425 protein-coding genes, 4 tRNA genes, 3 pseudogenes and 1 riboswitch (2 of these 433 cut by a window edge) are annotated in these 454,921 nt (G+C 59.3%); of the genes and pseudogenes, 251 read left to right on the forward strand and 181 right to left on the reverse strand.

All coding sequences use genetic code 11. From position 1 onward, the window contains the following. On the reverse strand, positions 1–1,358 hold the 5' portion of the coding sequence (locus AB4N44_RS22700) for a glucan biosynthesis protein D (protein ID WP_460107409.1). 271 nt of this gene lie to the left of the window's left edge; the window shows 1,358 of its 1,629 coding nt (coding positions 1–1,358); it begins with the start codon at positions 1,356–1,358; the stop codon falls past the left edge of the window. Positions 1,359–1,761: 403 nt separating this feature from the next. On the opposite strand from AB4N44_RS22700, the gene AB4N44_RS22705 reads away from it, so the two are divergent. Then, positions 1,762–1,947 (forward strand): hypothetical protein, encoded by a 186-nt coding sequence (locus AB4N44_RS22705; RefSeq protein ID WP_102357616.1) that lies wholly within the window; start codon positions 1,762–1,764, stop codon positions 1,945–1,947. On the opposite strand, the gene AB4N44_RS22710 is transcribed toward AB4N44_RS22705, so the two are convergent. After that, complete coding sequence (locus AB4N44_RS22710; RefSeq protein WP_455807367.1) at positions 1,944–2,150, reverse strand: hypothetical protein; 207 nt, start codon at positions 2,148–2,150, stop codon at positions 1,944–1,946. The two genes, AB4N44_RS22705 and AB4N44_RS22710, sit on opposite strands and share 4 nt — an antisense overlap. A gap of 76 nt (positions 2,151–2,226) precedes the next feature. After that, the gene (locus tag AB4N44_RS22715) at positions 2,227–2,748 is read right to left on the reverse strand and encodes a BRO-N domain-containing protein (RefSeq protein ID WP_460107406.1); all 522 of its coding nucleotides are present in this window, start codon (positions 2,746–2,748) and stop codon (positions 2,227–2,229) included. Between the two features lie 345 nt (positions 2,749–3,093). Here AB4N44_RS22715 and AB4N44_RS22720 point away from each other — a divergent pair, with 345 nt between their 5' ends. Together AB4N44_RS22720 and AB4N44_RS22725 are read left to right on the forward strand one after the other, a co-directional pair. Further along, a complete protein-coding gene (locus AB4N44_RS22720; protein WP_064120575.1) occupies positions 3,094–3,675 on the forward strand; it encodes a ComF family protein in 582 nt (193 codons plus the stop codon). Positions 3,676–3,680: 5 nt separating this feature from the next. Next, the gene (locus AB4N44_RS22725; protein ID WP_460107403.1) at positions 3,681–4,238 is read left to right on the forward strand and encodes a hypothetical protein; all 558 of its coding nucleotides are present in this window, start codon (positions 3,681–3,683) and stop codon (positions 4,236–4,238) included. Positions 4,239–4,391: 153 nt separating this feature from the next. On the opposite strand, the gene AB4N44_RS22730 is transcribed toward AB4N44_RS22725, so the two are convergent. From AB4N44_RS22730 to AB4N44_RS22760, 7 genes are all read right to left on the reverse strand, one after another. Continuing rightward, entirely contained in the window at positions 4,392–5,816 is a 1,425-nt protein-coding gene (locus AB4N44_RS22730) for a gamma-aminobutyraldehyde dehydrogenase (protein WP_160038453.1), read from the reverse strand. 167 nt (positions 5,817–5,983) lie between these two features. Next, on the reverse strand, positions 5,984–6,811 hold the full coding sequence (locus tag AB4N44_RS22735; RefSeq protein WP_460107400.1) for an ABC transporter permease: 828 nt from the start codon (positions 6,809–6,811) through the stop codon (positions 5,984–5,986). Next, entirely contained in the window at positions 6,801–7,721 is a 921-nt protein-coding gene (locus AB4N44_RS22740; RefSeq protein WP_007908947.1) for an ABC transporter permease, read from the reverse strand. Before AB4N44_RS22740 ends, AB4N44_RS22735 begins: the two co-directional genes overlap by 11 nt. A gap of 16 nt (positions 7,722–7,737) precedes the next feature. Then, the gene (locus AB4N44_RS22745; RefSeq protein ID WP_150749474.1) at positions 7,738–8,775 is read right to left on the reverse strand and encodes an ABC transporter ATP-binding protein; all 1,038 of its coding nucleotides are present in this window, start codon (positions 8,773–8,775) and stop codon (positions 7,738–7,740) included. Positions 8,776–8,957: 182 nt separating this feature from the next. Next, on the reverse strand, positions 8,958–10,109 hold the full coding sequence (gene ydcS / locus AB4N44_RS22750; RefSeq protein ID WP_460107396.1) for a putative ABC transporter substrate-binding protein YdcS: 1,152 nt from the start codon (positions 10,107–10,109) through the stop codon (positions 8,958–8,960). Positions 10,110–10,192: 83 nt separating this feature from the next. Next, positions 10,193–11,650, reverse strand: a complete 1,458-nt coding sequence (locus AB4N44_RS22755) for a gamma-aminobutyraldehyde dehydrogenase (protein WP_150749650.1) — start codon at positions 11,648–11,650, stop codon at positions 10,193–10,195. A 131-nt stretch (positions 11,651–11,781) separates the two neighbouring features. After that, positions 11,782–12,696, reverse strand: coding sequence for a LysR family transcriptional regulator (locus AB4N44_RS22760; protein ID WP_160038459.1), 915 nt, complete (start codon positions 12,694–12,696; stop codon positions 11,782–11,784). Positions 12,697–12,872: 176 nt separating this feature from the next. Between AB4N44_RS22760 and AB4N44_RS22765 the strand changes: the two genes are divergently transcribed. From AB4N44_RS22765 to AB4N44_RS22835, 15 genes and pseudogenes are all read left to right on the forward strand, one after another. Next, positions 12,873–13,595 (forward strand): tellurite resistance TerB family protein, encoded by a 723-nt coding sequence (locus AB4N44_RS22765; protein ID WP_460107394.1) that lies wholly within the window; start codon positions 12,873–12,875, stop codon positions 13,593–13,595. Positions 13,596–13,888: 293 nt separating this feature from the next. Beyond that, a complete protein-coding gene (locus AB4N44_RS22770; protein ID WP_460107391.1) occupies positions 13,889–15,511 on the forward strand; it encodes a methyl-accepting chemotaxis protein in 1,623 nt (540 codons plus the stop codon). Then, complete coding sequence (locus AB4N44_RS22775) at positions 15,511–16,047, forward strand: chemotaxis protein CheW (protein ID WP_150775855.1); 537 nt, start codon at positions 15,511–15,513, stop codon at positions 16,045–16,047. Before AB4N44_RS22770 ends, AB4N44_RS22775 begins: the two co-directional genes overlap by 1 nt. Beyond that, a complete protein-coding gene (locus tag AB4N44_RS22780; protein ID WP_150775856.1) occupies positions 16,044–17,315 on the forward strand; it encodes a CheR family methyltransferase in 1,272 nt (423 codons plus the stop codon). Before AB4N44_RS22775 ends, AB4N44_RS22780 begins: the two co-directional genes overlap by 4 nt. Then, positions 17,312–17,995, forward strand: coding sequence for a chemotaxis protein CheW (locus AB4N44_RS22785; protein ID WP_150749471.1), 684 nt, complete (start codon positions 17,312–17,314; stop codon positions 17,993–17,995). Before AB4N44_RS22780 ends, AB4N44_RS22785 begins: the two co-directional genes overlap by 4 nt. Further along, positions 17,992–20,280, forward strand: a complete 2,289-nt coding sequence (locus tag AB4N44_RS22790; RefSeq protein ID WP_460107388.1) for a response regulator — start codon at positions 17,992–17,994, stop codon at positions 20,278–20,280. The genes AB4N44_RS22785 and AB4N44_RS22790 overlap by 4 nt, the downstream gene beginning before the upstream one ends. Next, entirely contained in the window at positions 20,277–21,287 is a 1,011-nt protein-coding gene (gene cheB / locus AB4N44_RS22795; protein ID WP_150749469.1) for a chemotaxis response regulator protein-glutamate methylesterase, read from the forward strand. Before AB4N44_RS22790 ends, cheB begins: the two co-directional genes overlap by 4 nt. Before the next feature lie 48 nt (positions 21,288–21,335). Beyond that, entirely contained in the window at positions 21,336–22,337 is a 1,002-nt protein-coding gene (locus AB4N44_RS22800; protein WP_150749468.1) for a response regulator, read from the forward strand. A gap of 568 nt (positions 22,338–22,905) precedes the next feature. After that, positions 22,906–24,001, forward strand: a protein-coding gene (prfB, locus tag AB4N44_RS22805) for a peptide chain release factor 2 (RefSeq protein ID WP_105707287.1) whose coding sequence is annotated in 2 segments (ribosomal slippage) — positions 22,906–22,977 and positions 22,979–24,001 — 1,095 coding nt in all. Because the reading frame shifts where the segments join, the coding sequence is not laid out codon by codon here. A gap of 113 nt (positions 24,002–24,114) precedes the next feature. Then, complete coding sequence (gene lysS, locus AB4N44_RS22810) at positions 24,115–25,617, forward strand: lysine--tRNA ligase (protein ID WP_122591277.1); 1,503 nt, start codon at positions 24,115–24,117, stop codon at positions 25,615–25,617. 105 nt (positions 25,618–25,722) lie between these two features. Beyond that, positions 25,723–26,436 carry a TetR/AcrR family transcriptional regulator gene (locus tag AB4N44_RS22815; RefSeq protein ID WP_127925976.1) on the forward strand — a complete coding sequence of 238 codons (714 nt, stop codon included), beginning with the start codon at positions 25,723–25,725 and terminating at the stop codon, positions 26,434–26,436. 156 nt (positions 26,437–26,592) lie between these two features. After that, a complete protein-coding gene (locus AB4N44_RS22820; RefSeq protein WP_150749467.1) occupies positions 26,593–27,147 on the forward strand; it encodes a hypothetical protein in 555 nt (184 codons plus the stop codon). Positions 27,148–27,180: 33 nt separating this feature from the next. Then, on the forward strand, positions 27,181–28,458 hold the full coding sequence (locus tag AB4N44_RS22825; RefSeq protein ID WP_127925978.1) for a flavohemoglobin expression-modulating QEGLA motif protein: 1,278 nt from the start codon (positions 27,181–27,183) through the stop codon (positions 28,456–28,458). Between the two features lie 165 nt (positions 28,459–28,623). Then, positions 28,624–29,528 (forward strand): annotated as a pseudogene (locus tag AB4N44_RS22830) (alpha/beta hydrolase). Beyond that, positions 29,525–29,854, forward strand: a complete 330-nt coding sequence (locus tag AB4N44_RS22835; protein ID WP_460107385.1) for a hypothetical protein — start codon at positions 29,525–29,527, stop codon at positions 29,852–29,854. The pseudogene AB4N44_RS22830 and the gene AB4N44_RS22835 overlap by 4 nt, the downstream one beginning before the upstream one ends. A gap of 346 nt (positions 29,855–30,200) precedes the next feature. On the opposite strand, the gene AB4N44_RS22840 is transcribed toward AB4N44_RS22835, so the two are convergent. The 3 genes from AB4N44_RS22840 to AB4N44_RS22850 all read right to left on the reverse strand — a co-directional run bounded on the left by AB4N44_RS22840 (position 30,201) and on the right by AB4N44_RS22850 (position 32,171). After that, positions 30,201–30,989, reverse strand: coding sequence for an OmpA family protein (locus AB4N44_RS22840; RefSeq protein WP_038357819.1), 789 nt, complete (start codon positions 30,987–30,989; stop codon positions 30,201–30,203). A 55-nt stretch (positions 30,990–31,044) separates the two neighbouring features. Further along, the gene (locus AB4N44_RS22845) at positions 31,045–31,449 is read right to left on the reverse strand and encodes a DUF4398 domain-containing protein (protein WP_034154861.1); all 405 of its coding nucleotides are present in this window, start codon (positions 31,447–31,449) and stop codon (positions 31,045–31,047) included. A 377-nt stretch (positions 31,450–31,826) separates the two neighbouring features. Continuing rightward, positions 31,827–32,171: a hypothetical protein gene (locus AB4N44_RS22850; RefSeq protein WP_008078374.1), complete on the reverse strand. Its 345-nt coding sequence runs from the start codon at positions 32,169–32,171 to the stop codon at positions 31,827–31,829. A 213-nt stretch (positions 32,172–32,384) separates the two neighbouring features. Between AB4N44_RS22850 and ppc the strand changes: the two genes are divergently transcribed. The 7 genes from ppc (at position 32,385) to AB4N44_RS22885 (ending at position 39,711) form a co-directional block, all read left to right on the forward strand. After that, a complete protein-coding gene (gene ppc, locus AB4N44_RS22855) occupies positions 32,385–35,015 on the forward strand; it encodes a phosphoenolpyruvate carboxylase (protein ID WP_150749465.1) in 2,631 nt (876 codons plus the stop codon). A gap of 300 nt (positions 35,016–35,315) precedes the next feature. Further along, a complete protein-coding gene (gene adk, locus AB4N44_RS22860; protein WP_034154864.1) occupies positions 35,316–35,966 on the forward strand; it encodes an adenylate kinase in 651 nt (216 codons plus the stop codon). 93 nt (positions 35,967–36,059) lie between these two features. Further along, a complete protein-coding gene (gene tsaB / locus AB4N44_RS22865; RefSeq protein ID WP_460107380.1) occupies positions 36,060–36,734 on the forward strand; it encodes a tRNA (adenosine(37)-N6)-threonylcarbamoyltransferase complex dimerization subunit type 1 TsaB in 675 nt (224 codons plus the stop codon). 256 nt (positions 36,735–36,990) lie between these two features. Continuing rightward, a complete protein-coding gene (locus AB4N44_RS22870) occupies positions 36,991–37,302 on the forward strand; it encodes a hypothetical protein (RefSeq protein ID WP_460107378.1) in 312 nt (103 codons plus the stop codon). Beyond that, on the forward strand, positions 37,302–38,162 hold the full coding sequence (locus AB4N44_RS22875) for a DUF72 domain-containing protein (RefSeq protein ID WP_460107375.1): 861 nt from the start codon (positions 37,302–37,304) through the stop codon (positions 38,160–38,162). The genes AB4N44_RS22870 and AB4N44_RS22875 overlap by 1 nt, the downstream gene beginning before the upstream one ends. Positions 38,163–38,194: 32 nt before the next feature. Beyond that, positions 38,195–39,016, forward strand: coding sequence for an isocitrate lyase/PEP mutase family protein (locus AB4N44_RS22880; protein ID WP_460107373.1), 822 nt, complete (start codon positions 38,195–38,197; stop codon positions 39,014–39,016). A 2-nt stretch (positions 39,017–39,018) separates the two neighbouring features. Further along, entirely contained in the window at positions 39,019–39,711 is a 693-nt protein-coding gene (locus tag AB4N44_RS22885) for an extensin-like domain-containing protein (RefSeq protein WP_316917731.1), read from the forward strand. Positions 39,712–39,714: 3 nt separating this feature from the next. On the opposite strand, the gene AB4N44_RS22890 is transcribed toward AB4N44_RS22885, so the two are convergent. Continuing rightward, positions 39,715–40,335: an energy transducer TonB gene (locus AB4N44_RS22890; protein ID WP_460107370.1), complete on the reverse strand. Its 621-nt coding sequence runs from the start codon at positions 40,333–40,335 to the stop codon at positions 39,715–39,717. A 92-nt stretch (positions 40,336–40,427) separates the two neighbouring features. On the opposite strand from AB4N44_RS22890, the gene AB4N44_RS22895 reads away from it, so the two are divergent. Beyond that, positions 40,428–41,210, forward strand: coding sequence for a class I SAM-dependent methyltransferase (locus tag AB4N44_RS22895; protein ID WP_460107369.1), 783 nt, complete (start codon positions 40,428–40,430; stop codon positions 41,208–41,210). A gap of 105 nt (positions 41,211–41,315) precedes the next feature. Here the strand turns inward: AB4N44_RS22895 and AB4N44_RS22900 are convergent, their stop codons facing one another. After that, the gene (locus AB4N44_RS22900; protein ID WP_460107367.1) at positions 41,316–41,951 is read right to left on the reverse strand and encodes a TetR/AcrR family transcriptional regulator; all 636 of its coding nucleotides are present in this window, start codon (positions 41,949–41,951) and stop codon (positions 41,316–41,318) included. A gap of 94 nt (positions 41,952–42,045) precedes the next feature. On the opposite strand from AB4N44_RS22900, the gene AB4N44_RS22905 reads away from it, so the two are divergent. The 3 genes from AB4N44_RS22905 (at position 42,046) to AB4N44_RS22915 (ending at position 47,599) form a co-directional block, all read left to right on the forward strand. Further along, positions 42,046–43,146, forward strand: coding sequence for an efflux RND transporter periplasmic adaptor subunit (locus AB4N44_RS22905; RefSeq protein ID WP_123594900.1), 1,101 nt, complete (start codon positions 42,046–42,048; stop codon positions 43,144–43,146). A gap of 6 nt (positions 43,147–43,152) precedes the next feature. Beyond that, a complete protein-coding gene (locus tag AB4N44_RS22910) occupies positions 43,153–46,221 on the forward strand; it encodes an efflux RND transporter permease subunit (protein WP_127925990.1) in 3,069 nt (1,022 codons plus the stop codon). A 1,120-nt stretch (positions 46,222–47,341) separates the two neighbouring features. Continuing rightward, positions 47,342–47,599: a DUF6124 family protein gene (locus tag AB4N44_RS22915; protein ID WP_160038485.1), complete on the forward strand. Its 258-nt coding sequence runs from the start codon at positions 47,342–47,344 to the stop codon at positions 47,597–47,599. Positions 47,600–47,659: 60 nt separating this feature from the next. On the opposite strand, the gene AB4N44_RS22920 is transcribed toward AB4N44_RS22915, so the two are convergent. The 3 genes from AB4N44_RS22920 to plsB all read right to left on the reverse strand — a co-directional run bounded on the left by AB4N44_RS22920 (position 47,660) and on the right by plsB (position 51,408). Next, complete coding sequence (locus AB4N44_RS22920; RefSeq protein WP_150749455.1) at positions 47,660–48,349, reverse strand: DUF4197 domain-containing protein; 690 nt, start codon at positions 48,347–48,349, stop codon at positions 47,660–47,662. 40 nt (positions 48,350–48,389) lie between these two features. Continuing rightward, positions 48,390–48,788: a YbaY family lipoprotein gene (locus AB4N44_RS22925; protein WP_460107363.1), complete on the reverse strand. Its 399-nt coding sequence runs from the start codon at positions 48,786–48,788 to the stop codon at positions 48,390–48,392. A 118-nt stretch (positions 48,789–48,906) separates the two neighbouring features. After that, positions 48,907–51,408, reverse strand: a complete 2,502-nt coding sequence (gene plsB / locus AB4N44_RS22930) for a glycerol-3-phosphate 1-O-acyltransferase PlsB (protein WP_150749452.1) — start codon at positions 51,406–51,408, stop codon at positions 48,907–48,909. 238 nt (positions 51,409–51,646) lie between these two features. Here plsB and AB4N44_RS22935 point away from each other — a divergent pair, with 238 nt between their 5' ends. Continuing rightward, positions 51,647–51,856, forward strand: a complete 210-nt coding sequence (locus AB4N44_RS22935; protein ID WP_007908870.1) for a cold-shock protein — start codon at positions 51,647–51,649, stop codon at positions 51,854–51,856. Positions 51,857–51,995: 139 nt separating this feature from the next. Here the strand turns inward: AB4N44_RS22935 and AB4N44_RS22940 are convergent, their stop codons facing one another. From AB4N44_RS22940 to AB4N44_RS22955, 4 genes are all read right to left on the reverse strand, one after another. Next, positions 51,996–52,373 carry a hypothetical protein gene (locus AB4N44_RS22940; protein WP_127925994.1) on the reverse strand — a complete coding sequence of 126 codons (378 nt, stop codon included), beginning with the start codon at positions 52,371–52,373 and terminating at the stop codon, positions 51,996–51,998. 75 nt (positions 52,374–52,448) lie between these two features. Next, a complete protein-coding gene (locus AB4N44_RS22945) occupies positions 52,449–53,258 on the reverse strand; it encodes a putative RNA methyltransferase (protein WP_127925995.1) in 810 nt (269 codons plus the stop codon). Beyond that, the gene (gene dapE / locus AB4N44_RS22950; protein WP_095050390.1) at positions 53,258–54,409 is read right to left on the reverse strand and encodes a succinyl-diaminopimelate desuccinylase; all 1,152 of its coding nucleotides are present in this window, start codon (positions 54,407–54,409) and stop codon (positions 53,258–53,260) included. Before dapE ends, AB4N44_RS22945 begins: the two co-directional genes overlap by 1 nt. 239 nt (positions 54,410–54,648) lie before the next feature. Beyond that, the gene (locus AB4N44_RS22955; RefSeq protein ID WP_460107358.1) at positions 54,649–57,240 is read right to left on the reverse strand and encodes a glycosyltransferase; all 2,592 of its coding nucleotides are present in this window, start codon (positions 57,238–57,240) and stop codon (positions 54,649–54,651) included. 213 nt (positions 57,241–57,453) lie between these two features. Between AB4N44_RS22955 and tcdA the strand changes: the two genes are divergently transcribed. After that, complete coding sequence (tcdA, locus tag AB4N44_RS22960; protein ID WP_127925998.1) at positions 57,454–58,272, forward strand: tRNA cyclic N6-threonylcarbamoyladenosine(37) synthase TcdA; 819 nt, start codon at positions 57,454–57,456, stop codon at positions 58,270–58,272. 119 nt (positions 58,273–58,391) lie between these two features. Here the strand turns inward: tcdA and AB4N44_RS22965 are convergent, their stop codons facing one another. From AB4N44_RS22965 to AB4N44_RS22980, 4 genes are all read right to left on the reverse strand, one after another. After that, positions 58,392–58,796 (reverse strand): SufE family protein, encoded by a 405-nt coding sequence (locus AB4N44_RS22965; protein ID WP_127925999.1) that lies wholly within the window; start codon positions 58,794–58,796, stop codon positions 58,392–58,394. Beyond that, complete coding sequence (locus AB4N44_RS22970) at positions 58,793–59,998, reverse strand: aminotransferase class V-fold PLP-dependent enzyme (protein WP_160038496.1); 1,206 nt, start codon at positions 59,996–59,998, stop codon at positions 58,793–58,795. Before AB4N44_RS22970 ends, AB4N44_RS22965 begins: the two co-directional genes overlap by 4 nt. 128 nt (positions 59,999–60,126) lie before the next feature. After that, on the reverse strand, positions 60,127–61,161 hold the full coding sequence (gene dapD, locus AB4N44_RS22975) for a 2,3,4,5-tetrahydropyridine-2,6-dicarboxylate N-succinyltransferase (protein ID WP_160038498.1): 1,035 nt from the start codon (positions 61,159–61,161) through the stop codon (positions 60,127–60,129). A 33-nt stretch (positions 61,162–61,194) separates the two neighbouring features. Then, positions 61,195–61,503 (reverse strand): arsenate reductase, encoded by a 309-nt coding sequence (locus AB4N44_RS22980; protein WP_042607053.1) that lies wholly within the window; start codon positions 61,501–61,503, stop codon positions 61,195–61,197. Positions 61,504–61,851: 348 nt separating this feature from the next. Between AB4N44_RS22980 and AB4N44_RS22985 the strand changes: the two genes are divergently transcribed. Next, entirely contained in the window at positions 61,852–63,483 is a 1,632-nt protein-coding gene (locus tag AB4N44_RS22985; RefSeq protein ID WP_116028742.1) for a Na+/H+ antiporter, read from the forward strand. Between the two features lie 46 nt (positions 63,484–63,529). Here the strand turns inward: AB4N44_RS22985 and dapC are convergent, their stop codons facing one another. Genes dapC through map form a run of 3 tightly spaced genes read right to left on the reverse strand, consistent with a single transcriptional unit; the run spans position 63,530 to position 68,299 of the window. Continuing rightward, a complete protein-coding gene (gene dapC / locus AB4N44_RS22990; protein WP_460107354.1) occupies positions 63,530–64,729 on the reverse strand; it encodes a succinyldiaminopimelate transaminase in 1,200 nt (399 codons plus the stop codon). Between the two features lie 43 nt (positions 64,730–64,772). Next, complete coding sequence (locus AB4N44_RS22995; RefSeq protein ID WP_116028744.1) at positions 64,773–67,475, reverse strand: [protein-PII] uridylyltransferase; 2,703 nt, start codon at positions 67,473–67,475, stop codon at positions 64,773–64,775. A 41-nt stretch (positions 67,476–67,516) separates the two neighbouring features. Next, positions 67,517–68,299, reverse strand: a complete 783-nt coding sequence (map, locus tag AB4N44_RS23000) for a type I methionyl aminopeptidase (protein WP_150650247.1) — start codon at positions 68,297–68,299, stop codon at positions 67,517–67,519. A gap of 373 nt (positions 68,300–68,672) precedes the next feature. On the opposite strand from map, the gene rpsB reads away from it, so the two are divergent. From rpsB to ispD, 23 genes are all read left to right on the forward strand, one after another. Then, entirely contained in the window at positions 68,673–69,410 is a 738-nt protein-coding gene (gene rpsB, locus AB4N44_RS23005) for a 30S ribosomal protein S2 (protein WP_003222119.1), read from the forward strand. 190 nt (positions 69,411–69,600) lie between these two features. Then, entirely contained in the window at positions 69,601–70,464 is an 864-nt protein-coding gene (gene tsf / locus AB4N44_RS23010; protein WP_150749445.1) for a translation elongation factor Ts, read from the forward strand. A gap of 208 nt (positions 70,465–70,672) precedes the next feature. Next, a complete protein-coding gene (gene pyrH, locus AB4N44_RS23015) occupies positions 70,673–71,416 on the forward strand; it encodes a UMP kinase (RefSeq protein ID WP_003222124.1) in 744 nt (247 codons plus the stop codon). Next, entirely contained in the window at positions 71,413–71,970 is a 558-nt protein-coding gene (frr, locus tag AB4N44_RS23020; protein WP_007908855.1) for a ribosome recycling factor, read from the forward strand. Before pyrH ends, frr begins: the two co-directional genes overlap by 4 nt. A gap of 14 nt (positions 71,971–71,984) precedes the next feature. Next, positions 71,985–72,740: a polyprenyl diphosphate synthase gene (uppS, locus tag AB4N44_RS23025; protein WP_127926008.1), complete on the forward strand. Its 756-nt coding sequence runs from the start codon at positions 71,985–71,987 to the stop codon at positions 72,738–72,740. Then, positions 72,740–73,546 carry a phosphatidate cytidylyltransferase gene (locus tag AB4N44_RS23030; protein ID WP_160038504.1) on the forward strand — a complete coding sequence of 269 codons (807 nt, stop codon included), beginning with the start codon at positions 72,740–72,742 and terminating at the stop codon, positions 73,544–73,546. Before uppS ends, AB4N44_RS23030 begins: the two co-directional genes overlap by 1 nt. Then, a complete protein-coding gene (gene ispC / locus AB4N44_RS23035; protein WP_127926010.1) occupies positions 73,543–74,733 on the forward strand; it encodes a 1-deoxy-D-xylulose-5-phosphate reductoisomerase in 1,191 nt (396 codons plus the stop codon). The genes AB4N44_RS23030 and ispC overlap by 4 nt, the downstream gene beginning before the upstream one ends. Before the next feature lie 54 nt (positions 74,734–74,787). Next, a complete protein-coding gene (gene rseP, locus AB4N44_RS23040) occupies positions 74,788–76,140 on the forward strand; it encodes a sigma E protease regulator RseP (protein ID WP_127926011.1) in 1,353 nt (450 codons plus the stop codon). Between the two features lie 74 nt (positions 76,141–76,214). Continuing rightward, on the forward strand, positions 76,215–78,590 hold the full coding sequence (bamA, locus tag AB4N44_RS23045; RefSeq protein ID WP_127926012.1) for an outer membrane protein assembly factor BamA: 2,376 nt from the start codon (positions 76,215–76,217) through the stop codon (positions 78,588–78,590). 45 nt (positions 78,591–78,635) lie between these two features. After that, positions 78,636–79,139, forward strand: a complete 504-nt coding sequence (locus AB4N44_RS23050) for an OmpH/Skp family outer membrane protein (RefSeq protein ID WP_007908849.1) — start codon at positions 78,636–78,638, stop codon at positions 79,137–79,139. Between the two features lie 3 nt (positions 79,140–79,142). Further along, the gene (gene lpxD / locus AB4N44_RS23055; RefSeq protein ID WP_127926013.1) at positions 79,143–80,198 is read left to right on the forward strand and encodes a UDP-3-O-(3-hydroxymyristoyl)glucosamine N-acyltransferase; all 1,056 of its coding nucleotides are present in this window, start codon (positions 79,143–79,145) and stop codon (positions 80,196–80,198) included. Between the two features lie 106 nt (positions 80,199–80,304). Then, positions 80,305–80,745: a 3-hydroxyacyl-ACP dehydratase FabZ gene (gene fabZ, locus AB4N44_RS23060; protein WP_003222142.1), complete on the forward strand. Its 441-nt coding sequence runs from the start codon at positions 80,305–80,307 to the stop codon at positions 80,743–80,745. After that, positions 80,742–81,518 carry an acyl-ACP--UDP-N-acetylglucosamine O-acyltransferase gene (gene lpxA / locus AB4N44_RS23065; protein ID WP_038357910.1) on the forward strand — a complete coding sequence of 259 codons (777 nt, stop codon included), beginning with the start codon at positions 80,742–80,744 and terminating at the stop codon, positions 81,516–81,518. The genes fabZ and lpxA overlap by 4 nt, the downstream gene beginning before the upstream one ends. Before the next feature lie 2 nt (positions 81,519–81,520). Then, the gene (lpxB, locus tag AB4N44_RS23070; protein ID WP_316917738.1) at positions 81,521–82,651 is read left to right on the forward strand and encodes a lipid-A-disaccharide synthase; all 1,131 of its coding nucleotides are present in this window, start codon (positions 81,521–81,523) and stop codon (positions 82,649–82,651) included. 11 nt (positions 82,652–82,662) lie between these two features. Continuing rightward, positions 82,663–83,289: a ribonuclease HII gene (rnhB, locus tag AB4N44_RS23075; RefSeq protein WP_127930358.1), complete on the forward strand. Its 627-nt coding sequence runs from the start codon at positions 82,663–82,665 to the stop codon at positions 83,287–83,289. Between the two features lie 76 nt (positions 83,290–83,365). After that, entirely contained in the window at positions 83,366–86,887 is a 3,522-nt protein-coding gene (dnaE, locus tag AB4N44_RS23080; protein WP_127926016.1) for a DNA polymerase III subunit alpha, read from the forward strand. Between the two features lie 139 nt (positions 86,888–87,026). Continuing rightward, on the forward strand, positions 87,027–87,974 hold the full coding sequence (locus AB4N44_RS23085; RefSeq protein ID WP_127926017.1) for an acetyl-CoA carboxylase carboxyltransferase subunit alpha: 948 nt from the start codon (positions 87,027–87,029) through the stop codon (positions 87,972–87,974). A gap of 132 nt (positions 87,975–88,106) precedes the next feature. Further along, positions 88,107–89,435 (forward strand): tRNA lysidine(34) synthetase TilS, encoded by a 1,329-nt coding sequence (gene tilS / locus AB4N44_RS23090; RefSeq protein WP_460107346.1) that lies wholly within the window; start codon positions 88,107–88,109, stop codon positions 89,433–89,435. 274 nt (positions 89,436–89,709) lie between these two features. Beyond that, a complete protein-coding gene (locus AB4N44_RS23095; protein WP_150749439.1) occupies positions 89,710–91,341 on the forward strand; it encodes a CTP synthase in 1,632 nt (543 codons plus the stop codon). A gap of 5 nt (positions 91,342–91,346) precedes the next feature. Then, the gene (gene kdsA, locus AB4N44_RS23100) at positions 91,347–92,192 is read left to right on the forward strand and encodes a 3-deoxy-8-phosphooctulonate synthase (RefSeq protein WP_016985082.1); all 846 of its coding nucleotides are present in this window, start codon (positions 91,347–91,349) and stop codon (positions 92,190–92,192) included. 157 nt (positions 92,193–92,349) lie between these two features. Next, the gene (gene eno / locus AB4N44_RS23105) at positions 92,350–93,639 is read left to right on the forward strand and encodes a phosphopyruvate hydratase (RefSeq protein WP_042557893.1); all 1,290 of its coding nucleotides are present in this window, start codon (positions 92,350–92,352) and stop codon (positions 93,637–93,639) included. A 171-nt stretch (positions 93,640–93,810) separates the two neighbouring features. After that, on the forward strand, positions 93,811–94,089 hold the full coding sequence (gene ftsB / locus AB4N44_RS23110; RefSeq protein ID WP_007908838.1) for a cell division protein FtsB: 279 nt from the start codon (positions 93,811–93,813) through the stop codon (positions 94,087–94,089). Beyond that, the gene (gene ispD, locus AB4N44_RS23115) at positions 94,086–94,793 is read left to right on the forward strand and encodes a 2-C-methyl-D-erythritol 4-phosphate cytidylyltransferase (RefSeq protein ID WP_127926019.1); all 708 of its coding nucleotides are present in this window, start codon (positions 94,086–94,088) and stop codon (positions 94,791–94,793) included. Before ftsB ends, ispD begins: the two co-directional genes overlap by 4 nt. Before the next feature lie 143 nt (positions 94,794–94,936). Here ispD and AB4N44_RS23120 read toward each other — a convergent pair whose 3' ends face one another. Next, positions 94,937–95,833, reverse strand: a complete 897-nt coding sequence (locus tag AB4N44_RS23120; RefSeq protein WP_127926020.1) for a LysR family transcriptional regulator — start codon at positions 95,831–95,833, stop codon at positions 94,937–94,939. A gap of 116 nt (positions 95,834–95,949) precedes the next feature. On the opposite strand from AB4N44_RS23120, the gene AB4N44_RS23125 reads away from it, so the two are divergent. From AB4N44_RS23125 to rpoS, 8 genes are all read left to right on the forward strand, one after another. Further along, a complete protein-coding gene (locus AB4N44_RS23125; protein WP_007908835.1) occupies positions 95,950–97,062 on the forward strand; it encodes an S-(hydroxymethyl)glutathione dehydrogenase/class III alcohol dehydrogenase in 1,113 nt (370 codons plus the stop codon). A 90-nt stretch (positions 97,063–97,152) separates the two neighbouring features. Beyond that, a complete protein-coding gene (fghA, locus tag AB4N44_RS23130) occupies positions 97,153–98,004 on the forward strand; it encodes an S-formylglutathione hydrolase (RefSeq protein WP_174245100.1) in 852 nt (283 codons plus the stop codon). 44 nt (positions 98,005–98,048) lie between these two features. Then, a complete protein-coding gene (gene ispF, locus AB4N44_RS23135; RefSeq protein WP_034149878.1) occupies positions 98,049–98,522 on the forward strand; it encodes a 2-C-methyl-D-erythritol 2,4-cyclodiphosphate synthase in 474 nt (157 codons plus the stop codon). Continuing rightward, positions 98,519–99,577, forward strand: coding sequence for a tRNA pseudouridine(13) synthase TruD (gene truD / locus AB4N44_RS23140; protein WP_127926022.1), 1,059 nt, complete (start codon positions 98,519–98,521; stop codon positions 99,575–99,577). The genes ispF and truD overlap by 4 nt, the downstream gene beginning before the upstream one ends. Continuing rightward, positions 99,565–100,314: a 5'/3'-nucleotidase SurE gene (gene surE / locus AB4N44_RS23145; protein ID WP_007908831.1), complete on the forward strand. Its 750-nt coding sequence runs from the start codon at positions 99,565–99,567 to the stop codon at positions 100,312–100,314. The genes truD and surE overlap by 13 nt, the downstream gene beginning before the upstream one ends. Positions 100,315–100,355: 41 nt before the next feature. Further along, positions 100,356–100,991, forward strand: a complete 636-nt coding sequence (locus AB4N44_RS23150) for a protein-L-isoaspartate(D-aspartate) O-methyltransferase (RefSeq protein ID WP_172828219.1) — start codon at positions 100,356–100,358, stop codon at positions 100,989–100,991. A gap of 212 nt (positions 100,992–101,203) precedes the next feature. Beyond that, positions 101,204–102,073, forward strand: coding sequence for a peptidoglycan DD-metalloendopeptidase family protein (locus AB4N44_RS23155; protein WP_016985074.1), 870 nt, complete (start codon positions 101,204–101,206; stop codon positions 102,071–102,073). A 106-nt stretch (positions 102,074–102,179) separates the two neighbouring features. Then, on the forward strand, positions 102,180–103,187 hold the full coding sequence (rpoS, locus tag AB4N44_RS23160) for an RNA polymerase sigma factor RpoS (RefSeq protein ID WP_007908828.1): 1,008 nt from the start codon (positions 102,180–102,182) through the stop codon (positions 103,185–103,187). A 510-nt stretch (positions 103,188–103,697) separates the two neighbouring features. Here rpoS and fdxA read toward each other — a convergent pair. Then, the gene (gene fdxA / locus AB4N44_RS23165; RefSeq protein WP_007908827.1) at positions 103,698–104,021 is read right to left on the reverse strand and encodes a ferredoxin FdxA; all 324 of its coding nucleotides are present in this window, start codon (positions 104,019–104,021) and stop codon (positions 103,698–103,700) included. 163 nt (positions 104,022–104,184) lie between these two features. After that, positions 104,185–106,755 carry a DNA mismatch repair protein MutS gene (gene mutS, locus AB4N44_RS23170; protein WP_455807564.1) on the reverse strand — a complete coding sequence of 857 codons (2,571 nt, stop codon included), beginning with the start codon at positions 106,753–106,755 and terminating at the stop codon, positions 104,185–104,187. Positions 106,756–107,007: 252 nt separating this feature from the next. Here mutS and AB4N44_RS23175 point away from each other — a divergent pair, with 252 nt between their 5' ends. From AB4N44_RS23175 to recX, 52 genes are all read left to right on the forward strand, one after another. Then, complete coding sequence (locus AB4N44_RS23175) at positions 107,008–107,757, forward strand: winged helix-turn-helix domain-containing protein (RefSeq protein WP_460107342.1); 750 nt, start codon at positions 107,008–107,010, stop codon at positions 107,755–107,757. Further along, on the forward strand, positions 107,724–108,215 hold the full coding sequence (locus tag AB4N44_RS23180; RefSeq protein WP_460107340.1) for a hypothetical protein: 492 nt from the start codon (positions 107,724–107,726) through the stop codon (positions 108,213–108,215). The genes AB4N44_RS23175 and AB4N44_RS23180 overlap by 34 nt, the downstream gene beginning before the upstream one ends. Positions 108,216–108,775: 560 nt before the next feature. Continuing rightward, positions 108,776–109,156, forward strand: a complete 381-nt coding sequence (locus tag AB4N44_RS23185) for a DUF1090 domain-containing protein (RefSeq protein ID WP_127926027.1) — start codon at positions 108,776–108,778, stop codon at positions 109,154–109,156. Beyond that, on the forward strand, positions 109,149–109,394 hold the full coding sequence (locus AB4N44_RS23190) for a hypothetical protein (protein ID WP_158013173.1): 246 nt from the start codon (positions 109,149–109,151) through the stop codon (positions 109,392–109,394). Before AB4N44_RS23185 ends, AB4N44_RS23190 begins: the two co-directional genes overlap by 8 nt. Positions 109,395–109,458: 64 nt before the next feature. Further along, positions 109,459–110,193 carry an XRE family transcriptional regulator gene (locus tag AB4N44_RS23195; RefSeq protein WP_007908821.1) on the forward strand — a complete coding sequence of 245 codons (735 nt, stop codon included), beginning with the start codon at positions 109,459–109,461 and terminating at the stop codon, positions 110,191–110,193. Between the two features lie 514 nt (positions 110,194–110,707). Beyond that, positions 110,708–111,124, forward strand: a complete 417-nt coding sequence (locus AB4N44_RS23200; RefSeq protein WP_127926029.1) for a tail fiber assembly protein — start codon at positions 110,708–110,710, stop codon at positions 111,122–111,124. A gap of 164 nt (positions 111,125–111,288) precedes the next feature. Then, the gene (locus AB4N44_RS23205) at positions 111,289–111,672 is read left to right on the forward strand and encodes a tail fiber assembly protein (protein WP_158013174.1); all 384 of its coding nucleotides are present in this window, start codon (positions 111,289–111,291) and stop codon (positions 111,670–111,672) included. Between the two features lie 143 nt (positions 111,673–111,815). After that, complete coding sequence (locus AB4N44_RS23210) at positions 111,816–112,163, forward strand: phage holin family protein (protein WP_127926031.1); 348 nt, start codon at positions 111,816–111,818, stop codon at positions 112,161–112,163. 24 nt (positions 112,164–112,187) lie between these two features. Beyond that, a complete protein-coding gene (locus AB4N44_RS23215) occupies positions 112,188–112,379 on the forward strand; it encodes a hypothetical protein (protein ID WP_127926032.1) in 192 nt (63 codons plus the stop codon). Positions 112,380–112,470: 91 nt separating this feature from the next. Next, positions 112,471–112,962, forward strand: a complete 492-nt coding sequence (locus tag AB4N44_RS23220; protein ID WP_127926033.1) for a phage tail tube protein — start codon at positions 112,471–112,473, stop codon at positions 112,960–112,962. An 8-nt stretch (positions 112,963–112,970) separates the two neighbouring features. Further along, a complete protein-coding gene (locus AB4N44_RS23225) occupies positions 112,971–113,321 on the forward strand; it encodes a phage tail assembly chaperone family protein, TAC (protein WP_127926034.1) in 351 nt (116 codons plus the stop codon). A 29-nt stretch (positions 113,322–113,350) separates the two neighbouring features. Next, a complete protein-coding gene (locus AB4N44_RS23230; RefSeq protein ID WP_127926035.1) occupies positions 113,351–113,605 on the forward strand; it encodes a hypothetical protein in 255 nt (84 codons plus the stop codon). 80 nt (positions 113,606–113,685) lie between these two features. Next, complete coding sequence (locus AB4N44_RS23235) at positions 113,686–114,888, forward strand: phage tail tape measure protein (protein WP_238786330.1); 1,203 nt, start codon at positions 113,686–113,688, stop codon at positions 114,886–114,888. 37 nt (positions 114,889–114,925) lie between these two features. Beyond that, a complete protein-coding gene (locus AB4N44_RS23240; protein WP_127926037.1) occupies positions 114,926–115,264 on the forward strand; it encodes a phage tail protein in 339 nt (112 codons plus the stop codon). Between the two features lie 66 nt (positions 115,265–115,330). Continuing rightward, positions 115,331–116,014, forward strand: a complete 684-nt coding sequence (locus tag AB4N44_RS23245; protein WP_127926038.1) for a phage minor tail protein L — start codon at positions 115,331–115,333, stop codon at positions 116,012–116,014. A gap of 2 nt (positions 116,015–116,016) precedes the next feature. Continuing rightward, the gene (locus AB4N44_RS23250; protein WP_127926039.1) at positions 116,017–116,820 is read left to right on the forward strand and encodes a C40 family peptidase; all 804 of its coding nucleotides are present in this window, start codon (positions 116,017–116,019) and stop codon (positions 116,818–116,820) included. A gap of 27 nt (positions 116,821–116,847) precedes the next feature. Next, positions 116,848–117,453 (forward strand): tail assembly protein, encoded by a 606-nt coding sequence (locus AB4N44_RS23255; RefSeq protein WP_127926040.1) that lies wholly within the window; start codon positions 116,848–116,850, stop codon positions 117,451–117,453. 30 nt (positions 117,454–117,483) lie between these two features. Beyond that, positions 117,484–118,089: a tail assembly protein gene (locus AB4N44_RS23260; protein WP_127926041.1), complete on the forward strand. Its 606-nt coding sequence runs from the start codon at positions 117,484–117,486 to the stop codon at positions 118,087–118,089. A gap of 68 nt (positions 118,090–118,157) precedes the next feature. Then, positions 118,158–121,730 carry a TipJ family phage tail tip protein gene (locus AB4N44_RS23265; protein ID WP_460107331.1) on the forward strand — a complete coding sequence of 1,191 codons (3,573 nt, stop codon included), beginning with the start codon at positions 118,158–118,160 and terminating at the stop codon, positions 121,728–121,730. Positions 121,731–121,738: 8 nt separating this feature from the next. Beyond that, a complete protein-coding gene (locus tag AB4N44_RS23270; RefSeq protein WP_460107328.1) occupies positions 121,739–122,119 on the forward strand; it encodes a hypothetical protein in 381 nt (126 codons plus the stop codon). Then, entirely contained in the window at positions 122,119–122,844 is a 726-nt protein-coding gene (locus AB4N44_RS23275; protein ID WP_460107326.1) for a hypothetical protein, read from the forward strand. Before AB4N44_RS23270 ends, AB4N44_RS23275 begins: the two co-directional genes overlap by 1 nt. 18 nt (positions 122,845–122,862) lie before the next feature. Beyond that, positions 122,863–123,990 carry a phage tail protein gene (locus AB4N44_RS23280; RefSeq protein WP_224794565.1) on the forward strand — a complete coding sequence of 376 codons (1,128 nt, stop codon included), beginning with the start codon at positions 122,863–122,865 and terminating at the stop codon, positions 123,988–123,990. Then, positions 123,990–124,307: a hypothetical protein gene (locus AB4N44_RS23285; protein WP_127926045.1), complete on the forward strand. Its 318-nt coding sequence runs from the start codon at positions 123,990–123,992 to the stop codon at positions 124,305–124,307. Before AB4N44_RS23280 ends, AB4N44_RS23285 begins: the two co-directional genes overlap by 1 nt. Next, a complete protein-coding gene (locus AB4N44_RS23290; protein WP_150749425.1) occupies positions 124,304–124,660 on the forward strand; it encodes a phage tail protein in 357 nt (118 codons plus the stop codon). The genes AB4N44_RS23285 and AB4N44_RS23290 overlap by 4 nt, the downstream gene beginning before the upstream one ends. A 90-nt stretch (positions 124,661–124,750) precedes the next feature. Further along, positions 124,751–125,719, forward strand: coding sequence for a hypothetical protein (locus AB4N44_RS23295; RefSeq protein ID WP_160038528.1), 969 nt, complete (start codon positions 124,751–124,753; stop codon positions 125,717–125,719). Between the two features lie 96 nt (positions 125,720–125,815). Continuing rightward, on the forward strand, positions 125,816–126,400 hold the full coding sequence (locus tag AB4N44_RS23300) for a phage tail terminator protein (protein WP_150749424.1): 585 nt from the start codon (positions 125,816–125,818) through the stop codon (positions 126,398–126,400). Then, positions 126,397–126,576 carry a DUF2635 domain-containing protein gene (locus AB4N44_RS23305; RefSeq protein ID WP_034154909.1) on the forward strand — a complete coding sequence of 60 codons (180 nt, stop codon included), beginning with the start codon at positions 126,397–126,399 and terminating at the stop codon, positions 126,574–126,576. Before AB4N44_RS23300 ends, AB4N44_RS23305 begins: the two co-directional genes overlap by 4 nt. After that, entirely contained in the window at positions 126,576–128,072 is a 1,497-nt protein-coding gene (locus tag AB4N44_RS23310; RefSeq protein WP_150774131.1) for a phage tail sheath subtilisin-like domain-containing protein, read from the forward strand. Before AB4N44_RS23305 ends, AB4N44_RS23310 begins: the two co-directional genes overlap by 1 nt. A gap of 67 nt (positions 128,073–128,139) precedes the next feature. Next, entirely contained in the window at positions 128,140–128,487 is a 348-nt protein-coding gene (locus tag AB4N44_RS23315) for a phage tail tube protein (protein WP_007908779.1), read from the forward strand. Next, positions 128,484–128,780: a phage tail assembly protein gene (locus AB4N44_RS23320; RefSeq protein ID WP_007908778.1), complete on the forward strand. Its 297-nt coding sequence runs from the start codon at positions 128,484–128,486 to the stop codon at positions 128,778–128,780. The genes AB4N44_RS23315 and AB4N44_RS23320 overlap by 4 nt, the downstream gene beginning before the upstream one ends. Before the next feature lie 130 nt (positions 128,781–128,910). Next, positions 128,911–130,896: a phage tail tape measure protein gene (locus tag AB4N44_RS23325; RefSeq protein ID WP_160038532.1), complete on the forward strand. Its 1,986-nt coding sequence runs from the start codon at positions 128,911–128,913 to the stop codon at positions 130,894–130,896. Further along, positions 130,883–132,118 carry a DNA circularization protein gene (locus AB4N44_RS23330; protein ID WP_150749421.1) on the forward strand — a complete coding sequence of 412 codons (1,236 nt, stop codon included), beginning with the start codon at positions 130,883–130,885 and terminating at the stop codon, positions 132,116–132,118. The genes AB4N44_RS23325 and AB4N44_RS23330 overlap by 14 nt, the downstream gene beginning before the upstream one ends. Positions 132,119–132,121: 3 nt before the next feature. Next, entirely contained in the window at positions 132,122–133,165 is a 1,044-nt protein-coding gene (locus tag AB4N44_RS23335) for a phage baseplate assembly protein (protein ID WP_127926052.1), read from the forward strand. Between the two features lie 141 nt (positions 133,166–133,306). Beyond that, entirely contained in the window at positions 133,307–133,816 is a 510-nt protein-coding gene (locus tag AB4N44_RS23340; protein WP_127926053.1) for a phage baseplate assembly protein V, read from the forward strand. Then, on the forward strand, positions 133,816–134,214 hold the full coding sequence (locus AB4N44_RS23345) for a phage GP46 family protein (RefSeq protein WP_016985043.1): 399 nt from the start codon (positions 133,816–133,818) through the stop codon (positions 134,212–134,214). Before AB4N44_RS23340 ends, AB4N44_RS23345 begins: the two co-directional genes overlap by 1 nt. Beyond that, positions 134,204–135,247, forward strand: a complete 1,044-nt coding sequence (locus AB4N44_RS23350; RefSeq protein WP_127926055.1) for a baseplate J/gp47 family protein — start codon at positions 134,204–134,206, stop codon at positions 135,245–135,247. Before AB4N44_RS23345 ends, AB4N44_RS23350 begins: the two co-directional genes overlap by 11 nt. Beyond that, positions 135,235–135,834 carry a YmfQ family protein gene (locus AB4N44_RS23355; RefSeq protein ID WP_460107318.1) on the forward strand — a complete coding sequence of 200 codons (600 nt, stop codon included), beginning with the start codon at positions 135,235–135,237 and terminating at the stop codon, positions 135,832–135,834. Before AB4N44_RS23350 ends, AB4N44_RS23355 begins: the two co-directional genes overlap by 13 nt. Positions 135,835–135,848: 14 nt before the next feature. Beyond that, a complete protein-coding gene (locus tag AB4N44_RS23360) occupies positions 135,849–136,580 on the forward strand; it encodes a hypothetical protein (protein ID WP_455807555.1) in 732 nt (243 codons plus the stop codon). A 1-nt stretch (position 136,581) separates the two neighbouring features. Continuing rightward, positions 136,582–137,007, forward strand: a complete 426-nt coding sequence (locus AB4N44_RS23365) for a phage tail assembly chaperone (RefSeq protein WP_127926058.1) — start codon at positions 136,582–136,584, stop codon at positions 137,005–137,007. A 57-nt stretch (positions 137,008–137,064) separates the two neighbouring features. Next, on the forward strand, positions 137,065–138,144 hold the full coding sequence (locus AB4N44_RS23370; RefSeq protein ID WP_150749420.1) for a phage tail protein: 1,080 nt from the start codon (positions 137,065–137,067) through the stop codon (positions 138,142–138,144). Positions 138,145–138,151: 7 nt separating this feature from the next. Then, positions 138,152–138,718, forward strand: a complete 567-nt coding sequence (locus AB4N44_RS23375) for a tail fiber assembly protein (RefSeq protein WP_150749419.1) — start codon at positions 138,152–138,154, stop codon at positions 138,716–138,718. A 22-nt stretch (positions 138,719–138,740) separates the two neighbouring features. After that, positions 138,741–139,667, forward strand: coding sequence for a glycine-rich domain-containing protein (locus AB4N44_RS23380; RefSeq protein ID WP_127926061.1), 927 nt, complete (start codon positions 138,741–138,743; stop codon positions 139,665–139,667). After that, positions 139,667–140,134, forward strand: coding sequence for a phage tail assembly chaperone (locus AB4N44_RS23385; protein ID WP_127926062.1), 468 nt, complete (start codon positions 139,667–139,669; stop codon positions 140,132–140,134). The genes AB4N44_RS23380 and AB4N44_RS23385 overlap by 1 nt, the downstream gene beginning before the upstream one ends. A 40-nt stretch (positions 140,135–140,174) precedes the next feature. After that, positions 140,175–141,095, forward strand: coding sequence for a gp53-like domain-containing protein (locus tag AB4N44_RS23390; protein ID WP_460107313.1), 921 nt, complete (start codon positions 140,175–140,177; stop codon positions 141,093–141,095). Between the two features lie 2 nt (positions 141,096–141,097). Next, positions 141,098–141,538: a phage tail assembly chaperone gene (locus tag AB4N44_RS23395; protein WP_127926064.1), complete on the forward strand. Its 441-nt coding sequence runs from the start codon at positions 141,098–141,100 to the stop codon at positions 141,536–141,538. 9 nt (positions 141,539–141,547) lie between these two features. Further along, positions 141,548–142,708: a glycine-rich domain-containing protein gene (locus tag AB4N44_RS23400; RefSeq protein ID WP_460107310.1), complete on the forward strand. Its 1,161-nt coding sequence runs from the start codon at positions 141,548–141,550 to the stop codon at positions 142,706–142,708. Further along, positions 142,708–142,962, forward strand: coding sequence for a hypothetical protein (locus tag AB4N44_RS23405; protein ID WP_150749416.1), 255 nt, complete (start codon positions 142,708–142,710; stop codon positions 142,960–142,962). Before AB4N44_RS23400 ends, AB4N44_RS23405 begins: the two co-directional genes overlap by 1 nt. 37 nt (positions 142,963–142,999) lie before the next feature. Next, entirely contained in the window at positions 143,000–143,566 is a 567-nt protein-coding gene (locus AB4N44_RS23410) for a glycoside hydrolase family 19 protein (RefSeq protein WP_460107308.1), read from the forward strand. Beyond that, complete coding sequence (locus AB4N44_RS23415) at positions 143,545–144,063, forward strand: lysis system i-spanin subunit Rz (RefSeq protein WP_127926068.1); 519 nt, start codon at positions 143,545–143,547, stop codon at positions 144,061–144,063. The genes AB4N44_RS23410 and AB4N44_RS23415 overlap by 22 nt, the downstream gene beginning before the upstream one ends. Before the next feature lie 67 nt (positions 144,064–144,130). After that, positions 144,131–144,631 (forward strand): CinA family protein, encoded by a 501-nt coding sequence (locus tag AB4N44_RS23420; protein WP_127926069.1) that lies wholly within the window; start codon positions 144,131–144,133, stop codon positions 144,629–144,631. An 83-nt stretch (positions 144,632–144,714) separates the two neighbouring features. After that, positions 144,715–145,770, forward strand: coding sequence for a recombinase RecA (gene recA, locus AB4N44_RS23425; RefSeq protein ID WP_127926070.1), 1,056 nt, complete (start codon positions 144,715–144,717; stop codon positions 145,768–145,770). An 8-nt stretch (positions 145,771–145,778) separates the two neighbouring features. Then, the gene (recX, locus tag AB4N44_RS23430) at positions 145,779–146,249 is read left to right on the forward strand and encodes a recombination regulator RecX (protein WP_460107305.1); all 471 of its coding nucleotides are present in this window, start codon (positions 145,779–145,781) and stop codon (positions 146,247–146,249) included. Between the two features lie 54 nt (positions 146,250–146,303). Here the strand turns inward: recX and AB4N44_RS23435 are convergent, their stop codons facing one another. Continuing rightward, positions 146,304–147,422, reverse strand: a complete 1,119-nt coding sequence (locus AB4N44_RS23435) for an LOG family protein (protein ID WP_460107303.1) — start codon at positions 147,420–147,422, stop codon at positions 146,304–146,306. 351 nt (positions 147,423–147,773) lie between these two features. On the opposite strand from AB4N44_RS23435, the gene AB4N44_RS23440 reads away from it, so the two are divergent. Continuing rightward, on the forward strand, positions 147,774–147,968 hold the full coding sequence (locus AB4N44_RS23440; protein ID WP_034154934.1) for a hypothetical protein: 195 nt from the start codon (positions 147,774–147,776) through the stop codon (positions 147,966–147,968). Here AB4N44_RS23440 and AB4N44_RS23445 read toward each other — a convergent pair whose 3' ends face one another. Next, positions 147,969–148,394 carry a PA3611 family quorum-sensing-regulated virulence factor gene (locus tag AB4N44_RS23445; protein ID WP_008077172.1) on the reverse strand — a complete coding sequence of 142 codons (426 nt, stop codon included), beginning with the start codon at positions 148,392–148,394 and terminating at the stop codon, positions 147,969–147,971. Positions 148,395–148,583: 189 nt separating this feature from the next. Here AB4N44_RS23445 and AB4N44_RS23450 point away from each other — a divergent pair, with 189 nt between their 5' ends. The 3 genes from AB4N44_RS23450 (at position 148,584) to AB4N44_RS23460 (ending at position 150,641) form a co-directional block, all read left to right on the forward strand. After that, positions 148,584–149,330 (forward strand): tRNA-uridine aminocarboxypropyltransferase, encoded by a 747-nt coding sequence (locus tag AB4N44_RS23450; RefSeq protein ID WP_150749412.1) that lies wholly within the window; start codon positions 148,584–148,586, stop codon positions 149,328–149,330. Between the two features lie 223 nt (positions 149,331–149,553). Continuing rightward, positions 149,554–150,204: a response regulator transcription factor ErdR gene (gene erdR, locus AB4N44_RS23455; protein ID WP_077571373.1), complete on the forward strand. Its 651-nt coding sequence runs from the start codon at positions 149,554–149,556 to the stop codon at positions 150,202–150,204. 74 nt (positions 150,205–150,278) lie between these two features. After that, the gene (locus tag AB4N44_RS23460; protein ID WP_042557932.1) at positions 150,279–150,641 is read left to right on the forward strand and encodes a diacylglycerol kinase; all 363 of its coding nucleotides are present in this window, start codon (positions 150,279–150,281) and stop codon (positions 150,639–150,641) included. Here AB4N44_RS23460 and AB4N44_RS23465 read toward each other — a convergent pair. After that, positions 150,638–151,564: a LysR family transcriptional regulator gene (locus tag AB4N44_RS23465; RefSeq protein WP_034154937.1), complete on the reverse strand. Its 927-nt coding sequence runs from the start codon at positions 151,562–151,564 to the stop codon at positions 150,638–150,640. The two genes, AB4N44_RS23460 and AB4N44_RS23465, sit on opposite strands and share 4 nt — an antisense overlap. Before the next feature lie 133 nt (positions 151,565–151,697). On the opposite strand from AB4N44_RS23465, the gene fpr reads away from it, so the two are divergent. After that, entirely contained in the window at positions 151,698–152,477 is a 780-nt protein-coding gene (gene fpr, locus AB4N44_RS23470; RefSeq protein ID WP_007908723.1) for a ferredoxin-NADP reductase, read from the forward strand. 110 nt (positions 152,478–152,587) lie between these two features. On the opposite strand, the gene tsaA is transcribed toward fpr, so the two are convergent. The 6 genes from tsaA to rimO all read right to left on the reverse strand — a co-directional run bounded on the left by tsaA (position 152,588) and on the right by rimO (position 158,160). After that, on the reverse strand, positions 152,588–153,286 hold the full coding sequence (tsaA, locus tag AB4N44_RS23475; protein ID WP_174245045.1) for a tRNA (N6-threonylcarbamoyladenosine(37)-N6)-methyltransferase TrmO: 699 nt from the start codon (positions 153,284–153,286) through the stop codon (positions 152,588–152,590). Positions 153,287–153,454: 168 nt separating this feature from the next. Beyond that, positions 153,455–154,225: an SDR family oxidoreductase gene (locus tag AB4N44_RS23480; protein ID WP_127926074.1), complete on the reverse strand. Its 771-nt coding sequence runs from the start codon at positions 154,223–154,225 to the stop codon at positions 153,455–153,457. Positions 154,226–154,354: 129 nt separating this feature from the next. Then, positions 154,355–154,825: a YehS family protein gene (locus AB4N44_RS23485; RefSeq protein ID WP_064393114.1), complete on the reverse strand. Its 471-nt coding sequence runs from the start codon at positions 154,823–154,825 to the stop codon at positions 154,355–154,357. Between the two features lie 72 nt (positions 154,826–154,897). After that, positions 154,898–155,608 (reverse strand): rRNA pseudouridine synthase, encoded by a 711-nt coding sequence (locus AB4N44_RS23490; protein WP_460107296.1) that lies wholly within the window; start codon positions 155,606–155,608, stop codon positions 154,898–154,900. A gap of 191 nt (positions 155,609–155,799) precedes the next feature. Further along, complete coding sequence (locus AB4N44_RS23495; RefSeq protein ID WP_127926076.1) at positions 155,800–156,273, reverse strand: GNAT family N-acetyltransferase; 474 nt, start codon at positions 156,271–156,273, stop codon at positions 155,800–155,802. Positions 156,274–156,822: 549 nt separating this feature from the next. Then, a complete protein-coding gene (gene rimO / locus AB4N44_RS23500) occupies positions 156,823–158,160 on the reverse strand; it encodes a 30S ribosomal protein S12 methylthiotransferase RimO (protein ID WP_460107292.1) in 1,338 nt (445 codons plus the stop codon). A gap of 349 nt (positions 158,161–158,509) precedes the next feature. Here rimO and AB4N44_RS23505 point away from each other — a divergent pair, with 349 nt between their 5' ends. After that, positions 158,510–160,351, forward strand: coding sequence for a potassium transporter Kup (locus AB4N44_RS23505; RefSeq protein ID WP_371857960.1), 1,842 nt, complete (start codon positions 158,510–158,512; stop codon positions 160,349–160,351). 184 nt (positions 160,352–160,535) lie between these two features. Here AB4N44_RS23505 and AB4N44_RS23510 read toward each other — a convergent pair whose 3' ends face one another. Continuing rightward, positions 160,536–160,859 carry a DUF3077 domain-containing protein gene (locus AB4N44_RS23510; RefSeq protein WP_160038558.1) on the reverse strand — a complete coding sequence of 108 codons (324 nt, stop codon included), beginning with the start codon at positions 160,857–160,859 and terminating at the stop codon, positions 160,536–160,538. 403 nt (positions 160,860–161,262) lie between these two features. Here AB4N44_RS23510 and AB4N44_RS23515 point away from each other — a divergent pair, with 403 nt between their 5' ends. Next, positions 161,263–161,409 (forward strand): hypothetical protein, encoded by a 147-nt coding sequence (locus AB4N44_RS23515; RefSeq protein WP_397482947.1) that lies wholly within the window; start codon positions 161,263–161,265, stop codon positions 161,407–161,409. A gap of 198 nt (positions 161,410–161,607) precedes the next feature. On the opposite strand, the gene AB4N44_RS23520 is transcribed toward AB4N44_RS23515, so the two are convergent. The 4 genes from AB4N44_RS23520 to AB4N44_RS23535 form a co-directional block, all read right to left on the reverse strand. Continuing rightward, positions 161,608–162,903, reverse strand: a complete 1,296-nt coding sequence (locus tag AB4N44_RS23520; protein WP_127926078.1) for a virulence factor family protein — start codon at positions 162,901–162,903, stop codon at positions 161,608–161,610. Continuing rightward, entirely contained in the window at positions 162,903–165,542 is a 2,640-nt protein-coding gene (gene mprF, locus AB4N44_RS23525) for a bifunctional lysylphosphatidylglycerol flippase/synthetase MprF (protein WP_460107289.1), read from the reverse strand. Before mprF ends, AB4N44_RS23520 begins: the two co-directional genes overlap by 1 nt. A gap of 279 nt (positions 165,543–165,821) precedes the next feature. Continuing rightward, positions 165,822–165,898: transfer RNA gene (locus AB4N44_RS23530), tRNA-Met, on the reverse strand. A 221-nt stretch (positions 165,899–166,119) separates the two neighbouring features. Next, a tRNA-Met gene (locus tag AB4N44_RS23535) sits at positions 166,120–166,196 on the reverse strand. Between the two features lie 280 nt (positions 166,197–166,476). Here AB4N44_RS23535 and dinB point away from each other — a divergent pair. After that, complete coding sequence (gene dinB / locus AB4N44_RS23540; protein WP_150749402.1) at positions 166,477–167,538, forward strand: DNA polymerase IV; 1,062 nt, start codon at positions 166,477–166,479, stop codon at positions 167,536–167,538. A 102-nt stretch (positions 167,539–167,640) separates the two neighbouring features. Here dinB and AB4N44_RS23545 read toward each other — a convergent pair whose 3' ends face one another. The 4 genes from AB4N44_RS23545 to AB4N44_RS23560 all read right to left on the reverse strand — a co-directional run bounded on the left by AB4N44_RS23545 (position 167,641) and on the right by AB4N44_RS23560 (position 172,413). Continuing rightward, complete coding sequence (locus AB4N44_RS23545) at positions 167,641–168,594, reverse strand: hypothetical protein (RefSeq protein WP_460107286.1); 954 nt, start codon at positions 168,592–168,594, stop codon at positions 167,641–167,643. Between the two features lie 17 nt (positions 168,595–168,611). After that, positions 168,612–170,327, reverse strand: coding sequence for a proline--tRNA ligase (locus AB4N44_RS23550; RefSeq protein WP_007918631.1), 1,716 nt, complete (start codon positions 170,325–170,327; stop codon positions 168,612–168,614). Positions 170,328–170,456: 129 nt separating this feature from the next. Further along, complete coding sequence (locus AB4N44_RS23555) at positions 170,457–172,016, reverse strand: AmpG family muropeptide MFS transporter (RefSeq protein ID WP_150651372.1); 1,560 nt, start codon at positions 172,014–172,016, stop codon at positions 170,457–170,459. Positions 172,017–172,059: 43 nt separating this feature from the next. Continuing rightward, positions 172,060–172,413: an MGMT family protein gene (locus AB4N44_RS23560; protein ID WP_460158131.1), complete on the reverse strand. Its 354-nt coding sequence runs from the start codon at positions 172,411–172,413 to the stop codon at positions 172,060–172,062. Between the two features lie 161 nt (positions 172,414–172,574). Between AB4N44_RS23560 and AB4N44_RS23565 the strand changes: the two genes are divergently transcribed. Then, a complete protein-coding gene (locus tag AB4N44_RS23565; protein WP_127926081.1) occupies positions 172,575–173,582 on the forward strand; it encodes a DUF481 domain-containing protein in 1,008 nt (335 codons plus the stop codon). 115 nt (positions 173,583–173,697) lie between these two features. Here the strand turns inward: AB4N44_RS23565 and AB4N44_RS23570 are convergent, their stop codons facing one another. Beyond that, positions 173,698–173,907: a cold-shock protein gene (locus AB4N44_RS23570; RefSeq protein WP_002554837.1), complete on the reverse strand. Its 210-nt coding sequence runs from the start codon at positions 173,905–173,907 to the stop codon at positions 173,698–173,700. A gap of 354 nt (positions 173,908–174,261) precedes the next feature. Between AB4N44_RS23570 and dcd the strand changes: the two genes are divergently transcribed. Together dcd and AB4N44_RS23580 are read left to right on the forward strand one after the other, a co-directional pair. Beyond that, positions 174,262–174,828: a dCTP deaminase gene (gene dcd, locus AB4N44_RS23575; protein WP_007918616.1), complete on the forward strand. Its 567-nt coding sequence runs from the start codon at positions 174,262–174,264 to the stop codon at positions 174,826–174,828. Between the two features lie 107 nt (positions 174,829–174,935). Then, positions 174,936–175,145, forward strand: a complete 210-nt coding sequence (locus AB4N44_RS23580; protein WP_007918615.1) for a hypothetical protein — start codon at positions 174,936–174,938, stop codon at positions 175,143–175,145. 46 nt (positions 175,146–175,191) lie between these two features. Here the strand turns inward: AB4N44_RS23580 and pdeM are convergent, their stop codons facing one another. The 11 genes from pdeM to AB4N44_RS23635 form a co-directional block, all read right to left on the reverse strand. Beyond that, positions 175,192–175,848: a ligase-associated DNA damage response endonuclease PdeM gene (gene pdeM, locus AB4N44_RS23585; protein ID WP_460107283.1), complete on the reverse strand. Its 657-nt coding sequence runs from the start codon at positions 175,846–175,848 to the stop codon at positions 175,192–175,194. Next, positions 175,845–178,334 carry a ligase-associated DNA damage response DEXH box helicase gene (locus AB4N44_RS23590; RefSeq protein ID WP_460107280.1) on the reverse strand — a complete coding sequence of 830 codons (2,490 nt, stop codon included), beginning with the start codon at positions 178,332–178,334 and terminating at the stop codon, positions 175,845–175,847. Before AB4N44_RS23590 ends, pdeM begins: the two co-directional genes overlap by 4 nt. Before the next feature lie 193 nt (positions 178,335–178,527). Next, positions 178,528–179,292 carry an ABC transporter ATP-binding protein gene (locus AB4N44_RS23595; protein WP_034154958.1) on the reverse strand — a complete coding sequence of 255 codons (765 nt, stop codon included), beginning with the start codon at positions 179,290–179,292 and terminating at the stop codon, positions 178,528–178,530. 13 nt (positions 179,293–179,305) lie between these two features. Continuing rightward, on the reverse strand, positions 179,306–180,424 hold the full coding sequence (locus AB4N44_RS23600; RefSeq protein ID WP_150749396.1) for a succinylglutamate desuccinylase/aspartoacylase family protein: 1,119 nt from the start codon (positions 180,422–180,424) through the stop codon (positions 179,306–179,308). Positions 180,425–180,452: 28 nt separating this feature from the next. Next, on the reverse strand, positions 180,453–181,163 hold the full coding sequence (locus tag AB4N44_RS23605; RefSeq protein WP_016986412.1) for an ABC transporter permease: 711 nt from the start codon (positions 181,161–181,163) through the stop codon (positions 180,453–180,455). Further along, a complete protein-coding gene (locus AB4N44_RS23610; protein WP_150749395.1) occupies positions 181,160–181,888 on the reverse strand; it encodes an ABC transporter permease in 729 nt (242 codons plus the stop codon). Before AB4N44_RS23610 ends, AB4N44_RS23605 begins: the two co-directional genes overlap by 4 nt. A 56-nt stretch (positions 181,889–181,944) precedes the next feature. Further along, positions 181,945–182,727 carry a transporter substrate-binding domain-containing protein gene (locus AB4N44_RS23615; RefSeq protein ID WP_007918608.1) on the reverse strand — a complete coding sequence of 261 codons (783 nt, stop codon included), beginning with the start codon at positions 182,725–182,727 and terminating at the stop codon, positions 181,945–181,947. A gap of 325 nt (positions 182,728–183,052) precedes the next feature. After that, positions 183,053–184,741: an ATP-dependent DNA ligase gene (locus AB4N44_RS23620; RefSeq protein ID WP_460107277.1), complete on the reverse strand. Its 1,689-nt coding sequence runs from the start codon at positions 184,739–184,741 to the stop codon at positions 183,053–183,055. Continuing rightward, positions 184,738–185,772, reverse strand: a complete 1,035-nt coding sequence (locus tag AB4N44_RS23625) for a ligase-associated DNA damage response exonuclease (protein WP_460107275.1) — start codon at positions 185,770–185,772, stop codon at positions 184,738–184,740. Before AB4N44_RS23625 ends, AB4N44_RS23620 begins: the two co-directional genes overlap by 4 nt. 768 nt (positions 185,773–186,540) lie before the next feature. Beyond that, positions 186,541–188,991, reverse strand: a complete 2,451-nt coding sequence (locus AB4N44_RS23630) for a penicillin acylase family protein (protein ID WP_460107272.1) — start codon at positions 188,989–188,991, stop codon at positions 186,541–186,543. Positions 188,992–189,192: 201 nt separating this feature from the next. Further along, on the reverse strand, positions 189,193–189,837 hold the full coding sequence (locus AB4N44_RS23635; RefSeq protein ID WP_127926091.1) for a glutathione binding-like protein: 645 nt from the start codon (positions 189,835–189,837) through the stop codon (positions 189,193–189,195). Positions 189,838–189,983: 146 nt separating this feature from the next. Here AB4N44_RS23635 and AB4N44_RS23640 point away from each other — a divergent pair, with 146 nt between their 5' ends. Next, positions 189,984–190,541 (forward strand): cysteine hydrolase family protein, encoded by a 558-nt coding sequence (locus tag AB4N44_RS23640; protein ID WP_455805322.1) that lies wholly within the window; start codon positions 189,984–189,986, stop codon positions 190,539–190,541. Between the two features lie 155 nt (positions 190,542–190,696). On the opposite strand, the gene AB4N44_RS23645 is transcribed toward AB4N44_RS23640, so the two are convergent. From AB4N44_RS23645 to AB4N44_RS23665, 5 genes are all read right to left on the reverse strand, one after another. Next, positions 190,697–190,900: an SEC-C metal-binding domain-containing protein gene (locus AB4N44_RS23645; RefSeq protein ID WP_034154967.1), complete on the reverse strand. Its 204-nt coding sequence runs from the start codon at positions 190,898–190,900 to the stop codon at positions 190,697–190,699. Continuing rightward, positions 190,897–191,391, reverse strand: coding sequence for an LEA/WHy family protein (locus AB4N44_RS23650; RefSeq protein ID WP_127926092.1), 495 nt, complete (start codon positions 191,389–191,391; stop codon positions 190,897–190,899). Before AB4N44_RS23650 ends, AB4N44_RS23645 begins: the two co-directional genes overlap by 4 nt. A gap of 311 nt (positions 191,392–191,702) precedes the next feature. Then, positions 191,703–192,761 (reverse strand): IS110 family RNA-guided transposase, encoded by a 1,059-nt coding sequence (locus AB4N44_RS23655; RefSeq protein WP_150774724.1) that lies wholly within the window; start codon positions 192,759–192,761, stop codon positions 191,703–191,705. A 177-nt stretch (positions 192,762–192,938) separates the two neighbouring features. Beyond that, positions 192,939–193,415 carry a YchJ family protein gene (locus tag AB4N44_RS23660; protein ID WP_127926093.1) on the reverse strand — a complete coding sequence of 159 codons (477 nt, stop codon included), beginning with the start codon at positions 193,413–193,415 and terminating at the stop codon, positions 192,939–192,941. 4 nt (positions 193,416–193,419) lie between these two features. Beyond that, a complete protein-coding gene (locus AB4N44_RS23665; RefSeq protein WP_150749387.1) occupies positions 193,420–193,917 on the reverse strand; it encodes a DUF6231 family protein in 498 nt (165 codons plus the stop codon). A 199-nt stretch (positions 193,918–194,116) separates the two neighbouring features. Here AB4N44_RS23665 and AB4N44_RS23670 point away from each other — a divergent pair, with 199 nt between their 5' ends. From AB4N44_RS23670 to AB4N44_RS23685, 4 genes are all read left to right on the forward strand, one after another. Continuing rightward, a complete protein-coding gene (locus AB4N44_RS23670; protein ID WP_095119209.1) occupies positions 194,117–194,812 on the forward strand; it encodes an OmpA family protein in 696 nt (231 codons plus the stop codon). A gap of 91 nt (positions 194,813–194,903) precedes the next feature. Then, positions 194,904–195,626, forward strand: a complete 723-nt coding sequence (locus AB4N44_RS23675; protein WP_460107267.1) for an OmpA family protein — start codon at positions 194,904–194,906, stop codon at positions 195,624–195,626. Between the two features lie 163 nt (positions 195,627–195,789). Continuing rightward, positions 195,790–196,071 carry a DUF1145 domain-containing protein gene (locus AB4N44_RS23680; protein WP_038358130.1) on the forward strand — a complete coding sequence of 94 codons (282 nt, stop codon included), beginning with the start codon at positions 195,790–195,792 and terminating at the stop codon, positions 196,069–196,071. After that, positions 196,064–196,822, forward strand: coding sequence for a collagen-like protein (locus AB4N44_RS23685; RefSeq protein WP_150749385.1), 759 nt, complete (start codon positions 196,064–196,066; stop codon positions 196,820–196,822). The genes AB4N44_RS23680 and AB4N44_RS23685 overlap by 8 nt, the downstream gene beginning before the upstream one ends. Positions 196,823–196,929: 107 nt before the next feature. Here AB4N44_RS23685 and AB4N44_RS23690 read toward each other — a convergent pair whose 3' ends face one another. Further along, entirely contained in the window at positions 196,930–197,388 is a 459-nt protein-coding gene (locus AB4N44_RS23690) for a CopD family protein (RefSeq protein ID WP_127926097.1), read from the reverse strand. A 99-nt stretch (positions 197,389–197,487) separates the two neighbouring features. Here AB4N44_RS23690 and dinG point away from each other — a divergent pair, with 99 nt between their 5' ends. The 5 genes from dinG (at position 197,488) to pdxH (ending at position 205,436) form a co-directional block, all read left to right on the forward strand. Then, on the forward strand, positions 197,488–199,632 hold the full coding sequence (dinG, locus tag AB4N44_RS23695; protein ID WP_038358136.1) for an ATP-dependent DNA helicase DinG: 2,145 nt from the start codon (positions 197,488–197,490) through the stop codon (positions 199,630–199,632). A gap of 95 nt (positions 199,633–199,727) precedes the next feature. Continuing rightward, positions 199,728–202,208 (forward strand): beta-galactosidase, encoded by a 2,481-nt coding sequence (locus AB4N44_RS23700; RefSeq protein ID WP_460107264.1) that lies wholly within the window; start codon positions 199,728–199,730, stop codon positions 202,206–202,208. A gap of 190 nt (positions 202,209–202,398) precedes the next feature. Beyond that, entirely contained in the window at positions 202,399–203,544 is a 1,146-nt protein-coding gene (locus AB4N44_RS23705) for a serine hydrolase domain-containing protein (RefSeq protein ID WP_127926099.1), read from the forward strand. A 113-nt stretch (positions 203,545–203,657) separates the two neighbouring features. After that, complete coding sequence (locus AB4N44_RS23710) at positions 203,658–204,764, forward strand: OmpA family protein (RefSeq protein ID WP_460107261.1); 1,107 nt, start codon at positions 203,658–203,660, stop codon at positions 204,762–204,764. Between the two features lie 24 nt (positions 204,765–204,788). Continuing rightward, positions 204,789–205,436, forward strand: a complete 648-nt coding sequence (pdxH, locus tag AB4N44_RS23715; protein WP_127926101.1) for a pyridoxamine 5'-phosphate oxidase — start codon at positions 204,789–204,791, stop codon at positions 205,434–205,436. A gap of 5 nt (positions 205,437–205,441) precedes the next feature. Here the strand turns inward: pdxH and AB4N44_RS23720 are convergent, their stop codons facing one another. Then, on the reverse strand, positions 205,442–205,678 hold the full coding sequence (locus AB4N44_RS23720) for a hypothetical protein (protein ID WP_150749381.1): 237 nt from the start codon (positions 205,676–205,678) through the stop codon (positions 205,442–205,444). A gap of 180 nt (positions 205,679–205,858) precedes the next feature. Here AB4N44_RS23720 and AB4N44_RS23725 point away from each other — a divergent pair, with 180 nt between their 5' ends. After that, positions 205,859–206,323, forward strand: a complete 465-nt coding sequence (locus AB4N44_RS23725; RefSeq protein WP_007918566.1) for an outer membrane lipoprotein — start codon at positions 205,859–205,861, stop codon at positions 206,321–206,323. A gap of 61 nt (positions 206,324–206,384) precedes the next feature. Here AB4N44_RS23725 and AB4N44_RS23730 read toward each other — a convergent pair whose 3' ends face one another. From AB4N44_RS23730 to nhaA, 3 genes are all read right to left on the reverse strand, one after another. Then, positions 206,385–206,639 (reverse strand): colicin E3-like toxin immunity protein, encoded by a 255-nt coding sequence (locus AB4N44_RS23730; protein ID WP_127926103.1) that lies wholly within the window; start codon positions 206,637–206,639, stop codon positions 206,385–206,387. Between the two features lie 7 nt (positions 206,640–206,646). Then, positions 206,647–207,867 carry an S-type pyocin domain-containing protein gene (locus AB4N44_RS23735; RefSeq protein ID WP_460107258.1) on the reverse strand — a complete coding sequence of 407 codons (1,221 nt, stop codon included), beginning with the start codon at positions 207,865–207,867 and terminating at the stop codon, positions 206,647–206,649. 160 nt (positions 207,868–208,027) lie between these two features. Beyond that, positions 208,028–209,218 (reverse strand): Na+/H+ antiporter NhaA, encoded by a 1,191-nt coding sequence (gene nhaA / locus AB4N44_RS23740; RefSeq protein WP_150775288.1) that lies wholly within the window; start codon positions 209,216–209,218, stop codon positions 208,028–208,030. A gap of 251 nt (positions 209,219–209,469) precedes the next feature. Here nhaA and AB4N44_RS23745 point away from each other — a divergent pair, with 251 nt between their 5' ends. After that, entirely contained in the window at positions 209,470–210,564 is a 1,095-nt protein-coding gene (locus tag AB4N44_RS23745) for a PLP-dependent cysteine synthase family protein (RefSeq protein WP_150775289.1), read from the forward strand. A 115-nt stretch (positions 210,565–210,679) separates the two neighbouring features. On the opposite strand, the gene AB4N44_RS23750 is transcribed toward AB4N44_RS23745, so the two are convergent. The 3 genes from AB4N44_RS23750 to AB4N44_RS23760 all read right to left on the reverse strand — a co-directional run bounded on the left by AB4N44_RS23750 (position 210,680) and on the right by AB4N44_RS23760 (position 213,703). After that, on the reverse strand, positions 210,680–212,293 hold the full coding sequence (locus AB4N44_RS23750) for an NAD(P)/FAD-dependent oxidoreductase (RefSeq protein WP_150749377.1): 1,614 nt from the start codon (positions 212,291–212,293) through the stop codon (positions 210,680–210,682). A 97-nt stretch (positions 212,294–212,390) separates the two neighbouring features. Then, a complete protein-coding gene (locus AB4N44_RS23755) occupies positions 212,391–213,044 on the reverse strand; it encodes a COG3650 family protein (protein WP_150749376.1) in 654 nt (217 codons plus the stop codon). Between the two features lie 59 nt (positions 213,045–213,103). Continuing rightward, a complete protein-coding gene (locus AB4N44_RS23760; protein WP_127926109.1) occupies positions 213,104–213,703 on the reverse strand; it encodes a short chain dehydrogenase in 600 nt (199 codons plus the stop codon). A gap of 104 nt (positions 213,704–213,807) precedes the next feature. On the opposite strand from AB4N44_RS23760, the gene AB4N44_RS23765 reads away from it, so the two are divergent. Next, entirely contained in the window at positions 213,808–214,737 is a 930-nt protein-coding gene (locus tag AB4N44_RS23765; protein ID WP_127926110.1) for a LysR family transcriptional regulator, read from the forward strand. A 94-nt stretch (positions 214,738–214,831) separates the two neighbouring features. On the opposite strand, the gene AB4N44_RS23770 is transcribed toward AB4N44_RS23765, so the two are convergent. The 9 genes from AB4N44_RS23770 to AB4N44_RS23810 all read right to left on the reverse strand — a co-directional run bounded on the left by AB4N44_RS23770 (position 214,832) and on the right by AB4N44_RS23810 (position 222,572). Next, positions 214,832–215,308 carry a DoxX family protein gene (locus tag AB4N44_RS23770; RefSeq protein ID WP_460107253.1) on the reverse strand — a complete coding sequence of 159 codons (477 nt, stop codon included), beginning with the start codon at positions 215,306–215,308 and terminating at the stop codon, positions 214,832–214,834. Then, positions 215,305–216,063, reverse strand: coding sequence for an HvfC/BufC N-terminal domain-containing protein (locus AB4N44_RS23775; protein WP_316917768.1), 759 nt, complete (start codon positions 216,061–216,063; stop codon positions 215,305–215,307). Before AB4N44_RS23775 ends, AB4N44_RS23770 begins: the two co-directional genes overlap by 4 nt. Then, positions 216,060–216,947, reverse strand: a complete 888-nt coding sequence (gene bufB / locus AB4N44_RS23780; RefSeq protein WP_460107251.1) for an MNIO family bufferin maturase — start codon at positions 216,945–216,947, stop codon at positions 216,060–216,062. Before bufB ends, AB4N44_RS23775 begins: the two co-directional genes overlap by 4 nt. 25 nt (positions 216,948–216,972) lie before the next feature. Continuing rightward, positions 216,973–217,278, reverse strand: coding sequence for a BufA1 family periplasmic bufferin-type metallophore (locus AB4N44_RS23785; RefSeq protein WP_127926114.1), 306 nt, complete (start codon positions 217,276–217,278; stop codon positions 216,973–216,975). A gap of 292 nt (positions 217,279–217,570) precedes the next feature. After that, positions 217,571–218,272, reverse strand: a complete 702-nt coding sequence (locus AB4N44_RS23790; RefSeq protein WP_003222380.1) for an ABC transporter ATP-binding protein — start codon at positions 218,270–218,272, stop codon at positions 217,571–217,573. After that, positions 218,273–219,040, reverse strand: a complete 768-nt coding sequence (gene livG, locus AB4N44_RS23795; RefSeq protein ID WP_041478028.1) for a high-affinity branched-chain amino acid ABC transporter ATP-binding protein LivG — start codon at positions 219,038–219,040, stop codon at positions 218,273–218,275. Continuing rightward, positions 219,037–220,293, reverse strand: a complete 1,257-nt coding sequence (locus AB4N44_RS23800) for a high-affinity branched-chain amino acid ABC transporter permease LivM (RefSeq protein WP_038358181.1) — start codon at positions 220,291–220,293, stop codon at positions 219,037–219,039. Before AB4N44_RS23800 ends, livG begins: the two co-directional genes overlap by 4 nt. Further along, positions 220,290–221,213, reverse strand: a complete 924-nt coding sequence (livH, locus tag AB4N44_RS23805) for a high-affinity branched-chain amino acid ABC transporter permease LivH (RefSeq protein WP_007918526.1) — start codon at positions 221,211–221,213, stop codon at positions 220,290–220,292. Before livH ends, AB4N44_RS23800 begins: the two co-directional genes overlap by 4 nt. A gap of 231 nt (positions 221,214–221,444) precedes the next feature. Further along, positions 221,445–222,572, reverse strand: a complete 1,128-nt coding sequence (locus AB4N44_RS23810) for a branched-chain amino acid ABC transporter substrate-binding protein (RefSeq protein ID WP_077571420.1) — start codon at positions 222,570–222,572, stop codon at positions 221,445–221,447. Positions 222,573–222,924: 352 nt separating this feature from the next. Here AB4N44_RS23810 and AB4N44_RS23815 point away from each other — a divergent pair, with 352 nt between their 5' ends. Then, on the forward strand, positions 222,925–223,245 hold the full coding sequence (locus AB4N44_RS23815; protein WP_460107246.1) for a DUF2288 domain-containing protein: 321 nt from the start codon (positions 222,925–222,927) through the stop codon (positions 223,243–223,245). Between the two features lie 279 nt (positions 223,246–223,524). Here AB4N44_RS23815 and AB4N44_RS23820 read toward each other — a convergent pair whose 3' ends face one another. Next, entirely contained in the window at positions 223,525–225,723 is a 2,199-nt protein-coding gene (locus AB4N44_RS23820; RefSeq protein WP_007918508.1) for a hypothetical protein, read from the reverse strand. A 196-nt stretch (positions 225,724–225,919) separates the two neighbouring features. Between AB4N44_RS23820 and AB4N44_RS23825 the strand changes: the two genes are divergently transcribed. After that, entirely contained in the window at positions 225,920–226,816 is an 897-nt protein-coding gene (locus tag AB4N44_RS23825; RefSeq protein WP_460107243.1) for an NAD(P)-dependent oxidoreductase, read from the forward strand. On the opposite strand, the gene AB4N44_RS23830 is transcribed toward AB4N44_RS23825, so the two are convergent. Continuing rightward, a complete protein-coding gene (locus AB4N44_RS23830) occupies positions 226,707–228,989 on the reverse strand; it encodes a putative bifunctional diguanylate cyclase/phosphodiesterase (protein ID WP_460107242.1) in 2,283 nt (760 codons plus the stop codon). The genes AB4N44_RS23825 and AB4N44_RS23830 overlap by 110 nt on opposite strands. Before the next feature lie 149 nt (positions 228,990–229,138). Continuing rightward, complete coding sequence (locus tag AB4N44_RS23835) at positions 229,139–229,507, reverse strand: YkgJ family cysteine cluster protein (protein WP_034155003.1); 369 nt, start codon at positions 229,505–229,507, stop codon at positions 229,139–229,141. Between the two features lie 301 nt (positions 229,508–229,808). On the opposite strand from AB4N44_RS23835, the gene AB4N44_RS23840 reads away from it, so the two are divergent. Next, a complete protein-coding gene (locus AB4N44_RS23840) occupies positions 229,809–231,158 on the forward strand; it encodes a spinster family MFS transporter (RefSeq protein WP_160038593.1) in 1,350 nt (449 codons plus the stop codon). 185 nt (positions 231,159–231,343) lie between these two features. On the opposite strand, the gene rapA is transcribed toward AB4N44_RS23840, so the two are convergent. After that, entirely contained in the window at positions 231,344–234,190 is a 2,847-nt protein-coding gene (gene rapA, locus AB4N44_RS23845; RefSeq protein ID WP_127926121.1) for an RNA polymerase-associated protein RapA, read from the reverse strand. A gap of 242 nt (positions 234,191–234,432) precedes the next feature. On the opposite strand from rapA, the gene AB4N44_RS23850 reads away from it, so the two are divergent. The 3 genes from AB4N44_RS23850 (at position 234,433) to ccoM (ending at position 235,292) form a co-directional block, all read left to right on the forward strand. Further along, on the forward strand, positions 234,433–234,774 hold the full coding sequence (locus AB4N44_RS23850; protein ID WP_077571425.1) for an aspartate-semialdehyde dehydrogenase: 342 nt from the start codon (positions 234,433–234,435) through the stop codon (positions 234,772–234,774). A 97-nt stretch (positions 234,775–234,871) separates the two neighbouring features. Next, positions 234,872–235,033 (forward strand): hypothetical protein, encoded by a 162-nt coding sequence (locus AB4N44_RS23855; protein ID WP_095119184.1) that lies wholly within the window; start codon positions 234,872–234,874, stop codon positions 235,031–235,033. 145 nt (positions 235,034–235,178) lie between these two features. Then, the gene (gene ccoM, locus AB4N44_RS23860; RefSeq protein WP_003222396.1) at positions 235,179–235,292 is read left to right on the forward strand and encodes a cytochrome c oxidase subunit CcoM; all 114 of its coding nucleotides are present in this window, start codon (positions 235,179–235,181) and stop codon (positions 235,290–235,292) included. Positions 235,293–236,306: 1,014 nt separating this feature from the next. Here the strand turns inward: ccoM and AB4N44_RS23865 are convergent. Together AB4N44_RS23865 and AB4N44_RS23870 are read right to left on the reverse strand one after the other, a co-directional pair. Continuing rightward, positions 236,307–237,782 carry an inorganic phosphate transporter gene (locus AB4N44_RS23865; RefSeq protein ID WP_034153067.1) on the reverse strand — a complete coding sequence of 492 codons (1,476 nt, stop codon included), beginning with the start codon at positions 237,780–237,782 and terminating at the stop codon, positions 236,307–236,309. Positions 237,783–238,156: 374 nt separating this feature from the next. Beyond that, positions 238,157–238,357 (reverse strand): hypothetical protein, encoded by a 201-nt coding sequence (locus AB4N44_RS23870; protein WP_127926122.1) that lies wholly within the window; start codon positions 238,355–238,357, stop codon positions 238,157–238,159. A gap of 651 nt (positions 238,358–239,008) precedes the next feature. Here AB4N44_RS23870 and pcaR point away from each other — a divergent pair. The 11 genes from pcaR (at position 239,009) to pcaC (ending at position 250,016) form a co-directional block, all read left to right on the forward strand. Further along, the gene (gene pcaR / locus AB4N44_RS23875; protein WP_007917109.1) at positions 239,009–239,851 is read left to right on the forward strand and encodes a pca regulon transcriptional regulator PcaR; all 843 of its coding nucleotides are present in this window, start codon (positions 239,009–239,011) and stop codon (positions 239,849–239,851) included. A 294-nt stretch (positions 239,852–240,145) separates the two neighbouring features. Further along, positions 240,146–241,492, forward strand: a complete 1,347-nt coding sequence (locus tag AB4N44_RS23880) for a 4-hydroxybenzoate transporter PcaK (protein ID WP_160038595.1) — start codon at positions 240,146–240,148, stop codon at positions 241,490–241,492. A 272-nt stretch (positions 241,493–241,764) separates the two neighbouring features. After that, positions 241,765–242,622, forward strand: a complete 858-nt coding sequence (locus AB4N44_RS23885; protein ID WP_099758203.1) for a CoA transferase subunit A — start codon at positions 241,765–241,767, stop codon at positions 242,620–242,622. Beyond that, positions 242,622–243,401, forward strand: a complete 780-nt coding sequence (locus AB4N44_RS23890) for a CoA-transferase subunit beta (RefSeq protein ID WP_064393051.1) — start codon at positions 242,622–242,624, stop codon at positions 243,399–243,401. The genes AB4N44_RS23885 and AB4N44_RS23890 overlap by 1 nt, the downstream gene beginning before the upstream one ends. Beyond that, positions 243,398–244,603, forward strand: a complete 1,206-nt coding sequence (gene pcaF, locus AB4N44_RS23895) for a 3-oxoadipyl-CoA thiolase (RefSeq protein ID WP_460107237.1) — start codon at positions 243,398–243,400, stop codon at positions 244,601–244,603. The genes AB4N44_RS23890 and pcaF overlap by 4 nt, the downstream gene beginning before the upstream one ends. Positions 244,604–244,639: 36 nt before the next feature. Further along, a complete protein-coding gene (gene pcaH, locus AB4N44_RS23900; RefSeq protein WP_008080089.1) occupies positions 244,640–245,344 on the forward strand; it encodes a protocatechuate 3,4-dioxygenase subunit beta in 705 nt (234 codons plus the stop codon). 1 nt (position 245,345) lies between these two features. Continuing rightward, complete coding sequence (gene pcaG, locus AB4N44_RS23905) at positions 245,346–245,912, forward strand: protocatechuate 3,4-dioxygenase subunit alpha (protein WP_095119179.1); 567 nt, start codon at positions 245,346–245,348, stop codon at positions 245,910–245,912. 187 nt (positions 245,913–246,099) lie between these two features. Next, a complete protein-coding gene (locus tag AB4N44_RS23910; RefSeq protein ID WP_122845035.1) occupies positions 246,100–247,398 on the forward strand; it encodes an MFS family transporter in 1,299 nt (432 codons plus the stop codon). A gap of 46 nt (positions 247,399–247,444) precedes the next feature. Continuing rightward, positions 247,445–248,809 (forward strand): 3-carboxy-cis,cis-muconate cycloisomerase, encoded by a 1,365-nt coding sequence (locus tag AB4N44_RS23915; RefSeq protein ID WP_460107234.1) that lies wholly within the window; start codon positions 247,445–247,447, stop codon positions 248,807–248,809. A gap of 12 nt (positions 248,810–248,821) precedes the next feature. Continuing rightward, entirely contained in the window at positions 248,822–249,613 is a 792-nt protein-coding gene (gene pcaD / locus AB4N44_RS23920) for a 3-oxoadipate enol-lactonase (RefSeq protein WP_150775304.1), read from the forward strand. Between the two features lie 10 nt (positions 249,614–249,623). Continuing rightward, positions 249,624–250,016: a 4-carboxymuconolactone decarboxylase gene (gene pcaC / locus AB4N44_RS23925; protein ID WP_025110738.1), complete on the forward strand. Its 393-nt coding sequence runs from the start codon at positions 249,624–249,626 to the stop codon at positions 250,014–250,016. 122 nt (positions 250,017–250,138) lie between these two features. Here the strand turns inward: pcaC and AB4N44_RS23930 are convergent, their stop codons facing one another. The 5 genes from AB4N44_RS23930 to AB4N44_RS23950 all read right to left on the reverse strand — a co-directional run bounded on the left by AB4N44_RS23930 (position 250,139) and on the right by AB4N44_RS23950 (position 258,663). Further along, the gene (locus tag AB4N44_RS23930; RefSeq protein ID WP_460107231.1) at positions 250,139–250,942 is read right to left on the reverse strand and encodes a methyltransferase domain-containing protein; all 804 of its coding nucleotides are present in this window, start codon (positions 250,940–250,942) and stop codon (positions 250,139–250,141) included. A gap of 279 nt (positions 250,943–251,221) precedes the next feature. Next, positions 251,222–252,481, reverse strand: a complete 1,260-nt coding sequence (locus AB4N44_RS23935) for an OprD family porin (protein ID WP_150749359.1) — start codon at positions 252,479–252,481, stop codon at positions 251,222–251,224. Between the two features lie 414 nt (positions 252,482–252,895). Continuing rightward, the gene (gene emhC / locus AB4N44_RS23940) at positions 252,896–254,356 is read right to left on the reverse strand and encodes an efflux RND transporter outer membrane subunit EmhC (RefSeq protein ID WP_460107228.1); all 1,461 of its coding nucleotides are present in this window, start codon (positions 254,354–254,356) and stop codon (positions 252,896–252,898) included. Further along, on the reverse strand, positions 254,353–257,502 hold the full coding sequence (gene emhB / locus AB4N44_RS23945; protein WP_127926134.1) for an efflux RND transporter permease subunit EmhB: 3,150 nt from the start codon (positions 257,500–257,502) through the stop codon (positions 254,353–254,355). The genes emhC and emhB overlap by 4 nt, the downstream gene beginning before the upstream one ends. Positions 257,503–257,505: 3 nt before the next feature. Beyond that, on the reverse strand, positions 257,506–258,663 hold the full coding sequence (locus tag AB4N44_RS23950) for an efflux RND transporter periplasmic adaptor subunit (protein WP_150749358.1): 1,158 nt from the start codon (positions 258,661–258,663) through the stop codon (positions 257,506–257,508). A gap of 266 nt (positions 258,664–258,929) precedes the next feature. On the opposite strand from AB4N44_RS23950, the gene emhR reads away from it, so the two are divergent. After that, positions 258,930–259,562 (forward strand): efflux system transcriptional repressor EmhR, encoded by a 633-nt coding sequence (gene emhR / locus AB4N44_RS23955; protein ID WP_007917080.1) that lies wholly within the window; start codon positions 258,930–258,932, stop codon positions 259,560–259,562. A 386-nt stretch (positions 259,563–259,948) separates the two neighbouring features. Here emhR and AB4N44_RS23960 read toward each other — a convergent pair whose 3' ends face one another. Genes AB4N44_RS23960 through AB4N44_RS23970 form a run of 3 tightly spaced genes read right to left on the reverse strand, consistent with a single transcriptional unit; the run spans position 259,949 to position 262,530 of the window. Beyond that, the gene (locus tag AB4N44_RS23960; RefSeq protein WP_460107223.1) at positions 259,949–260,998 is read right to left on the reverse strand and encodes an alkene reductase; all 1,050 of its coding nucleotides are present in this window, start codon (positions 260,996–260,998) and stop codon (positions 259,949–259,951) included. Positions 260,999–261,026: 28 nt separating this feature from the next. Next, entirely contained in the window at positions 261,027–262,193 is a 1,167-nt protein-coding gene (locus tag AB4N44_RS23965; protein WP_460107221.1) for an MFS transporter, read from the reverse strand. A gap of 34 nt (positions 262,194–262,227) precedes the next feature. Further along, on the reverse strand, positions 262,228–262,530 hold the full coding sequence (locus AB4N44_RS23970) for an ArsR/SmtB family transcription factor (RefSeq protein ID WP_007917068.1): 303 nt from the start codon (positions 262,528–262,530) through the stop codon (positions 262,228–262,230). A gap of 170 nt (positions 262,531–262,700) precedes the next feature. On the opposite strand from AB4N44_RS23970, the gene AB4N44_RS23975 reads away from it, so the two are divergent. Further along, on the forward strand, positions 262,701–263,285 hold the full coding sequence (locus AB4N44_RS23975) for an acyl carrier protein phosphodiesterase (RefSeq protein WP_150749355.1): 585 nt from the start codon (positions 262,701–262,703) through the stop codon (positions 263,283–263,285). Positions 263,286–263,392: 107 nt separating this feature from the next. Here AB4N44_RS23975 and AB4N44_RS23980 read toward each other — a convergent pair whose 3' ends face one another. Then, the gene (locus tag AB4N44_RS23980) at positions 263,393–264,187 is read right to left on the reverse strand and encodes a lysophospholipid acyltransferase family protein (RefSeq protein ID WP_127926139.1); all 795 of its coding nucleotides are present in this window, start codon (positions 264,185–264,187) and stop codon (positions 263,393–263,395) included. Then, the gene (gene olsB, locus AB4N44_RS23985; RefSeq protein ID WP_016982801.1) at positions 264,187–264,942 is read right to left on the reverse strand and encodes an L-ornithine N(alpha)-acyltransferase; all 756 of its coding nucleotides are present in this window, start codon (positions 264,940–264,942) and stop codon (positions 264,187–264,189) included. Before olsB ends, AB4N44_RS23980 begins: the two co-directional genes overlap by 1 nt. 153 nt (positions 264,943–265,095) lie before the next feature. Between olsB and AB4N44_RS23990 the strand changes: the two genes are divergently transcribed. The 5 genes from AB4N44_RS23990 (at position 265,096) to AB4N44_RS24010 (ending at position 269,400) form a co-directional block, all read left to right on the forward strand. Next, positions 265,096–265,974, forward strand: a complete 879-nt coding sequence (locus tag AB4N44_RS23990; protein WP_460107219.1) for an acyl-CoA dehydrogenase middle domain-containing protein — start codon at positions 265,096–265,098, stop codon at positions 265,972–265,974. Between the two features lie 167 nt (positions 265,975–266,141). Then, positions 266,142–267,215 (forward strand): serine hydrolase domain-containing protein, encoded by a 1,074-nt coding sequence (locus AB4N44_RS23995; protein WP_460107216.1) that lies wholly within the window; start codon positions 266,142–266,144, stop codon positions 267,213–267,215. After that, positions 267,212–267,508, forward strand: a complete 297-nt coding sequence (locus AB4N44_RS24000) for an amidase (RefSeq protein ID WP_460107213.1) — start codon at positions 267,212–267,214, stop codon at positions 267,506–267,508. The genes AB4N44_RS23995 and AB4N44_RS24000 overlap by 4 nt, the downstream gene beginning before the upstream one ends. Before the next feature lie 142 nt (positions 267,509–267,650). Continuing rightward, the gene (locus AB4N44_RS24005) at positions 267,651–268,241 is read left to right on the forward strand and encodes a YceI family protein (protein WP_316917780.1); all 591 of its coding nucleotides are present in this window, start codon (positions 267,651–267,653) and stop codon (positions 268,239–268,241) included. A gap of 1 nt (position 268,242) precedes the next feature. Continuing rightward, positions 268,243–269,400, forward strand: a complete 1,158-nt coding sequence (locus AB4N44_RS24010) for a phospholipase D-like domain-containing protein (protein WP_127926144.1) — start codon at positions 268,243–268,245, stop codon at positions 269,398–269,400. Between the two features lie 140 nt (positions 269,401–269,540). Here AB4N44_RS24010 and bglX read toward each other — a convergent pair whose 3' ends face one another. Continuing rightward, a complete protein-coding gene (gene bglX / locus AB4N44_RS24015) occupies positions 269,541–271,832 on the reverse strand; it encodes a beta-glucosidase BglX (protein ID WP_455805305.1) in 2,292 nt (763 codons plus the stop codon). A gap of 261 nt (positions 271,833–272,093) precedes the next feature. Between bglX and AB4N44_RS24020 the strand changes: the two genes are divergently transcribed. The 4 genes from AB4N44_RS24020 to AB4N44_RS24035 all read left to right on the forward strand — a co-directional run bounded on the left by AB4N44_RS24020 (position 272,094) and on the right by AB4N44_RS24035 (position 275,655). Next, on the forward strand, positions 272,094–272,702 hold the full coding sequence (locus tag AB4N44_RS24020) for a LemA family protein (RefSeq protein ID WP_095119162.1): 609 nt from the start codon (positions 272,094–272,096) through the stop codon (positions 272,700–272,702). 13 nt (positions 272,703–272,715) lie between these two features. Then, complete coding sequence (locus AB4N44_RS24025; protein ID WP_460107210.1) at positions 272,716–273,471, forward strand: TPM domain-containing protein; 756 nt, start codon at positions 272,716–272,718, stop codon at positions 273,469–273,471. 33 nt (positions 273,472–273,504) lie between these two features. Next, positions 273,505–274,122, forward strand: a complete 618-nt coding sequence (locus tag AB4N44_RS24030) for a TPM domain-containing protein (protein ID WP_127926147.1) — start codon at positions 273,505–273,507, stop codon at positions 274,120–274,122. Positions 274,123–274,437: 315 nt separating this feature from the next. Beyond that, complete coding sequence (locus AB4N44_RS24035; RefSeq protein ID WP_460107208.1) at positions 274,438–275,655, forward strand: class I SAM-dependent methyltransferase; 1,218 nt, start codon at positions 274,438–274,440, stop codon at positions 275,653–275,655. A gap of 66 nt (positions 275,656–275,721) precedes the next feature. On the opposite strand, the gene AB4N44_RS24040 is transcribed toward AB4N44_RS24035, so the two are convergent. Beyond that, complete coding sequence (locus AB4N44_RS24040; protein WP_460107206.1) at positions 275,722–276,627, reverse strand: DMT family transporter; 906 nt, start codon at positions 276,625–276,627, stop codon at positions 275,722–275,724. Between the two features lie 279 nt (positions 276,628–276,906). Between AB4N44_RS24040 and AB4N44_RS24045 the strand changes: the two genes are divergently transcribed. From AB4N44_RS24045 to AB4N44_RS24055, 3 genes are all read left to right on the forward strand, one after another. Next, a complete protein-coding gene (locus AB4N44_RS24045; protein WP_095049176.1) occupies positions 276,907–277,488 on the forward strand; it encodes a DJ-1/PfpI family protein in 582 nt (193 codons plus the stop codon). 13 nt (positions 277,489–277,501) lie between these two features. Beyond that, on the forward strand, positions 277,502–277,807 hold the full coding sequence (locus tag AB4N44_RS24050) for a ribbon-helix-helix domain-containing protein (RefSeq protein ID WP_160038619.1): 306 nt from the start codon (positions 277,502–277,504) through the stop codon (positions 277,805–277,807). A 183-nt stretch (positions 277,808–277,990) separates the two neighbouring features. Then, positions 277,991–278,335: a YegP family protein gene (locus AB4N44_RS24055; RefSeq protein WP_102900217.1), complete on the forward strand. Its 345-nt coding sequence runs from the start codon at positions 277,991–277,993 to the stop codon at positions 278,333–278,335. 144 nt (positions 278,336–278,479) lie between these two features. On the opposite strand, the gene AB4N44_RS24060 is transcribed toward AB4N44_RS24055, so the two are convergent. Together AB4N44_RS24060 and AB4N44_RS24065 are read right to left on the reverse strand one after the other, a co-directional pair. Then, positions 278,480–279,361: a dihydrodipicolinate synthase family protein gene (locus tag AB4N44_RS24060; RefSeq protein WP_160038621.1), complete on the reverse strand. Its 882-nt coding sequence runs from the start codon at positions 279,359–279,361 to the stop codon at positions 278,480–278,482. Between the two features lie 22 nt (positions 279,362–279,383). Continuing rightward, complete coding sequence (locus tag AB4N44_RS24065) at positions 279,384–280,166, reverse strand: aldolase (RefSeq protein WP_007911518.1); 783 nt, start codon at positions 280,164–280,166, stop codon at positions 279,384–279,386. Between the two features lie 105 nt (positions 280,167–280,271). Between AB4N44_RS24065 and AB4N44_RS24070 the strand changes: the two genes are divergently transcribed. After that, positions 280,272–280,814: a helix-turn-helix domain-containing protein gene (locus AB4N44_RS24070; protein ID WP_102900220.1), complete on the forward strand. Its 543-nt coding sequence runs from the start codon at positions 280,272–280,274 to the stop codon at positions 280,812–280,814. A 100-nt stretch (positions 280,815–280,914) separates the two neighbouring features. Here the strand turns inward: AB4N44_RS24070 and AB4N44_RS24075 are convergent, their stop codons facing one another. Next, on the reverse strand, positions 280,915–281,934 hold the full coding sequence (locus tag AB4N44_RS24075) for a DUF4917 family protein (RefSeq protein ID WP_460107201.1): 1,020 nt from the start codon (positions 281,932–281,934) through the stop codon (positions 280,915–280,917). Positions 281,935–282,090: 156 nt separating this feature from the next. Between AB4N44_RS24075 and yiaY the strand changes: the two genes are divergently transcribed. Then, the gene (yiaY, locus tag AB4N44_RS24080) at positions 282,091–283,239 is read left to right on the forward strand and encodes an L-threonine dehydrogenase (RefSeq protein ID WP_160038625.1); all 1,149 of its coding nucleotides are present in this window, start codon (positions 282,091–282,093) and stop codon (positions 283,237–283,239) included. Between the two features lie 28 nt (positions 283,240–283,267). Here the strand turns inward: yiaY and AB4N44_RS24085 are convergent, their stop codons facing one another. After that, positions 283,268–283,903, reverse strand: a complete 636-nt coding sequence (locus AB4N44_RS24085; protein ID WP_460107199.1) for a hypothetical protein — start codon at positions 283,901–283,903, stop codon at positions 283,268–283,270. A 218-nt stretch (positions 283,904–284,121) separates the two neighbouring features. Here AB4N44_RS24085 and AB4N44_RS24090 point away from each other — a divergent pair, with 218 nt between their 5' ends. Next, positions 284,122–285,399: an NHL repeat-containing protein gene (locus AB4N44_RS24090; protein ID WP_460107197.1), complete on the forward strand. Its 1,278-nt coding sequence runs from the start codon at positions 284,122–284,124 to the stop codon at positions 285,397–285,399. An 83-nt stretch (positions 285,400–285,482) separates the two neighbouring features. Further along, positions 285,483–286,394: a LysR family transcriptional regulator gene (locus tag AB4N44_RS24095; RefSeq protein WP_127926159.1), complete on the forward strand. Its 912-nt coding sequence runs from the start codon at positions 285,483–285,485 to the stop codon at positions 286,392–286,394. A 42-nt stretch (positions 286,395–286,436) separates the two neighbouring features. On the opposite strand, the gene AB4N44_RS24100 is transcribed toward AB4N44_RS24095, so the two are convergent. Together AB4N44_RS24100 and AB4N44_RS24105 are read right to left on the reverse strand one after the other, a co-directional pair. Next, positions 286,437–287,603: an MFS transporter gene (locus AB4N44_RS24100; protein ID WP_150749339.1), complete on the reverse strand. Its 1,167-nt coding sequence runs from the start codon at positions 287,601–287,603 to the stop codon at positions 286,437–286,439. 15 nt (positions 287,604–287,618) lie between these two features. After that, positions 287,619–288,854 carry an aminotransferase class I/II-fold pyridoxal phosphate-dependent enzyme gene (locus AB4N44_RS24105; protein WP_238786331.1) on the reverse strand — a complete coding sequence of 412 codons (1,236 nt, stop codon included), beginning with the start codon at positions 288,852–288,854 and terminating at the stop codon, positions 287,619–287,621. Between the two features lie 377 nt (positions 288,855–289,231). Between AB4N44_RS24105 and AB4N44_RS24110 the strand changes: the two genes are divergently transcribed. The 10 genes from AB4N44_RS24110 (at position 289,232) to AB4N44_RS24155 (ending at position 298,076) form a co-directional block, all read left to right on the forward strand. After that, positions 289,232–290,425 carry a CaiB/BaiF CoA transferase family protein gene (locus AB4N44_RS24110; RefSeq protein ID WP_150773841.1) on the forward strand — a complete coding sequence of 398 codons (1,194 nt, stop codon included), beginning with the start codon at positions 289,232–289,234 and terminating at the stop codon, positions 290,423–290,425. Beyond that, positions 290,422–291,348 (forward strand): hydroxymethylglutaryl-CoA lyase, encoded by a 927-nt coding sequence (locus AB4N44_RS24115; RefSeq protein WP_460107193.1) that lies wholly within the window; start codon positions 290,422–290,424, stop codon positions 291,346–291,348. Before AB4N44_RS24110 ends, AB4N44_RS24115 begins: the two co-directional genes overlap by 4 nt. A gap of 172 nt (positions 291,349–291,520) precedes the next feature. Next, positions 291,521–292,852 (forward strand): MFS transporter, encoded by a 1,332-nt coding sequence (locus AB4N44_RS24120; RefSeq protein ID WP_460107190.1) that lies wholly within the window; start codon positions 291,521–291,523, stop codon positions 292,850–292,852. A gap of 333 nt (positions 292,853–293,185) precedes the next feature. Then, positions 293,186–293,920, forward strand: a complete 735-nt coding sequence (locus tag AB4N44_RS24125) for a PA3715 family protein (RefSeq protein ID WP_460107187.1) — start codon at positions 293,186–293,188, stop codon at positions 293,918–293,920. Between the two features lie 29 nt (positions 293,921–293,949). Beyond that, positions 293,950–294,675 (forward strand): PA3715 family protein, encoded by a 726-nt coding sequence (locus AB4N44_RS24130; RefSeq protein WP_460107185.1) that lies wholly within the window; start codon positions 293,950–293,952, stop codon positions 294,673–294,675. Positions 294,676–294,679: 4 nt separating this feature from the next. Beyond that, a complete protein-coding gene (gene fos, locus AB4N44_RS24135; protein ID WP_460158132.1) occupies positions 294,680–295,096 on the forward strand; it encodes a fosfomycin resistance glutathione transferase in 417 nt (138 codons plus the stop codon). 60 nt (positions 295,097–295,156) lie between these two features. Continuing rightward, the gene (locus tag AB4N44_RS24140; RefSeq protein WP_460107181.1) at positions 295,157–295,795 is read left to right on the forward strand and encodes a LysE family translocator; all 639 of its coding nucleotides are present in this window, start codon (positions 295,157–295,159) and stop codon (positions 295,793–295,795) included. A 79-nt stretch (positions 295,796–295,874) separates the two neighbouring features. Beyond that, positions 295,875–297,224, forward strand: a complete 1,350-nt coding sequence (locus AB4N44_RS24145; protein ID WP_460107179.1) for a sensor domain-containing protein — start codon at positions 295,875–295,877, stop codon at positions 297,222–297,224. 116 nt (positions 297,225–297,340) lie between these two features. Continuing rightward, positions 297,341–297,496 carry a KGG domain-containing protein gene (locus AB4N44_RS24150; protein ID WP_007911485.1) on the forward strand — a complete coding sequence of 52 codons (156 nt, stop codon included), beginning with the start codon at positions 297,341–297,343 and terminating at the stop codon, positions 297,494–297,496. Positions 297,497–297,572: 76 nt separating this feature from the next. Next, positions 297,573–298,076 carry a DUF4142 domain-containing protein gene (locus AB4N44_RS24155; RefSeq protein ID WP_150749331.1) on the forward strand — a complete coding sequence of 168 codons (504 nt, stop codon included), beginning with the start codon at positions 297,573–297,575 and terminating at the stop codon, positions 298,074–298,076. 87 nt (positions 298,077–298,163) lie between these two features. On the opposite strand, the gene AB4N44_RS24160 is transcribed toward AB4N44_RS24155, so the two are convergent. The 3 genes from AB4N44_RS24160 to AB4N44_RS24170 all read right to left on the reverse strand — a co-directional run bounded on the left by AB4N44_RS24160 (position 298,164) and on the right by AB4N44_RS24170 (position 299,864). Further along, entirely contained in the window at positions 298,164–298,574 is a 411-nt protein-coding gene (locus AB4N44_RS24160) for a low affinity iron permease family protein (protein WP_102900234.1), read from the reverse strand. A 121-nt stretch (positions 298,575–298,695) separates the two neighbouring features. Continuing rightward, complete coding sequence (locus tag AB4N44_RS24165) at positions 298,696–299,235, reverse strand: AidA/PixA family protein (protein WP_460107176.1); 540 nt, start codon at positions 299,233–299,235, stop codon at positions 298,696–298,698. A 125-nt stretch (positions 299,236–299,360) separates the two neighbouring features. After that, positions 299,361–299,864: an inclusion body family protein gene (locus tag AB4N44_RS24170; RefSeq protein WP_016982769.1), complete on the reverse strand. Its 504-nt coding sequence runs from the start codon at positions 299,862–299,864 to the stop codon at positions 299,361–299,363. Between the two features lie 379 nt (positions 299,865–300,243). On the opposite strand from AB4N44_RS24170, the gene tam reads away from it, so the two are divergent. Next, positions 300,244–301,014, forward strand: a complete 771-nt coding sequence (gene tam, locus AB4N44_RS24175; RefSeq protein ID WP_460107174.1) for a trans-aconitate 2-methyltransferase — start codon at positions 300,244–300,246, stop codon at positions 301,012–301,014. A gap of 236 nt (positions 301,015–301,250) precedes the next feature. On the opposite strand, the gene AB4N44_RS24180 is transcribed toward tam, so the two are convergent. Beyond that, positions 301,251–301,979 (reverse strand): class I SAM-dependent methyltransferase, encoded by a 729-nt coding sequence (locus AB4N44_RS24180; RefSeq protein WP_460107171.1) that lies wholly within the window; start codon positions 301,977–301,979, stop codon positions 301,251–301,253. Between the two features lie 572 nt (positions 301,980–302,551). Between AB4N44_RS24180 and AB4N44_RS24185 the strand changes: the two genes are divergently transcribed. Beyond that, complete coding sequence (locus tag AB4N44_RS24185) at positions 302,552–302,914, forward strand: DUF6124 family protein (protein ID WP_460107169.1); 363 nt, start codon at positions 302,552–302,554, stop codon at positions 302,912–302,914. 76 nt (positions 302,915–302,990) lie between these two features. On the opposite strand, the gene AB4N44_RS24190 is transcribed toward AB4N44_RS24185, so the two are convergent. The 4 genes from AB4N44_RS24190 to AB4N44_RS24205 all read right to left on the reverse strand — a co-directional run bounded on the left by AB4N44_RS24190 (position 302,991) and on the right by AB4N44_RS24205 (position 305,327). Continuing rightward, positions 302,991–304,250 (reverse strand): type II toxin-antitoxin system HipA family toxin, encoded by a 1,260-nt coding sequence (locus AB4N44_RS24190; RefSeq protein WP_460107166.1) that lies wholly within the window; start codon positions 304,248–304,250, stop codon positions 302,991–302,993. Next, positions 304,243–304,560: a helix-turn-helix domain-containing protein gene (locus AB4N44_RS24195; protein ID WP_460107164.1), complete on the reverse strand. Its 318-nt coding sequence runs from the start codon at positions 304,558–304,560 to the stop codon at positions 304,243–304,245. Before AB4N44_RS24195 ends, AB4N44_RS24190 begins: the two co-directional genes overlap by 8 nt. A 143-nt stretch (positions 304,561–304,703) precedes the next feature. Further along, positions 304,704–305,111 carry a type II toxin-antitoxin system HicB family antitoxin gene (locus tag AB4N44_RS24200; RefSeq protein WP_102900240.1) on the reverse strand — a complete coding sequence of 136 codons (408 nt, stop codon included), beginning with the start codon at positions 305,109–305,111 and terminating at the stop codon, positions 304,704–304,706. Positions 305,112–305,147: 36 nt separating this feature from the next. Next, positions 305,148–305,327: a type II toxin-antitoxin system HicA family toxin gene (locus AB4N44_RS24205; protein ID WP_095049193.1), complete on the reverse strand. Its 180-nt coding sequence runs from the start codon at positions 305,325–305,327 to the stop codon at positions 305,148–305,150. A gap of 362 nt (positions 305,328–305,689) precedes the next feature. Between AB4N44_RS24205 and AB4N44_RS24210 the strand changes: the two genes are divergently transcribed. Then, the gene (locus AB4N44_RS24210) at positions 305,690–306,208 is read left to right on the forward strand and encodes a BRCT domain-containing protein (protein ID WP_127926176.1); all 519 of its coding nucleotides are present in this window, start codon (positions 305,690–305,692) and stop codon (positions 306,206–306,208) included. Between the two features lie 452 nt (positions 306,209–306,660). Here AB4N44_RS24210 and AB4N44_RS24215 read toward each other — a convergent pair. From AB4N44_RS24215 to AB4N44_RS24270, 12 genes and pseudogenes are all read right to left on the reverse strand, one after another. After that, positions 306,661–306,734: transfer RNA gene (locus tag AB4N44_RS24215), tRNA-Gly, on the reverse strand. Positions 306,735–306,892: 158 nt separating this feature from the next. Continuing rightward, entirely contained in the window at positions 306,893–307,777 is an 885-nt protein-coding gene (locus AB4N44_RS24220; RefSeq protein ID WP_064119706.1) for an alpha/beta fold hydrolase, read from the reverse strand. A gap of 316 nt (positions 307,778–308,093) precedes the next feature. Beyond that, the gene (locus tag AB4N44_RS24225; RefSeq protein WP_460107159.1) at positions 308,094–308,786 is read right to left on the reverse strand and encodes a pseudouridine synthase; all 693 of its coding nucleotides are present in this window, start codon (positions 308,784–308,786) and stop codon (positions 308,094–308,096) included. A 33-nt stretch (positions 308,787–308,819) separates the two neighbouring features. Then, positions 308,820–309,050, reverse strand: a complete 231-nt coding sequence (locus tag AB4N44_RS24230) for a cysteine-rich CWC family protein (protein ID WP_127926178.1) — start codon at positions 309,048–309,050, stop codon at positions 308,820–308,822. After that, complete coding sequence (locus AB4N44_RS24235; protein WP_460107157.1) at positions 309,043–310,530, reverse strand: sensor domain-containing diguanylate cyclase; 1,488 nt, start codon at positions 310,528–310,530, stop codon at positions 309,043–309,045. Before AB4N44_RS24235 ends, AB4N44_RS24230 begins: the two co-directional genes overlap by 8 nt. Before the next feature lie 384 nt (positions 310,531–310,914). Beyond that, complete coding sequence (gene atzF, locus AB4N44_RS24240) at positions 310,915–312,687, reverse strand: allophanate hydrolase (protein WP_460107155.1); 1,773 nt, start codon at positions 312,685–312,687, stop codon at positions 310,915–310,917. Between the two features lie 24 nt (positions 312,688–312,711). Continuing rightward, entirely contained in the window at positions 312,712–316,344 is a 3,633-nt protein-coding gene (gene uca / locus AB4N44_RS24245) for an urea carboxylase (RefSeq protein ID WP_460107154.1), read from the reverse strand. Positions 316,345–316,622: 278 nt separating this feature from the next. Then, positions 316,623–317,264, reverse strand: a complete 642-nt coding sequence (locus AB4N44_RS24250) for an urea amidolyase associated protein UAAP2 (RefSeq protein ID WP_460107152.1) — start codon at positions 317,262–317,264, stop codon at positions 316,623–316,625. A gap of 11 nt (positions 317,265–317,275) precedes the next feature. Continuing rightward, the gene (locus tag AB4N44_RS24255) at positions 317,276–318,001 is read right to left on the reverse strand and encodes an urea amidolyase associated protein UAAP1 (RefSeq protein WP_316918368.1); all 726 of its coding nucleotides are present in this window, start codon (positions 317,999–318,001) and stop codon (positions 317,276–317,278) included. A gap of 25 nt (positions 318,002–318,026) precedes the next feature. Beyond that, positions 318,027–318,815: an ABC transporter ATP-binding protein gene (locus tag AB4N44_RS24260; protein ID WP_460107150.1), complete on the reverse strand. Its 789-nt coding sequence runs from the start codon at positions 318,813–318,815 to the stop codon at positions 318,027–318,029. Positions 318,816–318,824: 9 nt separating this feature from the next. Continuing rightward, positions 318,825–319,628 (reverse strand): annotated as a pseudogene (locus AB4N44_RS24265) (ABC transporter permease); the annotation flags it as partial. A gap of 18 nt (positions 319,629–319,646) precedes the next feature. Next, positions 319,647–320,714: a putative urea ABC transporter substrate-binding protein gene (locus AB4N44_RS24270; protein ID WP_460107148.1), complete on the reverse strand. Its 1,068-nt coding sequence runs from the start codon at positions 320,712–320,714 to the stop codon at positions 319,647–319,649. A gap of 63 nt (positions 320,715–320,777) precedes the next feature. Further along, positions 320,778–320,878, reverse strand: a riboswitch (guanidine-I (ykkC/yxkD leader). Between the two features lie 166 nt (positions 320,879–321,044). Between AB4N44_RS24270 and AB4N44_RS24275 the strand changes: the two genes are divergently transcribed. Beyond that, complete coding sequence (locus tag AB4N44_RS24275; RefSeq protein ID WP_127926186.1) at positions 321,045–321,263, forward strand: hypothetical protein; 219 nt, start codon at positions 321,045–321,047, stop codon at positions 321,261–321,263. Between the two features lie 57 nt (positions 321,264–321,320). Continuing rightward, positions 321,321–321,728 carry a hypothetical protein gene (locus AB4N44_RS24280; RefSeq protein WP_460107145.1) on the forward strand — a complete coding sequence of 136 codons (408 nt, stop codon included), beginning with the start codon at positions 321,321–321,323 and terminating at the stop codon, positions 321,726–321,728. A 54-nt stretch (positions 321,729–321,782) separates the two neighbouring features. On the opposite strand, the gene AB4N44_RS24285 is transcribed toward AB4N44_RS24280, so the two are convergent. Further along, positions 321,783–322,895 (reverse strand): enoyl-CoA hydratase/isomerase family protein, encoded by a 1,113-nt coding sequence (locus AB4N44_RS24285; RefSeq protein ID WP_460107144.1) that lies wholly within the window; start codon positions 322,893–322,895, stop codon positions 321,783–321,785. Between the two features lie 132 nt (positions 322,896–323,027). On the opposite strand from AB4N44_RS24285, the gene ung reads away from it, so the two are divergent. Then, positions 323,028–323,720, forward strand: a complete 693-nt coding sequence (gene ung / locus AB4N44_RS24290; protein WP_007911441.1) for a uracil-DNA glycosylase — start codon at positions 323,028–323,030, stop codon at positions 323,718–323,720. A 119-nt stretch (positions 323,721–323,839) separates the two neighbouring features. On the opposite strand, the gene AB4N44_RS24295 is transcribed toward ung, so the two are convergent. Genes AB4N44_RS24295 through AB4N44_RS24315 form a run of 5 tightly spaced genes read right to left on the reverse strand, consistent with a single transcriptional unit; the run spans position 323,840 to position 329,221 of the window. After that, entirely contained in the window at positions 323,840–324,874 is a 1,035-nt protein-coding gene (locus AB4N44_RS24295) for an AbrB family transcriptional regulator (RefSeq protein ID WP_038358335.1), read from the reverse strand. Next, positions 324,867–326,381, reverse strand: a complete 1,515-nt coding sequence (locus tag AB4N44_RS24300; protein WP_007911435.1) for a tripartite tricarboxylate transporter permease — start codon at positions 326,379–326,381, stop codon at positions 324,867–324,869. The genes AB4N44_RS24295 and AB4N44_RS24300 overlap by 8 nt, the downstream gene beginning before the upstream one ends. Before the next feature lies 1 nt (position 326,382). Then, positions 326,383–326,841 carry a tripartite tricarboxylate transporter TctB family protein gene (locus tag AB4N44_RS24305; protein ID WP_007911434.1) on the reverse strand — a complete coding sequence of 153 codons (459 nt, stop codon included), beginning with the start codon at positions 326,839–326,841 and terminating at the stop codon, positions 326,383–326,385. A gap of 56 nt (positions 326,842–326,897) precedes the next feature. Then, positions 326,898–327,875, reverse strand: coding sequence for a Bug family tripartite tricarboxylate transporter substrate binding protein (locus AB4N44_RS24310; RefSeq protein WP_034153137.1), 978 nt, complete (start codon positions 327,873–327,875; stop codon positions 326,898–326,900). Between the two features lie 53 nt (positions 327,876–327,928). Continuing rightward, on the reverse strand, positions 327,929–329,221 hold the full coding sequence (locus tag AB4N44_RS24315; protein WP_127926190.1) for an OprD family porin: 1,293 nt from the start codon (positions 329,219–329,221) through the stop codon (positions 327,929–327,931). A gap of 236 nt (positions 329,222–329,457) precedes the next feature. Between AB4N44_RS24315 and AB4N44_RS24320 the strand changes: the two genes are divergently transcribed. Continuing rightward, entirely contained in the window at positions 329,458–330,129 is a 672-nt protein-coding gene (locus tag AB4N44_RS24320; RefSeq protein ID WP_102900255.1) for a response regulator, read from the forward strand. Then, on the forward strand, positions 330,122–331,507 hold the full coding sequence (locus AB4N44_RS24325; RefSeq protein ID WP_460107141.1) for a sensor histidine kinase: 1,386 nt from the start codon (positions 330,122–330,124) through the stop codon (positions 331,505–331,507). Before AB4N44_RS24320 ends, AB4N44_RS24325 begins: the two co-directional genes overlap by 8 nt. 149 nt (positions 331,508–331,656) lie before the next feature. Here the strand turns inward: AB4N44_RS24325 and AB4N44_RS24330 are convergent, their stop codons facing one another. Together AB4N44_RS24330 and ygfZ are read right to left on the reverse strand one after the other, a co-directional pair. Then, complete coding sequence (locus AB4N44_RS24330; RefSeq protein ID WP_064388478.1) at positions 331,657–332,478, reverse strand: HDOD domain-containing protein; 822 nt, start codon at positions 332,476–332,478, stop codon at positions 331,657–331,659. A 35-nt stretch (positions 332,479–332,513) separates the two neighbouring features. Next, on the reverse strand, positions 332,514–333,455 hold the full coding sequence (ygfZ, locus tag AB4N44_RS24335) for a CAF17-like 4Fe-4S cluster assembly/insertion protein YgfZ (RefSeq protein WP_460107139.1): 942 nt from the start codon (positions 333,453–333,455) through the stop codon (positions 332,514–332,516). Between the two features lie 150 nt (positions 333,456–333,605). Between ygfZ and AB4N44_RS24340 the strand changes: the two genes are divergently transcribed. Beyond that, the gene (locus AB4N44_RS24340) at positions 333,606–333,860 is read left to right on the forward strand and encodes an FAD assembly factor SdhE (protein WP_007911418.1); all 255 of its coding nucleotides are present in this window, start codon (positions 333,606–333,608) and stop codon (positions 333,858–333,860) included. Then, positions 333,844–334,296 (forward strand): protein YgfX, encoded by a 453-nt coding sequence (locus AB4N44_RS24345; protein WP_127926192.1) that lies wholly within the window; start codon positions 333,844–333,846, stop codon positions 334,294–334,296. Before AB4N44_RS24340 ends, AB4N44_RS24345 begins: the two co-directional genes overlap by 17 nt. On the opposite strand, the gene nadB is transcribed toward AB4N44_RS24345, so the two are convergent. Further along, the gene (gene nadB, locus AB4N44_RS24350) at positions 334,265–335,881 is read right to left on the reverse strand and encodes an L-aspartate oxidase (protein WP_460107136.1); all 1,617 of its coding nucleotides are present in this window, start codon (positions 335,879–335,881) and stop codon (positions 334,265–334,267) included. The genes AB4N44_RS24345 and nadB overlap by 32 nt on opposite strands. A gap of 559 nt (positions 335,882–336,440) precedes the next feature. Between nadB and rpoE the strand changes: the two genes are divergently transcribed. From rpoE to AB4N44_RS24370, 4 genes and pseudogenes are all read left to right on the forward strand, one after another. Beyond that, positions 336,441–337,022 (forward strand): RNA polymerase sigma factor RpoE, encoded by a 582-nt coding sequence (rpoE, locus tag AB4N44_RS24355; protein WP_003172477.1) that lies wholly within the window; start codon positions 336,441–336,443, stop codon positions 337,020–337,022. A 30-nt stretch (positions 337,023–337,052) separates the two neighbouring features. Next, positions 337,053–337,640: a sigma-E factor negative regulatory protein gene (locus tag AB4N44_RS24360; RefSeq protein ID WP_034153146.1), complete on the forward strand. Its 588-nt coding sequence runs from the start codon at positions 337,053–337,055 to the stop codon at positions 337,638–337,640. Positions 337,641–337,648: 8 nt separating this feature from the next. Then, positions 337,649–338,614 carry a MucB/RseB C-terminal domain-containing protein gene (locus tag AB4N44_RS24365; RefSeq protein ID WP_127926194.1) on the forward strand — a complete coding sequence of 322 codons (966 nt, stop codon included), beginning with the start codon at positions 337,649–337,651 and terminating at the stop codon, positions 338,612–338,614. 210 nt (positions 338,615–338,824) lie between these two features. Continuing rightward, positions 338,825–340,257: pseudogene (locus AB4N44_RS24370) on the forward strand (DegQ family serine endoprotease). A gap of 81 nt (positions 340,258–340,338) precedes the next feature. On the opposite strand, the gene AB4N44_RS24375 reads toward AB4N44_RS24370, so the two are convergent. Then, complete coding sequence (locus AB4N44_RS24375; RefSeq protein WP_007911401.1) at positions 340,339–341,772, reverse strand: M48 family metalloprotease; 1,434 nt, start codon at positions 341,770–341,772, stop codon at positions 340,339–340,341. 98 nt (positions 341,773–341,870) lie between these two features. On the opposite strand from AB4N44_RS24375, the gene AB4N44_RS24380 reads away from it, so the two are divergent. Next, positions 341,871–342,110, forward strand: coding sequence for a sulfurtransferase TusA family protein (locus AB4N44_RS24380; RefSeq protein ID WP_038358357.1), 240 nt, complete (start codon positions 341,871–341,873; stop codon positions 342,108–342,110). 31 nt (positions 342,111–342,141) lie between these two features. After that, positions 342,142–343,212 carry an AI-2E family transporter gene (locus AB4N44_RS24385; protein ID WP_150651474.1) on the forward strand — a complete coding sequence of 357 codons (1,071 nt, stop codon included), beginning with the start codon at positions 342,142–342,144 and terminating at the stop codon, positions 343,210–343,212. 131 nt (positions 343,213–343,343) lie between these two features. Here the strand turns inward: AB4N44_RS24385 and AB4N44_RS24390 are convergent, their stop codons facing one another. Both AB4N44_RS24390 and AB4N44_RS24395 read right to left on the reverse strand, forming a co-directional pair. Next, positions 343,344–343,817, reverse strand: coding sequence for a peroxiredoxin (locus tag AB4N44_RS24390; RefSeq protein WP_007911395.1), 474 nt, complete (start codon positions 343,815–343,817; stop codon positions 343,344–343,346). A gap of 10 nt (positions 343,818–343,827) precedes the next feature. Next, positions 343,828–344,388, reverse strand: a complete 561-nt coding sequence (locus AB4N44_RS24395; protein ID WP_038358363.1) for a glycine cleavage system transcriptional repressor — start codon at positions 344,386–344,388, stop codon at positions 343,828–343,830. 330 nt (positions 344,389–344,718) lie between these two features. Here AB4N44_RS24395 and dapA point away from each other — a divergent pair, with 330 nt between their 5' ends. From dapA to AB4N44_RS24420, 5 genes are all read left to right on the forward strand, one after another. Continuing rightward, positions 344,719–345,597, forward strand: coding sequence for a 4-hydroxy-tetrahydrodipicolinate synthase (gene dapA, locus AB4N44_RS24400; protein ID WP_127926200.1), 879 nt, complete (start codon positions 344,719–344,721; stop codon positions 345,595–345,597). Positions 345,598–345,614: 17 nt separating this feature from the next. Continuing rightward, entirely contained in the window at positions 345,615–346,730 is a 1,116-nt protein-coding gene (gene bamC, locus AB4N44_RS24405; protein WP_034153155.1) for an outer membrane protein assembly factor BamC, read from the forward strand. Positions 346,731–346,736: 6 nt separating this feature from the next. Further along, entirely contained in the window at positions 346,737–347,498 is a 762-nt protein-coding gene (locus tag AB4N44_RS24410) for an MBL fold metallo-hydrolase (RefSeq protein ID WP_095119104.1), read from the forward strand. A gap of 28 nt (positions 347,499–347,526) precedes the next feature. Beyond that, the gene (purC, locus tag AB4N44_RS24415; RefSeq protein ID WP_008077821.1) at positions 347,527–348,240 is read left to right on the forward strand and encodes a phosphoribosylaminoimidazolesuccinocarboxamide synthase; all 714 of its coding nucleotides are present in this window, start codon (positions 347,527–347,529) and stop codon (positions 348,238–348,240) included. A gap of 83 nt (positions 348,241–348,323) precedes the next feature. Further along, positions 348,324–348,413 (forward strand) — tRNA-Ser (locus AB4N44_RS24420). Between the two features lie 226 nt (positions 348,414–348,639). On the opposite strand, the gene AB4N44_RS24425 is transcribed toward AB4N44_RS24420, so the two are convergent. Beyond that, positions 348,640–348,831: a YegP family protein gene (locus AB4N44_RS24425; protein ID WP_016984684.1), complete on the reverse strand. Its 192-nt coding sequence runs from the start codon at positions 348,829–348,831 to the stop codon at positions 348,640–348,642. Between the two features lie 278 nt (positions 348,832–349,109). On the opposite strand from AB4N44_RS24425, the gene AB4N44_RS24430 reads away from it, so the two are divergent. The 6 genes from AB4N44_RS24430 to AB4N44_RS24455 all read left to right on the forward strand — a co-directional run bounded on the left by AB4N44_RS24430 (position 349,110) and on the right by AB4N44_RS24455 (position 354,790). Continuing rightward, the gene (locus AB4N44_RS24430) at positions 349,110–350,075 is read left to right on the forward strand and encodes a glycosyltransferase family 2 protein (protein WP_127926201.1); all 966 of its coding nucleotides are present in this window, start codon (positions 349,110–349,112) and stop codon (positions 350,073–350,075) included. A gap of 3 nt (positions 350,076–350,078) precedes the next feature. Continuing rightward, positions 350,079–350,789 (forward strand): class I SAM-dependent methyltransferase, encoded by a 711-nt coding sequence (locus AB4N44_RS24435; protein ID WP_127926202.1) that lies wholly within the window; start codon positions 350,079–350,081, stop codon positions 350,787–350,789. Beyond that, positions 350,786–351,172: a GtrA family protein gene (locus AB4N44_RS24440; protein ID WP_127926203.1), complete on the forward strand. Its 387-nt coding sequence runs from the start codon at positions 350,786–350,788 to the stop codon at positions 351,170–351,172. The genes AB4N44_RS24435 and AB4N44_RS24440 overlap by 4 nt, the downstream gene beginning before the upstream one ends. Beyond that, a complete protein-coding gene (locus AB4N44_RS24445; protein WP_160038676.1) occupies positions 351,169–353,265 on the forward strand; it encodes a DUF6311 domain-containing protein in 2,097 nt (698 codons plus the stop codon). The genes AB4N44_RS24440 and AB4N44_RS24445 overlap by 4 nt, the downstream gene beginning before the upstream one ends. Before the next feature lie 73 nt (positions 353,266–353,338). Further along, complete coding sequence (locus tag AB4N44_RS24450) at positions 353,339–354,259, forward strand: LysR substrate-binding domain-containing protein (RefSeq protein ID WP_007911372.1); 921 nt, start codon at positions 353,339–353,341, stop codon at positions 354,257–354,259. Between the two features lie 165 nt (positions 354,260–354,424). Further along, positions 354,425–354,790 (forward strand): 5-carboxymethyl-2-hydroxymuconate Delta-isomerase, encoded by a 366-nt coding sequence (locus tag AB4N44_RS24455; protein WP_127926205.1) that lies wholly within the window; start codon positions 354,425–354,427, stop codon positions 354,788–354,790. Positions 354,791–354,793: 3 nt separating this feature from the next. Here AB4N44_RS24455 and AB4N44_RS24460 read toward each other — a convergent pair whose 3' ends face one another. Together AB4N44_RS24460 and AB4N44_RS24465 are read right to left on the reverse strand one after the other, a co-directional pair. Continuing rightward, positions 354,794–355,729, reverse strand: a complete 936-nt coding sequence (locus AB4N44_RS24460) for a LysR family transcriptional regulator (protein ID WP_127926206.1) — start codon at positions 355,727–355,729, stop codon at positions 354,794–354,796. 182 nt (positions 355,730–355,911) lie between these two features. Then, positions 355,912–357,099 carry a cyanate transporter gene (locus AB4N44_RS24465; RefSeq protein WP_460107131.1) on the reverse strand — a complete coding sequence of 396 codons (1,188 nt, stop codon included), beginning with the start codon at positions 357,097–357,099 and terminating at the stop codon, positions 355,912–355,914. Between the two features lie 414 nt (positions 357,100–357,513). Here AB4N44_RS24465 and AB4N44_RS24470 point away from each other — a divergent pair, with 414 nt between their 5' ends. From AB4N44_RS24470 to AB4N44_RS24485, 4 genes are all read left to right on the forward strand, one after another. After that, positions 357,514–359,163, forward strand: a complete 1,650-nt coding sequence (locus AB4N44_RS24470) for a phosphoethanolamine transferase (RefSeq protein WP_150773820.1) — start codon at positions 357,514–357,516, stop codon at positions 359,161–359,163. A gap of 163 nt (positions 359,164–359,326) precedes the next feature. Further along, a complete protein-coding gene (rnd, locus tag AB4N44_RS24475) occupies positions 359,327–360,460 on the forward strand; it encodes a ribonuclease D (protein ID WP_077571546.1) in 1,134 nt (377 codons plus the stop codon). Beyond that, entirely contained in the window at positions 360,457–360,750 is a 294-nt protein-coding gene (locus AB4N44_RS24480; protein WP_007911350.1) for a YcgL domain-containing protein, read from the forward strand. The genes rnd and AB4N44_RS24480 overlap by 4 nt, the downstream gene beginning before the upstream one ends. Positions 360,751–360,854: 104 nt before the next feature. Then, positions 360,855–361,787 carry a D-2-hydroxyacid dehydrogenase gene (locus AB4N44_RS24485; protein ID WP_127926209.1) on the forward strand — a complete coding sequence of 311 codons (933 nt, stop codon included), beginning with the start codon at positions 360,855–360,857 and terminating at the stop codon, positions 361,785–361,787. Positions 361,788–361,928: 141 nt separating this feature from the next. Here the strand turns inward: AB4N44_RS24485 and AB4N44_RS24490 are convergent, their stop codons facing one another. Then, positions 361,929–362,522 carry a nitroreductase family protein gene (locus AB4N44_RS24490; RefSeq protein WP_116028869.1) on the reverse strand — a complete coding sequence of 198 codons (594 nt, stop codon included), beginning with the start codon at positions 362,520–362,522 and terminating at the stop codon, positions 361,929–361,931. Positions 362,523–362,802: 280 nt separating this feature from the next. Between AB4N44_RS24490 and AB4N44_RS24495 the strand changes: the two genes are divergently transcribed. Both AB4N44_RS24495 and AB4N44_RS24500 read left to right on the forward strand, forming a co-directional pair. Then, positions 362,803–363,252 (forward strand): YcgN family cysteine cluster protein, encoded by a 450-nt coding sequence (locus AB4N44_RS24495; RefSeq protein ID WP_122608869.1) that lies wholly within the window; start codon positions 362,803–362,805, stop codon positions 363,250–363,252. A 35-nt stretch (positions 363,253–363,287) separates the two neighbouring features. Then, complete coding sequence (locus tag AB4N44_RS24500) at positions 363,288–364,517, forward strand: hypothetical protein (protein WP_460107128.1); 1,230 nt, start codon at positions 363,288–363,290, stop codon at positions 364,515–364,517. Positions 364,518–364,620: 103 nt separating this feature from the next. On the opposite strand, the gene AB4N44_RS24505 is transcribed toward AB4N44_RS24500, so the two are convergent. The 4 genes from AB4N44_RS24505 to AB4N44_RS24520 form a co-directional block, all read right to left on the reverse strand. Beyond that, positions 364,621–364,998 (reverse strand): YgaP family membrane protein, encoded by a 378-nt coding sequence (locus AB4N44_RS24505; protein ID WP_127926211.1) that lies wholly within the window; start codon positions 364,996–364,998, stop codon positions 364,621–364,623. 81 nt (positions 364,999–365,079) lie between these two features. After that, complete coding sequence (locus AB4N44_RS24510) at positions 365,080–365,550, reverse strand: RNA methyltransferase (protein WP_007911337.1); 471 nt, start codon at positions 365,548–365,550, stop codon at positions 365,080–365,082. Between the two features lie 132 nt (positions 365,551–365,682). Continuing rightward, positions 365,683–366,054 carry a YajD family HNH nuclease gene (locus AB4N44_RS24515; RefSeq protein WP_007911336.1) on the reverse strand — a complete coding sequence of 124 codons (372 nt, stop codon included), beginning with the start codon at positions 366,052–366,054 and terminating at the stop codon, positions 365,683–365,685. Between the two features lie 48 nt (positions 366,055–366,102). Beyond that, positions 366,103–366,789, reverse strand: coding sequence for a spermidine synthase (locus AB4N44_RS24520; RefSeq protein WP_007911335.1), 687 nt, complete (start codon positions 366,787–366,789; stop codon positions 366,103–366,105). Positions 366,790–366,869: 80 nt separating this feature from the next. Here AB4N44_RS24520 and AB4N44_RS24525 point away from each other — a divergent pair, with 80 nt between their 5' ends. Further along, positions 366,870–367,154 (forward strand): hypothetical protein, encoded by a 285-nt coding sequence (locus tag AB4N44_RS24525; protein WP_316917809.1) that lies wholly within the window; start codon positions 366,870–366,872, stop codon positions 367,152–367,154. Here AB4N44_RS24525 and AB4N44_RS24530 read toward each other — a convergent pair. Continuing rightward, complete coding sequence (locus AB4N44_RS24530; RefSeq protein WP_034153174.1) at positions 367,151–367,624, reverse strand: cyclic nucleotide-binding domain-containing protein; 474 nt, start codon at positions 367,622–367,624, stop codon at positions 367,151–367,153. The two genes, AB4N44_RS24525 and AB4N44_RS24530, sit on opposite strands and share 4 nt — an antisense overlap. A gap of 202 nt (positions 367,625–367,826) precedes the next feature. Next, the gene (locus tag AB4N44_RS24535) at positions 367,827–369,881 is read right to left on the reverse strand and encodes a S9 family peptidase (RefSeq protein WP_127926213.1); all 2,055 of its coding nucleotides are present in this window, start codon (positions 369,879–369,881) and stop codon (positions 367,827–367,829) included. Positions 369,882–370,107: 226 nt separating this feature from the next. Between AB4N44_RS24535 and AB4N44_RS24540 the strand changes: the two genes are divergently transcribed. From AB4N44_RS24540 to AB4N44_RS24550, 3 genes are read left to right on the forward strand one after another with little or no spacing between them, the layout of a single operon-like run. Continuing rightward, positions 370,108–370,605 (forward strand): MFS transporter, encoded by a 498-nt coding sequence (locus tag AB4N44_RS24540; protein WP_455805278.1) that lies wholly within the window; start codon positions 370,108–370,110, stop codon positions 370,603–370,605. Positions 370,606–370,620: 15 nt separating this feature from the next. Next, the gene (locus AB4N44_RS24545; RefSeq protein ID WP_007911322.1) at positions 370,621–371,397 is read left to right on the forward strand and encodes a class II glutamine amidotransferase; all 777 of its coding nucleotides are present in this window, start codon (positions 370,621–370,623) and stop codon (positions 371,395–371,397) included. A gap of 12 nt (positions 371,398–371,409) precedes the next feature. Next, positions 371,410–371,952, forward strand: coding sequence for a DUF2937 family protein (locus AB4N44_RS24550; protein ID WP_034153178.1), 543 nt, complete (start codon positions 371,410–371,412; stop codon positions 371,950–371,952). 109 nt (positions 371,953–372,061) lie between these two features. Here AB4N44_RS24550 and AB4N44_RS24555 read toward each other — a convergent pair whose 3' ends face one another. Further along, a complete protein-coding gene (locus tag AB4N44_RS24555) occupies positions 372,062–372,973 on the reverse strand; it encodes a LysR family transcriptional regulator (protein ID WP_127926215.1) in 912 nt (303 codons plus the stop codon). A gap of 159 nt (positions 372,974–373,132) precedes the next feature. Here AB4N44_RS24555 and AB4N44_RS24560 point away from each other — a divergent pair, with 159 nt between their 5' ends. The 5 genes from AB4N44_RS24560 to AB4N44_RS24580 all read left to right on the forward strand — a co-directional run bounded on the left by AB4N44_RS24560 (position 373,133) and on the right by AB4N44_RS24580 (position 377,510). Continuing rightward, on the forward strand, positions 373,133–374,419 hold the full coding sequence (locus AB4N44_RS24560; RefSeq protein WP_127926216.1) for an MFS transporter: 1,287 nt from the start codon (positions 373,133–373,135) through the stop codon (positions 374,417–374,419). A 62-nt stretch (positions 374,420–374,481) separates the two neighbouring features. Then, positions 374,482–375,234: a 5-oxoprolinase subunit PxpA gene (locus tag AB4N44_RS24565; RefSeq protein WP_127926217.1), complete on the forward strand. Its 753-nt coding sequence runs from the start codon at positions 374,482–374,484 to the stop codon at positions 375,232–375,234. Next, a complete protein-coding gene (locus tag AB4N44_RS24570; RefSeq protein WP_150749308.1) occupies positions 375,231–375,935 on the forward strand; it encodes a 5-oxoprolinase subunit B family protein in 705 nt (234 codons plus the stop codon). Before AB4N44_RS24565 ends, AB4N44_RS24570 begins: the two co-directional genes overlap by 4 nt. Beyond that, a complete protein-coding gene (locus AB4N44_RS24575) occupies positions 375,932–376,849 on the forward strand; it encodes a 5-oxoprolinase subunit C family protein (RefSeq protein WP_160038692.1) in 918 nt (305 codons plus the stop codon). The genes AB4N44_RS24570 and AB4N44_RS24575 overlap by 4 nt, the downstream gene beginning before the upstream one ends. 118 nt (positions 376,850–376,967) lie before the next feature. After that, a complete protein-coding gene (locus AB4N44_RS24580) occupies positions 376,968–377,510 on the forward strand; it encodes a hypothetical protein (RefSeq protein WP_460107123.1) in 543 nt (180 codons plus the stop codon). Positions 377,511–377,551: 41 nt separating this feature from the next. Here AB4N44_RS24580 and AB4N44_RS24585 read toward each other — a convergent pair whose 3' ends face one another. Both AB4N44_RS24585 and AB4N44_RS24590 read right to left on the reverse strand, forming a co-directional pair. Next, positions 377,552–378,730 (reverse strand): vWA domain-containing protein, encoded by a 1,179-nt coding sequence (locus tag AB4N44_RS24585; RefSeq protein ID WP_064388394.1) that lies wholly within the window; start codon positions 378,728–378,730, stop codon positions 377,552–377,554. 12 nt (positions 378,731–378,742) lie between these two features. Continuing rightward, positions 378,743–379,588 carry an AAA family ATPase gene (locus AB4N44_RS24590; protein WP_127926221.1) on the reverse strand — a complete coding sequence of 282 codons (846 nt, stop codon included), beginning with the start codon at positions 379,586–379,588 and terminating at the stop codon, positions 378,743–378,745. Positions 379,589–379,877: 289 nt separating this feature from the next. Here AB4N44_RS24590 and AB4N44_RS24595 point away from each other — a divergent pair, with 289 nt between their 5' ends. Continuing rightward, on the forward strand, positions 379,878–380,174 hold the full coding sequence (locus AB4N44_RS24595; protein ID WP_238704383.1) for a DUF2442 domain-containing protein: 297 nt from the start codon (positions 379,878–379,880) through the stop codon (positions 380,172–380,174). Here the strand turns inward: AB4N44_RS24595 and AB4N44_RS24600 are convergent. Further along, complete coding sequence (locus tag AB4N44_RS24600; RefSeq protein ID WP_127926223.1) at positions 380,134–381,210, reverse strand: DUF748 domain-containing protein; 1,077 nt, start codon at positions 381,208–381,210, stop codon at positions 380,134–380,136. The genes AB4N44_RS24595 and AB4N44_RS24600 overlap by 41 nt on opposite strands. A 128-nt stretch (positions 381,211–381,338) precedes the next feature. Between AB4N44_RS24600 and cysK the strand changes: the two genes are divergently transcribed. Continuing rightward, the gene (gene cysK, locus AB4N44_RS24605) at positions 381,339–382,313 is read left to right on the forward strand and encodes a cysteine synthase A (RefSeq protein WP_127926224.1); all 975 of its coding nucleotides are present in this window, start codon (positions 381,339–381,341) and stop codon (positions 382,311–382,313) included. Positions 382,314–382,497: 184 nt separating this feature from the next. Continuing rightward, positions 382,498–383,436 (forward strand): aspartyl/asparaginyl beta-hydroxylase domain-containing protein, encoded by a 939-nt coding sequence (locus AB4N44_RS24610; protein ID WP_127926225.1) that lies wholly within the window; start codon positions 382,498–382,500, stop codon positions 383,434–383,436. 273 nt (positions 383,437–383,709) lie between these two features. Here the strand turns inward: AB4N44_RS24610 and AB4N44_RS24615 are convergent, their stop codons facing one another. Further along, on the reverse strand, positions 383,710–384,243 hold the full coding sequence (locus tag AB4N44_RS24615) for a hypothetical protein (protein WP_316918369.1): 534 nt from the start codon (positions 384,241–384,243) through the stop codon (positions 383,710–383,712). Positions 384,244–384,691: 448 nt separating this feature from the next. On the opposite strand from AB4N44_RS24615, the gene AB4N44_RS24620 reads away from it, so the two are divergent. Continuing rightward, positions 384,692–385,555, forward strand: coding sequence for a DMT family transporter (locus tag AB4N44_RS24620; RefSeq protein WP_460107120.1), 864 nt, complete (start codon positions 384,692–384,694; stop codon positions 385,553–385,555). A 121-nt stretch (positions 385,556–385,676) separates the two neighbouring features. Here the strand turns inward: AB4N44_RS24620 and AB4N44_RS24625 are convergent, their stop codons facing one another. After that, entirely contained in the window at positions 385,677–386,585 is a 909-nt protein-coding gene (locus AB4N44_RS24625) for a DMT family transporter (protein WP_127926229.1), read from the reverse strand. Between the two features lie 85 nt (positions 386,586–386,670). Next, positions 386,671–388,296 (reverse strand): methyl-accepting chemotaxis protein, encoded by a 1,626-nt coding sequence (locus AB4N44_RS24630; protein ID WP_460158133.1) that lies wholly within the window; start codon positions 388,294–388,296, stop codon positions 386,671–386,673. 397 nt (positions 388,297–388,693) lie between these two features. Between AB4N44_RS24630 and aceK the strand changes: the two genes are divergently transcribed. From aceK to AB4N44_RS24655, 5 genes are all read left to right on the forward strand, one after another. Next, entirely contained in the window at positions 388,694–390,415 is a 1,722-nt protein-coding gene (gene aceK, locus AB4N44_RS24635; protein ID WP_127926231.1) for a bifunctional isocitrate dehydrogenase kinase/phosphatase, read from the forward strand. A 269-nt stretch (positions 390,416–390,684) separates the two neighbouring features. After that, positions 390,685–394,596, forward strand: coding sequence for an ATP-dependent RNA helicase HrpA (gene hrpA, locus AB4N44_RS24640; RefSeq protein WP_460107118.1), 3,912 nt, complete (start codon positions 390,685–390,687; stop codon positions 394,594–394,596). 328 nt (positions 394,597–394,924) lie between these two features. Beyond that, a complete protein-coding gene (locus AB4N44_RS24645) occupies positions 394,925–396,046 on the forward strand; it encodes a beta-ketoacyl-ACP synthase III (RefSeq protein WP_460107116.1) in 1,122 nt (373 codons plus the stop codon). A 137-nt stretch (positions 396,047–396,183) separates the two neighbouring features. Next, the gene (locus AB4N44_RS24650; RefSeq protein ID WP_127926234.1) at positions 396,184–396,795 is read left to right on the forward strand and encodes an RNA polymerase sigma factor; all 612 of its coding nucleotides are present in this window, start codon (positions 396,184–396,186) and stop codon (positions 396,793–396,795) included. After that, the gene (locus tag AB4N44_RS24655; protein ID WP_095119072.1) at positions 396,789–397,028 is read left to right on the forward strand and encodes an anti-sigma factor family protein; all 240 of its coding nucleotides are present in this window, start codon (positions 396,789–396,791) and stop codon (positions 397,026–397,028) included. Before AB4N44_RS24650 ends, AB4N44_RS24655 begins: the two co-directional genes overlap by 7 nt. 180 nt (positions 397,029–397,208) lie before the next feature. Here AB4N44_RS24655 and AB4N44_RS24660 read toward each other — a convergent pair whose 3' ends face one another. Then, positions 397,209–398,531: a putative porin gene (locus AB4N44_RS24660; RefSeq protein ID WP_460107113.1), complete on the reverse strand. Its 1,323-nt coding sequence runs from the start codon at positions 398,529–398,531 to the stop codon at positions 397,209–397,211. Positions 398,532–398,813: 282 nt separating this feature from the next. On the opposite strand from AB4N44_RS24660, the gene AB4N44_RS24665 reads away from it, so the two are divergent. Continuing rightward, a complete protein-coding gene (locus tag AB4N44_RS24665) occupies positions 398,814–399,938 on the forward strand; it encodes a GNAT family N-acetyltransferase (RefSeq protein ID WP_460107111.1) in 1,125 nt (374 codons plus the stop codon). A 126-nt stretch (positions 399,939–400,064) separates the two neighbouring features. On the opposite strand, the gene aqpZ is transcribed toward AB4N44_RS24665, so the two are convergent. The 5 genes from aqpZ to AB4N44_RS24690 form a co-directional block, all read right to left on the reverse strand. Continuing rightward, a complete protein-coding gene (gene aqpZ, locus AB4N44_RS24670) occupies positions 400,065–400,760 on the reverse strand; it encodes an aquaporin Z (RefSeq protein WP_127926238.1) in 696 nt (231 codons plus the stop codon). Positions 400,761–401,069: 309 nt separating this feature from the next. Next, positions 401,070–402,902, reverse strand: a complete 1,833-nt coding sequence (locus AB4N44_RS24675) for an ABC transporter ATP-binding protein (protein WP_038358471.1) — start codon at positions 402,900–402,902, stop codon at positions 401,070–401,072. Positions 402,903–402,990: 88 nt separating this feature from the next. Then, the gene (locus AB4N44_RS24680) at positions 402,991–403,548 is read right to left on the reverse strand and encodes a peptidylprolyl isomerase (protein ID WP_150773800.1); all 558 of its coding nucleotides are present in this window, start codon (positions 403,546–403,548) and stop codon (positions 402,991–402,993) included. A gap of 3 nt (positions 403,549–403,551) precedes the next feature. Then, positions 403,552–404,355: an alpha/beta fold hydrolase gene (locus AB4N44_RS24685; RefSeq protein WP_460107109.1), complete on the reverse strand. Its 804-nt coding sequence runs from the start codon at positions 404,353–404,355 to the stop codon at positions 403,552–403,554. Positions 404,356–404,369: 14 nt separating this feature from the next. After that, positions 404,370–405,293 (reverse strand): LysR family transcriptional regulator, encoded by a 924-nt coding sequence (locus AB4N44_RS24690; protein WP_007914443.1) that lies wholly within the window; start codon positions 405,291–405,293, stop codon positions 404,370–404,372. A 49-nt stretch (positions 405,294–405,342) separates the two neighbouring features. Here AB4N44_RS24690 and AB4N44_RS24695 point away from each other — a divergent pair, with 49 nt between their 5' ends. The 3 genes from AB4N44_RS24695 (at position 405,343) to AB4N44_RS24705 (ending at position 407,701) form a co-directional block, all read left to right on the forward strand. Continuing rightward, positions 405,343–405,657 carry a 3-phosphoglycerate kinase gene (locus AB4N44_RS24695; RefSeq protein WP_460107107.1) on the forward strand — a complete coding sequence of 105 codons (315 nt, stop codon included), beginning with the start codon at positions 405,343–405,345 and terminating at the stop codon, positions 405,655–405,657. 231 nt (positions 405,658–405,888) lie between these two features. Then, positions 405,889–406,488 (forward strand): FMN-dependent NADH-azoreductase, encoded by a 600-nt coding sequence (locus AB4N44_RS24700; RefSeq protein WP_150749298.1) that lies wholly within the window; start codon positions 405,889–405,891, stop codon positions 406,486–406,488. A gap of 346 nt (positions 406,489–406,834) precedes the next feature. Further along, on the forward strand, positions 406,835–407,701 hold the full coding sequence (locus AB4N44_RS24705) for a carboxylate/amino acid/amine transporter (RefSeq protein WP_460107105.1): 867 nt from the start codon (positions 406,835–406,837) through the stop codon (positions 407,699–407,701). 123 nt (positions 407,702–407,824) lie between these two features. On the opposite strand, the gene AB4N44_RS24710 is transcribed toward AB4N44_RS24705, so the two are convergent. Further along, positions 407,825–409,123 (reverse strand): mechanosensitive ion channel family protein, encoded by a 1,299-nt coding sequence (locus tag AB4N44_RS24710; RefSeq protein WP_150749297.1) that lies wholly within the window; start codon positions 409,121–409,123, stop codon positions 407,825–407,827. A gap of 191 nt (positions 409,124–409,314) precedes the next feature. On the opposite strand from AB4N44_RS24710, the gene AB4N44_RS24715 reads away from it, so the two are divergent. Further along, positions 409,315–410,655, forward strand: a complete 1,341-nt coding sequence (locus AB4N44_RS24715; protein ID WP_007914470.1) for a DEAD/DEAH box helicase — start codon at positions 409,315–409,317, stop codon at positions 410,653–410,655. Positions 410,656–410,707: 52 nt separating this feature from the next. Here AB4N44_RS24715 and AB4N44_RS24720 read toward each other — a convergent pair whose 3' ends face one another. From AB4N44_RS24720 to AB4N44_RS24730, 3 genes are all read right to left on the reverse strand, one after another. Then, the gene (locus AB4N44_RS24720) at positions 410,708–411,307 is read right to left on the reverse strand and encodes a hypothetical protein (RefSeq protein WP_127926243.1); all 600 of its coding nucleotides are present in this window, start codon (positions 411,305–411,307) and stop codon (positions 410,708–410,710) included. 12 nt (positions 411,308–411,319) lie between these two features. Further along, positions 411,320–411,916 (reverse strand): papain-like cysteine protease family protein, encoded by a 597-nt coding sequence (locus AB4N44_RS24725; RefSeq protein WP_460107102.1) that lies wholly within the window; start codon positions 411,914–411,916, stop codon positions 411,320–411,322. Positions 411,917–412,177: 261 nt separating this feature from the next. Beyond that, the gene (locus AB4N44_RS24730; protein ID WP_460107100.1) at positions 412,178–412,453 is read right to left on the reverse strand and encodes a hypothetical protein; all 276 of its coding nucleotides are present in this window, start codon (positions 412,451–412,453) and stop codon (positions 412,178–412,180) included. A gap of 436 nt (positions 412,454–412,889) precedes the next feature. Here AB4N44_RS24730 and AB4N44_RS24735 point away from each other — a divergent pair, with 436 nt between their 5' ends. Then, on the forward strand, positions 412,890–423,689 hold the full coding sequence (locus AB4N44_RS24735; protein WP_316917820.1) for a two-partner secretion domain-containing protein: 10,800 nt from the start codon (positions 412,890–412,892) through the stop codon (positions 423,687–423,689). 76 nt (positions 423,690–423,765) lie between these two features. Here the strand turns inward: AB4N44_RS24735 and AB4N44_RS24740 are convergent, their stop codons facing one another. Then, complete coding sequence (locus AB4N44_RS24740) at positions 423,766–424,500, reverse strand: DUF899 domain-containing protein (protein WP_460107098.1); 735 nt, start codon at positions 424,498–424,500, stop codon at positions 423,766–423,768. 176 nt (positions 424,501–424,676) lie between these two features. Here AB4N44_RS24740 and AB4N44_RS24745 point away from each other — a divergent pair, with 176 nt between their 5' ends. Next, positions 424,677–425,069: a hypothetical protein gene (locus tag AB4N44_RS24745; RefSeq protein ID WP_034153215.1), complete on the forward strand. Its 393-nt coding sequence runs from the start codon at positions 424,677–424,679 to the stop codon at positions 425,067–425,069. A 122-nt stretch (positions 425,070–425,191) separates the two neighbouring features. Here AB4N44_RS24745 and AB4N44_RS24750 read toward each other — a convergent pair whose 3' ends face one another. The 3 genes from AB4N44_RS24750 to AB4N44_RS24760 all read right to left on the reverse strand — a co-directional run bounded on the left by AB4N44_RS24750 (position 425,192) and on the right by AB4N44_RS24760 (position 427,252). Further along, positions 425,192–426,061 carry a DUF6279 family lipoprotein gene (locus AB4N44_RS24750; protein ID WP_150749292.1) on the reverse strand — a complete coding sequence of 290 codons (870 nt, stop codon included), beginning with the start codon at positions 426,059–426,061 and terminating at the stop codon, positions 425,192–425,194. 78 nt (positions 426,062–426,139) lie between these two features. Further along, a complete protein-coding gene (locus tag AB4N44_RS24755) occupies positions 426,140–426,856 on the reverse strand; it encodes a TorF family putative porin (protein WP_460107097.1) in 717 nt (238 codons plus the stop codon). Positions 426,857–427,063: 207 nt separating this feature from the next. Continuing rightward, positions 427,064–427,252: a hypothetical protein gene (locus AB4N44_RS24760; protein WP_016985943.1), complete on the reverse strand. Its 189-nt coding sequence runs from the start codon at positions 427,250–427,252 to the stop codon at positions 427,064–427,066. A 340-nt stretch (positions 427,253–427,592) separates the two neighbouring features. On the opposite strand from AB4N44_RS24760, the gene AB4N44_RS24765 reads away from it, so the two are divergent. From AB4N44_RS24765 to AB4N44_RS24775, 3 genes are all read left to right on the forward strand, one after another. Then, the gene (locus AB4N44_RS24765) at positions 427,593–428,429 is read left to right on the forward strand and encodes a CvfB family protein (protein ID WP_160038715.1); all 837 of its coding nucleotides are present in this window, start codon (positions 427,593–427,595) and stop codon (positions 428,427–428,429) included. Positions 428,430–428,475: 46 nt separating this feature from the next. Continuing rightward, complete coding sequence (locus AB4N44_RS24770) at positions 428,476–428,880, forward strand: DUF2177 family protein (RefSeq protein ID WP_455805260.1); 405 nt, start codon at positions 428,476–428,478, stop codon at positions 428,878–428,880. Positions 428,881–429,120: 240 nt separating this feature from the next. Continuing rightward, positions 429,121–430,053: a DMT family transporter gene (locus AB4N44_RS24775; RefSeq protein WP_150749647.1), complete on the forward strand. Its 933-nt coding sequence runs from the start codon at positions 429,121–429,123 to the stop codon at positions 430,051–430,053. Here the strand turns inward: AB4N44_RS24775 and AB4N44_RS24780 are convergent. Next, on the reverse strand, positions 429,998–431,179 hold the full coding sequence (locus AB4N44_RS24780; RefSeq protein ID WP_460107094.1) for an MFS transporter: 1,182 nt from the start codon (positions 431,177–431,179) through the stop codon (positions 429,998–430,000). The genes AB4N44_RS24775 and AB4N44_RS24780 overlap by 56 nt on opposite strands. A gap of 104 nt (positions 431,180–431,283) precedes the next feature. Here AB4N44_RS24780 and ptrR point away from each other — a divergent pair, with 104 nt between their 5' ends. Together ptrR and AB4N44_RS24790 are read left to right on the forward strand one after the other, a co-directional pair. After that, on the forward strand, positions 431,284–432,177 hold the full coding sequence (ptrR, locus tag AB4N44_RS24785; RefSeq protein ID WP_460107092.1) for a putrescine utilization regulator PtrR: 894 nt from the start codon (positions 431,284–431,286) through the stop codon (positions 432,175–432,177). Between the two features lie 142 nt (positions 432,178–432,319). Continuing rightward, the gene (locus AB4N44_RS24790; RefSeq protein ID WP_007914492.1) at positions 432,320–432,448 is read left to right on the forward strand and encodes a PA1414 family protein; all 129 of its coding nucleotides are present in this window, start codon (positions 432,320–432,322) and stop codon (positions 432,446–432,448) included. Between the two features lie 105 nt (positions 432,449–432,553). On the opposite strand, the gene AB4N44_RS24795 is transcribed toward AB4N44_RS24790, so the two are convergent. The 6 genes from AB4N44_RS24795 to speB form a co-directional block, all read right to left on the reverse strand. Next, entirely contained in the window at positions 432,554–432,802 is a 249-nt protein-coding gene (locus AB4N44_RS24795) for a phosphopantetheine-containing protein (RefSeq protein WP_034153223.1), read from the reverse strand. A 42-nt stretch (positions 432,803–432,844) separates the two neighbouring features. Beyond that, positions 432,845–433,570, reverse strand: coding sequence for an MBL fold metallo-hydrolase (locus AB4N44_RS24800; RefSeq protein WP_460107090.1), 726 nt, complete (start codon positions 433,568–433,570; stop codon positions 432,845–432,847). 85 nt (positions 433,571–433,655) lie between these two features. Further along, complete coding sequence (locus AB4N44_RS24805) at positions 433,656–435,035, reverse strand: sodium:solute symporter family protein (RefSeq protein WP_127926257.1); 1,380 nt, start codon at positions 435,033–435,035, stop codon at positions 433,656–433,658. 153 nt (positions 435,036–435,188) lie between these two features. Continuing rightward, a complete protein-coding gene (locus tag AB4N44_RS24810) occupies positions 435,189–436,691 on the reverse strand; it encodes a purine-cytosine permease family protein (protein ID WP_460107088.1) in 1,503 nt (500 codons plus the stop codon). A gap of 56 nt (positions 436,692–436,747) precedes the next feature. Next, positions 436,748–437,170, reverse strand: coding sequence for a YybH family protein (locus AB4N44_RS24815; RefSeq protein WP_460107086.1), 423 nt, complete (start codon positions 437,168–437,170; stop codon positions 436,748–436,750). Positions 437,171–437,180: 10 nt separating this feature from the next. Continuing rightward, positions 437,181–438,131: an agmatinase gene (gene speB / locus AB4N44_RS24820; protein WP_003222717.1), complete on the reverse strand. Its 951-nt coding sequence runs from the start codon at positions 438,129–438,131 to the stop codon at positions 437,181–437,183. 395 nt (positions 438,132–438,526) lie between these two features. On the opposite strand from speB, the gene AB4N44_RS24825 reads away from it, so the two are divergent. Together AB4N44_RS24825 and AB4N44_RS24830 are read left to right on the forward strand one after the other, a co-directional pair. After that, positions 438,527–439,420 carry a LysR family transcriptional regulator gene (locus AB4N44_RS24825; RefSeq protein ID WP_007956593.1) on the forward strand — a complete coding sequence of 298 codons (894 nt, stop codon included), beginning with the start codon at positions 438,527–438,529 and terminating at the stop codon, positions 439,418–439,420. A gap of 18 nt (positions 439,421–439,438) precedes the next feature. Next, entirely contained in the window at positions 439,439–440,035 is a 597-nt protein-coding gene (locus AB4N44_RS24830) for a tRNA-uridine aminocarboxypropyltransferase (RefSeq protein WP_460107084.1), read from the forward strand. A gap of 114 nt (positions 440,036–440,149) precedes the next feature. Here AB4N44_RS24830 and AB4N44_RS24835 read toward each other — a convergent pair whose 3' ends face one another. The 3 genes from AB4N44_RS24835 to AB4N44_RS24845 form a co-directional block, all read right to left on the reverse strand. After that, complete coding sequence (locus tag AB4N44_RS24835) at positions 440,150–441,511, reverse strand: HlyD family type I secretion periplasmic adaptor subunit (RefSeq protein WP_150773789.1); 1,362 nt, start codon at positions 441,509–441,511, stop codon at positions 440,150–440,152. 10 nt (positions 441,512–441,521) lie between these two features. Then, positions 441,522–443,681: a type I secretion system permease/ATPase gene (locus tag AB4N44_RS24840; protein ID WP_460107082.1), complete on the reverse strand. Its 2,160-nt coding sequence runs from the start codon at positions 443,679–443,681 to the stop codon at positions 441,522–441,524. A gap of 157 nt (positions 443,682–443,838) precedes the next feature. Continuing rightward, positions 443,839–445,197: a TolC family outer membrane protein gene (locus AB4N44_RS24845; RefSeq protein ID WP_064388304.1), complete on the reverse strand. Its 1,359-nt coding sequence runs from the start codon at positions 445,195–445,197 to the stop codon at positions 443,839–443,841. Between the two features lie 532 nt (positions 445,198–445,729). On the opposite strand from AB4N44_RS24845, the gene AB4N44_RS24850 reads away from it, so the two are divergent. Next, the gene (locus tag AB4N44_RS24850) at positions 445,730–454,342 is read left to right on the forward strand and encodes a retention module-containing protein (protein ID WP_460107080.1); all 8,613 of its coding nucleotides are present in this window, start codon (positions 445,730–445,732) and stop codon (positions 454,340–454,342) included. Between the two features lie 464 nt (positions 454,343–454,806). After that, positions 454,807–454,921 carry the 5' portion of a hypothetical protein gene (locus AB4N44_RS24855; RefSeq protein ID WP_238704384.1) on the forward strand. 1,922 nt of this gene lie beyond the right edge of the window, so the window shows 115 of its 2,037 coding nt (coding positions 1–115); it begins with the start codon at positions 454,807–454,809; the stop codon falls past the right edge of the window.

Raw genomic sequence — 454,921 nt, forward strand, 5'->3', positions numbered from 1 at the left:
ACGGCAAAACGGCGCGCCCACACCGGCGGATAGTGCTCGCCCGGTGCCCAGCCTTCGGTGAATCCGCCCATGCCGGAACGGGTCGCGTGCACCCGTGCCAACGGCGTACCCACTGGCGGCAATGCGCTCCAGTAGAGCTTGTAGCCATAGTTCAGCGAATCCCCGGCAGCGACCGGTTTTTTCGGGGTCCAGAACGCCACAATGTTATCGAGGGTCTCGCCGGTGGTAGGGATTTCCAGCAGATCGATCGAGCCTTCGCCCCACGCGGTGGTCGGTTCTACCCACAGGCTCGGGCGCTTGCTGTACCAGTCGACGGTGTCCTGGTAGTTGGCGAACTCGTGGTCGGTCTGCACCAGACCGAAACCTTTCGGATCGGTATCGGCAAACGCGTTGAACTGCAAGGTCGCCGGGTTGTTCAGTGGACGGCAGATCCACTCGCCGTTGCCGCGCCACATGGCCAGGCGATCCGAGTCGTGGATTTGCGGATGGATGGTGTCGCACATGCGGCGTTCGTGGTTGCCGCAGCTGAACATGCTGGTCATCGGCGAGATGCCCAGTTGCTCGATCGCGGTGCGCGCGTTGATGTGCGCATCGATCTCCATCACCACGCGCTCGGCCTGGCAATCGATGTCGAAGCGGTAAGCACCGGTCGCGCTCGGCGAGTCGAGCAGGGCATAGACCACAAAACGCGTGGCGTTCTTGTCCGGGGTCTCGAACCAGAACTTGGTGAAGTCAGGGAATTCTTCGCGTTTCTTCGCATAAGTGTCGATCGCCAGACCGCGAGCGGAGAGGCCATATTGGCCAGTCGCATCCACCGCACGGAAATAGCTGGCGCCGAGGAACGACACCACGTCATGGCGATCCAGTTCCGGTGCCTTGAACAGCTTGAAGCCGGCAAAACCCAGATCGCCCTTGAGTTGCTGGGTGTCGACCGAAGTGTTCTCGTAGTTGAACAGCGTCGGGCGGAAATGCACTTCGCGTGCAGTGCGGGTCTTCGGGTCGACGCTGTACATGCGCACCGGCTGGCGGAAACCCATGCCGACGTGGAAGAACTGCACGTCGAGCTGGCCTTTGTTTTCCTTCCACAACGAATGGTCGCCGTCGTAACGGATCGCATTGAAATTCTGCGGAGTCATGGTCGCCAGCGTCGGCGGCAGCACCTGTTTAGTGTCCTGATAGGCGCTGCCAGCGAGCTGCTTGGCCTGGCGCTTGAGCGCCTCGAAATCGAACGCCTGCGCCTCGCCATCAGCGGCGCCGCCACTGGCCGCCCACGCGCGGGTAGCCAGCAGGCCAGTGGCCGAAAGACCGGTGTAAGCCGCAATGGCCATGGACGCTTTGAGCAAATTCCTGCGGTGCATAAATACAACCTGTCGTGTGCAATCCCGCGCCGTTCCTGGCACGTGCTGGATCAGAAATAACGGTTCGGACATGCCTTCGGCCAAACGCAACGGACTATAAACAGATACCCGCTAGCTTAAACCGTTCGCTCGCAATGCAAAATTCGTTGATTCACTGCGCGAGTGTGTCAATGAAACAAGACATGTCGGTTAAAAGTCTTACGGTACTTTCTGATTTACACGGCATATCTGCTTTTCTCGACTAATTACTCTAAAAACCGCTTTTCAGCGCCGAATTAATTTCTATTCTATGGGCATGACCGGTGCGACCCATCTGACCGGTAGGGCACACGGCGCTGCTGTAAGGGGCAGGGCGATGTGGTGTTTAAGCAATTCTTTGCAGTATTAGAGAAGGACATCGTCCATGGCAAAAATCCAAGGCATCACCGACATGTTGGGCATCTTTCCTTGCCTGGGCAGCGGCCGCAGAAGACGTCGGCTCAGCTCTGACGAACTGAAACTGGTGGAGCGCTATCGAGAGCTTTCGGAAAGTGACAGGATCGCGATGCGGTATCTGGTGGATGCGATGCGGAGTGTTTCGCGGTTTTAACGCTGGGGTAGGCACCGTGAAAACCATTTGGCTTTTACGGTGGCCAGATCAATCAATTTGCCTGCGTCGGCATCGGCGATGCCGACGGCAATGGCTTTCTGAAGCTCGGTATCGTCGTTTAGTTTCAGGTAAGAGATCGCAAAGCTTTCATCACAAGAAATGATTTCCTCAATCTGAGGAGATTTGAGAACAGTTCTACTCATCTGAATTCAATTCGCTAGAGGTGGACATGCTAAACCTGTGGCGAGGGAGCTAGCTTCCTCGCCACAGGTTTTTTGTTTATGAGCCTTGGCTGCAAATGCCCAGAACCGGATACGGCCGTTGGCCGTGCATCAACTCCGGCACATCCCGCCATTTGACCCACGCCTGCTGTTGCCAGTGCAGCAGCGGCACGGTGACGCCCGCCCAATGCATCGAGCTCAGGCTCGGGTGGTTTTCCACAGGGCTTGATTGGGTTTCGCGCAGCATCGGGATGACTTCATGGCTCAACCATTGGCGCAGGTGACGGTTTTCCGGAACGAAGTGATGGACGAGCAGGGCGAACAGGCCGGACTCGCTGACCATCGCGCAATCGATGATTTCGCCGTCCCGACGCAGAAGGACATGGCGACGCTGGTCGGGATCGAGTTTCAGGGTGAGACGTTCGTTTAGCGGATAGCCCATCAAGCGACCGAGATCCTGAACACAGAACCAGGCTTCGTGGTCTTGCATGAAGGCGTGGAGGAAACGGTTGTGGCGGGTGAAGATGGTGGGGGTGAAGAAAGCAGAGGTTTCAGAAGGAATTTGTACGTGGTTAGGCATTTGTCGACTCCAATATCGAGAATAGAGCCGCCACTCAAATGAGCGCGGTTGCGCCATGTTGATTTTCTTCCGGCTTCGACACCGGGCCGCTGATTTCGCTGCCGAGAGAAAGCCTATCGGCTAGCAACCTACGACGCCAAGTCGGCTATATCGATACCTTCTGTAGGAAAGAGGATTTATCTCTGAGGGTCGTATCTGTAGGAAATGCCTGTTTTTGCACAGGTGCCAGCGAGCCCGCCCCTCACCAGTGTTTTTTCCGTTATTTGTTTGAATCTTGCGCATCGTTGCAGATGCCGGCCCGTCGTTTTAGGGCTCAAAGGATTGTGACGAATAAAGGAGAATTCAATGAAGGTGTCTCTCAAGCAGATCAACGGCCCTTGGGATCAGGGCTGGGTGCTGGACAAACACATGGTAAGTAGTACCTTTCTTGGCAACGATGATCGCGGACACCCATGCTTCGATAATCAGCGCACAGAGATTGGCGAGGCGACCTACCAGCTCAAATACCAGAAGGATTGGACTCAGGTCAGTCCACTTGCCCAGGCAGTAGCGACAAATGTGTTCCCAAAATTGAATCAGGTCGGGTTTGTAGTGCCTATGCCCGCTTCAAATATTCGTCAGCGACAACCGGTAACTGAAGTTGCCCTGGCGTTGGGACGAATTATCGGTCGGCCGGTTTTCACGGATTTGCTTCGAAAAGCGACCACGGGAAAGTCGCTCAAGGATTTACATTCCAAAGCCGACAAGGTTGCCGCGATTGGAGACAGTTTCACTGTCAATGATGAAATCACCACCGATGGATGCTGGAATGTTTTGGTTGTAGATGATTTGTTTGATAGCGGAGCGTCGATGGACGCGGCCTGCGCTGTTCTGCGTAAATATCCGAAAGTAGGGAAAATTTACGTCGCAGCGCTAACTTGGAAGTGAATTCAATGACCACTGTATTTATTGCTGGCTCTATCAACATCAAGAACCTTGATCCGAAGGTTAAAGAGCGCATCAATAACATCGTAGCGTCAGATTTTGAGGTGGTCGTTGGGGATGCTGGGGGCGCCGATACCTCCATTCAGGAGTACTTGCTGACGCTTGAACGATCCAGAACCACGGTGTTCTGCAGTGGCTCGGCACCGAGGAACAACCTAGGGCACTGGCCCGCCAGAACAGTCGAGTCCAAACATTCGAAAGGGTCGAGAGCTTTCTTCACCGAGAAAGACGTCGTCATGGCCGAAGCAGCCGACTACGGTTTGATGATCTGGGACGCAAAGAGCACCGGCACGCTCAGCAACGTCATTGAGTTGTTGTCGAGAAAGAAGAAGACGCTTGTTTTCGTCAACAAGGAAAAGGAATTCAAAGTGGTCGGAGACGTCAGTCAGCTCGAAGAGTTGATTGCATTCATGTCCGATCACGCCAAGCAAAAAGCCAATGAAAAAATCAAATTGTTCGACCGTATTTCCTTGCTGAAGCACGATCAGGCAGAGCTTTCTTTTTGATGGTTTTTCTCGGCTTTCCTGAACCCCGGCACCTTGTCGGTGCCGAGGTCAAAAACTCTTAGCGACTCACCTTCCAGGCATCCCCAGCCGGCGCCTTGCCATGGTCATACGGCTTGCCAATCCACATATAAACCAGGCCTGCTGGCGATGCTTTTAGTGCTTGAACATCACATGCCGAACCGTGGTGTAGTCCTCCAGCCCATACATGGACATGTCTTTCCCGTAGCCGGACAATTTCTGACCGCCATGGGGCATTTCGCTGACGAGCATGAAGTGCGTGTTCACCCACGTGCAGCCGTACTGCAAACGCGCCGACATGCGATGCGCGCGTCCTACATCCGCTGTCCACACCGAGGACGCGAGTCCGTAGTCCGAATCGTTGGCCCATTCCAGTGCCTGCGCTTCATCGGTGAACTTGGTCACGGAAACCACCGGCCCAAACACTTCGCGGCGGACGATCTCGTCGTCCTGCTGGGCATCGGCCAGCACGGTCGGCTCGAAGAAGAAACCATTGCCATCAACAGCCTTACCACCAGTGATCAAACGAATGTGCGACTGCGCCACAGCACGCTCGACAAACCCGGCAACGCGGTCGCGATGTTGCGCGGTGATCAACGGCCCCAGTTCAGTCGACGGATCATCCTGCAAGCCATACTTGATACTGCTGACCGCCGCGCCAAGCTTCTCGACAAACTTGTCGTAGATGCCTTGCTGCGCATAGATCCGGCACGCGGCAGTGCAATCCTGCCCGGCGTTGTAGAAACCGAAGGTACGAATGCCCTCAACCGCCGCATCGATATCCGCGTCGTCGAAGATGATTACCGGCGCCTTGCCGCCCAGTTCCATGTGCATGCGTTTGACGCTGTCGGCGGTGCTGGAAATGATGTTGGCGCCCGTGGCGATGGAGCCGGTCAGCGAAACCATGCGCACTTTCGGATGCGTGACCAACGGACTGCCGACGGTAGGACCGCGACCAAATACCAGATTGAGAACACCAGCCGGGAAGATTTCCGACGCCAGTTCGGCCAGACGCAACGCAGTCAGCGGCGTTTGTTCCGACGGCTTGAGCACCACGGTATTACCGGCAGCCAGCGCCGGGGCGATTTTCCAGGCGACCATCATCAGCGGGTAGTTCCATGGCGCGATGGAAGCGATCACGCCGACCGGGTCGCGACGGATCATTGAGGTGTGGCCGGGCAGGTATTCGCCAGCGGCCGAGCCGCTCATGCAACGGCTGGCGCCGGCGAAGAAGCGGAACACGTCGGCAATCGCCGGGATCTCGTCGTTGAGCGCGGCGCTGTAGGGTTTGCCGCAGTTGTCGGATTCCAGTTTGGCCAGTTCTTCGCCGTGGACCTCGATGGCATCGGCGAGTTTGAGCAGCAGCAACGAACGGTCTTTCGGCGCGGTTTGCGACCACTCGGCGAAGGCGTTGTCGGCGGCGCGCACGGCGGCATCGACTTGGGCTTCAGTGGCTTCGTTGATTTCTACCAGGACTTCGCCAAGTGAAGGGTTGAGCACCGGTTGCGCGGGGCCTTCGCCGTTGACCAGTTGGCCGTTGATCAAGAGTTTGGTTTGCATGGGTTTGTCCTCACTAACACTTTTATTGTTCTGCCGAAACCGGATTAAAACTGTGGGAGCGAGCCTGCTCGCGAAAGCGGTGTATCAGTCGACATCGATGTTGGATGTGACGGCCTCTTCGCGAGCAGGCTCGCTCCCACAGGGGATTTTTGGTGTTTGTTAGATATTTATTTACCGCCGCTGCCGGCGACGCTCTCGCCGCCACGCGTCAGGTAATACGCGCCAAGGATCGGCAGCATCGTCACCATCATCACCAGCATCGCGACGACGTTGGTCACCGGCACATCCCGTGGCCGGCTCAGTTGGTTGAGCAGCCACAACGGCAACGTGCGTTCATGCCCGGCGGTAAACGTGGTGACGATGATCTCGTCGAACGACAGCGCAAACGCCAACATGCCGCCGGCGAGCAACGCCGAGCTGAGATTCGGCAGGATGATGTAGCGAAAGGTCTGCCAGCCATCGGCGCCGAGATCCATCGAGGCCTCGATCAAACTGTGCGAAGTGCGGCGCAGGCGAGCGATGACGTTGTTGTAGACGATCACCACGCAAAAGGTCGCGTGACCGACGATGATGGTGAACATCCCCGGCTCGATTCCCAGTGTCTTGAACGTCGCCAGCAGCGCGATCCCGGTGATGATCCCCGGCAACGCAATCGGCAAAATCAGCATCAGCGAAATGCCCTGTTTGCCGAAGAAGTCGCGGCGATACAGCGCTGCCGAAGCCAGCGTGCCGAGCACCATCGCAATCAACGTGGCGATGGCTGCGATCTGCAGTGAAAGCTTGATCGAATCCAAAACATCCGGCCGCGAAAACGCCACGCTGAACCAATGAAGCGTGAAGCCCTTCGGCGGAAAGCTGAACGCGGCTTCCTCGGTGTTGAAGGCGTAAAGGAAGATGATCAGGATCGGGAAGTGCAGAAACACCAGCCCGCCCCAGGCCGCGATTTTCAAACCTAGAGAGGCTTTCTCCCCCTGCTTTTCTGAATTAGAGCGCATCGAAGGCCCCCAGTCGTTTGACGATGGACAGGTAAACCGCGATCAACACAATCGGCACCAACGTAAACGCCGCCGCCATCGGCATATTGCCGATCGCACCTTGCTGCGCGTACACCATGCTGCCGACAAAGTAGCCCGGCGGCCCGACCAGTTGCGGCACGATGAAGTCGCCCAAGGTCAGCGAAAAAGTGAAGATCGAACCGGCGGCAATGCCCGGAATCGACAGCGGCAAAATCACCTGCATAAAGGTCTGACGCGGCTTGGCACCAAGGTCGGCGGAGGCCTGCAACAGCGACGGCGGCAGACGTTCCAGCGAAGCCTGAATCGGCAAAATCATGAACGGCAGCCAGATGTACACAAACACCATGAACCGCCCCAGGTGCGAGGTCGACAAGGTGCTGCCGCCCACCCCGGGAATCCCCAGAATGAACTGCAACACCGGTTCCAATCCCAGGTGCTGCACGAACCACTGCGCCACGCCGCCCTTGGCCAGCAGCAACGTCCACGCATAGGCCTTGACGATGTAACTGGCCCACATCGGCATCATCACCGCGATGTAGAAAAACGCCTTGGTCTTGCCCGTGGTGTAGCGCGCCATGTAGTAGGCAATCGGAAACGCGACGATGGCGCTGGCAATCGACACAACGATGGCCATGCTCAGTGTGCGCAGGATGATGTCGAAGTTCGACGGCTGAAACAGCGCGGCAAAATTCGCCAGGGTCAGGTCAGGCGTGACCGCCATGGTGAAGTCGTCAAAGGTGTAGAAACCCTGCCACAACAGCACCAGCAGCGAGCCGAGATAAATCGCGCCAAACCACAGCAGTGGTGGAACCAGCAGCATCGACAGATACAGGTTCGGCTTGCGATAGAGCAGGTTGGAAAACCGGCGCAATGGCGGCGATGCAGTCATCGCGAGTGTGCTCATGTCACACCCCGCTCGCCACGGTGTCGTGCAACGGAATCATCGCTTCCCGCGCCCAACGCGCGCTCAGGCGCTGGCCGGTCTGATGCTGCGCGCTGCTGTCGATCCATTGATTGTTGGCGTGGCTGATGTTGAGGGTCTGGCCGTTTTCCAGCTTCAATTCATAGCGCGTGGCGCTGCCCTGGTACTGAATGTCGTGGAGCAATCCGCTGACTTCGATCTCGTGGCTGGCCAGCGGGCCTTCGGCAAACCGCACGTGTTCCGGGCGGATTGAAAACGGCTGCGGATGGCCGCTGATTTCACGGGCCAGATCGCCGCGAATCACGTTCGAGGTGCCGACGAATTCAGCGACAAACGTGGTGGTCGGTTTCATGTACAGATTGCGTGGTGTGTCGACTTGTTCGATGCGGCCCTTGTTGAATACGGCGACGCGATCGGACATCGACAGCGCTTCGGTTTGATCGTGGGTGACGAAGATGAAAGTGATGCCGAGCTGGCGTTGCAGCTTTTTCAGTTCGCTTTGCATTTGCTCGCGCAATTTCAGGTCGAGTGCGCCTAAAGGTTCATCGAGCAACAGCACGCGCGGGCGATTGACCAAGGCGCGGGCAAGGGCGACACGCTGGCGCTGACCTCCGGACAATTGCACCGGTTTGCGTGCGCCGTAACCGCCGAGGGCGACCATGTCCAAGGCTTCTTCGGCACGTTTGTGACGTTCGGTTTTGCCGACGCCTTTGACCTTCAAACCGTAGGCGACGTTGTCGAGGACGTTCATGTGCGGGAACAGTGCGTAATCCTGAAACACCGTGTTGACGTCACGTTGATACGGCGGCAAACCGGCCGCTTCAGCACCGTGAATGCGGATCGAGCCGGCGCTCGGTTGTTCGAACCCGGCGATCAGGCGCAGGCAGGTGGTTTTGCCCGAGCCGGATGGGCCGAGCATGGAAAAGAACTCGCCGTCCTCGATATCGATGGAAACCCGGTCAACGGCCTTCACTTCGCCGAACTGCCGGGAAACGTTGGTGAACTGGACTGCAAGCGTCATGGTGCGGTGCTCCAAAAAGGCGAAGGCCGTCGCAGCGGCCCTGCCTGGACTTCTGAAAAATCTGAAACGTTTTACGGTTTGCTTAGCTCACACATTCGGCGGACGAGATGCGATCCGCTTTTAGCTCCCTCTCCCCCAGGGGGGCGAGGGGGAAAGGGAGCTAGACCGAGGTGCTCCCGGGCTTAGCGGCCACCCATGATCGCGATGTAGTCCTGAGTCCAGCGGCTATACGGCACGAACTTGCCGCCTTCAGCCTGCGGGGTTTTCCAGAAGGCGATCTTGTCGAACTGGTCGAAACCGTTGGTCTTGCAACCTTCAGCGCCAAGCAATTCGCTCTCTTTACACGCCGCGGGAACGGCTGGCAACGAACCAAACCAAGCCGCCACATCACCCTGGACTTTCGGCTTCAGCGACCAGTCCATCCACTTGTACGCGCAGTTCGGGTGCTTGGCCTCGGCGTGCAACATGGTGGTATCAGCCCAACCCGTGGCGCCTTCTTTCGGAATGGTCGACGCGATCGGCTGCTTCTCGTTCATCAAACCGTTGACCTGATACGGCCATGCGCTCGACGCCACTACGCCTTCGTTTTTGAAGTCGCTCATCTGCACCGTGGTGTCGTGCCAGTAGCGATGGATCAGCGGCTGCTGCGCGCGCAACAGATCGAGCACGGCTTTGTACTGATCTTCAGTGAGTTGGTACGGGTCTTTGATGCCCAGTTCAGGCTTGGTCGATTTCAGATAGAGCGCCGCGTCGGCGATGTAGATCGGGCCGTCATAGGCCTGCACACGACCCTTGTTCGGCTTGCCGTCGGGCAGATCCTGCGCGGCGAACACCACGCTCCAACTGGTCGGTGCGGTCTTGAATACGTTGGTGTTGTACATCAGCACGTTCGGGCCCCACTGGTACGGGGTGCCGTAAGTCTGCTGGTTGACCACGTACCACGGCGCATCTTTGAGGCGCGGGTCGAGGGTGTTCCAGTTCGGGATCAGCGCGGTGTTGATCGGTTGCACACGCTTGCCGACGATCAACCGCAGCGACGCATCGCCCGACGCGGTGACCAGGTCATAACCGCCCTTGGCCATCAGGCTGACCATTTCGTCGGAGGTTGCAGCGGTCTTCACATTGACCTTGCAGCCGGTTTCTTTTTCGAAACCGGTGACCCAGTCGTAAGCCTTGTCGCTCTCGCCACGTTCGATGTAACCCGGCCACGCAACGATATCCAGCTGACCTTCGCCAGCGCCGACAGCCTTAAGCGGCTCGGCAGCTTGCAGGCTGGCGCTGGCCAGCAGGGCCGTGGTGATTGCACTGAGCAATGCGGTCTTGTGCACGAACATGGTTGAACCCTCTTCTTTAAATTATGGTCGGGGCAGTTGTGAACGCGGTGAAGCATGCCGTTGACGGCTTGTTATTAGCGTAGTCAGAGATGCTGGCCGTGGCGGGCCATGATGTGCCGCACCACGCTGTAGTCCTGCAGCGAATCACTGGATAAGTCTTTGCCGTAACCCGAACGTTTCAGACCGCCGTGGGGCATTTCGCTGACCAGCATGAAATGACTGTTGATCCACGTGCAGCCGTACTGCAAGCGCGCGGCGACTTGCATCGCCTTGTCCAGGTTCTGTGTCCAAACAGATGAGGCGAGGCCGTATTCGGAGTCGTTGGCCCAGTCGACGGCTTGCGCGAGTTCGTCAAAACGGGTCACGGTGACCACCGGGCCGAACACTTCGCGCTGAACGATTTCGTCGCTCTGTTTGCAACCGGCGAGCAACGTCGGTTGATAGTAGAAACCGGCGCCGGAATGCACCGCCGCACCGGTCACGCGTTCAATGTGCGGCTGACCGAGGGCGCGCTCGACGAAACTGGCGACGCGGTCGCGCTGGCGGGTGCTGATCAGCGGGCCGATCTCGTTGTCAGCGTCGCGTTTGCCGGCGAAGCGCAGGCTGCTGACGGCGGCGCCGAGTTCGGCGACCAGCTTGTCGTGAATCCCGGCCTGCGCGTAGATCCGGCACGCGGCGGTGCAGTCCTGCCCAGCGTTGTAGTAACCGTAAGTGCGCACGCCCTCGACCACAGCCTGGATGTCGGCGTCATTGCAGACGATCACCGGGGCTTTGCCACCGAGTTCGAGGTGCGTGCGTTTCAGGGTTTTCGCCGCGGCTTGCAGGATTTTCTGGCCGGTGACGATATCGCCGGTCAGCGAGACCATGCGCACTTTCCCGTGGCCGACCAAATGACTGCCAACGCCTTCGCCGCCACCGCAGATGATGTTGATCACCCCGCGCGGGAGGATTTCGGCCAGCGCTGGCGCCAGGGCGAGGATCGACAGAGGTGTGTGTTCGGACGGTTTGAACACCAGCGTGTTGCCGGCGGCGAGGGCCGGGGCGATTTTCCACGCGGCCATCATGATTGGGTAATTCCACGGTGCGATCGAGGCGACCACGCCAATCGGATCGCGACGGACCATGCTGGTGTAGCCCGGCAGGTACTCGCCGCTGAGCTGACCGGTCTGGCAACGCACGGCGCCGGCGAAGAAACGGAACACATCGACAGTCGCCGTCAGATCGTCCTGACGCGCCAGGTGCAAAGGCTTGCCGCAGTTCAGCGATTCGAGGCGGGCGAGGTGGTCGGCGTGTTTTTCGACGGCGTTGGCGATGTCGAGCAGCAGGTTCGAACGTTGCTGCGGCGTGGTGCGGGACCACTCGGCAAAGGCTCGGTGGGCAGCGAGGATGGCGGCTTCGACTTGCTCGGTGCTCGCCTCGGCGATGTGCGTAAGAATTTCACCGGTCGCCGGGTTGAGAATCGGCTCGACAAAACCTTCCCCAGCGACCAGTTCGCCATCGATCAACAACGCGGTACACATCGGGGTCTGCGCGCCAGCCATTTTCCGCGATCTCTTTTCTTGTGTGGCCATTGTTGCTCCCTGATATCGGGAGCCGACCGTCTTATAGATGCAGCAAGACTAGTGCGCGGCTCCGAGGTCGACAAATTCTAAATACTGAAGGCAGCATTCGATTAAATAGATGGCTTGCGTCCGCCGTGGGGTTGTTCGCGGGCCACGGTCAGGAAGGGGTCGACAAGAGCGGGGCGCGCAGTGCCACGGCGCCAGGCCAGGCCAACGTCCAGCGTCTGGTTGAGGTCGGCGATGGGCCGCGCTTCGATGATGTCGCCTTCCAGTGACCAGGGGCGATAAGTCATGTCCGGCTGAATCGACACGCCCAAACCGGCGGCGACCAGACTTCGCACGGCCTCGGTGGACGCGGTTCTCAGGGTTATTTTTGGTTGCAGCCCGACGCCGCGCCACAAGCGTTGGGCATTGCGATCCATTTCATCGACGTTGAGTTGAATCAACGGTTCGCGGGAGACGTCGGCGAGGTTGATGCTGTCGTGCTCCAGCAGTGGATGCTGGGCCGGGAGCCACAAACGGTGCGGTGAGTGGGTCAGTACTTCAGTCTGCAAAGCGTGGCGATCTTCGAGGTTGGAGAGGATCAACACGCCGACATCGATCTCGCCACTGACCAGCAAATGCTCGATGTAAGGGCGCTCGTCTTCCATCACGCGGATTTCGACGTTGGGGTAGGCACGTTGAAACCGGGTAAGCAAATCTGCCAGGTAATAACCGGCGACCAGACTGGTCACGCCGACGATCAACTGCCCGGCGACCTGATCGGTGCTCTGTTGCAGGCTGCGCTTGGCGTTGTCCACGGTCGCCAGAATCAGGTGCGCTTGGCGTAGGAATTGATGACCTTGGTGTGTCAGCGTCATGCCCTTGGCGTGGCGGCTGAACAGGCTGACGCCGATTTCCTCCTCCAGTTGCTGGATCGCCAGGGTCAGGGTCGATTGGGAAATGAATGCAGTTTGCGCGGCGGCGGAGATTGAACCGGTCTCGGCCACGGCGATGAAGTGACGGATCTGACGCAGGGTCATCATGAGAAGGGTACCCAGTGGGCGGTTTTTATAGATTGGCCTGAGTGTATATCTATTTTCACGAAGGGCCGCTGCGGGGCAAGCAACATCTGGAAGCACACTCGCAGGTCGGACAGGGGCACTTTCGAACTAGGCTGAGGGCCTTATAGATCCGGATAACCCCTGTTTGGAGGCGGAACATGAACACCCGTGGATTGCTCGATCAACTGCTCAAGTCCGGCCAGGATCTGTTGCAGAACAAGGCTGGCGGAACGCAGAACAAACCGGCTGCCGGAGGCCTGGGCGGTTTGCTCGGCGGCGCTTCAGGCTCCAGTGGCCTCGGCAGTCTGCTGTCAGGTGCAGGTGGCGGTGCATTGGCGGCTGGCGCGATGGGTCTGCTGCTCGGTAACAAGAAAGTGCGCAAGGTCGGCGGTAAAGTCGCGATTTATGGCGGCCTCGCGGCGTTGGGAGTGCTGGCTTACAAGGCTTATGGCAACTACAACGCGCAAAAAGGCACCGCCCCACAAATTGAACCGCAGACCCTCGACCGCTTGCCACCGGCGCAGGCCGAACAACACAGTCAGGCCATTCTCAAAGCGCTAGTCGCCGCTGCCAAAGCTGACGGCCACATTGACGACCGTGAACGTCAACTGATCGAAGGCGAATTCACCAAGCTCGATAACGATCAGGAGCTACAGCACTGGCTGCACGCGGAACTCAACAAACCTCTCGACCCGACTGACGTGGCCCGGGCTGCGAGCACGCCGGAGATGGCAGCGGAGATGTACATCGCCAGTGTGATGTTGGTGGACGAGGAAAACTTTATGGAGAAGTCATATCTGGATGAACTGGCGCGCCAGTTGAAGCTGGAGCCGGGTTTGAAGGTGGAGTTGGAGAAGCAGGTGCGCATTGCATCGGCGTAAACCCGGCTGACCCCCTTCGCGAGCAAGCTCGCTCCCACAGGGCATTGCGTTCCAATGTGGGAGCGAGCTTGCTCGCGAAGGCATTTTCCGCCGCACAGCGACAGCAATGACCACTCCATCGCCCCTTTTTGCCATTACCCCACTGGCACGCCCACCCGCAATTGTCGGACATTCCCACCCCAGAGCCCTCCCGCAAATCACTGCGGACAGGCCCGAGGGTCAAAAGCGTCTTATAAATGAAACACCGCCCTCGGCTATACTCCCCGCATTTCGATCAGGCACGAGGAATCACTGTGAAGAACTGGACGTTGCGCCAACGCATTTTGGCGAGCTTTGCGGTGATTATCGCCATTATGTTGCTGATGGTCGTCGTCTCTTATTCGCGACTGTTGAAGATTGAAACCAGTGAAAACAGCGTGCGCGATGACGCGATTCCCGGCGTCTATTACAGCTCGATGATCCGTGGCGCCTGGGTCGACAGCTATCTGCAGACCCAAGAATTGCTCGGGCTCAAGGAAGGCGAGGGGATTTCCAGCGAGGACGCAGCGGACTTTAAGGCGTTCGAGGCGCGTTTGCAGGAGCAGATGGCCAACTATCGCAAGACCATGGCGACCGACGAGGATCGTGTCGAGTTCGCCGCGTTCGAGAAGTATCACGACGCCTACATCCAGATTCAGGATGCCGTGCTGGATCTGCACAAACGCAACCTGGAAGCGGACGCGGTCAGGATGTTCCACGACAAGCTCACGCCTGCCTGGTATTCCGGGCGCATGAAGCTCAACGACATCATCGGCGAAAACAAGACAGTCGCCGATCAGGCCATGAACAATATCGACGATGCCGTGGCCGCAGCCAAAGTCAGCATGTTCATTTCCCTGTTGGTCGCTGTCCTCGCCGCTGGCCTGTGCGGTCTGTTGCTGATGCGCGCAATCATGGCGCCGATGAACCGCATTGTGCAGATCCTCGAAACCATGCGCACCGGTGACCTCAGTTCGCGTCTGAACCTCGATCGCAAGGACGAATTCGGCGCCGTCGAAACCGGCTTCAACGACATGATGACCGAGCTGACCGCGCTGGTGTCGCAAGCCCAGCGCTCCTCGGTGCAGGTGACCACTTCGGTGACCGAGATCGCCGCGACCTCCAAGCAACAGCAAGCCACCGCCACCGAAACCGCAGCGACCACCACCGAAATCGGCGCGACCTCCCGTGAGATTGCGGCCACGTCGCGCGATCTGGTGCGAACAATGACTGAAGTCTCCACCGCCGCCGATCAGGCTTCGGTGCTCGCCGGCTCGGGCCAGCAAGGCTTGGCGCGCATGGAAGACACCATGCATTCGGTGATGGGCGCGGCCGATCTGGTCAACGCCAAACTGGCGATCCTCAATGAGAAGGCCGGCAACATCAACCAGGTGGTGGTGACCATCGTCAAGGTTGCCGACCAGACCAACCTGTTGTCGCTCAACGCGGCGATTGAAGCCGAGAAGGCCGGTGAATACGGTCGCGGTTTTGCTGTGGTCGCCACCGAAGTGCGACGTCTGGCGGATCAGACCGCTGTCGCCACTTACGACATCGAGCAGATGGTGCGCGAAATCCAGTCGGCGGTGTCTGCCGGGGTGATGGGCATGGACAAGTTCTCTGAAGAAGTGCGCCGTGGCATGTCCGAAGTGCAGCAAGTCGGCGAACAGCTGTCGCAGATCATCCATCAAGTGCAGGCACTGGCGCCGCGGGTGTTGATGGTCAACGAGGGCATGCAGGCTCAGGCCACCGGCGCCGAGCAGATCAACCATGCGTTGGTGCAGTTGGGTGACGCCAGCAGCCAGACCGTCGAGTCGCTGCGTCAGGCCAGTTTCGCCATAGACGAACTGAGCCAGGTGGCCGTCGGGCTGCGCAGCGGCGTTTCGCGATTCAAAGTCTGATGAGCGACATCATCGCCAAACGCAGCGCCGCGCAGGTGGCGAAGCCGGCGTTGTTCCTGCTGTTTCGCATCGGCAGCGAGCGTTACGCCCTGCGCGCCACCGAAGTGGCGGAGGTGCTGCCGCGTCTGCCGTTGAAGCCGATCGCGCGGGCGCCACAGTGGGTGGCCGGCGTGTTCGCCTATCGCGGCGCGGTAGTTCCGGTAATTGACCTCAGCGCATTGACCTTCGGCCATCCCGCCGAAGCGCGCACCAGTACGCGGCTGGTGCTGGTGAATTACCAGCCTGATGAGTCGCAACCGGCGCAATGGCTCGGACTGATTCTCGAACAGGCTACCGACACGCTGCGCTGCCATCCTCATGAGTTTGCGCCCTACGGCCTCGACAACCGCGAGGCGCCCTACCTCGGCCCGGTTCGCGAAGATGCTCAGGGGTTGGTGCAGTGGGTACGGGTCAATGACCTGCTTGATGATGCCGTGCGCCGTTTGCTGTTCCCCGATCCGCCGCTGAGTCCGGCGCAGCTTGAGGCGCAGGCATGAATAGCGATCAGCGCTTTTTCGACTTTCTCAAGGAACGCATCGGTCTCGATGTCACCTCGGTCGGCCCGGCGATCATCGAGCGCGCCGTGCGTCAGCGCACGACGCTCTCGCAAGCGGCGCATGCCGATGAGTATTGGCTGTTGCTGCAAGGCTCGCGGGAAGAACAGCAAGCGCTGATCGAGGCGGTGATCGTCCCGGAAACCTGGTTTTTCCGCTATCCGGAATCCTTCGCGACGCTGGGCAAGCTGGCGCGTAAACGCCTTGGCGAACTGAACAATATGCGTGCGCTGCGCATCCTCAGTTTGCCGTGTTCCACGGGCGAAGAACCCTATTCGATTGCCATGGCCTTGCTCGATGCCGGGCTCAAGCCGCATCAGTTCAAGGTCGACGGCATGGATGTCAGCCCGCTGTCGGTGGACAAGGCTCGACGTGCGTTGTACGGCAAGAATTCGTTTCGCGGCCAGGATCTGGACTATCGCGAACGGCATTTCACGCCTGAGCAGGACGGTCATCGGGTCAACGAGAATGTGCGTGAGCAAGTGCGTCTGCAGGTCGGCAATGTGCTCGATCCAACGCTGTTGGCCAGTGAGCCGGCGTTCGATTTCGTGTTCTGCCGCAATCTCTTGATCTACTTCGATCAGCCGACCCAGAAGCAGGTGTTCGAAGTGCTCAAACGCCTGACTCATGTCGATGGCGTGCTGTTTATCGGTCCGGCCGAGGGCAGTCTGCTCGGGCGTTTGGGCATGCGTTCGATCGGCATCCCGCAATCCTTTGCCTTCAGCCGCCACAGCGACCCGCACCCCGAGCCGTTGCCGACGCCTAAACCCGTCACATTGCCTGTCAGCCTACCGCCGCGCAGCACACCGCCAGCGGTGGTGCGCCAGCGACCGTTTGCCTCCGTGACGCCTTTGCCTGTTTCCGGCAAAGCGAGCAACCCGGACGCAGCGACCTTGCTGGCCAATATCGCCGCGCTGGCCAACGAAGGCAAAAGCGCCGAAGCCCGGGCTGCCTGCGAACAGTATCTGCGCAGTCATGAACCGGTGGCTCAGGTGTTTTACTGGCTCGGCTTGCTCAGCGATGTCGCTGGCCTGACGCTGGAAGCCCAAGGTTTCTACCGCAAGGCGCTGTATCTCGAACCGCAACATCCCGAAGCGTTGATGCACCTGGCCGCGTTGCTGCAGGCTCAGGGCGACAGTGTCGGAGCCAGACGATTGCAGGAGCGCGCCGCCCGCAGTGGCCGCACCGCTGACAGTGAGCGTAACCGATGATCCCGTCCGACACCTTGAACGTCACCCACGAAGACGCCCGGGCCATCGATGATTGCTGGAATCGCATCGGCATCCATGGCGACAAGTCCTGTCCGCTGCTGGACGAGCACATTCATTGCCGCAATTGCTCGGTGTATTCCGCCGCTGCCACGCGTCTGCTCGATCGATATGCGTTGCAGCAGGACGAGCGCGATCCGGTGGCCACGGCCGTTGAAACGGACGTGAAAACCCGTTCGCTGTTGATGTTCCGTCTCGGCGAAGAATGGCTGGGGCTGGCGACACGCAGCCTCGTTGAAGTCGCGCCGCTGCAGGCGATTCACTCGTTGCCGCACCAGCGCTCGCGAGCCTTGCTTGGCGTGGCGAATGTGCGCGGCGCGCTGGTGGCGTGTCTGTCACTGGTCGAACTGCTCGATCTGGATGGCAGCGTTACGCCGACCACCAGCGGGCGAATCATGCCGCGTATGTTGATCATCGCCGCCCATGGCGGGCCAGTCGTGGTGCCGGTGGACGAGGTCGACGGTATTCATGCCATCGACGAGCGAATCCTCGACGCTGCATCGCAGTCCGGCGCGCAAACCAGTGCCAGATACACCCGTGGCGTTCTGCAATATCGCGGTCGCAGCCTGCGTTGGCTGGATGAAGAACAGCTGTTGTCCGCCGTGACCCGGAGCCTCACATGACCCCCGAGCAAATGCGCGACGCCTCCTTGCTGGAGCTGTTCAGCCTCGAAGCCGAAGCCCAGACCCAGGTGCTCAGCGCCGGGCTGCTGGCGCTGGAGCGTAATCCGACCCAGGCCGATCAACTGGAATCGTGCATGCGTGCGGCGCACTCGCTCAAAGGTGCGGCGCGAATCGTCGGCATCGACAGCGGCGTCAGCGTTGCTCATGTGATGGAAGATTGCCTGGTCAGCGCGCAGGAAGGGCGCTTGCTGCTGCGTCCCGAACATATCGATGCGTTGCTGCAGGGCACCGATTTGCTGATGCGCGTTGCTACCCCGACGAATGCACCGCAGCCGAGTGACATCGACGTTTACGTGGCGTTGATGGCCGGTTTGCTCGATCCAGCGACGCCGCCAGCAACGCTGATTGCACCGCCGATGGCCGAGTTGCAACTTCAAGCGCCGGCGGTCTTTGAACCCGCGCCAGCTCCGATCATGGACGCGCCGGTCGAATCCTCCGAATCGGCGCCACGCAAAAACAAACGCACCACCGAAGGTGGCGAGCGGGTGCTGCGGGTCACCGCCGAACGTCTGAACAGCCTGCTCGATCTGTCGAGCAAATCGCTGGTGGAAACCCAGCGCCTCAAGCCGCATCTGGCGACCATGCAACGCCTCAAGCGCATGCAGAACAACGGCCTTCGCGCGTTGGAAAACCTCAACGTGCACCTCAAGGAACACGCGCTGAGTCTGGAGGCGCTGGAAGCCTTGGAAGACGCGCGGCGTTTGCTCGCCGAATCCCAGCAACTGCTGAGCGAGAAAAACGCCGAACTCGACGAATTCGCCTGGCAGGCCAGTCAACGTGCGCAGGTGCTCTACGACACCGCGTTGGCCTGCCGCATGCGGCCCTTCGCCGATGTCCTGACCGGTCAAGTGCGCATGGTGCGGGATCTGGGTCGCAGCCTTGGCAAACAGGTACGCCTGGAGATCGAAGGCGAGAAAACCCAGGTCGACCGCGACGTGCTGGAGAAACTCGAAGCACCGCTGACGCATTTGCTGCGCAACGCTGTCGATCACGGCATCGAAACCCCTGAGCAGCGTCTGCTTAAAGGCAAATCAGAAGAGGGCCTGATCCGCCTGCGCGCCTCGCATCAGGCTGGTCTGCTGGTGCTGGAACTGAGCGATGACGGCAACGGTGTCGATCTGGAAAAAGTCCGCCGCAGCATCGTCGAACGGCAGTTATCCCCAGCTGAAACCGCCGCGCAGTTGAGCGAAGAAGAACTGCTGACCTTCCTGTTCCTGCCCGGCTTCAGCCTGCGCGACACGGTCACTGAAGTGTCCGGGCGCGGCGTCGGCCTCGATGCCGTTCAGCATATGGTTCGTCAGTTGCGCGGTGCGGTGGTGTTGGAGCAGGCGGCGGGCGAGGGCAGTCGCTTTCATCTGGAAGTGCCGCTCACCTTGTCGGTGGTGCGCAGCCTGGTCGTCGAAGTCGGCGAAGAGGCGTATGCCTTCCCACTGGCGCACATCGAGCGCATGTGTGATCTGGCCCCGGAAGACATCGTGCAGGTCGAAGGCCGTCAGCATTTCTGGCACGAAGGCCAGCACGTCGGGCTGGTCGCGGCCAGCCAGTTGCTCAATCGTCCGGCCAGTCAGAACAGCGGCGAAACCCTTAAAGTCGTGGTGATTCGCGAGCGCGATGCAGTTTACGGCGTTGCCGTCGAACGCTTCATCGGCGAGCGCACCCTGGTGGTCTTGCCACTCGATGAGCGTCTGGGCAAAGTGCAGGACATCTCCGCGGGGGCGTTGCTCGACGACGGCTCGGTGGTGCTGATCGTCGATGTCGAAGACATGCTGCGTTCGGTGGACAAACTGCTCAATACCGGGCGCCTTGAGCGCATCGCCCGCCACGGCAATCAGGCTGCTGAGGCCGCGCGTAAACGGGTGCTGGTGGTCGACGATTCGCTGACCGTGCGCGAGTTGCAACGCAAACTGCTGCTCAATCGCGGCTACGACGTCGCGGTGGCGGTGGACGGTATGGACGGGTGGAACGCGCTGCGTTCAGAGGACTTCGATTTGCTGATCACCGACATCGATATGCCGCGCATGGACGGCATCGAGCTGGTCACATTGCTGCGTCGCGACAACCGTCTGCAATCGCTGCCGGTGATGGTCGTGTCGTACAAGGATCGCGAAGAGGATCGCCGCCGTGGACTCGATGCCGGGGCGGACTATTATTTAGCCAAAGCCAGTTTTCATGACGACGCCCTGCTCGACGCAGTGGTCGAGCTCATCGGAGGAGCGCGCGCATGAAGATCGCAATCGTCAACGATATGCCCATGGCGGTCGAGGCGTTGCGCCGAGCGCTGGCCTTCGAGCCGGCGCATCAAGTGCTCTGGGTCGCCAGAAATGGCGCCGAGGCAGTGCAACTGTGCGCTGAAAACACCCCGGATCTGATTCTGATGGACCTGATCATGCCGGTGATGGACGGCGTCGAAGCCACTCGCCGGATCATGGCCGAAAGCCCGTGCGCCATCGTTATCGTGACCGTTGACCGTCAACAGAACGTGCACCGTGTCTTCGAAGCCATGGGTCACGGCGCGCTGGACGTGGTCGATACTCCGGCCCTCGGCGTCGGTGATGCTCGGGAAGCAGCAGCGCCTTTGTTGCGCAAAATTCTCAATATTGGCTGGCTGATCGGCGATAAGCCGCAACGTTCGCGGCCGGCGCCGACGGCTCAGCGCAGCTCTGCCTCATGTAAGCGGCTGGTGGCGATCGGCTCATCGGCAGGTGGGCCAGCGGCGCTGGAGGTGTTGCTCAAGGGCTTGCCGAAGGATTTCTCGGCGGCGATCGTACTGGTGCAGCATGTCGACCAGGTGTTTGCTGCCGGCATGGCCGAATGGCTGGCCAGCGCCAGCGGCCTCGATGTCAGGCTCGCCCGCGAAGGCGAACCGCCACAGGCCGGCGCGGTGTTGCTGGCGGGCACCAATCACCATATTCGCTTATTGAAGAACGGCACGCTGGCCTACACCGCCGAGCCGGTCAACGAGATCTACCGACCCTCGATCGACGTGTTTTTCGAGAGTGTTGCCAGCTATTGGAATGGCGACGCGATCGGGGTTTTATTGACCGGGATGGGACGTGACGGCGCGCAAGGGCTTAAGCTCATGCGCCAACAGGGTTATCTGACCATCGCGCAGGATCAGCAAAGCAGTGCGGTGTATGGCATGCCCAAGGCCGCTGCGGCCATTGATGCCGCCGTAGAAATACGTCCACTGGAAAGAATAGCGCCACGATTGCAGGAGATTTTCCCCAAATGATCAGGTCAATCCGCAATCCTGGCCCCCGCAGTACTCAGGTGACCGCCCATGAATGACTTACAGATCGACGACATTAAAACCGACGAAAACGCCGCCATGGTGTTGTTGGTGGACGATCAGGCGATGATCGGCGAAGCCGTGCGCCGTGGGCTGTCGAATCAGGAAAATATCGACTTCCACTTCTGCTCCGACCCGCAGCAGGCCATTGCCCAGGCGGTGCGGATCAAACCGACGGTGATCCTGCAGGACCTGGTGATGCCCGGCCTTGATGGCCTGAGCCTGGTGCGCGAATACCGCAATCACCCGGCGACCAAGGACATCCCGATCATCGTCCTGTCGACCAAGGAAGACCCGCTGATCAAAAGCGCGGCGTTTTCCGCCGGGGCCAACGATTATCTGGTGAAACTGCCAGACACCATCGAACTGGTGGCGCGCATCCGCTATCACTCGCGGTCTTACATGACGTTGTTGCAGCGCGATGCCGCGTACCGCGCGCTGCGGGTCAGTCAGCAGCAGTTGCTCGACACCAATCTGGTGCTGCAACGCTTGATGAACTCCGATGGCTTGACCGGGCTGTCCAATCGCCGCCATTTCGACGAGTACCTGGAACTGGAGTGGCGCCGCTCGTTGCGCGATCAGAGTCAGTTGTCGCTGCTGATGATCGACGTCGATTACTTCAAGTCCTACAACGACAGCTTTGGTCACGTTGAAGGCGATGAAGCGCTGCGCAAGGTCGCCACGGCGATCCGCGAGGCCAGCGCACGACCGTCGGATCTGCCGGCGCGTTATGGCGGTGAGGAATTTGTGCTGGTGCTGCCGAACACCTCGCCGGGCGGCGCGCGGCTGGTGGCCGAGAAGCTACGGCAGACCGTGGCGTCGCTGAAGATTCCGCACAATACCCCCGGGGAGGGCGCGAGCCTGACCATCAGCATCGGTCTGGCGACCATGGTGCCGCAGGCGGGCAGTGATTGCCGGTTGCTGATTTCGGCGGCGGATCGTGGCCTGTATCTGGCCAAGAACAGTGGGCGTAATCAGGTCGGCATCGAGTAACGGGCGGCCCTCACCCCAGCCCTCTCCCGGAGGGAGAGGGGGCCGACCGAGGTGTCTGGCGCTGTACATCGACCTGATCGACCGAGTCGATCATGGATCTTCAAGCTTGGCGATTCCGGATTCGGCATAACCATTTCAAGTCGGCGTACCTCTCGAATATCCCCCAATCAGTCCCCTCTACCTCTGGGAGAGGGTTAGGGTGAGGGCAGGCCCACACGCCAATTTCCGCCTGAAAGCCTTGGCGATCATGGATTCGGCAAAGTCCTTTCACGTCGGCGTATCTCCCGAACATCCACCGATCGGTCCCCTCTACCTCTGGGAGAGGGTGAGGGCAGGCCCATACGCCAATTTCCGCCTGAAAGCCTTGGCGATCTTGGATTCGGCAAAGCCCTTTCACGTCGGCGTACCTCCCGAACATCCCCCAATCAATCCCCTCTACCTCTGGGAGAGGGTTAGGGTGAGGGCAAAGGCTTTAATGATCCCCACACCCGCCAGACGGGCTGCCGTCACAGCCTGATTACGTTATACTCGCCGGCTTTCAAAAGTTCGCCAACGAGTGCTGCCCGTCATGGAAATCAACCCGATCCTGAACACCATCAAGGACCTGTCCGAGCGCTCCGAAACTATTCGGGGGTATCTTTGACTACGATCAAAAGCATGAGCGTCTGACCGAAGTCAATCGCGAGCTTGAAGATCCGAGCGTCTGGAACAAACCTGAATACGCCCAGGAACTGGGTCGCGAGCGCGCTGCGCTGGCACAGATCGTCGACACCCTCGATGAACTGAACGCCGGTCTGGCCGATTGCCGCGACCTGCTGGACATGGCCGTCGAAGAAAACGACGAAGGCGCAGTGGGCGATGTCGTCGCCGAGCTGGCCCGTCTCGAGGAAAATCTGGCCAAGCTGGAATTCCGCCGCATGTTCAGCCATGAAATGGACCCGAACAACGCGTACCTGGACATCCAGGCCGGTTCCGGCGGCACTGAAGCCCAGGACTGGGCCAACATCCTGCTGCGCATGTACCTGCGCTGGGCGGACAAACGCGGTTTCGATGCCACCATCATGGAACTGTCCGCCGGTGAAGTCGCCGGTATCAAAGGTGCGACTGTGCATATCAAGGGCGAATACGCCTTTGGCTGGCTGCGTACCGAGATCGGCGTACACCGTCTGGTGCGCAAGAGCCCGTTCGACTCCGGCAACCGTCGTCACACTTCGTTCTCCGCGGTTTTCGTTTCGCCAGAGATTGACGACAAGGTGGAAATCGAAATCAACCCGGCAGACCTGCGGATCGACACCTATCGTTCCTCCGGTGCCGGTGGTCAGCACGTAAACACCACAGACTCGGCTGTACGTATCACCCACGTACCGACCAACACCGTGGTCAGCTGCCAGAACGAACGTTCCCAGCACGCCAACAAGGACACCGCCATGAAAATGCTGCGGGCCAAGTTGTACGAGCAGGAAATGCAGAAACGCAACGCCGCGTCGCAAGCGCTGGAAGACACCAAGTCGGACATCGGCTGGGGTCACCAGATTCGCTCGTACGTGCTCGATGCGTCGCGGATCAAGGATCTGCGCACCAACATCGAACGCAGCGACTGCGACAAGGTACTCGACGGCGACATCGACGAATACCTGTATGCCAGCCTGAAATCCGGGCTGTAAAAGACGCAATACAGCATCGGCTGATTCAACCCGATCCCTGTAGGAGCCAGCCTGCTGGCGATCCCCGGGCCGCAACGCCCGGGGGCAACGAACCTGATGGAATATCTAAAGACATGAGCGACCAACAACTCGACCCGCAAGCCCTGCAACAGGAAGAAAACTCCCTGATCGCCCTGCGCAAGGAAAAGCTGGCTGCCGAGCGCGCCAAGGGCAACGCCTTCCCGAACGACTTCCGCCGCGACAACTACTGCGATGCCTTGCAGAAACAGTACGCGGACAAGACCAAGGAAGAGCTGGCCGAGGCTGCAATTCCGGTCAAGGTTGCCGGTCGCATCATGCTCAACCGTGGCTCGTTCATGGTGATCCAGGACATGACCGGTCGCATCCAGGTCTACGTCAACCGTAAAACCCTGTCGGAAGACACCCTGGCCGCGGTGAAAACCTGGGACATGGGCGACATCATCGCCGCTGAAGGCACCCTGGCGCGTTCCGGCAAGGGCGACCTGTACGTTGAGATGACCAGCGTGCGTCTGCTGACCAAATCGCTGCGTCCGCTGCCGGACAAGCACCACGGCCTGACCGACACCGAACAGCGCTACCGCCAGCGCTACGTTGACCTGATCGTCAACGAAGAAGTGCGTCAGACCTTCCGCGTCCGTTCGCAAGTGATCGCGCACATCCGCAGCTTCCTGATGAAGCGCGACTTCCTCGAAGTCGAAACGCCGATGCTGCAGACCATTCCGGGCGGCGCCGCGGCCAAACCGTTCGAAACCCACCACAACGCGCTGGACATGGAAATGTTCCTGCGTATCGCGCCAGAGTTGTACCTGAAGCGCCTGGTGGTCGGTGGTTTTGAAAAGGTCTTCGAGATCAACCGCAACTTCCGTAACGAAGGCGTTTCGACTCGTCACAACCCAGAATTCACCATGTTGGAGTTCTACCAAGCGTACGCCGACTACGAAGACAACATGGACCTGACCGAAGAACTGTTCCGTGAGCTGGCGCAGTTGGTACTGGGCAGCACCGACGTGCCGTACGGCGACAAGGTGTTCCACTTCGGCGAGCCGTTCGTACGCCTGTCGGTGTTCGACTCGATCCTCAAGTACAACCCTGAGCTGACCGCCGATGATCTGAACGACATCGACAAGGCGCGCGCCATCGCCAAGAAGGCCGGCGCCAAGGTGCTGGGCTTCGAAGGTCTGGGCAAACTGCAGGTGATGATTTTCGAAGAACTGGTCGAGCACAAGCTGGAACAGCCGCACTTCATTACCCAGTACCCGTTCGAAGTGTCGCCACTGGCACGTCGCAACGACGACAACCCGAACGTCACCGACCGCTTCGAGCTGTTCATCGGTGGCCGTGAAATCGCCAACGCCTACTCCGAGTTGAACGACGCGGAAGACCAGGCCGAGCGCTTCATGGCGCAGGTGGCCGACAAGGACGCCGGCGACGATGAAGCCATGCACTACGACGCCGACTTCGTGCGCGCGCTGGAGTACGGCATGCCGCCAACGGCCGGTGAAGGCATCGGCATCGATCGTCTGGTGATGTTGTTGACCAACTCGCCGTCGATCCGCGATGTGATCCTGTTCCCGCACATGCGACCGCAAGCGTAAACGTTTCAGTTAAAAAGCCGCCTAAAACAGGCGGCTTTTTATTGCCTGTCTGGTACAAATGTATCAATTGGTTAATTTTGCAATAGCAGAGGAAGTTCTGTCGTGATGGGTGCAATAGCTCAAGAGGGTGCAGCGGGTATCGCCACTGCGGTCGCTGAAAGTGTTCAGTACCAGGGTCGCAAGGCCAGCCGACAGGGCAGTGAGCAGCGTCGACAGGACATTCTCGACGCGGCGATGCGCATTGTCGTGCGTGACGGCGTGCGTGCCGTGCGCCACCGCGCAGTGGCCGCCGAGGCCGGCGTGCCGTTGTCGGCGACCACCTACTACTTCAAGGACATCGACGACCTGCTCACCGATACCTTCGCCCAATATGTCGAGCGCAGTGCGGCGTACATGGCCAAGTTGTGGGTCAACAACGAAGGTTTGCTGCGCGAGATGGTGGTCAGCGGTGACGGCAGCCCGGAGTCGCGTTCGCAACTGGCCGACGACATTGCGCGGTTGATGGCGGATTATGTACACCGTCAATTGCTTAACCGTCGCGAGCATTTGATGGCCGAGCAGGCGTTTCGCCAGGAAGCGCTGCTCAATCCGCGTCTGGCAATTCTGGTGCGCTCGCATCAGCAGATTCTGTTGCAGGGCACCTGCCAGTTGTTTCAGGTATTGGGCTCGCGTGAACCGCAGCAAGATGCCAAGGTGTTGACGGCGATTATCGGACGGATGGAATATCAGGGCCTGCTCAACGACGCCGAGCCTTTGGCCGAAGAGGACATGCTCGGCATTCTGACGCGCTACATGCACCTGGTGCTCGCGTCGGTGTAATCCGCTGTTGCTTCACTCTGTGGGAGCGAGCCTGCTCGCGAATGCGGTCTGACATTCAACATCTCTGTTGCCTGACACACCGCTTTCGCGAGCAGGCTCGCTCCCACAGGTTCAGTGGTGTATTCAAGGGCGGCGAATGTTCATAGGGAGTTCTGAATGAAAGCCTGGCGTGGTGTGCTGATCGCCTTGTCGTTCCTGCTGCTCAGTGGCTGTCTGGTGACGTTCAAGGAACCGCTGGCCGCCAGTGACCCGGCGCCCAAGGGCTTGCTCGGCAAATGGTCGAGCACCAATGCCTGGGGCGAGCCGATGAACCTTGAGCTGACGCGCCTGGGCAATGACCGCTATCAGGCCGTCACCTACTTCAAGGCCAAGCCCCGTGAACGCGAAGCCTATCCGTTCACCGTGTCGCGCCATGGCAACCGCTGGTATCTGTCGGCGAAAGTCCCGGCGCGGTTTGGCGGCCACTACACCATCGCCGGTTTCGAACTCACCGATAAACACGAACTGGTGGTTTATAACCTCGACCTCGAGCAGATCAACCAGGCGATCAAACAAAAAGCCCTCGACGGTCAGGCCTTCCAGACCGACGATGGCGACGGCGTGCATGTCGACAGTAACCTCGACAAGGTCTTTGCTTACCTCGACGATCCGGCCAATTCCGATGTCTTTGTCGAAGCCGTGCGCTACCAGCGCCAGGCCCGCGCCCAATAATTCACTACGTCAGGTTTTCTACAGGAGTTTCGGGTGGACGATTACCAGCAGTCGATACGCATATTGTCCGACCGCATTGTGCTGGCGCAGACACCGATCCGTGTGCTCGACGCGGTCAAGTGGGACGAGAACATCCGCAAGGGCTTCCTCAAGGCCAAAGGCAAGGAAATGCCGGCGGTGGATCGTGACTATTACCTCAATCGGCCGCTGAGTTTCGATTCGAGCAAGGTCAAACTGGAATTCCAGAACATCGAGCGTGACATCACCCGTCAGCTCGGCCAGTTCAACCCGGTCGGGCAGATCATGCGGCGCATGTGCAAGGAATACCGCATGGTGGTGCGCATGCTCGAAGCGCGCGGCACCGAGGATTTCGGGTTGATCTCGCAAGAGCTGTACGGCGCTGCGTCCGATGCCTTCCACGCCGGTGACCCGACGCTGGCCGACCTCGGCCTGATGATGTCTGACTATCTGAACAATATCGACGGCCGTGGCGACCTCAAGGACGAACCGAAAACCCTCACCGCCAAAGACGCCGTGCACTTGCTGCAAACCCGTCTGAACAAGGTGTTCGGCGAGGCCGAGGAAACCATTCGCGTATTCGAGTCCGACGGCATCGTCGCCGACGCAGCGGCCGGTGCGGATTACATCAAGATCCGTACCGACGCGATGTTCAACGATCGCGACGTGCGTGCGCTGGAAGTCCACGAGGGTCTGGTCCACGTCGGCACCACGCTCAATGGTCTCAATCAGCCGATCTGCACCTTCCTCTCCAAAGGCCCGCCCTCGTCGACGGTGACTCAGGAAGGCCTGGCGATCCTGATGGAAATCATCACTTTTGCCTCCTACCCGAGTCGTCTGCGCAAACTGACCAACCGCACCCGCGCGATTCACATGGTCGAGGAGGGAGCGGACTTCCTGCAGGTGTTCGAGTTCTTCCGCGAACAGGGTTTCGAGATGGCCGAAAGCTACGGCAACGCCAGCCGGGTTTTCCGTGGATCGACGCCGACCGGTCTGCCATTTACCAAAGACTTGTCCTATCTCAAGGGCTTTATCATGGTTTACAACTACATTCAGTTGGCTGTGCGTAAAGGCAAGCTTGAGCAGATTCCGTTGTTGTTCTGCGGCAAGACCACGCTGGAAGACATGCGGACCTTGCGCCAGTTGGTGGATGAAGGATTGGTAGTGCCACCGAAGTATCTGCCGGACCAGTTCCGCGATTTGAATGCGTTGTCGGCGTGGATGTGCTTCTCCAACTTCCTCAACCATTTGAGCCTGGACCGGATCGAAGCGGATTACTCCAATATCCTTTGAGCAACTGATATTCCCTGTGGGAGCGAGCCTGCTCGCGAATGCGATTTCACATTCAACATTAATGTTGGCTGACACACCGCTTTCGCGAGCAGGCTCGCTCCCACAGGGTTCTTTATTGCCACAATTATTGTGTTCCAACCCGAATTTTTTGCGAGGTTTCACCGGATGAGAATCCTCGGCATCATCTGCCTGCTATTGACCCTCGGCGGTTGCAGCTCTTTGTTGTTCTACCCCGAGCCGGGCCAGATTTTCACCCCGGAAAAAGCCAAACTCGAATACCGCACCGTCACGCTGGTCACGGCTGACGGGTTGAAGCTCAACGCCTGGTGGCTGCCGGCCAAACCCGGTGTCGAGGTCAAGGGCACCGTCCTGCACCTGCACGGCAACGGCGGTAATCTGCCGATGCACCTCGGTGGCAGTTGGTGGCTGCCGAAAAATGGCTATCAAGTGCTGTTGGTGGACTATCGCGGCTATGGCTTGTCCGAGGGCGAGCCGAGTTTGCCGGCGATCTATCAGGACATCGATGCCGCGTTCGCCTGGTTGGACAAAGCGCCCGAGGTCAAAGGCAAGCCGCTGATTCTTCTCGGTCAGAGCCTCGGTGGTTCGATGGCCGTGCATTGGCTGGTGCAGCATCCCGAGCGACAGAAACAGCTCAAGGCTTTGGTGCTCGACGGCGTGCCCGCCAGCTATCGCAGCGTCGGCCAATACGCCCTCAGTACCTCGTGGCTGACCTGGCCATTTCAGGTGCCGCTGTCGTGGCTGGTGCCGGACGGCGACAGCGCGATCAACTCGATGCCGCAGCTCAACGGCGTGCCGAAACTGATTTTCCACAGCATCGACGATCCGCTGGTACCACTTTCCAACGGCATCCGCCTGTATCAGGCTGCGCCGCCACCGCGCGTGCTGCAACTGACTCGCGGCGGTCATGTGCAGACCTTCGGCGATCCGGTGTGGCGTCAGGTCATGCTGCGCTACCTCGACGATCCCGAGCACTTCAACGGCCTGCGCCGTCTCGGCGAAATCCCCAATTACCCGACCCCCCGAATTCTGAAAACGAGAGTCCGCAATGACTGAAGAACGTAACGCCATCCCGCTGATCATCACCGGTATTTGCAGCATCCTCGGCACCGTCGGGGTGCTGTGGTACTACGGCTACCTGCACTTTGCCAAACCCGAGGATGCGTTGTTGCTCAATGAATTCACCATGCTCAAGACCGTGCCGGGCGAAGACTACAAAGTCTCGCTCACCCCGGCGCCGCAAGTGGCGCAGTGCATTGATGGCGTGCTGGTGTTGTTCGATACCGAGCAGAAAGGTTTGACCGGTGTGCTGATTAACGCTCAGAAAAAAGCCGTGCGCTGCATGGGCGAAGAGACCCCGCAGAAGCTGCAAGAGTGATTCTGCAGGTTCAGCCCTCACCCTAACCCTCTCCCAGAGGGAGAGGGGACTGACCGAGGTGTTCTTTCGCTATACGCCGACCTGATCCATCGTGTCGAACACAAATTCTGAAAGCACTACGAATCGGCTCCCTCTCCCTCGGGAGAGGGCTGGGGTGAGGGGCTGCTATTTCAGCCCGCACAAAAAAGCCCAGCCTGATCCATCGTGTCGAACACAAATTCTGAAAGCACTACAAATCGGCTCCCTCTCCCTCGGGAGAGGGCTGGGGTGAGGGGCCGCGATTTCAGCGCCACAAAAAAGCCCCGCCTGATCACTCAGACGGGGCTTTTGCGTTACAGCCTGAAGCTTAGTTCGAGCTGACTGCCGAACGTGGCATCACTGGCTGGTTGTCGTTGGAAATGGTCACTTCCACACGACGGTTCATCGCACGGCCGGAAACACTGCCGTTCTCGGCAACCGGGTATTCCTTGCCATAGCCTTGGGTGACGATACGCGCTGGATCAACGCCCATTTTCACCAGCGCGGTGCGCACGGAGTTGGCGCGACGCTCGGACAGCGACTGATTGTGGCTGGCAGTACCGGTGCTGTCGGTGTAGCCCTCGACGATCACTTTGCGATCCGGGTTTTCCTGAAGGAATTGCGCCAGTTTGTTGATGTTCACCAGACCGCTGGATTTCAGGTCGGCACGGTCAGTGGCGAACAGCACGTCACCGAAAGTCACCAGCGTACCGCGATCGGTCTGCTTGGCGTTCAGGCTGTCCTGCAGCTGTTTGATCTGCTGATCACGCGCATCCAGACGCGCCTGGGCACGTTGGGCTGCAGCATTCTTCAGATTGTTTTCAGCGGTGCGCAGGGCGATGGTCTGCTTGGCCACTTCCACGCGCTGGTTGGTCAGGTAGGCCAGTTGGTCAACCTTGGCCGCGTCTTGCTTGTCCAGATAAGCCTTGTCGGCCTTGTCCAGGTAGTCGCTGGCGTCTTTGGTTTCCAGTGCTGCGACTTTGCTCGCCTGTGGGTTGGCTTGCAGGCCGGCGTAGTTGGTGCGCGCCTGTTCCAGGTTCGGGTTCGGCGGGGTAGAGCAGGCAGCCAGAGCGACGCTTGCGGCCAGAAGAGCGGGGATCATCAGTTGCTTACGCATAATTTGTCGTCCTTTCTATCGATAAAAGTTTCAGCGTTGCTATCGGGATGCGCGCTTACTGCACGGTGCGCTGACTTTCCTGACGCAGTTCCTGAACACCTTTCTGGGAATCCTTCACAGCCTGTTCGGCTTTTGCCGCCTGAGCCTTGCGTTCGGCGACGCGAGCGTCCCACTCGGCTTGCTCGGACAGGGTGCGCGCTTCGTCATACTTCTTGTCGTGCATGGCGATTTCGGCTTGTTTCAGTTTGTCCTGCGCCTGCTTCATCTCAACCGCAGCGAACTCGGTACCGCCGGCGCTGACAGCGCTGTTCACGGCCGATTGGGTCACGGCGTATTGCTCGGTCGGTGGGTTACCGGCGCAACCGGCCAGCACGAAGCTGGTGCCGATGGCCAGAGCCGCCAGTTTCAGACCGCGCAGGTGGGTAAACGAGGTTTGGTTTTTCATGGTCTTCAACTCCATTAGGCATCTCCTGAAAACATCTGAATCCATCCTGGTCGAGGAGCCGCAAGCGACGTGTGAAAGCGCGTTTTTGAAACGCTCGTTCCAGGCGTGGTTACAGGTTCCGACCGGCGGGATTTTTCAAAAGTTCAGAAAAGATGGCCTATCGCCAAAAAATATTTTGACCGAATGGACAAGGCTCTAAAGCGGGAACTTTGGCGGCAGAGAGTGGTACGCGCGGGGTTTCAAGACGCCGAAAGCACATCGATTTTCAGCTTGAAATACCATCCCTGTAGGAGTGAGCCAGCTCGCGATGGCGTTGTATCAGACAACAAAAATGTTGAATGAAAAACTGCTATCGCGAGCAGGCTCACTCCTACAGTTTGATCTAGGTTGTGTCAGTGTTTTTGCTTGCCGGCAGCCGCCGAGAGGTCATGCAAATGCCGGCGCGACAACGCCAGAAACCGCGGCGTCGGCCCAACATCCTCATACAACGGATCACCTTCCTCATCGGTCGCCACCACCGTCGAACCCTTCACATACGGCAGGCTCGCTTCAAACTCTTCAAGGGCTGCGCCAATCAGTTCGCCGAGCAGCTCTTCGGCATGCCGTTTGGGGTACATCTCGGCAATCGCTGCCAGTCGCGCAGCCGCTTCAACGTCCAGGTGAATCGTGTAGCCAGTGTCGGTCAGGCGACCTTTGGCGTTTTCTTCCCAATGCTGGGCGAGTTCACGAATTTTCATGATGACCTCATTTCGCGCCTGCTCATGGCAGGCCTGGGTGTGTGTCCGGCAGCGTCGGCGGCAAGCCGTTGTACGGCTTACTGTTGAGACTAGCTTTCGCCCGCAAGGTTTAACGTCCCTTCGTCGGCTGCTTGTAAGAAGCGGCGTAGAGCGGCACTCTCTAGGTCATGCACTCGTTTCTAAGCCGTCCGGATTACTGCTGGGGAATTGCTGATGACCGATATTGATGCACGCTTGCGCGAAGACGTTCACCTGCTCGGAGAGCTGTTGGGCAACACCATTCGAGACCAGTACGGCGAGGCCTTCCTCGACAAGATCGAGCAGATTCGCAAGGGCGCCAAGGCCGATCGCCGGGGCTCGATGGATGCTGAACTGAGCGCCAGCCTCAATCAATTGAGCGAAGACGAATTGCTCCCGGTGGCGAGGGCGTTCAACCAGTTTCTCAATCTGGCGAACATCGCCGAGCAATATCAGTTGATCCATCGCCGCGAAGAATCGCAGCCGGCGCCGTTCGAATCCCGTGTGCTGCCGGAATTGCTCGCGCGTTTGCGCAATGAAGGCCACAGCGCCGAATCCCTGGCGAGGCAATTGTCGCGACTGGAAATTGAATTGGTGCTGACCGCGCACCCGACCGAAGTGGCGCGGCGCACGCTGATCCAGAAGTACGACGCGATCGCCGGGCAACTCGCTGCGCAGGATCATCGCGACCTGACCAGCGCCGAACGCGAACAGATTCAAAACACCCTGCAACGGCTGATTGCCGAAGCCTGGCACACCGAAGAAATCCGCCGCACGCGCCCGACGCCGGTCGACGAAGCCAAGTGGGGCTTCGCGGTGATCGAGCATTCGCTGTGGCAGGCGATCCCCAACCATATGCGCAAGGCCGACAAGGCCTTGCATGAAGCGACCGGCCTGCGTCTGCCACTGGAAGCGGCGCCGATTCGCTTCGCTTCGTGGATGGGCGGCGACCGTGATGGCAACCCCAACGTCACCGCCGCGGTGACTCGCGAAGTGCTACTGCTGGCGCGCTGGATGGCCGCCGATTTGTACCTGCGCGATGTCGATCATCTTGCGGCTGAACTGTCGATGCAGCAGGCCAGCGATGCCCTCAAAGCCAAGGCTGGCGACAGCGCCGAACCGTATCGTGCGGTGCTCAAACAACTGCGCGAACGCCTGCGCGCGACGCGCAACTGGGCACACGCCGCGCTGACCGCACCGACGCCAGCGCCGTCTGATGTGCTGAGCAACAACCGTGATCTGCTCGATCCGCTGGAGCTGTGCTTCAACTCGCTGCACGAGTGTGGCATGGGTGTGATCGCCGATGGCCCGCTGCTTGATTGTCTGCGTCGGGCGGTGACATTCGGCTTGTTCCTCGTGCGTCTGGATGTGCGTCAGGACTCGTCGCGCCACAGCTCGGCGATGACCGAAATCACTGATTACCTCGGCCTCGGCCGCTACGAAGACTGGGACGAAGAGCAGCGCATCGCTTTCCTCACCCGCGAACTGAGCAACCGTCGGCCATTGCTGCCGGCGCACTTCAAGCCTTCTGCTGATACCGCTGAAGTACTCAACACCTGCAAGGAAATCGCCGCCGCGCCGGGTGCGTCGCTCGGCTCCTACGTGATCTCCATGGCCGGCGCTGCTTCCGATGTGCTTGCCGTGCAACTGCTGCTCAAAGAGTCCGGCGTGTTGCGGCCGATGCGCGTGGTGCCGCTGTTCGAAACCCTCGCCGACCTCGACAACGCCGGGCCGGTGATGGAGCGCTTGTTGCTGCTGCCGGGCTACCGTGCACGGCTGCAAGGTCCGCAGGAAGTGATGATCGGCTATTCCGACTCGGCCAAGGACGCCGGCACCACCGCAGCGGCTTGGGCGCAATATCGCGCGCAGGAACGTTTGGTGGAAATCTGCCGCGAGCAGCAAGTCGAATTGTTGTTGTTCCATGGTCGCGGCGGCACTGTTGGTCGTGGCGGTGGCCCGGCGCACGCGGCGATTCTGTCGCAGCCGCCGGGATCGGTGGCGGGGCGTTTCCGCACCACCGAGCAGGGCGAAATGATTCGATTCAAATTCGGCCTGCCAGATATCGCCGAACAAAACCTCAATCTGTATCTGGCGGCGGTGCTTGAAGCGACTTTGCTGCCGCCACCGCCGCCAACGCCTGAGTGGCGCCATCTGATGGATGAGTTGGCGGCTGACGGTGTCAGTGCTTATCGCCAGGTCGTGCGGGAAAATCCGCAATTCGTCGAGTACTTCCGCCAGTCCACGCCGGAGCAGGAACTGGGGCGTTTACCGCTCGGTAGTCGCCCGGCCAAGCGTCGCGCGGGCGGCATAGAAAGTCTGCGAGCGATCCCGTGGATTTTTGGCTGGACGCAAACGCGGTTGATGCTGCCAGCGTGGCTGGGTTGGGAGTCGGCGCTGAGCAAAGCACTGGAGCGCGGCGAAGGCGAATTGCTCGGGCAGATGCGTGAACAATGGCCGTTCTTCCGCACTCGTATCGACATGCTCGAAATGGTCTTGGCCAAGGCTGATGCGGATATCGCATTGTCCTACGATCAGCGTCTGGTCGAGCCGGACTTGCTGCCGTTGGGCGCGCAATTACGCGACCTATTGTCGCAGGCGTGTGCGGTGGTGCTCGGCCTGACTGGCCAGTCGCAGCTGCTGGCACATAGCCCTGACACCCTCGAATTCATCCGTTTGCGCAACACCTACCTCGACCCGCTGCATCTTTTGCAGGCCGAATTGCTGGCCCGCTCGCGGCAACAGGAGGTCGAGCAGGGCAGCCCGGTGGAACAGGCATTGCTGGTGTCTGTGGCGGGGATTGCCGCCGGTTTGCGAAATACCGGCTAACGTTTTTGTCGTGGCGTGCGGCATCGGCAACAAACGCCGGATGCCGCTTTGCCTCTCGGCGCAAAGTGCCGCCAGGCGACAGTTAATGATGGGGTTGCGACTTGGGTTACCGCGTCGCAAGGTCGCGGGGGGCTTCGGTTTCTCCGACTTTTGGCGTCTTGTGTGGGCGCAGCCTGCTGTGTATCTTGATCAGCCTTTGGCCGTTTGTGCGGCCACGACCCGTATTTTCAGGATTCGTCCCAAGCGGCGAATCCTTTGTTTTGTAAAAGCTTTTTATAAAAAAATTGAGGAGCACATCTAATGCGCGTCATTCTGCTGGGAGCTCCCGGGGCCGGTAAAGGTACTCAGGCTAAGTTCATCACCGAAAAATTCGGCATTCCACAAATTTCCACCGGCGACATGCTGCGTGCAGCGGTCAAGGCCGGTACTCCACTGGGCGTTCAAGCCAAGAGCATCATGGATGCCGGCGGTCTGGTGTCGGATGACCTGATCATCGCACTGGTTCAGGACCGTATCGCTCAGCCAGACTGCGCCAACGGCTTCCTGTTCGACGGCTTCCCGCGCACCATTCCGCAGGCTGAAGCCCTGGTGACTGCCGGTGTTGAGCTGGATGCCGTGGTTGAAATCGCTGTTGAAGACGAAGAAATCGTTCAACGCATCGCCGGTCGTCGTGTTCACGAAGCCAGCGGCCGCGTTTACCACATCGTCTACAACCCGCCGAAAATCGCTGGCAAAGACGACATCACCGGCGAAGAACTGGTACAGCGCAAGGACGACACTGAAGAAACCGTGCGTCATCGCCTGTCGGTCTACCATTCGCAGACCAAGCCGCTGGTGGAGTTCTATCAGAACCTGTCCGCGAAAAACGCTGGCAAGCCGAAGTACAGCCACATCCCGGGCGTTGGTTCGGTCGATGCGATCACCGCCAAGGTGCTGGCCGCGCTGAGCTGAAAAGTCTGAACCGCAGCATCATCCACGGCCCGCTTGCGGGCCGTAGTTGTTTATACTGACGCACTTTTTCCCACCCCTGTTTTGGAAACATCGATGAGCACCTTGCTGGCCCTGGACACCGCGACTGAAGCTTGCTCCGTTGCTTTGCTGCATGACGGCAAGGTCACGAGCCATTACGAGGTGATCCCGCGCCTGCACGCGCAGAAGCTGCTGCCGATGATCCAGCAACTGCTGGCTGACGCAGGCACCACGTTGCAGGCGGTCGATGCGATTGCCTTCGGTCGCGGGCCGGGTGCATTCACCGGGGTGCGTATTGCCATTGGTGTGGTGCAAGGTTTGGCGTTTGCGCTGGATCGTCCGGTGTTGCCGGTGTCCAACCTCGCAGTGCTGGCGCAGCGAGCGTTGCGTGAACATGGCGTGAGCCAGGTCGCGGCGGCCATCGATGCGCGGATGGATGAAGTGTATTGGGGCTGCTACCGCGAGACGGCAGGGGAGATGCGTCTGGTGGGCGCCGAAGCGGTGCTGCCGCCGGAAGTCGCGGCGCTGCCGGCCGATGCCAGTGGCGAGTGGTTCGGTGCCGGCACCGGTTGGGGTTATGCCGAGCGGATCGCGATCAATCTGAGCGGCTCGGATGCAGGCATGTTGCCCCACGCCGAGGATCTGCTGACTCTGGCGCGCTTCGCTTGGGAGCGTGGCGAATCGATTCCGGCGGACGACGCGCAACCGGTTTACCTGCGCGACAAAGTAGCCACCCCGAAAGCCCGCTGATTCACCACTTTACCTGTGGGAGCGAGCTTGCTCGCGAAGGCGTCGGGTCAGCCTATATCAATGTTGAATGTGCTGAACTCTTCGCGAGCAAGCTCGCTCCCACAGGGAATTAAGTCGCCCGCGAATCCGCCAATCGTCAGTTTCTAACCCCTCGTTTTAAACCTTTTGCGCTTTATGTGTTCTAGTTATCACTCGGCGATTTGCTAAGTCGGTCAGGTGCCGCTAAATTGCCATCATCGATACCGAGCATGAAATTATGCGTATAGACGGCCTTTCCTCTCAGTCCTACCCCATCAAGCGCAAGCCTCGTAAAGGCAATGCGGCGCTGGATGAGTCCGTCGACGATATCGACGGCGAGCTGGAATTTCCGACTGAAGAGCAAATGGCTGCCCGCGCTGCTGCCAAAGGCGCCGCGCAACGCCTGAGCAATCTGCCCGCCCGTCAACAAGACATGATTTACCACCGTGCGATGAAAAAGAGCGTAGCCATGGCCCTGGCCAGCTACCTGAGCACCGCCGGTTTTGTCGATTGGGATGCAGACGTGCTGGGCCTCGATCTGTACATCTGATGGATCTGCCTTACTACCTCGGTTGCCCGTCCTGGAGCGAAAATGCCTGGCGCGAGTATCTGTACCCGGTAGACGCCAAAACCGCCGATTTCCTCGGTCTCTATTCGCAAGTGTTCAACGCCGTTGAAGGCAACACGACCTTCTACGCCAGCCCGTCGCCGGCCACCGTGCAGCGTTGGGCCGAGGTGATGCCCGAACACTTTCGCTTCACCGCCAAATTTCCCGGCGACATCAGCCACAGCGGTGATCTGCGCGAGCAACTGACCGCCGCCGATACCTTCCTGCAATTACTCAAACCCCTCGGCCAGCGTGTCTCGCCGCTGTGGTTGCAACTGTCGAAAAGCTTTACGCCGCATCGCGTGCCGGAACTGGCAGCGTTCATTGATGCGCTGGATTGCCCGTTGGCGGTGGAAGTGCGGCATGAACAGTTCTTCGCCAAGGGCGAGAGCGAACGCCTGCTGAATCGCCTGCTGCTGGATCGTGGTGTCGAGCGCATTTGCCTTGATCCGCGTGCGCTGTTCAGCTGCCTGTCGACCGAGTCTTCGGTGATTCACGCGCAATCGAAAAAGCCGCGAGTGCCGACACGCCCGGCGGCATTTACGCAATTTCCGCAGGTGCGCTTCATTGGCCATCCAGAGCTTGAGGCCAACGACCCGTTTCTGCTGCCGTGGGTGGCTAAAATCGCCGAGTGGATCGAAGAGGGGCGCACGCCGTATATCTTCCTGCACACCGCCGACAACCTGTTGGCGGCAAAACTGGCGCAACGTTTTCACGCACAACTGATGCAACGTTTGCCTGGCCTGCCGGCCCTGCCTGAGCTATACAGAGAACCCGCTGCGGAGCAACTTGGCCTGCTCTGAGGCGGATTTTTTTCCTGCCCTGGAGCCTGCCGATGGATGCCCAAGCCCTTAAAGCACACGCCTTCAAAGCCCTGCATGAACGTCCGGGGATTTTCGTCATTCCCAATCCGTGGGATGCGGGGTCGGCGAAAATGCTCGCCAGTCTCGGCTATCAGGCCTTGGCAACGACCAGCGCCGGTTATGCGTTTTCCCAGGGCAAGGCCGATGGTGCGTTGAGTCTCGACGAGACCCTGGCCAATGTCCGCGCGATTGTCGCGGCCACCGATTTGCCGGTGGCGGTGGATCTGGAAAACGGTTTTGCCGATGACCCGGCCGAGGCTGCAAAAAGCCTGATTCGCGCAGCAGAGTCGGGTGCGGTCGGTGGTTCGATCGAAGACGCCACGGGCCGCGCGGAGGCGCCGATCTATTGTTTCGAACACGCCGTGGCGCGCATCGAAGCCGCTGTTGCTGCGGTGCGCACGCTACCATTTCCCTTCATCCTCACCGCGCGTGCGGAAAACTATCTGCACGGCAATCCCGACATCAACGACACCATCCGCCGCTTGCAGGCCTTCGCCGAAGCAGGCGCCGACGTGCTGTACGCGCCAGGGTTGCGCAACGCCGAAGAAGTGCTGGCGGTGGTGCGCGCGGTGGCGCCGAAACCGGTCAATGTGCTGATGTCCGGCGGTTTGAAACTGACCGTGCAGGAGCTGGAGGAAATGGGCGTGCGCCGCATCAGTACTGGTTCGGCGCTGGCGTTGGCGGCGTTCGGCGAATTTTTTCGCGCCGCTGAAGAGATCCAGCAATCGGGCACGTTCGGCTTTACCTCGCAGTCGATGCCGTACGCCAAGGCCAATCAGTTCTTCAAGGGTTGAGCATGGGGCGATGGATTGCGCTAAGCGTCCTGTTGATCATCGGCGGCGCGTTGATCAGTGTCTGGCGCGGTTGGCTGGATGTGCCGCCAGAATGGAATCCATGGGCGCCGCTGGATGTGCAAGCCGCGCCCAACTGGCTGACCGGTTACAAGCTGATGCGCTTGCGCAGTGATCCTGAGCTCTGCGCCCAGGCGTTAAGCAGTTCCGATCTGCGCGTCACACCTCAATCCGACAGCCCCGACGCCAAGTGCCCACTGATCGGCGCATTACGCGTGCAGGGCGGTGAGGTGGCGCTGAGCAGCAGTTTCCTCGCCAGTTGCCCATTGGCGGTCGCCTACGCGATGTTCGAGCACCATTCGCTGCAACCCGCCGCACAGTCGGTTTACGGTCAGAAAGTCGCGCGAGTCGATCACCTCGGCAGCTTCGCCTGTCGCAATGTCTACAACCGCGAAAGCGGGGCGCTCAGCCGTCACGCCAGCGCCGATGCATTGGACATCGCCGGTTTTCGTCTGGCCGACGGTCGCAGTATCAGCGTGCTCAAGGATTGGCCGAAGCAAAATCAGGACGCGCAGTTTCTCCGTCAGGTGCGCGACGGTGCCTGCGAGGCGTTCAGCGTGGTGTTGAGTCCGGATTACAACGCCGCCCATCGCAATCACTTTCATGTCGATGTCGGGCGCTGGAGCGTGTGTCGCTGAGCGTTAAGCGGCGAGGCGCAGGTTCTGCAGAACGATCGGACGTGCCCAGCCGTTATCGAAGTCCAGCGCTTTCTGTTGCTCGACGATTTCTTCCGGCGGGAACGGCGGGTAAGGCTTTTGCAGCAGATCCAGATCGAACTCGGCAATCGGCAGGTACAGCGGTTTCTTCTGCGGTGCCGGGCCTGGCTCTGGTGTCGGCTGGCCATTGTTGATCACCACCGGACGCACCCAGCTGCTGTCGAAATCCTGTTGCTCTTGCTGAGCCTTGAGTTCTTCAGGTGGGAAAGGAGGGCATGGCTTGTCCAGCAGGTCCATTTCGAATTCGGCGATCGGCAGGAACAATGGCTCCGGCGGACGCACTTCAGTTTCGACCACATCGCACTCACGCTGACTGACGATGTGCGCGTGCAACTCGCTGCCGATAGTCGGCTCTTCCGGGCTGCTCAGGTCAACTGGCGGAAACGTACCGCAGGCAGGCACCACTTCACTCGTCTGTTCGGCCATCGCCTGGGCAAAGAAATCCTGCCACAGGTGACTGACGCCGCTCAGTGCTTGAGTGTTGTGACGGCTAAAGTCGCCATGGGGCGAGATGTAGCCAATCGATGTGGGAAGAATGCCTGACATTTTTTTCGGTTGACGCTCAGCTCTGGCAAAATGCGCGTTGAATGAGTTATCGGCGGTTTTTGCCGGTCCTTGAATTTTTGAGCGTGTTTTCCATGATTGAGCAACCCGCGGCCTGCCGCATCCATGTTCAGGCCCTCGGCCCGACGTTTGAAGCGCAAGCCGAGCAGTGGGCCGAGCGTCTGGGCCTGCCGCTTGAAGTGGCGGACGGCGAATTTGCCTTGCAGGTCGGCGAGCTGGGTTTGCAGCTGCAACAGCTCGGCCCGGACGCACCGGGGCCGGTGCGCGTCGACTTCGTTGAGGGCGGCGCGGCGCATCGGCGTTTATACGGGGGCGGCAGCGGGCAGATGATCGCCAAGGCTGTCGGCATTGCTCAAGGCGTGCGCCCGCGTGTGCTGGATGCCACGGCGGGGTTGGGCAAGGATGCGTTTGTGCTGGCCAGCCTCGGATGCGAAATGAGCCTGATCGAGCGCCAGCCATTGATTGGTGCGCTGCTGGAGGACGGTCTGGCGCGCGCGGCGGAAGATTTCGACGTGGCCCCGATCGTGGCGCGAATGAAATTGCTCAAGGGCAATTCCATCGAAGTCATGCAGAACTGGGAAGGTGAGCCGCCGCAGGTGATTTATCTCGACCCGATGTTTCCGCATCGCGAGAAGACCGCGCTGGTGAAGAAGGAAATGCGTCTGTTCCGGCCGCTGGTGGGCGATGATCCGGATGCGCCGGCGTTGTTGCAGGCGGCGCTGACCTTGGCGACGCACCGGGTAGTGGTCAAGCGACCGCGCAAGGCGCCGTGCATTGAGGGGCCGAAGCCGAGTCATGCGCTGGATGGCAAATCGAGCCGCTATGACATCTATCCGAAGAAAGCGCTAAAACCCTAAGACCGAGTCGCTGCTATTCGCGAGCAGGCTCGCTCCCACCTTGGAATGCATTTCAACTGTGGGAGCGAGCCTGCTCGCGAAGGCGTCCCCCCAGACACCACAGAATCAGGGGCGATAGGCGCGCATAAACAAAGCCACCACTTCCTCGATATGGCTCTCTGCAGCCTCTTCGCTCAACGGCTCCCCACAGCCATACAACAGCCGGAAATTTCCCGCACCCTTGATCAGGCAAAAGAAATGCTCGGCGGCATTGCGCGGCAGATCGATGCTCAGCACGCCCGTCTCGTGGATGCGCGTCAAAAGCCGCTCCATGCCCTGCACCATGCGCTGCGGGCCGGCCTCGAAGAAGATCAGTGACAGCTTCGGGTCCTGACTGCCCAGCGCCATGATCAAGCGGTGCAAGTTCACCGATTCATCGCTGTTGATCAGGTGATGAAAGCCTCGCGCAATGTTCAGCAACACATTTTCCACGGCGATGCCTTCAGGCAATTCGAAGAACAGTGGCGGTAATTGCTCTTCGCATTTGGCCACCACGGCGGCGGAGAACAGCGTCTCCTTGTCGTTGAAATGGCTGTAGACCGTCAGCTTCGACACGCCGGCCTCGCTGGCGACCGCGTCCATGCTGGTGTTGGCGTAGCCATGACTCAGAAACAGAATTTTCGCCGCGTCGAGGATGGCCTGGCGCTTGGCCAGATCCTTGGGGCGGCCCGGACCGTTTGGAGTTGAAAGATTGTTCGACATTCTTCGCTTTTAATACTGGACTGGTGAGTTTGCTATTAATACCATACCCGCCAGTATAATTATTCCAAGCACCATTAGCGAAAGGTCCGTCACCATGTTCCGCCATGCGTTGTCCCTCGCGTTGCCAGTGAGTCTGGCGTTCCTTTTGTCAGCGTGTGGTCAGGAAGAGGCGACGCAAGTCACCGTGCGACCGGCCATGGTGGTGCAGCCAGAGCCTTCGGCGCAGGCGATGGAAAGTTATCCGGGCGAGGTTCGCGCTCGCTACGAACCCGATCTGGCCTTCCGCATTGGCGGCAAAGTCAGCCGACGACTGGTCGATGAGGGCCAGCGGGTGAAGGCTGATCAGCCACTCGCCGAGCTCGATCCGCAGGACGTGCGCCTGCAACTGGAAGCCACCCGCGCCCAGGTCGCCGCCGCCGAAGCCAATCTCAATCTGGTGCGTGCCGAGCGCGATCGCTACAAGACCCTGATGGATCGGCAGATGGTCAGCCGCTCGGCTTACGACAATGCCGAAAATCTTTACCGCTCCGGTGAAGCCCGCCTCAAACAAATCAAAGCCGAATTCAACGTATCGACCAATCAGGCCAGTTACGCCGTGCTGCGTGCGCCGCAGGATGGCGTGGTGGCCAAGCGTTCGGTCGAGGTGGGGCAGGTGGTTGCCGCCGGGCAAACCGTATTCACCTTGGCCACTGATGGCGAGCGCGAAGTGTTGATCAGCCTGCCGGAGCAGAGCTTCGGGCGCTTCAAGGTCGGTCAGCCAGTGACGGTTGAATTGTGGACGCAGCAAAACCAGCGATTTGCCGGGCAGATCCGCGAACTGTCGCCCGCCGCCGATCCACGCTCACGCACCTTTGCTGCACGTATTTCCTTCACCGGCGGCAAAGTCCCGGCCGAACTGGGCCAGAGTGCCCGGGTGTTCGTGCAATCGGCTGACAGCGTTTCCCTGTCGGTGCCGCTTTCGGCACTCACCGCGGAAAACGGCGCGACCTACGTGTGGGTCGTCAACGGCAACAACACCTTGAAGAAAACCCCGGTGCGCATCGGTCCGTTCGGCGAGAAAAGCGTACCGGTGCTCGAAGGCTTGAACGCCAGCGACTGGGTGGTGGCCGCCGGTGTGCATGTGTTGCTTGAAGGGCAGCAGGTGCGTCCGGTGGATCGCTCCAACCGTGTGGTCAATCTGGCGGACAAGGAGTAAGCCCCGATGCGCTTCAACCTTTCCGAATGGGCGCTGCGTAATCGCCAGATCGTACTGTTCCTGATGCTTTTGCTGGCCATCGTTGGTGCGTTGTCCTACACCAAGCTCGGCCAGAGTGAAGACCCGCCGTTCACCTTCAAGGCCATGGTGATTCAAACCCGCTGGCCGGGGGCGACCGCGCAGGAAGTCTCGCGGCAGGTCACCGAACGCATCGAAAAGAAACTGATGGAAACCGGTGAGTACGAACGCATTGTGTCGTTCTCGCGCCCCGGTGAATCCCAGGTGACATTCATTGCCCGCGACTCGATGCACTCCAAGGAAATTCCCGACCTCTGGTATCAGGTGCGCAAGAAGGTCAGTGATATTCGCCAGACCTTGCCGCCGGACATACAGGGGCCGTTCTTCAACGATGAATTCGGTACCACGTTCGGCAATATCTATGCGCTGACCGGCGACGGTTTCGATTACGCGGTGCTCAAGGATTACGCCGACCGTATCCAGATCCAGCTGCAACGGGTCAAGGATGTTGGCAAGGTTGACCTGCTTGGTTTGCAGGATGAGAAAATCTGGGTCGAGCTGTCCAACGTCAAACTGGCAACGCTCGGCTTGCCGCTGGCGGCGGTGCAACAAGCGCTGCAAGAGCAGAACGCGGTGTCGACCGCGGGGTTCTTTGAAACCGGTAGCGAGCGTTTGCAACTACGAGTCTCAGGGAATTTTCAGACGGTCGAGGAGATAAAAAACTTCCCGATCCGCGTCGGTGATCGTACGTTCCGCATCTCCGATGTCGCCGATGTGCGTCGCGGGTTCAACGATCCACCGGCGCCGCGCATGCGCTTCATGGGCGAAGACGCGATTGGTCTGGCGGTAGCGATGAAGGATGGCGGCGACATTCTGGTGCTGGGTAAAGCGCTGGAAGGCGAGTTCTCGCGCATCCAGAAAAACCTCCCGGCCGGTATGCAATTGCGCAAGGTTTCCGATCAACCGGCGGCGGTGAAAACCGGGGTCGGCGAGTTTGTTCAGGTACTGGTCGAAGCGCTGGCGATTGTCTTGCTGGTGAGCTTCTTCTCCCTCGGCGTGCGCACCGGCATGGTGGTGGCGCTGACCATTCCGCTGGTGCTGGCGATGACTTTCGCCTGCATGTATTACCTCGGCATCGGCCTGCACAAGATCTCCCTTGGCGCGTTGGTGTTGGCGCTTGGCTTGTTGGTGGACGACGCGATCATCGCCGTGGAAATGATGGCGATCAAAATGGAGCAGGGCTTTGATCGCATCCGCGCGGCGAGTTATGCCTGGACCAGCACCGCGTTCCCGATGCTCACCGGCACATTGATCACTGCCGCCGGGTTTCTGCCGATTGCCACGGCGCAGTCCGGCACTGGCGAATACACCCGCTCGATCTTCCAGGTTGTCACAATTGCGCTGCTCGCTTCGTGGGTGGCGGCGGTGATGTTTGTGCCGTATCTGGGGGAAAAACTCCTGCCGGATCTGGCGAAAATTCATGCGGCCAAACATGGCACTGGCGACGGTCAGCCGGATCCGTATGGCACGCCGTTCTATCAGCGGGTCCGGCGTTTGGTGGAGTGGTGCGTGGCGCATCGCAAGACCGTAATCGTGCTGACGGTGGGGCTGTTTATCGCCTCGGTGATGTTGTTCCGTTTCGTCCCGCAGCAGTTCTTCCCGGCCTCCAATCGACTGGAGTTGATGGTCGATCTGAAATTGGCTGAAGGCGCGTCGCTGGCCAATACCACCGGTGAGGTGAAACGGCTGGAGGCGATGCTCAAGGATCATGCGGGCATCGACAATTATGTGGCCTATGTTGGCACCGGTTCGCCGCGTTTCTACCTGCCGCTGGATCAGCAGTTGCCGGCGGCGAGCTTCGCGCAGTTTGTGGTGTTGGCGAAAACCATCGAAGAGCGTGAGGCGCTGCGCAGATGGTTGATCGAAACGCTTAACGAGCAATTTCCTGCATTGCGTTCGCGGGTTACACGCTTGGAAAACGGTCCGCCGGTTGGCTATCCGGTGCAGTTCCGCGTCACCGGCGAACACATCGAAGAGGTCCGCGCGTTGGCGCGCAAAGTGGCGGCCAAGGTTCGCGAGAATCCGCATGTGGTCAATGTGCATCTGGATTGGGAAGAGCCGAGCAAGGTTGTTTACCTGAATATCGATCAGGATCGCGCCCGGGCGTTGGGTGTGAGCACGGCCAATCTGGCGAAATTCCTGCAGAGTTCGTTGACCGGGTCGAGTGTCAGTCAGTATCGCGAAGACAACGAATTGATCGAGATTCTGCTGCGCGGCACGGTGCATGAGCGCACTGAATTGTCGTTGTTGCCGAGTCTGGCGGTGCCGACGGATAACGGCCGCAGCGTGGCGTTGTCGCAGATTGCTACCCTTGAATATGGCTTTGAGGAGGGGATTATCTGGCACCGCAATCGTCTGCCGAACGTGACCGTGCGGGCGGATATTTATGGCAAGGAACAGCCGGCGACGCTGGTGAAGCAGATCATGCCGACGCTGGATTCGATTCGCGCCGAGTTGCCCGATGGTTATCTGTTGGATGTCGGCGGCACGGTGGAGGATTCCGAGCGTGGGCAGAAGTCGGTGAATGCCGGGGTGCCGATGTTTATTGTCGTGGTGCTGACGTTACTGATGGTGCAGTTGCGCAGTTTTTCGCGCACGGCGATGGTGTTTTTGACGGCGCCGTTGGGGTTGATCGGGGTGGTGCTGTTTTTGATGGTGTTCCGCCAGCCGTTCGGGTTTGTGGCGATGTTGGGGACGATTGCGTTGTCGGGGATGATCATGCGCAATTCGGTAATTCTGGTGGATCAGATTGAGCAGGATATCAAGTCCGGGCTTAAGCCTTGGCAGGCGATTATCGAGGCTACGGTTCGACGCTTCAGGCCGATTGTGTTGACGGCGTTGGCGGCGGTGCTGGCGATGATTCCGTTGTCGCGGAGTGTGTTTTTCGGGCCGATGGCGGTGGCGATCATGGGGGGGTTGATTGTTGCGACCGCGTTGACGCTGTTGTTTTTGCCGGCGTTGTATGCGGCTTGGTTCAGGGTTCGGCGCGAGGCTTGATCCTTTGTTTGACGTGGCGGCCTTCGGGCCGACCATGTTCTTGGGGTTTTGGGTGAATATCCGTTTTTGTGGGTGCTGCCGCTGGCGGTTTCGCTTTTACAGCGAGTCCCTTTGGCAAACGCCCCAAAGGAACCAAAGGTCTGTGCCCTGACGTTCGGCCCGCTCGCTGGGGCTCGGGGTTCCTTCGCTCCGGGATCGATCCGGGGGCATCGCCTACGGTTTGCTTCGCTGCACCTCCTTTCGATGTGTTCGACTTCGTCGAACGGTCGCTGCGCTCCCCCCCCGGATCAATCCCTCCACTCAGCCTGCCGACGGGCTTCCAGATCAAGATCAAAAGCTGCAGCCGAGCTAACGCTCATCCTGTTGAGTGGTGAGGAGCAGAAGCGATCTGCTCTTGCTCTTTTGTGGGAGCGAGCCAGCTCGCGAAGGCGGCCTGATAGCCGACCTGTTTTTTGCAGATGTACGCAATCCAACTGTAGGAGTGAGCCTGCTCGCGATGAGGTCCTGACAGCCGCCCAATCTCTACCGGCATACACCCAATCCAATTGTGGGAGCTGGCTTGCCAGCGATGGCGGCCTGACAGCCGACCTGTTTTCTGCAGGTGTACTCAATCCAACTGTAGGAGTGAGCCTGCTCGCGAAGGCGGCCTGACAGCCGACCTGTTTTCTGCAGGTGTACTCAATTCAACTGTGGGAGCGAGCCTGCTCGCGAAGGCGGCCTGACAGCCGACCCGTTTTTTGCAGGTGTACTCCATTTAACTGTAGGAGTGACCCTGCTGGCGATGACGATCGGACAGGCAAAATTGTTTAACCGTGTTGCGAAAATACAGAACCTTCCCACAAGGTTTTCAGGTTGTCCGTCGGAAGCGCGATCTCTAGGCTAGGTCTGTCGCTGCAAAAATCAGCGACCGGGTTTCGCAGCCCGGTTAAACTTCAGACGCACAGCGTCCACCATCCGAAAGCGGGCGCTTTTTTATGCCTGTGTCATGGCGGTTGTGCGCGGGATACCTTCGGGTATGCCGGGTGCCTGAAGTCCCGGTCTGCGAACCTGCGTACAGCTGCCACCTAACTTTCGTTTCGCAGCGAACGGTGGCGGCTCCACTACTTCAGGAGATTTCGCCATGTTCAAAACCACACCCAATCCCCCCAAACCCGTCAGCCATCCCAGCACAATTTTTACCGTCCTTCCCGAAGTCGATTCCGAAACATTACTCGCTCACGCCTGTGAAACCCTGGCCTCAGCCAACATCATGGCCAGCGAACTGGCGTTCACCCTGAATGGCCCGACGTGTAGTCAGCTTCTGGGTATTCAGCAGATGATTTCCCTCGCTGAGCTGTCGGTGAATCGCGTCCTCGATCAAGTCGATCCGCAAAACTGACGCCCACAAAAAAGCCCGCTGAACCGGTAAAGGTCAGCGGGCTTTTTGTCGTTCAGCACATTACAACGTGCCGAACACCTTCTTCGCCAGACTGGTCGCCGCTGCGGCCGGGTTCTGGCGGATGGTTTCTTCCTGTTTGCCGATCATCTCGAACAGGCCGTTGAGCGCTTGCTCGGTGACGTAGTTTTCAACGTTGGCGCTCTTCGCGTCTACCACACCAAACGTCGCGGCCTGGCCGGCGAAGGCGTTGTACTTCTGCGCCACGCCAACCTTGTCGGTCGCTTGTTTGACGATCGGCAGGAACTTGGCGCGGATCTGTTCGCGGCTGGATTTGTCGAGGTATTGCGTGGCCGAGTCCTTGCCGCCACTGAGGATGCCTTTGGCGTCTTCCACGCTCATTTTCTTCACGGCATCGACGAGGATTGGCTGGGCCTGAGTCACCGCACTTTCGGCAGCCTTGTTCATGGCAGTTTCCAGTTCTTCAACCTGGGCGCCCATGCCGAAGGCTTTCATTTTGCTCGCGGCTTTGCCGAGTTTGCCCGGCAGTTCGATCTTCACGTCGGGGTTGTTGCTGAAACCGCCGGGTGTGCCGAGTTGTTTGACGGCGATTTGCGCACCCTGGGTCAGGGCATCCTTGAGGCCGCCGGTCGCGTCTTTTTGCGACAGGTCACTCAGCGACAAAGCCATGGCGCTGGCGGAGATCATCAGGCCTGCACACAGGCCGGCGAAGCGAAGGGTAGGGCGGAACATGGCGGCTTCCTTGTTGCGGAAAAGGGCTGCGGAAAATGAATTAACGAACGGCGTCGACGCGAATTTTCAGCGGCTGCGGGTCGTTGCCGTCGAGTTGCACGGCGTGGTTTTCGGTGGTGATGAATATCAGTTCGCCGTTGACTTCAATGCGCGCGCTGACCGAGTAACGATGGCCGGGTTTGACCTGCGCCGGATCGTAGCTCAAGTGGAAGGGCAGCGGCACCTGGCCTATGACCGGGCCTTTCTGCTCGTCCAGCACCACGGCTGGCGCATCGGCCAGCGAAACGTCCTGCAGGCTGACGCTGAGGGTCGCGCTCGGTGGCAGGGCGATGCGCTGCAGGTAGAACACTTCACCGTCGAGGCTGACCTTGCCGGCAGGTGTGGTCGATTGGCAGGCGCTGAGCAGTGTGGCGGCGGCGAGCAGGGTGAGTTTTTTCATCGGACGTTCTCCTTTTCAATGTGGGAGCGAGCCTGCTCGCGAAAGCGGTTTAGCATTCAACATTTCAGTTGTCTGACACTCCGCCTTCGCGAGCAGGCTCGCTCCCACAGGGTTTGCATCAGGTCTCGGGTTGGGCGACGACCTGATCGGCAGCATCTTCACTGCGATGCAGTGCAACCTGGCGGATCGACAAACGAATCTCCGCCGGCAACACGCGCTTGGCCGCACCTTCGGCGAGTTCGCCAAGCAGTTCGTGGTAACTCAGTTTGCCGGCCTCGTCGCGACGCAGCACGTCGAGGTCGAGCATCGTCTGGATGAAGTGACGGAACAGGCTCTTGTCGAAGAACTCCGGCGCATTCAGACCGTGGAGGATCGACAGGCGCTGGGCCATGACCGTGCAGAGATCTTCCAGCTCTTCGGCGCTGACGGTGTTCTGGCCGCTGTTGAGCAGCAAGGACACGGTCATGTAGAAGCGCTGCAAGGTCTGGGCGATGCTCTTCGACAGCAGCGTCAGCAATACGAAATGCCGCGAACTTGGCGCCGGACGCAGGTAGACGTCCTTCTCGAAGCGCAGCAGGCCTTGCTCGACGAATGCTTCCAGCCACTGATCAACCACACCGTCCAACTCATCCAGCGTCCAGCGAATGAACAGTTCCGATTGCAGGTACGGATACAACGCGCGGGTGTAGCGCAGGATCTGTTCGCGACTCATACGCGAAGCGCTCTGGAAGAAGCTCGCCAGCAGCGCAGGCAACGCGAAGATGTGCAGCACGTTGTTGCGGTAGTAGGTCATCAGGACGGCGTTCTGCTCGTCCAGATAGAGAATCTTGCCCAGCGCATCGTTCTGCTCGGCGAGCAGGTCCATGTCCTTCACATGCTCGATCAGCGCACGACCATCGCCTTCCGGAAGCGTGGTGTGCGGCGAATACGGGACTTTGCGCAGCAGCGCCAGGTACAGATCCAGTACCCGTGCCATGGCGCGATCGTCCAGCGCCAGACGTGTGGTCGACAGCAGCGCCAGCGCGACAAGATTGACCGGGTTGATCGCCGCCGCTTCGTTCAAATGCTGCGCGACTTTCTCGCCAAGGCGATTGGTGGTTTCGTTGAGCCACGCCGGCTTGTACTGTGGGCCGAGTTCCTGCTGGCGCCAGTCCGGTTGCTCGGCATCAAGGAATTCCGCCAGTTTGATCGGCTCGCCGAAGTTCACCGCGACCTGACCGAAGCGCTGCTTGAGCGCACCGATGACTTTGAAAATGTCGAAGATCGATTCTTTCTTCTTGCTCGCGCCGCGCAGTTCGCCGAGGTAGGTGCGACCTTCCAGCACGCGCTCATAACCGATGTACACCGGCACAAACACGATCGGCATCCGCGACGAACGCAGGAAGCTGCGCAGGGTGATGGCGAGCATGCCGGTTTTCGGTTGCAGCATGCGCCCGGTGCGCGAGCGCCCACCCTCAACGAAGTACTCGACCGGGAAACCTTTGGTGAACAGGGTGTGCAGGTATTCGTTGAACACCGAGGTGTACAGCGGATTGCCCTTGAATGTGCGACGCATGAAGAACGCGCCGCCGCGACGGAGCAGGCTGCCGATCACCGGCATGTTCAGGTTGATCCCGGCGGCGATGTGCGGCGGGGTCAGGCCGTTGCGGAACAGCAGATACGACAGCAGCAAATAGTCGATGTGGCTGCGGTGGCACGGCACGTAGATCACTTCGTGACCCTGCGCGACTTTCTGCACGCCTTCAATGTGGTTGACCTTGATGCCGTCGTAGATCTTGTTCCAGAACCAGCTCAGCACCACTTCCAGAAAGCGGATCGCGGTGTAGGTGTAGTCCGAGGCGATCTCGTTGCCGTAACGCAGGGCCTGGGCCTTGGCTTTCTCCGCGGAGATGTTTTCGCGCTCGGCTTCGTCGAGGATCGCTTGCTTGACCAGTGGCTGGTTGAGCAGACCTTTGACCAGGTTGCGACGGTGGGAAATGTCCGGGCCGATGACCGCTGCTTTCAGATTGCGGAAATGCACGCGCAGGATACGCTGGGCCATGCGCACGGTGCGTTCATGGCCCTTGTTGTGCTCGATCAGCTCGCGCAGGTGAATCGGCGCCGAGAATTGCACGCGGGTTTTACGTCCGAGAACAATGATGCTCAACAGACGACGCAGGCGCCCGGTGACGGCCCAGCTGTCGGCGAACAACAGCTTCCACGGACTGTTTTCGCTGTCCGGCGATTGGCCCCAGAACACGCTGACCGGAATGATCTGCGCATCTTCAGCAGCGTTCTGCGTCAGTGCGCTGACCAGGCGAGTCAGGGTTGGCGGCGCGCCGCGTTTGTCCTGGCGACCGAGCCAGTCTGGGTCCGGCGTCAGGTAGAAAAACGCCGCCGGTTCGATCAGCGAACCCACCGACACCGGCAGCACCGGACGCGGCAGGCCGGCCTTGGTGCACTCGGTGTCGAGCACGGCCAGATCGGTCAGCGAAGGGTTTTGCAGGACGTAGAACACCGGACGACTGCGGTCGAGGTTGAGGGTGAACGACGACTGGTTGATCGTCTCCGAGCGAACCCAGAGGTACAACAGTCGGCGCAGGGTGCCAAACACAAGACGGCGGAACGGGGAACGGGTCATACGGCTTCTGCGTGAGTGGATAAAACCGAGCATTTGCTCGGGAGGTCGACAGTTTGCCGTATTCATCGAAAATCGGCAAAAAAGCGGCGAAGTAATCTCCTGTTGAGAGTTTTCGCGCCTGTCATATACTCGGCGGTCTGTCGCCGGGGCCCTTTTATGGACGTCGGACGCAGGCTGACGTTCCGCAAAGGCTTTCCTGCGAAAAGCCTGTTCAATAATAAAAAAGGAGTACGAACAGATGGCAACACGTGAAACCGGCAACGTGAAGTGGTTCAACGACGCCAAAGGCTACGGCTTTATCCAGCGCGAAGACGGGGTGGACGTGTTCGTGCACTACCGCGCGATTCGCGGCGAAGGGCATCGGTCGCTGACTGAAGGCCAGCAGGTCGAGTACGCGGTGATTACCGGCGAGAAGGGTTTGCAGGCTGAAGACGTTGTAGGCCTGTAATACAACTCTTCAGAACGCCAAAAACCACTGTGGGAGCGAGCCTGCTCGCGAATGCGTAGTGTCAGTCGATATGAATGGTGACTGATACACCGCATTCGCGAGCAGGCTCGCTCCCACATGGGATCTATGTTGCCTGTTGTTACGCGGTTTTCCAGGTGATTTCTTCTTCACCGTCTTCGCTGATGCGCATCCAGCGATCCGCCGTTTCCTCACCTTCTTCTTCAACCCACGTGCCCGGCGCGCAACGCACTTCCACGTTCAGCGCAGCGAATGCGGCGCGGGCGCAGGCGATGTCGTCGTCCCATGGCGTCTGGTCGCTTTCCAGGTACAGGCTGTTCCATTTGCCCACGGCTTTCGGCAGCCAGGTCACCGGCACGTTGCCGGCCTTGCACTTCCAGGTCTGGCCTTTCTGAACCCAGTCGGTGCACGGGCCCAGCGCGGCGCCCAGCCAGGCCGAAATGGCCTTGTGGTCGACGTCGGCGTCTTTCAGGTAAATCTCGATATCCGGTTGGCGCATGGATGTCCTCACTGCGGGTCTGAAAAATCCATTCGCGGATTTAGCCGGCCCCGGGCACTCGCCCGAGACCAAAAGTTATTGAAGAACGAAATAATCGTAGCGCATCGACACAGTGGTCTCGAACGGCTCGGCCTGTTCGATCACCGCCGCACGACGCTCGGCACTGGCGCGCCAGCCGTGGGGCGTCATCGCCAACAGGTTGGCGCGATCCTCGGGCTTGTCCAGCGTCAGCTTGAATTCCAGGGTTTCACTGTGCGCCAGCGCCATGCCTTCCGGCACCAGGGCCAGATGCTTGTCGTCGGTGTACTCGCGCACTTCGTCGTACAGGCGTTCGCGCAACTCCATCAGGTGGCCGCTGGTCGGGCCGACTTTCATCAGACCGCCGCCGACACTGAGCAAGCGCTTGGCCTCTTCCCAATCCAAAGGACTGAAAACACTGGCGAGAAACTGGCAACTGCCCGACGCCAACGGCACGCGGGCCATGCTGGCGATCAACCAAGTAATCGCCGGATTACGCTTGCAGGCGCGTTTGACCGCTTCGCGGGAGATGTCCAGTGCGTAGCCATCCGCGTGCGGCAAGGCCTCGGCGATCTGCGCGGTGTAATAACCCTCGCCACAGCCGATGTCGACCCAGCGATCCGGCGCATAACTCGCTGCCAGTTCGGCCAGACGCTTGGCCACCGGCGCGTAATGTCCGGCGTTCAGGAAGTCACGGCGCGCTTCGACCATGGCCTGGTTGTCGCCAGGATCACGGCTGTTTTTGTGCTGCACCGGCAGCAGGTTGAGGTAACCCTGTCGCGCACGGTCGAAACGATGGCCGGCGGGGCAGACCACGCCGTTATCCACCGCATTCAGCGGTTCACTGCAGATGGGGCAAGCGAGCATCAGGCGAGCAACTTGATCAGGGTCTGGTAGTAGATTTCGGTCAGCACATCGAGATCTGCTGCCAGCACGCGTTCGTTGACCTGGTGAATGGTCGCGTTGACCGGGCCCAGTTCAACCACCTGCGTACCCATGGTCGCGATGAAACGGCCATCGGAGGTGCCGCCGCTGGTCGACGCCTTGGTCTCGCGGCCGGTGATGTCCTTGATGCTCGCCGACACCGCGTCGAGCAGCGCGCCAGGTTCGGTGAGGAACGGCAGACCGGACAGCGCCCAGTCGATGTGCCAGTCCAGATCATGCTTGTCGAGAATGTCAGCCACGCGCTTCTGCAGGCCTTCAACGGTCGATTCGGTGGAGAAACGGAAGTTGAACACCGCCACCAGATCGCCCGGAATCACGTTGGTCGCGCCGGTGCCGGAGTTGACGTTGGAAATCTGGAAACTGGTTGGCGGGAAGAAATCGTTACCGTGATCCCAGTGCTCGGCGGCCAGTTCGGCCAGCGCCGGAGCGGCGAGGTGGATCGGATTCTTTGCCAAGTGTGGATAGGCGACGTGACCCTGAATGCCTTTGACCGTGAGCTTGGCACCCAGCGAGCCGCGACGACCGTTTTTCACCACGTCGCCAACCAGTGTGGTGCTCGACGGTTCGCCGACGATGCACCAGTCCAGACGCTCGTTGCGCGCGGCCAAGCGCTCGACCACTGCTTTGGTGCCGTGGTGCGCCGGGCCTTCTTCGTCGCTGGTGATCAGGAACGCGACCTTGCCCTTGTGGTTCGGGTAATCGGCGACGAAACGCTCAGCGGCGACGGTCATCGACGCCAGGCTCCCTTTCATGTCCGCCGCGCCACGGCCGCAGAGCATGCCGTGTTCGTCGATCAGTGCGTTGAACGGGTCGATCTGCCACGCGGTGACCGGGCCGGTCGGCACCACGTCGGTGTGGCCGGCGAAGCACAGTACCGGGCCGTCGTTGTTGCCGTGGGTCGCCCAGAAGTTATCCACATCTTCGATGCGCATCGGCTCGAGGCTGAAACCGGCATCGCCCAGGCGCTGCATCATCTGCTTCTGGCAATCGGCGTCGACCGGCGTCACGGACGGACGGCGGATCAGGTCGATGGCGAGTTGGAGGGTCGGCGAAAGGTCGGCGTGGGCCGTCATGGAAAACTCCGGGATCATGAATTTGAGCGAGGGCCACTGTGGGAGAGAGCCTGCTCGCGAATGCGTTGTGTCAGTCAACATAGTTGGTGATTGTTACAACGCCTTCGCGAGCAGGCTCGCTCCCACAGGGGATAGGGTTCGGTCAATCAGACCGGTTATCACGCCAAGCCCCGCAAAATGGCGGTTATCTTAAAGCAAAACGGCGACCATTGGCCGCCGTTTAGTGCATCGATGAGGATTTAGACGACCGGCGCCGGCTCAGGCTTGGCTGCAGGTTTTGGCAGCGACGACAGGAACGCCATGATCAGCGCCGCCAGATACGGCAGCGACTGCACCAGCAACATCACCACCCAGAAACGCATGTCGTTGCTCGGCATGCCGTTGACCAGGTAGATCCCCAGCGCCGCGCCCCACAACAACAGCATGATGAACAGCTCTTCCCGCGCTTCGGAAATCGCCACCCAGAAGCCATGGTTGTCGGCGTTTTTCGGCGTGCGGAAGAACGGAATGCTGCTGGTGAAGAAGCCATACAGCACCGCTTTGGCGATGGTGTGCGACAACGCCAGCCCGGCCAGTGCCGCGCAGAAGGCATCTTTCAGGTTCACGCCGACGGCGCGACGGTAGAGGAAGATGATCTTGCCGACCTTGAACACGAACAACGCCAGAGGCGGGATTGCGAAGATCAGCAGTGGCGGATCGACCCGCTGCGGCACGATGATCATCGCCGCCGACCACAACAGCGCGCCGACGGTGAAGAAGATGTTCATGCCGTCCGCGACCCACGGCAACCAGCCCGCGAGGAAGTGATAGCGCTGGCCACGGGTCAGCTCGGTGTCCTTGCCGCGCAACAGGCTGCCGGTGTGACGCTTGATGATCTGAATCGCACCGTAAGCCCAGCGGAAACGCTGTTTCTTGAAGTCGATAAACGTATCCGGCATCAGACCCTTGCCGTAGCTGTCGTGGTAATACGCCGCCGACAGGCCTTTTTCGAACACGCGCAGGCCGAGTTCGGCGTCTTCACAGATGCACCAGTCGGCCCAACCCAATTCTTCCAGCACCGAACGGCGGGTCATGGTCATGGTGCCGTGCTGAATGATCGCGTCACGGTCGTTACGGGTGACCATGCCGATGTGGAAGAAACCTTTGTATTCGGCGTAGCAGAGCTTCTTGAAGGTGCTTTCGTTCTGGTCGCGATAATCCTGCGGCGACTGCACCACGGCGATTTTCGGGTCGGCGAAGTGCGGCACCATGTGCTTGAGCCAGTTCGGGTGCACGCAGTAATCGGAGTCGATCACGGCGATCACTTCGGCGTCCTTGGCGGTGTGCGGAATCAGGTAGTTCAGCGCGCCGCCCTTGAAACCGGCCAGCGGCGAGACGTGGAAGAACTTGAAGCGCGGGCCGAGGGTTGCGCAGTAGTCACGCACCGGTTCCCACACCGCCGGATCCTTGGTGTTGTTGTCGATGATCAGGACTTCGTAGTCTGGATAATCGAGGGCGGCGAGGGCGTCGAGGGTCTGTTTGACCATCTCCGGCGGCTCGTTGTAGCACGGCACGTGGATCGACACTTTCGGGCGATAGCTGGAGTCGCCCTCGACCGGCAGGAATTCGCGCCGACGCTTGTGAATCCACACCGCCTCGGCCAATTCATGCGCTTCGGTGAGCAGGACGATAAATACGCCGAGCGCACCCAGCGCCAAGAGGAATCCGACCGTCAAACTGAACCACGTGCTGTATTGCAGGCTGTAGTCGTAGCCGATCCACACCAGTACCGAACCGCAAAGGAAGGCGATGAAGGTCAGGAAGATCCGCCCACGCTGACGCAGGGCCGAGCCGTCGATCATCAGCAAGGTCAGCGACAACAGCGCCAGCACCACCGAACCGATCGCCAGCACGCGCCATTGCGGGATCGCGACCACCGGGCCTTCGAAGTTGAATTTCTGCTGACGCGCGGCGTTGAACACGCCCCAGTAGGCGCCGACCGAACCTTCGTCACTGGCCTTCCACGGCTGGTCGAAGGCTTCGATCACGAAGTAGTTGAAGCCTTGGCGGTTGAGCTTGTTGACCAAGGTCCGCAGGTAGATCGCCTGATCCGCCGGCGACGCATCGGCGCCGCCACGCATGCGGCCGTTGCTCGGCCAGCCGACCTCGGAGAGTAGCAGCGGTTTTTTCGGGAACAGCTTTTTCAGATCGCGGGCACGGTCGAACACGAACTGGCCGGCCTTGTCGACCGGGATGAATTCCCAGTAAGGCAGAACGTGCGCAGCGATCAGGTCAACGTGCTTGGCCAGTTCCGGGTGTTCTTCCCAGACGTGCCATTGCTCGGACGTGGTCACCGGCACTTTCACCGCAGCGCGCACGCGATCGAGCAATACGCTCAGCTCTTGGGCGGTGATTTCCTTACGGAAAATCGCTTCGTTACCGACCACCACACGAACCACGCTGCGCGAAGTGTTGGCCAGTTCGATGGCGCGGGTGATTTCCCGTTCGTTGCGTTCCTGGTCGGGGCTGATCCAGATCCCCAGGGTCACGCGCAGGCCGAATTCCTCAGCCAGTTTCGGGATGTCTTGCAGCGAGCCGTCGACCGAGTAGATACGGATGTTGTCCGTCAGCTTGCTCATGATCTCCAGATCACGGCGCATTTCGTCGTCAGACGGATACTGATCCTTCTGCGGGAATTGTCCTTGCTGGAACGGCGAATAGGAGAAACCGGAGATCTGCTCCGGCCAGTTCGGCGCGGAAACCGGGCGATTGATCAGCGCCCAGAAACCGGTGAACAGGGCAGCGATTGCCAGAACCACCACCAGGTTGAGTCCAAATTTACGCGATGACATAGCTATTTCGGGTTCCAAAGGCTGTGGAACGAAGGATCGGTCGGCTAGACGCCCGAGGGGCGCGCATCCTACACCGGCAGTTCACAAGTCGTACATCAGACAGGGAAATGCCCGACATTGGGCAGCCGACTTTGACTTAAGTTCTTACACTTGTAGCTGATGTTTAGAACTTGTCGCCGCGTAGCCCTATAATGCGCGCCGGTTTTTGGGGTAATGGTCATGAGTACAGAAGATCCGCGGTTTGCAGGCATCGCCCGTTTGTATGGCATTGAAGGCCTGGAGCGCCTGCGCGCGGCCCATGTGGCGATTGTCGGCGTCGGTGGCGTCGGTTCCTGGGCGGCGGAAGCCATGGCCCGCTGTGGCGTCGGCGAGATTTCGCTGTTCGACCTCGATGACGTCTGCGTCAGCAACGCCAACCGCCAGTTGCACGCGCTGGACAGCACCGTCGGCAAACCCAAGGTCGAGGTGATGGCCGAGCGTCTGCGCGGGATCAACCCGGATTGCACCGTGCACGCCGTGGCGGATTTCGTTACTCGCGAGACCATGGCTGAATACATCACGCCGAACATTGATTGCGTGATCGACTGCATCGACGCGGTCAACGCCAAGGCTGCGCTGATCGCCTGGTGCAAACGCCGCAAGATCCAGATCATCACCACGGGTGGCGCGGGCGGGCAGATTGATCCGACGCTGATTCAGGTGTGCGATCTCAACCGCACGTTCAACGACCCGTTGGCGTCGAAAGTGCGCTCGACGTTGCGGCGTGATTATGGCTTTTCGCGCACCGTGACCCGGCATTACAGCGTGCCGTGCGTGTTTTCCACGGAGCAACTGCGTTATCCGAAACCGGATGGCAGCATTTGTTTGCAGAAGAGCTTTGTCGGCGATGGCGTGAAGCTCGACTGCGCCGGTGGGTTTGGCGCGGTGATGATGGTCACGGCAACGTTCGGCATGGTCGCGGCGACCAAGGCAGTGGACAAGATTGTCGCGGGGGTTCGGCGTCCGGCTGACCGGGTCAAATCTGACGCCTGACCGGTTGATCGTTCCCACGCTCCGCGTGGTAATGCAGCCCGGGACGCTCCGCGTCCCATCCAGAGCCGAACGCGGAGCGTCCGTTGAGGCATTCCCACGCAGAGCGTGGGAACGATCAGTCAGCGAGCCAGCTCATTCATCCGCTGGAGCACGGCATTGAGGCCATTGCTGCGCGATGGCGATAGCTGACGCGAAAGGCCTAGCTGATTGAACCAGTCCGGCAAATCAACCTGCTGCAATTCAGCCGCCGACAACCCGTTAACCCGTAACAGCAACAACGCCACCAACCCGCGAATCATCCGCGCATCGCTGCTGGCGCTGAACTGCCAGTGACCGTCGTGCAACGCCCCAACCAGCCACACCTGACTCTCACAGCCATGCACTCGGTTGGCATCGCACTTGTCGGCGTCACTCAACGGCGGCAGACGATCACCAAACTGCATCAGCAACCGCGCCCGCTGTTCCCAGCCGGCTGCGTTCTGAAAAATGTGCAGCGCTTCAGCCGCCGCGACCGGCAAACTCATCGCAACAACTCCAGCGCCTGATCCAGCGCCTCAAAGAAGCGCTCCAGATCCTCGGAGTCGTTGTACAGCGCCAGCGACACCCGAATCGCTCCGGCCAACTCGAAGCTTTTCAGCAGCGGCATCGCGCAGTGATGCCCGGCGCGCACGGCGATTCCTTGCTCGGTCAGCAAGTGCGCCAGATCAGCGTTATGCACACCCTCGACAACAAAACTCGCCAGTGCCAGTTGCGGCTTGCCGAGCAGACGGATGCCGTTACGAGCGGCGAGTCCACGCAGCAGATAGTCATGCAGCGCCGCTTCATGGGCCGACACCGCGTCCTGATCCAGATCGGCCAGATAATCGAGCGTTGCGCCGAGGCCGATCACACTGGCAATCGGCGGCGTGCCCGCTTCAAAACCCAGCGGCGCAGGGCGGAAACGCGCGTCGTGATAGTTGGCTTCCAGGACCATCTCGCCACCGAACTGCCACGGTTTCAGTTGCTCAAGTGCTGCGTTGCGCCCGAACAATACGCCGAGGCCATCGGGGCCATACAGTTTGTGGCTGGAAAACACATAGAAGTCGCAACCCAGCGCCTGCACGTCATGCCGACCATGCACCACGCCTTGCGCGCCATCGACTACAGTCAGCGCGTTCTGCGCCTTGGCCATGCCCAGCAAGGCCGGCAATGGCTGCCATGCACCGAGCACGTTGGATAACTGACTGACTGCCAGCAAACGCGTGCGCGGGCCGATCAAATGTACCGCGGCAGCAAGGTCGATCAGACCGTCGGCATCCAGCGGCAGGATCACCAGTTTCAGGTTGCGACGTTGCGCCAGTTGCTGCCACGGCAGCAGGTTGGCGTGATGCTCCAGGGCGCTGATGACAATTTCATCGCCCGGGTGGAAAAGATGTTCCAGGCCATAAGCCAGGAGATTCAGCGCACTGGTGGCGCCGTGGGTAAAGATGATCTGCCCGCTGTCACCGACATTGAGCCACTGGGCGACCTTGAGCCGACTGTCTTCGAACGCCTGCGTCGCGTGAGCGCCGGGCAGGTGTTGCGCACGATGCACATTGGCTGCGCCATTGGCGTAGTAATGCGTCAACGCGTCGAGCAGGGCTTGGGGTTTTTGCGTGGTGGCGGCGTTGTCCAGATAAGTCTGGTCTTGCCGTTGCAGCGCGGCGATGGCCGGAAAATCGGCACGCCACGGGGAGGGAATCATCATCTGTTCAGCCCTGTGAACTTGGGCGGGTGTACACAAAACACTGTGGGAGCGAGCTTGCTCGCGAAGCTTCTAGCGTTTTCAAGGACGCCTTCGCGAGCAAGCTCGCTCCCACACAGTGCCTGCGACACTTAGTTGTGAGCGTGCAGCGCTTCGTTCAGTTCGATCGCCGATTTGTGGGTTTTGCACTCCACAGCACCGGTTTCCGAATTGCGACGGAACAGCAGATCAGTCTGACCGGCCAGCTCGCGCGCCTTCACAACCTTGACCAGGTTGTTGTTTTCGTCGAGCAGGGCAACCTTGGTGCCAGCGGTCACGTACAGGCCCGATTCAACGGTGTTGCGGTCACCCAACGGGAAACCGATACCGGCGTTGGCGCCGATCAGGCAGCCTTCGCCAACCTTGATCACGATGTTGCCGCCGCCCGACAGGGTGCCCATGGTCGAGCAACCGCCGCCCAGGTCCGAACCCTTGCCGACGAACACTCCAGCGGAAACGCGGCCTTCGATCATGCCCGGGCCTTCGGTGCCAGCGTTGAAGTTGATGAAACCTTCGTGCATCACGGTGGTGCCTTCACCGACGTAAGCGCCCAGACGAAGACGCGCGGCGTCAGCGATACGCACGCCAGCCGGAACCACGTAGTCGGTCATTTTCGGGAACTTGTCCACCGAGAACACTTCCAGCAGCTCGCCACGCAGGCGGGCTTCCAGTTGCATTTCCGCCAGTTCGCTCAGGTCGATTGCACCCTGGCTGGTCCACGCTACGTTTGGCAGCAGCGGGAAAATACCGGCCAGGCTCACGCCGTGTGGCTTGACCAGACGGTGCGACAGCAGGTGCAGCTTCAGATACGCCTCAGGCGTCGAGGTCAGCTGTGCGTCTTCGGCCAGCAGGGTGGCGACCAGCGGCTTGTGGCTTTCAGCCAGACGGGTCAGCAGCTTGCCTTGCACGGCGTCGATGCCTTTCACGGCTTCAGCCAGTTGTGCAGCCTGGGCGGTGGTGAAAGTGATGGCCTGGTTGCCTTCGGTGTAACCGAGGATTGGCGCAACTGCCGCGACCAGTTCGGCCGAAGGGTTGAGCAGTGGCTGTGCGTAGAACACTTCCAGCCACGCGCCTTGACGGTTCTGAGTGCCGACACCAAAGGCGATGCTGAACAGGGAATTGGACATGTAAATACACCTCTACAAAGAGTGACGGGCTGCTTACTTCAGAGCGGCCGCGTAGATATCTGGCTTGAAGCCAATCAGGGTTCGGTCACCGAGATCGAGCACCGGGCGCTTGATCATCGAGGGTTGAGCGAGCATCAGTTCGATGGCTTTCGACTGGTCGAGATCGGCTTTGCGTTCGTCGTCGAGTTTGCGAAAGGTCGTGCCTGCGCGGTTCAACACCGTTTGCCAGCCGTGTTCGTCACACCATTGGGTCAGGTGTTCACGGTCGATGCCGGCGGTTTTGTAATCGTGAAAGTCGTAGCTGACAGCGTGTTCATCGAGCCAGGTGCGCGCCTTCTTCATGGTGTCGCAGGCTTTGATGCCGAAAAGGCGCAACGTTTTACTTGAAACGGTCAAGGAATCGCCCCCTTTACAGGTGCTGGAGAAAAAATGGTGTCGGATTATGCCATGACCAAACGGTTTCGCGGCGCCCGGCTTCATTTGGCAATGCAAACCCCTGTGGGAGCGAGCCTGCTCGCGAAGGGGCCATATCAGGCGACATCGATATTGAATGATCCACCTTATTCGCGAGCAGGCTCGCTCCCACATTGGTACGGCGTGTCCGCGTGCGACATAGGTGCAACGGTCAGACACAGCCTAAGCGGCTAATATGGCAGTTCAACGCTGTCGATTGTCTGAGATTTCCGCTTTATGCAAACTGCTTATACCGTCCTGATCCTGCTGATGCTGGTCAGCGTTTCGCGTCTGGTCGGACGGGTCATCCCGCTGCCGCTGCCTCTGGTGCAAATCGCCGCTGGCGCCTTGCTCGCCTGGCCGACCCTCGGTCTGCACGTGGCCCTTGATCCCGAATTGTTCCTGTTTCTGTTCCTGCCGCCATTGTTGTTCTCCGACGGCTGGCGCATGCCCAAGCGCGAGTTCTGGCACTTGCGCGGACCGATCCTGACCCTGGCAGTCGGGCTGGTGCTGTTCACCGTGGTCGGCGCCGGCTACTTCATTCATTGGTTATTGCCGTCAATTCCGTTACCGGTAGCCTTTGCCCTCGCGGCGGTTTTGTCGCCCACCGACGCCGTGGCGGTGTCGGCCATTTCACAAAACCGCTTGCCGACCCCGCTGATGCATATATTGCAGGGCGAGGCGCTGATGAACGATGCCTCGGGTCTGGTGACCTTCAAGTTCGCCCTGGTGGCGGCCATCACGGGCGTGTTCTCGCTGACCAACGCCAGCCTGACCTTTGTCGTGGTGGCGCTCGGCGGGTTGGCGGTCGGTGTGGCCTTGAGCTGGCTGGTCGGGCGCTTGCGGGCGTGGATGATCGCCCGTGGCTGGGATGACCCGGCTACCCATGTGGTGTTCATGTTGCTGTTGCCGTTCGCGGCCTATGTGCTGGCGGAACGGCTTGGTGTGTCGGGCATTCTCTCGGCCGTGGCGGCGGGGATGATGCAGAGCTGGCTAGATCTGCTGCCTCGGCAGACCAGCACTCGACTGCTTAATCGCAGCGTCTGGTCGCTGCTGGAGTTCGCATTCAACGGCTTGATCTTCCTCCTGCTTGGCCTGCAATTGCCGGACATCATCAAAGCTGTGGTCAGCCATGAACCGACGCTCTGGCCAACGTTGTTCTATCGCTGCCTCGATGTCGTGGCGATTTTCTTCGCGCTGGTATTACTGCGGTTTATCTGGGTGCAAAGCATCTGGCGATTATCGGTGCTGCTGCGCCGTTTGCGTGGCAAGGGCGAGCTGACGCAAGTCCCGACCGCGCGCTCCTGCTGGCTGCTGACCGTCGGCGGTGTGCGCGGTGCGGTGACGCTGGCCGGTGTGATGTCAGTACCGATGTTGATGGGGGCTGATGCGTTTCCCGAGCGTGATCTGCTGATTTTCATCGCTGCCGGAGTGATTCTGCTGTCGCTGGTTTCGGCCTGTATCGCGCTGCCTCTGCTGTTGCGCGGCATCGAAAAAAGCCCGGACGACAAACGCCGCCAGGAAGTGCGTGATGCCTGGCGCAAAACCGCAGAAGCGGCGATTCATGCGCTGGAGACCGAGGAAACCACCCCGCAGGACGCCGCTCAGGCTGCGCTGTCGGCCGAGTTGAAGGCGCGGATCATGTCCGAGTATCGCCATCAGCTCGATGTCTTCAACGACTCCGCCGAAGCGCAGGCCTTGGCGTTCCAGATGGATCTGCTCGAGCGTCGCATGCGCCTGAAAGCGCTCAGGGCACAGCGCCTGGAACTGTATAGCCTCAGTCGACATCACCAGATCGGTGATGACGTCCTCAGAGAAGTGTTGGCCGATCTGGATTTGAGCGAAGCCAATCTGGGGAAGGTCAAGTAACTCATCGGGATGCCCGCACAAAATTCCATGTGCGGGCTCTTGATGATTACTTCTGGCGAGTGATGAAGGCGCGAATCCGTTCAGCGGCTTCGACACATTCTGCCAGCGGCGCAACCAGCGCCATGCGCACGCGGCCAGCCCCCGGGTTGACGCCATCGACGTCACGGGACAGGTAAGAACCCGGCACCACGGTCACGTGCTCCTGCTCGAACAGATCGCGGCAGAACGCGGCGTCGTCGCCTTGCACGTTCGGCCACAGATAGAAACTGCCATCCGGGCGCTGCACGTCCATCACCGGGCTGAGGATTTCCAGCACCGCATCGAATTTTTCGCGATACAGCGCACGGTTGGCGCGCACATGCACTTCGTCATTCCACGCCGCCACGCTGGCCAGCTGCGTTTGGACCGGCATCGCGCAGCCGTGGTAGGTGCGATACAGCAGGAAGCCTTTGAGAATGTCGGCATCGCCGGCAACAAAACCCGAGCGCAGGCCCGGCAGGTTGGAGCGCTTGGACAGGCTGTGGAACACCACGCAACGCTTGAAGTCCTTGCGGCCGAGTTCGACACACGCAGTGAGCAGGCCCGGCGGCGGGGTTTGCTCATCGAAGTACAACTCGCTGTAGCACTCGTCGGCGGCGATCACGAAATCGTACTCGTCGGCCAGGGCGATCAGCTTTTTCAGGGTATCAACCGGGATCAGTGCGCCGGTCGGGTTGCCTGGCGAGCAGAGGAAGAGGATCTGGCAGCGTTTCCAGATATCTGGCGAAACCGCATCGAAATCCGGGTTGAAGCCGTTCTCGTCGAGGCACGGCAGGTAATGCGGCTTGGCCCCGGCAAGGAATGCGGCGCCTTCGTAGATCTGGTAGAACGGATTCGGACTGACCACCAGTGCGTCGTCGCCACGGTTGACCACGGTCTGGGTGAACGCGAACAGGGCTTCACGGGTGCCATTGACCGGCAGCACGTTGCGCGCCGGGTCGATCCAGCCGCTCGGCACGCCGAAACGACGCTCGCACCAGCCGGCGATGGCTTCGCGCAGGGCCGGGATGCCGAGGGTGGTCGGGTACACGGCCATCTGATCCAGACTGTTGGCCAGAGCCTCGGCGACAAAGCTTGGCGAACGGTGTTTCGGCTCGCCGATCGACAGAGCGATCGGGCGTTTGTCCGGGTTCGGGGTCACGGTGCCGAGCAGGGCGCGGAGCTTTTCGAACGGGTACGGCTGGAGCTGGTTCAGAGCATTGTTCATTGGGGCAGGGTCTCTCGCAAAGCCATTTGAATCCGGGGCGCCATCAGATACTGATGCGCGACAGTTTGATATCGGGTTCCTGATTGACGCTCAGTTGCTCAACGATCGCATCCTGCAAACGGCTGCACAGCAGCGGGTCGGACAACGGTTGGTTGTGGGCGTCGGTGATGAAGAACACGTCTTCCACCCGCTCGCCGAGTGTCGCGATCTTGGCGTTCTGCAGCGACAGGTCGAACTCGAGGAAAATCCCGCCGATCCGCGCCAGCAGGCCCGGGCGATCGGGCGCGGTCAATTCCAGCACGGTCACCGGACGCTGCGCATCATTATGAATCGTCACCTGCGGCGCAAAGGCGAAATGCTTGAGCTGGCGCGGCACGCGGCGCTGAATGATCGTCGGATAGTCGTCCGGATTGCGCAGGGCTTCGGTCAGGCCTTCGCGGATCTGTTTGACCCGCGTCGGGTTGTCGCCGATGGATTCGCCTTCGTTATCGAGCACGATGTAGGTGTCGAGGGTGAACTGGCTGCTCGAGGTGATGACCCGGGCGTCGTGAATGTTCAGGTTGAGCTGATCCATGGCGGCCACGGTCACCGCGAAGAAATCATGCTGGTCCGGTGCATAAATGAAGATCTGCGTGCCACCCTCGAACTCGCGTTGGGTGGTTTCCTTGATCAGCACCAGCGGCCCGCCATCGACGGGTTGCTGGAGGATCGCGTCGCTGTGCCAGGCCACGTCACCGGCGGTATGGCGCAGGAAATAGTCATCGCCCAACTGCGCCCACAACTGCTCGACATCGTCCGGATCGGTGCCGCCGCGCACCAGAATATCCAGTGCGGCGCTTTGGGTCTGGCGGATCTGCTCTTCGCGATCCACCGGGTTTTCCAAGCCGCGACGCAGCGCGCGTTTGGTCTCGGTGTAGAGCTGACGCAACAGGCTGGCGCGCCACGAGTTCCACAGCGTCGGGTTGGTCGCGTTGATGTCGGCCACGGTCAGCACGTAGAGATAGTCGAGACGGGTTTCATCGCCGACAGCCAGGGCAAAGTCGTGGATCACTTGCGGGTCGGACAAATCCTTGCGCTGAGCGGTGGTCGACATCACCAGATGGTTCTGCACCAGCCAGACGATCAGGCGGCTGTCCCACACCGGCAACTGATGGCGCTGGCAGAACGCCTCGGCATCGACCGCGCCGATCTCCGAGTGATCGCCATGCCGGCCTTTACCGATGTCGTGGTACAGGCCCGCCATGTAGATCAGTTCGGGCTTGGGCAGCTTGGCCATCAGCTTGGCGGCCAGCGGGAATTTCTCCGAGACCTGGGTGTACTGCAATTTGCGCAGGTGCTTGATCAGGTTCAGCGTGTGCGCATCGACCGTGTAGATGTGAAACAGATCGTGCTGCATCTGCCCGACGATAAAACCGAACTCCGGCAGATAACGCCCGAGAATGCCGTAACGGTTCATCCGGCGCAGGTTGCGGTGGATGCCGATCTTGCACTTGAACAGTTCAATGAACAGGCTGGTGTTGCGAATATCGTTGCGGAAGTTGTCGTCGATCAGGTGACGGTGCTCGCGCAGCAGACGAATGGTGTCGGCGCGCACGCCTTTGATTTCTGGCTGCTGAGCCATCAGCACGAAAATCTCCAGCATGGCGAACGGCGTGCGGCGGAACACGTTGTCGTTGCGTGCCTCGATATAGCCGTCGTGGAGCTGGAAGCGCGAGTTGATCGGCTGCGGCGGCGCTTCGTCTTCCGGCGCGAGGATCACTTCCTCGAAATGCTGGATGATCAGGTCGCTGAGCTGGGCGATGCTCATCACTACGCGGAAATACTGTTGCATGAAGTTTTCGACGGCCTGTTTGGCGTCGTCGCCTTCAAAACCCAGTAGTCCGGCGATGGTGCGCTGGTGGTCGAACAGCAAGCGGTCTTCGGAGCGGCCGGCGAGCATGTGCAGGGCGTAGCGAACCTTCCAGAGAAATTCCTGAGAGGAGGCGAGCAGGGCGTTTTCACTCTCGACCAGGAAACCTTCGCCGGCGAGGGCGCGCAGGTTCAGGGTGCCGTATTGGCGACGCGCAACCCAGAGAATCGTCTGAATATCCCGCAGTCCGCCGGGCGAGCCTTTGACGTTGGGTTCCAGGTTGTATTCGGTGTCGTTGTATTTGTGGTGGCGGGCTTTTTGTTCGGCACGCTTGGCCAGGAAGAACTCCTTGGCCGGCCACATGTGTGCGGTGCTGGTGACGTCGAGCATGCGTTGGCGCAGACGCTCGGGGCCGCAGATGGTGCGGCTTTCCATCAGGTTGGTGACCACGGTCAGGTCGGCGCGGGCCTCTTCGGCGCATTCATCGACCGAGCGCACGCTCTGACCGACTTCCAGGCCAATGTCCCACAACAGCGTCAGAAAACGCTCGATGGAGTCGCGGAAGACCTCGTGATCGGCGCTGTCCAGCAGGATCAGCAGATCGATATCGGAATAAGGGTGCAGCTCACCGCGACCATAACCGCCGACCGCGACCAGTGCGATGTCGGCGTCTTCACTCCAGTTGAACTGCTCCCAGGCCTTTTGCAGGATGTTGTCGACGAACCAGGCACGGTCTTCGATCAGCCGGCGAATGTCGCGACCCTGGCGAAAACGCGTGTCGAGCACCTCGCGAGCCTGGCGGATCGCCTTCTTGAACGCCGCGATAGGACTCGCTTTGAGAGCCAGTTCGGCCTGGAACTGACCGCGGTCGAAGAGTTCGGGATCCACCTGCGGCATCGATTGGCATTCCTTCTATAAGGCTGGGAGCGTTGTGTGGATCAGGCCGAGATGCGCGGGATGGTGTCGTCGGCGCGCAGGGTGAAGATCTCGTAGCCAGTGTCGGTCACCAGCAGGGTGTGCTCCCACTGTGCTGACAGCTTGCGATCCTTGGTGATCGCGGTCCAGCCGTCGCCCAGTACTTTGGTGTCGGCCTTGCCCTGGTTGATCATTGGCTCGATGGTGAAGGTCATGCCGGCCTTCAGTTCCATGCCGGTGCCGGCGCGGCCGTAGTGGAGGATCTGCGGCTCTTCGTGGAAAACCTTGCCGATGCCGTGACCACAGAACTCGCGAACCACCGAGAAGCCGTTCTTCTCGGCGTGCTTCTGGATCACTTCGCCGATGTCGCCGAGGCGGCAGCCGGGTTTGACGATCTCGATCGCCTTGTACATGCATTCCTGGGTAATCTGCGACAGGCGTTCGGCCCAGACGGGTACTTCGCCGACATGGAACATGCGGCTGGTATCGCCGTGGTAACCGTCCTTGATCACGGTCACGTCAATGTTCAGGGTGTCGCCGTTTTTCAGCGGCTTGTCATTCGGAATGCCGTGGCAGACCACGTGGTTGATCGAAGTGCAGATCGACTTCGGATAACCCTTGTAATTGAGCGGGGCAGGGATGGCGTGCTGCACATTGACGATGTAGTCGTGGCAGATCTGGTTCAGCTCATCGGTGGTGACGCCCGGTTTGACATGTTCGGCAATCATTTCCAGCACATCGGCGGCCAGTTTGCCGGCGACACGCATGCCAGCGATGTCCTCGGGGGTTTTGAGGTTGACGGTCATACAGGCTCTCTCTGCGCTCGGCGGCGCTTGCTGATACGAATAGGGCGGCAGGTGATCGTTTTGCGACCCTGAAAAACGCGATTCTAACAGACGCACGGCGCAATTCAGCGCCCGCGTGCATCGCTTCTCTCTATACAATGGTGCGTTCGGGGCCGATTCCAACGGGGCTGCGCCCATGTCCTTGGTGCGAATACAGATTCCGGGTTCCGTTTCGGCGCACCCTGTGGTATAAAATGCGCCGCTTTCCGGGGATACCCCGAAAAGCTTAAATCCACACACGTGTCGACACGATGACCTGGGTGCTTTTGGCTTTATGCCACTGGTTGGTCATTGGGATACGTGGAGGCCAAACCCGACTTATTAAGGAACTATCATGTCCCAAGTCAATATGCGCGATATGCTGAAGGCCGGTGTGCACTTCGGTCACCAAACCCGTTACTGGAATCCGAAAATGGGTAAGTACATTTTCGGCGCGCGTAACAAGATTCACATCATCAACCTTGAAAAAACCCTGCCAATGTTCAACGAAGCTCTGACTTTCGTAGAGCGTCTGGCCCAGGGCAAAAACAAGATTCTGTTCGTCGGCACCAAGCGTTCCGCTGGCAAGATCGTTGCTGAAGAAGCAGCACGTTGCGGTTCGCCGTACGTCGATCACCGCTGGTTGGGCGGCATGCTGACCAACTTCAAAACCATTCGTGCTTCGATCAAGCGTCTGCGTGACCTTGAAGTTCAAGCCGAAGACGGTACTTTCGCCAAGCTGACCAAGAAAGAAGCGCTGATGCGCTCCCGTGACCTGGAAAAGCTGGATCGTTCGCTGGGCGGCATCAAGGACATGGGCGGTCTGCCTGACGCACTGTTCGTGATCGACGTTGACCACGAGCGCATCGCGATCACCGAAGCCAACAAGCTGGGCATCCCGGTAATCGGCGTTGTCGACACCAACAGCAGCCCGGAAGGCGTTGACTACATCATCCCAGGCAACGATGACGCAATCCGCGCTATCCAGCTGTACATGGGTTCGATGGCTGACGCAGTTATCCGTGGTCGCAACAATGTTGCTGGCGGTACTGTTGAATTCGCAGCTGAAGAAACTCAGGCTGCAGCTGAGTAATTGACGCCCTGGCGTTGACTCAGTAAGCAAAAAGGGGGCTTGGCCCCCTTTTTGCCACCTCGAAAACCATTTGTCGGCGCCCACGGCACTGTTTGTAATGTGCGGCAGCTAACAAGGGTGGTTCGGGAAGAATTGAACGCCCGTTCGATCGGGTGGAATGGTTGAAAACCTATCCAAGAGGAATTTGAAAATGGCAGCAATTACTGCAGCGTTGGTTAAAGAACTGCGCGAGCGTACCGGCGAAGGCATGATGGACTGCAAGAAAGCCCTGGAAAAGGCTGACGGCGACATCGAAAAAGCCATTGATGACATGCGTGCTTCGGGCGCGATCAAGGCTGCGAAGAAGGCTGGCAACGTTGCCGCTGAAGGCGCAATCGCAATCAAGGACGACGGTAAAGCTGCCGTTATCCTGGAAGTGAACTCGCAGACCGACTTCCTGGCTCTGCAAGACGACTTCAAGAACTTCGTTGCTGCCAGCGTTGAAAAAGCTTTCGCTGACAAGCTGACCGACGCTGCTCCACTGATCGCTTCGCAAGAAGCCGCTCGTGAAGCACTGGTTGCCAAAGTAGGCGAGAACGTCAACATCCGTCGTCTGGCCCGTATCGAAGGTGACGTTGTAGGTTCGTACCTGCACGGCAACAAGATCGGTGTTGTTGTGGCTCTGAAAGGCGGTGACGTCGAGCTGGCCAAAGACATCGCGATGCACGTAGCGGCAAGCAACCCTGAGTTCCTGCTGCCATCGGAAGTTTCGGCTGAAGCGATCGAGCGCGAAAAAGCTGTGTTCCTGCAGCTGAACGAAGAAAAAATCAAAGGCAAGCCAGAAAACATTGTTGAAAATATGGTCAAAGGCCGTATCAGCAAGTTCCTGGCTGAAGCGAGCCTGGTTGAGCAGGCGTTCGTCAAGAACCCTGAAATCAAGGTTGGCGAACTGGCCAAGAAAGCCGGTGCTGAAATCGTTTCCTTCACTTACTACAAAGTAGGCGAAGGCATCGAGAAGCCGGTCGACAACTTCGCTGAAGAAGTTGCTGCCCAGCTGGCTGCCGCCAAGCAATAAGACGGTTTTTCAACTGTCGCCCGAAAGAGGCTGCCCGCTTACGCGCGCAGCCTCTTTTCAGATGGGGTTGCCAATTTTTATTGGTTTCCACTTGGAACTGACTTACAAAGCCATGTTCCGATGGCGCTGAAGCAGCGCCAAGCTAGAGTGAACGCCAGCTGTAAACAGCTCGCAAAGAATTTTAAATACGCCGCAGGAGAGATTCGCAATGGCTCAGCAGGGCAGTGGTTATCAGGCTCGCTATAAACGCATTCTACTCAAGCTTAGCGGCGAGGCCCTGATGGGCTCGGAAGAGTTCGGGATCGATCCAAAAGTGCTGGATCGCATGGCGCTGGAAGTCGGCCAACTGGTCGGTATCGGCGTACAGGTCGGTCTGGTGATCGGCGGTGGCAACCTGTTCCGCGGCGAAGCCTTGAGCAAAGCCGGTATGGATCGGGTTACAGGCGACCACATGGGCATGCTGGCCACTGTGATGAACGCTCTGGCCATGCGCGATGCGCTGGAACGTGCCAACATCTCGGCCATCGTGATGTCGGCGATTTCCATGGTGGGTGTGACCGATCACTACGATCGCCGCAAAGCCATGCGTCACCTGAACTCCAAAGACGTCGTGATCTTCGCTGCCGGTACCGGCAACCCGTTCTTCACCACGGATTCGGCAGCCTGCCTGCGCGCAATCGAAATCGATGCCGACGTCGTGCTGAAAGCGACCAAGGTCGATGGCGTCTACACCGCTGACCCGTTCAAAGACCCGCATGCCGAGAAGTTCGATCATCTGACTTATGATGAAGTACTGGATCGCAAGCTGGGCGTGATGGATCTGACCGCTATCTGCCTGTGCCGCGACCACAAGATGCCGTTGCGCGTATTCAACATGAACAAGCCCGGTGCCCTGCTGAACATCGTCCATGGCGGCGCTGAAGGCACCCTGATCGAGGAAGGTCAACAATGATCAACGAAATCAAGAAAGACGCTCAAGAGCGCATGCAGAAATCCCTGGACTCTCTGGCTCACGCTTTTGGTCAGATTCGTACCGGCAAGGCTCACCCAAGCATTCTGGGTAGCGTGATGGTGCCGTACTACGGCGCAGACACCTCCATCACTCAAGTGGCCAACATCACTGTAAAAGACTCGCGCACCCTGCAAGTCGTCGCCTTCGAGCGCAATATGCTCGCAGCGGTCGACAAGGCAATCCAGAGCGCTGGCCTGAACCTCAATCCGACCAACCTGGGCGAATTGTTGCTGATCTCCATGCCTGCCCTGACTGAAGAAACCCGCAAGGGCTTCACCAAGCAGGCGCGCAGTGCCGCCGAAGACGCGCGTGTTGCTGTGCGCAACATTCGTCGTGACGCCTTGGGCGAGCTGAAGAAACTGGTCAAGGACAAAGAAATCAGCGAAGACGAAGAGCGTCGTGCCGCTGCCGATATTCAGAAACTCACCGACAAGGCTGAAGCTGATATCGACACGGCTACCAAGCAAAAAGAAGCGGATCTGATGGCCGTATAAGGTTCGAGCTTTTAATGGACAAGACCAAGCAGACTGCGCCGTCCGCGGTGCCGCGCCATGTCGCGATCATCATGGATGGCAACAATCGCTGGGCGAAAAAACGCTTTATGCCGGGTGTCGCCGGGCATAAAGCGGGCGTGGATGCTGTGCGTGCCGTGATCGAGGTGTGTGCTGAGGCCAAGGTCGAAGTGCTCACCCTGTTCGCGTTTTCCAGTGAGAACTGGCAGCGCCCGGCCGATGAAGTCAGTGCCTTGATGGATCTGTTCTTCAAGGCATTGCGTCGAGAGGCCAAGCGCCTCAACGACAACAACATCAGCCTGCGCATCATTGGCGATCGTTCGCGCTTCCACCCTGAGCTTCAGGCGGCGATGCGCGAAGCCGAGGCCATGACCGCCGGCTCCAACCGCTTCATTCTGCAGATCGCCGCCAATTACGGCGGTCAGTGGGATATCGCCCAAGCGGCTCAGCGTCTGGCGCGTGAAGTTCAGGCCGGACACCTGCGTCCGGAAGACATCACCCCGGATCTGCTGCAAACCTGTCTGGCGACCGGCGATCTGCCATTGCCCGACTTGTGCATCCGCACCGGTGGCGAGCACCGCATCAGCAACTTCCTGCTGTGGCAACTGGCCTACGCCGAGTTGTACTTCTCCGACCTGTTCTGGCCGGACTTCAAACACGATGCCATGCGTACTGCGCTGGCCGATTTCGCTTCGCGTCAGCGTCGCTTCGGCAAAACGAGCGAACAGATCGAAGCTGGAGCCCGGGTTTAATGCTTAAACAACGAATCATCACTGCGCTGATCCTGCTGCCGGTTGCCTTGTGCGGGTTTTTCCTGCTCGAAGGCTCCGGTTTTGCGCTGTTCATCGGTCTGGTCGTGAGCCTGGGGGCTTGGGAGTGGGCGCGTCTGGCTGGCTTCGCCGCACAGTCGTTCCGTGTCGGCTATGCCGCTGTCGTTGCGCTGATGTTGTTCGTCATGTACGTGCTGCCGGGCCTCGCCCCTTGGGTGTTGGGCGCTTCGGTGTTGTGGTGGGCAGTGGCAACGTACCTGGTGCTGACGTATCCGCGTTCGAGCGAGCGCTGGTCCACGGCGGCCACCAAACTGGTGATCGGCCTGCTGATTCTGCTGCCGGCCTGGCAAGGTCTGGTACAGATCAAGCAGTACCCGCTGGGTAACTGGCTGATCATGGCGGTGATGGTGCTGGTTTGGGGCGCCGATATCGGTGCCTATTTCTCTGGTCGAAAATTCGGCAAGCGCAAGCTGGCCCCGCAAGTCAGTCCGGGTAAAAGCTGGGAAGGCGTCTACGGTGGTCTGGCGCTGAGTTTGCTGATTACAGCGATTGTCGGTCTCGTGCGTGACTGGACCGTCGCCGAGCTGCTTAAAGGCTTGATTGGCGCTGCGCTGATCGTCTTCATCTCCGTTGTCGGCGACCTGACCGAAAGCATGTTCAAGCGTCAGTCCGGCATCAAGGACAGCAGTAATCTGCTGCCCGGTCATGGTGGGGTGCTTGATCGTATCGACAGTCTGACAGCGGCAATCCCGGTGTTTGCAGTGCTACTGTGGATGGCGGCACCGTGAGTCGTCCTCAACAGATTACCGTTCTCGGTGCGACGGGCTCGATCGGTCTGAGCACGCTGGATGTCATTGCCCGACATCCTGAGCGTTATCAGGTGTTCGCGTTGAGTGGTTTCACACGTCTCAGTGAGCTTTTCGCCTTGTGCGTGCGCCACGTGCCGCAATTTGCCGTGGTTCCCGAGGCTGCTGCCGCGCGTGGCTTGCAGGACGATTTGCGTGCCGCCGGTTTGCCGACCCGTGTGCTGGTGGGGGAGGAGGGCCTGTGCCAGGTCGCTGCTGCTCCGGAAGTCGATGCGGTGATGGCTGCGATCGTCGGTGCAGCAGGTTTGCGTCCGACCCTGGCGGCTGTCGAAGCTGGCAAGAAGATTCTCCTGGCCAATAAAGAGGCGCTGGTGATGTCCGGCGCCTTGTTCATGCAGGCGGTGCGCAAGAGCGGTTCGGTGTTGTTGCCGATCGACAGTGAGCACAACGCGATTTTCCAGTGCATGCCACAGGATTTTGCCCGTGGATTGAGCTCGGTAGGTGTTCGTCGGATTTTGCTCACAGCCTCTGGCGGCCCGTTCCGACAGACGCCGATGAGTGAGTTGGCGCATGTTTCACCTGACCAGGCGTGTGCGCACCCGAACTGGTCCATGGGGCGCAAGATTTCGGTCGATTCGGCCAGCATGATGAATAAGGGGCTCGAGCTGATCGAGGCCTGTTGGTTGTTTGATGCCAAGCCGTCGCAGGTCGAGGTAGTGATTCACCCGCAGAGCGTCATTCACTCGCTGGTCGATTATGTCGATGGCTCGGTGCTGGCGCAGTTGGGTAATCCCGACATGCGTACGCCGATCGCCAACGCCCTGGCCTGGCCGGAGCGCATTGATTCGGGCGTGGCACCGCTGGATCTGTTTGCTGTCGCGCGTCTGGACTTCGAAGCGCCGGATGAAGAGCGCTTCCCTTGTCTGCGTCTGGCACGGCAAGCTGCCGAGGCTGGCAACAGTGCGCCGGCGATGCTCAATGCGGCCAACGAAGTGGCGGTGGCAGCGTTTCTCGACGGACGGGTCCGTTACCTGGAAATCGCGAGTATCATCGAGGAGGTCTTGAGCCTCGAGCCGGTCGTTGCACTGACAGATCTCGATGCCGTGTTTACGGCTGATGCCAAGGCGCGAGCTCTGGCTGAGCAATGGTTGAAGCGTCACGATCGATAGAATTTGCAACACAATGGCTACACGCGACACTGAACAGGATTGCGGAGAAAGTAGATGAGCGCGCTCTATATGATTGCCGGCACCCTGATCGCCTTGGGTGTGCTGGTCACCTTTCACGAATTCGGCCACTTCTGGGTCGCGCGTCGCTGTGGCGTCAAGGTTCTGCGTTTCTCCGTAGGCTTCGGCATGCCGCTGCTGCGCTGGCACGACAAGCAGGGCACTGAGTTTGTGGTCGCGGCGATACCGCTGGGCGGCTACGTCAAGATGCTCGATGAGCGCGAAGGCGAAGTGCCGGTCGATCAGCTTGATCAGTCGTTCAACCGCAAATCCGTGCGTCAGCGTATCGCTATTGTTGCGGCCGGCCCGATTGCCAACTTCCTGTTGGCGTTGGTGTTCTTCTGGGTCTTGGCCATGCTCGGCAGCGAGCAGGTGCGCCCGGTCATCGGTGCGGTTGAATCCGGCAGTATCGCTGCCAGTGCCGGTTTGAGTGCAGGTGAGGAAATTGTCGCGGTCGATGGTGAACCGACTTCCGGTTGGGCGGCGGTCAATCTGCAATTGGTCCGACGCCTTGGCGAAAGCGGTTCTCTGCAATTGCTGGTGCGTGAACAGGGTTCTACTGCGGATTCGCCGCGTGAGCTGAAGCTGGATAACTGGCTCAAAGGCGCTGATGAGCCGGATCCGATCCGCTCGCTGGGTATCCGTCCATGGCGCCCGGCTTTGCCGCCGGTGCTCGCCGAGCTCGATCCGAAAGGCCCGGCCCAGGCGGCTGGCCTGAAGACCGGTGACCGCCTGTTGGCTCTCGATGGTCAGGCGCTGAATGACTGGCAGCAAGTGGTCGACACCGTTCGTACGCGTCCTGATACCAAAATCATGCTGCGCATCGAGCGCGACAGTGCTCAAATCGACGTCCCGGTGACGCTGGCGGCGCGCGGTGAAAGCAAATCGCCAAGCGGTTATCTGGGGGCGGGCGTAAAAGCTGTCGACTGGCCGCCGGAGATGATTCGCGAGGTCAGTTACGGGCCTCTGGCTGCGATTGGCGAGGGTGCCCGTCGTACTTGGACCATGAGCATTCTGACGCTCGATTCGCTAAAGAAAATGCTGTTCGGCGAGCTCTCGGTAAAAAACTTGAGTGGACCGATAACCATTGCTAAAGTGGCGGGCGCTTCTGCCCAGTCGGGCGTCGCTGATTTCCTGAATTTCCTTGCTTATCTGAGTATTAGCCTGGGCGTTCTGAATTTGCTGCCCATTCCTGTACTGGATGGGGGGCATTTGTTGTTTTATCTGATCGAGTGGGCGCGTGGTCGTCCCTTGTCGGATCGGGTGCAAGGTTGGGGGATACAGATCGGTATCAGTTTGGTGGTCGGGGTGATGTTGCTTGCTCTGGTCAACGATCTGGGTCGACTGTAACGCTTCGCTGAATTGCGAATCTGCCGCATTTTGCGGCAGTTTGTTTATTGCCAGTTGGAATAAGAAAGGACTTCATGAAACGTCTGCTGCTAACTGCGGTTCTCACCGTATTGATGATCGCCGAAGTTCACGCCGAGTCCTTCACTATCTCTGATATTCGCGTCAATGGCCTCCAGCGGGTCTCCGCGGGTAGCGTTTTTGGTGCCTTGCCGTTGAACGTCGGTGAGCAGGCGGATGATCGTCGCCTGGTGGAATCCACTCGTGCGTTGTTCAAAACCGGTTTCTTTCAAGATATCCAGCTGGGTCGCGAAGGCAACGTTCTGGTCATCACGGTCGTCGAACGTCCGTCGGTCGCCAGTATCGAGATCGAAGGCAACAAGGCGATCTCCACTGAAGACTTGATGAAAGGTCTCAAACAATCCGGTCTGGCCGAAGGCGAGATCTTCCAGCGCGCCACCCTTGAAGGTGTGCGTAACGAACTGCAGCGTCAGTACGTCGCGCAAGGTCGCTACTCGGCTACGGTCGATACCGAAGTGGTCTCGCAACCGCGTAACCGCGTTGGTCTGAAAGTGAAGATCAACGAAGGTACCGTTGCCGCCATTCAGCACATCAACGTGGTGGGCAACACGGTTTTCCCCGAGGAAGACCTGACCGACCTGTTCGAACTGAAAACCACCAACTGGCTGTCGTTCTTCAAGAACGACGACAAGTACGCCCGTGAAAAGCTTTCCGGTGACCTGGAACGTCTGCGTTCCTACTATCTGGACCGTGGCTATATCAACATGGATATCGCTTCGACCCAGGTGTCCATCACCCCGGACAAGAAGCACGTCTACATCACTGTCAACGTCACCGAAGGCGAGAAATACACCGTTCGTGACGTCAAGCTCAGCGGTGACCTGAAAGTTCCTGAAGATCAGGTCAAGTCCCTGCTGCTGGTGCAGAAAGGCCAGGTGTTCTCGCGCAAGCTGATGACCACCACATCCGAGCTGATCACCCGCCGTCTGGGTAACGAGGGGTACACCTTCGCCAACGTCAACGGCGTACCGCAGCCGCATGATGATGACCACACCGTCGACATCCTGTTTGCTGTTGATCCGGGCAAGCGTGCCTATGTCAACCGCATCAACTTCCGTGGCAACACCAAGTCCGAGGACGAAGTGCTGCGTCGTGAAATGCGTCAGATGGAAGGTGGCTGGGCTTCGACCTACCTGATCGACCAATCCAAGACTCGTCTTGAGCGTCTGGGCTTCTTCAAGGAAGTCAACGTTGAAACCCCGGCTGTGCCAGGTGTCGACGACCAGGTTGACGTGAACTATGCCGTTGAAGAACAGGCTTCCGGTTCGATTACCGCCAGTGTCGGTTTCGCCCAGAGTGCCGGTCTGATCCTCGGTGGTTCGATCACCCAGAACAACTTCCTCGGTACTGGTAACCGCGTCAGCATCGGCCTGACCCGCAGCGAATATCAGAGCCGCTACAACTTCGGCTACGTTGACCCGTACTGGACCGCCGATGGCGTGAGCCTGGGTTACAACGCGTTCTATCGCACCACTGACTACAAAGACCTCGACGTCGATGTAGCAAGCTATGCGGTAGACAGCCTGGGTGCCGGCGTCAACGTTGGCTACCCGATCAGCGAAACTTCGCGTCTGACCTTTGGCCTGTCGGTTCAACAGGACGAGATCAAGACCGGTACCTACACCGTTGACGAGATTTTCGACTTCGTTAACAAGGAGGGCGACAAGTACCTGAACTTCAAGGCGTCGGCCGGCTGGTCCGAGTCCACCCTGAACAAAGGCGTACTGCCGACCCGTGGCCGTTCCCAGAGCCTGACCCTGGAAACCACCGTGCCGGGCAGCGACCTGTCGTTCTACAAGCTTGATTATCGCGGTCAGCTATTCCAGCCGATCAGCGAGAACTACACCCTGCGCCTGCATACCGAGCTGGGTTATGGCGACGGCTACGGTGGAACCGACGGCTTGCCGTTCTATGAAAACTACTATGCTGGTGGTTTCAACTCGGTTCGTGGCTTCAAGGACAGCACCCTCGGTCCACGCAGTACGCCGAGCCGTGGTACCAACCCGGGCACGCTTGCTGACCCCGACCAGGATCCGCTGCCGTTCGGTGGTAACGTCCTGATCCAGGGTGGTGTCGAGGTTCTGTTCCCGCTGCCATTCGTGAAAGATCAGCGCTCCTTGCGTACTTCGGTATTCTGGGACGTGGGTAACGTATTTGACTCGCAGTGCAAGGACACTACCAATGCGAACGGCTCGACGTCGAACACCAAGTGCAACGACATCAGCCTGAGCAACATGGCCAGTTCCGTCGGTGTGGGTGTGACCTGGGTCACCGCACTGGGTCCTCTGAGCTTCGCGTTGGCCATGCCGATCAAGAAGCCGGATGAGGCTGAAACTCAAGTGTTCCAATTCTCCCTCGGCCAGACGTTCTAAGCGTCTGACCCAAGATAACGACAATGGATTTTGTAGGAGTGCATCGTGCGTAAGTTGACTCAATTGGTTCTCCTGGCCTCCTTGATGGTGGCAGGCCCGGCATTTGCCGACATGAAAATCGCTGTTCTGAACTATCAGATGGCCTTGCTCGAATCCGACGCAGCGAAGAAGTACGCCGTGGATGCCGAGAAGAAGTTCGGTCCGCAACTGACCAAGCTGAAAACCCTGGAAAGCAGCGCCAAGGGTATTCAGGACCGTCTGATGGCCGGTGGCGACAAAATGCAGCAAGGTGAACGTGAGCGTCTGGAGCTGGAATTCAAGCAAAAGGCCCGTGACTTCCAGTTCCAGTCCAAGGAACTGAACGAAGCCAAAGCTGTTGCCGACCGCGAAATGCTCAAGCAACTGAAGCCGAAACTGGATAGCGCAGTGGAAGAAGTCATCAAGAAAGGTGGTTTTGACCTGGTGTTCGAGCGTGGCGCAGTGATTGATGTCAAACCACAGTACGACATCACGCGCCAGGTTATCGAGCGCATGAATCAGCTGAAGTAACCCATGACCGTGACTATCAAGCTCGGCCAGTTGGCCGAGTTCCTCGGCGCCACCCTGCGTGGCGACCCTGAGAAGCAAATTACTGGGCTAGCCACTTTGCAAGAGGCTGGCCCAGCTCAGTTGAGCTTTCTGGCAAACCCTCAATATCGCAAATACCTGGCAGGCTCGCAGGCAGCAGCACTGCTGCTCAAAGAGGCCGATGCCGAGGGTTTTGCCGGTAATGCGTTGGTGGTGCCTGATCCTTATCTGGCTTACGCACGCATCTCACACTTGTTCGATCCCAAGCCAAAAGCCACTGCGGGTATCCATCCTTCGGCGGTCATTGCGGCGGACGCAGTGGTTGATCCAACCGCCAGCGTCGGTCCTTTCGTGGTGATCGAGGCCGGCGCGCGGATCGGTGCGCAAGTGACACTGGGCGCGCATTGCGTCATCGGTGCACGTAGCGAAATCGGTGAGGGCGGCTGGCTCGCTCCACGCGTGACGCTGTATCACGATGTACGCATCGGCAAGCGCGTAGTGATTCAGTCCGGTGCCGTGCTTGGTGGTGAAGGCTTCGGCTTCGCCAACGAAAAAGGTATCTGGCAGAAGATCGCTCAGATCGGTGGCGTGGCCATCGGCGACGATGTCGAGATTGGCGTGAATACCGCCATCGACCGTGGCGCTCTGGCCGATACCGTAATCGGTAATGGCGTGAAGCTCGACAACCAGATCCAGATTGCCCACAACGTTCAGGTCGGTGATCACACCGCGATGGCAGCGTGCGTCGGGATCTCCGGCAGCACCAAAATCGGCAAGCATTGCATGCTCGCCGGCGGTGTCGGGCTGGTCGGCCACATTGATATTTGCGACAACGTTTTCCTGACCGGGATGACCATGGTGACCCACTCGATTACCGAGCCGGGTGCCTATTCTTCCGGCACAGCCATGCAACCGGCGGCCGAATGGCGCAAAAGCGCGGCCCGCATTCGTCAGCTCGATGATATCGCGCGGCGTTTGAAACAGCTGGAAAAGCGCGTAGGGGAAGTGACCCCTGACGGCAATGCTTCATCAGATGGCTGATACCATTTCCATATCAAGTGTGCACAGCCGCTAGACTGCCTCCTTGATTTGCTAGAGGAGTGCGCGTCAGTCGCGCTCCCAATCTTTACATAGGCTTCCCCCCGAAATGATGGACATCAACGAGATTCGCGAATACCTGCCTCACCGTTACCCGTTCCTGCTGGTGGACCGGGTGGTGGAACTGGACACTGAAGGCAAGCGCATTCGCGCCTACAAGAATGTCAGCATCAATGAGCCGTTCTTCAATGGTCACTTCCCTGCGCATCCAATCATGCCGGGCGTGCTGATCATCGAAGCGATGGCTCAGGCTGCCGGGATCCTCGGTTTCAAAATGCTTGATGTGAAGCCTGCCGACGGCACGCTTTACTACTTCGTCGGTTCCGACAAGCTGCGCTTCCGTCAGCCTGTGTTGCCGGGCGATCAGCTGATCCTCGAAGCCAAGTTCATCAGTTGCAAGCGCCAGATCTGGAAGTTCGAATGCCAGGCTTCGGTCGATGGCAAGCCGGTCTGCTCGGCTGAAATCATCTGTGCGGAACGCAAGCTATGAGTTTGATTGACCCTCGCGCAATCATCGATCCGTCGGCCGTTCTGGCTGACGGCGTCGAGGTCGGCCCGTGGTCGATCATCGGCGCAGGTGTGGAAATCGGCGAGGGTACCGTGATTGGGCCGCATGTAATCCTCAAAGGCCCGACCCGCATCGGCAAGCACAATCGCATCTACCAGTTTTCCTCGGTAGGCGAAGACACGCCCGATCTGAAGTACAAAGGCGAAGAAACCCGCCTGGTGATCGGTGACCACAATGTCATCCGTGAAGGCGTGACCATTCACCGTGGCACCGTGCAAGACCGTTCGGAGACCACGCTGGGCGATCACAACCTGATCATGGCCTATGCCCACATCGGGCATGACAGCGTCATCGGCAATCACTGCATTCTGGTCAACAACACAGCGTTGGCCGGGCATGTACATGTGGATGACTGGGCGATCCTTTCCGGATTCACCCTGGTTCACCAGTATTGCCACATCGGCGCTCACAGCTTTTCCGGTATGGGCACGGCGATCGGCAAGGACGTTCCGGCGTTCGTCACCGTGTTCGGCAATCCCGCAGAAGCGCGCAGCATGAACTTCGAAGGCATGCGCCGTCGCGGTTTCAGCGAAGACGCGATTCATACCCTGCGTCGCGCTTACAAAACCGTCTATCGCCAAGGCCTGACGGTTGAGCAGGCGCTGGCCGAACTGGCTGAACCTGCTGCGCAGTACCCGGAAGTGGCAATATTCCGCGACTCCATCCAGTCGTCGACTCGCGGCATCACGCGCTGATCATGGCCAATCTGCGTATTGCGCTGGTGGCGGGTGAAGCTTCCGGTGACATTCTCGGCGCCGGTCTGATGCGCGCCCTCAAGGCACAGCATCCGGCGGTCGAGTTCATCGGCGTCGGCGGGCCGTTGATGCAGGCTGAAGGCCTGACTTCGTACTTTCCCATGGAGCGTCTGTCGGTGATGGGGCTGGTGGAAGTCCTTGGTCGCCTGCGCGAGTTGCTCAAGCGCCGCAAGGATCTGATCGTCACGCTGATCGCCGAGAAGCCGGACGTATTCATCGGTATCGATGCACCGGACTTCAATCTCAACATTGAATTGAAGCTGCGTCAGGCCGGGATCAAAACTGTGCATTACGTCAGCCCTTCGGTGTGGGCATGGCGGCAGAAGCGTGTACTGAAGATTCGCGAAGGTTGCGATCTGATGCTGACGCTGTTGCCATTCGAAGCCAAATTTTACGAAGAGAAAGGCGTACCGGTACGGTTCGTCGGCCACACGCTGGCCGATACCATCCCACTGGAAGCTGATCGCGCTGCGGCCCGTGCCGAACTGGGCTTGCCCGACGGCCCGCTGGTGGCGCTGATGCCCGGCAGCCGTGGCGGTGAAGTGTCCCGCCTCGGCGCGCTGTTCCTCGATACTGCCGAACGTCTACGTGCGATGCGCCCGGGTTTGCGCTTTGTCATTCCGTGCGCCAATGCGGAACGCCGCGCGCAGCTTGAAGAGCTGCTCGCTGGCCGGGATCTGCCGGTGACCCTGCTCGATGGCAAGTCTCACCTGGCCTTGGCGGCGTGCAACGCCGTGCTTATCGCCTCCGGCACCGCCACCCTCGAAGCGCTGTTGTATAAGCGGCCGATGGTGGTGGCTTATCGCTTGGCGCCGCTGACGTTCTGGATCCTCAAACGCATGGTCAAGAGCCCGTACGTGTCCTTGCCGAATCTGCTGGCCCAGCGTCTGCTGGTCCCGGAATTGTTGCAGGATGATGCGACGGTCGAAGCGCTGGCCCAGACGCTGTCGCCGTTGATCGACGGTGGCGAAGAACAAACACGCGGTTTCGACGAGATCCATCGCACGCTGCGGCTGGATGCCTCCAATCAGGCGGCGGACGCCGTCCTTAACCTGATCGGTCAGACACGATGAGCAAGACAAGCATGCAGATGGGCCTGGATTTCACCCTGGTCGCCGAAGTCGACGAACTGGTCGCCGGCGTCGATGAAGTCGGTCGCGGCCCGTTGTGCGGTGCCGTGGTCACGGCAGCGGTGATCCTCGATCCGAACCGCCCGATTCTCGGGCTTAACGATTCGAAGAAGCTCACCGAAGCCAAGCGCGAAAAGCTCTACGACGAAATCATCGAGAAATCCCTGAGCTGGTGCATCGCCCGCGCCGAAGTCGAAGAAATCGACGAGCTGAACATTCTCCACGCGACCATGCTGGCCATGCAGCGCGCGGTCGCCGGCCTGCACATTCAGCCGAAACTGGCGATGATCGACGGCAACCGCTGCCCGCAGTTGCCGATGCGCGCCGAAGCGGTGGTGCAGGGCGACGGCAAGGTGCCGGCGATTGCTGCTGCGTCGATTCTCGCTAAAGTCAGTCGCGACCGCGAAATGGCTGCTTTCGAATTGATCTACCCGGGTTACGGCATCGGCGGCCATAAAGGCTACCCGACGCCCGTTCATCTGGAAGCCTTGGTACGTCTCGGCCCGACGCCGATTCACCGACGCTCGTTCGCCCCGGTGCGTCAGGCTTATGAAGCGCTCGAAGGCCTGACACAGGTTTAGTCGCAAGGCTGATGTTTTGTTCGAGGCCCGGTACAATCCGGGCCTTGTTGTCTCTATGTAACTGGACAGGATCACTATGCCGGCTTCATTCGTTCATCTACGCCTGCACACTGAATACTCGCTGGTCGACGGGCTGGTGCGGATCAAGCCACTGGTCAAGGCGCTGACCGGCATGAACATGCCTGCCGTCGCGGTCACCGACCAGAACAACATGTGTTCCCTGGTCAAATTCTATAAAAACACCATGGGCGCAGGCATCAAGCCGATCTGCGGCGCCGACCTGTGGTTGTCGAACAAAGACCCGGATGCACCGCTGAGCCGGCTCAGCCTGTTGGTGATGAACGCCAAGGGTTATCGCAACCTCACCGAGTTGATCTCGCGCGGCTTCATCGAAGGCCAGCGCAACGGCATGATCATCGTCGAACGCGAGTGGGTCGCCGAAGCCAACGAAGGCCTGATCATGCTGTCCGCCGCCAAAGAAGGCGAGATCGGCATGGCCATGATCGGCGGCAACCCCGCTGAGGCCGAAGCCTTGGCGCGCGAGTGGATGGCGGTGTTCCCGGATCGTTTCTATCTGGAAATCCAGCGCACCAACCGTCCCAACGATGAAGAGCAATTGCACGGCGCCGTTGCCCTCGCCGACAAGCTCGGCGCGCCGCTGGTGGCGACCAACGATGTGCGCTTCATCAAGCAGGAAGACTTCGCCGCCCATGAAACCCGCGTGTGCATCGGTGAGGGCCGCGCCCTCGACGATCCGCGGCGTTCGAAGAATTACAGCGATCAGCAATACCTGAAAAGCGCCGAGGAAATGATCGAGCTGTTCAGCGATATTCCCGACGCGATTGAAAATACCGTCGAGATCGCCAAGCGCTGCAATATCGAAGTGAAGCTGGGCACTCACTTCCTGCCCAACTTCCCGATCCCCGATGGCATGACCATCGATGAATATTTCCGCAAGGTGTCCTTCGACGGTCTCGAAGAGCGCCTGTCGGTGCTGCTGCCCAAGGACACCACCGAAGACTACGAAGCCAAGCGTCAGGTCTATGTCGATCGGCTGAATTTCGAGCTGGATATCATCATCCAGATGGGCTTCCCCGGTTACTTCCTGATCGTGATGGACTTTATCCAGTGGGCCAAGAACAACGGCGTGCCGGTAGGTCCTGGCCGTGGATCGGGTGCCGGGTCGCTGGTGGCTTACGTGCAGAAGATCACCGACCTCGACCCGTTGGAATACGACCTGCTGTTCGAACGTTTCCTTAATCCGGAACGGGTATCCATGCCCGACTTCGACGTCGACTTCTGCATGGACGGTCGTGACCGGGTGATCGACTATGTGGCCGAGAAATACGGCCGCAACGCGGTAAGCCAGATCATCACCTTCGGTTCCATGGCCGCAAAAGCGGTGGTGCGTGACGTGGCGCGGGTGCAGGGCAAGTCCTACGGCCTGGCGGATCGTCTGTCGAAGATGATTCCGTTCGAAGTCGGCATGACCCTGGAAAAAGCCTACGAGCAGGAAGAAATCCTCCGTGACTTCATCAAGGTCGATGAAGAAGCGGCAGAAATCTGGGAGATGGCGCGCAAGCTTGAGGGCGTCGTGCGTAACGTCGGTAAACACGCCGGTGGTGTGGTTATTGCCCCGACCAAGCTGACTGACTTCTCGCCGATCTATTGCGACGAGGCCGGCGACGGCCTGGTTACCCAGTTCGACAAGGATGACGTCGAAGCCGCCGGCCTGGTGAAGTTCGACTTCCTTGGTCTGCGGACCCTGACGATCATCGACTGGGCGCTGAAAACCATCAACCGCGACCGCGCCAAGGTCAACGAGCCGCCGCTGGATATCGCGTTTATCCCGCTGGACGACAAACCGACGTACTCGTTGTTGCAGAAAGCTGAAACCACTGCGGTGTTCCAGCTTGAATCGCGCGGCATGAAAGAGCTGATCAAAAAGCTCAAGCCCGACTGCCTGGAAGACTTGATCGCACTGGTGGCCCTGTTCCGTCCGGGCCCGCTGCAGTCCGGCATGGTGGACGACTTCATCAACCGTAAGCACGGTCGCGCTGAATTGGCGTATCCGCACTCGGATTATCAGTACGAAGGCCTCAAGCCAGTATTGGCACCGACTTACGGCATCATCCTGTATCAGGAACAGGTGATGCAGATTGCTCAGGTCATGGCCGGTTACACCCTCGGCGGTGCGGACATGCTCCGTCGTGCCATGGGTAAGAAAAAGCCGGAAGAGATGGCCAAGCAGCGCGGCGGTTTCATTGAGGGTTGCGCGACCAACAATATCGACGCCGACCTTGCCGGTAACATCTTTGACCTGGTAGAAAAATTCGCCGGTTACGGCTTCAACAAATCCCACTCCGCCGCTTACGGTCTGGTGTCGTACCAAACGGCATGGCTGAAAGCCCACTACCCGGCGCCATTCATGGCCGCGGTACTCTCGGCGGATATGCACAACACCGACAAGGTCGTGACCTTGATCGAAGAAATTCGCACCATGAAGCTGCGTCTCGACGCGCCGGATGTGAATACTTCGGAGTTCAAGTTCACGGTGAACGACGATGGCCGCATCGTGTATGGCCTCGGCGCGATCAAAGGCGTTGGTGAGGGTCCTGTTGAGGCGATTACCGAAGCGCGTCAGGAAGGTCCGTTCAAGGATCTGTTCGACTTCTGCGCGCGGGTCGACCTCAAGCGCATCAACAAACGCACGCTGGACGGTCTGATCCGCAGCGGTGCGCTGGATCGTCTGGGCCCGTACTTCCACGACGAGCAAAAGGCTTATCAAGCCAACATCGACCGTAACCGCGCCGTGCTGCTGGCGGCGATGGAAGAGGCGATCAAGGCTGCCGAACAGACCGCCCGCACCCACGACAGCGGCCACGCCGACCTGTTTGGCGGGTTGTTCGTCGAGGCGGATGCCGACGTTTACGCGTCCCATCGCAAGGCCAAGGAGCTGACCCTCAAGGAGCGTCTCAAGGGTGAGAAAGACACCTTGGGCCTGTACCTGACCGGTCACCCGATCGACGAATACGAAGGCGAGATCCGCCGTTTCGCCCGTCAGCGCATCATCGACCTGAAACCGGCCCGGGATACACAAACCGTGGCGGGGATGATCATTGCCCTGCGGGTGATGAAGAACAAGAAGGGCGACAAGATGGGTTTCATCACCCTCGACGACCGCTCGGGGCGGATCGAGGCGTCGCTGTTCGCCGATGCGTTCCATTCTGCGCAGTCGTTGTTGCAGACCGACGCGATGGTCGTGGTCGAGGGCGAAGTCAGCAACGATGACTTCTCCGGCGGCCTGCGCCTGCGGGTCAAACGCGTGATGAGCATGGAAGATGCGCGCACCAACCTCGCCGAGAGCCTGCGCCTGAAGCTGCAAACCCAGGATCTGAAAGGCGATCAGCTACGCTGGTTGGGTGATTTGCTCAAGCGTCATCGCGGCGCGTGCCCGATTACCATGGAGTACACCAGCCCGGATGCGAAGACCTTGCTGCAGTTTGGCGAGACGTGGCGGATCGACCCGGCAGATGCCTTGATTCAGGCTCTGCGTGACCAGTTCGGGCGAGACAACGTCTTCCTCCAATACCGTTGACCGGCGAGTGCCATTACTGCGCTTGCCCGCAACCTGAATTTTTAATCTCGACCTCAGCGCGCCTCTCCCTTAAGGTAGGGCGCGAATAGACAACCGGCCGGCCCAAGCTCATTTGGGACACGACCCAAGACGGACGCCTATGAACCCGAATTTTCTAGATTTCGAACAGCCGATCGCCGACCTGCAAGCCAAGATCGAAGAGTTGCGCTTGGTCGGTAATGACAATTCGCTGAATATCGGCGATGAGATCTCCCGCCTGCAGGACAAGAGCAAGACGCTGACCGAAGACATCTTCGGCAAGCTGACCAGCTGGCAGATCGCACGCCTGGCGCGTCACCCGAAACGCCCCTATACCCTCGACTACATCCAGCACATCTTCACCGAGTTCGACGAACTGCACGGCGACCGTCACTTCTCTGACGACGCCGCCATCGTTGGCGGCATCGCCCGTCTGGACGATCAGCCGGTGATGATCATCGGTCACCAGAAAGGCCGTGAAGTGCGCGAGAAGGTTCGCCGCAACTTCGGCATGCCGCGTCCGGAAGGCTACCGCAAGGCTTGCCGTCTGATGGAGATGGCCGAGCGTTTCAAGATGCCGATCCTGACCTTCATCGACACCCCGGGTGCCTACCCAGGTATCGACGCTGAAGAGCGTAACCAGAGCGAGGCAATTGCCTGGAACCTGCGCGTGATGTCGCGTCTTAAGACCCCGATCATTGCCACCGTTATCGGTGAAGGCGGTTCTGGCGGTGCATTGGCGATCGGCGTCTGCGACCAACTGAACATGCTGCAGTATTCGACCTACGCGGTGATCTCGCCGGAAGGTTGCGCTTCGATTCTGTGGAAAACCGCAGAAAAAGCGCCGGATGCTGCTGAAGCGATGGGTATCACCGCCGAGCGTCTGAAAGGTCTGGGCATCGTCGATAAAGTTATCGGCGAGCCTCTGGGCGGCGCACACCGTGATCCGGCTGCCGCCGCTGCATCGATCCGTGCCGAGCTGAGCTCGCAACTGGCGATGCTGAAGAAGTTCGATAACGAAGCGCTGTTGAAGCGCCGTTATGATCGACTGATGAGCTACGGTCTCTAAGTCGAACGCAATACCTCTGTAGGAGTGAGCCTGCTCGCGATGAGGGCGTAACATTCAACCAATGTGTTGGCTGTCACACCGCTATCGCGAGCAGGCTCACTCCTACATTTGTTTTGGGGCAAAGAGTTAAATATGGGTCAGTCCATGATTGATTTGCCTTCCCGGCTGTTGCTCAACCTTGAGCCTTGGCGCAATGCCGCTCATTGGCGCATCGCGTTATCCGGTGGTCTCGATTCCACCGTCCTGCTGCATCTGCTTGCCTCTCTGGCAAAATCTGAATCCCTCCCTGCGCTAGGCGCCATCCATATCCATCACGGCCTTCAGGCTGCGGCTGATGCGTGGCCACAACACTGCCAGTCTGTCTGCGATGCGCTGGGGGTGCCGTTGCTGATTGAGCGGGTGAGGGTGCAACCGGGCGCGAGTCTGGAGCGGGCGGCGCGGAATGCGCGATACGCCGTGTTCAGTGCGCTGACGCAAGCCAATGACGTGTTGCTCACTGGCCAGCATCGTGATGATCAAGCGGAAACGCTGTTGTTTCGATTCATGCGTGGTGCGGGTGTGCGCGGATTGGCGGGGATGCCCAAGCAGCGACCAGTCGGGCAGGGCACACTGATTCGTCCGTTACTGGATGTCTCTCGTTCCGAGCTGGAAGCGTATGCGCAGGCTCATCACTTGAACTGGATCGAAGACCCATCGAATCAGGATCGGCAGTTCTCGCGCAACTACTTGCGCCATCAAGTCATGCCGCTGCTGACCGGGCGCTGGCCGCAAGCGCAGGTGAGCATGGCCCGCAGCGCCGCGCATCTGCGTGAAGCGCAGGGCTTGCTCGATGAGCTGGCGCAGATTGATCTGGCGCAGGCGGCAACCGCCCATGATTTCCAATGGCTGGGATTGCCGTCGCTGGCGTTCGCGCCGCTGGCGGCGTTGTCTGCCGCCCGCCAGCGAAACGCCCTCAGTCACTGGCTCGAACCGCTGACGCGCCTGCCGGACACCGACCATTGGTCGGGTTGGACGGATCTCTGCGATGCCGCCCCTGATGCCTCACCGATCTGGCGTCTGGCCGATGGCGAGTTGCACCGCAGTGCCGGTCGTCTGTGGTGGCTCAGCGGTGACTGGCTACGCACGCCGGTGATCGGCTGCGAGTGGCAGAGCCCCGCGTCAGCGCTACGCTTGGGCGATAACGGACGTGTCATGTTCAGCGGGCAAACTCCCGTCGGGCCTTTGCAGATTCGCTATCGGCAGGGCGGCGAAGTCATGCATCTGGCAGATCGCGGCCACCGCGATCTCAAGCGCCTGCTCAATGAGCGCGCGGTGCCGGGCTTCGTCCGTGGCAGATTGCCGCTGCTGTTTCGCGGCGATGAATTGCTCGCGGTGGCGAACCTGCCGGGACTTGATGGTCATGTGCAGGACGGCTGGAAATTGCATTGGCTGCCAACAGACGAAGATCAAGGTTTGAGCTGAAAGGAGCATTCCGGTAGACTACGCTCCCTTCTTGATACAACTTCTGTGGATTCGCCTGAATTGCAGGAGTTGCCGATTACCAAGCAGTCTTTGCTGGGCGATTCCAAAAAATGTGTAGCGAGCAACGTACCGGTGTTTCACCTGCCGGTCTGTCCCAACGCGGCGGTTTTTTTGAAAGGTGCACTGTGATTAATGCAGGTGATCGGGGGCTTCGGCCTTCCTTCGCTTTCCCCGGCGGCTCGTACCGCTTTAACGCAGACTTCTAGGGTTTTTCATGACGCGCTACATATTCGTCACGGGCGGTGTTGTTTCTTCATTGGGGAAAGGCATTGCATCGGCTTCATTGGCGGCCATCCTGGAGGCGCGGGGACTTAAGGTCACCATGCTGAAGCTGGACCCGTACATCAACGTCGACCCGGGCACCATGAGCCCGTTCCAGCACGGTGAAGTGTTCGTCACCCACGACGGCGCCGAGACCGACCTGGACCTGGGCCACTACGAGCGGTTCATCCGCACGACCATGACCCAGAACAACAACTTCACCACTGGCCGTGTCTACGAGCACGTGCTGCGCAAAGAGCGCCGTGGTGACTACCTGGGTGCAACCATCCAGGTGATCCCGCACATCACCGACGAAATCAAGCGCCGCATCATCAAGGGTGCCGGTGACGCTGACGTGGCAATGGTCGAGATCGGTGGCACCGTCGGTGACATCGAGTCGCAACCGTTCCTCGAGGCCATCCGTCAACTGCGTTTCGAAATCGGCGCCAAGCGCGCGATGCTGATGCACTTGACACTGGTGCCGTACATCGCCACTGCCGGCGAAACCAAAACCAAACCAACTCAGCACTCGGTAAAAGAGTTGCGTTCGATCGGCCTGCAGCCGGACGTGCTGGTGTGCCGTTCCGATCACCCGATCGACATTTCGTCGCGTCGCAAGATCGCCCAGTTCACCAACGTTGAAGAGCGCGCGGTGATCGCTCTGGAAGACGCCGACACCATCTACAAGATCCCGGGCATCCTGCACTCGCAGGGTCTGGACGATTTTGTTGTCGAGCGTTTCGGCCTGCAATGCGGCAGCGCTGATCTGTCCGAGTGGGAAGCAGTGGTTGACGCCAAGCTGAACCCGGAACACGAAGTGACCATCGCCATGGTCGGCAAATACATGGAGCTGCTGGACGCCTACAAGTCGCTGATCGAAGCGATGAGTCATGCCGGCATCAGCAACCGCACCAAGGTCAACCTGCGTTACATCGATTCCGAAGACATCGAAAACCAGGGCACTGCGCTGCTCGAAGGTGTCGACGCGATCCTCGTACCGGGCGGCTTCGGTCTGCGCGGCGTGGAAGGCAAGATCACTGCCGTTCAGTACGCACGTGAAAACAAGGTTCCTTACCTGGGTATCTGCCTAGGTATGCAAGTGGCGGTGATCGAGTTCGCTCGTAACGTCATGGGCTGGAAAGACGCCAACTCCACCGAGTTCGACCGCGCCAGCGGCCATCCGGTTGTCGGTCTGATCACCGAGTGGGAAGACGCAACCGGTGCCGTTGAAGTGCGTACCGAATCGTCCGACCTGGGCGGCACCATGCGTCTCGGCGCACAGGAATGCCTGCTTGAAGCCGGCTCCAAGGTGCACGACTGCTACGGCAAGGACGTGATTGTTGAACGTCACCGTCACCGTTATGAAGTGAACAACAACCTGTTGCCACAAATCATCGAAGCCGGCCTGAAGATTTCCGGTCGCTCCGCTGACGCGGCATTGGTTGAAGTGGTTGAAGCTCCGGATCATCCATGGTTCGTCGCTTGCCAGTTCCACCCTGAGTTCACCTCCACACCACGTGATGGCCACCCGCTGTTCAGCGGCTTCGTCAAAGCAGCGTTGGCTCAACACCAGAAGAAGGCGTAACCCCGATGGCACAGAAGATCATCCGCGTCGGCGACATCGAGATTGCCAACGACAAACCCATGGTGCTGTTCGGCGGCATGAACGTGCTGGAAAGCCGTGACATGGCCATGCAGGTTTGCGAGGAGTACGTGAAGGTCACCGAAAAACTCGGTATCCCTTACGTGTTCAAGGCCAGCTTCGACAAGGCCAACCGTTCTTCTGTGACCTCCTATCGTGGTCCTGGCCTGGAAGAGGGCATGCGCATCTTCCAGGACATCAAACAAGCCTTCGGCGTACCGATCATCACCGACGTCCACGAGCCTGATCAGGCCGCGGTCGTCGCTGAGGTCTGCGACATCATTCAACTGCCGGCCTTCCTGTCGCGCCAGACCGATCTGGTCGTCGCGATGGCCAAGACCAATGCAGTGATCAACATCAAGAAAGCCCAGTTCCTCGCGCCTCAGGAGATGAAACACATTCTGAACAAGTGCGTGGAAGCGGGTAACGATCAATTGATCCTCTGCGAGCGTGGTTCGAGCTTCGGCTACAACAACCTCGTGGTCGACATGCTCGGCTTCGGCATCATGAAGCAGTTCGAGTACCCGGTATTCTTCGACGTGACCCACGCGCTGCAGATGCCGGGTGGTCGTGCCGACTCCGCGGGCGGTCGCCGTGCACAGGTTCTGGATCTGGCCAAGGCGGGCATGAGCCAGTCGCTGGCGGGTCTGTTCCTCGAAGCGCATCCGGATCCGGACAACGCCAAATGCGACGGCCCTTGCGCCTTGCGTCTGGACAAACTGGAGCCATTTCTGGCCCAGCTCAAAGCTTTGGACGAACTGGTGAAGAGTTTTCCGACGGTAGAAACCGCGTAAGACTCAATTCTCCGGTAAAGTACCGCACGATTTGTCGCTCATGCCCTCGGGCATGAGCGTTATCGTCTGCAAGTCTGCCCGCTGCACACCCCTTGCCGACGGTAAAAAGATTTCCTCTAGCTGCGTCGTTTTCGTCAACTTTGGAGTGTTTACAACAATGGCAAAAATCGTCGACATCAAAGGTCGTGAAGTTCTCGACTCCCGTGGCAATCCCACCGTGGAAGCGGACGTGCTTCTCGACAACGGCATCATCGGCAGCGCGTGCGCGCCGTCCGGTGCATCCACTGGCTCGCGTGAAGCGCTCGAGCTGCGTGATGGCGACAAGAGCCGTTACCTGGGCAAGGGCGTGCTCAAAGCGGTAGCCAACATCAACGGTCCGATTCGCGATCTGCTGCTGGGCACCGACCCAAGCGACCAGAAAGCCCTGGATCACGCGATGATCAAGCTCGACGGTACCGAAAACAAGGCAACCCTGGGCGCCAACGCCATCCTCGCCGTGTCCTTGGCTGCGGCCAAGGCGGCTGCACAGGATCAGGACCTGCCGCTGTACGCACACATCGCCAACCTCAACGGCACGCCGGGTGTTTACTCGATGCCGGTGCCGATGATGAACATCATCAACGGTGGCGAGCACGCCGATAACAACGTCGACATCCAGGAATTCATGGTGCAGCCGGTTGGCGCCAAGTCGTTCTCGGAAGGTCTGCGCATGGGCACCGAGATTTTCCATCACTTGAAAGCTGTGCTGAAGGCCCGTGGCCTGAGCACTGCCGTTGGCGACGAAGGCGGTTTCGCACCGAACCTGGCGTCCAACGAAGACGCGCTGAAAGTGATCTCCGAAGCGGTGGCCAACGCCGGTTACAAGCTGGGCACCGACGTGACCCTGGCCCTGGACTGCGCGGCCAGCGAATTCTACGAAGACGGCAAGTACAACCTGTCCGGCGAAGGCCAGGTGTTCACCGCTGAAGGTTTCGCTGATTACCTGAAAGGTCTGACCGAACGTTATCCGATCATCTCGATCGAAGACGGTCTGGACGAGTCCGACTGGGCTGGCTGGAAAATCCTCACTGACAAGATCGGCGAGAAGGTTCAACTGGTAGGCGACGACCTGTTCGTCACCAACACCAAGATCCTGAAAGAGGGCATCGACAAAAAGATCGCCAACTCGATCCTGATCAAGTTCAACCAGATCGGCACCCTGACCGAAACCCTGGAAGCCATCCAGATGGCCAAGGCTGCCGGTTACACCGCAGTGATCTCGCACCGTTCGGGCGAAACCGAAGATTCGACCATTGCCGACCTGGCTGTGGGCACTTCGGCTGGCCAGATCAAGACCGGTTCGCTGTGCCGTTCCGACCGCGTTTCCAAGTACAACCAACTGCTGCGTATCGAAGAGCAGTTGAATGGCAAGGCCAAGTACAACGGTCGCAGCGAGTTCCGCGGCTAAGTACGAATCGATGGAAGGACACCGGATTGTGTCGAAAAAGTCGTGACAGCGATGGATTTGCCACTAATCTGATGCCTTAACAGCACAAGCCTGGGTCTTCCAGGCTTCGTGCTATCAGATGCTTCAAAGTTTTGGCGTGGCTGTCTTTTTTCACTGGATACCTGATATTCGATGCGCAGTCCTTACTGGTTGTTTCTCGTTTTGCTCTTGCTACTGGCCGGTCTGCAGTACCGCCTGTGGGTGGGCAATGGCAGTCTGGCGCAGGTCGCCGAGCTGAATCAGCAGATTGCTGATCAACACGCCGAGAACGAAGGTTTGCTGGAGCGCAACCGAGTGATGGACGCTGAAGTCAGCGAGTTGAAAAAGGGCATGGAGACCGTTGAAGAACGGGCTCGTCACGAACTGGGCATGGTCAAGGACGGCGAAACCCTTTACCAGTTGGCCCAATGATCAATTCCCTGCCGGCCTTCTGGGCCGTGATTCCTGCCGCGGGTGTCGGTGCCCGAATGGCCGCGGACCGTCCCAAGCAATACCTGCAACTGGGCGGACGCACAATTCTCGAACACAGCCTCGGCTGTTTCCTCGATCACCCAAGCCTTAAAGGGCTGGTGGTCAGTCTTGCGGTTGATGATCCTTACTGGCCGAACCTGGCGTGCGTCAGCGATCCGCGTATTCAGCGGGTTGAGGGCGGGGCCGAGCGTTCCGGCTCGGTGCTCAATGCCTTGCTGCACCTGCATGCGCAGGGTGCTGATGATGAGGATTGGGTGCTGGTGCACGATGCGGCACGGCCCAATCTGAGTCGCGATGATCTCGACAAGTTACTGGATGAACTGGCGGATGATCCGGTGGGCGGTTTGCTCGCCGTCCCTGCGCGCGACACGTTGAAGCGCGTCGACAAGCACGGTCGTGTGGTGGAAACCGTCGATCGCAGCGTGATCTGGCAGGCGTATACGCCGCAGATGTTCCGCCTCGGTGCGTTGCATCGGGCGTTGGCGGACAGTCTGGTGGCGGATGCGGTGATTACCGATGAAGCTTCGGCAATGGAGTGGGCGGGGCTGAAGCCGCGTCTGATTGAGGGGCGGGCGGATAACCTCAAGGTGACCCGGCCGGAAGATCTCGAATGGTTGCGTCAGCGTTGGGCGAATCGCCGCTGATTGCTGTGTTGCCTGTTGAATCGCCATCGCGAGCAGGCTCACTCCCACCTTTGAATAACGCCGAACACGAATTTTGTATCCACTGGAGATCCCCTGTGGGAGCGAGCCTGCTCGCGAAAGCGATAGTTCAGGCAACCCATCACTCAGCTTCGATACTCCGGCCGCTCAGCCAATCCTTCCTTTAGAAAATCCACCAACTTGCGCACCTTCGGCGACAGATGCCGCTGTTGCGGGTACAGCGCCCACACCGCCGTATTCGGCGGCTGGTGCGCCTCCAGCAACGAAATCAACGCACCGCTGTGCAGATGCTCCAGCACGTAATAGTCCGGTAGCTGACACAACCCCACGCCTTGAAGCGCCGCATCCAGCACCGCTTGCCCACTGTTGCAACGCCAGTTTCCCTGCACCCGCTGGGAAAATTCCCGCCCGTTTTGCTCAAGCTGCCAGATGTCTGAGCTGCCGATGAGGCAGTTATGGCGAGACAGTTCCGACAGGCTGTGTGGGCGGCCATACCGTTCAACGTAGGACGGAGAGGCGCAGAGATACATGCGTCGTGGCGCCAGCCGGGCGGCGACCAGGCGCGAGTCCTGCAACCGACCCAGGCGAATCGCCAGATCCAGCCCTTCATGCACCAGATCAAGTTGGCGATTGCTCAATTCGATATCGATGCGCAGCTGCGGATACAGCCCCATGAACCGCGTCACCAACGGCACGATAAACCGCTCGCCGTAGGCGACGGCGCAGGTCATGCGCAGCATCCCTTTTGGTTCGCTGGTCAGATCGCCGACAGCGCGCAATGCTTCCTCGCGACCATCCTGCAAGCGTTGGCAATGTTGCAGAAAGGTCTGCCCGGCCTCGGTCAGTGTCACGCGACGGGTACTGCGATAAAGCAGCCGCGTCTGCAAGCGCTCTTCCAGTCGTACGATTTGTCGACTGACGTGAGAGGAAGAAACCCCAAGACGTTCGGCAGCGGCGGTGAACTGGCTGCATTCGGCAACGGCAACAAATTCGTCGATGCCTTCCCAGCGGTTTTCGGACATTCGATTATCCCTGTACGGCAATAATATTTTGCATTTGTCCGGATTATTAATCAGTTGGCGCTGAACTACACTGGCTGTCTGGTTTTTTTATTCAATGGATTCACTGGAGAGTCAGCATGATCAAGTCGCGCGCCGCCGTTGCCTTCGAGGCCAAGAAGCCGCTGGAAATCGTAGAAGTCGATGTCGCCATGCCCAAGGCCGGTGAAGTATTGCTGCGCGTAGTCGCTTCCGGTGTTTGCCACACTGACGCTTACACCCTGTCCGGTGCAGATCCGGAAGGTATCTTCCCGTCGATCCTCGGCCACGAAGGTGGCGCCATCGTTGAAGCTATCGGCGAGGGCGTGACTTCGGTTGCCGTTGGCGATCACGTCATTCCGCTGTACACCCCCGAATGCGGCCAGTGCAAATTCTGCAAGTCGGGCAAGACCAACCTGTGTCAGGCAATTCGCGCCACTCAGGGCAAAGGTTTGATGCCGGATGGCACTTCGCGTTTCTCCTACAAGGGCGAAACGATTTTCCACTACATGGGCACTTCGACGTTCTCGGAATACACCGTGTTGCCGGAAATCTCCGTGGCCAAGATCTCCAAGGATGCGCCACTGGAAAAGGTTTGCCTGCTGGGTTGCGGCGTCACCACCGGCATCGGTGCAGTGCTCAATACCGCCAAGGTCAAACCGGGTGACACCGTGGCCATCTTCGGTCTGGGTGGCATTGGTCTGTCTGCGGTGATCGGTGCCGTGAAAGCCAAGGCTGCACGCATCATCGCCATCGACATCAACCCGGCCAAGTTCGAGATCGCCAAGCAACTCGGTGCAACCGACTGTGTGAATCCGAAAGATTTCGATCGTCCGATCCAGGAAGTGATCGTCGACATGACCGATGGCGGTGTCGACTTCTCCTTCGAGTGCATCGGCAACGTGCAACTGATGCGCGCCGCCCTTGAGTGCTGCCACAAAGGCTGGGGCGAGTCGGTAATCATCGGTGTTGCCGGTGCTGGCCAGGAAATCGCGACCCGTCCATTCCAGTTGGTGACCGGTCGCGTCTGGCGCGGTTCGGCATTCGGCGGCGTGCGCGGTCGTACCGAGTTGCCAAGCTACGTCGATATGGCTCAGAGCGGTGAAATCCCGCTGGATACTTTCATCACCCACACCATGGGTCTGGAAGACATCAACAAGGCCTTCGACCTGATGCACGAAGGCAAGAGCATCCGTACCGTCATTCATTTCTAAAAGCAGCCCCAAGTTACAAGCTTCAAGCTGCAAGCAAAGGCGCTTTTGCCTTTTCTTGAAGCTCGAAGCTTGCCACTTGCAGCTGGGAGAATCCCCATGAGTCTGGAAAACATCTCCTGTCAGAAGAGTTTCGGCGGTTGGCACAAACGCTATCGCCATCGCTCCGACGTGCTCGGCTGCGACATGGTGTTCGCCGTCTACTTGCCACCGCAAGCAGAGCAGGGCGGCAAGTTGCCGGTGCTGTATTGGCTGTCGGGCCTGACCTGCACCGATGAAAACTTCATGCAGAAGGCCGGCGCGATGCGCATGGCTGCTGAACTGGGTTTGATCATTGTTGCGCCGGACACCAGTCCGCGTGGCGCCGATGTCCCGGGTGATCCGGACGGCGCATGGGATTTCGGCCTCGGCGCCGGGTTCTATCTGAATGCCACGCAAGAGCCCTGGTCGCGGCACTATCGGATGCATGACTATGTCGTGCAGGAGTTGCCTTCACTGGTTGAAGCGCATTTCCCGGCATCGGACAAGCGCAGCATCAGTGGCCACTCCATGGGCGGCCACGGTGCGTTGGTCTGCGCGTTGCGCAATCCGGGGCGGTACCAATCGGTGTCGGCGTTCTCGCCGATCAATAACCCGATGGATTGCCCATGGGGCCAAAAAGCATTTTCCCGCTACCTGGGCGAAGACCGTTCGAAATGGAAAGAGTGGGATGCTTGTGCGCTGATCGCCGAGGCGGATGAAAAACTGCCGCTGCTGGTCGATCAAGGCGATCGCGATGACTTCCTCGCTACCCAGCTCAAACCTGAAGCCTTGCAACAAGCGGCAAAACAAGCGGGCCATCCGCTGACATTGCGCCTGCAACCGGGCTACGACCACAGCTATTTCTTCATCTCAAGCTTTATAGACGACCACTTGCAGCATCACGCACGCGCTCTGCGCGGTTAATGCGGGTAGAATCACGCCCTGACAAAAATCGGGGCGTTTTTTTTATGCGTATTGGCCACGGCTATGATGTGCACCGTTTCGCTGAAGGCGATTTCATTACTCTGGGCGGCGTGCGCATTGCACACAGCTTCGGGCTGCTCGCTCATTCCGACGGTGACGTCCTGCTGCACGCCTTGAGCGATGCCTTGCTCGGCGCCGCTGCGCTGGGTGATATCGGCAAGCATTTCCCGGACACCGACCCGCAATTCAAGGGCGCCGACAGCCGTGCGCTGCTGCGTCATGTGGTCGCGCTGATCCATGCCAAAGGCTGGAAAGTCGGCAACGTCGATAACACCATCGTTGCCCAGGCGCCGAAAATGGCCCCGCATATCGAATCGATGCGCGCGTTGATCGCGGCGGATCTACAAGTTGAGTTGGATCAAGTGAACGTGAAAGCTACCACCACCGAAAAGCTTGGCTTTGTCGGTCGCGAAGAAGGCATCGCCGTGCACTCCGTTGCCTTGTTGCTGCGCGCATGAATGAACTGCAATTGCTCGGCCCGCGGGCCTATGGCGAACCCCTCGGCACCGCTGTACTGAAAGCCATCGCTGAAGATTTTCAGGTCGATGAAGTGCTCGACATCCCGTTCAGCGGCGATGGCGAACACCTGTGGATCTGGGTTGAAAAGCGTGGCCTCAACACTGAGGAAGCCGCACGGCGTATTGCCAAGGCTGCCGGCGTGCCGTTGCGTACCGTCAGCTATGCCGGTCTCAAGGATCGTCAGGCGCTGACCCGCCAGTGGTTCAGCGTGCAATTGCCGGGCAAGGCCGATCCGGATCTGACAGCGGCGGAAAACGATACGCTGAAGATCCTCAAGACCACCCGCCACAAGCGCAAGCTGCAACGTGGCGCGCATTCGGCCAACGGTTTCACTTTGCGCCTGACTCAGTTCGCTGGCGACAAAGACGCGATCGAGCAGCGCCTGCAACTGATCGCTAAACAAGGTATTCCCAATTATTTCGGTGCCCAGCGTTTCGGCCATGACGGCGGTAACGTCGTCGATGCGCGTTCGTGGGCGGCACGCAAGGCCTTGCCGGAGCAACGCAATGTGCGTTCGCGGCTGCTCTCGACCGCGCGCAGTTTTCTGTTCAACAAGGTGCTGGCGGCGCGTGTTGCCGATGGCACCTGGCAAAAAGCCCAAGTCGGCGATCTGCTGGCCTTCACTGACAGTCGCAGTTTTTTCCCTGCCGGTGAAGCTGAGTGCAGCGATCCGCGTCTGGCTATTCTTGATCTGCATCCGACCGGCCCGCAGTGGGGCGAAGGTGACTCGCCGACCGCAGGGGCTGTCCATGATCTGGAGCAGGGGATTGCCGCTGGTGAAGCGGATCTGCGCGATTGGTTGATCAACGCCGGCATGAGCCACGAACGTCGCATCCTGCGGCTGCCCATTGGCGGGTTGACGTGGCATTATCCCCAGCCTGACATTCTGCAACTGGAATTCGTCCTCCCGGCCGGATGCTTCGCCACCGTATTGGTGCGCGAGCTCGTTGATCTGGTGCCGGTGGGGCAGACGGACAGCCCATGCGTATTCTGATTTCTAACGACGATGGGGTAACCGCACCCGGTCTCGCCGCGCTTTATGCTGCGCTGGCGGATTACACCGAGTGCGTGGTTATCGCCCCGGAGCAGGACAAAAGCGGCGCCAGCAGTTCGCTGACGCTCGACCGTCCGCTGCACCCGCAATACCTGGCCAACGGCTTTATCAGCCTCAACGGCACACCGACCGACTGCGTGCACCTGGGCCTCAATGGCTTGCTGGAGCGCGAGGCGGACATGGTGGTCTCCGGGATCAACCTCGGTGCCAACCTGGGTGATGACGTGTTGTATTCCGGCACCGTCGCGGCAGCGCTCGAAGGGCGCTTCCTCGAGCGTCCCTCGTTTGCCTTTTCGCTGGTCTCGCGGCAGGTGGATAATCTGCCGACGGCGGCGTACTTTGCGCGCAAACTGGTCGAGGCCCATGCCGGGCTCGATCTGCCGCCGCGCACGGTACTCAACGTGAACATTCCCAATCTGCCCATCGATCACATTCGTGGCATCCAGCTGACCCGTCTCGGCCATCGCGCCCGGGCGGCGGCGCCGATGAAAGTGGTCGACCCGCGTGGCAAGGCCGGTTACTGGATTGCCGCTGCCGGCGATGCCGAAGATGGCGGCCCGGGGACTGATTTTCATGCGGTGATGCAGGGCTATGTTTCCATCACTCCGTTGCAGCTCGATCGCACCTTCAACGATGCGTTCAGAAGCCTCGACGGCTGGCTGGAGGGACTGCGCTGATGGCCCGTGAACACGAAGACCGACTGCGCAGCGGTATCGGCATGACCTCCCAGCGTACCCGCGAGCGGCTGATCCAGCGCTTGTATGAGGAGGGCGTGTCCAACGCCAAGGTGCTGGAAGTGATTCGGCGTACGCCGCGCCACCTGTTCGTCGACGAGGCGCTGGCACATCGCGCTTACGAGGATACGGCGCTGCCGATCGGCAATAACCAGACGATTTCCCAGCCTTATATGGTGGCGCGCATGAGCGAGCTGCTGCTGGAGGCGGGGCCGCTGGATAAGGTGCTGGAGATTGGCACTGGTTCCGGTTACCAGACCGCTGTGTTGTCGCAACTGGTCGAGCGAGTGTTCTCGGTCGAGCGCATCAAGGTCCTGCAGGACCGGGCCAAGGAACGTCTGGTTGAACTGAACCTGCGCAACGTGGTGTTCCGCTGGGGCGATGGCTGGGAAGGCTGGCCGGCGCTGGCACCGTATAACGGCATTATCGTCACGGCCGTGGCCACCGATGTACCGCAAGCCTTGCTCGATCAACTGGCTCCGGGCGGGCGCATGGTGATCCCGGTGGGCTCGGGAGAAGTGCAGCAATTGATGCTGATCGTGCGTGAGGAAAACGGCTTTTCCCGGCATGTTCTGGGCGCCGTTCGTTTCGTGCCGTTGCTTAATGGGCCACTGGCCTGAGCATTTGTTTGCGTGCGCTGAATTCCTTTCGTTCGCCTGTGTCTTACTCCGGCAGCGATGGTTTAAACGCAGCAGATTGTCAACTTGCAAACGTGTGCGCGAAGCGATTTCGCTTCATTAAAGGTAAAGCCGATCCGGCCCGTTATACTGGCGACACCTCATGCCGGAATCCGGCATTTCACATTTTTCAGCCACCACAAAGGGAGCGGCGGGTGAGTCTCACAGTCATTGCGCAGCGTATGGGTAACACGAGCTTTCAGCGCCTGGTGACTGGCCTTGTCTTGAGCACCTTGCTGGTCGGTTGCTCCAGCACCAAATCGAGCAATGTCCGGGTGGTCGATCGCAACAATGCGGTGGCCCAGCGTCCTACCGTGACGACCGGACAGTATGTAGTCCGTCCGGGCGATACGATGTTTTCGATCGCGTTTCGCTACGGTTGGGACTACAAAGCCCTCGCGGCCCGGAACAATATTCCTACGCCGTATACGATCCATCCGGGTCAGACAATTCGCTTTGATGGCCGCACCGGTTCAACGCCGACGGCGGTGGTGAGCAACAGCAGTTCTTCGCCTTCTTCGTCGAGTAAAACCACGGTAATCCGGCGCCAGGCAAATGGCACGACAACCACCACAACCACCGGTTCTACGGGGGCTGTACCGTCCGTCGCCAGCAAACCGGCCCCCGCGCCACTGCCTCCAGCGGGCCCGGCCCCGACCGGCTGGGGATGGCCATCTAATGGCATTCTGATTGGAAAATTCTCTTCAAACGGTAGTTTGAATAAAGGAATTGATATCGCCGGAGATTTGGGACAGCCTGTTTTAGCTGCGTCTGATGGGACGGTGGTATACGCCGGGAGTGGCTTAAGGGGCTACGGCGAATTAGTCATCATCAAACACAGCGAAACCTACGTCAGTGCCTACGGACATAACCGCAGGCTGTTGGTTCGGGAGGGACAGCAGGTCAAGGTCGGACAGACAATTGCCGAAATGGGGTCAACGGGTACAGACCGGGTGAAACTGCATTTTGAGATTCGCCGCCAAGGTAAACCTGTAGATCCACTGCAGTTCCTGCCAAGACGTTGATTTGTAAGCCAGCCTGTTCCGTCGCGTAGAGGGGACAGGCTCCAGCGCTGCCAAGGATAAAGGCGTCGCTTGAGCTTGGGGTCGAACTCACCAAAGGACTATAACAATGGCTCTCAGTAAAGAAGTGCCGGAGTTTGACATCGACGATGAGGTTCTCCTTATGGAGACCGGCATCGATTCGGATTCGATGTCGAATGATGAAGGGGCTGCTCCACCTTCCGTTCGTTCCAAATCCAAACACTCCGCTTCACTTAAACAACATAAGTACATCGATTACACGCGGGCACTTGATGCCACGCAGTTGTATCTCAACGAAATCGGCTTTTCCCCATTGCTCTCCCCGGAGGAAGAAGTTCATTTTGCGCGCTTGTCGCAAAGTGGCGATCCGGCCGGGCGCAAGCGCATGATTGAAAGTAACCTGCGGCTGGTGGTCAAAATCGCCCGGCGTTACGTCAATCGGGGGTTGTCGCTGCTGGATCTGATCGAAGAGGGCAACCTCGGACTGATCCGGGCGGTGGAAAAGTTCGATCCCGAGCGCGGCTTCCGCTTCTCGACCTACGCGACCTGGTGGATTCGTCAAACCATCGAGCGCGCGATCATGAATCAGACCCGGACCATCCGGTTGCCGATTCATGTGGTCAAGGAACTCAACGTGTACCTGCGGGCTGCACGGGAGCTGACGCAAAAGCTCGACCACGAACCTTCACCCGAAGAGATCGCCAACCTGCTGGAAAAACCGGTGGGCGAGGTCAAGCGCATGCTTGGTCTGAACGAGCGGGTTTCTTCGGTCGACGTCTCGCTGGGTCCGGATTCGGATAAAACCCTGCTGGACACCCTCACCGATGATCGTCCGACTGATCCTTGTGAACTGCTGCAGGATGACGACCTGTCGCAGAGCATCGATCAATGGCTGTCTGAGCTGACCGACAAGCAGCGCGAAGTGGTTGTACGCCGCTTCGGCCTGCGCGGTCACGAGAGCAGTACGCTGGAAGATGTAGGCCTGGAGATCGGCCTGACCCGGGAACGGGTGCGGCAGATTCAGGTGGAAGGCCTCAAGCGCCTTCGGGAAATCCTGGAGAAGAATGGCCTGTCGAGCGAGTCGCTGTTCCAGTAAGCGCCTCAAACGCCCGCCCGCAAAAGCCCCGACTGGTTCGGGGTTTTTTGTTGGCCTGGATTTGTTGGCAATCCATGTCCACCCTGCTCATTGCCAGACGTACGGTTGGCTATTCCATCGTTTGTAGTCTCGCGGTGTAAGCCTTGGCTTACTCTTTCGTAAGTGTTCACTATCTTTACACCGCGGCAGACGTCGATTGCTCTAAATAATTCTGTTTAACTTGTTGATTTGTATATATATTTTTTAATGTGAAGTGCTTATTACAGCGCTTTTCCGCTCCGAGGGCCGATTGCTCTTGTCAGGGAACTCTCTAGTATCTGGGGTGTGTCGACGGACAGACACGCCCTTCAAGGATGAGGGGAACGGACATCGCAGGACGCGATTCATCAGGACGATGAAAAGGAATACAGGGAATAGGGAAAAAATGTGGGCGGGTCATACCGCCCCTTTTTTTGCCTGCAGAAAAGCAAAAAGGCCCGCAAGGGGCCTTTTATTCGAGCGCGTGACAGATCAGCGTTCGAGGTCTTTGATCTTGCCTTTGACGCCATCCCACTCTTCGGCATCCGGCAGCGATTCTTTCTTCTCGGTGATGTTCGGCCAGATTTCAGCCAGCTCAACGTTGAGTTGAATGAATTCCTGCATCTCTTCCGGAACTTCGTCCTCGGAGAAAATGGCTACGGCCGGGCATTCCGGTTCGCACAGGGCGCAATCGATGCACTCATCCGGGTGAATCACCAGGAAGTTCGGGCCTTCGTAAAAGCAGTCCACCGGACAGACTTCTACGCAGTCGGTGTACTTGCACTTGATGCAGTTGTCGGTGACGACGAAGGTCATTTCTAATTTTCTCCTCAGGCGGCGGCAGCGTTGCCCCTTCACGGTTGGGGTCGCCAGGTTCGGGAGCGATACCTGCTGGCCAGGCTATTAGCCAGCAGCATCCCAAACCGCGCGAGATTCTAACAGCTTGAAGCCGTTTGCGTTATATCCGCTTCTTCAGTACTTATATCCGGTTCTTCAGTGCATAGAGCATTTCGAGTGCACGACGCGGGGTCATGTCATCGATATCCAGCTTGGCCAGCTCATCCAGTACCGGATGCGGCAGGCTGGCGAACATGTCGCTCTGCTGCGGTGTTGCTGGTTTGCCCTTGGCAGACGGCTTCGGCGTCTCGTGGGGCAACGCAGTGTCTTCCAGTCGGCTCAGGTGTTCGCGTGCACGCACGATTACTTCGCTGGGAACACCGGCCAGTTGCGCCACCGCCAGACCGTAACTCTGGCTGGCCGGCCCCGGTAGTACGTGGTGCAGGAACACGATGCGTTCATTGTGCTCTGTAGCATTGAGATGCACGTTGGCCACTAGTGGCTCGGCTTCTGGCAATACGGTCAATTCAAAGTAGTGCGTGGCGAACAGAGTATAGGCACGCAGATGGGCCAGACGCTCGGCCGCGGCCCATGCCAGCGACAGACCGTCGAAGGTGCTGGTGCCGCGACCGACTTCGTCCATCAGCACCAGACTGCGCTCGGTGGCGTTGTGCAGGATGTTGGCGGTTTCGCTCATCTCGACCATGAAGGTCGAACGGCCACCGGCCAGGTCATCGCTGGAGCCGATTCGGGTGAAGATACGGTCGACCAGCGACAGTTCGCAACTGGCCGCCGGTACGAAGCTGCCGATATGCGCCAGCAGCACGATCAACGCGGTTTGACGCATGTAGGTGGATTTACCGCCCATGTTCGGGCCGGTGATCACCAGCATGCGCGTGTTGTCGTCCAGGCTCAGGTCGTTGGCCACGAACGGCGTGGTCAGCACTTGCTCAACCACCGGGTGACGACCCTGGGTTATACGCATGCACGGCTCACTGACAAAGCGCGGGCAGTTCAGGTCGAGGTTCAGCGCACGCTCGGCGAGGTTGCTCAACACGTCGAGTTCGGCCAGCGCGCCGGCGGTGTCCTGCAGCGGTGGCAACTGGCTGATGAGGTCTTCCAGCAGTGCCTCGTAGAGCATTTTCTCGCGGGCGAGGGCACGGCTCTTGGCCGACAGCGCCTTGTCTTCGAATTCTTTCAGCTCAGGCGTGATGAAACGCTCGGCGCCTTTGAGGGTTTGCCGACGGATGTAGTCCGCCGGCGCCGACTCGGCCTGTTTGCTCGGCAACTCGATGAAGTAGCCATGAATGCGGTTGTAGCCGACTTTCAAGTGGCTCAGGCCAGTGCGGGCTTTCTCGCGGGCTTCGAGATCGATGAGGAACTGGCCGGCGTTTTCGCTCAGCGATTGCAGCTCGTCGAGTTCGCTGTCATAGCCGGTTTTCAACACGCCACCGTCGCGGATCACCGCTGGCGGGTTATCGATAATGGCTTTTTCCAGCAGTGCCGCCAGTTCCGGGTAAGTGCTGGTGGTGGTCGCCAGACCTTGCAGGTGCGGCGCTTCCAGATCGGTCATCGCCACTTGCAGTTCAGGCAGGGCGCCAAGGGCGTCACGCAGCCGTGCGAGGTCACGAGGACGGGCATTGCGCAGGCCGATCCGCGCGAGAATGCGCTCGATGTCGCCGATTTCCTTGAGCTGCGGTTGCAGCTTTTCGAAACGGTAGCGATCGAGCAGGCAAGTGATCGAGGTCTGTCGCGCCAGCAGCACGGTCAGATCGCGCAACGGGCGATTCAGCCAGCGAGTCAGCAAACGGCTGCCCATTGCGGTCTGGCAGCGATCGACCACCGATTGCAGGGTGTTGTCGCGGCCACCGGCCAGGTTGGTGTCAAGTTCAAGATTGCGGCGGCTCGCGCCGTCGAGTACCACCGTGTCGTCGAGTCGTTCGTGACGCAAACTGCGCAAGTGGGGCAGGGCGGTGCGCTGGGTTTCCTTGGCGTAGGCCAACAGGCAACCGGCGGCGCCGATGGCCAGGGTCAGGTTCTCGCAGCCAAAGCCCTTCAGGTCTTGGGTGGAGAATTGCTGGCAAAGGCTTTTCAGTGCTGAGTCGCGCTCGAAATCCCACGGCGCACGGCGACTGACGCCACGGCGTTTTTCCGCAGGAAGATCCCTCGGCCAATCGTCCGGGATCAGCAATTCCACCGGGTTGATCCGCTCCAGTTCCGCCAGCAGATTTTCCCAGCCTTTGATTTCCGACACGCTGAAACTGCCGCTGGTGATGTCCAGCACGGCCAGACCGAACAGACGCTCGTCACCCAGCAGCGCAGCGATCAGGTTGTCGCGGCGCTCATCGAGCAGCGCCTCATCACTGACCGTGCCCGGCGTGAGGATCCGTACGACCTGACGCTCCACCGGGCCTTTGCTGGTCGCCGGGTCGCCGACCTGTTCGCAGATCACCACCGACTCGCCAAGCTTGACCAGTTTTGCCAGATAGCCTTCCGCCGCATGGTAAGGAATGCCACACATCGGAATCGCCTGCCCCGCCGACTGCCCACGCGCGGTCAGGGTGATGTCGAGCAACTTGGCCGCCTTCTTCGCGTCTTCGTAGAAGATCTCGTAGAAGTCGCCCATGCGGTAGAACATCAGCTGATCCGGGTGCTGATTCTTCAGGCGCCAGTACTGCTGCATCATCGGGGTGTGGGAGGACAGGTCTGAAATGGCTTTATTCATCAGGGGTTTAGCTATACCGGAAAAAGTGACAAGACAAAAAACGGGGTCGTTCGCATCTACGAAATGGCGAGTGTTTGCCAGCGATGCGGCCCGAGGGTTGATTCAGTGGGGCTGAGTATGAAGTTTTTTTGAGGTGGATGCAGCAACCCGCCGCCGCTCGGGTTGGCATTGTGTCCTATAGTGCCGAAAAGCTATCGAATGATCGGAGTTCGTGGGTTGAAGGTCAGTTGAGGAAGCAGCGTGGAACAGTCTGAAGGCATTGGCTCAGGATTGACACCGAGCGATGGCTACTACGATGCAGAAAAAATGTCCCTCACTCGGGCGCAGCGATCAGTCTGTCTGGGCAGCAATGAAAGTGATCTGTTGTTGGCATTGATCGCCGGAGTTACCGATAAGGAACAGCTCATCTCGCGGGTCTGGGGTGAGCGCGGGCTGGTGATTTCCGACAGCAGTTACTACAAGACCCTGCACTTGCTTCGCGCGCACCTCGCTGACGTCGGTTTGCCACGGGACAGTCTCAAGACCTTGCCGCGCCGAGGCGTGGTGCTGTTGTGTGAAATCAGGCTGGTCAGCGCTACTGTCGCCGAGACTGAATCCCCGCCTGCGCCAGTAGCCCGTGATGAGCAGGCTTGCATTACCGTTACGAAGTCGTCGCGCCGCTACTGGCGCTTTCTTCTGCCCGTAGTCGTCGCATCGGCAATTGCACTTCCACTGTTTTACGCTTACTTGATCTTTAAGAAGCCCGCCGATCTGGAAGAGTGGAAACTCGTCTGGCAGGAAGGCGATGCGAGGTTATATGTGGAAGAAAGTGAAAGGATGTCCAAGGACGAAATTGTAAAAGCGCTCAGCGAATTCGAACCGCCCATTGTGTTGTCCGATACGAACTTCTATGTGCGAAAGCCGCTCTCCCAGTTGTTGATCAAGTGCGTAAAACCTGAAAGTAAGGGGGAGGCCATATGCGTGAATTATCAGCTCGTTGGAAAAAAATAATCGCACTCTCGGCTATCTCTTCGGTGTTGATTTTCGGTGTATTGGTTGTTCGGTATTTCTATTTGATCAATCGCGACATTCCGCGTGCACCGTGTTTTGCTTCCATCGATTTTGTGCATACCCATGATCACAAAGTTCGCTGGCATGGCGTCGGTGATATGACGATCGACCCGAAAGAAGGCGCCCTTTATGTTTATTACCTGGTGAAAACACCAGAGGGCAAAGTCTATACCTATGATCGAAAGTTCAACATTGCCCTCACTCATCTTGACACTTCCAGGTTCTTGTTCAAGACGCGATCGGTTGTAAAGTTTGACGCCGATACTGCAGAAGATGAACTGCCGTTCATGGAAAGAGGCTTTCAAGGCGGAATGGTGACGTTTAATTACTTCTCTGATGCCGAGTACTACTACAACATCAATAACCTGATCAACGGCGTCTGCCACGTCCCGCGTTAGCGAAAAATCCGCTGGCGCAAGGCCCCGGAGCGACTAAGTAAGACTGAGTAAGATGCCAGTAAGGCCGTGATGGTCCTGCGTTGTTAATGTGATTCGAGTCAGGCCAATAGCCTCTGCGACTGTAACGGAGAGTCAGCGCAGTGCGGCTGTTGTTATTGCCTGCAAGCATTCGACGACGTTTAGGATATTGAGGGGGCTTTATAAATGCTCTGGTTTTGCGTGCGTAATCATCATGGGGTTCAGGCTCCGGCATGGAAACGATCCATTGCTATTAATAAAGAGGGCACTGTATTCGTTGCAGCAGCGATTGCTGGAAAAGAAAAAGACGTGAGTATTTCCACATTATCTGATCGCACGCCGGTGTTGCTGTGTTTTGATCATGTTTACGTACCCGTGGCGTGGCTGGTCAAACACTTTCCAATATGTAAGGCGCTCTGTCGCGATATGGTGTCGGCAGCCTTGTTCGGCCTACAGAGAATATTGAGATGCCGTGATGCCTGGAGTCGCGTCAGCTATTTCTGCAACCGTTCGGGTGAGAATAGTTACTTGGGGTATGTCTCATGAGGCCAAGTCTGTTTTGCAGTCTGTCTCTGGCCGTCAGTTGCGTTTTAATCATTGATCGTTCATTCGCCGACGCGCGTCAAAGTTGCGCGCCGCGCCGTGCTGAACTTGTCCGACAAATAGAGCGCGCCAACGCAGCGGATAATGTTTATCGCAAGGCCGGCCTGGAGCAGGCGCTGGCCAATGTCGAGCGTTACTGTCGCGAACCTTCGGTAGAGGATGACCACGAAAAAGCCATCCAGAAAGCCGAAGCTGAAATTCGGCGCAGACAAAACCATCTGAAAGCGGCGCGTCAGTACGGTGATGTGAAAGTCATCAAGAAGCAAGAAGCCAGGCTCGAACGGGCCCAGGTAAAACTGCAACGGCTTGTGAATGAGTAAGCGCCAGTTCGGCTGTGAACCAACCTCTGTATCAGTGACCACCGGAAATTCGATGATGAAAAACGCACTTGTCTTTGCTTCACTTTTTACCTCTGCCATTTTGCTCTCCGGTTGCACCGCCACCGATTGGGTACACGCTGCTGGTGGAATCCTCGGCGCCAAAGACGACTACGACAAAAAAGCCCGAAACGATCGGCTCAAGCGAGCGAATGCGGCGGCACGTCGAACCAAATACTGATTTATGCATAAGTTATGCAAATCAGCATTTGTCTTCGCGTGTAACTTCAAGCACTATGCGCGTTATGCAAAAACGCAACGTAGCCTCCGTCTTAAGAGCACTGCTCGACCAGCACGGGATCTCCCCCACGGAGCTCCACCGTCGCACCGGCGTGCCTCAATCCACTCTCTCGCGGATTCTCAGCGGGAAGATCGTCGATCCCTCGGATAAACACATTTCGAAGATCGCCGAGTACTTCGCCGTGAGCACCGATCAATTGCGCGGGCGCGCAGATGTCGCCCCGTCGGCCGGTGCCGCGCGCGATGACGTACACGCGGAACTCAAGGACATAATGCTGTGGGACGACGATACGCCTGTCGATGATGACGAAGTATCGGTGCCGTTCCTTCGCGAGGTTGAATTGGCTGCTGGATCAGGAAGATTCGTCATCGAAGAGAGCGAGCGCTCTAGCCTGCGCTTCGGCAAGCGCAGCCTGCGTCATAACGGTGTGCAGTTCGACCAGGCCAAATGCGTGACCGTACGTGGCAACAGCATGTTGCCGGTGTTGCGTGATGGCGCCACCGTCGGTGTGAATGCGGGCAAGTGCGGCATCGGTGACATCATTGATGGCGACCTGTACGCGATCAATCACAACGGCCAATTGCGCGTGAAGCAGCTTTACCGCTTGCCTACCGGCATTCGTCTGCGCAGCTTCAATCGCGATGAACATCCGGACGAGGACTACAGCTTCCAGGAAATCCAGGAAGAGCAGATTGTCATCCTCGGTCATGTCTTCTGGTGGGGCATGTACGCCCGCTAACCCGACCCTCTCCAGAAAAACCCGTCCATTGGCGGGTTTTTTTTCGCCTGAATGAAACCGTCAAGCCCTTGAGTTGCGGGGCTTTCATGCATTTCAGCATTTCTTGCGCATAAATAAATGCATTTACGCATTGACTGTATATGCATGCATGCATATTCTTGCCACCAAGCCGCTCGACAAAGCGGCTGGCAAGAAAGCTCTTTAGTTCCACAAGAACAGGCAGCGATGAACCGGCCTCAACGGTTCAGAGGGTTGGCAACTGACCCGGGTGTGCAGCGTAAAGCACCAGAAGCAGTTATCCGGCGGGCAGGGACCGCGGTCGGAAAAACAATTTGAATGGACTCGTACCGCGCCAGTAGCGCCGAAAAGTCAGCTTCCTTCTTGAACACAGGATTTGAAGGAAGGCGAAGGAGCGCATTACTGAAAAGCCCGGTGCATCACCGGGCTTTTTGGAATGCCTGCCTGGGCAGAAACTGAAAGGCCGGAACGTCGGCAATCAATAAGGATGATGGATATGAAGAAGTACGTACGCGTCGTTGCCGGCAAAGTCGACAACATTTTTGAAACCGCTAACCCGATCACCGATGAGTTTCCGGCGGATCAAGTCTGGGTGGATGTCAGTGCACTGCCAAAGATCGATTATTCCTGGAATGCGGTAAACACCGACGGCGTCTGGACATTTACCGACAGCGATATGTGGGGCCAGCCGTCCTTGCTGGCTATGCAATTGCGTAACGCAAGAACAAATCGTCTCGATAAAGCCAATACCACGCTGGCGACGTCGGCCCTGGTGCAAAAGGTTGAGCTGGGGCTGGCCACGCCGGCAGAGGAAGCCGCGCTACTGGAATACAAGCAGTTCTTCATCGCGCTGAGCAACGTCAACAAACAGCCGGGCTACCCGCTGACTGTTACCTGGCCTGAAGTTCCATAAACGGCATTTGCTGCGCCGATACCGAACTTCGCAGTGCATTGCTGAAAAGCCCGATATTTACTCAGCGCGTAAAGCCAACATTCGCGATGAGTACCCGCAGGAGAAACTATGAACCGCTATGCCTTTGTTCGATTCAATTATTCGAAACCCTTCAACAAAGTTCTGTGATCGTGGACGCCGTGGAGAAACCCACGGCCATGCCAGTGGAAGCAAAGTTGTCCAATGGTTATTGGGTGGATATCACCACAAACTCGACCGTCCAGGTGGGATGGAAGGGTACCACCACCAATTACGTCGATTGGGAATTCAGTGAACCCTCCTATCAAGAACTCGAAAAGGATGTGGCGCAGGAAGCGCTGGAGCTTCTGTCTGCAGCAGGGCAATGGTTGATGCTCAATTCGCTGCATTACAAGGTGGACATTGGTGTCGCCACGCCTGAAGAACAAGCGCTGTTGCTCGCTTACAAACAGTACTGCGTGGGTCTCAGCGACATGAAGAAACAATCCGGCTATCCGTCCAACGTCAACTGGCCGGTAGCTCCTTTCTGATTCGGTCATTACCGTTACACCCTCTATAGAGAGTGCATTACTGAAAAGCCCGGCCCGACGCCGGGCTTTTTGGAATGCCTACCTCAAGAGAACTCGATTGATTCCAACACACATCACTCACCCAATACTTCCGGAGGCGTGAAATGACAAACGAGCAACAAGCGTTGGCAGACATGCCTATCTGGCTGGTCATCCTCCTTGCCGTCGTCGGCGGGGTGTCCGGCGAAATGTGGCGCGCCGACAAGGAGGGCGCTCGTGGCTGGCCGCTGTTACGGCGTCTGGCCCTGCGCTCCGGCGCCTGCATGATCTGCGGCGTGTCGGCGATCATGCTGCTGTATGCCGCCGGCATGTCGATCTGGGCTGCCGGCGCGTTCGGTTGCCTCACCGCAATGGCCGGGGCCGACGTGGCCATCGGTCTGTACGAGCGCTGGGCGGCCAAGCGCATCGGCGTCTGCGAAGTCCCGCCGCGCGATTCGCCGACCGATCCATGATTCCCGCAAAGAGAAACGCTGAATATGAATGACGAAGATCTGGCCGCAATCAATCGATTGGTTGCGGCGCTGCAAATCCAGTCCGACAGTCAGACGGCATTGAGTGCCTCCATTCGATTGTTGGCGCAAAGCAATCAGGCACTGGTCGATTTGATAAAGAGCCGAGAACCGGATCCCAACGCACCGCCCTATCTGGACGGTACACCTGCACCCTGACTGAACGCCGCTCGCAACGCCGAGACAGGTCCATCCGAGTAATACCCTCAACCCCGCTATTGCGGGTTTTTTGTTCAATGGAGAACGCCAGATGTCGATTCTTACCCAAGGTACTCAAATTTTCGCCCTTGTTCCGCCAGCCGCAGGCACCGGCCCTTACACCGTACTGGAAATCGAGCACGCTACTTCGTTCGATCCGGGCGGTGCCCCTGCAGAACAGATTGAAGACACCAGTCTCAACGCTGAAGAGCGCACCTATAAAAAAGGTCTGCGCACACCTGGTACCGCCAGCCTCGGCCTCAACGCCGACCCGACCAACGCCAGCCATATCCGTCTGCATCAATTGTCGGAAGCCGACGGTGATACCGGCATCAAATGGGTTGTGGGCTGGTCTGACGGCAAAGGTGTTGCGCCAACGGTGAATGCTCAGGGCAATGACTTCGAATTGCCAGCCACCCGTACCTGGTTCGCCTTCGACGGTTATGTGTCGGACTTCCCGTTCAACTTTGCACTCAATGCCGTCGTCACCACTACCGTCACTATTCAGCGTACCGGTGGGTCCGCCTGGATCAAGAAAGCCTGAGATCAGCCATGAACCTCAAACAACTGAAAGCCAAGGGCGGCATCGTCGACGGTCAGCCGATCAAAAAAGAAGTGAGTTGGACTCATCTCGATAGTCAATCGGGCAAGGAAGTCACTGACACTTTCACGTTGCACATTCGCCGACAGTCGTTCGGCGTGATTGAGCGACTGTTCGCCCAAGGTGAAAACGAACAGAGCCGGAACGCGAGTTACATTGCGGCGTCGGTCTCGTTGGGAGCCGAAGGCGCGGAAGCACTTTCCTACGACGACGCCTACAACCTCGAACCTTCGTTAGGGTTTCTGTTGCTCAACGCAGTCAATGAGGTGAATGGCACAGGCGGTAGCGCAGTAAAAAACTGACTGCCGCCGATGAGTTCTGGCACGAGTTGGTGCTGAACGGAGTCGGCGGCCGCACGATTGCCGAAGCCAAGGAACGTATGACCTACCAGGAAGCCCTGGCATGGGGTCGATACATTGATCGATATGGATCGCTTCATACCGGTAGGCGGCTGGAAGCGGGTAGCGCAATGGTTGCGCTACAGACTCACCGGCTGGGCGGCGGTCTGGCGGAACTGCTGGACTTCATGCCTCATGAGCAGCGTCAGGGGCTTTCCCTCGAGCGTGCGATTGAGCAATGGCAATAGCCAGAAATTTATATGACCCGTTTCGGCGGGTTTTTTCATAGCCCGGAGAAACGCACATGGCAGTTACTTCCTCTGCAGGTTTGACGCCGAACCTCGACGGCCTTGAACAAGCCTGGACTCAGGCGTCACGTATCACCGAACAAAAGCTGCGTCAGATGCAAAAGCAGATCGAGGATGCCGCAAAGAAAATCGGCGTAACGCTGCATGCGTCGGCCAACTCGATTGCGCAAGCGAACATCGCTACTTACGTCGACGTTCAGGAGCAAGCCAGTCAGCAAGTCAACTATTCAAACGACTTCGACAAGTTGCGGCGCGATGGCTCGCTGGCTGCCGCACTCGTTGGAATGGGCTCACGAGAAAGTGATCGTGCGAAAGCGTTGAGTGAAATCGACCAGAAATATGCAGTCTCGCGAAAAGCGCTGGATACTCCTGTGTCTGGAGGTGTTGCGCCTCAAGACAGCGCCGACTACGGCACTCGACTGGCGGCGTTGAAGTCCGAGCACGACTCAATGACTCTTCAGGTTCAAAGCAACTATGAGTCGATGACCGAGGCTCAGGGCAATTGGATCAACGGGGCCACTTCGGCCTGGGATGATTACCTGACCAGCTCCAACAATGTTGCAGCTAAATCCAAGGCAGTGTTTACCAATGCGTTCAACACCATGGGCGATGCGGTTTCGACATTTGCGCTGACAGGCAAGTTTTCGTTTTCCGATTTTGCCAAATCGGTGCTTGGAGACATGGCCAAGCTGGCCGCTCAAACAGCGATGTCCAAAGGTCTGAGTTCGTTGTTCGGTCTGGTCGGAACGGCGGCGACGTCGCTGTTTGGTGGTGGCAGCGCACCTGGGGTGACGACCGCCAGAGTAGGGGCGGACACCACCATCTTCAACCCGGCTTTATCGCTTGGGTCGGATTTCAGATACACCGGATTCGCCAAGGGTGGTGCCTTTACAAGCGGCGTTGCTACGGGGCCGATCCTGGCGCCGATGGCCATGTTTGGCGAAGCAGGACCGGAAGCCATCATGCCGCTCAGCCGCGGTTCCGATGGTTCCCTCGGCGTGCAAGTGCAGGGTGGTGCGCTGGGCAGTACCAGCAGCCATCAAGTGGTGATTCAGCAAACAATCAATGTGGGTGACAGTTCAGGTGGTGGCGCAGCGGGCGACATTAATTCGCAAACCGTCGCCAAGGCCTACGCCGGTGCAGCCAAACAGGGCGCCGCCGAACAGATTGCTCGTGACCTTAAACCGGGTGGGCAGATCTGGTCCGCCATCAACGGCCGCTGACGATCAGCGGCTGCAATCACTCACGCCCGGAGAAAACATGAGCACGGAAACATTCAGCTGGCTTCCAAAAGTAGAGCCTGTCGGCAATGTCGAGTTTCGCCTCAAGTCGGCGAAGTTTGGTGACGGCTATCAACAAGTGGCCGCAGACGGTATCAACAACAAATCACAATCCTGGCCGTTGACCTTCGTCGGTGACGAGGCGCGGATCAAATCCATTGTGCAGTTTCTTGATCGTCATGCTGGAGCCGCGCCTTTTTACTGGGCGGCACCGCTGAGCGAGCCGGCCCTCTATCGCTGCAAAGGTTATCAACCGACTCCGATGGGAGCAGGTCTCTTCACTTTGGTAGCCACCTTTGAGCAGGCATTTCACCCGTAAATCGGGATACGCCTGACGCGAAAACCACCCTGCCTTGTGCGGGGTTTTCTTTGCCCGGAGATTCAAATGTCCATTACTGCAGATATCCAGGCGCTGGAACCGGGCGCCTGGGTCGAGCTGTTTGAACTCGATGCCACCAGCCTCGGCGCCGAGCTATACCGCTTCCACGGCTATCCACAGCAAGCCTCGATCTTCTGGCAAGGCCTCGAGTATTCACCATGGCCCATTCAGGCCGAAGGCTTTGAAATGACCGGGCAGGCCACACAGCCGACTCCATCGCTTTCGGTCGGTAACGTCGGTGGTTTTATCACTGCTCTGGTGTTGTATTTCGATGATCTGGTCGGGGCGCGGCTGATCCGTCATCGAACGTTGGGCAAGTACCTCGATGGTCAGCCTGAAGCCGATCCCGAAGAAGAACTGCCTCCAGATGTCTGGTACATCGAGCGCAAGGTCAGTGAAGACAGTGAAGTGGTGAAGTTCGAACTCGCGAGTGCACTGGACTTCAATGGCGTACAACTGCCGCGTCGACAAATCGTTGCCAATGTCTGCTGGTGGCTCAGTTGTGGCGGTTATCGCGGTCCGTACTGCGGCTACAACGGCGGTCCTGTGGCGGATGCCAATGACGTGATCGTCAGCGATGCGGCCAAGGACAAGTGCGGTGGACGCCTGAGCAGCTGCAAGCTGCGTTTTGGCGAAAACAATCCACTGCCCTACGGCTCGTTTCCGGCCGCAGGTCTGATTCGGAGCTGATCATGAACAAGACCACGCTGGCCGCCATCGAGCGTCATGCCATTGCGCAGTATCCCGACGAATGCTGCGGTTTGCTGATTCGCGACGGACGCAGACAACGTTATGTGCCGTGCCGCAATACTGCGACGACGCCCAGTGAACACTTTCGTCTGGCACCACAAGACTACGCAGCGGCCGAGGAGTGCGGCGAGATCATCGCCGTCGTTCACAGCCATCCTGATTATCCCGCGACGGCCAGTGAGGCAGACCGGGTCTCTTGTGAAGCCTCTGGGTTACCGTGGCACATTCTCGAAGTGCGCAAGGATGATGAAGGGCAAGTTCACAAGGGTGAACTGGTCACCATCACACCCAGTGGATATCTGGCGCCCTTGATTGGGCGCGCATTCGTCCACGGTGTACATGATTGCCTGAGCATCATTCTTGACTATTACCGAAGGGAAATGGGTATCGAACTCGGTGACTATGACCGCGAGGACGGCTGGTGGGACAAGGGCGCAAATCTCTATCTGGAGAACCTGCCCGCCGCTGGTTTTGAACAGGTCAGCCAATTGCAGCAGGGCGATATCGTGCTGATGCAAATTCGTTCGCCGGTGCCCAACCATGCCGCCATTTATCTTGAAGATGGCGTACTCAAGACTGATCCCGATCGCTTCCCCGCGCCGGGTTCAATCCTGCATCACCTTTATGGGCGAGACAGCCGGCGCGATACCTATGGCGGATACTGGACAGAAGTGACAGTGAGCTGTTGGCGGCATCAATCGAAAATTTCGCATCACCAGCCCCCTGACTCAATGACTGAAACCTGACTGGAGGTCTTCTCCTGGAGCTGTGAAATGCATCAGCAAAAACTTAGGACTATTCGCCTTTATGGCACCTTGGGTGCCAGCTTTGGTCGCGTGCACCGGCTGGCTGTGAACAACGCCGCGGAAGCCATTCATGCCTTGTGCATTCTCGTTCCGGGATTTGAGCGCTTTCTGATGGAGTCCAGGGACCGGGGGCTTACGTACTCTGTTTTCCTGGGGCGCGACAACATTGGCCATGACCGGCTCAAAGCGCCAAGTGGCACGATGGATATTCGTATTGCGCCAGTGGTTATTGGCAGCAAGCGAGCGGGCTCATTGCAGACGGTTGTCGGGGTCGTATTGATCGCCGCAGCAACATTTTTCACCGGTGGTTTTGCAGGCATTGCCGCTGGCGGTACCTGGGGCGCAGTGGGGTCTGTAGGGATATCCATGGTGATTGGTGGCGTCATGCAGATGCTTTCTCCACAAGCCAAAGGCCTGGGCACCCAGGACGGTCCTGCCAACCGAGCCAGCTACAGTTTCAACGGCCCCACCAATACCAGTGCTCAAGGCAACCCTGTGGGTCTGCTTTACGGCCAGGCCATTGTCGGCAGCGCAGTGATCAGTGCCGGGATCTACGCGCAGGATCAACTGTAGCGAGCGGCTTTTTCACTGCCGGAGAAAACTATGGCAATGCAAACAGATCAACAAAAAATTCAGACGGTCCTGTTATCCGGATCCCTTGCACGATTGTTTGGGCGCAAGCATCGCGTGACAACTTCCGGCGGGTTTCGGGATGTCATGGGCTACTTCAAGCAATTCCCCGGTTTCGAAAGGTATATGAACGAAAGCGCTGGCAAAGGGCTCCGGTTTGCGCTGTTCAATGGTCGAGAAAATCTTTCGCAAGATGAACTGGGTAAGCCAACCGGCAAAGAGGTGCTGCGAATTGTGCCAGTCATCGCAGGGTCAAAGCGCGCAGGCTCACTGCAGACCATTGTCGGCAGCGTGATGATTGCCGCCGCTTTCGTTCTGTCATTTACGCCATTCGCCGGTGCTTCACCTTTTCTGTACCAAATGGGAACCGCCATGGTGATCGGTGGCGTTTTGCAAATGCTGTCCCCCCAAGCCAAAGGACTGGGGGCTCAGGACAGCCCCGCCAATCGCGCCAGTTACAGCTTCAACGGCCCGGTCAACACCAGCGCCCAAGGTAACCCGGTCGGTCTGCTGTATGGCCAGTTGGTCGTCGGCAGTTCCGTGATCAGCGCTGGTATCTACGCGCAGGATCAACTCTAGCGTTCGATCTTTTATTGACGTCCACCCAACCCGCCCTGTGCGGGTTTTATTTCGCCTGAAGGAAAGCCATGACTGACCTCATTCTCGCTGGCAGCAAAGGTGGCGGCGCCAAGCCGCGCCCCTCCGTGGAGGCGCCAGACAGCCTGCAAAGCACGGCTTACGCTCGTATCCTCGATCTCGTCAGCGAAGGCGAGATTGTCGGTCTGAAAAATGATTCCCGCTCGGTGTTTCTGGATGAAACACCGCTGGCCAACGACGACGGCAGCCTGAACTTCAATGGTGTCACGCTGGATGTTCGTACCGGTAGCCAGGATCAGGCACATATCCCCGGTTTTCCCGCGGTGGAAAACGAGACGGTCGCAGCGGTCGAGCTGCGTAGTGATCAACCGTGGACCAAGGCCTTTACCAACCTGCAACTGTCGGCTGTGCGGATTCGTCTGGCGGTGGCGCGACTGGCGCAGACCAATACCAGCAACGGCGACACTAACGGTTATACAGTCAAATACGCGATCGATCTGGCCACCGATGGCGGTGCCTTCGTCGAGGTACTGGCGTCCGCGTTCAGTGGCAAAACCACCACCAAGTACGAGCGATCGCACCGCATCGATCTGCCCGCGGCCAAAAGCGGTTGGACCGTGCGAGTGCGCCGTTTGACCCCTAACTCCACCAGCGGCGCCATTGCCGACACCACCAGTGTCGAATCGAGTACGGAGGTAATTGACGCCAAGCTGCGCTATCCCGGCTCGGCGATCATCGGTTTGCAATTCGACGCCTCCCAGTTCCAGTCGATACCGTCGCGTTCCTTTGAATTGCTGGGACGGATCATTCGGGTGCCGAGCAACTACGACCCGCAGAGCCGCACGTACAACGGCATTTGGGACGGTACGTTCAAATCGGCCTGGACCGACAACCCGGCGTGGATTTACTACGACCTGCTGCTGCATCCGCGTTATGGCCTGGGCCATTTGCTCAATGCCGGTCAGGTCGATAAATGGGAGCTGTACCGCATCGGTCAGTATTGCGATCAGCCTGTCTCCGACGGAAAGGGCGGGACTGAACCGCGCTTCACCTGCAACCTGTATCTGTCGGTGCGTGCCGATGCCCTGAAGGTTTTGCAGGATCTGGCTACCACGTTTCGTGGCATGTCGTATTGGGGGGCGGGTTCGGTCATGGCGGTGGCCGACATGCCGGAAGACCCGGTGTACACCTACTCCAACGGCAACGTCATTGGCGGCAAGTTCGTCTATGGCGGGTCGGCGAAAAAGACCCGTTTCAGCGTGGCGCTGGTCAGTTGGAATGATCCGACGGACTTCTACCGGCAGAAGGTTCAATACGTCGATGATGCTGAGGGTGTCGCTCGCTATGGTGTACAGCAGACTGAGATCACCGCTACCGGTTGCACGTCTCAGGCCCAGGCCCAGCGCATCGGTAAATGGGCACTGCTGACCAATCGCCTGGAAACTGAAAGTGTCACTTTCTCCGTCGGTCTGGACGGGACGCTCGCGCGTCCGGGACAAATTATCCGCGTGGCTGACAACGATCGTGCCGGCAGACGGATTGGTGGCCGCCTGCGTGGTGCAACACTCGATACGCTGACCCTGGATGCCCACGTGACCGCCGAAGCTGGCGATACGCTCACCCTGGTCATGCCGACCGGTAAAGCCGTTTCCCGCGTGATCAAGTCAGTGAGCATCAGCGACCAGGCTCAACGTGTGATCCTGGCTCAGCCCTTGAGCGAGTTGCCACCGGCACAGTCGATGTGGGCCATTGATTCCGCTTCCCTGGCCGCACAGCAATTTCGCGTGTTGTCGATTGCTGAAGACTTCACCGACACTGAAATCAAGTACAGCATCAGTGCAGTCAAACATGTGCCGAGCAAGTACGGCGCGATCGACAACGGCTCCCGTATCGAACGCCCCCCTGTCACGGTCATACCGCCAGGCGTTCAGGCGCCACCGACTTCAGTCACGATCAGTAATAACCACTTCGTCGATCAGGGCAGTGCAGTCGGTGTGATGACCATCGAGTGGGCGCGCCCGGCCAACGCCATTGCATATGAAGTTTACTGGCGCAAGAACGACAGCGAATGGGTGTTTGCCGGTCGAACCGGTGGTTCGTCGATGGAGGTACGCGGCATTTATGCCGGGCGTTACGTGGCCAAAGTGCGAGCCATCAACGCGCTGGACATCGGTTCGATCTATGCGACTTCGGTGGAAACGCAACTGTCCGGGAAAACCACGCCACCGCCTTCAGTGACTTTCCTCAAGGCTGACAGCCTGCTGTTCGGTATCGGCCTGAAATGGGAGTTTCCCGAGGGCGCCGAGGACACACAGCGAACAGAGGTCTGGTATGGGCCGACGCCAAACATTGAGACGGCTACCAAGCTGACGGATCTGGCGTATCCGCAAAGTGATTACACGATGCAGAGCCTGCTGGCAGGCACGTCGTTCTTCTTCTGGGCGAGACTGGTTGACCGCACGGGCAATATCGGGCCGTGGTATCCGACCGGTAATGGCGTGCTGGGGCAGGCCAGTTCGGAGGCTGGACCGATTCTTGACCTGCTCGCTGGCAAAGTTTCGCAGACGGAATTGGGCAAAGACCTGCTCACCGAGATCGAGAAAATTCCGGGATTGCAGAATCAGATTGATTCGCTGGATGAAGCTTACGACTCGGCCAAGACCTATGCGAAATACGCAATTGTTCGTCTTGGCGATCGTCTGTATCAGGCCAAAGGGCCAGTGCCGATCAACCTGCCGCCACCGAATGCCGAGTATTGGGTCGATGTAGGGCAAACGGTCGAGACTGCCACTGGACTGGTTCAACAAGTCGAGACCAACACCGCCGATATCAGCAAGATCGATGGCACGGTAACGGCTCAAGCCGCGGCATTCCAGGCGTTACGAGCATCCTCCCGGGACGACAACGGGGAAGGTGAACTGGCAGATGCCCTCAAAGGGTGGACCAGTACGGCAGCCATCGCTACGGAAAGCAGTGTCCGGGCTTCGCAGAACGAAGCCACTGTCCAACGCGTTTCTACACTGGAAACAAGCATTGGAGATAACGCGGCAAGTATCCAGTCGCTCGAGAAGGTTGTAACAACCAATAGCTCGGCCACGGCGACGAAGCTTGAACAGTTGAACGTGTCCGTTGGGCAAAACACTGCAGCCGTTCAGCAAGCCTCAAGTGCCATTGCCGATACCAATGGCAAGTTATCGACGATGTGGTCGGTGAAGATGGATACGACGGCGGGTGGCCAAAAATATGCTGCGTCGTTTGGTTTGGGGCTGCAGGTCGATCCTTCTGGCGTTTCGTCACAATTTGTCGTGCGCGCCGATACGTTTATGTTATTGAATCTGGCCAACGGAAAACCGGTATCGCCTTTTACCGTGACCGGCGGTCAAACCTTTATTAATGATGCCTTTATCCAAAATGGCTCGATTAATATGTTGAAAATTGGCGATAGCTTGCAGTCGGATAATTATTATCCGGGGACATCTGGGTGGAGGCTGACCAAATCCGGTGGCTTTGAAATAAACAGCAGCGTAGTCGGGCAGGGACGAGTCATCATGACTAACAGGTCGCTACGGGTGTTTGATGCCAATAATGTCAAGCGCGTACAACTTGGAGATCTGAGTGAATGAGCTTCGGGATGACGGTATTTGATGCCAATGGTGTACAAACGTTGGGTATGGAAGATTTTACGATTGAAAAGCTGGCGCAGATGAACTTGCCCGCCGCGCGCAAGATGGGAAATGGCATCAGGTCTGATTATATTGTGATGGACGTTCCAGGGTATAACCCGACTACTTGTTTTGTTGTGATTACACCGCGGGTTTATGCTGGGTATAGTCAACCAGGTTATCCGGATATGTGGGGGTATGTACCTACCTATAAGGACCTGGGTGGGACACAGATCGGTATTTTTACATACGTGAACAGGCGGCGACCTACCGGCTATCACAATAACTACGTTGACGAGTGGACCGAGCATACAGTCGAGTGCGTGGTCGAAGTCGTGAGGGTTTTGTAATGGCGGATTACGGACTTTCAGTGACGAATACGTATGGCGCTGTTGTTATCTCCAGCACCTATAAAGTGATGGTGTTTTCCGAGCGTGGCAGTTTCAGAATACAGTCCAGGTATACCGATCGCGAAGGCAGCGGCGCTGTTGCGTTCGTGAAACCGATCCTGACACAGGAGGCTCCACAAGTTTTTTTCAGACATGTAAATGGGTTTCATACATCTCTCGGTGTTTATATAACCATGTTGGGAGGACCCGGGAACTGGACGGGTTTTCTGGTGACATCAGCAGTGCGTAATGGGAGTAATTTACAGAACTATTTGATGGAGTATGTCATCTGTAAGTTTTCCGATCAGCCCAGTCCGCAACGGTATGGCATGAATATCTTTGATGCCCAAGGCCAAATCGTATTTTCTTCCGAAGACAGAGTTGTTCGCTATCACAAGTTTGCCAAGTCATGGTCTCTGGTAGTAGGTGACTATGTAGATACATACAAAAGCAACCTTGTCATCGAAGCGGATGATTTCGTGTGTGTTTCGAGTATTGATCGTGGTGTCACGTGGTTTGCTGATGGTTTTGGTTTTGTAGGTATGAGCTTGCTGGATAACAATGTTCCTGTACTGAATGTTACCGCACAAAGGGCGGGCGGCGGATACTGGTATTACCAAGGCACAAATGGAACTTGCTTCGGAATCCCGGTGTGCAAGTTTCCATCGTCTAGATATTACAACTAGCCAACTGAGGAGATCGGTATGCCATGGAGCAAGACCGGAAGAGTAAGCGTCACAAATAATTCCAATTCAGTTATCGGGGTCGGGACATCCTTTATCGTTAATGGACGTGTAGGGGATGCGTTCAGAGGCCCTGATGGCAGTTGGTATGAAGTCACCAACATTGCCAGCGATACGGCCATGTCGATTTCGCCGAACTATCAGGGCGTGACTGACGGAGCAGGCGGGTATGCATTGGCGCCGCTGCAAGGCTACGTAAAAGAGTCAGCTGATACGTTGCGGGCTTTGGTCAACACCTACGGTACCAAGCTTGCGGCATTGGGGGCCACCGCTAACTTCGACGTGCTGCCTGTCTCGAAAGGCGGGACTGGCGGCGTGTCTCCGGCCGCAGCTCGCGCTGCTCTGGAGCTGGGCAGTGCCGCTTCAGCCACCCTTCAAACCACTTACAGCGACGCCACGGCAGGCCGCGTGATGCAGGTCGGAGCATTTGGGATCGGCGGTGACGCCCCGGTCTACAACGGCAACATCGACGACACCGCGGCTGTTCCGGCGGGGCGCTGTTTTGTCATTAACACCGCCACGGGCGTGAAACCGACGGGATCGTCCTACGGTTTGATGGACACCATCAAATACGTCGGTCAGCCGGTTCATCAGGCCTGGCACGAAGTCAACGGCACCGCAGGCGGTGGCACTTTACGCACTTGGGAGCGAGATCAATACGGCACGGGGGTTTTCGGCCCCTGGCGCATGGTTTATCGGCAGAACAACATCCTCGGCGTCGTTTCAGGGGCAGGAGCCCCCACGGGAGCGATCATCGAGAGGGGTGCCAACGGCAACGGTGAATACACCAAGTTTGCAGATGGCACCCTTGTTTGCTGGAGAGTTATCCCCACCAACTCAACCGGCACGTACGCCGTGGGCGCTCTGTTCGGTAGTGATGCCTATGCTCCCGGCCCGTTTCCCTCGGCTTATGCATCGGTGCCTACAGTCACGTCGGGGGCCACAGGGGCTGTACACGCGGACTGCATTTTCGCCAGTGCCTGGATTCCCCCAGCGCTTAACAATTGGGGAGGGTGGCGTGCTATGGCAACCACGAACGTAGCCGCGGCTGCCCAAATTAACCTGATCGCCATCGGGAGGTGGTACTGATGAATATTGTTTTGTCTCCACAGCGTAGAGAGGATTCTCTGGCGCTTTACAAATCGGGTGACGTGCTCACCATCAACGGTGAAGCGTTCGATTTCTCGCTGCTCTGCGACGGCGATACGTTGCCACAAGGCGCGATCAAATCTGAATGGTTCGTGGGTGACGTTACTCGCGAGCAGGGGCAACTGACGCTTCATCTGTTGTTGCCGATTCCCGCCCATTACAGCCAGGCGCAAGCATTTCCCGAGGACCTGATCGATATTCCCGAAGGTGACGTGGCATTGCCACAGCCTTTGCCGCAAGCGGAGGTTGAAGTATGAACATCGACTGGTCGCAATTGATCACCAAAGCCATGAAAGAGGCAGCGGCTGCCGCAGCACGATTGACCGAAGCTCAAGCACTGCTCAAGAGCAAAAACGAGGTGGCTGCAGCGCAGGTCGCTCGCATTCAGGATCGGATCGACACCCTCGGTTACGGCATCGATCTGGGGGAGGCGACGTCTGAGGATGAGGCGGAACAGCAAGCACTGCTTGCCAACCTGAAACAGTGGAAAGCCTACAAGTTCAGCTTGGGCAAAGTGAGCACACAAGCTGCCTGGCCCGTGGCGCCAGAGTGGCCTGTCCAGCCCGATGTTCCGGTAATTGTGGTTGATCCGGTGCTGCCGCCGGGCTGACTGGCTTTCTGACAGCTACCTGATCGAGATCGTCTTGAACACCCATACCGCCGAGTGCGGTTTTTTTTCGCTTAAAAAAAGGACTGCACCATGCCATGGCTTAGAACAGGTTCGGTCAACGTCAGCAACAACTCGCCTGCAGTCATCGGTGTCGACGTTGATTTCGTCACCAACGTCCGGGTGGGCGATGCCTTCGTCGGACCTGATGGACGACAATATGAAGTCAGCAATATCGCCAGTCCGGTCTTGTTGTCGATCACCCCGGCTTACCAAGGCGCAACGGCAAACGACGCGTCCTATTCGATCATGCCGGTGCAGGGGTATCCCAAAGCACTGGCTGATGCATTCAACAACCTTAACGTTCAGTACGGCCCGAAGCTGGCAGCACTAGGTGATGCGAGTGGTTTCGATGTCCTGCCGCTGCGAAATGGCGGCACCGGAGGAACGGATCTTGTTTCTGCTCGCCAGGGCCTTGGCCTGGGTGCAGTCGCAACCGACACCATTGTGCCCATCGTACGTGGTGGCACCGGTGCGACGGATGCCGCGTCGGCGCGCCAGGCGCTTGGACTCGGTGCTGTGGCAACGGACGCTGTTGTACCGGTGGCACGAGGTGGCACGGGTGGCAACTCCCCGGCAACCGCTCGGTCGGGTCTCGGACTGGGCAGTGCCGCCGTTGCCGCGTTGGTCGGAGCGGTCAGCCAGGACAAAGGCGTTCCAACCGGAGCCGTCATTGAGCGCGGCGCCAATGCCAACGGTGAATACGTCAAGTTTGCCGACGGCACGTTGATTTGCACCCTCTGCAACACGGGCGGCGTAGTGTTTAACAACCCGTCCAACATGGGCTTCAACTGGTCTTATCCGATGCCCTTCGTGACGCTGGGATTTGTCATTGGGAATCTGGTTGGAGTATTGGGTGTGACAAGGGCGGTGACCAGCGTCAGCGCCTACAGCAGAGGGCTCGGTTTTGCCAGCATCTGCGCTTTCAGCCTTGGTCAGTTCGTACAAGGTGACGAGCTAATAGTCTCGTTTGACTGCTTCGCCATCGGCCGGTGGTTCTAAGCAAAACCCAGACTGAAAACTGCGGGCTGGGGTTCCTCGTTAAATCGGGTTGAGTACAGGCGCTGACCTGCGACCGCCCCCACTCGGTACTTCCTCATGAAAATGACCCCTCTGGTCACGCAATTGCGTGCTCAGTGCCCGACGCTGGGCAATCGGATCGCAGTAGGCATTGATGTTACGGCATTGCAAGCCGATGCCTCGCTGCAAACCCCGTGCGCCAGCATCACACCCCTGGCCGATCTGGCCAGCAACAGCACCACCCAAAACCTCACCACCCAACCGATCCGCGACCGCTTCGAAATCGTCCTGGCGCTTGACGCCACCGACGCTACAAAAGCGCTGGATCTGTTGCACGACCTGCGCGCCGAACTGTGGCGTGCGCTGGTGGGGTTCAAGCCCGATTCCGACTACAGCGCCATCGTCTACGACGGCGGCGAACTGGTCTCGATCAACAGCAGCCGCGCCTTTTACCGGCTGCGCTTTTTTGCCGAGTTCCAGCTCGGTCGCAATCTGCCGAGTCAGCCTGCGGAGAGTTGGCACGAACGCGAACTGGACGGTTTGTCGTCCTTTACCGGGGCCACCGTGCGGGTCGATGCGATCGATCCGGCCGACCCCAACCTGAAACGCCCGGGCCCTGATGGGCGCGTGGAAATGACTTTCTCTGCAGAGGTAACCCCATGAGCAATCGCATCACCGTACTGCCGGCCGCTGGCCGCGTCGTACCTGACCCGGAGGCCGGCGATCTGCTGCCGCTGGAAGGCCGTGAAGTGCTGGACAGCGCCTGGTGGCGCCGACGTCTGGCCGACGGCGATATCACCCTCAAAACCGCACCAGCCAAACAAAAGGGAGCCAAATAATGGCGATCGGATTCAGCAACATCCCCGCGGACATTCGTGTACCGCTGTTCTATGCCGAAATGGACAACTCGGCCGCCAATAGCGCGAGCTCGACCCTGCGTCGTTTGATCGTCGCTCAGGTCAACGACAACATTGCCCCGACCGAAGTCGGCAAACTGGTGCTGGTCTCCAGCGTTGCGCTGGCCAAGAGCATCGGCGGCCAAGGCTCGATGCTCGCCTCGATGTACGAGACCTTCCGCAAGGCTGACCCGATCGGTGAGATCTGGTGCCTGCCGCTGCACAATACCGAAGGCGCGATCGCCAAAGGCGTGCTGACCCTGACCGGCACCGCGACCCAGGCTGGCGTGTTGAATCTGTATGTCGGCGGCGTGCGTGTGCAAGCCACCGTGGTCAACGGTGCCACCGCTGCCCAAGCGGCCACCGCACTGGCGCAGAAAATCAACGCCACCGCCGACCTGCCGGTCAGCGCTGCCGCTGCCGAAGGTGTGGTCACCCTGAACGCCAAATGGACTGGCGACAGCGGCAACGACATCAGCCTGCAATTCAACCGCCTGGGCAAGAGCAACGGCGAAGAAACCCCGGCCGGCCTGACCTCGGCGATCACCGCCATGACCGGTGGCGCCGGTGTGCCGGATCAGGTCGCGGCGATTGCCGCACTGGGCGACGAGCCGTTCGAGTTCATCGCACTGCCATGGTCGGATCTGTCGACGCTCAATACCTGGCAAGCGGTCATGGATGACAGCACCGGTCGCTGGTCGTGGGCCAAGCAACTGTTTGGTCACGTCTACAGTGCCAAGCGCGGCACTGTCGGCACTCTGGTTGCTGCCGGCCAGGCACGCAACGACCAGCACATGACCATTCAGGCGCTGGAGCCGGGCGTTCCGCAACCGTTCTGGGTGCAAGCCGCCGCACTGGCTGCACGCACGGCGGTGTTCATCTCTGCCGACGCCAGCCGTCCGACTCAGAGCGGCAGCCTGCCGGGTGTCGATCCGGCACCGGCCAGCGAACGCTTCACGCTGACCGAGCGTCAGTCGCTGCTCAACTACGGCATCGCCACCGCGTACTACGAAGGCGGCTACGTGCGTATCCAGCGCTCGATCACCACCTACCAGAAAAACGCTTACGGTCAGGCCGACAACTCCTACCTGGACAGCGAAACCATGCACCAGTCGGCGTTCATCGTGCGCCGTCTGCAAAGCGTGATCACCAGCAAGTACGGCCGCCACAAACTGGCCTCCGACGGCACCCGTTTCGGCGCCGGCCAGCCAATCGTGACGCCTGCGACCATTCGCGGTGAGCTGATCGCCCAGTACGCCAAGCTCGAACTGGAAGGCCACGTCGAGAACGCCGAGCTGTTCGCCGAGCACCTGATCGTCGAGCGCGACGTGCAGGACCCGAGCCGTGTGAACGTGCTGTTCCCACCGGATTACATCAACGGTCTGCGCGTGTTCGCACTGCTCAACCAGTTCCGTCTGCAGTACGACGACGCGGCTTGATAGCCGCGTTTGACGGCAAGTTTTCAGCCCACCTCGCGTGGGCTTTTTTATTCAAGGGAGTAACACCATGGGTCAACTGATTGCAGGCACCTGCTACGTCAAAGTCGACGGCGCACAACTGACCATCAATGGCGGCTGCGAAGCCCCGCTGATGGCGGTCAAACGCGAAACCGTCGTACCCGGTTTCTACAAGGAAACCGATATTGCGCCGTCGTTCAAAGTGACCGCGCTGCACACCGCCGACTTCCCGCTGAAGAAGCTGATTGAAGGCACCGACATCACCGTCACCTGCGAATTCAGCAACGGCAAAGTCTACGTACTGGCCGGCGCTTATCTGGTTGAAGAGCCAGTTTCCAAGGGCGATGACGCCACCATCGAACTGAAATTCGAAGGCATCAAGGGGACCTGGCAATGAGCGGCGCCGTGAAGCTTCAGGTTGCGATCGAAGCTCACGGCGAGCCCCTGACCGAACTCGTCCTGCGCCGTCCGACGGTGCAGGAGGTGCGAGCGATCAAGGCGCTGCCGTACAAGATCGACAAGAGCGAAGAAGTCAGCCTCGACATGGACGTGGCGGCCAAATACATCGCCGTATGCGCCGGCATTCCGCCGTCGTCGGTCAACCAGCTGGATCTGGCTGACCTCAATGCGCTGAGCTGGGCCGTTGCGAGTTTTTTCATGAGTGCGGCGTCGGCGCCATCACCGACCTGATCGCCGTCGCCTATGACCTGGCCTGGTTCTGGAAGGTTGACCCCGAACAGATGATGGCCAGGCCACTGGATGTGCTCCGCGAATCGCTGGAGCACGCGCAACGGATCAATGCGATGCAGCAGGTGCAGTGATGGCGAATACGAATTTGAGCCTGATTCCGCAGACCTTTCCTGTCACGGTCAACATGCTCGTGGTGCTCAAGGGCGCCGAGAAGATGGAAGCCGAAATGAAAGGGCTGCGCGGCAAGGTCGCAGCATTCAAGAAAAGCATGGAAGACAGCGGCCTCGAGCCGCTGGACGTCGCCGGGTTCATCTCCGAAGGTGGCTTGCTCAAGCCGTTTCAGGACGGCATCAAGAAAGCCATCGAGGCGCAGGATGCGCTGGCGAAAAAGGTCGCGGCGAACAAAGGCCTGAAACTGCCGAAAGTGGTGCAGGGGGAAACCTCGGCCAACCTGGCAAAGTTCAACGAAGCGCTGGACAAGATCTCGTTGAACATTGGCAATGCGTTGTTGCCAGCGGTGAACGGTATCGTTACCGCAATCACGCCGGTGATCACCTCGATTGGCCAGTTTGTGGCGAACAATCCTTCTCTTGTCGAAGGGCTGGCGGCGGCAGCCGTCGCGTTCACGGTAGTCACCGTGGGTGCGATGGGGCTGGTCGGTGTATTGGGCATTCTGACGTCACCGATCGGTTTGATTGCCGCCGCGATTGCGGCCGCGGTGGCGATTATCGTGATCGGCGCGCGCTTGATCAGCAACAACTGGGGGGCGATCTCGGGCTTCTTCAGCCGGACCTGGCAATCGATCAGCGATGCGACCCGTCGCGGCATCGACGACGTGCGCAAAGGCTGGGATGAGATGGTCGCGGATGGCAGGCAACAGTTCGAGTCGATGCGTGCCACAGCTTCGCAGAAGTGGCAGGAGATGCGCGCTGACGCTATCGCTGGTGCCAGCCGTCTGGCGGCAGGAGCGTCCGAACGTCTGCACGCATTCGGCGCGTCCATCGAGCAGACCTGGGATTCTGCTCGCAGCTCCGTCGGCGCTTACTGGGACAGTGCAGCTGCCAGCACTGCGGCTGGATTGCAAAGCCTCAAGGCCCGGTTGTACACCTCGCCACTGGAGAAGATGAGCGCACTCTGGGACTCGGCCGATGAGTCCGTCACCGGTTACTGGAATCGTAGCTATGCAGCGACGCAGTCCGGTTGGGAATCGGTCAAGTCGACGTTTGACGGCACGCTGACAGCAAAAATGTCAGGCGCATGGGATGCCGCACAAAGCGCGGTCTTCACGGCCATCGACGATATGAGCAACAGGGTTGCAACCGGTTGGTCGAACATCACATCGCTGTTCGACGGCACGCTGGCAACCAACATGTCGACGGTCTGGGGTTCTGCGCAAAGCACGGTTTTCGATGCGGTTGGCAGCATGCACAGCATTGCGGCGAGTGGTTGGGAGCAACTCAAATCGACGTTCGCCTGGTCTCCGACCGCGATGGTCGAAAGCGCCTGGCAACCCTTGGCACCGGTTTTTTCAGCGCTGTGGGACGTTCTTCGCGCGGGTGCCCAGCCATTGAAGAGCGAGTTTCAGAACTTGTTCGGCAACGCTCCCGTGGAAGCGGTCATGGCGAAATGGAATGGCGTCACGGAATATTTTTCCGGTTTGTGGGCAACGCTGAACACCGACGCACAATCGGTGAAAGCAACCTTGGGTGATCTGTTCAGTCAGTCGCCGCTGGAATCCATCCAGGAGAAGTGGCAGCCCGTTCTCGTCTGGTTCGGTGATATGTCGACAAGACTCCAAGGTATTTTCGCACAGGTCAAAGAACTGCTCGGCGGCAATGTCTCCGGGTTCTTCGCCACGATCACCGGCACCAGCGCTGCGGTGCCTGCCGGGGCGCCAGGAATGAGCAGCACACTGCCGCAAACCTCTGGCGCGCTGATTCAACAAAGTGCAATCAACAACCGCACGCAGCTCGAAGGCGGCCTGACCGTACGCTTCGAAAATGCGCCGGCCGGGTTGCGCACCGATCAACCACAAAGCAATCAACCGGGCCTGGCGCTGTCTTCGCGCATCGGCTATCGCTCGTTGTCGATGGGAGGTTCCAATGAACTGGCGTGACCGTTTGTTGCCGGCATCCTTTCGCGGTGTCGGGTTTTGGATCGATCAGGCGAAAACCCCGGTCGGTCGCAAAGGCCAGTTGCACGAGTATCCGCAACGTGACCTGCCGTATTTCGAGGATCTCGGCCAGCAGGCGAGGATTCACGATGTCACCGCATTCATCATCGGCGCGGATTGCCTGGAACAGCGCGACAAGCTGCTCAAGGCATTGGAGGCGGGCAGTGGTGAACTGGTGCATCCGTGGCTCGGGCGCCTGCAAGTCAAGGTCGGCGAATGCGACATGACCCACACCCGCCAGGACGGCGGGTTGGTGACCTTTACGCTGAAGTTCTATCCAGACCAACCGTTGCCGTTCCCGACTGCCACCGTCAGCACACAGAAAGTGTTGCTGGCCAAGGCCGACACGCTGTTGGGGTCTGCGGTGGCGCGTTTCGAACAGGCGATGACCTTGATCAAGGCTGCGCGGATCGGCATCGCCAATCTGCGCAACAGTCTGACCGGAGTCTATGAGGTGATCAAAGAGCAGCTCAAACCGCTGATCGAGCAGTACCGGCAGATCACCGAACTGGTCAAGGCAGTGAAGGAGTTGCCCAAGGAGGTGGCGGCTGAGTTCAAAGGTTTGCTCGGCGATATCAAGGAGCTCAAGGAATTCGCGAAGGAGGGCTACCGTGGCGTGATTGCCGACGTGTCCCAACAACTCGAAGCGATTCGCAAGGCGGATGCGCCGAAGATCACCACCGGCAAGGACACCAACGCCGCGGCGCAAGCCATGGCCGATCTGGTCCAGGACACGCTGATCGTAAAAGCGGCGCAGTGGATCGCATCCATGCCGGTGGCCACCAAACCGGTGAAATTGCCGTCGACACCTTCCGTCGATCAGCAGGCGAACCAGCCGATCAATCGTCCGGACGTGCCCGCCATCGATGATGTGCAGGCGATTCAGAAGACGCTGATCGAGACCCTGAATCTGGTGAAGACCAAGGCCGGCCCTGCGCACCACCAACTGATCAGTGATCTGCAGGATGCGGCGGTCGCGCACCTCAAGTCGGTCGCATCGTCCGGTGTGCGCCTGGTGACTAAAACCATCCAGGAAAGCGCTCCGGCGGTGGTAGTGGCCTACAAGTATCTGGGCGATGCCACACGGGTCACTGAAATCACCCAGCGCAACGGGATGAACCATCCAGGTTTCTCGCCCAACGATGTGAAAGTCTCCGGGGAGTGAACCATGAGCGAAATGGACAATCGCGTCACGCTGACGGTCAACAACATGGAATACGGCGGCTGGAAAAGCGTGGAAATCACCGCTGATCTGGAGCGCCAGTTTCGCACCTTCAAACTCGACATCACCTGGCAATGGCCGGGGCAGACTGTCGCCAAACCGATCAAGCCCGGTGACCCGTGCGAAGTGCGAATCGGCAAGGATCTGCTGCTCACCGGTTACGTGTTCAAAGCCCCGATCAGGTATGACGGGCGGCAGATCAGCCTGACTATCGAGGGCAGTTCCAAGACTCAGGACCTGGTCGATTGCGCCGCCAGAAACCAGCCGAACCAGTGGCAGGAGCAACCCCTGTTGAGCATCGTTCAGGCGCTGGCGATGGAGTACGGGCTGATGGTGGTCAATGAAATCCCCGAGACTGCAAGGCTGACCAAGCACACGATCGTGCCGGGTGAAACGGTGTTCCAGTCGATCGACCGGTTGCTCTCGTTGCTGCGGGTGTTTTCCACCGATGACGAACAGGGCCGGCTGGTGCTGGCCAAACCCGGCAGCGGTGGTCGGGCCAGCGATGCGCTGGAACTGGGCAAGAATATTTTGTCCGCCAGCGCGTCGATGGATTACAGCCAGGTGTTCTCCGAATACCGGGTGATCGGCCAGCAAAAAGGTTCGGATACCAAAAGCGGCGCGGCAGCCAGCGAAGTCGAATCCACAGCGGCGGACCTGACCTTCAAGCGTCGGCGCACCACGGTGATCAACGAGGGCACGCAACTGACCTTTGAGTTGGCGCAGCAGCGTGCCCAATGGGAAAGCGCGACCCGCATGGGCCGAGCGCAGACCACCACTTATCAGGTGCAGGGCTGGCGTCAGTCCAACGGCGATTTGTGGCGCCACAACACGCTGGTGCGGGTCAAGGATCCGGTGCTGGAGTTTGACGGCGACATGCTGATTTCCAAAGTCACTTATTCGCTGTCGGCACAAGGCTCGGTGACCACACTGCAAGTGGCGCCGCCGCATACCTTCGATCCTGATCCAACACCCCCGAAAAAAACCTGAGCCTGACTCCGGACCCTGTGGGAGCGAGCCTGCTCGCGAAAGCGCTGGCAGCTTCAACATCACATTGCCTGACCCAGCGCATTCGCGAGCAGGCTCGCTCCCACAGTGGATCGCGTGATGCCTACCTCTTGAGGACAATTCATGAGCCTACTGACACGCCTGCTGGCGCGCGGCACTGTCGTGCTCGCCAATTCGGCATCCAAGCTGCAATCGCTGCAAATGCGCCTCACCGCCGGTGAAGTGAACGACGATCTCGAACACTTCGAACCCTACGGTTTTACCAGCCATCCGTTGGCCGGCGCCGAAGGTGTCGTCACCTTCATCGGCGGCGACCGTTCCCACGCCATCGCTCTGGTCATCGCCGACCGCCGCTATCGCCTGCAATCGCTGGCGTCGGGCGAAGTGGCGATCTACACCGACGAGGGCGACAGGATTCACTTCAAGCGCGGGCGGATCATCGATATCGAAACCGCCACGCTGAACATCCGCGCCAGCAGCGCGGTGAACTTCGATACGCCAGTGATCAACCAGACCGGCAAGATCGTGTCCACCGGTGATCAGTTGGCCGGCGGCATCAGCCAGATCAAACACGTGCACGTCGGTGTGCAGGCCGGCAGCGGCCAGACCGGCGCGCCGGCAGGAGGCAAGTGATGCTGATCAGCCCGAACCTCCACGCTGCACTGACCCGCTCTGTACTGATCAGCCTGTTCACCTGGCGCCGCGCCGCCGATGACGACGCCCTCGACGACGACGAACGTTTCGGCTGGTGGGGCGACACCTTTCCCACCGTCGCCGACGATCGCATCGGTTCGCGGCTGTGGCTGTTGCGCCGGGTCAAGCTGACTCGACAAACGCAGATGGACGCCGAGTTCTACGCCCGCGAAGCCTTGCAGTGGCTGATCGACGACGGCCACTGCAGCGCCATCGACATCATCAGCGAACGCCTCGACGCCCAGCGCCTGAACCTGCGCACGGTCCTGACTCTGGCCGACGGCGAACGTCTGGACATCAACCCCGATAACAGTTGGCAGGTGATCTATGCCGTTTGAAACCCCTTCGCTGCCGGTGCTGATCAAGCGCACCCAAAGCGACCTGGCCGGCGATTCGCTGCGCCAGTCCGATGCGCAAGTGCTGGCCCGTACCCTCGGTGGTGCGGCTTATGGTCTGTACGGTTATCTCGACTGGATTGCCGAGCAGATTCTGCCGGACAAGGCCGATGAGTCGACCTTGGAACGCATTGCCGCTCTGCGTCTGAACCAACCGCGCAAACCCGCGCAAGTGGCCACCGGCAGCGTCAGTTTCACCGCCACTGCCGGCGCGGTGCTCGATGCCGATACGCTGCTGCAAACCAATGACGGCCGCACCTACAAAGTCACCGCCGCGCGCACCACCGTCAATGGCAGCAACACCACCACGATCGCCGCGCTGGATGCCGGCAGTCTGGGCAATGCCGACGCCGGGCTGGCGCTGACACCGGTGCAGCCGATTGCCGGTGTGATCGGCAACAGTTTTGTGGTGCTGGCGCCGGGACTCAGCGGCGGTGTGGCGCGGGAAAGTCTGGAGTCGCTGCGTTCGCGGGTGATCCGTTCCTACCGCGTGATTCCCCATGGTGGCTCGGCCAGTGACTACGAAACCTGGGCGCTGGAAGTGCCCGGCGTAACGCGCGCCTGGTGCCGTGGTGGCTTCCTCGGCCCAGGCACCGTCGGCGTGTACATCATGCGTGACGACGATCCGCAACCGGTGCCGAACGACGAGCAACTCGCCGAGGTGCAAGCCTATATCGAACCGTTGCGTCCGGTGACGGCTGAAGTGCATGTGCGTCCGCCGATTCAGGTGCCCGTGACCTATCGCCTGAAGTTGACCCCCGACACCAGCGCCGTACGCGCGGCGGTCGAAACCCAATTGCGCGACTTGCACAACCGTGAGGCTGACCTCGGCGAGGATCTGCTGATCAGCCATATTCGCGAAGCGATCAGCAGCGCAGCGGGTGAAACCGACCACGTACTGACGGCCCCCGTCGCCAACGTTTCGGCCAACGACAGCGAACTGCTGACCTTCGGAGGTTGCGTATGGGGGGCATAAGAACCGCCGCGCAATATCAGGCGCAACTGCGCGCCTTGCTACCCAGTGGCCCGGCATGGGATCCGGAGCGCGTGCCGGAGCTGGAAGAAGTGCTGCAAGGCGTCGCCGTCGAACTGGCACGCCTCGATGCGCGTGCTGCCGACCTGCTCAACGAAATGGACCCGGCCGGCGTCAGCGAACTGGTGCCGGATTGGGAGCGGGTGATGAACCTGCCCGACCCGTGCCTGGGCGCGACGCCGCTGTTCGACGACCGCCGCCTCGCCGTACGCCGGCGCTTGCTCGCGGTCGGCAGCCAGGCCGTCGGCTACTACCTCGACATCGCCAAAAGCCAGGGCTACCCCAACGCCACCATCACCGAACTCGAAGCCCCGCGCATGGGCCGTTCGCGTTTCGGCTCGGCGCACTGGGGCACGTGGGAGGCGCAGTTCATGTGGACGCTTAACACCGGCGGGCGCGTGTTGCTCGGTCGGCGTTTCGGCGCGAGCTATTGGGGTGAACGTTTCGGCGTCAACCCGGGTTCGGCGCTGGAATGCCTGATCCACCGCAGTGCCCCGGCGCACACCAAGGTGCACATCAATTATGACTAGGGAGGAATGACGGGATGGATTATCCGAAAAGTGTGCCCAGTTCGGGGCTGGTGAATGGCAAGTTTGTTGATGAAAACCCATTGATGGGCACGCCGGGATCGCTGATTCCGGCGCGGTGGGGCAACAGCGTCACCGATGAAATCATCAACGCGATCACTGCTGCCGGGCTCGTCCCCGACGAGGGCGACAGTACGCAACTCAGAGCGGCGATTTCGGCAATTGTCGAAAAGAACAAACGTGATTCTCTGGCAACCAAGGATGAAGCAGAGGCGGGCACAAGCAGCAGTCGCCTGATGACCCCGCAGCGGGTGTTTCAAGCGATCGAAAAGAAAGTGGTGCAAGCCACGGAAGCTGTTTTTGGCTGGGCGCGGATCGCGACTCAAGCCCAGGTCAACGCAGGGACTGATGACACCACCATCGTCACACCGAAAAAGCTCTGGTTTGGTGTTTCCTACAGCATTGGCGCGAACGGCTATATCGCTTTTCCGAGCTGGCTGGGCGGCTTCATGATCCAGTGGGTCGTGATCACCATCGCTACAGATAAAACCTATGTTGCAAAACCCTGGCCGGTGGCTTTCAAGACCCAGTGCGCCGCTACCTGGGCAAGTTACTCGCACAGCGGCAACGCACCCTTTTTCGATATCGTCACTCCACCTTTGGTGACCTACTTTGATCCCAGCCAGGTTCAAGTCTTGAGCAATTCCGGTGGCTCCGGTTTTGTCACTGTCCTGGGGGTGGGGAACTGACATGAAACGTTTCTATAGCCGCACCACCGGCAACACCTATTTGTCGGGTTATCACACCAGCCTTCCGGACGATGCCGTTGAAATCGACGAGGCGCGTTATGAGTCGGTCATCGCAAACCCAGTAGCGGGTACCGAGCGATCTCATGACGATCACGGTCTGCCGATCCTGGTCGAGTTGACAGCTCTTTCTGATGAGCAAACTTCGGCCGAAGCCAAGGCGTGGCGCGATCAGGAATTCAACCGGGTTGCCTGGTTGCGCGATCGCCACCGTGACGAAGTGGAGCTGATGAAGGCCACCACGCTGTCCGACGCTGAATACCTGACGCTGCTGACTTACCTGCAGGCGCTGCGCAAGTGGCCCCAGGCGAAGAAATTTCCCGCCAAACGCTCTCGACCGAAAAAGCCTGCCTGGATGACTGCCGAGTGACTGGATGCTGCGTTGTCGGCATCGCCCATCAATGTTCCAGGTATAGGAAAACCAATTATGGATTATCCAAAAAGCGTCCCCAGCGTCGGTCTGGTCGATGGCCGCTTCGTCGATGAAAACCCGGTGGCGGGTACGCCGGGGTCGTTGATTCCGGCGGTGTGGGGCAACAGTGTGACTCAGGAAATTCTGAGTGTGATTACAGGGGGTGGGTTGGTGGCCTCAGAGGCGGACACCACTCAGTTGTTCAAGGCGATTCAGTCGATTGTCGGCAACGCCAGCCCGATGCGTTCGGTGATTACTCGGGTTGGAGCGTCCAGGTCATTGACCACCGATGAGTTGGGCTTGGTTCTGATCGATGCCGGGGCCAGCGCCTTGACCGTCAGTTTGCCTCCAGCCAATACCAGCCTTGGGGTGCGTGACGTCATTATGCGGCGTGTCGATAACAGCGGTAACCGCTTGGTCGTGAGAAGTGCAAGCGGCGATGCGATCAAGTTTCACACCCACCTGAATGCTTCGGGTTATCCGTTTCTCGTATTGATGGGAGCCGGTGACTGGTGGCACTTGCGCAGTGACACAGCGGGTAATTGGTGGCCGATCGGTCGTCTGGACGGTTCGTCACTCGGGTGCGTAGCCTTCGAGACCACTCTGGCTGTGCTGCCCGGTGGCTATGCCGCATTGAATGGTTCCGTACTGAATCGCTCGGAATGGCCGTGGCTCTGGGACCACGCGCAGCAGTCGGGCATGTTGCGTTCCGAGGCGGATCGTGGCGGTGCGTGGACGCCTGGAGACGGCGCCACGACTTTTCGCCTGCCAGAAGCCCGTGGTGAATTCTTGCGCGTCCTGGCCGAAGGCGGTTTGGTCGATACCGGTCGTGCGGCGGGATCCTGGCAAAAAGGCTCGTTGGTTCAGGGGGACAACGGCGTCGCCGACAATATTTTGTTTGCGACAAACATCATTTCCCAGAAAGCCCAGCTGGGTTTCGATATGGGCAACTACGCCGATTACGCCGGCGCCACCGTCAAATACATCACACCTGCTGCGCCGATTACGCCAATCGCCGATTCAGAACTGCTGAACCACGGCGGTATCACGCGTCCTCGAAATATTGCTTATCCGGGTCGAATCAAACTTGTCTGAGGTGCTCATGTTTAATTATCTGATTGATCATCTGGGCTGTTTGACCGGCCCTGTCGAGTTTGATGTCACCCCCGGTCTTGGTGTTCAGCTGCCGAGTAATGCCGTTCAACTTTCATTCGAGCTGCCATCGCCCGAAAGCGGGCGAGTATGGGCACTGGTTAACAATGTTCCTCGAGAGCTGACAGACCGGCGCGGTGTGGTTTACCGCAAAAACGATGGAGTCAGGCAAATATGGACCGAGCTGGGAGAGTTGCCAGACACCCTGACCGCACAGCCGTGGCCAGGGGAGTTCCATGTCTGGCGCGACAACGCCTGGGTACAGGATGAGCAGGCTCGCTTGGTGAGCGTAAGACAGCAATGCCTCGATCAGCGCGACGTACTGCTACGCGATGCCGTACTGCGCATCGCACCCCTGCAATACGCCGAAGACATTGGCGATGCCAGCCATGACGAACAACTGCTGCTGATCGAGTGGAAGCTCTACAGCGTCGAGCTGAACCGCATCGAAAAACAGGCCGGTTTCCCCGATGAAATTACCTGGCCGGTCGCACCCGGCGCAACCGTAGCCAACTGATTTCAGCACAGGAAGCAGTGCAATGGATTATCCAAAAACTATCCCCGGCGTGGGACTGGTCAACGGCGGCTTCGTCGATGAAAACCCGCTCGCCGGAACACCGGGATCGTTGATTCCGGCGGCGTGGGGCAACAGTGTCACGCAGGAAATTCTCAACGCGATCAAGGCCGCCGGATTGACACCGGATGAAGCCAGAACCGATCAGCTGGCCAGCGCAATCGGTGCACTGGTCGACTTCAGCAAACTGAAAAATACCCCAACCACGTTGGCCGGTTATGGCATCACCGATGCGGTGGGGCGGTTGCTGGCAGTCAGGCAGTTCGAATCCGTCGGTATCACGCTTTACAAACCCCATCCCCGAGCGAAACGCATACGTGTGCGCTTGGTCGGCGCGGGTGGTTCCGGTGGTGGCTGTGAACCTGTCCCCGCCAATAATCACCGTATTGGTGGTGGCGGTGGTTCCGGCGCCTATGCGGAGAGTCTCTACGACGTGACCGCGCAAATGCTGGCTGGCGTGCCTGTGTCTTTGGGGGCGGGCGGCGCTGCAGTCAATACGACCGGGATGACCGGGGGCGGTGCTTCCTTCGGCACCTATATGAGCGCCGCTGGCGGTGCAGGCGGGCAAATCCTTTCATTCCCGGTGACAGCAACGACGGTCGGTTTCGTCATGGGCGGTGCTGGCGGTCAAATCGTCACGGGTGGTGGTCTTGCCAACGCTCGTGGCAGCCCTGGTGAGTTCGCGATGTACAACTTCAATTGGGGTGTCGTTTCCGGCGCTGGGGCTGCCAGCCCGTTTGACGGTGGTGGCACACGTGTAGGCGTCAATGGAAATGGCATCTCCGGCGGGCGAGGCTCCGGTGGCAGCGGATCCTGTTCGGTCAATGCGTCCGCTTCAGTCGTCAGCGGCGCCGGCGGCCACGCCTTCTGTGAAATCTGGGAGTACGAGTAATGGCCGTTTATGCACGGATCGAGAATGGCGTGGTCGTCGAGCGGATCGACACCGGTGACTACGCAATCAGCCAACTGTTTGCGCCGTCTTTTGTGGCGTCGATGGTGCGAGTTCCGGATGGTCAGGCGGTCGAAATCGGCGCGCCGATCAGTGAGTTGCCGACAGCTGCCGACCCACTGCCCGCGCAGCAAAGTCCGGTGATCCTCCTGGCGCCGGTTGCTGCAGATCAAACGCCTGCGGCAGCGGAACGTAGCTGGCGTCAGGCATCCCTTTCAGCGACCGAATGGCTGGTCACTCGCCATCGCGATGAGCAGGAACTGGGGCGTGGAACCTTGCTCAAGGCTGCGCAATACCTGGAACTGCTCGAGTACCGACAAGCGCTGCGCGACTGGCCTGATTCCAGCCATTTTCCGGGAGTGGTTTCCCGGCCGTCAGTGCCGCTTTGGCTGGCCAGCGCGATTGGCTAAGGCCTGCGCGCCCACTGTATTTCAATCAAGGAGATGAACATTGGACTATCCCAAGAGTGTGCCCAGTGTCGGACTGGTCAACGGCCAGTTTGTCGATGAGGACCCCATTGCCGGAAAACCCGGTTCGCTGATCCCGGCGACATGGGGCAACAGCGTCACGCAAGAAATTCTCAACGTTGTTCAGGCGGCGGGCATGGCGCCGAACGAATCGTCGAACAATCAGTTGCTGGCGGCGTTGCGCAGTCCGGCATTGTTCATGACGGCCCCGCAGTTTGATGGTGGACGCTCGGCAGCAACGTCCGAGTTTGTGCAACGGGCGCTAGGCAGTTATGCCAGTGCTCGCGGTATATATGCGGCCACGCAACTGACCCCGGCCGATGTCGGCTGCTCTATTGGCCTGGGCGGCAACGCGACGTATACCGTGACGCTTCCGGATGCTGCTGCGGTGCCGAGCGGCGCCACGATCAGCCTGCATTGCCGTAACAGTGCGCCCGTCACGGTGGCCAGTAAAACCGGTGCGCAGATCAGCCCGCAAGGGGCTTATCTGGCGTCGATTGTTTTGAACAATGGTGAGAGTGCGAACTTTGTCAGAGAGTCTGGAGTGTGGGTGGTGTATGGCACCGCTGCGCTCAAGTACTCCGTCAATTACGCCGCACAGTTCGCCACAGCGGGATATCAAAAGTTTCCCAGCGGTTTGATCCTGCAGTGGGTAACGGGGGGCTCCGATGCGAATGGCAACATGACGGTGTCGTTGCCGATCAGGTTTCCCAATGCTGTCCTCGGAGGTGTTGCCAATGAAGGCTATCCGGCAGGTTGGGGGAGCTCCAACGTCACCGTTTGGGCATTTGACGGCGCGAACTCCACGACAACGACAGTGGTGGCTCGGGTCCGAAGTGTCCAGGCTTCAAGTGTCAAGGTTGATTCGGGCATTTCGGGTCGCATTCTGGTTTGGGGGTACTGACCATGACTATTTATTTCTATGCGCAAAGCCTCGGTTTTGACCGGGTCGAAAGCGCACTTCCCGAACTGCCTGAAGGGGCGGTGGAAATCACCCAGGCGCAATACTCCGAACTGTTTGCCGGCCAGGCGAGCGGCAAAATCATCAGCGCCAGTGCCAGTGGTCAGCCCGTTTTGACCGACCCCGTCGTTTCTCCTGAAACGCTTGCCAGCCACGAGCGCGCATGGCGCAACCGCGTTCTGCAAAACACCCAGTGGCTGGTGTTTCGTGATGCCGAAGAACTGGAAGTGGGCGAGGGTACGACTTTGCGCTCCGAGGAATTCAAACAACTATTGGCGTATCGGCAGGCACTGCGTGATTGGCCGATTGATCCGGACTTCCCGAATTTACTTTCCCGACCAGTTGAGCCTGACTGGCTGGAAGGCTTGCTTCGGACAGCCAGTTGAGGAACTAACGTGGACTATCCAAAAAGCGTTCCCAGCGTCGGGCTGGTGAATGGCAAATTCGTCAATGAAGACGCCGTCGCGGGATTGCCCGGATCGTTGATCCCGGCGACCTGGGGTAACGTTGTCACCGATGAATTGTTGAACGTCGTCAGATCTGCGGGTCTTGAACCCAATGAAACCGATGCGACGCAGCTGTTGCAGGCGCTGAAAAAAATCAGTCAGGCCGGTGAAGACAAGCATGCAATCGATATCGGCGCCGCCAATCTGTACATGGCCAACTACGTGCCGGCCATCAGTACGTTGAAGGACGGTCTGGCGCTGCGCTTTACTGCTGGTAATGCCAACACTGGAGCGAGCACATTCGCGCCGAATGGCTTGCTGCCCAAGCCGTTATTGAGCCTTGGGCTGAGTGCGTTGCGGCCAGAGGAGATTGTCGCCAGCAGCCTGTGTTCGGTGATGTACAGCGCTGCACTGGACAGTTGGGTGCTGGTGTATGCCAGCGGCGGTAATGCTGTAAGCGGCCGGTTGTTGGGAGTGAAGACGTTTACCGCATCCGGTACCTATGAGCCGACAACCGGGATGAAGCATGTTCTGGTCAAGGTGGTGGCCGGCGGTGGCGGAAGTGCGGGAGTCGGTGCGACCACAACCTCCCAGTATGCAACCGTGGGTGGCGGCGCATCCGGAAGTTATGCTGAAGCATGGCTGTCTTCCGACACGATTGGTTCTCGTCAGATCGTCACGGTGGGGGCTGGCGGAAGTGCGGGACTGGCAGCGGCGAATGCCGGAGGTGGTGGTACCAGTTCTTTCGGTTCGCTGGTTTCTGCTGCCGGTGGTGGAGGGTCGCCGTGGATTGGATTTGTCGCGAATCAGGGCATGGGGCTTTATACCGGAGGCTATCCCGGTCAGACGGCCAGTGGAGGCAACATCGTCAATAGCGCGGGAAATGCAGGCGCCCCCGGGATATCTGTCAACGGCTCGACCCTTGCTGGGCACGGTGGCAGCTCGCCGTTGGGTGGAGGCGGTTTTGGCAACAGCGCAGCAGGCTCTCTGGCCGCACCAGGTTCCGGTTTCGGTTCCGGTGCGGGAGGAGTCGCCAACGCCCCCAATCAACCTGGCAGACCAGGTGGCACAGGTGCTTCAGGCGCCGTGATCATCTACGAGTACGCCTGATGAAAACCTACGCACGCATCACCCACAACACCGTGGTCGAACTGTTCTCGACCAACGGAAACATGGCCGAAATGTTTCATCCGGATCTGCTCTGGGTCGACATCACAGAAATCACTCCGGCACCGCAAATCGACTGGACTGCCAATTTCGGCACACTCGGTTGGATGTTCACATCCCCCGAAGAACTTGCGCCGGACAACTCACTGAAAACTCTGGCAAGAAAATGGTTCACAGGTGTTGGTCGTCAATCGTGATTCAATCGGAGGCAATATCCAGGGAGGATCAAGCATTATGCAAATAACTGAAGACAACCTTATCGACATCATGCCCAACGCCCGCTCCCAAGCGGGCGTTTTTGTTTCTGCGCTCAACAGTGCCATGGCTCGCCGCCATATCGACTCGCCCAAACGTATTGCTGCGTTCCTTGCACAAGTCGGCCATGAGTCGGGGCAGTTGCGCTATGTGCGCGAACTGGGCAACAACCAATACCTGAGCAAATACGACACCGGTACGTTGGCCTTGCGTTTGGGCAATACACCGGAGGCCGATGGCGACGGGCAAAAATACCGAGGGCGCGGGTTGATCCAGATTACTGGCCGTTCAAATTATCGCCAGTGCAGCCTCGGTCTGTTCGGCGATGAGCGTCTGCTGTCGTTGCCCGAGCTGCTCGAGCAACCGCAATGGGCGGCCGAGTCCGCGGCATGGTTCTGGGAGCAGAACGGCTTGAATGAACTGGCCGATCGCGATCAGTTCAACAGCATCACCCGGCGCATCAACGGCGGGTTGAACGGGTTGCAGGACCGCCTGGAAATCTGGGCGCGGGCGAGGGCGGTGCTATGCCAATCCCTTGGCGAATGATCGGCATCCTGATGCTGGCCGCTGGTGCTTTTGCCGCGGCCTGGCAGTTTCAGGACTGGCGCTACGGCCGGCAATTGGCGGAGCAGGCACGGTTAAACGCCGAAGTCCTCAATCAACAGAATGTTGCTGCTGCCTCAGCGCAACAGGCTGAGCAGGATAAACGCCTGGCGCTGGAGCAACGACTCGCCGCCAGTGAACAAACCCACTACCGAGCGCTGAGCGATGCCCAACGTGATCAGGATCGCCTGCGCGATCGTCTTGCCACTGCTGATGTGCGCCTGTCAGTCCTTCTCGACGCCAGCGACGTTGCCCCAGGCTGCAACATGCCAGCCACCGCCGGCCCCGGCGGCGTGGATCATGCAGCCGTACGCGCCCGACTTGACCCGGCGCATGCTCAACGAATTATCGCCATCACCGACACCGGCGACCGTGGACTGATTGCCTTGCAGGCATGCCAGGCCTATGTCAGAGCGCTGGCGCCTGAACATTTTGAATGAGTCTGTGTATTGAAAGCGCAACCGGCTCGTGTACGGTGGAGGCATTCCACACGATCCGGAGCATTCCGTGAAAGAGATCACTCAACTGGCCGCCGAACTGGGCCGACGTCTGCAACTGCTCAATGCCCACGTCACCACCGCTGAGTCGTGTACCGGTGGCGGGATTGCCGAAGCCATCACACGGATTCCCGGCAGTTCGGCGTGGTTCGAGGCGGGCTATGTGACGTATTCCAACCGGCAGAAAACCCAGCAACTGAATGTGCCGGCCGAGTTGTTCGAAACGGTGGGCGCGGTCAGTCGCGAGGTGGTCGAGGCGATGGTGCGTGGTGCCCAGGACAAAAGCCTGGCGCGATTTGCCGTGGCTGTCAGCGGTGTGGCCGGGCCGGACGGTGGTTCACCGAACAAACCGGTCGGCACTGTATGGCTGGCGTGGGGTGTTGGCGAAACGGTCACCAGTGAAGTTCAGCACTTTCCCGGTAACCGCGATGATGTCCGCCGACAAACGGTGAAGGCCGCGCTAGAGGGGCTCCTGCGACTAGCGGCACGAGAAATCGAAAATCAGGGGTAGGCGATCCGCGAACGCTGTGGAATAATACTGGCTACTTATACAGGTGTTGGCCGTCAGGCCTTATTGATTACGTGAGGACTTTAATGGACGACAACAAGAAGAAAGCCTTGGCTGCGGCCCTGGGTCAGATCGAACGTCAATTCGGCAAGGGTGCCGTAATGCGTATGGGCGATCAGGACCGTCAGGCGATCCCGGCTATCTCGACTGGCTCTCTGGGTCTGGACATCGCGCTCGGCATTGGCGGCCTGCCAAAAGGCCGTATCGTTGAAATCTACGGTCCGGAATCTTCCGGTAAAACCACACTGACGCTGTCCGTGATCGCCCAGGCCCAGAAAGCCGGCGCGACCTGCGCATTCGTCGACGCCGAACACGCCCTCGACCCTGAGTACGCCGGCAAGCTGGGCGTCAACGTCGACGACCTGCTGGTTTCCCAGCCGGACACCGGCGAACAGGCGCTGGAAATCACCGACATGCTGGTGCGCTCCAACGCCGTTGACGTGATCATCGTCGACTCCGTGGCGGCACTGGTACCGAAGGCTGAAATCGAAGGCGAAATGGGTGACATGCACGTGGGCCTGCAAGCCCGTCTGATGTCCCAGGCGCTGCGTAAAATCACCGGTAACATCAAGAACGCCAACTGCCTGGTAATCTTCATCAACCAGATCCGCATGAAGATCGGCGTGATGTTCGGCAGCCCGGAAACCACCACCGGTGGTAACGCGCTGAAGTTCTACGCCTCGGTTCGTCTCGACATCCGCCGTACCGGCGCGGTGAAGGAAGGCGACGAAGTGGTCGGCAGCGAAACCCGCGTCAAGGTTGTGAAGAACAAGGTCGCTTCGCCGTTCCGTCAGGCCGAGTTCCAGATTCTTTACGGCAAAGGCATCTACCTCAACGGCGAGATGATCGACCTGGGGGTGCTGCACGGTTTCGTCGAGAAGTCCGGCGCCTGGTACGCTTACGAAGGCACCAAGATCGGTCAGGGCAAGGCCAACTCGGCCAAGTTCCTGGCAGACAACCCGGAAGTCGCCGCGAAGCTCGAGAAACAACTGCGTGACAAGCTACTGACTCCTGCGGTGATCGACTCCAAGGCTTCTGCAGTCAAAGAGACTGAAGACGACCTGGCCGACGCTGATATCTGATTGCAGCGATGACCACCGCCGTACTCGATACCCTCGTCGCTGTGCGGCGAACCGCCATGGACCTGCTCGCACGCCGCGAGCACGGTCGAGTCGAGCTGACGCGCAAACTGCGTCAGCGCGGCGCTGAGGCGGAGATGATCGATACAGCCCTCGACCGTTTAACGGAAGAGGGGCTGCTTTCCGAAGCCCGTTACCTTGAAAGCTTTGTTTCCTACCGTGCCCGTTCCGGCTACGGCCCTCTGCGGATTCGCGAAGAGCTGAGCCAGCGCGGTTTGCAACGTGCCGATATCGAACTCGCCCTGCGCGAAAGCGGTATCAGTTGGCAGGAACAACTTCAGGACACCTGGCGGCGTAAGTTCTCCGGACATTTACCGATTGATGCGAAGGAACGGGCCAAGCAAGGTCGGTTCCTGGCCTATCGGGGGTTCTCGATGGAGATGATCAACCGCTTGTTCAGCGGTCGAGGGATGGACGATTAAACTGCTTCAATAAAAACGGCCCGCTATGAAAATAGCGGGCCGTTTTTTTTGCCCTCATATTACCTTGGAGGGTTCGCGCGAACGTTGCGCTGTTTGCGGTTTTGAATGAGCCCAGTTTTCCGGCAGATTGATGTAGTCGATCAACTCCCTCAGACGCCCATGAGTGCGGGCATTGAAGGCAAAGGCCAGTCGCACCAGATGGCTGTACTGCGCTTCATCCTGCTCCTCACCGCTGTAGGCGTGTTGATGAAACTGGTCGCTCAGGCACAAATCCGCGAAGGCATCTTGCATATGTTCCAGCGCTTGATCGCTGAGCTTGTGATGCATGCGGATCACGAATTGCCGCTTGAGCCAACGGCTGGAGTGGAAGTTGCTGTAGAACTGGTTGATCTGATCCACCGCCTCTTCGACGGTGTAAACCAGTCGCATCAGTTTCATGTCGGTAGGCAGGATGTAGTGGTTGGCCTCCAATTGCTGGCGGATGAAGTCCATCGCGCCTTGCCAGAATGTGCCGCCCGGCGCATCCAGCAGCACCACCGGCACCAATGGACTTTTGCCGGTCTGGATCAAAGTCAGCACTTCCAATGCTTCATCTAACGTGCCGAAACCGCCGGGGCACAACACCAGTGCGTCAGCCTCTTTGACGAAGAACAGCTTGCGCGTGAAGAAAAAATGGAAAGGCAGCAGATTACCGGTGCCATCGACAGTGGGGTTGGCATGTTGTTCGAAGGGCAGGGTGATGTTGAAGCCGAGGCTATGATCGCGGCCGGCACCTTCATGGGCGGCGGCCATGATGCCGCCCCCGGCGCCAGTGATGACCATCATCCCCGAGCGGGTCAACGCCGCGCCGAGTTCACGGGCCATGGCATATAGAGGATGTTCGACTGGTGTCCGCGCCGAGCCGAACACCGTGACTTTACGTCGGCCCTTGAATTGTTCCAGCACCCGGAATGCCTGCTCCAGTTCGCGCAGGGCTTGCAGGGTGATCTTGGCGTTCCAGCGGTTGTGGTCTTCCTGAGCCATGCGCAGCACGGTCAGAATCATGTCGCGGTAGATCGGAATGTTCGGGCTGTTGGGGGAAACACGGTTGAGTTGTTCTTCGACCTTACTGATGAGGTCGGGGCCGCTTTCCTGAAAATGACGACTCAAGAGGTCATTCGGTTGATAAGGCATTCAACGTCTCCTTCTGCACAGAGCGGTTGGCCCTGACGAGCGGCGTCAGTGCCGCGCTGCAAAAAACACACGATCGACAGTTCCTTTCCTGCCGTTGAAAAGTGATCGGGAATACTCTGAATCTAGACCCTTGCGCGCAATCGCGCTGACTTGATCATTGCGCTGCAAGGTTTTGGCTGGCAACCGTTTATTGATTTTCCGCCCGTTCCGTCACCGCTCGTCCGAACGTGCGCCGAGCGGCAATCCCTCTGATTAACTAACTCACAGGCGCCGTACGACAGCTTTGCGTCAACAAACGTACGCAAGGTGCACGCGATTCAAGGATTTGCGGGTGGCAAGGAGGCGGGGCACATGGCCAGAGTGATTCTGGAGATCGATACGCAGCTGTATCGAATGTTGAAGGCATCAGCCGAGACCAATCATCTCAGTCTCGAAGAAGAGTGCTGCCGGCGGTTGGCGGGCGGCGAGCGCCGTTCGCACTATTTACAGGCCTTGCTGGCCGAACTGCGCGCCGAGGATGAACAGCGGCGCGCCAATTCTCGATGATTACTTCTTCTTCGCCGGCCCGGCTTTCGGGCAATCCGATTCCTGGTAGCTGGCGGAGCCGATCGCTTTGTTGGTTTTCACTTCCGTGAAGTCGTAACGCATGATCGCGCCCTTGGCCATCAGCTTGCGAAACGACGGGTTGTTGCACACCGAAGCGCCCAACTGGAAATACACGGCTTTAGGATCAGCGCGCATCTTGTCGGCGTGGCTCTTCTGCACGCTCAGGTGGTTGATCAACTGCGTGCCTTCAACGGTGAAGCCCTGATCAAGAATGTCTTCACTGATGGCGCGTGGCGTGCCGACGCTGCTCTGGGCGGCGACGTTGCGCAGCTCGCGGTTCAGATTCTGCTCACTCAGGGAGGCAGCCTGAGCGGTGAAGGACGACGCCAGCAGAATGGCAGCGGTGGGAACGATAAGGCGCAGCATGAAACTCTCCTGGTTCAGTGACTGGTGGTTCGACCAGCCACGTGACTGTGCGTTCAGTGGCGGCGAATTATAGGGGAGCCGGTCGGGAGGGTACAGGCTTGTGCCCGTCGCTCTGGTAAACTGCCGGCCTTTATTGCCCTGCCGAGTGTTGTTCGTGTCGAGTTTTCCTGCTTTTCGGCGTTATCCGCGATGAATCATGCCCCCAACGCCGTCGCTCGTCTGCGTGACCAGCGTGAAGATGAAGGCATCAAGCCGATTCAGGCCCGTGGCTTTCGCTCTGAGCGTTGCCGCGACTGCCGGGTGATCATCAGCCATTGCCTGTGCGCCTGGCGGCCGAGTGTCGAAACGCGTTCGGGCGTGTGTCTGATCATGACCGGCAAGGAAGTGTTCAAACCGAGCAACACCGGTTGGCTGATTGCCGATGTCGTGCGCGATAACCATGCGTTTATCTGGTCGCGCACCGAGCCCGATCTGCAGATGCTGGCGCTGCTCAACGATCCGCAGTGGCAGCCATACCTGGTGTTTCCTGGCGAATACGTCGAGCCATCGCGCGTGACCAACACCGTCGCGATCGATAGCAGCAAACGTCCGCTGTTCATTTTGCTCGATGCGACCTGGACCGAAGCGCGGAAGATTTTCCGCAAGAGCCCGTATTTCGATCGCTTGCCGATCTTGAGTCTGTTACCCGACAAACTTTCGCGCTACCGCTTGCGTCGTTCGACCCGCAGCGAGCACTTGTGCACTGCCGAAGTCGCCGCGTTGTGTCTGGAACTGGCCGGTGACAGCGACGCCGCCTCTGCGCTGGACGCCTATTTCGACGTGTTCAGCCAGCATTACCTCGGCGCCAAACAGCAGGTCGACATGAATGAGTCCACTCCTGCTCACGCCGAGTTGCTGCCCTATATACGAAAGCCGCAGCCGGAGTTGGCCCAATAGTGGCCCATACTGTGCACAACGGCGGCCGTGCGGCTTGACCACCCAGTCTGCGCTGGGCATGCTTGGCGCCGATTGGGGTGCGGCCAAGGTTTGAAACGCCGTGTTTGCTGTTGATTGGCGTTGAACGTGCCCCTGTGGATATCGCCGCCAAGCGGTATCTTGAGTTGCTTTGGCCAGACCGGAATGCACCGCGTCTGCCATCAAAAACAGGATCATTTGAAAAATGGCCACATACGACATCCTGATTGCCGATGATCACCCTCTGTTTCGTAGCGCCCTGCATCAAGCGGTGACGCTGGGCCTCGGCCCTGATGTACGCTTGGTCGAAGTAGCAAGCATCGCCGAACTGGAAACCCGCCTGACCGAAAAAGCCGACTGGGATCTGGTCCTGCTGGACCTGAATATGCCCGGCGCTTTCGGATTTTCCGGATTGGTCATGCTACGCGGACAGTATCCGCAGATTCCGGTGGTGATGGTCTCGGCGCAGGAAGAAGCGTCGGTAATGGTCAAGTCCCGTGAGTTTGGCGCCAGTGGCTTCATTCCCAAGTCCAGCGACCTCAGCGTGATTCAGCAAGCGGTGCGCAAAGTACTCGATGGCGATGTCTTCTGGCCGCCGCAAGCGTTTGAAGCGGTCGCCGTTTCCGACGAAGCCAAAGCTGCCAGCGATGGCCTTGCCAGCCTGACGCCGCAGCAGTTCCGCGTGTTGACCATGGTCTGCGAAGGCCTGCTGAACAAGCAGATTGCTTATGAGCTGAGCGTGTCGGAAGCGACCATCAAGGCCCACGTCACGGCGATCTTTCGCAAGCTGAATGTGCGCACCCGCACGCAAGCGGCTTTACTGCTGCAACAACTTGAGTCAATTCCGAGCCAATAATGGCTGGCGTCTTCACGCTTTTTTGACTTTTGTTGATCTAGTTTTCCCACTCCTTTTTGGTTGGTTTCTACTTTATGTCACCTTTCAAGGGCCAGACCGGCCTGAAACGCATCCTCAACGCTTCCGGCTACTCGCTGGACGGTCTGCGCGCAGCCTTCACCGGTGAGGCGGCATTCCGTCAACTGGTGCTGCTTAATGTCGTGCTGGTTCCGCTGACGTTCTTCCTCAATGTCAGCCGCGTGGAGCAGGCTTTGCTGATTGCCGTGTGCTTGTTGGCGCTGATCGTCGAGCTGTTGAACTCGGCGGTAGAAGCGGCCATCGACCGCATCTCGCTGGAACTGCATCCGCTGTCGAAGAACGCCAAGGACATGGGCAGCGCCGCGCAATTCGTGGCACTGAGCATGATCGCGCTGGTGTGGGCAGTGATTCTGCTTTAAGCGATTGTCGGCAAGACAATCTCGTCGCTGCGCTGCACCCCGGCGGTGAAAGCGCGGCACAGCTCCAGAAACTCGCGCATCGCCGAAGTCTGGTATTTCTGCTTGTGCCAGATGAAGTAGAACTGTCGCGCCAGATCCAGATCCGGCGTTTCCACCGGCACCAGACTGCCGCGACGGAACGCATCACGCAGCGCCAGCCGTGAGATGCAGCCAATCCCCAAGCCCGATTCCACCGCGCGTTTGATCGCTTCGGTGTGTTCTAGCTCCAGTCGGATATTCAGCGCACTGCGATGGTGGCGCATGGCTTGATCGAAGGTCAGTCGCGTGCCGGAGCCCTGTTCACGCAGAATCCATGCTTCGTGAGTCAACTCTTCCATGGTCGCGCTGCCGCGTTGGGCCAATGGATGCTGCGGCGCGCAGAACACCACCAGCTCATCCTCGACCCAGCTCTGCACTTCGATGTCGGGGTGGCTGCAATCGCCTTCGATCAGACCCAGATCAATTTCGTAGTGGGCGACTTGTTGCACGATATTGGCAGTGTTCTGTACATGCAGCTTCACCTGACTTTCCGGATGGCGCTGCATGAAGCTGCCGATCAACAGGGTTGCCAGGTAATTGCCGATGGTCAGCGTCGCGCCGACCGACAGCGAGCCGAAACCGGATTTGCCGTTGAGCAGGTCCTCGATTTCCTTGGCCTGATCGAGCAGCGCCACCGCCTGTGGCAACAGCTGTTTGCCAAGGGCGTTGAGGCTCAGCCGTTTGCCGGCGCGGTCGAACAGCTGGCAGCTGGATTGGCGCTCGAGCTCGGTGATCGAGGTGCTGGCGGCCGACTGCGAGAGGTTGAGCAGACCCGCAGCACGGGATACGCTTTCCTGCTGGGCGACGGCGACGAAGACTTGAAGTTGACGGAGAGTAAATCGCATATCGATATAACCGATAACCCTTATCTTAATAATCCAGTTAACAGATATTGTCGTCGCTATTAGAATGCGATGCAATTGCGCACCGTCGCCTTCAAAAGCCAGCGCAGACCCAATCTCCAGGAGTCAAACGTACATGAGCAACATGAACCACGAGCGTGTCCTCAGTGTTCATCACTGGAACGACACTCTGTTCAGCTTCAAGTGCACCCGCGATCCGGGCCTGCGCTTCGAGAACGGTCAGTTCGTGATGATCGGCCTGCAACAGCCTAACGGCCGCCCGCTTATGCGCGCTTACTCGATCGCCAGCCCGAACTGGGAAGAGCATCTGGAGTTCTTCAGCATCAAGGTGCAGGACGGCCCGCTGACTTCGCAACTGCAGCACTTGAAGGAAGGCGACGAGATCATCATCTCGAAGAAGCCTACCGGCACCCTGGTTCTGGATGACCTGAACCCAGGCAAGCACTTGTACCTGCTGAGCACCGGCACTGGCCTGGCGCCGTTCATGAGCGTGATTCAGGACCCGGAAACCTACGAGCGCTTTGAAAAAGTGATCCTGGTTCACGGCGTACGCTACGTCAACGAAGTCGCCTACCGCGAATTCATCACCGAGCATCTGCCGCAGAACGAGTTCTTCGGCGAAGCGCTGCGTGACAAGCTGATCTACTACCCGACCGTGACCCGCGAGCCTTTCGAGAATCAGGGCCGCCTGACCGACCTGATGCGCAGCGGCAAGCTGTTCAGCGACATCGGCCTGCCACCGATCAACCCGCAGGACGACCGCGCGATGATCTGCGGCAGCCCGAGCATGCTCGACGAGACCAGCGAAGTGCTCGACAGCTTCGGCCTGAAGATCTCGGCGCGGATGCGCGAGCCGGGTGATTACCTGATCGAGCGTGCGTTCGTCGAGAAGTAAGCGTTTGGCCGGTGACGCGGAGCGTCACTGGATGCATTCCCACGCGGAGCGTGGGAACGATCAGCCCGCGTTGCCTGTTAAGGCAGCGCGGGCTTTTTCGTTTCCGGGGGTTACGCTTCGGCAGGGATGACTTCGAGCACGCGGATCTGCTCAGGCGTCGGGTAATGCCAGCGCACGTCCAGATCCCAGAACTGCGCGCCGTACTCGCGTTCCGGCACCGGGGTTTGATACGCCGGACGCGGATCCTGGGCCAGACACTGTTCAATCAACGCCACCAACGGTTCATCAAGACGCTGAGCGTGTGCGTGCGCCTGTTGCAGCGCGGAATCCGTCCACTGCACGTCAATCAGCTGTGGCGCAGCGCTGGCGATGCTGTTGGCAGCCTCGGGAATGATGTCGGCGTAAGGCACGTAGGGTTTGATGTCGAGAATCGGCGTGCCGTCGAGCAAGTCGATGCCGGAGATGAACAGGCGATTGGCTTCGACTTTGTCCAGTTTCACCACGGACTGGCCGATGCCATTAGGACGGTGTGTGGCGCGGGTGGCGAACACGCCCATGGACTTGTTGCCGCCCAAGCGGGGCGGACGGACTTTCAGTCGCGGTTTATCTTCCAGCGCTTGATGAAACAGGAACAGCAGCCAGACATGGCTGACCTGCTCCAGGCCTTGCACCGCGTCACCCTGATCGAACGGCGCCACCAGTTCCAGCACACCTCGGGCGGCTGGGGCCAGTTGCGGTTGGCGGGGGATGGCGAATTTCTCCTTGAAGCAGGAGCGCACGAAGCCGATGGGGGAGACGCTGTAAGTCATGGTTTGCATTCGAAGCGGGGCAGGGGTGGGCATGATAACCCGACAGGCCTAAAGTCTGGTGTTAGCAGGGCAGGCCTCTTCGCGAGCAGGCTCGCTCCCACAGTGGATCTATGTCGTGCACAAAACCCTGTGGGAGCGAGCCTGCTCGCGAAGGCCGCACCGCCAATCTCAGAGGCTGAACCCACCATCCAGCGGAATAATATTCCCCGTCATATAAGCCCCAGCCGTACTCGCCAGACTGATCGCCAGCGCCGCCATCTCCTCTTCACGCCCCCAACGCTTCATCGGAATCAGCGCCGTGTCCTCAGCCAATGCCTGCTGATCGCTGCCAATATGCTGCGTCATCTTGCTCGGAAAGCGCCCCGGCGCGATCACGTTGACATTGATGTGCTGGCTCACCAGCTCCCGCGCGAGAATCCGCGACAACTGATGCAGGGCCGCCTTGCTTGGCCCATAGGCATACGCCTGCTCGCCAAACGAAGAAATCCCCGCCACCGAACCGATATTGATAATCCGCGCCGGATTCGCCGCCGAGCCGGCCTTGCGCAACAACGGCAGAAACTGCTGGATGCAGGTGAACACCGACGTTACGTTGAGCTGCATGACCTTTTCCCAGCCCTTGACCGGGTAGCTCTCCAGCGGCGCGCCCCAGGTGGTGCCGGCATTGTTCACCAGAATATCCAGATGCGTGATCTGCTCGCCCAGGCGCGCGGCCAGTTCCTGCACGCCTTCTTCAGTCGCCAGATTCGCCGCCACGCCGTGGCACTTGCCCAAGGCGCTGAGTTCTTCAGCCGTTTGATGGCAGGCTTCGGCATCGCGCGAGCAGACATAGACGCGCGCGCCAGCCTCGACAAAGGCCTTGGCGATCATTTTGCCGATACCACGGGTGCCGCCAGTCACCAGAGCGGTGCGGCCTTGCAGGGAGAAATACGGGTGCATGGCGAGTCCTGAGGATTAGGGATCAGTACACCCTAGTCGTCAGCAGCACAAAGCGGAGCCATTATTTCTGGAGGGAATGAGCAGTCATGCGTTGCGGCGGCGACCATCAGTCGCCACCGCAGAAGGGGATCAGGCCGGGCGAACGCGCAGCGTGAGCCCCTTGAGGAAGTTGCGCAGCAACTGGTCGCCGCACGGGCGGTAGTTGGTGTGGCCGACCTTGCGGAACAGCGCGCTCAGCTCAGGCTTGGACACCGGAAACTCGGCGGCCTTGAGGATTGCGTGCATGTCGTCTTCTTTCAGTTCGAAGGCTACGCGCAGCTTTTTCAGGATGATGTTGTTGGTCACCGGCACTTCGATTGGCTGCGGCGGACGGCTTTCGTCCTTGCCACGCTTGAAGATCACCAGACCGTCGAGGAAGTGTGCGATGACTTCGTCCGGGCAGCGCACGAAACCTTCTTCGTCTTCTTCTTTCTTGTCGAGCCAGGTCACTACATCGGCGAGCGCTACGTCCATGCCGCCGAGCTTGATGATCTCGACAACCTTCTTGTCGCTGATGTCGAGCATGTAGCGCACGCTGCGCAATACGTCGTTATGAATCATGTGAGTAATCCTGATAAGCGTTGTGGGCAGCACGCGGGCGCGCTGCCGGAATGTGTGGCGGCAGTGGAAGTCTTAGAACTTCTCTTTGCCGGACAGGTAGCGCCATTGGCCGACCGGGACTTTGCCGATCGAGACGCCGCCGATGCGGATGCGGCGGATGCCGATGACCTTCAGGCCGACCGCTTCGCAGAACTGGGCAATGATGCCGGGCTGCGGGTTCTTCATGGCGAAGCGCAGACGGTTTTCGTTCTGCCAGCTGGCCTTGACCGGCGGCAGCTCCTTGCCCTTGTGGGTGAGGCCATGCTGCAAACGGTTGAGGCCGTGGGCGACCATGTCTCCTTCGACTTCAACCACGTATTCCTGCTCGATCTTCGCGGCGTCAGCGGTGAGCTTGCGCAGGATTTTCCAGTCCTGAGTGAACACCAGCAGACCGCTGGCCTTGGGCTGCAGATCGGCACTGGCGGTCAGGCGCAGGAAGTGCCCGCGCAGAGGGCGTTTGCTGAAGCGGTGTTCTTCGCTGAGGGTTTCGGCGCTCAGCGATTGCATGGCGGTTTCAACGTCCATGCCGGCAGGGGCGTTGAGCAGGATGGTCACCGGCTCCGGCGCGGTGGCCTTGGCGTCCTTGTCGAGCTCGACCTTCTGCTCGCCGACCTTGAATTGCGGCTCGTCAATCACTGCGCCGTCCACGGTGACCCAGCCGCCCTCAATGAACAGCTCGGCCTCCCGGCGGGAGCAACCGACCAGTTCGATGAGGCGTTTGGAGAGGCGAATCGGGTCAGTCATGACAGGGCCGTAACAAAAAAGGGGTGGGCATTGTACCTGTGTGGCGCCGGTTAAGCCCGGTTCCATTTACAGGCTGTTCGCAATTCCCTGTGGGAGCCAGCCTGCTGGCGATTGCATCACCGCGGTGTATCTGACTGACCGCGTCGCCTGCATCGCTAGCAGGCTAGCTCCCACAGTTGTTTTGGATTGTGTCAACCGTTACTGGAGCGCTGCTGGTTCTGGCGCAAACGCATATGCAACAACGGATACGGCTGGCCCATGCCATCGACCTCCGAGCGGCCGATTACCTCGAAACCCTGCTTGAAGTAGAAGCCCAAGGCCTGCGGGTTCTGCTCGTTGACGTCCAGCTCATCGGCATTCAGATGCTGCATGGCATAGTTGAGCAGTTTCTTGCCCAAGCCCTGACCGCGATGCTCAGGATCGATAAACAGCATCTCGATCTTGCCCGCCGCGACTCCGGCAAACCCGGTGATGCGCTGGTCGGCGTCCTTGGTGCAAACCAGCATCACCGCATCGAGATAACGCGTGAGCACCAGATTGCGCAGCAGCTCGATATAGCTGTCCGGCAGAAAATCATGGGTGGCGCGGACCGAGGCCTCCCAGACCCGGGTCAGTTCCTGATAATCGCTGAGTTTCGGCGTGTGGATGACCGAATGGTGACGCATGCCTGTCTGCCTCTTGTCCGTTTCAAGGGAGTCCGTCCCCCGCTAAACGATAGCCGTAAAAAAGCCCCGCATCTCGTAAAAAGAGCGGGGCTTTCTGTATTTGTTGCGGTATCTGGCTGGCTATTTCTGTCGCCAGCAAGATCTCTCCCCCTCACCCCAACCCTCTCCCCCAAGGGGGCGAGGGGGAAGGGAGCTGATCTTCATGCTGTTCAAAACCTGAGCCCGACTCGAACGTTCAGGTCGCCGCAATTCTGAAGAACACCTCGATCAGTTCCTTCTCCCCCAAGGGGGAAGGGCGCAGATCTTCGTGCTGTTCAAAACCTGAGTTCGACCGGATGGCTCAGGTCGGTGCAGCACGCGAGAACACATAGATCAGTCCCCGCGCCCTCCGGGAGAGGGAGAGGGCGAGGGGGAAGGGAGCTTATCTTCGTGCTGTTCAAAACCTGAGTTCGACTCGAACGTTCAGGTCGGTGCAGCTCGCAAGAACACCTCAATCAGTCCCCTCTCCCTCTGGGAGAGGGCTAGGGTGAGGGGCTTTTGATCTTCAGGTCAGATCTGCTCAGCCCACAGGTCATATTCGTCAGCGTCAGTAACCTTGCACCAGACCTTGTCACCCGGCTTCAGATTGCTGCCGTTATCAATAAACACGTTGCCATCGATTTCCGGGGCATCGAAGAAGCAGCGGCCGACCGCGCCTTGCTCGTCGACTTCGTCCACCAGCACTTCGATTTCACGGCCGATACGCATTTGCAGGCGTGCCGAGCTGATCGCTTGCTGGTGCGCCATGAAGCGATCCCATCGATCCTGCTTGACGTCGTCCGGTACGATCTCCAGATCCAGATCATTCGCCGGAGCGCCATCCACCGGTGAGTACTGGAAGCAACCGACGCGGTCGAGCTGGGCTTCGGTCAGCCAGTTCAGCAGGTACTGGAAGTCTTCTTCGGTTTCGCCCGGGAAGCCGACGATGAAGGTCGAACGGATGATCAGGTCCGGGCAGATTTCGCGCCAGTTCTTGATGCGCGCCAGGGTCTTGTCTTCGAAGGCCGGGCGTTTCATCGACTTCAATACTTTCGGGCTGGCGTGCTGGAACGGGATGTCCAGGTACGGCAGGATCTTGCCGGCGGCCATCAGCGGGATCAGCTCGTCAACGTGCGGGTACGGGTAAACGTAGTGCAGACGCACCCAGACGCCGAGGGTGCTCAGGGCTTCGCAGAGTTCGGTCATGCGGGTTTTCACCGGCGCGCCGTTCCAGAAACCGGTGCGGTATTTCACGTCAACGCCGTAGGCGCTGGTGTCTTGCGAGATCACCAACAGCTCTTTGACGCCGGATTTGACCAGACGCTGAGCTTCGTCGAGCACATCACCCACCGGACGGCTGACCAGTTTGCCGCGCATCGACGGGATGATGCAGAAGGAGCAGCTATGGTTGCAGCCTTCGGAAATCTTCAGGTATGCGTAGTGGCGCGGGGTCAGCTTGATGCCTTGCGGCGGCACCAGGTCGATCAACGGGTTGTGATCCTGACGCGGCGGTACGACTTCGTGCACGGCGTTGACCACTTGCTCGTACTGCTGCGGACCGGTCACGGCCAGTACGCTCGGGTGGACGCTGCGGATGTTGCCTTCTTCCACGCCCATGCAACCAGTGACGATCACCTTGCCGTTTTCCTTGATCGCTTCGCCGATCACTTCCAGCGACTCAGCCTTGGCCGAATCGATGAAACCGCAGGTGTTGACGACTACAACGTCGGCGTCCTGATAGGTAGACACCACGTCATAGCCTTCCATGCGCAGCTGGGTCAGGATGCGCTCGGAGTCGACCAGTGCTTTCGGGCAACCCAGAGATACAAAGCCAACCTTTGGATTGGCCGGCGCAGGAGTGGTGGACATGTCTAACCTCGGTATTTTGTGACATCGCTTTCTTGGTGCGAAAGCCGACGGACGGGCGCTTAGGGCGCGCCTCTGATCAAAAAGTGCGCAATTCTAGCGGCGGGCAACGCACTTGACCAGCTTTATGCAGGGAAATACGACGAGTGCTGCGCTATGCTTCGCGCCGTTGAGCTTTACCAATTTTTTACAGTCAACAAAACGTCTGTAACAACAGGTAAAACAGCGCATGCTGCACCACAAAGCATAGTGCTTCATTCAAGAAGCCGGTTCTGAGAAGTAGGAGTGTTGGATGGGTCAGGCAAGTAGTCATGCGGCAGGCGCCGAGGGTTCGGCCTCCAAGCCGCTGAGCATGCTGGTCGCGGCGGTCGGGGTGGTTTACGGCGACATCGGCACGAGCCCGTTGTACACCCTCAAAGAAGTGTTTTCCGGCGCTTACGGCGTATCGGTCAATCACGATGGCGTGCTGGGCATTCTATCGTTGATCTTCTGGTCGCTGATCTGGGTCGTGTCGATCAAATACATGATGTTCGTGCTGCGCGCCGACAACCAGGGCGAGGGCGGCATCATGGCGCTTACCGCGCTGGCGCGTCGTGCGGCAGGGCATCGCAAGAAGCTGCGTTCGTTGCTGGTAGTTTGCGGACTGATCGGCGCGGCGCTGTTTTATGGCGACAGCATGATCACCCCGGCGATTTCCGTGCTGTCGGCGATTGAAGGTCTGGGACTGGCATTCGATGGCATCGACCATTGGGTGGTCCCGCTGTCGCTGGTGGTGCTGGTGGCGCTGTTTCTGATTCAGAAACACGGTACGGCGCGGATCGGCATTCTGTTCGGGCCGATCATGGTCACCTGGTTCCTCGTCCTCGGCGCCCTCGGTGTGTATGGCATCAGCCACGCGCCAGAAGTGCTGCATGCGATGAACCCGATCTGGGCGGTGAATTTCTTCGTCGTTCATCCGGGCATGGGCGTGGCGATCCTCGGCGCCGTGGTGCTGGCGCTGACCGGTGCAGAAGCGCTGTACGCCGACATGGGCCACTTTGGTCGCAAGCCGATTGCCCGGGCGTGGTTCATCCTGGTGTTGCCGGCGCTGGTGCTCAACTACTTCGGTCAGGGCGCCTTGCTGCTGGAAAACCCGGAAGCAGCGCGTAACCCGTTCTATCTGCTGGCACCGAGCTGGGCGCTGATTCCACTGGTCGGTCTGTCGACGCTGGCCACGGTGATTGCCTCACAAGCGGTGATTTCCGGCGCGTTCTCCCTGACCCGTCAGGCGATCCAGCTCGGTTACATCCCGCGCATGTACATCCAGCACACTTCCAGCGACGAGCAAGGCCAGATCTATATCGGCGCGGTGAACTGGGCGCTGATGGTCGGCGTGGTCCTGTTGGTGCTGGGCTTCGAATCCTCCGGCGCACTGGCCTCGGCTTACGGCGTGGCAGTGACTGGCACCATGCTGATGACCACCATTCTGGTGTCGGCAGTGATGCTGCTGCTGTGGAAATGGCCGCCGATCCTCGCGGTGCCGGTGCTGATCGGCTTCCTGCTGGTGGACGGTCTGTACTTCGCCGCCAACGTGCCGAAGATTGTGCAGGGCGGTGCTTTCCCGGTCATTGCCGGTATCGCGCTGTTCGTGCTGATGACCACTTGGAAACGAGGTAAGCAGTTGCTCGTCGATCGCCTCGACGAAGGAGCGCTGCCGCTGCCGATCTTCATCAGCAGCATTCGCGTGCAACCGCCGCATCGTGTGCAGGGCACTGCTGTGTTCCTCACCGCGCGCTCCGACGCCGTGCCGCATGCGCTGTTGCACAACCTGCTGCATAACCAGGTACTGCACGAGCAAGTGGTGTTGCTGACGGTGGTCTACGAAGACATCCCGCGCGTACCGCCATCGCGGCGCTTCGAGGTCGAAGCGCACGGGGAGGGTTTCTTCCGGGTGATCCTGCACTTCGGCTTCACCGACGAGCCGGACGTGCCGCAAGCGCTGAAGCTGTGTCATCTGGATGATCTGGACTTCAGCCCGATGCGCACAACCTACTTCCTCAGCCGCGAAACGGTGATTGCTTCGAAACTTGAGGGCATGGCGCGTTGGCGTGAGGCGCTGTTTGCGTTCATGTTGAAGAATGCCAATGGGAATTTGCGGTTCTTTAATTTGCCGTTGAACCGGGTGATTGAACTCGGCACGCAGGTAGAAATGTAAGCCTGGCCTCAAGCGAAAAGCCCCCGTCAGCCTTGTGGCTGGCGGGGGCTTTTTTGTGCATGCACATAAACCTCAAACCCACGCAAATCCCCTGTGGGAGCTAGCCTGCTAGCGATGGCTGAGTGTCAGACAGCACATCTTTACCAGATCCACCGCAATCGCTAGCAGGCTAGCTCCCACAGGGTTAAGTGGTGCGTTCAGGCAGATCGATTTCAGATTCAGTCTTCGTCCGCGCAGGTCGTGGCATCAACGCCTGAATCACATCATCAATCAAGGCTTTGCCCATCACCGTCAGGTAATGCGCGGCCCAGGCATGGCGATCGGTGTCTCTGATGAAGGCAGCGTCTTCTGCGAAGGATTTGGCGAGGGATAGCAGGTCGGAGGATTGGGACAAGGCATCGATGATCGGGATGCCGGAGCGGACGTTGAAATACGCTTGATCCGAGTTGTAGAGGAAGGGGGTGAAGCCGATGGTTGTAGTGTCTGAAGGCGTACCTGTTTTACTCATTGTTTTGCTCCTTAACGCGGGGAGCTGCTCCATTTCGTTACCACGCGAAAGGGTGGCAGCTGTACGCAGGGTGGTAAACCGGGAGCAAAGAAACCGGCAGACCCGAAGGTCTCCCACGCACAGCCGCCATTACACTGAATTACAGGCATCAAAATGCCTATTGTCGTGATGGGGCGCTGTTGCGCTTTGCATAGCCGGGTTACCACACCCGATCGCTGAATGGGTCAGCGACGTCCGGAGAGTATCCCGTCGAAAAACAGCGCAATAGAGCGGCACAGCGCCCGAACACGAGTTTCGGAGTTTGCCTACAAGGTCTGTGGGCGTCATCTGATATTGCGAGACTGGAAGTAAACGATACTAAACGTCTGACACGAACTGGCGTGTGCAAATGAGTGAGGCATGTATGACGGCATCATCGGAACAAGAAAAGCATGATGATCTCGAGAACCTTCGAATTGAAGCCGAAGCGATGGAACGATTGATCAACCTCGATCCGGCTCAAGTGATCAGCCATGACGATATGCGGGCAAAGTACGCCTGTGAGGATTGACGATTATTTGAATCCAGCGCAATTCCTCTGTGGGAGCGAGCCTGCTCGCGAAGGCGTAGTGTCAGTCGACGAATCTGTAAACTGACCCACCGCGTTCGCGAGTAGGCTCGCTCCCACAGGGGATTTTCGTGGCCGCTGGATTGTAAAAAGCCCCCGCAACCGTGAAGTTGCGGGGGCTTTTTATGGGCGTGGCTCAGATCACTCTTCGGCGACCGAGTCCTTGCTCTGACGCTTCTCGATCAAGTCCACCAGACGCTTGGCCAGCGCCGGGTAGTTCTCATCGAAGTGGTGGCCGCCAGGCAGTTTCACTGCCTCGCCAACGGCAGTCTTGTCCGTGCAGCCACTTTCATCGGTCTCTTCTTCACCGTAGATGCACACGACCTTGGCCGGTGGCAGCTTGGCCATTTCCGGGCCGGTGGCGGCTTCTTTGCCGGCGTTACCCAGCCAGCCTTCGACTTCGATTTCGAAGCTGCCGGTGCGGGCGAAGGCCAGCAGGATGATTGCGTCTACGCGTTGCTGCTCGGTTTCCGGCAAGCGGTTGTAGATCGCCGGCAGGACGTCAGCACCGAACGAGTAACCGGTGAGGATGAAGCGCTTGGTGCCCCATTTCTGCCGGTAGTGCTGCATCAGTTCGGTCAGATCCAGTGCGCTTTGCTCCGGGCTCTTGTGCTGCCAGTAGTAGCGCAGGGTGTCGATGCCGACCACCGGGTAGCCTATCTTGGCCATTTCACCGGCCACGTCGCGGTCGAGGTCGCGCCAGCCACCGTCACCGGAGAGGAACAGGGTCACGGTGTCTTTGGCTTGGCCGGCCGGCACTTCAACCACCGGGATCGCCAGACCGCCGTTGGCCTTGTCGCCGCCAACGAGGATTTTACGCAGTTCGTTGTTCAGCACTTGCGGCAGGTTGATGTCGTAGTCGCTGATGCTGGTTTCGGCGTTCGGTTGGTCGCGTACGAAACCTGCGCTGGCGTCGTCCGGGTTATCGTTCCACGCCACCAGCCAGTGGCCGTGGGCGGCGGATTTCGGCAGCAGGTGGGTGCAGCCACCTTTTTCCAGCGCGAGGTCGACGGACACGGCTTGAGCCTTGTCATCTTTCTGTTCCGACAACCAGCGCCAGGCCAGCACGGCCCCTGGGCCAATGCCACTGACCAAAGTAGCCGGACCGTTCAGTTCACGCAGGCCCGATTGCAGGGCGCGGCTTTGCAGCAGGCAGTCCTTGGGCAGAATCACTTGAACGATCTGCGCCGAGGCGCTGCGGCTCAGGGTGGTCAGTTGTTTTTCACTGAGTTTCTGGTCGTCGTTGACGGCTACCAGCACCTGCGCCTTTGGCTTGGTGCCAGGGATGACGCGGGTCATGGCGGCGCCATCGGCCGGGTTGAGCTGTTCGACGGTCGGTTCCGGTGCCGGGCGTTTGAGGTACCAGAAACCGCCGCCGGCAATCACGGCCAGCACGATCAGTGCGGCCAGGATGTACTTCAGGGAGCGTTGAATCATCAGCGTTTCACCAATCCAGTCAAGCCGCCCGCGATCAGGGCAGCAGTGTCGGCCAGCGCCACCAACGGATCGAGTCCGGCGGGCACGGCCATATAACGGGGTTCCCAGTCAGGCTGGAACTTGTCTTTGAAGCGGCGCAAGCCTTGGAAGTTGTACAACTGCTCACCACGGCGGAAAACCATCGAGCCCAGACGCTGGGTCAGCGGTGCACCACGGCGGGGTTGCAAGCCCGACAACGGCACCATGCCCAGGCTGAAGCGCGCGTATCCGTGACTCTTATAGTGTTGAATCAGGCCGACCATCATGAATTCCATGGTCAGCTTCGGCGCATCCGGGTGCGCGCGCATCAGGTCGAGACTGGCCAGGTCATGGCTATAAGTTTCGAGCAGGTTGGCGAACGCCACCGGGCGACCTTCGAAGCGAATCACCGCGATGCGGAAATGCTTCAGGTAATCGTCGCTGAAACGGCCGAGGGAGAAACCTTTCTCGCGCACGTTCTTGCCGGTCAGCCACGCATCGGAAATCACTTTCAGCTCATCCATCGGCGCCTGACCCGGCTCGTGGATCTCCAACGACAAACCATCGCGGGTGCCACGGTTCCAGGTGTAGCGCAGGTCCTTCATCTCTTTGCCCTTGGCTTCCAGGTCAAAGCGCAGCAGATCGACCCGGGCTTCTTCGCCGAGTTTGATCGCGGTCAGGCCGATGTCCATGTAGTACGGCAGGTTCTCCGCGCGCACCTGGTAGAACACCGGGCGGGCGTGATGGATGTCACAGAGGTCGCGGAACTGCCAGATCATCTCGGCGCGTTGCTGGCCGGGGCCGATCGGGTCGTACAGCGCCACCAGACTGCGGCCACGGCGCGCGTACATCAGGAACGCTTCGTCGTTCTGGTGAAACAGCAGCGCCTTGTCACCAGTCAGCGCGAGGCCACCGTCGGGTTGCGACGACGCCATCAGGATCTTCGCTGCACGATCGAGTTCGTCAGGCGTTGGCAGGTGAATGACCGGGCGCGCGGTGCGCAGTAGCCAGGTCAGCGCGATCACCAGCAGCAGGACGGCGGCGCCGAGCAGCGAACGCAGGCCACGTGGCGCGTCAGCGTCGAGGGTGAACTGCCACCACAGTTGATGGCTGTACGGCACGTCCTGATAGGCGAACAGCAGCAGCCATGTCGAAGCGCCGAGCACACAGAGACTGGCCACTAGGTACAGCGGCGAGAAGGGCAGTTCGGTCAGGCGACTCGGGCGATAGAACGAGCGACGGAACACACCGAGCAGCGCAGCCGTCAGGGTCATCAGTGTCGCCTCTTCCCAGTCAAAACCTTTGAGCAGCGAGAGCAGGGCGCCAACCAGCAGCAGAATGGTGGTCAGCATCCACGCGGCCGACAGGCGACGACGCAGGCCCTGAGCGAGCATCAGGCAGAGCACGCCGATCAGGCTGGCGCCGAAGTGCGAGGCGTCGACCAGGCGATGCGGGATCAGAAAGCCGATGTGCTCCAGACGTGTGTCGATCTCGGGAGTAGCGCCGGAAAACAGCAGCACCACACCGGACAGGAACACCAGCACCGCCAGAATCGGTGCGGCCAGACCGGACGCGGCGCGCATGGTCTGGGTCTGGAACAGGCGCTGACCTTCGTTGATCAGCAGGAATACGCAGGCCACCAGCAGCGGCAGCACCACATAGATCAGGCGATACAGCAGCAGGGCGGCGGCGAGAGGCGCGGCACCGAGCTTGTCAGCGAAAGCGGCCAGCAGAATCGCTTCGAAGACGCCAACTCCGCCGGGAACATGGCTAAGTACGCCGGCAGCCAGTGCCAACAGATACACCAGCAGGAACGCGCCGAACGGTGGCGCTTCTGGCAGCAACAGATATAGAACAGTGGCAGCCGCCGCAACGTCGAGGGCGGTAATGATCAGTTGCAGGAACGTCAGGCGACGCCCCGGCAAGCGCAGCGTGCGGCGGCCAACCCTGACCAGCAGGTTGTCGCGTAACGGTTGTTCCGGCAGGCGTCGACGGTAGATGCCGATGGCCAGTACTGCGCCAAGCAACAGCACGACAGCGGCGATAGTGCCGAGCAGGCCTTCGGACAAACCCAGCGCCTGCGAGGCAGCAGGCAGATCGCTCAGCGTTGCCAGTGCGGCCAGCGGCGGCAAGGCGCAGCCCAGCGACAAACTGGCGAACAAGGTCATGTGCGCGACTTCCGACGCGCCCAGGCCCAGTCGTGCATATAAACGGTAGCGCACCGAACCGCCGGACAGCAGCGACAGACCTATCGCATTGCCAATCGCAAACGCGGTGAAGCCGCCCAGCGCCAATGTGCGCGGCGGCAAGGTCACGCCGGCATAGCGGCTGGCCGACCATTCGTAGCCGAGCAGAATAATGAAGCCGACCACGGTCGCACCGAAGGCGCCGATCAGCGCGGGTTTCGGCACGTCGAGAATCGAGTCGTGCAGCGCATCGAGATCGAGTTCGGCAAGCAGATGGCGACAGGCAATCAGCGCAATGGCAAACAGCAGCAAAGTCACCGCCAGACCAATCGGTTGTCGGTATTTGCTTAACCGATCCAGCAAGCGCAAACGCTCGGGTTTGATCGGATGTTCCGCTGTGACGGTGTCTTGTGGATCAGACGAGTTGGCGCGCATCAATCACCTCTTGGATTGTGCGCGACAGGATGGAGGTATCCAGCCAAGTTACCAATCCCTGTAGAAAAAAATAATCACAAAATACTACGCCTCTCGCCGGGTATCGGCGAGGGCAGTTCCTGGATTGCAGAGGCCTGGCCTGCGACTCAAGCATAGTCGCAAGTGAGTACTTCTGAAGATCCCAAGCGGTTCACTGCACAGTGACAGATCATTGTTGCGAAAGGACTTTTTCAACAGATACAAAAAAGGCCACTCTTTCGAGTAGCCTTTTTTGATGTTTGGTTGCGGGAGCCGGATTTGAACCGACGACCTTCGGGTTATGAGCCCGACGAGCTACCAGACTGCTCCATCCCGCGTCTGTGTGGCGGCATTCTACAGGCGAACGGCGAGGTGTCAACCGCTAATCCCATAAAGGGTCAAATAAGTGTGCAATCGCGTCAAACGGTCGCAGGTGGTGCGTTAAGTTTCGGAAATGCAAAGAATTCCTGTTTGGCGATCCTTCTCTATAAGAAGAGGAAATCCACAAAACAGACGCGCACAAAAAAGGCCACTCTTTCGAGTAGCCTTTTTTGATGTTTGGTTGCGGGAGCCGGATTTGAACCGACGACCTTCGGGTTATGAGCCCGACGAGCTACCAGACTGCTCCATCCCGCGTCTGTGTGTCGGCATTCTACAGAGGAACGCTGGGGTGTCAACCTTCAATCTGGATAAAATCTGTTGAGGTTCAATCGGTTAGCGCTTTTTCTCGGGCGTTTTTCCGTGCGCAGGGCAGGCGGGGCAAGGCTTTCAGCTCTATTGGAGGCCGTTTGTCGATTGAGAAAATAAATTCAAAGGCCTTTTCCCACGCGCGGAAAAGAACATTCATACCACTGGTGCTATATACAGGTGTCAGTGAGATACTGCCCATCCGGCTCGCCACGTTTCCTTTTCTGACATGACTCAGCGAAAAATCATCCACATCGACTGCGATTGTTTTTACGCCGCCATCGAAATGCGCGATGACCCGCGTCTGGCCGGCAAGCCGTTGGCAGTGGGCGGTTCGGCGGATCGGCGCGGGGTGATCGCCACCTGCAACTATGAAGCGCGCGCGTATGGTGTGCGTTCGGCGATGGCCTCGGGGCATGCACTGAAGTTGTGTCCGGACCTGACCATCGTCAAGCCGCGAATGGATGCCTATCGCGAAGCCTCGAAAGAAATTCACACGATCTTTGCCGATTACACCGACCTGATCGAGCCGCTGTCGCTGGATGAGGCCTATCTGGATGTCTCCGACAGCGCGCATTTTGGCGGCAGCGCTACACGCATTGCCCAGGACATCCGTCGCCGGGTTTCCAATCAGTTGCACATCACCGTTTCCGCTGGCGTGGCACCGAACAAGTTTCTAGCGAAGATCGCCAGTGACTGGAAAAAACCCAACGGGCTATTCGTGATTACGCCGGATCAGGTCGAAGACTTTGTCAGCGATTTGCCGGTCAGCAAACTGCATGGCGTCGGCAAGGTCACCGCCGACAAACTGGGCAGGCTCGGCATCGTCGACTGCCTGCAATTGCGCGAGTGGGACAAGCTGGCGCTGGTACGCGAATTCGGCAGTTTTGGCGAGCGACTGTGGAGTCTGGCCCGTGGGATCGATGACCGGTTGGTGCACAACGACAGCCGGCGTCAGTCGATCAGCGTGGAAAATACCTACGACGTCGATCTGCCGGACCTGCGCAGCTGTCTCGACAAACTGCCGGAGCTGCTGGAAACCCTGAAAACCCGTATGGCGCGGATCGACAGCAGTTATCGGCCGGGCAAGCCGTTCGTCAAAGTGAAGTTTCATGACTTTACCCAGACGACACTGGAGCAGGCCGGGGCAGGGCGGGATCTGGGCAGTTATCAGTTGATGCTGACGCAGGCGTTCAATCGCGGCGGGAAACCGGTGCGGTTGTTGGGGGTTGGGGTGAGGCTGGAGGATTTGCGCGGCGGGTTTGAGCAGATGGAGTTATTTGAGCGGTAGATTTGCGGTGTCTGTCGGGGCCTCTTCGCGAGCAGGCTCGCTCCCACATTTGGAATGTATTCCACCCTGTGGGAGCTAGCCTGCTCGCGAAGCTTTTAGCTGTCAGTTCGGCCCTGGATCCGCCACCAGACGCCCGGCATCCTTGGTCAGCGACTTGAGAAACTCAGTCTGCAACTCAGGATCGTTGCGCGTCAGTTCGATCAGGCTTTGTTCCAGTTCGCTGGCTTCTTCTTCCAGACCCAGTTCCGACAGACGTTTGACCCGGTGCACCCACTGGCTCACTTCGTCGTCTTCAAGGTCGTCGTAAATCAGCCCGTGCGCTTCCAGCAACTTGCCACGCAGATGACTGCTGATCATCAGCGTTGAATCAGAATGCACGTCATCCTTGGCATCTTCGACGCTGATCTGCAGTTTGCCGACGTGATTGAGATCATTTTCGGCAAACGGACTGTCGAGCAGGTTCAGACGCAGCACACCGTTGCGATCGGTGGTCATGTCGAAGGTCTGCTTGCCAGCCTTGACCTGCACCGGACGCTCGCTCCACGGCAGGCTCGAATACTCCGTGCGCTTGTCGCGCTGGACTTCATCGATGCCGGCCAGATTCTGCTGCGCACGACCGTTGGACTGCACGTTCATGAACGGGTTGAGCCCGGCGAAACCGTAACTCAGCCAGTCCTTGGTGATGCTGTCCGGCAGGTTGCCGAGGGCGAACACGTTGACCACGTTGGCGCCAACGCCACCGACCACGGCGACCGCACCCAGCGGAATCTCGTAGACCTCCCGCCAAGGCTGGTAAGGCGTGTAGCGATCGTAGCGACGCGTCACTTCGAACTCGGTGACTTCAAAAGTCTTCTGTTCGTTGATTTTCACGCGTCGCTGCGGCAGCTCAAGCTCCTTGGGCTCACCGACATCAATCTGCAGGCTATGGTCGAGCAACTTTCGCTCGACCCGCTCTTCGTGCTCGCTGCGTTGTGACATGTGATTGGCACAGCCGCTGACCAGCAGGGCACCGCACAGGGCGGTGCCTCCGAGGCCTAAGGTGTTTCGCTTGAACATGACGTCTCTATCTGGTTTCAGCGGCGGATACGGGCCTGAAGGAAGGACAATACGTCAGCCACCGGCAATGCTTGCGCCTCGCCTTCGGTACGACTCTTGTATTCCAGGTTGCCTTCGGCGAGGCCGCGGTCGCTGACCACGATCCGGTGTGGAATGCCGATCAGTTCCATGTCCGCGAATTTGATGCCCGGGCTGGTTTTCTTGTCGCGATCGTCCAGCAGCACTTCGAAGCCGGCGGCCGTCAGTTCGGCGTACAGCTTGTCGGTGGCTTCACGGACCTGCTCGGTTTCATAGCGCAGCGGTACCAGAGCAATCTGGAATGGCGCCAGGGTGTCGCTCCAGATGATGCCGTTTTCGTCGTTGTTCTGCTCGATGGCAGCAGCCACCACGCGGGATACGCCGATGCCGTAGCAACCCATTTCCAGGGTAACCGGCTTGCCGTTCTCGCCCAGCACTTCGCACTTCATCGCCTTGCTATACTTGTTGCCCAGCTGGAAGATGTGCCCGACTTCGATGCCGCGTTTGATTTCCAGGGTGCCTTTGCCGTCCGGGCTTGGGTCACCGGCGACTACGTTACGCAGGTCAGCCACGGTTGGAACCGGCAGATCGCGCTCCCAGTTCACGCCGAAGTAGTGCTTGTCGTCGATGTTCGCGCCGATGCCGAAGTCGCTCATCAGCTCGACCGAGCGGTCGATGATGATCGGCAGCGGCAGATTCAGCGGGCCGAGCGAACCGGCGCCGGCGCCAATGGCGTCACGCAGTTCGGCGTCGGTGGCCATGACCAGCGGGCTGGCCACGCCAGGTTGCTGGGCAGCCTTGATTTCGTTGAGTTCGTGGTCGCCACGGATGACCAGCGCGATCAGCTTGCCTTCTTCTTCGGCGCGCACGATCAGGGTCTTGATGGTCTTTTCAATCGGTAGATTGAATTTTTCCACCAGCGCCGCGATGGTTTTGGTGTCTGGTGTATCGACCAGGCGCAGCTCTTCGGTCGCGGCAGCACGCGAGGTTTCGCGTGGCACGGCTTCGGCCTTTTCGATGTTCGCTGCGTAGTCGGAACCGTTGCTGAAGACGATGTCGTCTTCGCCAGACTCGGCCAGTACGTGGAATTCGTGCGAACCAGCGCCACCGATCGAACCGTTGTCGGCTTCAACCGGACGGAATTTCAGGCCAAGACGGCTGAACACGTTGCAGTAGGCCTGGTGCATGCGGTCGTAGGTGACCTGCAGCGAGGCTTGATCAGCGTGGAACGAGTACGCGTCCTTCATGATGAATTCGCGACCGCGCATCAAACCGAAGCGTGGGCGGATTTCGTCACGGAATTTGGTCTGGATCTGGTACAGGTTGATTGGCAGCTGTTTGTAGCTGCTCAACTCGTTGCGCATCAGATCGGTGATCACTTCTTCGTGGGTCGGGCCCGCGCAGAAGTCGCGACCGTGGCGGTCTTTGATGCGCAGCAGCTCAGGGCCGTATTCTTCCCAGCGCCCCGATTCCTGCCACAGCTCGGCCGGTTGGGTGCTCGGCATCAACACTTCCAGAGAGCCGGCGGCGTTCATCTCTTCGCGAACGATGGCTTCAACCTTGCGCATGACTCGCAGGCCCATGGGCAGCCAGGTGTACAGGCCCGAGGCGAGTTTGCGGATCATGCCGGCGCGCAGCATCAGCTGGTGGCTGATCACGACCGCGTCGGAAGGCGTTTCTTTCTGTGTGGCGAGCAAAAATTGACTGGTGCGCATGGTTGGCCGTTGTCGGTTGCTATGACTGGAAATGACTCCGCAGTGTACCGGCGAGTTTTGCCGACGTACAGGCGTGAGGTCAGTGGGGAGGCACGACGGCGGGATTCCTCCCGCCGTTGCCGAAACGTCTTACGATTCTTCTGTGACCGGCGTCGGCACAGGCTCGGGCGTTGGCGTCGGGCCTTCGCGGCGGCTTTCCTGGAACCAGTGCAGGGCGATCAGTACCAGTGTCGGCACGCCGAGCAGGGCAGTGATCAGGAAGAAACTGTGGTAACCGAACTTCTCGACCAGAACCCCGGAATAGCCGCCCATCAGGCGCGGCAACAGCAGCATGATCGAGCTGAGCAGGGCGTATTGGGTGGCGGAGAACTTCAGGTTGGTCAGGCTCGACAGATAGGCAACGAACGCCGACGTCGCCAGGCCCGAGCTGAAGTTGTCGAGGGAAATGGTCACCACCAGCATCTGCAGGTTCGGGCCCATGTCGGCGAGCATGACGAACAGCAGGTTGGTGGCTGCCGAGGCCGCGCCGCCGATGAACAGAATCGGCAGGATGCCGAAACGCACGATCAGCAGGCCGCCCATGCCGGCGCCAACCAGCGTCATGATCAGGCCGAAGATCTTGCTGACACTGGCGATCTGATCCTTGGTGAAACCCTGGTCGATATAGAACACGTTGGCCATGACGCCCATCACCGTGTCCGACATGCGATAGGTAGCAATCAGACCGAGTAACAGCAGTGCCTGCCAGCGGTAACGCAGAATGAAATCGTTGACCGGCGTCAGCACCGGCGCCAGGCCGCGACGGCCCATGGTCGACAGGCACAGGCCAGTCAGCAGCGTATAGAGAATGGCGCGCAGGAAGGCGCGGTCTTCGAGCAGCAGGTCGAGCGGGCTCATGTCGCCGAACAGCACACCGGCGAAATCGGTGTTGTACAGCTGAGTGAACATCGCCGGCACCGAGACCAGCAAAACAATCAGCACAAACACCGACATCAACTGATGCATGAAGGTGTAACGCCCGGCCTGCAACTGCGTGCGTAGTGGCACTGGCGGTTCGCGCATGAATAGCGTGGTCAGCAGCGCGGGCACCATCAATGCACCGAACAGTGCGTAAGTGCCGGCCCAGGCGGAATGTTGATAGTTGAAGCCAGTGGAGCCGAAGCCCTCTGCGAAGAACAGCGCACCGGCAGTCGCCAGCAGTGCTGCCACGCGATAACCGGACATATAACTGGCGGCAAGGGCGGCCTGGCGGTTGTCCTCGGCGATTTCCAGGCGATAGGCATCCACCGCAATATCTTGAGTGGCGGAGGCAAAGGCGACGACAACGGCGATCGCGATCAGCCAGGACAGATGTTTCTGTGGATCACAGAAACCCATGCCGATCAGCCCGAGGATGACCAGCACCTGTGAGAGCACCAGCCACGAGCGGCGACGGCCAAGCTTGCCCAGCAACGGCAGGCGCCATTGGTCGAGCAGGGGTGACCAGACCCATTTGAACGCATAGGCCAGACCGATCAGGCTGGCATAGCCGATGGTTTCACGGGCCACACCGGCCTCACGAAGCCAGACGGAAAGCGTTGAAAACACCAGCATGTACGGCAGGCCGGCGGCGAAACCGAGCAACAACAGCACGAGCGTCGAAGGACTGGCATAAGCGGCTAGCGCGGCGCGCCAGGTTTTACGGGGCATGGGCTGGAGTCTGCCTCAAGATTGCGAAAACAAAGCGCGCACTCTAACCGCTGTACTCTACCGGACGCCAGCCATGGCGCTGAATATCCACACGATTGTTCAGGACGGTGATGCCTTCCATGCGCAATCGGGCCCGTTGTTCATCGCCCGAAGGGCTGCCCACCGGCAGGCTGATCCGACCGCCGGCGCCCAGCACGCGGTGCCAGGGCAGCCTTGTATCGCCGGGCAACTGGCTCAAGGTGCGGCCGACCCAGCGGGCGGCGCGCCCCAACCCGGCAAGTTCAGCTAACTGACCATAGCTGACGACTTTGCCCTCGGGCACTTGGGCGAGCGTGGAATAGAGCGCCGTGCGTCGGAATTGCGCTTCACTGTCACGATCGTGGGGCTGCTCTGTCACGTGCGCGGCTCCTGAACATGGGCGGATTGATGCTTCAAGGGTAATCCGTCGCGGCGCAGTTGAGAAATGAACTCAATGGAAATCGTCCGGTCAGTCCTTGTCAGGGTCTTATTCCTACGGATAATGCCGACCTTTTCGCAAACTGAGCCCTAGATTCGCTTATGTTTTCCAGATCCTTGCTGTGCCTTGCTGTATTCAGCGCGTCCACGCCCCTGCTTGCCGACACCGTCTGGTTGAAGAACGGTGACAAGTTGAGCGGCACTATCACCGTGTTCGATGGCGGCAAGCTGTTGATCCAGACCAAATATGCCGGTGCGGTCACGATTGACTGGAAAGAGGTCAAGACCCTGGACAGCGATCAGCACCTGCTGGTCAAGCAGGATGCCTACACCGGAGAAGTGTCCAAGTCGCTGACGGCTGCCGAAGATGGCAAGGTCACCCTGGCCAACGGAGAGGCGCCGAAAACAGTCGAACTGGCGAGCATTCAGCAGATTCTCAAACCCAAACCGGTGGTCGAGGATCTGGTGTGGAAGGGCAATGTCGACCTGGCGCTGGACTATCAGCGCGCCGAGAAGGACACCGATGACTACGATGTCGGCTTCAAGACCTCAGCGCGTCATGGTCGCTGGCGTCATACCGCCGAAGGTGAATACAACCGCGAAGTGCAGGACGACGAAACCACCACCAACAACTGGCGCGCCGAATATGCACTCGACCGCTTCCTGACGGATCAATGGTTCTGGCAGGGCCGCCTGAACTACAAGCGTGATCACATCGAAGAGCTGGCGCGTCAGCGCGTGGTCGGTACCGGTCCTGGCTACCAGTTCTGGGATGACGAGCTGGGCGCGTTCTCGCTGGGCTCGCTGCTCAACCGTACCGATTACGAGTATCGCGATGGCAGCAAGGACAACTTCTATTCCGTCGCGATGAAGTGGGATTACAACCGTTACCTGATTGGCAAGAAGGTCGAATTCTTCACCAACGGTGAAGTGGGCAAGCCGCTGTCGGGTGTTGCCGATTACGCGCTGGATGCCGAGATGGGCTTGCGCTACAAGGTCACCGATTGGGCCTCGCTCAATCTCAAGGCTGAGCGTGACATCATCAGCGGCACCAACGATGCGGATCTGAACAAGACCCGTTATACCGCTGGGTTTGGCGTGGCCTGGTAAACCCTTCATAAAAAACGCAGCCTTCGGGCTGCGTTTTTTTGTGCCTGTACAAAACAGACGCCCACAAAAAAGCCCCGCTTTTAAGGGCGGGGCTCTTTTCTAAAGAAGCTACAAGTTAGATAACTTGTACTTCTTCAGCTTGCATGCCTTTCTGACCGCGGGTAGCGATGAAAGAAACCTGTTGGCCTTCTTTCAGGCTTTTGAAGCCGTCGGATTGGATAGCTTTGAAGTGAACGAACAGGTCGTCACCGGATTGTGGAGTGATGAAGCCGAAGCCTTTTTCATCGTTGAACCACTTAACGGTACCGGTTTGGCGATTAGACATGGTGTAACTCCTTGAACAAAGATAACTGCGACTCAGGAAGAACCCTGGCCGAGACTGAGTGCAAAGAGCAGGAAAAATTCTTGTAGATGGTTGGATCGAAATTCAACATATCGTGTAGAGATTCTCAGTGACACAAGCAACACAGTGACGCCACCTTAACCCAGTTTCCGAGAAGTGCCAATGCTTCTTGCGAAGGTTTCTCTGTTTTCGGGATCGGCGGTGTGACGGTTCGTCGCCAAAGCCCGTATTTCATGGGTGTTCGGCGAGAATTGCACCGCGCACTTTGAACCGGGCGGCGCGCCCGGTAAGATGCCGGACAGAATTTTTCCACCTCGCTATTCAGGACACCCCGCCATGAGCATCAAATCGGACAAGTGGATTCGCCGCATGGCGCAGGAACACGGCATGATCGAACCGTTCGTCGAGCGCCAGATGCGCGGCAGCGATGACAGCCGAGTGATTTCCTACGGTGTGTCGAGCTATGGCTACGACGTACGCTGCACCAATCACTTCAAGGTGTTCACCAACATCAACTCGTCTATCGTCGACCCGAAAAACTTCGATCCGGGCAGCTTCGTCGACGTCCACAGCGACGTCTGCATCATCCCGCCGAACTCTTTCGCCCTGGCCAGCACCGTCGAATATTTCCGCATTCCGCGCAATGTGTTGACCATCTGCCTGGGTAAAAGCACCTACGCGCGTTGCGGCATCATCGTAAACGTCACGCCGCTCGAGCCAGAGTGGGAAGGCCACGTGACGCTGGAATTCTCCAACACCACCAACCTGCCGGCGAAGATCTACGCCAACGAAGGCGTGGCGCAGATGCTCTTCCTCGAATCCGACGAGGAATGTGAAGTGTCTTACAAGGATCGCGGCGGCAAGTACCAGGGCCAGCGTGGCGTGACCTTGCCGCGCACCTGATCGGCCCATCCGACAGATCGCGGGAATTCTTTGGCGGGCAGACACTCTATGGGGTGTACTGCCCGTTTTTGCTTTCGGCAAAACGGGCCTTCGCCGAGGAGTGCCCTATGAAGATCGATCCGCAAATCACTGCCGAACTGGCAAGGCTCGAGCCCAATCAGATTGGCGTATTGGCCTGGTCCTTGTTGGCGCATCCGCCACTGAGCATGGCCGGCGGAATTCCCGGTCAACCCGATCCCGATACCCCTAACGAACAACCGACCGAGCCGGGTGAACCGACGCTTCCGGACGAGCCGCCACCGGCACCGGTTGCCTGATCTGCATTGAAAACGAATGGCCAGTCAGATGAGGTCTGCAAAGACTTCAACTGACTGGCCATATTTCGTTGTCGCCGATGACGAAAATCCTCGAACTCTCTTCCCGCTCGACCGCGTATCCGCCGGTAAACGCTCCGAATGCCGGTAGCAGGCTGATGCGTTCGCCGAGCCGGAAACACGCCAGACGCAAGCTCTGCCGACCTTTGCCGTGCAGCCGGTAGACCGGGTGGACGTGACCGGCCAGCACGTGTCTTTCAGGATGCGGGTCGGGTTCATGTTGCAAGGCGAATGGCCCGAGCAGCAGCGGTTCCGGCACTACCCGGATATTCAGCGACTCGGGCGGATCGCCGGCGCGTTTGTCGTGATTGCCGCGGATCAGCGTCATCGGCAACTCCGCGTGACGCGCACGCCAATGCGCCAGCGCGCCCAGCGTGCCCGGGGCATGAGAGCCGGGCCCGTGCAGGAAATCCCCGAGAAAGATCAATAAGCGGCAGGGCAGCTTTGCCAGCAGCCGGTCAATCACGGCGATATTGCTCGCCGTGGTGCCATGTGGAACCGGTTGACCAAGACTGCGATAAGCCGCCGCTTTGCCGAAATGCACATCGGCAATCAACAAGACCTGCTGCGCGGGCCAGTACAAGGCTTTCTCCGGCAAGAGCCAAAGTTCTTCACCGGCCAGACGTACCGGGTAGCCTGAACTCATGGGGATTTATCCTTGTCGGCGCTATTCTCCAGATCACCGACCATTCGCCTGATCCGGTCAGCGAGTTTTTCCGAACTCATGCTTTCGCGCATGCGTTCCACCAGCAGCGGAAACCCTAGCGGTGTAGGACGTTTAACCTGATGCACGTCCAGTTTCATCCCGTTGATCCGCTCCAATGTCTGTTCCAGGCGACGAATATCCAGTTCTTCCCGTAGGACTTCTTCCCCGGCCTGCGCCAGCAACAGATTGTCGCCGTCATATTGTTTAAACACTTCGAAGAACAAACCACTGGAAGCCTGGACCTGCCGGGTGCTTTTCGGTGCACCGGGGTAGCCGGCGAAGACCAGCCCGGCAATCCGCGCGATCTCGCGAAAGCGCCGCAGGGCCAGTTCACCGGCGTTCAGGCTGGCCAGAACGTCCGCTAACAAATCATCAGCATTGAAGAGACCGGTATTCAAATACTCGGCCCAGTCGATTGGCGTAGCGCTGAGCAATTCCAGGCCGTAATCGTTCACCGCGATGGAAAACGTCACGGGCTGCCGTTGACTGACGCGCCATGCCAGCAGGCTCGCCAGGCCCAGATGCACTTGGCGCCCGGCAAACGGGTAGAGAAAAAGGTGCCAGCCTTCGCGGGACTTCAATACTTCGGCCAACAGGTTTTCTGTGGTGGGCAAACCAGACCAGCGCATCTGGGTTTCCAGCAACGGTCGCAACGCCTGCATTTCCGGGCCGACAAACTCGCCTTGCGCCGCCGCACTGAAGCGCCTGACCACGGCTTCGGCCAATTCGTTGGAAAGTGGCATCCGCCCACCATTCCAGCGCGGCACTGCGGCTTTTTTTGCGGTGCTACGTTTGACGTAAGCGGTCATGTTTTCCACTCGCACCAACTCCAGCAAACGCCCGGCGAACAGAAAACCATCACCCGGTTTAAGCCGCGCAATAAAGCCTTCCTCGACACTGCCCAGCTGTTTACCTCCGCCGCCCTTGCTCCAGAATTTCAGCTGGATGCTGGCATCGCTGACGATCGTGCCGATGCTCATGCGATGACGCCGCGCCAACCGTGCATCGGGCACACGCCAGACGCCGTGCTCGTCCGGCTCGACCCGGCGGTAATCCGGATAGGCTGTCAGAGACATCCCGCCGTGGCGTACGAAAGCCAGCGCCCACGCCCAATCGGCGACTGTCAGGTCGCGATAGGCCCAGGCATTACGGACTTCTTCGTACAACTCTTCAGGAATAAACCCACCACCGAGGGCCATGCTGACCAAATGTTGCACCAGCACATCAAGCGGTTTGTGCGGCGACAGGCGCGGTTCTATGCGCCGTTGCTCGACGGCATCGCGGGCAGCGGCTGCTTCGATCAACTCAAGGCTGTGCGTCGGCACCAATGTCACTCGCGATGTGCGCCCCGGCGCATGGCCGGAGCGTCCGGCACGTTGCATCAAGCGCGCGACGCCTTTGGCCGAGCCGATCTGCAGCACGCGCTCGACGGGCAGGAAATCCACGCCCAAGTCCAGGCTTGAGGTGCAGACCACGGCTTTCAAATGGCCGTCCTTCAGGGCTTGCTCGACCCAGTCGCGAGTCTCGCGAGACAGTGAACTGTGATGCAGCGCAATCAACCCAGCCCAGTCCGGCCGCGCCTCCAGCAGCGCCTGATACCAGATTTCCGATTGCGCCCGAGTATTGGTGAACACCAGCGTGCTGGCGCAGGCATCCAGTTCAGCAACGACCTGCGGCAACATCTTCAGACCGATGTGTCCGGCCCACGGAAAACGCTCAATCGCCGGTGGGAGGAGGGTATCGACCTTCAGCGATTTTTCGCTTTGTCCCTGAATGCTGATGCCGCCACCCTGTGGGATCAGCACTTGTTCGGCGTGAGATTGATTACCGAGGGTGGCGGACACGCCCCAGACGATCAGCTCAGGTTGCCAATGCCGCAGGCGGGCGAGGGCCAGTTGCAGTTGCACGCCGCGCTTGTTGCCCAGCAGTTCGTGCCATTCATCGACGACGATCATGCGCAGACTCGACAGCGCGACTTGTGCATCGGCGCGGGCCAGTAACAGCGTCAGGCTTTCCGGGGTGGTGATCAACGTAGTCGGCAGGCGCCGGCTCTGCCGGGCGCGCTCGCTGCTGCTGGTGTCGCCGGTGCGCAGGCCGATGCTCCATGGGATCTGCAAATCATCGACCGGCGCCTGCAAGGCGCGTGCGGTGTCGGCAGCGAGGGCACGCATGGGGGTGATCCACAGGACGGTCAGCGGTTCGGCGGGGGCTTTGCGTTTGCGCGGGGCTTCGACAGGAGGCTGCGAGCGCGCGAAGCGATTGAGTGCCGCGAACCACACGGCATAGGTTTTACCGGCACCGGTGCTGGCATGGAGCAGACCGGATTCGCCGTTTTTGACCGCCGCCCACACCTGTTTCTGAAAGGCGAACGGCTTCCAGTCGCGGGCGCTGAACCAGATTTTTGCCAGGTCGGGGGATTTCGCCATGCGGGCTGCGCGCGCTCTGGAGGTGTTCTTCCAGTGACCGCGCGGCAGGTCGACAAGTTTGATTTTTGTAGACGATGGAAAACGAATGTGGGAGCGAGCCTGCTCGCGAATACGGTGTGTCAGCCTACAATTTCTTAACTGACACACCGCTTTCGCGAGCAGGCTCGCTCCCACAGGGGGATTGTGTACGGCGTTATTTCAGGTTGCCGCTGAGGAATTGCTTCAGGCGTTCGCTTTTCGGGTTGCCCAGCACATCCTCGGGCGCACCTTCTTCTTCCACCAAGCCTTGGTGCAGGAACAACACCTGGCTGGAGACTTTCCGGGCGAAACTCATCTCATGGGTCACCATGATCATGGTCCGGCCTTCCTCGGCCAAACCTTGAATCACCTTCAACACTTCCCCCACCAACTCGGGGTCCAGCGCTGAGGTCGGTTCATCAAACAACATCACCTCCGGCTCCATCGCCAACGCCCGGGCAATCGCCACGCGCTGTTGCTGCCCGCCGGAGAGAAACGCCGGATATTGATCCGCCACTCGCGCCGGCAAGCCGACCTTGTCCAGATAACGCCGCGCACGATCATCGGCTTCCTGTTTGCTGCAACCCAACACACGGCGCGGGGCCATGGTGATGTTTTCCAGCACGGTCATGTGGCTCCACAGGTTGAAATGCTGGAACACCATTGCCAACCGCGTGCGCAAACGTTGCAGTTCATCAGCGTCAGCGACGTGCATGCCGTGGCGGTCGGTGACCATGCGGATCGCCTGGCCATCGAGGCTCATGGCGCCGTCGTTGGGTTGTTCGAGAAAGTTGATGCAGCGCAAAAAGGTACTTTTGCCCGAGCCGCTGGCGCCGATCAGGCTGATCACGTCGCCGGTCTTGGCCTTGAGCGAAACGCCTTTGAGCACCTGATGGTCGCCATAGCTTTTGTGCAGGCCTTCAACGGTCAGTTTGTACATGGGACAGACATCCTCAAGGCGAAAGTAGGTAGCCGCTGCGATAGGCTTCGGCACCCGCGACGTGGGCGATGACCATGCCGGCAGTGGCCATGCGGCGCAGCGAGCGGGCGTACATCACGCCGGCGCTGGTGCAATGAATGGGGGTGATCCGATCGTTGATCGGGTCGATGATTTCAGCGATCTGTTGCCCGGCTTCGAGGTATTGACCGGCCACCGCTGTGTACACCAGCAGGCCACCGACCGGCGTGATCACCGGTTCCACACCCGCCAGTGGCGTGGCGGGATAGGGCAATGGCGGCTGCGGTTTGGTTTCGCCGACGATCGCATCGGACTGGATCAGATAATCGATCAGCGCCTGGCAGTCGCGGCTGGCCAGTGGATGGGTAACGTCACCCTGGCCGCGCAACTCGACGGTCACCGAGAAACTGCCAAGCGGAATTTCGAAGTGCTCGCCGAAACGTTCCTTCAGTTGCCACCACAGCAGGGTGAAGCATTCATCGAACGACTGGCCGCCGGAATCGGTGGCCAGCAGGCTCGCCTGAGCTTCGATGTAGCGCGCCAGCGGTTCGACCTGCGGCCACGCTTCGGGCGTGGTGTAGAGGTGCACCACCGATTCGAAATCACAGTGCAAGTCCAGCACCATATCCGCGTCGCAGGCCAGCCGTTGCAGGGTCAGACGCTGGGATTGCAGTTGCGTGCTGGCGGTCTGGCGGGCGAGGGCGTTGCGCAGATGCGTGCGGATCAGTTCGAGGTTGTGCTGCGGATCGTCATTCAGCCTGCCTTCGATGGCGTTGCCGATTTCTTCACTGAGGTCGACGAACCAGCGGTTGAAGTTTTGCCCGCTCTCCAGTTCGTAGCGGCCCAGCGGTACGTCCATCAACACTTGTTCGAGGCCGACCGGGTTGGCCACCGGTACCAGCACGATTTCGCTGCGCAGGCGGCCGGCCGCTTCCAGCTCGGCCAGACGTTGCTTGAGGTGCCAGGCGACGAGCATGCCCGGCAGTTCGTCGGCATGCAGCGAAGACTGAATGTAAACCTTGCCCTTGGCCTGTTCCGGGCCGAAGTGGAAGCTGTGGATCTGTCGTGCGGTCCCCGGCAGCGGGGCCAGCAGGTCATGGATCAGGTGGCGCATTTTTTATCTCTTTATTCCTGAGCTGGGCCTAGTGAGTCGGGCCGAGGAAGGCCAGCCATCGGCGTTCGGCAAGGCGGAACAGGCCGACCAGCGCAAAGGTAATGGTCAGGTAGATCAGCGCGGCAATGCCGAACGACTGAAAGGTCAGGAAGGTCGCCGAGTTGGCGTCCCGCGCGACTTTCAGAATGTCGGGGATGGTCGCGGTGAAGGCCACGGTGGTCGAGTGCAGCATCAGGATCACTTCGTTGCTGTAATACGGCAACGATCGGCGCAGGGCCGAGGGCATGATCACGTAGGCATACAGCTTCCAGCCGGTTAGCCCGTAAGCCTTGGCGGCTTCGACTTCGCCGTGGTTCATGCTGCGAATCGCCCCGGCGAAAATCTCCGTGGTGTAGGCGCAGGTGTTCAGGGCGAAGGCGAGGATCGTGCAGTTCATCGCATCGCGAAAGAAACTGTCGAGCAATGGCTGCGCACGCACGGCGGCGAGGCTGTAGATCCCGGTGTAGCAAATCAGCAACTGGATATACAGCGGCGTGCCACGGAACAGGTAGGTGTAAAACTGCACCGGCCAGCGAATGTAGAAGTGCGGCGAAACTCGCGCAATCGACAACGGAATCGACACCAGAAAACCGATGAAGATCGAGGCGCTGAGCAGCCACAGCGTCATCGCCAGCCCGGTGATGTTCTGGCCGTCGGTATAAAGGAAGGCGCGCCAGTATTCCTGCAGGAGTTCGATCATCGTACGGCCTCCCGGGCACCGGCGGCGTAGCGGCGTTCGAGCCAACGCAGGATGAAGTTGGAAGCACTGGTGATCAGCAGATAGATCAACGCGGCGAGAACCAGGAAGTAGAACAGTTGATAAGTGCTTTTACCGGCGTCCTGTGCAGCTTTGACCAGGTCGGCAAGGCCGATGATCGACACCAGTGCGGTGGCCTTGAGCATCACCATCCAGTTGTTACCAATGCCCGGCAGGGCGAAGCGCATCATTTGCGGGAACACCACGTAGCGAAAGCGCTGGCCGCGTTTGAGGCCATACGCGGTGGCGGCTTCAACCTGACCGCGCGGCACTGCGAGAATCGCGCCACGGAAAGTTTCGGTGAAATACGCGCCATAGATGAAGCCCAGGGTCAGCACCCCGGCGCTGAATGGGTTGATCTCGATGTATTCCCATTCCATGTAGTCAGTCAGGGACGTTAGCCAGGTTTGCAGGCTGTAGAAAATCAGCAGCATCAGCACCAGATCCGGCACGCCGCGAATCAGCGTGGTGTAGAGCTGGGCAGGCAGGCGTACCAGTTTGACTTTTGACAGCTTGGCACTGGCGCCGAGCAGGCCGAGCAAAACGGCCACCAGCAGCGACAACGCCGATAATTTGATGGTCATCCAGGTGCCTTCCAACAGCAACGGGCCAAAGCCCTTGAGGCTGAAGGCTGCGAGCCCCAGATTTTGTAAGAGGTTTTCAAACATAAATCAGCAACCTGAGCGGATGGAAAAGGCGCCCATCGAGGATGGGCGCCGGGGCATTATTTGCCGCTGTACAGATTCAGATCGCCAAAGTGTTTCTTTTGAATCTCGGCGTATTTGCCGTCATCGTGTAACGCTTTGATACCTTTATCTAAAAGCGCTTTCAGCTCAGTGTTACCTTTCTTAATACCGACAGCGGTTTTGGCTGGCAGCAATTCGCTGTCGACTGGCTTGCTGACGTCATAGTCGGCGCCCTGTGGCGACTTCAAAAAGCCCAGTTCGGCTTGCAGCATGTCCTGGATACCGGCGTCGAGACGGCCGGAGGTCAGGTCGGAATACACCTGATCCTGGTTCTGATAGGCCTGAGTTTTCACGCCAGCCTTGTCCAGCACGGCTTTGGCGTAGGCTTCCTGAATGGTGCCCTGCTCGTAGCCGACGGTTTTGCCCTTGAGGGACGCGACGTCTGCGGTGATACCGGAACCTTTCTTGAACACATAAGCGGTCGGGCCGGAGAACAGTTCGCTGGAGAAGTCGATGACTTTTTCGCGGGCCGGGGTCACGGTCATCGACGAGATCACACCATCGAATTTGTTGGCCTTGAGGCCCGGGATCATGCCGTCGAAGTCACTTTCGACCCACTTGCACTTGACCTTCAGTTCGGCGCAGATCGCGTTGCCCAGATCGATGTCGAAGCCCACCAGGCTGCCGTCGGCCGCTTTCGACTCAAACGGTGCGTACGAAGGGTCAACGCCAAAGCGCAGCTCTTTGTATTCCTTGGCCAGCGCGGAGCCAGCGGCCATGCACAACGCCAGTGCAGAAAGGGTCAGCAATGCTTTTTTCATTATTCAATCCCTAAGAACCAATATGAGCGCTTGTGGCGCAGAATTATTGTTACTGGAACGCGTACGACCTATAGAAAGTAGCAATTTCCGAACCAGAGTCCCGAACAAGTGTTTTAAAAGGTTGGCGCAGCGATTGGATGAGCGAGTCAGTGCCCGCAAACGGGCACTGAAAATAGCTTGCACTGATTTAGGGCTGATCGTTCCCACGCTCTGCGTGGGAACGATCAGCCCGGGACGCTCCGCGTCCCATCCAGAGCTGAACGCGGAGCGTCCGTTGAGGCATTCCCACGCGGAGCGTAGGAACGATCTTCGCGTCATGTTGAACTCAGGCGAGAAGATCCTGCAATGTGGCTAGGCTATCCGCCTCATCCACGGTTTTATCCTGGCGCCAGCGCAGCATCCGTGGAAACCGCACGGCAATTCCGCTCTTGTGCCGCCGCGACAGGGCAATGCCTTCGAAACCCAGCTCAAACACCAGACTCGGTTTCACGCTGCTCACCGGGCCAAACTTCTCCACCGTGGTCTTGCGCACAATGCTGTCGACCTGACGCATTTCCTCATCGGTCAGCCCCGAATACGCCTTGGCAAACGGCACCAGCGCGCGCTGACTCGAGTCGGGCGGGCCGTCCCACACTGCGAAGGTGTAGTCGCTGTACAGACTGGCCCGCCGACCATGCCCGCGCTGCGCGTAAATCAACACCGCATCGACACTGAACGGATCAACCTTCCATTTCCACCAGACGCCCATGTCCTTGGTGCGGCCAACCCCGTACAGCGAATCCCGCGCCTTGAGCATCATCCCTTCAACGCCCAGCCGCCGCGAGGACTCGCGCTGGCGGGCGAGGTCGAACCAGTCGCTGCCGGTCAGCACCGGTGAGGCCAGCAGCACCGGGCTGTTGCAACGGGCGATGACCTCTTCCAGTTGCGCGCGGCGTTTGGCCTGCGGCTGGTTGCGCCAGTCTTCGCCTTGCCATTCCAGCAAGTCGTAGGCGAGTACCACCACCGGCACCTCTTCGAGGATTTTCTTGTCGAGGGTTTTGCGACCGATACGTTGTTGCAGCAGGGCGAAGGGCTGCACGGCCGGCGGTTGGGTCGATTGCGGATCAAAGGCGTCTTCGGTGCCCGGATGGGTGCTTTTCCACACGACGATTTCGCCGTCGATCACCGTGCCGTCAGGCAGGCCGTGCACCAGCACTTCCAGTTCGGGAAAACGCTCGGTCACCAGTTCTTCGCCCCGCGACCAAATCCACAGCCGCCCCTCACGCTTGACCACTTGCGCGCGGATGCCATCCCACTTCCATTCGATCTGCCAGTCGCTGGCAGGCCCGATCAGTGCTTCGAACTCTTCCACCGGTTGTGACAGGGCATGAGCGAGGAAAAACGGGTACGGCTGACCACCGCGCTGGGCATGTTCATCGCTGGATTCAGGGGCGATCAGCTTCAGGTAGCTGGCGGCGCTTGGCCGATTGGACAGGTCGGTGTAGCCAACCAGACGCTGCGCCACGCGTTTGCTGTCCAGCCCGGCCATCGATGCCAGAGCCCGGGTGACCAGCAGTTTCGATACGCCGACGCGGAAACTGCCGGTGATCAATTTGATGCACAGCATCAGGCTCGATCGATCCAGTTGCGCCCACAGGGCGGGCAGTTGTCGGCTGAGGTATTCCGGAGTTTCACCGCGTAGCGGCAGAAGTTTGTCTTCGATCCACTCGGCGAGGCCGGCGTCGGAACTGTGCGGGTTTTCCGCGAGCACCAGCGAAATGGTTTCCGCCAGGTCACCGACCGCTTGATAGCTTTCTTCGAACAGCCACGGTTCCAGGCCGGAAATCTCGACAGCCAGTTCGCGCAAGATTCTCACCGGCACCAGTTGCCGGGGCCGGCCACCGGACAGAAAGTACACCGCCCACGCAGCGTCATGCGGTTCGGCCTGGGCGAAGTACGTCTGCATCGCCGCCAGTTTGGCGTTGCTCGACGTAGTTGCGTCGAGTTCGGCATATAACTCGGCAAATGCTTTCATGCGGGCATCTCGACGATGGTCGGTTCGGTGGCGATGTTTTCTTCTTCGTCATCGCCGTATTCGGTGTTGAAACCCTGGGCATCCAGGCCTTTTTCACGCAGATGCCGCACCAGCACGCCAATCGAGCCGTGGGTGACCATCACCCGTTCCGCGCCGGTCTGTTCGATGGCCCACAACAGACCGGTCCAGTCGGCGTGATCGGAGAGCACGAAACCGCGATCGACACCGCGCCGCCGCCGCGTGCCACGTAAACGCATCCAGCCGCTGGCAAACGCGTCGCTGAATTCACCGAAGCGGCGCATCCAGGTGCTGCCTCCCGCCGAGGGCGGGGCGATGACCAGGGCCTGGCGCATGATCGGGTCGCTTTTCTTCACGTCGCCGCCGTAGATCGTCGGCGGCAGGTACACGCCAGCCTCGCGGTAGACCCGGTTCAGCGGCTCGACCGCGCCGTGACTGAGGATCGGGCCGAGGCTTGCGTCGATACCGTGGAGAATCCGCTGGGCCTTGCCGAACGAATAGCAGAACAACACGCTGGCTTTGCCGGCGGCAATGTTCGCTGCCCACCACTGATTGATCTCGCTGAACACCTGCGCCTGTGGCTGCCAGCGGTAGATCGGCAGGCCGAAGGTCGATTCGGTGATGAAGGTGTGGCAGCGCACCGGTTCGAACGGGGCGCAGGTGCCGTCGGGTTCGATTTTGTAGTCACCCGATGCGACCCAGACTTCGCCGCCGTATTCCAGACGCACCTGCGCCGAGCCGAGCACGTGGCCGGCGGGATGAAAGCTCAAGGTGACACCGTGGTGCGTCAGGCGCTGGCCGTAGGCGAGGGTTTGCAGGTTGATGTCCTGCCCCAGCCGCGCGCGCAGAATCCCTTCGCTGGCGCTGCTGGCGAGGTAATGCTGGTTGCCGGTGCGCGCGTGATCGCCGTGGGCATGGGTAATGACCGAGCGCTCGACGGGGCGCCACGGATCAATGTAGAAATCCCCGGCAGGGCAATAAAGACCTTCGGGACGGGCGATAACAAGGTCCATGTCGTTACCAGGAATGGGGGGCTTGTTAGCTATGAGGTTGGCGCGTGTTCAGAAGTTCTATCGACTTTGAAGAGCGACCCTCACCCCAGCCCTCTCCCGGAGGGAGAGGGGGCCGACCGAGGTGTCTGGCGAATGACATCGACCTGAAAAAACGAGTCGATTATGGATTCGGCAACGCACGAACCGGCTTAACTCAGGATTCGGCAGAGCACGAACCAAGTTAACTCCGGATTCGGTACAACAGTTTCAGGTCGGCGTAGACCTGCAGCATCCCCCAATCAGTCCCCTCTCCCTTTGGGAGAGGGCTAGGGTGAGGGGCTTTTGATTTACAGGGCCGACCGAGATGCCCGACGAGTTGAACCGAGCAAATTCCGGATTCGGCAGTGCCCGTTCAGGTCGGCGTATGACTCAATCAACCCCCAATCAGTCCCCTCTCCCTTTGGGAGAGGGCTAGGGTGAGGGGCTTTTGATTTACAAGGCCGACCGAGATGCCCGACGAGTTAAACCGAGCAAATTCCGGATTCGGCAGTGCCCGTTCAAGTCGGCGTATGACTCAATCAACCCCCAGTCAGTCCCCTCTCCCTTTGGGAGAGGGCTAGGGTGAGGGACTTTTGATTTACAAGGCCGACTGAGATGCCCGACGAGTTGAATCGAGCAAATTCCGGATTCGGCAGTGCCCGTTCAGGTCGGCGTATGACTCAATCAACCCCCAATCAGTCCCCTCTCCCTCCGGGAGAGGGTTAGGGTGAGGGGCTTTTGACCTTTGCCTTATTTGCCGGGAGTAAGAGTCAAACGGGCCTTGCCATACACCCGGTCAAAGTTCTGCGGCTGCATCGGCAAACCGATGTACTGCCCCTTCAACCACGCATCGATGCCATTGAGGTAGTTGGGACTGACCGGATTCCCCGATTGCCCCGTACCGTTCTGCGCCAGCAACGGTTCAGTCTGGCCGAAGTCGACAATGAAACGCATCGACGGCGCACGTGTGGTGGTGAAATCCTGCCCCCAAGCGAACGCCGAAGTGTTCAACGTCGTGTGATCACCACCGGCCGCCAGCGGCCCGCGCACGGTCTGACCATTGCTGTTCTTCCAGGCATAGCTGTGCAACTTGCCCCACTGCCAGGCGCGATGGTCGCCACCCAACTGACTCTCGCCAGCGCTGATCGCTGCGGCAAAGCTGCGGGCGAGAATCACCGCTTTGTCCTCTTTCTGCGGCGTGCGCAGGTCATCCCAGAACGGACTGTCCTCGCGTCCCAACAGATGGTCAGCCTGCGCCGCGTAGGACAAATCGCCGTTGGCGATAAACGCCTTCCACGCAGGGCTCGATTCCGGACCGAGTTCATCGAGGAAGATCTGCTTCATGCTTTCCTGCAGGAACAGTTCGTAAATCGCCGCGTCTGCCGAGGTCGGGCTGAGCTTGCCGTCGAACGCCATCAACCGGGTAAACGCCTCGCGGGCCTTGCTGCGATCCGCTTCCGGCAGGCCATCGATCGCCTGTTTCAGCGGTTGTTTCATGCCCGGTGCTTCGAAGACTTTTTTCAGCTTGGCGGCGAAGGTGGTGGTCTGGTCGTACTGCATAGCGATCACGCTGCGGCTGTCGTGCTTGCCGCTGCCGGCCAGTTCCGCCAGACGTTCGCCACGCTCCGGTGCGGCCCACGAGTTCGACAATTGCATGCCGTAACCGTGCGGGATCACGCGCTGGTTGGCGGTGCCGAGCCAGCCTTGTGCCGGATCCTGATCGTATGGATGCAGCATCGGGTCGGCGTAACCGTCCCAGTCGTAACGACCTTCCCAGCCGGGCGATGGCAGCAAGCCTTCACCTTCGCGGCGATTCGGGAAGCGCCCGGTGACTTGCCAGCCAATGTTGTTTGCATCGGCGAAGACCAGATTCAGGGCGATGGCGCGGATTTCCCGGCTGGCATCCGAAGCTCGTTCTACGGTTTGCGCGCGGGTCAGATCAAAAAACGCATCCAGCGACTTGTCGTCGGTGAAGCTCGGCGTTTGCAAGGCCAGGCCGAAACCGCTGCCTTGGGCCGCTGCCTGAGCACTGTTGAGTAACGCGCCGTGGCGGGTTTCGTATACCGCTTCGCGAATCGGTCGCTGGCCTTTGACGAAGTAGGTTTCGTTGCGCACGCCCAGCGGCTGCCATTTGCCGTTGACCTCGTAGGTCAAACTGCTGCCCTGGCGACGGATTTTTTCCAGGAACAGGTCCTGGTTGTCGCCGAGCACGCTGGTCATGCTCCACGCCACTTTGCCGTTGAAACCGCCAAGGACCAGTGGCAAACCGGCAACCGTGACGCCTGCGGCCTGATATTTCGGTGCGCGGATCTGCACGAAGCTCCACAGCGACGGTGCAGCCAGCGGCCCATGGACGTCGCTGGCCAGCAGGCTCTTGCCGCTGCGGCTGCGTTGTGGGGCGATCGCCCAGTTGTTCGAAGACGTGGTGCCCAGCAGGTTCAGTGCCGACAGTTGCTGGCTGGCGCTGCTCAGCTCGGTCAGCCCCGGGATTTGCCCGTTGAGCTTGAGACCTTGTAGCTTGTCGGCCTCGGCCAGCGGCAGGTTTTCGTCGGGCGCCGACGGCGTCAGCCAGGCGAGTTTGTCGCTGGTCACGGTTTGCGCGAGCACCAGCGAGGAAATCTCTTCCGGCAGGTTGGCCGACTGGCTGAAATTCAGCAGGGCGAAAATCAGCGCCGAATCTTCCGGCTTCCAGTATTCGGGCTTGTAACCGCTGGAGGCGAGGTCGCCCGGCAACTTGTCGGCGTAGCGGAACAGGTAGGCGTTGACGCCCCGCGCATAGACTTCGAAGAAACGCTTGAGGCGTGGCGACGAAGCCTTGTACAGCTCGCCGGCGCTTTTCTTCAGATTGACCGCGCGCATGTAGCGGTCGGCGTCGAGCATCGATGCGCCTGACATTTCCGCCAACCGGCCCTGCGCCAGCAGGCGCAAGGTGACCATTTGATTGATGCGGTCGCTGGCGTGCACATAGCCGAGGCTGAACAGCGCGTCGTGAAAGGTGTTGCTCTCGATCAACGGCATGCCCATGGCATTGCGTCGCACCGACACGTTCTGCGCCAGGCCCTTGAGCGGTTGCACGCCGGAGGTCGGCGGGAGGGTGTCCTGAGCGTTCCAGGTCTGGCAACCGGACAGGCCCAAAACACCGGCCACTGCTGCGGCAACGCCGAACCGGGGAAGAAAATGAGTAAGGGCTGGCGAGGCCATGGCAAAGCTCCTGCGGGGGTGTAGAGGCTGGGGGCGCAATAAAGCCGCTACGTTAGTGAGCAGGAGGTGGCCGCGCAAGCGGGGGCAGGGGTTATTTGTGTATTTCTGTCGAATGGAAAAGATCGCAGCCTGCGGCAACTCCTGCATAGGCATGCATTCCCATGCAGGAGCTGCCGCAGGCTGCGATCTTTTGCCGTTAAATCAGGATTTGGGTGGATTGATTTTCTGCACCAAGGCGTAGGCCTTCACGGTCGCCGGGCGATCCTTGATGTGGTTGAACCAGCGCAGTACATGCGGGAAGTCTTCCAGGTTCTGGCTCTGCCATTTGTGTGAAACGATCCACGGATAAATCGCCATGTCGGCAATGCTGTATTCGCTGCCGGCGACGAATTCGTTATCAGCCAGTTGCTTGTTCAACACGCCATACAAACGTGCGGTCTCGTCGATGTAGCGCTTGATCGCGTAAGGAATTTTCTCCGGAGCGAACTGGCTGAAGTGATGATTCTGCCCGGCCATCGGCCCCAGGCCACCCATTTGCCAGAACAGCCATTGCAACGCCGTTTGCCGACCGCGCAGGTCTGTGGGCAAAAACTTCCCGGTCTTCTCCGCCAGATACAACAGGATTGCCCCGGACTCGAACAGCGACAGCGGTTCACCGCCATCGGCCGGTTCATGGTCAACAATGGCCGGAATGCGGTTGTTCGGGGCGATCTTCAGAAAGTGTGGCTGGAACTGCTCACCCTGACTGATGTTGATCGGGTGCACGTTGTACGGCAGGCCGGCTTCTTCGAGGAACAGGGAAATCTTGTGGCCGTTGGGGGTGGTCCAGTAATACAGGTCGATCATGGAGAACTCCAAAGCAGAAATGGACTTGCGTGCGGACAGCAAACGCCGGCGTCAGGTCGTCCCGTGTGCATTCGATAGCTTGCTTAACAGGAAGAGGTGATGCTGAACTGCGCAGAATTCAATGACCCCGCGTGAGAAAAATCGCCATGGAGCTTCAGGCCAACGCTGCACTGATCATCATCGATCAGCAAAAGGGCATCCTGCAGCCGCGTTTGGGGCGAAGGAATAATCCTCAGGCGGAAGCGCGAATCCTTGATCTGCTGGGGCATTGGCGGCATAGCACGAGGCCGGTGATTCATGTGCAGCACCTGTCGCGTGAGCCTGATTCAGTGTTCTGGCCCGAACAGGAAGGGGTGGAATTTCAGCAGCGGTTTACGCCGCAGAACGGGGAATGGCTGATTCAGAAACAGGTGCCGGATGCGTTTTGTGCCACCGGACTAGAGGCGCGGTTGCGTGAGGCGGGGATCGGGCAACTGATCATTGTCGGCGTGGCGACCAACAACTCGGTGGAGTCAACGGCGCGCACGGCGGGCAATCTGGGGTTTGCAGCTTGGGTGGCGGAGGATGCCTGTTTCACCTTCGACAAGGCCGATTATTTTGGCACGTTGCGAACGGCTGAAGAGGTGCACGGGATGTCGCTGGGGAATTTGCACGGGGAGTATGCGACGGTGGTCAGTGCGAAGCAGATTCTTGCGGCGGGCTGAATAACTTCGCCGTATGCGCCGGCCCCTTCGCGAGCAGGCTCGCTCCCACAGGGATCGCGGTGGGCACAAAAGCCCTGACCGGCGCAGATCAAATGTGGGAGCGAGCCTGCTCGCGAAAGCGGTCTGTCAGGCGAAACGACTGTCCGCCCAGTGCATCACGCGCCGTGGCACTTCTTGAATTTCTTGCCGTTGCCGCATGGGCAAGGGTCATTGCGGCCGACGTCTTTCAGGGCATTGCGCACCGGTTCCTGGTGGGCGTGGCCGCAGTTCGGGCCGTGAACATGGCCGTGGTCATGCTCGTGATGATGGTCATGATCGTGGTTGCAGTCAGGGCCATGGACATGAGGTTGCTGGGTCATCGGTGTTGCTCCGGAATTAAATCGGCGGGGATTATCACGCCATTGCGCTCAAGGTGCACGTAGTGAGCGATGAATAAACCGGTTTCCATTTCGCCCTGCAAACGATAGGGAATCTGCTGGTTCGGATTTTTCAGCATTTTCACCACGTCTTTTACCTTCGGCCAGAGGTTGGTGCGGATCGGCACTTTGAAATAGGCGCTGCGCTTGGGCCCGACGGTGAACCAGTGTTCATGCTCGCCTTCGGCCAGCAGCATATCGGCCAGATGAATGCGGTATTCGAGGCCCCGCACGGTCAGGTCGCTGTCGTTGGGGTTGTCGATGCGAAAGTGCAGGATGAATTTCTGTTCGAGCAGCTTGGCGCGCACCACTTCGACTTTTACCAGGTGCACGGCGGGGTCGACGCTGTCATCGCTGAACCACGACGCGCAGCCGCCGAGATTGAGGATCAGCATCAAAAACAGAAAATGTAATGTGCGCTGGCAACCGAGCATGATTTAACTCCCTTTGGTGCCAGTCTAGACGCTAAAAGAACGCAGCCTTCGGCAGCTCCTATGTATGGACTCGCCCCACCATTCAACCCGCTTTTGAACACTGCTACCCGGTTGCATCTATGTATAAGGCCTATTCGAGGAAGCGTTAACCGGCTTCTGGCCAACATTGGGTAAGCTCGCGATATGCCGATTACAGTAAGGCCTCAAGGGCCAGTAGGAGCTCAGGCATCAATTCGCGACGGTCTGACCTGGGGTCAATGTTCTTAGCAGGGGTTGAAGCGGCTTAGCGCCTCGGTGGCAGAACTCTTTTATCAGTGACTCATCGTCGCCTCCTGGCCGTTGCCCGGCTGGCGACGATATGTTTGATCGTTTTGCAGCAGCACCCACAAAATCCGAAGGTTGCGATTAGCCAATCGCACCGCAGCTTCCTTGCGACCCAAGCGGTTGATCCAGCGTTGCAGCCGCTGATCGTCCGGCTGCTGTGAATCAGGCCGCAGTTGCCTTAAAACAGCATGAGCGCCCTGGATCGTCAGACTGCGCAAATACGCATCACCATGCTTGCTCATCTTGCCCAGTCGGGTCTTCTCGCCAGAACTGTGCTGGCTGGGCACCAACCCGAAATAGGCGGCGAACAAGCGAGCGTTGGCGAACCGTTCAGGCTCGGTCTGCTTGGCGATCAGCGCCGTGGCGATGATCGGGCCAACACCGCGCACCGTCATCAGCCGCTTCGCCGTCTCGTCTTCTTTCGCTGCCATTTCCAGCCGGCCGGTCAGCACGTTGACGCGATCGCCCAATTGACTCCATTCGCCCAGCAATTCAGCAATCAGTTCACGCAACAAATCAGGCAGCGGTTGGGTGGCATCTTCCAGTATTCGAGGCACCAGCTGGCTGATCGCAATTTCGCCCTGTGCCATGGCCACTCCATGTTCGAGCAGTAAACCGCGCATTTGATTGCCGACCGCAGTGCGCCGCCGCACATATCCCTGACGCGCCCGGTGTAGAGCCTGCATCGCCATCGCGGCCGCGCTCTTGATCGGCACCGCCGAGATTTTGCAGTCGCGGCCGGCACGCAAGATAGCCAAAGCATCGTTGCGATCATTTTTCGGGCCGCTGCGGTGGCTGGCGACCAGTTGAGCGGGCAGGATGCGAACGGGATTACCCTGCATTTGCAGCAACCGCGCCCATGCTTGAGCACCGGGCCCGGTTTCCACCAACACCGTCACGCTCGGAGGAAGCTCACGGAGAAATACCTGAAAGGCTTCGCGTGACTTGATTCTCTCCTCGAATATCAGCAGGCCGAGGGCATCTTCCCCTGCCACCTGGAAAACCCTTTTGGCAAGATCCACTGCGACTGTGGAGCATGCCGACACGTCGGCTGACAAAGACTGATTATTCGTCGTATGCTTTTTCATGGCCTCGCCCTCGCTGTCGTTGGCTTCTATAAGAATGCCACCGTGGCGCACAGACGCCTCGGCTTGGGCGAGTCCATACAATTACAGAGAAACGCATTCCATGTAGGAGCTGCCGAAGGCTGCGATATTTTGATCTTAAGCGCCAAAATACCCCGCACAGCACTTCTTGAACTTCTGCCCACTGGCGCACGGGCAGCTGTCATTGCGCCCCAGCTTCAACTGCACCGTCGGATCAATGAAGTACCAACGCCCGGCATTCTGCACAAACGACGAGCGTTCGCGGTGGCTGTGTTCGCCCTGGCTGTCGTGCCAGCGTGCAGTGAAGGTGACGAAGGCGTGTTCCGGCTGGCCACCGAAGACTTCCGAACTTTCGACATCGAGGCCGAGCCAGGTGCTCTGCGCGCTCCAGTCGCTGATCGACTGACGATTCAGTCCCGCTTGCTGAGCAGGCAGGGTGGTCGCCACAAGGTAATCGATCAAACCCAGCACATAGGCGCTGTAGCGCGAACGCATCAAGGCTTCGGCGCACGGCGCAGGATGGCCATCGTGATAATGACCGCAGCAGGCATCCAGCAGATTGCCGCTGCCGCAGGGGCAAATGGCTGTACTCATTGCATTACCACCAGTATTTCCCGAAGTTTTCCGGATTGGCCCAGAACCGCGAGTTGAGCCAGTCGGGGACTTGTTTGTAGTCAAGCAGATCGTAGGTGAACAGGGTCAGCACTTGATCGTCGCGTTGAAAGCGCTCGCTGGCTTGCAGCGCCAGCGAATAGAAGTCGGTTTCCTGCCAGCCGCTGGCCGACAGATCCGCCAGCACGGCAATGCGGCTGGCGTTGAGATTACGAATTCCGCCCAACAGATTCAGGCCATCGCGCTTGGGCAAGTGTTCCAGGCAATCGACCACCAGCGCCAGATCGAAACGTTGCGCGGCCAGTTCGGCGGGCAATGCGCCCGGCGCCGTATGGGCGACGACGGTGTCTGGGTGCGCCACTTTAAAGGCGCTCAGGGCTGGAAATTCGCTGGCGCCGATCAGCAGCAGACGGGCCGGGGCGTAGCGATCCAGCAAAGCGGCCAACGCCTGTTGCGGCGTACGGGAAGAAATGGCGACGTTCATCGAAGCTCCTCAATAAGACCGCCAAGACTAGCCTGCCTGACGATGTCGGCAAAGAGCGCAGTTCCGTCAGTTACCGGCGATTGCGCCAAAGTCCTGTGAACACGGTCGCAAACAGGCATGGCCTATTGCTGGCGGAGATTAAAACTCCGGTCTTTACTCCCTGAATCGGTTTTAAGCCGATCCCTCAGGAGAAAACCAGATGAGCATAGTTCGGACAGCATTACCTTTGATTCTGCTAACCAGTGTGTTGACTGGTTGCGCAGGTTTGCAGAAAACCGACTGGCCGACCTGTGCGGCGGTCGGTGGTGTCGTCGGTGCCGGTCTCGGCGCAACCGAGAGTTCGGCGTGGGCCGGCTACGGCGCGTTGTTGATCGGTGGCACGGCAGCGGCCTATTGCTGGGTACACGGTGATGGCGACGAAGACGGCGATGGCGTGCCGGACAGTCGCGACAAGTGCCCGGGCACGCCTAAAGGCGTACAGGTCGACGCTGACGGTTGCCCTCCACCAGCGCCTGCACCCGTGGTCGAAGAAGCTGTAGTGGTCAAGGAAGAAACCATTGTTATCCGTGATGTGCACTTCCAGTTCGACAAAGCCACGCTGACCGGCCCTGACAAGCAAGTACTCGACAAGGTCGCCACCCGCCTGAAACAGGAATCCTCGACGGCGCAACTGACCGTGACCGGTCACACCGACAGCGTGGGCAGCGATGCCTACAACAAAAAACTGTCGGATCGTCGCGCGCACTCGGTGGTGGATTACCTGATCCAGCAAGGTGTGCCGCGCGCCAGCTTCGTTTCGGTGTCCGGTCTGGGTGAAAGCCAGCCAGTGGCCGACAACAAAACGGCGGATGGTCGTGCACAAAACCGTCGTACCGAAATCAAAATCCAGCGTTAAGCCCCTCTCGCATCCGCGGCTTGTGCAGTCGCGGATGCGGGTCTTTACTCCTGTGTAACCGGTATGGGCCGGTGACACAGGAGCTTTCACAATGACTGTTTTCTCAAGGTCCGTCTTGCCGGTGCTGCTGCTAGGCAGTTTGCTCACCGGTTGCGCCACCCACAGCGATGGCACTGCACCCCTCAATCAACGTACGTGGCCGATCTGCAGCCTTATTGGCGGGCTGGTCGGTGGCGGTCTCGGCGCCATTGAAAGTGGCGGCTGGGCCGGTGGCGGCGCAGCGCTGGGGATTCTTGCCGGCGGACTGATCTGTTATGCCCAGGACGGCGATGAAGACGGCGACGGCGTGTTCGACCGCCGCGACCGTTGCCCGGACACCCCGGAAAACACCCCTATCGATCACCGTGGTTGCCCGCTGCCGCAGTACCCGGTCACGGAAAAAGTGCCGGAGCCCGCGCCGCAAACTGAAGTCATCACCCTCAGCGATGCCGGCAACGTGCTGTTCGATTTCGACAAATCCGACCTGACCCCGGCGGCGAAAGCCCAACTCGATACGCTGATGGACAAGCTGCGCAATGCCGATGTGGTGAGCATCAAGGTCATAGGTCACACCGACAGCAAAGGTTCGGATGCGTATAACCAGGCTTTGTCGGAACGGCGGGCGAGCAGTGTCGCGGCGTATCTGCTGAGTCAGGGGCTGGCGCCGAACAAGCTTACCAGCGAAGGGCGCGGAGAAAGTGAACCGGTGGCCGATAACGCAACCGATGAAGGGCGCGCGCAGAACCGTCGCGTGGAGTTGCATATCAATCGCTAGGACGCCTCTGTAGGGCGCAGGCTAGAGCTGCCGGACGATTATCAAAGTCGTTCCGGCAGCCATTTGGCGGCGCGGCGAAGTTTTTTCATTTGTGCCTCTGGCTTATCCCCCGCAGAAGCCGTTACTGTGCGCCCAAAGAATAATTCGCAACACGGGGGAGCGTATGAAAGTGTTCTGGGGGCTGGGGCGGTTGTTGACCCTGCTGTTCTGCTGCGTGGTGCTGGCCAATCAGCTGGTGCCGTTCGTACATCCGCTGCATCTGCTGGTCAATCTGGCTGGCGGCCTGCTGTTGCTGATTCATCTACTCGAAGTGCTGCTGTGCAATCGCAGCCTCAAAGGCCGTCCGCACCCTTGGCGTGACCGTGGCCGCATCCTGCTGTTCGGCGTATTCCACTTGCAATCCATCCCGGCCCCGGCCGCTCCGGAGGCTTCTTCCCATGCGTAAACTTTGCCTGCTCGCTGCATTCATCAGCCCTTTGGCCTGTGCCCAGGTGGTCAGCGTTGAAACCAATTCGCTGATGCGTTTGCCCAACACGGCCAGCACGTTGCAGCTGGAAAAACTGGAAGTGGCCGATTACGGCACGTTGCTGATTCCTGCCAACGTGACCGAACTGACCGTGGGCGAGTTGCGTCTTGGCCATGAAGCCCGTATCGCGATCGTTCCGAGCGAGAACGCTTTGGAGATGAAGGTCGTTCGTGCAGAGCTAAGCGATGGCAGCCGGATTACTGCACGGGGTGCACCGGGTACTTATGAAAAAGCCGCCCGTGCCGGGCGCAATCTGAATCTGCAATTCAAGGCATTGAACGCGCCGCAACTGTTGGTCGATGCCCGTGGCGGCACCGGTGCGCCGGGTTTTGTCGGCCTTGATGGCGGTAATGGTGAAGACCCGGGCTGCACTTATGGTTCGGCCGGGCACGGTTTTGACGGCAGCAACGGGAGCGACGGCCAACCGGGTGCACCGGGAGCGCTGGTACGCCTTGAAGTGCCGCGCGAGTTTCCGGCCGAGCTGATCAAGGTCAATGTCGCGGGCGGTGCTGGCGGCCCGGCGGGTGTGGGTGGCAAGGCAGGGAAGGGCGGCAAGTCCAAGGGCTGCCTGGTGTACCGCGCCGATGGCGGCAAGAATGGCAAGGCCGGGGCGGATGGACAGCCTGGGCCAGTGGGGGCGGCGGGGGCGGTGACTGTGCAGCGCTTGTAAGATCACTGATTGTTCCCACGCTCCGCGTGGGAACACAGCCCGTGACGCTCCGCGTCACTGGACGCAGAGCGTCCCTTGCGGCATTCCCACGCAGAGCGTGGGAACGATCACGGCCTTGCCGCCGCAATCGCCACCAATACTAACCCCACAATCAGATTAAGCCCCACCACCCGCCGAATCCGCCCCAGCACCGCCGCACCCGCCGGCCAGTCCTTTGCATCAACCGCCGTGCGCAACTCCGGCAACATCAAGCCCTGAATGCGGATAAACAGCGCCGTCATCACCACATACAAGCCCATCATCACCTGCACATATTTCGGCGCGGTCTCAAAGCCGACCTGCTGCAAATGCAACATGCCCACGCCGCTGATCGGCAACAGGAGCACCGCAACCCAGACCCAACGGAAAAAACCTTGAAACACTTCCACCCACAAGGTCAGTCGGGCAGGGCCGTCGAGGGCCTTCACAGCCGCCGGGCGCAAGACCATCCAGGCGAAAAACATGCCGCCGACCCATACCAGTGCGGCTAATACATGCAGGGGGTAGACGAGGCTAAAAAGTGTCATTGGGTTACTCCGTTCTGCGCAGGATCGATTCGCGGGGTATGATAGCCGCCGATTCAAACCACTGAAAATTTATCCAGCGTTTTTTGCGCCCGACACTCAATGATCAGCACTGAACTCAAAACCACGATCCAGGGCGCCTATTCGCGTTTTCTAGAGGCCAAGAGCCTCAAGCCGCGTTACGGCCAGCGCCTGATGATCGCTGAAATCGCGAAAGTCCTCGGGGATATCGACACCGACGACGAAGGCCGGCGCAGTGGCGACCCCGCGATTGTCGCGGTGGAAGCCGGCACCGGTACTGGCAAGACAGTGGCCTACAGCCTGGCCGCGATCCCGACCGCGAAACTGGCCGGCAAACGCCTGGTCATCGCCACCGCGACCGTGGCCCTGCAAGAGCAAATCGTCTACAAGGATTTGCCCGACCTGATGCGCAACAGCGGGCTTAATTTCAGCTTCGCGCTGGCCAAGGGCCGTGGTCGCTACATGTGCCTGTCCAAACTCGACATGCTCTTGCAGGAAGGCCACGCGCAAACCGCCACCGCCCAGCTGTTCGAAGAAGAAGGCTTCAAGATCGAGGTCGATGAGGCCAGTCAGAAGCTGTTCACCAGCATGATCGAGAAACTCGCGGGCAATAAGTGGGACGGCGACCGTGACAGCTGGCCGAATGCGCTGGAAGACGCCGATTGGGCGCGCCTGACCACCGATCACAGCCAGTGCACCAATCGTCATTGCCCGAACTTCGGCCAGTGCGCCTTCTACAAGGCCCGCGAAGGCATGGGCAAGGTCGACGTGATCGTCACCAACCACGACATGGTTTTGGCTGACCTGGCATTGGGCGGCGGCGCTGTGCTGCCGGACCCGCGTGACACCATTTACGTGTTCGACGAAGGTCACCACCTGCCGGACAAAGCCATCGGCCACTTCGCTCACTACACGCGCCTGCGTTCCACTGCCGACTGGCTGGAAACCACGGCGAAAAACCTGACCAAGCTGCTGGCCCAGCATCCGCTGCCGGGCGATCTTGGCAAGTTGATCGAGCAGGTGCCGGAGCTGGCGCGCGAGATCAAGGCCCAGCAGCAGTTCATGTTCAGCGCCTGCGAGCAGGTCGCCGATTTCAAACCCGGCGAAGACGTCGAGGGCCGTGAGCGGCCGCGTCATCGCTTCGTCGCCGGGGTGATTCCCGAGCACATGCGCGAAATGGGCATCGAGCTGAAGAAGGGCTTTTCGCGCCTCAACGATCTGTTCACGCGCCTGACCGACCTGCTCAAGGAAGGCATGGACGGCGAGGTCAACATCGGCATTGCCAGCAATCAGGCCGAAGAGTGGTATCCGCTGTTCGGCAGCCTGTTGTCCCGCGCTTCGGGCAACTGGGAACTGTGGACGGCGTTCACCGCCGAAGACCCGGAAGACAGTCCGCCGATGGCACGCTGGCTGACGTTGGCCGAAAGCGGTTCGCTGTTCGACATTGAGGTCAATGCCAGCCCGATCCTCGCCGCCGAAACCCTGCGCCGCAGCCTGTGGAACGTGGCTTATGGCTGTCTGGTGACCTCGGCGACTCTGACCGCGCTGGGCACTTTCGACCGTTTCCGCATGCGCGCCGGTCTGCCGAAAAAAGCCGTCACCGCTGTGGTGCCGAGCCCGTTCCATCACGCCGATGCCGGTGTGTTGCGCGTGCCGGATCTGAAGGCCGATCCACGCGATGCCGCCGCACACACGGCAGCGATCATCCGTGAGTTGCCTGATCTGGTTGAAGGCTCGCGCGGCACCCTGGTGCTGTTCTCCTCGCGCAAACAGATGCAAGACGTGTTCGACGGTCTCGACCGCGACTGGCGCAAGCAAGTGTTCATTCAAGGCAACCTGTCGAAACAGGAAACCCTGAACAAGCACAAGGCGCGGGTCGATGGCGGTGATTCCAGTGTGCTGTTCGGTCTCGCCAGTTTCGCCGAGGGCGTCGACTTGCCGGGTGCCTACTGCGAACACGTGGTGATCGCCAAGATCCCGTTTTCGGTACCGGACGATCCGGTCGAAGCGGCGTTGTCGGAATGGATCGAGGCCCGTGGCGGTAATCCGTTCATGGAAATCTCCGTGCCCGATGCCTCGCTGAAACTGGTGCAGGCCTGCGGGCGTCTACTGCGTACCGAAGAAGACCGCGGCACCATCACTTTGCTGGATCGGCGGCTGGTCACCCAGCGCTACGGCAAGGCGATCCTCAATGCGTTGCCTCCTTTCCGTCGTGAAATATCCTGAGACAACGGTGGGCAGTTTTGCCCACCGTGTTGTCTATCTCTCTGCCATCGCTTTTCCATTGGCCATTGTTGGTCGTTAGGGAGAACTCCGTTCTTATGATCCGCCGTTCGTTGCCTGCCGTATTCGCTTTGATCTTCGCCACGCCGCTGTTCGCAGCGCCTGCGGGTCAGCAGACCCTGTTCAACTTTGTCCGTCCTGCCGACGTGGTCAAAGTCGCGACCGAAAATGCCGATCTGCCGCAAGCCAACGCCGAACAGACACCGGAAGGTGAAGTGCTGCGCCGGGTGACGTTCAACCCGGTGGCGCGCCCGACCTTGCGCCTGACGCCGCAGACCGGCGCGTGGGACTGGTCGCAGTCGGGCATGATGACCTTGCGTTTGCAGAGCGCAATGGACTGGGCGGTGACGGTCTACGTGCAAATCCAGAGCAACGACGGTCGCACGTTGCTCAGCCGCGTCGACCTGCCGGCCGGTCCTGCGCAGACGTTGCTGGTGCCGCTGGTGGCGTCCGCACCGCTTGGCCAAGGCATGAAGGCCGGGCCGCCAATGCCAATGACGGTCGATGGTCAACGGATCCTGCTGGCCAGCAGCAGCGGCGAAATCGACCGCAGCCAAGTGGTCTCGGTGAGCCTGTCGATGGATCAGCCGAAGGTCGCTCAGAGCTTGCTGCTCGAGCGTTTCGGCGTGCAGGACGGTGAATCGGTCACCCAAGCGGTGTACGGCAATCTGGTCGACGCTTACGGGCAATCGACCCGCAGCAAGTGGCCGGAAAAAGTCGCCAATGACGAACAGCTGAAATCCGCCGCCGCCAAGGAACAGCAACAGCTGAAAACCTGGCTGGCCGAGCGCGAAAAGTCCTCGCTGGACAAGTTCGGTGGCTGGAACAAAGGCCCGGCCTTCAAGGCCAGCGGTTTCTTCCGCACCGAAAAGCGTGATGGTCGCTGGTATCTGGTCACGCCTGAAGGGCATCCGTTTTACTCGTTGGGCGTGAATACCGTCAGCCCGCAGGTCAACCAGACCTACGTGGCCGGTCGTGAGTACATGTTCGAATCCCTGCCTAAACCCGAAGAACCGTTGGCCAAGCATTTTGGCGAGGGTGACAACCGTGGCGGCAATGGTGTTGATCAGGGCCGGGGTTATGCAAACGGGCGCTGGTACGACTTCTATGGCGCCAACTTGCAGCGTGTTTACGGAGATCCGTGCAAAACAGACAGCGAAGGTAAATCCGGCGTCGCTGAAGCGGCCAAGTCCGAAGCCGCCGAATCTGCGGCGGTGAAAGCGGCTGAGCCTGTTTCGGCGCCTGCGGAGCCGAAGTCCGGTGTCGCTGAGGCAGCCAAAACTGAAACCGTACAAGTGACGACAGAAAAAGCTGCCGAGCCGTGCAAGGCCTCTATCGATGAGCAGCAGTGGACCAGCCACACGCTCGATCGCCTGCAAGCCTGGGGCTTCAACACCGTCGGCAACTGGAGTGCCGATTCGCTGACTGAAGCCGAGCGCGTGCCGTACACCTTACCGCTGTCGATCGTCGGTGATTACACCAGCATCAGCACCGGCAGCGACTGGTGGGGCGGCATGCCCGATCCGTTCGATCCGCGTTTCGCCATGGCCACCGAGCGCGCCGTCGCCATCGCCGCCCGCGATCACCGCGACGATCCGTGGCTGATCGGCTATTACGCCGACAACGAACTGGCCTGGGCTGGTCCCGATGATGATCCGAAATCCCGTTACGCGCTGGCCTATGGCACGTTGAAAATGACCACCGACGTGCCGGCCAAGCGTGCGTTCCTCAAGCAATTGCGCGACAAGTACCGCAATCAGGCCGGGCTGTCGAAAGCGTGGGGCATTGATCTGCCCGCGTGGGAATTGATGGAAGATCCGGGTTTTGTACCGCCGCTGCCGAACCCGGAGCACCCGGAAATCGAGGCTGACTTCAAATACTTCCAGAAGGTTTTCGCCGATACCTACTTCAAAACCATTTCCGACTCGCTGAAATGGCACGCGCCGAACCAGTTGCTGCTTGGCGGCCGTTTCGCCACCAGTACGCCGGAAGCCGTGGCGTCCTGCGCGCAGTATTGCGATGTGCTGAGCTTCAATATGTACACGCTCAAACCGCAGGATGGTTATGACTTTGCTGCGTTGGGGGCTTTGGATAAACCGGTACTGATCACCGAATTCAACTTCGGCTCAGCGGATCGTGGCCCGTTCTGGGGCGGCGTCACGCCAGTGGTCAGGGAAGAAGATCGCGGCCCTGCATACGCCAATTTCCTCAAGCAGGCCTTGAGCGAGCCGTCGATTGTCGGCGTGCATTGGTTCCAGTATCTCGATCAACCGGTGACCGGGCGTCTGCTCGATGGCGAGAACGGTCACTTTGGTCTGGTGGGCGTGACGGATCTGCCGTATCAGGGCTTTGTCGAAACCGTGCGCAAGAGCAATTTGCAGGCGATTGATCAGCTTGGCAAAGAGGCAGAGAAAGCGGCCGCAGCAGCGGAGCATGAGGCTGAGGGCGGGCGCAAAGGCGAGGCTGGTAAAGGGCCGGGGGCAGGGCATGCCGGTGGACATTCCGGCAATGGTCACTGACCTTTGATGCTCTAAAAAGATCGCAGCCTGCAGCAGCTCCTGCATGGGAACGCAATCCATGTAGGAGCTGCCGCAGGCTGCGATCTTTTGACTTGGCTTTTAACCGTCTGGCCCGCAGCTGTTCCCAAATCCCTCAAGGGCTGGAACAATGCGGGCCACTTTGTAGAGCGTTTTCGCGGGGGAGTTGCGGGTGCAGATTCAGGGACATTACGAGCTTCAATTCGAAGCGGTGCGCGAAGCTTTCGCCGCACTGTTCGACGATCCCCAGGAACGCGGCGCAGCCCTGTGCATCAAGGTCGGTGGAGAAACCGTCCTCGACCTCTGGTCCGGTACTGCCGACAAGGATGGCGCCGAAGCCTGGCACAGCGACACCATCGCCAACCTGTTCTCCTGCACCAAAACCTTTACCGCCGTCACCGCCCTGCAACTGGTCGGTGAAGGCAAGCTGCAACTGGATGTTCCGGTCGCCCGCTACTGGCCGGAATTCGCCGCCGCCGGCAAAGAATCCGTGACCCTGCGCCAATTGCTTTGCCACCAGGCCGGTCTGCCAGCTCTGCGTCAATTGCTCGCGCCGGAAGCGCTGTATGACTGGCAAACCATGGTCGATGCCCTTGCAGCCGAAGCGCCATGGTGGACGCCGGGTACCGGTCACGGTTATGCCGCGATCACTTACGGCTGGTTGATCGGTGAATTGTTGCGCCGCGCCGACGGTCGTGGGCCGGGCGAATCCATCGTCGCCCGTGTCGCCAAACCTTTGGGTCTGGATTTTCACGTCGGTCTGGCTGACGAGGAATTCCATCGCGTGGCGCATATCGCGCGCGGCAAGGGCAACGCTGGCGATGCCGCCGCGCAACGTCTGCTGCAGGTGACCATGCGCGAGCCCACCGCGATGACTACCCGCGCTTTTACCAACCCCCCTTCAGTGCTCACCAGCACCAACAAACCGGAATGGCGGCGCATGCAGCAACCGGCGGCCAATGGCCACGGCAATGCGCGCAGTCTGGCCGGTTTCTACGCGGGCCTGCTCGACGGCAGTCTGCTCGAAAGCGACATGCTTGAAGAGCTGACCCGCGAACACAGCCTCGGTGAAGACAAGACACTGTTGACCCAGACCCGTTTCGGTCTGGGCTGCATGCTCGATCAACCGGACGTGCCCAACGCCACTTATGGCCTCGGCCCCAAGGCGTTTGGTCATCCGGGCGCGGGCGGCTCCATCGGTTTCGCTGATCCTGAGCATGATGTCGCCTTTGGTTTTGTGACAAATACCCTTGGGCCGTACGTCTTGATGGATCCGCGCGCGCAGAAGCTCGCGCGGGTGCTTGCCACTTGTCTGTAAAGTTGCATCCGAGGTCCCAGGGTCGGAACCTCAAGCGGTTTTTCGTTTCAAAACGGCTGTTTATCCGGGCGAAAGTGCTCTGATTTTTCATTACTTCATTTTGTGGATTTTCAATGTCATCTAAAAAGACCCTCGCCCTGGCCCTGTGTGTAGCGATCACCGGTTGTGCACAGACCCCGAAAAACGATGCGGACGGCGGCAGTTGGTGGCCGTTCGGTTCGTCCGACAAAGTTGCGGCCAAGGAGCCAGCACCGGCTCCAGCCCCTCTGAAACCTGCGGCCACTGCACCCGTGGCCAAGACTGAAAGCAGCAGCCCGTGGTACTGGCCGTTCGGTTCCGATGATGAAGCCGTCAAAGCGGACATGAAGGCTGAGGTTGCCCCGGAAGCGAAAAAGCCAGTAGCCGTTGCCAAAGCTGAAGCCGACGCGGGTGGCAAATGGTGGTGGCCGTTCGGCGGCAAGGATCAACCCACGACCAAAGCCGTGCCGATGCCGGATCCGAAAGTGACCCAGGCCTGGCTCGACGATTACGAGCCGCGTCTGCGTGAAGCGGTCAAGGACAGCAACCTGCAACTCGAACGCCGTGAAAACGTGCTGGTCGTGACGGCACCGGTCGAAGGTTCGTTCAACCCGGATCGTCCAGCCATGCTGCTGCCGGTCACCCTCGGCCCGTTCACCCGAGTGGCGAAAATCCTTGAAGCCGACCCGAAAACTGCCGTGCTGGTCCTTGGCCACAGCGATTCCAGCGGTGCCGCGCCTGCCAACATCAAACTGAGCCAGGAACGTGCCCAGTCCATTGCGGCGATCTTCCGTCTCAGCGGCTTGCAGCGTGATCGCCTGATGCTGCGCGGCATGGGTTCCGAAGCGCCGCGTGCGGCCAACGACAGCGTTGAGGGTCGTGCCCTGAACCGTCGCGTTGAGCTGCTGGTGACCCCGCAGAACACCATGGTTGCCCTGCTGAGCAAGTACAACATGCCGGCACCGAAGCCAGTGACCATGGTTGCTGCGCAGGACGCCAAGCCCGCCGCCAAACCGGTAACCCCGGCTCCTGCGGCGAAAAAAGCCGCTGTTCCGGTAACCAAAAAGGCTCCGGCCAAGAAAGCCGCTGCCAAGGCTCCAGCGAAAAAAGCTCCAGCCAAGGCCCCAGCGAAGAAAACTGCACCAGCCAAAGCCGCCGCGACCGACAAGAAAGTCGCCGCGACCGATGCCACCAAGAAGTGATCCGCTAACGAAAAGGAATGCGCCATGACCCAGGCTCTGGCAGATATGCGTCGTGATTACACCCGGGATGGTCTGACCGAGGCGCAAGCGCCGGCCGAGCCGTTTGGGTTGTTCCACCAGTGGTTCGCCGACGCGGTGAAAACCGAACAGGCACCGGTGGAAGCCAACGCCATGACCCTGGCCACGGTCGACAAGGATGGGCGACCGCACTGTCGCATTCTGCTGCTCAAGGGCCTGGACGAGCAGGGTTTCACCTTCTTCACCAACTACGACAGCGCCAAGGGCCAGCACCTGGCGGCCAACCCGTTCGCCGCCATGACCTTCTTCTGGCCGACCCTGGAGCGTCAGGTGCGCATCGAAGGGCGGGTGGTGAAAGTCACGCCCGCGGAGTCGGATGCGTATTATCAGGTGCGGCCACTGGGCAGCCGTCTCGGTGCCTGGGCATCACCGCAGAGCCGGGTGATCAACGGGCGCGGTGAACTGGAAGATTTGCTCAAGGCTACCGAGCAGCGCTTCTCCGATACTCAGCCCGACTGCCCGGAACACTGGGGCGGTTACCGTTTGCTGCCCGAGCGCATCGAATTCTGGCAGGGCCGTCCGAGCCGTCTGCACGATCGCCTCAACTACCGTGTGCAGGGCGCCGACTGGATTCTTGAACGTCTGGCACCCTGAGCAGTCTACCGAGCGGGATAGCCTGCCGCGGCGGCCTCCAGCCACTTCGGCAGATCCCGGCGCTTGATCTTCTGCGCCTGAGCGTTCGCCAACTGCTCGAGCATGAAGGCGCGTTTGCCTTCATCCTTGCCGGCCAATGACAGCGCCAGGTCGCGATCCATCCAGCGTTTGATCCGCACATACAACCACCCATGGAAGTACAAACCGGCGGCCGTGGTGACGACGATGATGAAGTAATCCATGAAAATCCTTGGTGTCGGTGGCGCAGATTTGGCAATTTGGCGCTACTGTAGGGGCTATGTCAGGGAAAGCGTGCAGGCGTCTGTACCGCGCCTGAATGAAAGCCAATTTATCCGGGCTGCGTCGTGACAGGCGTCAAGCCACGGAGTTTAATGACTATATGTTTCTTTGGAGTTGATGCTATGCGTAAGTCTGTTCTGCTGGTTGCTTCCTTTTCCACGATGGCGATGTTGCTTACCGGCTGCCAATCGAGCCTGACCGGTGACTCCTACTCCCGTGACGAAGCGCGTCGTGTGCAGACGATTCGCATGGGCACCATCGAATCCCTGCGCCCGGTGAAAATCGAAGGCACCAAAACCCCGATCGGCGGCCTCGCTGGTGCAGCGGTCGGCGGCGTCGGCGGCAGCGCCATCGGCGGCGGCAAGGGCAGCATCGTTGCTGCGGTTATCGGTGCGGTGGCGGGCGGTCTGATCGGTTCGGCGACTGAAGAAGGTTTGACCCGCACCCAGGGTGTGGAAATCACCGTACGTGAAGACGACGGCAGCATGCGTGCCTATGTGCAGCAGGTGCAGGAGAATGAAGTGTTCCGCGTTGGCGAGCGCGTGCGCATCTCCACCGTTGGCGGGACCAGCCGCGTTTCGCACTAAGCGGGATGCAGGGTAAAGAAAACCCCGATCAGGTGACTGGTCGGGGTTTTTTGTTGGTTGCTTACCAATGGTCGCGGTAGACGAAAGCGACCTGAAAGTCGAAAGAAGATAAATCAATGGTTTGTCTAAAATGGGGTTGCAGGATATTGACCCATTGCGAGGGCACATCGAATCCTCCGTTGTTCACATTATTTTCGATTGGTATTCCAAGTGATTCGATAATTGAACCGTCATCACCGAAGTCTTTCGATAATTCTTCTCCTTCGCCCAGTTCAGTTTTCTTGTCATACCATTCAAGCCTGGCTCTTAATCCCATAGATCCCTCATAGATATTTCTTAATGCTGCGTTTCTTCTTTTTTGGCGGATCTAACTGCTTACCGGTTTTGTGGTCGAACGATCCCAAGTGAGTGCCATCACTTGCCCGGTACGTCTCAAGTTCTCCATGTAGAAAATCCCATTCATATATTGTTCTGCCTTTCGCATCCGTCCAGCGATCTCGGAGACCACCCGCGTATGGGGTTTTCTTTTTTGCTCTTCTCAAACCGGGAAATGCAGTGATATCGCTTGTTTCGGGAGCAGGATGGTAGGTATGTCCAGCTTCGGCGGTACCGTGGCGTCGAACATTTAGAACAATATAAACCGGCCGAACCCCGGAGTTCGGGGGAAACACCAGAATAAAATCCCGGTACTCCGGCGGATAAACCGGATTCACCAGAATTCCATCCGCCGCTTTCGTCGGCGGATAAACCCAGATGTGCGGTGCCTGCGGTGCAGCCTCCAGCGCGGGAATACCGAGGATGTCCGAGCCATCCACAGCAGGCGTCCAGATCAGTTCTACACCTTCGCCCAAGTCAGCAATGAACTGGCTGTCACGCAACTTGAACTGCACGACATCAACCATTTCCCAATCGCGATTCTTGCCGGTGTAGAAACCGTAGCCCTTCAGGCTGCCGTCGGCCTGCTGTTCGACCCTCAACCGAACACGCGTTCGCGCCTGTTCAAGTCCACGCAGTTGTTCGTCGGTATAGAGCGCACTGTCGCCAAGATTCGATGGCATGAACAACGCAACCAAACCAACCAAAGGCGCAACAGCCGCGCTTGATACAGCAGCGGGCAGTGCTTCAAACACCGATCCCGCCAGAGCCAGACTGCCAAATCCAACTGGAATAGCAGTTGCACCGATTTTCTTGAGAAGAACTGCGCCGCTTTCATCGGCTTCACGCGCGCCCAGCAGGATCAGGTCGCCGTAATCCTTCAGGCTGTCGGTCGGCACCATCCCCGCAGGACTGGAGTAATCGATGATCGCATCCGGCAATTTGCAGGACTTGGCGAAGACGCAGCCAGCCCGAACGGGCTCTGTCTTCTTAACCGCCACCTCACGGCTGCGCTCGAAAGCCTCCTGCCGCGCCAGCATGGCGTCGTAAGCGTTTTGTCTGGCGTCGCGCTCGGCCAGTTCAGTGGCCGTCATGTAGCGGTAGGTGACGTGATGCCCGTCGCCTTGCGGTGGGTTTTGAACCCGGGGAATGTCCTTGTTGCCAGCCACTGATCGTCCTTTCGCTCATCCATCGACAGCCCTTCGCAAAGGGCTGCGCAACGTTAACGAAGCAGGAAAATGGTGGCTGTAGGACGCGTCGCTAAAGACGTGGGGATTTGTCGCTGTGGTATCAGAAGGGCGAGGGGACAATCCCCTCGCCGCAGGTTTTCTATGCGTTGGGCAATGCTGTATTCCGGCGACTCGCCGCCGCCGTCACCGCATAACCAATCAACGCCGCCAGAATCGACCCGGTCAAAATCCCCATCCGGTCCATGCCAGCGTAATCACTCACGCCCGGTTCAAACGCCAGCGAGCCGACAAACAGGCTCATGGTGAAGCCGATCCCGCACAGGATCGCCACGCCCAGCACCTGACCCCAGTTGGCGCCTTGCGGCAGCGCGGCGATGCCGGTTTTGACCGCGAGCCAGGTCAGGCCGAACACGCCGACGGTCTTGCCCAGCAGCAGGCCGACCGCGATGCCCATCGGCACGTGATGAGTGAAGCTTTCCATGGTGACGCCGGTCAGCGACAGGCCGGCGTTGGCGAAGGCGAACAGCGGCAGAATGCCGTAGGCCACCCACGGGTGCAGCGCATGTTCGAGGGTCAGCAGTGGCGACGGCTCGGCGTTTTTCGTGCGCAATGGAATGCAGAAGGCCAGGGTTACGCCCGCCAGCGTGGCGTGGACACCGCTCTTGAGGACGCAGACCCAGAGGATCAAACCGATGATCATGTACGGCCCGAGTTTGACCACCCCGAGCCGGTTCATCGCCACCAGCGCTGCAATGCACGCTGCCGCCAGACCCAGCGACAGAGTCGACAGTTCGCCGGAGTAGAAGATCGCAATGATCACGATGGCGCCGAGGTCATCGATGATTGCCAGGGTCATCAGGAACAGCTTCAGCGATACCGGCACGCGCTTGCCGAGCAGGGCCAGCACGCCGAGGGCGAAAGCGATGTCGGTCGCGGTCGGGATCGCCCAGCCGTCGAGGGCTGCCGGATTGTCGCGGTTGAGGAACCAGTAGATCAGCGCCGGCACCAGCATGCCGCCGATCGCTGCGGCGCCGGGCAGGACAATCTGCGACGGTTTCGACAGCTGACCGTCGAGGACTTCGCGCTTCACTTCCAGGCCGATGAGCAGGAAGAACATCGCCATCAGACCGTCGTTGATCCACAGCAGCAGGGGTTTAGCGATTTTCAACGCACCGATCTGCGCCACCACCGGGGTGTCGAGCAGGCCGGTGTAGAGCCACGACAATGGCGAGTTGTTGATAATCAGGGCCAGGATGGCTGCAGCGATCAATAACAGACCGCTGGCAGCTTCCAACTGAAAGAAACGCGTGAAAGTGCTACGCAGAGGCAAGGTCGCTCTCCATCGAATCGTCAAAAAGGTGGGACACCCTAACCCGTACTGTTAGTTGTTAAAACAAAAGTTGTATTCTTTTTTGTTATATGGCGTTACAAGGTGTCTGGCTCAAGCCACGCTGAGCCTAGCAGTTGTCTGACATATTGAGACTCAGCTGTATCTGTGCGCGCTATCGGATTTTTCCTAAGCTGATGAGTGAGCCTTTTGTACACATTCATCTCCTGCCCGATTCAACGAGAACCCTCACCATGAGCGACAACCGACAGTGGGCCCGCGAAGCCATCCGCATCATCGAAGCGGATTTTCAGCGCAGCGCCGACACCCACCTGATTCCTTTGCCGCTGCCGGGTTTTGCGGGCATCGAGTTGTATTTCAAGGATGAATCCAGCCATCCGACCGGCAGCCTCAAACATCGCCTGGCCCGTTCGTTGTTCCTCTATGCGTTGTGTAACGGCTGGCTCAAGCCCGGCGCGCCGGTCATTGAGGCATCCAGCGGTTCGACGGCGATTTCCGAGGCGTATTTTGCGCGGATGCTCGGTTTGCCGTTCATTGCGGTGATGCCGGCGACCACGTCCAAAGAGAAGATCGCCCAGATCGCGTTCTACGGTGGCCAAAGCCATCTGGTGAAAGATCCTACGCAGATCTACGCCGAATCCGAGCGTTTGGCCCGCGAGCATGGCGGCCATTTCATCGACCAGTTCACCTACGCCGAGCGCGCGACCGACTGGCGGGCTAACAACAACATCGCCGAATCGATCTTCCAGCAGATGCGCTATGAGAAACATCCGGAACCGAGCTGGCTGATTTCCAGCCCCGGCACCGGCGGCACCACCGCGACGCTGGGTCGTTACGTGCGCTATCGCCAGCATTGCACCCGCGTGCTGTGCGCGGATGCCGAGCGTTCGGTGTTCTTTGATTACTACCAGACCGGCGACGCCGATTTGCGCCTCGATTGCGGTTCGCGCATTGAAGGCATTGGCCGGCCACGCGTTGAGGCCTCGTTTCTGCCCAAGGTGATCGATGCGATGGTCAAGGTGCCTGACGCCTTGTCGCTGGCGGCCATGCATTATCTGGCGCAGCGTCTGGGACGGCATGTTGGCGGGTCGAGCGGGACCAATCTGATCGGCGCCTTGATGGCGGCGCAGCAGATGAAAGCGGCGGGGGAGTCGGGATCGATCGTGGCGATTTTGTGCGATGGTGGCGAGCGGTATGCCGACACCTATTACGATCAGGATTGGCTGAAGGCGCAGGGGTATGAATTGAATGGGTTGATCGAAGCGGTGGCGGCGAGTGCCGAGCGCGGTGAGGCGCTGCCGACTTCAGTGCTACGCGCCAATATCTGACACACCGAAATCAACTGTAGGAGTGAGCCTGCTCGCGATGGCGTAATAACATTCAACATTGATGTTGAATGGACTACCGCTATCGCGAGCAGGCTCACTCCTACAGGGTTTTGTGTCAGTCAGTCAGGCCGAGGATGTCGCGCGCCACGGCTTCTGCAATGCGAATCCCATCCACACCCGCCGACAGAATCCCGCCCGCATAACCCGCGCCTTCACCGGCCGGGAACAAGCCCTTCACGTTCATGCTCTGCAGCGTTTCGTTACGAGTGATGCGCAGCGGTGACGAAGTACGCGTCTCGATCCCGGTCAATATCGCATCGTGCAGCGAGTAGCCGCGAATCTGCTTCTCGAACGCCGGCAACGCTTCGCGGATTGCCTCAATGGCAAAATCCGGCAAGGCCAAGGCCAGATCACCCAGCGCCACACCCGGTTTGTACGACGGTTCGACTTCGCCCAGTTCGGTCGATGGGATGTCGTTGATGAAGTCGCCAACCAGTTGCGCCGGCGCCTTGTAATCGCTGCCGCCGAGGATAAAGGCGTGGGATTCCAGGCGTTCCTGCAACTCGATCCCGGCCAGCGGGCCGCCCGGGTAATCGACTTCCGGCGTAATCCCGACAACGATGCCTGAGTTGGCATTGCGCTCGTTACGCGAGTACTGGCTCATGCCGTTGGTGACCACGCGGTTGGGTTCGGAGGTCGCCGCGACCACGGTGCCGCCCGGGCACATGCAGAAGCTGTAGACCGAGCGGCCGTTCTTGGCGTGGTGCACCAGTTTGTAGTCGGCAGCCCCGAGTTTCGGGTGGCCGGCGTACTTGCCCAGACGCGCGCGGTCGATCAGTGATTGCGGGTGTTCGATGCGGAAACCCACCGAAAACGGCTTGGCTTCCATGAACACGCCACGGCTGTGGAGCATGCGGAAGGTGTCGCGGGCGCTGTGGCCGAGGGCCAGAACCACGTGTTTCGAATGCAGGGTTTCGCCGCTCGCCAGTTGCACACCGACCAATTGGCCGTCTTCGATCAGCACATCGGTGACGCGTTCCTGGAAGCGCACTTCGCCGCCCAGTTCGCGGATCTGCTCGCGCATGTTTTCAACCATGCCGGTCAGACGGAACGTACCGATGTGCGGCTTGCTGACGTAGAGGATTTCTTCCGGCGCGCCAGCCTTGACGAACTCGTGCAGGACTTTGCGGCCGAGGAACTTCGGGTCCTTGATCTGGCTGTAGAGCTTGCCGTCGGAGAACGTGCCCGCACCGCCTTCGCCAAACTGCACGTTGGATTCCGGGTTGAGCACGCTTTTACGCCACAGGCCCCAGGTGTCTTTGGTGCGCTGGCGGACTTCGGTGCCGCGTTCGAGGACGATCGGCTTGAAGCCCATTTGCGCCAGCAGCAGGCCGGCGAAGATCCCGCACGGGCCGAAACCGACAACGATCGGACGCTGGCTCAGGTCGCTTGGCGCTTCACCTACGAATTTGTAGCTGACATCCGGCGCCACGTTGACGTTACGGTCATCGGCGAACTTGCCCAACACGTTGGCCTCGTCGCGTACGTTGAGGTCGATGGTGTAGATGAAGCACAGTTCGGAGGACTTTTTGCGCGCATCGTAGCTGCGCTTGAACAAGGTGAAATCGAGCAAATCATCGCTGGCGATGCCCAGACGTTGCACGATCGCAACGCGCAGGTCTTCTTCGGGATGGTCGATTGGCAGCTTGAGTTCAGTGATTCGTAACATGGCGAGGATCCGGGTTCGCGGGGCGCACAACTGCGCCAGGGCGTTTGAAGGCCGCGATTATAAGCCGCAAAGGCCGGATCCGGTGAGGCTAAAACGCTCAGTCGTTGCGCGATCCGCCGAAATACCCGCAACCGCGCTGCACCTGGCCGTCGATGCGCAACTCGGCGCTCATGTGCTGCACGCTGCCGGTGCTGCTGTCGACGCAGCGTTGCGGCGCGACCCACAATTCGATGCGCTGATTGTTGGCTTCGCTGCTCAGGTTGAAGCGGCCGTCGCCCAATTGATCTTCAATATACGGCACGGCAAGTGGCGGCTGACCTTCGCGGTCGATGACCATGCCTTTGCCGCTGACTTTGACGTTCCATTCCGGGCCGTGGCCGGTGGCGCGCAGGATCAGCAGTTTGAAGTTGGGGTCATCGCAGGCAGTGCCCGAGCGTTCGACGCGATACAGCTGCGTCAGATCGAGTCGATCACCGGCGACTTTGCCACGAACGTCGGCAAACAGTTTGCCTTGCTCGTCGGCGAGGGTCGCGGCTTCCTGCAGAATGCTGGTGCCACCCATGTCATTGACGACGAGTTGGCGCTGATCCTGGCATGGCTGGAACACCAGTTTGCCGTCAGCGGCGGTCAGTTGCCCCTGCATCCGCGTCTGCCCGACGTGCGAGGCACTTTCTCGCTGGCCATCGAACAACTGGCATGCGGCAAACAACGGCAGCAGGGCAACAACGACTAACGAACGGGCAACACGCATCTTCGGCTCTCCAGACAAGTGTCGCCACGTTACGCAGCCTGACCGTTCATCACAAGGGTTTAACCCACGTGAAATGTCTGACCTGTCTGCAGGCCTTCGACACTCTTCGCGTAGGCCAGCGCCACATCCGCCGCAGGAACCGGCTTGTAACCACGGAAATACGGGGCGTAGCTACCCATGGCTTCCAGCAGTACGGTCGGACTGATCGAGTTCACTCGCAAGCCGCGTGGCAGTTCGATGGCCGCTGCGCGGACGAAGCTGTCCAGCGCACCGTTGACCAGTGCTGCCGAGGCACCGCTGCGGATCGGATCGTGGCTGAGTACGCCGGTGGTGAAGGTGAACGAGGCGCCATCGTTGGCGAATTCGCGGCCGATCAGCAGTAGATTGACCTGGCCCATCAGTTTGTCTTTGAGACCGAGGGCGAAGCTGTCTTCATTCATCTCACCAAGCGGGGCGAAGGTCACGTTGCCCGCCGCGCACACCAGTGCATCGAACTTGCCGGTCTGTTCGAACAGTTTGCGGATCGATGCGCTGTCACTGATATCGACATTGAAATCGCCGCTTTTGCGACCGATACGAATGACTTCGTGGCGTTGCGACAGTTCTTTGTCCACGGCCGAACCGATGGTGCCACCAGCGCCTATCAACAGAATTTTCATCAAGCCGTACCTCAAGTGATTGAACGAGGCTTCAGTCTAGAGTGGTTTTTTCTGCGGATAAGCGCGCTAATAGGCAACCTTTGGTTTTCAACTGGAAACAATCCATGAGCGAGATGGATGATCTGGCGGCGTTCGCGGTGTTGATCGAAGCGGGTAGTTTTACCCTGGCGGCGCAGCAATTGGGCTGCAGCAAGGGCCAGCTGTCCAAACGCATCAGCCAGCTCGAAGCGCAGTTTTCCGTGGTGTTGCTGCAACGCACCACTCGACGCTTGAGCCTGACCGCTGCCGGCGCAGCATTGTTACCACAAGCGCAGGCGCTGGTCGTTCAGGTGGAAAGGGCGCGTCAGGCCTTGGCGCGGTTAAAGGACGATATGGCCGGACCGGTCCGCATGACGGTGCCGGTGTCGTTGGGCGAAACCTTCTTCGATGGTTTATTGCTGGAGTTCTCGCATCAATACCCCGATGTGCAGATCGAACTGGAGCTGAACAACAGTTATCGCGATTTGTCCCGGGACGGCTTTGATCTGGCGATCCGCAGCGAGGTGGCCAATGACCAACGACTGGTGGCCAAACCGTTGCTGGCCTGGCAGGAAATGACCTGCGCCAGCCCGGCTTATCTCGAGCGTTTCGGTGAACCGCTGACACCACAGGCTCTGGCCGAACATCGCTGCTTGCTCAACAGCCACTACAGCGGGCGCGAGGAATGGCTGTATCACCAGCAGCATGAATTGCTGCGGGTTCGCGTGTCAGGACCGTTTGCCAGCAACCATTACAACCTGCTCAAGAAAGCCGCGCTCAGCGGCGCTGGTATCGCGCGATTGCCTTCCTACTTGCTGCAGGCGGAATTGGCTGACGGCCGATTGCGCTGGCTCCTGCGTGATTATCAGACACGACGCATGCCGATGTACCTGGTGCATCCGTATCAGGGCGGCTTGCCGAAACGCACGCAGGTGCTGGCGGACTATCTGATGGGCTGGTTCAAGCGCAGTGGCGAAGCGCTGGATCGCCTGCAGCGCGGAACCGTTCCCTTGTAGGAGTGAGCCTGCTCGCGATAGCGGAGTGTCAGTCGCGGATGAGTTACCTGACACACCGCTATCGCGAGCAGGCTCACTCCTACAGGGATTTTGCTTAGCGGGAAAGACGGCGGGCGATCAGATGATCAATCGACAACTTGCCCGGCCCGGTCGCCATCAGGTACAGCAGCACCGCCGCCCAGGTGCCGTGAGTCGGATACGCATCGGGATACACAAACAGTTGAATGGTCATGGTCATCCCCAACAGCGCCAGTGCCGAAAACCGCGTGGCGAAGCCGATCAGGATCAGCAGCGGAAAAAAATGCTCGGCAAAAGCGGCCATGTGCGCGGCAATCCCTGGCGACAGCAGCGGCACGTGGTATTCGCTCTTGAACAACGGAATGGTCGAGTCGGCCAGACGTGGCCAGCCGAGTTGAAAGCTGCCCTCGATCAGATCGATCGCCAAGCCTTCAACCTTGGTCTGCCCTGACTTCCAGAACACAGCGGCAATCGAGAAACGTGCAATGAAAGCGATCAGGCTGTGAGGGATTTTTTCCAACAGTGTGATGGCACAGGTGATGAGCGTGTTCATGGCAGTTCCTTGTTATGCAAGTGGGTGATGGCGTTACGCGCGATCAGCAGGCCGAGGGTTTGCCCGAGATCGAATTCAGGACTGTTTTCGGCCGCTGTCAGTAGCGCTTGGCCGTCGATCAGGTGGCGGATAAACATGCTGGCGCCGGGCTCAAGGGCGAACACTTCGACGTCCAGACCATTGCGCAGAACCAGTGCGTGTTGCCGCCGATTGATCTCGATGCCTTCCAGCGTCGCGTTCTGTTGATGCACTGCCCAGATCGCAACCACGGCATAAGCCGAATCGAGCAAGTGCAGCGATGGATGAAGTGCCAGGCAGAGTTCGCTCAAGGTGTGTGGGGAGGCTAGCGCTGCGGTGATTTGCTCTTGTCGCACCGGCTCGGCATCGGCGGCGTGATAGGCCTGTGTGCGCAGGTGCTCAAGGCGCGCGACATCGGCCAGGTAAGGCACGCTGGAGGCCGGCTCGAAGGCGTCGATGAAATCCGCGAACGCTTCGCCATAGCGACTCATCAACGGACTTTGTGGCGGCTGCTGCTGGACGAAAATAGCCGCCATGGCGCGAAAGAATTCAGCGCCGACCAATTGCGCAACCACCGGATAGCTGTCGCTCAACGCATTGATCAGCGAGCCCTGCACGTTGTTGCGATACACCGCGAAACGGCTCGCCGGATCAGCGCCGTTGGCGCTACACAAACCTTCTGGGCAGGGCAGTCGCGTGTCGATGAGTGCCGCCGCGAAAGCGCGTTGAGTGCTCATGTGCGTGCTCCGGCATCCAGCAAAAGCGCATCAGCTTTCCGAGCTTCCGCCAGTAGCACCGCAAACGCCGGCACTTGATTGTCGCGCTCGATCAACGTCGCCACCGGGCCGATGCGTTGCAGCACTTGCCGGTACAACCCCCAGACGGCTTGATCGATCGGCGCGCCGTGATCGTCGATCAGCAAGCGATCGCCAAGGCTGTCGCTATCTTCGGCAAACCCGGCCAGATGAATTTCACCCACCGTGTGTAATGGCAGCGCATCGAGATACACCAGCGGATCGCGCTGATGGTTCACGCAAGAAACGTAGACATTGTTGACGTCCAGCAGCAGGCCACAGCCGCTGCGGCGGATGACCTCGGCGATGAAATCTGCCTCATCGAGGGTTGAGCGTTGAAACGCCAGACAGGTTGCCGGATTCTCCAACAGCATTGGCCGTTTGAGCGTGTTCTGCACTTGATCGATATGCTCGCAGACGCGATTCAACGTCGGCGTGTCATAGGCCAGCGGCAACAGATCATTGAGAAACACCGGGCCATGGCTCGACCAGGCCAGATGTTCGGAAAAGGCTTGCGGTTGATAGCGCTGAATCAGCTCGGCAAGGCGTTGAAGATGTTGTTTATCCAGCGGCCCTTCAGCGCCGATGGACAAGCCGACACCGTGTAGCGACAGCGGATACTGCTCGCGGATCAAACCGAGAAAATGATGAAACGGACCGCCGGCCACCATGTAGTTTTCGGCGTGGACTTCGAAGAAACCGATGTCCGGTTGTGAGCCGAGCACTTCACGAAAGTGCCCGGTCTTGAGTCCCAGCCCGGCACGGGACGGGAGCCCGGTGCGGGCTGCCTGAGTGCGGGATTGGGCATGGTCATTAATAGTGAACATGATCGTCACTCAGGCAGGCCAACGATCAGGACTTGGCTTTGAAGGCTTCCAGCTGGCCGAAACCGGTCGGCGAAGTCTTGCTCTCAGTGGTGGCGCAGGTGCCTTTCGGAACGAGTTTCCAGGCGTTGGCCTGATAGTCCATTTTCGACGTGCCGGCACAGGTGGTGCCTGCGCCTGCGGCGCAATCGTTGTGACCTTTCATGGCCACGCCGAAGCATTTTTCCATGTCGGCGTCTGCGGCATGGACGGTCGATACAGCAGCCATGCTCAGGGCAGAACCGAGGGCCAGAACCAGGGCGGTGGCGGACAGGGTGCGAGTGGTAGCAGTCATGATGTTTCTCCAGTCTTGGTCAGGGTTTATACAAGCGCGTTTGCGCTTGCTTGTCCCTCTAGAGAAGCGAGGTGGCGCTGCGTTACAGCCCGCTCAAAATCTTTTTGGAATAACGCAAAAACCTGTAGGAGTGAGCCTGCTCGCGATGGCGTCATGTCAGATACTGGCGATGTTGAATGACACGACGCCATCGCGAGCAGGCTCACTCCTGCAAGGGATTTTTGGAGAATCTGAAAATCGTGCAGGCACAAAAAAACGGCCCGAAGGCCGTTTTTTTGTTGGGCGAAACACATCAACCGCCGAGGTACGCCTCGCGTACTTTCGGGTCGGTCAGCAGTGCTTCACCGGTGCCTTGCATGACCACGCGGCCGTTCTCCAGAACGTAGGCGCGGTCGGCGATTTTCAGCGCCTGGTTGGCGTTCTGCTCGACCAGGAACACCGTCACACCGTCCTTGCGCAGCTGTTCGATGATGTCGAAGATCTGCTGGATGATGATCGGTGCCAGGCCCAGCGACGGCTCGTCGAGCAGCAGCAGCTTGGGCTTGCTCATCAGCGCACGGCCGATGGCGAGCATTTGCTGTTCACCGCCGGACATGGTGCCGCCGCGCTGGTTGAAGCGTTCTTTCAGGCGCGGGAACAGGCCGAGGACCTTGTCCATCTGCTCCTGATAGTCGCCCTTGTCGGTGAAGAAACCGCCCATGGAGAGGTTTTCTTCAACGGTCAGACGGGCAAACACCCGACGACCTTCCGGCACCACCGCGATGCTTTTGCGCATGATCTGCGACGAGTCCTGGCCGACCAGTTCCTCACCCATGTAACGGATGCTGCCGCTGTGCGCTTGCGGCGAACCGCACAGCGTCATCAGCAGCGTGGACTTGCCGGCACCGTTGGCACCGATCAGGGTCACGATCTCGCCCTGACGGACTTCGACGTTGACGCTGTGCAGGGCCTGGATCTTGCCGTAGAAGGTGGAAACGTTTTCGAACTGCAGCATTTACGCTTCCCCCAGGTAGGCTTTGATCACTTCAGGATTGTCGCGGATCTGTTCCGGCGTACCGTCGGCCAGAGGCGTGCCCTGGTTGATCACGACGATGTGGTCGGAAATGCTCATGACCAGTTTCATGTCGTGCTCGATCAGCAGCACGGTGACGTTGTGCTCTTCACGCAGCACGCCAATCAGCGCCTTGAGGTCTTCGGTTTCTTTCGGGTTCAGACCGGCGGCCGGTTCGTCGAGCATGAGGATCCGCGGACGGGTCATCATGCAGCGGGCGATTTCCAGACGTCGTTGCTGACCGTAGGCCAGGGTGCCGGCGGTACGGTTGGCGAACTCCTTGAGGTTGACCTTTTCCAGCCAGTACTCGGCAAATTCCATGGCCTCGCGCTCGCTTTTGCGGAACGCCGGGGTCTTGAACAGGCCGGCCAGGAAGTTCGTGTTCAAGTGACGGTGCTGGGCGATCAACAGGTTCTCGACCGCCGTCATGTCCTTGAACAACCGTACGTTCTGGAAGGTACGCACCACGCCTTTGAGGGCGATCTTGTGGCCCGGCAGACCTTGAATCGGCTCGCCGTCCAGCAGGATGCTGCCGCCGGTAGGCTGATAGAAACCGGTCAGGCAGTTGAACACGGTGGTCTTGCCGGCGCCGTTCGGCCCGATCAGTGCAACCACCTGTTTTTCCTTGACGGTCAGGGCCACACCGTTGACCGCGAGCAAACCGCCGAAGCGCATGCTCAGGTTTTCGACTTTAAGGATCTCGCGGCTCATTTTCGCAACTCCATGTGTGGGCGTTGCATCGGCAGCAGACCTTGTGGACGCCAGATCATCATCAACACCATCAGGGCACCGAACATCAACATGCGGTACTCGCTGAACTCACGCATCATTTCCGGCAACAGGATCATCACCACAGCGGCCAGGATCACACCCAGCTGCGAGCCCATGCCACCCAGCACCACAATGGCGAGGATGATTGCCGACTCGATGAAGGTGAACGATTCCGGCGTCACCAGACCCTGACGCGCAGCGAAGAAGCTACCGGCGAAACCGGCAAACGCAGCACCGAGGGTGAAGGCGGACAGCTTGATGATCGTTGGATTCAGACCCAGTGCGCGGCAAGCGATTTCGTCCTCACGCAGCGCTTCCCACGCACGACCGATCGGCATGCGCAGCAGGCGGTTGATGACGAACAGTGCCGCCAGCGCCAGCAACAGCGCAACCAGGTAGAGGAAAATCACCTTGTTGATCGAGTTGTATTGCAGGCCGAAATACTCGTGGAAGGTTTGCATGCCTTCCGCGGCTTTACGTTCGAAGGTCAGACCGAAGAACGTCGGTTTCTCGATGTTGCTGATGCCGTTCGGACCGCCAGTGATGTCGGTCAGGTTACGGAGGAACAGACGGATGATCTCACCGAAACCAAGGGTCACGATCGCCAGATAGTCACCGCGCAGACGCAACACCGGGAAGCCCAGCAGGAAGCCGAACGTCGCCGCCATCAGGCCGGCAATCGGCAGGCAGATCCAGAAGCTCAGGCCGTAGTAGTGCGACAGCAGCGCGTAGCTGTAGGCGCCGACGGCGTAGAAACCGACGTAACCGAGGTCGAGCAGACCGGCCAGACCGACGACGATGTTCAGACCGAGGCCGAGCATCACGTAGATCAGGATCAGCGTCGCGATGTCCACCGCGCCACGGGAGCCGAAGAACGGCCACACCAGCGCCACCAAGATCAGCGCAATGATGAAATAGCGCTGAGTGGTCGGCAGGGTGAGGAAGTTGCTCGCCTTGGCCGGAATCAGCGGCAGGCCCGGCGACGCACGCCAGGCTTTGCTGATCTGCTGGTTGAACAGCACGCGCAGGAACATCAGCACCGAACAGATGGCGATGGTCGCCAGCACGGTCGGGCTGGTGTTGTGCACTTCCAGGTTGATGCCGACGATGGTCAGTTTCAAACCGAGTACCGGGTAGGCCACGGCCCACACCAGCAAGGCACTGAACAGTGCCTGTTTAAGATTCCTAGTCATACTTTCTCAACCTCCGGACGGCCCAGAATGCCGGTCGGACGGAACAACAGCACCAGAACCAACAAGCCGAAAGCCACGACGTCCTTGTACTGGTCGCCGAAGATATCGGCACCAAAGGCTTCCGCCACCCCAAGCACCAACCCGCCGAGCATGGCGCCGGGGATGCTGCCGATGCCGCCAAGTACCGCAGCGGTGAAGGCTTTGAGGCCGACGAGGAAACCGGCGTTCGGGTTGATTACCCCGTATTGCATGCTCAACAGTACAGCCGCAACGGCTGCCAGCGCGGCACCAATGACGAAGGTCAGGGCGATGATGTTGTTGGTGTTGATGCCGAGCAGGTTGGCCATCTTGATGTCTTCGGCGCAGGCGCGGCAGGCGCGACCCAGGCGAGAGCGGGAGATGAACAGCGTCAGGCCGAGCATGGCGATCAGGGTCACCACGAACACCACGATTTGCATGTAGGAAATCAGCACTTCTTGTGCGCCACCTGGGCCGAAGGCAATGTTGCCCGGAATCAGGTTGGGGATAGCTTTGTCCTTGGAGTCTTGCGCCAGCAGAACCGTGTTCTGCAGGAAGATCGACATACCGATCGCGGAAATCAGCGGGATCAGACGGTTGCTGCCGCGCAGGGGGCGGTAGGCGATCCGTTCGATGCTGTAACCGTAGGAACTGGTGACGACGATGCTGGCGATGAACGCCGCAGTCATCAACAGCGGGACACTGTCGAGTCCCATCATGGTCAACCCGGCGATGGCGATGAACGCCACGTAGGAGCCAATCATGTACACCTCGCCGTGGGCGAAGTTGATCATTCCAATGATGCCGTAAACCATCGTGTAGCCGATGGCGATCAAGGCATACATGCTGCCAACGTTCAGGCCGTTAACCAGCTGTTGGAAGAAGTGATAGATGTCAGGCATTACAGCGCTCCTAAAAACCTGATACGCATTTCACTGGTGGAGTCATTTTCCCGCCCGGCCCCGTGGATCTTTATCCACTTCGAATCCGGGTTTTGCCAGCGAACCGCTGATGACGGTTTTGAGATTTTCAGGTGGGGAGACTGGCGGATCACGCCAGCGCGGCCCAATACATTCGTAAAACAAAGCCCACGGCACGCCGTGGGCTTTATTGGCAGTCAGTCAGGCAGCGCCTTACTGAGGCGATACTTCAGTTTTAGGTTTGCCGTTGTGCCACTCGTAAACCACGAATTTGAAGTCTTTCAGGTCGCCCTTGGCGTCGAAGCTCAGGTCGCCAGTCGGGGTCTTGAAGGTACCGGCGTGAATGGCTTCAGCCACTTTGGTCGCGTCTTCGGACTTGGCTGCCTTGATGCCTTCGGCAATCACTTCAACCGCCGAGTAGGACGGGAACACGAACGGACCGCTCGGATCTTCTTTCTTCGCTTTGAAGGCATCGGCCAGGGCGATGTTGGCTGGATCCTGGTCGAAGGATTTCGGCAGGGTTACCAACAGGCCTTCGGACGCGTCCTTGGCGATCTGGGTGATCGAGTCGTTGCCCACGCCTTCCGGACCCATGAACTTGGCTTTCAGGCCTTTTTCCTGGGCTTGACGCAGGATCAGACCCAGCTCCGGGTGGTAGCCGCCGTAGTAAACGAAATCGACGTTGGCTTGCTTGAGCTTGGCGATGATCGCCGAGAAGTCTTTGTCGCCGGCGTTGACGCCTTCGAACACGGCAACCTTGGTGCCTTTCTTCTCGAGAGTCGATTTCACGGCGGTGGCGATGCCTTCACCGTACTGCTGTTTGTCGTGCAGTACGCCGACGATTTTCGGTTTGACGTGATCGGCAATGTAGTTACCGGCGGCAGGGCCCTGGGCGCTGTCGAGACCGATGGTGCGGAAGATCATTTTGTAACCACGGGCGGTGATGTCCGGGCTGGTGGCAGCCGGGGTGATCATGATCACGCCTTCGTCTTCGTAAATGTCCGAAGCCGGTTGAGTGGAGCTGGAGCACAGGTGACCGACCACGAACTTGACGCCGTCGTTGACGACCTTGTTCGCAACCGCTACCGCTTGTTTTGGATCGCAGGCATCGTCGTATTCAACGGCTTCGAGTTTCTTGCCGTCGACGCCGCCCTTGGCGTTGATTTGCTCAATGGCCATTTTTGCGCCACTGAACTGCATGTCGCCGTACTGGGCTACTGGACCGGTTTTAGGACCGGCGATACCGATTTTGATGGTGTCAGCTGCGAACGAATGGCTGGCAACCCCGGCCAGAACCATAGCGGCAAACAGTTTGGAAATCTGCTTAGTAGCCTTAGTCATAGTGCTCCACTCTTACTGTTGTAATTTTTTTGAGTTCTGGCGCCGTAGCAGCAGAACCGGGTCAGATATCTTTGCGATACCCTCCGGAAATGCCCCCGGCAACTGTACCGGTACAGTGTAGAGCGCCGGTTGTCAGCCTGGGAAGCGGGCGCCGAGGGGCAAAACTTGGGGGTGTCGCATTTTTGAATGAAAAAGACAGAATTGCGGCGGGGCGTTCGTGGGCATATAGCCCAATCAGCAGCATTCCTTGGCGTTCCTGCTCTTTTCGTTCGGTGCAGCCTTTTGCAACCGGGTTTTGCTGGCGGACCACCGACGTTATTATTCGCGTCGATTTCTTTTCCGGACAGCACCCATGAATCAAGAACCTAGCACCCTCTATGCCAAGCTGCTTGGTGAAACCGCATCTATTACCTGGAAAGAGTTGGAGCCGTTCTTCGCCAAGGGTGCCCTATTGTGGGTCGACCCTGCGCTCGATTTGATCGCCGCTGCCGAGGCCGTGGCGTCCGATGATGGCGAGAAAGTGGCTGCCTGGCTGGCCGAAGACAAGGTCGCCAAGCTGTCTGAAACGCGGGCGCTGGATCTTTTCGAGCGCGATCCCGAGATGTGGGCAGTGGTCGTTCGTCCGTGGATTCTGGTCCAGGAAAGGGCAGTTGCTGCTGACGTCGCACCCTGATGGTGCGACCTGTCGTCGGCGAAAAGTGTGTAGCGGAGTAGCGTGATGGCACGTTGCCGTAGAGAAACACCACAAGCGACGGTGGCTCACGGTGACGTAAACGTAACGGGAACAGTTTAGTAAGCAGCCTAACGGCTGCTTAATTGTTTCTGGATGTTGGAAAGGCCGAAATCTTCAGTGAATTTGAAGGCCTCTTCGCGAGCAGGCTCGCTCCCACATTTGGAATGTATTCCCCTGTGGGAGCGAGCCCGCTCGCGAATGGGGCGACTCGTTCTCAGATCAGACCGAGAACGACTTGCCGGTATGGTTATTGAGGGAAATAACCTTGGTCTTGCCAATCCGGTGACGGTAGATCTCGCGCAGGTACTTGATCGACTTCTTCACGCAATCACGCGACAGGCGAATGTCATTGATCGAGACAAACTTCTCTTTGTCGTTGATCAGCTCGCGGTACTTCTTCTCGTACATCGGTTTGATCGCGTACCAGTTGGTATCGAGGATCTTCGCCGGGTTCTCGAACTCGTTGAGCAGGTCGTCGATGCGGTCTTCGTCGAACTCTTCGTTAATGATGAAATCGAGGATCGAGTTGTCCAGCGTCTCATCGAAACGGTACGGGTTCTTCGCGAAGCAGCGCTTGATGAATGCGACGATCAGGGTCAGGAAGTCGTCCGACAGGCACGGGCTCTTGGCGATCAATGTAGTCAGCGACAGGTTGGCCGAGGCGCCGATTACCAGTGCGTAACGCTTGAGCGTGGTGTTGGGGAACAGGCTGTTGAGGTGGGTCTTCAACCGGTTCAGGTCCATGTACGACAGCTTGTAGTCTTTCGGCAGCGAAACGATCGAGACCACCGACGAGCAGTTCTTGAAGAAGTGCAGGTCGTGCAGCGCGGCGGCGTCGTAACCGGAATTCTTGTACTGCTCCAGCGATGCGCGATAACGCTTGGACTCGATCGGCAGCAGGCTGATGCCTTCAATCGCCTGCGTCACTTTGTTGAAGTGCGGCAGGTCGATCGAGCGGAAGAACAGGTCGTCGATGTTCAGGCGCTGCGGCTCTTTGTCGAACACCTTGAATTTGTCGCTGCTCGGCGGCGGGGTTTCCGGCACCACCGATTCGGCGTAGGCGATCGCCACCGGGCCGGCCAGACTCATGAACAAGTCGTTGGCGTCGAGGCGAATGGTCTCGCCGATGTCGATGCCGGCGCGGCGGAAGTAGTTCTGGTCGTAGTCAGTGGTGACTGCCTGCGCCGTCAGAATGTTGAAGATCTGCTGCGAGATGTACTGGTTGGCGTGTTTCTCCATCGCATTGACATCAATGTTCTGGATGTTGCCGTCATCGCTTTCTTCCGCGTAACGCATGATGTCGTTGGAGATCAGCATCATCGCGTTCCATGGGCGGATACGGCCCATGACGCTGGCTTCGCTGCTGTCTTCATTGGCGAAGTTGTAGGAGAAATCCCATTCTTCCGAGAGGTATTTGCACAGCAGGCGACCGGCGTTGATGTGCAACGCCTCGGACATTTCGCTGCGGTGATCGGAAATGTTCGGCAGCACGCAGATGCCGCTGGTGAAGATCGGTTCGAACACGAACGAATGACCGCTCTTGCCGTCATGCTCGTCCATCGGCTTGGTGTCGAACGTCTTGTTCATGTACGAGTGCTGCTGGGCCAGACCGAATTCCGACGCCATGCCGGAACCGGTACCGCCGCCGGCACTGAAGATCGAGAAATACAGGCGCGACTGGTTGGCCTTGATGCCGCAGCTGTCGATCAGGTACGAGTGGATCATTTTCCAGTCAGGGCTGGAGAAGCGCTGGGTGTCCTTGTTGAGGATGATCTTCGCCAGGTACTGGCCGAGGATCGGCGCGTTACCGGCGCCACCGGCGTGGACTTCGGACAAGTCCATGATCTTCATTTTGCTGTAGTCGCGCAGGAAGCCGCTTTTCTCGCCCTTGCGCGAGAAACGGATACGCCCGGCGATGTCCTTGTCGAGGTCGCCGAGCATCACCAGCGGTTCGACCAGGAACACCGGTTTGGTCGATTTGTTCGGGCCGATGCGCAGGTTGTTCTTGATCCACTGCGCCGGGCTGTAGCCCTTGTCGGCCAGTCGGCGATCCGCCGCGCGGTCTTCGTTGTTGAATTCGTTGAGGTAGAACTTGCGCGCGTTGTACACCAGTTCCGCAACATCGAGGGCGATGTTCGAGCCGCAGCGACCGAGGCCGATCAGGCACACCGAGGGGAATTCCTGGTCGTTGTGCTGTTCGTTGTCGCCTTCCAGGTGCGGTGGGCGCGGGAACACCAGATCACGCAGGCCGTCGAGGTTGTCGAGGATGCGGTCGGTATTGGTTTCGGTGAAGTACAGGTATTGCTGAGTCGACAGCGGGCGCGACGGGACCAATGGCTTCGACGATGACGGGCTGTTGGCGGCGGGGCTCAAAGTCAGATCGGATACCGCAGTGGCGGGATTGTTTTTAGAAGTCATTGTGCGCCATATACCTGGACTGGGTTGGCTCGCCGGCCAGTTGCCTGCGAACCTCACGGAATAAGATCTCGCGTCTTTTGTGCGCGAATTGAGCCCGAGCATCAGGGTTTTGGCCTGACTGTCGCTGGGGGGAATCCTTTCCTGATCGTTGATGAATCGGCCATTATTCGGCGATCTTTAATCGAAAAGAGGCAAAATGATGTCAACGCTACCTTCGTTGGGGTTCGCCGGAATCGGTCTGATGGGCCTGCCCATGTGCCAGCGTCTGTTGGCAGCGGGTTACCCGCTGACCGTGTGGAACCGCAACCCGGCCAAGTGCGCGCCACTGGTCGAGGCCGGTGCCCGGCAGGTGGCGACCGCCGCTGAATTGTGCGAGCACGCCGACGTGGTGATGTTGTGTCTGGCCGATACGGCGGTGGTTCGCGAGGTGGTGTTTGGCGCTGGCGGTATCGCCGAAGGCGCGAAAAACGGCCAGTTGCTGGTGGATTTTTCCAGCCTTGAACCGACGGCTACTCGCGAAATGGCGGCGCAACTGCTGGAGAAAACCGGCATGGCCTGGCTGGACTCACCGGTGTCCGGCGGCGTGGTCGGCGCCGAGGCGGGCAGTCTGGCGATCATGGTCGGTGGTGAGGCGGCGGATCTTGAACGCGTGCGCCCAGTGCTGCTCAACCTAGGTCAGCGCGTCACGCACATGGGCGGCATCGGCGCGGGGCAAGTGACCAAGGCCTGCAACCAGATGATCGTCGCCTGCAATGCGCTGGTGATCGCCGAGGTGGTGGCGCTGGCCGAGCAGTCCGGCGTCGATGCGAGCCTGATCGCCGAAGCGTTGGCCGGTGGATTTGCTGATTCGAAACCGTTGCAGATACTCGCACCGCAAATGGCCGAAAGCCGCTTCGAGCCAATAAAGTGGCACGTACGCACCTTGCTCAAGGATCTCGATACGGCAGTGAAGTTTTCCCGCGAACAAGGCTCGGCGACACCGATCAGCGGATTGGCCGCACAATTGATGCGCCTGCATGGGGCGCAGGGCTTTTTGGCGCAGGATCCAGCGACACTGGTGCAAATGTACCGCGCGCCAGAATCAACGGATTGAGCGCGTGTGAATGTTTGCGCTGATTGATTTCTTCCAGCACCGGGCGCAGCTCGTCCAGCGGTACCGGGCGGCTGAGCAGGTAACCCTGAATGAAGTCGCAGCCCGAGCGTTCAAGAAATTCGTATTGCTCCAGGCTTTCCACGCCTTCGGTGACCACCTGCAAATGCAGGGTGTGCGCCATGACGATGATCGCCTGGACAATCTCCATGTCGGCGGTTGCCGTGGGAATGTCGAGGATGAACGAGCGGTCGATCTTCAAGGTGTTGAGCGGCAGGCGCTTGAGGTAAGCCAGCGACGAGTAGCCAGTGCCGAAGTCGTCGATCGACAGCGACACACCGAGCGCGCGGATCTGCCGCAGCAGCACCAGGGTGTTGGCGATGTTACCCATCAACGCGTTCTCGGTGACTTCCAGTTCCAGCCGTTCCGGCGCGACACCGGCAGTGCGCAAGGCACTTTCGATTTCAGTGGCCAGTTCTTCCCGGGCGAGATTGAGCGGCGAGCAGTTCCAGGCGATTTTCAGCTCTTCGCAGCCATGCCGTGACAGTTCACCCAGATCCTTGCAGGCGCGGCGCAGCACCCAGTTGTCCAGTTCGGCAATCAAACCGTTGTTTTCGGCAATCGAGATGAAACGATCCGGGGTCAGCAAGCCATGCAGCGGATGCTGCCAGCGAATCAATGCTTCAAGCTTGGTGACGCGGCCGGTTTTCAGTTCGAAGATAGGTTGGTAATAGAGCGTCAGACCGTTTTCTTCGCGCAGGGCATGGCGCAGTTCTTCTTCCAGTTGCAGCTCGAAGCTGGCGCGGGTCTTGAGGTTGGAACTGAAAAAATGCAGGCCATTACGTCCCGCGCCTTTGGATTGATACAACGCCAGATCGGCGTGCTTGAGCAGTTCTTCGCAGGTGCTGCCATCTTCCGGAAACAGACTGATGCCGATGCTGGTGGTCATCACCATGCGGCGCCCGGCCAGTTCGATCGGCTCCTTCATTTTGAGCATGATGCGCTGGGCCATACTGCGGGCTTCTTCGCGCTCACGCAGGTTAATGAGGATGCAGAACTCGTCGCCACCGAACCGCGCGACCACGTCTTCATGGCTGCGCACCGAGCCTTTGATGTGCTGGGCGATCACCTTGAGCAGTTCGTCACCGGCGTCGTGACCGAGGCTGTCGTTGATCCGCTTGAAGTGGTCGATGTCGAGAAACATCACCGCGAGCATGCCGCCCTCGGTGGCTTTCTGGCAGAGTTTCTCGGCGAAGATCTGGTTGAAACCGCGACGGTTGATCAGGTTGGTCAGGGCGTCGTAGTTGGCCGCTTGTTGCAGCGACATGCGCGCCTGATCGAGCTGGCTGAGCAGGGCGTTGACCCGGCGCAGATCCTCTTCTTTGTTCTGCAGTTTCTTGTCGGCCAGCGCTGCACTGATCGCACTGCCAAGGATCAGCAGGATGATCAGCGCCACGGTCAGGCCCAGTTGCAGATGCCCGTTATCGCCGCCGCTCGCTGTCAGGCCTCCCTCGGGAAGAACCAGATCCAGCGCAGCCATGCCGGTGAAATGCATGCTGATGATGCCGGCGCCGAGAATCAGCGCAGCGCTGTACTTGAGCAACTGATGCGCCACGCCGCCGCCTTCGCTCAGATAGCGGGCCACCCACAGCGCGGCGAAACTGGCGCCGATGGCGATCGCCACAGACAGCGCGAACAGTCCTGGCTGATAGTAGGCGGTGGCGCTCGACTTCATCGCCGCCATGCCAACGTAATGCATGCCGGCGATGCCCAGGCCGATGACAAACGCGGTTTTCAAGCAATGCAATGCACTCGGCTGCGCTTCGCTCAGGGTTTGCATGGCCAGCCAAGAGGCGAGCAGGGCAATCAGCAACGAGAAAAGGGTGATGCCAAGGTCGTACTGAATGTCGATCGGTGTCTGGAAAGCCAGCATGCCGATGAAATGCATGGCCCAGATGCCGCCGGCCAGGCAGGTCGCGCCGATCCAGAGCCAGATCCGCCGCGACCCCGGATCTTCGGCATTTACAACGCGCTCAGCCATATCCAGAGTGGCGAAACTGGCTGCGCAGGCGACCAGATACGCAACCATCACCAGGAGAGGGTTGTGACTGCAATCGAGGATGACCTGCCCGCTCTCCGGCAGCTCGGTAACAAACTGCAAACCAAGCCACTCCATAGCATGCCCCATCTCTGAAGTCGTCCTGACTGCGCGGTGAACGCAGGCGAATGACTGGAGTATAGAGGCGGTTTTAGCCGTGCAAGGGGTAGTGGCACATTGGCGCTAATGATTTCGGCATTAGCGTCATAGCGATTGGCGCTAAAGGCTCAAGCGATCTGTTCGAAAGGAATTTGCGCCCAGTCCGGTTGCAGCGGCGGCAAGCCAAAACGCGCGCGGGCCTTATCGCAGTCGACATTCTGTTCGCCGTTTTCCCAGGACGATTCGAATTCACGGCAGGGGCTGGAGCGCAATTCGTAAATCGAGCACTTCACCTCGCTGCCGACTTCGCCGACCAACGCCGTGCAGCGCGGCGATTTGCAGTCGGTGCCGTTCATCGCCACCCGACTGGGGCTGATTTGCGTGACCAGTTCATCGGGCACCGTGCCGCCGGAGGAAGCGCACTCACCCCAGAAAAAAGACACGCGAAAATGGGAACAGCAGGCACCGCAATTCAGACACGGACTGACTTCGGACATGGGCGGGGGTATCAAAGGGATTGATCGGGAGATCCGGACGGATCCGGCGGCCATTCTAGGCTTTGCCGCAGACTTGGGAAGGGGGGTGCGAAACTATTTTTTTGTGGCAAGGTTTTGCCGCAAAAGCCCCGGTTTCAGGGGGATTGCTGACTTATCAAGGGCTTACGTTTCGTTACAGTGCCATGGCCCGATATCAGGCAGACGAATGATCACAGACAGCCCCGTCATGCCTGACTAGATTGCAGGTTCCGGGCTCGGATGCGTTGGCAGTGAAGCCCTATAACAATAAAGAGACGGACCCATGCAGAACTCGACCCAAGCGGCGAATGCCTGGCGCATTCTGTTCCTGCTGTTCCTCGCCAACCTGTTCAACTTCTTCGACCGCACCATTCCCGCGATCATCATCGAGCCGATCCGCATGGAGTGGCACCTCAGTGACTTTCAACTGGGCATCGTCGGTACCGCATTCACGATTGTTTACGCGATTGCCGGGCTGCCGCTGGGGCGCATGGCCGACACCGGTTCGCGCAGCAAGCTGATGGGCTGGGGCCTGGCGACGTGGAGTGCGCTGACGGCGGTCAACGGCCTGGTCGGCAGTTTCTGGAGCTTTCTGATCGTGCGCATGGGCATCGGCATCGGTGAGGCCAGTTATGCACCGGCGGCCAACTCGCTGATTGGCGATCTGTTTCCGGCGCATCGTCGGGCGCGAGCCATGGGCATTTTCATGTTGGGCTTGCCGCTGGGCCTGTTGCTGGCTTTCTTCACCATCGGCTGGATGGTCAAGGCGTTCGACAGTTGGCGCGCGCCGTTCTTTATTGCGGCGGTGCCGGGGCTGCTTCTGGCGATTTTCATGTTCTTTATCAAAGAGCCAAAGCGCGGCGCAGCGGAAACCGTGCAGGTTTCGCAAGAGAAAGTCGACAAGCCAATCCGCCGGATTCTGGCGGTGCCGACCTTTCTCTGGCTGGTGATGGCCGGGTTGTGCTTCAACTTCGCGACGTATGCCTGCAACTCGTTTCTGGTGCCGATGCTGCAGCGTTATTTCCTCATGCCGTTGCAGGAAGCAGCGGTGGCGACCGGGGTGATTGTTGGTGTGACCGGGCTGGTCGGGCTGACGCTGGGTGGCTGGATTGCTGACAAGATTCACCAGCGTGTGGCCAATGGTCGGTTGTTGTTCGCCGCGTTCAGTCTGATTATTTCGACGTTGTGCACGGCGTGGGCGCTGCATGCCGGGCGTATCGAGATTGGTGTGTTTGTCGCGGTGTTCAGTGTTGGTTGGCTGTTTGCCTACAACTTCTACACCTGTGTTTACACGGCGATTCAGGATGTGGTCGAACCACGTTTGCGGGCGACGGCGATGGCGTTGTTCTTTGCCGGGTTGTATCTGTTGGGCGGTGGTTTGGGGCCGGTGGTGGTCGGTGGCTTGTCCGATCACTTTGCGCATACCGCGATGGCGGCGGCGGGGGCTGAGCAGATGACCGAGGCGTTCAAGGCAGTCGGGCTGCATGATGCGATGTACCTGATTCCGGTGGCGCTGTTTCTGACGATGGTCTTTCTGTTTCTGGCGGCGCGGTGTTTTGTGCGCGATGCGCAGCGGATGAAGGAAGGGCTGGTTGCTGTGGTTGAGCCAGAGGTCGCAGCGGCGACGGCATGATGATCGTTCCCACGCTCTGCGTGGGAACGCAGCCCGGGACGCTCTGCGTCCCTTTCCGGAGCTGGAGCGCGGAGCGTCCCCTGAGGCATTCCCACGCAGAGCGTGGGAACGATCTAAATCACAGGCAAACAAAAAGGCCCGCATCACTGCGGGCCTTTCTGTTTTCAGCGCTGGAGCAGGGCGGTTTAACCCGCCACCAACACCCGAATCGCTTCCAGACGCAATGCCGCTTTATCCAGCATCGCCAGACCCTGCTCACGCTGCTGGCGCAACGCGTCCAGTTCGCTGTCACGCACAGTCGGGTTGACCGCTTGCAACGCGGTCAGGCGCGCCAGTTCTTCGTCGGTGTCGGCCGCCAGACGGCGACGGGCCTCGGCCACGCGCTCGGCGTGACGCGGGGCGATCTTGTCTTCACCGGCGTTGATCCGTGGCGTCAACTGATCGCGCTGGGCCTGGATGAACTTGTTGGCGCTGGCGCGTGGCACGCTTTCCAGCTGATCGTTCAGCGTTTCGAACGAGACCCGTGGCGACAGATCGTTGCCATTGGCATCGAGCAGGCAGCGCAGAGCAGCTGGCGGCAGGTAACGGCCCAGTTGCAGCGAACGCGGCGCCACCACTTCGCTGACATACAGCAGCTCGAGCAGCACGGTGCCCGGTTTCAACGCCTTGTTCTTGATCAGCGCGACGGCGGTGTTGCCCATCGAACCGGACAGCACCAGGTCCATGCCGCCCTGCACCATCGGGTGTTCCCAGGTGATGAACTGCATGTCTTCGCGCGACAGCGCCTGGTTGCGGTCGTAGGTAATGGTCACGCCTTCGTCGTCGCCCAGCGGGAAACTGGCGTCGAGCATCTTCTCGCTCGGCTTGAGGATCAGGGCGTTTTCCGAATGGTCTTCGCTGTCGATGCCGAACGCGTCGAACAGGGTTTCCATGTAGATCGGCAGGGCGAACTGATCGTCTTGTTCGAGGATGTCCTCGACCAGCGCTTCACCTTCGCCAGCGCCGCCGGAGTTGAGTTCCAGCAGACGGTCACGACCGGTGTGCAGTTCGGCTTCCAGACGCTCGCGCTCGGTGCGCGCTTCGTCGATCAGCGCTTGCCACTCGCTGTCGTCGGCTTCTTCGAGCAGCGGCAGCAGGCGCGGGCCGAACTGGTGCTGCAAGGCGTTGCCGGTCGGGCAGGTGTTGAGGAACGCGTTCAGCGCTTCGTGGTACCACTGGAACAGGCGCTCTTGCGGGCTGGTTTCCAGGTAGGGCACGTGCAGTTCGATGATGTGCTTCTGGCCGATCCGGTCGAGACGGCCGATCCGCTGCTCGAGCAAGTCCGGGTGCGACGGCAGATCGAACAGTACCAAGTGGTGAGCGAACTGGAAGTTGCGACCTTCACTGCCGATTTCCGAGCAGATCAGCACTTGCGCACCGAACTCCTCATCGGCGAAGTAAGCAGCGGCGCGGTCACGCTCAAGGATGTTCATCCCTTCATGGAACACCGTGGCCGGGATGCCGGAACGCACGCGCAGGGCGTCTTCCAGGTCCATCGCGGTTTCGGCGTGGGCGCAGATCACCAGCACCTTGGTGCGCTTGAGCATTTTCAGCTGATCGATCAGCCACTCGACGCGCGGGTCGAATTTCCACCAGCGTTCTTCTTCGCTGGCGTCCGGTTGCGCCTGGAAGCTGACTTCCGGGTACAGCTCGGCGTGTTCGCCCAGCGGCAGTTCGAGGTATTCGTCCGGGCACGGCAGCGGGTACGGGTGCAGTTTGCGCTCCGGGAAACCCTGCACGGCGGCACGGGTGTTACGGAACAGCACGCGGCCGGTGCCGTGGCGATCGAGCAGCTCACGCACGAGGCGGGCGCTGGCTTCGGTGTCGCCATCGTTGACCGCCGTCAGCAGCGCTTCGCCTTCGTTGCCGAGGAAACCCTGGATGGTTTTGTGCGCTTTGGCCGAGAGACGGCCCTTGTCGAGCAGTTCCTGCACGGCTTCGGCCACCGGGCGATAGTTGTCGCTCTCGGCGCGGAAGGCGGCCAGGTCATGGAAACGGTTCGGATCGAGCAGACGCAGGCGAGCGAAGTGGCTGTCCTGACCGAGTTGTTCCGGGGTCGCGGTGAGCAGCAACACACCGGGGATGGTTTCAGCCAGTTGCTCGACCAGGGTGTATTCCGGGCTGGCTTTTTCTTCGTGCCAGACCAGGTGATGTGCTTCGTCGACCACCAGCAGATCCCAGCCGGCAGCGAACAGCGCGTCCTGCGCTTTCTCGTCGTCGACCAGCCATTCCAGCGCAACCAGCGCCAGTTGGGTGTCTTCGAACGGGTTGCTGGCATCGCTTTCGATAAAGCGTTCTTCGTCGAACAGCGCGACCTGCAGGTTGAAGCGGCGGCGCATCTCCACCAGCCATTGGTGCTGGAGGTTTTCCGGAACGAGGATCAGCACGCGGTTGGCGCGGCCCGAGAGCAGTTGGCGATGGATCACCAGACCGGCTTCGATGGTTTTACCCAGACCCACTTCGTCCGCCAGCAGTACGCGCGGCGCAATGCGGTCGGCAACTTCACGGGCTATGTGCAATTGGTGCGCGATCGGTTGCGCACGCACGCCACCCAGGCCCCAGAGCGAAGATTGCAGCTGGCGGCTGGTGTGTTCGAGAGTGTTGTAACGCAGCGAGAACCACGCCAGCGGGTCGATCTGCCCGGCGAACAGACGGTCGCTGGCCAGACGGAATTGAATGAAGTTCGACAGCTGGGTTTCCGGCAGGGTGACGGCTTCGTTCTGCCCATTGAGACCGTGATAGACCATCAGGCCGTCGACATCGTCGACTTGCTGCACGGTCATCTTCCAGCCTTCGAAGTGGGTGATGCTGTCACCCGGCGAGAACCGCACGCGGGTCAGGGGCGCATTCCGTAGCGCGTACTGGCGGGTTTCGCCAGTGGCCGGGTAAAGCACGGTCAACAAGCGGCCGTCCTGTGCCAGAACGGTGCCTAAACCAAGCTCTGCTTCGCTGTCACTGATCCAGCGTTGCCCCGGTTGATACTGCTGCGCCATGCTGCCTGACTCCCACCTTGAAAAAGCGGGCTATCTTAACGGAATGAGGGCTTCAGGGCCAAAGGATTAGGAGCAGTTGCGAGCTTTTAGCTGCAAGCTGCAAGTCGAAGCAGGCGGCGGTCATGCGTCGGTTTTACGAGAGAACAGGGCACCGGTGAGTGTTAACCCGGTCACAAGTTTGCGACCGACGGCTCAAGGCGCCTTTGCCGCAGCCGATAGCCTGCTGACAGGAGACCCTTTATATGTTGCCACCGATGCTCCCCCTGAGCGCTGTGCCGATCACTTCCCAGCAGGATCCGATCCGCCAGCGGCCGGACATTCCTCCGGTGGTGCCGGTGCAGGAAAGCTCCAACGAAAGCACGATCGATCTGCAAAAACGCGATCCGGAAGAGGATCGATTGCTGGCGCGCGAAGAACAGCGTCGCCAGCAAGAACGTGATCGCCGTCGTCGCGAAGCCGATGAAGATCCGGAAGAACACCTGGCCATACCCGGTACCGAGTTGAACGCCGACAACACCGTGCCGGTGGTGCCGCTGATGGAAGATCAGCCGCGTCAGGGTTTGTGGGTCGATATCGAGATCTGATCTTCGGCTGGTCAGCGCTGGTGTGACGTTGCATTATTGACATGGTCCTGCCGGTGATGTGGCAGTTGTGATCCTTTACTGCGATGTACTGAACGCCATGAGCCAAGACGACAAACTGATCGACCTCAGCACTGAGCGCGCCAAGCGGGTGCATGACATAAAAGAGAAGCGCCTGAACGAAGTGCGCCAGGCTTTCGAGCAGGCGATGCCGTTGGGAAAAGCCAGGAAAAAGTCGAAAAACAAGCCGAAAAAGCGTTGATCTGCCCCTGCATCCTTTGATGCAGGTCATTTAATTCCCCTCCTTTATCTCCCTTCCTTGCTGGTATTGATCCCGGTCAATTTGTGCGCCTGTGTGTTTGGTAACTTAGGTCCATCGCAGCAGAGCAGGGGCCAGGAGGCCAGTCATGTTTTTCGATAACGTGGTGTTTGCCGGGGTCCTGACTGTAGGGCTGATGGTTCTGTTTTTTGCAGGGTTTGGATTTTTTATCTGGAAGGATGCGAATAAGCGCAAGAAGTGATTCTTCTGGATTGATGAGCACGCAAGGCATTTTGGGGCGACTTCGGTTGCCCCTTTTTTTTTGACTTGGCGGCCTTTGGGCCGACCATGTTCTTGGGGGGTTGGGTGTATATCCGTTTTTTCGGGTGTTGCCACTGGCGGTTTCGCCCTTACGGCGACTCACTTTTTTTCAAACGCCAAAAAAAGTAAGCAAAAAACGCTTGCTCCTACGTGCGGCCCGCTCGCTGGGGCTCGGGGTTCCTTCGCTGCGGGATCGATCCGGGCGCAGCGCCTACGGTTTGCTTCGCTGCACCTCCTCTCGCTGTGTTTGGCTTCGCCAAACGGTCGCTGCGCTCCCACGCCCGGATCAATCCCTCCACTCAGCCTTCCGACGTCGCCTTACAGATCAAGATCAAGAGCAGGCGAGCTGACACTCGGCCTATTGAGTGGTGAAAAGCGGATGTTCGGCTTTGGAATTGTGGTGGATTTGCCCCTCACCCCAGCCCTCTCCCGAGGGAGAGGGGGCCGATTTGTGAGCCTTTCAGAATCTGAGTTCAACGCGATATCGCATGTCGGCGTACCTCCCCCAAACACCTCGATCAGTCCCCTCTCCCTCCGGGAGAGGGCTAGGGTGAGGGGCTCTTGATCTGTTTCGGAATCTGAGTTCAACGCGGTATTTCACGTCGGCGTACCTCCCCCAAACACCGCGGTCAGTCCCCTCTCCCTCTGGGAGAGGGCTAGGGTGAGGGGCTCTTGATCTGGCTTTTGATCTTGCTTCGGCTTTTGATCTTTTACCCCACCGTAGCGAGGGAACACTGAGCCTCAGCGAAGTGCCGTACGCCGGGGCAAAGCCTTAATTTGGGTTACCTTTTCGGCGTTTGAAAAAGGGACTCGCTGTAAGAGCGAAACCGCCAGCGGCAACACCCGCAGCAACGGATATACCCCCAATTCCAATTCCAATTCCAATCCCAAAACCCCAACCACAAAAAAAGGCGCGATCCTCTCGAATCGCGCCTTTCTCATGTACCGCTATCTATCAACTACCCAGCGCCTTCGACGCCAGCCAGAACAACCCGGCCGACAGCGCAACAGTCGCCGGCAAGGTCAACACCCACGCCAACAGAATGGTGCGAACCGTGCCACCCTGCAGGCCGCTCTTGTTGGCGACCATGGTGCCCGCCACGCCCGAGGACAGAACGTGCGTGGTCGACACAGGCAGGCTGAAGATGTTGGCCATACCGATCAAACTGGCAGTAGTGATCTGCGCGGACATGCCCTGGGAGTAGGTCATGCCTTGCTTGCCGATCTTCTCGCCAATGGTCAGTACCACGCGCTTCCAGCCAACCATAGTGCCCAGGCCCAAAGCCAGTGCGACCGCCAGAATCACCCAGAACGGCGCGTATTCGGTGGTGGTGGTCAGGTCTTTGCGCAGCTTGTCGAGGTCAGCCTTTTCACGCGGTTCCAGCCCCGGCAGCTTGCCAACCTTCTTCGCGGTGTCGTCCAGGCAGAGCAGGTAACGACGCACTTCAATGCGGCTTTCCGACGACAGCGAGTGGTAGTCCGCAACACCTTTGAGGGTGTGCAGCAGGGCGCTGATGGTCGGTTCGGTCTGCTGCGGGTTGCAGCGGAATTTCTCCGGCAGGTCGCCTTCTACGCTCTTGCCCAGGGCCAGGAACTCACCCAGCGAATCGGCGTTGCGCTGGTAGAACTGGCTCAGGTGCAGGGTCGCATCGCGAGTACGTTCGATCTGATAGGTGGTGCTGTTCAGGTCGAGAACGAACTGCGCAGGCACGATACCGATCAGCACCAGCATGATCAGGCCGATGCCTTTCTGGCCATCGTTTGAACCGTGCACGAAGCTCACGGCCATGGCCGAGATCACCAGGACCAGACGGTTCCAGAACGGTGGGTGCTTCTTGTCGTCGATCTTGCGGCGCTGTTCCGGTGTCTTGTGCATCTTCGACAGCGGACGCCACCACTTCAGGCCGATCAGGATCAGCGCGGCGATCAGGAAACCGGCCATCGGCGAAAACACCAGCGAGGCGCCGATGTCGATCGCTTTCTGCCAGTTCACGCCGTCGGCCAATGGAATGTCGTTGATCAGGGCGTTGGCCAGGCCGACACCGAGGATCGAGCCGATCAAGGTGTGCGAGCTGGAAGCCGGGATACCGAAGTACCAGGTGCCCAGGTTCCAGGCGATTGCCGCGGCGAGCAACGAGAACACCATCGCCAGACCATGGCCGGTGTTCACATTGATCAGCAGTTCAACCGGCAGCAAATGGACGATGGCATACGCCACGCCAACGCCACCCAGCAGCACGCCGAGGAAATTGAACACACCGGAAAAGAACACCGCCAGGTGAGGCGGCATGGCTTTGGTGTAGATAACAGTGGCTACCGCGTTAGCGGTGTCATGAAATCCATTGATGAACTCGAAGGCGAGGACAAACGTCAGGGCGAGCAAGAGGCTCACAAGCACCCAAGCATCCAGTCCGCTGAATAAATCGATCATGAAGGTTTTCTGACCCGGTCGTAAGGGGGCGCGATTATGCCAGAAAAGACTGGAAATCGATCCCCTACCTGCTCATCGGTTACACACTTCTTCGATTTAATTTGTTGCAGCGCATGAAAACCTAGCGTTCCGCAGGGTTTTTCAAGTCGTTGATTTAATTGATAAAAGCCTTTTTTAGTAGGCGATTTTACCGACGCGAAGAGGTCTCAAACGCTTGTCTGAAATATCTGTGAAACCTGTAGGACGCCCGTCCTCAGTCTGCCTGGCCGGGTGATGGCCGCTGCCCGCGGGTAGCGGGCGCGCAAGGCATCGTCGTTTCACCGCGCTTGTAACCGGTGCGGACGCAAACCTTCAAAAGATGCAAAAACCGTGGCTCAAGGCTCTTCGGCTTTGCGTTCCTTTTCGATCTTTTCGATTTCTTGCTTGAAGACCTGATCCTGAACGGTCGGGCGTTTACGCCACGCTTTGCGTTCCGGTTCTGGCTGAGCGGCGTAGGTGGTGACTTCCCCGCCGTAAACTTCCTTGTAACGTTGTTCCTGGCGCTCAAGTTCCGCGCGCAGTTCGTCTTTCGTCACAGTGCTACCTGTATGAGTTGAGTGAAGTGTCTGGTGAAACGCACTGCAACGAATCGATTGAACGAAGCCACCGAGAGTTCAATGCCAGACAGGCATTGGTTTTATCGGTGGGACGATCAAGACTTCCGTGTTACAGGCGGCTACGGCACCAGATAAAAACTGACGCAGCATCAGTTTCCTGTTTCAGCGAGCGCAGGCGTTGCATGAGTGATGCGTGTCGGGCGCTGGCCGGGCTGTTGGCGATGGACATCGCCTCAGCGGGTGACGGCCTCGGCGATTAAAAACGAGGTGCCACTGAGGTGCATTATAGCGGTCGATTCGGGAATGACTATCTTTGCCAAGTTAAAAACGGTTCCGGATGTGTGATTGTTTTGTGACTCGCAACTTTTGTCGCTAGTTGAAGTGTGCGTTGGCCGTTATTTGCCACGCGATCGGTTTTTGGCGCCATTTAGTCGAACAACTAAAGCAGTGATTCAGATAAAGGCTGAAGTTGAGCGAACCCCGGAAAGGGTTTGAAGCAAGCCGAACGGCCGATTGCGATTATCGGCCGACGGTTCGATAATCGCCCAATCTTGCAGGCCAGACGCTTGTGCATTTGCCGGCGAGCCGCTTGTATAGCCCATTGATCCGTGCCGGATAAAAGGACAAGAAATGAACGATCAAATGCGCAACTCTTTCACCTCCGTGGCGCCGCCGATCGTCGCCTCGCCGGCCAAACGCATCCAGGCGCTGACCGGTGATCCGGACTTCATGACCTCGCTGGCCCGTGGCTTGGCGGTGGTGCAGGCGTTTCAGGAGCGCAAGCGTCATCTGACCATCGCCCAAATCAGTCACCGCACGGAAATTCCCCGCGCCGCCGTGCGCCGTTGCCTGCATACCTTGATCAAACTCGGCTACGCCACCACGGACGGTCGCACCTACTCATTGCTGCCCAAAGTGCTGACCCTCGGCCACGCCTATCTGTCGTCGACGCCGTTGGCAGTGTCCGCCCAGCCGTACCTCGACCGCATGAGCGAGCAACTGCACGAAGCCTGCAACATGGCCACGCTGGAGGGCGATGACATTCTCTACATCGCCCGTTCGGCGACCACGCAGCGGCTGATTTCGGTGGACCTGTCGGTGGGCGGTCGCTTGCCGGCGTATTGCACGTCGATGGGGCGGATTCTGCTGGCAGCCCTCGATGACACATCGCTGCGTGAATACCTCGATCACGCCGAACTGGTCGCCAAGACCAGCCGCACGATCCATACACCCGATGCGCTGCTCGAATGCCTGCAGGAAGTGCGACAGCAAGGCTGGTGCATCGTCGATCAGGAACTGGAACAGGGTCTGCGCTCGATTGCTGTGCCGGTCTATGACGCTTCCGGCCAAGTGGTCGCAGCGCTCAACGTCAGCACCCACGCCGGTCGCGTCAGCCGTACCGAGCTTGAGCAGCGCTTCCTGCCGGGCTTGCTCAGTGCCAGCCGCGACCTCAGTGCGCAGTTGTTTGCCTGATGAAGCTGTTCGATAAACGCACAGTGTTGCGTTTATCGAATTGACGCTAAAACCCTCGGATCATTAATGTCGCGGCAGCGTCATCCGGCGCTGATGTGAATGAGCCCGCCGGACTGTCGACTCCCATAATAATGACAAGAGGCAACTCACCATGCGCACGCTCTCCGACTGTCTCCGCTTCACCCGCTGTTGCCGGGTTTCCCGCAACGCCTGATCCAGACCTTCTATTCTTGTGACCGTGCCGCTCTCTGGCCGGCCGCCGTTCGACTGCGTTTTTTGCGTGGAATAAAAATAATGAACCAGCCTCAGTCCGCTGTAGGTAACTGCCTCGACGTGCAGACCTTCATCAATGCCCAACCGATCTCGCGCTATCAGTGGCGGGTGGTGATCCTGTGTTTCCTGATTGTTTTCCTCGATGGCCTCGACACCGCGGCGATGGGCTTCATCGCCCCGGCGTTGTCGCAGGACTGGGGCATCGACCGCGCCAGCCTCGGCCCGGTGATGAGCGCTGCGTTGATCGGCATGGTCTTCGGCGCATTGGGTTCCGGCCCTCTGGCTGACCGCTTCGGGCGAAAAGTCGTCCTCGTCGGCGCGGTGGTGCTGTTCGGTGCCTTCAGCCTGGCGTCGGCGTACAGCACCAACGTTGAACAACTGCTGGTGCTGCGCTTCCTCACCGGCCTGGGTCTGGGCGCGGGGATGCCCAATGCCACCACGCTGCTCTCGGAGTACACCCCGGAGCGTAAGAAATCGCTGCTGGTGACCAGCATGTTCTGCGGTTTCAACCTCGGCATGGCCGGTGGCGGGTTTATTTCCGCCAAGCTGATTCCGGCGTTCGGCTGGCACAGCCTGCTGCTGATCGGCGGGATCTTGCCGTTGATTCTCGCGGTGGTGCTGCTGTTCTGGCTGCCGGAATCGGCGCGCTACCTTGTAGTCCGTAACCGTGGCACCGACAAAATCCGCAAGACCCTGGCACCGATCGATCCGGTCACTGTTGCCCAGGCCTCGAGTTTCAGCGTGCCGGAACAGAAAACAGTGAAGGCGCGCAACGTTTTCGCCGTGATCTTCTCTGGCACTTACAGCACCGGCACCTTGTTGCTGTGGCTGACCTATTTCATGGGCCTGGTGATTGTTTATCTGCTGACCAGTTGGCTGCCGACGCTGATGCGTGACAGTGGCGCGAGCATGGAACAAGCCGCGTTTATCGGTGCGTTGTTCCAGTTCGGCGGGGTATTGAGCGCGGTGGCGGTGGGATGGGCGATGGACCGCTTCAATCCGCACAAGGTCATTGGCACTTTCTACCTGCTGGCCGGGGTGTTTGCCTACGCGGTGGGGCAGAGTCTGGGGAATATCACGTTGCTGGCGACGCTGGTGCTGGTGGCAGGGATGTGCGTGAACGGTGCGCAATCGGCGATGCCGTCATTGGCGGCGCGGTTTTATCCGACCCAAGGGCGGGCGACCGGGGTCTCGTGGATGCTGGGGATTGGCCGCTTTGGCGCGATTCTCGGGGCGTGGATGGGCGCGACCTTGTTGGGCCTGGGCTGGAATTTCGAGCAGGTGCTGACGGCGTTGGTGATTCCGGCGGCATTGGCCACCACGGCGGTGGTGATTAAAGGCATGGTCAGTCATGCGGATGCGACTTGAGTTTCATGCGTAGAAATATTCGTTGAATGTTCTGGCCTATTCGCGAGCAGGCTCGCTCCCACATTTGGAATGCGTTCCCCTGTAGGAGTGAGCCTGCTCGCGATGCTTTTGATTCGATTGTTAGGAGAACAACAATCCGTTCGATAAACGAACACTCAGTCGATTATCGGATTGTTTGGCCATTTCCCCAGGCTTAATCTTCAGTGACTCCGGCGCTGAACCTCGCGCCTTTTTATCACTGGCGATTCATTACAAAAACAGGAGCCCGCTCCATGGCTGAGATCCTTTCGCTGCACGACGCGGTGAAGCAATTCGTCAACGACGGCGACACCGTCGCGCTCGAAGGCTTCACTCACCTGATCCCTACGGCCGCAGGTCATGAAATCATTCGTCAGGGCAAGAAAGATCTGACGCTGGTGCGGATGACGCCTGACCTGATCTACGACCAACTGATTGGCGCCGGTTGCGCACGCAAACTGATTTTCTCCTGGGGCGGCAACCCGGGTGTGGGCTCCCTGCACCGTCTGCGTGACGCGGTCGAGAAGCAATGGCCGCACGCGCTGGAAATCGAAGAGCACAGTCACGCCGACCTGGCCAATGCCTACGTCGCCGGTGCGTCCGGCCTGCCATTCGCGGTGCTGCGTGCTTACGCCGGCTCCGACCTGCCGAAGGTCAATCCACTGATCAAAACCGTGACCTGCCCGTTCACCGGTGAAGTGTTGGCGGCCGTGCCGTCGGTGCGCCCGGACGTGACCGTGATCCACGCACAGAAAGCCGACCGCCAAGGCAATGTGCTGCTGTGGGGCATTCTCGGTGTGCAGAAAGAAGCCGCACTGGCCGCCAAACGCTGCATCGTCACTGTTGAAGAAATCGTCGACGACCTCAACGCGCCGATGAACGCCTGTGTACTGCCGACCTGGGCCTTGAGCGCGGTCTGCCACGTGCCCGGCGGCGCGCACCCGTCCTACGCCCACGGTTACACCGAGCGCGACAATCGTTTCTATCAAGCGTGGGATCCGATCGCCCGCGACCGTGAGACGTTTACCGCGTGGATCAATGAATACATCCATGGCTGCGCTGACTTCAGCGCGTTCCAGGCCAAGTTGGCCGCTGCTTCGGAGGCCAAGTAATGACTTACACCACCAATGAAATGATGACCGTCGCGGCGGCGCGTCGCCTGAAGAACGGCTCGGTGTGTTTCGTCGGCATCGGCCTGCCGTCGAAAGCCGCCAACCTTGCGCGTCTGACCTCGTCGCCGGATGTGGTGCTGATCTATGAGTCGGGCCCGATTGGCGCCAAGCCAAGCGTGCTGCCGCTGTCGATCGGTGACGGTGAGCTGGCGGAAACCGCTGACACTGTCGTACCGACCGGTGAGATTTTTCGCTACTGGCTGCAGGGCGGGCGCATCGACGTCGGTTTTCTCGGCGCCGCGCAGGTCGACCGTTTCGGCAACATCAACACCACCGTGGTCGGCGATTATTTCTCGCCGAAAGTGCGCCTGCCGGGTGCCGGTGGCGCGCCGGAGATTGCCGGTTCGGCGAAAAGCGTGTTGATCATCCTTAAACAGTCGGCGCGTTCGTTTGTCGACAAGCTCGATTTCATCACCTCGGTCGGTCACGGCGAGGGCGGCGATTCGCGCAAACGTCTGGGCCTGCCGGGCGCCGGGCCGGTTGGCATCATCACCGACCTGTGCATCATGGAGCCGGAAGAGGGCACCCATGAGTTCGTGGTCACCGCGTTGCATCCTGGCGTGACCCGCGAGCAAGTGGTCGCGGCCACCGGTTGGGCGATCCGTTTTGCCGAGCATGTTGAAAACACCGCTGAACCGACTGAAGTCGAACTGACTGCGCTGCGCGATCTCGAAGCGCGTACTGCCGCCGCCCACGGCCAGGCACCGGGAGAAGCATGATGCGTGACGTTTATATCTGCGACGCGATTCGCACGCCGATTGGCCGTTTTGGTGGCGGACTGTCCGCTGTTCGCGCTGATGATTTGGCCGCCGTGCCGATCAAGGCCCTGATGGAGCGTAATCCATCGGTGGACTGGAACGCCATCGACGAAGTATTCCTCGGCTGCGCCAACCAGGCCGGCGAGGACAACCGTAACGTCGCGCGTATGGCGCTGCTGCTGGCCGGCCTGCCGGACAGCGTGCCGGGCGTGACCCTCAATCGCCTCTGTGCTTCGGGCATGGACGCCATCGGTACGGCATTCCGGGCGATTGCCAGCGGCGAGATGGAGCTGGCGATTGCCGGCGGCGTCGAGTCGATGTCCCGCGCGCCGTTCGTGATGGGCAAGGCTGACGCGGCGTTTTCGCGCAACATGAAGCTGGAAGACACCACCATCGGCTGGCGTTTCATCAACCCGTTGATGAAGGCGCAGTACGGCGTCGACGCGATGCCGCAGACCGCCGACAACGTCGCCGACGACTATAAAGTCTCGCGCGCCGATCAGGACGCTTTCGCCCTGCGCAGCCAGCAACGTACCGCCGCCGCGCAGGCCGCCGGTTACTACGCCGAAGAAATTGTTGAAGTACGGATTGCCCACAAGAAGGGCGAAACCGTGGTCAGCCAGGACGAACATCCGCGCGCCGACACTACGATTGAAGCGCTGACCAAGTTGAAACCGGTCAATGGCCCGGACAAAACCGTCACCGCCGGCAATGCCTCCGGCGTCAACGACGGTGCTGCCGCACTGATTCTGGCTTCCGCCGAAGCGGTGAAAAAACACGGCCTGACCGCCCGCGCCAAAGTGCTCGGCATGGCCAGCGCCGGTGTCGCACCTCGGGTGATGGGCATCGGCCCGGTGCCGGCGGTGCGCAAATTGATCGAGCGCCTGGGCGTCGCGGTCAGCGATTTCGACGTGATCGAACTCAACGAAGCGTTTGCCAGCCAAGGTTTGGCGGTGCTGCGTGAACTGGGTCTGGCGGATGACGCCGCGCAGGTCAACCCGAACGGTGGCGCGATTGCCCTCGGTCACCCGTTGGGCATGAGCGGTGCGCGTCTGGTGCTGACCGCGCTGCATCAGTTGGAAAAGACCGGTGGCAAGAAAGGTCTGGCGACCATGTGCGTCGGTGTCGGCCAAGGTCTGGCCCTGGCCATCGAACGCGTCTGACGCAAGCCGTGACGAAAAAGAACAGAGGAAAGCGACATGTCTGACAAGCCTGGTTACCGTCGTCCGCAGGAAGGCACTCAGCCTGAGTACCTGCACCCGACGTATCAATCCACCAACCTGCGCTCGCCGTCGAAGCCATTGGTGTTTCTGCCGCACTCGCTGTCGGAAATCACCGGCCCGACTATCGGCGCCGAGCGTGTGGGCGACACCGACAACGACTTGACCGCCCAGCATGAAGGCGAGCCACAGGGCGAACGCATCATCATTCACGGCCGTGTGCTCGACGAAAACGGTCTGCCGGTGCCGGGGATTCTGGTGGAGATCTGGCAGGCCAACGCCGCCGGTCGCTACAACCACAAACGCGACCTGCATGACGCGCCGCTGGACCCGAATTTCACCGGCACTGGCCGCACCGTCACTGACGCCGATGGCTGGTATCAGTTCCAGACCATCAAGCCCGGCGCCTATCCGTGGGGCAATCACCACAATGCCTGGCGTCCGGCGCACATCCACTTTTCGCTGTTCGGGCCAAGCATTCTCACCCGCCTGGTCACGCAAATGTATTTCCCGGGCGATCCGCTGCTGGCCTACGACCCGATCTACAACTGCGTGCCGGACACTTCGGCCAAGGAACGCCTGATCGCCAGTTTCGATCTGGAAAAAACCATTCCGTCCTACGCCCTCGGTTATCGCTGGGACATCGTGCTGCGCGGGCGTGAAGCCACGCCGATGGAGAAATAAGATGACGCTGACTGCGACCACGTCCCACACCGTCGGGCCGTATTACCACATCGGCCTGACCTGGCTGAACCGCGAAAACCTCACCGTCGAGCAGACTCTTGGCGAGCGTGTGGCGATCACCGGGCAGGTGGTGGATGGCAATGGCGATGTCGTCAACGACGCCATGCTTGAAGTCTGGCAGGCGAATGCCGCCGGCAAGTACGACCACCCGGAAGACGAGCAGGACAAACCGCTCGATCCGAACTTTGAAGGTTTTGGCCGGGTGCCGGTGGACGCTGAAGGGCGTTTCCGTTTCACCACGATCAAACCGGGCACGGTTGAAGGCTTGAAAGGTTCGACCCAGGCGCCGCATCTGGTGGTGCTGGTGTTTGCCCGTGGCTTGGTCAAGCACTTGCTGACGCGGATCTACTTTGAAGGCGAGCCGGCCAACGTCGATGATCCGTTGCTCGAATGTGTGCCGGCCGAGCGTCGTAGTACGTTGCTGGCCAAGCAGGACGCCTCGGGTGTTTACCAGTGGAATGTGATTCTGCAGGGCACTGATGCCGAGACGGTGTTCTTCGATTACTGATCGCTGCCTACTGATCGTTCCCACGCTCTGCGTGGGAATGCCGCCATGGACGCTCTGCGTCCACTGTGACGCGGAGCGTCACCGGATGCGTTACCACGCGGAGCGTGGGAACGATCGATATAGGATGTGGAACGGGACTGTTGCAAAGTATGTCTAGACTCTCACTGTCCCTATCGAGTGAAAAACAATGACAACCACCACTGCCTCCCATTACACCGGTGAAGAGCGCAGCAAGCGTATCTTTGCCATTGTCGGCGCCTCGTCCGGCAACCTCGTCGAATGGTTCGATTTCTACGTCTACGCCTTCTGCGCGATCTATTTCGCCCCGGCGTTTTTCCCCTCCGACAACCCGACCGTGCAACTGGTCAACACCGCAGGCGTGTTCGCTGCCGGTTTCCTGATGCGGCCGATCGGTGGCTGGATTTTCGGCCGGGTCGCCGACAAGCACGGGCGCAAGAATTCAATGCTCATCTCGATTCTGATGATGTGCTTCGGCTCGTTGCTGATCGCCTGTTTGCCGACCTATAAAGACATCGGCGTCTGGGCACCGGTGCTGTTGTTGTTCGCCCGTCTGCTGCAAGGGCTGTCGGTCGGCGGCGAGTACGGCACCACTGCGACCTACATGAGCGAAGTCGCCCTCAAGGGCCAGCGCGGATTTTTCGCCTCGTTTCAGTATGTGACCCTGATCGGCGGGCAACTGCTGGCGGTATCGCTGGTGGTGGTTCTGCAGCAATTCCTCACCGAAGAAGACCTGCGTGCCTACGGCTGGCGGATTCCGTTTGTGGTCGGTGCGGTGGCGGCATTGATTTCGCTGTTCCTGCGTCGCAGTCTGAAAGAAACCACCAACAAGGAAACCCGCGAACACAAAGACGCTGGCAGCATCGCTGCGCTGTTCCGCGATCACAAAGCCGCGTTCATCACCGTGCTCGGTTACACCGCCGGTGGCTCGCTGATTTTCTACACCTTCACCACGTACATGCAGAAGTACCTGGTGAACACCGCCGGCATGCACGCCAAGACCGCCAGCTACATCATGACCGGCGCACTGTTCCTTTATATGTGCATGCAGCCGCTGTTCGGCATGCTCGCCGACAAGATCGGCCGACGTAACTCGATGCTTTGGTTCGGCGCGCTCGGTACGCTGTTCACCGTGCCGATTCTGTTGAGCCTGAAAAGTGTCAGCAGTCCGTTCCTCGCGTTTGTGTTGATCACCGTGGCGCTGGCAATCGTCAGTTTCTACACCTCGATCAGCGGCCTGGTGAAAGCCGAGATGTTCCCGCCGGAAGTCCGCGCCCTCGGCGTCGGTCTGGCTTATGCGGTGGCGAACGCGATCTTCGGCGGTTCGGCGGAATTCGTCGCGCTGAGCTTGAAGAACATCGGCATGGAAAACTCCTTCTACTGGTACGTGACGGCGATGATGGCGATCGCCTTCCTGTTCAGTTTGCGTTTGCCGAAGCAGGCGGCGTACTTGCACCACGATCTCTAACCCGATGCGCGCGGGTCGCCTCGGCCCGCGCCGGCAAGGACTGTTTATGACTCAGCGACCGGGCAATCAATTGTTCGATGCCTACTTCACTGCCCGCGATATGCGTGAGGTGTTCTGCGATCAGGGCCGCGTGCAGGCCATGCTCGACTTCGAAGCGGCGCTGGCCCGGGCCGAGGCGCGGGTCGGTCTGATTCCTTCTGCGGCTGTCGCACCGATTGCTGCGGCGTGTAACGCGCGGTTGTATGACTTTGCGGCGCTGGGCGAGGCGATTGCCACGGCCGGCAATTCGGCGATTCCGCTGGTCAAGGCGTTGGGCAAGCAGATTGCTGCCAGCGACGCTGAAGCCGAACGTTACGTGCATTTGGGTGCGACCAGTCAGGACGTAATGGATTCCGGTCTGGTGCTGCAATTGCGTCAGGCACTGGAATTGATTGAAAGTGATCTGGCGCAACTGGCCGATTCTCTCGCCACCCAAGCGCAACGTCATGCCGCTACGCCGCTGGCCGGACGCACTTGGCTGCAACACGCGACGCCGGTGACCCTGGGCATGAAAATCGCCGGATGGTTGGGCGCTGTTACTCGCAGCCGCCAGCGTCTGCGCGAACTCAAGCCGCGTCTGCTGGTGCTGCAATTTGGCGGTGCTTCCGGGACGCTCGCAGCCTTGGGCGAACAAGCCTTGCCGATTGCCGAAGCGCTGGCTGAAGAACTGCAACTGACCTTGCCCGAACAACCGTGGCACACCCAGCGTGATCGCGTGGTCGAGTTCGGCGCGGTGCTCGGTTTGATCGCCGGCAGCCTCGGCAAATTCGGCCGCGACATCAGCCTGTTGATGCAGACCGAAGCGGCTGAGGTTTTCGAACCCTCGGCGCCTGGCAAGGGCGGTTCGTCGACCATGCCGCACAAACGTAATCCGGTCGGCGCGGCGGTGTTGATCGGCGCGGCGACGCGGGTGCCGGGTCTGGTCTCGACGCTGTTCAGCGCGATGCCCCAGGAACATGAACGCAGTCTCGGCCTGTGGCATGCCGAATGGGAAACCTTGCCGGAGATTTGCTGCCTCGTTTCCGGTTCGCTACAACAGGCACGCTTGTTGGCCGATGGCCTGGAAGTCGATGCCGAGCGCATGGGCCGCAACCTCGAATTGACTCAGGGGCTGGTGCTGGCCGAAGCCGTCAGCATCGTCCTCGCCCAGCGTGTCGGCCGCGACACCGCGCATCATCTGCTTGAGCAATGCTGCAAACGCGCGGTGGCCGAGCAGCGCCATTTACGCGCAGTGCTAGGTGATGAACCGCAAGTCACTGCTGAGCTGAGCAACGCTGAACTCGATCATCTTTTGAACCCCGCCCATTATCTCGGTCAGGCGAAAACCTGGGTCGAGCGCGCGGTGGCCGAACACAACGCATTGTCTGACTGAAAGGAGAGGGCTGTGGCTTTCGTTCAACTCGCCGATGGCGAACTGCATTATCAAATCGAGGGCCCGGTCGATGCGCCGGTACTGGTGTTGTCCAACTCGTTGGGCACCGATCTGCACATGTGGGACGCGCAGATGCCAGCGTTCACCGAGCACTTTCGCGTGCTGCGTTTCGACACCCGTGGTCACGGCAAATCGCTGGTGACGCCGGGCCCGTACAGCATCGAGCAACTCGGTCACGACGTGCTCGGTCTGCTGGATGCACTGCATATCGAGCGTGCGCATTTTTGCGGACTGTCGATGGGCGGCTTGATCGGCCAGTGGCTGGGCATCAATGCCGGGCATCGTCTGAACAAGCTGATCGTCTGCAACACCGCAGCTAAAATCGGCGATCCGTCGGTGTGGAACCCACGCATCGAAACCGTGCTGCGCGATGGCGCGGCGGCGATGGTTGCCCTGCGTGATGCGTCGATTGCCCGCTGGTTTACTCCGGATTTTTCGGCGGCGCATCCGGCGGCGGCCAAGCAGATTACCGACATGCTCGCAGCGACTTCGCCTGAAGGTTACGCGGCCAATTGTGCGGCGGTGCGTGATGCCGATTTCCGCGAGCAACTGGCGTCGATCAATGTGCCGTTGCTGGTGATCGCCGGGACTGAAGATGCGGTGACGCCGCCGTCTGGTGGGCACTTCATTCAGGAACATGTGCGCGGTGCCGAATACGCCGAGTTCTATGCGGCGCATCTGTCCAACGTGCAGGCCGGCGCAGATTTCAGTGATCGTGTCTTGGCGTTTTTGCAGGCTAAGTGAGGAAGTTTTTGTGGACGAGAAACAACGTTACGACGACGGCATGCAAGTGCGCCGCGCAGTGCTGGGTGATGCGCATGTCGATCGCAGCCTGACCACGCTGACCGAGTTCAACTCGGAGTTCCAGGAGATGATCACCCGGCATGCCTGGGGCGATATCTGGACGCGTCCGGGTTTGCCTCGGCACACGCGTAGCCTGATCACCATCGCGATGCTGATCGGCATGAACCGCGAAGGTGAGCTGAAACTTCACCTGCGTGCGGCGGCCAATAATGGCGTGAGCCGGGGCGAGATCAAGGAAGTGATCATGCAGAGTGCGATTTACTGCGGGATTCCGGCGGCGAATGCGACGTTTCATCTGGCTGAATCTGTGTGGGATGAGCTAGGAGTTGAATCCCGGGAGTGAGGTTGTTGCCACTGACGCCTTCGCGAGCAGGCTCGCTCCCACAGGGAAATGCATTCCAATGTGGGAGCGAGCCTGCTCGCGAAAGCGGCAGACGCCGTTGCGCATCAATCAGCACAACTCATTCAAACCGTGGCAACAATAAATATCCGCTTGAACGCAAACAACGTACGCCCATCCCCCTCCTGCGGATAATGCTCATGCACCCGCATCAGGTAGTGATAGATAAACCGCGTCTGTTCCTCTGGACTCAGCGCCTGCATCACCGGCCGCAGCGCCGAGACTTTCACCCAGTCGTACACCGGTGATTTGCCGTCGACTACCTGCAACTGCTCGGTCTCCCAGATATCCAGCGACGAGGTCAGCGGCGCGAGCAAACGGTAGTAATCCTCCAGTGCCAACAACGGCCGTGCGGCCATGCGCTGACGCAGTTCTGGTGTGCCTATTGGCGTGCCGCCGGGGCCGCCGTCTTCGAGGGTGTCGAGCATCAGCCGATACCACAGCGCATCACGCCAGTCCGGCATGTGCGCTGCCAGACAACCGCCGGAATTCAGATAACCGAGCAGGTGCGGCAGCAGCGTTTCATGGCCCCCGATAAAGTGCAGTACGGCGGCAGCGAGCAGCAGATCCGCTGGCTGCTCCGGCCGCCAGTCGAGCAGATCGCAACACTTCCACTGCGCCCGGATCGGCAGACAGCGCGCTTCATCGAGCATCTGCGTGGAGCTGTCGACGCCCTGCAACTGCGCGCGCGGCCAGCGTTCGGCCAACAACTGCGTGGCAATGCCGGTGCCGCAGCCAAGGTCGTAAATGCGTTGCGGGTTGGGCAGGTCGACACGGTCGAGCAATTCATGGACTGGGCGTTGCCTGAGACGGGAAAACTGCTGGTACGCCTTGGCGTCCCAGTCGGGTGTTGCGAGACGAGAGATCATTGAGGTGGTCCTCCGGTGATCGTTGGTGTCTTCCGATGACAACCTGGCTCCCAGCTTGAGGACCGACTACGACGACGGAAGCGGAAAGGTGAAGCACCTGAATCCTTCAGGTTTTGTCACTTTACCTGCCGGCCGGCGAAGTGCCACTTCTCCTGACCAATGGCTCAGAACCAATGTGGGAGCGAGCCTGCTCGCGAAGGCGGTGTATCAGTCAACATCTCTGTTGAATGTTAAGCCCTCTTCGCGAGCAGGCTCGCTCCCACAGGGGAATATCAGTGTTTAGAGGAGGCTGATCGGGTAGCTGACGATGAGTCGATTCTCGTCAAACTCGTTATTGCTGAAGTCCCGACGCATGGTCGAGTTGCGCCATCTGACGTTCAGATCCTTCAGCGCGCCGCTCTGCACGGTGTAGCCCAGTTCCGATTCGCGGCCCCATTCCTTGCCGTCGGTGATCGTCCCGGTGTGCACGTTGTCGCCGCTGATGTAGCGGTTCATCAGGGTCAGGCCGGGGATGCCCAATGCCACGAAGTTGTAGTCGTGACGCAGTTGCCAGGAGCGTTCCTGCGCATTGTCGTAGCTGGCGTTGTAGCTGTCGTTGGCCAGCGTGCCGCCGCTGGTGCCGTTGACGCGCATCCAGGCGCTGTCGCCGGTGAGTTTCTGCAGGCCGACGTAGAAGGTGTTGCCGCCGTACTTCGCCGAGAACATCCCCGACCAGGTTTTGTTGTCGAGGTCGCCGGCGCGGGCGCTGCCATCGTCCTTGCCGTAGAAGAAGCCAAGGTTGGCGCCGAGGGTCCAGTCGCCGAGTGGCTGGCTGTGGATCAGGTTGACGTATTGCTGGCTGTAGATGTCTTTGAGTTCGGCATTCCACAGGCCGATCTGTGTGCGTTTTTCGTTGAAAACGTACTCACCGCCCTGAAAGTTGAAGCGATCAGAGGTGAATGCCGCTTTGCCGGTCATCGACATGTCGCTCATGCTGCTGTCGTCGCGCGGGCTGTTGGCGCGGAACTGGCCGCCGTAGAGGGTCAGGCCGTCGATTTCCTTCGAAGTGATCTGCCCACCGCGGAAGGTCTGCGGCAGCGAGCGGCCGTCGTCCGAACGCAGGATCGGCAGCACCGGCATCCACTCACCGACCTTCACTTCGGTCTGCGAAAGCTTGGCTTTGAAGGCGACGTTGGTTCGGCCGAAGTTGTCGGCCGGACGACCGTCGCGATCCAGCGGCAATAACTGGGTGCCGCCCGTGCCTTTGCCGCCATCGAGCTTTACCGAATACAGGCCGAGCACATCCATGCCGAAGCCGACGGTACCTTGGGTGAAGCCGGATCTGGCGTCGAGAATGAAGCTCTGCGTCCATTCTTCAGCCTTGCCCTGGGCCTTGGTCGGGTTGGTGAAGTTGCGATTGATGTAGAAGTTGCGCAGGTTCAGGTTGACCTTCGCGCCCTCGATGAAGCCGGCTTCTTCAGCCGCAGCGGGCAGCGCCGCGCTGGCTAGAGCCAGGGCGATCAGACCGGGAAATGCGTAAGGCGCAGGGGAAGCTGTCATGGGCTCGGGTCTCTCTTGTTTTTTTAAGGCGAACGGGTGCGCTGCCACCGGTTTTCGGGGTGCAGACCTGGAAAGTATTCAGGGGTGAAACGATGGCAATCAGCCGGACGGGGCAGGGCGCGGGAGCATGGTGTCGAACCTGTTGTTATTGGTTTTGTTGATCGAATGGTGCGGGGGGCGGATGTTCTGATTCAATTGGGAAAAGCGGGTTTTGGGCGATTATCGAACGCAAGATTAAGTTGGATTTTATGGTGTCTGTGAGGGCCTCTTCGCGAGCAGGCTCGCTCCCACATTTGGAATGCGATCCCCTGTGGGAGCGAGCCTGCTCGCGAAGGGGTCAGCCCAGACAACACAACTTTCAGGCCGGCAACAAAAAGCCCACCAATCGGTGGGCTTCCTGTGTTCACCTGATGATCAGAACAACTTCATCTTCGGTGCTTCTTCTTTCAGCGGTTCGTTCTGCGCGGTTTGCGCATTCCAGCCGCCACCCAAGGCCTTGTACAGGTTGACCGCACTGGTCAGCTGCGCGAGGCGGTCGGTGATCAGCGCTTGTTGCGCGCTGAACAGCTGACGCTGGGCATCGAGGAAGGTCAGGTTGCTGTCGACGCCGATGCGGTAGCGACGTTCGGCCAGACGGTAGTAATCCTGGTTGGCCTGAACGAAGTCACGCTGCGCTTGCAGCTGTTCGGTGTAGGTCTGGCGGGCGGCCAGGCCGTCGGCGACTTCCTGGAAGGCCGTTTGAATGGACTTCTCGTAGTTCGCCACGCCGATGTCCTTCTGGATCTTGGCGTAGTCGAGGCTGGCGCGCAGGCTGCCGGCGTTGAAGATCGGCAGGTTGATCTGCGGCTGGAATAACCACGTCCCCGAACCACCCTTGAACAGGCCGGACAGATCCGGGCTCAGGCTGCCCGCGTTGGCGGTCAGGCTGATGCTCGGGAAGAACGCTGCACGGGCTGCGCCGATGTTGGCGTTGGCCGCTTTCAGGTTGTACTCGGCTTGCAGAATGTCCGGACGACGTTGCAGCAAATCCGAAGGCAGCCCCGGCGGTACGTCGCTGAGCAGGTCATCCGCCAGCGGCTTGGCCGCTTGCAGATTGGCCGGGATACCGGTGCCGAGCAGCAGCGTCAGGCTGTTTTCGTCCTGTGCCACCTGGCGGGTGTAACGCGCCAGTTGTGCCCGGGCGTTCTCGACCGAGGTGCGCGACTGCGCCAGATCCAGCGCCGAAGCCACACCGACTTCGTTGCTGCGGCTGGTCAGCTTGTAGCTTTCTTCGAAGGCACCGAGGGTGTCCTGGGTCAGCTTGAGCAGTTCCTTGTCTGCTTGCCAGGTCAGGTAAGCATTGGCGACGCTGGCGACCAGACTGATCTGGGTGCTGCGCCGTGCTTCTTCGGTGGCGAAGTACTGTTGCAACGCTTGTTCGCTAAGGCTGCGAACCCGACCGAACAGGTCGAGTTCGTAGGCGCTGATGCCGACGGTGGCCGAGTAGGAACTGGTGATGCCCGCTTCACCGGTCTGCGATGCACGAGCCGGAACTCGCTGACGGCTGCCGCTTGCATTGGCCGAAACCGCCGGGAACAGGTCGGCACGCTGGATGCGGTATTGAGCCGCATAAGCGTCGATGTTCAGTGCCGCGACACGCAGGTCACGGTTGTTTTCCAGCGAAACCTGAATCAGCTGTTGCAGCGCCGGGTCATGAAAAAACTGTTTCCAGCCCTGCTCGGCAGCGGCCTGCGCCGGAGCCTGGGCCGGCGAATACGCCGGCCCCTGCGGGAACTGACCTGCGACCGGAGCCTCAGGCTGCTGATAGTCAGGTATCAGCGAGCAACCGCTCAGCACGAAGGCGGCGACTGCGATGGAGAGTAGCGACTTGCTCATTGGCCAGCCTCTTTAGGAGTTTCAGTAGCTTCATCCTCGTCAGCGATTTTACGCTGGCCCAGGGACGAAACCGTAACGAAGAACAGTGGGACCCAGAAGATCGCTAGGATCGTGGCCGTGAGCATACCGCCAATCACGCCCGTACCGATCGCATGTTGACTGCCTGAACCGGCGCCCGTGGAAATCGCCAACGGTACAACACCGAGGACGAAGGCCAGCGAGGTCATGATGATCGGTCGCAGACGCATGCGGCACGCTTCAATCGCCGCATCCCGCAGGCTGCGTCCCTGTTCATGCAGTTCCTTGGCGAACTCGACGATCAGAATGGCGTTTTTAGCCGCCAGACCGATGGTCGTCAACAGGCCGACCTGGAAGTAGACGTCGTTGGACAAACCGCGCAGGCTGGTGGCCAGCAGCGCACCGATGATCCCCAGCGGCACCACGAGCATAACCGCGATCGGAATCGACCAGCTCTCGTACAACGCCGCCAGACACAGGAACACCATCAGCAGCGACAGGGCGTACAGCGCTGGCGCTTGCGAACCCGACAGACGTTCCTCATAAGACAGACCCGTCCAGGAGATACCGACACCCGCCGGCAGCTTCTTGGCAATCGCTTCGACTTCGGCCATCGCATCACCGGTGGAGTAACCCGGCGCTGGAGAACCGAGGATCTCCATCGCTTCTACACCGTTGTAACGCGCCAGTTTCGGCGATCCGTAGATCCACTCGCCCTTGGCGAACGCGGAGAACGGCACCATGGTCCCGGCGCTGTTGCGCACGTACCACTTCTTCAAGTCTTCAGGGCTCATGCGAGCACCGGCCTGACCTTGCACGTACACCTTCTTCACCCGACCACGGTCGATGAAGTCGTTGACGTAGCTACTACCGAAGGAGATCGACAGCGTGCTGTTGATGTCGGCAATGCTCACGCCGAGGGCCTGGGCCTTCTGATCGTCGATTTCCAGGTGGTATTGCGGCTCGTCGTTCAGGCCGTTCGGACGCACCTGATAGAGCACCTTGCTCTGCGCGGCCAGACCGAGGAACTGGTTGCGCGCCTCCATCAGTTTTTCGTGACCGATACCGGCACGGTCCTGCAGGAACACGTCGAAACCGGTGGCGTTACCCAATTCCAGTACCGCTGGCGGGGCGAAAGCAAACACCATCGCGTCGCGGAAGCTGAAGAAGTGTTGCTGCGCACGCTGGGCGAGGGCGAACACGCTGTTGCTCGCGTCACGCTCGTCCCACGGTTTGAGCATGATGAACGCCAGACCCGAGCTCTGACCGCGACCGGCGAAGTTGAAGCCGTTAACGGTGAACACCGAGGACACCGCACCGGATTCTTTCTCCAGCAGGTAGGAACGCATTTCGTCGATCACGACTTGGGTACGTTCGGCACTGGAGCCGGCCGGGGTTTGCACCTGGGCGAACAGTACGCCTTGGTCTTCTTCCGGCAGGAACGCGGTTGGAATACGGGTGAACAGCCAGATCATGCCGACCACGATCAGCAGATAGGCGAGCAGGTACGGCGCTTTGCGCGACAGCATGTTGCCGACACCGCGCTCGTAGCTCTGCACACCACGGTCGAAATTGCGGTTGAACCAGCCAAAGAAACCCTTCTTCGGCGTGCCATGCTCGCCTTTCGGAATCGCCTTGAGCATGGTTGCGCACAGCGCCGGGGTGAAGATCAGCGCGACCAGTACCGACAGGGCCATGGCCGAGACGATGGTGATCGAGAACTGCTTGTAGATCACACCGGTGGAACCGCTGAAGAACGCCATCGGCAGCAAGACCGCCGACAGCACCAGCGCGATACCGACCAGGGCGCCCTGGATCTGGCCCATGGACTTCTTGGTCGCTTCCTTCGGTGACAAGCCTTCCTCGCTCATCACCCGCTCGACGTTTTCCACCACCACGATGGCGTCGTCCACCAGCAAGCCGATGGCCAACACCATGCCGAACATGGTCAGGGTGTTGATGCTGAAACCGAAGGCCGCGAGGATGCCGAACGTACCGAGCAATACCACCGGCACAGTCATCGTGGTGATGACGGTAGCGCGGAAGTTCTGCAGGAACAGGAACATCACCAGGAACACCAGCACGATCGCTTCGACCAGGGTTTCAACCACACCCTTGATCGACTCGGTCACCACCGGGGTGGTGTCGTACGGGAACACCACTTCCATGCCTTGCGGGAAGAACGGCTTGAGTTCGTCAATCGTCTTGCGCAGGGCTTTGGCGGTGTCGAGGGCGTTGGCGCCGTTGGCCAGTTTTACCGCCAGACCGGAGGACGGTTTGCCGTTGAACTGTGCGGAAATGGTCGAGTTCTCACCACCCAGACCGACATCGGCGACATCACCGACGCGCACTTGCGAGCCGTCCTGATTGACCTTCAGCAGAATCGCCTTGAACTGCTCAGCGGTCTGCAGACGGGTCTTGCCGATGATCGTCGCGTTCAGTTGCTGACCTGGCAGCGCCGGCAAACCGCCGAGCTGACCGGACGACACCTGGACGTTCTGCGCCGAGATGGCGGAGCTGACATCAGACGGGGTCAGGTTGTACTTGTTCAGCTTGGCCGGATCGAGCCAGATGCGCATCGCGTACTGGGCACCGAAGACCTGGAAGTCACCGACACCGGCGGTCCGCGAGATCGGGTCCTGCATGTTCGACACGATGTAGTTGGACAAGTCGTCCTTGGTCATGCTGCCGTCACGCGAGACCACACCGATCACCAAGAGGAAGTTTTTCACTGCCTTGGTGACGCGGATACCTTGTTGCTGCACTTCCTGCGGCAACAGCGGGGTAGCGAGGTTCAGCTTGTTCTGAACCTGCACCTGCGCGGTGTCGGAGTTGGTGCCTTGCTCGAAGGTCGCGGTGATGGTCATGCTGCCGTCGGAGTTACTTTCCGAGGACACATAACGCAGGTTGTCGATACCGTTGAGCTGCTGCTCGATCACCTGGACCACGGTGTCCTGCACGGTTTGCGCCGAAGCGCCCGGGTAGGTCACGGAGATCGCAATGGCCGGCGGCGCAATGCTCGGGTACTGGTTGATCGGCAATTTCAGGATCGAAAGTGCCCCGACCAGCATGATCACCAGGGCAATTACCCAAGCGAAAATCGGACGGTCGATGAAGAATTTTGACATGGATTACTCCCCTTTGCCGCCGGCGGCTTTGTCAGCTGCCTGAGCGGGGGCCGGGTTCTTGTTGCCTACGTTAGTGGCTTCGGTCGGGTTGACCTGAACACCTGGACGCACGTACTGCAGGCCTTCGGTGATCAAGCGATCGCCGGCCTTCAGGCCGTCTTCGATCAGCCACTGGCTGCCGACGGTGCGGCTGGCCTTGAGCTGACGCAGTTCGACCTTGTTATCGGCGCCGACGACCAGTGCGGTCGGAGTGCCTTTGAGGTCACGGGTCACGCCTTGTTGCGGCGCCAGAATGGCCGCAGCGTTGACGCCGGCCTGCAACTGGGCGCGGACGAACATGCCTGGCAGCAGGGTGTGATCCGGGTTCGGGAACACGGCGCGCAAGGTCACGGAACCGGTAGTCGGGTCAACCGTGACTTCGGAGAATTCCAGCTTACCGTCAAGCTTGTACTGGCTGCCGTCTTCCAGGGTCAGTTTGACCGCTGCGGCGGTATCGCCGGACTTCTGCAGGCGACCGCTTTCCAGCTCGCGGCGCAGCTCCAGCAGTTCAACCGAGGACTGGGTGACGTCGACGTAGATCGGGTCCAGTTGCTGGATCGTTGCCATCGCGTCGGTCTGGCCATTGCTGACCAGTGCACCTTCGGTGACCGAAGAACGACCGATGCGGCCGGAGATCGGCGCGTACACCTTGGTGTAACGCACGTTGATCTGCGCGGTCTGCAACGACGCTTCCGATTCCATGCGGTTGGACACGGCGGTGTCGTATTCCTGACGGCTCACGGCCTGCTCGTCGACCAGTTGCTTGTAGCGGTCGGAGATCGACTTGGTCGAACGCAGGTTGGCTTCAGCGCTTTTCAGGGTCGCTTCATAGACCGACGGATCGATCTGATACAGCTGCTGGCCGGCTTTGACATCGCCGCCTTCCTTGAACAGACGCTTGAGAATGATGCCGTTGACCTGCGGGCGAACTTCAGCGATGCGGAACGCACTGGTGCGGCCCGGCAGTTCCGACGTGAGGGTAAAGGCTTGTGGTTGCAGGGTGACGACGCCGACCTGAGGCGGTGGAGCGGCCGGGGCCGCTTCTTCCTTTTTACATCCGCTGAGCAGCGATGCCAGGGCGACGGCAGTGACCAGAGCGGTAACAGCTGGCTTGAATTGCATGAAAATCCTCGGGTCAGGCGCGCGAAAAGCGCACAAGAAGTGTGGAAGGGTAAAAAAAGGTTACCGGGTGGATAAGTAGCTTGCTAAGGAATATACTTACGTTCATGGTTGTTTGTAAACACCCTGGCGTCGTATCCACCCTGTTACAAAAAACGGCGCAAGGTTTGAAATTGTAGGCTGGGGAGCCGATTCATGAGAGATCGCCCCCTCTTTATTCAGCGGATATTCAGCCATCCCTGAAACATCCTGTTTGAGGTTTTACTGCCATGGTCCGTCGTACCAAAGAGGAAGCTCAGGAGACCCGTAGCCAGATTCTGGAAGCGGCAGAGAAAGCCTTTTATGAAAGGGGCGTTGCGCGCACGACCCTGGCGGATATCGCGGCCCTGGCCGGCGTCACGCGCGGTGCCATTTACTGGCATTTCAGCAACAAGGCCGATCTGGTGCAGGCGATGCTCGATTCGTTGCGTGAGCCGCTGGATGAACTGGCCAGAGCCAGCGAAAGTGAAGACGAGCTCGATCCGCTGGGCTGCATGCGCCAACTGCTGATTCATTTGTTTCATCAAGTTGCGCTGGACCCGAAAACCCGGCGTATCAACGAAATTCTGTTTCATAAGTGCGAGTTCACCGATGAAATGTGCGATTTGCGCCAGCAGCGCCGGGACGTCAGTCTCGATTGCAATGAGCGCATCGCTCTGACGTTGCGTAATGCGGTGAATCGCGGCCAGTTGCCGGAAGATCTCGACACTGCCCGCGCGGCCATCAGCATTCACAGCTATATCGATGGCCTTCTGTATGGATGGCTTCTGGCACCGGACAGCTTTGAGCTACATGCCGAGGCCGAGCGTTGGGTCGATACAGGGTTGGATATGCTGCGCCTGAGCCCCAGCCTGCGCAAATGAAACAAAATGCGTAATTGGCACAGCTTATGTCAATTGGCCTGCCTTTATATACGTTTGCGGCGGGGAGTTTATACGTAGCGAGCTACGCATTTTGTAGGGAATTTGTGTCGTCTGTGTGAATGAGTGTGAGCGGTTTGCCCTCACCCTAGCCCTCTCCCAGCGGGAGAGGGGACCGACCGAGGAGTTCTTTCGAGATACGCCGACCTGAAATATCAGGTCGAACTCCAGATTTGAAACGCACACAGATCGGCTCCCTCTCCCTCGGGAGAGGGCTGGGCGGGCGGCGTTCCGATGAGGGGCTACGTACTAAACCGCGCAATCAATCTCCCGGCGAACACAAAAAAGCCCCCGACTCTCACAAGTCGGGGGCTTTGTGTTTCTGCTTCTTACAGCGCTGGATAGTCGATATAACCGACCGGGCCTTTGCCGTAGAAGGTTTCCGGGTGCGCATCATTAAGCGGCGCATCAGCCTTCAAACGCGCCGGCAGATCCGGGTTGGCAATGAACGGCACACCGAACGCCACAGCGTCAGCCTTGCCGCTGGCCAGCCATTCATTGGCGCTGTCCTTGGTGAATTTTTCGTTGGCGATGTACGGGCCACCGAAAGCTTCTTTCAGTTGTGGACCGAGGCTGTCGGCACCTTCTTTCTCACGGGAGCAGATGAACGCGATGCCGCGTTTGCCCAGCTCACGAGCCACGTAAGTGAAGGTTTTCGCCAGGTTTTCGTCGCCCATGTCATGGGAGTCAGCGCGCGGTGCCAGGTGCACGCCGACACGGCCGGCGCCCCAGACTTCGATCGCCGCGTCGGTCACTTCCAGCAGCAGGCGCGCACGGTTTTCCAGCGAGCCACCGTAATTGTCGGTGCGCTGGTTGGTGCTGCTTTGCAGGAACTGGTCGAGCAGGTAACCGTTGGCGCCGTGGATTTCCACGCCATCGAAACCGGCCGCTTTGGCGTTTTCGGCGCCGGTGCGGTAGGCGTCGACGATGTCGGCGATTTCAGCGGTTTCCAGTGCACGCGGAGTCGGGTAGTCGGCCAGTGGGCGAACCAGGCTGACGTGACCTTTCGGCTGGATCGCGCTCGGAGCGACGGGTGCTTCACCGTTGAGGTACGACGGGTGGGAAACCCGGCCGACGTGCCACAGTTGCAGGAAGATCTTGCCGCCGGCAGCGTGAATGGCTTTGGTCACGTTGGCCCAGCCGCGCACTTGATCGTTGGACCAGATGCCCGGGGTGTCCGGGTAGCCAACGCCCATTGGCGTCACCGAGGTGGCTTCGCTGAGGATCAGGCCAGCGGAAGCACGCTGTACGTAGTACTCGGCCATCAACGCGTTTGGCACGCGACCTTCGTCGGCGCGGCAGCGGGTCAATGGGGCCATGATGATGCGGTTGGCCAGCTCGATGTCGCCGAGTTTGATCGGATCGAAAATAGTTGCCATGTCTACAACCCTCGTAAGTGGAAAGTAATCAGTTAGTTGCCGGGGCCAGATCGGCATTGCCGTTCTGACGGAAAGTAATCAGCGTCACCAGCAGGGCGAGCACGGCCAGGGCGGCGGCTGCGAGCGGTACCCTGGTCAGGCCGAAGCCGTGGGCGATGACGCTGCCGCCAACCCAGGCGCCGAGCGCGTTACCGACGTTGAAGGCGCCGATGTTCAGGGTCGACACCAGGTTCGGTGCGGCTTTGCCGAAGGTCACCACGTTGACTTGCAGCGCCGGTACGGCGGCGAAACACGCGGTGGCCCAGAGGAACAGGGTGATTTCGGTCGGGATCAGCGCGACGCTGGTCCAGGTCAGCACGGTGGAGACCACGGCCATGGCGATGAATACGCCGATCAGCGTGGCGGCCATGCCTTTGTCGGCGAGTTTGCCGCCGATGATGTTGCCGACGGTCAGGCCCAGGCCGATCAGCATCAGTGTCCAGGTCACGCCACGGGGCGAAACGCCGGTGACTTCGCCGAGCAGCGGGGCAACGTAGGTGAACAGGGTGAAGACGGACGCGGCGAACAGCGCGGTCATGCTCAGCGACAGCCAGATCCCCGCACCTTTGAGGGCGGAGAGTTCGGCACGCATGTCGAGTTTTTCTTCGTCACGCTTGGCCGGCAGGAAACGGATCAGGCCGATCAGCGCAATCACACCGATAACGGTCACCGCCCAGAAGGTCGAGCGCCAGCCATATTGCTGACCCAGCGCAGTGCCCAGCGGTACACCGAGGACGTTGGCCAAGGTCAGGCCGGTAAACATCAACGCCACCGCCGACGCTCGCTTGTTGGCCGGCACCAGATTGGCCGCTACCACCGAACCGATGCCGAAGAACGCACCGTGGCACAGCGCGGTGATCACGCGGGCAAACATCAGCACGTTGTAGTCACTGGCAATGGCGCAGAGCAGGTTGCCGACAATAAAGATGCCCATCAACGCCACCAGTGCTGCTTTACGTGGCAGTCTGGCGGTGGCCATTGCCATGAACGGCGCACCGATCGCCACGCCGAGGGCGTAACCGGTCACCAGCCAGCCAGCGCCGGGGATCGACACACCGAGGTCGGCCGCCACATCGGGCAGCAGGCCCATGATGACGAATTCGGTGGTGCCGATGGCGAAGGCGCTCAAGGCGAGTATGAGTAGCGAGAGGGGCATGCAGGTTTCCTTGTCGGCTGGCTGACGTTAAGGGTCAGAGCTCTTTACTGAGGGTGCTGAGGAACGCCTGGATCACGTCCTCGTTACGTTTGAAAAAGTGCCATTGCCCGGCTTTCTGGCTGCTGATCAGACCGGCGCGTTGCAACGTCGCGAGGTGTGCCGAAACGGTCGACTGCGACAGGCCGCAGCGTTGATCGATCTGCCCGGCGCAGATGCCGTACTCGTGGTTGTGCAACTGTTCCGGAAATTCGTTCTTCGGGTCTTTCAGCCAGTTGAGGATGTCTCGCCGTACTGGGTGCGCCAGGGCTTTTATTATTTCGTCGAGGTCGAGGTTCATGGCAGGGTGCTCACAATGTGTACAACGCTATATCGCGATGTGGCGAAATATAAATCGTTAGATCGCGATACACCAATATGATTTTGATCTGACGTCAGCATAAATTGGTATATCGCGTTATAACGATACGTGGATGTATGGCTTATGGGCCGCAGTGCTAAGCTGCGCCCATGAACTATCTCGCACATTTACACCTCGGTGGCCAGCGCCCCGGGCAACTGCTCGGCAGCCTTTATGGCGATTTCGTCAAAGGCCGGCTGCAAGGGCAGTTTGCGCCGGAGGTGGAAGCGGCCATTCAACTGCATCGACGGATTGACGTGTTCACTGACCGTCATCCGCTGGTGGACATCGCGCTAGGGCGTTTTTCCGATACGCGCCGGCGTTATGCCGGGATCGTGCTCGATGTGTTTTTCGATCATTGCCTGGCGCGGGACTGGAAGCTATATGCCGACCAGCCGCTAGAGGTTTTCACCGCTGATGTGTATCGGGTGCTGACCCGCGAGCCGCAATTGCCCGAACGATTGGCGAGGATCGCCCCGCACATGGTGGCCAATGACTGGTTGGGTTCGTATCAGCAGTTTGAAGTGCTGGAGCAGGTGTTGCGCGGGATCTCGCGGCGGTTGAGCCGGCCGGAGGAACTGGCGGGGGCGATGGAGGAATTGCGGCGGTTGTATGAGCCGTTGAGTGACGACTTCCGCTTGTTCTACCCCCAACTCCAAGACTTCGCCCAAAACCCCGAATCACTGAAGATCTAAATGTGGGAGCGAGCCTGCTCGCGAAGGCGGCGTGTCATTCAGCATCTATATTGGCTGAGATACCGCTTTCGCGAGCAAGCTCGCTCCCACAGGGGAGAGGTGTGTTTTCAGGCGGCAATCAATTCGCCGGCACGACGCGGTTCAGCCGGTTTCGCTACCTCACCAAACAAGGCCTTCTGCACCGCCTGCTGCGCTTCAAACGCCAGCGCCGCGCGCTCACGCCCCTGGCAGGCAAGCGGTTTGAGCAGGTGCACTTCAACATCACCGCAATCGTTGCTGAACAGGCGCATCAGGTGCGACAGCAAATCATCGTCACCAATGAACGGTGCCAGCCCATCGATTTCGCCATCGCGCAGGTAACGGATCGCCACCGGTTGCAACATCACCTCGGAATCAATCGCCGCCGCCAGCAAGCGACCATGAAAGGTTCGCAGCGAACGGCCATCGGTGGTGGTGCCTTCCGGGAACATCAGCAAGGCGTGATCGGTTTGCAGGTGACGGGTCATCTGCTTGCGGATCAACTGGCTGTCGCCCGAACCGCGACGGATGAACAGGCTGCCGGCCTTCGCCGCGAGCCAACCGGCCACCGGCCAGGTACGCACCTCGGCCTTGGACAAAAACGACAGCGGCGTGAGCATGCCGAGCAGTGGAATGTCCGTCCATGAAACGTGGTTGCTGACCCACAGCATCGGCTGTTTCGGCAGTTCACCGTGAACCGTCACGCGAAAGGGCAGGGCATTGCTCAGGCGCGCCATGAAGAAGCGCGACCAGCGCTGACGCCGCTCCATCGAATGCGCCAGGCCAATCCGTTCAAACACGCCGAAGACGCTGGCCATGGTCAAACCCAGCGACACCACCAACAGCACCCGCGCGATCCGCGCGTACACGCGCAACCGGCTCATTACACAGCCGCCTTGAAGTGCTTGGCGTAGCGCGGGCAGAGTTCGTCGCGTTTGAGCAGGATGAACACGTCGGCGACCTGGAAGTCTTCGTCCCAGCACGGCTCACCGCAGATCTTCGCGCCCAGACGCATGTAAGCCTTGAGCAGCGGCGGCATTTCGGCGATCACGTTGGACGGAATATCCAGGGTTGGCAGCGGATTTTTCGGCTCGGCGCGCAGGTTTTCGGTGCACAGATAACGTTCGCGCAGGCGCTGCATGATCGCGTGGGCCTGAATGCCGCCGTCCTGCATCGGGATGCTCGCGCAACCCATCAGATAGCTGTAGCCGCCCTGATTCAATACTTCGGCCAACTCGCCCCACAACACCGCGATGGTGCCGCCGTTGCGGTACGCCGGGTCGACGCAGGTGCGGCCGATTTCCAGAATCGGCCCTTGCAGATGAGCGAGGCCGTGCAGGCTGAATTCTTCTTCGCTGTAGAACTTGCCGAGGCTGCTGGCGGCGGTGTGATCGAGCAAACGCGTGGTCGCCACCAGACGGCCGGTGTTCAAATCACGCACGCCGATGTGGCTGCAGTGAACATCATAATCATCCATGTCCAGACCCAGTTCCGCGCCTTTCAGTTTGGCGTTGAACTCGCCGCTGAAGACGTTGAAGCGCAAGGCCTGGGCTTGCTGCAAGGCCTCGGCGCCGATCAGGCGTTCGGCTTGCAGGCGGCGTTCATTGCCGGTGTCGCTGATGCGGGCGATCTGAGTCATGTGAATCTCCGTACGGGCCTTTAACCCGTCGTGGGTTGCAGCCGATCGACTTTCTTTATGCAGCCGTGTTGTGCAAAGTCAGGCTATGTAGCCCCGGTGTCATCGCCATGAAAGTTTGGTGATGCTTATATGACAGCCCACAAGGAGCCTCTTATGCCCTGGCCAGATCTGCTGCACAGCCGTGACCGATTGCCCGCCGTTGCTGACCTGGCCGAGGGTTTTGCGACGTTGTTGCAGCAACTGGGCAACGTCACGCCGTTCGAATTGGCGGTCGCGGGCGGGCGGCGAATGGCAACGCCGGGGCTGGCGTTTCTGCTCGGTTATCAAGCGGCTTTGCGCATGTTGTGGCCGAGTGCGCCGCTGAGCCTGGGCGCTTTGTGTGCGACCGAACAGCGCAGTTTGCGTCCGGCGGATATGCAGACGCGGCTGAGCGATTTGCGCCTGAGCGGGCGCAAGGATTTCGTCACCGCTGGCGATGCGGCGGACTGGCTGTTGATCGCTGCGCGCAGCGAAGAACCCGGCGAAACCCCACGACTGAGTCTGGCGGTTGTGTACCCCGGCGAGCCCGGCGTGACCGTGGAGAAACTGCCGGCGCTGCCGTTGATGCCAGACATCAGTCATGGCCGGTTGCTGCTGGATGGCGCGTTGTGTGAGTTGCTGGCGGGGGATGGTTGGGATGCTTACGTCAAACCGTTCCGCACGCTGGAAGATATCTATGTGTTGAGCGCGATGACCGCGTGGTTGTATGGCGTCGGCCAGGACAGTGACTGGCCGCAGGCGCTGCAACTTCGGTTGCTGGCGTTGTTGGCCGGGTGCGCCGAGGCGAGTCGGCAACCGCCGAACAATCCGGCCGGGCATGTGTTGCTGGGTGGGTTGTTTGCGCAGTTTGAGGCGCTGGAGGGGGAGGTGAGTCAGGCGTTGGCTGACGGGCCGGCAGAGTGGGCGCAGATGTGGCAGCGCGATCAAGGCGTGATGCAGTTGGCGGCGGGGGCTCGGGCCAAGCGGTTGACCAAGGCTTTGATGGTGAATTGACTGGCCCCTTCGCGAGCAGGCTCGCTCCCACAGGGGACCGCGTTTCTTCAATTGAAATGCGTTCAAAATGTGGGAGCGAGCCTGCTCGCGAAGGCGCCCTCAAAATCACCACACATCTGTCATCAACCCCGACTAGTCTCAGCAGGTTCTCCCCAAGAGCCCTCACCATGTGCAAAGGCCTGCCCCTGTTTCTGCTGCTGATCTGCTTCACCGTTCAAGCCGAACAGTGGCCCGGCGAACAATGGCCAACTGGCACGACGATCACCGATACAGGAGCGCTGGATAATTACGCCTTCCCACCCCGCGACGACGCCACCCGCCAAGGCATCCGCACCGACGCCCTGCTGATCATCCGCGACGGCCAGATCCTCTACGAACGCTACGCCGGCCCGACCACCGAGCAAACCCCGCACCTGACCTGGTCGATCAGTAAAAGCCTGATGGCCACCGTCCTCGGCGTGGCGTACGGCGAAGGCCTGTTCAAACTCGAAGATCCCGCCGCAAAGTTCTACCCGCCACTGGCAAAACACCCGGAGATAAAAATCGCCGATCTGCTGCACTGGGCCTCCGGTATCGATTGGCAGGAAGACTACGAATATGCCCCGCTGAAATCCTCGGTAGTGGCGATGCTCTATACCCGTGGTCACCGCGACATGGCCGCGTTTACCGCCGATCACGATGCCTACGCCGAACCGGGGCAGGCCTTCCGCTATTCCAGTGGCGACAGCAATCTCTTGGCGGCAGCGTTGAAAAATATTGTCGGGTCGCAGCGTTATGCGGGTTATCCGTGGACGGCTTTGTTCGAGCCGTTGGGCATCCGTCACGCCGTGTGGGAAACCGATGCCAGCGGCACGTTTGTCGCGTCGTCTTACGCTTATCTGACAGCCCGGGATCTGGCGCGCGTCGGTCTGTTGATGGCCCGCGACGGGCGCTGGAATGATCGCCAATTGCTGCCCAAGGATTGGGTCGCGTTCAACCTTGAACCCTTCGCCGGTTACAAGGCTCATCAGGACGAAGCGGTGCCCGGCGGCCACTGGTGGCTCAATCGTCCGGCCGATGGCGCCGCGTCACCGTGGCCCGACGCACCGCCGGACACCTTCGCCGCGCTTGGTCATTGGGGCCAGGCGCTGTACGTGATCCCCAGCGAGAAACTGGTGATCGTGCGATATGGCGATGACCGCGACGGCAGCTACCGCCACAACGAATTGCTCAAACACGTGCTGAAGGCGGTGCGGCCATGAAGCGCTTTTTGCTGTTACTGCTTGTTCTGCTGCTCGGCTGGTTCGTCTACGAGCGCGAAAATCTGTGGGCTTTCCCAGACATCATCAGCGCCTACACCGCCAAGGAATATTGTTCGTGCCGGTATCTGATGAACAACGATGCCGAGTATTGCCGTGGCTATGTCAAACAATGGCTGCCGACCAGCCAGTTCACCGATGACCCTGCCAGCAAAACCATCACCGTCAGCGGCATGGGCCGCAGCAATCGCGCCCAATGGTTGAGCGAACGCCAAGGTTGTCGTTTACAGCCTTAAAAGATCGCAGCCTTCGGCAGCTCCTACATGACCGGGTCCACCCTGTAGAGCTGCCGAAGGCTGCGATCTTTTGATCTTGATGTTGCAATAACTTTGGGGGCGGTTAAGGTTCGTGCAGGTTTATCGGCCCCACGAGTGTTCAATGTTCAACCGCTCCCTGTGTGCAACCCTGTCCAGCCTGCTGCTCGCTGCCGTCACGCTGCCGGCGCAGGCCAATTGGTATCTGGACGGCGAGTCGTCGCGGCTGTCGTTCGTCAGCACGAAAAACGCCAATGTTTCCGAAGTGCAGCGCTTTCTGGTGCTGCACGGTAAGGTCGACCCTAACGGTCGCGCCGAAGTCGAAGTCGAGCTGGACTCGATCAACAGCGGCATCCCGCTGCGCGACGAGCGCATGCGCAAGGAGCTGTTCCAGATCGGGCAATTCCCCGAAGCGACCATCACCACCCAGATCGACCTGCGCCCGATCAACGATCTGGCCCCCGGTGCGCAACTGGAATTGCGTCTGCCGCTGACCGTCAACCTGCACGGCAAGCAACATGAATACCCGGCCGAACTCTTGGCAACGCGCCTTGATGATCGCCGCTTTCAGGTGGTGACGCTGGAGCCGCTGGTGATCAACGCCGAGGATTTCGATCTGCTGCCAGGGCTGGAAAGCCTGCGCAAGCTCGCCGGTCTGTCGGCCATCAGTCTGTCGGTGCCGGTGGGTGCGGTGCTGATCTTCACGGCGCGCTGACATGCGCGGCGCGGTGTTCCCGTGGCGGGACGGCAACCGGTTCGAACTGCTGATCGACGGTCCGCAATTCTTTCCGCGCATGCTCGAGCAGATTGCTGGTGCGCAGGAGCAGATCGAACTCGAACTGTATCTGGTCGAGGCCGGCGCCTGCGCCGAAACCATCGTGCAAGCGCTGGTGCTGGCCGCCGAGCGCGGTGTGCGTGTGCGTTGTCTGTTCGATGATTACGGCAGCCTCGCCTTCACCCTCAATCTGCGTCAGCGCCTGATCCAGTCCGGGGTTGAACTGCGTTTCTACAATCGGCTGAACTGGCGGCGCTGGGTCGGCAACTTCTATCGGGATCACCGCAAATTGCTGCTGGTCGATCAATGTCTGGCGGTGGTCGGTGGCACCGGTGTCACCGATGAGTTCTGGACGCCGGGCCATGACAGCAGCGAATGGCACGAAGTGATGGTCGAGATCCGCGGCCCGTTGGTGATCGACTGGCAATTGTTGTTTGATCGCCAGTGGATCGCCAACCGCTATCGCCGCGCCTGGCGCCCGGCCGCGCATTTCGGTCTGCCGCGTTTGCCTCGGGTGCCGGACAAGGGCGAGGGCATGGGCCGCGTGGCGTATGCCGATGCCCGCCAGCACCGCGACATTCTGCAGTCGCTGTTCCGCGCCTTGAACAGCGGGCAAAAACGCATCTGGATGGCCACGCCGTACTTCCTGCCGACCTGGAAAATCCGCCGCTCCCTGCGCAAGGCTGCGGCGCGCGGTGTTGATGTGCGGTTGCTGCTGACCGGGCCGCGCACCGATCACCCGTCAGTGCGCTACGCCGGGCATCGTTATTACCCGCGACTGCTCAAGGCCGGGGTGCAAATCTTCGAATACCAGCCGTGCTTCCTGCATTTGAAAATGGTGCTGGTGGACGATTGGGTGAGCATCGGTTCGTGCAACTTCGATCACTGGAACCTGCGCTTCAATCTGGAGGCGAATCTGGAGGCGCTGGACCCGTCGTTGACGGCAGCGGTAGAGGCGAGTTTTGTGAAGGACTTCGGGCTGAGCCAGCAGGTGAGTCTGGAGGAGTGGCAGCGCCGGCCGTTGTGGCGACGGGTCAAGCAGCGGGTGTGGGGCTGGGTGGATCGGGTGGTGGTCAATATTCTCGACCGCCGCGGGTAAAACCGATTTTGAATACACCCTAAATCCAATGTGGGAGCGAGCCTGCTCGCGAAAGCGGTGTGTCAGTCAGCAATTGTTTATCTGAATGACCGCTTTCGCGAGCAGGCTCGCTCCCACAGGGTTTTGCGGTGTTCTTGCGGTTACAGCAATTCAAAGCTCTGCTGCGTCACGTCTTGGGAATCCAGGCCGATCTGCACGTTGAACTTGCCAGGCTCTGCCGCGTACTTGAGCTGGGCGTTGTAGAACTTCAGGTCATCCTCGGTGATGGTGAAGTGCACGACTTTCTGTTCGCCGGCCTTGAGCATGATTTTCTGGAAGTTCTTCAGTTCTTTCACCGGGCGGATCATCGAACCGGTGACGTCCTGGATGTACAACTGCACCACGGTTTCGCCGTCACGCTTGCCGGTGTTTTTCACCATGACGCTGGCGTCGAGCTTGCCAGTGGCGTTGAGGGTGGTTGACGACAGCGCCATGTCGCTCAGGGCGAAGTTGGTGTAGCTCAGGCCGTAACCGAACGGGAACAGCGGCCCGGTGGTGTCATCGAAATACTGCGAGGTGTAGTTGCCCGGTTTGCCCGGCGTGAACGGCCGGCCAATGCTCAGGTGGTTGTAGTAGGTCGGGATCTGGCCCACGGAGCGCGGGAAGGTCACCGGCAGTTTGCCCGACGGGTTGTAGTCGCCGAACAGTACGTCGGCGATGGCGTTGCCGCCCTCGGTGCCGCTGAACCAGGTTTCCAGAATCGCGTCAGCCGACTGGTTCTCTTCGAGAATGGTCAGCGGACGGCCGTTCATCAGTACCAGCACCAGCGGTTTGCCGGTGGCTTTGAGCGCACGGATCAGCTCGCGCTGGCTTTCCGGGATGTTCAGGTCGGTGCGGCTGGAGGATTCGTGGGACATGCCACGGGATTCACCTACCGCTGCAACGATCACGTCAGCGTCTTTTGCAGCTTTCACTGCTTCGTCGATCAGCACGTTGGCCGGACGCGGGTCATCGACCACTTCTGGCGCATCGAAGTTGAGGAAGTTCAGGTAGTCGAGGACCTTCTTGTCGCTGGTGATGTTGGCGCCACGGGCGTAGATCAGGTTCGACTTATTGCCGATCACCGAACTCATGCCGTCGAACAGCGTCACCGATTGCGCAGGGCGCCCGGCGGCGGCCCAGCTGCCCATCATGTCGATCGGCGCTTTGGCCAGCGGGCCGACCAGCGCGACTTTTGCGTCTTTCTTCAGCGGCAGGGTTTCGTTCTGGTTCTTCAGCAACACCAGGCTGCGACGCGCGACTTCGCGGGCCTCGGCACGGTGCAGACGGCTTTCGGCGTAGGTGTCGGCCGGATCATCTTCAGCCTTGCCGATGCGCAGGTACGGGTCCTTGAACAGGCCCATGTCGTACTTGGCCGCGAGCACTTCACGCACGGCGTTGTCGATGTCTTTCTGCTCGATCTCACCGGACTTGAGCAGGCCCGGCAGCTCTTTGCCGTACAGAGTGTCGTTCATGCTCATGTCGATGCCGGCCTTGATCGCCAGCTTCGCCGCTTCACGACCGTCGCGGGCGACACCGTGCTTGATCAGTTCGAAGATCGCGCCGTGGTCGCTGACCGCCAGGCCTTTGAAGCCCCAGTCGCGGCGCAGCAGATCGTTCATCAGCCAGGTGTTGGCGGTGGCCGGAATGCCGTTGATCGAGTTCAACGCGACCATCACACCACCGGCGCCGGCATCGATCGCGGCGCGGTACGGCGGCAGGTAATCCTGGTACATCTTCACCGGACTCATGTCGACGGTGTTGTAGTCGCGGCCGCCCTCGACCGCGCCGTACAGGGCGAAGTGCTTGACGCTGGCCATGATGCTGTCGGCGGCGCTCGGGGTGGCACCCTGATAGGCGCGGACCATGACGCCAGCGATGCGCGAAGTCAGGTAAGTGTCTTCACCGAAACCTTCGGAGCTGCGGCCCCAGCGCGGGTCGCGAGAGATGTCGACCATCGGCGCAAAGGTGATGTCGAGGCTGTCGGCGGCGGCTTCTTTCGCGGCCACGCGTCCGGACTGGCCGATGGCGTCCATGTCCCAGCTCGAGGCGAGGGCCAGCGGAATCGGGAAAATCGTACGGTGACCGTGGATCACGTCGTACGCGAAAAACATCGGAATCTTCAGGCGACTGCGCATGGCAGCGTCCTGCATCGGACGGTTTTCCGCACGGGTGATCGAGTTGAACGTGCCGCCGATGTTGCCGGTGGCGATCTCTTTGCGGATCAGTTCGCGGGGCATTTCCGGGCCGATGCTGATCAGGCGCAGCTGGCCGATTTTTTCATCGAGGGTCATTTGATTCATCAGATTGCTGATGAATGCGTCCTTGTTTTCCAGAGGTACCGGGGTCGTGGCGGCCAATACTTGATGACTGGCCAGGCTGACGAACAGACCCAGCAAACACAGCTTCTTCATGAATATTTTTCTCAAGGGCCCAAACGGCGAGGTAACGCCGGCCAGCCAAAATTTAGGGAGCGACTATTGTTGTTCGGGTGCAGGCTCGAAAACACCGAGCCAAAAACGACAGCCGACACTCGGCAGCGTGAACGCGCAGGGCACTTTTTAGCCCATTGGCCCGTCGTAATCCAGCGACGCGGCCGATTATGCCCCAAGAGCCCGCCAAGAATGTTTCGCGCTCGGTTTTTATAATGAAATGTGCCAAGGAGCATCACTGCGATGAATGTAAGCCCAACCAATCGCTCGCGTTTGCAGGTCGCCACGCTGCTGGTGCTGGCCACGTTGTTGACCGCGTGCGGCATCAACAATATCCCGACCCTCGACGAACAGGCCAAAGCCGCGTGGGGCCAGGTGCAGAACCAGTACCAGCGCCGCGCCGACCTGATCCCCAATCTGGTGGAAACGGTGAAAGGTTATGCAGCTCACGAGCAGGAAACGCTGACCGCAGTGATCGAGGCGCGGGCGAAAGCCACGTCGATCCAGGTCGACGCCAGCACCCTCGACAACCCGGAAAAACTCAAGCAGTTCCAGCAGGCGCAGGATCAACTGACCGGTGCGTTGAGCCGCTTGATGGTGGTCTCCGAGCGCTATCCGGATCTGAAAGCCAACCAGAATTTCCTCGCCCTGCAATCGCAACTCGAAGGCACGGAAAACCGCATCGCCGTGGCGCGCCGCGATTTCATTCTGGCGGTGCAGAAATACAACACCGAAATCCGCACCTTTCCCGGTCGTCTCTGGCACAGCGTGATGTACAGCGATCTGCCGATCCGCGAAACCTTCGAAGCCACCACGCCCGGCGCGGAAAAAGCCCCGGAAGTGAAATTCTGATTCGAGGTTGTCCATGCGTGTGCTGAAAATGGGCCTGGTGCTGATGCTGTGGCTGTTCGCCCTCAGCGCCCAGGCCGAGTTGACGTTCCCGGCGCTGAGCGGCCGGGTGGTGGACGAAGCGCAGATGATCGACCCGTCGGTGCGCGCGCAACTGGGCCAGCAGTTGCAGGCCCACGAGCAGGCGACCGGCGAGCAATTGGTCGTGGTCACGCTGCCGGATCTGCAAGGCACCACCATCGAAGATTTCGGCGTTCAGCTCGGCCGGCACTGGGGCATCGGCCAGAAGGACAAGAACAACGGCGCGCTGCTGATCGTTGCCCGTGACGAGCGCAAACTGCGCATCGAAGTCGGTTATGGCCTGGAAGACCGACTGACTGACGCGCAGACTTCGGTGATCATCCATCAAGTCATAACCCCAGCCTTCAAGACCGGCAATTTCAGCAAAGGCATCAGCGATGGCGTCGCGGCGATGCTGGTGGTGCTCGGTGGCAATCCGCTGGATGAACCGTCGACGGTGTATGAGTCCAGCGGTGATCCGGCCGACGATTTCATCTCGCGGCACCCGGCACTGTTCGTGTTTTTAGTGATGTTGTTCATCTTGACGGTGTTTGTCTGCCAGATGCTCGGTATCCTGCCCGCTGGCCGTGGCGGCTCCGGAGGAGGGGGCGGCTTTGGCGGTGGCGGCGGCTTTGGCGGCGGTGGTGGAGGCGGTGGCTTCAGCGGCGGCGGGGGCAGTTTCGGCGGCGGCGGTTCGTCCGGCGGCTGGTGAGATCAGAAGAATAATGAGCAGGCACTTTTCAACATGGCATTACTGACTGAACACGAACAACGCAAAGTCGCCGAGGCGATCGCCCGGGTCGAGCGCGACACCGACGCCGAACTGGTGACGGTGCTGGCCGCCCGCGCCGATGACTACGCGTACATCCCGCTGTTGTGGGCGAGCCTTTTGGCACTGGTGGTGCCGGGCGTTGTGCACTACCTGACCGGGTGGCTGACCCTGCACAGTCTGCTGCTGGTGCAGTGGGGCGCGTTCATCGTGCTGTGCCTGCTGTTTCGTTTGCCGAAAATCACTACCCACCTGATTCCGCGCCGCGTGCGGCATTGGCGCGCATCCAACCTGGCGCGCCGGCAGTTTCTCGAGCAGAACCTGCACCACACGGTGGGCAGCACCGGCATGCTGATTTTTGTTTGCGAGGCGGAGCGGTATGTGGAGATTCTAGTGGATGAGGGGATTTCCAAACGGCTCGATAATAAGAGTTGGGATGCGATTGTTGCGGCGTTTACCGAGCAGGTGCGGCAGGGGCGCACGCTTGAGGGGTTTGTCACGTGTATCGAGGCGTGTGGGGAATTGCTCAAGGTGCATGTGCCGGTGACGCAGGTGAGGAATGAGTTGCCGAATCGTCTTGTGGTTTTGGGGTAGTTTGCAGATTTTCTCACTCGGCTTGAGGGCCATCCCCTCACCCCAGCCCTCTCCCGGAGGGAGAGGGAGCAGCACCGAAGTGTCTGGCGCTCGACATCGACCTGGAAATCGGCATCGATTATTGGATTCAACGCAGATCGTTCAAGTCGGTGTATCTCGTCAATATCCCACGGTCAGTCCCCTCTACCTCTGGGAGAGGGCTAGGGTGAGGGCCGCTTTTAAAGAACCGTTCGGTAAATAAGAGCGTGTCCCCAACCCCCATCCCCCCTAAAATACCCGCCATTCCCGATTTCGCCCGTCCGAGGCCGCTTTTCCATGTCCGTTACTGCCCCGTCCATCAAGCCTGCGCCCGATCACCACGCCCAGTTCATCGAGCTGCTGCAAACCAGCCTCGAACAGAACGGTTTCATCAAACTGGTGCTGGCCAAGTACGTCGGTGACGAAGCGGATCTGCAGCGGGTCATCATCAAAGCGGTGACGGTCAAGGCGCAGCCGAATCTGTCGTTCGTCTATCGCTACAAAACCCGTGACATCACCAAAAACCTGCCCTTGGTTGACGGTGTGGCGACGATTGCCGCGCTGTTGCCGGCCTCGTTCAAAAATGCGCATTTACTCGCGGTGGCTGACGAAGCCCAGCTCGAATACAGCAAAAAGGGCAAGTCTTCGCTGTTCAAGAGCAAACCTCAGCAATTGCGCGAAGCGCCGTCCGCGGAACACAACCGTGAGAAAAATCGTTATCTCGAACTGAGCCGGCCGTTCCTCAAGGACTTGGGCGTGACCAACACCCAGCACGAACTGATCCCGGCGATGTCGCGCAAGTGGAAGCAGATCAACAAGTTCATCGAAGTGTTCAGCCACGCCCTGACCTCGTCGCCGCTGGCGCTGGACAAACCGGTGCGGGTGGCGGATTTCGGTTCGGGCAAGGGTTACCTGACGTTCGCGATTCACGATTACCTGCGCAACACCTTGAACGCCGAGGGCGAAGTCACGGGTGTCGAGTTGCGTGAGGAAATGGTCAACCTGTGCAACGCTGCGGCGGCGAAGCTCGATCATCTGGGCCTGGTGTTCAAGTGCGGTGACGTGCGCAGCGTGGCGCCGAGCGAGCTGGACGTGATGATCGCCCTGCATGCCTGCGACATCGCCACCGACTACGCGATCCACACCGGCATCCGTTCGGGCGCGTCGATCATCATGTGCTCGCCGTGCTGCCATAAACAGATTCGCTTGCAGATCCAGAGCCCGGCGTTGCTCAAACCGATGCTGCAATATGGTTTGCATCTGGGGCAGCAGGCAGAAATGGTCACCGACAGTTTGCGTGCGCTGTTCCTTGAGGCCTGCGGTTACGAGACCAAGGTCTTCGAGTTCATCTCGCTGGATCACACCAACAAAAACAAGATGATTCTGGCGGTGAAACGCGCCGAGCCGGTGGACCCGGCGCAGTTGTTGGTGAAGATTCAGGAGTTGAAAGACTTCTACAACATCAGCGAGCACTGCCTGGAAACCCTCCTGCGCGCTGACGGCTACCTGGCCTGACACAAAACCTTGTGGGAGCGAGCCTGCTCGCGAAAGCGGACTGACAGTCAACGATGATGTTGGCTGTTACGGACCCTTCGCGAGCAGGCTCGCTCCCACATGGGGTTTGATGGCGGTTTCGCGGCCGAGCATGACAGTGGCGATGACTCCGCAGGCAAACACCCAGGTAATCGGCTCGACATGTTCACCAAAGAACAGCGCCGAAAACGCGATGGTGAAGAAGATCTGCAGCAACTGGATCTGACTGACCCGGGCAATGCCGCCCATGGCCAACCCGGCGTACCAGGCAAAGAAGCCGAGAAACTGCGAAAACAGCGCCACATAACCAAACGCCCACCAGGTTTTGGCCGACACCGCACCTTGATGTTGCAGCGCCAGATACAACACTGGCCCGATCAACAGCGGCGTCGACAGCACCAGCGCCCAGCAGATCACCTGCCAGCCGCCCATCTCCTTGGCCAACCGGCCGCCTTCGGCATAACCCAAGCCACCGACGGCAATCGCCCCGAGCATCAACAGATCACCCGCCTGAATACTGCCGGCCCCGGTGTACAACGCATAACCGAGCACCAACGCACTGCCCAGCGCCGCGCAAGCCCAGAAGGCTTTCGACGGACGTTCGTGGGACAACCACGCGGCGTATAGCGCCACGCACAGCGGTTGCAGGCCGTTGACCAGCGCACCGTGAGACGCCGGCAAGGTTTGCATGGCCCACGCCGACAACACCGGAAACCCCAGAATCACCCCGGCGATCACCAGGCTCAGGCCTTTGACCTGCGGCCACGTTGGCCACTTCTCGCGGCGCCATAACAGAAGCAGCGCCGCCGGAATTGCCGCGAACAACGCGCGACCCAAACCGTTAAGCAGTGGATGCAGTTCCTGCACCACGATGCGGGTGAAGGGCAGGGTGAGGCTGAAGATCACCACGCCGAGCAGGCCGAGGGCCATGCCGGTGTTTTCGCGCGAGGACATGATGGGAGACCAGAATCGTAGGGAATTGGAAGGTGTCCTCATCTAGCCATAATCCGCGAATTTCGGGGTGTTACAGCTAGGCACGGACTTAGGCGTACAGTTTCAGGGCCTCTTCGCGAGCAGGCTCGCTCCCACATTTGGAATGCATTCTTCCTGTGGGAGCGAGCCTGCTCGCGAAGAACGATGACACGGTCTGAGGTAGTAGCCGGTTGTTACCCGAGCCTCCGGATAAGGTCTACCTTGAATACTCCCAAGCATTCCCCCAGAGGAGTCCTCCCCATGGCCGCGAAAAAGATTCTGATGCTGGTCGGCGATTACGTCGAAGATTACGAAGTGATGGTGCCGTTCCAGGCCCTGCAAATGGTTGGTCACACCGTCCACGCCGTGTGCCCGGACAAGGCCGCCGGCAAAACCGTGCGCACCGCGATCCATGATTTCGAAGGCGATCAGACCTACAGCGAAAAACCCGGTCACCTGTTTGCCCTCAACTTCGATTTCGCCAAGGTCAGCGAGGCCGATTACGACGCACTGCTGATCCCCGGCGGCCGTGCCCCGGAATACCTGCGCCTCAACGAAAAAGTCCTCGACCTGGTGCGTGCCTTCGACAAGGCCGGCAAACCGATTGCCGCCGTTTGCCACGGCGCACAATTGCTGGCAGCGGCGGGCGTGCTTGAAGGTCGCGAATGCAGCGCCTATCCGGCCTGTGCGCCGGAAGTGCGACTGGCGGGTGGCACGTACATCGACATTCCGGTGACGGACGGCCACGTTCAAGGCAATCTGGCCACTGCACCGGCGTGGCCGGCGCATCCGAACTGGCTGGCCGGTTTCCTTGGCTTGCTCGGTACTAAAATCACTCTGTAACGAGGAATCGCCGATGTGCGAGCTCTACGTCAAGGCCGACCCGATTCTCTACGAGTCACGCTCGCGCTCGCTGCGCATCTGCGGGGTGGTGACGACGTTGCGTCTGGAGAATCAGTTCTGGGACATCCTCAGCGAAATCGCCGAAGTCGATGGCATGACCACCAACCAGTTGATCGCCAAGCTGTATGAAGAGGTGATGGATTATCGCGGGGAGGTAGTGAACTTTGCCTCGTTCCTGCGGGTGAGTTGTACGCGCTATTTGAGTCAGCGGCGGGTGAGTGCGCCGCAGTTGTCGGTGGTGCGGGCGGTGGTGAAATAGCCGGCATCGAGTTGCCTCATTCGCGAGCAGGCTCGCTCCCACTTTCGACCGCGTTCTCCAACGGGTATGCGCTCAAATGTGGGAGCGAGCCTGCTCGCGAAGGGGCCGGTACAGGCGACAGATAATCAGGACTGGTCTTTACTCTGAAGCGCGAAGTCTCTCAATCGCCAAGGAGCAACGAGCATGTCCGGATGGTACGAAATCAGTAAAAGCAGCAACGGCCAGTTCAGGTTCGTGCTGAAAGCGGCGAATGCCGAAACGATTCTGACCAGCGAGCTGTACACCACTCGCGCAGCGGCCGACGGCGGCATCGCGGCGGTGCAAACCAACAGCCCGCTCGATGAGCGCTACGAGAAGAAGTCGACGAAGGACGGTCATCCGTACTTCAATCTGAAAGCGGCCAATCATCAGGTCATCGGCAGCAGCGAGGCGTATTCATCGGATGCGGCGTGCGATAAAGGCATTGCCAGCGTCAAGGCGAACGGGCCGAGCAAGGTGATCAAGGACAAGACCTTGCCGGTGCTCTGACCTCACTTTCAAATCCATTGCAAATCCACTGTGGGAGCGAGCCTGCTCGCGAAAGCGGTGTATCAGTCAACATCATCATCGACTGATACACCGTCTTCGCGAGCAGGCTCGCTCCCACATTGGGTTTTGCGTTTTACCGGGAGATCAGCGCACGGTCTTGAGGATCATTTGCAGCTGAGTCTGGCCCGCCTCACTCAACGGGAAGACCGGCAAGCGTGGATCGCCCACCTCCAGCCCGGTCTGTCGCAACCCGGCCTTGATCGTCGCCGGCAACCCACCCTTGAGTATGAAATCCAGCAGCGGCAACTGGCGATAGAACAGATCCCGCGCCCGATCCAGATCGCCGGCCATGGCTGCGTCATAAAGATCCAGATTCAACTGCGGGATCAAATTGGGCGCCGCCGTGCACCAGCCTTTCGCCCCGGCAGCGAACGCTTCCAGCGCCAGCGGATTGCAGCCGTTGTAGAACGGCACCTGACCTTCACCGAGCAATAGCAGCTTGTGCATGCGCTGAATATCGCCGGTGCTCTCCTTGACCATGGTCACGTTTTCCACGCCATTGACGATGCGTAGAATCAAATCCACCGACATGTCGGTGCCGCTGGTGGCCGGGTTGTTGTAGAGCATGATTGGCACGCCGATGCTCTCGCCGATGGCGCGGTAGTGCGCGAGGATTTCCGCCTCGGTGAGTTTCCAGTACGAAGCCGGCAGCACCATCACCACGTCGGCACCATGGGCTTCGGCGAAACGCGCGCGGCGTACGGCTTTGGCGGTGGTCAGGTCGGACACGCTGACGATCGTCGGCACACGTTTGGCGACGTGCTTGATGCTGAACTCGGCGACCTGATCCCACTCCGCATCGCTCAGGTAAGCGCCTTCGCCGGTGCTGCCCAGCGGCGCGATGGCGTGGACGCCGCTGTCGATCAGGCGATCGATCGATTGCCCGAGCGCTGGCAGGTCCAACCCTTCGCCGTTGGCGCCGAACGGGGTGATGGTGTAGCCGATGATGCCGTGAATAGTGGACATGGGAATCTCTCCGTAACAGGTTTCAGTTCAGGCAATCGGCGTGTTGGCGCAGGTTCTGCCGGGCGTAGTAGTTGAAGGCGGCGGCGTGGCGTTTCGGCTTGGCGATCCAGTCATGCGCCTCGCGGCCCAGTTCAGGGATGATCGGTTTGATCGTGCCGGCGGCCATCGCCAGCAGTTGCAGCTTGGCCGCTCGTTCGATCAATTGGGCGATGACACAGGCCTCTTCAATCGTCGTACCGGTCGACAACTGACCGTGGTGCGAAAGCAGGATCGCGCGTTTGTCGCCCAGCGCACCGGCAATCAGCTCACCTTCTTCATTGCCCACCGGCACGCCCGGCCAACCTTCGAGAAACGCGCAGTCGTCGTACAGCGGGCACAGATCCATGTGGGAAATCTGCAGCGGTACTTCCAGCATCGACAGCGCCGCGACGTGGGTCGGATGGGTGTGAATGATGCAATTTACATCCGGGCGAGCGCGGTAAACCCAGCTGTGGAAACGGTTGGCCGGGTTGGCCATGCCGTGGCCTTCGAGGACTTCCAGATCCTCGTTGACCAGCAGCAGATTGCTCGCGGTGATTTCGTCGAAACCCAGCCCCAGTTGCTGAGTGTAATAGGTGCCGGGCTGCGGGCCACGGGCGGTGATTTGGCCGGCGAGGCCTGAGTCGTGACCGTTCTCGAAGAGAATCCGGCAGGTCAGGGCCAGCTTTTGCCGATCGGTCCACGTATTATCCGCCAGGCTTTTTTGCATCTGGGTCAGCGCTTGCTTGACCAGTTGGTCTTTGGGTAGTGCTAATGTCTTGGCCATGTCTGTGTCCTTTGGGTGATTGCAAATGACACGAAAGAGGCTATATGACACAAAGTGTCATTGGCAAGCACAAATCGTCGCTTCCTTGCTGGAATACCGCTGCGCATGTCTATCCGTTTGAAATTATTGAGAAAAAAACTTGGCGTAACCCTTGAGGCACTGGCCGAAAAATCCGGCATGACCAAGAGTTATCTGTCCAAAGTCGAGCGCGGGCTGAACACCCCGTCGATTGCGGCCGCGTTGAAACTGGCGAAAGCGCTGAATGTGAAAGTCGAGGAATTGTTCTCTGAAGACAACGTCAGCCTCGACAGCTACAGCCTGGTGCGCAGCCACGAGCGTCAGTCACTCGCCGCCAATGATCAGAGCCCCGGTTATGCCGTGCTGGCCCATCAGGTCAGCGAGCGCAACCTGCTACCGTTCATCATCTACCCGCCAAAAGAGTTCAGCGACAAGACCTTCAAGGAGCACTTGGGCGAGGAGTTTCTGTTCGTTCACGAAGGGCAGGTGGAAGTGGATTTCATGAACGAGAAGGTGCTGCTGGAGCGTGGCGACGCGCTGCACTTCAATGCGCAGAAGCCGCACCGGATCAGATCGGTCGGGGATGTGCAGGCGCAGTTGCTGGTGGTGGTGCACAGCGCCGAGGAATGAGTTGCCCCCAAAAGCTTCGCGAGCAGGCTCGCTCCCACAGGTTGAATGCATTCCAAATGTGGGAGCGAGCCTGCTCGCGAAGGCGTCAGTCAGGCCTGCATCAAACCTCGACCGGCACCGACAACTTCGGGCTGCCAAGCGCGTGCGTCTTCGCATCAAAAAACCGCAACTCAACGCCCGTCCCCTCAAACACCTTCGCGTAATGCCGCTTCTGATGCTGAACAAACGCCGCACTGCGCGGGTAAATCGAGATCGCCACCGTCGCAGGTTTCGCCAAACGCAGAGCCCGTACGATGTGCGCATCCTGCTCGCCCAACGCATGACCAAAGATGCACAAACTGCCGCCATGCCCGAGCAATTGCTCATAACAGAACGACAGGTAATCCGAACTGCGAATGGTCTTGAGCTTGTCCGCACTCGGCCCTTCGGTAACGAACAGCGGCACGTCATCCAGCGTCTTGATCGTATTGTTGATCGCGAAACTGCCGAGCAGCGTGCCTTCGGTCGAGGTCAGCTTGCGCGCGGTGCCGTCCTGATTTCGCACCAGATGCAGACCACCGTGCAGGTACAGCAGGCGCGGTTTGTCGGTGGCCGTTTCGCTCAGATCAAAACTCGCATTGGCGCCGTTGAACAGGTCGTCGATGGCCTCGCTTTGGTGTTGCAGCGCCCAGTAGTTGAGCAGGTCGTAATTGGTGGTGAACACCGTGCGATAGCGCGCCAGTTCTTCATTCAGCGTCGCCAAAGTTGAAGCTTTCACCAGTCGCCAAGGAATGTGCACCGCGTGCACGGTGTTGATCAGCGCTTCCTTGATCGCGTAGTAGCGATTGCGCGGTGCCGCCGAGCTGACGGCCAGGGCCTTGTTGACTCGGCTGGTGGTTTTCAGCGCGCCAAGTACCTGCTCGAAACTGCGCGTCTGCATCGCGTCGAACACTGCCAGTTCCGAGGGGCTCAGCGGTTTTTCTTCGACGGTGCGGGCGTTTTCGAACAGCGAGTCGTAGCCGAAGTCTTCCCACACCGCACGGCTGGCGCCATTGCCCACCAGCAAACCGCTGAAATCGGTCGCGGCGCGCAGGGTGTTCCAGTCTTCGAGGCTGGCGTCGACATCGAGAAAATCGGTCATTGCGTAGGCGGTCTCAAAACATAGGGGCTGATGGACGGCGACTTTATCACGAGCGGGCATTGAGCCAGATCAACATCGCTCGTGACCGATCGGTCGATGCTGTGTCTATCCGCCGAACCGGAGCAGTCGATTCGGCCCCTGTCAGGAGATGCGCGCATGACCAGCACCTTTTTCATTCCGGCGGTAAACATCATGGGCAACGGCTGCCTCGACGAAGCCATGGTCGCGATCCGCAACTATGGTTTTCGCAAGGCGCTGATCGTCACCGACACCGGGCTGGCCAAGGCTGGCGTGGCCACCATGGTCGCCGAGAAGCTGGCGATGCAGGACATCGATTCGGTGATTTTCGACGGCGCCAAACCCAACCCGAGCATTGCCAATGTCGAGTCGGGGCTGGGGCTGCTCAAGGAAAGTCGCTGCGATTTCGTCGTGTCGCTGGGCGGCGGTTCGCCTCACGATTGCGCCAAAGGCATCGCCCTGTGTGCGACCAACGGCGGACAGATCCGTGATTACGAAGGCATCGATCAATCGAGCAAGCCGCAACTGCCACTGATCGCGATCAACACCACTGCCGGCACCGCCAGCGAGATGACGCGCTTCTGCATCATCACCGACGAATCGCGCCACGTGAAAATGGCCATCGTCGACCGCAATGTCACGCCGCTGTTGTCGGTCAATGACCCGGAATTGATGGTTGCCATGCCCAAAGGCCTGACGGCTGCCACCGGCATGGACGCACTGACCCACGCCATCGAAGCCTACGTCTCGACCGCTGCCAACCCGATCACCGATGCCTGCGCGTTGAAGGCGATGACCCTGATCAGCAACAACCTGCGCCTGGCCGTGCGCGATGGCAGCGACCTCGCCGCGCGGGAAAACATGGCTTACGCGCAGTTCCTCGCCGGCATGGCCTTCAACAACGCGTCCCTCGGTTACGTGCATGCGATGGCGCATCAATTGGGCGGTTTCTACGACCTGCCCCATGGCGTGTGCAATGCCGTGCTGCTGCCCCACGTGCAGACGTTCAATGCGCTGGTCTGTGCCGAGCGGCTGACCGATGTTGCCCACGCCATGGGCGCAGACATTCGTGGCTTCAGCCCCGAAGAGGGCGCCCAGGCGGCGATCAATGCGATCCGCTGCCTGGCCAAAGATGTCGAGATTCCCGGTGGTTTGCGTGAACTCGGCGCCAAGCTCAGTGACATTCCGCTGCTCGCGACCAATGCGTTGAAAGACGCCTGCGGTTTGACCAACCCACGGGCGGCCGATCAGCGCCAGATCGAGGAGATTTTTCGCAATGCGTTTTGAGAGGCCGGTCAGGTTGATTTCTTGACGGTCAGGTTTTGCCCTTGCCCTTGCCCTTGCCCTTGCCCTTGCCTTCAGCTGTCACCGTAAACGTTCGAACACGGACCCAGTCAGACAACTTCCCTTTGATGTTGTGAATGGCGGATATCCGGTTCAGTCCGGGAGGTAAGGGTTTTGTAACCTGAGTACGCCATTGCTTGAGGGGGTCGACGTCGGCTTTGGCAATCATCACGCCGGTGTCCAGATCGATAATGCTAACGAAGCCTTCAGCTTTTGTGACATCTCCCGAAAAGACCGGAACCGTATTCACCTGTGCGTCCTCTTTTGGTTCGGAAACTACCGGGACGTCGATTGCCGGCCGCAGCAGCACGGTATATCTGCGCTCCTCACTCCAGTCTGACTTGATGCCTTCCCATGTCTGGTGGGCGCGAATCTCCTGCTGACCCGGAGACTGGACACCGCTGATGCTAAACGCCCATCGTCCATTTGCGCTGACCTGTCCGTCACCGAGCGAATGCTTGTCTGCAATGCTCCAAACCTGCACTAGAGCACCCGGTATACCGCTGCCGAGAAACAGTGTTGCAACCCCCGTTTCGCTGTCCCTTTTGGGGTACGTGATGGTCGGGGGCGGGACAGGTTGCGTGTCGGGCTTGTCGGGAGTGCTCATTGTGTTTCTCGTTTCAGGCTGATTTGAAACGAAACACTGGCACGGCGTGTCCCGTTTAGAACCTGTAAGAACTACCAGTTTTTTAGCTTTTTTTGCTTGGGCGGTAATTTCTTTTTGTTCTAAAAAACTGTCATTTCTGTCAGTTGTCTGGCGTGGCTGCTTCGGATCGAATGCTCTGATAACGGGGTCGACTCCGATCTCTTCAGGAGCACGCGAACATGCCAGAAGCCACTACACGTAACGCACAACTCGCAGGTGAGCCGGATCAGACGTTTGCCCATTCAGGCCTGCAAACGCTGCAGTTTCCTGGCGCGCGCAAAACCATCGGTAACAGTGTCGCAGTGATGCCCTCGGGTCGGATCATGGTCAGTACAACGGTTATCGACGCATCGGGAGCCTCGAATTACGGACTTGCACGACTGCTCCCTGACGGACATCTCGACACCGGCTTCGGCCAGGGCGGGTACCTTGGCGGCCAGTTTGCGAATGGTCGGTTATCACAGGGCGGGAGTCTGGTCGTCGATGCGAGCGGTGCATTCTGGTTGAGTGCGGTGCTCGCAAATGCAGCAGGCAAGCTCGAGCAAATCATCCCTCGATTCAAACCCGACGGTACGCTCGATCGTGATTTTGGTGATGAACAGTCGGGCTATCGAGTCGTGCCGATGCGTATTCCCACGCTGAACAATGCCACGGGCGGCCGCTTGATATTGGCCCAATCCACTCCAGCGAAATCGATGCCGGACAGATTGCTTTTCGTCACCTCCCAAGGGGGCAGCGGGTTGTTGGCGCGTTTCTTTCTGGATGGCAGGAATGATGACGATTTCGCTGAAAATGGCTGGATACCTCTGACGCTTCCAAGTGTGGCGATCACGTTGCACGGGGTCACGCAGTTGGACGGTGGGCAGATTCTTGTCCATGGCAAGACCGAAGTGACGAATCAGGGGCTGGTCATGGCTTACGACAGTTCCGGGCAGGTTGCCAAGCCGTTCGGCAAGGACGGTACCCTACTGCTGAAACTGGACAATGCCGGTGTACCGCTTGAAAGCTCGGTGAATCGTATCGTGGTGCAATCGGCGCAGCGCTTGTTATTGATCGGATCTGCCGTCGAGTCTTCCGCCGGGGAGAAACGTCAGCATGGCTTGATCAGCGGGATCAATCTCACTGGCCAGGCTGATCCAGAGTTTAATCTCGGTCTGCCAGTCATTACCCTTGCAAAGCAGCCGCTGGATCTTAAAAGCTGGAGCGCAGGGTTCGCGCTGAATGACTCCCCCGGCCCGAGAATCGTCACGGTCGGACAGACCTCGGAGGGCACACGAGGGTTGCTGACGGCTGGCTTTCTGGCCGATGGCGCAGTGGATCCGTTATTTGATGTCGAGGGTGCAGCCGAGATCCCGTGGATTGCGCAGGATGCCTGTCTGCAGGGGGCGTCAGTGCTGGTGCTGGGGCATAGAAATGAAGCGGCTCACCTGGTGCGATTGCTGACAGCGGCGAGTTGACGGGCGGGTTCATCACATTTTCGGTGTGATTGAAATCCGGGCTATCCTGCCGACTCGGAATAACCCCAGTCAGCGAGCCCTCCATGCTGCAAAAGAGCCTGATCCGCCGCCTCGACCTGATCACCCTGCAACTGTTCGTCGCCGTCCATGAAGAGGGCACGTTGACCCGCGCGGCCTCGCGCGAAGCCATCGCAGTGTCGGCGGCGAGCAAGCGGCTGATGGAGCTGGAAGAGGCGCTCGGGATCAGCCTGTTCGTGCGTCAGGCCAAGGGCATGACGCTGACGCCCGCCGGCGAAACGCTGCTGCACCATGCGCGGCAGATGTTGTTCAACGTCGAGAAAATGGGCCTGGAACTGGGTGAACACAGCCACGGCGTGCGCGGTTATGTGCGCATGCTGGCGAACCTGTCGGCGATCATTCAGTTTCTTCCCGAAGACCTGCGCGACTTCTCCGCGCAGCACCCGCAGGTCAAGACCGATCTTGAAGAGCGACCCAGTGCCGGGGTGATTCAGGGGGTGCTCGATGGCGTGGCGGATCTCGGCATCTGCTCCAACGACAGCGACACCAAAGGTCTGCGCAGCGTGTTGTACCGCGAGGACAAACTGGTGGTGGTCATGCTGCCAGAGCATCCCTTGGCCGCGCGTGAATCGGTGGCGTTCGATGAGACGCTGGACAGCGATTATGTCGGTTTGCACGCCGCCAGCTCGATCAATATGCGCACCCATGCGGCGGCGCGTCAGGCTGGCAAAGTGCTGCGCATTCGCATTCATGTGCCGGGGTTCGACGCGGTGTGCCGGATGGTCCAGGCCAACATGGGCATTGGCATTTTGCCGCAGCGCGCTTATGAATTGTTTGGTCAGGCGCTGGGTTTGCATGCGGTGCCGTTGATGGATGACTGGTCGGATCGTGCGTTGATCGTGGTGGTGCGGGATGAGGCGGGGTTATCGCCGGTGAGTCGGATGCTGTTTGAGCACTTGCGAGGGCAGGGCTCGTGAGATTCCCGGCGGTCTGATTGAGGAGATTGTCCGCAATGCCTTCTAACGCTTGTCGCCCATCGGCGCGAATCGCACGCAGAGCATCGTGCCGACAGCGAGCAAGGTGCACAGCAGCGACAGGCGCCAGGCCTGTGGGCTGGCGATCAGACTGGCCATCGCACCAATGATTGCCGCCATCGATTGATGAATGAACCCGCTCAGTGCCATCGCATAAGCACCGGCAATCGGCGCACCATCGTTGGCACGGGACAGGCTGATCGGGTAGTTCAACGATTGGCCGAACACGGCAACGCAATACGGCAGCCAAAACAGTAATGCGATGGAACTGGCCGTCAGACTGCCCAGCAACATCACGCTGCTACCGGCCAATACCAAACCTGCACCGACCGCCATCAACCACGCCTGACCGGTGCGCAGCACGAAGTGATTGACCGCCAGCGCGCCGAGAAAATAGGCAGCGCTGATGGGCCAGCCGAGCAGTCCGTAATCCACCGACGACCACGCGAATGGCCCCTGCAGAATCAGTGGCGCCGCAGTGTTGAATGCGATGATCACGCCGTAGCCCAAGCCACCGGCCAGAGCCGGCAGCAGAAACGCCCGGTGCAACAGGATTTGCCGATAAGCCGACCACGATGAGGCGCTGGCCGGTTCGTCAGCCATCGCTGGGAAAGTGACTCGCGCCACAATCAGCGCCATCAACAGGCACGTCACGCCGAGCAGATAGAAGATCGCCTGCCAGCCCAGTGTCACCTCGATCAGCGAGCCCATATATTGGCCGATGCCCAGCGCCACCACGAACGAAATCGAAATCCACGACAACGCCCTGGCCAGCAGATCGCCGCGAAAGCTGTCACGGATCAGCACCCGTGCCATCACTGAAATACCGCTGGCACCGACGCCTTGCATCAGTCGCAGCAGCAAAAACGCTTCAAGCGTCGAACCCGACGGCAACGCCAGATTGGCCACCCCGTAAATAACCAGCGCCGCCAATAACACCGGTTTGCGTCCGATGCGTTGGGCCAGACTGCCCCAGAACAACATCGGCAGCGCCATGCCGATCAGGTACAGCGACAACCCCCACGACACCTTTGCAGCTTCCGCACCCAGGTGTAGGGCGATCTCCGGTACTGCCGGCAAATAAATACTCATGCCCAACTGGGCGAGAAAAACCGTGCTGCAGGTGATCAGAAGGGTGACGCTGGCGTTCATGACTTGTCCCTGTTTTCAGTCGTCGAAATCGCAACGGTGGGTACGCAACAGTCCGGTGATCAGTTCACAGAAGCGCCGAATCAGCGCCGGCTGCATGTCCGCGCGCAGCGTAATACGGATGGCTGCCTTGCCTTGAGCGACCACCGGGAAAAATACCGCGCTGGTGAAAAATCCCTGTTCGGCCAATTCACTGGCAATACGATTGGCCACGGCAGCCTGTGCGCACTTGATCAACCGAATGGCTATGTTGCTGTGGCACTGATCGGTGCTGATCAGGCTGTCGAAGAGGCGGATGTTAGCCGCAAGATTGCTTTGCAGCGTGACAAGCTCGGCGCTGCGATGCAGGCGGATAGACGCTCTGCCGGCACCGATCGCCGCGCAGTTGAGACTCTGCGACCAGTTGCTTGGCCCGCCGTAGCGCTGAACAAGTGTTTTCTGTCGCTCGTTGCCCAGCATCACCAACCCGCCGCTGGCGCCAAACGACTTGGCCAGTGACGCGACGATCAGGCAGTCCTCCTCCAGCGCCGCCATCCGCGGCCGAACAAGTCCGGCGCCATGCTCACCGACAGCGGACAACGCGTGAGAATCATCCAGATAAAGAAACAACCCGTAGCGATCCTTCAAGTACAGCAGACCGTCCATGTTGGCAACGCCGCCCATGCTGTACGCGCCATCAGCGACATACGCCACGCGGCCGTGTTGCTGGCAGACGCGTTCGAGGAACTCCATGTCGTTGTGCGGCGCAGTCACGACGCGGGTTTCATCGGCGCACGCGGCCTTCAAATGATTCATCGAATAATGCGCGTAACGGTCAAATACCATCACCGGTGGCCGGCCTTCGGTGAAGATGCCGCTGGCCAGTAATGGCAGGATTCCGGCGCTGGCGGCGCTGCAAGACAAGGTGCTCAGGCAGACGGCATCGAACAGTTGCGACAATTCGTTCTCGTATTGCTCGAGAATTGCCAGTTTGCAGCGGTTCTTCGAGTTGGCGACGCGCAGGCTGCCGGTTTCGCGCAACGCGGTGATGGCACCCTCGAGCAGGGCAGGGTGATGATCGAGGCCAAGGTATGAGGTCGTGCAGAAATGATGGAGTTCACGTCCGTACTGATCAAGCAGGTGGTTGGGGCTCTTCACTTCGACATTGAGGCCGGCGACTTTGCCCAGTTCGGCGATGTCCCAATCGTGGTCGGCCAGGGCGATGATTTTGCGGAAATTGGAATACAGATTGGGCGTGTGCAACGGAAGATTCACAGGTGACATTCCTTGAGCGTAGCGATCCGTGGGGTGTTGCAATTTGTGTGTGTTGCCAGACTTTACAGAGCGAAAAGTCCGGCAAAAATCGGCTGTTTCCGCGAATCCTGAGAGGCGACGGAGTTTTGTTTGTAGGGCGAAGCGACGAAAATCTGTCGAGTAATCACCTTTCTGACGTGGGCGAAAAATCGCAATCCTGCCGACACTGACCAACCCCGGTCAGTGAGCCCGACCGGCTGATGACGGACCTGAGTTCAACGAAATCTCGCCCGAGCGTTCGCATTTCGCGAACGCTCATTGCCGAGAGAAGATTGGATTCTTCGTTTGGCGTTCCTCTAGCCTTGGCCACCTATTCCAAGAACAAGAGGTACACCGCGATGACTGCCCCCTTGAGTGCGATCAAAGTGATCGAGATCGGCACCCTGATCGCCGCGCCGTTTGCCGCGCGCATGCTCGCCGAGTTCGGCGCCGAGGTGATCAAGATCGAAGCCATGGGTCAGGGCGACCCGCTGCGCAAATGGCGCAAGCTGCACGAAGGCACGTCGCTGTGGTGGTACCTGCAATCACGCAACAAGAAATCGCTGGCGCTCAACCTGAAATCCGCCGAAGGCATCGAACTGGTCAAGCAACTGGCCAGAGATGCCGACGTCATCATCGAAAACCTGCGCCCCGGTGCGCTGGAGAAACTTGGCCTGGGCTGGGACGTACTCCACGCGCTGAACCCCAATCTCACCCTCGTGCGCATTTCCGGCTACGGCCAGACCGGTCCGTACCGCGATCGTCCCGGCTTCGGCGCGATCGGCGAAGCGATGGGCGGCATTCGTTACACCACTGGCACTCCCGGTTCACCACCGGCGCGGGTCGGCGTCAGCCTCGGTGATTCGCTGGCCTCGCTGCACGCGGTGATCGGCGCGCTGATGGCGCTGCTGCGGGTCAAGACCGGGCAGGGTGGCGGGCAAATTGTCGACGTGTCGCTGGCCGAGAGTGTGTTCAACGTCATGGAAAGCCTGGTGCCGGAATACGACATGCTTGGTCATGTTCGCGAACGCAGCGGCGGCGCCTTGCCGGGGATCGCGCCATCGAATACTTACCTCACGGCGGATGGCGCTTACGTGGTAATTGCCGGCAACAGCGACCCGATCTACAAGCGGCTGATGCGAACTATCGGTCGCGATGACCTGGCTGAGGCAGAGGATTTCGCCCACAACGACGGCCGCGCGGCCAAGAGCGGTTTGCTCGACGCCGCGATCACCCACTGGACCAGCAGCCTGCCGATCGACGATGTGCTCGCCACGCTCGAAGCCGCTGAAGTGCCCGCGGGGCGAATCTATTCGGTGGCCGACATCGTTGCCGATCCGCACTATCAGGCGCGGGGCATGTTGCTCAATGCAGAGCTGCCCGGTGGCGCAACAGTGAAAATGCCTGGCATCGTCCCCAAACTCTCGGAAACCCCCGGCGGCGTGAACTGGTCTGGGCCGAAACTCGGCCAGCACACCGACGGTATACTCGCCGGCCTCGGTCTGACTGAACTCGACATCGAACGCCTGAAAAGCCAAGGGGTGGTGCAATGATCACGGACTATTCGCAAACCCTGATCGTCCAGGAAGTCTCGCCCCGCGACGGCTTGCAGATCGAACCAACGTGGGTGGAAACCGCTGACAAGATCGCGCTGATCGATCAACTGTCGCTGGCCGGTTTCAGCCGCATCGAAGCCGGCTCGTTCGTCTCACCGAAAGCCATTCCAGCGCTGCGTGACGGCGAGCAGGTCTTCACCGGTATTCAACGACAGCCGGGCGTTATTTACGTCGCGCTGATTCCCAACCTCAAAGGTGCGCAACGTGCATTGGCGGCGGGTGCCGACGAGTTGAATCTGGTGATGTCCGCCAGCCAGACGCACAACATGGCCAACATGCGCATGCGCTGCGAGGATTCGCTGACGGCGTTTGCAGAGATTGTTGCGTTCGCCAGCGGTTCCGGTGTGCGCCTCAATGGCAGTATCGCCACCACGTTCGGTTGCCCGTTCGAAGGCCAGATCGACGAGGATCGCGTACTGCAAATCGTCGATGCTTATCAGGAGCTCGGGATTCAGGGCATCACCCTGGCCGACACCACTGGCATGGCCAATCCGCGTCAGGTCGACCGGTTGGTGCGGCGAGTGTTGCAGCGGGTTTCGGCGGCTGATCTGACCCTGCATTTCCACAACACCCGTGGTCTGGGATTGTGCAATGTGCTGGCGGCTTACGAGGCGGGGGCGCGACGTTTCGATGCGGCGCTTGGCGGTCTCGGTGGCTGTCCGTTTGCGCCGGGCGCGTCGGGCAATATCTGCACTGAAGACCTGGTAAACCTCTGCGATGAGATCGGTATTCACACCGGTATCGACTTGCCGCTGCTGCTGAAACTCTCGCGCGGCTTGCCGGATCTGCTGGGCCACGAAGTCCCCGGCCAACTGGCCAAGGCCGGGCGCAACTGCGACCTGCACCCGATCCCCACCTGACAACACCAATACCCCTGTAGGCCTTCGCCTGCTCGCGATAGCGGTGTATCAATCACCGCAAATGTTGCCTGACACACCGCTATCGCGAGCAGGCTCACTCCTACAGTTAAAAACGCATACCAGACAACAAAAACAATCGGACGCCCACCGGCAGTCCGTCTGGAGAAAAGCTATGAGCCTCAATGTAATGGAGGCGGGCGCCCGTCCGTCCGTCGATCACGACGCCGAAAAAGCCTTGGTCAGCAAAGTCGCCTGGCGTCTGATGCCGCTGATCATGGTCTGCTACCTGTTCGCTTTTTTCGACCGCATCAACATCAGCTTCGCCAAGTTCCAGTTGCAGACCGATTTGAGCCTGAGCGACACCGCGTACGGCCTCGGCGCCGGGCTGTTCGTCGTCGGTTATGTGCTGTTCGAAGTGCCGAGCAACATGATGCTGTACAAGGTCGGCGCACGGCGCTGGATCGCGCGGATCATGATGTCGTGGGGCGTAGCGACAGCGGCGATGGTGTTCGTCAACAGCGAATGGCAGTTCTATGCGCTGCGCTTTGTGATCGGTGCGATGGAAGCCGGTTTTGCCCCGGGCGTGCTGTATTACCTGACGCTGTGGTTTCCGCAGCACTTCCGTGGCCGCATCACCTCGATGCTGTTTCTCGCCTCAGCGTTTGCCGGGCTGGTCGGCGCGCCGTTCTCCGGTCTGGTACTGGAACACCTCGACGGCGTGCTGCAAATGCGCGGCTGGCACTGGCTGTTCCTGCTCGGCGGTGTGCCGTGCATCGGCCTTGGTTTTCTGGTGCTCACGCTGCTCAAGGATCGCATCGAGGATGCGCACTGGCTGACGTCTGACGAGAAAAAAATGCTGTCCAGCCGCATCGCCCAGCATGAGCCGCACAAGAGCGGCGGGTCGTTGTTCGCGGCGTTGAAGATTCCCGGTTTTCTGACCTTGGGGCTGATCTACTTTCTGATCCAGGTGGCGTCCTACGGCTTGAACTTCTGGGCGCCACAGCTGATCCGCAGCGCCGGCACCGAGAGCCCGGTGATGATCGGTCTGCTGACGGCTATCCCGTACATTTGCGGGGCGATCAGCATGGTGGTGATCGGGCGTTTGTCGGATGCGACGGGCGAGCGGCGCAAATTTGTCGCCGGGCTGGTCATCGTCGGCGCGATCGGCTTTTTCAGTGCGGGGATTTTCGCCAGCCACACCACGTTTTTGATCGTTGCTCTTGGCTTGCTTGGCGCCGGGATCATCGCCTCGATTCCGAGCTTCTGGACGCTGCCACCGAAGTTGCTGGCCGGGGCGGGCGCTGGTGCGGCGGGCGGGATTGCGGTGATCAACACGCTGGGGCAATTCGGCGGTATCGTCAGCCCGGTGATGGTCGGGCGGATCAAGGATCTGACCGGCAGCACCACGCCGGCGCTGTATGTGATTGGCGTGGCGGCGTTGATCGCTGCGGCACTGTTGCTGTGGGGCTTGCCGCAGAAGTTGCGCACGCTCGACAAGTTCTGAGATTGGCGGCGCCTGCAATGACACTTTCGCGAGCAGGCTCGCTCCCACATTTGAAATGCATTCCCCTGTGGGAGCGAGCCTGCTCGCGAAGACTGACTTCCAGAGACTGATAAATCACGGACTGATTCCATCAGTTAACAGCCACCCCATTTTTCTCAAACACACGAATCAACATCACGCTGGCAATCGCCAACATCGCCCCAACACCCGCAACGCCGTCAACGACTTCTCGCTGCCAAGCGGGAAATGCACGTTGGTTTACTGATGATTCGGTTGAAAGCGCCGATACAGCAGGGGATAGTGCGCGGCTGAAAAGTGCTCAAGGAGCGGGAAGTGACAGTGAAGTCTGGCTGGATCGGGTGTGCGGCATTGTGCGGCTGGTTGCTGGCGGGGCAGGCATTCGCCGATTGCACACCGGCGCCAACCGCGCATGAGATGGATTTTTCCCTCTGCAAAGACTGGCCGGCGTATCCCGGGCTGACGCTCACCGCTGCTGCCAATTTCTCGCCCGATCCGGTGTATGGCGAGTCAGGGACTGTAGGGCTTTACGATCTGCGTTTGGCCTTGGTGGCGAGTGCAGACTCCAAGCCGTTAGCGAGCTTTTATCAGCCCTCCGCATTCTCTGTGGATGCCATCGCGCTTGATGAACTGAAATTCGATACCGCCCGCTATAAGCTCGCGCCGCAATTGCAGGCCTTTGGCGTGCGAGTACGGTTCAAAGGCTCTTCGCGCGTGAATCCTCTGGATCAAACCTGGTTGTCGCTCTATGTGAAAGACGGCAACGCATTGCGTCCTGTCATGAATCGGCTGGTGGTTTATGAATATGGCGGGGAGTGGGATGGCAATTGTGCGGGAGAGCGCTACGAGACTACGCGAACCGTGGCGCTGGCCAAGACCAGCAGCCATGGTTATGCCGATCTGATGATCAAAACGATCCGTAGCTCGACCGTTGGCGAGGGCGAGGGTGAGGCATGCGTATCCAATACCGTCACGCAAAAACCGGTCTTGACGACACTTCGCTATGACGGCAAAAACTACGTAGTGCCTGAAGATTTCAAAGGCCACTAAGACCGATGTCTTTTACTCAAGGAAGAACAATGATTTCGCGTTCCACATTGCTGGGCTCTTTCATCGCGATGGGCCTTTTAACGATGGCCGCTCAAGCCCAGGCCGCCTGCCAGACCAAAGACTTCGACGGCAAATCCCTGTCGCGCTGCAAAGTCTGGCCCGCCGTGCAGAATCAGGCGATCGCAGTCAAATCCACCTACCTTGCCGACGCCGGCGACGATGATGCCGGGGTGTTCGATCTGGATCTTTCGATCGTCAACGCCAGCACTTACAACCCCATCGCCACTTACCGTAAACCGGGCGCTTACAACTCCGATGCCGTGCGCTTCGATGATCTGCGCATCGACACGGCACGCTATCGACTGGCGCCGGAAGTTCGGGCTTTCGGCTTGCGTTCAAAGTTCGCACACAGTTCCCACGCCATTCCCTACGAGAAGACCGACCTGGCGTTGTACGTTCGCGAAGGTAATGAGCTGCGCCCGGTGCTGGAGGGATTGGTGGTTGCCAAGAGCAACGGCGAGTTCATGAATGATTGTGAAGGCTATACGAAGACCATTCGCCGAACTGTCGAGATCGGTCCTTCCAGCCATCATGGTCTGGCCGATTTGATCGTTACCACCAGCGGCAGCAAAATGAAAAATACTCAATCGGGTAAAGAGTGCGTTTCCAATACCACCCGCCTGAAGCAAAAACAGATCACCCTGACCTACGACGGCCAACAATACATCGTCCCCGAAGACCTCAGAGGCTACTGACCCCATGCTCAGCGGCCTCAACCACTTGACCCTCGCAGTCAGCGATTTGCAGTGCAGTCTGACGTTCTATCGCGATGTGCTGCAGTTGCGCGTCGAAGCCACGTGGGATGCCGGTGCCTACTTGTCGCTGCCAGGGTTGTGGTTGTGTCTGTCGCTTGATCCTCTGCGCTCAAGCGAACCGTGCGCCGATTACACCCATTACGCTTTCAGTCTCACTACAGCCGATTTTCCAGGTTTTGTGCAGAAGCTAAAAGCGGCGAACGTGCGGGAATGGCGCGACAACCGCAGCGAAGGCGCGTCGTTCTATTTCCTCGATCCCGACGGCCACAAGCTCGAAGTTCACGTCGGCGATCTCGCTTCACGGCTGGCAGCGTGTCGGCAAAAACCGTACGCCGGCATGCGTTTTTACGACGAGTCATGATCAGACACATTTGTCTGTTATAGACTGGCGGCCACGTGTTCTGCCGCTTGCAGGTTTTCCATGACTCCATCGTTGCTAATGGCCGTGCTGGCCTCGGGTTTCATTTATGGCATTACGCCCGGGCCGGGTGTGCTGGCGGTATTCGGCATCGGCGCAGCCCACGGGCGGCGGGCCGGGGCGGGGTTTCTTTGCGGACATCTGCTCGGCGATGTGGTCTGGTGCAGCACGGCGCTGATCGCGATTGTCGGCGCTCGGGAAATCGGCAGCACCGCGTTTGATGTGCTCGGTGTGCTCAGCGGTGTGTACCTGTTCTGGCTTGGCTGGCGCGCGGTGCGGACCCAGCGTCGCAACGGTGACGAGCCGCAGGGCGCGGCGCGCAAGCCGTTCTGGCACGGCATTCTGTTCGGTTTGACCAATCCCAAAGCTTATCCGGTGGCGGTCGCCACGTTCACCGCGCTGCTGTCGAGCCGCGCCGAACTGCTCAACTGGTCGATGCTGCCGGCGCTGATTGCCCTGAGTTTCCTCGGTGGCCTGCTGGCCTACGCTATTCTGATTGGCGTGGTCGGCGCGCAACGGGTACGCACGCTGTATCAACGCCACGAACTGATGATCACTCGTTTGTGTGGCGTGATGTTTATCGGTTTTGCTATCAACGCGCTGCTGCATGCGCTGCCGGGGCTGATGCCGAACAAGGCTTGAAGGTGTGTGCAGGGATGCGCAATCAAGAGGTCAGGGATGGTTGATCAGTGCTGCATTGTCCGGACACCCACGCTGAACCATGGAAAGCCGAAATTCCGCGCCGTTGGCGAGTTTTATCGATCTGTTGCTGGACGCCGTTTGTGCGGTCGACAAGCAAGGCCGCTTTGTTTTTGTCAGCGCCGCCTGCGAGCGTGTTTTCGGCTATTCGCCTGAAGAGTTGATCGGCCGGCAAATGATCGAGCTGGTGCACCCGGCGGATCGTCAACGCACCCTCGCTGCCGCCAACGAAATCATGGGTGGCGAACCCAAACTCAACTTTGAAAACCGGTACCTGCGCAAGGACGGCAGCGTCGTGCATATCCTCTGGTCGGCGCGCTGGTCGGAAGCCGATCAACTGCGCATCGCCGTGGCGCGCGACATCACCGAGCGCAAACAGGCCGAATCGCGCCAGGCTGCGCTGTATGCGATATCCGAAGCGGCCCATGCCGCGGAAGATTTGCTGGCGTTGTTCAAGCGCATCCACCTGATCATCGGCGAATGGCTGCCAGCAATGAATTTTTCCGTGGCGCTGTACGACGAGCACTGCGCACAACTGAATTTCCCTTATCACGTCGACGATCACGAATTGCAGCCCGAGCAACCGGGCACCGTCACCGGACGGCTGTGCACGGAAGTTATCCGTAGCGGCCAGCCGATTCTTCTTACGCCGGACAGTGCAGACTCCCCGGCTGATTTTGCCGAACTGGTGGCGGGGCAAAACTCGCCGTGCTGGCTCGGCGTGCCGTTGAATTCGAAAAACGGCACCATCGGCGCCTTGATCGTCAAAAGCCTGCCCGGCGGCGAGCGCTACACCGAGCAGGACAAGGAACTGCTGCAATACGTTTGCGCCCAGGTCGCCACGGCCATCGAGCGTCAGCAATTGCACGCACGGCTGCGGCGTATGGCGCAATACGATCAACTGACGCAGCTGCCCAATCGTGAATTGCTGCGCGATCGCTTGAAGGCTGCGTTGGCCGGCGCTCGCGAGCAATCAGGGCACATGGCCTTGTTGTATGTTGACCTGGACCGCTTCAAACAGGTCAACGACACCTTTGGTCACGCCGTCGGCGACATGCTCCTGCAAACCGTGGCCAACCGCCTCAAGGGCTGCGTGCGGGAAACCGACACCGTGGCCCGAATTGGCGGCGATGAATTTGTCGTGCTGCTGCACAGCGTTCAGGTTTCGGAAGATGCTGACGGCGTGGCAGAAAAAATCCGACAGGTGCTGGTGCAACCGATGCGTCTCGATGGCCACAACCTGCACATTGAACCAAGCATCGGCGTGGCCCGCTATCCAGAGCACGGCAGTGAGGAACAGCAACTGTTCCGCCATGCCGATCAGGCGATGTACGCCGCCAAACGCTTGAACCATCACGCGTTGAATAGTTGAACCGGGGCCGCCGTTCGTCGCAGCGACTGCAATTTTTCTAAACCTTTGCCGGCCAGAAAATTCTCAATCTAGGCGGGCACCTGCTCGCCACGATCATTACCAAGAGGTAGAGAATCATGCCTAATTCAAGAAACTCGAACTCGGGAAACTTCGCCAACGATCGAACCAAGGCCTCTGAAGCAGGTCGCAAAGGTGGGAAAACCACCACAACGACCGTCGACAAAGAGCCAAAACCAGACATGGGCCGCAAGCCCGCTCAGAAATCGAAGTAGTCGGTGAAGGTAGTTTTGATTGAGAGGCGGGGGCGTAAGCTCCCGCTTGAATTTTGCAAGTAAGGAGGGCGCGACCATGAGCCGAATGGCCACCCGTATACGCACCATGAGTTTTGCATCGCTGTTGGGCCTGTGTGCCAGCAGTGCTTTTGCCCAGTCGCCCGCCGATTTCATCAACGATGCCTCCGCCAAAGGCATGGCCGACATCGAAGCCAGTCGTCTGGCCCACAGCAAAGCCGAATCGAAAGAGGTCAAGGACTACACCATCGTCGTCATCAACGACCGCACGACGGCAAACCAGCACTTGGCGAAAATCGCCAAGAAGCTCGACCTGCCGGTCGCGCCGCGTGAGGAACTGGCCGACAAGGCCAAAGAATTGATGCCGCCAGTGACCGATGGCGCTTCATTCGATCAGGCCTACGCCGCCAGTCAGGTCAAAGCCACTGAAGAGGCCATCGAGCAGATTCAGCAGCAAGCGCAGACCACTGACGTGCCTGAGATCAAGGCGTTTGCCGACGAGACCTTGCCAAAGCTGCAAAGTCATCTGGAAATGGCTCGCGCGCTGCAGGCAAGCCGCTAACCAGGATCAAAAGATCGCAGCCTTCGGCAGCTCCTACACCAAACTTTGTAGGAGCTGTCGAAGGCTGCGATCTTTTGCTTTCAATCCTCAACACTCATTCAAATCCTGCTTCGACTTACTCTTCTCGCCCAACCCCTCAAGATTAAAAACCTCACCCTCGCCCAACGAGCGGTAGTGCCTGCGCAACGCCTCCAGCTGCTTCAAGTCCAGCGCCTCCAGCCCGAGCATCGCGTTCTGCGCTTCTTTGGTCACCAAGAGCAATTCATCGATCTTCAAATGGAGAATGTCGGTGTCGCGGTTCTGCGTGTTCTGGATCAGGAACACCATCAGGAACGTGATGATGGTGGTCGAGGTGTTGATGATCAGTTGCCAAGTGTCGTTGTAATCGAAGATCGGCCCGCTCAAACCCCATATCCCGATCAGGATCAATGCGCCCATGAAGGTCTTGGGACTACCGGCCACCATCGCGAGCTTCTGGGAGATTTTTGCGAATTTCATAGCGGTGTTCCTTATTGGGGGAGTGCTTGAAATTCAGACATTGGCGGCGTTATGAAAATTCTACTGATGTGCAAGATGTCCCTGAAAAACCGGCCTCACGGCCGGTTTTGGCATTGGTACTCTAAAGCTTGATTTCAATGTCGACGGTCCAGTGGAAATAACCCACCACCTCACACTGCTGATTGACCAACATGAAACTCAGTTCGCATTGCACGTCGCCGGGTTTCTTCGGCGTGCAGGTCCAGAAATGGTCATCAGCCTGTCGGCTGCCCGGTGTTGTCGGGTCGTCCGGGTTGGGCGCGGGCACGGTCAGGTCGGTATGAATTTGCAAGTCAGGTTCGGAAAGCACGCCGCTGTCCGCAACTGTCATGCGGTACACAACCACACTGTATTCGGCGATCAGGCTGACGGAGCGTCCACGAACGTGCAGGTCTCGGCCAATTTCTGAATGGATTATTGGTTTGCTGTCATTTATGACTATTTCTTTCGAGTTATTACCCGTGGCGAAGAAGATAAATCCATCGGTAATGCTCGTCGGCGCGGCGGCGTCCAGACTTGGATCTGGATAACGCTTCAGTACTGATTCGGCATCGACGATCAGCAACACATTGTGTGCGTCAGTGATGGCGGATGAGGGTGACGGGATCGGTTCGCTGGTCATCATGGATTCCTTTCATGATGTTGGCACAAGACGAAAGCCGCTTCGGCCAAGGCAAGACTTCCTGTTCCGGCCGCAGCGGCAGCGGATCGGTTGAGCCCCTTGTCGCCAAAGGGCTCGACACATCATCAGTTATGGATGGAGATGAACGGATCCCACGAGCAGCAGCCGATGATCTGGCAGTTGCGATCGACGATCAGGAAGTGGAAGTGATACGTCACGCGACCACAGTCCAGGGTTTCGGATGACCAATAGTGGTTGTCGACTTTCTGGCAGCTTGGCACGGATGGATTGCTTGTGTTGGGCACAGCAACGCACGCTGTGGCCTTGCGCGGGGAGGGGGGCGAGATCAGGTTCTCCCCGGCGTTGGGGATGAATTTGTAGAAAATCACCGCCTGTTCGAAGCTCTGCGACAGGCTGGTTTCGCGCCAGCGAATCAGATCGCCGACCTGAGCCTTGAGGTCCAGTTCGCCACCGGCCTGGCCACTGACGACGTTGTCCTGATTGGTGACCATGTACACATGTTTCCAATCGATCAGCGTGGGGTTCTTCGGATCCTTGCTGATGTTTGGATACTTTTTCAGAATGGTTTCGGTGTCGATGGAAACCAGAATATCCGTCACTCGAGACATGGTGATGCTCCTTTTTCATAGTGAACGTCGGACTGCAATCCAGGCACGACGACGCTTGCTTGCCGTATGGCTTTTGCCAGCACACTACTGGGGGGAACCCACTGATCACGAGAAATGAACAGGCCGTGCTCCTTGCACGAAATCAACTGATTCGGGTTCCTTCCGATTGCCGCTCCTTGACTATAGGTACGTTTTTCAAGCTGTCAAAATCGCTTTTGTCTGGCTCGACGGACGGTCATTCAATGCATGAGAACCAACTTATTGGCGATAAGCCGACGGGGTGTTCAGACACCCTCTGCAATTGAGTCGCTCTGGAACTGTTTGCTGTGCGGCCTGTATCGTGACTAACCGCTGGTACGCCCCCCGACAGGAGAACGCAATGAGTTGGTCCGCCAAACAATACGTCGCTTTCGAAGATGAACGCACCCGCCCGGCCCGCGATCTGCTGGCGGCGATTCCCACGCCTGAAGCGCGAACAGTGGTCGATATCGGTTGTGGTCCCGGTAACTCGACTGAGTTGTTGGTACAGCGTTTTCCCGGGGCGAAGGTCAGCGGGCTGGACAGCTCGGCAGACATGATCGACGCGGCTCGCAAGCGCTTGCCGGATTTGCGCTTCGCTGTCGCCGAGATTGATAAGTGGGCTGATGCAGGGCCGTTTGATGTGATCTTCGCTAATGCCGTATTGCAGTGGGTGCCGGATCACGCGACGTTGTTGCCCACTTTGGCCAGCAAGCTGTCGGCGGGTGGCAGTCTGGCGATCCAGATGCCGGACAACCTCAGTGAACCCTCCCACCGTTTGATGCGTGAAGTCGCTGCAGATGGTCCGTGGGCGAGCAAGCTTTCCGGCGCTGCGGGGCAGCGTACCGACATGGCCAGCGCCAGTGATTATTTCTCGATGCTGCGACCACACTGTGCGCGGGTCGATGTGTGGCGTACGACCTATCACCATCAACTGTCAGGCGGGGCGGCGGGGGTGGTGGAGTGGTTCAAGGGTAGCGGGTTGATTCCGTTTTTGAATCCGCTGAGCGAAGCGGAAAAGGCGCAGTACCTGGAGCGGTATCTGGCTGAGATCGGGAAGGCTTATCCGGCATTGGCGGATGGTTCGGTGCTGTTGCCATTTCCACGATTGTTTATCGTTGCGACTCGCTGAAATGAGCCGGACGTGTTGTTCGGCTGGAGATTTCGGGTGCGTTTTCGGACGGCCCCCTCATCGGAACGCCGCCCGCCCAGCCCTCTCCCGAGGGAGAGGGCGCCGACCGGTGTGTATCCGAAACCGGAGTTCAACTCGATATTTCAGGTCGGCGTAACCCTAGAGAACAACTCGGTCAGTCCCCTCTCCCTCTGGGAGAGGGTTAGGGTGAGGGGCTCTTGAAGTTGTGAACCCGCTCAGCGCTGCACCGCCACCAACATCATCATCGGCCGCTCCCGCTCTTCCGCCAGCGCAGGTTGCGCCGCGACCTCCGCTTCGCTCGGCCCCCATTCATTGACACGTCGAATCGAGAACCCCGCATCGATCAGCGAATTGAGCAATGTCCCGACCGTACGATGCTGCTTGATCACGCCTTCAGCCAGCCAGTTCGTCACCCGCTCACCCTCCAACTGATAACTGTCCAGCGGCCAACGCTTGTTACCTTCAGCGTCAATCAACCAGCCCGGATTACGCGGTGCCATAAAGATCGGATGCTCAATGGAAAAAACAAAGTGCGAACCCGGTTTCAGCGCCGCGTACAGGTGCGCAAACAGCCCCGGCAAATCCTTGATGTAATGCAGCGCCAACGAGCTGTAAGCCAGATCAAAACTGCAGGCGGGCAGATCGAGCTGTTCCAGATCGGCGCGCTCATAGCGAATATTCGCCGCCGTCGTGGTCTCCCGAGCCCGCTCCAGCATCTTCTCCGAGACATCCAGCCCCAGCACGCTGGCCGCGCCATTCTCAATGGCCCAGCGACTGAACCAGCCATAACCGCAGCCCAGATCCACCACGTTCAGGCCGTGCATGGATGGGAACAGCGCCTTGAGCGCTGGCCACTCCGGCGCCGCGTCGAGGCCGCCGATTGAACGGTTCATCCGGCTGTAGCCCTGGAAGAATTCGGGATCGTCGTAAATGTTTTGCGTCATGGTGAAGGGCTCTTTTGAGTTCGATCGTCAGCGGCAAAGTGGCCGCGATTGGAATCCCTCGAAAGTGATAGCGCGTATTCGTCGATGGCCGCGCGGGGGGAGGGTGGTGGGTGATGGGGAAATGCTAGTCGGTTGGGCGGGAGGTGAAAACCGGTGGAGTGTTGTGGATCTGTAATGTCGGGGAAATCGCTATGTTTTATCGCCGCGTAAACATCTTCCGAGCGAAGTGTTTAAAGGCGTGCAGTGTTACGTCCTGAAGCCTACAAATCCTTGCGCCGTTGCCTACCGCTACGCCAGAATCCGCCGGCTTGTGCGCTTGGGAGGCGGTCGGTAACTTGGTTCGCATCACTGATTTCCAGTGATCGGGTTTAGTAGCCCGGCATCCTCAATCTAAATAGCTGCATGAGTACCACTCAGTCAGGCAAATGCTTGCACCTGATGGTGGCTGTGCGCATGGCGCCCTCGGGTGCGCCGGATTTGGATTGGGGTCCGGTCTACTAACTTGCGCACAGCTGCCACCCATCCGTTTAGTAGCGAGATCGGTTGCGGCCTTACTATAAGGTCTCAATCCAATGTTCAAAGTAACGCCAAATCCGCCGGAAACCGATCCGGCATCCCCCTACGAATCACCCAATTCAAAGAAATTCCACGAAGCCGCCGAACGCGCCCTCGACCACTACCTCAGCCCCACGGCCAGAATCATGGGTTCCACCCACGAACCCGAACCGATGTATCTCGCCAACCCTAAATACGACACCGAATCCCTGCTGGCCAACGCCAGCGAAACACTCGGCTCTGCCACCACCATGCTCAACAACTTCGCCGCGCTGCTCGACACCTCACACCGCAAGACAGCGCTCGGCATTGCACAGGTGGTCATGTTGGGCGAATTGGCGGTGAATCAGGCCCTGGATCAGGTTGTGCCAGCGGGTTAACCCGATCGCTTTAAGAAGCCAAAGAAACCGGCCAATTAGCGCCGGTTTCTCGAGACTGCTAACTGGCAGCACGACTTCAGGCAAGTAGCCCGATGTTTTGGTCGATGCGTTGTTGAATGGTGCGCAAGGTTTCCTGGGTGATCACACCCGGATACAAACTTTCAGCCATGGCTGAGAATCGGCTAGCTACCTCGCAAAATCTGTCAATGATGTCGGCGGCCGTAGCGGCGTTTACTTCAGCCTCCACTGCAAGGTTGAGTAGGTTTTCTCTTCCAATTTCCAAGGCTTCACCCATCACGTCCATCTGGTGATAGCCTCCCGGCCCCTCGCAGAAAGTGACGTCATAGGCCGGCGCTAATTTCCAGTCTCCGCCAGGCGACATGATGTAAGCAAAGTTCTTCGGATGGTCGTCTCGGTTGTTGAATGCGACATTGAAGACGACCCGCTCAAACGCTGCGGCTTTCTCTCGTACGTCATTGCTGCACTTATGAGTCGCACGCAGGAAGTTGACGTAGTCCAGCGCCCCGGGGGATCTGAAATCCGCACCGGTAAAGGCTGCAAGACTCTGCATGGGCACCCGCAAGTCGTTTTGTCGGTCAAAGCGTTTGGTGGCAAAAGCGGCCATTCCCCCAGACAGGCTGAAATAACGAGTGTCAGGAGTCTGGATACCGCACAAGCGTAAACATTCGGCATAGACCATTTCGATGGCGCACACCTCGGGATGTTCTTGCTGAGCCGGAAATTTCACCAACCAGGCTTCGAAACCGGGAGTGGCAGCCGTAGTAAAGGCGTCAGTGTGCGGATCGCGATACACCAGCGCTTTGGGTCGGGCGCCCTGTGGAGAACCTCCGACCAGTAGCAGTTTCTGGAGAAGCTCTCCACCTTTACCTTTGAGTACCTCCTGCACTTCGCACGCGAGCAACTCGATGGGAACATGCATTTGCGGTTCCAGCGCCTCGGGTGCAACAGGTTCAAACGACATGGCCCCCATGGCATTGTTGCCAATGTAGGCTAGCCGCTCCAAAGGGCCTATTCGCGCGGGGTTGAGGCCTCGACGTTTGAACAATCGGTCCATCAGTAACATGCCCCAGCCATCCGGCAGCGAGTCATAAACCGGCCCAGGCAGTCCCAACTGATGTGACGGGAAATCCCGGTTTAACCTGGCTCCCTGTAATGGAAGCCTCAAGGAGGAGAGTTCCAGCCCTCTGTTTTTTGCCTCATCGCTGTACTCAAACATGACCTGCGGGCGACCGGTCAGGGCTTTCGTCGTAGCAAGTGTGCCCCACCGCCAACGTTCACCCCAGCCCGCGTAGTAGACGTCAACTTGTTCAAGCATTGTCGGCTTTCCTTTTAATGCGATGACGCTTGGCCGTCTTTTCGTAGCGAATCATATCGTCAAGAGTTTCGAGCCTTGGCAGAAACCACCCTTCGAGCTCCTTTTCGCGTCCGAGAACCATCGCCACTCGCACCATGTTGTCGAAACTCACATTACGACCGGCTTCAAGGTTTGACACCGTATTCGTCGCAATGCCCGCGCGAGCGGCCACGTCTGCTTGTGTCATCTCCAAGGCCAATCGCTCTGTGCGCAGGCGTTGGCAAATCCGTTTGACGATCTCGCTCGCGGTAGTGAGGCTTAAATCCAGCATGTCGTGTGTACCGTCGGCGTTCAGTTTTGATTATCAGTACACAATATACTGTGCATTAAACTTAAAAATATAATTTAACTCACAATAAAATGTAATTAGTTTTAATGGGTGGGATAGGCCAGCACGGGTTGACGCGCCAAGGTTCAACCCTGCTGCAAAACTTTCAGAGCCGCCGACGCCAGAAAGCCCGAGCGGCTTTTTTCTTCCGGGTGATGCAACACATATTCATCAATCCGATTAAGCAAATGCCCCGGCAAAGTGATGTTGAGTTTCTGGGCTTTGCCCAAATACTTGAGCACATCGATATCCACCACGGCCCATGCACAACCGGCGTATTTCGGGTTGGCTACGTGCAGGCTCAGTTTGCTGGCCGCTGGAATGGGGGCGTCGTCGTCCGCGAGAATCTCGAAATGACCTTCGATGGCTTCGCGAGCCATGGCGACGGCATCGTCCAGATCCTCTCCGGCGGAAAAGCATCCAGGAATGTCCGGGACTTCTACACCCCAGGCGTGTTGGTCATCGCCAATTGAAATCGCAATCGGGTAGAGCATATTTGTTGTCCTCCATGGCGCAACTGACTCAGAGAGTCAAAGCAGCGCCTGCTGCAAAATACTGATGGCCGTTTTCTTCAGCAGATCTTTTTTCGGATGTGGCACGGTGACCAGTCCTGGTTTGGTCGGATGCTTGAAGTGATGGTGACTTCCTTTGATCCGTACCAGATACCAACCGTCTGCGACGAGTTGGCCGATTAGAAAACGGCTATTCACAACACCTTCCTGTGGTGTTCTTGGTGGGTACTATATCCATTGAACCAATATGATCAACACTATAACCACCGGTCGTCGTCCTCTGACGGGCGGAGTCGCTTACCGCAGTCTAGGTAAGGCAGAAGCGATGGTGAGGTGGGTGTGTTACCGGGTTTTGCTTATGTTGATGTGGCGATCTTCCGCTGCAAGATAATGGAACACATCTTTTTCTGACATCACTGCTCGGACTGCTAACGTTGAACTCTAATGGGCGAAGGTCATGGACACTCAACGAGCCTGTTGAAAGGAAATCACCTCTCGATAAAGCCAGCGTAGCAATGCATGGACTTTGGCCATGTGATCGTCAGAAGGGAGTGAAACGGATGTCGACTCTAAAATTCAGCTATAGAGATGCAAAGGGCGATTTAAGTCAGCGGGAGCTGATTCAATGGTCAGAGAATTCGGTTTACATTCAAGGACGATCGGCCAGCGATACCTTTCCTAAAACCTATCGCAAGGATCGCATCATCGAAGTATTGCTTGGAGCTGAGCTGCTCTTAAATGAGGCCGCTCCTCCTTCTCCGAGGCTTCAGCACAATCGAAAGCCACCGGCGCTCGTTGCTTCAGAAGCCGCTTCGCAAAGGCCTGAACCGAAAATGTCACCGGGTAGGATCAATCAAATTCTTTTCACTGGATTCGCAGCTGCACAACGGGCTGAGCTTGAGCAAAAGGCACTGGAATATGGGTTGAAGGTCATGAGTACGGCAGGCAAGACGCTGACGTTTCTTTGCTATGGCGAAAATGCGGGGCCAACCAAAGTTTCCAAGGCGCTTGAGGCTGGAGCTTTCATCATCAACTCAGAGCAATTCTTGAATCTGGTCACAACGGGAGAAATCCCCTGAAGTCATCCCTGCGCTCAGCCTGCGCATTGAAACTGCACCAACCGCCGAATGCTTGTTACGTGCAACCAGCATCACCTCATTCTGCTTCTTGGGAGCTGCGGTCAGCACTTCACGGTAAACGCGCTTTTTTTTCGTGAGATTTCGCATTACGGATGAAGTCTGCGAATGGGCTCGCGTACTCCTCTTTGAATCCGATTGTCATGGAATTGCTCCGTCATTGATGCCAGGCATGGGCATCATTTCGTGCCTCGCATACTTCTCAAGGATTGTCGCTAGAGAGAAAAAAAGCGTACAGGTGGAGGGTGCATCTTCAACCTGCGGTGTGTTTCTGAATGGTTCTGCGCTGCCAAAGTGGCCAACCTCAAATCCCAGCCACAAAAAACCGGCTTTATAGGCCGGTTTTTTCTGTTCCTGCATCCCCCGTCAAACCACAACGTGAGATCAAAATTGAGTGGAGCGGGTAGAGGGAATCGAACCCTCGTCGGAAGCTTGGGAAGCTACTGTTCTACCATTAAACTATACCCGCTCAGAGCGGCTGACTTTGTACCAGACTCGGCCACGGATTTGAAGTTTTTCTTTTACTCATGAACGCTTTAAATCACTGAAATCGGTCAATCGCGGGCGAGCACTGCGGTGCGTAAAGCAAAATCCCAACCCCACAGCCTCGCTCGCGACGACTCTCTTTCAAATTGCCAATGCATGTTGATCCTGAACAAACGAGTAACGCGTTCGGCTGGTCTGCTGCGCCGGTTTCAGAAAGCCGAGCAGGGCGTTCTGGCTGTCGCGGCAGGCAGCCTTGTGTTCCATGTCGAGAAAGTGCCCGGTGGCTTGCAGCGTGGTAAACGTGCTCTGCGCCACGTGGTTGCCGAACAGGCGTGCGTCTTCGGCAGCGGTGTATTCGTCCCATTCGCCGTTGAGAAACAGCACCGGCACGTTGATCTTTTTCGCTGCATTCAGATAGCACTGCCGATCGCTGTGCAGCACGTCGCTGATGTGGAAGTGCATCTGCCCGTATTCGTGCTCTGCCAGGCTGCTGACGTGGCGATAGTTGAAGCGTTTGAACAACGACGGCAGGTGTTTGCCGATGGTGTTGTTGACCAGATGGCCGACGCGGTCGCCGTCGCGCTGGCCGAGGTAGTCGACGCCGCGTTCGAGGTAATCGAGCATGTGCGCGTTGATCACTGGCGAGAACGAGCTGATCACCGCCCGTTCGATGCGCCGTGGCTGGTGGGCGAGGGCGACCAGGGTCGCGGCGCCGCCCCAGGAGAACGACAGCACGTGTTCGGCGGCGAAGTGGTCGATGAGCTCGAGCAGAATCTGCCCTTCGACGTCCTTCGTCAGATGTTTCTCGTGGCGGTTGTGGGCTTTTGACCGACCCGCGTAGGGCTGGTCGTAGCAGACCACGTTGAATTGCGGATGCAGGTTTTTCACAGTCTGTGCAAACGACGCAGTCGTGGCCATCGAGCCGTTGACCAGGATGATGGTCTTTTCTGCGGCGTCTGCGCGATAGAACTCCGTGTAAACCCGATACTGACCCTGTATATCCAGCACAGCGATTTCTGGCCTCATGTCATAAGACTCCTGGCAAGCAAGCGGGTATGCGCGCAAATAGAGATTGCACGAGCTTTGTGACAGGTAGGCATACGCCTGGAATTTACTTGGCCCATGTCGATCCATGACTGCGGTCGACGGGTATTGTTATTGGCGGGCAGTCTGCCGGCTGAGGCGGAGCCTTGAAGGCTCTCTACCGGCAAAAAGTTTCTTGGATGTCTGTTGTGACTCATCGGTCACATTCTGGCCGACGTCCTGATTCAAGCAGGGGAGTCGGGATCGCGCAAGTGCCGTTGGTAAATTGTTCGACAACTTCTGCTGAGCGGTCGCCGGCTTAGAACAAATGGATCTCTTCGGTGCGCAAAGCGCGGTACTCGCCCGGTTTTAGCGCGTTATCGAGGTGTAGCAGGCCCATCGATTCGCGGTGTAGGCGCAGGACTTTGTTGTTGAAGAAACCAAACATGCGCTTCACCTGATGGTAACGCCCCTCGACGATGCTCAGCCGCGCCGAGCGTGGCCCGAGCAGCTCCAACTGCGCAGGCTGTGTGGTCAGGTCTTCGAAGGCGAAGTAGATGCCCTTGGCAAAAGTGGTCGCATATTCCGCGCCAATCTCTTGCTCGGTCTCGACGTAGTAGACCTTCGGCGATTTGGTCTGCGGCTGGGTCAGGCGGCGTGACCACGCGCCGTCGTTGGTGATCAACATCAGCCCGGTGGTGTTGAAGTCCAGGCGTCCGGCGATGTGCAGGTCGTCCTTGTCCGGTTCATCGATCAGGTCGAGCACGGTCGGATGCTGCGGATCACGGGTGGCGCTGACACAGCCCGGTGGCTTGTGCAGCATGAAGTAGCGCGCCGGTTTGCCGACTTGTAGCACTTCGTCATCGACTTCGACGCGGCTGAAATCGAGCACTTCACTGTGCGGGTCGCTGACGACTTTTCCGTCAATCCGCACGCGCTTTTCCACCAGCAACAGGCGAACCTGCTGACGGTTGTAGCGGGGCAGGTTGCTGAGGAAACGGTCGACGCGCATGTTCAGTGTTCGATGAATGAAGGGCCGCGCATCTTACGGGATCGGCCGCTTGGCCGCTTGCAGTTGCGCCTCGACCTGCGCGCAACGCGGGCACAGGCAGGATTGGTTACGCAGCGCTGGCGGCAGCGCTTCAAGCACGGCCGGATCGATGCTCACGCCATAGCACCAGCATTCGCGGTCGGCGGTGCGCGGGTCGGCCAGGCTGCAATCGTTGCGGGCGCCGCAGGCCGGGCAAAGGTCGGGTTTAACGTCGGAATCAGGCATAAGTCGAGTGAGGCATTTCCACGCAGGTGCGGTTGCGGCCGGTTTGTTTGGCTCGGTACATCGCATGATCGGCCCGCGACAGCAGGCTGTGCAAGGTGTCATCGCGTTGCAGGGTGGTGGCGCCGATGCTCACCGTCAGATGGAGGCGGTGGCCGTCGTAGGCATATTCGTGTTGTTCGACGTGTTGGCGGATCTTCTCGGCAATTTTCTGACCGGTGTCGCCGTCGGTGTCCTTCAGCAACACGATAAATTCCTCGCCGCCCCAGCGGCAGACAATGTCGGCGTGGCGCAGGCAGCTTTGCAGAACGCGGGCAAAACCGATCAACACCTGATCACCGGCCATGTGCCCGTAAGTGTCATTCAACACTTTGAAGTGATCGAGGTCGAGCAGCAACGCGGTCAGGGGTTTGGTCTCGCGCTGCGCTTCGTGCAGGGCTTGCGCGGCGAGAATGTCGAAGCCACGGCGATTGGGCAGTTCGGTGAGACTGTCGAGAATGGCCTGCGCCTGGATTTTGCTTTGGTAGCGTTTGATCACGCGGTTGAGCAGCGCCAGGACAATCAGCGTCACCAGCAGGCAGATCAGTAGGTTCAGGTACAGCGACTGACGGATTTCACTCAGGGCGCCGTCTTCGCGTTTATCGACAAACAGGTACCAGTTCAGCTCCGGGATAAACCGCACGTTGAGGAAATGCCCCTGACCGTGGGCGGAATATTCGTAGCTGCCGCTGTGCGGTTTCGGCAACTGGCTCACCAGACTTTTCATGCTCTCGAGTTCGCCGAGACTCTTGCCGATGTGCGCGCCTTCCGGACCGCCCTCGGCGCCGGTCAATACCAGTCGACCGAAGGTGTCGACGAAATACACGCTGCGTTGATAGCGCTGTTGATACTTGTCGATCAGCTTGATCACTGCGTCCACGGTCAGACCGACGCCTGCCGCACCGATGAAGCGGTTGTGGTAGTCGTACACCTTGTAGTTGATGAAGAAGGTCAGGTTGTCCTTGTTGGCCAGATCCGGGTCGACGTTGATCTCGTACGGATCCTTCATGTCGCGCACGCGGAAGTACCAGGCATCGCGCGCTTCATCGACCTTGACCTGCTTGAGCACGCCTTTGGCGTGGTAGTAGGTGTGCGTGCTGTTGGAGACGAAGAACGCGGTGTAGGCGCCGTAGTGGGTCATGACCTCGTCGAGGTAACGGGTCATCTGCTCGGGATTCTGCTCGCCGTTGACCACCCAGTCGCGCATGAAGGTGTCGCGGGACATCATCGAGGAAATCAGGATCGGCCTGACGAGGTCTTTCTGGATTTCCGAGTAGACCGTGTCTGAGGTCAGCGGCAGCTCGGTATTGACGATGTTGTCGCGGATCGACGCGCGGGAGGCGTAGTAGCTGAGCAACGACGTGGCGAGGAACCCGGCGCCGAGCAGGGCGATCAGCGTCAGGACCAGCGAGCGTTGCGAGTACAGGGGAGAACGAAGCGGCATGGCAGTTCCGTTGGCAGTGGCCCGATGGCATGCATTCTAGTGGGATGGCCGGGAAAACACTGCGGGATTTATGCCTGAAATGGCGGGGGATATGACGTTGAGGGTGTGTCTGGAGGATCGCTCCCTCACCCCAGCCCTCTCCCGTAGGGAGAGGGAGCTAGATTGTGGTGATTTCAAAAATTGTGTTCGGCTCGGTATCACCGAATGGCAACTATCTTAAAGACACCCCGGTCAGTTCTCTCTCCCTCAGGAGTGAGGGCTGAATTGTGGTGATTTCAAAACCTGAGTTCGACGGGTTATCACTGAATGGCAACCCCCTCACAGACACCCCGGTCAGTCCCCTCTCCCTCTGGGAGAGGGCTAGGGTGAGGGTTGGTTTCTGGATCAGTTCCGAGTCTCAAGATACGCCCGCCAGCCCCCCAAATGGCTGATGTCCAGCGCACCCTCAAGACCATACGGCTCACAAATAAACCCGCTTTCCCAACGCCCATCCGCCAGTTGCACCTTGCCCAATCCAAGCGGCGCCGGAATCCCGGTGAGGAACGAGCCCAACTCACTGCTCGGCAATTCCCACACCTCCACCGCAATCGCCACACCGCCATCCTTCACTCGCACCATCCCCGGCCGCAATGGCGGGCCGCCAGCCAACGCGTGCAGTTGATAATCCGGCGAACTCAACGTCGTTTCCAGCAAGCGCCCACCCCGCTGCGTCAGTTGCCAGTTCAACGCCAACCCTTGCAGATGCGCGCCACATACCACGATGCGGGCGCGATCGTTGCGCGCAACGTTCGCGGGCGTCGGCAGGGCCGGGTACTGCTGGCGCTGCAGCGCATCGGCCACGCTCAGCAGATATTGATCGGTAAACGCCCGGCCAAACAGCGTCACGCCCCACGGCAACCCATTGGCCATAAACCCGCTCGGCACGGCGACGGCGGCGTAGTCGAGCAGGTTCATGAAGTTGGTGTAGTAACCCAATTCGGAGTTGCGCAGCACCGGTTCGGCGTGCAGTTCGGCCAGCGTCACCGGGCGGCCGATGGTGGGTGTGAGCACGCAGTCGAGGCCTTCGAGGGCCTGATCGCACAGCGCTTTCAAAGCTTGCAGCCGATACTGCGCGCGGAAGGTCTGCACGCCCGTCACCGCCGGGGCCTTGGCCAGTACGGCGCGGATCACCGGTAAAACGGCCTCGGGATTTTTCTCCATCAACTCACCCGCCACGCTATAGCGCTCGGCAACCCACGGCCCTTCGTAAAGCAGGCGCGCGGCTTCAAGGAATGGCGACAGGTCCAGTTCGACTGCTTCGCCACCCAAGGCCTTGAGTTGATCGATGGCGTCGCCGAACAACAGCGGCCCTTCGACGCAACCGAAAAACTCAAGATCCTGCGCACGCGGCACACCGAAACGAAATGCGCGTGGCGCACCAAACGTCGAGCCGTCATTCCACGATGGATTGCGGCGGCTGTACTCATCGCGCGGATCAAATTTTGCCGTCAGCGCCAGCAACTGACTAGCCTCACGCGCAGTGGCGGTAAACGTGGTCACGCAATCCAGCGTGCGACACGCCGGCAGCACTCCAGCGGTGGAGATCAGCCCTTTGCTCGCTTTCAATCCAACCAGATTGTTCAGCGCCGCCGGCACCCGACCGGAGCCTGCGGTATCGGTGCCCAAAGCAAAACTCGCCACGCCCAACGCCACCGCCAGCGACGATCCGGCGCTGGAGCCACCGGACGGATACTCCGTCAGCACGCTGTTCGGGCACGCGCCATACGGCGAGCGGCTGCCGTTGAGTCCCGTGGCAAATTGATCGAGATTGGTCTTGCCCAGCGGAATCGCACCCAACGCAATCAACTGCTCGACGAGGGTCGCCGAGCGCTCCGGCACATAAGCAAAGTCCGGGCACGCGGCGGTGGTCGGTATGCCGGCCAGATCGATGTTGTCCTTGATCGCAAACGGCACGCCGTACAGCGGCAGGCTGTCGAGCTCGCGACCGTCGAGGGCGGCAAGGTAGGGCTCCAGTTCTGCGACGCTGAGCAGATGAATGAACAGGTGATAATCCGGGTTCAGCGCGGCGGCTTTCTCGCGCAGTTTCGGCAGCAGTTGACGTGGTGTGGTGTCGCCATTGCGATAGGCATTGCGAAGAACATCGAGTTGCAGATTCATGAGTAGATCCTTATCCAATTGGCTTCAGTCGAGTTCCAGCACCACGACCCGTTGTCCGGCACGCACCGCCGAACCGGGCTGCACACGGATCTCGCGCACCACCCCGGCCAGCGGCGCGAATACCGGGATTTCCATCTTCATCGACTCGAGAATCACCAGCACATCCCCCGCAGCAACACGGCTGCCGGCCTCTACCTGCACCTGCCAGAGATTGCCGGCAATGTGGCTGTCGACGCTGTGTTCACCCTCGGCCAATGGCGCGTCTTCGGCGGATGGCGCCACGGCTTCTTCGCTATCGAAATGCGCCTGACCGCTGGCGATCCAGCGTTCGCGCTCGGCATTGAATGCGCCTTGTTGCTGAGCACGAAACGCGCTGATGCTCTCGGCTTCACGATTGAGAAACGCCTGATACTCGGCGAGGTTGAGTTGGCTGTGTTCGATGTTCAGATCGAAGCGGCCCAGCGGAAAATCGCGGCGGATGCGCAGCAGTTCTTCGGCGCTGACCGGATAGAAGCGAATCTGATCGAAGAAGCGCAGCAGCCACGGTTTGCCGTCGAACGCGGCGACTTCGCGATAGCGGTTCCACATCTGCAAGGTGCGCCCGACAAACTGATAACCGCCCGGGCCTTCCATACCGTAAACGCACATGTAGGCGCCGCCGATGCCTACCGAGTTTTCGGCGGTCCAGGTGCGTGCCGGGTTGTATTTGGTAGTCACCAAACGATGGCGCGGGTCGAGCGGTGTGGCCACCGGCGCACCGAGATAGACATCGCCGAGCCCCATCACCAGATAGCTTGCATCGAATACCGTGCGCTGCACTTCGTCGAGGTTCGGCAGGTCGTTGATACGGCGGATGAACTCCAGATTGCTCGGGCACCACGGCGCGTCCTTGCGCACGGTGGTCATGTATTTCTCGATGGCCAACTGGCAGGCCGGGTCGTCCCAGGACAGCGGCAAATGGACGATGCGTGACGGTACTTGCAGGTCGTTGGCGGCGCACACCGCGTCCCATTCGCCGGCGACGATGCCGAGCAGATCGGCGAGTGGCAGCTGCTCGGGCTGGTAGTGGATTTGCAGTGAACGGATGCCGGGGGTGAGGTCGATCACGCCGTGCAAGGATTTGTGTTCCAGCGCTTGCATGAGGGCGTGGGCGCGGAAGCGCAGGACGAGATTGAGTTCAGGCTCGCCGATTTCCAACAGTAAATGAGTATCGCCAGAAACCCGCGCAACAAGCCGCACATCCCCCTGACCCAACTCCAACACCACAGGTGACAAAAGCCCCTGTAGGAGTGAGCCTGCTCGCGATGAGGCCAGTTCAGGCACCGCATCAACTTCATCGCGAGCAGGCTCACTCCTACATTGATCCCATTTCAGGGCGAGATCGCGGGCGGTTTCGAGATTGACCGGGATGAACTGGATTTTATCGCCAGCCTTGAGCTGCCCTAGTTGCCACAGATCTGCTTCGATCACAGTCACCGGGCAAACAAAACCGCCCAGGCTCGGACCATCCGGGCCGAGAATCACCGGCATGTCGCCGGTGAAATCCACCGCGCCGATGGCATACGGATTGTCGTGAATATTCGATGGATGCAACCCGGCTTCACCACCGTCCGCGCGCACCCATTCCGGCTTCGGCCCGATCAGGCGAACACCGGTGCGACTGGAGTTGAAATGCACTTCCCACTGAGTTTCAAAAAAAGTGCCGATGTAATTTTCGGTGAAATATTCCGGCGCAGCGTGCGGGCCGTAAATCACCCGAATCTGCCGCACCGCCGGCAACTCGCAAATGTGCTGGAGTGCCAGTTGTTGACCGCTGCTACGGTCAGTCAGCGCAGGGATATGCAACACATCCCCGGCACGCAACGCCCGCCCGCCATGCCCACCAAACTGGCCAAGGGTGAAGGTGCTTTTACTGCCCAGATAATCCGGCACCTGCAAACCACCGCGCAGGCACAGATAACTGCGTGCCCCGGCGCCGCTGATGCTGCCCAGATGCAACGTCGCGCCCGCCGGGATCAGCAGGGCGGTGTTCATCGGCACGCTTTCGCCCTCAAGTGTCAAGGCAATCGGCGCGCCGGTCACCGCGATCACCGCTGCACAGTTGAAGCGCAGCAACGGCCCGCTCATGGTGATTTCCAGCGCCGCCGCGCCTTCAGCATTGCCGAGCAAGCGATTGCCCAGACGCAATGCGCGGCTGTCCATCGGCCCCGACGGTGGCACACCAACGGCCCAATAACCGAGGCGGCCGGGATAGTCCTGCACGCTGGTTTGTGTGCCGGCGCTGAGCACTTCGAAAGTGTTGGCGCGATAAACCAGACCTTCCAGACAACGGGTCCACGGCTCACCGCTGGCGAACGGAGTGTCGAGGAGAATCTGCCGCAGGTAATCGCGGTTGGTTTCCACGCCGTACAACAGACTGCCGCCTAACGCTTGATGCAACTCGGCGCGCGCCTGTTCACGGGTCGGCGCCCAGGTGATGAGCTTGGCGATCATCGGATCGAAATACGGCGGAATCTCGCAGCCGGCCTCGACCCAGGTATCGATGCGCAACTGAATACCGTTGGCCAGGGGGAATTCCACCGCCGTCAGCAGACCTGGGCTCGGCTGGAAGTCGCGCCCCGGATCCTCCGCGTACAGCCGCGCCTGAATCGCATGGCCTTCAGGTTTCAGCTGGCGATACAACTCGCTCAGCGGCGGCAGATCACCGGCGGCCAGCTCAACCATCCAGCGCACCAGATCCACCCCCCAGACCTGTTCGGTCACACCATGCTCCACCTGCAGCCTGGTGTTCACTTCGAGAAAATAGAAGCGCTGCGCCTCGCTGTCGAAAACGAATTCCACCGTGCCGGCGCTGCGATAACTCACGGCTTTCGCCAGTTTGATCGCCGCCGCGCACAGCTCATCAGCCATGCCGCCCGGCAGGTTCGGCGCCGGGGTTTCTTCGAGGACTTTCTGATTGCGCCGCTGCACCGAGCAGTCGCGCACGCCGAGGGCGATGACCTCACCGCGACCGTCGCCGAACACCTGCACTTCCAGATGCCGGGCGCGCTGGATGTATTTTTCGATGAACACCCCGGCGTCGCTGAAGTTGTTCTGACCGAGACGTTTTACCGCGTCGAACGATTCGCTCAATTCGCTGGCGCTGCGACACACGCGCATGCCGATGCCGCCACCGCCAGCGGTGCTTTTCAGCATCACCGGGTAGCCGACCTGTTCGCCTGCGATCAGTGCGGCGTCGAGGCTGTCGAGCAGTTCGGTGCCTTCGAGCATGGGCACGCCGTGCTGTTTGGCCAGCGCGCGGGCGGTGTGCTTGAGGCCGAACACGCGAAGTTGCTCCGGCGTCGGGCCGATGAAGGCGATGTTCTGCGCTTCACAGGCTTCGGCGAACGCAGCGTTTTCCGAGAGAAATCCGTAGCCGGGATGGATCGCCGTGGCGCCGCTTTGTTTGGCAATGGCGAGGATCTTTTCGACGGCCAGATAAGTGCCGGCAGCAGCGCCTTCACCGAGGCTGTGCGCTTCATCGGCGTGCAGGATGTGCAGGCTGGCGGCGTCGGCTTCGGAATACACCGCCACACCTTTGACCTGCAGTGCAGCGAGGGTGCGCAGGATGCGGCAGGCGATGGCGCCACGGTTGGCGATGAGGACTTTTTCGAACATGGCATAACCCCTGAAGGGGAAGCGGGCCGTCCCGCCGTTTTTCGACAGACATCCGGGCCGTCCCGGATGAAAAAAACACTTCAGAACACCACCGATCCCCTGTAGGAGTGAGCCTGCTCGCGATAGCGTCGGATCAGTCAAAACTCATGTACCTGACACACCGCTATCGCGAGCAGGCTCACTCCTACAGTTTGATCTGTGGTGGTTTCACTTTTTCAGGCATTGCCCGGAACGGGCCTGGCACAGGGCAAACAACCAACGGCGCAACCGGCTGATTTTCAGTTCCATACCAGCAGCTCCGCAGGTGTCGGGTTGTAGGCATTACAAGGGTTGTTCAACTGCGGGCAGTTGGAAATCAACACGATCACATCCATCTCCGCGCGCAAATCGACGTACTTGCCCGGCGCCGAAATCCCGTCCTCGAAGGTCAGCCCGCCATCCGCCGTTACCGGCACATTCATGAAGAAATTGATGTTCGGCCCAATGTCACCTTTACCGAGGCGCCCGTCATGCACACAGGCGCGCAGGTAGTTGTCGCGGCAGCTGTGCATGTAGCGCTTTTCCAAGGCGTATCGCACGGTGTTGCTCTCTTGTGCGCACGCGCCGCCGAGGGTGTCGTGGCGCCCGCAGGTGTCGGCGACGATGGTCAGCATCGGCTGGCCGAGGTTGGAATACAGCACGCTGCCGGTGTTCAGGTAGACGCTGTTCTGCCGTCGCAAGGTGCGCTGCACGTCGTAGCGTTCCTTGGGATTGGCGAGGCTGTAGAACAACGTATCGACGGCCTGATTGCCTTCCAGGTCGAGGATGCGAAGGGTCTGGCCAGCCTTGACCTCCATCAGCCAGGGTTCACCGGCCGGGATCGTGGCGCGGTACACCGCTGTGTCGGGTTGGTTTTGCGAAGTGGCGATAGCAACTGACATGGCAGCGATCCTCAGGCGAACAAACGGTCGGTGTTGATAAAGCCGCGCTCATTTTCCGGGCGCGAGGTGCGGCAGTGTTCGGCGACGCTGGCGTCGGCGTTCATCCAGCTCAGCTTCAGCGGTTTTGGCGCGTATTCCGGTGCCGGATCCATCGGGTGTTGCAGCGCGGTGAGCACCACCAGCGTGTCCATCGGTGCGTACAGTTCGATGTAATCGCCAGCCTTGGAATTGCCCTCGATGAAATGGAAGCGCCCGGCCTCATCGACGTTCACGCGGCTGAACAGATTGAGCGTCATCAGCAGATCGGACAGGCCCAGCCCCCACTTGCCGAGCTCCACCAGCAGGTTGTCGGTGCCGTTGCGGAAGAAGCCGTTGCGCAGTTCCTGATAGCGGCCCTGACCGTACTTCTGCGCGACTTCTTCGGCGCAGAGCACGCCGCCGAGGCTGTCGCTCCAGCCGCAGGTGTCGGCGGTGATTGCGGCGAGTACGCGGCCCATGTCCGAGTACAGGCAGTGGCCGCTGGTGAGCTTGGCGGTATGTTGGCATTTGAGGCTGTCGGGCAGGTTCAGCCGTTCGGTTTTTTCATTGGCGTTGAGCAGGGTCAGGCTGACGTTGGCGCCGCCGCGCAGATCGGTCAGGCGCAGCAATTGGCCGCGCTTCAGCACGAACGAACGGTGGCCGCCGCCGGGGAGCATTTCTTCGGCGAACGGTGGAAATAGTTGGGTCGAATCGGTCATCGGTTTATTCATCGGAGCAGTCCTCTCAAGCGGTGCGAAGGGCGCCTGCCAGTGGCAACGGCAGGGCGTCGACGGCGGCGCGTTGGGCGCGGCGGTCGCTGTTCAAAGGGATGTCGTAGGTGATGCGCGCGCCATAGGCGCCGGGGGCGTGCGGGTCGAGGCGAACCTTGTCGAACACCAGCAGACGCGTGCCGAGGCTGAAGCCTTCGGACAGATCATGGGTGACCATGAACACCGTCAGTTTCGTCTCGCGCCACAACTCCAGCAGCAACGCGTGCATGTCTTTGCGGATGCCCGGATCGAGCGCGCCGAACGGTTCGTCGAGTAGCAACACGCGCGGTTTCATGATCAGCGCCTGGGCAATCGCCAAGCGTTGCTGCATGCCGCCGGACAACTGCGCCGGGTACTTGTCCAGCGCATGGCCGAGGCCGACTTTGTCCAGCAATGCCGCAGCCTGTTCGCGCGCGTCACGTTTGCCGCTGCCGAACAACCGCCCCAGTAACGGCGCACGCGGCAGTTCAAGGCCGAGGGCGACGTTGTCGAGCACGCTTAAATGCGGGAACACCGAGTAGCGCTGAAACACCACGCCACGACTGGCATCCGGTTCGCTGGCCAGCGCTTGACCGTCGAGCAGAATCTCGCCGCGACTCGCCGTTTCCTGACCGAGCAGCAGGCGCAGGAAGGTCGATTTGCCGCAACCGGACGCGCCGACCAAAGTGCAGAATTCACCCTCGTTGACGCTCAGGTTCAAGCCTTCCAGCACCACCTGATCGGCGTATTGCTGCCAGACGTTTTTTACCGTGATGAAGCTCATTTGGCCGCCCCCCTCATACCAAGGGAATGCGCGACGAGTCAGATGTTTCAGGCCCCAATCCATCAGCCAAGCGAGGAGGGTGATCCACACCACGTACGGCAGGATCACGTCCATCGCCAGATAACGTCGCACCAGAAAAATCCGGTAGCCGAGACCGTCGGTGGAGGCGATCGCTTCAGCGGCAATCAGGAACAACCACGCCGACCCCAGCATCAGTCGCAACGAGATCAACAAACGCGGCAGCAGTTGCGGCAGCACCACGCGCAGCATCAGCGTCCAGGTCGAGGCGCCGAGGGTCTGCGCCTTGATCAGCAGTTCGACGGGGATTTCCCGCGCGCGCTGTTCCAGATCGCGAGCGAGGGCAGGGGTGATGCCGATCACGATCAGCATGACTTTCGACAACTCGCCCAAACCGAAAACGATGAACAGAATCGGCAGGATCGCCAAGGGCGGCACCATCGACAGCACCGTCAACAGTGGCGACAAAGGTGCACCGAACAGCGGCAGCGTGCCGGCGGCGATGCCCAGGCACAGCCCGGCCAGCGCAGCAATACCGAGGCCGATGGCCAGGCGTCGCAGACTCGACGCGGTGTCTTGCCATAACAGGTAGTCACCGGTGCGGCTGTCGGCATTGAAGGCCAGACGTTTCACCGCGTCGGTCATCTGCACGGCGCTGGGCAGCAGTTTGTCGTTGGGGTTGTCCGCCAGGCGCTCGGCCGAGCCCATGAAGTAGGCGAACAGCAGCAGGGCGAACGGCAGGATCACCAGCAACAGGCGACTGGGGCGATCCGGGTGGCGATTGATCAGGCGCATGGCCAAATCCTCCGTGGCTTACAGCTTGGCGTCGGCGGCCATCTGCACGTAGGTCGGATCGAAACGCAGCTTGAGGTTGCCGGTATCACCACTGGTCACGCCGTTGGCGAACGCCATGCCGACCGCGCTGGTGTCTTTCGCGCCTTCGCCGAGCAAGCCATGCTGAAACGAAAACTCGGCGACCTTGCGCATGGTTTCCGGCAGTTGTTTGCTGGTGGCGAAACTCAGCGCTTCGCTCGGTGTGGCGAACAGTTTGGTGGTGTCGAGTTGCGCCTGGAATCCGGCCAGATCAGTGCCCGAGGCCTTGGCCATGTGTTCCAGTGCGGCTTTGCTTGCAGCGTTCTTGGCGTTCATCAGCTCGACCACTTCGAACCACGCCCCGGTCAGCGCTTTGCCCAGCGCCGGGTTGTCTTTGAGGGTGGCGCTGTTGACCACCATCATGTCCATGATTTCGCCGGGGATCTGGCTGGAGTTGAACACTTCGGTCACGCCCGGTCTGGCCTTGATGTCCGAGAGCATCGGGTTCCAGGTGGTCACGGCGTTGACCTGCTCGGTGTTGAAGGCGGCAGAGATATCGGCGTCGGAAGTGTTGACCACTTTCAGGTCTTTCTCGGTCAGGTCGACCGAATCCAGCGCGCGGGCCAGCAGGTAGTGCGAAACCGACAGCTCGACCAGATTGACGTCCATGCCCTTGAGGTCGGCGACTTTCTTGCCGTCGCCCTTGAGGACGATGCCGTCGTTGCCGTTGGAGAAGTCGCTGACGATCAGCGCGGTGCTGTCGACGCCGCCGGCGGCTGGAATGGTCAGTGCGTCCATGTTGGTCATGGTGCAGCCGTCGAACTGGCCGGCGGTGTACTGGTTGATCGATTCGACATAGTCATTGAGCTGTACGACGTCGATCTTGATGCCGTACTTCTTCGCCCATTTGTCGACAATGCCCTGGCTGCCGGCGTATTCCCATGGCATCCAGCCGGCATAAATCGTCCAGCACACGCTGAAGTGATCTTTCTGGGCGGCGGGGGCTTGGCTGCTGATGAGCGCGGCGAACGCGGCGGCGAGCAGGGCGGGCAAACGTAGTCGGGTCATGGTGGGTTCTCCAGTTGATCAAGGGCGGACAGGAAGGCAACGCGGCACCGCGAACGGTGGCTTGTCTCCCGGGCTTTTGTCCCGCCGTGTAACCTCAACTGGAGGTCGCCAACTCTCGGACCAGCCACTCGCGATTGCGAGCCGGAACCCTAGTCAGCCATTGCAAATTGTGGTGCCGCGAACCTGTGATGACTCCTGCACGGGTTTGCTAAAGCGAGACGCGTGCCAAGTCGCGCCAGGCGCTCTGGCACGGGCGCGCGGGTTGCTTAGGGTTGGCGGCGCGGGCGCTGAGGCGCTTTGTGTTGGTGCGCGGCTGCACCGTGATGCAGCGTGTTTGCCGCTGATCCGATGGTTTGCGCCGTTGGCATCGAGGCGGTTACGGACGGGGTTATCACGGCGGCGGATATCACCATGGGCACCACTAATCAGCGGCTGAATGATGGCGTTTTTGCGGATGAACAAGGTTTCATAGAGCACTTGTTTCAACTTGTTGCAGGGACGCACCAGATGCCGAAAACGCTGTCTGATTTTTCGACAGTCAGCGATTAAATGACTGTCGCCTGCCAGCGTCGCTGGTATGGCCAACCCGCGGTCCAGGAGGCCGCCATGTATAGACGAATTCTTCTGCTTGCTGCGTTGATGTTTTCCGTTACCGGTTGCGTCCCGTACTCCTACGCTGACTCGTATTACAGCTCAGAGGTCTACACATCACCCGCACCGGCCTACTACAACACAGGCGGCACGTATTACAACGGTGGCAGCAGGTATTACGCGCAACCACGCTATTACCAGCCAGCACCGCGGTACTACCAGCAACCGCGCTATTACCAATCGGCGCCGCGTTACTATCAACCGGCCCCGCGTCACTACGAAAGCCGTCGCTGGCACGGCAATGATCGAGGACGCTGGGATGGCCACCGTCGCGGCGGTTGGGATAACGATTACCGCGGTCGTGGCAACTACGACCGACACAGCGGACGTGGCGACCACAACGGGCGTGGCAACCGCTGGTAATCACCCGCCAACAGAAAGCGGCGCATAAAGCGCCGCTTTTTTTGTGCCCGGATTTTAATACTGCGTCAAATCCGCCAACGGATGCCGCCCCTCCCAAACCTTGTGAAAGTGCGCATCCACCACTGCATCCGGCACAGTGTTGATGTCCGGCCAATGCCAGTGCGGCTTCTGATCCTTGTCGATCAACCGTGCGCGAACCCCTTCGCTGAACTCCGGATGCCGGCAGCAATTGAGGCTCAGGGTGTATTCCATCTGAAAGACTTCGGCCAGTGACATGTGGCGAGCACGGATGATCTGCTCCCAGACCAGATGCGCGGTCAGCGGCGAGCCTTCGCTCATGGTTTTCGCCGCCCGCGCGATCAACGGATCGCTGCTGTCGCGTTGCAGGCTGATGGCTTTCCACGCACAGGTCACGTCGCTCACGTCGAGCAACTCATCGATCTGCTGACGCCGTGGCAGCCACTGCGCCTCGGGCAGCTGCGCCACGGCTTCCTGTTGCAGGGCCTTGAGCAGGCTGTTGAGCTGCATGTCTGTCTGTTCCTGCCAGTTCAGTTGCAGTAGGCCTTCGATCAGGTCTGGCTGCTGTTCGTCGAGCAGGAAGCGGTCGGCCAGATCCAGATCAATTGCATCCCGACCGTTCATGTGCGCGCCGGTCAGGCCCAGAAATAAACCGAGCTTGCCCGGCAGCCGGGCGAGAAACCAACTGGCGCCGACGTCCGGATACAAACCAATGCTGATTTCCGGCATCGCCAGACGGCTGCTCGGCGTAACAATCCGCGTACTGGCGCCTTGCAACAGGCCCATGCCACCACCGAGCACGTAACCATGGCCCCAGCAGATCAGCGGTTTCGGATAGGTGTGCAGGCTGTAATCCAGACGATATTCCGCGCTGAAAAACTGCGCGGCCAGCGGTGGTACTTCGCCGGGGTGAGCGCGACAGGCTTCCACCAGGCTGCGCACCTCGCCGCCAGCGCAGAACGCTTTGGCGCCATTTCCGCGCAGCAGCACGCAGACGATTTGCGCATCCTTGGCCCAGGCGTTCAGTTTGTCGCTGAGGGCGTTGATCATCGGCAGGGACAGCGCGTTCAGCGACTTTTCAGCATCCAGGCTGGCGATACCGATGCGGGCGCCGTCGGTGCCGGTGAGTTCTTCGAAGTGCAGATTCATCGTGACCTCGATCGGGAATTTGAACGATCAGTATGATCGTTGTGTGGGAAAGTGCCGGATCTGCGTCAGATCAATTGACAAGCGTGGCCGGCTTTCCTAGGGTTCGCCCCATTGTTTTTGCCGGGTATGACCATGACTGCTGACGACCGTATCAAACTCGAACCGAGCTGGAAGGAGGCACTGCGTGCTGAGTTCGACCAGCCTTACATGGCAGAGTTGCGCCAGTTTCTGCAGCAGGAGCGGGCGGCCGGCAAGGAAATCTATCCGCCGGGACCGATGATTTTCAACGCACTGAATTCGACGCCGCTGGATAAGGTGAAGGTGGTGATCCTCGGCCAGGACCCGTATCACGGCCCGGGCCAGGCCCATGGTTTGTGCTTTTCGGTGCAGCCGGGCGTGCCGGCGCCGCCGTCGCTGGTCAACATCTACAAAGAGTTGAAACGCGACCTGAACATCGACATTCCCAATCACGGTTACTTGCAAAGCTGGGCCGATCAGGGCGTGCTGATGATCAACACGACCATGACCGTCGAGCGCGCCAACGCCAATGCGCACAAGGACAAGGGCTGGCAGTTTTTCACCGACCGGATCATTGAACTGGTCAGCGAACGGCAGCCGCACCTGGTGTTCATGCTCTGGGGCGCCCATGCGCAGAGCAAGCAGAAGCTGATCGACGCGACCAAGCATCTGGTGCTGACGTCGGTGCATCCGTCGCCGCTGTCGGCGTATCGCGGGTTTTTGGGTTGTGGGCATTTCAGCCGGACCAACAAGTTTCTCGAGCAGAATGGCGAGACGCCGATCGAGTGGCGTTTGCCGCCGATTTGATGCGCTGACTGAGCCGGCCCCTTCGCGAGCAGGCTCGCTCCCACATTGGTTTTGCGGCGTTCACATGACCATTGTGGGAGCGAGCTTGCTCGCGAAGAAGGCAACTCGGTCTTGCAGACTTACTCGGGATTACGGTTCCAGTACTTGAACAACGGCTCAGCCAGAAACAGCACAAACAAAAGCCGCATCACCTGCATCGCTGTCACCAGCGGTACTGACAGTTGCAGCGTCTCCGCCGTCAGACTCATTTCGGCGATCCCGCCGGGCATCATGCCCAGTGTCAGCGAACGCAGATCCAGATGGGTCAGCGCGCTCAACCCCAATGCCGCCAGTGTCGCGATCAACATGGTCAGCGCCGTGCCGATCAACGTCCGCCCCATGAATGAAGGCGCGCGGCGGAAGAACTGCCGGTTGAAATGGCACCCCAAACCGCTGCCAATCAACCACTGGCCAATCTGACTGCCGCCATTGGGCAAGCCAATGTGCAAATCCCAGCCAATGCTCACCGCCGCACTCACCAGCAACGGCCCGAACAGCCACGGATTGGGTTGGCGCAAACGCTGCCAGAGCCACGCGAGCAAACCGCCCGCCGGAAACAGAATCGCCAGCCAGCGCCAATCGACGCTGCCAGCGTGGGAAATCGGTGTGCCATCACCCAGCAGATACTTGAACGCCGCCGGCACACACAGCACCACCACCAACACCCGCAAGCTCTGTCCCGCCGCGACGTGGCTGAGCATCGCGCCGTTACGCGCGCCAAGGTTGACCATCTCCCCGGAACCGCCGGGCATGCTGGAGAAAAACGCTGTCGCGCGATCTTCACCGGTACGGCGCATCAACCATACGCCGACCACCGCCGAGACACTGGTGACCAGCGCCCCAAAGAAGATCAAACCGAAATGACTGAGCACCTGCTCCATCACTACCGGGGTGAAGTGCAGGCCGATGCCGATGCCGACGATCCACTGGCCGCACTTGCGGCCGCCAGGGATTTCCGTGAGTTGCCACGGGGTCAGGCAGCGCACGAGGATGATCGCCAGCAACGAGCCGACCATCCACGGCAGTGGCCAGCCGATCTGGCTGGCGAGGTAACCGCCCAGCAGACCGACCAGCGGGGTTCCCCACCAGGATTTCAGTGAGGCGCGATCAAACATCGGCAATGGCGCGACGCGCGACCGAACGTTTGCGCCAGATGCGCAGCAGCGGCATCAGCAGCATGATCGCGGTCAGCACCCAGACACCGAAGGTGATCGGGCTCGACCAGAGGATTTCCAGTGCACCGTTGGAAATCGACAGCGCCCGACGCAGGTTCTGCTCCATCAGACCACCGAGGATGAAGCCCAGCAGCACCGGCGACAACGGGAAGTCGAGCTTGCGCAGGATGTAACCGAAGATGCCGATGCCGACCATCAGGAACAGGTCGAACGTGGTGGCGTGCACCGCGTAGACGCCGATCCCGGTGATGATCGCGATTACCGGCACCAGTGCCCAGTTTGGCACTGCGAGGATGCGGGTGAAGATGCGGATCATCGGGATGTTGAGGATCACCAGCATGATGTTGGCGATGAACAACGAGGCGATCAGCCCCCAGACGATGTCCGGTTGTTGCTGAAACAGCAGCGGGCCCGGGGTGATGTTGTACAGCGACAGGGCGCCGATCATCACCGCCGTGGTACCCGAACCTGGAACGCCCAGCGTCAGCATTGGCACCAGTGCGCCACAGGCCGAAGCACCGATGGCGGTTTCCGGCGCGGCGAGGCCACGGGCATCACCCTGACCGAATTTGCCGCTGGCACCGGCGATGCGTTTTTCGGTCATGTAAGCCACGGCGCTGGCCAGCGTCGCGCCGGCACCCGGCAACACGCCCATGATGAAACCGAGCAGACCGCAACGGATGTTCACCACGAACACCGACGAGGCTTCCTTGAAGTTGAACATCATCCGCCCGGTCGCTTTCACCGCTTCCTGGCCGCGATGGGTTTTCTCCAGCAGCAACAGAATTTCACTGACAGAGAACAGGCCCAACACCAGCACGACGAATTGAATGCCGTCGGTCAGGTGAATGTTGTCGCCGGTGAAACGGTACACGCCGCTGTTGGCGTCGATGCCGACGCTCGACAGGAACAGGCCGATCAATGCCGCGATAAAGGTTTTCAACGGTCGATCCCCGGCCATGCCGCCGAGACAGACAATCGCAAACACCATCAGCACGAAATATTCCGCAGGCCCGAAGGCTATCGCCCATTTCGCCAGCAACGGCGCGAACAGGACCATGCCGCAGGTGGCGATAAACGCGCCGATAAACGAACTCCACGCCGACAGCGACAGCGCCACACCGGCCAGACCTTTACGGGCCATCGGGTAACCGTCGAGGGTGGTCATCACGGTCGATGCTTCGCCGGGAATGTTCAGCAGGATCGAGCTGATCCGGCCACCGTATTCGCAGCCCAGATACACTGCTGCCAGCAGGATCAGCGCCGACTCCGGCGGCAGGCCGAGGGCGAAAGCGATCGGGATCAGCAAGGCCACGCCGTTGATCGGGCCGAGGCCCGGAAGCAGGCCGACGACGGTGCCGATCAGCGTGCCGGTCAGGGCCGTGACCAGGTTGTACGGGCTCAGCGCGACGCCGAAGCCTTGACCCAAATAACCGAGGGTATCCATATCAGTTCTCCAGCACGTCGAGCAGGCCAAGGGGCAGCGGAACGTCCATCACACGGTCGAACAGCAGGTACAGACCGATGGCCATCAGCGTGGTCACCACGATGCTCGGCATCCAGCGACCGCCATACAGACGCGCCATCGGAATGCCGATAAGGATGCTGCTGAGGATGAAACCCAGCGGTTCGAACAGACCGGCGAACACCAGCAACAGTGCGACGCAAATGGCGATCTTGGTCAGGGTTTCGCGATCCAGTGGCGGCTCGTCTTCACTGTGTTTGATCGGCGCCGGGCGGAACACCATGTACAGCAGCGCCGCGCCCATCAGGCCGAGCATCAGCAAAGGAAAGGCGCGTGGGCCGACCGGTTCGTAGGAAAAGGCCGCTTGGTACGGCCACGCCATCAATGCCAGGCCGGCGCAAACCAGCAACAGCACGGACGCGAAAATGCGTTGAATAAGCATGGGAGCTCCTGTGCCGCGTCCCCGCAACCGGGAACGCAGCCGCTAGACAGAGACGATCACTGAATCAGGCCGAACTCTTTGGCCAGCACTTTGTAGTCCGCAACCTGCTTCTTCACGTAGGTGTCCAGCTCCGGGCCGGTCATGGCGAAGGGGAACAGTTCACGCTGGTCGCGCAGCTTGGCGAATTCGTCGGAGGCCAGCAGTTTGTCGAACGAGTCTTTCCACCAGGCGTAGTCTTCGTCACTGACTTTTGGCCCGAGGTAGAAGCCGCGCACCACCGGCCAGACGATGTCGTAGCCTTGTTCGCGAGCGGTCGGAATGTCTTTCATTTCCGGCTCGTCGAGACGCTTGTCGGCAAACACCGCGAGCAAGCGCATGTCGCCACTCTGGATGTGCGGCATGGAGTCGGAAATGTCGGTACTGCCGACCTGAATGTGACCGCCGAGCAGGGCCGTGGCGATTTCACCGCCACCTTCAAGCGCAACGTAACGCAGGTCGCGCGGGTTGATCCCGGCAGCCTTGGCGATCAGTGCGGTTTGCATCCAGTCCTGGCTGCCAACGGTGCCGCCGGAACCGATCACCACGGAGCTTGGATCTTTCTTCAGTGCCTGAACGAGATCGTCGAGGGTCTTGTAGGGCGAATCGCTTTTCACCGCGATGGCGCCGTAGCTCGTGCCTACCGCTGCCAACCAGCGGACGTTGGTCTCATCGAAGCGACCGAACTTGCCCTGCGCCAGGTTCAACAGCGAACCGCTCGACCACGCCACCAGCGTACCGGCATCGGCCGGACGCTGCGCAACCACGGCGTTGTAGGCCACTGCACCGACACCACCGGGCATGTAGGTCACACGCATCGGTTTGCTCAGCAGTTTCTGATTGACCAGTGCGCTCTGCACCAGTTTGCAGGTCAGGTCGAAACCACCGCCGGGGGAGGCCGGGGCGATACATTCCGGACGTTTCGGTTCGGCCATCAGTTGGCCGGCAAACAGGATGCAACTGGCGGCCAGTGCAACTTTACGCAGTGACAGGTTCATTCGATTCTCCACGGGCATTGTTGTTATTCGACGTGTTTTTCTTCAGCAGGCCATTACCACAACGCAACGCTATAGCTCACCAGCAAACGCACTTCGTCTGCATCGCGAGCCGAGTAGTTGGAGCGGTAAGTGGCATTACGCAAACGCACGGCGACATCCTTCAAGGCGCCGCTTTGTACTACATATTTGATCTCGGTGTTGCGTTCCCACTCTTTGCCTTCTTCACCGTTCTTGAGCTTGATGTTGTCACCGCTCAAGTAGCGGCTCATGAAACTCAGGCCTGGAATGCCGAGCCTGGCGAAGTCGAAATCATAGCGAGCCTGCCAGGAGCGCTCTTCAGCACCGGCGAAATCATTGATCTGCACGAAGTTGACCAGATACGGGTCGCTGCCATCGACATACGGGAAGGCGCTGTCGCCGGACATGTGCTGATAACCGGCGCTGAACTTGTGGCCGCTCAGCGCATAGCTGACCAGACCGTTGAGCGAGCGGTTGTCGATCTCGCCGCCACGGGCCGCGCCTTGGTCATCGCTGACGGCAAAACGCAGGTCAGTGGCAAACGTGCCCGGGCCCATCGGCCGTGAAGCGACCAGGCCGAAGAAGTGCTGGTTATAGACTTCGTCGAGTTGGGCGAAGTGGTAACTGCCGGTGATCTTGTCGGTGAACTTGTAGTCGACTCCGCCAAAATCGAAGTGCTTGCCGGCGGCGGTGCCGGCAAAACGGCTGTTCTTGTTGTTGAGGGCGATGTCCTCGAAATCGGTGCTGTCGCGATCCTTGGCTTTCTCCAGTCGACCACCGGTGAAGGTCAGGTTCTTGATCTCTTTGGAAGTCAGCAAACCCCCTTCAAAGGTCTGCGGCAGGATGCGCCCATCGTTGGGTTTGAGGATCGGCAGTTCAGGAATCAGGCTGCCGATTTTAAGTTCGGTGGCAGAGATTTTTACTTTGCCGGTCAGGCCGACTTTGGAATACTCGTCCGCCGCGCGCCCGTCATCGTGGGTCGGCAGCAGGCCGGTACCGGTGCGGTCCGGGCTTGAATCGAGTTTGACGCCGAGCATGCCTAAAGCATCGACACCGAACCCCACGGTGCCATCGGTGTAGCCCGATTGCAGATTGAGCATGAAACCCTGAGCCCATTCGTCACGCTTGGATTGCTGAGCGCTGGTGCCATCGCGAAAGTCGCGGTTGAAATACATGTTGCGGGTTTCGAAGGTGGCGCTGCTGTCTTCAATGAAGTCGGCAAAACTCAACGGCGAAAAACCGGCGAGGGCGGCGGCACTGACGAGGGCGGTGTGGCTGAAACGGGAAGGGCGAACAGGCGTGGACGCCTGAGGCTGCATGGACGGCATGCGGGTGTACTCCGTTTATTGTTCTTATTGGTCGAAAACGCTTCATGGCGTTTTTCGTTACGCTGTGTGGCATCAGCGACGGCAGTCGGAACTGTCCGTGGGCCGACTGTAACGAGCTAACCTTTCGCTAACCTTTCAGCTGACTTTCACGGTTTTCGGGCTTCACAGCGGCGGTTGCGGCTGTAAACTCCGCGGCAAAGCGTGGCGCCGGCCATTCCTGAACGAGGTAAAAATCCATGCGTGTTCTGCTCGTCGAAGACCATCTGCAACTGGCCGAAAGTGTCGCTCAGGCGCTCAAGAGCACCGGTCTGACCGTGGATGTGTTGCACGATGGCGTGGCCGCCGATCTGGCGCTGGGCAGTGAGGAATACGCCGTGGCGATCCTCGATGTCGGCCTGCCGCGCATGGACGGTTTCGAGGTGCTCGCGCGTTTGCGCGCTCGCGGCAAGAATCTGCCGGTGCTGATGCTGACCGCGCGCAGCGATGTGAAGGATCGCGTCCACGGCCTCAATCTGGGGGCCGACGATTACCTCGCCAAACCGTTCGAGCTGACTGAGCTGGAGGCACGGGTCAAAGCCTTGCTGCGTCGCAGTGTGCTCGGCGGCGAGCGTCAGCAGCGCTGTGGCGTACTCGCCTATGACCTCGACACCCGGCGCTTCACTCTCGGCGAAGATTTGCTGACGTTGACCTCTCGCGAACAAGCAGTGCTGGAAGCGCTGATCGCCCGGCCAGGTCGGGTCATGAGCAAGGAGCAATTGGCCGCACAGGTGTTCGGTCTCGACGAAGAGGCCAGCCCCGACGCTATCGAAATCTACGTGCACCGCTTGCGCAAGAAACTCGATGGCCAACCCGTCGCCATCGTGACTTTCCGTGGTCTCGGTTACCTGCTGGAAAGCCGCGATGCATAAGCCCAGCAGCCTGCGCTGGCGCTTGCTGTGGAACCTCGCGTTGCTGCTGGTGGTGTTGATGCTCGCCAGCGGATTGAGCGCGTACTGGAACGGTCGCGAAGCCGCCGACACGGCATACGACCGCACGTTGCTGGCCTCGGCGCGGACCATCGCGGCGGGTCTGTCGCAACGTGACGGCACACTGAGTGCCGATGTGCCTTACGTCGCACTCGATACCTTCGCTTATGACAGCGCGGGGCGGATTTACTATCAGGTCAATGACATCCATCAGAAGCTGATTTCCGGCTACGAAAACCTCCCCGGCCCGCCGCCGGGGACGCCGCGCACGGACAGCTATCCCGCGCTGGCGCGCTTCTACAACGCCACGTACAAAGGGCAAAACGTGCGCGTGGTCAGCCTGCTGAAAGCGGTGACCGAACCGAACATGAACGGCATGGCGGAAATTCGCGTCGCCGAAACCGATGAAGCACGGGTGAGCATGGCGCGCAGTCTGGCGGCGGATACGTTGCTGCGTTTGGGTATGTTGGCGATCGGTGCGTTGCTGTTGGTGTGGTTCGCGGTCAGTGCGGCTTTGCGCCCGTTAGAGCGCTTGCGTACAGCGGTGGAAGAGCGGCAGCCCGACGACTTGCGGCCGCTGCCATTGGTTGAGGTGCAGCATGAGCTGTGGCCATTGGTGCGCGGGCTCAATCATTTCACCGAGCGATTGCGCGGTCAGTTCGAACGGCAGGCGCAGTTCATCGCCGATGCGGCCCATGAACTGCGCACACCCTTGGCGGCGCTCAAGGCGCGACTTGAATTGGGCCTGCGTTCAAACGAACCCGAGACGTGGCGCACGACATTGGAATCCTCGGCGCAAAGCACCGATCGCCTGACCCATCTGGCCAATCAGTTGCTGTCACTGGCGCGCGTCGAAAACGGCGCCCGGGCGATTGCCGAGGGCGGTGCGCAGTTGCTCGATCTGAGCCAGTTGGCCCGGGAACTGGGCATGGCCATGGCACCGCTGGCGCACAAGCGCGGGGTGGCGCTGGCGCTGGAGGCGGACGAACCCGTCTGGCTGCGCGGTGAGCCGACGTTGCTGAACGAGTTGCTGAGCAATCTGGTGGACAACGCTTTGGCGCATACGCCACCGGGCGGTAACGTCATTTTGCGCGTGACCACGCCGGCGGTGCTTGAGGTAGAAGATGATGGGCCGGGGATTCCGCTGGAAGAGCGCGATCGGGTGTTCGAACGTTTCTACCGGCGTAATCAGCAGGTGGCAGGTTCAGGGCTGGGGCTGGCGATTGTCGGTGAGATCTGTCGGGCGCATCTGGCCCAGATCAGTTTGCATGATGGTGAGCAGGCGGGGTTGAAGGTGCGGGTCAGTTTTATCGCCGGGTGATTGTGATGGTTTTGCTGGCCCCTTCGCGAGCAGGCTCGCTCCCACAGGGGGAATGCATTTCAATGTGTGAATCAGCTGTGCTCCCACAGGGGGAATTCATTTCATTGTGGGAGCGAGCCTGCTCGCGAATGGGGCGGCGCGATTTCGGATCAGTAAAACATCGTCCGCGACTCTTCCAGATCTTCACACAGCGCTTTGTTCTCCTGATCAATCCCAAGCTTCCTGAACGCCGGAACGGTCATTGGATCAATCCGCGCAAACGGATGATCAGTGTCCTTGTGGCAATACAGGCTCGCCACTTGCACCAGATCGACATAGTCAATTGCTGTCGAATCGCGCTTGAAGTCCTGATAGCGCCCCGGCAATTCCACCAGTCGCTCCGGGAACTCCCAGACCCGCAACAACTTGTCGCCCAGCAACGGATGAATGTGATCGATCACATGGTTGAGGCTGACCGGGTCTGACAACAGTTCGTAGTGATCCTCGGCGTAAGTCAGAATCGGCAGCACGCCAATCTGATGCACCAGCCCGCCGAGCGCTGCCTGATCGGGTTTGAGCTGGGTGTAGCGGCGACACAGCGCATAACTGACCCCGGCAATTTCCAGACTCTTGCGCCAGACTTCGCGCATCTTCTGCTCGACCACTTCGGAGCGGGCGTGGAAGATCTGCTCCATCACCAGACCGATCGCCAGGTTGCTGCTGTAGTTGATGCCCAACCGGGTGATGGCCGTGTGCAGGTCGGTAACTTCCTGCGCGGCGCGCAGCAGCGGGCTGTTGACCACTTTGATCAGGCGCGCCGACAGCGCCGTGTCACGGCCGATCACTTTGCTCAGGTCGCTGACGCTGATTTCCGGGTCTTCAGCGGCCTTGCGAATCTGCAGGGCCACTTCCGGCAACGTGGGCAGAACCAGGTCATCGTTATCGATGGCCTCAACCAAATCCTGTTGGACTTTTTCCGCCAGTTCGCTCATTTAAACTCTCTAGGGTGTTGCAACAAATGCTGCGATCAGCGCTGGATTTCGCGGTCGCGATCCAGTTCGTAAGGCAGGTCGAGCAAATGCAGCGCGGGACCTTCGAGGGTGCCCAGATGCAAATCACCGGCTTCGGCAGCTTCGGCCTGCAGCACCGCCAGGAGTTCAATGTTTTGCCCGGTCTTGGCGGCCAGCACCACTTCGCCGACGGAGCTGTTGTGGCTCGGCGCAAACAGTTGTGTGCCAGGCTCTGGCAAATCAGCGGCGTCCAGGCTCAGGCGATACAAACGACGCTTGAGTTTGCCCAGGTACTGCATGCGCGCGACGATTTCCTGGCCGGTGTAGCAACCCTTCTTGAAACTCACACCGCCGACGGCTTGCAGATTGAGCATCTGCGGGATGAACAGCTCGCGGGTGCTCGGCATGACCTGGCCGATACCGGCGCGGATCTGACCCAGCAACCATTGATTCAGCTCGGCTTCAGGCAGGGCGGCGGACAATTTGGCTTTGATCGCGTCAGCCTGATCGACCGGTGCCCAGAGTTCGGCGCGATCGGGCGAGACGCGAATCGCGATCAGGCTTTCATTACGCACGAGGCTGTCGGTTTCTGCCGGCAAGTCCAGACCGAGGCTGGTCAAGGCGTTATCGCCATGCTCCAGACCAAAGCGTACCCAAGCGGCACTTTCGTCGGTCAGTTTTGATTTGGAGAACACCGCGTACTTTTTCAGATCCGCCAGTTGCGGCTCGAGCAGCTCGCTGGCCATCGCCAGGACCACGCCGTCACCTTCGAGCAGAATGCGGAAGCTCGACTGCATCCGGCCCTTCTGAGTGCAGCGGGCGCCGAGGCTGGCGCGGCTGTCGCTCAGGTAATTGAGGTTGCAGGTCAACTGGCCTTGCAGGAATTTTCCGGCATCCGCGCCGCGAAACGCGAGAACGCCTTCATGAGACAGGGTGCAGAAAAAAGCAGAATCGGCCATGGGTCATCGCAGGGTAAATAGACTGGGGCACATCATAAGGGCGCGTTGGTGAAATGGGTAGTTGATAAAGGATCGGTGGTGCCCGACCAAAGCCGACTGTGCGACCTGCGTGGGGGCTGTATACTTGCCGGCAAATTTGAGGAGGGCCCCATGGTCGAACAAGTTGAACTGAATCGCCTGTTTTGGCACAGCCGTCGCGGCATGCTTGAGCTTGACGTGTTACTGGTGCCGTTCGTGCAGGAGGTTTACGCGACGTTGAACCAGGTGGATCGCGATCTGTATGTGCGTCTGCTGACGTGCGAGGATCAGGACATGTTCGGCTGGTTCATGGAGCGCAGCGAGTCTGAAGATCCGGAATTGCAGCGCATGGTTCGCATGATCCTGGATCGTGTCCAGCCCAAGTAACACGTTCGAATGCCGCTGGCATGCCTCGCGGCAGTTGCTGGCGGCGTATCTGTTGGCCCAGGCGTTCGCACTGGGTGCTTTGTTTCTGCTTTCGATTCCACTCTGGGCCAGTCTGCTTGGGGCTTTAGGCTGCCTGCTTCATGGCGTTTGGGTGTTGCCTCGGCAGATTCTGCTGAATCATCCCAAGGCGTTCCGTGGATTGCGTCGGGACGCCGATGGTTGGCAGGTGTGGAATCAGGCGGATGGTTGGCAAGCGGCGCAGCTGCGCCCGGACAGCCTCGCGCTGCCCTTGATCGTGGTGCTGCGTTTTCGCTTGCGCGGCGAATGGCGGGTCAGATCGATCTGCGTGCCACGGGACTCGCAGGCGGCGGATCTGCACCGACGCTTGCGAGTACGGCTCAAGTTCAGCCGACGTAGGTGGGTGGCACCAGAATAGTGTCGAGTGCTTCGGGCAGCATGTCCGGGTAGTCGAGGGTGTAATGCAGGCCGCGACTTTCCTTGCGCTCCATGGCTGAGCAGATCATCAGTTCGGCGACTTGCGCCAGATTGCGCAACTCGATCAGATCGCGGCTGACTTTATAGTTGCTGTAGAACTCGTCGATCTCGTCCAGCAGCAGACGCACGCGGTGTTGCGCCCGTTGCAGGCGCTTGTTGGTGCGCACGATGCCGACGTAGTCCCACATGAATCGCCGCAGTTCATCCCAGTTGTGCGCGATGATCACGTCTTCGTCCGAGTCGGTCACCTGACTGGCGTCCCACGCGGGCAGGGCGCTTGGCGCGGCGACATCGTCCAGCTGCGCGAGGATGTCCGCCGCCGCCGAACGGGCATAGACAAAGCATTCCAGCAGCGAGTTGCTGGCCATGCGGTTGGCGCCGTGCAGGCCGGTGAAGCTGGTTTCGCCAATCGCGTACAAGCCCGGCACGTCGGTGCGACCTTGTTGATCGACCATCACACCACCGCAGGTGTAGTGCGCGGCGGGTACGACCGGAATAGGTTGTTTGGTGATGTCGATGCCAAAACCGAGGCAGCGCTCATAAACAGTGGGGAAGTGAGTCTTGATGAAGTCTTCGGGCTTGTGGCTGATGTCGAGATAGACGCAGTCGACACCCAGACGCTTCATTTCATGGTCGATGGCCCGGGCGACGATGTCGCGCGGTGCCAGTTCGGCGCGCTTGTCGAAGCGATACATGAAGCGTTCGCCGTTCGGCAGCTTCAGGTGTGCGCCTTCACCGCGCAGAGCTTCAGTAATAAGGAAGCTTTTCGCTTGTGGGTGGTACAGGCAGGTCGGGTGGAACTGGTTGAATTCCAGGTTCGCCACCCGACACCCGGAGCGCCAGGCCATGGCGATGCCATCACCGCAGGCGCCGTCGGGATTGCTGGTATAGAGATAGACCTTGGCTGCGCCGCCCGAAGCCAGAATCACGAAGCGTGCGCCGTAGGTGTCGACTTCGCCGGTTTTGCGGTTGAGTACGTAGGCGCCGAGGCAGCGCTCGCCTTCCATGCCTAAACGGCGTTCGGTAATCAGATCAACGGCAACCCGCTGCTCCAGCAATTCGATGTTCGAACGCTCTATGGCCTGAGTCAGCAAAGTTTTGAAGATTGCGGCACCGGTAGCATCGGCCGCATGGATGATGCGACGGTGGCTGTGACCGCCTTCGCGGGTCAGATGGAATTCGAATCCGCCATCTTCAGTGCCGGATTGATCGTCGCGGGTGAACGGAACACCTTGGTCGATCAGCCACTGAATGGCTTCGCGGCTGTGCTCCACGGTGAAACGCACGGCGTCTTCATGGCACAGACCACCGCCGGCGTTCAGGGTGTCCTCTACATGGGATTCGACAGTATCAGTGTCATCAAGCACGGCGGCGACGCCACCCTGGGCCCAGAAAGTCGAACCATTGGCGAGATCGCCTTTGCTCAAAACGGCAATGCGCAAATGACCCGGCAGGGTCAGCGCGAGACTCAAACCGGCAGCACCGCTGCCAATGACCAGAACATCGTGTTGGAATTGTTGGCTCATTACAGGATTCCGCTCAAAGCGACCCGGGTCGGGGGGTGGCGCAAGACAGCTGGATCGGCGAGTCAAGACAGCCACACAGCCCACTAGTATATAGAGGGGGGGGACGGCACAATAGCCGAGCCGATATGGCATTGTGAAACTACTGTGACGGAAAAAACCGGGTGCTTCGTCGGAAGTTTTTTTCACCCTTTTGGGAAGAACACGACTGTATCGGCGCTGAAACAGGATTTTTCTGCTCAGGGTTGCCCAATGTCCGGGCGGTGCGGCTATAAATAATTGGAACTTTTGCCAAAGGCCCAAGATCAATAGTCGGTGCCAGAAACAAGGGACGTGTCGGCTTCAGTGCGGAATCTGCGGTTGGATTCCTGCCCGGCGAAACCGATAACAAGATTATTCGCGCAGCCGGTTTATCCCGCGCTGCGTTTTTCGTGCGTGCCAAATCAGAGCTCGCAGGAAACTTGCCTGGAGGGGGAGAACTTTTGCGAAAAGCCCGAGTCTATGTTTGCAAGTCTGGTCGTTTAGTTATGCAAGTCTCCTTCGGGCTTATCGAGGAGTGTTCATGCTAACCCAGGAAGAGGATCAGCAGCTGGTCGAGCGCGTTCAACGCGGCGACAAGCGAGCTTTCGATCTGTTGGTGCTGAAGTATCAGCACAAGATTCTCGGGTTGATCGTGCGTTTTGTGCACGACACCCATGAAGCCCAAGACGTGGCTCAGGAAGCCTTTATCAAGGCGTATCGAGCACTTGGAAACTTTCGCGGCGACAGTGCGTTTTATACGTGGCTGTACCGTATTGCCATTAACACGGCGAAGAATTACCTGGTTTCACGCGGCCGCCGGCCGCCGGATAGCGATGTAAGTTCCGAAGACGCAGAGTTCTACGATGGCGATCATGGCCTCAAGGATCTCGAGTCCCCAGAACGTGCACTGCTGCGGGATGAGATCGAAGGCACCGTCCATCGAACCATTCAGCAACTGCCAGAGGATTTGCGTACGGCTTTAACTTTACGTGAATTCGATGGTCTGAGTTACGAGGACATTGCGAGCGTCATGCAATGTCCGGTGGGTACCGTGCGCTCCCGGATTTTCCGCGCCCGGGAGGCCATCGATAAAGCCCTGCAGCCGTTGTTGCAGGAAAACTGAGACAGCGGCGACAGCCAAGAGAGGAACGCCATGAGTCGTGAAGCCCTGCAGGAATCGCTGTCCGCAGTGATGGATAACGAAGCGGACGAACTGGAATTGCGTCGAGTGCTCAATGCACTGGACGATGTTGATACCCGTGAGACCTGGGCTCGTTACCAGATCGCTCGGGCAGCAATGCACAAGGATCTGCTGCTTCCACGTCTGGATATCGCTGCGGCAGTGTCTGCTGCACTGGAAGACGAAACGGCTCCGGCCAAAGTATCTCGCAGCCCATGGCGCAACCTCGGCCGTCTGGCTGTTGCGGCCTCGGTGACTGTTGCCGTTCTGGCCGGTGTTCGCCTGTACAACCAGGACGAAATCGCTGGTGTAGAGCTGGCTCAGCAGTCCAATCAGCCAACCCTGGCGACCCCACAGGTCAAAGGTCCGGCTGTTCTGGCAGGCTATAGTGAGAGTTCGGAAGCCACTGGCCCGATGGCTAACGGCGTACTGCAAGGTCAGCCAGGCTGGCACGATCAGCGTCTGCCAGGTTATCTGCGCCAGCACGCTCAACAGGCTGCACTGAAAGGCACTGAAAGCGCACTGCCATACGCACGTGCAGCAAGTCTGGAAAACCGTTAAGGAGGATCATGCGCGCCATACCTCTACTTTCGCTTCTGCTCAGTGGCTGGTTCATTGTTCCAGCCCATGCTGATGAGGCCCAGGACTGGTTGACCCGTCTGGGCCAGGCCGAGCAGCAGCAAAGCTTTCACGGCACATTCGTATACGAGCGTAACGGTAGCTTTTCTACCCATAACATCTGGCATCGCGTCCAGAATGGCCAGGTCCGCGAGCGTTTACTCCAGCTCGACGGTTCGGCACAGGAAGTCGTGCGCATTGATGGGCATACTCAATGCGTCAGCGGCACCCTGATAGCCGGACTGGGGGATTCTCCCAACTCAGCCGCTCGTCCTCTCGATCCGCAAAAGCTGAAAAACTGGTATGACCTTGCCGTCATCGGCAAATCACGCGTGGCTGGGCGTGACGCAGTGATTGTATCGCTGACACCTCGCGATCAGCATCGTTACGGCTTTGAATTGCATCTGGACAAGAAAACCGGCTTGCCGTTGAAGTCGTTGTTGCTGAACGACAAAGGGCAGTTGCTCGAACGCTTCCAGTTCACCAGTCTGGATACTGATGAAGTCCCTTCGGACAAAGACTTGCAGGCCGACGCCGACTGTAAAGCGATTACGCTCGACAGCGACAAGGCTTCGGCCGTCAAGACTGCTCAGGTATGGCATTCGGACTGGCTGCCACCAGGTTTCGAACTGACCAGCAGCACCTCGCACAAAGATCCGGAAACCAAGACTCAGGTCAACAGCTTGCTGTATGACGACGGTCTGGCGCGTTTTTCGGTTTTCCTTGAGCCATTGAACGGCGCAACCGTCACTGACACGCGGACTCAACTGGGCCCGACCGTTGCCGTTTCCCGGCGCCTGACCACGCCAGAAGGCGAAATGATGGTGACAGTGGTCGGCGAAATTCCGATTGGCACCGCCGAACGAATTGCTCTGTCGATGCGTAACACTGATGGCGCTGCAACCAGCAAGCAGTGAGCTGATTTCAGTCATTACCACTTCTTCGTTGAGACGTAGATGAAATGTTTGCTGAGCATTTTCATTTGCAAATACCCTGAAAATTTTTTATAGGTCAGAGCCTCACGGCTCTGGCCTTGTTTGTTGTTGCCGGAACAAAAATGCCGGTCGGTGGTTTCCGGTGTTCCTTGCTCCATATCGCTTAACCCTGCTCGTCGTAACGGGAGCTGTATGTCGATACCAAGTTTGAAATCCTGTCTTTCCATTTTCGCCACTGTGCTGTTGCTCGGTCAGGCGGTGCCTGCTGCGCAAGCGGCCGATCTGCCTGACTTCACCCAATTGGTCGAACAAGCTTCGCCAGCCGTGGTGAACATCAGTACCACGCAGAAGCTGCCGGACCGTAAAGTGAACCAGCAGATGCCTGATCTGGAAGGTCTGCCGCCGATGCTGCGCGAGTTCTTCGAACGTGGCATGCCGCCTCAGCAGCGTTCGCCGGGCGGTGGTGGTCGTCAGCGTGAAGCGCAGTCGCTGGGCTCAGGCTTCATCATCTCTCCGGATGGCTACATCCTGACCAACAACCACGTGATTGCCGATGCCGACGAAATCCTCGTGCGCCTCGCCGATCGCAGTGAAATGAAAGCCAAACTGATCGGCACTGACCCACGTTCCGACGTTGCCCTGCTGAAAATCGAAGGCAAAGACCTGCCCGTGCTCAAACTCGGTAAATCCCAGGACCTGAAAGCCGGTCAGTGGGTTGTCGCGATCGGTTCGCCGTTCGGCTTTGATCACACCGTGACCCAAGGCATCGTCAGTGCCGTCGGCCGTAGCCTGCCGAACGAAAACTATGTGCCGTTCATTCAGACCGACGTGCCAATCAATCCGGGCAACTCCGGTGGTCCGCTGTTCAACCTGAACGGCGAAGTGGTCGGCATCAACTCGCAGATCTATACCCGCTCCGGCGGCTTCATGGGCGTGTCGTTTGCGATTCCGATCGACGTGGCGATGGACGTTTCCAATCAGCTGAAGAGCGGCGGCAAAGTCAGCCGTGGCTGGTTGGGTGTGGTCATCCAGGAAGTGAACAAGGATCTGGCCGAGTCGTTCGGTCTGGATAAACCGGCCGGCGCGCTGGTTGCCCAGATTCAGGATGACGGCCCGGCAGCCAAGGGCGGCCTGCAAGTCGGCGACGTGATCCTGAGCATGAACGGTCAGCCGATCGTCATGTCTGCTGACCTGCCGCATCTGGTCGGTGCACTGAAAGCTGGCGCCAAAGCCAATCTGGAAGTGATTCGTGAAGGCAAGCGCAAGAACGTCGAGCTGACCGTCGGTGCGATACCTGACGAAGACAAAGAGCTTGATGCACTGCCGAAGTCCGGCGCTGAAAGTACCAGCAACCGCCTCGGTGTTTCAGTGGGCGAGCTGACCGCCGAGCAGAAGAAAACCTACGACCTCAAAGGGGGGTGGTGATCAAGGAAGTGCAGGACGGTCCTGCGGCCCTGATCGGTCTGCAGCCAGGTGACGTGATTACGCACCTGAACAACCAGGCCATCGGTTCCGCCAAGGAATTCGGCGAGATCGCCAAAGCGCTGCCGAAGAATCGTTCGGTGTCGATGCGCGTTCTGCGTCAAGGTCGCGCCAGCTTCATCACCTTCAAGCTGGCTGAATAATCCAGCGGCAGGGTAAAAAAGAAACCGCCTCGGAAGAGGCGGTTTTTTTATGCCTGAAGCTTTTGTCCCGGCGGGTAACGATCACCCCATCATGTCCTTGATCATGCGCTCCTGCTCCATCAGCTCGCGCTGACGGGCATCGATGCGTGAAGACAGCGGGAAGTTGCTGCCAGCCTTGCGCTTGGCAAAGTCCAACTGCTGGATCGCCTGGCGATAATCGCCAACCAGTGCGAAGTACTCCGCGCGCGCCTGGTGCAGGCCAATGATGTTGCCCGACAAGCCACGGGTTTCGGCGACTTGATACCAGACATCCGGATCATCCGGACGTGACTTGAGCAATGCTTCCAGTGCTTTCTCGGCATCAGGTGCGCGATTCTGTTTGAGCAACAGATCCACCCGAACCTGATTCAACGGATAGTTGCCGGGATATTGCGTAAGCATCCGGTCAACCCGCGATTGCGCATCCGGCAGGCGATTGTTGGTGATGTCCAGATCGACCTGGGCAAGGTTGTAGATGATTTCGTTCGGCGAGGTCGCCAGCAATTGCTTCAGATTCTCGCGCGCCTCATTCAATTGGCCGCCCTTGATCTGTGCAATCGCCAGACCGTAGCGCGCCACATCGTTTTTCGGGTTCTCGTCCAGTTGCGCACGGAAACGCTTGGCACCCAGGCCCGGGGTTTCTTCGTAGATCAGCTGCACGCGGGTGCGGATCAACTGATAGCGTTTGGAATCTTCGATTCCGCCTGGCTTGGCCTGTTCGGCACGGTTGCGGGTATCGGCGATACGCGATTCGGTGACCGGGTGAGTCAGCAGGAATTCCGGGGGCTTGGCGTCGAAACGGTATTGACGCATCAGACGCTCGAACATGGTCGGCATCGAGCGCGGGTCATATCCGGCCTTTTCCAGATTGAGGATACCGATGCGGTCGGCTTCCTGTTCGTTCTGACGGGAAAAGGTCCGTTGCGATTGAATCGCCGCTGCCTGTGTACCGGCAATTGTTGCGATGCCAGCGTCACCGCCACCGGCCGCCGCAATGACGATGCCGGCCAGCAGCGCGGCCATCATCGGCACCTGCATCCGCTGCGAAGCCTCGACGCCGCGCGCGAAGTGACGTTGCGACAAATGCGCCAATTCGTGTGCGAGAACCGAGGCATATTCACCCTCGGTCTGCGCATTGAGGAACAAACCGCCGTTGACCCCGACCACGCCGCCCGGCGCAGCGAAGGCGTTGAGCTGCGGGCTGTTGATCAGAATGAATTCAAGGCGTCGGTCCGTCACCTGGCTGGTCTCAACCAGCTTGTACACGCTGGATTCGACGTAGTCCTTGAGCTGCGGATCATTAAGTTGTGAGACCTGACTGCGCAACATCGCCAGCCAGGCACGACCGAGCTGATATTCCTGTTGCGGCGAGACAATGGCAGAACTGGCGTCGCCGAGTGACGGCAGATCGTCGGCAAAGCCTGGTGAGGCGAGCAGGCAAGCGAGCGTCAGCAGGGTAGGGCGCAGAAAAGTCATGCACAAAGCCTTAGAAGACAAAGACCTTACTGTAGCCGGACACCGGAGCTGCGACCAGATATTCTAGGCAGCTCGACGACCCGAACCGGAGTGACGCAATGACTGACGCTGTAGCCCATGACGTGGAACTGGACGCCAGTGGCCTGAATTGTCCGTTGCCGTTGCTCAAGGCAAAAATGGAACTCAACAAACTCCAAAGTGGCGCCGTCCTCAAGGTGATCGCCACGGATGCTGGCTCGCAGCGCGACTTTCGCACCTTTGCCAGATTGGCCGGTCATACGCTGCTGCGTGAAGAAGACGAAGCAGGCGTTTACCGTTACTGGTTGAAAAAGGCCTGAACCCACAGCGTAAAAGACCTAAGGATTATTGATGTTCAAAGTGTTACGCGACTGGATTCAGCGCTATTTCTCCGATGAAGAAGCCGTGGTGCTGGCGGTGCTGCTGTTTCTCGCCTTCACCGCGGTGCTCACCCTCGGCGGCATGCTCGCGCCGGTGCTGGCAGGGATGGTGCTGGCGTATCTGATGCAAGGCCTGGTGGTCACGCTGGAGCGCCTGCGCGTGCCGGGTGGCGTGGCGGTCGGCTTGGTGTTTGCGCTGTTCATGGGCGTACTGATGGTGTTCATCGTCGTGGTCGTGCCGTTGCTTTGGCATCAATTGATTACCTTGTTCAATGAGCTGCCGGGCATGCTCGCCAAGTGGCAATCGCTGCTGTTATTGCTGCCGGAGCGCTATCCGCATCTGGTGTCCGACGAGCAAGTGTTGCAGGCGATCGAGGCGGCGCGCGGCGAGATTGGCAAGTTTGGCCAATGGGCGCTGACATTCTCATTGTCGAGTCTGCCGCTGCTGGTGAACATCATGATCTATCTGGTACTGGTGCCGATTCTGGTGTTCTTCTTCCTCAAGGACCGGGCCATGATCGGCGAATGGGTGCGTGGCTACTTGCCGCGTGAACGTGCGTTGATCACCCGGGTTGCGCAGGAAATGAACCGGCAGATCGCGAATTATATTCGCGGCAAAGTCATCGAAATCGTGATTTGCGGCGGCGTGACCTACATCGCTTTCGTGGCGCTCGGTCTCAACTACGCGGCACTGCTGGCGTTGCTGGTCGGTGTGTCGGTGGTGGTGCCGTACGTTGGCGCGGTGGTGGTGACCGTGCCGGTGCTGTTGATCGCGCTGTTCCAGTGGGGCTGGAGCGATCAGTTCATCTATTTGATGGCGGTGTACGGGATCATCCAGACGCTGGATGGCAACGTGCTGGTGCCGTTGCTGTTCTCGGAGGCGGTCAATCTGCATCCGGTGGCGATTATCTGCGCGGTGCTGTTGTTTGGCGGGTTGTGGGGATTCTGGGGGGTGTTCTTTGCGATCCCGCTGGCAACGCTGTTCAAGGCGGTGCTGGATGCGTGGCCGCGCAAGGAGCCGGCGGTGGCACCGCTGCTGTAACGATTGATCCAGATTTTGTAGAAAGGCTATTCGCGAGCAGGCTCGCTCCCACATTGGATCTGTGGCGTTCACAAGTCCAATGTGGGAGCGAGCTTGCTCGCGAAGGCGTCAATGAGGGCGACGCAAAACCATCAGGCTTTATTCAGATCCTGAGCAGCAGCCAGCACTGCATCCACATGCCCCGGCACTTTCACACCACGCCACTCCTGACGCAGCACACCGTCCTTATCAATCAGGAAAGTGCTGCGATCAACGCCCAGGTATTCCTTGCCGTACAGCTTCTTCAGCTTGATCACGTCGAACAGCTGGCAGACAGCCTCGTCCTTGTCGCTGATCAGCTCGAACGGAAACTCCTGCTTGCACTTGAAGTTCTCGTGGGACTTCAGGCTGTCGCGGGAGATTCCGAAAATCTCGGTGTTGGCAGCCTGGAACGCTGCGTACTGGTCACGAAAGCCCTGACCTTCAGTTGTGCAGCCCGGCGTGCTGTCCTTCGGGTAGAAGTAGATCACCACTTGCTTGCCCTTCAGGGCGGACAGGCTGACAGTCTGCCCGCTGGTGGCAGGTGCTTCGAAATCGGCAACCGGTTGGTCGATGACAACGGCCATGAAAGCTTCCTTACATTGGGTTCTGTGGGCGCCAGGGTTCGATCAGTGCGTCCAGGTTCATCGCATCGGAGAAGTCGAGGAACTGGTCGCGCAGCCAACTGATCTGGGTGCCGGCCGGCAGGGTCACGGTGAACGTGGCGTTGAGCATGGTGCCGCCGGTTTGCGGCGCCTGATAAGTGTCACAGGTCAGGTTTTCCAGCTCGACGTTGTGATCCATGAAGAACTGGCACAGCTCATTGATGATGTCCGGGCGATACGCCGAACTGACGTAAGCCACGTATGGTAGAGCTTGCGGACGATTTTCCAGCGGCGCGCTGCGCACCACATTGGCGGTAAAGGCGTGTTTTTTGGCCAGGCCCGGCAGGCTGCCTTCCAGGCGAGCGAGAGCGTCCCAGCTGCCGGAGATCTCGAGGATCAGCGCACTGCACTCGCCGTGGCGGGTCAGGCGCGAAGTAACCACGGCGCAGCGATTTTCATGGCTGGCGCGGCACAGGACGTTAGTCAGCTCCATGGGGTTGGCGCCAAGGGCACTGATGACAAGGAATTGTTCGCGAACTGTGGGGGTGGACATGCAGCATTCCTAAAGCGATGAGCGGTCGGTAGGTTTACGCGCGTTGGCTGCCGGGGAATGCCTGTTCTGGGCGTCCGTACTAAAAGACCCGGCAAGCGCTCGCGGCTCGCTCCACTATAGCGGGAGCGCGTCGATGCGACGCAGGAACGGGGTCTGGGAGGCCGTAAAGGAAGGCTGAAACCCGGCGTACAAGCTGATCAGTACCGATCAAAGTCTGAAGGGTAGCGAAAAGCAGCGCCAAGGGGAATGGCAGCAGCGCAGTACTTCGCTTGTGCAAGCATCTTGGCGCCAGTACCATTACCGCTCTCTTTTTCCGGCAGGAGCGGTTTCATGATTGCGGGCAGTATGGTGGCACTGGTCACTCCCATGGATGCACAAGGGCGTCTTGACTGGGACAGCCTCAGCAAACTCGTGGACTTCCATCTCAAGAACGGCACCCATGCCATTGTCGCGGTCGGTACTACCGGCGAGTCGGCAACCCTTGATGTAGAAGAACACATCGCCGTCATCAAAGCCGTGGTAAAACAGGTTGCCGGGCGCATTCCGGTCATCGCCGGCACTGGCGCCAACTCGACCCGTGAAGCCGTCGAGCTGACCCGCAACGCCAAAGAAGCCGGCGCCGATGCCTGCCTGCTGGTCGTGCCGTATTACAACAAACCGACTCAGGAAGGTTTGTACCAGCACTTCAAGTACATCGCTGAAGCGGTCGACATTCCACAGATTCTCTACAACGTTCCTGGCCGCACGTCGTGCGACATGCAGGCCGAGACCGTGATTCGCCTGTCCACCGTGCCGAACATCATCGGTATCAAGGAAGCCACTGGCGACCTGAAGCGCGCCAAGGCGATCATCGATGGTGTGAGCAAGGATTTCATCGTGCTGTCCGGCGATGATCCGACCGCCGTTGAACTGATCCTGCTGGGCGGTAAAGGCAACATCTCTGTTACCGCCAACGTCGCGCCGCGCGAAATGGCTGATCTGTGCGAGGCCGCGCTGAAAGGCGACGCCGACACCGCACGGGCGATCAACGAAAAACTGATGCCGCTGCACAAAGACCTGTTCATCGAAGCCAACCCGATTCCGGTGAAGTGGGCTTTGGTTGAAATGGGCCTGATGCACGAAGGCATCCGCTTGCCACTGACCTGGCTGAGCACACCTTGTCATGAAACGCTTCGCACGGCCCTGCGCCAGTGCAGCGTCCTGGTTTAATTGAGGAAGTACAACGCATGAAGCGAATGGCCGGACTTTCCGCACTTGCCTTGATTATCTCCAGCACCAGTGGCTGCGGATGGGTCTGGGGGCCGGAAGGTTATTTCCGCGACCGTGGTAGCGATTACCTGCAAGCGCAACAGACTGCACCGATGCAACTGCCGCCGGAAGTCAGCACTTCCAAGCGCCTGGATCCGCTGTTGCCGATCCCGCGTAACGTTGCTGATGACACCGCCAAGGGCGAATACATTGTTCCGCGTCCTCAGCCGCTGTCGGCCGTTGCCGATGCCAGCGATTACTCGCTGCAGAAGAGCGGTGATTCGCGTTGGGTCGTGGCCCAGCATCCACCGGCCGAAGTCTGGCCAGTGGCGGTGCAGTTCTTCCAGGACAACGGTTTCCGTCTGGATGAACAGCGCCCGCAAACCGGCGAATTCACCACCACCTGGCAGCACTCCGATGAACTGTCCGCGTCCATGGCCAAGCGCCTGAGCGCAGCCGGCATTGCCAGCGACAGCGAAACCCGTGTGCGTGTTCGCATCGAGCCGGGCGTGCAGCGCAACACCAGTGAAATCTACGTGGTCAGCGCCGAGCGTCCTGCCGGCAGCACTGCCGACGTCGCCTTCACCAACCGTTCGGTCAACACTGGCCTGGACGCAGCGCTGGTCGACGACATGCTTGCAAGCATGAGCCGGATCTCCGAGAAGGGCGGTTCGGTGTCGATGCTGGCTTCTCGTGATTTCGATACCCCGAGCCGTGTCAGCCTCAGTGAAGACGGCAGCGGTAACCCGGTGTTGAACGTCGGTACCGACCTGGACCGTGCCTGGTCGAGCGTTGGCCGTGCACTGGAACAAGGCGAATGGCGCGTTGAAGACATCAACCGCAGCCTGGGCCTGTACTACATCAACCTGGCCGAAAAAGCCGAGAAGAAAGACGACAAGCCTGGTTTCTTCAGCAGCCTGTTCGGCAGTGCGCCGAGCAAGGAAGAAGTTGAAGCCCGTGCCGAGCGTTATCAGGTTCGCCTGAGCAAGGTTGGCGAGAACATTCAGGTGACCGTCGAGAAAAACATCAACACCGTCGCGCCGGCTGAAGTGGCACGCAAAGTGTTGAGCGTGATTCAGGACAACCTGGGCTGATCAACCATGCGTTTTGCCGTTCTCGGCAGCGGTAGCCAAGGGAACGGCACGCTGATCGCCAGCGCTGATACGTATGTGCTGGTGGATTGTGGTTTTTCCCTGCGGGAAACCGAAAAACGCCTGTTGCGCCTGGGTGTGAACCCGGCGCAACTGAGCGCGATACTCGTAACCCACGAACATGCCGACCACGTGCATGGCGTGGGTTTGCTGTCTCGGCGCTACAATCTACCGGTCTACCTCAGTCGTGGCACACTGCGCGGGATGCGCAAACCGATTGAACCCGCAGGCTTTCTGGCCGGCGGCGAGCAACTGCAGATCGGTGCACTGAACATCGGGGTCATTGCCGTGGCCCATGATGCGCAGGAACCGACCCAGTATGTCTTCAGTGATCACCAGCAGCGGCGCTTCGGCCTGCTGACCGACCTGGGGTCCTACTGCGAGCGGGTGCTGGACGGTTATCGGGATCTCGATGCGTTGATGATCGAGTCCAACCATTGTCGCGACATGCTGGCCCGTGGTCATTACCCGTACTTTCTCAAGCAGCGGGTGGGCGGCGAGCTGGGACATTTGAACAACCATCAGGCGGCATTCCTGGTGTCGGAGTTGGGCTGGCAGGGCTTGCAACACCTGGTCCTGGCCCACCTGAGCAGCAAGAACAACCTGCCGCAGCTGGCCCGGCAATGTTTTGTCGACACCCTCGGGTGCGACCCGGACTGGCTGCAACTGGCCGATCAAGATTCAGGGCTCGACTGGCGCCACATCGCCTAGCCCACCTACTTAGCAAGCGGAGCCCATCATGGAAAAACGTGAAGAACTCTACCGCGGCAAAGCCAAATCGGTTTACAAGACCGACGACGCTGACCGCTTGATCCTGCTGTTTCGCAACGACACCTCGGCGTTCGACGGCAAGCGCATCGAGCAGCTCGACCGCAAAGGCATGGTCAACAACAAGTTCAACGCCTTCATCATGCAGAAACTTGAAGCGGCCGGCATTCCGACCCAATTCGACAAGCTGCTGGCCGACAACGAAGTTCTGGTGAAGAAGCTCGACATGATTCCGGTCGAGTGCGTCGTGCGTAACTACGCCGCTGGTAGCCTGGTCAAGCGTCTGGGCGTCGAAGAAGGCCTGAAGCTCAACCCTTACACCTTCGAACTGTTTCTGAAGGACGACGCCAAGGGCGATCCGTTCATCAACGAATCCCACGTTGTGGCATTCGGCTGGGGCACCGCCGAGCAACTGGTTCGCATGAAGGAACTGTCGCTCAAGGTCAACGAAGTCCTGACCAAACTGTTCGACGACGCAGGCCTGTTGTTGGTCGACTTCAAGCTTGAGTTCGGCGTGTTCAGCGACGGCTCGATCGTCCTCGGCGACGAGTTCAGCCCGGATGGCTGCCGTCTGTGGGACAAGGACACCAAGAAGAAGATGGACAAAGACCGCTTCCGTCAGGGCCTCGGTGACGTCATCGAAGCCTACGAAGAAGTCGCCAATCGTCTGGGCGTACCGCTTTAATCGACGCAAGCATCTGATAGCACGAAGAAATTTTCGAAAGAGGGTTTGCTTTCGGTAAAAGTGTTGTTATGATGCGCGCCGTTGGAGAGATGCCAGAGTGGCCGAATGGGACGGATTCGAAATCCGTTGTACCTTCACCGGTACCTAGGGTTCGAATCCCTATCTCTCCGCCATTACATAGAAAAAGCCCCGTAGATGAAAATCTACGGGGCTTTTTTGTTTTCGGGCAAAAGCCAGAAGATGCGCAACCCAGTGTCATCCTCGCGAATCAACCCCCGTCTCACCCTGCATAAAAAAGCCCCGCTGAATCAAACCAGTGGGGCTTTCTCATTTCTGCAGAAGCAAATTACCCCTGCATTGGACATTCACGACGGCAAATGTCCAACCAGACTAATGCGGTTAAATCTCCTTCACCGGCGTCTCCCCCTGCACAGCCTTGATCAGCCCGATCACATGCAAACAATCCGCTTTATTCACGTACGACTCGCCACTGGCGATGGTCTCGTGGTTACCCGCCCTCAGCCGCCAGCGCCATTGTCCTTTGCCGGTGCTCGGGGTGCCTCTGGATTGCCTGTAAATCTCGAAATACATTCAGTTCGCTCCATGCGATTGATTTTGTGCGACAGCCTGTGTGGCGCATGCTCGCAAGCCTAGCGCAGAAGGTTTTTTTGGCTATCGGACATTTGTTTCCAATCGTTCGCGGATGTTTCTGAAGGGCGCGGGCTAGAGCGTGTAGATAGGCCTCTGGATTGGCCAATATGACGCCGTCTGCTCCTTGCAACGTTGTCGACGCTGCTGCTTAATACGGGACGGCTCATGGCGTCGAATATCCTTCGACGACCGACAAACACTATAAAAAGAGCACTCCTTTGACTGAGCACGGAACGCAACAGGCGGGGCAGGTGACGTTATCGCTGGTGGTCCCCGTATTTAACGAAGAGGACAGCCTCGACACCTTTCTGCGGCGCATCAATGACGTCTTTCAGATGCAGGCGTCAATCGATCTTGAACTGGTGTTCGTCAACGACGGCAGTACCGATGCCACGCTCGAACGCCTGCTCGAACATCAGCATCAGGATGCGCGTCTGCGTATCGTCGACCTGAGCCGCAACTTCGGCAAAGAGGCGGCGCTATCCGCCGGTCTGCAGATCGCGACCGGGCAGATCGTGGTGCCGATCGATGCTGACCTGCAGGATCCTCCGGAAGTCATTCTGCAAATGATCGAGCGCTGGCGTGAAGGCTTTGAAGTGGTGCTCGGTCACCGCATCAGCCGTCGCAGCGACACCTGGGCCAAGCAGACCTCGGCGCACTGGTTCTACCGCCTGCACAACAAAATTGCCGAACAGCCTTTACCCGAAAACGTCGGCGATTTTCGCCTGATGGATCGCTGCGTGGTCGATGCCTTGCTGACGCTGCCCGAATCCCGGCGCTTCATGAAAGGCCTGTTCGCCTGGGTCGGCTTTCGTACTACCCACGTCGATTACGAGCGCCCGGAGCGCGCAGCGGGGCAGAGCAAGTTCAATGGCTGGCGGCTGTGGAATTTCGCGCTGGAGGGCATCACCAGTTTCAGTACCGAGCCGCTGCGAGTCTGGACATACGTGGGCGCTCTGGTGTCGCTGGTGTCTTTTGCCTTCGCCATTTTCATTGTCGTGCGCACCTTGATTCATGGTGTCGACTTGCCCGGTTATGCCTCGCTGATGGTGGCCGTGACCTTTCTCGGCGGACTGCAATTGATCGGCATCGGTGTGCTCGGCGAGTACCTGGGCCGCACCTATATCGAATCCAAACGCCGGCCGGTTTTTCTGGTGCGTCGCGTCTACGACCCCAAGGACTGACACATGGATCTCAAGGAAACCGACATCCTCGGCGACAGCATCGGCGAGCATTGGTATTACTGCTCGAAAGCCGCAGCCACCAGACGAATGCTGGGCGATGCCCGCATCAGTCGAATACTCGATGTCGGCGCTGGCTCGGGATTTTTCTCCCATCATTTGCTGACGCATACCGATGCCCGCGAAGCGTGGTGCGTGGATATCAGTTATCCCGCCGACTCCAGCGCGACCACCGCCGGCAAACCGGTGCATTACCGTCGCGCAATTGAAACCATCGATGCCGATCTGGTGCTGTTGATGGACGTACTGGAGCATGTCGATGACGACCTCGGCTTGCTCAAGATGTATGTCGATAAAGTGCCATCGGGCAGTCGCTTCCTGATGACGGTGCCGGCATTCCAGTTTCTGTGGAGCGGCCACGATGACTTTCTTGAACACAAACGGCGCTACACCCTGGCGCAGTTCGAGACACTGGCGCGCGATGCCGGTTTGACGGTGCAGCGCGGTGCCTATTATTTCGGTGCGGTGTTCCCGATTGCGGCGGCGTTGCGATTGTTGCCGCAAAGCGCCCAAACCCAGCCGGCGCGTTCGCAACTCAAACGCCATCATCCGTTGGTGAACGGCGTACTCAAGACCTTGTGCAGCCTTGAATTGCCGTTGATGGGCATGAACCGTCTCGCCGGTTTGAGTGTTTTTGTGTTGGCGCAAAAGCCGTGACTTCAGGCGAAAAATCAGCGCTGATTCAGCGCGGTTTGCGCTTCGCCGTGACCGGTCTGTTCGTCACCGCGCTGCATGCGCTAGTGGCGGTGCTGTTCATCAACTTCATCGCCGCGCAACCGCCCCTTGCCAATGGTGTGGCGTTTGCGGTGGCAACGGTGGTGTCCTACGTAATCAACACCACCTGGAGTTTTTCTGCCCGTCTGCACGGGCGAACGCTGCGGCGTTTTCTGCTGGTTTCCACGGGTGGTTTTTTCCTCGCGATGTTCGTTGCCTGGGCGGCGCAGATTGCCGGGTTGCCTTACTTGCTGGGCATCGTCGCGGTAGCGCTGACGATTCCGGCATTCACCTTTGTCTTGCACAATTTCTGGACGTATCGATGAAGGATTCAGCAAAGCATCCGGCGTTGGGCGTTTTGCCGTTGTTGCTCGGCGTGTTGGCGTTCTTCTGCGTGATCGGGCCACAAGCGCTGGATCCGCAAAATATTGCCTGGCTGGAGCAGGGCGACCCGGCGACGCATTATCTGGGGTGGGCGTATTTCCGGCATTCCCCGTGGACCTTTCCGCTCGGGCTCAACCCGTTCTATGGTCTGGAATTGGGCAGCTCGATCATTTTTTCCGACTCCAATCCGCTGCTGGCGCTGCTGTTCAAACCGTTCAATGCCTGGTTGCCGGCGACCTTCCAGTACTTCGGTCTGTGGCTGTTGGCGTGTTTCGTTCTGCAAGCCTGGTTTGCCTGGAAGCTGCTGGGGCTGATAACAACGAATCCGCTGGTACGGCTGTTGGGAACAGGATTACTGGTGTTTTCGCCGCCAATGTTTCTGCGCATGGGCGGCCACCTTTCACTGGCCGGGCATTTTCTGATTCTTGCCGCGTTGTACCTGGCGTTGTTGCCGAAGCTGCATCGACGGCGCCTGGCCTGGGGCACGTTGTTGGCTGTGACGGCGATGGTGCATGCGTACCTGCTCGCAATGGTTGCGTTGATCTGGGTCGCTGATCTGCTCGGCAAGACCTTCAGCCAACAATTGACTCGGCGTCAGAGCCTGCTAGAAGGCATGTTGCTGTTCGCCGTGGTGAGCCTGTGTTGCTGGCAGACGGGTTACTTCGCCATTGCCGATGGCGTAAAGTCCGGCGGTTTCGGTTTATACCGGATGAATCTGCTGTCGCCATTCGATCCGGCAGGCTGGTCGTTGATTTTGCCGAATCTGCCAAAGGCCAGTGGCGATTACGAGGGCTTCAACTACCTGGGGTTGGGGGTGTTGTTGCTGGTGCCTGTAGCGATTATCGCCTGGCTGAGAAACCGCCAGCCGTTGCAGATCCAGTTGCGTGCGCGGCCATGGTTGCTGGCGGCGTTGATCGCGCTGTGGGTGTTCGCGTTATCGAATCAGATCGGCTTCGGTGCACAGACGTTCAGCTATCCATTGCCGAAAATTGCGATCGGCCTGGCCAATGTTTTTCGCGCCTCGGGCCGGATGTTCTGGCCGGTGTTGTATGTGCTTACCCTGCTGGTGATTTTTCTGTTGGTACGCGGTTTCCGTCCGCGTACGGTCATTGCTCTGCTGGCGTTGGCGCTGGCGATTCAGATCGTCGACACACGTAATGGCTGGATGGGGCTGCGGCAAAGCAAAATGCTCGCACCGTCCGCCGAATGGGCAACGCCGATGCGTGATCCGTTCTGGGCAAATGCAGCGGCGCATTACCCGAAAATCCGCAGCCTGATGCCGCAGAATCAGTCTGAACGCTGGCAGGATATCGCCACTTTTGCCGCCACTCATGGCATGAAAACCGACGCTGTTTATATGGGGCGGATGAGTTCGAAAGCGCTGGAGCAGGCTCGGCAAAAAACACAGCGCATGCTTGAGTCGGGGCAATACGACACTGACTCGCTGTACATCCTTGACGATTCCGTATTGGTGGACGCCGCGAAAAACGTCGACAGTGAAACCGATCTGCTGACCAGAGTGGATGGCCTGGTGGTGCTGGCGCCGGGCTGGAAGCGCTGTTCGCAATGCTTGAGCATGCCGGATGAAGGCCGGCGAATGTCATGGCTGGCGCTGTCGCGCCCCGGTCAGGTCATGACGTTCAACCATACCACCCGGCAGCTCACCAGCGGCTGGTCGACTCCGGAAAGCTGGGGGACATGGTCGGCGGGGCAGCGGGCGCAGATTGACTTGCGGCTGACACCCGAGGCGCGCTCGATCGTCCTCGATGCCTTGGCTTTCGTTTACCCGCAACACCCGGCGCAGCGAGTGATCGTCAGTTTGAACGGTGAGCAGGTGCTGACCACGCGGCTGACGCAACTTCAGGATAATCATCTGGAAATCCCGATCCCTGCGACGATCCGCCAGCAGTTGGCGGACAACGATCGCCTGACGATCGAGCTGCAATTACCCGACGCCATCAGCCCGGAACAAATGGGATTGAACGACGATTCACGGGTCATGGGCCTGGGCTTGAAGCACTTGACGGTGAACTGACGCACTGTGGCGATGGACGCCGGGGCCTGCGCCTTTCTACACTGCCGGTATTCCGGGGGGCAGGGGGCAATGGATGAACCGCAATGAACTACGCAAAGCCGACATCAATCTGATGGTGGTGTTCGAGACCTTGATGCTCGAACGCAACGTGACCCGGGCCGCCGAGAAACTGTTTCTCGGCCAGCCGACCATCAGTTCGGCGCTTAACCGCTTGCGCACGATGCTTAACGATCCGCTGTTCATCCGCGTCGGTCATCGCATGGAGCCGACCGCCCGCGCCGAAGATATTTTTCGCCATCTCAAGCCGGCGCTGGATTCACTGTCCGTCGCGCTGAGCCTGACCCGCGATTTTGATCCGGCCGTCAGCACCATGACTTTCCGCATCGGCCTGTCCGATGACGTCGAATTCGGCCTGCTGCCGCCACTGTTGCGTGCGCTGCGTCAGGAAGCGCCGAACGTGGTGTTTGTCGTGCAACACGTTGATTACTGGCGGATTCCCGATCTGCTGGCGGCGGGCGACATCACGGTCGGCATCAGTCAGACCCGTGGTCTGCCGGCCAATGCCAAGCGCAAATTGCTGCGGCATATCCAGCCGAGCATTCTGCGCGCCGACGCCAGCGATACACCGCTGACGCTGGACGAATATTGCGCGCGCCCGCATGTACTGGTTTCGCACACGGCCAACGTCAGTGGTTTTGCCGATGAGTGGCTGGCGGAGCTGGGGCGCACGCGCCAAGTGGTACTGTCGGTGCCGCAATACAGTGCTTTACCAGCGCTGCTGGCCGGTACTGATCTGATCGCCAGTCTGCCGGATTACACCGCAGCGGCCATGGCCACCTCCGGGTTACTGTTCAAGGAACCGTTTCCATTCAAAACACCGACGCTGGATCTGTCGATGGTCTGGCTCAGCCATGTGGACAGCGACCCGGCCGAGCGTTGGCTGCGCTCAAGGCTGGAGCAATTCATGAGTGAACGGCCACTGACCCCATCCTGAGCCATAACACCGTGTAGGAGCTGCGGCACGCTGCGATCTTTTGATCTTCAAATCTCACGATCAAAAGATCGCAGCCTCGTTTCACTCGACAGCTCCTACAGGGATTGGTGATGAGCCGCATGTGCTATATGTACGACCTTTCTGCCAACCCACCGGGGACCTGCAATGCCACACCTGCACATGGAATACACCGCCAACCTGCCGCAGCTGAACGCCGACGTCGCATTGATCCGGCTCAACAACACCCTGGTGGGGTCCGGTCAGTTCGCGGCGGAGTTCGATATCAAAAGTCGTGCGATTAAAGTCGAGACGTTCAAGGTCGGCACCGCCATGGCCGAGCGCGCCTTCGTCTATGTGAAGCTGGCGCTGCTCAGCGGGCGTTCGCCGCAGATCAAGAAGCAGTTGTCAGAAAGCCTGTTGGCGGTCTTGCAGGACCTGTGCGAATGGCCGGCCGGCGTCGAAGTGCAGCTGTGTGTCGAGCTGGTCGATATGGATCGCGAGTCCTACAGCAAAACCGCGATTGGCGCGTAGGATTCAGGCCGCTTCGAGCTCGTTGCACACATTGACCACCTGCTCGCGCAACCACAGATTGGCGCTGTCCTGATCAACGCTCTGGCACCACTGCATGTCGAGGGTAAAGCCGGGCAAGCCGTTCGGCGCTTCACAGTGATTGAACACCGCTTCGTTGGTCAGCAAACGCTGAATACGGCGGGGCAGGGTGAGGATGAAATCTGTCCCGGTGATCATTTTCAGCGCGGCGCTGTAGCTGTTCGAGCGCGCGACGATCTGGCGCTTCTGCGCCTGCCGCGCCAGCCAGCCGTCGACCATGTTGGTGGTTGACGTCCACGGTGTCGGGAACACGTGCCGGCGTTCGGTGAAGGCTTGCAGGCTCAGGCGCGGTTCCAGTGGCGTGGCGCGCTTGTCGAAGACGCAGACCAGATCATCCTCCAGCAGCATCCGTGATTTCAGGTCAGTGTGATGACGGTGGAAGTTGGGGCCGAAACTGATCACCAGATCGAGGCTGCCATCGCGCAACTCATCCGCCGGCACATCGGTTTCAAACTTGTGCATGTTGACCATCACCGGCAGATCGTCGAAGTCGAAACGCTTCAACAGGCGCGGCAGAATCAACTGTTCGAAGTATTCCGGGGCGCAGATGTTGAAGGTGACGGCCTGTTGGGTCGGGTCGAACGTGGGGGCGCCGGCGTGGCACAGGTTGATGCTTTCGAGGATCTTCTGCACATGGCCGTACATGCTGCTGGCCTTGTAGGTCGGACGCATGCCGGTGCGGGTGTTGATGAACAGTTCGTCTTCGAAACTGGTGCGCAGTTTTTTCAGACAGTAACTGACGGTGGACTGGCTGACGAACAGGGTTTCCGACACATCGGTGACGCTGCTTTGCTCATAAACGGCGAGAAATACCATGAGGTCCTGCATGTCGAGCTTGCGTAGCAAGTTACTGTTCAGCATCCGTTCTGTCTCGCTGTGCTCCTTGCGCTGAATCCGCGCAAACGTGTGCGAATGATCCTAACGGAACGATGGTGCCAGGACAAAGCCCTGTAGGACGTTTCACGGTCAGTTGTGGGACAGAAAGTTTTAGTAACACGACGTCGCCGATCAAAGCGCGGAAAGATGGCCAGAGGCCTTTAGCTTTATCCCTGAAAGTGCCGCAGGTAATGCCGAGGATCGAAGCGCCACACCATCAGCATCATCAAACCCATCACTGCCATCAGCGACCACCAGGCCCATTCGAAGCTGCCGAGTCGATCGCGGATCATTCCGGCCAACAGCGGCGAGAGGCCGGCGATCAAGTAACCAATGCCCTGCACGAAAGCAGCCAGCGCTCCGGCACGTTGCGGGTTGTCGAGGTGATCGAGCGAGACGATCAGGCTCATCGGAAACAAACCGCCAATGCCCAGCCCCAACAGGCAGGGCCACAGCAGGCTGAGATGTTGCGGGCTGAGGATCAAGCCGCAAAACCCGGCGATGATCAGCGTCAGCAGCGCCATCAGAACCGCGCGCCGATCACGGTGGCGATTGGCGATAGCGGGAACCACCAGGCCGGAAATCACCTCCATGGCTGTCAGAAAACCTAACAGCAGCCCGGCGTTTGGTTCGCTCCAGCCTTTTTCCACGTAGTAAGGGGCGAGCCAGGCGAGCACACAGGTGTAGGACGCCGTACCCAAACCAAAGAAGATCGCCAGTAACCAGGCGCGGGAATTGGCGAAGAACGAATCTTTTCTGGTTGCCGCCATCTCCGTGGAGGGTTGCTGGCGGCGTTGGAACCACCAGAACACAAACGCGAGCAAAGCCAGAATCGCCCAGAAGGCCAGACCACTGCGCCAGCTCCCGGTCTGCACCATCACCAGCGGCGCGAGCGAGGCGGCAAGCGCGGCGCCACCCATGATCGATGTGACGTATAGACCCATGCACAGCGCGACGTTGTCAGCAAAGCGCGATTTGATCAGCGCCGGCATCAACGCCTGAATCAGTGCTATGCCGATGCCGGCCAGCACGGCGCTTGCAATCAGTTGGGCGGCAGAGTCGATAAACAGTCGTGACAATGTCGCCAGGCCGATGATCAGCAAGGACAGCAATACCGTGCGTTGCTCACCCAGCCGTTGACTGATGCCAATGCCGAAAAACATCGCCAGCCCCATGGCCATCACCGGCAGCATGGTCAGCAGTGAAGCGACAGTGAAACTCAGCGGGATGTCACCGCGAATGGCCGACAGTAACGGACCGACTGCCGCCATCGACGGACGCAGATTGAGGGCTACGAGAATAATGGCGAGCATCAACCAGGCGGCGGGGCGAGCGGTGGCGCGAACGTTTTCCATCATCAGACCTTTGGGCGGGGCGGATGATTAGGCGCAGAGCTGTCTAGTCCGGGCAAACCAGAAAATCCTGAGCAGTATTTAAAAACTCGATACCCCGCCACCCTTGGTGGGAGCGAGCCTGCTCGCGAAAGCGGATTGTCTGTCACCCAAAGTGTTCAATGTGCCGGCCTCTTCGCGAGCAGGCTTGCTCCCACAATGAACTGCCGTGTTGTTTTTACTGAATAAAAGCTGAACCATTCTCAAATACTTCACAAGTTTCATCACATCACCAAAAGCCAACTATTCGTTGGCGTCTTTTTCACAAAAAATTGATGGTTGCCTGCTTAAAGTTTGTCATGCCTTAGTTAATGAAATTTTCACAATTGAATTTTCTCTCCTTGACCAAGGATCTTCTTTTCAGGATCGCCCCTTTCTATGTTGAAGTTAAAAGCCGTGCGCCCGGAATGGGTGACGTTGATTGCCAGTGCCTTTCTTTTAATTGGCTGCAATGTTGTCCTCTGGCAGCACCTCTTCGAGATCACTGCCGCTGATGGCAAGGGCATCGCCATGCGCGTGGCGTTCGGGGTGATGATCCTCGCGGCATTCAACATCGTGCTGACGGTTCTGGCATTCCGCCCGTTGCTCAAACCACTGTTGACGCTGATATTCCTGATCAGCGCCGGTGTGGCTTACTTCATGAATCAATACGGCGTCATGATCGATGCCGGCATGTTTCGCAACTTTGCCGAAACCAATGCGACGGAAGTGCGTGATCTGCTCTCATTGAAGTTGTTTGCATATATTCTGTTGCTCGGTGTCTTGCCCTCCTGGATATTGTGGAAGTTACCGATTAATTATCGTCGCTGGCACCGTGAGTTGTTCAGTAAAGTTATTGTCAGTGTCGCCTCGGTAGCAGTAATTGGCGGCGTGGCCCTGGCCAACTATCAGGGCTTGTCTTCACTGTTTCGCAACCATCACGAAATTCGCCTGATGCTGGTGCCGAGCAACTACATTGGCGCATCGGCCGGTTACTTGCGTGAGCAAGTGGTTTCGGCGCAGCAACCGTTCGTCAAGATCGGCGAAGATGCTCAGCGCAATCCCGATCTGAAACTCCAGCCGCGCAAATCCCTGACCGTGCTGGTCGTAGGTGAAAGCGCTCGGGCAGAGAACTTCGGCATCCTCGGCTATGACCGTGACACCACACCGACACTCGACAAGGAAGCCGGGTTGATCGCCTTTACCGATGTGCACTCCTGCGGTACGGAAACGGCTGTTTCGGTGCCGTGCATGTTCTCCAACATGGGCCGAAAGGATTACGACGCGAGCAAGGCGAAAAATGAAGAAGGTCTGCTCGACGTGCTCAAACGTGCGGGTATCGACGTGATCTGGCGCGACAACCAGTCCGGCTGCAAAGGCACCTGTGATCGGGTCACCTTGCAGGATGTCAGCAACCTGAAAGATCCGGCGCTGTGCGCCAACAGCGAGTGCCGTGACGAAATCCTCCTGCAAGGTTTGCAAAGCTTTATCGATCATCTGGACAAAGACACGGTGCTGGTCCTGCACCAGATGGGCAGTCACGGTCCGGAATACTTCAAGCGTTATCCGAAGGAATACGAGCACTTCACACCTGTTTGTGAAAGTAACGCGCTGAACAATTGCAGCCGCGAAAGTATCGTCAACGGCTACGACAACACGCTGGTGTACACCGACCATGTGCTATCGAGCCTGATCGATGTATTGCGCAGCAATCAGGACAAAGTCGACACCGCGATGTTGTATCTGTCGGACCACGGCGAGTCACTGGGCGAATACAACCTGTTCCTGCATGGCACGCCTTACATGTTGGCGCCAGAGCAACAAAAGCATGTCGCCATGCTCGCGTGGTTCTCCGACAACTATCAGAAGGCCTATTCGGTCGACACCCATTGCCTGCAGATGAGCCGCGACAAACCGCTGAGTCAGGACAACCTGTTCCACTCGATGCTTGGCCTGCTCGAGGTCAAGAGCAAGGTCTATCAGCCGGATCTGGACATGTTCGCGGGTTGCCGTGGCGCGGTGATCGACGGCGTGCTGGCCAAGGACTGAGCCGATTCGGGCCGGTCATCCTGACCTGACGGGCCTGTCTGTTTTCTCTGTCAGACTATTCTTGCTCTTTGGCAGGACATTTCGTTACAGCTCTTGCCCTTCACAGGCGCGTAAATCGCCGGTGGCGATATATACTGCGCGCCATTCTTCAAGGGAGAGCCGTGTGGCCATCGATATTCACTGGATTCGCGACAACGAAAGCCTCGCGCAGTTTTGCGCCGAGTGGCAGCAGCTGCCGTTCGTTGCCCTCGACACCGAATTCATGCGGGTCGACACCTTCTACCCGATTGCCGGCCTGCTGCAGGTGGGCGACGGCAAGCGCGCCTACCTGATCGATCCGCTGACCATCAACGCCTGGCAACCGCTGGCCGCTCTGCTGGAAAACCCGGCAGTGCTCAAAGTCCTGCATGCCTGCAGCGAAGACCTCGAAGTGCTGTTGCGCCTGACCGGCAGCCTGCCGGCGCCAATGTTCGACACGCAACTGGCCGCGGCTTACCTGAACCTCGGTTTCTCGATGGGCTATTCGCGGCTGGTGCAGGAAGTGCTCGGCATCGAACTGCCGAAGGGCGAGACTCGCTCCGACTGGTTGCAGCGTCCGTTGTCCGACACGCAAATCAGCTACGCCGCCGAAGATGCGGTGCATCTGGCCGAGGTTTTCGTACAGCTGCGGCCGAAACTGTCCGACGACAAATTCGCATGGGTGCTGGAGGACGGCGCCGAACTGGTTGCCAACCTGCGCCGCGAAACCGATCCATACGAGGTCTACCGCGAGGCCAAGCTGGCGTGGAAACTTTCGCGCGCACAACTGGCGGTACTGCGTGAGCTGTGCGCCTGGCGTGAAAAAGAAGCCCGTGCCCGCGATCTGCCGCGCAACCGCATCGTCCGCGAGCATTCGCTGTGGCCGCTGGCCCGCACGCAACCGGACAACCTCGCGGCGCTGGGCAAGATCGAAGACATGCACCCGCGTACCGTGCGTCAGGACGGCCAGTTTCTGCTTGATCTGATCAAGCGCTCTGGCAGTGTGGGGCCTGATCAATGGCCGCCCGCCGTAGCGGAGCCATTGCCGATCGAAGCGGCTGCGTTGATCAAACAACTGCGCGCATTGGGCCAGGCTGAGGCCGAGCGTCTGGGCATTGCCCCGGAACTGATGCTGCGCAAGAAAACCCTCGAAGCCCTGGTCAAAAGTGGCTACCCCGAGGGTCCTTACCAATTGCCTGAGTCGCTGCGTGGCTGGCGCCGCGAACTCATGGGTCAGAAGCTGCTCGACAGCCTGGCCACCGCCGGAGAACAGCCTTGAAACGTATTTGTTCCATCTACCAAAGCTCCAAGCGCAGCGGCATGTACCTTTATGTGCTCAAGAGCGATGCGCTTGAGCGTGTGCCGGAAGCGCTGATGCTGGCGTTCGGCAAGCCGAAGCATTCCTTCGATCTGGTGCTGTCGCCCGAGCGCAAACTGGCCAGCGAAGACATCGTCGTGGTCCTGGAGAACCTCGACAAGCAGGGCTACCACCTGCAGATGCCGCCGGCCGAGGACGAGTACATCGAGCACTTGCCCGAAGAGTTGCTGCGACGCAACGACCCTGTCTGATCTGCGAGGCTCTGTTCTGAGTCTCGGTTTACCCAGGAACTGTTTTTACCGCGATGGTCGCCCGAATCCGGCGGCCGTCTGCACGGTTTGCGAAAGGTTTGAAGATGCGCGTTCTGATTGCTGAACACGACCACGCGATTTACGCCCGGCTGCTGCGTCAGGCAGCGCCGGAGCTTGAAGTACTGACCAGTGGCGACTCCGCCGAGCTGGCCCGTCAGGCCGCCGATTGCCCGGTGTGGCTGGGCCAGCCGGATCTGCTGGCGACCCTGTTGCGTCAGGGCCATCAACCGCAATGGCTGCAATCGACCTGGGCCGGCATCACGCCGCTGCTTGCCGATGGCTTGCGTCGCGATTATCGCTTGACCCGCGCGGTGGGGATTTTTGGTCAGGTGATGGCTGAATACGTGCTGACTTACATTCTTGGCCATGAGCGCGAAGTGTTGGCGCGACTGGTCAGCCAGGTCGAGCGCAAGTGGGACAACCGCAGCGGCCAGAGTCTGGTCGGGCGCAAGGTGCTGATCGTCGGCACTGGCGACATCGGCCAGAGCGTGGCGCAATTCCTGCTGCCATTCGGCATCGAGTTGTACGGCATCGCCAGCAGCGCCCGTGAGCAGGCGCCGTTTGTCGAAGTCGGTTCGATGGCCGATCTGCCACGCCTGGTGGGCGAGGTGGATTACGTGGTCAACCTGCTGCCGAACACCGAGCACACCCACGATATCTACGACGCGGCGCTGTTCAAGCAATTCAAGCCGACCGGGTTGTTTATCAATGCCGGGCGCGGGGTCGCGGTAGTCGATGCGGACTTGGTTGAAGCATTGAAGGAAGGGCATCTGGCGGGGGCGGTGATCGACGTTTGCCGTCAGGAGCCATTGCCGCAACGGCATCCGTTCTGGACCGCCTGGGGTTTGCTGCTGACCGGGCACAGCTCGGCACCGACGTCACCGGCGTTGATGGTGCAGCTGTTTGTCGAGAACCTGAAGGCGTATCAGGCGAGCGAAGCGTTGCGCGGGGAAGTGGATTTCAACCGCGGATATTGAATGTTCGCCCGATAAAATGTTCAGATCGTTCCCACGCTCCGCGTGGGAATGCAGCCGGGGACGCTCTGCGTCCCATTGGAACGCGGAGCGTCCCTTGAGTCATTCCCACGCGGAGCGTGGGAACGATCATTTGCGTGTGGATTAGAGGGTGAAGTCGCCTTCCGCCGCCAGTTCGTTCAGCGGACGACGCGGGCTCGGCTCTTCACGGGCTTGCAGGTATTCAGCCAGCGTTGCCTTGTCACCGAGTTTGCCGACCGCCACGGCCGCGTGCAGCGCGTAACCTTCAGGAATATTCAACTCCTTGCGCGTCAGTTCCTGATCGAAACCGGCCATGCCGTGGGTGTGCCAGCCACTGATGCTCGCTTGCAGCGCCAGATGGCCCCACGCCGAACCGGTGTCGAACGTGTGCCACAACGCTGGAGTTTCTTCCGTCGCTCCGGGTGCAGTGAAAGTGGTTTTCGAAATCACGATCACCAGCGCCGACGCATGCTGCGCCCAGCTACGGTTGAACTCATTCAACAGGCCCAGGTAACGCTCCCAGTTCGGCGTATCGCGACGCGCATACAGGAAACGCCACGGCTGCGAGTTGTACGCCGAAGGCGCCCAGCGCGCGGCTTCGAAGAAGCTCAGCAGGGTTTCTTCCGGGATCGCTTCACCGGTGAAGGCGCGCGGCGACCAGCGGTCGGTGAATTGCGGGTGAATGGCGTAATCGGCAACGCGAGGGTTGGCACTCATCGAGAGATTCCTGGCTACGTTTGAGTAAGAGATTCGATTGCAAACCCGGCGGGATCAGGTGCGCTGAACAATGGGGTTTGGCGAGCCATGACAGTTCACCGGAATGCAACGCGGTCGAGCGTTAATGGCTTCCGGACAAGGCTCGTGACGACAGGCAAAGCTACGCGCCGCCACAAAAACTGACAAGTCCCGCACAACCGGCAGTCGCCAGCGCTTGGCCCGCCGGGCCTTGGGCACTAGACTGGCGGCCTTTTCACCACCTGATGTTGATGCTTGAGCCATGGCCGCCAAAGTCGAACCGTTCTGGATACGCAAAACCCTCGATCAACTGGATCACGAGGAATGGGAATCGCTGTGCGACGGCTGTGGTCTGTGCTGCCTGCAAAAACTCGAGGATGAAGAGGACAACAGCGTTTATTACACGCGCATCGCCTGCAAACTGCTGGACCTGAAAACCTGCCAGTGCAGCGATTACCCGAACCGCCTCAAGTTTGTCCCGGATTGCATCCAGCTCACCCCGGGCCAGGCCGAAGAATTCAAATGGCTGCCGCCGACCTGCGGGTATCGACTGGTCAGCGAAGGCAAGGATCTGCCGTTGTGGCACCACCTGGTCTGCGGCGATCGCGACGCGGTGCACCACGAACGGATTTCCCAGTCCGGGCGCATGCTTGCCGAAGGCAGCGTGCCGGAAGATGACTGGGAAGATCACCTGATTTTCCGCGCAGGTTAGACACCTGCTGTTCCAAGCTTTACCAAGGAGTGCGTATGGCTGTCGGATTGCCGCAGGCGTTGATGGTTGCGCTGCTGGCGTTGAGCGCGCCGGTCTGGGCGGCGAAGAAAGTCGATCTGGATTATCACGTGCGCCTGTTGCCGCAGAGCGATCAGGCCGAAGTGCGTCTGACCCTGGCCAAAGGCGAGGCGGTGCGCAGCCTGGATTTCGACCTTGGCGATGGCAGCCATTACTCTGATTTCAAGGCCGACGGCCAATGGCTGCTGACCCCAGGCAAAAACGCACGGGGCGTCTGGCGCCCGACCAGTGACAAGTCCAGCCTGACCTACCGCGTGCGCATCAGCCACGGCCGCAAGAACGGCAGCTTCGACACGCGCATGACCCCGAACTGGGCACTGATGCGCGGCGATGAGTTGGTGCCGCCGGCCAAACTCGATCAGCAGGACGGCACCGAACTGGTCGCGCGTCTGCAATTCGAACTACCTGAAGGCTGGAAAAGCGTCGAAACCGCTTGGCCGCGCGTCGGCAAAAACAAATTCCGCATCGATAACCCGTCACGCCTGTTTGACCGCCCGACGGGCTGGATGCTCGCCGGACACCTCGGCAGCCGCCGCACACGGCTGGGCGAAACCGAAGTCACCGTAGCCTCGCCGCAAGGGCAGGGCATGCGCCGTATGGACGTGCTGACCTTGCTGACGTTCGTCTGGCCGCAGGTACAGGCGGTTTATCCTCGCCATCCGGCCAAACTGTTGATCGTCGGCGCCAACGACCCGATGTGGCGCGGCAGCCTCGGTGCGCATGAATCCATTTACGTGAACACGCGCTTGCCGCTGGTCAGCGAAAGCGGTAGCAGTGCGCTGGTACGTGAGTTGGCGCAGGTGTTCGGGCGGATCAACGACGAGCAGCGCAGCGACTGGATCAGCGAAGGTTTTGCCGAGTATTACGCCATTGAACTGGTGCGCCGTGCCGGTGGCATGAGTGATGAGCGGTATCAAACGCTACAGACGAAACTGGCCAGGGACAGCCAGAAGGTCACGACCTTGCGCGGCGAGCAGATCAGCCCGGCGCAGGTGGCGAAAGCGGTGGTGGTGCTGCAGGAGCTGGATCGCGAGATTCGCTTGAAGACGCGCAACAAGCGTTCGCTGGATGACGTGTTGCGTGGGGCGATGCATCTGGGGACGGTGAGTACCAAGGAGTTTGTGCAACTGGCTGAGAGCGTTCTCGGTGAGTCCTCCAAAGTCCTTGATACCGCGTTGCTTCAGTAATACCGCTTTCGCGAGCAGGCTCGCTCCCACAGGGGAATGCATTTCAAACTGTGGGAGCGAGCCTGCTCGCGAAGGGGCCATTAGCCCCACCGCAACTCTTGGATCAGACCCCGGCTTTCGGCGATTTCACCGAATCATTGCCGGTCACCGTGGCGGTGCTGGTCGCCGCCTCGGCATTGGCCTTGAGCTTGCTCAGCTCTTCCCCGGCCCTTTCGATCTTCGCCCGCACGTTGTTCATGTCCTGACGACTTTTCTCAAACAGGCTTTTCACCGAACTGTGCCCGGTAATCCCGCGCGCCATGGCCACGCCGCCAATCGCCACCTGAATCAACCCGAACACGCCGCCACGGCGCAGGCCTTTACCGACCATGATCACGCCGCCCGCGAGTGAGCCGATGCGCTCCCAGCCTTCGACGTTCTGCTCGGAATGGCTCTGGAACGGGGTGGATTCGATGCGTTCGACACGTTTGAGCTCGGTCATGATCTTTCTCCAGGCAATGAGTAATCGATAAACAAGCTGACTGCCGGAGCGGTCAGCTCGTTCCATCGAATGTGCGGCGCTTCAGCGGAATTTTGGCCCGGAGCGGGTGTTCAAGCCCTTGGCCATGCGGTCGTAGAGCACGACGTTGACTGTCGCGGCGAGGTTCATGCAGCCGGTGGTCGGGATGTACACGACGTCTTCGCACCAGTCGCGAATCTCTTTATCCAGCGAACCGTCTTCGGGGCCAAAGATGTACAGGGCGCGATCCGGGTGAGTGTATTCCGGCAGCGGGCGGGCGCCCTCGACCAGTTCCACGGCGACCGGCACGCAGTTGAGCGGGAGGATCTTTTTCAGATCATCGATGCCGATCAGCGGGATGTCGTAGTGCACGCGCTTGGTGTCGGTGACGAAGTCGGCGGCGCGTTCATAACGCTTGCCGGTGTAGAACACCGACGCCACGCCATAGCAGCCTGCGGCGCGCATCACCGAACCGACGTTCTCCGGTGATTTGGGGTTATACAAACCAATGCAGCTGTACCGTTTGTCTGCCACGAGCGAGGTGCCTTCGGGAAAAAGAGGGCGATTATACGGGGATAAGATCAAAAGATCGCAGCCTTCGGCAGCTCCTACATTTGGATGGTGTACACCCTGTAGGAGCTGCCGAAGGCTGCGATCTTTTGCTTTTTAATCTTCTTTTTTCATCAATCCGGCGAGGGCGGCAAACGGGTTATGCGTCGCCTTGGCAATCTTTGGCGTGCTCAGCGAGCCTTCGCTGAAATACTGCTGATCGGTATAGCGCGAGTGTTCGTTGTCGTGGCAATACAGGCACAACAATTCCCAGTTCGAGCCGTCCTGCGGGTTGTTGTCGTGGTTGTGGTCGCGGTGGTGCACGGTCAGTTCGCTCAGGCGCTTGCCGGAAAACTCACGGGTGCAGCGGCCACAGACGTGCGGGTACATCTTCAGGGCTTTGTCGCGGTAGCCCATTTCCTTGTCGCGCTGGTTGTCGGCGAGGATGCGATCCAGCTTCGACGTGTTGGTTGGGGTGGACGAACTCATGGGTTCACCTTTGTAAAAGACTAATGACGGTTATGGGCAGAGTTTAGCTCAGCCCTTGAGCTTCTCGGCAATCCAGATCGTGTGGCGCGTGCCCTTGTTGCCATGGGCGAAGACCTGGACTTCTTCGGCCTTGAAGCCGGCCTTCTTCAATTTGTCGGAAAACAGCCGGTCGGCGCTGGCCGACCACACGGCGAGCACGCCTTTCGGGCGCAGGGCTTTGGCGCAGGCATTCAGACCAGCGGCGGAGTACAGCCAGCTGTTGGCCTTCTGGGTCAGGCCTTCGGGGCCGTTATCGACATCGAGCATGATCGCGTCGAAACCGTTCGGCTCGCTTTGCAGGACCTTGGCCACGTCTTCCTGACGGATCACCGTGCGCGGATCGAGCAGCGGCCGGCCGGACTTCTCGCCGAGCGGGCCACGGTTCCACTCGACCACGCCGGGCACGAGTTCAGCGACTACCACTTCGGCAGTCTTGCCCAAATGCTTGAGCGCCGAGGCGAGGGTGAAACCCATGCCCAGACCGCCGATCAGCACCCGTGAATCCGGCCGGCCAGCGACCTTGCGGCAAGGGATTTCGGCCAGTGCATCTTCGGAACCGTGCATGCGCGTGTTCATCAGTTGCCCGCCGTCGCCGCCCTGGATCTTGATGACGAAATCCTCGCCATATTCGAACAGGCACAGGGCACCGCCGCTTTCAGGGATCGGGGTGGTGTCGAGCAGAACGAAACGTTTCATGGAAATCTCTACAAGGGGGAAGGCAAGCAGGCCCGTTGGGAGTAGCCTGAGCGCAGACTAGAGGCCAAACGGAGCCCTTGATGAAGCGCACCATTCTAACGGTCATTGCCCTGGCCGCGCTCTCGATTACTGCAGTGCAGGCGCAGCAGACCATTCCGGTCAGCCCGGCGCCGCAACCCGGTTCGCCCGGCACCGCGACGCCGACGCCGTACCCGCAGATCACGCCGATCAACATTCCCAAGTCGGGTGCCGGCAGTGGCAGCCCGCCGCTGGTGCCGATTGAAATGCCCAGCCCGCCGAGCAAGGATCAACCGGTGCCGGGCATTGAACCGACCGGCACCAAGGCAAAATCCCCCGGCGGTTAAACCTGTTGCGCCGCCAGTTGGCCGTCGGCCATGCGCAGTCGTTTCGACAGGGAGACGGCGAGGGCGCGGATGATCTTCGCGGCGATCTTCGGCGCGTCGTTGAGCATTTTTTCCAGCGAATCCTTGCCGAGGTTCAATAGCTGGCAGTTAGTCGCGGCGACGCAGGTGGCCGAGCGTCGTTCACCGTCGAGCACGGCCATTTCGCCGAACGCGCGACCGCTGCGCAAGGTGGCCATGGTGATCACCTGACCATCGGGCCCGGTTTTCTGCACGGCGACCTGGCCGGTGTGGAGGATGCACATGAAACTGCCGGCATCGCCCTCACGGAAAATCGCCTCGCCCTCAGCCACGGTGCTGATGCTGAAGTAGCCGGAAGCGGCCGCAAAGTCGGCCAGCTGCAATTGATCGAACAGGCCGCAGTCCATCAGCCAGTCGCGGATTTCGTTGTTCAGGAAGGTCGGTTCTGACATGTCGTCACGGTCTTTTTGTTTTCACTGTTTCAGGCTTCACACGATCCCTTGTAGGAGTGAGCCTGCTCGCGATAGCGGTCGGTCATTCAAATCATCTTTAACTGACATACCGCTATCGCGAGCAGGCTCACTCCTACAGGGGATCTTGGGGGTATCGGCCTCTTGGGTCTGCAATTAAGACCCAAGTGACCGACGGAGTTCCTCAGGCGAGACCCAAAACCTTGAAAACAAATGCGTATTCGAGTGCTACGTCACGTAATCCCTGATAACGCCCGCTCATCCCGCCATGCCCGGCGCCCAGTTCAGTCTTGAGCAACAGCACGTTGTCGTCGGTCTTGGTGGCGCGCAATTTCGCCACCCACTTGGCCGCTTCCCAATACTGCACGCGGCTGTCGTTGTAGCCGGCAATCACCAGCGTCGCTGGATAATCCTGCGCGCTGACATTTTCGTACGGCGCGTAAGCCTTGATCCGCTCGTAAACCTGCGGCTCTTCGGGATTGCCCCATTCGTCGTATTCGGTGACGGTCAGTGGCAGATCCGGATCGAGCATGGTGTTGAGCACGTCGACGAACGGCACTTCGGCAATCGCCACGCCGAACAGATCCGGGCGCTGGTTCAACACCGCACCAATCAGCAGACCACCGGCGCTGCCACCGCTGATCGCCAGTTTTTCTGCCGTGGTAATGCCGTTGAGGATCAGGAATTCGGCGCAGGCGATAAAATCGCTGAAGGTGTTGTGCTTGTGTTCCTGCTTGCCGGCGCGATACCAGGCCTCGCCCAATTCACCGCCGCCACGCACGTGAGCAATGGCGAAGGCCATGCCACGATCCAGAAGGCTCAGGCGGGCGTGGGAGAACCACGGATCAAGGCTCGAACCGTATGCGCCGTAACCGTAGAGATACAGCGGCACTGCTTTGCCAACCATTTCGCGCTTCATCACCAGACTGATCGGCACTTGCGTGCCGTCCGGCGCCGTCGCCCACAGGCGCTGGCTGACGTAAGCGTCGGCGTCGAACGGACCGAGTACCGGAGTTTCTTTCAACACCGCCTGTTCGCCGCTGGCGAGGATCAGTTGGCGAACCTGTGCCGGACGGTTCAACGCCTCGTAGCGCAGACGAATGCGGTCGCTCTCGAACTCCAGGCTGTTTTGCACATAGAGGCTGTAGGCCGCGTCCGGCAATTGCACGCGATAAGGCGTCAGACCGTGTGGGTGAACTTCGATGATCGGCAGGCCACCCTCGCGCAGACTCAGGGTCATGGCCTCGGTGTTGAGGCTGACGCCATCGAGCATCACTGTGTCGCTGTGGGGGATCAGGTTTTGCCAGTCGGCCTCGGTCGGCGCGGTGCCGGTGTCCGGGGCCTGATACAGGGCGTAGTTGATGCCGTCACGATTGCTGCGGATAAACCACGTCCACACCCCATCGAGCAGGCCGTGATCGACATCGTATTCATGATCCTCGACCCGTGGCGCCAGGCAGGTGAAGGGCAGGTGCGGCTGATTGGCGTCGAGCGCCCAGACTTCGCTGGTGGTCTTGCTGCCCAGCGACAGCAGCAATTGCTGCTCGGAACTGGAACGGTAGCAATGCAGGAAAAAACGCCCGTCCGGCTCGTGGAACACCTCTTCGGCAGCCGTACCGTCGAGGCGATAACGGAACAGTTTGTGTGGACGATGGGTGTCGTCGAGCACGCCGAAAAACAGGGTCAGGCTGTCATTGGCCCAGGTCATGCTGCCGTCGCAGTCTTCGAACTCCAGTTCGCTGACCTTGTCGTTGGACAGTTCCTTGACGAACAGCGTGTAAATCTCATCGCCCGAGGCGTCGACGCTGTAGGCCAGACGTTGATGGTCCGGGCTGATGCTGAACGCACCCAGCGAGAAGAACCCGCCGTTGGCCAGTACATTCGGGTCGAGCAGCAGTTGCTCGCGGCTTTCATCGAGGGTCAGGCTGTCGTCTGCCGGGCGTGGGCAGCGGTAATGCCGGGCGTACTCGTCGCCCGCCGTGGTGCGCGTGTAATACAGATACGGGCCCCAGGGCGAAGGCAGGGACAGGTCGGTTTCGAGGATTCGGCCCTTGATCTCTTCGAACAGGGTTTCACGCAATTCGGCCTGATCGGCGGTTTGCGCTTCCTGCCAGGCGTTTTCGGCCTTGAGGTAATCGAGCACCGCGTCGGTGTCGCGCTCCTGAAGCCAGGCATACGGGTCGGCACCGGCAGCCTTGTGGGCGATCGGGGCACTGATGACGTTGGCGGATTGGGGCATGGAAGGTTCTCGGACAATGTACGGAATAAGGGTTTTCGCAGCGCTTGAAACCGTCGCAGACCCTGTAGGAGTGAGCCTGCTCGCGATAAGGCCGGCACATTCAACATCAATGTTGTCAGGCTGTCCGTCATCGCGAGCAGGCTCACTCCTACAGGTCGCATGTCTATTGGGACAAGCCGCACGGGCGAAAAGTCGTTACTATAAGCGCCTCTTTGCCTGCCTTGCCATGGACACCATGACCGAGAACGACTATCTGATCGCCTGGGGCCTCTACGCCTTTGCCGCTGTGGGCTGCCTGTTGGTATGGATGCGCCTGACTACCTGGATGTGGCGCTGGTTGCGCGAGCCGCTGCGTGTATTGATGGCCGTGTTGCTGTTCAGCCCGACCATCATTGACCCGGTCAAGGAAAAGGTCGCGCCGGCCATCGCCATCACCGCCCTGGATCTGGCTTTCAAGGTCGGTAACAACGCCTGGCGTGCGGTCTCCGATCTGTTCATGTACGGCATGATCGCGTTCGGCATTTACCTGATTTTCGTGTTGATCCGCTTCCCGCTCGAGCGCGCTTCGCGTGCGCGTCGAGAGCAGGCCGAGGCAGCGAAAGCGGCAGCCCGCGCTGATGACCGCGATGACGATCAACCGTTTGGCGGCGCCGGTGATGACCGTTACGGTCGCCCGCCAGTACCGAGCAATCCGCAGCGCATGCGGGTCGAGCCGCGCCTGTAACCCGAGAGTCCGCACATGTGTGAATTACTGGGCATGAGTGCCAACGTGCCGACCGATATCGTGTTCAGCTTCACCGGCCTGATGCAGCGCGGCGGCCGCACCGGCCCGCACCGCGACGGCTGGGGCATCGCGTTCTATGAAGGCCGTGGCCTGCGCCTGTTTCAGGACCCGGCGGCGAGTTGCGAATCGGAAGTCGCCAATCTGGTACAGCGCTATCCGATCAAGAGCGAAGTGGTCATCGGCCACATCCGCCAGGCCAACGTCGGCAAGGTCTGCCTGTCCAACACCCATCCGTTCGTCCGCGAACTGTGGGGGCGCAACTGGTGTTTCGCGCATAACGGCCAGCTCGCCGATTTCACCCCGATCAAAAGTTTCTACCGCCCGGTCGGCGATACCGACAGCGAGGCGGCGTTCTGCGATTTGCTCAACCGCGTGCGTGCAGCATTCCCGGAGCCGGTCGATATAGAAGAATTGCTGCCGGATCTGGTCGCCGCGTGCGCCGAATACCGCAGCAAAGGCGTGTTCAACTGCCTGCTCAGCGATGGCGACTGGCTGTTCTGCTATTGCTCGACCAAACTGGCGCAGATCACCCGACGCGCACCGTTCGGCCCGGCGCGGTTGAAGGATGTCGATGTCATCGTCGATTTCCAGGCGGAGACCACGCCCAACGACGTGGTCACGGTGATCGCCACCGAACCTTTGACCGAAAATGAAACCTGGACCCGCTACGAACCGGGCCAATGGAGCCTGTGGCGACGCGGCGAATGCGTCAGCCAGGGCAAGACCGAATAAGGATCTACCCCGATGTTGCTCAGTTATGTACGGCTGGTGTTGTTTGCGGCGGGCCTGTTGATCGGTGTCCAGGTGCCGGGATTCATCAATGATTACGCGAAGCGGGTCGAGGCGCATCTGATCGAAGCGCAGACCGGTTTGCGCGGTTTTCAAGGGACTGCCGAGCAGTTCTTCAAGGGCGATATGCAGGCGCTGGTCGCGCATTACCGCGCCAGTGAAGATCCGATCTTCCGCAGCGACGCTGACAGTCTGAACACCTTGCTCACGCGTCAGGTGGCATTGGACAAGCAGTTCCAGGCGATGCAAGGCCCGTGGTACATCCGCTTCCTGCAAGTGGTGCTGGCCGCCGATCCGGATATCCGCAAGGAAACCTGGAACGGATACAGCTACCAGATCCTGCTGACTCCGGAAGCGATGATCTGGGGCATGAGCGGTGCGTTGCTGCTGTCGTTCGGCATTGAATGCCTGTTCCGCTTGATCGACTGGGTCGTGCTCGGTGGCCGACGTTTGCGCCAGAGCCGGCCGATCGAAGACCGCGACGTACGTGGCCTCTGATGATCATTCCCACGCTCCGCGTGGGAATGCCTCAACGGACGCTCTGCGTTCGGCTTTCGAGGGACGCGGAGCGTCCCGGGCTGCATTCCCACGCGGAGCGTAGGAACGATCAACTTAAAGCGATGTAGTCCTTGCCCACCTTGATCGCATATCCCTCCAGCACCTGCTGACACAACGTCACAATCTCCTCGACCCACTCAACGCCCACCCGCCACGACACCACCACCTGCAAGTTCGGTGGCCGTTGATCAACCGCCAGCAAGGTCAACTCCCCCCGCGCCAATTCCTCAGCCACCAGCACCGGTGGCAGCACACCAATGCCAAATCCATCGCGTAACAACCGCGTGATCGCCGACACCGAATTCACGCAATTCAAACGTGGCGCCATTACGCCGTTCGCCTGCATCAGCGCCAGAAGATCCTGATGCGGTCGGGAGTTTTTCGAGTAGGTGATGATGCGTTCCTGCGCCAGTTCGGCAAGGTCGGCGTAGTCACGGTTGTAGATCGAATTACTGGCGACAATCCAGCCCAGTGGATGACTGGCCAGCTCCAGACTGCGTACGCTTTCATGGCGCACCAGGTCAGTTTGCAGAACGATGTCGAGGAAGCCTTTTTGCAGCTGATCGCAGAGATTCAGCGAGGTATCCGCCACCAGCTCGATTTCCACCCGTGGATACAGATCGGTCATCTGCGCCACCAGCGGGCTGAGCCAGGTGTGGATTACCGTGTCCATCACGCCAATGCGCACCCGGCCGACCTTGCTCGAACGGGTCTCGATCGACTGCTTCAGTGCCGACATCGTGTCGAGCATCTGCTCGGCATACTCCAATACTTTCAACCCTTCGGGCGTCAGGCTGACCCCGCGTGAATCACGCAAAAACAGCTTCACCCCCAGCTCGCCCTCCAGCACCGCAATGCGGCTGGAAATCGACGCCTGAGTGGTGAACAGCTTGTCGGCGGTCAGGCGAAAACTCTTCAGTCGGGCGACCCAGACAAAGGTCTCGAGAAACTTCAGATTCATGGGCAAGGCTCGGGTGACAAATTTTTCTTATGGCTAAGGCGGGGTTTTATTCGTTGGACGCAGCAGGGCCGCGCGACGAAAAATCGACGCATCCGGTTCCCACGATAGGCGTCGTCGGGGCTACGAACAAGACCAATAAAAAACCTGCGGAGATAAGCCATGAGTGCGCCCGACACCCTACAAGCATCCACGGCAACGGCGCGTCCGGGGCCGTTCGACTGGTATCGCAACATCAACCAGCAGGAGCGCCGCACGTTCTGGAGCTGCAAGATCGGCTACGGTCTGGACGGCATGGACACGCAGATGCTCAGCTTCGTCGTGCCGACATTGATTGCAATGTGGGGCATTACCACCGGCGAAGCGGGGCTGATTCACACCAGCACCTTGATCGCCTCGGCCATCGGCGGCTGGGTCGCCGGGATTCTCTCTGACCGCATCGGTCGCGTGCGCACCCTGCAATTGACGGTGCTGTGGTTCGCCTTCTTCACCTTCCTCTGCGGCTTCGCGCAGAACTACGAACAACTGCTGATTGCCCGGACCTTGATGGGCTTCGGTTTCGGCGGCGAATGGACCGCCGGAGCGGTGCTGATTGGCGAAGTAATCCGCGCCAAGGATCGCGGCAAAGCAGTGGGCATGGTGCAATCGGGATGGGCGCTGGGCTGGGGGCTGACGGCGATTTTGTACGCGCTGCTGTTCTCGGTGTTGCCGCCGGAAGACGCTTGGCGCGCGCTGTTCATCCTTGGCATCGTGCCGGCGATTTTCGTGATTTTCGTCCGTCGCCTGGTAAAAGATCCGGAGATCTACCGCGAGGCCAAAGCTCAACAAACGCCGGAGACTCAGTCGAAGTTCTACGAGATCTTCGCCCCCGGCATGCTGTTCACCACAATCCGCGCATCACTGCTGACCACGGGTGCTCTGGGCGGCTACTACGCGATTACTTCCTGGCTGCCGACCTTCCTCAAAAACGAGCGCGGTTTGAGCGTACTCGGCACGGGCGGTTATCTGGCGATGGTGATTGTCGGTTCCTATGTCGGCTATGTGATCAGCGCTTACCTGACTGACCTGCTGGGCCGGAAAAAGAACTTCATCCTCTTCGCGGTCGGCTCGTTCACCATCGTTCTGCTCTATACGCAGTTGCCGGTGAGCAACGGCGTGATGCTGTGGCTGGGCTTCCCGTTGGGTTTCTTCGCCTCGGGGATTTTCAGCGGCATGGGCGCGTTTCTCACTGAGCTGTTCCCCACGCGGATTCGCGGTTCGGGGCAGGGCTTTTGCTACAACATCGGTCGGGCGCTGGCGGCATTGTTTCCGCTGCTGATCGGTTTGCTCAGCCAGAAAGTACCGTTGAGCGTCGGCATTGGTGCGTTTGCGGCGGTGTCCTACGGCGTGGTGATTATTGCGGCGTTGAGCCTGCCGGAAACCCGCGGCAAGCAACTCGATGCGCAGTAACTGATAACCTGCGCAGCACAGTCCTACAGATAAAAAGACAAGCACCTACAGGAGTGTTCACCGTGAGCCGCCTGCTATTGAATTGCGACATTGGCGAGAGCTTCGGCAGCTGGACCATGGGTCTGGACGCCGAGGTCATGCCCTTCATTGATTGTGCCAACGTGGCTTGTGGTTTCCACGCCGGTGACCCGAGCATCATGCGCAAGACCGTCAGCCTGGCATTGAGCCACGGCGTGCAGATCGGCGCACACCCGGCCTATCAGGATCTGGTCGGTTTTGGCCGCCGCTCCATGGCGTATTCGGCGCAAGAACTGCAAGACATCCTGCATTATCAGATCGGCGCCCTTGATGGCATCTGCAAAGCCCAAGGCGGCCGTGTCAGTTACGTCAAACCCCACGGCGCGATGTACAACGACATGATGGCCAACCCGGCGCAATTGCGTGCCGTGATTCAGGCGGTGGCCGCTTACGACCGCGGCCTGCCCCTGATGTTGATGGCCACCCGCGACAACTCCGCCGCGCAGCAGATTGGCGATGAATATGGCGTCACCCTTTGGTTTGAAGCCTTCGCCGATCGCGCCTACGACAGCGCCGGCAAACTGGTTTCACGACAACGGCCGGGTGCGGTACATCACGATGCCGAAACCATCATTGAGCAAGCCCTCACCATCGCCCGTGGCGACAACCTCAGCGCCAGCGACGGCAGCGCCTTGCGTCTACATGCCAACACCCTCTGCGTACACGGCGACAACGCCAGTTCGGTGGCCGCTGTGCAACGCATTCGCGAGGCCTTGAATCAGCAGAGCGCGCCATGAACCCAAGGATTGAAGTGGTGGCACTGGATTGCCTGATGCTGCGTCTGTTCGATGAAATCGCTGAAGCCAACATGCCGTGGATGCTCGCTGCCAGTGAGCGTTTGCGTGCGTTATTCGGCGAGCAATTGATCGATCTGGTGCCTTCCTATACGACACTGATGGTGCATTACGATTTGACTGCACTGAGTCCGAGTCAGGCGCGGGAATTGATCGCCGAGGCGCTGATTGATTTGTCGCCCAATGCGCGAAAGGCTGGCCAGTGCCACGTGCTGCCGGTCTGGTATGACTTGAGCGTCGGGCCGGAACTGAGCTTGCTCGCCGAGCGCAGTGGCTTGGCGCTGGAGGAGGTGATTCGTCGTCACAGCGGCCGCGAATATCAGGTATTTGCCCTTGGTTTCGCGCCGGGTTTCGCCTTTATGGGGCTGGTCGAAGAGATTCTCGCTGCACCGCGCTTGAATACCCCACGCAAAAAAGTCGCTGCCGGCAGCGTCGGGATTGCCGAACGGCAAACGGCGGCCTACCCGGTGGTGTCCCCCGGTGGCTGGAACCTGATCGGTCGCACGCCAGCGAAATTGTTCGACCGTCATCGTGATGGCTACAGCCTGATGCAACCCGGCGACACGGTGCGATTCGAAGCGGTCAGTCACGCTGAATTCATCAATCTGGGCGGCGATGACACGCCACTGGAGGCGCGGGCATGAGCCGACTGACGATTGAAGCCAGTACCCCGTTGTGCCTGTTGCAGGACGCGGGACGGTTTGGCGTGCGACACCTGGGCGTCACCCAGGGCGGTGCGGCGGATTGGTGTTCGATGAGCTGGGCCAACTGGTTGCTCGGCAATAACCTCGATGCAACGGTGATCGAAATCACCCTCGGCGGGTTTGCCGTCGTCGCTGCAGAGGATTGTTTGCTGGCGCTGGCCGGAGCTGATCTTGGGGCGCAGATTGATGGTCAACCGCTGGCGCCGTGGCGCAGTTTCAAGTTGGGTAAAGGACAGAAGTTGCTGTTCACGCAACCGTTGCTCGGTGCCCGGGCTTATCTGGCAGCGCCCGGCGGTTTTGATGCACCGAAGGTGTTGGGCAGCCGTGCGACGGTGCTGCGTGAGGAACTCGGTGGTCTTGATGGCATGGGGTTGCCGCTGGCCAAAGGGGCGGCGCTGAGTTATCGCGGTGAAGCGGTGTTGCTTCGCGAAGTGCCTTTGGCGTTACGGCCTGATTTGAAAGCGAATGCACCGCTGGATCTGGTACTCGGCGCACAGATCGGCCAGTTCAGCGGGCAGAGCCTGTTTGATGTGTTCAACACGACCTGGGCTGTGGACAGTCGCGCAGATCGCATGGGCATTCGCTTGTTGGGCAGCGCCTTGCACTATCAGGGGCAACCGATGATTTCCGAAGGCATTCCACTCGGGGCGGTGCAGGTGCCGCCGGACGGGCAACCGATCGTGTTGCTCAATGATCGTCAGACCATTGGTGGTTATCCACGCTTGGGGGCGCTGACACCCTTGGCGCTGGCGAGGCTGGCGCAATGTCTCCCGGGTGACAGGGTGCGGTTCACGCCAGTCATGCAAGAGCATGCATGGCAAACTCATCTCAACTATCTGAAGTCCTACTTGTAATTGTCCGTCATTCGGACTGAAGACCGAGACGATTCCGCGAGGTTTGGTAAGTCGCCCTACATCACTTGGCGATGGAGTGTGGAACTATCGGTCTTCATCTTTTACAAGGAAGTTGCAGATGCGTTATATGAAAGTGAGTGGTCAAGTTAGCGTTGAAGGTACAGCCAGTGTCGAAAGCCGTATCGTCGAGTTCTATGAGTCCGGCGTAAACGATGCCGTTTACCAAGCGAAGATGGATCGTTTCGGCAACCTGCAAAAAACGAGCACTGACAAGATCGGATTCGAAGGGCTCGCGAGTTTGATCGAACCGTTCATATCCAAAGCAAATCTCGATATCAAGCGCAGTTTTGACCGGCATCAGAGTGGAAATCCAAACGGTAAATCCATGGTGCTGATTGCCGAGGGACACACTGCAGAGGGCACTGCTACAGGTGTCACGTTTCGCTTTTTTGCAGAAGACGGCAAACTGAAACATGAAGCGTTGCACCGCCCGGAAACCGACCTGGAAAGAAAAAGCCGGCGAAAGCTGGAAGCTCAGGAGAGAATAAAAACTGATTTGTTGGCAAAAAGGCGAGGTGTGCAACCTCCGCCCATTTGCGAAACAGAAGACAGGAGCTTCATGGACAGGCTTTGCAAGTCCTACATTCAATTGGGCTGGTAAATTTGATTGTTCCCACGCACCGCGTGGGAACAATCCGGCTGTCATTTGGACAAAAACCGCATCCCTTCCTCAAGCCCGCGCAACGTCAACGGATACATCTGATCCTCGATCAGATCCCGCACAATATTGGTCGATGAGGTATAGCCCCATGTGTCTTTCGGGTACGGGTTGATCCAGATGAGCTTCTTGTACTTCTCCATAAAGCGCTGCATCCACACGTAACCCGGCTCTTCGTTCCAGTGCTCGACACTGCCGCCGGCCTGAGTGATTTCATAAGGTGCCATGGCGGCGTCACCGATGAAGATCACTTTGTAGTCGGCGCCGTACTTGTGCAGCAGATCCTGAGTCGAAGTGCGCTCCGACGTGCGGCGCATATTGTTCTTCCACACCGATTCGTAAACGAAGTTGTGGAAGTAGAAGTACTCCAGATGTTTGAACTCGGTCTTGCAGGCCGAGAACAGTTCTTCGCAGATCTTCACGTGCGCGTCCATCGAACCGCCGATGTCGAACAGCAACAACAGCTTCACCGTGTTGCGGCGCTCGGGGCGCATCTGGATGTTCAGCAGACCGGCGTCCTTGGCGGTGTGGTCGATGGTGCCGTCGATGTCCAGCTCTTCTGCCGCGCCTTGGCGGGCGAATTTGCGCAGTCGGCGCAGGGCGACTTTGATATTGCGCGTGCCCAGTTCCACCGAGTCATCGAGGTTCTTGTACTCGCGCTGATCCCAGACTTTTACCGCTTTACCCTGACGCTTGCCGGCATCGCCGACCCGAATTCCTTCCGGGTTGAAGCCGCCGGAACCGAACGGGCTGGTGCCGCCGGTGCCGATCCACTTGTTGCCGCCGGCATGGCGTTCCTTCTGTTCTTCCAGACGCTTCTTGAACTCTTCAATCAGCTTGTCCAGGCCACCGAGGGACTGGATCTGCGCACGTTCCTCATCCGTCAGCGAGCGCTCGAACTCCTTGCGCAGCCAGTCTTCGGGAATCAGCGCCTGCAAGTGATCATCGAGTTTTTCCAGGCCATTGAAGTAGGCGCCGAACGCACGGTCGAACTTGTCGAAATGGCGTTCGTCCTTGACCAGAATCGCCCGCGACAAGTAGTAAAACTCGTCCATGTCGGCGAAGGTCACGCGCTGTTTCAGCGCGTTGATCAGGTCGAGCAGCTCGCGCACCGACACCGGCACCTTGGCTGCTCGCATTTCATTGAACAGGTTGAGCAACATGGCATCAGCCTCTTAGCGGGTGCCGCGACGGCTCATGAACGCCAGGCGCTCAAGCAGTTGCACGTCCTGTTCGTTCTTCACCAACGCGCCGGCCAGCGGCGGAATGGCTTTGGTCGGATCGCGCTCGCGCAGCACCGCTTCGCCGATGTTGTCGGCCATCAGCAGTTTCAGCCAGTCAACCAGTTCCGAGGTCGACGGCTTCTTCTTCAGGCCCGGCACCTTGCGCACATCGAAGAACACGTCCAGCGCTTCGCTGACCAGATCTTTCTTGATGTCCGGGTAGTGCACGTCGACGATTCTTTGCAGGGTCGGGCGATCCGGGAAGGCGATGTAGTGGAAGAAGCAACGGCGCAGGAAAGCGTCCGGCAGCTCTTTTTCGTTGTTCGAAGTAATGATGATGATCGGGCGTTTTTTCGCCTTGATGGTCTCGTCGATCTCGTAAACGTAGAACTCCATCTTGTCGAGTTCTTGCAGCAAGTCGTTGGGGAACTCGATGTCAGCCTTGTCGATCTCGTCGATCAGCAGAATGACCCGCTCTTCAGACTCGAAAGCCTCCCAGAGCTTGCCTTTCTTCAAGTAGTTGCGCACGTCGTGGACTTTTTCATTGCCCAGTTGCGAGTCGCGCAGACGGCTGACCGCATCGTATTCGTACAGACCCTGATGGGCCTTGGTGGTGGATTTGATGTGCCAGGTGATCAACTTGGCGCCGAACGATTCGGCCAGTTGCTCGGCGAGCATGGTCTTGCCGGTGCCCGGCTCGCCCTTGACCAGCAGCGGCCGCTCCAGGGTGATGGCGGCGTTGACCGCCAGCTTCAGGTCATCGGTGGCGACGTAGGCCTGGGTGCCTTCGAACTTCATCTGCTAATCCTCGAACGGTAACGCCGACCTGACGGGCAGGGCGGGGGCGAAATAATCGGATGCCCGACTATAACGCGCAGCCCGGTCGACTGTGAACGCAGACGGCTTATTCAGTCTCTGAATGGGGCGTCACATGTTGACTCAGTCTCGGCCGATGGCCAGTATTCAGGCCTCGTTGATTTGACGATAGCCTTCAGGATGTCCACTGAATCTGTGGCGAGGGAGCTTGCTCCCGCTGGGCTGCGAAGCAGTCCCCCATGTGCCTGGAGGCGCTGAATTGATGCTATCCATGAAACGACCACGCTTGGCGGCTGTTACTACACTCTCTGATTGCCGGCTTGCACTGGACTTTGTTGATGGTCGAGTGCTGACACTCGATTTGAGTCGAGATATTCAAACGTGTAAGCAGTTGCAGCCCTTGCTTGATCCCCAAGTCTTTGCGACTGCCATCTTGGGCGATAAAGGTTGGACCGTTGAATGGCCGGCCCCGGATATTCAGATTGGCGCCGATACTCTATATCTGGATGCTTTTCCAGAAATGAGCCCTAACCCGCATCCGGCTTCGGCCGCTCATACCGGGCATTGAATGCCTGTACGAAACCATTGCGCAAAATCTGCAAAAACGCTTCGAACGCGCTGATATTTTGCTGATGCACGTTGCCGCTGAGTTCGACCTTGGTGGCGAACTGGTTTTTCGCCTGGTTCTTCAGCACGGTTTCCGTGCCGCCCACCAATGCCTCCCAGACCGAGCGGAAGATGCTCTTGTTCTTGTTTTCCACGTCCTGCTGCCAGTTGAACACTTCGACGTCGCGCAGCAGCGGCTTGATGTAACCGTTGACCTGGGCCTTTTTGGCTTGGGCTTCGATCACCACGTCACCGTGGCCGGCGTTGAAGTCGAACTTGCCGTAGGCCGAGGCGAAGTCGTTCATGCGCTTGAGTTCGATGTCTTTGGCGCGCAGGCGGAATTCGAAGTCCTCGAAGTTGCTCAGAGGGTCGAACGTTGCGGTGGTTTCCAGCGGTGCATGCCCCAGCAGGAGGGCTTTGCCTTCAAAGCGGGCGTCGCGTTTGCCCTGTTTGTCGACCACGTTGGTCAGGTTGTAGATGCTTGCGTCGACATTGGTCGCGTTCATGTTCACTGGCGGTTTTGAATTGAAGTTGCGGAAATTGATGCGGCCATCGCTGATCTGCACTTCATCGAGGGTGATCGGCAGCAATTTGCCCAGTTGCTCGCGCCAGTCGGTGCCTTGACCGGTCTGCGAGTTCTGTTTGTTGGCGCCGCCATCGACGAAGTTAACCTCAGGTTTGACGAATTTCACCTGCGCCACCACGGCATGGTCGTACCACAGCGAGTGCCAGCTGACCGCCAGATCGATCAGCGGCGCATTGACGAACGGCACCGGCACTTTGCCGTCGACCTTGACGATTTTCAGACCGTTGATTTTGTAGGCGCCGCGCCACAGCGCGAGGTCGACGTCGGTGATCTGGCCACGGTAATCGCCCATGTTCGCGAGTTTGTCGTTCAGGTAATCGCGCACCATGTAGGGCAGGGCGATGTGCAGCGCGAGCAGCAGCACAACGATTCCCGCGAAAATCCACAATGGCCAGCTGTAGCGACGTTTCATGGCAGTCATTCCCGAACGATTCAAAGCGATTGACTGTTGGCGGCCCCAGACGTTCGACCCGACTGGACTGCGATGGGCAACAGGCTTACCTTGGAACGCTGAATTCAATGCTGCATAAGGACCCAGCCATGAGCCGTATTTTTGCTGACAACGCCCATTCCATCGGTAATACGCCGCTGGTGCAGATCAACCGCATCGCGCCGCGCGGTGTGACCATTCTGGCCAAGATCGAGGGGCGCAACCCCGGTTATTCGGTCAAGTGCCGGATCGGCGCCAACATGATCTGGGACGCCGAAAGCAGCGGCAAACTCAAACCGGGCATGACCATTGTCGAGCCGACGTCGGGTAACACGGGCATTGGCCTGGCATTTGTTGCCGCTGCCCGTGGTTATAAATTGATGCTGACCATGCCGGCCTCGATGAGCATCGAACGCCGCAAGGTTCTCAAGGCTCTGGGCGCCGAACTGGTGTTGACCGAGCCGGCCAAAGGCATGAAAGGCGCAATCGAGAAGGCGGCCGAAATCGTTGCCAGCGATGCCGACAAATATTTCATGCCGGCACAGTTCGATAACCCGGCCAACCCGGCCATCCATGAAAAGACCACCGGCCCGGAGATCTGGAACGACACTGACGGTGCTGTCGATGTATTGGTTGCTGGCGTCGGTACTGGCGGAACCATCACCGGCGTCTCGCGGTATATCAAGAATACCCAGGGCAAACCGATCCTGTCGGTGGCGGTGGAGCCGATGTCGTCACCCGTGATTACTCAGGCGCTGGCCGGTGAAGAGATCAAGCCGAGCCCGCACAAGATTCAGGGGATCGGTGCCGGTTTTGTGCCGAAGAACCTTGATCTGTCGATGGTTGACCGGGTCGAGCAGGTCACCGACGACGAGTCCAAGGCCATGGCGCTGCGGTTGATGCAGGAAGAGGGGATTTTGTGCGGTATTTCCTGCGGTGCAGCGATGGCGGTAGCGGTGCGTCTGGCGGAGACGCCAGAGATGCAAGGCAAGACCATCGTCGTGATTTTGCCTGATTCGGGCGAACGTTATCTGTCGAGCATGTTGTTCAGCGATCTGTTCACTGAGCAGGAGACTCAGCAGTAATCCAGTTGATTCAGGTCAGCCAGGGTTCAGGATCGTTATGCTAATAAATGCTTTGTTGCGCAATTCTTAACACTGAATCTTGTGTCAGGCGGGTTTTTCCCGAAGCCGGTAGTGTTTATCATGGCCGGCTGCCATGCCGGGTAAAAGGCATTGCGCAGCGTTGTCTTTATTCAAGGAGTTGTTGATGACCTTTTCGTTTGCCGCCAAGGCGTTTGTGCTGCTGCTCTTTTTGGGCAGCACACTCTATGTGCATTTGCGCGGCAAGGCGCGTTTGCCGGTTCTGCGTCAGTTCGTCAACCACTCGGCGCTGTTCGCTCCGTACAACGCCTTGATGTACCTGTTCTCCGGCGTGCCGTCGAAACCGTATCTGGATCGCAGCAAATTCCCGGAGCTGGACGTGCTGCGCGATAACTGGGAAACCATTCGCGACGAAGCCATGCACCTGTTCGATGAAGGCTACATTCGCGCGGCGGAAAAGAACAACGACGCCGGTTTCGGTTCGTTCTTCAAGAAGGGCTGGAAGCGTTTCTACCTCAAGTGGTACGACAAACCGCTGCCATCGGCCGAAACCCTGTGTCCGAAAACCGTGGCGCTGGTCAGTGCAATTCCCAACGTCAAAGGCGCGATGTTTGCGTTGCTGCCGGGTGGCAGTCACCTGAACCCGCATCGTGATCCGTTTGCCGGTTCACTGCGTTATCACCTCGGCCTGTCGACGCCGAACTCCGACGATTGCCGGATCTTCGTTGATGGTCAGGTGTACGCCTGGCGTGACGGCGAAGACGTGATGTTCGACGAGACCTACGTGCACTGGGTCAAGAATGAAACCGACAAAACCCGCGTGATCCTGTTCTGCGACGTCGAGCGTCCGCTGAGCAACCGTCTGATGACTCGCATCAACCGCTCGATCAGCGCCTGGCTCGGCCGTGCCACCGCACCGCAGAACCTCGACGATGAACGCGTTGGCGGGATCAATCAGGCCTACGCCTGGAGCAAGAGCTTCAGTGACAAGTTCAGTGGCGTGGTCAAACAGTGGAAACGCCGTCATCCGAAGGCTTACCGCGTGATGCGGCCGGTGCTGGCGGTGGTGGTGTTGACGTTGTTGGGGTATTGGCTGTTTGGTTAAGGCTGGATGTTGTAATAAAAAACCGTTCCTTGAGAGCGGTTTTTTTTATGAAGAGAAGGTGAACGAAGCGCCAGCGAGCACGCCTCCTGGCTCTACCGCAGCTGGATTCACCAATGCTTCTCTGATTCGGTGCAACTCCCGTTCAGACAACTTTCCGGAAGAGCGTTTTCTAACAGCTTTTATCGATCTGGCGCCTGGCGCCCTTTTTTCATCGGCAGCCTTCATGGTGCCTCCGGCGTTGATCATTAAATGAGCAGTTGTCCGATACTAGTCTTACCAAATTAGCTTCACAAGCCTACCCTCTGAATCGAATTCAAAACCCAGCTGCCGGTAAAGAGGAATCACCCCAGGGAGAGGCTCCTGAATTTCAATTTGTGTACTGCCGATGATTCGCGCGAAGTGAGTCACGGCGGTCAAAGCAAATGTTGCTACTCGGCTTTTGAGAGGGTGATCGTTATCGGGCTTTCCTTCCAGGCGTACAATTTTCACTCGCAACCGGCTCTGATTAGGGTTTGCAAAGCAAAGTCCGCATAACTCCTGATCAAACCAGATTGCTAAATCGAAGCTAAGTGGTTCCTTGGCCTTCCACCTGACAACATCTTGCCAAGAGAAATGAGGATCAAACCATTCTTCATAGGCACTCAGCGCTAGCGCATCGATTGCTTCGAAACGAACTCTGGAGTGATCAACATCCACTATCCCTTGCAGCAACAAGTCTTTGTGCAGTTTTGCGAAAGTAACACCAGCCTGTTTCCTGGCCTGTGATTTGTAAACCTGGTAGCGCAAATACGTCCGTTCCCTTGGCATGTGATCCTGTGCATTCCTTGTCCCCCATGGTTGGGTGTCGCGATTGCAATCCAGCCTATTCACCTTGCGGCCAACTGTCCCTGCTGGCCCTTTGTCCAAATCATTGCAATCCATGTCCCACGCTGGTTATAGTCGGCGCTCGTGAGTCGTATGCCTCACCTTCCACACTCTCAAAAAGATCTGCCCCAATGCCTGCATCCCTCATCAACGCGGTAGTCGATTCAGCGGTCAACGCTGTCGTGGTGCCGTGCGGGAATCAGCAGCCCAAGCAGATCAGTCATTACCCCCTCCTGTCAGTAGCACGCCGGTGTGCGCAGTCGTATCACCGCCGGGCGTTGGCGTTTCGGGCTGATCAGCACTGTCTGCTGAGTCCTGCCGCCCGCCAGAAAAACCTACTGAATTTCAGCTTCGGCTGAGTTGGCTTCTTGCCTGACTACAGGTGGTATTCATGTTTGTCCTTTCGAAAAAATCCGCGCTCGCGGCTGCGTCCACGAGCCTGTTCGTTCTGCTGTGGAGCAGCGGGGCGATCTTCTCCAAATGGGGCCTGGCCCACGCTTCGCCGTTTGCCTTTCTGTTGATTCGCTTTGTGATCGCCCTGTGTGGGCTTCTGCTGTTGGCGCCGCTGCTCAAACTGAAGTTGCCCAAGGGCGGCAAACCAATGCTTTATGCGATCGCCACCGGCGTGGTGTTGTTGGGGGCTTATCAGATTTTCTATCTGCTGGCGCTCAACACTAAAGTCACCCCGGGGGTGATGGCGACCATCATGGGTGTGCAGCCGATTCTCACCGTGGTCTTGATGGAACGGCAACGCTCGGCCAGCCGGATGTTCGGTCTGGCGCTGGGGCTGGCGGGCCTGATCATGGTGGTTTACCAGGGCATCGGTCTGGCCGGGATGTCCTGGGCGGGGATGCTGTTCGGGTTGCTGGCGCTGGCGAGCATGACGCTGGGCTCGATCATGCAGAAACGCATCACCGACAATCCTCTCGGCACGCTGCCGGTGCAGTATCTGGCCGGGCTGTTGTTGTGCGGGATCTTCGTGCCGTTTCAGCCGTTCCATTTTGAACACAGCACAGGTTTTATCGTGCCGGTATTGTGGATGGGGCTGGTGGTGTCGGTGCTGGCGACGTTGTTGCTGTATCGGCTGATCGCGCGGGGCAATCTGGTGAATGTCACCAGTCTGTTCTATCTGGTGCCGGCGGTGACGGCGGTGATGGACTATCTGATTTTCGACAATCGCCTGGCAGCGTTGAGTGTGCTGGGGATGTTGTTGATTGTGGTCGGTCTGGCATTTGTGTTTTGTGAAAGGGGGTAACAGATCATCAGGTGGCGGCTTTTAGGCCGCCGATCGCGAGCAGGCTCACTCCTACAGGGGAACGCATTCCAATTGTAGGAGTGAGCCTGCTCGCGATAGCCTTTTTGGCAACAGCACTAATTTATCGGGCCGGCACCTCAGCCGGTTTCACCACCGCCGGCTTCAAAACCAGCCACAGCGCAATCGCGATCAACACCCCGCCATAGATGTGCGCCATCGATAACGGCTCATCCAGCAACAACGCCCCCCACAACACGCCGAACGGCGGAATCATGAAGGTCACCGTCATCGACTTCACCGGACCGATCGAGCTGAGCAGGCGGAAGTAAATGATGTAGGCAAACGCCGTGCAGCCAAGACCCAGGCCCAACAGCGACAGCCAGACATTCCAGCCGCCCCAACTGACCGGCGGTGACGTGATCACGCTGTAGCCGAACAACGGCAACAGGAACAACGTCGCACCGAGCATGCTGCCCAGCGCCGACAATCGGCTGTCCAGTCCACCGGCCTGATCCAGCCAGCGCCGCGCGAGGAAACCGGCAAAACCATAACAAGTGGTCGCCAGCAAGCAGGCGAGGGCGCCCATCAACAGCTGCATGTCAAATGCCACGGGACCGGCGCGGGTCAGCACGCCAACGCCTAACAGACCGAGGAACACCCCGCCCAGTTTGGCTGCGGTGAGTTTTTCACTGAAGAACAACCCGCCAATCAGCACGCCCATCAGCGGCGTGGTGGCATTGAAAATCGCCGAATAGCCGGCTGGCAATACCTGGGCCGCGACCGAATACAGTGTCGCCGGAATGCCTGAGTTGATCACGCCCAGCAGCATCACGGTTTTCAGTTTGCCTTTGAAATCCCAGCGCACGCGCATTAGCCCGAGGATTACCAGCAAACCTGCAGCCGCAATCGACACGCGAAGGAACCCGGTCGGGATCGTGCCAATCACCGGCGCAATAATGCGCATGAACAGAAAACTTGCGCCCCAGATGGCCGCCAGCGACAACATACGGAAAATATCGACAGGGCTCACGACGGGTCTCCTTCCTTGATCGGGACGAGAGTGTTGCCGAGCGCCCTGACGAAGGCAACCGCTATTCGGGCATGCAACTTATCGGTCAGATCACAAAGCGTGTCACCAGACTGTTGAGGTCCACGGCCAGACGCGACAGTTCCTGGCTTGCAGCCGAGGTCTGAGTGGCGCCAGCGGCGGTCTGCGTTGAGAGGTCACGGATGGTCACCAGATTCTGATCGACCTCGCGCGCCACCAAGGCCTGCTGCTCGGCCGCGCTGGCGATCACCAGGTTGCGTTGGTTGATCTGCGAGATCGACGCGGTGATTTTTTCCAGTGCCTGCCCGGCACTGTTGGCGCGGCGCAGCGTCTGACCCGCCTGCTCGGCACTGCTCTGCAAAGCGCCAACGGTCGCCCCGGTGCCTTGCTGGATGCTGCTGATCATCAGCTCGATTTCTTCGGTGGAATTCTGCGTGCGTTGCGCCAGCGAACGGACTTCGTCCGCGACCACGGCAAAACCGCGCCCGGCTTCACCGGCGCGCGCCGCTTCGATCGCCGCATTGAGCGCCAACAGATTGGTCTGCCCGGCAATCCCGCGAATCACCTCCAGCACTTTGCTGATGTCCTGTGCCTGCGTGGCCAGGCCCTCGGCTTGTGCGGAAGCACCGAGTACCGCATCGACCAGTTGCTGAATCGAGCTGATGGTTTCGCTGACCTGTACGTGGCCGTGCTTGCTGTCCTCGTTCGACGCGGCAGACGCCTCGGCGCTGGACACCGCGTTGGCGGCGACTTCGTCCACCGCCGTGCTCATCTCGGTGACCGCGGTGGCGGCTTGTTCAATCTGATCGTTCTGCTGCTGCAGGCCGCGGGTGCTTTGCTCCATCACCGAACTCATTTCCTCGGCAGCGGAAGCCAGTTGCTGTGCCGATTCGCTGATACCGCGAATGGTCGAGCGCAGATTGCCCTGCATCTCGGCCAAGGCATGGAGCAGCTGCGACGCCTCATCCTTCCCGGGGCTGGTGATCTGTCCGCTGAGATCACCGGCAGCAATGCGCCGCGCGACATCCAGTGCCTGATTGATCGGGGTGGTGATGCTGCGGGTCAGCAGCCAGGCCAATAACAAGGTGGCAATCAGGGCGACCACGATGATCGACGTGACGATCCACAATGCCTGCTGATACATCGCCGCAGCGGCTTTGGCGGCGGCATCCGCACCTTGTTGGTTGAGGCTGATCATCTGCTCCAGCGTCTTATCGAGCACAGTGCCCTGCGGCGCCAGTTCATTGCTCAAACGCGTGGCAGCCTGCTCGTTCTGCCCCGCGTCAATCTGGCTGACAATCTGATCGAGAATGCTCAGGTATTTGCCGATGGCCGCGTTCAAGCCGTCGAGCATCGCCTGTTCCTGATCACTGGCGATCAAGGCTTTGTGATCGTTGAGGCGTTTGAGCAACTCCTCGCGTTGCGCCTTGAGGATATTTTTGCTTCGGTCGCGCACCGCAGGCTGGGAGTTGGTGATCAGACGCAACGATTCGAGACGGATGCTGGCGATGTTCGCCGCCGCGTCATGAATGCTCTCGATGCTGGGCATCCATGATTCTTCGATCACCGCTGCACTTTCGCGCAGGGTTTTCATCTGGCCCAGACCGAACAGGCCGACCATCACCAGCAGACTGGCCAAAACGGCAAAGCTCAAACGGGCGCGCAAACCTATGCGCAGATTCCGGATAGACATCAGTGTGCTCCTTGATCTTTGAAGGGGGGAGGTCGTCCTCGTCAGCGAGGATCTTGTTATGAGGCGGGTAATGGCGGGCTGTATATCAAAGTGCCACTATCTTGGTAAGACCAATCTGGAGTCGTTGCTGGCGATCCGCGTAGTTGCAGCAATGCCGCGGACTAGACGCGTGCATTGGGTCTTGGATCCGAAACCCAGAGAATTCACGGGCTGGCGCAGGGCGGCGAGAAGAACCGCTCAGGCGTTAACTGACCGAACGGTTGATTAAAAAAACTTTGCCAAAACGCTGATGGCGTACAACCCCGGCGCAGATTTGGCAGAAATTGCACTTCACCTGTGTGCGCATCCGTGGCTAAGCTCAGGCACAGATTTCCAAACGCACGCCGAGGTCTCATCTATGCCGCAGCAATGGCCAGCCACCGACATCGCCCGCATGATCCTCGATGGCTTTGACGATTACCGCGAGCATTTCCGGCGGATCACCGACGGCGCCCGTGAGCGCTTCGAGCAGGCGCGCTGGCAGGAGACGCAAACGGCGTCGGCGGCGCGGATCAATCTCTATGAAGAAAAGGTCGGCGAAACCATCGCCCGTCTGCGCGAATACTTCGACGATGAGACGCTGATGAATGTCAGCTGCTGGCCGCTGGTGAAAAGCGCCTACATCAGCGTCATCGACCTGCGCTTCGACGATGAGCTGTCGGAGACCTGGTACAACTCGATTTTCTGCGGGCTGTTCAGCCATGACCTGATCAGCGACGGCTGCATGTTCATCCACACCACCCGCCCGAGCCTGCGCCGTGCCCGCGCCGCGCAGACCCGTACCTACAAACCGCAAGGGCAGTTGTCGGGGATGCTCGCGAGCATTTTTGCCGACTACCGTTTCAGCGAAGATTACGCCGATCTGCCCGGCGACTTGCTTCGCCTCGAAGCGCAGCTGCGCGAGAACCTGCCGGACTGGGTGTGCAAAGACCCGGAACTCAGCGTCGAGCTGTTTTCCTCGGTGCTGTACCGCAACAAGGGCGCGTACCTGGTCGGGCGCATCTACACCCGCGACGAGCAATGGCCACTGGTGATTCCGCTGCTGCACCGCGAAGGGCGCGGGATCCAGATCGATGCGCTGATCACCGACGAAGCCGACGTGTCGATCATCTTCTCGTTCACCCGTTCGTACTTCATGGTCGATGTGCCGGTGCCGGCGGAATTCATCGGTTTCCTGCGGCGCATCCTGCCGGGCAAGCACATCGCCGAGCTGTACACCTCGATCGGCTTCTACAAGCACGGTAAATCCGAGTTCTACCGCGCACTGATCAATCACCTGGCCAACACCGATGACCAGTTCATCATGGCCCCGGGCGTGCGCGGCATGGTCATGAGCGTGTTCACCCTGCCGGGTTTCAACACCGTGTTCAAAATCATCAAAGACCGTTTTTCGCCGTCGAAAAACGTCGACCGCGCCACGGTGATCGAGAAGTATCGGCTGGTAAAAAGCGTCGACCGGGTAGGGCGCATGGCCGATACCCAGGAGTTCGCCGATTTCCGTTTTCCGCTGAGCAAGTTTGATCCGGCGTGTCTTGAGGAATTGCTGGAAGTCGCGCCATCGACAGTCTCGGTCGAGGGCGAGACGGTATTGATCCGCCACTGCTGGACCGAACGGCGGATGACCCCGCTCAATCTGTATCTGGAAAACGCCAATGACGCACAGGTGCGCGAGGCGCTGGAGGATTACGGTCTGGCGATCAAGCAACTGGCGGCGGCGAATATCTTTCCAGGCGACATGTTGTTGAAAAACTTTGGCGTCACCCGGCATGGGCGGGTGGTGTTTTATGACTATGACGAGATTTGTTTCCTGACCGAGGCCAACTTCCGCCACATTCCTGCGCCGCGCACGCCCGAAGATGAGATGGCTTCGGAGCCGTGGTATTCGATCGGGCCGCTGGATGTGTTTCCTGAGGAGTTTCCGCCGTTTCTGTTTGCCGATTCGGGGCAGCGCAAGTTGTTCGATCAGTTGCATGGCGAGTTGTATAACGCCGATTACTGGAAGAGCCTGCAGGAGGCGATTCGGGCGGGGAAAGTCATTGATGTCTTCCCGTATCGGCGTAAAGGGTTGGATAACGAATAAGCCAGAAACCCTCACCCCAGCCCTCTCCCGGAGGGAGAGGGAGCCGACCGAGGTGTCTTGGGTCAAACGCCGACCTGAAAGACCTTGGCGATTATGGATTCGGTAAAGCGGTTTCAGGTCGCTGAACATCTTCAGCATCCCCCAATCGGTCCCCTCTCCCTCTGTGAAAGGGCTAGGGTGAGGGCAGCAATCCCCCTGACACGCCACAAATCCGCCAAATCTGCGACAATCCGCCCCCTGCATAAATAGACGACCGAATTGCCTACCCGATGACCGACGAATCGCCCTCCATCGACAAACTGCTGAAAAACCTCGATCACGCCATGCTCGCCGACCGTCACCGGCTGCGGCGGCAGTTGCTTGAGCTGCGCAAGAAACCCGACGAGGCCAAACTGGCCCAGTGGGTGACGCGCATGCAGGCGTCCTGTGATCAGGTGCTGGCCCGCCGTGCCAGCCTGCCGGTGATTCGTTACGACGACAGTCTGCCGATCGCCGCCAAGCGCGACGAGATCAAAAAGGCGCTGGAAAAACACCAGGTGCTGATCATTGCCGGCGAAACCGGCTCGGGTAAAACCACCCAGTTGCCGAAGATCTGTCTGGAAATCGGACGCGGCCAGCACGGCTTGATCGGCCACACTCAGCCGCGCCGAATCGCAGCACGCAGCGTCGCCAGCCGGGTTGCCGAAGAACTTGGCACGCCGCTTGGTTCGCTGGTCGGTTATCAGGTGCGTTTCGAGGATCAAAGCGATTCCAACACCCTGATCAAGCTGATGACCGATGGCATTCTGTTGGCGGAAACGCAGAACGATCGCTACCTCGAACGCTACGACACGATCATCGTCGACGAAGCCCACGAACGCAGTCTCAACATCGACTTCCTGCTCGGTTACCTGAAAACCCTGCTGCCGCGCCGCCCGGATCTGAAAGTCATCATCACCTCGGCGACCATCGATCTGGAGCGCTTCTCCAAGCATTTCGATGATGCGCCGATTGTTGAAGTGTCGGGTCGTACCTTCCCGGTGGACACCTGGTATCGCCCGCTGACGCTGGAGCAGGACGAAGAGGGCAACCGTGTTGAAGATGACCTGACCGTCGATCAGGCGATCCTCGCGACCCTCGATGAAATCGCCGCTTACGAGCGCAGCGAACGCCGCAGTCCCGGTGACGTGCTGGTGTTCCTGCCGGGCGAGCGTGAGATTCGTGACGCCGCCGACATGCTGCGCAAGGCCCAGCTCAAACACACTGAAATTCTGCCGCTGTACGCGCGCCTGTCGCCGGCCGAACAGCAGCGGATTTTCCAGTCGCACCCGGGCCGTCGCGTGGTGCTGGCGACCAACGTTGCCGAAACCTCGCTGACGGTGCCGGGCATCCGCTACGTGATCGACAGCGGCACCGCGCGCATCAGCCGTTACAGCTATCGCGCCAAGGTCCAGCGTCTGCCGATCGAGGCGATTTCCCAAGCCAGTGCCAATCAGCGTAAAGGTCGCTGCGGCCGGGTCGAGCCGGGCATCTGCATTCGGTTGTACAGCGAAGAAGATTTTAATGGGCGGCCGGAGTTCACCGATCCGGAAATTCTGCGCACCAACCTCGCGGCGGTTATTTTGCAGATGCTGCATTTGCGCCTCGGCGAAATCACCGCGTTCCCGTTTATCGAGCCGCCGGACGGCAAGGCGATCAGCGACGGTTTCAACCTGCTGCAAGAACTCTCGGCGGTGGACCGCAACAGCCAGTTGACCCCGCTCGGTCGCCAGTTGGCGCGCTTGCCGGTCGACCCGCGCATGGGCCGTATGCTGCTCGAAGCGGCCAAGCTCGGTAGCTTGCAGGAAGTGCTGATTGTCGCCAGTGCCATGTCGATTCAAGACCCGCGCGAGCGTCCGCCGGAACGTCAGCAAGCGGCCGATCAGGCTCACGCACAGTGGAAGGATGTCGATTCGGATTTCGCCGGTTTGGTAAATCTGTGGCGTGGTTTTGAAGAGCAACGCCAGGCGCTGACTGCGAGTCCGCTGCGCAACTGGTGCCGCAAGAACTTCCTCAACTATCTGCGTCTGCGCGAATGGCGTGATTCCCATCGGCAGTTGAGCCTGATCTGCCGCGACATGCAGTTGAGCCTGAATAAAGAGCCGGCGGATTATCCGAAACTGCACAAAGCGGTGCTGGTCGGCCTGCTGAGCCAGATCGGTCAGAAAACCGAAGATGGCGATTACCTCGGCGCGCGTCAGCGGCGTTTCTGGATTCATCCGTCGTCGGGCATTGGCAAGAAGCGTCCGCAATGGCTGATGACCGCCGAACTGGTGGAAACCACCAAGCTTTACGCGCGCATGGTCGCCAAGATCGATGCCGACTGGATCGAGCCGCTGGCCGGGCACCTGATCAAGAAAAACCACTTTGAACCGCACTGGGAGAAGAAGCGCGGCCAGGTCGTGGCGTTCGAACAGATCACCCTGTTCGGGCTGATCGTGGTCGGCCGCCGCCCGGTGCATTACGGCCCGGTCGATCCAGTGGTTTCCCGTGAGCTGTTTATCCGCGAAGGTCTGGTGCGTGGCGAGATTCAGTCGAAAGCCAAGTGCCTGACCGCGAACAAACAACTGCTGGAACAGCTCGACGAACTGGAAGCCAAGGCTCGTCGCCGCGACATTCTCGCCGACGAAGAAACCTTGTATGCGTTCTACGATGCGCGGCTGCCGGCGGACATTCACCAGACCGCGACCTTCGACAGTTGGTATCGCATCAACAGCCAGAAGAACCCGCAACTGCTGATCATGCGCGAAGAGGACGTACTGGCCCGCGAGGCCAGTGAAGTCACTGCGCGCGATTACCCGGACACGCTGCACATCGGCGATCTGGAGCTGGCGCTGACCTATCACTTCGAACCCAATCACCCGCGCGACGGCGTGACCCTGCGCGTACCGGCGCCGCTGCTGCCGATGTTGCCGCCAGAACGCCTGGAGTGGCTGGTGCCGGGGATGATCGAGGCCAAGTGCATCGCCCTTGTGCGCAACCTGCCGAAGGCCTTGCGCAAGAACTTCGTGCCGGTGCCGGACTTCATCAAAGCTGCGCTGCAACGCATGACCTTTGCCGACGGTTCGTTGCCACAGGCGCTGGGCCGCGAGTTGTTGCGCATGACCGGCGCGCGGGTCAGCGATGAGGCGTGGGCCGAAGCTGAGCAAGGCGTCGATGGGCATCTGCGGATGAACCTGGAAATCGTCGATGGCCAAGGCAAGTTCCTCGGCGAAGGCCGCGATCTGGCCGAGCTGACCGCACGGTTTGCCGAAGCCAGTCAGGCTGCGCTGGCGGTGCCCCAGAGTGCGAAAAGTCAGCAACCGGTGGAGGCGAAAGTCTTCGCGCCGGTGGCAGAAAAGACTCAACAGAAGATCGCCGGGCTGTCGATGACGGTGTATCCGGCGCTGGTCGAAGAGGGCGGCACGGTCAAGGAAGGGCGCTTCTCGACCCCGGCCGAAGCCGAATTCCAGCATCGTCGCGCTTTGCAGCGTTTGTTGATGCAGCAACTGGCTGAGCCGGCCAAGTTCCTGCGCGGCAAGTTGCCGGGGCAGACCGAATTGGGCCTGCTCTATCGCGAGCTGGGCCGGGTCGATGCGCTGGTCGAAGACATTCTGCTGGCCAGCGTCGACAGTTGCATTCTTGAGGGTGAAGACCCATTGCCCCGCGACGGCGCCGGGTTGGCAGCATTGGCCGAACGCAAACGCGGCAGTTGGACTGAACACGCCGAGCGCGTGGCGCGCCTGACGCTGGAGATTCTCAAGCTCTGGCACGGTCTGCAAAAACGCTTCAAGGGCAAGATCGATCTGGCGCAAGCCGTGGCTCTGAATGACATCAAGCAGCAGATCAACAATCTGGTGTATCCGGGATTTGTCCGCGAGACGCCGATGCAGTGGCTCAAGGAGTTGCCGCGTTACCTGAAAGCGGTCGAGCAGCGTTTCGAAAAACTCGGCGCTCAGGTGCAGAAGGATCGCGTCTGGAGCGGTGAACTCGCCGGCCTCTGGGCGCAATACCAGACCCGCGCGGCGAAACATGCGCAGGAAGGCAAACGCGATCCACAGCTTGAGCTGTACCGCTGGTGGCTCGAGGAATACCGGGTCTCACTGTTCGCTCAACAGTTGGGCACCAAGGTCCCGATCTCCGACAAACGTCTGAACAAGCAGTGGAGCCAGGTCGAACCCTGATCTTGAGCCGTACGCGATCCCCTGTGGGAGCGAGCCTGCTCGCGAAAGCGGTGTGTCAAACAAGAATCTGGTGACTGACACTCTGCCTTCGCGAGCAGGCTCGCTCCCACATTGGGATGTGGGTTGTGCTTGAGAAAGGCGCCAAAAGTCCACGTTTATGGCAAACTTCGCGACCATAAACGCCGGTTTCGCGACCCAGAGCCTTCGGCCGCGGTGCGAGACGGAATAAAGCGATGCCAGGTTTGCGTCCCCCGGATGGGAATAGACCCTTTGTGTGTTGGTACGACGGTTCCAGCACTTTCTGCCTGAACAGATTAGAGAAACGACCATGCATAACGTCGTCATCAGCGGCACCGGCCTATACACCCCGGCCAACAGCATCTCCAACGAAGAGCTGGTGCAGTCTTTCAATACCTACGTCGCCCAGTTCAACGCCGACAACGCCGACGCGATCGCCAGCGGCGAAGTCCAGGCCCTGACCGAATCCAGCGCTGCGTTTATCGAAAAGGCTTCCGGCATCAAGAGCCGCTTTGTCATGGACAAGGACGGCATCCTCGATCCACAACGCATGGCTCCGCGCCTGCCGGAGCGTTCCAACGACGAATGGTCGGTGCTCTGCCAGATGGCCATCGGCGCAGCCGAACAGGCCCTGCAGCGCGCCGGCAAAACCGCCGCTGACATCGACGGCGTGATCGTCGCCTGCTCCAACCTGCAGCGCGCCTACCCGGCCATCGCCATCGAAGTCCAGGAAGCCTTGGGCATTCAGGGCTTCGGTTTCGACATGAACGTGGCTTGCTCCTCGGCCACCTTCGGCATCCAGGCTGCGGCCAACAGCGTGCAACTGGGCCAGGCCCGGGCAATCCTGATGGTCAACCCGGAAGTCTGCACCGGGCACTTGAACTTCCGCGACCGCGACAGCCACTTCATCTTCGGCGATGCCGCGACTGCGGTGATCATCGAGCGTGCGGACACCGCGACGTCCAAGCACCAGTTCGATGTAGTCAGCACCAAACTGCTGACCAAGTTCTCCAACAACATCCGCAACAACTTCGGCTTCCTCAACCGCGCAGCGGAAGAGGGCATCGGTGCCCGCGACAAGCTGTTTGTGCAGGAAGGCCGCAAGGTGTTCAAGGACGTTTGCCCGATGGTTGCCGAGCTGATTGGCGAACACCTGGAAGAGAACCGGCTCAACGTCGGCGACGTGAAGCGCTTCTGGCTGCACCAGGCCAACCTGAGCATGAACCATCTGATCGTGCGCAAACTGCTCGGCCGCGAAGCCACCGAGGAAGAAGCGCCGGTGATTCTCGACACCTACGCCAACACCAGCTCTGCAGGCTCGGTGATTGCTTTCCACAAATATCAGGACGATCTGGCTGCCGGTTCGCTGGCGGTGTTGAGTTCGTTCGGTGCGGGCTATTCGATCGGCAGTGTGATTCTGCGCAAGCGTTGAAAATTGGTTTAATTTCCTCTTAATCGCGCCGACCTTTCCTACATCCGAATCGGCTCAAACGCTGTAATTTTTCGGAAATGGCGGCAGGTGAAGACCTGTCGCCGTCATTTTCGGAATCGGGACAAGGGGATTGATGGATGGCGGCTGACGACACCCAACTGCTTGCGCGCCTGCTGGCAGGTGAACAACAGGCTTTCAAGGAACTGGTGACGACGTATCAGAGCGCCATGCGCGCCGTGGCGTATGCCATTGTCGGCCAGCGCCACGTTGAAGAAGTGGTGCAGGACGCTTGGCTATCGGTGGTGCGCCATATTGCCAGTTTCGAAGGTCGCTCCAGTCTCAAGACCTGGCTGTTGACCATCACCGCCAACTCGGCGAAAAGTCGCTATAAACAAAATCGCCGGGAAGTGTTGATGGATGATTTGCCATCGCCCCATGGCACGATCGACGACGACCGCTTTTCTCCCGGTGATGGCCATTGGCTAGTCGCCCCCTTCGCCTGGCACCAGGACACACCGGAAGCGCTGCTGACCGAGAGCGAATTGCGCGAATGTCTGGAGCACACCCTGTTGAATCTGTCGGAACTGCAAAGCAGTGTTTTGCTGCTGCGTGAGCGTCAGGGGCTGGAGCTTGAAGAGATCTGTAATCTTCTGGAGATCTCGCTCTCCAATGTCCGTGTGCTGCTGCATCGTGCGCGGCTGAAAGTCTTCGCGACCGTGGAGCATTTTGAGGAGACCGGAGAATGCTGACCTGTAAGGAACAAGTGGCGCGCTCCAGCGACTATCTCGATGACCAATTGAGCTTTGGTGAAAAGTGGATGGTGCGTCATCACCTGATGTTTTGCCCGAACTGCCGGCGTTTCATTCGCCAGATGCGTTTGATGCAAGCCACCTTGAAGGCAATGCCGGAGAAACCGGAAGAAGGCGTCGATGCCTTGGCTGAACGCCTGGCCGAGCAACGACGAAAAGATAATCCCCTGTAGGAGCTGTCGAGTGAAACGAGGCTGCGATCTTTTGATCTTTTTAAGATCAAGATCAAAAGATCGCAGCCTTCGGCAGCTCCTACAGGGGATTTTCGCATCCTGCAGAAATAGCCCGGCGCGAGCGAAACCAACGGATGATGGGGGTCGTCCCGCCCGCACCGGGCTAAAGGGTGAAGCGTTTTAGAACTTGGCTTCGGCGTCCAGCTGCAAGGTGTTGGCGTCAGCGTCACGCTGGGTACGGCTGGCGAAGTCGGCCTTGGTCAGGAAGTACGTAGCGCCAATGGCGAAGTTCTTGTCGATGTCGTAACCGACCTTGAACTTGTGACCACGGGAACCGGTGGTGCCGTTGGCAAAGTCGGAGTCGGTGAAGGCGCCGACCACGGCGTTGCGCTGCACGTCACGATAGTTGTAATCGAGGTTCAGGCCGAAGACTTTCGACTTGGCACCCAACAGCCACGCGGTGTCCTGATCGGTCACGGCGTCGTTGTTCTTCACGTACTGACCGTAGAACGACAGTGGCATCGGCAGACCGCCAATGTCGACCTGGCTGAACCCTTCATACAGACGGAATTCGTTGTTGGCCGAGTTGCCGTTGACTGCCAGCGCACACGGTGTGGAAGTGCCGGTGCAGCGGCTGTCTTCGTCGTTCTGATAGGCGTAGACGCTGCCGCCCAAGGTGACTTTCAGGTTGTCGGTGATGTTGAAGCGGCTACCCAACTGGCCAGCGGTCAGACGCAGGTCGTGACGGAATTGCACGCCATCGCCGTCGACGTTGTCCTTGAGGTTGTAGTTACCCAGGCTGCCGAACAGTTCGGCGCTGCTGCCCAATGGATACTTGTAGGTCACGGCCAGACCTTCCGGGTTGATGTCGCTATCCCAGATCACGTCGCCCATGCTGACCCACGGCTGCAGCATCTTGCCGCCGATGATGTGCAGGTTCTTGATCTGATCCGGGTGGTAGTCGATGTAGCCCAGGTCGAGCCAGATCTGCTTCTTGTCGAAGTAGTTGTCCTGATCCTGGTTGGTGGAACGGGCATCGTCGCCGCCGCCGGTGGCGATACGGATGCCGGTGTCGACCTGCGGGTTGATCTCGGTGTAGGCACCCAGACGGGCACGAATACGCTGACGATCCTTGTCGCGGCCGCCGTTGTTCGGCTCGCCGTCGATCTTGATGGTTTCCTGACGAATACGCACGTCACCCTTGAACTGGGTCTTCGCGGCCCAAGCCAGTTTCTGGTCGAAAGCGCTTTGCTCGTTGCTCTTCTTCGCGACAGCCGCGACTTGTTCGTTGGTCTCTTGCTGCGCCTGCTGCGCGATTTGCTGGGCCTTCTGATCCTTGGCCAGTTCAGTTTGCAGTTCGATGTACTGCGCCTGGGAAATGGAACCGTTAGCCTTGAGCATGTCGAGCAGTTTGGCGTCGACTGCGGCACTGGCCGGAACACTCATGGCCAGCAACAGGCCGCCACACAGGGCCGCCGCAGTTTTCGTGGAAGCAAGACGCATAGCAATCTCCGAAGATGAGAGGGATGGCTGAACCATCCCGGGCACAACCGACGATCTGGACGTCGGAAAACAGTGTCCGGGTAGAACCCGGCGCTCTAAAAACAGGCGCCAGTATCGCGATGGTTTATGACAGAGCAGTGGCACAGTGATGGCAGGATGATGACGATATCGATTAACCCTGAACTATTGATCCAGAGCGCTGTCGGCCGATTGCGGGTGTGCAATGCCGCGCAATCGGCGATACTCGCCGGGCGCTGAAGTCCTGTTGTGGAGAGCTTGTTGATGCCGTTGCAACGCCTGCAAAACCTGTCGGAAATTGCCCCGGCAAGCTGGGATGCACTGGTGCCTGAAAGCCAGCCGTTTCTGCGCCACGCTTTTCTCAGTGCACTGGAGGACAGTGGTAGCGTTGGCCCCCACACTGGCTGGCAACCTGAGCATTTGCTGCACATCGAAGATGATCGACTGATCGCCGCGTTACCCAGTTATCGCAAGTGGCATTCCTACGGCGAGTACGTGTTCGATCACGGCTGGGCCGATGCCTGCGCCCGTGCCAGCATCGATTACTACCCCAAGCTTTTGACGGCTGTGCCGTTCAGTCCGGTCAGCGGCCCGCGTCTGTTGGCGGCCAATGTCGAAGACGGTTTCGAACTGCTCAAGAGCCTGCCCGGCTATCTGGAGATCGAAGGGCTTTCCAGCGCGCACATCAATTTCACCGACGCTTTCACTGATGCGGCGATGGCCGAACAACCGGGCTGGCTGCAACGCATCGGCTGTCAGTATCACTGGCAGAATCGCGGGTATCGTGACTTCCAGGATTTCCTCGACGTGCTCAGTTCGCGCAAGCGCAAACAGATGCGCAAGGAGCGCGAGCAGGTGGCGGGGCAGGGCTGTGAGTTTGAATGGCTGGAGGGGCGCGAGCTGGACGAGGCGCAGTGGGATTTTGTCTACGCCTGCTACGCCAACACCTACGCGGTGCGGCGCCAGACGCCGTATCTGACGCGGGAGTTTTTCAGCCTGCTGGCCGAGCGCATGCCCGAGGCAATTCGCGTGGTGTTGGCCAAACAGGGCTCACGGCCGGTGGCAATGGCGTTCAGTCTGGTCGGTGGCGACAGTTTCTACGGCCGCTATTGGGGATGTCTGGCGGAGTTTGATCGACTGCACTTCGAGACCTGTTTTTATCAGGGCATGGATTACGCGATTGCGCAGGGTTATCAGCGTTTCGATGCTGGCGCCCAGGGCGAGCACAAGCTGATTCGCGGGTTCGAACCGGTGATCACCCACTCTTGGCATTACCTGCGGCATCCGGGTCTGAAAGCAGCAGTGAAAGATTTCCTGCAACAGGAACGCGCCGGCATCCTCGCGTATGCGGAAGAAGCCAAAACAGCCTTGCCCTACCGCCAAGCCTAGATCCCCTGTAGGAGCTGCCGAAGGCTCGGGCCGCGATCGGACGATCTTTTGATCTTGCTTTTTTGAACATCAAGATCAAAAGATCGCAGCCTTCGGCAGCTCCTACAAGGGGATCTCAGGCACCCCTCAGGTTTCTTCTTTGCCCAGCCAGCGATAGATCCCGCCACCCACCACCGCGCCAATCAGCGGCGCGACCCAGAACATCCACAACTGCGCAATCGCCCAGCCGCCGACCATCAGCGCCGGCCCGGTGCTGCGTGCCGGGTTCACCGAGGTGTTGGTGACCGGAATCGAGATCAGGTGGATCAACGTCAGGCCCAGGCCGATGGCGATCGGCGCCAGCCCGGGTGGTGCGCGTTTATCGGTGGCGCCGAGGATGATGATCACAAACATCGCGGTCATCACGAGCTCAGTGACAAATCCCGCTGCCATCGAGTACTTGCCCGGTGAATGCTCACCATAGCCGTTGGACGCCAGGCCGGCGGCGATATCGAAACCCTCTTTGCCGCTGGCGATGTGGGCGATCAGCGCCGCCGCGAGAATCGCACCGAGCACTTGGGCAATGATGTAAGCGGGCAACTCCTTGGCCGGAAACCGACCGCCAACGAACAGACCGACCGAGACGGCCGGGTTGAGATGACAGCCGCTGATGTGGCCGATGGCAAACGCCATGGTCAGCACCGTCAAACCGAACGCCAGGGCCACCCCCAGCACCCCGATTCCCAGCGGTGAAGACGCGGCGATCACTGCGCTGCCGCAACCACCCAATACCAACCAGAACGTACCCAACAACTCAGTGACTGAACGTTTGAACAGAGACATGAGAGGCGTCCTTGATAGCCCTGCTATCGAGACTGCATCGAGTTGTGCATCCTTGCAGACTTACGACAGGCTCCATTCCGGAACCTTGGCTGAGTACAGCAGGGTTTTAACGGATTTCCAGCGGCCACAAAAAAACCGCCAGCGCCCGTGGTTGGCGGGCTGTGGCGGTTTTATCCAGTCGGGACTGCGCAAATCCCCTGTGGGAGCGAGCCTGCTCGCGAAAGCGGTGTATCCGTCAACATCAATGGGACTGACAGACTGCTTTCGCGAGCAGGCTCGCTCCCACAGGATTTGCGTCGGGCAGAACTGTCAGTCGATGCCGACAAACCCTCCAGTCTGGTGCGCCCAAAGCCGTGCATACAGACCGCGATGAGCCAACAGTTCAGCATGGGTGCCGCTCTCGGCAATCTTGCCGTTCTCCAGCACTACCAGCCGATCCATACGGGCAATGGTCGAGAGACGGTGCGCAATCGCGATCACGGTTTTGCCCTGCATCAGGGTTTCCAGGCTTTCCTGAATCGCCGCCTCGACTTCCGAATCCAGCGCCGAGGTCGCTTCGTCCATGATCAAAATCGGCGCGTCCTTGAGCAGCACCCGCGCAATCGCAATGCGCTGACGCTGACCACCGGACAATTTCACTCCACGCTCACCGACATGGGCATCGAAACCCGTGCGACCTTCAGCGTCCGACAGCAGCGGAATGAACTCATCCGCGCGAGCCTTGTGCACCGCGTCCCACAGCTCTGCATCAGTCGCATCCGGTTTGCCGTACAACAAATTGTCGCGGATCGAACGGTGCAGCAGCGAGGTGTCCTGTGTGATCATGCCGATCCGCGCGCGCAGGCTTTCCTGACCGACTTCGGCGATGTTCTGGCCGTCGATCATAATCCGTCCGCCTTCGACGTCGTACAGGCGCAGCAGCAGGTTGACCAGCGTTGATTTGCCGGCGCCGGACGGCCCGATCAAGCCGATTTTCTCGCCCGGTTTGATGTTCAGATTGAGGTCGCCGATGATCCCGCGCTTCTTGCCGTAGTGAAAATCCACGTGCTCGAAACGCACTTCGCCACGGGCCACGTCCAGCGGTTTGGCCTGCTCGTGATCGGTGACGCTGACCGGTTGCGAAATGGTGCGCAGACCGTCCTGGACCATGCCGATGTTCTCGAAAATGCCGGTGACTACCCACATGATCCAGCCGGACATGTTGACGATGCGGATCACCAGGCCGGTCGCCAGGGCAATCGCGCCAACGGTAATCAACGACTGTGTCCACAGCCACAAGGCCAACGCAGTAGTGCCGACGATCAGCAAGCCGTTCATGGCGGTAATTACCACGTCCATGCTGGTGACGACGCGGCCGGCCATCCGCGCTTTGACGGTCTGTTCTTCGATGGCTTCCTTGGCGTAGTGCTGTTCGAAGTTGGTGTGGGCGAACAGCTTCAGCGTGGCGATGTTGGTGTAGCCATCGACGATGCGCCCCATCAGTTTTGAACGCGCATCGGAGGCTTCCACCGAGCGGTCTTTCACCCGAGGTACGAAATAATAGAGCGCGCCGATGTAGGCAACGATCCACGTCAGCAGCGGGATCATCAGGCGCCAGTCGGCCTCGGCGAACAACACCAGCGAGCTGATCGCGTAGATCACCACGTGCCACAGCGCGTCCACTGCCTGCACTGCCGAGTCACGCAGCGAGTTGCCGGTCTGCATGATTCGCTGGGCGATGCGCCCGGCAAAGTCGTTCTGGAAGAAATTCAGGCTCTGTTTGAGCACGTAGCTGTGGTTCTGCCAGCGGATCATGCTGGTCATACCGGGGCTTAACGTCTGGTGCACCAGCAAGTCGTGCAGGCCGAAGAAGATCGGTCGCAGCACGAGGGCAACCACCAGCATCCACGTCAGTTCGAGGGCATGGTCGCTGAAGAAATTCGGGTTCGGTGTGCCTTGGGCCAGGTCGATGATGCGGCTCAGGTAACTGAACAGTGCCACTTCGATCAATGCGGCGAACAGGCCAACGACGAGCAGGGCGGCGAAACTTGGCCAGACCTGCTTGAGGTAATAGGTATAGAAGGGGAGAACGCGGTCCGGCGGAGACGCCGTCGGGGCTTCACGGAATATGTCGATCAGTTGTTCGAAACGGCGATAGAGCATCAGATAACCGCCCGGAGTACGGGCTCTCCTTTTATCGGTGTGAGCGGCGTGAGGTTGAACTCACGCCGCTCGATACGCCCTGTACAGCTTAGTCGATGACTTTGGCCGACTTGATGAATACAGGGTCGGCAGGTACGTCTTTCATGCCGCTTTTGGTGGTGGTCGGCGAGTTGACGATGATGTCGACCACGTCCATGCCTTTGACCACTTTGCCGAATACAGCGTAGCCGTCGCCTTGGTCGAGGAAGTCGTTGTCCTTGACGTTGATGAAGAACTGGCTGGTCGCCGAATCAGGTACGGAGGTGCGAGCCATGGACAAGGTGCCACGAACGTTAGCCAAACCGTTTTTGTGCTCGTTCTTGATCGGCGCCTTGGTTTCTTTTTGCTGCATCTGTTGAGTGAAACCGCCGCCCTGAACCATAAAGCCCGGGATCACGCGGTGGAAAATCGTGTTGTTGTAGAAGCCGCTGTTCACGTAATCCAGAAAGTTCTTGGTACTGATCGGCGCCTTGACCGGGTCCAGCTCAATTTCGATCTGGCCGTTGGTGGTTTCCAGCAGCACGTGCGGTGCTTTGGCCGGCGTGGCAGCCATCAGGTTGGCGGCAAACAGCACAGTACCAGCGGCGAGGGCGAGTTTTTTCAGCATGGGTCAGTGATCCTGAGATTGAATTTCGGCTGCGGCGAGGAACTCCAGCAGCGTTTGATTGAAGCGTTCGGGTTGATCGAGCGGGGTGGCGTGGCGCGAATCGGTAATCACCACCAGCCGCGCATTCGGCAGCAGTTTTACATAGGTTTCTTTCAACACCACCGGTGTGTAGTCACGGTCGGCGCTAATGACGAGCGTTGGACAGGTCACTCGGGAAAGTCGTTCCTGAACGCCCCAGCCAACAATCGCATCGAAGCTGGCGAGATAAGCACGTTTGTCGTTTTTTGCCCAGCGCTCAGCCATTTTCTGCCGCAGATCGGCCTGTTCCGGTTTCGGAAAAAGTTTGCCGCCAAGGGCTTTGCCGATGGTCGCGAGGCTGAGTACGCGCATCAGGCTCCAGCGTTTGAACCACTGCCAGTAATCGTCGCGGCTGCGGATTTTGACTTCGGGGGCGCTGTTGACGATGGTCAGACTCTTGAGCAGATGAGGCTGATCGACGCCGAACTGGAAGCCGATCATGCCACCCATCGACAGCCCGACGTAATGCACCGGGCCGAGGTTCAAGTGCTCGATAAGCGCGAGCACATCGGCGCTGAAACCGGCGATGCTGTACCTCTCGCGCGGCTTGTCCGAGCGACCGTGGCCGCGAATATCCGGGACGATCACGCGGTAGTGCGCGGCCAGTGCCGGGATCTGCATTTCCCAGTCCAGTGTGCTCGAGCCGAGCCCGTGAACCAGCAGCAACGGCGTGCCGTGGCCATATTCCTCGTAGTGCAGGTTGCAACCATCGTGCTCGAAATACGCCATCGGTGAACTCCGTGTCAGGCTTGTTCAGGGGCGGCGAACGGTGCGTCCAGCGGCAAGGTGTCGAAGGTGCGCAGCAGTTCGATGAGGATTTGCGTGGCCGGGCCCAAGGGTTTGTCCTTGTTCGAATACAGATAGAAGCTCGAGTTGCGGTTGCCACCCCTGTCCAACGGTAACAGCTTGAGCGAACCATCTTTCAGTTCACGCTCGATCATATGCCGTGGCAGCCAGGCAAAACCAAGTCCGCTGCTGACGAACGTGGCGGCCGTGGCGAGGCTGCCGACGGTCCAGCGCTGTTCGGCGCCGAGCCAGCCGACATCACGCGGCTGCTGGCGGCCGGAGTCGCGAATCACCACTTGCATCTGGGTTTCCAGATCCTGAAAGCTCAATTCGCGATTGAGCCGATGCAGCGGGTGATCGGGATGAGCAACGGCGACGAACTCGACGTCGCTCAGTTCCGCACCAAGGTAACCGGGAATGCTCAGGCCGGTGATGGCCAGATCAGCCACGCCTTCGAGCAGCACTTCCTCGACCCCCGACAATACCTCCTCACGCAGACGCACGCGGCAGCCGCGACTCTGCGGCATGAACGCGGTCAACGCGCGGACGATGCGCGCACTCGGGTAAGCAGCGTCGACCACCAGACGGACTTCAGCTTCCCAGCCTTGCTCCATGTGGTGGGCGAGGTCTTCCAGTTGACTGGCCTGTTTCACCAGTTGCCGCGAACGGCGCAGCAACACGCCACCGGCTTCGGTGAGCACGGCTTTGCGCCCGTCGATGCGCAGCAACGGCACGCCGAGCTGGTCCTGCATGCGGGCGACGGTGTAACTCACCGACGATTGCGAACGGTGCAAGGCCTCGGCGGCCTGGGCGAATCCGCCGTGGTCGACCACGGCCTGCAATGTTCGCCATTGATCAAGGGTCACGCGGGGCGCTTTCATCAATAGCTCCTCTTGTCCTAAGCTGGCCGTCCCTCATGGAGACTGCCGAATGAAAAAATTCTGTTGTGTGCTGCTGGCGCTGCTTCCGCTGACTGCTTTCGCGTACCCGATCGATGTGCAGAAAGAACTCAACGGCATGAAGATCGATTACGAGACCTTCGACACCGATAACGACATCGGTTCGATTCGGGTGGCCAACTATGGTGATGTCGATGCGACGTGCAAAGCGGTGTTCAGCAACGGCCCGGAAGCACCACGCACGCGCACAATCGATGTACCGGCCGGCAAACATAAAAACGCCACGGCCAAGTTCACCCGCGAGATCATCAAGCTGCGCATCAAACTGACCTGCGCGCCGAAATAACAGTCGACCCCTTGTAGGAGTGAGCCTGCTCGCGATAGCGGTGTCCCAGATAAATCAATATCGCCTGACACGCCGCTATCGCGAGCAGGCTCACTCCTACAGGAGCATGGTTCAGCATCTAAACGAATTATTCGATGCTTTGCAGCAATTATTTGCGCTTTTTCATCGATTCGACTCTGTTTAACCTTCACTCCATCGACCTACAACATTCTCGGATGGAGGCTACACACCATGTCCCGCGTTCTGATCATCGAAAGCAGCGCCCGCCAGCAAGACTCGGTATCCCGTCAACTGACCCAGACCTTCATCAGTCAGTGGAAAGCGGCGCATCCGGCCGATCAGATCACCGTGCGTGACCTCGCCGTGAACCCGGTGCCACACCTGGACATCAATCTGTTGGGCGGCTGGATGAAACCTGCCGAGCAACGCAACGCCAACGAGCAAGCTTCGCTGGACCGTTCCAACGAACTGACTGATGAATTGCTTGCTGCCGACGTGCTGGTGATGGCCGCGCCGATGTACAACTTCGCCATCCCGAGCACCCTCAAGGCCTGGCTCGACCACGTGCTGCGTGCCGGCGTGACCTTCAAGTACACCGAAACCGGCCCGCAAGGCCTGCTCAGCGGCAAACGTGCCTACGTGCTCACCGCTCGCGGCGGCATCTACGCCGGCGGCCCGGCGGATCATCAGGAACCGTACCTGCGTCAGGTCATGGGTTTCATCGGCATCAACGACGTGACGTTCATTCACGCGGAAGGCATGAACCTCGGTGGCGACTTCCAGGAGAAGGGCTTGAATCAGGCCAACGCCAAGCTGTCCCAGGTCGCTTGACAGGTTAATCCCCAGATAATCGCCGATTGTTTAAGTGACCTGGCGCAACCCCTTCAAGGCTCTACGCGCATCGAACCTCCCTTTGCACTTGTTGCTCCTGAGTGCTGTAGCCCGATTGAACGCATTAGCGAGATCGGGCTTTTTTTTGCCTGTATTTTTTGAACGACGCAAAACTCCTGGTGGGAGCGAGCCTGCTCGCGAAAGCGGTGTATCAGACAAGTATCTGCCGTCTGACACTCTGCCTTCGCGAGCAGGCTCGCTCCCACAAGGGAAATTTGTATTTCCGGCTATTCGCAGTGAGACCAGAAAACCGCTATCGTCGCCGCCATTCGATTTCGAGGCGAGCATGGGCTATCTACTTTTTGTCACGCTGATTCAGGCGTTTTCCTTCAGTCTGATCGGTGAATACTTGGCCGGTCATGTCGACAGCTACTTCGCGGTGCTGGTGCGTGTGGTGCTGGCCGGGCTGGTGTTCATTCCATTGACCCGCTGGCGCTCGGTCGAACCTTCATTCATGCGCGGCATGCTGGTGATCGGCGCGCTGCAGTTCGGTGTGACCTATGTCTGTCTGTACCTGAGTTTCCGTGTGCTGACGGTACCGGAAGTGTTGCTGTTCACCATCCTCACGCCGTTGCACGTGACCCTGATCGAAGACGCGCTGAATCGGCGCTTCAATCCGTGGGCGCTGATCGCCGCGCTGGTCGCGGTGGGCGGGGCGGCGGTGATTCGTTTCGACAGCATCAATCCGGATTTCTTCATGGGCTTCTTGCTGCTGCAACTGGCCAACTTCACCTACGCGGCAGGGCAGGTGATGTACAAGCATCTGGTGGCGAAACACCCGAGCGATCTGCCGCACTATCGGCGTTTCGGCTTCTTCTACCTCGGCGCGCTGGCGGTGGTGCTGCCGGCATTCCTGATGTTCGGCAAAGCCAACTTCCTCCCGGAAGCGCCGCTGCAGTGGGGCGTGTTGCTGTTCCTCGGCCTGGTCTCGACCGCGTTGGGCATGTACTGGTGGAACAAGGGCGCGTGCATGGTCAACGGTGGCACGCTGGCGGTGATGAACAACCTGCATGTGCCGGTGGGGCTGCTGCTGAATTTGCTGATCTGGAATCAGCATGAGGAACTGGGGCGGTTGTTCCTTGGCGGCAGCGTCATCCTCGCTGCCGTATGGATCAGCCAACTGGGCATCCGTAAATCCCCAGCCACCGCATAACCCCTGTAGGAGTGAGCCTGCTCGCGATAGCGGTGTATCAGTCAATATGGATTTGTCTGACACACCGCTATCGTCGGAACGCCGCCCGGAGCAGGCTCACTCCTACAGTTTTGATCGGTGGGGTTACATGAGGTGTTTCTGCGGCTCGGGAATGCTGGCCGCGCCGAGTACCGCCGGCAGCAACCCGGAACGCAAATCCCCACCACTCGGCTGTTGATACAGGCTCAGCCCAAACTCCGGCAGCACTGCCAGCAGATAATCAAAAATATCCCCCTGAATCCGCTCGTAATCAGCCCACGCCGTGGTGCTAGTGAAACAGTAGATTTCCAGCGGAATCCCCTGCGCGGTGGTTTGCATCTGCCGGACCATACAGGTCATGTTTGGCTGAATCTCCGGATGACTTTTCAGATAGGCCAACGCATAGGCGCGGAACGTACCGATATTGGTCATGCGCCGGCGGTTGGCCGACATCGCCGCGACATTGCCCTGTGCCTCGTTCCACGCTTTGAGTTCGGCTTTCTTGCGGCTCATGTAATCGGTGAGCAAGTGCACCTGCGAGAGCTTTTCCTCTTCGTCGTCGCGGATGAAACGCACGCCGCTGGCATCGATGAACAGGCTGCGCTTGATCCGCCGCCCGCCGGATTGCTGCATGCCGCGCCAGTTTCTGAACGACTCGGACATCAGGCGCCAGGTCGGGATCGAGACGATGGTCTTGTCGAAATTCTGCACCTTGACCGTGTGCAGAGTGATGTCGACCACATCACCGTCGGCACCGACTTGTGGCATTTCGATCCAGTCACCGACGCGCAACATGTCGTTGCTGGTCAACTGCACGCTGGCGACGAATGAGAGCAGCGTGTCCTTGTAGACCAACAGAATCACCGCCGACATCGCACCCAGACCGGACAGCAGCAACAGCGGCGAACGGTCGATCAGCGTTGCGACGATGATGATCGCGCCGAACACGTACAAGACCATTTTCGCCAGTTGCACGTAGCCCTTGATCGAGCGCGTGCGTGCATGTTCGGTGCGTGCGTAGATGTCGAGCAGAGCATTGAGCAGGGCGCTGACCGAGAGCAGCAGGAACAGAATGGTGAACGACAACGCCACGTTCCCGAGAAAGGTCATCGCGGTTTTGCTCAGTTCCGGCACCAGATGCAGACCGAACTGGATCACCAGCGACGGCGTCATCTGCGCCAGGCGCTGAAACACCTTGTTGTGGCGAAAATCATTGATCCAGTGCAGCGCCGGCTGGCGGCCAAGCATGCGGCTGGCGTGCAAGATCAGGTAACGCGCCACTCGTCCGAGTACTAGCGCGATGACCAACAGCAGCATCAGCGCCAGGCCGGCTTGCAGAAATGGATGCTGTTCCAGGGTGCCCCAGAGGTCCTGGGCTTTGAGCCAGAGCTGTTTGAAATCCATATGAGTAACGATTCTTCTGTAGGAAGCGATGGGCGATTAGAGCATTTAAGACGCCGTGTATTACCGTTGGAGACAAATCGAGCAACAAAAAAGCCACTGATTACGTCCGTTTGTATAAAGAAACTCGGCCTGAGCGCTCGAAACCGGTAACCTATGCAGCTGTTTTTTTGCATATCTTCGAGGTAGCACCCGTGTTTTCCCAATTCGCCCTGCACGAACGCCTGCTTAAAGCTGTGGCCGAGCTGAAATTTGTCGAGCCAACGCCTGTGCAAGCCGCGGCCATTCCGCTGGCGCTCCAAGGGCGTGATCTGCGGGTGACGGCGCAAACCGGTAGCGGCAAAACCGCCGCTTTCGTTCTGCCAATCCTCAATCGCCTGATCGGCCCGGCCAAGGTTCGCGTCAGCATCAAGACGCTGATCCTGCTGCCGACCCGTGAACTGGCCCAGCAGACCCTGAAGGAAGTTGAACGCTTTTCGCAGTTCACCTTCATCAAGTCCGGCCTGATCACCGGCGGTGAAGACTTCAAGGTCCAGGCCGCGATGCTGCGCAAAGTGCCGGACATCCTCATCGGCACCCCGGGCCGGATGATCGAGCAACTCAACGCCGGCAATCTCGACCTCAAAGAAGTCGAAGTGCTGGTGCTCGACGAAGCCGACCGCATGCTCGACATGGGTTTCGCCGAAGACGTGCAGCGTCTGGTCGACGAATGTCCGAACCGTCAGCAGACCATGCTGTTCTCCGCCACCACCGGCGGTTCCGGCCTGCGCGACATGATCGGCAAGGTGCTGAACAACCCAGAGCACTTGCAGCTCAACGCGGTCAGCCAGCTGAACTCGACCACCCGTCAGCAAATCATCACCGCCGACCACAATCAGCACAAAGAGCAGATTGTGAACTGGCTGCTGGCCAACGAGACCTACCAGAAGGCCATCGTCTTCACCAACACCCGCGCCATGGCCGACCGCATCTACGGTCGCCTCGTGGCTCAGGAATACAAAGCGTTCGTGCTGCACGGCGAGAAAGACCAGAAGGATCGCAAACTGGCGATCGACCGTCTGAAGCAGGGCGGCGTGAAGATCCTCGTGGCCACCGACGTTGCGGCCCGTGGTCTGGACGTTGATGGTCTGGATCTGGTGATCAACTTCGACATGCCACGCAGCGGCGACGAATATGTGCACCGTATCGGTCGTACCGGTCGTGCCGGTAACGACGGTCTGGCGATCTCGCTGATCTGCCACGGCGACTGGAACCTGATGTCGAGCATCGAGCGCTACCTCAAGCAGAGCTTCGAGCGCCGCACCATCAAGGAAGTCAAAGGCACCTACGGCGGGCCGAAAAAGGTCAAGGCCTCGGGCAAAGCTGTTGGCGTGAAGAAGAAAAAGACCGACGCCAAGGGCGACAAGAAGAAAACCGCCGCCAAGACGCCGACCAAGCGCAAGAGCGCCAACCGTCCGAAGCCGGATTCGTTGGTGAGCAGCGACGGCATGGCCCCGCTGAAGCGCCGCAAGCCAGCAGAACCTGCGGCTGAGTAAGTTTCAGGCGCGCATAAAAAACCCGGACAATGTCCGGGTTTTTTTTCGTCCATCAGTTGCCGAGCTGGCCACTGGTGTCGGCGTCAAAGCGCCGCTTGGCTTGATCCGCTGCCGGTTTCAGTGCGGCGAGCAGTGTTGCTTCGCTGTACAACTGCGTGGTCGCCAGTTCTTTCGGTGTTGGCTCGATCGGGATCAGCACGTCTTCACCGTCGGCATGCAGCCAGATCGCGACAACGTGCAGGGCCGAGACAAACAGCACGCGCAACTCAACGGTCTTGCCTTGGAGTTGCGGCGCTTGTTCTGCCAGTTTCAGCGCACCCACCGTAGCAGCGGCGTGATCGCCGTGGTTCAACGAGGCGAACTCGACGTGACCGCGCACTTCAGCCAATTGCGCATCGGCAATCGTCACGCCGTCGGCAAATACCAGGTAATGCCAGTCGCCGAGGCGAGCCTCCTTCAGGCCTTTGCCATGGCTCAGGTCCTCCAGGTTCAACGAGTAGCCGCGATAGGCTTCGCTGAGACTGATTTTTGCAGGTGCCGTGTTGGCGAACTGGCGATTGGCGCCAAAGCCCTGGGTTTGCAGCGCGGCTTGCAGCGCCGGGCGCAAAGTCTGAACGCCGTTGGAAGGCGCCTTTGGATAAGTCAGTTGCATGATGTCGCCCTCCTAGTTTTTTACCGTGAAGTAGGTGTGAGTCCAATTGCCGCCGCCGTTGTAGGCGCGGGGGAATGCGTTCAGTGCGCGGGTCGAATAACCGTAGATCGAGTCTGCGACCAACACGTAATCGCCGTTGGTACCGTAAATCGTCAGGAAATGCGCACCACCACCGTACCAGGCGCAACGCAAGCCTACGGGGCGGCCCATGCTGATCTGGTTCTGGATGGCCGACATCTGCAGCGAACCCTGATTCATGCCGTTGTAGCTACGGGTGGTTTGCAGCGCCGAATCCAGATAGCCGTAGACGTTGCACGGCCCCGGCTGATTGCAGCAGTTGCGATCGAGCTGGGTGCTGGCGACGCCGCACTGCGTCCAGTTGCCGGTGCCGTAATAGTTGCCGACCGAGGCGGAAACGGCGGCCCAGCACCAGTTGGTCTGGGTCTGTTTCTGCATGTTGAAGTTGAGGCTGCCGGCGGCGAGGGCGCTGAGCTGTTCAGCGGCTTCGGCTTCGGCTTCGGCTTCGGCGAGTTGCGGGTCGAGCAGGTGACCGGCTAGGCACCTTGGCAGTGATTCGCCGGTGAATTGTGTTGCTGCTGTGGTTAACATTTTTCAATCCTCCATGAGTGAAAACAAGCGTCCAGCTTGTGTGGGTGTAGCGGTGTTGCCGAGCGATCGGTGCTTAACGGTTGCCATCGTCTGTGGCCGGTTCCGATCTCCTTGCTCGAGGTAACCCTAGCCATGGATATGCGTTAGCGCAAATAAATAAATGCATTAATGCATTTTTAGTGGCAAAAGATCGCAGCCTTCGGCAGCTCTACAGGGTTTTGTGTAGGAGCTGCCGCAGGCTGCGATCTTTTGATCTTGCTGTTAGCCCTCGGTCTTCTTCTCGGCAGAATTCAGTTCTTTCAACCGCTGATCAATCAACTGGCATTTATCCGGCAGATCCGCACTGGCCGTACCCAGATCCATCTTCTGCAATTCGGCATTGATCTCTTTGGCCTTGGCCGGATTCTGCTCGGTCAGCTTCGAGACTTCCGTGGCCAATTGTTCGCGCTTTGCGGTGGCTTCTTCAGGCGTGCAGGCCCAGACGGGCAGGGCACAGGTGAGGGTGGCGGCGAGGGTGAGTTTGATCAGGGTTTTCATGGGGGCAGGCCTCAGTTCCGGTTAAGGCGGGTTAATCGGTTGAGGGTTCAAAGACGTGAAAAGTTCAGTGCTGCTCGCTTGCAGCCCCGATCGGATTATGCGAACAACAGGTAGCGATCTTCGCCAAAATTACATATTTATGAGCGCAGCCCGCGAGCTAGAGCGGTTGCGAGAATAGTGGCGTAGCGGCTTATTGACGCCAGAATGATGGCGATCTAACATCGGGCTGTCACATTGATATCAATGTGTGTTTTCGAGGGATCGAACAGAAGTTTCGCAGCCTGTCTGCGATTGTTTAGCAATGCTTTGGACGCTCTGACCATTGCGCTAAATCTCCTGATTCAGCTTATGACTCACCGGCACTCTGGTTTTGGCTGGTCGGGGATTGCTTTGCCTGTTGTTTTTGCCAATCAACCTGCAGCAACGAGATCTCAACATGGATGTTCGCCCGTACGCGGTATTCACGCATCAAGCCTCTGGCGCCCTCGGAAAATCTGAGAAGGTCTGCGGCGTACCCAAACGCGGCCTGGCGTTTTTGCTGGCGAACGTCATGTTCTGGCAACCGATGTGGGCGCAGGCTGATGGCATTGTGGTGGCCAACCCGAACACCTCGCTGGATCGCGCCGGCAACGGCGTGCCGATCATCAATATCGCCACGCCTAATGCCAGTGGCCTGTCGCACAACCAGTTCCACGACTACAACGTCGGTGCGCAGGGTCTGATCCTCAACAACGGCTCGACGCAGAATAATCTCACCCAGTTGGGCGGGCATATCGTCGACAACCCGAACCTGAAAAACAGCGGTTCGGCGCAGGCGATTCTCAACGAAGTCATCAGCGGTAACCCGAGCCAGTTGCGCGGCTACACCGAAGTGGCGGGGCAGTCAGCGCGGGTCATCGTCGCCAACCCTTACGGCATTACCTGTAATGGCTGCGGTTTCATCAACTCGCCACGGGTGACCTTGACCACCGGTAAACCAGTGCTCGACAACGGTCGGCTGGATCGTTTTCAGGTTGATCAGGGTTCGGTGGCCATCGAAGGTGCAGGCCTCAACGCGACCAACGTCGACCGTTTCGAAATCATCACCCGCAGCGCAAAGATCAACGCGCAACTGCAGGCGCAGAACCTGACGATTGTCGCCGGGCGCAACGACGTCAACGCACAAACCCTGAATGCCACCGCCCGCGCCGATGACGGCAGCAGCAAACCGCAACTCGCCATCGACTCCTCGGCGCTGGGCGGCATGTACGCCGGGGCGATCAAACTGGTCGGCACCGAGGCCGGTGTCGGCGTGAAACTCGACGGCAAGCTGATTGCCAGCGGCGGTGATATTCAACTCGATGCCAACGGTCAGTTGAGTCTGGCCGACACCTCGGCCACTGGCGCGGTCAACGTCAAGGCCGCCAGCCTCGACGCGCGCGGCCCGGTTTACGCCGGCACCGCGCTCAACGTGCAAACCCAAGGCAACCTGACCAACCGCCAGACCCTCGCGGCCCGCGACAGCATCAGCCTCAGCGCGAGCGGCCAACTGACCAACGCCGGCGCCATCGAAGCCGGAGTCAATGCCGACGGCAGCCGCAATGCCAGCGGCGACCTGAGCCTCACCGCGCAGAATCTCGACAACACCGGCAAAAGCCTCACCGCCAGCCGCAATCTGACGGTCAACACCGCGCAAACCCTGAACAACCAGAGTGGCACGCTCAATGGGCAAACCACCGTCATCACGGCGGCGACACTGAACAACAGCAACGGCGAGATTGCCAGCAGCGGCACCACCCGGCTCAACGCCGGTACGGTGAACAACCGCAGCGGCCAGATTCTCGGCGACCTGGGCCTGAATATCGACCTCAGCGGTGCCATGGACAATCGCGACGGCGTACTCGGTTCTGCCCAGTCGGTGAGTTTCACAGCCGCCAGCCTGGATAATCGAGATGCCGGCGCGCTGGTCAGCGATGGTTACCTGACCGCGCGCGTCAGCGGGTTGCTCGATAACCGCAACAAAGGTGAGATCACCGCCAAAGGCGCCATCGATGCGCAGACCGGCAGCCTCGACAACCGCGACGGCAAAGTCATCGGCAAAACCACCTTGGCATTGCGCAGTGATTCGGCGGATAACCGCGTTGGAACAATTCAGGCCGACCAGCAACTGACGCTGAATGTCGGTCAACTCGACAACCGCGACAAAGGCAAGGTCAGCGGCAAGGCCGGGATCGCTTACTCCGGCTTACGTCTGGATAACAGCGGCGGCTTGATCAGCGCTGTCGGCCCGGTCACGCTCACTGTCGCCGAGGTGCAAAACGCGCTGGGGCGTATTTCCAGTCAGGGTGATCTGCTCGCCACAATTGGTCTTTTGCAACAGCAGGGCGGTGCACTGGTGGCGCAGGGCAACCTGAGTCTGACGGGCAAAACCCTCGATAACCGCAACGGCGGGTTGGTGGGCACCACGAAAGCACTCACGGTGAATGTCGAAGAAATCGACAACCGCGCCGGGGAACTCTCCGCCAGCCAGTTATTGACCCTCACCGGACAGCGTCTGAACAACGCCGACGCTGGCAAGGTCCTCGCTGGCAAGAACCTGGCGCTGGCAGTCGCTACGGTCAACAACCAGAACAAGGGGCTGATCAGCGCCAAAGGGGCGGCGACGGTAACGGGCCGCGTGCTGGATAACAGCAACGGCAACCTCGAAATTCTCAGTGGCCTGGACATTACCCTCGACGAAGCTTTGCTCAACGTACAAGGTCTCATCAGCAGTGAGGGTTCATTGACCGCTCATGCCGGTCGTATCGACAACAGTGCCGGTAGTCTGGGCAGTGCCGGTGAGCTGCTGTTGAACAGTCGTGGCGATCTGCTCAATCAGGCCGGTTCGATCAGCACTGACAGCAGTTTGACCCTCAACAGTGACCGTCTCGATAACAGTCGCAAAGGTTTGATCTCCAGCAAGGCAATCGCCCGGCTCGGCAGCGGCGATTTCGATAACAGCCAGAGCGGCCAGGTGGTCAGTGGTGCAGCGCTGGATATCAGGGCAAAGCAGGTCAATAACGGCACAGGACGAATTGCCAGCCAGCAGGCCCTGACGATGTCGGTCAGCGGGCTGGATCAGCAGGGCGGTGAACTGTTCAGCAAGGCTGATCTGACCCTCGACCTGAACAACGGCCAGTTGAATAATCAGAAAGGTTTGATCAACGCACCTAGTGCGTTGTTGCTGAAAAACCTCAACGGCGTGAACAACCAGGGTGGTGAAATTTCCAGTCAGCAAGCCTTCACGCTGGCAGCACAGGAACTCGATAACAGCAACGGCAAATTGCTCAGCCAGCTGGGGCTGATGCTGCGTATTGCACGAGCGTTGAACAACACCAAAGGCATTATTGCCGGCGCTTCGCTGGACAGTCATAGCGACAGCCTCGACAACCACGAAGGGCTGATCAGCAGCCGTGGCGAGCTATTGCTGGTCACCGAAAAGATGCTGGATAACCAGCTTGGTACGCTCATTGCCGACGGACAACTCACGCTTGCGGCACAGGCGCTGGATAACGCCGGCGGCAACATTGCCAGCAAGGCCGATGCCACCGTCAATGCACAGAGCCTGAACAACCAGAAGGGCCAACTGATCGCCACCGGTGTGCTCGGTCTGACCGCTGAAACACTCGATAACCGCCAAGGTGGACTTCTGGGGGCTACGCAGGCCCTGACCCTCAACAGCGGCGAGATAGACAACCGTGGAGGCGAAATTACCAGCAACTCGACCGTGACGATCACCGCCGACAACGTCGACAACAGCGATGCCGGGCAGATTTTCTCGGGGCAGGCGCTCACGCTGACAGTCGATCGCTTGCTCAATCGCAACAGCGGTCTGATCAATTCCCGATCCCTGTTCAATCTGCACGGACGTGTGCTGGATAACAGCGCTGGCAATCTGTTCAGCCTGCAGCAGGCGCACCTGGATCTGAGTGGTGCATTCGACAACAGTCACGGCAAGGTCAGTAGCGAACGCCAGTTGACGATCAGTACGGCTCAACTGACCAACACCATGGGCAGTCTGTCGAGTGCTGAAGATTTGACGCTCGACAGTCAGGGCGCAGTCGCAAATCAGGGTGGTTCGCTGGTGACTGACGGCGTGCTCAAGCTCGTCAGCACCCGCCTGGATAACAGTCAGAACGGCACAATCAGCGCCAAGGGCGCGGTGACGGTCACCACCGGGGCGTTTGACAACAGCCAGTCTGGACAGCTCAACAGCGCCAGCACGCTGGATCTGCACGCCGCTCAGGTGAATAACCGTGACCGAGGACGTATCGGCAGCGAAGAAGCGCTAACTGCATCGGTCACCGGGCTTGACCAGCAGGGCGGCCAATTGTTCAGCAAAACCAGCCTGAGCCTGGACATGAACAACGGTCAGTTGAACAACCAGAATGGCCTTATCAACGCGCCCGGTGCCTTGCTGCTCAAACAATTGAATGGCGTCAACAATCAGGGCGGTGAGATCTCCAGCAAACAGGCCTTCACGTTGACTGCGCAAAACCTGGATAACAGCAATGGCAGGCTTTTAAGCAGTCAGGGCCTGACGTTACGCATTGCCAATGCGCTGGATAACGTCAAAGGCTTGATCGGCGCGACGTCGATTGACGTTCGCAGCGCCAGTTTGAACAACAGCGGTGGCAGTCTGGACAGCCGAGGCAGGCTTGATCTGACCGTCGACGGCGTGTTGCGCAACGACGCCAATGGCGTGATCAACGCCGATAAAGCGCTGCAGATCAGCAGTGGCGATTTGAGCAATGACGGCGGGATGATACTGGCGGTGGACGCCATCACCTTAAACGCCATGGCGTTGAACAACCGTAACAACGGTTTGATCAACAGTCGCGGGACGCTGTCACTGACCGGTACGACCCTGGATTCCAGCAACGGCGGCGAGGTGTCCGCCAAGGATGATATCCATCTCACGCTGACCGCACTGACCCAGAACGGTGGCCGCTTACTGGGCGAAAAGGCCGTCACGGTGAATCTGGCGGATGGTGATCTCGACAACCGTAACGGTTTGCTCACAGCCAACGGCTTGCTGACCCTTGAACGTCTGCGTGATCTCGATAACGACAGCGGCGAAATCTCCAGCAGCCTCGGATTCGACGTGGTTGCACGGAACGTGATCAACAACGCTGGCAAGTTGATCAGCAGCCAGAAACTGACCCTCGACGGCACTCGTCTGGTCAACCGCAACGGCTTGATTTCAGGTTGGGAAGGCCTGGTCGTCAAAGGCGCCAGCCTCGATAACCGCAGCGGTGGCACGCTCTCCAGTCGCAATGGCAATGTGTTCGTGGCCATGCAGGGTGACCTGCTCAACAGCGGTTCTGGCGCTCTGGTCAGTCATGGCAGGCTGAACGTCGAGGCCGGCAGTCTGGACAACAGCGACAAAGGCATTATCAGCAGTGGCGAGGGCCAGACACTGGCGGTGGACGGGACGCTCAATAACGCTGGGGGGGGCCTGATCGACAGCGGCGCCGCACTGACTATCAACAGCGCCACATTGAGTAACGTCGGCGGTACGGTCAATGCGCAACAGGCGATCGATGTCGGCGCAACGGGGCTGGACAACAGTAACGGCCAGATCGTCAGTGATGCTGCGATCAACCTCCGGCTTTCCGGAAAACTGAACAACAGCGCCGGCAAACTGGCCGGCGCGGGGCCTTTGAGCATCAAAGGCGTTACCGATCTGGGCAACCGCAACGGTCAACTGATCAGCCAGAGCACACTGGATCTGCAGGCGCAGTCGCTGGACAACAGCGACAAGGGCACCATTGCCGCCAAGGGCGATCTGACCATCACCGCCAGTGGGACCGTACTCAATCATGGCGATGGCTTGATCTATAGCCAGACCGCCGGTCTGCTGCTCAAGGCCAACAGCCTGACCAACGCCAAAGGCGCAATCCAGAGCCAGAACGGTTTGACACTCGATGTCATCGGCGACCTCGATAACCAGAGCGGCAGAATCATTGCCGAAACCGGTGCCGTCAGTCTCAACGCTGCCAACATCGACAACCGTGGCGGTGTGCTGGCGAGCATAAAAGGCGCATTGGAAGCACGCACTGTTGGCGTCCTGCGCAACGGCGTCGATCTGAACAACAATCGCCAGGGCGGCATCATTCAGGCGCAGGGTCTCAAACTCACGGCTCTGGCCGGATTGAGCAACAATGGCGGGCGGATCTCGGCGCAGGCCGCGGATGTGAGCATTACCACGGCGGCGCTGGATAACGGCAGCGGCGGTCTCTACGCGAAAAACCTGCTCAGCGTGAGCGGCACCCGGCTGGACAACAATGTCGGCCAGATCGCTGGCAATCGTATCGACCTGAATCTGCTCAACGATTTGAACAACCGTGGCGGTGTCATCGAAAGCGACACCACTCTGGCAGTCAAGGCGGCCAGCCTGGATAACCAGACCGGCAAGCTGCGCTCGCTGAGCAACAGTGGCAAAACCGCCTTTCAGATTGGCGGGCTGCTGGACAATCGCTACGGCGTACTGGAAACCGGTAACACCGATTTGACACTGGCCGTCGGCAGCTTTCAGAACAGTGGCGGTCAACTGCTGCATCTGGGCGAGGGCACGTTTGATATTTCCACGGCCAATGTCACCGGCGCAGGCGGCAGTATCGTCACCCGCGGCGGGCTGACCCTCAATGCCGATAGCTGGAGCAACTCCAGCGTGATTCAGGCAGGTCGGTTGAACGTCAACGTCAACAATTTCAGCCAGACTGCCAGTGGTCAGATACTGGCATCCACGCACCTGCAAGGGCGCGGTGGCAACTGGAACAACGACGGCTTGATCGCCAGTGACGGCACTCTGGATGTACAACTGACGGGCAGTTACGGCGGCAATGGCCGGGTTTCAAGCGTGGGTGACCTCACGCTCGGTGCGGCGCAACTGACTGTCAACGAGGCTGCCAGTGTCGCCGGTGGCGGTTTGACCAAGCTCAATGTGGGCGGCCAATTGACCAACATGGGGCGGCTGACATCGGCTGATGCAATGGAAATCAGAGCCGCTACGGTGAGCAATCTCGGCACGCTGGCCAGTGCCAGAAACCTGTTGATCAACGCGCAGAACCTGACGAACAACCGCATCCGCGTCAATCAAGGCTCACTGCTGTTCAGCGGTGGCCATATGAACCTGCAAGTCGGCACCCTGACCAACACTTACAGCGATATGTACAGCCTGGGTGACATCAATGTGTCGGGTTACAACGGTGCCGACCGTGCAGGCCGGATTGACAACCTGTCCGGGCGGATCGAGTCCACTGGCGATATGTCGTTGAAGTCGGCCGTGGTCAACAACAAGATGGAAAACTTCAGCGTCACCACTACCGAGGGCGATTCTTCGTCCATCGGGGTGCGTTGCTTCAACTGTGATTCCGCCCGGCCCAAGCATATGGAGGACGTTGATTCACACCTGGTCTGGCAGCAGACGTTCAACGTCACGGTTTCGGGTGACGCCGATGCTTCGAGCATCACCGCCGGACGTAATCTGAGCGTCACTGGTTCGGAGTTCATCAACTCCAACTCCACCGTGTCCGCGTCGTCCGACATCACCATCAATGTCGATACGTTCAACAACTCCGGCAGTTCGCTGGGCAGCTATTCGTCGCTCAAGTACATCACCAACAAGGCGCCGACCAGGACACTTTGGAGTCAAATTGTCGACTACAACAGCCACAATGATGCAGGTTACAACAAGGACATCCGGTTCTGGACTGCAGGAGGTGCAGAGTCGTCGGTGACACCTTGGCTCAAGAACAACCCCCACATCCTCGAGACCAGTACTCAATATATCGGTACGTATGCAAATGATGCCTCGGGTGGCGGTTATGTCACTTTTGGAGCGTCGCAATATGCTTCAGGGGTTCGCGTGCAGGCGCCGGCGGAAATCATCAACGCCACGCCGTTCCAGACGGTCATTACCGAGTCGGCGGGCAAGACCTATGTCCCGGCGATTGTGCAGGCCGGTGGCAACGTAGTGATCAACGCGACCAACAACATCAGTAACGGCGAACTGAAGTCGTTCAGTGCAACCGCTGCCGGCCCGGGGAAGACAGCCGACACGCGCGCCGGGGGTGGGGCCAAACCTACCGTAATCAGCCTCAACCGCCAATTGCCGCCAGATCTCGCGCAACAACAGGTCAACCCGTTGGCATCCCCCGGATTCGCACTGCCGAGCGGGCAAAACGGCCTGTTCCGCTTGAGCGGTCAAGGCGCCAGTTCGGGCGGCGCAGCGCCGCTGCCCGGTGGTTCGCAGAACTGGACCATCGGCGGCGCGTCAGTCACGCAAACCCAGCGTCAGGCCGAAGTGCCAAGTGGCGGGCGGACACTGACATTTGACTCGATCAACCCGGTCGGCGTGACTGATCGGCAACTGAGCACAGCCGATCGTAAAGGCGCAGATCCGAGCTCCGGCCAGAGCGCCATTGATGTCAGCGTCCAGTTCGGTGGTGGCTCGTCGAGCGGCGTCCCGAGCGCTCCGCTCAAGGACAACACCGGCCAGACGCTGGCCAGGGTACAGGGGCTGCCCAATACCCAGGCGCCATCGAATGCGCACAAGTACTTGATTGAAACCAACCCGGTACTCACCGAACTCAAACAGTTCATGAGTTCCGATTATCTGCTGGCCAAACTCGGTTATGACCCTGACCAAAGTGCCAAGCGCCTGGGCGATGGTTTGTACGAGCAGCGCTTGATTCAGCAGGCGGTGGTCGAGCGCACCGGACAGCGCTTCATTGATGGTCAGACTTCCGATGAGGGCCTGTTCAAGTACCTGATGAACAATGCTATCGCCAGCAAGGATCAACTCAATCTGTCGGTGGGGGTGACGCTCACCGCCGAGCAGGTTGCGGCGCTGACCCACGACATCGTCTGGCTCGAAGAGCACGAAGTGAATGGCGAGAAAGTGCTGGTGCCGGTGCTCTATCTGGCTCAGGCCAATAATCGGCTGGCGCCAAATGGTGCGTTGATCCAGGGCACTAACGTCAAGTTGATTGCTGGCAACGATCTGCAAAACGCTGGCACCCTGCGAGCCAGTAACAACCTGACAGCGGCAGCCGGCAATGACTTGGTCAATAGCGGCCTGATCGAGGCGGGCAACCGTCTCGACTTGCTGGCCGGCAACAGCATTGTCAACCAATCGGGCGGCATCATCACCGGGCGCGATGTCAATCTGGTCGCGGTGAAGGGCGACATCATCAACGAGCGCACGGTGACCAGCAGCGGTTTTGCCACACAGGGCTACTCACAGCATCGTGAGTACCTCGACAATGCATCACGCATCGAGGCCACCAACGATCTGAAAGCCAGTGCCGGCCGCGACTTCATCAGCACCGGCAGTGCACTGGTCAGTGGGCGCGATACCGTGATCGAGGCGGGGCGCGACGCGAGCATCGTTTCGGCGCAAAGCAACAATTCCGCGTTTACCGGTGCCACCACCAGCAGCGTTCATCAGGTCGGTTCGACTGCCACGGCCGGACGCGATTTTACCGTCAATGCCGGTCGGGATCTGTCGGTGATCGGCAGTCAGATCAGCGCCCAGCGTGATATCGGCATGAGCGCCGACCGTGATCTGTTGATCGTCTCGGCCGAAGAGGAATCCCATTCCTATTACAAATCGAAAAAGGTCACCGCGCAGGAAGACCATATTGATCAGATTGCCAGTTCGATCAGCGCCGGTGGCAAGGCCGGGTTCACCTCAGGTAAAGACCTGACCGTGGTGTCGAGCCGGATCACCGCAGGCGACGAAGCCTATCTGTTCGCCGGCAATGACATCAATGTGTTGGCCGCCGAGGATTACGACTATTCGCTGTACGACAAAAAGAAAAAAGGCAGCCTGGGACGCAAGGAAACCCGGCGTGACGAGGTGACCAAAGTCACCCATATCGGCAGTGAAATCAGCAGTGGCGGCGATTTGACGATTGCCAGTGGCGGTGATCAGCTCTATCAGGCGGCCAACCTGAAGGCCGGCAAGGACCTGACCATCAGCAGCGGCGGTGACCTGATCTTCGAAAGTGTCACCGACCTGAAAAAGGAGAGCCACGAGAAAAGCAAGAGCAGTCTGGCCTGGACCTCAGCCAAAGGCGCCGGGCAGACCGACGAAAGCATTCGCCAGAGTCATCTGCTTGCGGCCGGTGACATCGTTATCAAGGCGGCCGGCGACATTCGTATCGATGTCAAGGAAGTCAACCAGAAGACCGTGGCCGACAGCATCGATGCGATGGTCAAGGCTGATCCGCAACTGGCATGGCTCAAGGACATGCAGAACCGCGGCGACATCGACTGGCGCATGATCAAGGAAGTGCATGACCAGTGGGACTACGAAAGTTCCGGCATGGGCATGGGCGCCGCGATTGCCGTGGCGATCATTGTCACGGTGTTGACGGCCGGCGCCGCGAGCGCGGCAGTCGGCGGCACTCTGGCATCCGGAACCGGATCGACGTTCGCAGCGGCGACAGCAACCACCGCTGCCGGCGTTGGCAACGTTGCCTTGACTGCGGTGATCACCTCGATGGCCAGTACGGCGGCAGTCAGCGCTATCAACAACAAGGGCAATCTGGCCGACACCCTCAAAGACGTGCTCTCGGAAGAAAACATCAAGAGTTATGTCACGGCGGCGATCATTGCCGGTGCCGGCTCCTATACCAACACCTGGGGCAAAGTGACCGGGCCGCAGGGCAACCTGATCACCCAGAATGTCACCGAGCGACTCAAGGCTTATGCGGTCAATACCGCGCTCAAGGGGTTGCTGACCGGCGACGGCAGCGACAAGTCATGGCTGACCATTGCCGGCACCGGTGCGCTGGCGGAAATCTATGCGTACTGGACCGGTCGCGGACCTGATATCCGGCCGGGTGAAGACCGTGCGGGCGGCCCTAAATTCACGGAACTCGAGAATGGTCTGGTGCCACGCGAATGGATCAATGGCGAGTGGGTCGAGGGCAAGAACATTGGTCTGAATCAAGAATGTGCATCGTTGCTGGCGGTCTGTCACGGCACACTGATCAGCAATATTGCCAACTCGGTACCGGGCATGAATGCCTTTGCCACGTTGCATGACACCTGGATGGATAAGCTGATCATTGCCAAGAATGGCGTGGACATGACGTGGTATGAAAACGTCGGCAGCATGCCGCCGGCGTTAGTCGTCAACTACGGTGCGCTGTATGACCAGTATCGGCCATTGATTGAACAGACCAAGCGTGAAGCCAGGCAGTGACGCCATGGTCTCTAGAAGTACTCGGGCCTGGCTCGAGTACTTCAGCGAGTAGCTTTTTTGACGGCTTTTCTATTGATTACTGCTCATGGCAGCAACCGGAATTGCTGCCGCCTTCATACCGATCATGATGCCGCACCCACTCCATGATCTCGTCCTCATTCCTGCCCTTGGGCGTGAGGTCGAGATAGTTGTAGGCGCCGACCAGCATGTCGAGACCGCGAGCGTAGGTCGAGTAGGTATGGAAAATCTCCCCAGCCTCATCACGATAAAACACACTCAACCCCGGCATTTCTTCCTCGGCGCTGTCAGTCTTTTCGTAGTTGTACGTAGCCTTTCCGGCCGCGACATCCTCAGCCCGGGCGCACACGCCGAAGTCATAGTTGAAGTCGCAGCCTTCTGAAGACACCCAGTCGAACTTCCAGCCCATGCGCCGTTTAAAGTCCTGGAACTCGTTGAACGGCGCATGAGATACCGCAACCACGGCGATGTCGTGATGAGCCAGATGCTGGTTGGCACCGTCGATGTGGTCGCTGAGGAACGAGCAGCCCTGACAGCCTTCCTCCCAGTCCTTGGCAAACATGAAGTGATAAACCACTAATTGGCTGTGTTTGCCGAACAGATCAGCCAGCTTTAATTCGCCGCTCGGCCCTTGGAAGTGGTAGTCCTTGTCGACCTTCACCCATGGCAATGCGCGACGTTTGGCGCTGAGGCGGTCGCGTTCTTTGGTGAAGGCTTTTTCGTCGGCGAGATGTTGCTTACGCGCGGCGAGCCATTCTTCGCGCGATACCACCGGATGATGCTCAACGTTCATGATGATTTCTCCTGCGGGGGTTGAAACCGTCTGTTTCAGACTAGTCGTTTAACCCTGCGGGAAATCGACAGACCGCCGGTCGGTCGCCTCGGGAAATGCGGCTGAACGGCTGGGAACCGCTCAGGTCACAACCTATGAACGCGCCATAAATCACGCGCACCGGAGGTTGGATCAGGATGACGACTTATAACTGGGATTTGATTGAACGCTTACTGCACGAAGTGCAGAACAGTGCCGGCCACAGTTTTGCCCCTCGGGCCTACGCCGAAGACTATGCGGCGGAGAAAGCCAGTGCGGGCGAACCGATCGAGAACCTTGATCACCTGAAAACGCTGGCTTGCGACTATGAAAGGCTGCTGCTGTTGCGCGGCTACATCGCACCGCGTCCGGACGAAGAGGGCAGCACCGGAAACAATTTTGTCCTGACCCCGCGCGGTTCCAGCCTGCTGAGCCTGATCGACAGCAGCATTCCCGGCAACGATCACCCGCGTCAGGTGCTGGATGAGCAGGAGGATGCGCTGGCCGAGGCCACGTTTGATGAAGTGGCATCTAAAGCTCAGATCGCCTGAGTCCAAAGGTATCCCCATGTGGGAGCGAGCCTGCTCGCGAATACGGTCTGTCAGTGACATTTGAAGTAACTGATGCACCGCTTTCGCGAGCAGGCTCGCTCCCACATTGATCTTCGTGTTGTTCAGGTTTTTTGCGCAGCCTTCAGGCATTTGAGGTCGTTGAAGTCTTTGCGCACGCCTTCGATCTTCTTCAACAAGCGCTGACGCTGTTGCGGCGTACTCTCGGCCATCAAGTCCACCGCCAGCGAGCGTCCCTGCGCTTCAGTATCGGCGAAGGCCTTGCGGTAATCCGCTGTCCATAAACTCTCTCGATTGACCAGAAGAGTCTCGATTCTCTGTGGGAATTCGGGGCTTTTGCGTTGCGCCACGGCAGCACTGAATTGCTTCTGCCAATGGGCGCGATTGGCGATCCATTGGGTGTACTGATCGCCCAACGCGGTCGACCAGGCCATGACCCGCTGTTCCTGGGTGGCGCTCAAGGGGCCGAGCCAGTCATTCAAGCGTTTAACCATCCGCGCGCCACGCTCGGCAATTTGTTGATCAAGCGGTGGTTTGAGGTACTCCTGCTGACGCTTGCGCAGATCCTTGGCAAACGCGTCATTCATCTCGGCCACTTGCTTGTCATCCAGACCTTGCAACAGCTCAATGGCCGAAGGGGTGATCTCTCGAGCGGTTTCGGCAATGGCCTGCTTGGCTTCCGTCGTGCGCGCCTGTAACGCGGCATCGGTGACCTGATTGGTTTCGACCATGGTCTGCAGGCGATCAAGCCAGTCCAGATAACCCGGCAATTGCGTGGTGCAATGCCAGCTCAGGTGATCCTTGAGGCGTTCGTTGAACCAGTCTTTCTGCTCGCCGTTCATGTCCAGGTAATCGCCGAGCGTCCACGGAATAATGACGTCGAGATTGCGATAGGCCAGGCCGACGCGACTGCAAGCGCCGAGGGCGAGGGTGAAAATCAGTAGAGCGGCGATGTGCTTGAACCAGCGAGACATGGGCGAATCCTTGCGTGAGCCTGGCTTCGAGGGACTGATTCCTATGTGAACGCAGAATGAACCCGGCAGTTCAGCCGATCAATAGAACGCGCGGGCAGCCTTGAGGGTGACGAGACCGTCGCACTCGCTGTTGTGCCCGGAATAGGCTGAGCAATCGCTGCCGCTGAGGCTGGAGTTACTGTAGATCAGGTCGAGGTCGACGCCCATGAACGGTCGGGACAATTTCACTGACCAGTCGGTAAAACTGCTGACATAACCACCGTCCACGGCGACGGGCGTGTTCAGTTGGTGGGTGGTGTATTTCATGCTGACGCCGATGCCGAACGGTTGATTGCCGCCAAGGTCGGCAAACAAGGTGTTGTTCTGTTTGTCCGGGTCGTTGCTCAAGGCCACGCCGAAACGACTGCCGAGCAAGGTCAGGCCACCGAACAGCTCCTGACTGTCGAGGGTGTCTACTTCGGGATAGCTGTAGTGGATCATGCCGACTTCGTAGCCAAGGATCTGATCGAAAGGCTGTTTAAAGCCGACGTAGGAGTCGATCTCGAGGTTCTTGCCAGGTGTGATGCCCATGCTCGGCGCGTACTGGCCAACGTAGAGACCACTGTCGTGGCTGAGGTCGAGGCCGCCGTGGAACGAACCGACGGCTGCCGGTTTGACCAGGCCCTGAGCCATGCTACGCGTGGGCGTGGTGCCGAGTTTGAGATCGAAATCGCCCAGTTCTCGCTGGAAAATCTGCGCGTGCGCAGTCGCGCAAGCCAGCAGGCCTACAAGTGATAAACAGGAAGATTTGCGCATGCGTCACTCCATGAACAGCGCGGGCAGGGTGGCGGGCCTGCTGAAACGCTTGATCTAGACGCGTGCAAGGATACCGGCGAATGATCGGCATTGAAGGCCATTCGTCGATTTACAAGAATTTTTGTTTAAAGCGAAGGGGATATTGCGGGGTGCCAGTCCAGGCGCTTCGAAGCTCAAAGCGCCTCTGGACGGGTGTAAAACCGGATGTTACTTCTTGCCCAGGCTGATCTGCTTGGACGGGCCGAATGTCTGGCCACTGACGCCTTTGGCAATTTGTTGAATCTCGCCGCCGGACTTGAGGAACGCCGCAATCTGATCGTTGATCGATTCGCTGGTTTCAACGGCTGGAGCTGGCTTTGCTTTGCTGGTGGATGCTTTTACACGCATGGCGGCCATTAACCTGTAGAAAAGTAACTCGGCCAGGCATCGTACAGGAATAACTTGACAATTGCTTGGTAAATATCCCCGGGAATAACCCACCGCTGTACTGCATTATTCTCGATTAAATATTCGAAATATCCGGCTAACCTGCTGTTTTAAATAAGAACATTCAGGTTTGCAGGCATTGAAATATTCAACCGCGAGCGCTGGGGTCTGCCTGACGAGCGGCACCTCAGCCCAGCCGCACACAAGGAAAATCAGGGCGTTGCGCAAATTTCCGACGCCTGCGGATCTGCCGCCCGACGGCCTCGACAAAAACGGGTAGAATGCCGCCCACGCAATGAGGGTTCTGGAAATGGCTTTAGTCGGGCGTTACAACAGTTTGCAAGTGGTTAAACACACTAACTTCGGTTTATATCTGGACGGCGGTGCTGACGGCGAGATTCTTTTGCCTAATCGTTATATCCCGAAAGATATTCCCAGCGAAGATGAAGACTGGCTCAACGTATTTGTATATCTGGACAGCGAAGACAAACTTCTCGCTACCACGGAAAAACCAAAAGTTCAGGTGGGTGAATTTGCCAGTCTGAAAGTCGTTGAAGTCAACAGCATCGGTGTGTTCCTCGATTGGGGGCTGCCAAAGGATCTGTTGCTGCCGTACTCCGAAGAAAAACGCCAGATGACCGCCGGCGAATACTGCGTGGTGCATGTCTACCTCGACAAGCACACCCGCCGCATCACCGCCACTGCGCGTCTGGATCGCTACCTCGACAAGACCCCGGCCAACTACAGCCAAGGCCAGGAAGTTGATCTGCTGGTTGCCGAAGCCACCGACATGGGTTTCAAGGCGATCATCAACAACAAGCACTGGGGTTTGATTCACAAGAACGAAATCTTCAAGTTCATGCGCGCCGGCATGATCGAGAAGGGCTACATCAAGGAAATCCGTGCCGACGGCAAGATCGCCTTGAGCCTGCAACCGGTTGGCCAGGAAGCGGCGAGCAGCCTGAACTCGAAGATCCTCGCCAAGTTGCGCGACAACAGCGGCACGCTGCCGGTCAGCGACAAGAGCGATCCGGCGTTGATCAGCAGCCTGTTCGGCGTCAGTAAAGGCAACTTCAAGAAGGCCATCGGTGCGCTGTACAAGGAAGGCAAGATCGTTATTCATGCCGATCGTATTGAACTAACCTGAGCCTTGGGTGGCCCATGTTGCATGGGGCACACACGAGGTCGGGTCGATGAAAAAAGCGCTGATTGCCTACGTTGCCACGCTGGTGACGTTTCTGCTGCTCGACGGCATCTGGCTCGGCCTGTTGATGGCGCCGACCTATCGCGAACTGCTCGGTTCGCTGATGCTCGAAAAACCGCTGCTGGTTCCGGCAGCGGTTTTTTATTGCCTGTATGTTTTTGGCGGCGTGGTGTTTGTGGTGCTGCCGGCCGTGACGTGGCAATGGGCGGCGAAGCGGGGCGCGTTGTTAGGGCTGGTAGCTTACGGCACGTATGACCTGACGAACTGGGCAACATTGCGAGGGTGGTCAGTGCAGGTGACGTTGATGGATTGGGCGTGGGGGACGTTTGCTACTGCTGTGGCTTGTAGCGTTGGTTTTTTGTTCGCTCAACGGTTTGGCAAGTCTGCTCGGTAATGTGTGTTGGCAGTGCCGGCCTCTTCGCGAGCAGGCTCGCTCCCACAGGGGAACGCACTCCAAAGTGGGAGCGAGCCTGCTCGCGAATGGCGGCGCAGCCGACAGCCATCCACTGCTACCGCCACTGAAGAAACAAATGTCTTTTCCAGACGGCTTTTTCCGCCCGACTGATTGATAATCCCCAGCATTGTTTTTGACCATTGGATGGCCTGCCATGTTGTGCGTGTTCGAGGTGTTGCGGTGAGTGTCGAGCGGCGTAATGCCGACAGTTTTGCCCTGCAAGTGATGATCGGCCTGTGTCTGATCTGGGGCGTACAGCAGGTGATGATCAAGTGGGCGGCGCCAGACATCGCCCCTGTGATGCAAGCGGCGGCGCGCTCGGGGATTTCCGCGCTGCTGGTCGGGCTGCTGATGTGCTGGAAGGGCGGCTGGAATCAGGTCGGCAACACCTGGCGCGGCGGCTTGCTGGCCGGTGGGTTGTTCGGTCTGGAATTCTTCTTCATCGCCGAAGGCTTGCAACTGACCACCGCAGCGCACATGTCGGTGTTCCTCTACACCGCGCCGATTTTCACTGCGCTGGGCGTGCATTTCCTGTTGGCCAGTGAGCGGCTGCGACCGCTGCAATGGCTGGGCATTCTGCTCGCGTTTATCGGCATCGCGATTGCCTTCGCCGGTGGCGTGTCATGGGACAACCTCGACCGGCGCATGCTGCTCGGCGATGCCTTTGGCGTGTTGGCGGGCGCCTGCTGGGGCGCGACCACGGTGGTGGTGCGCGCCTCACGTCTGTCGGAAGCACCGGTGACGTTGACTCTGTTCTATCAGTTGATCGTCGGCTTCCTTGGCCTGCTGCTGATTGCGCTGTTCAGCGGCCAGATCACCCACGTCAGTCTGACTCCCGTAGCGGTGGCCAGCGTGTTGTTCCAGGGCCTGGTGGTGTCGTTCTTCAGTTACCTGATCTGGTTCTGGTTGCTGCGCCGGTATCTGGCGGCCAACCTCGCGGTGTTTTCGTTCATGACGCCATTGTTTGGCGTGACCTTCGGTGTGATTTTGCTCGGCGAACAGTTGAGTCTGAACTTCGTCATCGGCGCGGTGCTGGTGTTGCTCGGCATCACCTTTGTCAGCGCCGAGCAGTGGCTGCGTCGGCGTTTGCGCAAAGCGCTGGGCCAGCGCTAGTCGATTGCATCGCCAGACCGCCGGCAATCAGCAAGCCGCTGCCGGCGATCACCAGGGCAGGGTGCAAACTGCCGCTGAAATGGCTGCTCAACGCCGCCAGCAACGGGCCACTGAGTTGGCCGAGCGCAAAGCACGCGGTGAGCATGCCGGCATTGCGCTGGGTGGCATGGGGCGCCAGTTCCCGCGAGCGTTGCATGACCAGTTGCATGCACGCCAGAAACGGTGTGCCGCAGAGGATCACGCCCAGCGTGAGGCCGAGGCCGCTGCCGAACAGGCAGGCAAACACACCGACCGCTTGCAGCCACAACGTTGCCATCAGCCAGTGGCGGGTGGTTTCGGGATCGTGACGGCGCAGACTCACCAGCAACACGCCAAGTGCCGCGGCCAGACCGAAACACGGCCAGAACAGGTCGGCCTGCCATTGTCCATGGAACTGCGCGTTGGCCATTTGCGATAGAAAGGTCGCCGGGATGATGTAGCCGACGCCGTACAGCGCATAAATCACCGCCAGCCGCCCAATGCCCCGATTCGACAGACTGACCGGCGCAGCAACCGCCGTTGTCGTTGCGACGGGCGTTGGCAGCAATCGCCAGACGCTCAGTAACATCAGCAACGCGGCCGCCGCATAAATCAGCCACAACGTCGCGGATGTCTGATTCAGCAGATGTGAGACCAGCGCCAGCAACCCTGTCAGAAAAATCCCCAACCCCGGTCCGGCAAAGACCAGGGTGCCCAAACGCGGACGACCCGCAGCGGCAGCCAGCGGCTGACTCAGCGAAGTGATCATCACCAGCACCCACGCACTTGCCACCCCTGTGCCAAAGCGCAGCACCAGGTGCGACCAGAAACCGTCAGCCCAAAACGACGCCAAGGTCAGCAGTACGCACAGCCACAAGCCGCCGTGCAGACGTTTGAGAACCTGCTGCGGGCGATGGGCGAACATCGCGTCGACCGCACCGAGCAAGTAGCCGAGGTAGTTGGCCGCTGCGATCAGACCGGCGGCCGTCAGGTCGATCTGCCCTTCGCTGAGCAGGTGTGGCATTTGTGGCGTGAGGGCGAAACGCCCGATGCCCATGGCCATCATCAGGGCAACGAAGCAGGCGGATAAGCGAATCAGGGGCGACATGGTCGGGATTCCTTTGAAGGAGCAATGACCGTCAGGCTAGGACTGATTGACTTTCTTTAAAATTGAATAATAGTGAGTAACTTGTTCTGTTATGGAGAAAGCTTTTGGAGTTCAGCCAACTGCGGATCTTTCAGGCCGTCGCCGAAGAAGGGTCAATCACCCGCGCAGCCGAACGCTTGCACCGAGTGCCGTCGAACTTGTCGACTCGGCTCAAACAGCTGGAAGAGCAACTCGGTGTCGAACTGTTCGTCCGTGAGCGTCAGCGTTTGCAGCTCTCGCCTGCGGGAAAAGTCCTGCTGGACTACACCGGCAAGTTATTCGCGTTACGCGATCAGGCCAGCGCTGCAGTCATGGGCGGGCAACCGGCGGGGGATTTTGTCCTCGGCACCATGTACAGCACGGCGGCAATTCATCTGCCGGCGTTGCTGGCGCGCTATCACAAGCAATTCCCGGCGGTGAATCTGCAAGTACAGTCGGCGCCGAGTGCCGAGCTGCTGGAGGGTTTGCTCACCGGACGACTCGATGCGGCGCTGGTGGATGGTCCGCTGGAACTGGCTGGACTTGATGGTGTGCCGTTGTGCGAAGAGCAGTTGGTTTTGATCACCGAACCCGATCATCCGCCAGTGCACAGCGCCCGGGACGTGGAAGGGCGGTCGGTGTTCACCTTTCGTCGCGGGTGTTCGTATCGCATGCGCCTGGAGGCGTGGTTTTCGCACTATCACGCGGCGATGGGCCGGGCGATGGAGATCGAGTCCTATCAGGGCATGCTCGCCTGCGTGATTGCCGGCAGTGGCGTGGCGTTGATGTCGGAGTCGATGCTGGCCAGTCTGCCGGGGCGCGAGAGTGTCGCAGTGCACCCTTTGGCCGAATCATTCGCGGGTGCGACAACATGGCTCATGTGGCGCAAGGGCATGCTCGGCGCCAACCTCAATGCCTGGATCGAGGTGCAGCAGGCTGTCTATCCTGCGGCTCGGATCGAAACCCGGGAAACAGCCTGAACCAATGGCGGCGAACTCTGTTCAATTCAGTAACAGATCATTGCGGATTTGGCCGAGCATTGCGTAGGACTTCGGACTATTATCAGTGCGAAGCGGCCTCAGAATTCCGGCCGCTCAGCACCACCCTGAAGGGGGCATGACGATGAAAGAGAAAATTCAAAACTGGCTGCACGACTTGGGTGTTGCCCTCGGTCTGATCGAACCGCCTCTGCAACCTGTACCGATCCGCACCGATGACGAGCAGCGCCGCCGTCAACAACGGCGCCGGTAACGCCCCCGATCCGAGATCAAAGGATTCAAGATCAAGAGATCGCAGTCTTCGGCAGCTCCTGCACGGATTAATGTAGGCGCTGCCGAAGGCTGCGATCTTTTGCTTTTAATGACGGCCTATCTCAAGCAAAAACCGGCTCAAGTCATTCGCGGTTTTCGCGGTCTTGAGCATGCGGTCTTCTTCGGCGGTGAACGCCGTCAGTCCGAATTCATCTTCCAGATGAAAGATCAAATCCTCGATGTCGGCTTTCTCCAGTCCCAACTGCACCAGGCTGGTGTTGTCGTTGAATTCGCGGGTTTCCAGCAGACGCCGGATATATCGGTGAACGGCGGCACGTACGGCAGCTCTTCTCATGGCAGATATTTCTGATTGTTGTCTGCTTGAGTGAAGCAGGCCTCAGGCGTGCCCGCGCAACCACTCGTCAATCATCGAGCGCAAATGCTCTCCGGAAAAACTGCCGAAATGGCCGCCATGCACCGTACGGATCAGCAACGCCTGCAAACGCCGCAGACTGGTGGCGTAATCCTCAAGATTGGAGTGGTAGGCGTCTTCGATGAGCGGCCCGTCGTAGATGATGTCGCCGCTGAACAGGGTTTGCGTCGCCGCCTCGTACAGGCTGATCCCGCCCGGCGAATGCCCCGGCGTGTGCAGCACCAGCAGCGTGCGATTGCCCAGATCGAGCACGTCGCCGTCCTCGACAAACCCGGTCGCCGGCGCGGCTTTGACCCGGTATTCGGCGTAGCACAACGGGCAGTCCGGATGCGCTTCAAACATGTCGTCGCCGACGAAGGCGCGGCTCAAATCGTTTTCGCCATCCGGCGCCGCCAGAATGTCTGCCTCGGCGGGATGCACCAGTCGTTCGGAAAATTCATGGTGGCCGGCGATATGGTCGAAGTGGCAATGACTGGCCACTGCCACTAACGGGCGTTCAGTCAGCCACGGCAACTGCTCACGAAGGCTGACCAGCCCTGAACCGCTATCCAGCAACAAGTCTTTGTCACGGCCCTGAACGTGCCAGAGGTTGCATCGGTAAAACGGCCGAATATACGGCTCGTGAATCAGCCGAATGCCGTCACTCAGGTGTTGTACTTCGAACCATTGATCGCGAGAAACAATCTTCATCAGCACTTTCCTTCAGACGAAAAAAACGGGTGTGGCAACCGACGCCACACCCGTCGAAGAAAGCATCAAGTCGTTACATCAGAGCTTAGATCGCACTCGCCACCGTCGCCGGGCGAGGGGAGAGCAGGCTGACCACCACGAAACTCACCAGACCCACAGCCAGGCTGTAGTAGATCGGCGTGTTCGCATCCAGACCGTCCTTGAACATGAACAGCAGCGCCGTGGCAAAACCCAGGCCCATGCTGGCGATGGCGCCGGCAGTGGTCGCGCGTTTCCAGAAGATCGCACCCATCAGCGGGATCAGCATGCCGCCCACCAACAGGTTGTAAGCGAGAGTCAGCGCACTGATCACATCGTTCACCACCAGCGCGATACCCAGCACGACGATGCCGGTGAGCAGGGTGAACAGGCGGTTGATGCCCAGGCTCGACGGTTTGCCGCCACGCAGTTTCGGCAGCAGGTCTTCAGTCAGGGTGGTGGCTGCGGCGAGCAGGCCGGCGCTGGCGGTGGACATCATCGCCGCCAGTGCAGCCGCGATCACCAGACCACGGATGCCGTCCGGCAGCGACAGTTTGACGATGGCGGCGAAGGCGTTGTTGACGTTGTCCAGATCCGGGATCAGCACGTGTGCAGCCATGCCGATCAGCGCGCAAGCCAGGCCGTAGAGGATGCAGTAGATGCCCGCGATGCTGCCGGCGTATTGCGCGACTTTGGCGGTCTTGACGGTGAACACCCGTTGCCAGATGTCCTGACCGATCAGGATGCCGAAGAAGTAGATCATGAAGTAGGTGATGATCGTGTCCCAGCCGATGGTGGTGAAGCTGAAGGCAGTCGCCGGCAGTTTCAGCACCAGTTCGTCCCAACCGCCGACGCGGTACAGGCAGATCGGCAGCAGGATGAACATCAGGCCCACGGTCTTGATGATGAACTGGACGATGTCAGTCAGGGTCAGCGACCACATGCCGCCGATCGCCGAATAGATCACCACCACGCCACCACCGACGAGTACCGAAACCCAGAATGGCAGGTCAAACAGCACTTGCAGGACGGTGCCGATCGCCAGGATCGAGGTCACGCCGATCATCAGCGCGTAGGCCAGCATGATTGCCGCGCTGGCCGAGCGGGCCATCGGGTTGTAGCGTTTTTCCAGCACCTGGGTAACGGTGTAGATCTTCAGTTTCAGCAGCGGTTTGGCGAGAAACAGGTTCAGCGCAACGATGCCGCAACCGAGAGCCGCGCACAGCCAGAAACCGGAAATGCCATGCACGTAGCCCAGACGCACGGTGCCGACCGTGGACGCACCGCCCAGAACGGTTGCGGCCATGGTGCCCATGTACAGGCTTGGGCCGAGGTTACGACCGGCGACGAGAAAGTCCTCGTTGGTCTTGGCCTTGCGCATGCCGAAGTAGCCGAGCAAGAGCATGCCGGCGGCGTAGATGAGGACGACGAATAAATCCAAAGCCATGATGGCGTGTCTCCGATTGTCTTTTTTATGTTGAGGCTGAATTCGAATCTCACTGTGGGAGCGAGCCTGCTCGCGAAGGCGGTCTGTCAGTCACATGAATGTTGAATGTGCTGAAGTCTTCGCGAGCAGGCTCGCTCCCACAGGGGACCTGCGTCAGGCGGCCTGACGCAGTTCAGGTTTTTCTATGGCTTGGTTGCGGGCATCCTTCGGGCCGAACACTTCGCGCGGTTCCGGGAACAGGCTCAGCAGCGTCAGGTACACCACCGAGGCCAGGCCCAATGTCACCGGCAAACTGATGTCGATGCCGCCGGCCATTTCACCCAGCGGGCCAACGAACTGCCCCGGCAAATTGACGAAGCACAGGCCAACCGCCGCGCTCGGGATCCACGCCCCCAGACCGCGCCAGTTCCAGCCGTGGCTGAACCAGTAGCGTCCGCCCTGTTCGCCACGGGTGAACACTTGCAGGTCATCCGGGCAGTAGAAGCCGCGACGCACCACCAGGCCGATGATCATGATCACCATCCACGGGGTGGTGCAGGTGATGATCAGCACGGCGAAGGTCGACACGCTCTGCACCAGGTTCGCCGCAAAACGGCCGATGAAGATGAAGGCAATCGACAGCACGCCGATCAGCAATGTCGCTTTCACTCGCGACAGCACTCGCGGGAATACGCTGGACATGTCCAGCCCGGTGCCATACAGCGAGGTGGTGCCGGTGGACATGCCGCCAATCACCGCAATCAGGCACACCGGCAGGAAGAACCAGCTCGGCGACACTGCCAGCAAACCACCGACATAGTTGTTCGCCGCGATGTAGTCCGGCGCCTTGATCGCGACGATGGTCGCGGTGCTCAGGCCGAACAGGAACGGGATGAACGTGGCGATCTGCGACAGCACCACCGCCGCCATGATCCGTTGCTTGGAGGTGTCACGCGGGATGTAGCGCGACCAGTCGCCGAGGAACGCGCCGAAGGAAATCGGATTGCTCATCGCAACCAGCGCGGCGCCGATGAACGCGGCCCAAAAGCCCGGCTGACCGAGGCTGACGGTGCCAGCGTAATGCGCGTCGAAAGGACCGGCGAAGGCGAAGATGCCCAGCAGGAACAACAGGCTGGCGCTCCACACCGCGATCTTGTTCACCCGCAGCAAAAAGCGGAAGCCGTAGATGCACACGGTCAGCACCAGGATCGCGAACAGACCGTAGGCCAGGCCCAGAGTCAGGTCGGTTTCCGGCAGACCGATCAGGCGTTTTGCACCACCGATCAGCGCATCCCCCGAACTCCACACCGAGAGCGAGAAAAACGCGATAGCGGTCAACAGCGACAGGAACGAACCGACGATCCGCCCGTGCACGCCGAAGTGCGCACCGGACGACACGGCATTGTTGGTGCCGTTGAGCGGGCCGAACAGGCCCATCGGTGCGAGGATCAGCGAGCCAAGCAGTACGCCCAGCACAATCGCCCAGACACCGGCCTGAAAAGACAGACCGAACAGCACCGGGAAACTGCCGAGCACGGCGGTGGCAAAGGTATTCGAACCACCGAAGATCATCCGGAACAAGTCCGTCGGGCCTGCGCTGCGTTCGTGGTCCGGGATCTGCTCGACCCCGTGGGTTTCAATCTGCGTAAGGCTTTGGTCGTTGTTGTTGTTATTCATGATCTGCTCCGATCATAAAGGCGCGCCTCATCGTGTGTGAGGCGTCACCTGTTTGGCTAAGGGGATGGCAGCCCTTCCGGCATTGCGGACAAATGTTCGTGGCAGGCCAGCCAATGGCCTTGTTGTTCTAGGCTCGACGCTTGTTTCCTGAAAACAATCGTCTCGCGCTCCTGGCTGAAGTGTTGCTCCCCTTGCATGCGCAGCTCGGTGGCCACGTCATGGATGAAAATCGCCATGTCACCTTGCAGGCTGACGAAGGCGTTGCTCGAGGTGCACGAGAGCACCTCGAAGCCATCCTCGGCGCGCCAGTTGTCCCACAAGGCCTGATAGGCATCGCGCGACAGCAGCGGCTGTTCGAGGGTGTAGAAAACGAAACTCGCATCGGCGCTGAACGCGCCGAAGTAAGCTTCGCGATCGTTACGGGCGAAGGCGTCCACCAGCGCGGCGGCCGCTTGCAAAACCTGATCACGTTCGTTCATGACCCGACCCTCAGCGATGAACCACGCCAGGCAGTACGCAGAGCATTTCGTACAGCAGGTTGGCGGCCAGCAGCGAGGTGTTGCCGGTGGTGTCATAAGCGGGCGAGACTTCTACCAGATCGCAACCGATCAGGTCGAGGCCTTGGCAGCCGCGAACGATTTCAATCGCCTGAATGGTCGTCAGACCACCGATTTCCGGGGTACCGGTGCCGGGCGCCCAGGCCGGGTCGATGCCGTCGATGTCGAAGCTCAGGTACACCGGGCCGCCACCGACTTTCTCGCGCACTTCGGCCATCAGCGGTGCCAGCGACTTGTGCCAGCACTCTTCGGCCTGCACCACACGGAAGCCTTGATCGCGGCTCCAGTTGAAGTCGTCAGCGGTGTAACCCTGAGCGCGCAGACCGATCTGCACGACACGGTCGCAGTCCAGCAGACCTTCTTCAACGGCGCGACGGAAGGTCGTGCCGTGGGCGATCTTCTCGCCAAACATGTGATCGTTGACGTCAGCGTGGGCATCGATGTGCACCAGACCGACCTTGCCGTGCTTCTTGTGAATGGCCCGCAGGATCGGCAGGGTGATGGTGTGGTCGCCACCCAGGGTCATCGGGATCACGTTGTGCTCGAGGATGTTGTCGTAGGCTTCTTCGATGATGCGCACGGCGTCGAGCAGGTTGAAGGTGTTGATCGCCACGTCACCGATGTCGGCCACCGACAGTGAGTCGAACGGCGCAGCGCCGGTCGCCATGTTGTACGGGCGGATCATCACCGATTCGGTGCGGATGTCGCGTGGCCCGAAACGGGTGCCGGGACGCAGCGAAGTACCGATGTCCAGTGGCACGCCAACAAAGGCAGCGTCCAGGCCGGCAGCGGTCGGTACATGGGGGAGTCGGAGCATGGTGGCGATGCCGCCGAAGCGCGGCATTTCGTTGCCGCCCAGTGGTTGGTGAAGAATCTTGTCCACGGGTAAGGCCTCATCGTCTTTGTTTTATTTATGTCGGCGCGCCGTGGAGCACAGGTTCGGACGCCGCTGTGGGGCCGATGATGCGAAATGTAGTGGGGGGAAAGAATCGCTACGGGCAAAAACTTAGTTCAGATTTTTATAAACTAATGGCGAGGCTGGGATTAGACTTTGGCGGGTTCAAGATTGTGATCGGCTGGGGATTGCTGCCCTCACCCCAGCCCTCTCCCAGAGGGAGAGGGGGCCGACCGAGTTGTTGGCGGAATCTGCATCGACCTGAAAAATCGAGTCGAGCTCAGGATTTGAAAGCCATGGAGATCAGCTCCCTCTCCCTAGGGGAGAGGGCTGGGGTGAGGGGCTTTTCCCACAGACACACAGTTGCAAAGCCCGGAGTAGACATGGCCAACGCTTTACCCGACCTGAAACTGTTACGCATCTTCGTCAGCGTCGTCCGTCATCAGGGCTTCGCCAACGCCCAGCAGGAACTCAACCTGTCGACCTCGGCGATCAGCACCTACATGAGCCAGCTCGAAGCCGCGCTCGGCCTGGTGTTGTGCCATCGCGGGCGCGGCGGGTTCAGCCTGACCAGCAAGGGTGAACTGTTCCATCAGGAAACCCTGCGCCTGCTCGCCGAGCTCGAAGGCTTCGAGCAATACGCCGCCGCGCTCAAGGGCGAACTGCGCGGCACGCTCAACCTTGGGGTGATCGACTCCACCGTCAGCGACAAGGCCTTGCCGTTCGCCGAAGCCATCGGCGCCTACAGCCAGGAACACCCGGCGGTGCATCTGCATTTGTCGGTGATGAGCCCCTACGAATTGCAACTCGGCGTGCAGGACAACCGCCTCGACCTGGCCATCGGTGCGTTCTCCACGCGCATGAGCGGTCTGGTCTACATGCCGTTGTACCGCGAGCAACACTGGCTGTATTGCAGCAGCCGGCATCCGTTGTTCAACGAGCGGCGCATTCCCGAGCAAGTCATCACCCAGCAACGCATGGTCGGGCGCGGTTACTGGAGTCAGGCGGAACTGGCGCGCCACGGCTTCAAACACAGCGCCGCTACGGTGGAAAGTATGGAGGCGCAGCTGATTCTGGTGCTGTCCGGCGCCTATATTGGTTACCTGCCGGAGCACTACGCTCAGGCCTGGGCCGACAAGGGCGACCTGCGCGTGCTGCTACCGGCGACCTTCGGTTATCAGGCACCGTTTTCGATGATCATGCGCCGGGGCCGCAGCCGCGAGCCGCTGATCCAGACCTTCCGCGATTTGCTCAAAGCTCAGCTCAATCAGGCTTAGCTTGTAGGGAAAAGAAGTATGTCCAGACCTCAATGCCCGCGCTGCCTGCGCCCACAAACCCATTGCCTGTGCCCACTGATCCCGAGTCTCGACAGCCGCACGCGAGTGTTGCTGTTGCAGCATCGGAGCGAGGTCAATCATGCGCTTAATACTGCGCGGTTGGCAGCGTTGGGACTGACCAATGCCGAGCTGATTGTCGGTGAAGTATTCGAAGATCTGCCGGCGCTGCTGAACCGTCCGGGCTATCGGGCGCGGTTGTTGTTTCCCGCTGATGATGCGCAACCGATGCAGGCTTACGGCGAGTCCGATGAACCACTGTTGCTGGTCGTTCCGGATGGCACCTGGCGCAAGGCGCGCAAGATGTTGCACCTCAATCCTCTGTTGGCGGCGTTGCCACGGGTGACGTTGGCCGAAGGTGGCGTGTCGCGCTATCGCTTGCGCAAGGCACCGGGGCCAGGGGCGTTGTCGACGATTGAGGCAATTGTGCAGGCGTTGCAGACGCTGGAAGCGCCGAGGTCATTCGAGCCGTTGCTCAAGCCGTTCGAGGCGTTGATCGAGGGGCAGATTGCGGCGATGGGGGAGGAGACCTTCCAGCGTAATCATGGCGACAAATGATCGTTCCCACGCTCTGCGTGGGAATGCATCCAGTGACGCTCTGCGTCACAGTCGCAAAGGGACGCGGAGCGTCCCGGGCGGCATTCCTTTGCTGCGCGTGGGAACGATCATCGGCTAGCGTTCGCGCATCGCCTCAGTCCGGGCTTTAAGCACCGGTTTCAACAGATAATCCAAGACGCTTTTCTCCCCGGTAATAATGTCCACCGTCGCCACCATCCCCGGAATAATCAGCAGCGGTTTCACATCCCCGCCCAAATGGTTTTTATCGGTGCGCACCTGAATCAGATAAAAGCTGTTGCCCTTGTCATCGGTAATCGTGTCGGCGCCGATCAGCTCAAGCTTGGCGCTCAGCCCGCCGTAAATCGTGTAGTCGTAAGCACTGAACTTGACCATGGCTTTCTGGCCCGGATGCAGAAACGCGACATCCTGTGGCCGCACTTTGGCCTCGATCAACAGGTTGTCTTCCAGCGGTACGATTTCAACCATGTCGCTGCCTGGCTGAACCACGCCGCCGATGGTGTTGACCTTCAATTGCTTGATCACCCCGTGTACCGGTGAGGTCACGGTGGTGCGGGTGACGCGGTCGTCGATGGCGATGCTGGTGGCAGTGATTTTCGACAGGTCGGTGCGTTTCTCATTCAGCTCTTTCGCCGCCTCGGAACGGAAGGTCTGTTCCGACTCGTCGATCTTGCTGCGGATCTCGGCAATCGCTGATTCGGCGCGGGGAATGGCCAGCGTCGTCGCGTTCAATGAACCTCGGATTTCTACCGCGCTGCGCTTGAGTCGAAGGATCTCAACAGGAGAAACCGCACCGGTTTTCACCAGCGGTTCGGACATGTTCATCTCTTGCTGCAGCAACGCCAGACTCGAGCTGAACTGACCTTGTTTGGAGCGAAACTCGGCGAGTTCCTGAGTCTTCTGCCGCAGTTGTTCGCTCAACGTGCGCTGCTCGCTGGCCAGTCGGCGCTGACGTTGTTCGTACAGCGAACGCTCGTCTTCGGCGACTTGCGGCGCCTTGGCGATGACCTCATCAGAGAGCTTGAACGGCCGGCCCTCGGCCTCCGCCGACAACCGTTCGACCTGCGCCGTCAGCGCATAACGATCCGCCTCGCTTTCGCCCTTGTTCGAACGAAATCGCGTGTCATCCAGGCGCAGCAGTGTGTCGCCCTTGTTCACCATTTGCCCTTCGCGGACGAATATCTCAGTGACGATCCCGCCCTCAAGGTTCTGGATCACCTGAATCTTGCTCGAAGGAATCGCCTTGCCTTCGCCCATGGTCACTTCTTCGAGCACGGCAAACTTGGCCCAGACCACCGCGCTGATCAGCAGCGCCGCCGCCAGCCACACGGTGATCCGCGACCAGCGCGGCGAGTCCTGCAATGAAGCGCCGGCGGTTTCCGGCATGAATTCGGCTTCGGCGCTTTTGCCGAAACTGTCGAAGTAGCCGCGATCTTTGCTATCGGAGGAAGCAGACATGGGGCAACTCCTAGACCGCCGCCGAGCCGACACGGCCCTTGCGCAGTGCATCGATGACCGCTTCTTTCGGGCCGTCGGCGACGACCCGGCCGTTGTCCAGCACCAGCAACCGGTCCACCAGGCTCAGCATCGAGGTACGGTGGGTGACCAGCAGCAGCGTCTTGCCTTGTACCCAGCTGTGCAACTTCTGCCGCAGCAAGTCTTCGCTGCTGTTGTCCATGGCACTGGTGGGTTCGTCGAGCAGCATGATCGGTGGATCGAGCAACAGCGAGCGCGCCAGCAAAACGGCCTGACGTTGGCCGCCGGAAAGCAATTGTCCGCGCTCGCCCACCGGACGATCGAAGCCTTGCGGATGTTGGCGAGCGAGTTCGGTAACGCCGGTCAGTTCGGCCACTTCGAGCATGCGTGAATCGCTGATGTAGCGTGCGCCAAGGGTCAGGTTGTCGCGCAGGCTGCCGGCCAGCAGCGGCAGATCGTGGGCGACATAACCGATCTGCTGGCGCAGGTCGGCGACATCGAGTTGGCGCAGGTCGAGACCGTCGAGTAACAGCTGACCTTCCTCGGGTTCATAAAAGCCCATGACCAATCGCGCCAACGTGCTTTTGCCCGAACCGCTGCGGCCGATGATGCCAACCCGTTCGCCAGGTTTCAGGCTGAAGCTGACATTGCTCAGCGCCGGCGCATTCTGGCCGTTGTAATGAAAGGTCACGCCGCTGACGTCCAGCGCACCTTGCAGTTGCGTGCGCTCCAGCGGCCGCTGTTTGCCGTCGCGTTCCTGCGGCAGGGCCATCAGCGCGTCGGTGCTTTTCATGGTCAGTTGCGCTTGCTGATAGCGGGTGATCAATCCGGCGATCTGCCCGAGCGGCGCGAGTACACGGCTGCCGAGCATGTAACTGGCGACCAGCGCACCGACGCTGAGGTTGCCGGCAATGATGCTGTAGACCCCGGCGACAATCGTCGCCATCCCCGAGAACTGTTGAATGAACAGCGTGCCGTTGGTGGCCAGCGCCGACAGATTGCGCGCATGGCTGTCGAGGCGGGTGAGGGCGCCGTGGGTGCTTTCCCATTTGTGCTGGCGCTCGCTTTCGGCGCTGCAGGCCTTGAGGGTTTCCAGGCCGCCGAGGGTTTCGATCAGCACGGCCTGACGTTCGGCGCCGAGGCTCAGGCTCTTTTGCACGGTGTCACGCAGGCGCACCTGAATGATCATCGCGAAGATGATGGTGATCGGAAACGCCAGCAGCGGAATCACCACCAGCCAGCCACCGAGGAGGCCGATCACCACCAGCATCAGCACGACGAAGGGCAGGTCGATCAGGCTGGTCAGGGTTACCGCCGTGAGAAATTCACGCAGACCCTGAAAGTCATGAATGCTCTGGGCGAAACCGCCGATGGTCGCCGGCCGTGCCTTCATCGACATGCCGGTAATGCGTTCAAATAAAGTCGCGGAAAGGATCACATCGGTTTTCTTGCCGGCGGTGTCGAGCAGGTGTGCGCGGACCACCCGCAGGACCAGTTCGAAACCGGTGCCGATCAACAGTCCGATCGACAACACCCACAAGGTCGAAGTGGCCTGATTCGGCACCACGCGGTCGTAGGTCTGCATGACAAACAGAGGCACCATCAGGCCTAACAGGTTGATCAGGAAACTGGCGAGAATCGCATCGCTGTACAGCCATTTCGACAGTTTCAACGTGTCACGAAACCAGGCATGGACGCGCGGCACCAGCGGTGAACGCAGGTCTTCGAGTTCGTGGCGCGGCCGAGCGAACAAGGCCTGGCCGCTGTAGTGTTCAGTGAGTTCGTCGCGGCTGATCCATTGCTCGCCGCCATCGGCTTCGCTGGGCAGGATCAGCGCTTTGCCGTCGTCGCCGAAACGCCGCAAAACAGCAGTGCGACCGTCGTTGAGCAGCAGCAGAATCGGCAGGTTCAGCGGTGAGATGTCTTTCAGTTCGCGACGCAGAATACGCGCCTGCAACCCGGCCCGAGCGGCTGCGCGCGGCAGCAGGTCGAGGCTCAGGCGCTGTTTGTTCAGGGGCAGCCCGGCACTCAGGCTGGCGCGACTGACCGTCGCGCCATGCAGTTTGCAGAGGATCAACAGACCGTCGAGTAACGGATCATCGAAGCTCAGCCGCGGATCGATCCCGGTATGGCCGGGTTCCATGCTGGTCATATTGATCGCCTCTGTTGAACGGGCACGGGAATCCACACATTGATCGTTCCCACGCTCCGCTTGGGAATGCAGCCCGGGACGCTCCGCGTCCCAAAGCAGACGCAGAGCGTCCATTGAGGCATTCCCACGCAGAGCGTGGGAACGATCAACAGGGGACTTATTTCAGTTCGGGCAGGCGTGCTTCGTTTTTCACTTCGGTAGCAGCGATCGCATCGGCCGGCAGCACTACCCGTTGTTTGCTCAGCAACTGGCCCATGTTTGCCAGTACGCGGTACATCGAATATTCCTCGGTGTAGCGGATTTCGGTGTAACGACGGTTGGCGTTGTACAGCTCGTTTTCACTGTCGAGCAAGTCGAGCAGGGTGCGTTGGCCGAGGCCGAACTGATCCTGATACGCGGCGCGCACGCGTTTGGTGGTTTCGGCGTATTCGCGGGCGGTCGGAGTCTGCTTCTTCGCGTTGACCATGGCATTCCAGGCCAAATGAATGTTCTCGTTCAACTGACGCAGGGCGTTGTTGCGGATGTCCATCGCCTGGTTGATCTGGTGCGCATCGGAGGCCAGTCGCGCCTTGTCGCTACCACCCCGGAACAGGTTGTAGTTCATCACCACACCCACACGCCATTCGTTGTCGTGGCCTTCATCGCCCTGCACGTTGTTGTTCGCGCCGACGGCCGCTTCAGCATCGAAGCGCGGGTAGAACGGCGACTTGGCGACTTCGTACTGGCTCTCGGCCGATTGCACGTCAGCCTGCGCCGATTTCAGATACGGGTTGTTCTCGACCATGCTCTGCTGCGCTTCCGGCAGGCTGGTCGGCAACTCGCCACGGGTCGAGGCCGGGGTTTCCAGCTCATCGGGCATGCGTCCGACCACGCTGTAGAAGTTCGATTCGGCGTCGGCCAGATCGACTTCGGCGGTGTCGAGGTTGTTTTGCGCCAAGGCCTTACGGGCTACCGATTGGTCGGAGTCAGCGGTGCTGCCGACGCCACGCTCGGTGCGCAGGCCGATCTGGTCATTGACGCGCAAATGCGCCTGCAGGTTGTTCTTGGCCAGGGTCACCAGTTCGCGACGCTTGAGCACTTCGAGGTAGACCTCGATGGTGCGCAGGGCCAGATCCTGAGCGGTGCCTTGCGCGTAGTACGCGCGCGAATTGGACACGCCCTTGGTGCGCTCGACTTCGTTGGCGGTGTTGAAACCGTCGAACAGCATTTGCCGCAGACGCAGCTCGGACTGGGTGTAATTGAGGATTTCGGTGTGGTGATTACCGAAGGCTCGGGTATTGGTGTTGTCGCTGTAGCCACGACCATACGCGGCGTTCAAATCGACGGACGGATAGAAGCCACCCTTGGCCACTTTGACTTGTTCATCAGCCGACAGGCGGGCGTCCACGCGCGAGGCCAGTTCCGGGTGAGTGGCGATGGTGCTTTGAATAGCCTCGGTAAGGTTCATGGCCTGGGCTTGAGAAGTGCAAGCCATGGCCAGCAAAACCGCGCTGCAGAGGGGGGTTAGAACGCGCATGGGTGCATCTCCCTGAGTCCTGATGGTGTGTTACTGTCGCCAAATATTTGACGATATTTGTAGGTCTGAGCGTTTCACTCTTGTAACAACAGAGCTAAGAACATCCTGAAGCGTAGCTAAGAAAAAATTTTCATAAGGCTTATGCCGAAAAAAACTTATGCGCTTTGTAAAAACCGGCACATTGTTCAGCACGAAAGTCTTTGTTTTATGCGCTTTAGGGAGCGCAAAAAGGCTTGAGGAAAGTTCCACTCACTTTGCGACATACGGCGAAGTACTGCTGAAGGGGAGGGACGCGTAGCGGCTGAGGGGTGACAGATTTTTGTCACTCGGGTGATTCATCAGCGTTACGTAGCGTTAGTGGGCGTATTGCTTTGATCGGGATGCGGAAGTGCTTGATAGCACTGATGTTTCCGAAAGAAGCCACCTGCGAAACGAACTGTTGAAGGTGCGAGCGTCGCCTCCAACAACCCGGTTGAGCCATGGGCTGCTTCGCTTACCAGTGCCGACGGTGGTCGGCAGCGGAGGATTTCACATGGCAACGCTCATCGGCACAGTCACTAAAGTCATTGGCCAGGTTTTCGCCCAGTCAGCCGACGGTACCAAACGCGCACTGGTTGAGGGGGATCGCCTGTTTGCCGGCGATCAACTGATCACCGGCGCAGAAGGCGCCGTCGCCGTTCATCTGCAAAACGGCCAGGAACTGACCCTCGGACGCGGCAGCAGCATGACCATGACCGGTGAACTGCTGGCGGGTCAGGCGGCGCATGTCAATGCCGCTGAGGCCGTGACCCCGAGCGACGCGCAATTGACCGACGTCGAGCAGATCCAGAAAGCCATCGCCGCCGGGGACGACCCGAGCAAAACCGCTGAAGCCACCGCGGCCGGTCCGAATGCCCCGGGCGGCGCACCGGGAGAGGCGGGCGGCGGCCACAGTTTTGTTCTGCTGACCGAAGTGGGCGGACGGGTCGACCCGATCATCGGTTTCCCCACCGCCGGGTTCGGCGGTATTCCCGAATTCCCTGAAGAACGCCACAACGCGGTGATCGACAACGGCGATGACACCCCGGCTGTGGTGGTGCCGCCACCGGTGAACAATCCGGTGACCCTCACCGGCCTGAATGTGGCGGGCGGCGAACTGAACCTCAGTGAAGCCAATCTGCCTGACGGTTCGTCGGCCAACCCGGGTGCACTGACGCAAAGCGGCAGCTTCACGGTGTTGGCGCCGGATGGTCTGACCAGCCTGAGCATCGGCGGCATCAACGTTATCGTTGGCGGTGTGCCGATCGGCTTCCCGCAATCGATCACCTCGCAACTGGGCAACACCCTGACCATCACCGGCTACAACCCGGCGACTGGCGTTGTCAGCTACAGCTACACCCTCAACGGCAACGAAAATCATGCGGCCGGCGACGGCGTGAACAATCTCAGCGAACAATTCACGGTGATTGCCGGCGACAGCAATGGCGACACAGCGACCGGCACGCTCGACGTCAACATCACCGACGACGTGCCAAAAGCCTTTGATGACAGCAATGGCACGGCATCTGAAACGCAACTGACACTGACTGGCAACGTGTTGACCAATGACGTGCAAGGTGCTGATCGCGTGCCAACCGGTCCGGTAACCCCGGGCACTTTCACCGGCACTTACGGCACCTTGGTGCTGAATGCCGACGGCACGTACACCTACACGCTGAACACCAGCGACGCGGACTTCAAAAACCTGCACGGTGGCGGCAATGGCACGGAAACCTTCGCCTACACCATCACCGACTCGGACGGTGATACCAGCACGGCGAATCTGGTTCTGCAGATCCACAACAATGACGATCCGGTGGTCATCAACGGCCTGAACGTCGAAGGCGGCGAGCTGACGGTCTACGAGAAAAATCTCGGCGACGGCAGCGCACCGGATGCCACTGCGCTGACCCAGAGCGGCACGTTCACCATCACTGCACTCGATGGCGTCGCCACGCTGACTGTCGGTGGCATTGCCGTGGTCACCAACGGTGTAGCCGCAGGATTCCCGCAATCAATCACCACACCTTTGGGTAGCACGCTGACGATTACCGGGTTCAATGCCACCACGGGCGTGGTCAGCTACAGCTACACCCTGGTCGACAACGAAGCGCATCCAACCGCCAACGGCGCGAATAACCTGCCTGAGCAGTTTGCCGTCACCGTGGTCGATGACAACGGCACCACTGCCAACGGCACGCTCGACGTGAACATCACCGACGACGTACCCAAAGCCTTTGATGACAGCAATGGCACGGCGTCTGAAACGCAACTGACACTGACCGGCAACGTGCTGACCAACGACGTGCAGGGCGCCGACCGCGTGGTGACCAATGAAAGTGCCGGGCCGATCACCGCCGGCACATTCACCGGGACTTACGGCACGCTGGTCCTCAACGCCAACGGCACGTACACCTACACTTTGAACACCAACGACGCCGACTTCAAAAACCTCCACGGCGGTGGCAACGGCACGGAAACCTTCGCCTACACCATCACCGATTCCGACGGTGATACCAGCACTGCCAACCTCGTCCTGCAGATCCACAACAACGACGATCCGGTAATCATCAACGGCCTCGACGTGAATGGCGGCGAACTCACCGTCAACGAAAAAAACCTCAGCGACGGCAGTGCGCCGGATTCCACCGCGTTGACCCAAAGCGGTACGTTCACCATCACCGCACTCGATGGCGTCACAACCCTGACGGTCGGCGGCATCGCTGTCGTCACCAATGGCGTGGCCGCAGGGTTTCCACAATCGGTCACCACGCCGCTGGGCAGTACGCTGACCATCACCGGTTTCAATGCGACCACCGGCGTGGTCAGCTATAGCTACACGCTGGTCGACAACGAAACGCACCCGACGGCCAACGGCGCGAACAATCTGCCAGAGCAGTTCGCCGTTACCGTGGTCGATGACAACGGCACCACCGCCAATGCCACTCTCGATGTGAACATCGTCGATGACCTGCCAAAAGCTGTGGATGACAGCAACGCCGGCACCGCATCGGAGACCCTGCTGACGCTGACCGGCAATGTCCTGACCAATGACGTGCAAGGTGCGGATCGCGTACCGAGCGGCCCGGTAACCCCGGGCACTTTCACTGGCACATACGGCACCTTGGTGCTCAGCGCCAATGGCACTTACACCTACACCTTGAACACCAGCGATGCCGACTTCAAAAACCTCCACGGTGGCGGCAACGGTTCGGAAACCTTCACCTACACCATCACCGATTCCGACGGCGATACCAGCACCGCCAACCTCGTCCTGCAGATCCACAACAACGACGATCCGGTGATCATCAACGGCCTCGACGTCAATGGCGGCGAACTCACCGTTTACGAGAAAAATCTCACGGACGGCAGCACACCGGACGCCACCGCGTTGACCCAAAACGGCACGTTCACCATCACTGCACTCGACGGTGTCACCACGCTGACTGTCGGCGGCATCGCCGTGGTCACCAACGGTGTAGCCGCAGGTTTCCCGCAATCGATCGTCACGCCGCTCGGCAGTACGCTGACCATCACTGGTTTCAATGCGACCACCGGCGTGGTCAGCTACAGCTACACCCTGGTCGACAACGAAGCGCATCCAACCGCCAATGGCGCGAACAACCTGCCTGAGCAGTTCGCCGTCACCGTGGTCGATGACAACGGCACCACCGCCAATGCCACCCTTGATGTGAACATCGTCGATGACCTGCCAAAAGCCGTGGATGACAGCAACGCCGGCACCGCATCGGAAACCTTGCTGACCCTGACTGGCAATGTCCTGACCAATGACGTGCAAGGTGCTGATCGCGTGCCAACCGGTCCGGTAACCCCTGGCACTTTCACCGGGACTTACGGCACCTTGGTGCTGAATGCCAACGGCACTTACACCTACACCCTGAACACCAACGACGCCGACTTCAAAAACCTCCACGGCGGCGGCAACGGCACGGAAACCTTCGCCTACACCATCACCGATTCCGATGGCGATACCAGCACGGCGAATCTGGTTCTGCAGATCCACAACAACGACGATCCGGTGATCCTCAATGGCCTCGACGTCAACGGTGGCGAACTCACCGTCTACGAGAAAAACCTCAGCGACGGCACCAGCCCAAACACCCCGGCGCTGACCCAGAGCGGCACCTTCACCGTCAGCGCCCTCGATGGTCTGCAAACCCTGACCGTGGGTGGCATCAACGTGGTCACCGGTGGCGTGGCCGCAGGCTTCCCGCAATCGATCGTCACGCCGCTCGGCAGCACGTTGACCATCACCGGTTACAACCCCGCTACCGGTGTGGTCAGTTACAGCTACACCCTGGTCGACAACGAAACCCATCCAAACGCCAACGGCGCCAACAGCATCACCGAGAACTTCAACGTCGTCGCGACCGACACCGATGGCAGCACCGCCAACGGCCAGATCAACGTCAACATCGTCGATGATTTGCCGAGCGCTCATCCTGATTCTGCTTCGGTGGCAGAGGGCGGCACGGTCAGTGGCAATGTCCTGAACAATGACATCGGTGGCGCCGACGGCCCGGCTGTGACCGGTGCCGTGGTCGGCGTGCGCGCCGGCTCCGATACCTCAACCTCGGCCATCGGCGGCCTCAACAGCAACATCAACGGCACCTACGGCTACCTGACCCTGGACGCCAACGGCAACGCGGTCTATCACAGCAATCCCAACGTCGTGAACGGGCCGGGCGCGGTGGATGTGTTCACCTACACCGTGCGTGATTCCGACGGCGATGAAAGCACTACCACCATCACCATCGATGTCTCCAACAGCAAACTGTGTGCGACCAGCGACACCGACGTCACCGTCTACGAGAAAGCACTGGACCTGACCAAGGACGGCGCGGATCTGGCGCCCGGCACGGTCACTGGCAGCGACCCGACCAGCACCGGCGAAACCGCGTCCGGCACCCTGGTCGGCTCGGTCACCGGGGCGGTCGGCGCGATCAGCTATGCGCTGGTCGGCAGCGCCACCGGCAACTATGGGCAAATAGCCCTCAACCCCAACGGCACATATACCTACACGCTGACCTCGCCGGCGAGCACCACGCCGCATGCCGACGACGGCGCCAACAGCCTGAGCGAAACCTTCACCTATCAAGCCACCGATTCACTGGGCAACATCGTCACCAGCACCATCGTCGTCAGCATCGTCGATGACGTGCCAAAAGCTGTGCACGACAACAACGCCAACAGCGCCTCGGAAACGCAACTGACCCTGACTGGCAATGTGCTGACCAACGATGTGCAAGGCGCCGACGTGGTCGCAAGCGGACCGAATGCCGGGCCGATCACCGCCGGCACCTTCACCGGTACTTACGGCACGCTGGTGCTCAACGCTAACGGTACTTACACCTACACGCTGAACCCCAACGATGCCGACTTCAAAAACCTGCACGGCGGCGGCAACGGCACCGAGACGTTCAGCTACACCCTGACCGATGCCGACGGCGACACCAGCACTGCCAACCTGGTGCTGAACATCCACAACAACGACGACCCGGTGGTGCTTAACGGCCTCGACGTCAATGGTGGCGAACTCACCGTCTACGAGAAAAACCTCAGCGATGGCACCAGCCCCAACACCCCGGCGCTGACCCAGAGCGGCACCTTCACCGTCAATGCGCTCGATGGCCTGCAAACCCTTACTGTGGGCGGCATCGCCGTGGTCACCAACGGTGTTGCCGCAGGCTTCCCGCAATCCGTCGTTTCGCCGCTGGGCAGCACCTTCACCGTCACCGGTTACAACCCGGCGACCGGTGTCGTCAGTTACAGCTACACCCTGGTCGACAACGAAACCCACCCGAACGCCAACGGTGCCAACAGCCTCACCGAGAACTTCAACGTCGTGGCTACCGACACCGATGGCAGCACTGCCAACGGCCAGATCAACGTCAATATCATCGACGACCTGCCGACCGCCAAACCCGACACCGGCTCGGTGGCGGAGGGCGGTACGGTCAACGTCAGTGTGCTCGGCAATGACGTCAGCGGTGCCGATGGCGCGGCCACGGTGGTCGGCGTGCGTGCCGGCAGCAACACCGGCACTTCGGCCATCGGCGGCCTCAACAGCAACATCAATGGCAACTTCGGTTACCTGACCCTCGATGCGGCCGGCAACGCCGTCTATCACAGCAACCCGAACTCGGTGAGCCCACCGGGCGCCACCGACACCTTCACCTACACCATTCGCGACAGCGACGGCGACGAAAGCACCACGACCATCACCATTAACGTCGCCGACAGCAAACTGATGGCCTCGGTCGATCAGGACGTCACGGTCTATGAAAAAGCCCTCGACCTGAGCAAGGACGGAGCGGATCTGGCTCCCGGTACGGTCACCGGCAGCGACCCGAGCAACACTGGCGAAACCGCGACCGGCACACTGGTCGGCGCCGTCACCGGCGGCAGCGGCGCGATTACCTACACCTTGGTCGGCAGCGCCACCGGCACCTACGGGCAGATCCAGCTCAACGCCGACGGTACCTACACCTACACGCTGACCTCGGCGCCGAAAACCTCGCCGGGCGCCAACGACGGGGCGAACACGCTGAGCGAAAGCTTCACTTACCAAGCCACTGACGCGCTGGGCAACAGCACCACCAGCACTCTCGTGGTCAATATCGTCGACGACGTGCCAAAAGCCGTTGCGTCGGATCGTTCGGTGGCGGCGGTTGAGATCGACTCCAACATCCTTATCGTCCTCGACATCTCCGGCAGTATGGCCGACGCCTCCGGCGTACCGGGCCTGTCGCGACTGGCGTTGGCCAAACAGGCCATCAGCGCCTTGCTCGACAAGTACGACGACCTCGGCGATGTCAAAGTGCAGCTCGTCACCTTCAGCAGCAACGCCACTGACCGGACGACGGTGTGGGTCGATGTGGCCACCGCCAAGACCCTGCTGGCCGGCCTCACCGCTGGTGGCGGTACCAACTACGACGCTGCCGTGGCGACCATGTACAACGCGTTCAACACCTCGGGCAAACTCACCGGGGCGCAGAACGTCGGTTACTTCTTCTCCGACGGCAAACCCAACGAGGGAGATATCGGTACTGCCGACGAAGCGACGCTCAAAGCCTTCCTTGATGCCAACAACATCAAGAACTACGCGATTGGCCTGGGCAGCGGCGTGAGCAACGCCAACCTCGATCCGCTGGCGTATGACGGCATCAGCCACACCAACACCAATGCGGTGGTGGTGACCGACCTCAATCAACTCAACTCGGTGCTGTCGGGCACCGTCCAAGGCGCGCCGGTCACCGGTTCGTTGCTGGGCGAGGGCGGCACCTTCGGCGCCGATGGCGGCTTCATCAAATCCATTGTCGTTGACGGCACCACTTACACCTATGATCCAAAAGCGCTCAGCGGCCAAGGCTCGTTGACGCCAAGTGGCGGCACCAATCACGGCACCTTCAACACCGCCAACAATACGTTGAGCATCGCCACCAATAACGGCGGCACACTGCTGATCAACCTCGACACCGGTGACTACACCTACACCTCGCAGAAAACCACCGCTGTGGTCATCACCGAGAACATCGGCTTCACCCTCAGCGACAACGACGGCGACCTCGCCAGCTCGATGCTGACGGTAAAAGTGATCCCCAATGCGCCGCCAGTGGCGGTGGATGACCACGTCATCACCAACGTGCTGTCGGGCAACATCGTGGTGCCGGGCGAGCTGCTGCTGGCCAACGACACCGATCCGAATGGCGATACGCTCAACGCCACACCGACTACTTTCAACACCGGTTGGATAGCGAAGGGCGCGGATTTCACCGGTACCGGCGCGATTACTTTCAACGGCAACAGCAACACCGCCGCCAACCAGACCCTGGCCGATGTGCGCAGCGCGTTTGCGGCCAACACGGCGGCAATGACCGCCGTGCTGGTGATCAGCGGCTACCTCGGCGCGGTGACCAACGCCAATGCCAACGATGAAGACCTGATCACGGTCAAACTGAAACAGGGCGAAACGCTGAACCTGGATCACAACCTGGCGGCCGGGCATATCACTATGGAGTACTCGCTCAATGGCGGCGCGTTCGTCGCGATTGCCGATGGCGGCACGATCACTGCCAGCGCCGATGGCACCTACCAGATCCACGTCACCAATATCAGCAACCCCAACGGCGGCGGTAACCCCAATACGGCAGAAAACTATCAACTGACCATGACGGTCAACTACGCCGGGGCCCACGACATCACTCCGGACTTCCACGGCAGCTACACCGCCAACGACAACCATGGCGGCAGCGACACGGCCAACGTCAGCATCAGCTATCAGGACGGCCACACCCTCACCGGCACCTCGGGGGATGACGTGCTGGTGGCCGGCAGCGGCGACAACATCATCAACGCCGGCGACGGCAACGATGTGCTCACCGCAGGCTCCGGCAACAACGAACTGCACGGCGGCGCCGATAATGACTTGCTCTACAGCGGCCCGGGCAACGATTTGCTCGACGGCGGTACTGGCAGCGACACCGCCAGCTACGCCCACGCCACGGCTGCCGTCACCGTCAACCTCGGCCTGCTCGGTGCGCAAAACACCCTCGGCGCCGGCACTGACACCCTGACCGGCATCGAAAACCTCGTCGGCTCGAACTTCAACGACACCCTCACCGGCGATAACAATAACAACGTGATCAACGGTGGCCTCGGTAACGACATCCTCAACGGTGGCGGCGGTGACGACCTGCTGATTGGCGGCATGGGCAACAACACCCTGACCGGTGGCGCAGGGGCCGACATCTTCCAGTGGCTCAAGGGCAACAGTGGCCATGACCTGATCACCGATTTCACCCCCGGCACCGACAAGCTCGACCTGTCGCAACTGCTGCAAGGAGAAAACGGCACCACCGCCTCGCTGGATGACTACCTGCACTTCACCGTCAGCGGCAGCGGCGCCTCGGTCCTCACCAGCATCGACGTCAGCGCCATGGCCGGCGCCACACCGAACCAGACCATCGACCTGGCTGGCGTCAACCTCGCCAGCCATTACGGCGTGACGCCGGGGGCGGGCGGGGTAGTGGCTGGTGGGCATGACACGGCGACGATCATCAGCGGCATGCTGAATGATCATTCGTTGAAGGTGGACACGGTGTAAGCGACGCCTGAAACGACAAAACCCGCCGTCCCGTTCAACCGGGGCGGCGGGTTTTTTCTGCCTGAAGGCAGGGCGTTGTTCTTCCGTCAGTCTTCGCGAGCAGGCTCGCTCCCACATTGGAGCGCGGTTAACTGTGGGAGCGAGCCTGCTCGCGAAAGCGCCGGATCTGACTCCGAATAACTCAGCGGTTGATCACACCTGTATCAACCCGGCGGATTCTGGCGTAGCTGTAGGCGATGACGCGAGGTCGTGTAGCTCGATTTTTTGCCTGCACGTTTCTGATAAGCGCACATGATTAAGCCCCCTGCGTACGAGCATTGATTCCGACGAACGGTAGCAAAACCTGTAATTTCTGACAGTAGGCAGCGCCCGCCTTTGCGCATTAAATCGAACCCATGCAGCGGCGGTATCACCCTGTTGATACCGCACACCAACGTTTGGTTAATTGTCGCGGAGCGTCCTACATGCAGCCCCCGGAACTCACACAAGGCCCGCACAGTGCAAATCCGCAACCATCAGAGGTCACCGCTTTGCCGGTTCCGCAAGTGCCGGTCATTCTCAAGGACGAACACGGTGCAG

The organism is Pseudomonas sp. S3_C06, assembly GCF_054667675.1.

Bases quoted from the DNA above. Each gene is read 5' to 3' on its own strand.
- AB4N44_RS24710 (WP_150749297.1), bottom strand. From the start codon at position 409,123: ATGGATTTCAAACAGCTCTGGCTCAAAGCCCAGGACCTCTGGGGCACC.
- AB4N44_RS23305 (WP_034154909.1), top strand. From the start codon at position 126,397: ATGAGCAATCGCATCACCGTACTGCCGGCCGCTGGCCGCGTCGTACCT.
- atzF (WP_460107155.1), bottom strand. From the start codon at position 312,687: ATGAATCTGCAACTCGATGTTCTTCGCAATGCCTATCGCAATGGCGAC.
- AB4N44_RS24270 (WP_460107148.1), bottom strand. From the start codon at position 320,714: ATGACCCGACTACGTTTGCCCGCCCTGCTCGCCGCCGCGTTCGCCGCG.
- truD (WP_127926022.1), top strand. From the start codon at position 98,519: ATGAATGAACTGCAATTGCTCGGCCCGCGGGCCTATGGCGAACCCCTC.
- AB4N44_RS23285 (WP_127926045.1), top strand. From the start codon at position 123,990: ATGAATATTGTTTTGTCTCCACAGCGTAGAGAGGATTCTCTGGCGCTT.
- AB4N44_RS22780 (WP_150775856.1), top strand. From the start codon at position 16,044: ATGAATAGCGATCAGCGCTTTTTCGACTTTCTCAAGGAACGCATCGGT.
- AB4N44_RS23465 (WP_034154937.1), bottom strand. From the start codon at position 151,564: ATGCGATTTACTCTCCGTCAACTTCAAGTCTTCGTCGCCGTCGCCCAG.
- AB4N44_RS23830 (WP_460107242.1), bottom strand. From the start codon at position 228,989: ATGGAGTGGCTTGGTTTGCAGTTTGTTACCGAGCTGCCGGAGAGCGGG.
- AB4N44_RS24365 (WP_127926194.1), top strand. From the start codon at position 337,649: ATGCGCGCCATACCTCTACTTTCGCTTCTGCTCAGTGGCTGGTTCATT.
- AB4N44_RS24770 (WP_455805260.1), top strand. From the start codon at position 428,476: ATGAAAAAAGCGCTGATTGCCTACGTTGCCACGCTGGTGACGTTTCTG.
- AB4N44_RS23355 (WP_460107318.1), top strand. From the start codon at position 135,235: ATGGGGGGCATAAGAACCGCCGCGCAATATCAGGCGCAACTGCGCGCC.
- AB4N44_RS23675 (WP_460107267.1), top strand. From the start codon at position 194,904: ATGACTGTTTTCTCAAGGTCCGTCTTGCCGGTGCTGCTGCTAGGCAGT.
- AB4N44_RS24735 (WP_316917820.1), top strand. From the start codon at position 412,890: ATGGATGTTCGCCCGTACGCGGTATTCACGCATCAAGCCTCTGGCGCC.
- AB4N44_RS22790 (WP_460107388.1), top strand. From the start codon at position 17,992: ATGACCCCCGAGCAAATGCGCGACGCCTCCTTGCTGGAGCTGTTCAGC.
- AB4N44_RS24150 (WP_007911485.1), top strand. From the start codon at position 297,341: ATGCCTAATTCAAGAAACTCGAACTCGGGAAACTTCGCCAACGATCGA.
- AB4N44_RS22820 (WP_150749467.1), top strand. From the start codon at position 26,593: ATGAAAGCCTGGCGTGGTGTGCTGATCGCCTTGTCGTTCCTGCTGCTC.
- AB4N44_RS24035 (WP_460107208.1), top strand. From the start codon at position 274,438: ATGTCCGTTACTGCCCCGTCCATCAAGCCTGCGCCCGATCACCACGCC.
- AB4N44_RS22980 (WP_042607053.1), bottom strand. From the start codon at position 61,503: ATGAAGAAGGCGCGCACCTGGCTCGATGAACACGCTGTCAGCTACGAC.
- AB4N44_RS23495 (WP_127926076.1), bottom strand. From the start codon at position 156,273: ATGCGTCACCATTCGGTCATCCACACGCCGAAACTCAGCGATTATCAG.
- AB4N44_RS24815 (WP_460107086.1), bottom strand. From the start codon at position 437,170: ATGAACGAACGTGATCAGGTTTTGCAAGCGGCCGCCGCGCTGGTGGAC.
- AB4N44_RS24000 (WP_460107213.1), top strand. From the start codon at position 267,212: ATGAAGCGCTTTTTGCTGTTACTGCTTGTTCTGCTGCTCGGCTGGTTC.
- AB4N44_RS24050 (WP_160038619.1), top strand. From the start codon at position 277,502: ATGTGCGAGCTCTACGTCAAGGCCGACCCGATTCTCTACGAGTCACGC.
- AB4N44_RS24395 (WP_038358363.1), bottom strand. From the start codon at position 344,388: ATGTCCACCCCCACAGTTCGCGAACAATTCCTTGTCATCAGTGCCCTT.
- AB4N44_RS24835 (WP_150773789.1), bottom strand. From the start codon at position 441,511: ATGTCTGCTTCCTCCGATAGCAAAGATCGCGGCTACTTCGACAGTTTC.
- AB4N44_RS24535 (WP_127926213.1), bottom strand. From the start codon at position 369,881: ATGCCCCAATCCGCCAACGTCATCAGTGCCCCGATCGCCCACAAGGCT.
- AB4N44_RS23255 (WP_127926040.1), top strand. From the start codon at position 116,848: ATGCATCAGCAAAAACTTAGGACTATTCGCCTTTATGGCACCTTGGGT.
- AB4N44_RS24060 (WP_160038621.1), bottom strand. From the start codon at position 279,361: ATGTCCACTATTCACGGCATCATCGGCTACACCATCACCCCGTTCGGC.
- AB4N44_RS23375 (WP_150749419.1), top strand. From the start codon at position 138,152: ATGTTTAATTATCTGATTGATCATCTGGGCTGTTTGACCGGCCCTGTC.
- AB4N44_RS24560 (WP_127926216.1), top strand. From the start codon at position 373,133: ATGAGTGCGCCCGACACCCTACAAGCATCCACGGCAACGGCGCGTCCG.
- AB4N44_RS23265 (WP_460107331.1), top strand. From the start codon at position 118,158: ATGACTGACCTCATTCTCGCTGGCAGCAAAGGTGGCGGCGCCAAGCCG.
- AB4N44_RS23600 (WP_150749396.1), bottom strand. From the start codon at position 180,424: ATGCGCCACCTGATCCATGACCTGCTGGCCCCGCTGCCGGGGACCGCA.
- AB4N44_RS23440 (WP_034154934.1), top strand. From the start codon at position 147,774: ATGGCCAGAGTGATTCTGGAGATCGATACGCAGCTGTATCGAATGTTG.
- AB4N44_RS24410 (WP_095119104.1), top strand. From the start codon at position 346,737: ATGCGTTTTGCCGTTCTCGGCAGCGGTAGCCAAGGGAACGGCACGCTG.
- AB4N44_RS24090 (WP_460107197.1), top strand. From the start codon at position 284,122: ATGCCAGAAGCCACTACACGTAACGCACAACTCGCAGGTGAGCCGGAT.
- AB4N44_RS22800 (WP_150749468.1), top strand. From the start codon at position 21,336: ATGAATGACTTACAGATCGACGACATTAAAACCGACGAAAACGCCGCC.
- AB4N44_RS23085 (WP_127926017.1), top strand. From the start codon at position 87,027: ATGAACCCGAATTTTCTAGATTTCGAACAGCCGATCGCCGACCTGCAA.
- AB4N44_RS23690 (WP_127926097.1), bottom strand. From the start codon at position 197,388: ATGACACTTTTTAGCCTCGTCTACCCCCTGCATGTATTAGCCGCACTG.
- AB4N44_RS22970 (WP_160038496.1), bottom strand. From the start codon at position 59,998: ATGATGATTCCCTCCCCGTGGCGTGCCGATTTTCCGGCCATCGCCGCG.
- ispF (WP_034149878.1), top strand. From the start codon at position 98,049: ATGCGTATTGGCCACGGCTATGATGTGCACCGTTTCGCTGAAGGCGAT.
- AB4N44_RS24380 (WP_038358357.1), top strand. From the start codon at position 341,871: ATGACTGACGCTGTAGCCCATGACGTGGAACTGGACGCCAGTGGCCTG.
- AB4N44_RS23880 (WP_160038595.1), top strand. From the start codon at position 240,146: ATGAACCAGCCTCAGTCCGCTGTAGGTAACTGCCTCGACGTGCAGACC.
- AB4N44_RS24100 (WP_150749339.1), bottom strand. From the start codon at position 287,603: ATGAACGCCAGCGTCACCCTTCTGATCACCTGCAGCACGGTTTTTCTC.
- AB4N44_RS23590 (WP_460107280.1), bottom strand. From the start codon at position 178,334: ATGGCGAAATCCCCCGACCTGGCAAAAATCTGGTTCAGCGCCCGCGAC.
- cysK (WP_127926224.1), top strand. From the start codon at position 381,339: ATGAGCCGTATTTTTGCTGACAACGCCCATTCCATCGGTAATACGCCG.
- AB4N44_RS23615 (WP_007918608.1), bottom strand. From the start codon at position 182,727: ATGAAAAAAGCATTGCTGACCCTTTCTGCACTGGCGTTGTGCATGGCC.
- AB4N44_RS24115 (WP_460107193.1), top strand. From the start codon at position 290,422: ATGATCACGGACTATTCGCAAACCCTGATCGTCCAGGAAGTCTCGCCC.
- kdsA (WP_016985082.1), top strand. From the start codon at position 91,347: ATGGCACAGAAGATCATCCGCGTCGGCGACATCGAGATTGCCAACGAC.
- AB4N44_RS24630 (WP_460158133.1), bottom strand. From the start codon at position 388,296: ATGTCTATCCGGAATCTGCGCATAGGTTTGCGCGCCCGTTTGAGCTTT.
- AB4N44_RS24040 (WP_460107206.1), bottom strand. From the start codon at position 276,627: ATGTCCTCGCGCGAAAACACCGGCATGGCCCTCGGCCTGCTCGGCGTG.
- AB4N44_RS24795 (WP_034153223.1), bottom strand. From the start codon at position 432,802: ATGAGAAGAGCTGCCGTACGTGCCGCCGTTCACCGATATATCCGGCGT.
- tam (WP_460107174.1), top strand. From the start codon at position 300,244: ATGAGTTGGTCCGCCAAACAATACGTCGCTTTCGAAGATGAACGCACC.
- AB4N44_RS24610 (WP_127926225.1), top strand. From the start codon at position 382,498: ATGACCTTTTCGTTTGCCGCCAAGGCGTTTGTGCTGCTGCTCTTTTTG.
- AB4N44_RS23450 (WP_150749412.1), top strand. From the start codon at position 148,584: ATGAATCATGCCCCCAACGCCGTCGCTCGTCTGCGTGACCAGCGTGAA.
- AB4N44_RS23350 (WP_127926055.1), top strand. From the start codon at position 134,204: ATGCCGTTTGAAACCCCTTCGCTGCCGGTGCTGATCAAGCGCACCCAA.
- pcaG (WP_095119179.1), top strand. From the start codon at position 245,346: ATGACGCTGACTGCGACCACGTCCCACACCGTCGGGCCGTATTACCAC.
- AB4N44_RS24830 (WP_460107084.1), top strand. From the start codon at position 439,439: ATGTCCAGACCTCAATGCCCGCGCTGCCTGCGCCCACAAACCCATTGC.
- AB4N44_RS23725 (WP_007918566.1), top strand. From the start codon at position 205,859: ATGCGTAAGTCTGTTCTGCTGGTTGCTTCCTTTTCCACGATGGCGATG.
- AB4N44_RS24745 (WP_034153215.1), top strand. From the start codon at position 424,677: ATGACGACTTATAACTGGGATTTGATTGAACGCTTACTGCACGAAGTG.
- AB4N44_RS23595 (WP_034154958.1), bottom strand. From the start codon at position 179,292: ATGTACAAACTGACCGTTGAAGGCCTGCACAAAAGCTATGGCGACCAT.
- AB4N44_RS24740 (WP_460107098.1), bottom strand. From the start codon at position 424,500: ATGAACGTTGAGCATCATCCGGTGGTATCGCGCGAAGAATGGCTCGCC.
- ppc (WP_150749465.1), top strand. From the start codon at position 32,385: ATGACCGATATTGATGCACGCTTGCGCGAAGACGTTCACCTGCTCGGA.
- AB4N44_RS24540 (WP_455805278.1), top strand. From the start codon at position 370,108: ATGGACACCATGACCGAGAACGACTATCTGATCGCCTGGGGCCTCTAC.
- aceK (WP_127926231.1), top strand. From the start codon at position 388,694: ATGCCGCAGCAATGGCCAGCCACCGACATCGCCCGCATGATCCTCGAT.
- AB4N44_RS24110 (WP_150773841.1), top strand. From the start codon at position 289,232: ATGACTGCCCCCTTGAGTGCGATCAAAGTGATCGAGATCGGCACCCTG.
- AB4N44_RS24725 (WP_460107102.1), bottom strand. From the start codon at position 411,916: ATGTTAACCACAGCAGCAACACAATTCACCGGCGAATCACTGCCAAGG.
- AB4N44_RS23395 (WP_127926064.1), top strand. From the start codon at position 141,098: ATGACTATTTATTTCTATGCGCAAAGCCTCGGTTTTGACCGGGTCGAA.
- AB4N44_RS22710 (WP_455807367.1), bottom strand. From the start codon at position 2,150: ATGAGTAGAACTGTTCTCAAATCTCCTCAGATTGAGGAAATCATTTCT.
- dcd (WP_007918616.1), top strand. From the start codon at position 174,262: ATGAGCATCAAATCGGACAAGTGGATTCGCCGCATGGCGCAGGAACAC.
- AB4N44_RS23995 (WP_460107216.1), top strand. From the start codon at position 266,142: ATGTGCAAAGGCCTGCCCCTGTTTCTGCTGCTGATCTGCTTCACCGTT.
- purC (WP_008077821.1), top strand. From the start codon at position 347,527: ATGGAAAAACGTGAAGAACTCTACCGCGGCAAAGCCAAATCGGTTTAC.
- pdxH (WP_127926101.1), top strand. From the start codon at position 204,789: ATGACCCAGGCTCTGGCAGATATGCGTCGTGATTACACCCGGGATGGT.
- AB4N44_RS24505 (WP_127926211.1), bottom strand. From the start codon at position 364,998: ATGACCGAGCTCAAACGTGTCGAACGCATCGAATCCACCCCGTTCCAG.
- AB4N44_RS22890 (WP_460107370.1), bottom strand. From the start codon at position 40,335: ATGTCAGGCATTCTTCCCACATCGATTGGCTACATCTCGCCCCATGGC.
- recX (WP_460107305.1), top strand. From the start codon at position 145,779: ATGACCACCGCCGTACTCGATACCCTCGTCGCTGTGCGGCGAACCGCC.
- AB4N44_RS22840 (WP_038357819.1), bottom strand. From the start codon at position 30,989: ATGCGTAAGCAACTGATGATCCCCGCTCTTCTGGCCGCAAGCGTCGCT.
- AB4N44_RS24280 (WP_460107145.1), top strand. From the start codon at position 321,321: ATGTATAGACGAATTCTTCTGCTTGCTGCGTTGATGTTTTCCGTTACC.
- AB4N44_RS24500 (WP_460107128.1), top strand. From the start codon at position 363,288: ATGGCTGTCGGATTGCCGCAGGCGTTGATGGTTGCGCTGCTGGCGTTG.
- AB4N44_RS24330 (WP_064388478.1), bottom strand. From the start codon at position 332,478: ATGAGCGAACTGGCGGAAAAAGTCCAACAGGATTTGGTTGAGGCCATC.
- AB4N44_RS23030 (WP_160038504.1), top strand. From the start codon at position 72,740: ATGCTTAAACAACGAATCATCACTGCGCTGATCCTGCTGCCGGTTGCC.
- eno (WP_042557893.1), top strand. From the start codon at position 92,350: ATGGCAAAAATCGTCGACATCAAAGGTCGTGAAGTTCTCGACTCCCGT.
- AB4N44_RS22940 (WP_127925994.1), bottom strand. From the start codon at position 52,373: ATGCGCCAACCGGATATCGAGATTTACCTGAAAGACGCCGACGTCGAC.
- fpr (WP_007908723.1), top strand. From the start codon at position 151,698: ATGAGCAACATGAACCACGAGCGTGTCCTCAGTGTTCATCACTGGAAC.
- AB4N44_RS24145 (WP_460107179.1), top strand. From the start codon at position 295,875: ATGGAAAGCCGAAATTCCGCGCCGTTGGCGAGTTTTATCGATCTGTTG.
- AB4N44_RS24460 (WP_127926206.1), bottom strand. From the start codon at position 355,729: ATGCTGAACAGTAACTTGCTACGCAAGCTCGACATGCAGGACCTCATG.
- AB4N44_RS23195 (WP_007908821.1), top strand. From the start codon at position 109,459: ATGCAAAAACGCAACGTAGCCTCCGTCTTAAGAGCACTGCTCGACCAG.
- AB4N44_RS23240 (WP_127926037.1), top strand. From the start codon at position 114,926: ATGAGCACGGAAACATTCAGCTGGCTTCCAAAAGTAGAGCCTGTCGGC.
- AB4N44_RS23435 (WP_460107303.1), bottom strand. From the start codon at position 147,422: ATGCCTTATCAACCGAATGACCTCTTGAGTCGTCATTTTCAGGAAAGC.
- AB4N44_RS23150 (WP_172828219.1), top strand. From the start codon at position 100,356: ATGACCTCCCAGCGTACCCGCGAGCGGCTGATCCAGCGCTTGTATGAG.
- AB4N44_RS23840 (WP_160038593.1), top strand. From the start codon at position 229,809: ATGCAGAACTCGACCCAAGCGGCGAATGCCTGGCGCATTCTGTTCCTG.
- AB4N44_RS24530 (WP_034153174.1), bottom strand. From the start codon at position 367,624: ATGTCAGAACCGACCTTCCTGAACAACGAAATCCGCGACTGGCTGATG.
- AB4N44_RS24155 (WP_150749331.1), top strand. From the start codon at position 297,573: ATGAGCCGAATGGCCACCCGTATACGCACCATGAGTTTTGCATCGCTG.
- livG (WP_041478028.1), bottom strand. From the start codon at position 219,040: ATGAGCCGCGAGATCCTTAAAGTCGAAAACCTGAGCATGCGCTTCGGC.
- AB4N44_RS24840 (WP_460107082.1), bottom strand. From the start codon at position 443,681: ATGACCAGCATGGAACCCGGCCATACCGGGATCGATCCGCGGCTGAGC.
- fdxA (WP_007908827.1), bottom strand. From the start codon at position 104,021: ATGACCTTCGTCGTCACCGACAACTGCATCAAGTGCAAGTACACCGAC.
- AB4N44_RS22745 (WP_150749474.1), bottom strand. From the start codon at position 8,775: ATGACGCTTGCAGTCCAGTTCACCAACGTTTCCCGGCAGTTCGGCGAA.
- AB4N44_RS22995 (WP_116028744.1), bottom strand. From the start codon at position 67,475: ATGCCGCAGGTGGATCCCGAACTCTTCGACCGCGGTCAGTTCCAGGCC.
- AB4N44_RS22720 (WP_064120575.1), top strand. From the start codon at position 3,094: ATGAAGGTGTCTCTCAAGCAGATCAACGGCCCTTGGGATCAGGGCTGG.
- AB4N44_RS24685 (WP_460107109.1), bottom strand. From the start codon at position 404,355: ATGGCGTATTTCGAGCACGATGGTTGCAACCTGCACTACGAGGAATAT.
- yiaY (WP_160038625.1), top strand. From the start codon at position 282,091: ATGACCAGCACCTTTTTCATTCCGGCGGTAAACATCATGGGCAACGGC.
- aqpZ (WP_127926238.1), bottom strand. From the start codon at position 400,760: ATGTCTCTGTTCAAACGTTCAGTCACTGAGTTGTTGGGTACGTTCTGG.
- AB4N44_RS23730 (WP_127926103.1), bottom strand. From the start codon at position 206,639: ATGGGATTAAGAGCCAGGCTTGAATGGTATGACAAGAAAACTGAACTG.
- dapE (WP_095050390.1), bottom strand. From the start codon at position 54,409: ATGACGGCCCACGCCGACCTTTCGCCGACCCTCCAACTCGCCATCGAC.
- AB4N44_RS24260 (WP_460107150.1), bottom strand. From the start codon at position 318,815: ATGAGCTTCATCACGGTAAAAAACGTCTGGCAGCAATACGCCGATCAG.
- AB4N44_RS24575 (WP_160038692.1), top strand. From the start codon at position 375,932: ATGAGCCGACTGACGATTGAAGCCAGTACCCCGTTGTGCCTGTTGCAG.
- emhR (WP_007917080.1), top strand. From the start codon at position 258,930: ATGGTCCGTCGTACCAAAGAGGAAGCTCAGGAGACCCGTAGCCAGATT.
- AB4N44_RS23245 (WP_127926038.1), top strand. From the start codon at position 115,331: ATGTCCATTACTGCAGATATCCAGGCGCTGGAACCGGGCGCCTGGGTC.
- AB4N44_RS22870 (WP_460107378.1), top strand. From the start codon at position 36,991: ATGCGTATAGACGGCCTTTCCTCTCAGTCCTACCCCATCAAGCGCAAG.
- ygfZ (WP_460107139.1), bottom strand. From the start codon at position 333,455: ATGGCCGATTCTGCTTTTTTCTGCACCCTGTCTCATGAAGGCGTTCTC.
- AB4N44_RS23630 (WP_460107272.1), bottom strand. From the start codon at position 188,991: ATGGCCTCGCCAGCCCTTACTCATTTTCTTCCCCGGTTCGGCGTTGCC.
- AB4N44_RS23680 (WP_038358130.1), top strand. From the start codon at position 195,790: ATGAAAGTGTTCTGGGGGCTGGGGCGGTTGTTGACCCTGCTGTTCTGC.
- AB4N44_RS23765 (WP_127926110.1), top strand. From the start codon at position 213,808: ATGAGCGAGATGGATGATCTGGCGGCGTTCGCGGTGTTGATCGAAGCG.
- AB4N44_RS22915 (WP_160038485.1), top strand. From the start codon at position 47,342: ATGTTCAAAACCACACCCAATCCCCCCAAACCCGTCAGCCATCCCAGC.
- AB4N44_RS23665 (WP_150749387.1), bottom strand. From the start codon at position 193,917: ATGAACGTCGCCATTTCTTCCCGTACGCCGCAACAGGCGTTGGCCGCT.
- AB4N44_RS24295 (WP_038358335.1), bottom strand. From the start codon at position 324,874: ATGTTTGATCGCGCCTCACTGAAATCCTGGTGGGGAACCCCGCTGGTC.
- AB4N44_RS23625 (WP_460107275.1), bottom strand. From the start codon at position 185,772: ATGGACCTTGTTATCGCCCGTCCCGAAGGTCTTTATTGCCCTGCCGGG.
- lpxB (WP_316917738.1), top strand. From the start codon at position 81,521: ATGGCCAATCTGCGTATTGCGCTGGTGGCGGGTGAAGCTTCCGGTGAC.
- adk (WP_034154864.1), top strand. From the start codon at position 35,316: ATGCGCGTCATTCTGCTGGGAGCTCCCGGGGCCGGTAAAGGTACTCAG.
- AB4N44_RS24645 (WP_460107116.1), top strand. From the start codon at position 394,925: ATGCATAACGTCGTCATCAGCGGCACCGGCCTATACACCCCGGCCAAC.
- AB4N44_RS23200 (WP_127926029.1), top strand. From the start codon at position 110,708: ATGAAGAAGTACGTACGCGTCGTTGCCGGCAAAGTCGACAACATTTTT.
- AB4N44_RS23685 (WP_150749385.1), top strand. From the start codon at position 196,064: ATGCGTAAACTTTGCCTGCTCGCTGCATTCATCAGCCCTTTGGCCTGT.
- AB4N44_RS23825 (WP_460107243.1), top strand. From the start codon at position 225,920: ATGATGTCAACGCTACCTTCGTTGGGGTTCGCCGGAATCGGTCTGATG.
- AB4N44_RS23325 (WP_160038532.1), top strand. From the start codon at position 128,911: ATGGCGAATACGAATTTGAGCCTGATTCCGCAGACCTTTCCTGTCACG.
- AB4N44_RS22910 (WP_127925990.1), top strand. From the start codon at position 43,153: ATGCGCTTCAACCTTTCCGAATGGGCGCTGCGTAATCGCCAGATCGTA.
- AB4N44_RS23250 (WP_127926039.1), top strand. From the start codon at position 116,017: ATGAACAAGACCACGCTGGCCGCCATCGAGCGTCATGCCATTGCGCAG.
- AB4N44_RS24390 (WP_007911395.1), bottom strand. From the start codon at position 343,817: ATGGCCGTTGTCATCGACCAACCGGTTGCCGATTTCGAAGCACCTGCC.
- AB4N44_RS23885 (WP_099758203.1), top strand. From the start codon at position 241,765: ATGGCTGAGATCCTTTCGCTGCACGACGCGGTGAAGCAATTCGTCAAC.
- surE (WP_007908831.1), top strand. From the start codon at position 99,565: ATGCGTATTCTGATTTCTAACGACGATGGGGTAACCGCACCCGGTCTC.
- AB4N44_RS24085 (WP_460107199.1), bottom strand. From the start codon at position 283,903: ATGAGCACTCCCGACAAGCCCGACACGCAACCTGTCCCGCCCCCGACC.
- AB4N44_RS23785 (WP_127926114.1), bottom strand. From the start codon at position 217,278: ATGACTGCTACCACTCGCACCCTGTCCGCCACCGCCCTGGTTCTGGCC.
- AB4N44_RS24810 (WP_460107088.1), bottom strand. From the start codon at position 436,691: ATGAATAACAACAACAACGACCAAAGCCTTACGCAGATTGAAACCCAC.
- rpsB (WP_003222119.1), top strand. From the start codon at position 68,673: ATGTCCCAAGTCAATATGCGCGATATGCTGAAGGCCGGTGTGCACTTC.
- AB4N44_RS22755 (WP_150749650.1), bottom strand. From the start codon at position 11,650: ATGGCTGGCGCGCAGACCCCGATGTGTACCGCGTTGTTGATCGATGGC.
- AB4N44_RS24650 (WP_127926234.1), top strand. From the start codon at position 396,184: ATGGCGGCTGACGACACCCAACTGCTTGCGCGCCTGCTGGCAGGTGAA.
- AB4N44_RS23290 (WP_150749425.1), top strand. From the start codon at position 124,304: ATGAACATCGACTGGTCGCAATTGATCACCAAAGCCATGAAAGAGGCA.
- AB4N44_RS24765 (WP_160038715.1), top strand. From the start codon at position 427,593: ATGGCTTTAGTCGGGCGTTACAACAGTTTGCAAGTGGTTAAACACACT.
- AB4N44_RS24185 (WP_460107169.1), top strand. From the start codon at position 302,552: ATGTTCAAAGTAACGCCAAATCCGCCGGAAACCGATCCGGCATCCCCC.
- rseP (WP_127926011.1), top strand. From the start codon at position 74,788: ATGAGCGCGCTCTATATGATTGCCGGCACCCTGATCGCCTTGGGTGTG.
- AB4N44_RS24600 (WP_127926223.1), bottom strand. From the start codon at position 381,210: ATGAAACGTCGCTACAGCTGGCCATTGTGGATTTTCGCGGGAATCGTT.
- AB4N44_RS24800 (WP_460107090.1), bottom strand. From the start codon at position 433,570: ATGAAGATTGTTTCTCGCGATCAATGGTTCGAAGTACAACACCTGAGT.
- hrpA (WP_460107118.1), top strand. From the start codon at position 390,685: ATGACCGACGAATCGCCCTCCATCGACAAACTGCTGAAAAACCTCGAT.
- AB4N44_RS22900 (WP_460107367.1), bottom strand. From the start codon at position 41,951: ATGTCGAACAATCTTTCAACTCCAAACGGTCCGGGCCGCCCCAAGGAT.
- AB4N44_RS23635 (WP_127926091.1), bottom strand. From the start codon at position 189,837: ATGATCGACCTGTATTACTGGACCACCCCCAACGGCCACAAGATTTCC.
- AB4N44_RS24005 (WP_316917780.1), top strand. From the start codon at position 267,651: ATGTTCAACCGCTCCCTGTGTGCAACCCTGTCCAGCCTGCTGCTCGCT.
- AB4N44_RS24210 (WP_127926176.1), top strand. From the start codon at position 305,690: ATGTCGACTCTAAAATTCAGCTATAGAGATGCAAAGGGCGATTTAAGT.
- lpxD (WP_127926013.1), top strand. From the start codon at position 79,143: ATGACCGTGACTATCAAGCTCGGCCAGTTGGCCGAGTTCCTCGGCGCC.
- AB4N44_RS23185 (WP_127926027.1), top strand. From the start codon at position 108,776: ATGAGGCCAAGTCTGTTTTGCAGTCTGTCTCTGGCCGTCAGTTGCGTT.
- AB4N44_RS24120 (WP_460107190.1), top strand. From the start codon at position 291,521: ATGAGCCTCAATGTAATGGAGGCGGGCGCCCGTCCGTCCGTCGATCAC.
- AB4N44_RS23820 (WP_007918508.1), bottom strand. From the start codon at position 225,723: ATGACTTCTAAAAACAATCCCGCCACTGCGGTATCCGATCTGACTTTG.
- rpoE (WP_003172477.1), top strand. From the start codon at position 336,441: ATGCTAACCCAGGAAGAGGATCAGCAGCTGGTCGAGCGCGTTCAACGC.
- AB4N44_RS24230 (WP_127926178.1), bottom strand. From the start codon at position 309,050: ATGCCTGATTCCGACGTTAAACCCGACCTTTGCCCGGCCTGCGGCGCC.
- AB4N44_RS22730 (WP_160038453.1), bottom strand. From the start codon at position 5,816: ATGCAAACCAAACTCTTGATCAACGGCCAACTGGTCAACGGCGAAGGC.
- AB4N44_RS23505 (WP_371857960.1), top strand. From the start codon at position 158,510: ATGCTGGTCGCGGCGGTCGGGGTGGTTTACGGCGACATCGGCACGAGC.
- AB4N44_RS24190 (WP_460107166.1), bottom strand. From the start codon at position 304,250: ATGCTTGAACAAGTTGACGTCTACTACGCGGGCTGGGGTGAACGTTGG.
- dapD (WP_160038498.1), bottom strand. From the start codon at position 61,161: ATGTCCAATTCCCTGTTCAGCATCGCCTTTGGTGTCGGCACTCAGAAC.
- AB4N44_RS23260 (WP_127926041.1), top strand. From the start codon at position 117,484: ATGGCAATGCAAACAGATCAACAAAAAATTCAGACGGTCCTGTTATCC.
- AB4N44_RS24315 (WP_127926190.1), bottom strand. From the start codon at position 329,221: ATGCCGTCCATGCAGCCTCAGGCGTCCACGCCTGTTCGCCCTTCCCGT.
- AB4N44_RS24375 (WP_007911401.1), bottom strand. From the start codon at position 341,772: ATGACTTTTCTGCGCCCTACCCTGCTGACGCTCGCTTGCCTGCTCGCC.
- AB4N44_RS23975 (WP_150749355.1), top strand. From the start codon at position 262,701: ATGAACTATCTCGCACATTTACACCTCGGTGGCCAGCGCCCCGGGCAA.
- AB4N44_RS23670 (WP_095119209.1), top strand. From the start codon at position 194,117: ATGAGCATAGTTCGGACAGCATTACCTTTGATTCTGCTAACCAGTGTG.
- pcaF (WP_460107237.1), top strand. From the start codon at position 243,398: ATGATGCGTGACGTTTATATCTGCGACGCGATTCGCACGCCGATTGGC.
- AB4N44_RS24555 (WP_127926215.1), bottom strand. From the start codon at position 372,973: ATGAATCTGAAGTTTCTCGAGACCTTTGTCTGGGTCGCCCGACTGAAG.
- AB4N44_RS24465 (WP_460107131.1), bottom strand. From the start codon at position 357,099: ATGGAAAACGTTCGCGCCACCGCTCGCCCCGCCGCCTGGTTGATGCTC.
- AB4N44_RS23485 (WP_064393114.1), bottom strand. From the start codon at position 154,825: ATGATTCATAACGACGTATTGCGCAGCGTGCGCTACATGCTCGACATC.
- AB4N44_RS23890 (WP_064393051.1), top strand. From the start codon at position 242,622: ATGACTTACACCACCAATGAAATGATGACCGTCGCGGCGGCGCGTCGC.
- AB4N44_RS23370 (WP_150749420.1), top strand. From the start codon at position 137,065: ATGGATTATCCAAAAAGCGTCCCCAGCGTCGGTCTGGTCGATGGCCGC.
- AB4N44_RS24300 (WP_007911435.1), bottom strand. From the start codon at position 326,381: ATGGATACCCTCGGTTATTTGGGTCAAGGCTTCGGCGTCGCGCTGAGC.
- AB4N44_RS24425 (WP_016984684.1), bottom strand. From the start codon at position 348,831: ATGTATTTCGAGATTTACAGGCAATCCAGAGGCACCCCGAGCACCGGC.
- AB4N44_RS23570 (WP_002554837.1), bottom strand. From the start codon at position 173,907: ATGTCTAATCGCCAAACCGGTACCGTTAAGTGGTTCAACGATGAAAAA.
- AB4N44_RS22955 (WP_460107358.1), bottom strand. From the start codon at position 57,240: ATGTCATCGCGTAAATTTGGACTCAACCTGGTGGTGGTTCTGGCAATC.
- AB4N44_RS24675 (WP_038358471.1), bottom strand. From the start codon at position 402,902: ATGCTCTATCGCCGTTTCGAACAACTGATCGACATATTCCGTGAAGCC.
- fos (WP_460158132.1), top strand. From the start codon at position 294,680: ATGCTCAGCGGCCTCAACCACTTGACCCTCGCAGTCAGCGATTTGCAG.
- AB4N44_RS23120 (WP_127926020.1), bottom strand. From the start codon at position 95,833: ATGTCCGAAAACCGCTGGGAAGGCATCGACGAATTTGTTGCCGTTGCC.
- AB4N44_RS23770 (WP_460107253.1), bottom strand. From the start codon at position 215,308: ATGAACACGCTCATCACCTGTGCCATCACACTGTTGGAAAAAATCCCT.
- AB4N44_RS22880 (WP_460107373.1), top strand. From the start codon at position 38,195: ATGGATGCCCAAGCCCTTAAAGCACACGCCTTCAAAGCCCTGCATGAA.
- AB4N44_RS23315 (WP_007908779.1), top strand. From the start codon at position 128,140: ATGGGTCAACTGATTGCAGGCACCTGCTACGTCAAAGTCGACGGCGCA.
- AB4N44_RS24705 (WP_460107105.1), top strand. From the start codon at position 406,835: ATGGGCTATCTACTTTTTGTCACGCTGATTCAGGCGTTTTCCTTCAGT.
- AB4N44_RS23855 (WP_095119184.1), top strand. From the start codon at position 234,872: ATGAGCCAAGACGACAAACTGATCGACCTCAGCACTGAGCGCGCCAAG.
- AB4N44_RS23555 (WP_150651372.1), bottom strand. From the start codon at position 172,016: ATGCCCCGTAAAACCTGGCGCGCCGCGCTAGCCGCTTATGCCAGTCCT.
- AB4N44_RS23910 (WP_122845035.1), top strand. From the start codon at position 246,100: ATGACAACCACCACTGCCTCCCATTACACCGGTGAAGAGCGCAGCAAG.
- AB4N44_RS23775 (WP_316917768.1), bottom strand. From the start codon at position 216,063: ATGAGCACTCAACGCGCTTTCGCGGCGGCACTCATCGACACGCGACTG.
- AB4N44_RS23385 (WP_127926062.1), top strand. From the start codon at position 139,667: ATGGCCGTTTATGCACGGATCGAGAATGGCGTGGTCGTCGAGCGGATC.
- AB4N44_RS24780 (WP_460107094.1), bottom strand. From the start codon at position 431,179: ATGTCGCCCCTGATTCGCTTATCCGCCTGCTTCGTTGCCCTGATGATG.
- AB4N44_RS24790 (WP_007914492.1), top strand. From the start codon at position 432,320: ATGAAAGAGAAAATTCAAAACTGGCTGCACGACTTGGGTGTTGCCCTC.
- AB4N44_RS23295 (WP_160038528.1), top strand. From the start codon at position 124,751: ATGCCATGGCTTAGAACAGGTTCGGTCAACGTCAGCAACAACTCGCCT.
- AB4N44_RS23800 (WP_038358181.1), bottom strand. From the start codon at position 220,293: ATGACTAGGAATCTTAAACAGGCACTGTTCAGTGCCTTGCTGGTGTGG.
- AB4N44_RS22845 (WP_034154861.1), bottom strand. From the start codon at position 31,449: ATGGAGTTGAAGACCATGAAAAACCAAACCTCGTTTACCCACCTGCGC.
- AB4N44_RS24850 (WP_460107080.1), top strand. From the start codon at position 445,730: ATGGCAACGCTCATCGGCACAGTCACTAAAGTCATTGGCCAGGTTTTC.
- AB4N44_RS22735 (WP_460107400.1), bottom strand. From the start codon at position 6,811: ATGCGCTCTAATTCAGAAAAGCAGGGGGAGAAAGCCTCTCTAGGTTTG.
- AB4N44_RS23180 (WP_460107340.1), top strand. From the start codon at position 107,724: ATGCGTGAATTATCAGCTCGTTGGAAAAAAATAATCGCACTCTCGGCT.
- dapC (WP_460107354.1), bottom strand. From the start codon at position 64,729: ATGAACAATGCTCTGAACCAGCTCCAGCCGTACCCGTTCGAAAAGCTC.
- rpoS (WP_007908828.1), top strand. From the start codon at position 102,180: ATGGCTCTCAGTAAAGAAGTGCCGGAGTTTGACATCGACGATGAGGTT.
- AB4N44_RS24340 (WP_007911418.1), top strand. From the start codon at position 333,606: ATGGTCGAACAAGTTGAACTGAATCGCCTGTTTTGGCACAGCCGTCGC.
- AB4N44_RS23215 (WP_127926032.1), top strand. From the start codon at position 112,188: ATGAATGACGAAGATCTGGCCGCAATCAATCGATTGGTTGCGGCGCTG.
- AB4N44_RS23605 (WP_016986412.1), bottom strand. From the start codon at position 181,163: ATGATCGAACTCCTGCAGGAATACTGGCGCGCCTTCCTTTATACCGAC.
- AB4N44_RS23490 (WP_460107296.1), bottom strand. From the start codon at position 155,608: ATGACTGACCCGATTCGCCTCTCCAAACGCCTCATCGAACTGGTCGGT.
- tsf (WP_150749445.1), top strand. From the start codon at position 69,601: ATGGCAGCAATTACTGCAGCGTTGGTTAAAGAACTGCGCGAGCGTACC.
- AB4N44_RS24170 (WP_016982769.1), bottom strand. From the start codon at position 299,864: ATGTCTCGAGTGACGGATATTCTGGTTTCCATCGACACCGAAACCATT.
- AB4N44_RS22895 (WP_460107369.1), top strand. From the start codon at position 40,428: ATGATTGAGCAACCCGCGGCCTGCCGCATCCATGTTCAGGCCCTCGGC.
- livH (WP_007918526.1), bottom strand. From the start codon at position 221,213: ATGCCTGACATCTATCACTTCTTCCAACAGCTGGTTAACGGCCTGAAC.
- AB4N44_RS24435 (WP_127926202.1), top strand. From the start codon at position 350,079: ATGGATCTCAAGGAAACCGACATCCTCGGCGACAGCATCGGCGAGCAT.
- uppS (WP_127926008.1), top strand. From the start codon at position 71,985: ATGGACAAGACCAAGCAGACTGCGCCGTCCGCGGTGCCGCGCCATGTC.
- AB4N44_RS23620 (WP_460107277.1), bottom strand. From the start codon at position 184,741: ATGAAAGCATTTGCCGAGTTATATGCCGAACTCGACGCAACTACGTCG.
- AB4N44_RS24220 (WP_064119706.1), bottom strand. From the start codon at position 307,777: ATGAGGCCAGAAATCGCTGTGCTGGATATACAGGGTCAGTATCGGGTT.
- AB4N44_RS23760 (WP_127926109.1), bottom strand. From the start codon at position 213,703: ATGAAAATTCTGTTGATAGGCGCTGGTGGCACCATCGGTTCGGCCGTG.
- AB4N44_RS23790 (WP_003222380.1), bottom strand. From the start codon at position 218,272: ATGCTGCAGTTCGAAAACGTTTCCACCTTCTACGGCAAGATCCAGGCC.
- AB4N44_RS23095 (WP_150749439.1), top strand. From the start codon at position 89,710: ATGACGCGCTACATATTCGTCACGGGCGGTGTTGTTTCTTCATTGGGG.
- rnhB (WP_127930358.1), top strand. From the start codon at position 82,663: ATGCAGATGGGCCTGGATTTCACCCTGGTCGCCGAAGTCGACGAACTG.
- AB4N44_RS22715 (WP_460107406.1), bottom strand. From the start codon at position 2,748: ATGCCTAACCACGTACAAATTCCTTCTGAAACCTCTGCTTTCTTCACC.
- AB4N44_RS24385 (WP_150651474.1), top strand. From the start codon at position 342,142: ATGTTCAAAGTGTTACGCGACTGGATTCAGCGCTATTTCTCCGATGAA.
- AB4N44_RS23460 (WP_042557932.1), top strand. From the start codon at position 150,279: ATGTCACCTTTCAAGGGCCAGACCGGCCTGAAACGCATCCTCAACGCT.
- AB4N44_RS24055 (WP_102900217.1), top strand. From the start codon at position 277,991: ATGTCCGGATGGTACGAAATCAGTAAAAGCAGCAACGGCCAGTTCAGG.
- AB4N44_RS23320 (WP_007908778.1), top strand. From the start codon at position 128,484: ATGAGCGGCGCCGTGAAGCTTCAGGTTGCGATCGAAGCTCACGGCGAG.
- AB4N44_RS23965 (WP_460107221.1), bottom strand. From the start codon at position 262,193: ATGCCCCTCTCGCTACTCATACTCGCCTTGAGCGCCTTCGCCATCGGC.
- AB4N44_RS23645 (WP_034154967.1), bottom strand. From the start codon at position 190,900: ATGACCCAGCAACCTCATGTCCATGGCCCTGACTGCAACCACGATCAT.
- AB4N44_RS24360 (WP_034153146.1), top strand. From the start codon at position 337,053: ATGAGTCGTGAAGCCCTGCAGGAATCGCTGTCCGCAGTGATGGATAAC.
- AB4N44_RS23340 (WP_127926053.1), top strand. From the start codon at position 133,307: ATGAGCCTACTGACACGCCTGCTGGCGCGCGGCACTGTCGTGCTCGCC.
- AB4N44_RS24730 (WP_460107100.1), bottom strand. From the start codon at position 412,453: ATGAAAACCCTGATCAAACTCACCCTCGCCGCCACCCTCACCTGTGCC.
- AB4N44_RS24450 (WP_007911372.1), top strand. From the start codon at position 353,339: ATGAACCGCAATGAACTACGCAAAGCCGACATCAATCTGATGGTGGTG.
- ydcS (WP_460107396.1), bottom strand. From the start codon at position 10,109: ATGTTCGTGCACAAGACCGCATTGCTCAGTGCAATCACCACGGCCCTG.
- AB4N44_RS24165 (WP_460107176.1), bottom strand. From the start codon at position 299,235: ATGACCAGCGAACCGATCCCGTCACCCTCATCCGCCATCACTGACGCA.
- AB4N44_RS23580 (WP_007918615.1), top strand. From the start codon at position 174,936: ATGAAGATCGATCCGCAAATCACTGCCGAACTGGCAAGGCTCGAGCCC.
- AB4N44_RS24755 (WP_460107097.1), bottom strand. From the start codon at position 426,856: ATGCGCAAATCTTCCTGTTTATCACTTGTAGGCCTGCTGGCTTGCGCG.
- AB4N44_RS23270 (WP_460107328.1), top strand. From the start codon at position 121,739: ATGACGGTATTTGATGCCAATGGTGTACAAACGTTGGGTATGGAAGAT.
- recA (WP_127926070.1), top strand. From the start codon at position 144,715: ATGGACGACAACAAGAAGAAAGCCTTGGCTGCGGCCCTGGGTCAGATC.
- AB4N44_RS24025 (WP_460107210.1), top strand. From the start codon at position 272,716: ATGCGTGTGCTGAAAATGGGCCTGGTGCTGATGCTGTGGCTGTTCGCC.
- AB4N44_RS24250 (WP_460107152.1), bottom strand. From the start codon at position 317,264: ATGTCAGTTGCTATCGCCACTTCGCAAAACCAACCCGACACAGCGGTG.
- AB4N44_RS22920 (WP_150749455.1), bottom strand. From the start codon at position 48,349: ATGTTCCGCCCTACCCTTCGCTTCGCCGGCCTGTGTGCAGGCCTGATG.
- AB4N44_RS24075 (WP_460107201.1), bottom strand. From the start codon at position 281,934: ATGACCGATTTTCTCGATGTCGACGCCAGCCTCGAAGACTGGAACACC.
- AB4N44_RS22965 (WP_127925999.1), bottom strand. From the start codon at position 58,796: ATGAGTTTGCCGGTCGCGGCGGCTGAAGCGCTGCACATTTTTCAGAAC.
- AB4N44_RS23310 (WP_150774131.1), top strand. From the start codon at position 126,576: ATGGCGATCGGATTCAGCAACATCCCCGCGGACATTCGTGTACCGCTG.
- tsaB (WP_460107380.1), top strand. From the start codon at position 36,060: ATGAGCACCTTGCTGGCCCTGGACACCGCGACTGAAGCTTGCTCCGTT.
- AB4N44_RS23835 (WP_034155003.1), bottom strand. From the start codon at position 229,507: ATGTCCGAAGTCAGTCCGTGTCTGAATTGCGGTGCCTGCTGTTCCCAT.
- AB4N44_RS24520 (WP_007911335.1), bottom strand. From the start codon at position 366,789: ATGAAACGTTTCGTTCTGCTCGACACCACCCCGATCCCTGAAAGCGGC.
- tcdA (WP_127925998.1), top strand. From the start codon at position 57,454: ATGGTCATGAGTACAGAAGATCCGCGGTTTGCAGGCATCGCCCGTTTG.
- AB4N44_RS24180 (WP_460107171.1), bottom strand. From the start codon at position 301,979: ATGACGCAAAACATTTACGACGATCCCGAATTCTTCCAGGGCTACAGC.
- AB4N44_RS22905 (WP_123594900.1), top strand. From the start codon at position 42,046: ATGTTCCGCCATGCGTTGTCCCTCGCGTTGCCAGTGAGTCTGGCGTTC.
- AB4N44_RS23610 (WP_150749395.1), bottom strand. From the start codon at position 181,888: ATGTTTGAAAACCTCTTACAAAATCTGGGGCTCGCAGCCTTCAGCCTC.
- AB4N44_RS23410 (WP_460107308.1), top strand. From the start codon at position 143,000: ATGCAAATAACTGAAGACAACCTTATCGACATCATGCCCAACGCCCGC.
- AB4N44_RS23225 (WP_127926034.1), top strand. From the start codon at position 112,971: ATGAACCTCAAACAACTGAAAGCCAAGGGCGGCATCGTCGACGGTCAG.
- AB4N44_RS23365 (WP_127926058.1), top strand. From the start codon at position 136,582: ATGAAACGTTTCTATAGCCGCACCACCGGCAACACCTATTTGTCGGGT.
- AB4N44_RS23515 (WP_397482947.1), top strand. From the start codon at position 161,263: ATGACGGCATCATCGGAACAAGAAAAGCATGATGATCTCGAGAACCTT.
- AB4N44_RS24470 (WP_150773820.1), top strand. From the start codon at position 357,514: ATGTTGAAGTTAAAAGCCGTGCGCCCGGAATGGGTGACGTTGATTGCC.
- dinB (WP_150749402.1), top strand. From the start codon at position 166,477: ATGACTCAGCGAAAAATCATCCACATCGACTGCGATTGTTTTTACGCC.
- AB4N44_RS23280 (WP_224794565.1), top strand. From the start codon at position 122,863: ATGCCATGGAGCAAGACCGGAAGAGTAAGCGTCACAAATAATTCCAAT.
- AB4N44_RS22705 (WP_102357616.1), top strand. From the start codon at position 1,762: ATGGCAAAAATCCAAGGCATCACCGACATGTTGGGCATCTTTCCTTGC.
- AB4N44_RS24140 (WP_460107181.1), top strand. From the start codon at position 295,157: ATGACTCCATCGTTGCTAATGGCCGTGCTGGCCTCGGGTTTCATTTAT.
- AB4N44_RS23415 (WP_127926068.1), top strand. From the start codon at position 143,545: ATGCCAATCCCTTGGCGAATGATCGGCATCCTGATGCTGGCCGCTGGT.
- AB4N44_RS24595 (WP_238704383.1), top strand. From the start codon at position 379,878: ATGAAACGACCACGCTTGGCGGCTGTTACTACACTCTCTGATTGCCGG.
- AB4N44_RS23930 (WP_460107231.1), bottom strand. From the start codon at position 250,942: ATGATCTCTCGTCTCGCAACACCCGACTGGGACGCCAAGGCGTACCAG.
- AB4N44_RS23360 (WP_455807555.1), top strand. From the start codon at position 135,849: ATGGATTATCCGAAAAGTGTGCCCAGTTCGGGGCTGGTGAATGGCAAG.
- AB4N44_RS24285 (WP_460107144.1), bottom strand. From the start codon at position 322,895: ATGAATCTGCACTTCGAAGAACTCACCGGCACCGACGGCGCCCGCATC.
- lpxA (WP_038357910.1), top strand. From the start codon at position 80,742: ATGAGTTTGATTGACCCTCGCGCAATCATCGATCCGTCGGCCGTTCTG.
- rapA (WP_127926121.1), bottom strand. From the start codon at position 234,190: ATGGCGCAGCAGTATCAACCGGGGCAACGCTGGATCAGTGACAGCGAA.
- AB4N44_RS24680 (WP_150773800.1), bottom strand. From the start codon at position 403,548: ATGCTGAAAAAACTCGCCCTCGCCGCTGGTACTGTGCTGTTTGCCGCC.
- AB4N44_RS24320 (WP_102900255.1), top strand. From the start codon at position 329,458: ATGCGTGTTCTGCTCGTCGAAGACCATCTGCAACTGGCCGAAAGTGTC.
- AB4N44_RS24195 (WP_460107164.1), bottom strand. From the start codon at position 304,560: ATGCTGGATTTAAGCCTCACTACCGCGAGCGAGATCGTCAAACGGATT.
- AB4N44_RS23970 (WP_007917068.1), bottom strand. From the start codon at position 262,530: ATGAACCTCGACCTCGACGAAATAATAAAAGCCCTGGCGCACCCAGTA.
- AB4N44_RS23660 (WP_127926093.1), bottom strand. From the start codon at position 193,415: ATGAGTACAGCCATTTGCCCCTGCGGCAGCGGCAATCTGCTGGATGCC.
- AB4N44_RS23640 (WP_455805322.1), top strand. From the start codon at position 189,984: ATGGAGCTTCAGGCCAACGCTGCACTGATCATCATCGATCAGCAAAAG.
- AB4N44_RS22760 (WP_160038459.1), bottom strand. From the start codon at position 12,696: ATGATGACCCTGCGTCAGATCCGTCACTTCATCGCCGTGGCCGAGACC.
- dapA (WP_127926200.1), top strand. From the start codon at position 344,719: ATGATTGCGGGCAGTATGGTGGCACTGGTCACTCCCATGGATGCACAA.
- AB4N44_RS23850 (WP_077571425.1), top strand. From the start codon at position 234,433: ATGTTGCCACCGATGCTCCCCCTGAGCGCTGTGCCGATCACTTCCCAG.
- AB4N44_RS24700 (WP_150749298.1), top strand. From the start codon at position 405,889: ATGTCCCGCGTTCTGATCATCGAAAGCAGCGCCCGCCAGCAAGACTCG.
- tilS (WP_460107346.1), top strand. From the start codon at position 88,107: ATGGGTCAGTCCATGATTGATTTGCCTTCCCGGCTGTTGCTCAACCTT.
- AB4N44_RS24070 (WP_102900220.1), top strand. From the start codon at position 280,272: ATGTCTATCCGTTTGAAATTATTGAGAAAAAAACTTGGCGTAACCCTT.
- AB4N44_RS23520 (WP_127926078.1), bottom strand. From the start codon at position 162,903: ATGATTCAACGCTCCCTGAAGTACATCCTGGCCGCACTGATCGTGCTG.
- AB4N44_RS24665 (WP_460107111.1), top strand. From the start codon at position 398,814: ATGCCGTTGCAACGCCTGCAAAACCTGTCGGAAATTGCCCCGGCAAGC.
- AB4N44_RS24615 (WP_316918369.1), bottom strand. From the start codon at position 384,243: ATGCCAAGGGAACGGACGTATTTGCGCTACCAGGTTTACAAATCACAG.
- AB4N44_RS24490 (WP_116028869.1), bottom strand. From the start codon at position 362,522: ATGAGTGCCAACCCTCGCGTTGCCGATTACGCCATTCACCCGCAATTC.
- AB4N44_RS23510 (WP_160038558.1), bottom strand. From the start codon at position 160,859: ATGAGTAAAACAGGTACGCCTTCAGACACTACAACCATCGGCTTCACC.
- AB4N44_RS23720 (WP_150749381.1), bottom strand. From the start codon at position 205,678: ATGGATTACTTCATCATCGTCGTCACCACGGCCGCCGGTTTGTACTTC.
- olsB (WP_016982801.1), bottom strand. From the start codon at position 264,942: ATGACTCAGATCGCCCGCATCAGCGACACCGGCAATGAACGCCGCCTG.
- AB4N44_RS22835 (WP_460107385.1), top strand. From the start codon at position 29,525: ATGACTGAAGAACGTAACGCCATCCCGCTGATCATCACCGGTATTTGC.
- pyrH (WP_003222124.1), top strand. From the start codon at position 70,673: ATGGCTCAGCAGGGCAGTGGTTATCAGGCTCGCTATAAACGCATTCTA.
- AB4N44_RS23960 (WP_460107223.1), bottom strand. From the start codon at position 260,998: ATGGCAACTATTTTCGATCCGATCAAACTCGGCGACATCGAGCTGGCC.
- AB4N44_RS22725 (WP_460107403.1), top strand. From the start codon at position 3,681: ATGACCACTGTATTTATTGCTGGCTCTATCAACATCAAGAACCTTGAT.
- AB4N44_RS23865 (WP_034153067.1), bottom strand. From the start codon at position 237,782: ATGATCGATTTATTCAGCGGACTGGATGCTTGGGTGCTTGTGAGCCTC.
- AB4N44_RS24445 (WP_160038676.1), top strand. From the start codon at position 351,169: ATGAAGGATTCAGCAAAGCATCCGGCGTTGGGCGTTTTGCCGTTGTTG.
- AB4N44_RS24515 (WP_007911336.1), bottom strand. From the start codon at position 366,054: ATGAGTTCGTCCACCCCAACCAACACGTCGAAGCTGGATCGCATCCTC.
- bufB (WP_460107251.1), bottom strand. From the start codon at position 216,947: ATGTTCACTATTAATGACCATGCCCAATCCCGCACTCAGGCAGCCCGC.
- AB4N44_RS24160 (WP_102900234.1), bottom strand. From the start codon at position 298,574: ATGAAATTCGCAAAAATCTCCCAGAAGCTCGCGATGGTGGCCGGTAGT.
- AB4N44_RS24545 (WP_007911322.1), top strand. From the start codon at position 370,621: ATGTGTGAATTACTGGGCATGAGTGCCAACGTGCCGACCGATATCGTG.
- AB4N44_RS24020 (WP_095119162.1), top strand. From the start codon at position 272,094: ATGAATGTAAGCCCAACCAATCGCTCGCGTTTGCAGGTCGCCACGCTG.
- AB4N44_RS24305 (WP_007911434.1), bottom strand. From the start codon at position 326,841: ATGCTTATTCAACGCATTTTCGCGTCCGTGCTGTTGCTGGTTTGCGCC.
- AB4N44_RS24325 (WP_460107141.1), top strand. From the start codon at position 330,122: ATGCATAAGCCCAGCAGCCTGCGCTGGCGCTTGCTGTGGAACCTCGCG.
- AB4N44_RS24845 (WP_064388304.1), bottom strand. From the start codon at position 445,197: ATGCGCGTTCTAACCCCCCTCTGCAGCGCGGTTTTGCTGGCCATGGCT.
- AB4N44_RS22815 (WP_127925976.1), top strand. From the start codon at position 25,723: ATGGGTGCAATAGCTCAAGAGGGTGCAGCGGGTATCGCCACTGCGGTC.
- AB4N44_RS23915 (WP_460107234.1), top strand. From the start codon at position 247,445: ATGACTCAGCGACCGGGCAATCAATTGTTCGATGCCTACTTCACTGCC.
- AB4N44_RS22740 (WP_007908947.1), bottom strand. From the start codon at position 7,721: ATGACTGCATCGCCGCCATTGCGCCGGTTTTCCAACCTGCTCTATCGC.
- AB4N44_RS22775 (WP_150775855.1), top strand. From the start codon at position 15,511: ATGAGCGACATCATCGCCAAACGCAGCGCCGCGCAGGTGGCGAAGCCG.
- AB4N44_RS23990 (WP_460107219.1), top strand. From the start codon at position 265,096: ATGCCCTGGCCAGATCTGCTGCACAGCCGTGACCGATTGCCCGCCGTT.
- AB4N44_RS23755 (WP_150749376.1), bottom strand. From the start codon at position 213,044: ATGCGTGTTGCCCGTTCGTTAGTCGTTGTTGCCCTGCTGCCGTTGTTT.
- rimO (WP_460107292.1), bottom strand. From the start codon at position 158,160: ATGTCCACCACTCCTGCGCCGGCCAATCCAAAGGTTGGCTTTGTATCT.
- AB4N44_RS22785 (WP_150749471.1), top strand. From the start codon at position 17,312: ATGATCCCGTCCGACACCTTGAACGTCACCCACGAAGACGCCCGGGCC.
- bamC (WP_034153155.1), top strand. From the start codon at position 345,615: ATGAAGCGAATGGCCGGACTTTCCGCACTTGCCTTGATTATCTCCAGC.
- AB4N44_RS24620 (WP_460107120.1), top strand. From the start codon at position 384,692: ATGTTTGTCCTTTCGAAAAAATCCGCGCTCGCGGCTGCGTCCACGAGC.
- AB4N44_RS23565 (WP_127926081.1), top strand. From the start codon at position 172,575: ATGTTTTCCAGATCCTTGCTGTGCCTTGCTGTATTCAGCGCGTCCACG.
- AB4N44_RS22875 (WP_460107375.1), top strand. From the start codon at position 37,302: ATGGATCTGCCTTACTACCTCGGTTGCCCGTCCTGGAGCGAAAATGCC.
- AB4N44_RS23700 (WP_460107264.1), top strand. From the start codon at position 199,728: ATGATCCGCCGTTCGTTGCCTGCCGTATTCGCTTTGATCTTCGCCACG.
- AB4N44_RS22945 (WP_127925995.1), bottom strand. From the start codon at position 53,258: ATGCTCGCTTGCCCCATCTGCAGTGAACCGCTGAATGCGGTGGATAAC.
- mprF (WP_460107289.1), bottom strand. From the start codon at position 165,542: ATGCGCGCCAACTCGTCTGATCCACAAGACACCGTCACAGCGGAACAT.
- AB4N44_RS23445 (WP_008077172.1), bottom strand. From the start codon at position 148,394: ATGCTGCGCCTTATCGTTCCCACCGCTGCCATTCTGCTGGCGTCGTCC.
- AB4N44_RS24455 (WP_127926205.1), top strand. From the start codon at position 354,425: ATGCCACACCTGCACATGGAATACACCGCCAACCTGCCGCAGCTGAAC.
- emhC (WP_460107228.1), bottom strand. From the start codon at position 254,356: ATGAGCAAGTCGCTACTCTCCATCGCAGTCGCCGCCTTCGTGCTGAGC.
- AB4N44_RS22935 (WP_007908870.1), top strand. From the start codon at position 51,647: ATGGCAACACGTGAAACCGGCAACGTGAAGTGGTTCAACGACGCCAAA.
- AB4N44_RS24495 (WP_122608869.1), top strand. From the start codon at position 362,803: ATGGCCGCCAAAGTCGAACCGTTCTGGATACGCAAAACCCTCGATCAA.
- AB4N44_RS23980 (WP_127926139.1), bottom strand. From the start codon at position 264,187: ATGAGCCGGTTGCGCGTGTACGCGCGGATCGCGCGGGTGCTGTTGGTG.
- AB4N44_RS23275 (WP_460107326.1), top strand. From the start codon at position 122,119: ATGGCGGATTACGGACTTTCAGTGACGAATACGTATGGCGCTGTTGTT.
- pcaH (WP_008080089.1), top strand. From the start codon at position 244,640: ATGTCTGACAAGCCTGGTTACCGTCGTCCGCAGGAAGGCACTCAGCCT.
- AB4N44_RS24805 (WP_127926257.1), bottom strand. From the start codon at position 435,035: ATGGCTTTGGATTTATTCGTCGTCCTCATCTACGCCGCCGGCATGCTC.
- pdeM (WP_460107283.1), bottom strand. From the start codon at position 175,848: ATGAGTTCAGGCTACCCGGTACGTCTGGCCGGTGAAGAACTTTGGCTC.
- AB4N44_RS23345 (WP_016985043.1), top strand. From the start codon at position 133,816: ATGCTGATCAGCCCGAACCTCCACGCTGCACTGACCCGCTCTGTACTG.
- AB4N44_RS24010 (WP_127926144.1), top strand. From the start codon at position 268,243: ATGCGCGGCGCGGTGTTCCCGTGGCGGGACGGCAACCGGTTCGAACTG.
- ftsB (WP_007908838.1), top strand. From the start codon at position 93,811: ATGCGCAGTCCTTACTGGTTGTTTCTCGTTTTGCTCTTGCTACTGGCC.
- frr (WP_007908855.1), top strand. From the start codon at position 71,413: ATGATCAACGAAATCAAGAAAGACGCTCAAGAGCGCATGCAGAAATCC.
- AB4N44_RS23300 (WP_150749424.1), top strand. From the start codon at position 125,816: ATGAAAATGACCCCTCTGGTCACGCAATTGCGTGCTCAGTGCCCGACG.
- ccoM (WP_003222396.1), top strand. From the start codon at position 235,179: ATGTTTTTCGATAACGTGGTGTTTGCCGGGGTCCTGACTGTAGGGCTG.
- pcaR (WP_007917109.1), top strand. From the start codon at position 239,009: ATGAACGATCAAATGCGCAACTCTTTCACCTCCGTGGCGCCGCCGATC.
- AB4N44_RS22985 (WP_116028742.1), top strand. From the start codon at position 61,852: ATGCAAACTGCTTATACCGTCCTGATCCTGCTGATGCTGGTCAGCGTT.
- ung (WP_007911441.1), top strand. From the start codon at position 323,028: ATGACTGCTGACGACCGTATCAAACTCGAACCGAGCTGGAAGGAGGCA.
- AB4N44_RS23550 (WP_007918631.1), bottom strand. From the start codon at position 170,327: ATGCGCACCAGTCAATTTTTGCTCGCCACACAGAAAGAAACGCCTTCC.
- AB4N44_RS23710 (WP_460107261.1), top strand. From the start codon at position 203,658: ATGTCATCTAAAAAGACCCTCGCCCTGGCCCTGTGTGTAGCGATCACC.
- AB4N44_RS24585 (WP_064388394.1), bottom strand. From the start codon at position 378,730: ATGTTGCTCAACCTGTTCAATGAAATGCGAGCAGCCAAGGTGCCGGTG.
- map (WP_150650247.1), bottom strand. From the start codon at position 68,299: ATGACCGTCAACCTCAAAACCCCCGAGGACATCGCTGGCATGCGTGTC.
- AB4N44_RS24750 (WP_150749292.1), bottom strand. From the start codon at position 426,061: ATGTCTCGCTGGTTCAAGCACATCGCCGCTCTACTGATTTTCACCCTC.
- AB4N44_RS23480 (WP_127926074.1), bottom strand. From the start codon at position 154,225: ATGCACCCGTATTTCTCCCTGCAAGGCCGCACCGCTCTGGTGACTGGC.
- AB4N44_RS24030 (WP_127926147.1), top strand. From the start codon at position 273,505: ATGGCATTACTGACTGAACACGAACAACGCAAAGTCGCCGAGGCGATC.
- fabZ (WP_003222142.1), top strand. From the start codon at position 80,305: ATGATGGACATCAACGAGATTCGCGAATACCTGCCTCACCGTTACCCG.
- AB4N44_RS24200 (WP_102900240.1), bottom strand. From the start codon at position 305,111: ATGCTCTACCCGATTGCGATTTCAATTGGCGATGACCAACACGCCTGG.
- AB4N44_RS24225 (WP_460107159.1), bottom strand. From the start codon at position 308,786: ATGCGCGTCGACCGTTTCCTCAGCAACCTGCCCCGCTACAACCGTCAG.
- ispD (WP_127926019.1), top strand. From the start codon at position 94,086: ATGATCAATTCCCTGCCGGCCTTCTGGGCCGTGATTCCTGCCGCGGGT.
- AB4N44_RS23950 (WP_150749358.1), bottom strand. From the start codon at position 258,663: ATGCAATTCAAGCCAGCTGTTACCGCTCTGGTCACTGCCGTCGCCCTG.
- AB4N44_RS24690 (WP_007914443.1), bottom strand. From the start codon at position 405,293: ATGAAAGCGCCCCGCGTGACCCTTGATCAATGGCGAACATTGCAGGCC.
- uca (WP_460107154.1), bottom strand. From the start codon at position 316,344: ATGTTCGAAAAAGTCCTCATCGCCAACCGTGGCGCCATCGCCTGCCGC.
- AB4N44_RS24525 (WP_316917809.1), top strand. From the start codon at position 366,870: ATGAAGCGCACCATTCTAACGGTCATTGCCCTGGCCGCGCTCTCGATT.
- AB4N44_RS24255 (WP_316918368.1), bottom strand. From the start codon at position 318,001: ATGACCGATTCGACCCAACTATTTCCACCGTTCGCCGAAGAAATGCTC.
- AB4N44_RS24660 (WP_460107113.1), bottom strand. From the start codon at position 398,531: ATGCGTCTTGCTTCCACGAAAACTGCGGCGGCCCTGTGTGGCGGCCTG.
- AB4N44_RS23335 (WP_127926052.1), top strand. From the start codon at position 132,122: ATGAGCGAAATGGACAATCGCGTCACGCTGACGGTCAACAACATGGAA.
- AB4N44_RS22850 (WP_008078374.1), bottom strand. From the start codon at position 32,171: ATGAAAATTCGTGAACTCGCCCAGCATTGGGAAGAAAACGCCAAAGGT.
- AB4N44_RS22925 (WP_460107363.1), bottom strand. From the start codon at position 48,788: ATGAAAAAACTCACCCTGCTCGCCGCCGCCACACTGCTCAGCGCCTGC.
- nadB (WP_460107136.1), bottom strand. From the start codon at position 335,881: ATGAGCCAACAATTCCAACACGATGTTCTGGTCATTGGCAGCGGTGCT.
- AB4N44_RS23545 (WP_460107286.1), bottom strand. From the start codon at position 168,594: ATGTTCAAGCGAAACACCTTAGGCCTCGGAGGCACCGCCCTGTGCGGT.
- bamA (WP_127926012.1), top strand. From the start codon at position 76,215: ATGAAACGTCTGCTGCTAACTGCGGTTCTCACCGTATTGATGATCGCC.
- AB4N44_RS24235 (WP_460107157.1), bottom strand. From the start codon at position 310,530: ATGCCGCTTCGTTCTCCCCTGTACTCGCAACGCTCGCTGGTCCTGACG.
- AB4N44_RS24095 (WP_127926159.1), top strand. From the start codon at position 285,483: ATGCTGCAAAAGAGCCTGATCCGCCGCCTCGACCTGATCACCCTGCAA.
- AB4N44_RS24130 (WP_460107185.1), top strand. From the start codon at position 293,950: ATGATTTCGCGTTCCACATTGCTGGGCTCTTTCATCGCGATGGGCCTT.
- erdR (WP_077571373.1), top strand. From the start codon at position 149,554: ATGGCCACATACGACATCCTGATTGCCGATGATCACCCTCTGTTTCGT.
- AB4N44_RS23380 (WP_127926061.1), top strand. From the start codon at position 138,741: ATGGATTATCCAAAAACTATCCCCGGCGTGGGACTGGTCAACGGCGGC.
- AB4N44_RS24720 (WP_127926243.1), bottom strand. From the start codon at position 411,307: ATGCAACTGACTTATCCAAAGGCGCCTTCCAACGGCGTTCAGACTTTG.
- dnaE (WP_127926016.1), top strand. From the start codon at position 83,366: ATGCCGGCTTCATTCGTTCATCTACGCCTGCACACTGAATACTCGCTG.
- AB4N44_RS24065 (WP_007911518.1), bottom strand. From the start codon at position 280,166: ATGGCCAAGACATTAGCACTACCCAAAGACCAACTGGTCAAGCAAGCG.
- AB4N44_RS24485 (WP_127926209.1), top strand. From the start codon at position 360,855: ATGCGCGTTCTGATTGCTGAACACGACCACGCGATTTACGCCCGGCTG.
- AB4N44_RS23745 (WP_150775289.1), top strand. From the start codon at position 209,470: ATGAGCGACAACCGACAGTGGGCCCGCGAAGCCATCCGCATCATCGAA.
- AB4N44_RS23815 (WP_460107246.1), top strand. From the start codon at position 222,925: ATGAATCAAGAACCTAGCACCCTCTATGCCAAGCTGCTTGGTGAAACC.
- AB4N44_RS23190 (WP_158013173.1), top strand. From the start codon at position 109,149: ATGAGTAAGCGCCAGTTCGGCTGTGAACCAACCTCTGTATCAGTGACC.
- AB4N44_RS24550 (WP_034153178.1), top strand. From the start codon at position 371,410: ATGTTGCTCAGTTATGTACGGCTGGTGTTGTTTGCGGCGGGCCTGTTG.
- tsaA (WP_174245045.1), bottom strand. From the start codon at position 153,286: ATGACTTACAGCGTCTCCCCCATCGGCTTCGTGCGCTCCTGCTTCAAG.
- AB4N44_RS23810 (WP_077571420.1), bottom strand. From the start codon at position 222,572: ATGACTAAGGCTACTAAGCAGATTTCCAAACTGTTTGCCGCTATGGTT.
- AB4N44_RS24655 (WP_095119072.1), top strand. From the start codon at position 396,789: ATGCTGACCTGTAAGGAACAAGTGGCGCGCTCCAGCGACTATCTCGAT.
- AB4N44_RS24590 (WP_127926221.1), bottom strand. From the start codon at position 379,588: ATGAAGTTCGAAGGCACCCAGGCCTACGTCGCCACCGATGACCTGAAG.
- AB4N44_RS24825 (WP_007956593.1), top strand. From the start codon at position 438,527: ATGGCCAACGCTTTACCCGACCTGAAACTGTTACGCATCTTCGTCAGC.
- AB4N44_RS22885 (WP_316917731.1), top strand. From the start codon at position 39,019: ATGGGGCGATGGATTGCGCTAAGCGTCCTGTTGATCATCGGCGGCGCG.
- AB4N44_RS24760 (WP_016985943.1), bottom strand. From the start codon at position 427,252: ATGGCCGCCATGCGTGTAAAAGCATCCACCAGCAAAGCAAAGCCAGCT.
- AB4N44_RS24045 (WP_095049176.1), top strand. From the start codon at position 276,907: ATGGCCGCGAAAAAGATTCTGATGCTGGTCGGCGATTACGTCGAAGAT.
- AB4N44_RS23750 (WP_150749377.1), bottom strand. From the start codon at position 212,293: ATGTTACGAATCACTGAACTCAAGCTGCCAATCGACCATCCCGAAGAA.
- AB4N44_RS24695 (WP_460107107.1), top strand. From the start codon at position 405,343: ATGAAAAAATTCTGTTGTGTGCTGCTGGCGCTGCTTCCGCTGACTGCT.
- AB4N44_RS23220 (WP_127926033.1), top strand. From the start codon at position 112,471: ATGTCGATTCTTACCCAAGGTACTCAAATTTTCGCCCTTGTTCCGCCA.
- bglX (WP_455805305.1), bottom strand. From the start codon at position 271,832: ATGAAGAAGCTGTGTTTGCTGGGTCTGTTCGTCAGCCTGGCCAGTCAT.
- AB4N44_RS23125 (WP_007908835.1), top strand. From the start codon at position 95,950: ATGATCAAGTCGCGCGCCGCCGTTGCCTTCGAGGCCAAGAAGCCGCTG.
- AB4N44_RS23330 (WP_150749421.1), top strand. From the start codon at position 130,883: ATGAACTGGCGTGACCGTTTGTTGCCGGCATCCTTTCGCGGTGTCGGG.
- AB4N44_RS24570 (WP_150749308.1), top strand. From the start codon at position 375,231: ATGAACCCAAGGATTGAAGTGGTGGCACTGGATTGCCTGATGCTGCGT.
- cheB (WP_150749469.1), top strand. From the start codon at position 20,277: ATGAAGATCGCAATCGTCAACGATATGCCCATGGCGGTCGAGGCGTTG.
- AB4N44_RS24580 (WP_460107123.1), top strand. From the start codon at position 376,968: ATGCGTTATATGAAAGTGAGTGGTCAAGTTAGCGTTGAAGGTACAGCC.
- plsB (WP_150749452.1), bottom strand. From the start codon at position 51,408: ATGACCCGTTCCCCGTTCCGCCGTCTTGTGTTTGGCACCCTGCGCCGA.
- dinG (WP_038358136.1), top strand. From the start codon at position 197,488: ATGATCAGCACTGAACTCAAAACCACGATCCAGGGCGCCTATTCGCGT.
- AB4N44_RS23210 (WP_127926031.1), top strand. From the start codon at position 111,816: ATGACAAACGAGCAACAAGCGTTGGCAGACATGCCTATCTGGCTGGTC.
- AB4N44_RS22765 (WP_460107394.1), top strand. From the start codon at position 12,873: ATGAACACCCGTGGATTGCTCGATCAACTGCTCAAGTCCGGCCAGGAT.
- AB4N44_RS24310 (WP_034153137.1), bottom strand. From the start codon at position 327,875: ATGAACCTGTCACTGCGTAAAGTTGCACTGGCCGCCAGTTGCATCCTG.
- emhB (WP_127926134.1), bottom strand. From the start codon at position 257,502: ATGTCAAAATTCTTCATCGACCGTCCGATTTTCGCTTGGGTAATTGCC.
- AB4N44_RS23935 (WP_150749359.1), bottom strand. From the start codon at position 252,481: ATGACAGCTTCCCCTGCGCCTTACGCATTTCCCGGTCTGATCGCCCTG.
- AB4N44_RS23650 (WP_127926092.1), bottom strand. From the start codon at position 191,391: ATGCTCGGTTGCCAGCGCACATTACATTTTCTGTTTTTGATGCTGATC.
- AB4N44_RS23405 (WP_150749416.1), top strand. From the start codon at position 142,708: ATGAAAACCTACGCACGCATCACCCACAACACCGTGGTCGAACTGTTC.
- lysS (WP_122591277.1), top strand. From the start codon at position 24,115: ATGAGCGACCAACAACTCGACCCGCAAGCCCTGCAACAGGAAGAAAAC.